This window comes from Megasphaera vaginalis (ex Bordigoni et al. 2020) (assembly GCF_900240295.1).
Classification (GTDB): Bacteria; Bacillota; Negativicutes; order Veillonellales; family Megasphaeraceae; genus Megasphaera; species Megasphaera vaginalis.
This window is the reverse complement of record NZ_OEQB01000001.1, coordinates 115344-525351: the sequence shown is the minus strand read 5'-3', so window position 1 is coordinate 525351 and position 410008 is coordinate 115344. Positions and strand designations below refer to the sequence as shown.

General features: G+C 50.2%; 406 protein-coding genes, 8 tRNA genes, 4 pseudogenes, 1 CRISPR repeat array and 2 riboswitches (1 of these 421 running past the window's edge). Of the genes and pseudogenes, 360 read left to right on the top strand and 58 right to left on the bottom strand.

The window, feature by feature from the left end; genetic code table 11:
• The 8 genes and pseudogenes from C0977_RS11065 to C0977_RS02550 form a co-directional block, all read left to right on the top strand.
• Positions 1–198 (top strand): annotated as a pseudogene (locus C0977_RS11065) (hypothetical protein); the annotation flags it as partial.
• Positions 199–561: 363 nt separating this feature from the next.
• Positions 562–771 carry a helix-turn-helix domain-containing protein gene (locus tag C0977_RS02585; RefSeq protein ID WP_036242544.1) on the top strand — a complete coding sequence of 70 codons (210 nt, stop codon included), beginning with the start codon at positions 562–564 and terminating at the stop codon, positions 769–771.
• A gap of 350 nt (positions 772–1121) precedes the next feature.
• The gene (locus C0977_RS02580; protein WP_023053265.1) at positions 1122–2375 is read left to right on the top strand and encodes a pyridoxal phosphate-dependent aminotransferase; all 1254 of its coding nucleotides are present in this window, start codon (positions 1122–1124) and stop codon (positions 2373–2375) included.
• A 66-nt stretch (positions 2376–2441) separates the two neighbouring features.
• The gene (gene proC, locus C0977_RS02575) at positions 2442–3245 is read left to right on the top strand and encodes a pyrroline-5-carboxylate reductase (protein WP_101912313.1); all 804 of its coding nucleotides are present in this window, start codon (positions 2442–2444) and stop codon (positions 3243–3245) included.
• Between the two features lie 591 nt (positions 3246–3836).
• Positions 3837–5255, top strand: coding sequence for an FAD-binding oxidoreductase (locus C0977_RS02565; RefSeq protein ID WP_101912311.1), 1419 nt, complete (start codon positions 3837–3839; stop codon positions 5253–5255).
• 403 nt (positions 5256–5658) lie between these two features.
• Positions 5659–6291, top strand: coding sequence for a TerC family protein (locus C0977_RS02560; RefSeq protein ID WP_101912347.1), 633 nt, complete (start codon positions 5659–5661; stop codon positions 6289–6291).
• A gap of 35 nt (positions 6292–6326) precedes the next feature.
• Positions 6327–6403 (top strand) — tRNA-Pro (locus C0977_RS02555).
• A 55-nt stretch (positions 6404–6458) separates the two neighbouring features.
• Positions 6459–6550 (top strand) — tRNA-Ser (locus C0977_RS02550).
• A gap of 177 nt (positions 6551–6727) precedes the next feature.
• Here C0977_RS02550 and C0977_RS02545 read toward each other — a convergent pair.
• The gene (locus C0977_RS02545) at positions 6728–8920 is read right to left on the bottom strand and encodes a Tex family protein (protein ID WP_101912310.1); all 2193 of its coding nucleotides are present in this window, start codon (positions 8918–8920) and stop codon (positions 6728–6730) included.
• Between the two features lie 190 nt (positions 8921–9110).
• Between C0977_RS02545 and C0977_RS02540 the strand changes: the two genes are divergently transcribed.
• From C0977_RS02540 to C0977_RS02490, 11 genes are all read left to right on the top strand, one after another.
• Positions 9111–9524 (top strand): Fur family transcriptional regulator, encoded by a 414-nt coding sequence (locus tag C0977_RS02540; protein WP_101912309.1) that lies wholly within the window; start codon positions 9111–9113, stop codon positions 9522–9524.
• Between the two features lie 103 nt (positions 9525–9627).
• Positions 9628–10470 carry a deoxyribonuclease IV gene (locus tag C0977_RS02535; RefSeq protein ID WP_023052546.1) on the top strand — a complete coding sequence of 281 codons (843 nt, stop codon included), beginning with the start codon at positions 9628–9630 and terminating at the stop codon, positions 10468–10470.
• Positions 10471–11622: an exonuclease SbcCD subunit D gene (locus C0977_RS02530; protein ID WP_101912308.1), complete on the top strand. Its 1152-nt coding sequence runs from the start codon at positions 10471–10473 to the stop codon at positions 11620–11622.
• Complete coding sequence (locus tag C0977_RS02525) at positions 11619–14663, top strand: AAA family ATPase (RefSeq protein ID WP_159459016.1); 3045 nt, start codon at positions 11619–11621, stop codon at positions 14661–14663. The genes C0977_RS02530 and C0977_RS02525 overlap by 4 nt, the downstream gene beginning before the upstream one ends.
• A 72-nt stretch (positions 14664–14735) precedes the next feature.
• Positions 14736–15215: a YbaK/EbsC family protein gene (locus C0977_RS02520; protein WP_234987544.1), complete on the top strand. Its 480-nt coding sequence runs from the start codon at positions 14736–14738 to the stop codon at positions 15213–15215.
• 14 nt (positions 15216–15229) lie between these two features.
• Positions 15230–15595: a VOC family protein gene (locus tag C0977_RS02515; protein ID WP_023052539.1), complete on the top strand. Its 366-nt coding sequence runs from the start codon at positions 15230–15232 to the stop codon at positions 15593–15595.
• Positions 15595–16305 carry a tRNA threonylcarbamoyladenosine dehydratase gene (locus C0977_RS02510; protein WP_101912306.1) on the top strand — a complete coding sequence of 237 codons (711 nt, stop codon included), beginning with the start codon at positions 15595–15597 and terminating at the stop codon, positions 16303–16305. Before C0977_RS02515 ends, C0977_RS02510 begins: the two co-directional genes overlap by 1 nt.
• A gap of 232 nt (positions 16306–16537) precedes the next feature.
• Complete coding sequence (gene nrdD / locus C0977_RS02505; protein ID WP_101912305.1) at positions 16538–18685, top strand: anaerobic ribonucleoside-triphosphate reductase; 2148 nt, start codon at positions 16538–16540, stop codon at positions 18683–18685.
• Between the two features lie 9 nt (positions 18686–18694).
• Positions 18695–19201, top strand: a complete 507-nt coding sequence (gene nrdG, locus C0977_RS02500; protein WP_101912304.1) for an anaerobic ribonucleoside-triphosphate reductase activating protein — start codon at positions 18695–18697, stop codon at positions 19199–19201.
• A 129-nt stretch (positions 19202–19330) separates the two neighbouring features.
• Positions 19331–20005, top strand: a complete 675-nt coding sequence (locus tag C0977_RS02495; RefSeq protein WP_101912303.1) for an HAD family hydrolase — start codon at positions 19331–19333, stop codon at positions 20003–20005.
• The gene (locus tag C0977_RS02490; protein WP_101912302.1) at positions 20002–21204 is read left to right on the top strand and encodes a multidrug effflux MFS transporter; all 1203 of its coding nucleotides are present in this window, start codon (positions 20002–20004) and stop codon (positions 21202–21204) included. Before C0977_RS02495 ends, C0977_RS02490 begins: the two co-directional genes overlap by 4 nt.
• 48 nt (positions 21205–21252) lie before the next feature.
• On the opposite strand, the gene C0977_RS02485 is transcribed toward C0977_RS02490, so the two are convergent.
• From C0977_RS02485 to C0977_RS02475, 3 genes are read right to left on the bottom strand one after another with little or no spacing between them, the layout of a single operon-like run.
• A complete protein-coding gene (locus C0977_RS02485; RefSeq protein WP_101912301.1) occupies positions 21253–22206 on the bottom strand; it encodes a cobalamin biosynthesis protein CobD/CbiB in 954 nt (317 codons plus the stop codon).
• A gap of 27 nt (positions 22207–22233) precedes the next feature.
• Positions 22234–23496 (bottom strand): M20 metallopeptidase family protein, encoded by a 1263-nt coding sequence (locus C0977_RS02480; RefSeq protein ID WP_101912300.1) that lies wholly within the window; start codon positions 23494–23496, stop codon positions 22234–22236.
• A 21-nt stretch (positions 23497–23517) separates the two neighbouring features.
• Positions 23518–24045 carry a cob(I)yrinic acid a,c-diamide adenosyltransferase gene (locus C0977_RS02475; protein WP_023052571.1) on the bottom strand — a complete coding sequence of 176 codons (528 nt, stop codon included), beginning with the start codon at positions 24043–24045 and terminating at the stop codon, positions 23518–23520.
• 207 nt (positions 24046–24252) lie between these two features.
• On the opposite strand from C0977_RS02475, the gene C0977_RS02470 reads away from it, so the two are divergent.
• The 13 genes from C0977_RS02470 (at position 24253) to guaA (ending at position 40603) form a co-directional block, all read left to right on the top strand.
• On the top strand, positions 24253–25683 hold the full coding sequence (locus tag C0977_RS02470; protein ID WP_419177918.1) for a CCA tRNA nucleotidyltransferase: 1431 nt from the start codon (positions 24253–24255) through the stop codon (positions 25681–25683).
• Between the two features lies 1 nt (position 25684).
• Positions 25685–27661, top strand: coding sequence for a penicillin-binding transpeptidase domain-containing protein (locus C0977_RS02465; RefSeq protein ID WP_101912298.1), 1977 nt, complete (start codon positions 25685–25687; stop codon positions 27659–27661).
• 8 nt (positions 27662–27669) lie between these two features.
• Positions 27670–28509, top strand: coding sequence for a bifunctional 5,10-methylenetetrahydrofolate dehydrogenase/5,10-methenyltetrahydrofolate cyclohydrolase (locus C0977_RS02460; protein WP_101912297.1), 840 nt, complete (start codon positions 27670–27672; stop codon positions 28507–28509).
• 12 nt (positions 28510–28521) lie between these two features.
• On the top strand, positions 28522–29688 hold the full coding sequence (locus C0977_RS02455; protein WP_101912296.1) for an SAM-dependent methyltransferase: 1167 nt from the start codon (positions 28522–28524) through the stop codon (positions 29686–29688).
• A 438-nt stretch (positions 29689–30126) separates the two neighbouring features.
• Positions 30127–31419: a hypothetical protein gene (locus C0977_RS02450; RefSeq protein ID WP_101912295.1), complete on the top strand. Its 1293-nt coding sequence runs from the start codon at positions 30127–30129 to the stop codon at positions 31417–31419.
• Positions 31420–31660: 241 nt separating this feature from the next.
• Entirely contained in the window at positions 31661–35194 is a 3534-nt protein-coding gene (nifJ, locus tag C0977_RS02445; protein WP_023052580.1) for a pyruvate:ferredoxin (flavodoxin) oxidoreductase, read from the top strand.
• Positions 35195–35309: 115 nt separating this feature from the next.
• Complete coding sequence (locus C0977_RS02440) at positions 35310–35888, top strand: histidine phosphatase family protein (RefSeq protein WP_036242115.1); 579 nt, start codon at positions 35310–35312, stop codon at positions 35886–35888.
• A 198-nt stretch (positions 35889–36086) separates the two neighbouring features.
• Positions 36087–36518: a 6-pyruvoyl trahydropterin synthase family protein gene (locus tag C0977_RS02435; RefSeq protein ID WP_101912294.1), complete on the top strand. Its 432-nt coding sequence runs from the start codon at positions 36087–36089 to the stop codon at positions 36516–36518.
• Complete coding sequence (queE, locus tag C0977_RS02430; RefSeq protein ID WP_101912293.1) at positions 36509–37165, top strand: putative 7-carboxy-7-deazaguanine synthase QueE; 657 nt, start codon at positions 36509–36511, stop codon at positions 37163–37165. The genes C0977_RS02435 and queE overlap by 10 nt, the downstream gene beginning before the upstream one ends.
• 2 nt (positions 37166–37167) lie before the next feature.
• Positions 37168–37758, top strand: coding sequence for a GTP cyclohydrolase I (folE, locus tag C0977_RS02425; RefSeq protein WP_101912292.1), 591 nt, complete (start codon positions 37168–37170; stop codon positions 37756–37758).
• Positions 37759–37777: 19 nt separating this feature from the next.
• Entirely contained in the window at positions 37778–38473 is a 696-nt protein-coding gene (gene queC, locus C0977_RS02420) for a 7-cyano-7-deazaguanine synthase QueC (RefSeq protein WP_101912291.1), read from the top strand.
• Complete coding sequence (queF, locus tag C0977_RS02415; RefSeq protein WP_101912290.1) at positions 38470–38952, top strand: preQ(1) synthase; 483 nt, start codon at positions 38470–38472, stop codon at positions 38950–38952. Before queC ends, queF begins: the two co-directional genes overlap by 4 nt.
• Before the next feature lie 115 nt (positions 38953–39067).
• Positions 39068–40603, top strand: a complete 1536-nt coding sequence (gene guaA / locus C0977_RS02410; protein WP_101912289.1) for a glutamine-hydrolyzing GMP synthase — start codon at positions 39068–39070, stop codon at positions 40601–40603.
• Between the two features lie 159 nt (positions 40604–40762).
• On the opposite strand, the gene C0977_RS02405 is transcribed toward guaA, so the two are convergent.
• The 3 genes from C0977_RS02405 to C0977_RS02395 are packed head-to-tail and all read right to left on the bottom strand — an operon-like array spanning position 40763 to position 44110.
• Positions 40763–41710: a phosphoglycerate dehydrogenase gene (locus tag C0977_RS02405; RefSeq protein ID WP_101912288.1), complete on the bottom strand. Its 948-nt coding sequence runs from the start codon at positions 41708–41710 to the stop codon at positions 40763–40765.
• Between the two features lie 30 nt (positions 41711–41740).
• Positions 41741–43087, bottom strand: coding sequence for an MFS transporter (locus tag C0977_RS02400; RefSeq protein WP_101912287.1), 1347 nt, complete (start codon positions 43085–43087; stop codon positions 41741–41743).
• A 30-nt stretch (positions 43088–43117) separates the two neighbouring features.
• Positions 43118–44110, bottom strand: a complete 993-nt coding sequence (locus C0977_RS02395; RefSeq protein WP_101912286.1) for a 4-hydroxy-2-oxovalerate aldolase — start codon at positions 44108–44110, stop codon at positions 43118–43120.
• 187 nt (positions 44111–44297) lie between these two features.
• On the opposite strand from C0977_RS02395, the gene C0977_RS02390 reads away from it, so the two are divergent.
• A complete protein-coding gene (locus C0977_RS02390; protein ID WP_101912285.1) occupies positions 44298–45251 on the top strand; it encodes a LysR family transcriptional regulator in 954 nt (317 codons plus the stop codon).
• Positions 45252–45927: 676 nt separating this feature from the next.
• On the opposite strand, the gene C0977_RS02385 is transcribed toward C0977_RS02390, so the two are convergent.
• Genes C0977_RS02385 through cbiM form a run of 3 tightly spaced genes read right to left on the bottom strand, consistent with a single transcriptional unit; the run spans position 45928 to position 48405 of the window.
• Positions 45928–46581 carry an energy-coupling factor ABC transporter ATP-binding protein gene (locus C0977_RS02385; protein WP_101912284.1) on the bottom strand — a complete coding sequence of 218 codons (654 nt, stop codon included), beginning with the start codon at positions 46579–46581 and terminating at the stop codon, positions 45928–45930.
• Positions 46578–47384 (bottom strand): energy-coupling factor transporter transmembrane component T, encoded by an 807-nt coding sequence (locus tag C0977_RS02380; protein WP_101912283.1) that lies wholly within the window; start codon positions 47382–47384, stop codon positions 46578–46580. The genes C0977_RS02385 and C0977_RS02380 overlap by 4 nt, the downstream gene beginning before the upstream one ends.
• Before the next feature lie 13 nt (positions 47385–47397).
• On the bottom strand, positions 47398–48405 hold the full coding sequence (gene cbiM, locus C0977_RS02375; RefSeq protein ID WP_101912282.1) for a cobalt transporter CbiM: 1008 nt from the start codon (positions 48403–48405) through the stop codon (positions 47398–47400).
• A gap of 349 nt (positions 48406–48754) precedes the next feature.
• Between cbiM and C0977_RS02370 the strand changes: the two genes are divergently transcribed.
• The 3 genes from C0977_RS02370 to C0977_RS10815 all read left to right on the top strand — a co-directional run bounded on the left by C0977_RS02370 (position 48755) and on the right by C0977_RS10815 (position 50232).
• Positions 48755–49030 carry a DUF1294 domain-containing protein gene (locus tag C0977_RS02370; RefSeq protein ID WP_023054555.1) on the top strand — a complete coding sequence of 92 codons (276 nt, stop codon included), beginning with the start codon at positions 48755–48757 and terminating at the stop codon, positions 49028–49030.
• A gap of 230 nt (positions 49031–49260) precedes the next feature.
• Positions 49261–50058 carry an enoyl-CoA hydratase/isomerase family protein gene (locus C0977_RS02365; RefSeq protein ID WP_234987543.1) on the top strand — a complete coding sequence of 266 codons (798 nt, stop codon included), beginning with the start codon at positions 49261–49263 and terminating at the stop codon, positions 50056–50058.
• A 33-nt stretch (positions 50059–50091) separates the two neighbouring features.
• Positions 50092–50232: a hypothetical protein gene (locus tag C0977_RS10815; protein WP_159459015.1), complete on the top strand. Its 141-nt coding sequence runs from the start codon at positions 50092–50094 to the stop codon at positions 50230–50232.
• A gap of 278 nt (positions 50233–50510) precedes the next feature.
• Here C0977_RS10815 and C0977_RS10745 read toward each other — a convergent pair whose 3' ends face one another.
• Positions 50511–50957, bottom strand: coding sequence for a hypothetical protein (locus C0977_RS10745; RefSeq protein WP_145995059.1), 447 nt, complete (start codon positions 50955–50957; stop codon positions 50511–50513).
• On the opposite strand from C0977_RS10745, the gene C0977_RS02360 reads away from it, so the two are divergent.
• From C0977_RS02360 to C0977_RS02315, 10 genes are all read left to right on the top strand, one after another.
• Entirely contained in the window at positions 50947–51117 is a 171-nt protein-coding gene (locus C0977_RS02360) for a GNAT family N-acetyltransferase (protein WP_145995058.1), read from the top strand. The genes C0977_RS10745 and C0977_RS02360 overlap by 11 nt on opposite strands.
• 51 nt (positions 51118–51168) lie before the next feature.
• Entirely contained in the window at positions 51169–51519 is a 351-nt protein-coding gene (locus tag C0977_RS02355) for an MGMT family protein (protein ID WP_234987542.1), read from the top strand.
• Positions 51520–51677: 158 nt separating this feature from the next.
• Positions 51678–52112 (top strand): hypothetical protein, encoded by a 435-nt coding sequence (locus C0977_RS02350; protein WP_036243299.1) that lies wholly within the window; start codon positions 51678–51680, stop codon positions 52110–52112.
• 162 nt (positions 52113–52274) lie between these two features.
• Positions 52275–53162, top strand: a complete 888-nt coding sequence (locus C0977_RS02345; RefSeq protein WP_159459014.1) for a WG repeat-containing protein — start codon at positions 52275–52277, stop codon at positions 53160–53162.
• Positions 53087–53800: a WG repeat-containing protein gene (locus tag C0977_RS02340; protein ID WP_101912344.1), complete on the top strand. Its 714-nt coding sequence runs from the start codon at positions 53087–53089 to the stop codon at positions 53798–53800. The genes C0977_RS02345 and C0977_RS02340 overlap by 76 nt, the downstream gene beginning before the upstream one ends.
• A gap of 105 nt (positions 53801–53905) precedes the next feature.
• Entirely contained in the window at positions 53906–54313 is a 408-nt protein-coding gene (locus tag C0977_RS02335; protein WP_023054578.1) for a hypothetical protein, read from the top strand.
• Positions 54310–55038: a DNA/RNA non-specific endonuclease gene (locus C0977_RS02330; RefSeq protein ID WP_101912278.1), complete on the top strand. Its 729-nt coding sequence runs from the start codon at positions 54310–54312 to the stop codon at positions 55036–55038. Before C0977_RS02335 ends, C0977_RS02330 begins: the two co-directional genes overlap by 4 nt.
• A 159-nt stretch (positions 55039–55197) precedes the next feature.
• Positions 55198–55749 (top strand): phosphoribosyltransferase family protein, encoded by a 552-nt coding sequence (locus C0977_RS02325; protein ID WP_101912343.1) that lies wholly within the window; start codon positions 55198–55200, stop codon positions 55747–55749.
• A gap of 131 nt (positions 55750–55880) precedes the next feature.
• The gene (locus tag C0977_RS02320; protein ID WP_101912277.1) at positions 55881–56705 is read left to right on the top strand and encodes a hypothetical protein; all 825 of its coding nucleotides are present in this window, start codon (positions 55881–55883) and stop codon (positions 56703–56705) included.
• A gap of 20 nt (positions 56706–56725) precedes the next feature.
• The gene (locus tag C0977_RS02315) at positions 56726–57394 is read left to right on the top strand and encodes an NAD(P)H-dependent oxidoreductase (protein WP_023054553.1); all 669 of its coding nucleotides are present in this window, start codon (positions 56726–56728) and stop codon (positions 57392–57394) included.
• Between the two features lie 130 nt (positions 57395–57524).
• Here the strand turns inward: C0977_RS02315 and C0977_RS02310 are convergent, their stop codons facing one another.
• Positions 57525–58499, bottom strand: a complete 975-nt coding sequence (locus C0977_RS02310) for an exonuclease domain-containing protein (protein ID WP_101912342.1) — start codon at positions 58497–58499, stop codon at positions 57525–57527.
• A gap of 281 nt (positions 58500–58780) precedes the next feature.
• On the opposite strand from C0977_RS02310, the gene C0977_RS02305 reads away from it, so the two are divergent.
• The 23 genes from C0977_RS02305 to nagA all read left to right on the top strand — a co-directional run bounded on the left by C0977_RS02305 (position 58781) and on the right by nagA (position 76897).
• A complete protein-coding gene (locus C0977_RS02305) occupies positions 58781–59272 on the top strand; it encodes a MogA/MoaB family molybdenum cofactor biosynthesis protein (RefSeq protein ID WP_036243318.1) in 492 nt (163 codons plus the stop codon).
• A 73-nt stretch (positions 59273–59345) separates the two neighbouring features.
• Positions 59346–59918 carry a bifunctional adenosylcobinamide kinase/adenosylcobinamide-phosphate guanylyltransferase gene (cobU, locus tag C0977_RS02300; RefSeq protein ID WP_101912276.1) on the top strand — a complete coding sequence of 191 codons (573 nt, stop codon included), beginning with the start codon at positions 59346–59348 and terminating at the stop codon, positions 59916–59918.
• Positions 59915–60640 (top strand): adenosylcobinamide-GDP ribazoletransferase, encoded by a 726-nt coding sequence (gene cobS / locus C0977_RS02295; RefSeq protein ID WP_101912275.1) that lies wholly within the window; start codon positions 59915–59917, stop codon positions 60638–60640. Before cobU ends, cobS begins: the two co-directional genes overlap by 4 nt.
• Before the next feature lie 69 nt (positions 60641–60709).
• Positions 60710–61363, top strand: a complete 654-nt coding sequence (gene cobC / locus C0977_RS02290; protein ID WP_023054546.1) for an alpha-ribazole phosphatase — start codon at positions 60710–60712, stop codon at positions 61361–61363.
• Positions 61360–62070: a pseudouridine synthase gene (locus tag C0977_RS02285; RefSeq protein WP_234987541.1), complete on the top strand. Its 711-nt coding sequence runs from the start codon at positions 61360–61362 to the stop codon at positions 62068–62070. Before cobC ends, C0977_RS02285 begins: the two co-directional genes overlap by 4 nt.
• A gap of 150 nt (positions 62071–62220) precedes the next feature.
• The gene (locus C0977_RS02280; RefSeq protein ID WP_101912274.1) at positions 62221–63288 is read left to right on the top strand and encodes a M24 family metallopeptidase; all 1068 of its coding nucleotides are present in this window, start codon (positions 62221–62223) and stop codon (positions 63286–63288) included.
• A 12-nt stretch (positions 63289–63300) separates the two neighbouring features.
• A complete protein-coding gene (gene efp / locus C0977_RS02275) occupies positions 63301–63858 on the top strand; it encodes an elongation factor P (RefSeq protein ID WP_023054559.1) in 558 nt (185 codons plus the stop codon).
• A gap of 60 nt (positions 63859–63918) precedes the next feature.
• Positions 63919–64293 (top strand): Asp23/Gls24 family envelope stress response protein, encoded by a 375-nt coding sequence (locus C0977_RS02270; protein WP_023054564.1) that lies wholly within the window; start codon positions 63919–63921, stop codon positions 64291–64293.
• Positions 64286–64579, top strand: coding sequence for an Asp23/Gls24 family envelope stress response protein (locus C0977_RS02265; protein WP_159459013.1), 294 nt, complete (start codon positions 64286–64288; stop codon positions 64577–64579). The genes C0977_RS02270 and C0977_RS02265 overlap by 8 nt, the downstream gene beginning before the upstream one ends.
• Before the next feature lie 12 nt (positions 64580–64591).
• A complete protein-coding gene (gene nusB, locus C0977_RS02260) occupies positions 64592–65032 on the top strand; it encodes a transcription antitermination factor NusB (protein WP_023054551.1) in 441 nt (146 codons plus the stop codon).
• A complete protein-coding gene (locus C0977_RS02255; RefSeq protein ID WP_101912272.1) occupies positions 65032–65985 on the top strand; it encodes a peptidase in 954 nt (317 codons plus the stop codon). Before nusB ends, C0977_RS02255 begins: the two co-directional genes overlap by 1 nt.
• Positions 65978–67189, top strand: a complete 1212-nt coding sequence (xseA, locus tag C0977_RS02250; protein WP_101912271.1) for an exodeoxyribonuclease VII large subunit — start codon at positions 65978–65980, stop codon at positions 67187–67189. Before C0977_RS02255 ends, xseA begins: the two co-directional genes overlap by 8 nt.
• Positions 67173–67439: an exodeoxyribonuclease VII small subunit gene (xseB, locus tag C0977_RS02245; RefSeq protein ID WP_101912270.1), complete on the top strand. Its 267-nt coding sequence runs from the start codon at positions 67173–67175 to the stop codon at positions 67437–67439. The genes xseA and xseB overlap by 17 nt, the downstream gene beginning before the upstream one ends.
• The gene (locus C0977_RS02240; protein ID WP_101912269.1) at positions 67436–68317 is read left to right on the top strand and encodes a polyprenyl synthetase family protein; all 882 of its coding nucleotides are present in this window, start codon (positions 67436–67438) and stop codon (positions 68315–68317) included. The genes xseB and C0977_RS02240 overlap by 4 nt, the downstream gene beginning before the upstream one ends.
• Positions 68318–68331: 14 nt before the next feature.
• Complete coding sequence (locus C0977_RS02235) at positions 68332–69135, top strand: TlyA family RNA methyltransferase (RefSeq protein ID WP_023054549.1); 804 nt, start codon at positions 68332–68334, stop codon at positions 69133–69135.
• A 9-nt stretch (positions 69136–69144) separates the two neighbouring features.
• Positions 69145–70017, top strand: coding sequence for an NAD(+)/NADH kinase (locus tag C0977_RS02230; protein ID WP_101912268.1), 873 nt, complete (start codon positions 69145–69147; stop codon positions 70015–70017).
• 11 nt (positions 70018–70028) lie between these two features.
• Positions 70029–70595 carry a tRNA (mnm(5)s(2)U34)-methyltransferase gene (locus C0977_RS02225; RefSeq protein WP_234987540.1) on the top strand — a complete coding sequence of 189 codons (567 nt, stop codon included), beginning with the start codon at positions 70029–70031 and terminating at the stop codon, positions 70593–70595.
• Positions 70592–71047 (top strand): arginine repressor, encoded by a 456-nt coding sequence (argR, locus tag C0977_RS02220; RefSeq protein ID WP_023054575.1) that lies wholly within the window; start codon positions 70592–70594, stop codon positions 71045–71047. Before C0977_RS02225 ends, argR begins: the two co-directional genes overlap by 4 nt.
• A 7-nt stretch (positions 71048–71054) precedes the next feature.
• Entirely contained in the window at positions 71055–72740 is a 1686-nt protein-coding gene (gene recN / locus C0977_RS02215; RefSeq protein WP_101912267.1) for a DNA repair protein RecN, read from the top strand.
• A 107-nt stretch (positions 72741–72847) separates the two neighbouring features.
• The gene (dapB, locus tag C0977_RS02210; protein WP_101912266.1) at positions 72848–73645 is read left to right on the top strand and encodes a 4-hydroxy-tetrahydrodipicolinate reductase; all 798 of its coding nucleotides are present in this window, start codon (positions 72848–72850) and stop codon (positions 73643–73645) included.
• 22 nt (positions 73646–73667) lie between these two features.
• Positions 73668–74702, top strand: coding sequence for an aspartate-semialdehyde dehydrogenase (locus C0977_RS02205; protein WP_023054569.1), 1035 nt, complete (start codon positions 73668–73670; stop codon positions 74700–74702).
• Between the two features lie 18 nt (positions 74703–74720).
• On the top strand, positions 74721–75605 hold the full coding sequence (dapA, locus tag C0977_RS02200) for a 4-hydroxy-tetrahydrodipicolinate synthase (protein WP_023054562.1): 885 nt from the start codon (positions 74721–74723) through the stop codon (positions 75603–75605).
• Between the two features lie 143 nt (positions 75606–75748).
• The gene (gene nagA, locus C0977_RS02195; RefSeq protein WP_101912265.1) at positions 75749–76897 is read left to right on the top strand and encodes an N-acetylglucosamine-6-phosphate deacetylase; all 1149 of its coding nucleotides are present in this window, start codon (positions 75749–75751) and stop codon (positions 76895–76897) included.
• Positions 76898–76953: 56 nt separating this feature from the next.
• On the opposite strand, the gene C0977_RS02190 is transcribed toward nagA, so the two are convergent.
• Both C0977_RS02190 and C0977_RS02180 read right to left on the bottom strand, forming a co-directional pair.
• Complete coding sequence (locus C0977_RS02190) at positions 76954–78213, bottom strand: DEAD/DEAH box helicase (RefSeq protein WP_101912264.1); 1260 nt, start codon at positions 78211–78213, stop codon at positions 76954–76956.
• A gap of 190 nt (positions 78214–78403) precedes the next feature.
• A complete protein-coding gene (locus C0977_RS02180; protein WP_023054558.1) occupies positions 78404–79177 on the bottom strand; it encodes an HAD family hydrolase in 774 nt (257 codons plus the stop codon).
• 135 nt (positions 79178–79312) lie between these two features.
• Between C0977_RS02180 and C0977_RS02175 the strand changes: the two genes are divergently transcribed.
• Positions 79313–79738 carry a hypothetical protein gene (locus C0977_RS02175; RefSeq protein WP_036243321.1) on the top strand — a complete coding sequence of 142 codons (426 nt, stop codon included), beginning with the start codon at positions 79313–79315 and terminating at the stop codon, positions 79736–79738.
• Complete coding sequence (locus C0977_RS02170; RefSeq protein WP_101912263.1) at positions 79726–80580, top strand: hypothetical protein; 855 nt, start codon at positions 79726–79728, stop codon at positions 80578–80580. Before C0977_RS02175 ends, C0977_RS02170 begins: the two co-directional genes overlap by 13 nt.
• 55 nt (positions 80581–80635) lie before the next feature.
• Here C0977_RS02170 and potE read toward each other — a convergent pair whose 3' ends face one another.
• On the bottom strand, positions 80636–81973 hold the full coding sequence (potE, locus tag C0977_RS02165) for a putrescine-ornithine antiporter (protein WP_101912262.1): 1338 nt from the start codon (positions 81971–81973) through the stop codon (positions 80636–80638).
• Positions 81974–82719: 746 nt separating this feature from the next.
• On the opposite strand from potE, the gene C0977_RS02160 reads away from it, so the two are divergent.
• The 29 genes from C0977_RS02160 (at position 82720) to C0977_RS02020 (ending at position 110567) form a co-directional block, all read left to right on the top strand.
• Complete coding sequence (locus C0977_RS02160; protein ID WP_101912261.1) at positions 82720–83592, top strand: DMT family transporter; 873 nt, start codon at positions 82720–82722, stop codon at positions 83590–83592.
• Between the two features lie 39 nt (positions 83593–83631).
• Positions 83632–83907 carry a glutaredoxin family protein gene (locus C0977_RS02155; protein WP_023054303.1) on the top strand — a complete coding sequence of 92 codons (276 nt, stop codon included), beginning with the start codon at positions 83632–83634 and terminating at the stop codon, positions 83905–83907.
• 37 nt (positions 83908–83944) lie between these two features.
• The gene (locus C0977_RS02150; protein WP_101912260.1) at positions 83945–84943 is read left to right on the top strand and encodes a hypothetical protein; all 999 of its coding nucleotides are present in this window, start codon (positions 83945–83947) and stop codon (positions 84941–84943) included.
• Positions 84944–85042: 99 nt separating this feature from the next.
• Positions 85043–85654: a hypothetical protein gene (locus C0977_RS02145; RefSeq protein ID WP_234987539.1), complete on the top strand. Its 612-nt coding sequence runs from the start codon at positions 85043–85045 to the stop codon at positions 85652–85654.
• 13 nt (positions 85655–85667) lie between these two features.
• On the top strand, positions 85668–86426 hold the full coding sequence (locus tag C0977_RS02140) for a YdcF family protein (RefSeq protein WP_101912259.1): 759 nt from the start codon (positions 85668–85670) through the stop codon (positions 86424–86426).
• 144 nt (positions 86427–86570) lie between these two features.
• The gene (gene gap / locus C0977_RS02135; protein ID WP_101912258.1) at positions 86571–87599 is read left to right on the top strand and encodes a type I glyceraldehyde-3-phosphate dehydrogenase; all 1029 of its coding nucleotides are present in this window, start codon (positions 86571–86573) and stop codon (positions 87597–87599) included.
• A 125-nt stretch (positions 87600–87724) separates the two neighbouring features.
• Positions 87725–89248, top strand: coding sequence for a 2,3-bisphosphoglycerate-independent phosphoglycerate mutase (gene gpmI / locus C0977_RS02130; protein WP_101912257.1), 1524 nt, complete (start codon positions 87725–87727; stop codon positions 89246–89248).
• Positions 89249–89463: 215 nt separating this feature from the next.
• Positions 89464–90477, top strand: a complete 1014-nt coding sequence (gene gap, locus C0977_RS02125) for a type I glyceraldehyde-3-phosphate dehydrogenase (protein ID WP_101912256.1) — start codon at positions 89464–89466, stop codon at positions 90475–90477.
• A gap of 46 nt (positions 90478–90523) precedes the next feature.
• On the top strand, positions 90524–91546 hold the full coding sequence (locus C0977_RS02120; protein ID WP_023054282.1) for a sugar-binding transcriptional regulator: 1023 nt from the start codon (positions 90524–90526) through the stop codon (positions 91544–91546).
• 21 nt (positions 91547–91567) lie between these two features.
• Positions 91568–92590, top strand: coding sequence for a type I glyceraldehyde-3-phosphate dehydrogenase (gene gap / locus C0977_RS02115; RefSeq protein WP_101912255.1), 1023 nt, complete (start codon positions 91568–91570; stop codon positions 92588–92590).
• 60 nt (positions 92591–92650) lie between these two features.
• Complete coding sequence (locus tag C0977_RS02110; RefSeq protein ID WP_101912254.1) at positions 92651–93832, top strand: phosphoglycerate kinase; 1182 nt, start codon at positions 92651–92653, stop codon at positions 93830–93832.
• Between the two features lie 32 nt (positions 93833–93864).
• Entirely contained in the window at positions 93865–94626 is a 762-nt protein-coding gene (gene tpiA / locus C0977_RS02105; RefSeq protein WP_101912253.1) for a triose-phosphate isomerase, read from the top strand.
• A gap of 247 nt (positions 94627–94873) precedes the next feature.
• Positions 94874–95503, top strand: a complete 630-nt coding sequence (locus C0977_RS02100) for a DUF47 domain-containing protein (RefSeq protein WP_101912252.1) — start codon at positions 94874–94876, stop codon at positions 95501–95503.
• The gene (locus C0977_RS02095; protein ID WP_101912251.1) at positions 95496–96491 is read left to right on the top strand and encodes an inorganic phosphate transporter; all 996 of its coding nucleotides are present in this window, start codon (positions 95496–95498) and stop codon (positions 96489–96491) included. The genes C0977_RS02100 and C0977_RS02095 overlap by 8 nt, the downstream gene beginning before the upstream one ends.
• A gap of 103 nt (positions 96492–96594) precedes the next feature.
• Positions 96595–97053 carry an RrF2 family transcriptional regulator gene (locus C0977_RS02090; protein ID WP_101912250.1) on the top strand — a complete coding sequence of 153 codons (459 nt, stop codon included), beginning with the start codon at positions 96595–96597 and terminating at the stop codon, positions 97051–97053.
• A gap of 143 nt (positions 97054–97196) precedes the next feature.
• Positions 97197–98015: a diadenylate cyclase CdaA gene (gene cdaA / locus C0977_RS02085; RefSeq protein WP_036243175.1), complete on the top strand. Its 819-nt coding sequence runs from the start codon at positions 97197–97199 to the stop codon at positions 98013–98015.
• Positions 98012–98935: a YbbR-like domain-containing protein gene (locus tag C0977_RS02080; protein WP_234987538.1), complete on the top strand. Its 924-nt coding sequence runs from the start codon at positions 98012–98014 to the stop codon at positions 98933–98935. Before cdaA ends, C0977_RS02080 begins: the two co-directional genes overlap by 4 nt.
• Before the next feature lie 13 nt (positions 98936–98948).
• Entirely contained in the window at positions 98949–100553 is a 1605-nt protein-coding gene (locus C0977_RS02075) for an NAD(P)/FAD-dependent oxidoreductase (RefSeq protein WP_200814194.1), read from the top strand.
• Positions 100554–101912: a phosphoglucosamine mutase gene (gene glmM / locus C0977_RS02070; RefSeq protein WP_023054351.1), complete on the top strand. Its 1359-nt coding sequence runs from the start codon at positions 100554–100556 to the stop codon at positions 101910–101912. It abuts the gene before it with no gap.
• An 89-nt stretch (positions 101913–102001) separates the two neighbouring features.
• Entirely contained in the window at positions 102002–103174 is a 1173-nt protein-coding gene (locus C0977_RS02065; protein WP_023054337.1) for an MFS transporter, read from the top strand.
• Positions 103175–103275: 101 nt separating this feature from the next.
• A tRNA-Ile gene (locus C0977_RS02060) sits at positions 103276–103352 on the top strand.
• A 105-nt stretch (positions 103353–103457) separates the two neighbouring features.
• On the top strand, positions 103458–104111 hold the full coding sequence (gene deoC, locus C0977_RS02055; protein ID WP_101912248.1) for a deoxyribose-phosphate aldolase: 654 nt from the start codon (positions 103458–103460) through the stop codon (positions 104109–104111).
• Positions 104104–105039, top strand: coding sequence for an MBL fold metallo-hydrolase (locus tag C0977_RS02050; protein ID WP_101912247.1), 936 nt, complete (start codon positions 104104–104106; stop codon positions 105037–105039). Before deoC ends, C0977_RS02050 begins: the two co-directional genes overlap by 8 nt.
• On the top strand, positions 105026–106141 hold the full coding sequence (locus C0977_RS02045) for a S1C family serine protease (RefSeq protein WP_036243149.1): 1116 nt from the start codon (positions 105026–105028) through the stop codon (positions 106139–106141). The genes C0977_RS02050 and C0977_RS02045 overlap by 14 nt, the downstream gene beginning before the upstream one ends.
• A complete protein-coding gene (gene rlmH / locus C0977_RS02040; RefSeq protein WP_101912246.1) occupies positions 106141–106620 on the top strand; it encodes a 23S rRNA (pseudouridine(1915)-N(3))-methyltransferase RlmH in 480 nt (159 codons plus the stop codon). The genes C0977_RS02045 and rlmH overlap by 1 nt, the downstream gene beginning before the upstream one ends.
• Before the next feature lie 98 nt (positions 106621–106718).
• Positions 106719–107198: a CBS domain-containing protein gene (locus C0977_RS02035; RefSeq protein WP_023054278.1), complete on the top strand. Its 480-nt coding sequence runs from the start codon at positions 106719–106721 to the stop codon at positions 107196–107198.
• A 70-nt stretch (positions 107199–107268) separates the two neighbouring features.
• The gene (locus C0977_RS02030) at positions 107269–108255 is read left to right on the top strand and encodes an asparaginase (protein WP_234987537.1); all 987 of its coding nucleotides are present in this window, start codon (positions 107269–107271) and stop codon (positions 108253–108255) included.
• Between the two features lie 93 nt (positions 108256–108348).
• Entirely contained in the window at positions 108349–109380 is a 1032-nt protein-coding gene (locus C0977_RS02025) for an S-layer homology domain-containing protein (protein WP_101912245.1), read from the top strand.
• Between the two features lie 14 nt (positions 109381–109394).
• Complete coding sequence (locus tag C0977_RS02020; protein WP_101912244.1) at positions 109395–110567, top strand: S-layer homology domain-containing protein; 1173 nt, start codon at positions 109395–109397, stop codon at positions 110565–110567.
• Between the two features lie 42 nt (positions 110568–110609).
• On the opposite strand, the gene C0977_RS02015 is transcribed toward C0977_RS02020, so the two are convergent.
• Entirely contained in the window at positions 110610–111272 is a 663-nt protein-coding gene (locus tag C0977_RS02015; protein WP_101912243.1) for an HAD family hydrolase, read from the bottom strand.
• A 265-nt stretch (positions 111273–111537) separates the two neighbouring features.
• Between C0977_RS02015 and C0977_RS02010 the strand changes: the two genes are divergently transcribed.
• The 8 genes from C0977_RS02010 (at position 111538) to C0977_RS01975 (ending at position 118777) form a co-directional block, all read left to right on the top strand.
• Positions 111538–113274: an LPO_1073/Vpar_1526 family protein gene (locus tag C0977_RS02010; protein ID WP_101912242.1), complete on the top strand. Its 1737-nt coding sequence runs from the start codon at positions 111538–111540 to the stop codon at positions 113272–113274.
• A gap of 25 nt (positions 113275–113299) precedes the next feature.
• Positions 113300–114169: a UTP--glucose-1-phosphate uridylyltransferase GalU gene (galU, locus tag C0977_RS02005; RefSeq protein ID WP_101912241.1), complete on the top strand. Its 870-nt coding sequence runs from the start codon at positions 113300–113302 to the stop codon at positions 114167–114169.
• Between the two features lie 205 nt (positions 114170–114374).
• Positions 114375–114590 (top strand): hypothetical protein, encoded by a 216-nt coding sequence (locus C0977_RS02000; RefSeq protein ID WP_036243144.1) that lies wholly within the window; start codon positions 114375–114377, stop codon positions 114588–114590.
• A gap of 83 nt (positions 114591–114673) precedes the next feature.
• The gene (locus tag C0977_RS11060) at positions 114674–114955 is read left to right on the top strand and encodes an HMA2 domain-containing protein (RefSeq protein ID WP_101912240.1); all 282 of its coding nucleotides are present in this window, start codon (positions 114674–114676) and stop codon (positions 114953–114955) included.
• 2 nt (positions 114956–114957) lie between these two features.
• Complete coding sequence (locus tag C0977_RS01990; RefSeq protein ID WP_101912239.1) at positions 114958–115572, top strand: HMA2 domain-containing protein; 615 nt, start codon at positions 114958–114960, stop codon at positions 115570–115572.
• Positions 115573–115576: 4 nt separating this feature from the next.
• Positions 115577–117661, top strand: a complete 2085-nt coding sequence (locus tag C0977_RS01985) for a heavy metal translocating P-type ATPase (protein ID WP_101912238.1) — start codon at positions 115577–115579, stop codon at positions 117659–117661.
• Positions 117662–117793: 132 nt separating this feature from the next.
• A complete protein-coding gene (locus tag C0977_RS01980; RefSeq protein WP_023054290.1) occupies positions 117794–118252 on the top strand; it encodes a SoxR reducing system RseC family protein in 459 nt (152 codons plus the stop codon).
• Positions 118253–118357: 105 nt separating this feature from the next.
• The gene (locus tag C0977_RS01975) at positions 118358–118777 is read left to right on the top strand and encodes a SoxR reducing system RseC family protein (RefSeq protein WP_023054364.1); all 420 of its coding nucleotides are present in this window, start codon (positions 118358–118360) and stop codon (positions 118775–118777) included.
• Between the two features lie 192 nt (positions 118778–118969).
• Here C0977_RS01975 and C0977_RS01970 read toward each other — a convergent pair whose 3' ends face one another.
• Positions 118970–119533, bottom strand: coding sequence for a TMEM165/GDT1 family protein (locus tag C0977_RS01970; protein ID WP_023054323.1), 564 nt, complete (start codon positions 119531–119533; stop codon positions 118970–118972).
• Between the two features lie 28 nt (positions 119534–119561).
• On the bottom strand, positions 119562–120611 hold the full coding sequence (locus tag C0977_RS01965) for a hypothetical protein (protein WP_101912237.1): 1050 nt from the start codon (positions 120609–120611) through the stop codon (positions 119562–119564).
• Positions 120612–120757: 146 nt separating this feature from the next.
• On the opposite strand from C0977_RS01965, the gene C0977_RS01960 reads away from it, so the two are divergent.
• From C0977_RS01960 to C0977_RS01870, 19 genes and pseudogenes are all read left to right on the top strand, one after another.
• Entirely contained in the window at positions 120758–122398 is a 1641-nt protein-coding gene (locus C0977_RS01960; protein WP_101912236.1) for a nucleoside kinase, read from the top strand.
• Between the two features lie 161 nt (positions 122399–122559).
• Positions 122560–123060, top strand: coding sequence for a YceD family protein (locus C0977_RS01955; protein ID WP_023054381.1), 501 nt, complete (start codon positions 122560–122562; stop codon positions 123058–123060).
• A gap of 36 nt (positions 123061–123096) precedes the next feature.
• Entirely contained in the window at positions 123097–123282 is a 186-nt protein-coding gene (rpmF, locus tag C0977_RS01950; protein WP_036243141.1) for a 50S ribosomal protein L32, read from the top strand.
• 127 nt (positions 123283–123409) lie between these two features.
• The gene (ruvC, locus tag C0977_RS01945) at positions 123410–123910 is read left to right on the top strand and encodes a crossover junction endodeoxyribonuclease RuvC (RefSeq protein ID WP_023054379.1); all 501 of its coding nucleotides are present in this window, start codon (positions 123410–123412) and stop codon (positions 123908–123910) included.
• A complete protein-coding gene (ruvA, locus tag C0977_RS01940; RefSeq protein ID WP_101912235.1) occupies positions 123907–124509 on the top strand; it encodes a Holliday junction branch migration protein RuvA in 603 nt (200 codons plus the stop codon). Before ruvC ends, ruvA begins: the two co-directional genes overlap by 4 nt.
• 2 nt (positions 124510–124511) lie before the next feature.
• Entirely contained in the window at positions 124512–125534 is a 1023-nt protein-coding gene (ruvB, locus tag C0977_RS01935; RefSeq protein ID WP_023054299.1) for a Holliday junction branch migration DNA helicase RuvB, read from the top strand.
• Positions 125535–125544: 10 nt separating this feature from the next.
• A complete protein-coding gene (locus tag C0977_RS01930; RefSeq protein ID WP_101912234.1) occupies positions 125545–125760 on the top strand; it encodes a DUF2905 domain-containing protein in 216 nt (71 codons plus the stop codon).
• 19 nt (positions 125761–125779) lie between these two features.
• The gene (locus C0977_RS01925; protein ID WP_023054344.1) at positions 125780–127021 is read left to right on the top strand and encodes a SpoIID/LytB domain-containing protein; all 1242 of its coding nucleotides are present in this window, start codon (positions 125780–125782) and stop codon (positions 127019–127021) included.
• A 15-nt stretch (positions 127022–127036) separates the two neighbouring features.
• Entirely contained in the window at positions 127037–128056 is a 1020-nt protein-coding gene (gene queA, locus C0977_RS01920) for a tRNA preQ1(34) S-adenosylmethionine ribosyltransferase-isomerase QueA (RefSeq protein WP_023054285.1), read from the top strand.
• 12 nt (positions 128057–128068) lie between these two features.
• Positions 128069–129175 carry a tRNA guanosine(34) transglycosylase Tgt gene (tgt, locus tag C0977_RS01915; RefSeq protein WP_101912233.1) on the top strand — a complete coding sequence of 369 codons (1107 nt, stop codon included), beginning with the start codon at positions 128069–128071 and terminating at the stop codon, positions 129173–129175.
• 48 nt (positions 129176–129223) lie between these two features.
• A pseudogene (gene yajC, locus C0977_RS01910) lies at positions 129224–129490 on the top strand (preprotein translocase subunit YajC); the annotation flags it as partial.
• A 100-nt stretch (positions 129491–129590) separates the two neighbouring features.
• A complete protein-coding gene (locus tag C0977_RS01905; protein WP_101912231.1) occupies positions 129591–130151 on the top strand; it encodes a 5-formyltetrahydrofolate cyclo-ligase in 561 nt (186 codons plus the stop codon).
• Between the two features lie 30 nt (positions 130152–130181).
• The gene (secD, locus tag C0977_RS01900; protein ID WP_200814193.1) at positions 130182–131432 is read left to right on the top strand and encodes a protein translocase subunit SecD; all 1251 of its coding nucleotides are present in this window, start codon (positions 130182–130184) and stop codon (positions 131430–131432) included.
• Positions 131429–132361, top strand: coding sequence for a protein translocase subunit SecF (gene secF / locus C0977_RS01895; RefSeq protein WP_023054341.1), 933 nt, complete (start codon positions 131429–131431; stop codon positions 132359–132361). The genes secD and secF overlap by 4 nt, the downstream gene beginning before the upstream one ends.
• A gap of 57 nt (positions 132362–132418) precedes the next feature.
• Positions 132419–132628, top strand: a complete 210-nt coding sequence (locus tag C0977_RS01890; RefSeq protein ID WP_036243137.1) for a hypothetical protein — start codon at positions 132419–132421, stop codon at positions 132626–132628.
• A gap of 267 nt (positions 132629–132895) precedes the next feature.
• Entirely contained in the window at positions 132896–135559 is a 2664-nt protein-coding gene (locus C0977_RS01885; protein ID WP_101912230.1) for a valine--tRNA ligase, read from the top strand.
• 8 nt (positions 135560–135567) lie between these two features.
• A complete protein-coding gene (locus C0977_RS01880; RefSeq protein ID WP_306306235.1) occupies positions 135568–136878 on the top strand; it encodes a bifunctional folylpolyglutamate synthase/dihydrofolate synthase in 1311 nt (436 codons plus the stop codon).
• 55 nt (positions 136879–136933) lie between these two features.
• Positions 136934–138205 carry an O-antigen ligase family protein gene (locus C0977_RS01875; protein WP_101912228.1) on the top strand — a complete coding sequence of 424 codons (1272 nt, stop codon included), beginning with the start codon at positions 136934–136936 and terminating at the stop codon, positions 138203–138205.
• A 106-nt stretch (positions 138206–138311) separates the two neighbouring features.
• Positions 138312–138950, top strand: coding sequence for a redox-sensing transcriptional repressor Rex (locus tag C0977_RS01870; RefSeq protein WP_101912227.1), 639 nt, complete (start codon positions 138312–138314; stop codon positions 138948–138950).
• A gap of 144 nt (positions 138951–139094) precedes the next feature.
• On the opposite strand, the gene C0977_RS01865 is transcribed toward C0977_RS01870, so the two are convergent.
• Positions 139095–139856: a transglycosylase domain-containing protein gene (locus tag C0977_RS01865; RefSeq protein WP_101912226.1), complete on the bottom strand. Its 762-nt coding sequence runs from the start codon at positions 139854–139856 to the stop codon at positions 139095–139097.
• A gap of 266 nt (positions 139857–140122) precedes the next feature.
• On the opposite strand from C0977_RS01865, the gene C0977_RS01860 reads away from it, so the two are divergent.
• From C0977_RS01860 to C0977_RS01845, 4 genes are all read left to right on the top strand, one after another.
• Entirely contained in the window at positions 140123–141355 is a 1233-nt protein-coding gene (locus tag C0977_RS01860) for an argininosuccinate synthase (protein ID WP_101912225.1), read from the top strand.
• An 11-nt stretch (positions 141356–141366) separates the two neighbouring features.
• Entirely contained in the window at positions 141367–142800 is a 1434-nt protein-coding gene (gene argH / locus C0977_RS01855; protein WP_023054286.1) for an argininosuccinate lyase, read from the top strand.
• Positions 142801–142977: 177 nt separating this feature from the next.
• A complete protein-coding gene (gene rd / locus C0977_RS01850; protein WP_023054348.1) occupies positions 142978–143136 on the top strand; it encodes a rubredoxin in 159 nt (52 codons plus the stop codon).
• Between the two features lie 87 nt (positions 143137–143223).
• Positions 143224–144252 (top strand): alpha-hydroxy-acid oxidizing protein, encoded by a 1029-nt coding sequence (locus C0977_RS01845; protein ID WP_101912224.1) that lies wholly within the window; start codon positions 143224–143226, stop codon positions 144250–144252.
• A gap of 42 nt (positions 144253–144294) precedes the next feature.
• On the opposite strand, the gene C0977_RS01840 is transcribed toward C0977_RS01845, so the two are convergent.
• Entirely contained in the window at positions 144295–145761 is a 1467-nt protein-coding gene (locus C0977_RS01840; protein WP_101912223.1) for an amino acid permease, read from the bottom strand.
• Between the two features lie 216 nt (positions 145762–145977).
• On the opposite strand from C0977_RS01840, the gene C0977_RS01835 reads away from it, so the two are divergent.
• The 3 genes from C0977_RS01835 to C0977_RS01825 all read left to right on the top strand — a co-directional run bounded on the left by C0977_RS01835 (position 145978) and on the right by C0977_RS01825 (position 149084).
• Entirely contained in the window at positions 145978–146250 is a 273-nt protein-coding gene (locus tag C0977_RS01835) for a chorismate mutase (protein WP_036243164.1), read from the top strand.
• A gap of 1 nt (position 146251) precedes the next feature.
• Positions 146252–148414 carry an ATP-dependent RecD-like DNA helicase gene (locus tag C0977_RS01830; RefSeq protein WP_101912222.1) on the top strand — a complete coding sequence of 721 codons (2163 nt, stop codon included), beginning with the start codon at positions 146252–146254 and terminating at the stop codon, positions 148412–148414.
• An 82-nt stretch (positions 148415–148496) separates the two neighbouring features.
• Entirely contained in the window at positions 148497–149084 is a 588-nt protein-coding gene (locus tag C0977_RS01825) for a ComF family protein (protein ID WP_101912221.1), read from the top strand.
• 160 nt (positions 149085–149244) lie between these two features.
• On the opposite strand, the gene C0977_RS01820 is transcribed toward C0977_RS01825, so the two are convergent.
• From C0977_RS01820 to C0977_RS01815, 3 genes are read right to left on the bottom strand one after another with little or no spacing between them, the layout of a single operon-like run.
• Positions 149245–150879 (bottom strand): DUF2326 domain-containing protein, encoded by a 1635-nt coding sequence (locus C0977_RS01820; protein ID WP_101912220.1) that lies wholly within the window; start codon positions 150877–150879, stop codon positions 149245–149247.
• On the bottom strand, positions 150873–151037 hold the full coding sequence (locus tag C0977_RS11330) for an ABC-three component system middle component 7 (protein WP_374111287.1): 165 nt from the start codon (positions 151035–151037) through the stop codon (positions 150873–150875). Before C0977_RS11330 ends, C0977_RS01820 begins: the two co-directional genes overlap by 7 nt.
• A gap of 34 nt (positions 151038–151071) precedes the next feature.
• Positions 151072–152220, bottom strand: coding sequence for an ABC-three component system protein (locus tag C0977_RS01815; RefSeq protein ID WP_101912219.1), 1149 nt, complete (start codon positions 152218–152220; stop codon positions 151072–151074).
• Between the two features lie 342 nt (positions 152221–152562).
• On the opposite strand from C0977_RS01815, the gene C0977_RS01810 reads away from it, so the two are divergent.
• The 25 genes from C0977_RS01810 to C0977_RS01695 all read left to right on the top strand — a co-directional run bounded on the left by C0977_RS01810 (position 152563) and on the right by C0977_RS01695 (position 171479).
• The gene (locus C0977_RS01810) at positions 152563–153063 is read left to right on the top strand and encodes a hypothetical protein (protein ID WP_101912218.1); all 501 of its coding nucleotides are present in this window, start codon (positions 152563–152565) and stop codon (positions 153061–153063) included.
• Positions 153064–153191: 128 nt separating this feature from the next.
• Complete coding sequence (locus tag C0977_RS10935) at positions 153192–153362, top strand: hypothetical protein (RefSeq protein ID WP_169013056.1); 171 nt, start codon at positions 153192–153194, stop codon at positions 153360–153362.
• Complete coding sequence (locus C0977_RS01805) at positions 153349–153660, top strand: rRNA biogenesis protein rrp5 (RefSeq protein ID WP_101912217.1); 312 nt, start codon at positions 153349–153351, stop codon at positions 153658–153660. The genes C0977_RS10935 and C0977_RS01805 overlap by 14 nt, the downstream gene beginning before the upstream one ends.
• Complete coding sequence (locus C0977_RS01800; RefSeq protein ID WP_101912216.1) at positions 153650–154777, top strand: DUF2800 domain-containing protein; 1128 nt, start codon at positions 153650–153652, stop codon at positions 154775–154777. Before C0977_RS01805 ends, C0977_RS01800 begins: the two co-directional genes overlap by 11 nt.
• A 13-nt stretch (positions 154778–154790) precedes the next feature.
• Positions 154791–155357 (top strand): DUF2815 family protein, encoded by a 567-nt coding sequence (locus tag C0977_RS01795; RefSeq protein ID WP_101912215.1) that lies wholly within the window; start codon positions 154791–154793, stop codon positions 155355–155357.
• A gap of 9 nt (positions 155358–155366) precedes the next feature.
• Complete coding sequence (locus tag C0977_RS01790; RefSeq protein WP_200814192.1) at positions 155367–155561, top strand: hypothetical protein; 195 nt, start codon at positions 155367–155369, stop codon at positions 155559–155561.
• Positions 155562–155616: 55 nt separating this feature from the next.
• Complete coding sequence (locus C0977_RS01785) at positions 155617–157605, top strand: DNA polymerase (RefSeq protein WP_101912214.1); 1989 nt, start codon at positions 155617–155619, stop codon at positions 157603–157605.
• Between the two features lie 87 nt (positions 157606–157692).
• Positions 157693–158355 (top strand): Rha family transcriptional regulator, encoded by a 663-nt coding sequence (locus C0977_RS01780; RefSeq protein ID WP_200814191.1) that lies wholly within the window; start codon positions 157693–157695, stop codon positions 158353–158355.
• Between the two features lie 3 nt (positions 158356–158358).
• A complete protein-coding gene (locus C0977_RS01775) occupies positions 158359–158583 on the top strand; it encodes a hypothetical protein (RefSeq protein ID WP_101912212.1) in 225 nt (74 codons plus the stop codon).
• Positions 158561–158956, top strand: coding sequence for a DUF4406 domain-containing protein (locus tag C0977_RS01770; protein WP_101912211.1), 396 nt, complete (start codon positions 158561–158563; stop codon positions 158954–158956). The genes C0977_RS01775 and C0977_RS01770 overlap by 23 nt, the downstream gene beginning before the upstream one ends.
• A 5-nt stretch (positions 158957–158961) precedes the next feature.
• Positions 158962–161205: a phage/plasmid primase, P4 family gene (locus tag C0977_RS01765; protein ID WP_101912210.1), complete on the top strand. Its 2244-nt coding sequence runs from the start codon at positions 158962–158964 to the stop codon at positions 161203–161205.
• A 138-nt stretch (positions 161206–161343) separates the two neighbouring features.
• Positions 161344–161652, top strand: coding sequence for a VRR-NUC domain-containing protein (locus C0977_RS01760; RefSeq protein ID WP_101912209.1), 309 nt, complete (start codon positions 161344–161346; stop codon positions 161650–161652).
• Positions 161649–163019 carry a DEAD/DEAH box helicase gene (locus C0977_RS01755; protein ID WP_101912208.1) on the top strand — a complete coding sequence of 457 codons (1371 nt, stop codon included), beginning with the start codon at positions 161649–161651 and terminating at the stop codon, positions 163017–163019. The genes C0977_RS01760 and C0977_RS01755 overlap by 4 nt, the downstream gene beginning before the upstream one ends.
• Entirely contained in the window at positions 163016–163465 is a 450-nt protein-coding gene (locus C0977_RS01750) for a hypothetical protein (RefSeq protein ID WP_101912207.1), read from the top strand. Before C0977_RS01755 ends, C0977_RS01750 begins: the two co-directional genes overlap by 4 nt.
• 122 nt (positions 163466–163587) lie before the next feature.
• A complete protein-coding gene (locus C0977_RS01745) occupies positions 163588–163947 on the top strand; it encodes an HNH endonuclease (protein ID WP_101912335.1) in 360 nt (119 codons plus the stop codon).
• A gap of 183 nt (positions 163948–164130) precedes the next feature.
• Complete coding sequence (locus C0977_RS01740) at positions 164131–164370, top strand: hypothetical protein (RefSeq protein ID WP_101912206.1); 240 nt, start codon at positions 164131–164133, stop codon at positions 164368–164370.
• Positions 164321–165544 carry a site-specific DNA-methyltransferase gene (locus tag C0977_RS01735; protein WP_101912205.1) on the top strand — a complete coding sequence of 408 codons (1224 nt, stop codon included), beginning with the start codon at positions 164321–164323 and terminating at the stop codon, positions 165542–165544. Before C0977_RS01740 ends, C0977_RS01735 begins: the two co-directional genes overlap by 50 nt.
• A gap of 61 nt (positions 165545–165605) precedes the next feature.
• On the top strand, positions 165606–166469 hold the full coding sequence (locus C0977_RS01730; protein WP_101912204.1) for a hypothetical protein: 864 nt from the start codon (positions 165606–165608) through the stop codon (positions 166467–166469).
• Positions 166470–166576: 107 nt separating this feature from the next.
• Positions 166577–167479, top strand: a complete 903-nt coding sequence (locus C0977_RS01725) for an amidoligase family protein (RefSeq protein WP_101912203.1) — start codon at positions 166577–166579, stop codon at positions 167477–167479.
• A gap of 76 nt (positions 167480–167555) precedes the next feature.
• The gene (locus tag C0977_RS11325; protein ID WP_101912202.1) at positions 167556–168164 is read left to right on the top strand and encodes a DUF4314 domain-containing protein; all 609 of its coding nucleotides are present in this window, start codon (positions 167556–167558) and stop codon (positions 168162–168164) included.
• Positions 168165–168282: 118 nt separating this feature from the next.
• Complete coding sequence (locus C0977_RS01715) at positions 168283–168462, top strand: hypothetical protein (protein WP_101912201.1); 180 nt, start codon at positions 168283–168285, stop codon at positions 168460–168462.
• A 160-nt stretch (positions 168463–168622) separates the two neighbouring features.
• Positions 168623–168952, top strand: coding sequence for a hypothetical protein (locus tag C0977_RS01710; protein WP_101912200.1), 330 nt, complete (start codon positions 168623–168625; stop codon positions 168950–168952).
• A 162-nt stretch (positions 168953–169114) separates the two neighbouring features.
• A complete protein-coding gene (locus C0977_RS01705; protein ID WP_101912199.1) occupies positions 169115–169309 on the top strand; it encodes a hypothetical protein in 195 nt (64 codons plus the stop codon).
• A 101-nt stretch (positions 169310–169410) separates the two neighbouring features.
• Positions 169411–169881 (top strand): phage terminase small subunit P27 family, encoded by a 471-nt coding sequence (locus C0977_RS01700; protein ID WP_101912198.1) that lies wholly within the window; start codon positions 169411–169413, stop codon positions 169879–169881.
• 35 nt (positions 169882–169916) lie between these two features.
• Positions 169917–171479 carry a terminase large subunit gene (locus C0977_RS01695; protein WP_101912334.1) on the top strand — a complete coding sequence of 521 codons (1563 nt, stop codon included), beginning with the start codon at positions 169917–169919 and terminating at the stop codon, positions 171477–171479.
• A gap of 6 nt (positions 171480–171485) precedes the next feature.
• Here C0977_RS01695 and C0977_RS01690 read toward each other — a convergent pair whose 3' ends face one another.
• Positions 171486–172316, bottom strand: coding sequence for a class I SAM-dependent methyltransferase (locus tag C0977_RS01690; RefSeq protein ID WP_101912197.1), 831 nt, complete (start codon positions 172314–172316; stop codon positions 171486–171488).
• Between the two features lie 112 nt (positions 172317–172428).
• On the opposite strand from C0977_RS01690, the gene C0977_RS01685 reads away from it, so the two are divergent.
• From C0977_RS01685 to C0977_RS01640, 10 genes are read left to right on the top strand one after another with little or no spacing between them, the layout of a single operon-like run.
• Positions 172429–173685: a phage portal protein gene (locus C0977_RS01685; protein WP_101912196.1), complete on the top strand. Its 1257-nt coding sequence runs from the start codon at positions 172429–172431 to the stop codon at positions 173683–173685.
• Complete coding sequence (locus C0977_RS01680; protein WP_101912195.1) at positions 173675–174379, top strand: head maturation protease, ClpP-related; 705 nt, start codon at positions 173675–173677, stop codon at positions 174377–174379. The genes C0977_RS01685 and C0977_RS01680 overlap by 11 nt, the downstream gene beginning before the upstream one ends.
• Positions 174380–174395: 16 nt before the next feature.
• Positions 174396–175586, top strand: a complete 1191-nt coding sequence (locus C0977_RS01675; protein ID WP_101912194.1) for a phage major capsid protein — start codon at positions 174396–174398, stop codon at positions 175584–175586.
• A 3-nt stretch (positions 175587–175589) separates the two neighbouring features.
• The gene (locus C0977_RS01670; RefSeq protein WP_014128974.1) at positions 175590–175871 is read left to right on the top strand and encodes a head-tail connector protein; all 282 of its coding nucleotides are present in this window, start codon (positions 175590–175592) and stop codon (positions 175869–175871) included.
• A gap of 13 nt (positions 175872–175884) precedes the next feature.
• A complete protein-coding gene (locus tag C0977_RS01665; RefSeq protein ID WP_234987534.1) occupies positions 175885–176226 on the top strand; it encodes a phage head closure protein in 342 nt (113 codons plus the stop codon).
• Entirely contained in the window at positions 176213–176632 is a 420-nt protein-coding gene (locus C0977_RS01660; protein ID WP_101912192.1) for an HK97 gp10 family phage protein, read from the top strand. The genes C0977_RS01665 and C0977_RS01660 overlap by 14 nt, the downstream gene beginning before the upstream one ends.
• Complete coding sequence (locus C0977_RS01655; RefSeq protein ID WP_101912191.1) at positions 176629–177093, top strand: phage tail terminator family protein; 465 nt, start codon at positions 176629–176631, stop codon at positions 177091–177093. Before C0977_RS01660 ends, C0977_RS01655 begins: the two co-directional genes overlap by 4 nt.
• A complete protein-coding gene (locus C0977_RS01650) occupies positions 177074–178156 on the top strand; it encodes a phage tail sheath subtilisin-like domain-containing protein (protein ID WP_026385604.1) in 1083 nt (360 codons plus the stop codon). The genes C0977_RS01655 and C0977_RS01650 overlap by 20 nt, the downstream gene beginning before the upstream one ends.
• A gap of 14 nt (positions 178157–178170) precedes the next feature.
• Entirely contained in the window at positions 178171–178599 is a 429-nt protein-coding gene (locus C0977_RS01645; RefSeq protein WP_026385603.1) for a phage tail tube protein, read from the top strand.
• Positions 178600–178612: 13 nt separating this feature from the next.
• Positions 178613–179029 carry a phage tail assembly chaperone gene (locus C0977_RS01640; protein ID WP_101912190.1) on the top strand — a complete coding sequence of 139 codons (417 nt, stop codon included), beginning with the start codon at positions 178613–178615 and terminating at the stop codon, positions 179027–179029.
• Between the two features lie 200 nt (positions 179030–179229).
• On the opposite strand, the gene C0977_RS01635 is transcribed toward C0977_RS01640, so the two are convergent.
• Positions 179230–179925 carry a hypothetical protein gene (locus tag C0977_RS01635; RefSeq protein ID WP_101912189.1) on the bottom strand — a complete coding sequence of 232 codons (696 nt, stop codon included), beginning with the start codon at positions 179923–179925 and terminating at the stop codon, positions 179230–179232.
• Positions 179926–180004: 79 nt separating this feature from the next.
• Here C0977_RS01635 and C0977_RS01630 point away from each other — a divergent pair, with 79 nt between their 5' ends.
• The 21 genes from C0977_RS01630 to C0977_RS01540 all read left to right on the top strand — a co-directional run bounded on the left by C0977_RS01630 (position 180005) and on the right by C0977_RS01540 (position 195083).
• The gene (locus C0977_RS01630; protein ID WP_101912188.1) at positions 180005–182125 is read left to right on the top strand and encodes a phage tail tape measure protein; all 2121 of its coding nucleotides are present in this window, start codon (positions 180005–180007) and stop codon (positions 182123–182125) included.
• Entirely contained in the window at positions 182125–182859 is a 735-nt protein-coding gene (locus C0977_RS01625; RefSeq protein ID WP_101912187.1) for a hypothetical protein, read from the top strand. The genes C0977_RS01630 and C0977_RS01625 overlap by 1 nt, the downstream gene beginning before the upstream one ends.
• A complete protein-coding gene (locus C0977_RS01620) occupies positions 182834–183979 on the top strand; it encodes an XkdQ/YqbQ family protein (RefSeq protein ID WP_200814190.1) in 1146 nt (381 codons plus the stop codon). The genes C0977_RS01625 and C0977_RS01620 overlap by 26 nt, the downstream gene beginning before the upstream one ends.
• A complete protein-coding gene (locus C0977_RS10930) occupies positions 183966–184349 on the top strand; it encodes a hypothetical protein (RefSeq protein WP_200814189.1) in 384 nt (127 codons plus the stop codon). The genes C0977_RS01620 and C0977_RS10930 overlap by 14 nt, the downstream gene beginning before the upstream one ends.
• Before the next feature lie 6 nt (positions 184350–184355).
• The gene (locus tag C0977_RS01615; RefSeq protein WP_065360657.1) at positions 184356–184775 is read left to right on the top strand and encodes a DUF2577 domain-containing protein; all 420 of its coding nucleotides are present in this window, start codon (positions 184356–184358) and stop codon (positions 184773–184775) included.
• A complete protein-coding gene (locus C0977_RS01610) occupies positions 184768–185217 on the top strand; it encodes a DUF2634 domain-containing protein (protein ID WP_101912186.1) in 450 nt (149 codons plus the stop codon). Before C0977_RS01615 ends, C0977_RS01610 begins: the two co-directional genes overlap by 8 nt.
• Entirely contained in the window at positions 185214–186281 is a 1068-nt protein-coding gene (locus tag C0977_RS01605; RefSeq protein WP_101912185.1) for a baseplate J/gp47 family protein, read from the top strand. The genes C0977_RS01610 and C0977_RS01605 overlap by 4 nt, the downstream gene beginning before the upstream one ends.
• Positions 186268–186834 carry a putative phage tail protein gene (locus C0977_RS01600; protein WP_234987533.1) on the top strand — a complete coding sequence of 189 codons (567 nt, stop codon included), beginning with the start codon at positions 186268–186270 and terminating at the stop codon, positions 186832–186834. The genes C0977_RS01605 and C0977_RS01600 overlap by 14 nt, the downstream gene beginning before the upstream one ends.
• A complete protein-coding gene (locus C0977_RS01595; RefSeq protein WP_101912183.1) occupies positions 186827–187897 on the top strand; it encodes a phage baseplate protein in 1071 nt (356 codons plus the stop codon). The genes C0977_RS01600 and C0977_RS01595 overlap by 8 nt, the downstream gene beginning before the upstream one ends.
• A gap of 12 nt (positions 187898–187909) precedes the next feature.
• Positions 187910–188167, top strand: coding sequence for a hypothetical protein (locus C0977_RS01590; RefSeq protein WP_233539609.1), 258 nt, complete (start codon positions 187910–187912; stop codon positions 188165–188167).
• Between the two features lie 11 nt (positions 188168–188178).
• A complete protein-coding gene (locus tag C0977_RS01585) occupies positions 188179–188541 on the top strand; it encodes a hypothetical protein (RefSeq protein ID WP_101912182.1) in 363 nt (120 codons plus the stop codon).
• On the top strand, positions 188534–188764 hold the full coding sequence (locus tag C0977_RS01580) for a hypothetical protein (RefSeq protein ID WP_101912181.1): 231 nt from the start codon (positions 188534–188536) through the stop codon (positions 188762–188764). The genes C0977_RS01585 and C0977_RS01580 overlap by 8 nt, the downstream gene beginning before the upstream one ends.
• A 14-nt stretch (positions 188765–188778) precedes the next feature.
• On the top strand, positions 188779–189285 hold the full coding sequence (locus C0977_RS01575) for a hypothetical protein (protein ID WP_101912180.1): 507 nt from the start codon (positions 188779–188781) through the stop codon (positions 189283–189285).
• A 12-nt stretch (positions 189286–189297) separates the two neighbouring features.
• Complete coding sequence (locus tag C0977_RS01570) at positions 189298–190158, top strand: hypothetical protein (protein WP_101912179.1); 861 nt, start codon at positions 189298–189300, stop codon at positions 190156–190158.
• A 2-nt stretch (positions 190159–190160) separates the two neighbouring features.
• Positions 190161–190340, top strand: a complete 180-nt coding sequence (locus tag C0977_RS01565) for a hypothetical protein (RefSeq protein WP_101912178.1) — start codon at positions 190161–190163, stop codon at positions 190338–190340.
• On the top strand, positions 190337–190894 hold the full coding sequence (locus C0977_RS01560; RefSeq protein ID WP_101912177.1) for an N-acetylmuramoyl-L-alanine amidase family protein: 558 nt from the start codon (positions 190337–190339) through the stop codon (positions 190892–190894). The genes C0977_RS01565 and C0977_RS01560 overlap by 4 nt, the downstream gene beginning before the upstream one ends.
• A gap of 2 nt (positions 190895–190896) precedes the next feature.
• Positions 190897–191163, top strand: a complete 267-nt coding sequence (locus C0977_RS01555; protein ID WP_234987532.1) for a hypothetical protein — start codon at positions 190897–190899, stop codon at positions 191161–191163.
• Positions 191164–191281: 118 nt separating this feature from the next.
• Positions 191282–191674, top strand: a complete 393-nt coding sequence (locus C0977_RS01550) for an RNA polymerase subunit sigma-70 (RefSeq protein ID WP_071784773.1) — start codon at positions 191282–191284, stop codon at positions 191672–191674.
• On the top strand, positions 191598–191828 hold the full coding sequence (locus C0977_RS11285; protein WP_328512816.1) for an SHOCT domain-containing protein: 231 nt from the start codon (positions 191598–191600) through the stop codon (positions 191826–191828). Before C0977_RS01550 ends, C0977_RS11285 begins: the two co-directional genes overlap by 77 nt.
• A gap of 49 nt (positions 191829–191877) precedes the next feature.
• Positions 191878–193521, top strand: coding sequence for a recombinase family protein (locus C0977_RS01545; RefSeq protein ID WP_101912175.1), 1644 nt, complete (start codon positions 191878–191880; stop codon positions 193519–193521).
• Positions 193518–195083 carry a recombinase family protein gene (locus C0977_RS01540; protein WP_023054281.1) on the top strand — a complete coding sequence of 522 codons (1566 nt, stop codon included), beginning with the start codon at positions 193518–193520 and terminating at the stop codon, positions 195081–195083. Before C0977_RS01545 ends, C0977_RS01540 begins: the two co-directional genes overlap by 4 nt.
• Positions 195084–195503: 420 nt before the next feature.
• Here the strand turns inward: C0977_RS01540 and C0977_RS01535 are convergent, their stop codons facing one another.
• The gene (locus C0977_RS01535) at positions 195504–196880 is read right to left on the bottom strand and encodes a DUF389 domain-containing protein (RefSeq protein ID WP_101912174.1); all 1377 of its coding nucleotides are present in this window, start codon (positions 196878–196880) and stop codon (positions 195504–195506) included.
• Positions 196881–197128: 248 nt separating this feature from the next.
• Between C0977_RS01535 and C0977_RS11320 the strand changes: the two are divergent.
• From C0977_RS11320 to C0977_RS01505, 6 genes and pseudogenes are all read left to right on the top strand, one after another.
• A pseudogene (locus C0977_RS11320) lies at positions 197129–197335 on the top strand (amidase domain-containing protein); the annotation flags it as partial.
• Between the two features lie 425 nt (positions 197336–197760).
• Entirely contained in the window at positions 197761–198159 is a 399-nt protein-coding gene (locus C0977_RS01525; protein ID WP_145995057.1) for a hypothetical protein, read from the top strand.
• Between the two features lie 108 nt (positions 198160–198267).
• Positions 198268–199266 (top strand): permease, encoded by a 999-nt coding sequence (locus C0977_RS01520; RefSeq protein ID WP_101912172.1) that lies wholly within the window; start codon positions 198268–198270, stop codon positions 199264–199266.
• Between the two features lie 11 nt (positions 199267–199277).
• The gene (locus C0977_RS01515) at positions 199278–199610 is read left to right on the top strand and encodes an ArsR/SmtB family transcription factor (RefSeq protein ID WP_101912171.1); all 333 of its coding nucleotides are present in this window, start codon (positions 199278–199280) and stop codon (positions 199608–199610) included.
• Between the two features lie 70 nt (positions 199611–199680).
• Positions 199681–200100 carry a low molecular weight phosphatase family protein gene (locus C0977_RS01510; RefSeq protein ID WP_023054298.1) on the top strand — a complete coding sequence of 140 codons (420 nt, stop codon included), beginning with the start codon at positions 199681–199683 and terminating at the stop codon, positions 200098–200100.
• Positions 200090–200317, top strand: a complete 228-nt coding sequence (locus C0977_RS01505; protein ID WP_101912170.1) for a thioredoxin family protein — start codon at positions 200090–200092, stop codon at positions 200315–200317. The genes C0977_RS01510 and C0977_RS01505 overlap by 11 nt, the downstream gene beginning before the upstream one ends.
• A gap of 125 nt (positions 200318–200442) precedes the next feature.
• Here the strand turns inward: C0977_RS01505 and C0977_RS01500 are convergent, their stop codons facing one another.
• The 11 genes from C0977_RS01500 to C0977_RS01450 form a co-directional block, all read right to left on the bottom strand.
• On the bottom strand, positions 200443–201045 hold the full coding sequence (locus C0977_RS01500; RefSeq protein ID WP_101912169.1) for an HD-GYP domain-containing protein: 603 nt from the start codon (positions 201043–201045) through the stop codon (positions 200443–200445).
• 27 nt (positions 201046–201072) lie between these two features.
• A complete protein-coding gene (locus C0977_RS01495; protein ID WP_101912168.1) occupies positions 201073–201579 on the bottom strand; it encodes an S-adenosylmethionine decarboxylase family protein in 507 nt (168 codons plus the stop codon).
• A gap of 161 nt (positions 201580–201740) precedes the next feature.
• Entirely contained in the window at positions 201741–204326 is a 2586-nt protein-coding gene (gene clpB, locus C0977_RS01490) for an ATP-dependent chaperone ClpB (RefSeq protein WP_101912167.1), read from the bottom strand.
• A 262-nt stretch (positions 204327–204588) separates the two neighbouring features.
• Positions 204589–205236 (bottom strand): TetR/AcrR family transcriptional regulator, encoded by a 648-nt coding sequence (locus tag C0977_RS01485; protein WP_101912166.1) that lies wholly within the window; start codon positions 205234–205236, stop codon positions 204589–204591.
• A 13-nt stretch (positions 205237–205249) separates the two neighbouring features.
• Positions 205250–206365 (bottom strand): ABC transporter permease, encoded by a 1116-nt coding sequence (locus C0977_RS01480; protein WP_101912165.1) that lies wholly within the window; start codon positions 206363–206365, stop codon positions 205250–205252.
• 3 nt (positions 206366–206368) lie between these two features.
• Positions 206369–207490 (bottom strand): ABC transporter permease, encoded by a 1122-nt coding sequence (locus C0977_RS01475; RefSeq protein WP_101912164.1) that lies wholly within the window; start codon positions 207488–207490, stop codon positions 206369–206371.
• Positions 207487–209244, bottom strand: a complete 1758-nt coding sequence (locus C0977_RS01470; protein WP_101912163.1) for an ATP-binding cassette domain-containing protein — start codon at positions 209242–209244, stop codon at positions 207487–207489. Before C0977_RS01470 ends, C0977_RS01475 begins: the two co-directional genes overlap by 4 nt.
• 32 nt (positions 209245–209276) lie before the next feature.
• Positions 209277–210266, bottom strand: coding sequence for an efflux RND transporter periplasmic adaptor subunit (locus tag C0977_RS01465; RefSeq protein WP_101912162.1), 990 nt, complete (start codon positions 210264–210266; stop codon positions 209277–209279).
• Between the two features lie 155 nt (positions 210267–210421).
• Entirely contained in the window at positions 210422–211066 is a 645-nt protein-coding gene (locus tag C0977_RS01460; RefSeq protein ID WP_101912161.1) for a YigZ family protein, read from the bottom strand.
• A gap of 69 nt (positions 211067–211135) precedes the next feature.
• Positions 211136–211212 (bottom strand) — tRNA-Val (locus C0977_RS01455).
• Between the two features lie 52 nt (positions 211213–211264).
• Entirely contained in the window at positions 211265–212164 is a 900-nt protein-coding gene (locus C0977_RS01450; protein ID WP_234987531.1) for a DMT family transporter, read from the bottom strand.
• Between the two features lie 152 nt (positions 212165–212316).
• Between C0977_RS01450 and C0977_RS01445 the strand changes: the two genes are divergently transcribed.
• Positions 212317–213768 carry a nicotinate phosphoribosyltransferase gene (locus C0977_RS01445; RefSeq protein WP_101912160.1) on the top strand — a complete coding sequence of 484 codons (1452 nt, stop codon included), beginning with the start codon at positions 212317–212319 and terminating at the stop codon, positions 213766–213768.
• A gap of 40 nt (positions 213769–213808) precedes the next feature.
• Here the strand turns inward: C0977_RS01445 and C0977_RS01440 are convergent, their stop codons facing one another.
• On the bottom strand, positions 213809–215008 hold the full coding sequence (locus tag C0977_RS01440) for a nucleotidyltransferase family protein (protein WP_101912159.1): 1200 nt from the start codon (positions 215006–215008) through the stop codon (positions 213809–213811).
• A 165-nt stretch (positions 215009–215173) separates the two neighbouring features.
• Here C0977_RS01440 and C0977_RS01435 point away from each other — a divergent pair, with 165 nt between their 5' ends.
• The 17 genes from C0977_RS01435 to fumC all read left to right on the top strand — a co-directional run bounded on the left by C0977_RS01435 (position 215174) and on the right by fumC (position 232573).
• Positions 215174–215710 carry a hypothetical protein gene (locus tag C0977_RS01435; protein ID WP_101912158.1) on the top strand — a complete coding sequence of 179 codons (537 nt, stop codon included), beginning with the start codon at positions 215174–215176 and terminating at the stop codon, positions 215708–215710.
• A 28-nt stretch (positions 215711–215738) separates the two neighbouring features.
• Positions 215739–216932 (top strand): acetate/propionate family kinase, encoded by a 1194-nt coding sequence (locus C0977_RS01430; protein WP_023054353.1) that lies wholly within the window; start codon positions 215739–215741, stop codon positions 216930–216932.
• A gap of 134 nt (positions 216933–217066) precedes the next feature.
• Positions 217067–217756, top strand: a complete 690-nt coding sequence (locus C0977_RS01425) for an HAD family hydrolase (RefSeq protein ID WP_101912157.1) — start codon at positions 217067–217069, stop codon at positions 217754–217756.
• A 139-nt stretch (positions 217757–217895) separates the two neighbouring features.
• Positions 217896–218861, top strand: a complete 966-nt coding sequence (locus tag C0977_RS01420) for a glycosyltransferase family 2 protein (protein WP_101912156.1) — start codon at positions 217896–217898, stop codon at positions 218859–218861.
• A 26-nt stretch (positions 218862–218887) separates the two neighbouring features.
• Entirely contained in the window at positions 218888–219685 is a 798-nt protein-coding gene (locus C0977_RS01415; RefSeq protein WP_306306234.1) for a C40 family peptidase, read from the top strand.
• 163 nt (positions 219686–219848) lie between these two features.
• Entirely contained in the window at positions 219849–222452 is a 2604-nt protein-coding gene (gene alaS / locus C0977_RS01410) for an alanine--tRNA ligase (RefSeq protein ID WP_196806867.1), read from the top strand.
• Between the two features lie 36 nt (positions 222453–222488).
• Positions 222489–222749, top strand: coding sequence for an IreB family regulatory phosphoprotein (locus C0977_RS01405; protein ID WP_023054302.1), 261 nt, complete (start codon positions 222489–222491; stop codon positions 222747–222749).
• A gap of 3 nt (positions 222750–222752) precedes the next feature.
• Positions 222753–223172 carry a Holliday junction resolvase RuvX gene (gene ruvX, locus C0977_RS01400; RefSeq protein ID WP_023054289.1) on the top strand — a complete coding sequence of 140 codons (420 nt, stop codon included), beginning with the start codon at positions 222753–222755 and terminating at the stop codon, positions 223170–223172.
• Positions 223172–223447: a DUF1292 domain-containing protein gene (locus C0977_RS01395; protein WP_023054382.1), complete on the top strand. Its 276-nt coding sequence runs from the start codon at positions 223172–223174 to the stop codon at positions 223445–223447. The genes ruvX and C0977_RS01395 overlap by 1 nt, the downstream gene beginning before the upstream one ends.
• A gap of 465 nt (positions 223448–223912) precedes the next feature.
• Entirely contained in the window at positions 223913–225262 is a 1350-nt protein-coding gene (gene gdhA / locus C0977_RS01390; RefSeq protein ID WP_101912154.1) for an NADP-specific glutamate dehydrogenase, read from the top strand.
• A 354-nt stretch (positions 225263–225616) separates the two neighbouring features.
• Positions 225617–226105 carry a 5-(carboxyamino)imidazole ribonucleotide mutase gene (gene purE / locus C0977_RS01385; protein WP_101912153.1) on the top strand — a complete coding sequence of 163 codons (489 nt, stop codon included), beginning with the start codon at positions 225617–225619 and terminating at the stop codon, positions 226103–226105.
• A 36-nt stretch (positions 226106–226141) separates the two neighbouring features.
• Complete coding sequence (gene purF / locus C0977_RS01380; RefSeq protein ID WP_023054355.1) at positions 226142–227560, top strand: amidophosphoribosyltransferase; 1419 nt, start codon at positions 226142–226144, stop codon at positions 227558–227560.
• The gene (gene purM, locus C0977_RS01375; RefSeq protein WP_101912152.1) at positions 227547–228617 is read left to right on the top strand and encodes a phosphoribosylformylglycinamidine cyclo-ligase; all 1071 of its coding nucleotides are present in this window, start codon (positions 227547–227549) and stop codon (positions 228615–228617) included. Before purF ends, purM begins: the two co-directional genes overlap by 14 nt.
• Complete coding sequence (purN, locus tag C0977_RS01370) at positions 228610–229221, top strand: phosphoribosylglycinamide formyltransferase (RefSeq protein WP_023052974.1); 612 nt, start codon at positions 228610–228612, stop codon at positions 229219–229221. Before purM ends, purN begins: the two co-directional genes overlap by 8 nt.
• Before the next feature lie 18 nt (positions 229222–229239).
• Positions 229240–229845, top strand: a complete 606-nt coding sequence (locus C0977_RS01365; protein ID WP_023053090.1) for an MGS-like domain protein — start codon at positions 229240–229242, stop codon at positions 229843–229845.
• Positions 229845–231119, top strand: a complete 1275-nt coding sequence (gene purD, locus C0977_RS01360) for a phosphoribosylamine--glycine ligase (protein WP_101912151.1) — start codon at positions 229845–229847, stop codon at positions 231117–231119. Before C0977_RS01365 ends, purD begins: the two co-directional genes overlap by 1 nt.
• Before the next feature lie 68 nt (positions 231120–231187).
• On the top strand, positions 231188–232573 hold the full coding sequence (fumC, locus tag C0977_RS01355; RefSeq protein WP_101912150.1) for a class II fumarate hydratase: 1386 nt from the start codon (positions 231188–231190) through the stop codon (positions 232571–232573).
• Positions 232574–232642: 69 nt separating this feature from the next.
• Here fumC and C0977_RS01350 read toward each other — a convergent pair whose 3' ends face one another.
• Positions 232643–233038 (bottom strand): thioesterase family protein, encoded by a 396-nt coding sequence (locus C0977_RS01350; RefSeq protein WP_023053086.1) that lies wholly within the window; start codon positions 233036–233038, stop codon positions 232643–232645.
• Between the two features lie 232 nt (positions 233039–233270).
• On the opposite strand from C0977_RS01350, the gene pgeF reads away from it, so the two are divergent.
• The 11 genes from pgeF (at position 233271) to C0977_RS01295 (ending at position 249669) form a co-directional block, all read left to right on the top strand.
• On the top strand, positions 233271–234104 hold the full coding sequence (pgeF, locus tag C0977_RS01345; RefSeq protein WP_101912149.1) for a peptidoglycan editing factor PgeF: 834 nt from the start codon (positions 233271–233273) through the stop codon (positions 234102–234104).
• The gene (locus tag C0977_RS01340; RefSeq protein WP_101912148.1) at positions 234101–236212 is read left to right on the top strand and encodes an ASKHA domain-containing protein; all 2112 of its coding nucleotides are present in this window, start codon (positions 234101–234103) and stop codon (positions 236210–236212) included. Before pgeF ends, C0977_RS01340 begins: the two co-directional genes overlap by 4 nt.
• Before the next feature lie 43 nt (positions 236213–236255).
• Positions 236256–238691 carry a homocysteine S-methyltransferase family protein gene (locus tag C0977_RS01335; protein ID WP_101912147.1) on the top strand — a complete coding sequence of 812 codons (2436 nt, stop codon included), beginning with the start codon at positions 236256–236258 and terminating at the stop codon, positions 238689–238691.
• Between the two features lie 349 nt (positions 238692–239040).
• Positions 239041–240018 carry a type I-F CRISPR-associated endonuclease Cas1f gene (gene cas1f / locus C0977_RS01330; protein ID WP_101912146.1) on the top strand — a complete coding sequence of 326 codons (978 nt, stop codon included), beginning with the start codon at positions 239041–239043 and terminating at the stop codon, positions 240016–240018.
• Positions 240015–243326 carry a type I-F CRISPR-associated helicase Cas3f gene (gene cas3f / locus C0977_RS01325; RefSeq protein ID WP_101912145.1) on the top strand — a complete coding sequence of 1104 codons (3312 nt, stop codon included), beginning with the start codon at positions 240015–240017 and terminating at the stop codon, positions 243324–243326. Before cas1f ends, cas3f begins: the two co-directional genes overlap by 4 nt.
• Before the next feature lie 42 nt (positions 243327–243368).
• Complete coding sequence (locus tag C0977_RS01320; RefSeq protein WP_101912144.1) at positions 243369–244526, top strand: type I-F CRISPR-associated protein Csy1; 1158 nt, start codon at positions 243369–243371, stop codon at positions 244524–244526.
• Positions 244527–244546: 20 nt separating this feature from the next.
• Positions 244547–245446, top strand: a complete 900-nt coding sequence (gene csy2, locus C0977_RS01315; RefSeq protein WP_101912143.1) for a type I-F CRISPR-associated protein Csy2 — start codon at positions 244547–244549, stop codon at positions 245444–245446.
• A 101-nt stretch (positions 245447–245547) separates the two neighbouring features.
• On the top strand, positions 245548–246498 hold the full coding sequence (csy3, locus tag C0977_RS01310; protein ID WP_234987530.1) for a type I-F CRISPR-associated protein Csy3: 951 nt from the start codon (positions 245548–245550) through the stop codon (positions 246496–246498).
• A gap of 5 nt (positions 246499–246503) precedes the next feature.
• Positions 246504–247085 (top strand): type I-F CRISPR-associated endoribonuclease Cas6/Csy4, encoded by a 582-nt coding sequence (gene cas6f / locus C0977_RS01305; RefSeq protein ID WP_101912142.1) that lies wholly within the window; start codon positions 246504–246506, stop codon positions 247083–247085.
• A 131-nt stretch (positions 247086–247216) separates the two neighbouring features.
• A CRISPR array of direct repeats spans positions 247217–247964; the repeat unit is 28 nt; unit sequence GTTCTCTGCCGTATAGGCAGCTTAGAAA.
• A gap of 494 nt (positions 247965–248458) precedes the next feature.
• The gene (locus C0977_RS01300) at positions 248459–248962 is read left to right on the top strand and encodes a low molecular weight protein-tyrosine-phosphatase (RefSeq protein ID WP_101912141.1); all 504 of its coding nucleotides are present in this window, start codon (positions 248459–248461) and stop codon (positions 248960–248962) included.
• Positions 248959–249669 (top strand): peptidoglycan recognition family protein, encoded by a 711-nt coding sequence (locus C0977_RS01295; RefSeq protein WP_101912140.1) that lies wholly within the window; start codon positions 248959–248961, stop codon positions 249667–249669. Before C0977_RS01300 ends, C0977_RS01295 begins: the two co-directional genes overlap by 4 nt.
• Positions 249670–250005: 336 nt before the next feature.
• Here the strand turns inward: C0977_RS01295 and C0977_RS01290 are convergent, their stop codons facing one another.
• Entirely contained in the window at positions 250006–251112 is a 1107-nt protein-coding gene (locus C0977_RS01290) for an acyltransferase (protein WP_101912139.1), read from the bottom strand.
• A 119-nt stretch (positions 251113–251231) separates the two neighbouring features.
• Between C0977_RS01290 and C0977_RS01285 the strand changes: the two genes are divergently transcribed.
• The 8 genes from C0977_RS01285 to C0977_RS01250 are packed head-to-tail and all read left to right on the top strand — an operon-like array spanning position 251232 to position 256705.
• Entirely contained in the window at positions 251232–251744 is a 513-nt protein-coding gene (locus C0977_RS01285) for a hypothetical protein (protein ID WP_023052954.1), read from the top strand.
• Between the two features lie 28 nt (positions 251745–251772).
• Positions 251773–252174 carry a DUF3592 domain-containing protein gene (locus C0977_RS01280; RefSeq protein WP_101912138.1) on the top strand — a complete coding sequence of 134 codons (402 nt, stop codon included), beginning with the start codon at positions 251773–251775 and terminating at the stop codon, positions 252172–252174.
• 11 nt (positions 252175–252185) lie between these two features.
• Complete coding sequence (gene folE, locus C0977_RS01275) at positions 252186–252752, top strand: GTP cyclohydrolase I (protein ID WP_023052931.1); 567 nt, start codon at positions 252186–252188, stop codon at positions 252750–252752.
• A 1-nt stretch (position 252753) separates the two neighbouring features.
• Complete coding sequence (folP, locus tag C0977_RS01270; RefSeq protein WP_101912137.1) at positions 252754–253593, top strand: dihydropteroate synthase; 840 nt, start codon at positions 252754–252756, stop codon at positions 253591–253593.
• A gap of 32 nt (positions 253594–253625) precedes the next feature.
• Positions 253626–253991: a dihydroneopterin aldolase gene (gene folB, locus C0977_RS01265; protein WP_023053061.1), complete on the top strand. Its 366-nt coding sequence runs from the start codon at positions 253626–253628 to the stop codon at positions 253989–253991.
• A complete protein-coding gene (gene folK / locus C0977_RS01260) occupies positions 253984–254496 on the top strand; it encodes a 2-amino-4-hydroxy-6-hydroxymethyldihydropteridine diphosphokinase (RefSeq protein WP_101912136.1) in 513 nt (170 codons plus the stop codon). Before folB ends, folK begins: the two co-directional genes overlap by 8 nt.
• Positions 254481–255161 carry a response regulator transcription factor gene (locus C0977_RS01255; RefSeq protein ID WP_023053002.1) on the top strand — a complete coding sequence of 227 codons (681 nt, stop codon included), beginning with the start codon at positions 254481–254483 and terminating at the stop codon, positions 255159–255161. Before folK ends, C0977_RS01255 begins: the two co-directional genes overlap by 16 nt.
• A complete protein-coding gene (locus C0977_RS01250) occupies positions 255158–256705 on the top strand; it encodes a sensor histidine kinase (RefSeq protein ID WP_101912135.1) in 1548 nt (515 codons plus the stop codon). The genes C0977_RS01255 and C0977_RS01250 overlap by 4 nt, the downstream gene beginning before the upstream one ends.
• Positions 256706–256707: 2 nt before the next feature.
• On the opposite strand, the gene C0977_RS01245 is transcribed toward C0977_RS01250, so the two are convergent.
• Genes C0977_RS01245 through C0977_RS01235 form a run of 3 tightly spaced genes read right to left on the bottom strand, consistent with a single transcriptional unit; the run spans position 256708 to position 258464 of the window.
• A complete protein-coding gene (locus tag C0977_RS01245) occupies positions 256708–256938 on the bottom strand; it encodes a hypothetical protein (protein WP_023052933.1) in 231 nt (76 codons plus the stop codon).
• Positions 256939–256940: 2 nt separating this feature from the next.
• The gene (locus C0977_RS01240; protein WP_101912134.1) at positions 256941–257666 is read right to left on the bottom strand and encodes a metallophosphoesterase; all 726 of its coding nucleotides are present in this window, start codon (positions 257664–257666) and stop codon (positions 256941–256943) included.
• A 3-nt stretch (positions 257667–257669) separates the two neighbouring features.
• Positions 257670–258464: a DUF4931 domain-containing protein gene (locus C0977_RS01235; RefSeq protein ID WP_101912133.1), complete on the bottom strand. Its 795-nt coding sequence runs from the start codon at positions 258462–258464 to the stop codon at positions 257670–257672.
• 133 nt (positions 258465–258597) lie between these two features.
• Here C0977_RS01235 and mutY point away from each other — a divergent pair, with 133 nt between their 5' ends.
• From mutY to C0977_RS01155, 16 genes are all read left to right on the top strand, one after another.
• Positions 258598–259665: an A/G-specific adenine glycosylase gene (gene mutY, locus C0977_RS01230; RefSeq protein WP_101912132.1), complete on the top strand. Its 1068-nt coding sequence runs from the start codon at positions 258598–258600 to the stop codon at positions 259663–259665.
• 15 nt (positions 259666–259680) lie between these two features.
• Entirely contained in the window at positions 259681–260886 is a 1206-nt protein-coding gene (locus tag C0977_RS01225) for a metallophosphoesterase (protein WP_234987529.1), read from the top strand.
• Between the two features lie 194 nt (positions 260887–261080).
• Positions 261081–262097 (top strand): cell division protein FtsZ, encoded by a 1017-nt coding sequence (gene ftsZ / locus C0977_RS01220; protein WP_023052987.1) that lies wholly within the window; start codon positions 261081–261083, stop codon positions 262095–262097.
• 77 nt (positions 262098–262174) lie between these two features.
• Complete coding sequence (gene nrdR, locus C0977_RS01215) at positions 262175–262654, top strand: transcriptional regulator NrdR (protein ID WP_023053106.1); 480 nt, start codon at positions 262175–262177, stop codon at positions 262652–262654.
• 59 nt (positions 262655–262713) lie between these two features.
• Positions 262714–264147 (top strand): D-glycero-beta-D-manno-heptose-7-phosphate kinase, encoded by a 1434-nt coding sequence (rfaE1, locus tag C0977_RS01210; RefSeq protein ID WP_101912332.1) that lies wholly within the window; start codon positions 262714–262716, stop codon positions 264145–264147.
• Positions 264144–265109: an ADP-glyceromanno-heptose 6-epimerase gene (gene rfaD, locus C0977_RS01205; RefSeq protein ID WP_101912130.1), complete on the top strand. Its 966-nt coding sequence runs from the start codon at positions 264144–264146 to the stop codon at positions 265107–265109. Before rfaE1 ends, rfaD begins: the two co-directional genes overlap by 4 nt.
• The gene (locus C0977_RS01200; protein WP_101912129.1) at positions 265102–265626 is read left to right on the top strand and encodes a D-glycero-alpha-D-manno-heptose-1,7-bisphosphate 7-phosphatase; all 525 of its coding nucleotides are present in this window, start codon (positions 265102–265104) and stop codon (positions 265624–265626) included. Before rfaD ends, C0977_RS01200 begins: the two co-directional genes overlap by 8 nt.
• Positions 265613–266644 (top strand): glycosyltransferase family 9 protein, encoded by a 1032-nt coding sequence (locus tag C0977_RS01195; RefSeq protein WP_101912128.1) that lies wholly within the window; start codon positions 265613–265615, stop codon positions 266642–266644. Before C0977_RS01200 ends, C0977_RS01195 begins: the two co-directional genes overlap by 14 nt.
• Complete coding sequence (locus tag C0977_RS01190; protein WP_101912127.1) at positions 266641–267687, top strand: glycosyltransferase family 9 protein; 1047 nt, start codon at positions 266641–266643, stop codon at positions 267685–267687. Before C0977_RS01195 ends, C0977_RS01190 begins: the two co-directional genes overlap by 4 nt.
• A gap of 74 nt (positions 267688–267761) precedes the next feature.
• Positions 267762–268343 carry a porin family protein gene (locus C0977_RS01185; RefSeq protein WP_101912126.1) on the top strand — a complete coding sequence of 194 codons (582 nt, stop codon included), beginning with the start codon at positions 267762–267764 and terminating at the stop codon, positions 268341–268343.
• Positions 268344–268786: 443 nt separating this feature from the next.
• Positions 268787–269218 carry a PaaI family thioesterase gene (locus tag C0977_RS01180; RefSeq protein ID WP_101912125.1) on the top strand — a complete coding sequence of 144 codons (432 nt, stop codon included), beginning with the start codon at positions 268787–268789 and terminating at the stop codon, positions 269216–269218.
• 5 nt (positions 269219–269223) lie between these two features.
• Positions 269224–269667, top strand: a complete 444-nt coding sequence (locus C0977_RS01175; protein WP_101912124.1) for a PaaI family thioesterase — start codon at positions 269224–269226, stop codon at positions 269665–269667.
• A gap of 27 nt (positions 269668–269694) precedes the next feature.
• Entirely contained in the window at positions 269695–270834 is a 1140-nt protein-coding gene (locus C0977_RS01170) for an acyl-CoA dehydrogenase family protein (RefSeq protein WP_023052981.1), read from the top strand.
• A gap of 253 nt (positions 270835–271087) precedes the next feature.
• Positions 271088–272113 carry a phenylalanine--tRNA ligase subunit alpha gene (gene pheS / locus C0977_RS01165; protein WP_101912123.1) on the top strand — a complete coding sequence of 342 codons (1026 nt, stop codon included), beginning with the start codon at positions 271088–271090 and terminating at the stop codon, positions 272111–272113.
• Between the two features lie 12 nt (positions 272114–272125).
• Complete coding sequence (pheT, locus tag C0977_RS01160) at positions 272126–274552, top strand: phenylalanine--tRNA ligase subunit beta (protein ID WP_101912122.1); 2427 nt, start codon at positions 272126–272128, stop codon at positions 274550–274552.
• 189 nt (positions 274553–274741) lie between these two features.
• Positions 274742–274817: transfer RNA gene (locus tag C0977_RS01155), tRNA-Ala, on the top strand.
• Between the two features lie 168 nt (positions 274818–274985).
• Here the strand turns inward: C0977_RS01155 and C0977_RS01150 are convergent.
• Complete coding sequence (locus C0977_RS01150; RefSeq protein WP_101912121.1) at positions 274986–275324, bottom strand: hypothetical protein; 339 nt, start codon at positions 275322–275324, stop codon at positions 274986–274988.
• An 81-nt stretch (positions 275325–275405) separates the two neighbouring features.
• On the opposite strand from C0977_RS01150, the gene C0977_RS01145 reads away from it, so the two are divergent.
• The 5 genes from C0977_RS01145 (at position 275406) to C0977_RS01120 (ending at position 281049) form a co-directional block, all read left to right on the top strand.
• Positions 275406–275481: transfer RNA gene (locus tag C0977_RS01145), tRNA-Lys, on the top strand.
• A gap of 1005 nt (positions 275482–276486) precedes the next feature.
• Positions 276487–276750: an excisionase gene (locus C0977_RS01140; protein ID WP_145995056.1), complete on the top strand. Its 264-nt coding sequence runs from the start codon at positions 276487–276489 to the stop codon at positions 276748–276750.
• Positions 276751–276908: 158 nt separating this feature from the next.
• Positions 276909–278588: a DNA primase family protein gene (locus C0977_RS01135; protein ID WP_101912119.1), complete on the top strand. Its 1680-nt coding sequence runs from the start codon at positions 276909–276911 to the stop codon at positions 278586–278588.
• Between the two features lie 441 nt (positions 278589–279029).
• Positions 279030–279554, top strand: a complete 525-nt coding sequence (locus C0977_RS01125) for a plasmid mobilization protein (protein ID WP_101912117.1) — start codon at positions 279030–279032, stop codon at positions 279552–279554.
• Complete coding sequence (locus C0977_RS01120; protein ID WP_101912116.1) at positions 279526–281049, top strand: relaxase/mobilization nuclease domain-containing protein; 1524 nt, start codon at positions 279526–279528, stop codon at positions 281047–281049. The genes C0977_RS01125 and C0977_RS01120 overlap by 29 nt, the downstream gene beginning before the upstream one ends.
• Positions 281050–281091: 42 nt before the next feature.
• On the opposite strand, the gene C0977_RS01115 is transcribed toward C0977_RS01120, so the two are convergent.
• Entirely contained in the window at positions 281092–281367 is a 276-nt protein-coding gene (locus tag C0977_RS01115) for a hypothetical protein (RefSeq protein ID WP_101912115.1), read from the bottom strand.
• A 184-nt stretch (positions 281368–281551) separates the two neighbouring features.
• On the opposite strand from C0977_RS01115, the gene C0977_RS10810 reads away from it, so the two are divergent.
• From C0977_RS10810 to C0977_RS01050, 13 genes are all read left to right on the top strand, one after another.
• Positions 281552–281728 (top strand): hypothetical protein, encoded by a 177-nt coding sequence (locus C0977_RS10810; RefSeq protein WP_159459012.1) that lies wholly within the window; start codon positions 281552–281554, stop codon positions 281726–281728.
• Between the two features lie 17 nt (positions 281729–281745).
• Positions 281746–282588: a DNA adenine methylase gene (locus C0977_RS01110; RefSeq protein WP_234987528.1), complete on the top strand. Its 843-nt coding sequence runs from the start codon at positions 281746–281748 to the stop codon at positions 282586–282588.
• A complete protein-coding gene (locus C0977_RS01105) occupies positions 282581–283897 on the top strand; it encodes a type II restriction enzyme (RefSeq protein ID WP_101912113.1) in 1317 nt (438 codons plus the stop codon). The genes C0977_RS01110 and C0977_RS01105 overlap by 8 nt, the downstream gene beginning before the upstream one ends.
• Positions 283898–283925: 28 nt before the next feature.
• A complete protein-coding gene (locus C0977_RS01100) occupies positions 283926–285602 on the top strand; it encodes a recombinase family protein (RefSeq protein WP_101912112.1) in 1677 nt (558 codons plus the stop codon).
• 883 nt (positions 285603–286485) lie between these two features.
• Positions 286486–287706, top strand: a complete 1221-nt coding sequence (gene ilvA / locus C0977_RS01090; protein ID WP_023053065.1) for a threonine ammonia-lyase — start codon at positions 286486–286488, stop codon at positions 287704–287706.
• A 20-nt stretch (positions 287707–287726) separates the two neighbouring features.
• Positions 287727–289112 carry an amino acid permease gene (locus C0977_RS01085; RefSeq protein WP_101912110.1) on the top strand — a complete coding sequence of 462 codons (1386 nt, stop codon included), beginning with the start codon at positions 287727–287729 and terminating at the stop codon, positions 289110–289112.
• Between the two features lie 66 nt (positions 289113–289178).
• On the top strand, positions 289179–289565 hold the full coding sequence (locus C0977_RS01080; RefSeq protein ID WP_023052965.1) for a RidA family protein: 387 nt from the start codon (positions 289179–289181) through the stop codon (positions 289563–289565).
• Positions 289566–289804: 239 nt separating this feature from the next.
• Entirely contained in the window at positions 289805–291106 is a 1302-nt protein-coding gene (locus C0977_RS01075) for a CitMHS family transporter (protein ID WP_101912109.1), read from the top strand.
• Positions 291107–291259: 153 nt separating this feature from the next.
• Positions 291260–292126, top strand: coding sequence for an aldo/keto reductase (locus C0977_RS01070; protein ID WP_101912108.1), 867 nt, complete (start codon positions 291260–291262; stop codon positions 292124–292126).
• Positions 292127–292366: 240 nt separating this feature from the next.
• Positions 292367–292984 (top strand): LysE/ArgO family amino acid transporter, encoded by a 618-nt coding sequence (locus C0977_RS01065; RefSeq protein ID WP_101912107.1) that lies wholly within the window; start codon positions 292367–292369, stop codon positions 292982–292984.
• A gap of 110 nt (positions 292985–293094) precedes the next feature.
• Positions 293095–293574 carry a flavodoxin gene (locus C0977_RS01060; RefSeq protein WP_101912106.1) on the top strand — a complete coding sequence of 160 codons (480 nt, stop codon included), beginning with the start codon at positions 293095–293097 and terminating at the stop codon, positions 293572–293574.
• Positions 293575–293888: 314 nt separating this feature from the next.
• Positions 293889–294386, top strand: a complete 498-nt coding sequence (msrA, locus tag C0977_RS01055; RefSeq protein WP_023053046.1) for a peptide-methionine (S)-S-oxide reductase MsrA — start codon at positions 293889–293891, stop codon at positions 294384–294386.
• Positions 294387–294592: 206 nt separating this feature from the next.
• A tRNA-Arg gene (locus tag C0977_RS01050) sits at positions 294593–294667 on the top strand.
• A 130-nt stretch (positions 294668–294797) separates the two neighbouring features.
• On the opposite strand, the gene C0977_RS11195 is transcribed toward C0977_RS01050, so the two are convergent.
• The 4 genes from C0977_RS11195 to C0977_RS01030 all read right to left on the bottom strand — a co-directional run bounded on the left by C0977_RS11195 (position 294798) and on the right by C0977_RS01030 (position 296564).
• Positions 294798–295184 (bottom strand): site-specific integrase, encoded by a 387-nt coding sequence (locus tag C0977_RS11195; RefSeq protein ID WP_268802355.1) that lies wholly within the window; start codon positions 295182–295184, stop codon positions 294798–294800.
• 35 nt (positions 295185–295219) lie between these two features.
• Complete coding sequence (locus tag C0977_RS11190) at positions 295220–295435, bottom strand: tyrosine-type recombinase/integrase (protein ID WP_159459011.1); 216 nt, start codon at positions 295433–295435, stop codon at positions 295220–295222.
• A gap of 141 nt (positions 295436–295576) precedes the next feature.
• Positions 295577–295762 (bottom strand): hypothetical protein, encoded by a 186-nt coding sequence (locus C0977_RS11315; RefSeq protein WP_419177921.1) that lies wholly within the window; start codon positions 295760–295762, stop codon positions 295577–295579.
• Between the two features lie 430 nt (positions 295763–296192).
• Entirely contained in the window at positions 296193–296564 is a 372-nt protein-coding gene (locus tag C0977_RS01030; RefSeq protein WP_159459010.1) for a toprim domain-containing protein, read from the bottom strand.
• A gap of 181 nt (positions 296565–296745) precedes the next feature.
• On the opposite strand from C0977_RS01030, the gene C0977_RS11310 reads away from it, so the two are divergent.
• The 6 genes from C0977_RS11310 to C0977_RS00995 all read left to right on the top strand — a co-directional run bounded on the left by C0977_RS11310 (position 296746) and on the right by C0977_RS00995 (position 306430).
• Positions 296746–296973 (top strand): HNH endonuclease signature motif containing protein, encoded by a 228-nt coding sequence (locus C0977_RS11310; RefSeq protein WP_200814188.1) that lies wholly within the window; start codon positions 296746–296748, stop codon positions 296971–296973.
• A gap of 1355 nt (positions 296974–298328) precedes the next feature.
• Complete coding sequence (kdpA, locus tag C0977_RS01015) at positions 298329–300143, top strand: potassium-transporting ATPase subunit KdpA (protein WP_101912099.1); 1815 nt, start codon at positions 298329–298331, stop codon at positions 300141–300143.
• 15 nt (positions 300144–300158) lie between these two features.
• Entirely contained in the window at positions 300159–302228 is a 2070-nt protein-coding gene (gene kdpB / locus C0977_RS01010; RefSeq protein WP_023052973.1) for a potassium-transporting ATPase subunit KdpB, read from the top strand.
• 171 nt (positions 302229–302399) lie between these two features.
• Entirely contained in the window at positions 302400–303032 is a 633-nt protein-coding gene (gene kdpC / locus C0977_RS01005) for a potassium-transporting ATPase subunit KdpC (protein ID WP_023053016.1), read from the top strand.
• A gap of 10 nt (positions 303033–303042) precedes the next feature.
• Positions 303043–305736, top strand: coding sequence for a sensor histidine kinase (locus C0977_RS01000; protein ID WP_101912098.1), 2694 nt, complete (start codon positions 303043–303045; stop codon positions 305734–305736).
• Positions 305729–306430 (top strand): response regulator transcription factor, encoded by a 702-nt coding sequence (locus C0977_RS00995; protein WP_101912097.1) that lies wholly within the window; start codon positions 305729–305731, stop codon positions 306428–306430. Before C0977_RS01000 ends, C0977_RS00995 begins: the two co-directional genes overlap by 8 nt.
• 183 nt (positions 306431–306613) lie before the next feature.
• On the opposite strand, the gene C0977_RS11305 is transcribed toward C0977_RS00995, so the two are convergent.
• Entirely contained in the window at positions 306614–306976 is a 363-nt protein-coding gene (locus tag C0977_RS11305) for a hypothetical protein (protein ID WP_419177920.1), read from the bottom strand.
• A gap of 166 nt (positions 306977–307142) precedes the next feature.
• On the opposite strand from C0977_RS11305, the gene C0977_RS00985 reads away from it, so the two are divergent.
• Positions 307143–307781 carry a transposase gene (locus C0977_RS00985; protein WP_101912095.1) on the top strand — a complete coding sequence of 213 codons (639 nt, stop codon included), beginning with the start codon at positions 307143–307145 and terminating at the stop codon, positions 307779–307781.
• Positions 307782–308173: 392 nt separating this feature from the next.
• A pseudogene (locus tag C0977_RS10925) lies at positions 308174–308320 on the top strand (DNA-binding protein); the annotation flags it as partial.
• Positions 308321–308436: 116 nt separating this feature from the next.
• On the opposite strand, the gene C0977_RS00980 reads toward C0977_RS10925, so the two are convergent.
• Positions 308437–309429, bottom strand: a complete 993-nt coding sequence (locus C0977_RS00980) for a helix-turn-helix domain-containing protein (protein ID WP_101912094.1) — start codon at positions 309427–309429, stop codon at positions 308437–308439.
• A gap of 161 nt (positions 309430–309590) precedes the next feature.
• Between C0977_RS00980 and C0977_RS00975 the strand changes: the two genes are divergently transcribed.
• The 3 genes from C0977_RS00975 to C0977_RS00960 all read left to right on the top strand — a co-directional run bounded on the left by C0977_RS00975 (position 309591) and on the right by C0977_RS00960 (position 314328).
• Positions 309591–311345 carry an ABC transporter ATP-binding protein gene (locus C0977_RS00975; protein ID WP_101912093.1) on the top strand — a complete coding sequence of 585 codons (1755 nt, stop codon included), beginning with the start codon at positions 309591–309593 and terminating at the stop codon, positions 311343–311345.
• Positions 311329–313050 (top strand): ABC transporter ATP-binding protein, encoded by a 1722-nt coding sequence (locus tag C0977_RS00970; protein WP_101912092.1) that lies wholly within the window; start codon positions 311329–311331, stop codon positions 313048–313050. The genes C0977_RS00975 and C0977_RS00970 overlap by 17 nt, the downstream gene beginning before the upstream one ends.
• A 294-nt stretch (positions 313051–313344) precedes the next feature.
• Positions 313345–314328 (top strand): ABC transporter substrate-binding protein, encoded by a 984-nt coding sequence (locus tag C0977_RS00960; RefSeq protein ID WP_101912091.1) that lies wholly within the window; start codon positions 313345–313347, stop codon positions 314326–314328.
• A gap of 147 nt (positions 314329–314475) precedes the next feature.
• Here C0977_RS00960 and C0977_RS00955 read toward each other — a convergent pair whose 3' ends face one another.
• Together C0977_RS00955 and C0977_RS00950 are read right to left on the bottom strand one after the other, a co-directional pair.
• Entirely contained in the window at positions 314476–315225 is a 750-nt protein-coding gene (locus tag C0977_RS00955; RefSeq protein ID WP_101912090.1) for an ABC transporter ATP-binding protein, read from the bottom strand.
• On the bottom strand, positions 315225–316298 hold the full coding sequence (locus C0977_RS00950; RefSeq protein ID WP_200814187.1) for a FecCD family ABC transporter permease: 1074 nt from the start codon (positions 316296–316298) through the stop codon (positions 315225–315227). Before C0977_RS00950 ends, C0977_RS00955 begins: the two co-directional genes overlap by 1 nt.
• A gap of 173 nt (positions 316299–316471) precedes the next feature.
• On the opposite strand from C0977_RS00950, the gene C0977_RS00945 reads away from it, so the two are divergent.
• From C0977_RS00945 to C0977_RS00920, 5 genes are all read left to right on the top strand, one after another.
• Positions 316472–317143, top strand: a complete 672-nt coding sequence (locus C0977_RS00945) for an ATP-binding cassette domain-containing protein (RefSeq protein ID WP_234987527.1) — start codon at positions 316472–316474, stop codon at positions 317141–317143.
• A 246-nt stretch (positions 317144–317389) separates the two neighbouring features.
• Positions 317390–318028, top strand: coding sequence for a DUF6796 family protein (locus C0977_RS00935; RefSeq protein WP_101912088.1), 639 nt, complete (start codon positions 317390–317392; stop codon positions 318026–318028).
• Between the two features lie 82 nt (positions 318029–318110).
• A complete protein-coding gene (locus C0977_RS00930; protein WP_101912087.1) occupies positions 318111–318938 on the top strand; it encodes a class I SAM-dependent methyltransferase in 828 nt (275 codons plus the stop codon).
• A 144-nt stretch (positions 318939–319082) separates the two neighbouring features.
• The gene (locus C0977_RS00925) at positions 319083–320021 is read left to right on the top strand and encodes an alpha/beta hydrolase (RefSeq protein WP_023053118.1); all 939 of its coding nucleotides are present in this window, start codon (positions 319083–319085) and stop codon (positions 320019–320021) included.
• A 600-nt stretch (positions 320022–320621) separates the two neighbouring features.
• The gene (locus C0977_RS00920) at positions 320622–321581 is read left to right on the top strand and encodes an AEC family transporter (protein ID WP_101912086.1); all 960 of its coding nucleotides are present in this window, start codon (positions 320622–320624) and stop codon (positions 321579–321581) included.
• A 316-nt stretch (positions 321582–321897) separates the two neighbouring features.
• On the opposite strand, the gene C0977_RS00915 is transcribed toward C0977_RS00920, so the two are convergent.
• The gene (locus tag C0977_RS00915; protein ID WP_101912085.1) at positions 321898–323148 is read right to left on the bottom strand and encodes a dicarboxylate/amino acid:cation symporter; all 1251 of its coding nucleotides are present in this window, start codon (positions 323146–323148) and stop codon (positions 321898–321900) included.
• A gap of 241 nt (positions 323149–323389) precedes the next feature.
• Between C0977_RS00915 and C0977_RS00910 the strand changes: the two genes are divergently transcribed.
• The 7 genes from C0977_RS00910 (at position 323390) to C0977_RS00880 (ending at position 331387) form a co-directional block, all read left to right on the top strand.
• Entirely contained in the window at positions 323390–324535 is a 1146-nt protein-coding gene (locus C0977_RS00910; RefSeq protein ID WP_101912084.1) for a cysteine desulfurase family protein, read from the top strand.
• Complete coding sequence (gene mnmA, locus C0977_RS00905; protein ID WP_101912083.1) at positions 324532–325608, top strand: tRNA 2-thiouridine(34) synthase MnmA; 1077 nt, start codon at positions 324532–324534, stop codon at positions 325606–325608. The genes C0977_RS00910 and mnmA overlap by 4 nt, the downstream gene beginning before the upstream one ends.
• Positions 325609–325624: 16 nt before the next feature.
• Positions 325625–327427, top strand: coding sequence for a translation elongation factor 4 (lepA, locus tag C0977_RS00900; RefSeq protein ID WP_023053027.1), 1803 nt, complete (start codon positions 325625–325627; stop codon positions 327425–327427).
• Positions 327424–328551: a radical SAM family heme chaperone HemW gene (gene hemW, locus C0977_RS00895; RefSeq protein ID WP_101912082.1), complete on the top strand. Its 1128-nt coding sequence runs from the start codon at positions 327424–327426 to the stop codon at positions 328549–328551. Before lepA ends, hemW begins: the two co-directional genes overlap by 4 nt.
• Positions 328552–328672: 121 nt before the next feature.
• Positions 328673–328852, top strand: coding sequence for a 30S ribosomal protein S21 (rpsU, locus tag C0977_RS00890; RefSeq protein ID WP_023053041.1), 180 nt, complete (start codon positions 328673–328675; stop codon positions 328850–328852).
• Positions 328853–328879: 27 nt separating this feature from the next.
• On the top strand, positions 328880–329332 hold the full coding sequence (locus tag C0977_RS00885; RefSeq protein WP_101912081.1) for a GatB/YqeY domain-containing protein: 453 nt from the start codon (positions 328880–328882) through the stop codon (positions 329330–329332).
• 153 nt (positions 329333–329485) lie between these two features.
• Positions 329486–331387, top strand: coding sequence for a glutamine synthetase (locus tag C0977_RS00880; RefSeq protein ID WP_101912080.1), 1902 nt, complete (start codon positions 329486–329488; stop codon positions 331385–331387).
• A 98-nt stretch (positions 331388–331485) separates the two neighbouring features.
• Here C0977_RS00880 and C0977_RS00875 read toward each other — a convergent pair whose 3' ends face one another.
• The gene (locus tag C0977_RS00875; protein WP_023053092.1) at positions 331486–333144 is read right to left on the bottom strand and encodes an acetolactate synthase large subunit; all 1659 of its coding nucleotides are present in this window, start codon (positions 333142–333144) and stop codon (positions 331486–331488) included.
• 304 nt (positions 333145–333448) lie between these two features.
• Here C0977_RS00875 and C0977_RS00870 point away from each other — a divergent pair, with 304 nt between their 5' ends.
• From C0977_RS00870 to C0977_RS00805, 14 genes are all read left to right on the top strand, one after another.
• Complete coding sequence (locus C0977_RS00870; RefSeq protein ID WP_101912079.1) at positions 333449–333913, top strand: DUF523 domain-containing protein; 465 nt, start codon at positions 333449–333451, stop codon at positions 333911–333913.
• A 44-nt stretch (positions 333914–333957) separates the two neighbouring features.
• Entirely contained in the window at positions 333958–334518 is a 561-nt protein-coding gene (gene lepB / locus C0977_RS00865; protein WP_101912078.1) for a signal peptidase I, read from the top strand.
• Positions 334519–334670: 152 nt separating this feature from the next.
• Entirely contained in the window at positions 334671–335054 is a 384-nt protein-coding gene (locus tag C0977_RS00860; RefSeq protein WP_023052993.1) for a hypothetical protein, read from the top strand.
• 95 nt (positions 335055–335149) lie between these two features.
• Positions 335150–335905 carry a dihydroorotate dehydrogenase electron transfer subunit gene (locus C0977_RS00855; protein WP_101912077.1) on the top strand — a complete coding sequence of 252 codons (756 nt, stop codon included), beginning with the start codon at positions 335150–335152 and terminating at the stop codon, positions 335903–335905.
• The gene (locus tag C0977_RS00850; RefSeq protein WP_101912076.1) at positions 335905–336819 is read left to right on the top strand and encodes a dihydroorotate dehydrogenase; all 915 of its coding nucleotides are present in this window, start codon (positions 335905–335907) and stop codon (positions 336817–336819) included. The genes C0977_RS00855 and C0977_RS00850 overlap by 1 nt, the downstream gene beginning before the upstream one ends.
• A gap of 207 nt (positions 336820–337026) precedes the next feature.
• Complete coding sequence (locus C0977_RS00845) at positions 337027–338571, top strand: gluconokinase (RefSeq protein ID WP_200814196.1); 1545 nt, start codon at positions 337027–337029, stop codon at positions 338569–338571.
• A 17-nt stretch (positions 338572–338588) separates the two neighbouring features.
• On the top strand, positions 338589–339992 hold the full coding sequence (gene gnd / locus C0977_RS00840; protein WP_101912331.1) for a decarboxylating NADP(+)-dependent phosphogluconate dehydrogenase: 1404 nt from the start codon (positions 338589–338591) through the stop codon (positions 339990–339992).
• Between the two features lie 57 nt (positions 339993–340049).
• Positions 340050–341369: a gluconate:H+ symporter gene (locus C0977_RS00835; protein ID WP_101912074.1), complete on the top strand. Its 1320-nt coding sequence runs from the start codon at positions 340050–340052 to the stop codon at positions 341367–341369.
• A 14-nt stretch (positions 341370–341383) separates the two neighbouring features.
• Entirely contained in the window at positions 341384–342238 is an 855-nt protein-coding gene (locus tag C0977_RS00830; protein ID WP_023052934.1) for a MurR/RpiR family transcriptional regulator, read from the top strand.
• A gap of 171 nt (positions 342239–342409) precedes the next feature.
• Positions 342410–343039: a site-2 protease family protein gene (locus tag C0977_RS00825; RefSeq protein ID WP_306306233.1), complete on the top strand. Its 630-nt coding sequence runs from the start codon at positions 342410–342412 to the stop codon at positions 343037–343039.
• A gap of 13 nt (positions 343040–343052) precedes the next feature.
• Entirely contained in the window at positions 343053–343601 is a 549-nt protein-coding gene (locus C0977_RS00820; RefSeq protein WP_101912073.1) for a hypothetical protein, read from the top strand.
• A gap of 84 nt (positions 343602–343685) precedes the next feature.
• Positions 343686–344546 carry a zinc metalloprotease HtpX gene (htpX, locus tag C0977_RS00815; protein WP_023052998.1) on the top strand — a complete coding sequence of 287 codons (861 nt, stop codon included), beginning with the start codon at positions 343686–343688 and terminating at the stop codon, positions 344544–344546.
• A 114-nt stretch (positions 344547–344660) separates the two neighbouring features.
• Positions 344661–345188 carry a GNAT family N-acetyltransferase gene (locus C0977_RS00810; RefSeq protein ID WP_101912072.1) on the top strand — a complete coding sequence of 176 codons (528 nt, stop codon included), beginning with the start codon at positions 344661–344663 and terminating at the stop codon, positions 345186–345188.
• A gap of 149 nt (positions 345189–345337) precedes the next feature.
• A complete protein-coding gene (locus tag C0977_RS00805; RefSeq protein WP_023052980.1) occupies positions 345338–345703 on the top strand; it encodes a carboxymuconolactone decarboxylase family protein in 366 nt (121 codons plus the stop codon).
• Between the two features lie 228 nt (positions 345704–345931).
• Here the strand turns inward: C0977_RS00805 and C0977_RS00800 are convergent, their stop codons facing one another.
• Complete coding sequence (locus C0977_RS00800) at positions 345932–346408, bottom strand: flavodoxin (protein ID WP_101912071.1); 477 nt, start codon at positions 346406–346408, stop codon at positions 345932–345934.
• A gap of 169 nt (positions 346409–346577) precedes the next feature.
• Here C0977_RS00800 and C0977_RS00795 point away from each other — a divergent pair, with 169 nt between their 5' ends.
• From C0977_RS00795 to C0977_RS00715, 17 genes are all read left to right on the top strand, one after another.
• Complete coding sequence (locus C0977_RS00795) at positions 346578–347552, top strand: lactate/malate family dehydrogenase (protein ID WP_101912070.1); 975 nt, start codon at positions 346578–346580, stop codon at positions 347550–347552.
• Positions 347553–347614: 62 nt separating this feature from the next.
• Entirely contained in the window at positions 347615–349069 is a 1455-nt protein-coding gene (locus tag C0977_RS00790) for a leucyl aminopeptidase family protein (RefSeq protein ID WP_101912069.1), read from the top strand.
• Positions 349066–349872, top strand: a complete 807-nt coding sequence (locus C0977_RS00785; RefSeq protein WP_234987526.1) for a PHP domain-containing protein — start codon at positions 349066–349068, stop codon at positions 349870–349872. Before C0977_RS00790 ends, C0977_RS00785 begins: the two co-directional genes overlap by 4 nt.
• A gap of 4 nt (positions 349873–349876) precedes the next feature.
• On the top strand, positions 349877–350701 hold the full coding sequence (locus C0977_RS00780; RefSeq protein WP_101912067.1) for an Asp23/Gls24 family envelope stress response protein: 825 nt from the start codon (positions 349877–349879) through the stop codon (positions 350699–350701).
• 44 nt (positions 350702–350745) lie between these two features.
• Positions 350746–350824: riboswitch (ZMP/ZTP riboswitch) on the top strand.
• Positions 350825–350869: 45 nt separating this feature from the next.
• Positions 350870–352045, top strand: coding sequence for a phosphoribosylaminoimidazolecarboxamide formyltransferase (locus C0977_RS00775; RefSeq protein ID WP_200814186.1), 1176 nt, complete (start codon positions 350870–350872; stop codon positions 352043–352045).
• A gap of 99 nt (positions 352046–352144) precedes the next feature.
• The gene (gene ylxM, locus C0977_RS00770; protein ID WP_101912066.1) at positions 352145–352474 is read left to right on the top strand and encodes a YlxM family DNA-binding protein; all 330 of its coding nucleotides are present in this window, start codon (positions 352145–352147) and stop codon (positions 352472–352474) included.
• Between the two features lie 14 nt (positions 352475–352488).
• Positions 352489–353838, top strand: coding sequence for a signal recognition particle protein (ffh, locus tag C0977_RS00765; RefSeq protein ID WP_023052932.1), 1350 nt, complete (start codon positions 352489–352491; stop codon positions 353836–353838).
• A 46-nt stretch (positions 353839–353884) separates the two neighbouring features.
• Positions 353885–354151, top strand: a complete 267-nt coding sequence (gene rpsP / locus C0977_RS00760; RefSeq protein WP_023053113.1) for a 30S ribosomal protein S16 — start codon at positions 353885–353887, stop codon at positions 354149–354151.
• A gap of 15 nt (positions 354152–354166) precedes the next feature.
• Positions 354167–354394 (top strand): KH domain-containing protein, encoded by a 228-nt coding sequence (locus tag C0977_RS00755; protein ID WP_023053087.1) that lies wholly within the window; start codon positions 354167–354169, stop codon positions 354392–354394.
• An 8-nt stretch (positions 354395–354402) separates the two neighbouring features.
• Positions 354403–354810: a YlqD family protein gene (locus tag C0977_RS00750; RefSeq protein WP_101912065.1), complete on the top strand. Its 408-nt coding sequence runs from the start codon at positions 354403–354405 to the stop codon at positions 354808–354810.
• A gap of 6 nt (positions 354811–354816) precedes the next feature.
• A complete protein-coding gene (gene rimM, locus C0977_RS00745; RefSeq protein ID WP_036242422.1) occupies positions 354817–355320 on the top strand; it encodes a ribosome maturation factor RimM in 504 nt (167 codons plus the stop codon).
• Positions 355317–356060, top strand: coding sequence for a tRNA (guanosine(37)-N1)-methyltransferase TrmD (trmD, locus tag C0977_RS00740; protein WP_023052983.1), 744 nt, complete (start codon positions 355317–355319; stop codon positions 356058–356060). The genes rimM and trmD overlap by 4 nt, the downstream gene beginning before the upstream one ends.
• Positions 356057–356629 (top strand): RNA methyltransferase, encoded by a 573-nt coding sequence (locus C0977_RS00735; protein ID WP_101912064.1) that lies wholly within the window; start codon positions 356057–356059, stop codon positions 356627–356629. Before trmD ends, C0977_RS00735 begins: the two co-directional genes overlap by 4 nt.
• A 17-nt stretch (positions 356630–356646) precedes the next feature.
• Positions 356647–357387: a YebC/PmpR family DNA-binding transcriptional regulator gene (locus tag C0977_RS00730; protein WP_101912063.1), complete on the top strand. Its 741-nt coding sequence runs from the start codon at positions 356647–356649 to the stop codon at positions 357385–357387.
• A 728-nt stretch (positions 357388–358115) separates the two neighbouring features.
• Positions 358116–359645, top strand: coding sequence for a methylmalonyl-CoA decarboxylase subunit alpha (gene mmdA, locus C0977_RS00725; protein ID WP_101912062.1), 1530 nt, complete (start codon positions 358116–358118; stop codon positions 359643–359645).
• Positions 359646–359659: 14 nt separating this feature from the next.
• Positions 359660–360124 carry a hypothetical protein gene (locus tag C0977_RS00720; RefSeq protein WP_023053045.1) on the top strand — a complete coding sequence of 155 codons (465 nt, stop codon included), beginning with the start codon at positions 359660–359662 and terminating at the stop codon, positions 360122–360124.
• A 32-nt stretch (positions 360125–360156) separates the two neighbouring features.
• Positions 360157–360564, top strand: coding sequence for a biotin/lipoyl-containing protein (locus C0977_RS00715; protein ID WP_023053036.1), 408 nt, complete (start codon positions 360157–360159; stop codon positions 360562–360564).
• A 58-nt stretch (positions 360565–360622) separates the two neighbouring features.
• On the opposite strand, the gene C0977_RS00710 is transcribed toward C0977_RS00715, so the two are convergent.
• Entirely contained in the window at positions 360623–362137 is a 1515-nt protein-coding gene (locus tag C0977_RS00710) for a dihydrolipoyl dehydrogenase family protein (protein WP_101912061.1), read from the bottom strand.
• 281 nt (positions 362138–362418) lie between these two features.
• Here C0977_RS00710 and tig point away from each other — a divergent pair, with 281 nt between their 5' ends.
• From tig to alr, 38 genes are all read left to right on the top strand, one after another.
• Entirely contained in the window at positions 362419–363759 is a 1341-nt protein-coding gene (gene tig, locus C0977_RS00705) for a trigger factor (protein ID WP_101912060.1), read from the top strand.
• Positions 363760–363777: 18 nt separating this feature from the next.
• A complete protein-coding gene (gene clpP / locus C0977_RS00700) occupies positions 363778–364386 on the top strand; it encodes an ATP-dependent Clp endopeptidase proteolytic subunit ClpP (protein ID WP_101912059.1) in 609 nt (202 codons plus the stop codon).
• A gap of 23 nt (positions 364387–364409) precedes the next feature.
• Positions 364410–365648 carry an ATP-dependent Clp protease ATP-binding subunit ClpX gene (gene clpX, locus C0977_RS00695; protein WP_101912058.1) on the top strand — a complete coding sequence of 413 codons (1239 nt, stop codon included), beginning with the start codon at positions 364410–364412 and terminating at the stop codon, positions 365646–365648.
• 76 nt (positions 365649–365724) lie between these two features.
• On the top strand, positions 365725–368040 hold the full coding sequence (gene lon, locus C0977_RS00690) for an endopeptidase La (RefSeq protein ID WP_200814185.1): 2316 nt from the start codon (positions 365725–365727) through the stop codon (positions 368038–368040).
• Positions 368037–368690 carry a ribosome biogenesis GTP-binding protein YihA/YsxC gene (gene yihA, locus C0977_RS00685; RefSeq protein WP_023053023.1) on the top strand — a complete coding sequence of 218 codons (654 nt, stop codon included), beginning with the start codon at positions 368037–368039 and terminating at the stop codon, positions 368688–368690. Before lon ends, yihA begins: the two co-directional genes overlap by 4 nt.
• 24 nt (positions 368691–368714) lie before the next feature.
• Positions 368715–368896, top strand: a riboswitch (cobalamin riboswitch).
• 122 nt (positions 368897–369018) lie between these two features.
• Positions 369019–370905 (top strand): TonB-dependent receptor plug domain-containing protein, encoded by a 1887-nt coding sequence (locus C0977_RS00680; RefSeq protein WP_234987525.1) that lies wholly within the window; start codon positions 369019–369021, stop codon positions 370903–370905.
• Positions 370906–370918: 13 nt separating this feature from the next.
• Positions 370919–371881, top strand: a complete 963-nt coding sequence (locus C0977_RS00675; RefSeq protein WP_101912056.1) for an ABC transporter substrate-binding protein — start codon at positions 370919–370921, stop codon at positions 371879–371881.
• Positions 371878–372852, top strand: coding sequence for a FecCD family ABC transporter permease (locus C0977_RS00670; protein WP_101912055.1), 975 nt, complete (start codon positions 371878–371880; stop codon positions 372850–372852). Before C0977_RS00675 ends, C0977_RS00670 begins: the two co-directional genes overlap by 4 nt.
• Positions 372849–373637: an ABC transporter ATP-binding protein gene (locus C0977_RS00665; RefSeq protein ID WP_101912054.1), complete on the top strand. Its 789-nt coding sequence runs from the start codon at positions 372849–372851 to the stop codon at positions 373635–373637. Before C0977_RS00670 ends, C0977_RS00665 begins: the two co-directional genes overlap by 4 nt.
• A 26-nt stretch (positions 373638–373663) precedes the next feature.
• Positions 373664–374665, top strand: coding sequence for a sirohydrochlorin cobaltochelatase (locus C0977_RS00660; protein ID WP_101912053.1), 1002 nt, complete (start codon positions 373664–373666; stop codon positions 374663–374665).
• A 73-nt stretch (positions 374666–374738) separates the two neighbouring features.
• A complete protein-coding gene (gene cbiD, locus C0977_RS00655) occupies positions 374739–375872 on the top strand; it encodes a cobalt-precorrin-5B (C(1))-methyltransferase CbiD (protein ID WP_234987524.1) in 1134 nt (377 codons plus the stop codon).
• A gap of 4 nt (positions 375873–375876) precedes the next feature.
• Positions 375877–376590, top strand: coding sequence for a precorrin-2 C(20)-methyltransferase (gene cobI, locus C0977_RS00650; protein ID WP_101912052.1), 714 nt, complete (start codon positions 375877–375879; stop codon positions 376588–376590).
• On the top strand, positions 376587–377348 hold the full coding sequence (gene cobM, locus C0977_RS00645; RefSeq protein ID WP_101912051.1) for a precorrin-4 C(11)-methyltransferase: 762 nt from the start codon (positions 376587–376589) through the stop codon (positions 377346–377348). Before cobI ends, cobM begins: the two co-directional genes overlap by 4 nt.
• Positions 377345–378394, top strand: a complete 1050-nt coding sequence (locus tag C0977_RS00640) for a cobalt-precorrin 5A hydrolase (RefSeq protein ID WP_101912050.1) — start codon at positions 377345–377347, stop codon at positions 378392–378394. Before cobM ends, C0977_RS00640 begins: the two co-directional genes overlap by 4 nt.
• Before the next feature lie 12 nt (positions 378395–378406).
• Positions 378407–379138: a precorrin-3B C(17)-methyltransferase gene (gene cobJ / locus C0977_RS00635; protein WP_101912049.1), complete on the top strand. Its 732-nt coding sequence runs from the start codon at positions 378407–378409 to the stop codon at positions 379136–379138.
• Positions 379135–379890: a precorrin-6A reductase gene (gene cobK / locus C0977_RS00630; RefSeq protein ID WP_101912048.1), complete on the top strand. Its 756-nt coding sequence runs from the start codon at positions 379135–379137 to the stop codon at positions 379888–379890. The genes cobJ and cobK overlap by 4 nt, the downstream gene beginning before the upstream one ends.
• Before the next feature lie 15 nt (positions 379891–379905).
• Positions 379906–381120 (top strand): precorrin-6y C5,15-methyltransferase (decarboxylating) subunit CbiE, encoded by a 1215-nt coding sequence (cbiE, locus tag C0977_RS00625; protein ID WP_101912047.1) that lies wholly within the window; start codon positions 379906–379908, stop codon positions 381118–381120.
• Positions 381117–382511 carry a cobyrinate a,c-diamide synthase gene (locus C0977_RS00620; RefSeq protein ID WP_234987523.1) on the top strand — a complete coding sequence of 465 codons (1395 nt, stop codon included), beginning with the start codon at positions 381117–381119 and terminating at the stop codon, positions 382509–382511. Before cbiE ends, C0977_RS00620 begins: the two co-directional genes overlap by 4 nt.
• Entirely contained in the window at positions 382502–383140 is a 639-nt protein-coding gene (locus C0977_RS00615) for a precorrin-8X methylmutase (RefSeq protein ID WP_023053022.1), read from the top strand. The genes C0977_RS00620 and C0977_RS00615 overlap by 10 nt, the downstream gene beginning before the upstream one ends.
• Positions 383137–384138, top strand: coding sequence for a nucleoid-associated protein (locus tag C0977_RS00610; protein ID WP_101912046.1), 1002 nt, complete (start codon positions 383137–383139; stop codon positions 384136–384138). The genes C0977_RS00615 and C0977_RS00610 overlap by 4 nt, the downstream gene beginning before the upstream one ends.
• Positions 384139–384411: 273 nt before the next feature.
• Positions 384412–385215, top strand: a complete 804-nt coding sequence (locus tag C0977_RS00605) for a glycosyltransferase family 2 protein (protein WP_200814184.1) — start codon at positions 384412–384414, stop codon at positions 385213–385215.
• Positions 385216–385298: 83 nt separating this feature from the next.
• Positions 385299–386429 carry a glycosyltransferase gene (locus tag C0977_RS00600; RefSeq protein ID WP_101912044.1) on the top strand — a complete coding sequence of 377 codons (1131 nt, stop codon included), beginning with the start codon at positions 385299–385301 and terminating at the stop codon, positions 386427–386429.
• A gap of 198 nt (positions 386430–386627) precedes the next feature.
• Entirely contained in the window at positions 386628–387629 is a 1002-nt protein-coding gene (locus C0977_RS00595; RefSeq protein WP_101912043.1) for a glycosyltransferase family 2 protein, read from the top strand.
• A gap of 92 nt (positions 387630–387721) precedes the next feature.
• Positions 387722–387810: transfer RNA gene (locus C0977_RS00590), tRNA-Ser, on the top strand.
• Between the two features lie 431 nt (positions 387811–388241).
• Positions 388242–390275 (top strand): LTA synthase family protein, encoded by a 2034-nt coding sequence (locus C0977_RS00585; protein ID WP_101912042.1) that lies wholly within the window; start codon positions 388242–388244, stop codon positions 390273–390275.
• A gap of 323 nt (positions 390276–390598) precedes the next feature.
• The gene (glyQ, locus tag C0977_RS00580) at positions 390599–391474 is read left to right on the top strand and encodes a glycine--tRNA ligase subunit alpha (RefSeq protein WP_101912041.1); all 876 of its coding nucleotides are present in this window, start codon (positions 390599–390601) and stop codon (positions 391472–391474) included.
• The gene (gene glyS, locus C0977_RS00575) at positions 391475–393523 is read left to right on the top strand and encodes a glycine--tRNA ligase subunit beta (RefSeq protein ID WP_101912040.1); all 2049 of its coding nucleotides are present in this window, start codon (positions 391475–391477) and stop codon (positions 393521–393523) included. It begins immediately after the preceding gene.
• Positions 393524–393539: 16 nt separating this feature from the next.
• Complete coding sequence (locus C0977_RS00570) at positions 393540–394115, top strand: hypothetical protein (RefSeq protein ID WP_023053013.1); 576 nt, start codon at positions 393540–393542, stop codon at positions 394113–394115.
• A gap of 142 nt (positions 394116–394257) precedes the next feature.
• Entirely contained in the window at positions 394258–394599 is a 342-nt protein-coding gene (gene rplS / locus C0977_RS00565) for a 50S ribosomal protein L19 (RefSeq protein WP_023052955.1), read from the top strand.
• Positions 394600–394777: 178 nt separating this feature from the next.
• Positions 394778–396046: a manganese-dependent inorganic pyrophosphatase gene (locus C0977_RS00560; protein WP_101912039.1), complete on the top strand. Its 1269-nt coding sequence runs from the start codon at positions 394778–394780 to the stop codon at positions 396044–396046.
• A gap of 73 nt (positions 396047–396119) precedes the next feature.
• The gene (pcrA, locus tag C0977_RS00555; protein ID WP_101912038.1) at positions 396120–398321 is read left to right on the top strand and encodes a DNA helicase PcrA; all 2202 of its coding nucleotides are present in this window, start codon (positions 396120–396122) and stop codon (positions 398319–398321) included.
• A gap of 15 nt (positions 398322–398336) precedes the next feature.
• A complete protein-coding gene (ligA, locus tag C0977_RS00550) occupies positions 398337–400337 on the top strand; it encodes an NAD-dependent DNA ligase LigA (RefSeq protein WP_101912037.1) in 2001 nt (666 codons plus the stop codon).
• Positions 400338–400423: 86 nt separating this feature from the next.
• Complete coding sequence (gatC, locus tag C0977_RS00545; protein ID WP_023053115.1) at positions 400424–400714, top strand: Asp-tRNA(Asn)/Glu-tRNA(Gln) amidotransferase subunit GatC; 291 nt, start codon at positions 400424–400426, stop codon at positions 400712–400714.
• Positions 400715–400725: 11 nt separating this feature from the next.
• Positions 400726–402189 (top strand): Asp-tRNA(Asn)/Glu-tRNA(Gln) amidotransferase subunit GatA, encoded by a 1464-nt coding sequence (gatA, locus tag C0977_RS00540; RefSeq protein WP_023053005.1) that lies wholly within the window; start codon positions 400726–400728, stop codon positions 402187–402189.
• Entirely contained in the window at positions 402189–403631 is a 1443-nt protein-coding gene (gene gatB / locus C0977_RS00535; RefSeq protein WP_101912036.1) for an Asp-tRNA(Asn)/Glu-tRNA(Gln) amidotransferase subunit GatB, read from the top strand. Before gatA ends, gatB begins: the two co-directional genes overlap by 1 nt.
• 533 nt (positions 403632–404164) lie before the next feature.
• Positions 404165–405772 carry an L-lactate permease gene (locus C0977_RS00530; RefSeq protein ID WP_023053032.1) on the top strand — a complete coding sequence of 536 codons (1608 nt, stop codon included), beginning with the start codon at positions 404165–404167 and terminating at the stop codon, positions 405770–405772.
• 603 nt (positions 405773–406375) lie between these two features.
• Positions 406376–407806, top strand: a complete 1431-nt coding sequence (locus C0977_RS00525) for an amino acid permease (protein WP_101912035.1) — start codon at positions 406376–406378, stop codon at positions 407804–407806.
• A 112-nt stretch (positions 407807–407918) separates the two neighbouring features.
• Positions 407919–409109 carry an alanine racemase gene (alr, locus tag C0977_RS00520; protein ID WP_023052945.1) on the top strand — a complete coding sequence of 397 codons (1191 nt, stop codon included), beginning with the start codon at positions 407919–407921 and terminating at the stop codon, positions 409107–409109.
• Positions 409110–409406: 297 nt separating this feature from the next.
• Here alr and tadA read toward each other — a convergent pair whose 3' ends face one another.
• The gene (gene tadA, locus C0977_RS00515) at positions 409407–409871 is read right to left on the bottom strand and encodes a tRNA adenosine(34) deaminase TadA (RefSeq protein ID WP_101912034.1); all 465 of its coding nucleotides are present in this window, start codon (positions 409869–409871) and stop codon (positions 409407–409409) included.
• 116 nt (positions 409872–409987) lie between these two features.
• Here tadA and C0977_RS00510 point away from each other — a divergent pair, with 116 nt between their 5' ends.
• On the top strand, positions 409988–410008 hold the beginning of the coding sequence (locus tag C0977_RS00510) for a trimeric intracellular cation channel family protein (RefSeq protein WP_101912033.1). Its footprint extends 645 nt past the window's final position; the window shows 21 of its 666 coding nt (coding positions 1–21); the start codon lies at positions 409988–409990; its stop codon lies beyond the right edge, outside the window.

Below are 410008 nucleotides of genomic sequence, written 5' to 3'. Positions count from 1 at the left end.
CGGCTCAGCTTGACGAGTGCCAAAAACTCGTTGACGAAGGCCGACGAAACATTGCAGAGGCAAGACAAATCTTTGCAGACGTTGACAACGCAAATCAAATCAATGGAGCACAAGCGGGCAGTCATTAGACGACAACGCGATACATGGGCCGTAGCTGCCGGAGTGCTTGCAGGAGCATTGATATATAAGAGCAGATAAAGTAAACCGGACAGCAGAGAGTAATTCTTGTTGTCCGGATTTTTTTATTGAAATACATTTGATTTCTATTGACAATATACGTTTAAACGTATATAATATAACTATAGAGAGGAGGTGAGAAGATGTGAAGCGTGGAGAAAAAATAAACCTCATAACAGCAATAATCCAGTTGGTCACCGCGATTATATTGCTGATACAAGGTTTAAGACAGTAAGCTAAAAGGCTTGCCCCTCGAAAGAGGGGCGGGTCTCCTGCTTATCTCCAGTATAGCACATCAATAAAAATGAAAGCAACGAGATATATTAGTGTGGCAGCACTTGTTATTTCTGTTATTGCATTACTGAAAGCTTTGGGGGCCTTTTGATGAAACCATTAGAGGAAGTTATGACAGCTGCAGAAGCGGCTGAATTGTGGGGGATTTCTCCGCGGGTAGTACAGAAAGCTTGCACCGGTCAAAATGGATATCCGCCTAGATTTACACTAGACGAAGCCAGAAAGGCAGGGCGTATCTGGCTCGTGACTCGTGCCGGTATGGAACGGGTGTATGGTAAGATAAGACATATTGATATATAATAGTTTTATAGAACAAGTTACTTGCAATATACAAAACTATCATAGAGATAGCATTTATAAGCTAATCGGCATTCTCGAAACGTTGATCTGTATTGCAGATCTGCAGATCTGCAGGAATGGAACCGCTCAGTTATTTTTTCTGGGCGGTTTTTGGTTTTTTCGTAAAATGTGCTGCAGCCGGATCCGCGGCATACTGGAAACGGTGGAATACCTAATCTTGAGCGCAATTGCATGACGATAGGTCTGCCTGTGTATTTTGAATACATGACGCTGTGGCGGGCTTTTCGGTTGTAACTTTCTGATAAGTGTGATATAAATGAAGCTGTAAACAAAAAAGGGGAGCTGATAGTATGGTAAACAGTGTTGCTGCACCGCAAGCAAGAGGGAAATTTGCGGAAGATAATATTTTCGGAGCGAATAACCGTGCCAATGCGTTGGCGAAGGAAATCGGCATCGACCGTGTGATTAACGGTACTGTCGGATCCATTCTTGATGAAGACGGCAATTTGGTCATGCTCGATGTCGTTCGCGACGCTTTTCATGCGCTCACGGATAATGAAATTATTTCTTACGCGCCGATACAAGGCTATCCGGAGTATCTCGATGCCGTCATTGATCAGTGTTTCGGCGAATCACGTCCTGACGGTTTTCTTCGGGCTTGTGCCACTTCCGGCGGCTCCGGGGCGCTTCATCATGTCATTCATAATTATTCGGAGATCGGCGATGAAATCTTGACCAGTGACTGGCATTGGGGGGCGTATGGGTCCATGTGTCTCGATAATGGTCGCAAGCTCCGCGAATTTGCTTTACTGGACAGCGAAGGTTCCTTCAATTTCGCCGACTTTAAAGCGCACGTAACGGCCATGATGGCGAAACAGCTGAATACGGTTATTATTATGAATTCGCCGGCCAACAATCCGACAGGATTTGCGCTTTCTATTGAAGAATGGCGTCAGGTCATCGACTTCTTGAAAAATGCCGTTACCGGGACGGAAAAGAATGTCATCCTCGTTCCGGACGTTGCGTATCTGGATTATAGCGGAGAAAAACAGGAATGCCGTAAATTTTTCAAGGAATTCAGCGGTTTGCCGGCTAATTTTCTGGTTATCGTCGCGTATACACTGAGTAAAGGGTTTACGATGTACGGACAACGTATGGGGGCGATGATTGCCGTTACAGCTGATGAAGATGTGGCTGACGAATTTGTTGCCATCAATCAGTATTCCAACCGTGCAACGTGGTCCAATTCCAACAGTTCGGCCATGAAGGCGATGGTGCGCATTTGCAGCGATCCGCAGAAGGTCGCCGCACTCGATCGGGAGCGCGCGGCGTATTTCCAATTGATTAAAGAACGGGCTGATCTGTTTATGGCGGAAGCCGATGCATGCGGTTTGAAATATTTGCCATATTTGTCAGGCTTTTTTATCACGATTCCGATGACCGGTTCGCAGGCTGTTTGTGATTTGCTGGAAAAAGAGCATATCTTCCTCGTTCCCTTGGGTAAGGGGATACGCCTTGCCGTATGTTCCGTATCCAAGAAAAAGATCAAAGGACTGGCCGCGAAAATTAAAAAGGCCGTAGATGCTGCCGGCGCGCAGCAATAAGTAATGAAGGTGTCGGTATAGGAGACTGTGCCGACACCTTCTGTCTATGAAAGGGAGTGGGATTTCATGTTTAAGCGGGTCGGAATCTGCGGTACCGGCAACATGGGGCAGGCGATCGCAGCGGGGATCATTTCTTCCGGACTGATTACGGGAGATAACCTTTTCCTGTACAATCGGCATCGGGAAAAAGCGGAACAAGTTGCCCTGTCGGCAGGCGGCGGGACAGTGTTGTCTTCCCTGCAAGCGCTGGCAGCACAGGCGGAGTTGATTATTCTGGCTGTTAAACCGTATGCCATGCCGGCAGTTTTGGCGGAATTGAGAAATACGGTATCTGAAGGGACTGTTGTTCTCTCTGTTGCGGCAGGGGTAACATTGCAGCGTATGGCGGAAGGACTCGGGAAAACGTGCAAACTGATTCGCTCGATGCCGAATACGCCTGCTCTCGTCGGGGAAGGTATGACGGCATTGACGGCAAATGCCTCTGTAACGGAAACGGAAATGGAAGACGTAAAGACGTTGTTTGCTTCTTTCGGCAAAGCAGAAGTGGTGGAAGAAGCAATGATGGATGCCGTTTGCGGTCTCAGCGGCAGCGGGCCGGCCTATGTCTATCTGTTTATTGAAGCCTTGGCAGACGGCGCCGTGCTGGAAGGGATGCCGCGACGGCAGGCTTATACATTTGCTGCGCAGACCGTACTGGGAGCGGCTAAGCTTGTGTTGGAAAGTCAAAAACATCCGGGCGAGTTGAAAGATGCCGTTTGCTCTCCCGGCGGTACGACGATTGCAGCTGTCAAGGTTCTGGAAGAACAGGGCTTGCGGGCTGCCGTAATGGCGGCCGTTGAAGCTTCGGCGGAAAAAAATAAGAAAATTTAAAATAAAAATTCAAAAAACAGCGAACAAGTCTTTCCATCAAAAGACTTATTCACTGTTTTTTGATATCAGGAGAATGACAGACGTTTGAACGACTAAAAAAGTGGATATATGATAAAAAGTAATAATAAAAATTACATTAAAAGTATATTGTTAAAAAAGTAATGAAATAATAGATGAGAAAATAAAATAATAATGACATTATATAAAAAAATCATAGCAAAATCGTTCGCATTACGAAACGGATATATAGAGAATGCCGGAATGTAATTTACTTGTTTGTAGGAAGGCAGTATAATAATGATGTAAAATAAATCGGATAAAGAATGTGTAAATATATATAAGCAGTAGTCGCTTTGCTTTGCATGCATATAAAAATGTAAGGCCAATCGGAATCAGGCTCTTTGATAAAGGACTATTCACCGGGATAACTGATGGTTATCGGTTCTGGTGTACGTTTCGTCGGTAATGTATTTCGCGTTCTGCCGGTTTTATCATTACAACACTATGCGATGTTGTCTTAAACGGGAAGGTCCCTTCTTCTCGTGAAGAGATACTATGGTTAACACTATTTTTAATTGGAGGTAATGTGTTATGGCAAAAGGAAAAGTCACCCCGGAAATTATTGAAGAATTAAAGAAAATTGTCGGTGAAAAATTCGTCTATACGGATAAGGATAAACTTGATCCCTATTCCCATGATGAAGTAACGGATCCTCATTATATGAAAGAAGCGCAGGTCGTCGTCTTGCCTGCTACGACGGAAGAAGTTTCCAAAGTGGTTAAATTATGTTATGACAATGACATTGTCATGGTTCCCCGTGCCGCCGGTACCGGTCTGGCTGCCGGTGCCGTTGCTATTTTCGGCGGCGTTATTATTTCCATTGAAAGAATGAATAAGATCCTTGAAATCGACAAGGACAACATGGTCTGTGTTACGGAACCGGGCGTTACGACGACAAATCTCCAGAATGCAGTCAAAGATGAAGGTCTTTTCTACGGCGGCGATCCCTGCAGCGGGGACTCCTGTTTCATCGGCGGTAACGTTGCTACCAATGCCGGCGGTAACCGCGCCGTAAAATATGGGGTAACACGTGATCAGGTTATGGGTATCGAAGTTGTTACGCCGACGGGCGAAGTTGTCATGTTGGGCGGCAAGTTCCGTAAAAATGCAACAGGCTACAGCTTGATGCACCTGTATATCGGGGCTGAAGGAACTCTCGGTATCATTACGAAGATCATCCTCAAACTCGTTGCCCTGCCGAAATGCCAGATGGATCTCCTGGCTGTATTCGACAACCTTGATGATGCTATCGCGTTGACGCCGAAGGTCATGAGCGCCGGCATCAGCCCTGTTTGTGTGGAATTCATGGATAACGCGTCCATTAAACAGGTTGAAATATTCTTAGGCGAAACGTTGCAGCATTCCGACGTAGGCAACTACATTATCATTCAGATTGCCGGTGACAGCGAAGATCTGCTCGACGAACAGTGTGAAAAGATCGACGAATTGGCTCGTGAAAACAATGCTCTCGATGTTCTCGTTGCCAATCCCGCCGTTATCTGGAAATCGCGTAAGGCATATCTTGAAGCCGACCGTGCCCGCAGCCTGGTCTTCTCCATGGAAGATATCGTCGTTCCGATGACGGATATTCCGCAGGCAGTACAGCAGATTTCCCGTTTGGCCGATAAATACAAGGTTGCTATGCACTGTGCCGGTCATTGCGGCGACGGTAATGTGCATATTGATATCTTGAAAGATGACCGGACACAGGAAGAATGGGAAGAAATGCTTCCGCAGATCCAAAAGGAAATCTATACGCTGGTATATCAGCTTAACGGGCATCTTTCCGGCGAACATGGCATCGGCTACAAACGTGCGGCGCTGATGGCTGAATACATGGATCCCGTTGAATTGAAACTGATGAAGGCTGTCAAGAAAGCTATTGATCCGAAAAACATCATGAATCCCGGCAAAGTTGTCAGCATTAACGAGGAAGTTCCTGTCGAATAATTACTGATTATGCCGAAGACGAGGAAGCCAAAAGTAGTATTACTTTTGGCTTCCTTTTTTGTGGATATAAAAGAGCGCGTCGATGAACGCGAAAAGGACAGATGCAGAAATGCGTTTGACGGCGGGAGATGAGTACCCACCGGCGGCCTGTTTTGGCGATAGCAGGCGTCGGCTGCTGCTTCTGAAAAATTGACGAGGCCTTTCTTTTGCGGCAGTCGTTTTTTTCCTTTTATACATTGCCGCCATGCAGACTTGCAGGGATGCGAATCATTTCCTGCTGACAGGAGTGGTACGGGATCGTTGATTGTAGACTGTCCTCTTTTCTGCTATAATAAAACATCAGTCCATTATATAAAGGAGAAGGTAATTGGGTACAGAAATCATTTCAGATATTTGGGTCGTCATGAATATTATTTTGATCGATCTCGCTTTAGGCGGGGACAACTCGATTATTATCGGTATGGCGGCAAAAAATCTGCCTCGTGATTTGCAAAAAAAAGCGATTTTTTACGGTACCGGAGGCGCGATTATCCTGCGTTTTCTGATGGCGGCCGTCGTTGTTTGGCTGCTCCAGATACCGTATTTGAAGACCGTAGGCGGCATTCTTCTAGTCATTATCGGGATCAAGCTGATCGGCGGCCGTTCTCAAGAGAATGTGCATGTGACGGCCAAGGATTCGCTGCTGGGAGCGATCAAAACGATTATCGCCGCTGATGCGCTGATGAGCCTTGATAACGTCCTCGGTATTGTTGCCGCCACAGGTGGGCACTTAGGACTATTATTATTCGGTATGCTCGTGTCCGTTCCCATCATCGTTTACGGCAGCACCGTCGTTATTCGGATCATGACGCGTTTTCCGGCGCTTATCTACGTTGGCGGCCTGATTCTCGGTTGGGCGGCGGGCGGCATGGTGGCGACGGACCTCTCTCTTCCTTTTGCCTCCGGCAACGAGCTTTTTATCAAAGTGGGACTAACTGTTCTTACCGTCGCCGGCGGTTTGTTGTGGAAATACTTGCCTGATTATTACTTGACATAATTTTAGAAAATTGATAATATATATAAGTCAGGTAACGGGGCGTAGCGCAGTTTGGTAGCGCGCTTGGTTCGGGACTAAGAGGTCGCAGGTTCAAATCCTGTCGCCCCGACCATACTTTACACATTGGATATTCATCCCGAGGGTATTGGTGCAATGATGTGTAATGTGGAGAGATGTCCGAGCGGCTTAAGGAGCATGATTGGAAATCATGTGTAGGGCTACAGTTCTACCGTGGGTTCAAATCCCACTCTCTCCGCCAGTAAATGAGATAGGGTCTGCATTTGCAGGCCCTTTTTTTAGTTGCCTGTTCAATAAATGGTGTCGCAGCGAACCGCTGCGACACCATTTATTGAACAATACGATTGGTTTTCTCTTTGTAACGGAGAGGAGCGGTCAAATTCCCATATGCAGGTGGATAGCGTGTATTGTCAGCGTCTCATTTGCAGGTTGTTTTTCCAGTATCGTTGTTCGCGACATCCGTCATGGAAAGACTGATGCGACCTCTTCGGGAATCAACGGCTACGATTACGGCATCAACAATATCACCGACGCGGACGACATCTAAGGGATGGCAGAATGGCTTTCTGCAAAGTTTGGAGCGGTGCACGAGACCCGGCGTTTTTAATCCGAAATCGACAAAGGCGCCGAAATCGACGACATTTTGCACTGTACCGCGGACAGTCGTTCCTATTTGCAGTTCGTCGAGGGAGAGTATCTTTTGTCGCGTCAGCGGTTGCGGCATCGTGTCGCGGAGATCACGACCCGGCTTACACAATTCAGCGAGAATATCGCGAATTGTCGGTTCGCCTGCATGGAGTTTTTCGGCTAATGCCGCAGTCGCATTTGGTGGCAGTTTGCTTTGCAGCAAATGTAATGCGGCGGTGTCCTCCCGTTCTTCGTGATGAATGCCGCAGTGCTGTAGAATTTTTTTGGCCAATGCGTATGATTCGGGGTGGACGGCTGTATTGTCAAGCGGTTCTTCGCCGTCTTTGATGCGGAGAAAGCCGGCGCACTGCATAAACGTCGACGGTCCCAGACGTGGAACGGCGTTCAAATCCTGCCGATTACGGAAAGGGCCGTTTTTCTTCCGATAGGCAACGATATTGGCTGCCGTTGTCGCCGTCAATCCCGCAACATGACGCAACAAGGCGGCAGATGCCGTGTTCAAGTCGACGCCGACAGCGTTGACGACAGATTCGACGACGTCGTCCAGGGCAGCGGAGAGCATCTTTTGATCGACGTCATGCTGATATTGCCCTACGCCGATGGCTTTCGGATCGATCTTTACGGCTTCCGCAAGGGGATCTTGTATTCGACGGGCAATAGAAACGGCGCCGCGGATCGTTACGTCGAGATCGGGAAGCTCTTCGCGGGCCAACATCGAAGCGGAATAAACGGAAGCACCGGCTTCATTGGTAATCATATAGGAACAGGTAAGATTGCCATGCTGAATTAAATGGGAAACGAATTGCTCCGTTTCGTAGGAAGCTGTTCCGTTGCCGATGGAGATTAAGGTGATACCGTGTTTTTTAACCCAGGCGGTCAGAGCCTCGGCGGCATCCTGTTGTTGTTTTTTTGAACCGACAAGGTGATAAGTGCCGTGATCCAATACCTTTCCCGTCGCATCAATGACGGCGCATTTGCAGCCTGTCCGGTAGCCGGGATCAAGGCCCATAATGACTTGTCCCGCAAATGGAGGTTGTAAAAGGAGACTGCGCAGATTGTCTGCGAAGACGCTGATAGCCTGCTTTTCGGCACTGGCTGTCAGTTCGCTGCGGATCTCCCGTTCCAGTTGCGGGAAAATGAGACGTTGATAACTGTCTTTTGCCGCATCTTTCAGGATTTCCGCATAAGGAGACGGGCCGCTGATGATCATGCCAACCAAATGCGCAATGTGCTTGTCCGTATCAGTTTGTAATACCGATTTCAACAATTTTTGCGCTTCGCCGCGGTTAATGGCCAGCATCCGATATCCCGGTAATCGACGGATTTTTTCGTTGAAATTTTTATAGGTCAGCATCGGTCCGGCTTCTGCGTCGGCAACGGTGAGGGTACAGGACAGTCTGGCCGTTTTCCATAGCTCTTCGCGCAGATAGCGGCGATAAGTACTGTTTCCCGCGAGATCTTCGGACAAGATGTACATCGCTCCCTGAATGGCCGCGTCTGCTGTTTTCACGGTATTCGTCAGATAGGATTCGGCAGCCTTTTCCGGCGGCGGACCGTTTTTTACCTGTTTGCGAAACAATTCGGCCAGCGGTTTCAGACCGGCTTCGCGAGCCGCCGCCGCTTTCGTCCGCCTTGTTGGTTTGAATGGCCGGTACAGGTCTTCTACATCTTGGAGAACGCAGGCGGCAGCCAATGCGTCGGCCAAATCTTCCGTTAAGGCGTTTTGCGCGGCCAGTGCTTGGCGAACGGTCTCCTTACGGCGGGCCAGCTTTTCTTCGTAGGCATATCGTTCCCTTATTTGCCGCAGTTGTACTTCGTCGAGAAGCTGCGTGGCTTCTTTCCGGTAGCGGGCGATAAAGGGCACGGTATTTCCCTGTGCAAACAGGTTTAATGCCGTTTCCACTTGGTTTGGGCGGAGCGACAACATGGTGGCGATACGCCGTATGACTTCGATTTGATTCATGGACAGACTCCTTTCAGATCACCATTATATGAGGAGAGATGGGTACAGTCAAATTCAATAAAAAAAATTCTCAAAAAACATTGAAAATTTTCTTAATAACCATTACAATTTAATAAGGGGATTTGTCAATTAATATTCATTGGCAAAGAGGAATGGTTTTGAGACGATAAAGGGAAAGGAGGAGCTACGGATGAATATTGCTGAAGTATTGCGGGAACATGGGTATAAAGTAACGCCACAGCGTTTAGCTGTTTATGATGTGATTGATCATAATCTGACCCATCCGAATGCGGAAGTGATTTATAAGGAACTGCAGCCTAAATATCCTTCCATGAGTTTGGCAACCGTCTATAAAACGATGGAGATTTTTGCCAAGATCGGCGTCGTTCAGATTTTGCAGTGTGAAGAGGATGCCCATCGCTATGATTACAATACAGAGCCTCATGCACATGTCCGTTGTTCTCAATGTAACCGTATCAGGGACATTGAGATTGATCAAGATCAGCTGTCCCATGAGGCGGCTGAAAAAACGGGGTACCAAATAGATTCGGTCACCGTATCATTTACAGGTATTTGCCCTGAGTGCCTGACAAAACAAAAATAGGGAAGAAGAAGGACTGCTGCGGAGCATTCTGCGGCAGTCCTTTTTGTTTGCCCGTATTTCATGTTATACTTTTGCATATATTGTAACGAGGGGAGGAGCGAAGATGCTTCATATAGGTTGTCATTTATCGGTGTCGAAAGGTTTTTTGCATATGGGACGGGAAGCGCTTGCCATTGGCGCCGATACGTTTCAATTTTTTTCCCGTAATCCCCGGGGCAGTAAGGTTCGGCCCTTAGACATAAAAGACATGGAGCAATTGAATATCTTTATGGATAGACATCATTTTGCGCCCATTTTAGCTCATGCCCCGTATACGCTGAATGGTTGTTCACTGTCGAAAAAAACGCGAGATTTCGCCGTTGAAGCGATGGCGGACGATCTGCGGCGCCTGGAATATGTCGAGCGCTGTCGCTATAATTTTCATCCCGGTAATCACGTAGGACAAGGCAGCGAAGCGGCTTCGGCCTATATTATCGACATGCTCAATCGGACCATGACGGGAGCGCAGAAGACGACGGTGCTGTTGGAAACGATGGCGGGAAAAGGAACGGAAGTGGGGCGCACCTTTGAAGAATTGGCCGCTATTCTTGACGGCGCCGTGCATAACGATAAGTTGGGCATCTGCCTGGACACGTGTCATGTTTTTGACGGCGGCTATGACATCGTCGATCATCTTGACGACGTGTTGACCGCCTTCGATAAGCGCATTGGCTTGCAGCGGCTGCTCGCGGTCCATATCAATGACAGCAAGAATCCGCTGGGCAGTCATAAAGACCGTCATGAAAAAATCGGACACGGTCATATCGGTCTGCAGGCGTTTACTGCCATTGTTAATCATGAGGCGCTGCGTCATTTGCCCTTTTATTTGGAAACACCCAATGATCTGGAAGGCTATGCCGCGGAAATAACCCTGCTTCGCAGCGTTAGCAAGGAAGAGGTGAACTAGGTGCGTCTTGTCCATACTGCCGATTGGCATTTAGGAAAATTATTTTACGGTGATTATCTGACGGATGAGCAGGATTATTTGCTGAAAGAACAGTTTTTGCCTTTTTTGCGGGATTGCCGGCCCGACGCCGTCATCTTGGCCGGAGATGTTTATGACCGCAGCCTGCCGCCTGTTGATGCAGTCGCGTTGTTCGATGAAGTAGTGACCAAGATCACGAAGGACATGAAACTGCCCTTTTTTGTTATCAGCGGCAATCATGACAGCGCTTCACGGCTTTCTTTCGGCAGTCGTCTGCTGGAACAGGGCGGTCTGTATATTAGCGGCGATTTGCGGCACCTGGGCGGGCCGGTCGTCCTCAGCGATGATTGGGGACCGGTTTCTTTTGTTTCGCTGCCGTTTGCCGAACCGGCGGCAGTACGGCACTGCAGTCAGGATGATACGATTCGCGACTGGGACCAGGCGCTGCAGTATCTTTGTCGGCAGCAGCGACAGCAAGTAACGACAGCGCGTTCGGTCTGCATTGCGCACGCTTTCGTTGCCGGCGGCGCCGTCAGTGATTCGGAACGGCCCCTTTCCGTCGGCGGTACGGAAGTCGTGTCTCCGGCGCTGTTCGTGGGATTTTCGTATACGGCGTTGGGGCACCTGCACGGGCCGCAACAAGTCGGCGGTCAGATGATTCGTTATGCCGGCAGCCTTTTGAAATATTCGTTCAGCGAAGCCGGTCAGAAAAAGGGGGCCGTCCTGGCCGAGATCGACAAGGACGGCGGCGTCTGCAGCGAGACGATTCCCTTGGCGCCGCGCCATGATGTCAGGATAATGACAGGCTTTTTTGACGATATCATGGGAGACGGCACTGCCGCACATGACGATTTTGTTCTGCTCCGCTTGCAAGACACGCAGCCGATTCTTGACGGCATGGCCAAGGCGCGCCGCAAATTTCCGCGGGCGTTAGCCTTGGAAATGCCGCAGCGGCAGCTTTCCGATACGGCAGGGGAGCGTCGGCTTGACCTGCAACAGTCAACGGCGCAGCAGCTTTTTGAAAGTTTTGTATCTGCCATGCGGCCGCAGCAAGGGCTTACGGCAGCCGAAAAATCATGCCTGCAGGACTTGTGGCAGGAATTGGAACGAGAAGAAAGGGAGGAAAGCAGATGAAGCCGATCCTGTTGGAGATCAATGCCTTCGGCCCCTATGCCGGTTGTGAAGTCGTGGACTTTCGCCGTCTCGGCGAGCGCAGCCTTTTTCTGATCTGCGGCCCTACCGGAGCCGGCAAAACGACGATTCTCGACGCCATTTGTTATGCCCTGTATGGCAAAACGAGCGGCAATATGCGTTCCGGCGCGCATATGCGCAGTGAGTATGCGACGGTGGCGCAAAAAACGTCCGTTACCTTTACCTTTTCTCTGGGACCTCGTCGTTATCGTGTCAGCCGTAGTCCTGAGCAGACCGTACTGCGCAAGGATAAAAAGGGATTGCGGCAGGCTGTCGCCGAAGCGGAATTGTGTGAAGTCGATGATGACGGTAAAGAATTGGCGTATCATGTCAGCAAAAATGTGACGGCTGAAGCGGAACGACTGCTCGGTTTCGACGTCGATCAATTTCGGCAAGTTGTCCTTCTGCCGCAAGGGGATTTTCGCAAATTATTGCTGGCAAGTTCTGCAGATCGGCAGCAGATTATGCAGACCTTGTTTCATACGCAGCAGTATGCACGGCTTGAAGGAAAGATCGAAGAACGGCACCGGGAAATCGCGCAACGCAACAGAGAGGAAAATGACCGGCGCAACCGGATATTGACGGCACTGGAAGTTGCCGATGAAGCGCAGCTGGCAGTTGTGATTCGGGAAAATGAGGAAAGGTTGGCAGCATTGAAACAGGAATCGGAGCATGCTGAGAGGGAGCGGGCCGAGTTCCAGCAAACGTTTAATCAAGCGCGGCAACTGGCTGATTTGTGGCAGTCATTGACACAGAGTAAAGCAAAAATGGCGGCGTTGGCGGCGCAGCAGGAGACGATGGCCGAACGCAAACGCCATATTGACCGGCTCCACGGTGCCAGACTTCTGGCCGAGCCTTGCAAGCATGTCGACGAGCTTGCAAGGCTCGGCGGCGAAACGCGCAAAAAACTGGATGCAGCGGCAGCCGCATTGGAGCGGGCCGAAGGGGAAGGTCGTCGTCTGACCGAGGAAAAGGAAGCCCTTGAAGCGAAGAAAGATGCCTATAAAGCAAGGGAAAATAAAATCACGGAACTGCACCGGCTGAAAGAGAAGGTGGCCGTTCTTCACTCGCTCCGACAAGTGTGGGAAGAGAAAGAAAAGCGTTCCGGCGCAGCGGAAAAGGCGCTGGCAGACGTGCTGGCGAATAAGGAGCGGCACAGTCGGGACCTGGCGGCGCTCCGCCAGGAAGGCGGCGCGCTGCGTGAAGCGGCGGCGGCATTGGCCAAAGCGGCAAATGACGTCGAGAGGATGCGGGAACGCGTCGATATTGAAGGAAGACTGCTGAAATCAGTTATAGAAGCGGCAGCAATGGAGAAAAAACTGGCAGAAGCACAAGGTCGAAAAAAAGAAGCTGAAGCTAAGGCCAGGCAAGATAAGCTTGATTATGATGCAGTTCGGCAATTGTTTCTCAGGGGCCAGGCCGCGCTTTTAGCGCAAACTTTGGAAGAAGGCGTGCCTTGTCCCGTATGCGGCGCCGTTGAGCATTTGCAGCCGGCTCTGCAGCCCCCGGATCTGCCGCGTGAAGATGACGTGGAAAAGCGCCGCCTGGCTGCGGAAAAAAGTGCCGCCGATTATCGAAAATGGGATGTCGTCTGCGCACAGCTGCAAACGGCGGGGGAAGAGAAGCGGAACAATCTTGCTGTACAGCGGCAGCTGTACCCGGTTGACGGTACGCTTGCCGTATGGCGAACGCGCTTGTCGGAAGCGGAACAAAGTGTAAAGATGTGGGAGAAAAAGGAAGCGCGCCGGCGCGACGTCGAAGGATTGACCGGTTCGGCGGAAGACGCGTTGAAGCGCTGTGAGCAGATGGAGAACGAGGCGCGCGACGTAATGCTGCATTGCCGGCAGGAGGCGGTTGCCGCGGCAGCCGGATTGCAGCATGCCGTCGAAGAAGTACCGGCAGCCTATCGCGCGCAGGAACAGTTGGATCGGGAGTTGCGGCAGCTTCAGCGCGACGTTGATGGCTATCAGGAAGCGTTGCGGCAAACGGCGGAAAAAGCGTTGCAGGCAGAGCGGGCCGTCGCGACATACGGCGCCAAAAAGCGGCAGTATGCGGAGCAAGTGGAGGCCTATCGGGAGCAGTATAAAACCGCTTTTGATGAATTAAAGCAGCAAGCGGCGGCGGCAGGCTTTGCCGATATCGGCGAATGCAGGCTGTTGCAGGTGGAATTGCCCGGTCTGGAGGAGGAAGAAAAGCAGTATACGGAATATCTCCGGAACGTGGCCCAGATACAAGGACAGATCAGTCAGCATGAAGCGGCTATCGACAGTCGGCCGCAGCCGGATATGGCGGCGTTGAATGCGGCGGGCAAGGAAAAATATGACCGTTGTCAGCAGTTGACGGCGGCAGTGGCGACAGCGACTGCCAATAAAGCGGGATTATTGAAAAACGATGCCGAGTTGCGGCATATTGCACGGCAGCAGGCGCATTTGCAGGAACAATATAAAACTGTCGGCGCGTTATATGAATTGATCCGCGGCGACAAAACGGGCGTTAATTTCGAGCGGTATGTTTTGGGAGCCCTCTTGGATGAAGTGCTGATGGCGGCTAACGCCAGATTGCAGTTAATGAGCCGCAGCCGGTATTCACTGCAGCGTTCCCGGACGTGGGATGATCGACGGGTACAGAAAATAGGCCTTGATATAGCCGTTTTTGATCAGTATACGGGGTACGTACGGCCGGCCAATACGCTTTCGGGAGGCGAGACGTTTTTGGCTTCTCTGTCACTGGCATTGGGATTGGCCGACGTTGTGCAGGCCTATTCCGGCGGCATTCGGCTGGATACGATGTTCATTGACGAAGGCTTCGGGACCCTGGACAGTGAGACCCTGGATTTTGCTTTAAAAGTACTGGTGCAACTGAAACAGGGCGGCCGTCTTGTCGGGATCATTTCACACGTGCCGGAATTACGCGACCGTATCGACACGCAATTGATCGTCGATAAAACAGATCGCGGCAGTACGGTGCGATTTGCCTTGCCGTGATGGCAGTTGAAGAAACGAACGTAATATCCTATAATAACAATCAAGCCGAACAACTATAAAGGAGTGGTGTCCATGACAGCAATTGAACGCGTACGGGCTCATTTGGATCAGTGGCAGATGACCGGCCGCGTCACGGAATTGGCCGTATCCAGCGCAACGGTGGCGGAAGCCGCGGCTGCTTTGCACACGGAAGAAGGGCGTATTGCCAAATCGCTTTCCTTTCTCGTCAATGGCCGGCCGCTGCTTGTCGTTTGCGCCGGCGACGCTCGCATTGACAACAAACAGTTCAAAGCCTTTTTCGGTCAGAAGCCGTCCATGATCAAAGCGGCAGACGTGGAGTCGTTGATCGGGTATCCCGTCGGTGGCGTTTGTCCATTCGGCGTCAAGCCGGGCGTTACCGTGTACCTGGATGAGTCGTTGCGCCGTTACGAAACCGTCTTTCCGGCTTGCGGCACGGCAAACAGCATGATCGAACTGACACTGAACGAGTTGGAAACCTGTGCCGCTGCCGCCGCCTGGATTTCGGTGACGAAAGATTGGCAAGGAGAATAGGGGGAAACAGACGTATGCAGTTTACATTTAAACACACGAATTTTAACGTCCTCGATTTGAAACGAAGCATGGATTTTTATGAAGCGGCCCTGGGACTGAAAGAAGTCCGCCGCATTGAAAATCCGGCTTTTACGATCGTTTACGTCGGTGACGGTGTCAGCGATTTCTGTTTGGAGCTGACTTGGCTTAAGGATCGTAAAGAACCGTATAATCTCGGTGAAAATGAATTCCATACGGCTTTTGCCGTTGCCGATATGGCTGCGGCGTTAGCCAAACATAAAGCGATGGATTGTGTCGTTTACGAAAATCCGCACATGGGTATTTATTTCATTGCCGATCCTGACGGATATTGGCTTGAAATCGTTCCGGAACGCAAATGATGAAAGCGGAATATACACAACGGACGGCTTTGCTGATCGGCGCGGATAAAGTCGCCGATCTCGCGAAAAAAACGGTCATGGTCTTCGGTCTGGGCGGCGTGGGCTCTTTCGTCGCCGAAGGACTGTGTCGTGCCGGTATCGGCCGCTTGATCCTGATTGATGCCGATACCTTTGATCCGTCGAATCTCAATCGGCAACTCGGCGCTACGACGGAAACGGTCGGACAGCGCAAAACGGATGTTATGCAGCGACGTCTTTTGTCGATCAATCCGGAGCTGGTTGTGGAAACGCATGCTGTCTTTTATTTGCCCGATGAAGAGGCCGGGTTTATTGCGAATGCGGGAGCCGACTATATCGTTGACGCCATTGACACGGTGCAGGCCAAGATCGGCGTCGTTGCAGAAGCCTTTGCTGCGGGAATTCCCGTCATTTCATCTATGGGAGCGGGAAACAAGCTGCATCCCGAATGGTTTGAAGTGTCGACGATTGAAAAGACTTCCGTTGATCCCCTGGCAAAGATCATGCGCAGAGAGTTGAAAAAACGAGGTATTCATGGCGTCAAAGTTGTCTACTCGAAAGAACCGCCGCTGCCGCCGCGGCAGAACCATGACGGCGCGCGTCCGAGTCCCGGCAGCATCTCCTTTGTCCCTTCCGTTGCCGGCTTGATCATAGCCGGCGCCGTCATTCGCGATCTGATCGGATTACCATAAAGAATAGGAGCAGAAGAAACGAGAGGCAGGTGGAAAACCCGCCTCTTTTTGCGTAGTTTAGCCAAACAGAAGCAATCGTTCCGGATCATATATCATGTATATGATCATTGACATGAAGTACCAGATGTAGTAATATTGTCATAGACTCCATGGAGACGATAAACGATATGTGGTAGGGAAAAAGTGGTTTATTTTTTATATATACTATATACTGTATGAAGGAGCGTGCGGTATGGACGTCATCAAGAGAAACGGGACGAAGGTGCCTTTTGACAGAAGCAAGATCACGATAGCGATCGAGAAGGCGATGAACAGCAGCAGCGGCGTATACGAGGCGGGCCAGGCCGAAGCCATCGCTAGAGAAATAGAGGCGTACGCGACTGCCATGCAGAAGGAAATGACCATTTACGCTATTGAAGATCAGGTATATTACAAACTGATCCAGTATAATAATCCGGCGACGGCGCGGGCCTATGAAAATTACAAGGCCATCCAGGCTTTCAAGCGGCAGACGAATACGACGGACACAGATGTTTTCGGGTTGTTGAATAATACGAACCTCGACGTTCTCGACGAAAATTCCAATAAAAACGGTCACGTCGTATCGACACAGCGCGATTTGATTGCCGGCGAAATATCGAAGGATATTGCGCGGCGTAAATTGATTCCTGCCGATATCGTTCAGGCCCATGACAGCGGCGCCATTCATTTTCACGATATGGACTATATCATTCAGCCTATGTTCAATTGCTGTCTCATTAATTTGGAGGATATGCTGGCCAACGGCACCGTCATTAACGGCAAGAAGATCGATACGCCGAAGTCTTTTCAGGTGGCCTGTACCGTAACGACGCAGATCATAGCTCAAGTCGCCAGCGGACAGTACGGCGGTCAGTCGATCAACGGCATTGACCGTATTTTGGCTCCCTATGTGCGCAAGTCTTACGAAAAATATATGAAGGCCGTCGTCGAGGAACAACGGGAAGTATACGGTATCGAACCGGACATGGATAAGGCTCGGGAGATTGCCTTGAAGCGGACGAAAAAAGAAATTAAAGACGGCATTCAGACGATCCAGTACCAGATCAATACGTTGATGACGACGAACGGACAGGCGCCGTTCGTAACACTTTTCATGTATTTCCCCCGGGACTACGAGTACGCCCGGGAAGCGGCGCTGATCACGGAAGAACTGCTGCGGCAACGGATTCAAGGCATCAAGAATGAGGCGGATGTCTATGTGACGCCGGCTTTTCCGAAATTGATTTATGTCCTGGATGAACATAATATTCATCAGAACAGCCCGTACTATTATCTGACGGAACTTGCCGCCGAATGTACGGCGAAACGGATGTATCCCGATTACATTTCGGCTAAAAAGATGCGCCAGACGTATGAAGGGAATGTTTTCAGCCCCATGGGCTGCCGCTCTTTCCTCAGTCCCTGGAAAGATGAAGAGGGCAGGTATAAATTCGACGGCCGCTTCAATATGGGCGTCGTTTCGCTGAATTTACCACAAATCGGGATCTTGGCTGACGGAGATGAAGAAAAGTTTTTCCAAATACTCGACAAACGCCTGGAATTGTGTAAAAAGGCGTTGTTGCTACGTGTCGAGCTGCTGAAAAAAATCACGTCCGACGTTTCGCCGATTCATTGGCAATACGGCGCCATTGCACGCCTGAAGCCGGGAGAAACGGTGGAACGGTTCATGTATGGCGGGTATGCGACGCTGTCTCTCGGCTATATCGGCATGTATGAAGCTACGTTGCTGACCAAGCACTGCTCGCATACGGAACCGGAAGGAAAGGCTTTTGCGCATCGCGTAATGGACGATTTCAATGACCATATCAAACGGTGGCGCGAAGAAACGAATATCGGCTTTGCTCTCTACGGCACGCCGGCAGAAAGTTTGACCAATCGGTTCTGCAAGAAAGACAGAGCCCGTTTCGGTGAGATCAAAGACGTTACCGATAAGGGCTATTATACGAACAGTTATCATGTCGATGTTCGCGAGCCGATCAATGTTTTTGATAAATTCTCGTTTGAATCGGAGTTTGAAGATAAATCGACAGGCGGGTGCATCAGTTATGCCGAAATTCCCAATATGGCGCATAATGTACCGGCGATTTTGACGATGATCCGCTACATTTATGATAATATCAGCTATGCCGAATTTAACACGAAGTTGGATTATTGCCATGTTTGCGGCTTTGACGGCGAGATTGTCGTCAATGATGACAATGAGTGGGAATGCCCGCGCTGTCATAATACGAATCGTTCGAAGCTGACCGTTATTCGCAGGACGTGCGGGTATTTGGGTGAAAATTTTTGGAATGAAGGGCGGACCAAGGAAATAAAGGACCGTGTCCTCCACATATAGGTGGTTTGTATGAGATATGGTCAGATCCGTAAGTTTGATATCGCCAATGGTCCCGGCATCCGCACCTCTTTGTTTGTTACAGGTTGTACGCATCATTGCGTCAACTGTTTCAATGAAGCGTATCAGGATTTTTCGGCAGGAGAAGAATGGACCGATGTTGAGACGGCGGAACTGCTTTCTTATCTTCGGTTGCCTGTCGTTTCGGGACTGACGCTTTTAGGCGGTGAGCCGATGCAAAACGCGAAAGCCTTGATCCCGTTGCTGCGCGATGTTCGTAAAGCCGTTCCCGAAAAGGATATATGGGTTTATTCCGGCTATACGTACGAAGAAATCCGAGAGGATGAAGAACGCGTTCAGCTTCTTGAACTGTGTGATGTATTGGTAGACGGTCGTTTTGTAGAGGCCTTGAAGGATCCGGGACTTTACTTTCGCGGTTCTGCCAATCAACGTGTCATTGATATAAAAAAAAGCGAGGCTGCCGGGGCGGCAGTCCTCCTGTGGCCTGACGGCAGATAATTGTAACGGCAAGAGCAGGTGCGTTTTACGGCGCATCTGCTCTTGTCGTTGACGGCTCTTTTCAAAGCGGACAAGAAAGGCTATAATGAAATTTATTCAACTTGAAAATACAGGTTACAGGAGCGGATTATGAAGAAAGAAATCAAACTTTTTATATTTGATATGGACGGACTGATGTTTGACACGGAACCGATATCGGCGCAGTGTTGGCAGGCGGCTGCCGCGCAGTTCGGGTATGATGTGCCTGACGAAGCCTTTTTTGCCGTGTTGGGAATGAATCAGATTACGGCCGGCGACGTGTTTCGCCGTTTTTTGGGGAGTGACTTCCCCTATGAAACTGTACGGCGCGTGAAATTGGCGTATCAGGAACGGTATTACCAAGAACATGATATCCCTGTCAAGGCAGGTCTCGAACAGTGTCTTGATTACGCGCGGCAAAAGAAAATCGCCTGCGCCGTGGCTTCTTCGTCTCCGCTGGTGCAAATTCGGTATCTTCTGAAAAAGACAGGTCTTCTGCCGTATTTTACGTTGTTGCAAAGCGGGGAAGAGATTGCGCACGGTAAACCGGCGCCCGATATTTTTCTGACAGCTTGCCGCCATTTATCCGTAGCGCCGTCACAAGCCGTCGTTTTTGAAGATTCCGCCATAGGACTGCAAGCCGCCCATGCTGCAGATATCGCCGCCGTCTGGGTGCCCGATTTGGGAACGGTGCCGGAAGATGTGGCCGGTGCGATATGGTTTCGGTGTGCTTCGCTGGCGGAGGTACCGCAGCGATTGGAGCGGGAAAAAGAGGTGATACGATGAAACAACAACGACAGGTTATGTTTTTTTTTACCATTTTCCTCGGCGCCTTATCGGCTATAGCGCCGTTGTCGACGGATATGTATTTACCGGCGCTGCCGGTGATGATGCAAGATTTTGCCGTGACGCCGTCGCTGATACAATTGACCTTGACGGCATCCATGGCCGGCATGGCATTCGGTCAAATTGTAGCTGGGCCGCTCAGCGATGAAAAGGGGCGGCGGCTGCCGCTGCTCGGCGGCATGCTGATTTTTGCGGCAGCGACGGCAGGCTGTATCTTTGCGACTTCCATTTATGCCTTTCTCTTTTTTCGCCTGATTCAAGGGGCTGCCGGCGGGGCAGGTATCGTCATTGCCCGGGCCATTGCCCGTGACGTTTGCAGCGGTTCGGCATTGACACGCTTCTTTTCGATGCTCATGCTGGTCAACGGCATTGCGCCTATCTTGGCTCCCGTCATTGGCGGGCAAATACTTCTTTTTGCAACGTGGCACGGCGTCTTTTGGCTCCTCTTTATCTTGGGGCTTATCTTGGGGCTCGTCACGTTGTTGATGCCGGAAACGTTGCCTTTGCGACGCAGAGTGATTGGCGGTTTCTTGGCCAGTATGAACGGGTATGGCGACCTGTTCCACCAGCCTTACTTCATGGGCCATTGTCTGATGCAATGCTTTGGATTTGCAGCCTTTTTCGGCTACATTTCCGGATCTTCCTTCGTTTTTCAAAACGTCTATCACGTTTCACCCCAAGGATTCAGTCTTATTTTCGGCGCCAACGGCATCGGCTTGATGATCAGCGGTATCCTCGTCGGTCGATCTGCCGGCGTCTATCCTGAGTGGAAGGCCTTGTGTCTTTCTCTGTGGATTGCCGTCATCGGCAGTGTGTTGCTCCTCGTTGCTTTTTGGCTGCACTTGCCCTTAGCCATCGTCGTTCCTCTTCTCTTTGTGACCGTATCAACCTTGGCGGCGATGAGTACGAGCAGCTTCTCATTAGCTATGCAAAGGCAGGCGCAGAATGCCGGCAGTGCCTCTGCGTTGATAGGCTTTTCGTCGATGATTTCAGGCGCTGTCATGGCACCGGTCGTCGGCATCGGCGGCAGTGCGACGGCTCTGCCCATGGCAATCGTCATGGTTCTCGGCGAAGTCGGCGCCTTGCTTATCTTTTACGCTTGCATTTATCGTGCAGAATCGGGGAGAGCCTCTTATTAAATGAATAAAAGCGGTACAGCCCATGGGCTGTACCGCTTTTTTGTCAATTTAACGGACAAAGCAAAGCCAAGACAGAATAAGGAAGATGATCCAGGCGCAGATTGAAGCGGCGTACATCATGCTTTTCCCCTTTTGAATGTGGCCTTCAGCCGGCGTTTCTCCCTCGTCGCCTATGGTCGGTCGTACCAGTGTGACGGCGCCGAAGCTGACTGTGCCGCCAAGGCGCAGTTGCAGGGCACCGGCGAGAGGCGCGGTCGTATAGGTGTCATTGAAAGAAAGACCGCGGTCACGGCGCAAGATGTGTAGGGCCTCTTTGGATGACAGGCGGCATAAATAGGCGGCATAAATCATAAAGAGGGCTGAAAAGCGAGCCGGCAGAGCCAGCAAATATTTGTTGACAAAGCGGGCGCCTTTGTAGAATTGGGTCAGTTCGGGATGCAAAATCGATCTGCGAGTCATGATTTCCGTGAGCGTATAGAGACAAGCCAAAGGCGCACCGCCGATGCACATGAAGAAAAGCGGCGCCGTTACGGTCCGCAGTGATTGTTCTGCCGTAGTAAGCACTGTTTCCCGAATCAGATTTTCGCCTGTAAGATCGGCACTGTCCAAACTGGAAAAGTCTGTGAAAGCATTTCGGGCAGCTTGTATGTCATCGAAGTGGAGGCCTTTAAATATGGCTTCGCACGATTTTTGAATCGTATGCATGCCGAGCAGTTGGCAGCAAATAATCGTGTGGGCAATCCAGTCGGCACCGTGATAGACGTAATAGAGAGAAAAAATGAAAATGACTGGCAGAAAGAAGGCAACGATAACAGCAAAAATTAAAGCGAAGATACCTTTTGTCGATTGGGATTTCGGCGTGCCCTCAGCCTTATACCAACGTTCTTCTGTGTACACGATGAAGCGAGTCAGTAATTGGGGAACTTTCGGGATAATGGGGAAATCGCCGATTAATCTGTTCAGTAAATAAGCAAAGCCAATGGAGGCGAGTATATAAATCATAAGTTATAGACAATCCTTTCCGGGAGGTTAAATATTTCTGGCAGCTAAGCTGTCCAGCGGTTCTGGGTTCGGCGTAAATTCGATGGGATCACGGTTGGTGAGGAAGGTTTGTGTATAGGCCAAACACATGGTCAGACCGGCGGTCAGGCCGTCTTCGTCCAAATCGAATTCCGGCGTGTGGTGATTGGCGCCACTGCCCTTTTCGGCGTTGGCAATACCGGTGAAGACGAGGACGCCAGGATAGAGCCGCGATGTTATGGCGAAGGTTTCCGACGCCATCCACGGTTCACAGTCACCAAGGGCGTCCTGGCCGAGGCAGCTTATGGCGGCGCGACGGGCGATAGCCGTGCATTGCGGCTGATTGCGCACTTCAAAAAGTGGTTTCGGCAAGTGGAGAATTTCATAGGTACAACCGTAGACGGCGCAGGATTTTTCCAACAGCGACAAAAAGGCTTCATAAAATTGACGGCCGCCGTCTTCGTAGCTGAAAAAACGACAGGTTCCGGAGAAGACCAATTCGGCAGGAATGACATTTAATGCTTCGCCGCTGTGTACGGACCCGAGTGAGACGGCCAGGCACTGGCGCGGCGAGACGATGCGCATTCGCAGGGATTGCAGGTCATTGTAGAAGGCATGGAAACAGTCGATCGGGCTTTTGGCCAAATCCGGCCGTGAACCGTGACCGCCTTTGCCAGTGATTTTGATTTTAAAACCGAAACCGCCTGCCATAGGAGCGCCATCTAAAATGGCAATCTTTCCCGTCGGGACGTCCCAACGGACGTGTGTGGCATAGCAGCCGTCGATATGGAGACCGCTTTCTTCTTTCAGATAATGGAGTAATTTCTCCAGCGGGCCGGACTCTTCTTCTCCCTGTTCAAACATGAAGACGACGGTGCCGGAAAAATCGGTTCTGTGTTCGGACAGAATTTTAGCCGCACCCAGCAGCATGGCTGTATGACCGTCATGACCGCAGGCATGCATGACGCCGTGGCGACGGGAGATGCAGATACGCCGGCCGGAGAGATTGCAGGGATTCTCTTCAATGGGCAGCGCATCGATATCGGCGCGGAGAAGCAGCGTGCGGCCCGGTTGTTTTCCCTGCAGGACGGCGATGATGCCGCCGTTTTCTACGTGCGTATAAGGAATATGGTAAAGGGACAATTCCTTTTTAATAACGGCTAAGGTTTCCGTCTCTTGCAGCGACAGCTCGGGATTTTCGTGAAAATATCGGCGCAGAAAGACCATCTTGTCTTTTGTTTCTGCAACGGCTTGTTGTATATGGAGTGCCATCGGTAGGTTTTCCTTTCTCTGTTAATCCTCAATACCTGTGCGAGCCTGTATCCCCCGGTCATAGGGGTGTCGAATCTTTCTGATTTCCGAGACATAGTCGGCAGCGGCGATGAGTTCTGCTGACGGATCTCTGCCGGTCATGACGACTTCCAGTTTTTCCGGCTTCGTCTGCAAGAAGGACAGCACCGTTTCCGAAGATAACAGGCCGAGTCGGCAGGCAATATTGATTTCGTCAAGTACCAGCATATCGAAGCCTTCGTCGCGGCAGCGGCAGACGGTCGTACGAAAAAGCTCCGCTTGCAGGCGGCGTGCCGTTTCCCATTCTTCCGGCGACATTTGAAAGGTGAACTTTTCGCAGCCTTTTCCGCGCAGGATCGAAACGGACGGTATCTTTTTCAGGATCGTGAGTTCTCCCGTTTCCCCTTCTTTTAAAAATTGGCAGAAGAGTACCTTGCCGCCTCTGCCGGCGCAGCGGACGGTCAAGCCCACGGCTGCCGTCGTTTTGCCTTTGCCGTCACCGTAATAAATATGAATCAGCCCTGTATCCATATATACCTCCTCTGTCATATGGTTAACATGGTTATGTGTATTAGTATAACACGGACTATTTGCAGCGCAAAGTAAATGTGCGGATATTCGACGACGAGAAGCTTTGTCCCCGGCGCGCATATATTCAAAAAAAACTGGCTATTTCTCAGGCAGCAATGGTATAATAACAGGTAAACACTGAGCCGGCAGGGCGAACGGAGGAGGCGGATGATAGTGGATCAATCTGTACGAAAGGTTTTGACGGCATTAAATGATGCCGGATTTGAATCCTATGTTGTCGGCGGCGCCGTTCGCGATCTGCTCATGCGTCGGGAACCTCATGACTATGATCTGACGACGGCGGCCAGGCCGGAAGAAATTCGGCGCATTGTGGCGAAACAGGGGTGGCATACTGCGGCAATCCGTGGCGAACGATTCGCTGTCACCGTATTGGTCGTCGACGGCAAGGTCATAGAAACGGCAACCTTTCGCGGCGAGTCTTACGGCAGCGATTCCCACCGCCCGGAACGTGTATGGTATGCCGATTCGTTGCGGGAAGACGTGTTGCGCCGTGACTTTACGGTTAATGCCATGGCAATGGATAAGGACGGCCATCTTTATGATTATGTCAACGGTCGGAATGATGTGAAGAAAAAACGATTGGTTACTGTCGGCGAGCCGCAGCGTCGTTTCCGTGAAGATGCGCTGCGTCTTTTTCGCGCCTGCCGTTTTGTCGGTCAGTTGGACTTTCAACCTGTAAAAGAATTGCAGCGTGCGATGCCGGCGGCTTTTGACCGCGTGTCCGGTCTTTCTTTGGAGCGGGTTGTCAGCGAGATTGACCGTCTCCTGGTAACGCCGGCGGCGTACAAGGGATTGGATATTCTCGTTCGGTCCGGACTTGGCGACTGTTCTTGCCGGCAGAAGGTAAACGGCGTCTATCTTCCGGTGCCGATCTTGCCGGAGTTGTCGCATCTGCCGCAGACGCCGCAGTCCCGTCCTTTTCACGCCTATGACGCCTGGGTTCATACGCTGGCCGTCGTTGCGCATACGCCGCCGTCGCTGACGGTGCGGTATAGCGCGTTGTTTCATGATATGGCGAAGGGACTGCCCGGTATTCGCGGCAGGCACGACGGCAGATTGACCGATTACGGTCACGATGCCTGCGGGGCCGCTATGGCCGTCGATATTTTACGGCGTTGGCAGAAGTCGCCGGACTTGATCAGACGGGTTTCTTGGCTGGTAAAGACGCACATGAAGTTTCATTATTTTTCCAATACGGGGCAAGGCGATCTGCATAAATGGCTGCGCCGTGAAGCGCAGCAAGGGCCGTTCAAGAGGACGGCCGAATTGATGGAAGCCGTTGAGCAGGCGACTGCGCTGGCTTGCGCTGATATCATCGGCTGCGGCCGCGCGGCGGCGGAAACGGCGGGCACAGCGGAGTTCGGCCGTTTTCTGGCCGATCTTGCCTGCCAGATGCCGGTCAGTACGCGGGATCTCGCTTATGATCGGCGTTTGCCGTCGCATTGCGGCAAGTTGACCGGCAACTGCTTGAAAAACCTGCTGCTCCGCGTGCAGAGCAACGAGTTGGATAACGATGCCGAAACGCTGTTTCAGGCTGCCGAAAAATGGCTGAAACGACAAGAGAAAGCGGAAACGTAATATGTTACTTAATACAAACGATTCACATCATAAGAAAATACGGAAGAGGATCAGTTTTTGCGGACGCTGTCTGCTCATCGTTTGCTGTCTCATCGCCGGGCGTCTGGGCTGGCTGCAAATCGTTCAGGGCGGCTCATTGGCGGAGCGCGCCGATGCGCAGACGGAAGAAGACCGCAAATTGCAGTCGCCGCGCGGCATGATCCTCGACCGGGACGGGAAAATTCTGGCTATCAGCGAAGTGACGAAATCACTGTATGCCGACCCGACGATGATCGAAAAAACGCCGGCAGAAATGGCCAAATATATTGCGCCGTATTCGCACTTTTCCGAAGCCGAACTGACGGAGCGTCTTTCCCGCGATACGGCTTTCGTTTGGCTGGATCGGACTATGGATCATGATAAATATAAGGCCCTTGAGGAGGTCATTCGCAAGGAAAATTTGAAAGGTCTCCGCTTTATTGATGAAAACCGCAGGTATTATCCGAACGGAACGTTGGCAGCACAGCTGATCGGTTTCGTCGGAGATAACGATCACGGCTTGGACGGCATCGAAATGGTCCTTGATAAAGATATCCGCGGCGATATTAAAAATCAACGGCTGACGACGGACAGAAATAATATACCTATTTTGGAATCCGCCTTGGCACAGGTGTTGCCCGACCAGGAACGATCCGTGCATCTGACGATCGATACGACGATACAGTTTGTCGCCGAACGGGGCCTAGACGGCATCATGAAGGAAAATCGCCCTGAAGGAGCGGCGATCATCGTGATGAATCCCAAGACGGGAGAGATACTGGCGATGGCAAGCAGACCGAATTTTGATCCCAATGATTTCGGGAAAGGTTCGCCGGCGGCATATAAAAACCGGGCCGTTGTCAATCTTTATGAACCGGGCTCCACTTTCAAGCCGATCATGGCGGCGGCTGCCGTCGATTCCGGAAAATGGGGGCTTCACGATACGTACGATGATGTCGGTTATATTGATGTCGACGACAGGACGATTCATAATTGGGACGATGCCGGTATGGGGAAGGTCACGCTGAAAGAAATACTCATGTATTCAATCAATACCGGGATGGCGAATATCGGCATTCATACAGGCGGTAAAATCTTGACGGAATATGCCAAGCGATTCGGTTTCGGTAAAGCGACCGGTATCGAGCTTCCCGGTGAAGGCGAGGGAATCCTCTTTGATCCTGACAAAATGAGCAATATTGATGAAGCGACAATGGCTATCGGGCAAAGTATTGCCGTTACGCCTTTACAGATGGTGCAGGCATTCGGCGCTATTGCCAATCGTGGACATATGATGAAGCCGTTCGTTATCCGAGAAGTCGATAATCCCGACGGTTCCGTTTACAAGCGGACGGAGCCGGAAGAAGTGGGACAGCCTATTTCGGAAGACGTCAGTCGTGCCATCAGCAAAATCATGGCGGAAGAAATTTCGTCAGGCGGCGGCCAGAACGCAAAAATAGAGGGGTATCAATTCTGTGGTAAAACAGGAACGGCGCAACGGTTGAATGCGGAAGGAACGGGCTACGCTGAAGGGCAGTATATCGGTTCCTTTATCGGTTTCGGGCCGCTGGAAGATCCGCAGTATGTCGTTCTGATCGTCGTCGATAATCCGAACGGCACGTACTACGGAGCGCAAGTCGCGGCTCCGGTCTTTAAAGAAATGATGACGGACATTGTGCGATTCAAAGGCGTCGCGCCGTCTGGATCGATTGACAGCGGGAATATTCCGAGAGATACGGAGCAGAAAAAGACGAGAACGATGCCGGACGTGAAAACAACGGACCAGGGGATCCTCTTGCCGTCATTTATCGGTTGGAACAACCGCGAAGTCAATGATTGGCTGAATCGCGCCGGACTGGGGTTTGTTCCTAACGGCAGCGGCAATGCCGTTTATCAGGACCCGCCGGCAGAGGCGTATGCAGAGCCCGGCAGTGATGTTTTCGTTACGTTTATGCGATAGGAGAAAAGATGCGCGTATTGGACGGTAAGTGTGTTGCCGCTTTTGAAAAAGAACAGCTGATCAAAGGCCTGGCAGCATTGGGAAAAAAAGGAGCGTTGCCGTGTTTGGCTGTAGTGCAGATCGGGGACGACAAGGCGTCGGCGCTGTACCGTACGGCGTTGCAACGCCGCGCCGTTGAAGTCGGTCTGCCGTTTCATCCCTATCAACTGCCTGCGTCTGCGGCGGCGGAAGAGGTAGCGGCGTTGCTGGAAAAACTCAACGCTGCCGATGAGATTAAAGGGATTCTTCTTTTGATGCCGTTGCCGGAGCATCTCTCGGCGGCAAAGCTGAGTGAGTATATTGCGCCGGAAAAAGACATCGACGGGATTACGGAACGGAGCATGGGGCGTCTTTTCTCGGGCAAGCCCGCTTTTGTGCCGTGTACGCCGCAGGCCGTTATGGCTATTTTGGCGTATTACCGAATTGATTTGGAAGGAAAACACGTGGTCGTTATCGGCCGCAGCAATATCGTCGGCAAACCGTTGGCGCAGCTGTGCTTAAAGCAAAATGCGACGGTAACGGTTTGTCATTCTCGGACGAAGAATTTGGCGGTGCTGGCCTCGGAAGCGGATATTCTCATTGCCGCCGTAGGCAGGGCCGGTTTTGTGACTGCCGATATGATTGCCGCTGGCGCCGTTGTCATCGATGTCGGCATCAACCGGATTGACGGTAAAACTGTAGGCGATGTGGATTTTACGGCGGCGACGGCAAAAGCCGCCGCCATTACGCCTGTTCCCGGAGGTGTCGGCGCCGTGACGACGATAATGGTTTTGAAAAATGTCGTCCGCACTTTGGCGGAGACGGAGTAAGGAGGAGTGTCTATGCATTTGTTAGATAGTTTTTTTATCCATTATCTTCACCGCTTTGATCAATTTTGTTTTTCCGTTCGTCTCCATGGCGAAACCTACACGATCGGTGAAGGAACGCCGGTATTTACGTTAGTTGTCAACAAAGATATTCCTAAGAAGGACTTGCTTGCTTCGACATCATTGGCTTTGGGAGAAGCGTACATGCGTCGGGATATTGATATTGAAGGCGACTTATTTACGGCGTTGAAATGCATGTTGAAGCAAAATGACCGCTTTTCTCTTGATCGAAAAGGATTGAAAGGACTTTTATTCCAATCGGAATCCAAGGGGAGTCAAAAGCAGCAGGTTTCGTCACATTATGACTTGGGCAATGACTTTTATCAATTGTGGCTTGACCCGTCCATGAGCTATTCATGCGCATATTTTAAGGGCGACGCGGATACGTTGGAGATGGCGCAGCAGCAAAAGGTCCATTATATTTTGGAAAAGCTCCATCTGGAAAAGGGCATGCGTTTACTGGATATTGGCTGTGGCTGGGGATATTTGCTCATTGAAGCGGCAAAGAAATATGGCGTTCGAGGGTATGGTTGTACCCTAAGCAGGGAACAATGGCATAAGGGACAGGAACGGATCAGGGAACTGGGACTTGAAGAGCAGGTACAGATCGAATTGGCCGATTACCGGGATTTACCGGAGACGAAGTGGAAATTTGACCGTGTCGTCAGTGTCGGCATGTTGGAACATGTTGGCCGTTCCAACTACATGACTTATATGGAAACGGCAGAGCATCTTTTAGTCGACGGCGGCTTGTTCTTGCTGCACTACATCAGTGGCCTTGATGAGCGCGTCAGCAATCCGTGGATGCGCAAGTATATTTTTCCCGGCGGCACCTTACCGTCTTTGCGGGAAATCATCGATCTCGCTTATGATACGGAATTCCGTGTTCTTGATGTGGAAAGCTTGCGGCGCCATTATTATAAAACATTATTATGCTGGTATGATAATTTTCGAAAGGTTCATGATCAGGTGGAGGCTGAACGCGGCAGCGAATTTGTCCGCATGTGGGATTTATATCTTTGCGGCTGTGCTGTTGCTTTCTATATCGGCAATATCGACTTGCATCAAGTCTTGATGACGAAAGGCTGCAACAATGATCTGCCGATGACGCGGTGGTATTAAAACAAGGTGTATTGCCTTTCAAGAAAACAGAAAACACAGTCCTCTGTCAGAGGACTGTGTTTTTTTGGCTTTATTTCCATCTTTAAGGAATTTCGTTAATATTACAAAACCGATAAAATGTAATAATATATAAAATATACGTTAAAAAATATCAATTTTAATAAAACGTTTAACATAAAATTTTATGATGATATATACAATAATTCTAAAAACGAATACAATCAATCTTGTTTATACATAATAAGAACCTCGTGTATATTGACAAGTAAAACGTTGTAACTTAAAATTTAGTTAAAAGAAACGGCCGTATAGAAAAAATATGAAAGGAATAAAAATACTATTTTTTGCAAGTAAAAAAATAGCAGGTTTAACTTAAAAAGGGAGAAGAGCAGTGTTTATGTAGTACATGGAGAAAATTACCCATAGGAGGTTTCACGTATGTCATCACTTGAGTATGCAAAAAAAGCGGGTATGACCTTGGAAGAATGGAAGAAGGCTTCCAAATTTTCCGGAATGGATTTAGGTTGGATTATTATGTGTATCGGCATGGCTATCGGTGCCGGTATCGTGTTCCTGCCGTTGCAAGTAGGCTTAGTCGGGTTGTGGGTGTATATCGTTGCAGCAGCGATCGGATATCCCATTTTGTACCAGTTTCAGAAATTATACATACAAATTATGGCTAATTCCGATAAGTGTGAAGACTTTGCCGGTATCATTTCAGGGTACTTAGGGCGAAATTGGGGCTTTTTCCTTGGCTTCCTCTACTTTGCCTTTACGACGATCGTCATTTTCCTCTATTCGACGGCCCTAACGAACGACAGCGCGTCCTTTTTGCAGACCTTCGGCGTCACGGAAACGTTGCTGTCTGACAACATTTTCTACGGGTTGGCCGTTATCTGCTGTCTCGTTTTGATTGCGTCGCAAGGAGAAAAGTTGCTCTTTAAAGTATCGTCCGGTATGGTGTTAACGAAGTTGCTCGTCATCGCTTTCTTCGGCGTCGTCATGGTACAGTATTGGAATTTTGGCAATATCGGCGAGTTCCCGTCTGTTACTTACTTGATTAAAAACAGCATCGTTATGTTGCCGCTGACGGTTCTTTCGATTACCTTCTTCATCGGCATCAGTCCGGTCGTCATTTCGTACCGCGCCAAATCGGATAACAAAGTCTTGGCGTATTATCGTTCCATGCGAGTCATGAAAATCGCCTTCTGGACGTTGTGGACTGTCGTCGTCTTCTATGCACTCTCCTTCAATATTGCCGTCGGTCATGAACAGGCTGTCGCTGCTTACGAAGCCAATATTTCGTCCTTGGCCATGGCAGCGAAGAGTATGGACGGTGCGGCAGTGCGGATTCTCAGTCTGGTACTTAACATCTTTGCCGTCGTAACGGCGTTCTTTTCGGTATTCCTTTCGTTCCGCGATTCCTGCTACGGCATTGCCATGAATGTCTTGCTGCGGTATGTGAAGGAAGAAAGCGTTAACAAGAAGATGATTAAATACGGGATCAGCGTCTTCTGTGTCTGCGTTTCGTGGGGGGCTATTGCGCTCAATGCACCGGCCTTGACCTTTACGACTTTGTTAAGCCCGTTAATGGGGGTTCTCGGCTGCTTAATGCCGGTTTACTTGGTCATGCAGACGCCGCAGTTCAAACACTATCGTGATTGGAAGTTGTGCACGATCAGTTCGATCGGCATTCTGTTGGTTATTTCACCGTTCCTGGCTTTCAGCTAGGTCGGGGTTCAGTAAGAGGCCTGTTGGCAGCAAGGCTGCGGCAGGCCTCTTGTGTTACGGAAAGGAGAGTGTGTCAGTTATGTTTGATCTGTGATTTTTCGTATACTTGCAAGTTTATTTCCAAATCACTTATGTGAAATAAGCAATGCAATTATTCTTGACAAGTATACTATAAACGTTTATAATTTAGTTAAACGTTCTACGTATTTGCGTAATTATTTAAGCTGAAGGAGTGGTTTATATGGTACGACAGATCGTTAAGACCCTTGACGGTAATGAAGCGGCAGCGGACGTAGCGTATTCGTTTACGGAAGTTGCGACGATTTACCCGATTACCCCGTCATCGCCGATGGCAGAACACGTGGATGTCTGGTCTGCTAAAGGGCGGAAAAATTTATTCGGACAAACAGTAAAATTAGTTGAAATGCAGTCGGAAGCAGGTGCTATTGGCGCTGTTCACGGCGCTTCGGAAGCCGGCAGTCTCTGTTCGACGTTTACGGCTTCACAAGGCCTGATGTTGATGATTCCGGTGCTGCACCGTCTTTCGGGCCAGTTGAAACCGGTGGTGCTGCACGTTGCCGCTCGTACAGTCGGCACGCATACGATGTCTATCTTCGGCGACCACTCGGATGTCATGGGCTGTCGCAACACGGGATTGGCACAGCTTTGCAGCGCCAGCGTTCAGGAATGTGCCGATTTGGCGGCTGTCGCTCATTTATCGGCGATTAAAGGGCACGTGCCGTTCATGCATTTCTTTGACGGCTTCCGCACATCTCATGAAATCCAAAAAATTTACATGTTGCCTGAAGAAGAATTGGCTAAGCTGATTGATCGTGACGCTCTTTACGATTTCAAACATCACGGTTTGAATCCGGAACATCCGGTTATGCGCAGTACCGTTACCAATCCGGATATGTATTTCCAGTCGAAAGAAGCCAGCAATCTCTGGTATGACAGACTGCCGTATATTGTTGAAGACTATATGAACAAGATCAGTGAACTGACGGGCAGAACGTATAAGCTCTTCAATTATTACGGCGCCGAAGATGCCGAACATGTTATTGTTGCCATGGGTTCCGCTACCGGCGCTATTCAGGAAACTATAGATGCCCTGATGGCGCAAGGGAAGAAGGTCGGCTATCTCCAGGTACATCTCTACCGTCCTTTCTCGCTGGAACATTTCCTGAAGGAATTGCCGGACACGGTCCGCACGATTACGGTCATGGATCGCACGAAAGAACCGGGCGCCTTGGGCGAACCGCTTTATGAAGACGTTTGCGCCGCAATGAAACATGTCGCTAAACCGGTCGATATCCTGGCTTGCCGTTATGGGTTGTCTTCGAAGGACGTAGCGCCGGCTTCGATCAATGCCGTATTCAAGAATATGGATTCGCTGAATCCGAAGATGCATTTTACCGTCGGCCTGAATGATGATGTAACCCATCTGTCTATTCCTGATGTTCCGCTTGCCGTTGATTCGCAAGGGACGGTGAACTGTAAGTTCTGGGGTTTCGGTTCCGACGGAACTGTCGGCGCCAATAAGAACTCCATCAAGATCATCGGCGATAACACGGATATGTACGTACAGGCATATTTCGAATATGATACGAAAAAATCGGGCGGCGTTACGAAGTCCCATCTCCGCTTCGGTAAAAACCCGATTCGCGCCACATACTACATTAAAGCTGCCGATTTCCTGGCGTGCCATAAGCAGGCGTATATGGGGACCTATGATATTGTCGGCGAAATTCGTGACGGCGGTACGTTCCTCCTGAATTGCAGCTGGACGCCGGAAGAACTGGAAAAACAGTTAAGCAATGAAGTAAAACGGCAGATCGCCAAGAAAAAGATCGAATTTTACATCATTGATGCCACGAAGATTGCCGGTGAAATCGGTCTCGGCAACCGGACGAATACGGTACTGCAGGCGGCCTTCTTTAAACTGGCCAATATCTTGCCTATCGATGATGCTGTTAAGCATATGAAAGACGCCATCTACAAGACGTATATGGCCAAAGGGGACAAGATCGTTTCCATGAACCAGGCGGCTGTCGATCGCGGCTTGGACGGCATGGTAAAAGTCGAAGTTCCGGCTAGCTGGCTCGATCTGCCGGACGATGAAAAAACGGCGGCAGGCAGTGATCTGCCCGAATTTATTCAGAAGATTGTCGCGCCTTCCAATGCCCAGAAAGGCGACGATATTCCGGTCAGCGAATTCGTTCCCTATGCGGACGGTTCCTATCCGGTAGGTTCGACGCAGTATGAAAAACGGGGCATCGCTTCCGTCGTTCCGAAGTGGATCCGTGAAAACTGCATCCAATGTAACCGTTGTTCTCTCGTTTGCCCCCATGCGGCCATTCGCCCGTATTTGGTTGATGAAACGGAACAGCAGAACGCTCCGGCAGGTTTTGAAACTAAACCGGCCATCGGTAAGGGATTGGAAAAATACGGTTTCCGCATCCAAGTTTCGCCTCTCGACTGTTACAGCTGCTACACCTGTGCCAATATCTGTCCGGCCAAGGATAAGGCGCTCGTCATGGAACCGCTCGATACACAGCGCCATGAAAGCGTCAACTGGGATTATGCGCAGACCCTGAGCAAGAAAGAAACGGGGCTCGATAAATTCACGATCAAAGGCAGCCAGTTCAATAAGCCGCTCCTCGAATTCTCCGGCGCTTGCGCAGGTTGCGCCGAAACGGCGTATATGAAGACGTTGACGCAGCTCTTCGGTCATCGGATGCTGATTGCCAATGCAACGGGCTGTACGCAGGCTTGGGGTTCCGCAATGCCGAGTTTGTCCTATACGACCGATGAAAATGGTTGTGGTCCGGCTTGGTCCAATTCCGTATTTGAAGATAATGCCGAGTTTGCTTTGGGCATGTACCTTTCCATGGATCAGCAGCGCGCCGCTATCCGGCTGCACGTTGAAAAACTCATGCCCCTCGTCGACGGAACGCTTCACGAAGCGGCTAAAAAATGGTTGGAATCGTACGGCGTCAGCAATGAAGGGGAAGTGACGGAAGAAACGAGCAAGGCTTTGATTGCCGCCTTGGTCAATGCCAACCTCAGCGGGGAAGCGAAAGAAATCCGCGATTATCTCTTGGCCCATAAAGAACATATCGTGAAGAAGACGATCTGGATGTACGGCGGCGACGGCTGGGCTTATGATATCGGCTACGGCGGCTTGGATCATGTTCTTTCCATGAATGTCAATGTCAATATCATGCTCGTCGATACGGAAGTATATTCCAATACCGGCGGACAGTCTTCGAAGGCTACGCCGATCGGCGCCGTTGCGCAGTTCGCTTCTGCCGGCCGGCGGACGAACAAAAAGGATCTGGGACGTATCCTCATGTCCTATGGTCATATCTACATTGCGCAGGTCGCTCTCGGCGCTGATCCGAATCAGATGATCAAGGCTATCAAAGAAGCGGAAGCCTATGACGGCCCGTCCATCATCATCGCTTATTCGCCTTGCATCAACCATGGCCTCAGCTGCGGCATGGGCAAGGCGCAGGAAGAAATGAAACGTGCCGTTGAATGCGGTTACTGGCATCTCTATCGGTATAATCCGATGCTGGCCGAAGAAGGGAAGAACCCGTTCATTCTCGACTCGAAAGAACCGACCGGTTCCTTCCGCGATTACCTCATGGGTGAAACGCGCTATGCCGCGTTAACGCGTACCTTCCCGGATATGGCTGAAGAACTCTTCTCGAAAGCCGAAGCCTACGCAAAAGATAAATATGCAACATATAAAGAATTAGCAGGAAAATAAGTCTTCTGTTTCAGTAATAAAAATACGCCTACCTTTACAAAATGAGGTGCTGCATTTGCAGCGCCTCATTTTTGTTTTATAATGAAAAAAGAAAACGGCAAGGGAGAGGAAAAAGATGAAGGAAATTTGGTTTGTTCGTCACGGTGAAAGCCTGGCCAATGCGGGAGAAGCAACAAATGATCATGAAACGATACCGCTTTCCTTGCGGGGAAGAGAACAGGCGTCGGCAGTCAGCGACAACATTCCCGAGCCGGAACTGATCATTACGTCGCCATATTTGCGCGCCAGAGAAACGGCGGCGCCGACGTTGCAAAAATGGCCGGCTGCAAAAAGGGAAATATGGGACAGTGTGCGGGAATTCGTCTATTTGGCGCCGGCTACCTGCGTCGGCACGACCTCGGTCCAGCGGCGTCCTCGAGTAGTGGCGTATTGGCGGGCAATGGATCCCGATTACTGTGACGGCAGCGGCGCTGAAAGCTACAGTCAGCTTCTTTGCCGCATCCGGGAGACATTGCAAAGACTGCGGGAACGGAAAGAATCGTTTATCGTCGTGTTTACGCATGCGCAATTTATCCGCAATCTTTTACTTGTCGCGGCGAAGGAAGGGATGGCCGATCGGGAATATATGCGGCAATTTCGTTCCAGTCAGACCGTAAAGAACGGACAGATTATCAAACTGGAGTTTCCCTGCTGAGCTTATCTTGCCGCCGGAGGGCCTTACTTGACAAAATGCGTTGTCCCATGTAGACTAAAACCGTGTATTATTATGGACAGTTCGTTCGTGCCATCCTGTCCCTAAACAAAACCAGGACGCCCGGCATTATTGTCGTTTTGTTGCCACAAAACGGTGAGCTCTGCGTTGCTGCAGGGCTCTTTTTTATAGGAGAAAAAGATGTTTTATTTGGAATGTGAAGAATGCTTTGATGCTGCGCATTTTCTTCGTGATTATGATGGAAAATGCCGCAATATTCACGGTCATCGTTGGCGTGTGATTGCACAGGCCGGCGGCGTGTTGCAACAGGAAAAACAGACTCGCGGCATGGTCATGGATTTTGCTGTTTTGCGGACAGCGCTGAAAGATATTTGTCGCAAACTGGATCATTCGCTGATTTACGAAAAAGATTCCCTTCGGGAACGTACGCTTACCGCTTTGCGGGAAGAGTCCATGCTTTTGACGGAAGTTCCGTTCAGGCCGACGGCAGAAAACTTTGCCGCTCACTTTTTTTCGCTTCTGACGGCGCGAGGAGTAGCCGTGACGGCCGTAAAAGTGTACGAAACGCCGAATAACTGTGCCGTCTATACAGGAGAGACTGAATGCAAGTAGCAGAGAAATTCATCAGCATTAACGGCGAAGGTCCCCGTGCCGGTGCGTTGGCCGTATTTATCCGTTTTCAAGGCTGCAATCTGGCGTGTTCTTATTGCGACACGCGTTGGGCCAATGAAGCGGATTGCCCATATGAAGAGTTGACACCTGAAGCGATTACGGACTATGTTCTCGCTGCCGGCGTTACCAATGTGACGCTTACAGGCGGTGAGCCGCTGCTGCAAGAGGAGATGGCGACGCTTTTGCAGCTTTTTGACAGGAGGACGTCGTGTCAGGTGGAAGTGGAGACGAACGGCGCCGTTCCGTTGGCTCCCTTTTGTACGGCAGGGCGACCGCACTTTACATTGGATTATAAATTGGCCGGCAGCGGCTGTGAAGAGCGGATGGTGCTTGAAAATTTTGCATGTCTCCGGCCCGGTGATGCCGTCAAGTTTGTTGCTTCTACGGAAGAGGATCTGAAGCGTGCCGGGGAAGTTATCCGCCGCCATGAACTGACTGAGCGGTGCACTGTCTATATCAGTCCCGTTTTCGGCCGTATTGATCCGAAACGGATCGTTCGGTATATGAGCCGCGAGAGATGGAACGGTGTGAGACTGCAATTGCAGCTGCACAAAATGATTTGGCCGCCTGATATGCGAGGTGTATAGGGATGATTGACAAGGAAGCTATTGCGGTGCATGTTCGCGGGATTTTAGCGGCCCTCGGCGCCGATCCGGACCGCGCCGGGCTGAAGGAAACGCCGCAACGTGTTGCCAATATGTATGAAGAGGTTTTTGCCGGCATGAATTATTCCAATCAGGAGTTGGCAGCGCTTTTTGCTAAGACTTTTGCCGTTGCAGACGATAACGATGTGACAGCAGCGATGACGGCAGATAAAGATCGCATTGTCGTCATGAAGGATATTGAGTTTTTTTCGTATTGTGAACACCATTTGGCACTCATGTACGACATGAAGGCCACTGTCGCCTATATTCCCGGCAACATGGTCATCGGCTTGTCCAAGATCGCCAGGATCTGTGACATGGCCGGCAGGCGGCTTCAGCTGCAAGAGCGAATCGGAGCGGATATAGCCGACATTCTTTCCCGAATTACGGGCAGTCAGGATATTGCCGTTCTGATTGAAGGCCGGCACAGTTGTGTGACTTGCCGCGGTATCCGCAAGACGAATACGAAAACCTGCACGGCGGAACTGCGCGGACGATTCAAGACGGAAACAGCGTTGCAGCTGTATTTGAAATAAAAGCTCAGGAGGCGGAACATTGAAAGCACTTGTTCTATCTAGCGGCGGTATCGATTCGACGACGGCCCTGGCCATGGCCGTTGCGGAACACGGCAGCGATAACGTCATCACCTTATCCATATATTACGGACAGAAGCATCGGAAGGAACTGGCCGCGGCAGCGTCAATTGCCGATTACTATCGGGTCAGGCACTTGGAAATCAATCTTGACGCCGTTTTTCAATACAGCAATTGCGCATTGTTGCAGCAATCGACAGAAGCTGTGCCACAGGCCACGTATGCAGAACAGATTGCAGCGACAGGAGGAGAAAAGCCGGTAGCGACATACGTTCCCTTTCGCAATGGCCTCTTTCTTTCGGCTGCCGCCGGTGTCGCTTTAAGTGAAGGGTGTGACCTTCTTTATTACGGTGTCCATGCGGAAGATGCCGCCGGTTTCGCTTATCCCGACTGCTCGCCGGCGTTTCAGGCCGGTATCAGCGTCGCCATTTGGGCCGGATCGGGCCATCAGCTTCGCGTTGTGGCGCCGTTTCTGCATTGGTATAAGCGCGATATCGTCAGACAGGGACTGGCCTTGAACGTTCCTTATGAACGGACGTGGTCTTGTTATGCCGGCGGCGAAGTGCCGTGCGGCGTCTGCGGCACCTGTCGGGAACGGGCGGCGGCCTTTGCTGCTAACGGCGCCGTTGATCCGGCGGTGGAAAGGAGAACGCCATGAACGATACGGAAGGGTTGACACGACTCGGCAGTCGGCATACGGCCTATGAAAAGGCCTACAATCCCGATGTGCTGGAAGTTTTTATCAACAAGCACCGTGATCATGATTACTTCGTTAAATTCAACTGTCCCGAATTTACCAGTCTCTGTCCGATAACGGGACAGCCTGATTTTGCGGCTTTGACTATTGCCTATGTGCCGGACGTGAAGATGGTTGAAAGCAAAAGTTTGAAGCTGTACCTGTTTTCTTTCCGCAATCACGGCGCCTTTCACGAAGACTGTGTTAATGTCATCATGAAAGATCTCATCAACTGTATGGAACCGCGTTATATTGAAGTATGGGGGCGTTTTCTGCCACGCGGCGGGATTTCCATTGACCCCTACTGCAATTACGGCAAGGCGGGAACGAAATGGGAAGATATCGCTTGGAAACGTCTGGCTGGACACGATCTGGTCCCTGAACGGGTTGACAATCGCTGAAATAAGTGACGGCGCCGTTTGGAGATAACGGAAGAAAAGCGGCAATGCTAGGCATTGCCGCTTTTTTCATGGTATAATGAAATATCGTTTGAGAGATGTAAAGAGGAGGCTTGCAATGAAGGGCGAAGAACTTATTATCGTTGTTGATTTCGGCGGCCAATACAATCAGCTGATTGCGCGGCGCGTCAGAGAAAATCACGTGTACTGCGAAGTATATCCTTATGGGAAGGCTGTAAATAAGATTAAGGAATTGCAGCCCCAAGGCATTATTTTTACCGGCGGCCCGGCCAGTGTCTATGAAGAAAAGGCGCCGAAAATCAGTGAAGAAGTATTTAATTTGGGGATTCCCGTTCTCGGCCTCTGTTATGGCATGCAATTTATGGCACAGACCCTGGGGGGCGTGGTAGAGCAGGCGGAATTGCGCGAATTCGGCAAGACGCCGACAGCTGTCGATACGGCATCGCCTTTGTTCAAGGGATTGTCTGCTGAAGAGATCGTCTGGATGAGCCATACAGATTACGTTGCATCCATTCCGGCGGGATTTGAAATTATCGCGCATACAGCAAACTGTCCGGTTGCGGCCATGCAACATACGGAACGGCGGCTCTATGCCATGCAATATCATCCGGAAGTCCTGCATACGGAACATGGCAAGGAGATGCTACGTAACTTCCTTACCGAAGTTTGCGGCTGCAGCGGCAAGTGGACGATGGCCAATTATGCCAAGGCCGCTGTTGCCAATGTCCGTGAAACGGTCGGTGACGGTAAAGTCGTTCTCGCGCTCTCCGGCGGTGTCGACAGTTCCGTGGCGGCAGCGCTGATTTCTAAAGCCGTCGGCAGTCAACTGACCTGTATCTTTGTCGATCACGGTCTAATGCGCAAAAATGAAGGCGACGAAGTGGAAGCCGCTTTCCGGCATTCGGGCATGAACTTTATCCGCGTCGATGCGTCGGCGCGCTTTCTCGGCAAACTGAAGGGCATTACCGATCCGGAACAGAAACGAAAAATTATTGGCGAAGAATTTATCCGCGTCTTTGAGGATGAAGGCCGTAAAATCGGCGCCGTTGACTTTCTGGCCCAAGGGACGATCTATCCCGACGTCATCGAGTCGGGCACCGGCGATGCCGCCGTTATCAAAAGTCACCATAACGTCGGCGGCCTGCCGGCAGTCGTTGATTTTAAAGGTCTCATCGAACCGCTGCGCAACCTTTTTAAAGATGAAGTGCGCGAACTTGGCGCCGAACTCGGCTTGCCGGACTATCTCGTCTGGCGGCAGCCGTTTCCGGGGCCTGGCCTCGCCATTCGCGTCATGGGGGAAATTACTTCGGAAAAACTCGCCATTCTCCGTGATGCCGACGCCATCTTCCGCGAAGAAATCGCCAAGGCCCGATTGGATCGCTCCATCAACCAGTACTTTGCCGTTCTCACTAATAACCGCTCCGTTGGCGTCATGGGCGACTTCCGTACCTACGACTATACCTTGGCCCTGCGCGGCGTCACGACGACAGACTTCATGACCGCCGACTGGGCTCGCATCCCTTATGACGTCCTCGACACCATCTCCGGCCGTATCGTTAACGAAGTATCGCACATTAACCGCATTGTTTATGACATAACCAGTAAACCGCCTTCGACGATTGAGTGGGAATAATTAAAAAATAATAACATAAGATGCGCCCTGTATTTGTTTATAGTAATACAGGGCATCTTATGTTATTGTGGGTAACTTAATCTAATGAAAGTGATAATAGGTACGAGAGATAAAATTGAGATTAAGCTCTCGAATGTAAATTTGAGTATACTAATTGTTTTATGGCAGATTATTGAATCCGATGTTTGTTAAGGTAGGTACCCCTTTTTCGAAGCGAATGATTTCACCAACGGCTCCTTTCCCCATCCTAGTAAGTGCTTCATAAGTATTAGCACCATTATGGGGCGTGCCTACAAAATTAGGACAAGTAAATAGTTTATGATGAGCAGGTAATGGTTCTTCGATAAAAGCATCAAAACCAGCACCTAAGATTTGATGATTTTGTAAAGCTTCATAGAGATCCTCTTCGTTTACAATTCCACCGCGAGACGTATTTATTAAAATGGTTGAAGTGGACATTAAAGATAGTTCCTTGTTGCTGATCATATTTTTAGTGGAGTCATTTAATGGGACTGATATTGATATTATGTCACAAGTTTGTATAAGTGTATTTAAATCTCTTTCATACTGAAATCCCATGTCATTACATTTTTCTTTTGAAATAAATGGATCGTAAGCTAGAATATCCATGTTAAAGCCGGCTTTTAGCCTAGTACCGACAAGATAACCAATATGTCCAATACCAATTAAGCCTAGACGTTTACCTGTTATTTCATAGCCTTTGAGAAACATCGGCTGATTACGTTCTAATCCTTTTTCGTTGCAATTATGAGACCAAGTAATTTTACGAGCACAATCTAGTATTAAGGCAATTGTCTGTTCAGCAACAGAATTCGAATTTGCGACTGGGGTATTGGTAATTACAATTTTTTTGCTTTTAGCATAGGGAATATCAATATTATCTGTGCCGACACCATGTTTGGCAATAATACGGAGATGGGGCATGCTGTCAATTAGTTCTTTACTAATTTTATAAGTTCTTACTATGCATGCTTCAGCTTCTTTTATATCGTTTATTCTGGGATCATCCCAAGTGATGACATCCAAATTTTCTTTTGCATAGCTTAATGCGTCGGGGGATATTGGATCGAAAATATATGTCTTCATAGCCTGTAAAGCCTCCTTTTTGTGGGCAATTTAATGATGTTTTTCAATTGTATCTTCCGTAGAGGGTGTTTTTTGGAGAGGTTCAATCATTGTTAGCAATAAAATAAATACAATTGCGGACATGCTTGCTAGAAATGGAAAGACGCTATCCCAACCAAAAGAATCTAAAATTAATCCTACTGCAAATGGGCCGAAAGCGCCTCCTAATGATCCTGCTGTATTTACAATAGAAGCAGCAAATGATACTTTTTCTTTTGTAGCAATCCCCATTGGATAAGCTAGAAACATTGAGTAACCAAGATTTAAAAATATCCCAGCAAGCAGTAATAAAATGCCAAGGATCGTCATGTCATCAGGAGCAAATTTTAAAGAATACATTAAGAAAACTGTGCTAATTGCTGTAATCAACATAACTGGTTTACGGCGACTATGAAATAACTTGTCTGAAAGAGTACCGCCAATTATATTGCCTAAAACAGCACCAACCCAAGGGGCAGATGCAACTAATCCGACTTTAATAATTGTAAATTGCTTTACTTGTGCCAGGTAAGTAGGAATCCAAGTCATAATAGTGTATGTGATTGCAACCAAGAAAAAATATCCAGCAGCATCAGCCCATATACTCCAAGATCTTAATATTTCCGAATTTGTACTTAAGGGTTCTATAAGTTTTGTTCGAATAATTTTATCAATAGCTCCATCGGGATTCTTTATAGTAGTTGCTGATTTGTTCTTAACATTATTAAGGGTAATTGTTGGGTGTTCTATATAATATACTTCGGCTTCATTAGTATATTGACTATTACGTGGATTATCTCTGATTAAAATATACCAAAGTACAGCTAAGAATATACCAGGAATAGCAAATGCATAAAATACAGTGCGCCAACCAAAGCTTAAAATAATCCAGGCACAAAGAGGCGGGACAAAAGCAGGAGCAAACTTGATGGAAGACAAGTAAATGCCAGTTGCCATCCCTTTTTCTTGTGTAGGAAACCACTTATTGATTGTGGTAATTGAACCAATATTGATAGGACCTTCTGCAAGACCTAGCAATGTTCGAGCTCCTTTGAGATGCATTGCAGAGTCAGCAATACCCATAATAAAAGTAGCAATAGAAGTCAATAATATAGAAATGGAGTAGAATCCGCGTATTCCTTTTTTACTATATAAATGTCCTGCAGGAATTTGTACAATTGCGTAAGCTAAATAGAAAAAACTAGCCATAGCGCCTATATCTGTATTACTTAATGAAAAGCTCTCTTTCATGTAAGGAACTACCATGCCTATATTGGAGCGGTCAGCACCAGCTACCGCGTAAATACAGAAAATCATTGCCAGAACAAACCAACGATAGTGCGTCTTTTTTTTATTCATAGAAAGGCCCCCCTTGAGAAGATTTTTAGATTATTTAATTTGATTAGCTGTGAGCTCTATTAATTCTAGCGAAGGATTTTTTTGATTGATTTTTGATACTTCTACAATTAACTTGTATAGGTCCACTTTCTTTTTCTTAGCCACTTCTTTATAAAGAGCGATAAAACTAGAATGACATCCAGAGTAGCCAAGGATAAGATCCAAAGGAGCGATTGGATTATGGTATCCTTCTTTTAGCATAGCTGGCATTAGTTCGTTATCAATGAAATGAAGCAAATTATAAAATTCATATTTCGTATTGGAACCTTGTCGTTGAAGTAGGGCTAACATTCCTTCTGTTGTAATATTACCGGCACTACGAGCCATTCCCATGAGGCCACAATCAATGAAATCTGCTCCTGCAGTAGTGGCTGCGAGTGCATTAGCCATGGCCATTCCCAAATTGCTATGGCCATGGAACCCAACGGGAATAGAGACTGTATTTTTTAACTTTTTAGTATATTCGGATACTTGATCAGGAAACATATATCCAGCAGAGTCCATAATAGTAATAGCCTGTACACCGACAGATTCAAGTAATTTTGCTTCTTCCATCAATTGATCAGGAGTAAGAATATATGCTTTCATTAAGCTATATTTTGCCTCAAGTCCAGCATTACGAACCATTTTTATTGCCTGGATAGCAGTATCTCCGTCACCGGCATTTGCACCAATACGTAAAAAACTTAACCCTTTTTCTGCGGTTTTATGAATCAACTTTTCGTTAGCATTTTTGGCTGATTGGAACATTCCAATATGACCTTTTCTGACGTAAGGAGCAATTGCGTCGAGATACTCTTCATCTGAGACAGGGGCAATTTTTCCACCGTTCTGCATACTACCGAGTCCAGTGCAATGCCCCATTTCAATGGTTGTGATATGACTGTTCAATAATCCTTCGATTATTAATTTTGTCATCGAGATAGAAAATCCAGCGCCGACTACATTAGCACCATCACGGAGTGTACAATCCATAATTTTCATTTGAAAACATCCTTTCGTAGAAATAACACATAGTAAAATGCAAGAACAAGATAATTGCCTTGTGAATAAAGCATAATATAACTGCAAATAAAATAAAAATAAATAATGAGCATATGTAAATATTTATTATATTAATATTTACATATGCTCATATAAGTGATAGCTTAGATAAATAGGGGGGATTATAATGAATAAAGATTTAATAGAAACATTCCTCACTGTTTCCAAAGTTAAAAATATTAGTAAAGCCGCAAACCTTTTATATGTGTCGCAGGAAACTGTGAGCCATCGCCTAAAAATTTTAGAAGATAAAGTAGGCGCTATATTAGTAATAAGGAACAAGGGGATTAAAAGAGCTGAGCTTACTTTGGCGGGACAAAACTTTTTACCATTAGCGCAAAATTGGTTCAATTTGAATTCTGAGCTGGAAGATTTTTGTTATAGGCCACAAGTAATAGAATTATCTATTGGAACTGTCAATAGTGTAAATAATTATTTATTTAGTGGGTTTTATAATAAACTCAAAAATGATCCATTAGATTGGAGATTAACGATAAAGACAATGCATACGGAAGAGTTATATGAACAAGTCGCGTTGAACACGGTGGATGTGGGATTTCCTTTGAGTCATATTTCGCATAAACAAATTACAATAAAAAAAGTTCATTCTGAAAAATTGATGGTAATTAGTCGAAAGCCTATTGCATCAAAAAAGGTGCTTATGCCAGGTGATTTGGATGGAGATAAGCAAATATATATTAATTGGGGATCAACGTATCGACACTGGCATTCACGTTATTTCCCATCATACATTAAACCTAAATTTGCGGTAGATACGGCAAAAATTGCATTGGATTTATTAGATGAAGATTCTTGGTTTTTTGCTCCATATAGCATTTGTCTTAATTTAAGGAAACAACAAGGCATTGTTATATCAGCTTTAGCGGTAGAAACACCAGCTAGGGAATTATTTATGATATATGATCCGTCATTATATAAACGCAAACGGAGAGAGATAGTCTTATTTCAATGGAGAATTCTTCATTACATACGAGAACAAGAAAAAAATATGTTAGAGATGGTAAGAAGATTTTATACAGAGAATCAATTAGAATATGTATTTGATAAAGATTATTTATGATAAATGTATATGTAATTATAGTGCTGAATATCAATTTATAAATAAAAATGAGCTATTCTCTCAAACTTTTGACAGTAAGATTCGGGAATAGCTTTTTATGGCTGAGCATATAACATAAAATAACAGCATACAAACGATTATATTAGATAGCTTAATAGTATTATGATGAAATTCTCCATATAAAATTCGTAGGATAACCATACATATGTTATGCCAGTAGTAAAAAAAGAGTCTTCTTTGTGTTATGATTTACGTGTTCATCTCTCCCTACAAAGGCGCTTCTCTCATGAACGGGTTAACACAGGCTAGCCGCTTTCGGTTAGCCCTTTTTGTCTATGTTGACTCTATGGTGTGCCCAGGGCCACCTATACGTATCGTACCGGTCGTATGTTCATCTGTCGCTTCCGGCAGCGTTATGATGGTACATCGCTTTAAGCTACTCGTTTACGCCGCCCTCATGTCCGTCCGGCTCAATATACGCCGGCCAGAGCGCTTTGATCCGCCATGTGCACCACACTATTTCCATGAGAGTCTTGGCGTTTTTTGGATTTCCTTGCGGCTGTTCTTTGCCCAAGTTTTTTGTTTTCTATGAAGCTGGTGTTTCGCTAAGGTCAAAGTTCCTAATTTTGAGCGCCGTCCCTAATCCTAACATATCCCAACTGTTCCCGTGGGCAGGTCAGGTTGTTTTTTCCAGATCGATTGTTTGATTGATTATTGGTTGGATGAGGTGTTCGTGGTGTGTGGCGATAATGAGGGTTTTACCTGCCTTTTTCAGATTCGGCAGAAATTCTTCGAGCCATGCCAGTCCTTGTTTGTCGAGATGGCTTTCCGGTTCATCGAAGATCCAGACAGACGGATTCATGGTGAGGATTGCGGCGATGGCCGTCCGCTTTTTTTCCCCGCCTGACAGGGAATACGGAGCTCGTTCCGTTAGTTTTGTCAGGCCCAGGAGTTCTATGGCGTCGTCTACTCGTTGTTTTACTTTTTCATAAGGCAGACCCATCTGCATCGGGCCGAAGGCCAGTTCTTCGCGGACTGTGCTGCAAAACAGTTGCGAATCGGGATTTTGCCAGACATAGCCGAGGCGTTGGTGAAACCATTTGGAATAGCGATGTTCGCTCATTTTTGCCGCCGTGATCATCGTTCCTTCAAAGGTGTAGGTTCCGTGTTGCGGGAAGATGATTCCGTTCAGGATACGGAGCAGTGTTGATTTCCCTAAGCCGTTGGGGCCGGTAAGGAGCGTTGCCGTCCCTTGCTCGATCGTAGCGGTTACGTGTGCCAGGAGCGGTGTTTCGTCGTAGGCAAAGCAGATATCGTCGAGGTTAATCATAGCAGCACTCCTTCGGTGCGGATAAATAAATAGAGATAGCCTGATAGCGAAAGGAGTAGGATGAGGTCTCGCCAGCCCGGGCTCGTTCGTTTTTCCTTGCCGTGCAGATACGTGCCGGTAAAGCAGCGGCAACGCATGGCATCGTACGTGTCTTGCGACAGGCCGGCAGACTTTTGCAGTACGACGCCCATCACTCCGCCCAGTGCCGGCAGCTTGGCCGGGTTATGACCGACAGAGCGAAGTTTCAGCGCTGTCAGGAGGGTGGCGGCCTGGTCACCTAATAAGGCGATGAAGCGCAATGTCGTATCAAAGATGAAAATGACCAGTACAGGGAGGTGGAAGGCCTGCAGGGCGGCGGTCAGCTTGTTCCAGGGGGTGTATTCCCGCAAGGTCAAAAGCAGCGTAACGGTGAGAAACGTTTTATACGGCAAGAGCAGTACGTACCGGCCGTTGCCGAGAAACAGGGCAGGCGCGACGATCAGGGCGGAGATGACGGCCGTCGCCAGCGCTGTGCGAAGATGGTCACGCAGAACGTTGCCCGGCAAAGAGCAGAGACAGACGAGTTCGCCGGCAAGGACGCCCCACAGGAAGAGCGGTGTTCTGGATGAGACGATAAGGATGCTGAGGGTGAAGGTGAAAATAAGGGCGATGACGGCGTTGGGCGGGTTGGTGCGGCGACAGCCTTGGTTGCGCAGGGAGGCGAGGACAGAAAACAGTCGCAAGAGGGAACGGGAAATAAAATAATCCCGGTCTGTACCGGGATTATAAGATTCTTCGCGCTTGACCCATGTTGGAAGTTCCACGGTCATGACCTCCTCAGCTGTCGCGGTGAACCGTCGTCTTGGCATGGGCGCGCGGCGGCATAAAAGTAGGGACGAGTTTAAAGATAATCATGAGCAGCGCTGTCCCAATTACGGCGGACAGCATATAACCGAGTTCGTCGGGGAGACCGGCAACGGTGTAATCGGGCAGGAAGGAAGTAAAGGAAAAACCGTTTTCCATACCTGACGGCGTATAGCCCAAGGCCGTGCCAAAGTATGTCGTGTCGGCCAATTCTTCAGGAGCCCATTCGCCCCAGGCCGTACCGGCGGACAGCAGTCCTAAGGGCGTAGCCAGGATCAGCGCTCCCAGAAGAGCCAACACGGATTTGTCGGAACGGCTCGGGCCATTCAGCGTGAACAGATTTGGTGAAGTTTTGCGGATGTAAGATAGGACAGCCGTTGTAAATATGGCCTCGGCTAAACCGAAAAGAGTCAGATGTCCGAGCATCATCGCCGGGACGGAGATTTGGAGAGGGTATGGGCAATAAAGGGCTTGTCCGGCTCCGTCTGTAAACAGCAGCGGCTGGATGCCGAATTCCACAGCGGCCAATAAGGCTGCGGCATTGATCCCGATATAGGCGGCGATAGATGCGGCAAGGCCGGCGGGAATTTTCTTTTTTAACTTGTCATAGGTAAAATAACCGATGAAAGGTAAAATGAAGGCCATATTAAAGCAATTTGCTCCGAAAGCCAGTATGCCTCCGTCACCGAAGAATAAGGCCTGTATGAACAGCGCAATGCTGATGGCGAGGCAGGCTGCGTAAGGGCCGAAGAGAATAGCAATCAATGTGCCGCCTACGGCGTGTCCCGTCGTACCGCCCGGCAGAGGAATGTTGATCATCATACTCAGGAAGGAGAGGGCTGCAGCAATGCCCAAAAGCGGCAGTTTTTCACGAGGAATGTCTTCGCGTACCTTTCTGACGGAAATGAGCCAGACAGGGACCATCAACGCGTCAAAGATACCACAGGTGGAAGGGCTTAGATAGTTTTCCGGAATATGCATGGTTCAGCCTCTTTTCTTGCAAAATAAACTTACACTTAATTGTACTGGAAACGACAGATAAATTTAAGCCCATAGGGGGGATATGGGATAGACCTTGCGGCGCGTTTTCACAGCGCTTCTTTTTATACCGGTGAGATCGTTTTCGTTACCAGTCGAACGCAGTCAATGAAGAGGCAGATAAAAGCGCGGGAATTACCGACAGAAGACAGGGGAGAGAAAGGCTTTCGGATGAGGAGCTGTAGTAACGTCATTTCCATCCTGTTGAATCAAGACAACGGCGGGATTATAATGATAAAAAGGCAGGCAGATAAGAAATGTGCCGTATGATCAGGTAAATGGGAGCATGGGAATGATGGATATGAGTAGATTCTTTATATATGGCTTTATGGCTATTAATATTCTAACTTTCTGCCTTTACGGTTGGGACAAGTACTGCGCCGTACGGCATCGCTGGCGTTTGTCGGAGTTCTTGCTTTTAGGGACGGCGGCACTTGGCGGCAGTGTCGGGGCGCTCCTGGCGATGAACCTGTTCCGCCACAAGACACGGCACTTCACGTTCGCATACGGCGTTCCGTTTTTGCTGATGGTACACGGTGCGCTTGTCGTGCTGTTCCTTTATCTGTAAAATGACGCTGGGACGGATTTGGGGTCGGTAACGCAGCTTTCGAAATCGGGGACCGATTAAAATGTTGCGAACAGGTACCGACAGGCGGTTGAGTGACAGATAAAAATAGATGATGATGCAATATAAAAATAATGCAATGGATATATTCCCGTTGTCACAGAAAAAGATTTGTTTTATACTGAAAATATACAAATACAGTGATTTTTGTGCGGATATGCTTGGGAGGGATCATGATGGAATTGCAGAAACTCGTTTATTCGGTGGATCGGGGCGTTGCCGTTATTACGATGAATTACATGAAAAATCTCAATGCCATTGACGAACAAATGGCTGCAGAACTCATGTCTGCGCTTGAAGCGGCAGAGCGTGATCCGCAAGTCGGAGCGGTTGTGCTGAAAGGTCAGGAAAAGGCTTTTTCCGCCGGCGGTGACATCGGCTATTTTTACCAGCTCATACAGGCCGGCGGCGAAGTTAATATGGACGGGCTGATCAGTAAGGTTGGCGATGTGGCCGACTGGATGAAACGGATGAGCAAGATCGTTATTACTTCTGTCAGCGGTGCGGCTGCCGGTGCCGGCGTGAGCCTGGCCCTCGGCGGTGACTTCCTGATTTGCGCCGATAATGCCAAGTTTATTCTCGCTTTTGTCAATTTGGGGCTGGTTCCCGATACGGGGGCGACCTACTTGCTGTCCAAGATGATCGGCGCGTCCCGGACGATGGAACTGGCCGCTACGGGGCGGCCGGTAGGGGCGGAAGAAGCCAGAGATTTGGGATTGGCCTGCAAGGTGACATCTGTTGCCGAATTGGATGGGGAAACGATGAAATTCGCCGCCAAGATCGCCGCAGGACCGTTAATCGCGTACAAGAACATCAAGAAACAGATCTATGCGGCGGTATATGCCGATTATCAGCAGTGGCTCGACGAAACGGAGGTGCCGACGCAGCGTGAGTGCGCCGCTTCTCTGGATTTCCAAGAGGGCTGTAAAGCTTTTATGGAAAAGAGACAGGCGCAGTTCACCGGAAAATAGGCTGAAGTCGGTAAGGCGTGGGTAATCGATATCATGCCGGAGCGGCGTTGCGTTGCTATTACCTCGGACGGATTGGTACTGCGCGAATCGGTTCCGAAGTATATTGTCGAAGACAGTCGTTTCTGCCCGGCAGCGGATTTCTTCGTTCCCGATACGGACGGCAGTATGATGTAGTCTTGCCGTTTCAGACAGGATGAGCAAACAGGGCGTACCGTTGGCGGTATGCCCTGTTTTAAGTGACGGATACGGTGCCGCAATCGTTTTCCCTTTCAGGCCAGTGGCGGGAACTGCGATACAGGCGTTACCGATACCGTTGCGTCGCCTTGTTTTTTATTGTAGCTTAAGAAGGAAGCGCCCCTTGCTGCGCGCTGTAATCGCTGCCGGCAGAGACAGCACGCGATGTGTTCCTGCAAACACGGGAGCGGCAAAGGGAACGATGATCAATTGGCCACTTAAAAGACGGGAGATGGCGGGAGCATATACAGAGAGAAGCAGAACATGGCAACGGAACCGTATATCAGAACGGCGCCGGCGGCAGATGCGGCGGCTATACGGGCGATACCTGTTATATGGAGCGAACGGCGATCACCTTCGAATACGATGTGCTGAGAGAAGCGGAGTTCGAGCGGCGGATTGCGCAGACACCGTGGCGATATCCTTATCTCGTCCTGGGCTGCGGCGATAGGATGACGGTTATGCCTGCGCCAGTCCTTTTGCCGGTCGGGCGGCTTACGATTGGTTCTGTGCAGTGCGCAGCTATCTGGATCGGTCCCGGCAGAAAGTGGGCTTGCCCGTTTTCTGTATACGGCGCTTGCAGACAGACTGCAGTCTATGGGGATACGGAATCTGTATGCCTGCTTTACATAGCCGGTGGAAGCGGATGCCTGGTTGACACGCAACAGTATGCAGCTCCCTGCTCATCCCGGTTTTGTGCAGGACGGCAGATTTCATCGCTGCGCTTACAAGCTTGATCACTGGTATGATATGATTTGGATGGACAAAGAAATCGGCTCTCCCGATGTGCCGCAGCAGCCGGTCCGTTTCGGTCAGCTGCCGTAAGTGGCGGAGCGGCAGGTATTGCAGTGTTTGAAAGGACAGGTGAAACGAAGAATGCGGCGATATGCGGCAGCTTTCGACATGGGAAAAAAGAAGGAAACAGTGCTTACTGATGACCTTGTTTATGAGATATTAGCCGTCGTTGCCGAGATTCCGCCGGGAAAGGTGGCGACATACGGGCAGATTGCCCGTCTCATCGGCAGGGAGCACAATGCCCGTTTGGTCGGTAAAGTCCTGAGCCGGAGCGCCTTTTACGGAGCCTATCCCTGTCATCGCGTCGTCAATCACGCCGGACGCCTCGCGCCTACGTGGTCCGGTCAGCGGCAGCTGTTAGCCGCGGAAGGCGTGCCTTTCAAGGGTAACGGCTGCGTCGATCTGCAGGCCGTCTTGTGGACGGAGTTGTAACGGTTTGGTTACGGTTTTGTTCGCGTTTTGTGATAAAAACTGCGGTATCAAGTGCGTTTTCGCACAATTTCTTTTCAACGTGCGCAAACGATGAGACGGACAACCGCTTTTTTTGGTATAATAATATCGTCATTACGAGAATACGGGAGGTGTTCATGATGAAAAAGAAATTGATTGTAGCTGCAGTTGCTTTATCGGTGTGCAGTTTTTCTGCCGGATCGGTCATGACGTCACAGGCTTTCAGTCTCGGCAGTCTGCTGAAGCTCGGCGGTATATCTTTTGTTGTAGATAAATATGGTTCACAGATCAATACGTTTTTGAATAATCTGTTGCGGCAAAACAATCTGAGTACGACGTATGCCACAAAAGTCGTGCCTATTGTCAGTATCGGCACCAGCGGCTATGTCGGCGCGGCGCAGGTGACGGGGCCGACGGAAGAGGTCGATCAGGTCAAGGCCGTGGCCCAGCTGGAAGCCAGCTTTAACGGCATTGCCAGAGTCAAAGGACTGGTTCCCGTCGACAACGTCAATCCGTCCGGAGCCAGCCGCATTCAAGGCGTCGGCGTCTCCGCCATTATCGATATCAAGCTGTAAGGACAGAAGGCTGATCTGGTGTATGCACGCAAAAGCATTCTTCATGAGTTCATGAAGAATGCTTTTTTCTATGCGTTTTCCCGATTTATTGATATAATAAAATTATATTCATTGCTTATCAATGGCAATCAATGAAAATGAATGAGAAAGAGGTATTTGGGAATGAAAACCAAACGATATCTATCGCTGGCAGTAGCCCTCAGCCTGTTCGGCGCTGTCGCGTACTCAGGTGTGCAGGCGGCAGAACCGGCCGATCTGTATAGTCATGAACATCATGAAGTGTCCTCACAGACGGTGTCGTCCGAAACGACTTCGTATAAGCGTCAGGACAGCGCGGTGCAGTCGACGGTGTCGATGACGAAGACGATCGGCGAGGAACGGGTCAGTCAAGAAGCCGGCAAACTCACTGCGCCCTACTTGCCGCAGATGAAACTGCATCAAATTCCTTACGCAGCGTCTTCCCTGCCGGAAAAGATCCGCCAGGAGTATGACCGCAATTACAAAGACGGCGTCTTAGCCAGAGTCAAGGTTAAAGGAAAGTGGGGCCTTATCGGCACGAACGGGCAGACATTGATTGTGCCGCAGTATAAAGAATTGGCCTATGATCAAGGCGGCATCTTTTTGGCAAAGGAAAAGAAGGACTGGACGTTTGTCGATAAACAGGGGCGACCTCTACCCGAGACGGCGACAGTGACAGCGACAACGGCGCCAAGCGATGAAGCCGATGTCTTGCTGCCTTTCAAAGATAAAGGGAAATACGGCTTTTTAGACCGCAGCGGCAACGTCGTCATTGCACCGGCGTATAAAGAGGTATATACGGGCTTCAGTGAAGGCTTGGCCTTCGTTAAGAATCAAGCAGGCAAGAAAGTCGCCATCGATCGCAGCGGGGCGGAAGTCTTTGTTGCGCCGTACGATGAACTGTATGCTTTTGATAACGGCTTGGCCGAATACAGACGGCACGTACAAGGCTTTAATTGGGGCTCGCTGTTGGGAGTCGTCATTGGCAGTTCTTTCAATCAGGCTACGATCCCGGCCTCTATGGCGGCCTGACCTATGATGGCGTCAAACGCGGTTATATCGACCGGCAGGGACATATCGTCATCGACAGCAAACTCGACGAAGTCTATCCGATGACAGCCTTCGGCACCTTTGTCAAAAATAAGGGCAAGCTTTCCTTTGTCAATCGACAGGGACAAGCTCTCATCGGGCCGGCTGATTATGTCATCGATCAGGGAACACTCGATGACTTGGGCGGGCTCGTTTCGCTGAAAGACAAGGGCAACGGAAAATACGGCGTCTTCAGTATGGTCGACGGCGCCCAAGTCGCGCCTTTCGCCTACGATGCGATCACATTTTTGGGCTCCGAACGGATGCTCTTGCAGCGAGGGGAAACGCGATATCTTGTCGATGAAACGACGGGCGAAAGCGTCAATACAGTAGCGAAAGGGATAACGGTCATGCCCTTCGGCGTAGAAAATCGGACGTGGCGTTTCGATGAAAAGAAAAATTATGCGATTATCGACCAAAACGGACAGGTTCTCTTTACGGCTCCGGCAGGAACGATTACGAAGGTGAAGAATTTCCGCAACGGCGTAAGTCCCGTCCAAGTCGGCAAGCTTTGGGGCGTCGTGGACGGCCAAGGCCGTTGGCTGGTTCAGCCGCAGTATGACGATTTGGATTTAGTTTAATGATACGCACATTATCGGCAGCTTTCTGGTCGGTAATGTGCTTTTTAAGGCCGGCCGGGAACGTGGTATGCTTACAGCAGAAAAAGAGGGAAGGGAGCGTTTACGATGATCGTTATGGCTGCCGTTGATACGGCATTGGGACTGCTTTTTAACGGACGCCGGCAAAGTCAGGACAGTGTGCTGCGGCAGCATTTGTTGACAAAAGCGTCCGGCCGTCTTTGGCTCAACGCCTATTCGGCTGCGCAGTTTGACGCGGCGCAGCAAGCGCAGCTGCAAATAGCGGAAGATTTTTTGCAGCAAGCAGGGCCGGCAGAGTATTGTTTTGTTGAAGATCAGGCGCTGCAGCCTTACGCGGAAAAGATCGAAAAGGTGATGTTATTTCACTGGAATCGTGCCTATCCCGGCGATGTGTTTTTTGATTTAGCGTTGGCGAGTCCGTGGAAACGTATATCTGTCGTTGATTTTGCCGGCTCGTCGCATGAAAAGATTACGGAAGAGGTGTATGTTCGATGAAAAAACGGTTACAAGGCGTCGTGTTGCTGCTTATGGCGGTCTTACTGCTGGTCGGCTGCGGCACTCAGGGCGACAACGCGGCTGCGCAGCATAGTACGTCACCGAGCAAGGAGACCGCCGTTACTACTGCTGCCGTTGTCAACTTGGCGGACATACCGGCTTTTGCCGGCAAGCCTTACGTCGTACTCAACGGCAATCAGCCGTCTTTTCCGCAGACCGATATAACGGCGACTTCCTTTGAACGGTACAGCGACTTGGACAGTTTGGGTCGATGCGGTCCGGCTTACGCCAATATCGGCATCGATATCATGCCGACGGAAAAGCGCGGCGCCATCGGCAATGTCAAACCGTCGGGCTGGCAGACTGTCAAGTATGATTCCGTCGATGGCAAATACTTATACAATCGCTGTCATCTCATTGGCTATCAATTGGCGGCGGAGAACGCCAATCCGAAAAATCTGATTACCGGTACAAGATACCTCAATGTGACGGGCATGCTGCCTTTTGAGAATATGGTGGCCGACTATGTGAAGGAAACGAAGCACCACGTCCTTTACCGGGTGACGCCGATCTTTGCCGGCAATAACCTCGTGGCCGGCGGCGTACAGATGGAAGCCTATTCGGTCGAAGACAAGGGGGAAGGCATTTGCTTTAATGTGTTTGTCTATAACAACCAGCCGGGCATTGAAATCGATTATCAGACCGGCAAAAGCCGTCAGCAATAATTGCGGCAACGGCAGAACGACGGCGCGGCATTCTTTAAAAAATACCGGCGAGAGTGTACTTTTTCCGACTGGTTCTGTATAATGGAAGAAAATCCTGCCGGTACGGGAAGACGGGACGGCTTGCAGCGATTCCAATTCATTATTGACGAGGTGTTTCTCTTGGCAAAGCGATATTATGAGCTCCATGTGGCAGGCTGCACACGGCAGTTGCCCATTTTGAACGTGACGGACAAATTGGCGATCGCCGGATTCGTGATTCTCGGCGATACGGAAATCGTGGAAAATACGGCGAAAGAGATGGTAAAAAAGATTCCTGCCGATACGGAAGTACTGATGACGGCGGAAACGAAGGGGATTCCGTTGGCTGCCGAAATGGCGCGTATCCTCGGTATGAAGCGGTATGTCATTGCCCGCAAATCGGTTAAGGCCTATATGGAAAATCCGTTAATTGTGGAAGACGAATCGATTACGACGCAGGGGAAACAGATGCTCTGTCTGATGGATACGGATATTGCCTTGATCCGCAACAAGAAAACTCTTCTCCTTGACGATGTCATCAGCACAGGCGGGTCGATGAGAGCGCTGGCCGAATTGGCCGAAAAAGCCGGAGCCGAGATCATCGGCAAAGCGGCGATCCTGGCGGAGGGCGACGCGGCGATGCGGCAGGATATCATTTATTTGGAAAAGCTGCCTCTTTTTGACGCGGAATAAGCAATGGGCAAAAAGAATCTTCCTTGTACGCCGGGGAGATTCTTTTTTTGTATCCTTAAATGGAGAATTATGGTATACTATAGAAGGGCAAAGAAAAGACGTTGTTTTTCAAGCCTGCTAGGTAGAGTGAGATGAAGATGATGAACGGTTCGGCAGAAGTGATAGAACAGCTTAAAAACAGGAATAAGGAAAAAGTTGCCGAATTGGCTGCCGTCATTCAGCAATACGATACGCGCCGTTTTCATGACGGTCCTTATTTGGAGGCACGCTATCTCCGTACAATCGGCAAGCTGGAACAGAAAGTTTTCGGTTTGTATGTCATTTCGGAAGGAATCAAAAAAGAAATCGAATTGTCCAAGCAGTACGTCGGCAAAGGCGAAAAGCCTGACAAGACGGAAATTGCCAAAGCTTTGGCGCTGTCGCTGAAAGGGTATCGGGATAAGCTTGTCGAAATGGCGGCCAAGCAGGAAGAGGCCGCAACGTATCTGGCGGCGCCCTGGCTGAGTGAAGAACAGGATCGGGACTTGCAGCGCCTTTATCGGCAGGCAGTCAAGGCGGTCCATCCCGCCGTTCGTTTCAGCGATACGGAAGCGATCCGTTCTTTGTGGAAGCAAGTCGTTCAGGCTTATCAGCGGGGCGATTTGGAGCGGCTCAGAGAACTGACGGTTCTTGCCGATCAGGAGTCTCTCACTGCGGCGCAACCGGAGGCGGGCGATGCTACAGCTTTGGAACGGCGCATTGCCAAGATAGATGGCCGCATCGAAGCGTATAAAGAAAAACTGGCGGCTTTGGCCAATGCCTATCCGTTTACGATGGAAGAGCTGCTGCACAGTGAGGCGCTCCAGGATCGGAAAACAGACGAGTTGTATCATCTCATTGAACAATACGAAGCGTATATCAGAGAACTGACGGCGACGTTGGCGCTGCTTCAGGCGCCGATGGGGCCTGTAAGCTGAAAACGGAAGGAGATCGTACTATGAATGATATAGGAAAGAAAATTACAGATGCTTTGCAATATCGGTTTGCTTGTAAGAAGTATGACAAAAATAAACAGGTCTCGGATGCTGATTTCCACACGATTTTGGAAGCGGCTCGCCTTTCGCCGAGTTCTTTCGGTTATGAGCCGTGGCGTTTTTTGGTTATCGAACGGCAAGATGTCAAAGATGCCCTCTATCCGATTGCCTGGGGCGCCCGCAACAGTCTCGAAGGCGCCAGTCATTTGGTCGTTATTTTAGCTCGCAAGGCTGTTGATATGAACTATGCTTCTCCCTATATTACCCATATAATGAAGGATATTCAGCAATTTCCCGACGATATCGGCGCAGCCAGGCGAAAGGGATTCGAAAATTTTCAGAAAAATGATTTTAAGCTGTTGGAAAGTGATCGGGCCATGTTCGACTGGGCTTGCAAGCAGACATATATCGCCTTGGCGGACATGTTGATGACGGCGGCGCTGCTCGGCGTGGATGCCTGCCCGATTGAAGGCTTCGATCGGGAAAAGGTTGAAGCCATGTTGGCGGAAAAAGGCGTTCTCGACAGGGAACATTTCGGCGTTTCCGTCATGGTCTCGTTCGGTTATCGCAGCGGCGATCACCGTCCGAAAACGCGCCAGCAGCAAGATGATGTCGTGCAATGGATTCGGTGAAAGAGTCGCGGACAGAGACAGTTCATCATGATAAAAAACGGAGCGTCCGATGGACGCTCCGTTTTTTCTGTGTGTTTTCGCCAGTATCCGATTAAATCGACAGCCGGTTATGGCGGCTCGGCGGTTGCAGTCATTTGTTGCCCTTATCGACGGACTCGGAGAAGTCGAGCCCCTCGTCGGTGGCGTAGTACGTGTCTGCCTTTTTGCCGGCAGTGATATAGTTCTTGTCGAGAAGGCGCTGCAGCAGTTCCGGTGACGACGGCAGCGGCGCAAACATTACTGCCGCCGTCTCTTCTTCCCGTTCGACGGCGGCGACGGCGGCGGCCATGATTTCCGTTTCCGTCGGTGTTCCGTTTAGATAGCATATGCGCGGCAGAGATACGGGATAATCCTGATGGGACAGCAAGAGAAACTGCCCGATGGCGGCAGCTTCGCTGAGAGAATTATGCCGTTCGACGTCAATATCCATTTCGCTGCAAATCGATTCCAGCGTATTGGTTGTGAAATGATAGGATTTTCTGGCAATCTCCAGCGTATCAATAAAGCGGCAGACGGGAGCTTCAATGCCGTAAATTTTCAGTGCATGGAAAATACAGCCCATAACGAATGGCGCGTTATGAGCGACGAGGATCGTATTTTCAAAATAGCGGTTCATGCCGGCTTGCCAATATTCGCCGAATTCATCAGCTTTACTTAGCGATTCCCAAGTCAGATCGGCACATTGGACCATGGACAGGTCGTTTTCAGGCGGACGGACATAGAAATAATGCTGATCCTTCAATTCGTTATCTTCGTATTCTGCGAAACCGATGAGACAGATCGAATAGGGCTGATTAGACGCCAGTTCCAGAGAGATGGCCGTAAAGCGGCGGGGGAATCGTTTGACATATGTCGTTTCTTCAATGTCGTAGCGGTAATAGCCGTTCTTCGGCTGAATATCGTATTGGTGCAGATCCGTTACGACGACGTGTTGTTTCGTAGACAATTCTTTTTTTGCCTTCCCTTCGTTGCGGCGCTTTTTCATGGTAGACAGAAGCGAATAAAAAACCGCGGCAATGAAGAGCAGCGCGATGGCGGCGCCGGCGAAATTGAGCAGTGAATTCATGAATATCAAGTCCTTTGGAAAGCCGGGAGAAAAGGCGGCAGTAGTCTCGCGGCCGCTGCGGTCTGTAGCCGTTTGCAGCTGCGGTTCGGGGGATAGAGCGGTAATTTCCATAAAAGTAATGAAGGGTACTGTAAGTACAGTCTCGTTTTTGTTATACTTATTATACCAGATAGGTTTGAGATGGGAAGCGAAAGAAATGATTTTGCCGCCTGCAGGCGGCATTGGGTTTGCCGGGGTGCAGCTGCGCGGCCGGTGCGGGCCCGGAAAAAGGGGGAGTCGTATTGAGTAAACGGCAAACGGAAGAGAGACCTCTGCGTGTGGCCATTTTGACGATCAGCAACAGCCGCACCTTTTCTGACGATACGAACGGGCTGATGATCCAGTCGGCATTGATGGCCGCCGGTCACCAAGTCGTCGATTATGCTATCGTCAAGGATGACAGAGAGGCGATTGAAAGCCATATTCATGAGTGGGTTTGCAGTGTTGACGTGGTCATCACGAGCGGCGGAACGGGGATTGCCAAGCGGGATGTCACCTTGGAAACGGTACGGCCGATGTTTGATAAGGAGATTCCCGAATTCAGCGGCATGCTGGCGCTTTTTGCGTATCGCCGCGCCTGCGGCGTACAGGCGTTGGCGTATCGGTCGGCAGCCGGCGTCATTCATCAATGTCTGACCTTCTGCCTGCCTGGTCAACCGAATATTATTAAGCTCGGCATGGAAAAGATCATTATTCCGGAAATGAATCATTTGAAGGATGAAATCAATAAATAGGGAGAAACAGCAGGTGCAGTAGGACCTGCTGTTTCTCTGTCCGCATTGTGCGGAACGGTGAGAGGAGCAATATATGGAAAAGAGATTGATTTTGGTTACCGGCGGTGCACGCAGCGGTAAAAGTAATTTTGCCGAGAGACTGTTGGCCCTGTGTGACGGCACCAAAGGATATATCGCTACAGCCGTGAATGATGACGCGGAAATGGGGCGGCGGATCAAGCGGCATCAGGAACGGCGGCCGCAATCGTGGCGGACCTTCGAGGTGCCGCAGCGACTGGCGGAACGACTGCCGCAGATCCTGACCGCCGTAGATGCGGCGCTCATCGACTGCCTGACCGTTTACTTGTCGAATTGGCTGTTTTTCCATCGGTCACTGCCGGAAGATATGGCTGCAGAACGGGCACTGGCTGAAGTCGACTCTCTTTTGGCCGCTGCGGCTGCTTCCGGTAAAACCGTCATCTTCGTGACGAATGAAGTAGGCGGCGGCATCGTGCCGATGGAAAAATTGAGTCGTTTTTACCGTGACCTGTCCGGCCTGATGAATCAACGTGTCGCGGCAGCCGCCGACGCAGTCTATCTTTCCGTTGCCGGTATCACGCTGGAGATCAAGAGTCGTCAGGTTCTGTTGCCGGAGGCGGAGCGATGAAGTCATTTTTTATGGCACTTCAATTCTTGTCACGGCTTACGGTGGTGAAGCAAACAACATGGTCCGATGCCGATTTCGGCCGTTCCGTCGTTTGGTTCCCCTTGGTCGGGACGCTGCTTGGCGCCGTTCTCTGTCTGCTGTATCATGCTCTCGGTTACGTTTTTTCCGGCCTGCTCTTATCGCTCCTAGTCACGGCCGCCTGGTTCTGGCTTACCGGCGGGCTTCACGCCGACGGATATATGGATACGGCAGACGGCATTTTTTCCGGACGCAGCCGGGAACGGATGTTGGTAATCATGAAGGACAGCCGTGTCGGCGCGAACGGGGTTATAGCCTTTTTCTTTCTGGCCGCCTTTAAGCTTGTTTCCATCAATACGATTGCGCCGGCCACGCTGCCCTATGTGTTGCTCAGCGTTCCGACGGCGGCACGGTACGGCACGTTGGTCAGTATCTTTTGTTTCCCTTATGCCAGAGAGACGGGATTGGGTCGGACCTTTGCTTTGTACGGACCGTCCTATCCGCTGGTCAGAGCGCTGATTCCGGCGTTGCTTCCCATCGTTTTCGTCGGTCCCGCACACCTGCTCTACCTCGGCGGCGCCGTATTGATCTCCCTGTTGGCCAATCGGCAACTGGTTCGCCTTCTGGGCGGCACGACAGGCGATACGTACGGCGCTGTTCTGGAGTTTACGGAATTATTACTTTTGCTCGCCGCGGCAGCCTAGTTATTCCGACGGTCATAGTATATAATCAGGTATGTATGTATAACTCAAGTTTTAAGGAGGACAGCAAGGATGATAAAACTTTACCTCGCTCGTCATGGTGAAACAGACGGAAACGCGCAACAGTGGTATCAGGGTTCGACGGATATGCCGCTGAACCGTCGCGGTATCGAACAGGCGAACTGCTTGAGCGAATTTTTAAAAGATGTGCCCTTTGCAGCGGTTTACAGCAGTACGCTGTCACGGGCAAAAAAGACGGCGGAAATCGTTGCCGCGCCGCACGGTTTGCCTGTGGAAACGCATAAAGAACTGATGGAAATCAATTTTGGCCTCTGGGAAGGTCATACGTATAAAGAAATTACGGAGCAATGGCCCGGGGAGATTGAGGCGTTCTATGATTCCAACGGGACGATGCCTGCTCATGGCGGCGAATCCTTTGCTCAAGTAAAAGAACGAGCCGGCAAAAAGACGCGTGAATTGTTGGCCGGCCATCATGACGGCGATGCCGTGCTGATCGCTGCGCACGGCGCTACGATCCGTTGTATCCTCTTTGATCTGCTCGGATTGGATCTGACGCGTATTTGGTGTTTCCAACAGTATAATACGGCTTTTAACATTATCGAATATTACGGAGAAAAGAACGTGATGACGCTGATGAATTGCACGAACCACCTGGAAGGAATGACCGGTTATCAGGCACAGTGGGAGGATATGGACAGCTTGTGAGCAAACGATTGATGCGCCTCGACAAATTGCTCGGGCACAGCGGTTTCGGTACGCGGCGCGAGGTAAAGGAACTTTGCAAAGGCGGGCATGTCCGAGTGGACGGCGCTCTTTGCCGTGACAGCGCAGTCAAAGTCGACATGGCCGCCGCGGTCACTGTCGACGGCGTGCCGGCAGTATATGAAGAATTTCATTATTTTATGCTCCATAAGCCGGCCGGACTCCTTTCGGCGACGGCAGATCCGACTGCTGAGACGGTGCTCGATTTATTTCCTGCCGATTTGCGTCGGCTCGGACTTTTTCCGGTAGGCCGGCTCGACAAGGATACGACAGGGTTGCTTCTGATTACCGATGACGGACAGTGGGCACATCGGATCATTTCACCGAAGTGCGCCGTCGTTAAAACGTATGAGGCTGTCGTGTCCGGCGTAATTCCTGCCGATATTGACGATCGTTTTCACAGCGGCGTCGTTTTGGCCGACGGACTCCGTTGTCTGCCGGCACGGGCTGAGCGGAAAGGCGGGGAGACACTGCTCGTTTCCGTTTGTGAAGGGAAATATCATCAGGTAAAGCGGATGTGCGCCGCTGTCGGTCTCACTGTGGAACGTTTGCACCGGTTGTCCGTCGGGGCGTTGGTGCTGGATGAATCCTTAGCGCCGGGGACATTTCGGTCCCTGCAGCAGGAAGAAAGGGAACTGCCTTTCGGCTAAACGCTGCCGGCAGTAATCGTTTGATTCGTATCTTGCCGCTTCTGCTTGTTCCGCAGGAGCGGCTATTGTCATGAATTGAATGGAAAAGCTATTCAAACGACCGGTTCTGTGGTATTATGAATAATGATTTAATAATTCCAGGTGATAAATGTGATTGAAAAAAGATTGATACGATTACGTGCGTTTCTGCGAGAACGGAGCGTTAAGGGCATCTTGTTGCGAAAGCCGGAAAACCTCCGGTATTTCAGCGGTTTTACAGGCGGTGAAGGAGCTCTTGTCGTAACGGCGGATACGGCCGTTCTCTGGACGGATTCCCGGTATACGGAACAGGCTGCCGGCGAGAGCGGCGCCTGGTATGCGGTCAAAAACCATGAAGGCAGTCTTGCCGCGGCTGTGGCGGAAACGATCCGTACGGCTCATGTCGCGATTCTGGCTTATGAAACGGATTTTCTTACGCATTCGTTTTATGAAGCCGTCAACGAACTCGGCGAACTTACTTGGGAAGGCGTCGATACGGCCTTGCTGCGCGCCGTAAAGGAGTCGCATGAATTAACGGCGACCCGTAAAGCCTGCACCATTGCCGACAAGGCGTTTGCCGAGCTTTTGCCGTATATCAAGGCGGGCGTAACGGAAAAGGCATTGGCTGCCGAGCTGGAAAGCCGCATGTTATTGCTCGGCTCGGAAGGAAAGTCGTTTGTGACGATCGTGGCTTCCGGCCGGCGTTCGGCATTGCCGCACGGTGCGGCAAGTCCTAAAGTCATTGAAAACGGCGATTTCGTCACTTTTGATTTCGGCGCCGTTTGGGACGGCTACCATTCGGACATGACGCGCACCGTCGTCGTCGGCAGGGCCAGCGAAGAACAGAGGGCGTTTTACGAAACCGTTTTGACGGCTCAGGAGATCGGCGTGGCTGCCGTCAGGGCAGGGGCCGTCTGCCGCGACGTCGACGCTGCCGTGCGGCAGTATTTTGAAGAACGCGGCGTAGCCGCCTATTTTACGCATTCCTTAGGACACGGGACGGGCTTGGAAGTCCATGAACAGCCTGTTTTGTCCCCGCGATCACAAGGAACGCTGGAAGAGAATATGATAGTCACGGTCGAACCGGGGCTGTACATAGAAGGTAAATACGGCGTCCGCATTGAGGACTCCGTTGTCGTAACGGCTCAAGGCTGTGAAATAGTAACGAAAACCCCAAAAAAATTGATAGAATTGGTTTAGGAGGACGAAAAGATGATTACAAGTAATGATTTCAGACCGGGTGTAACGATTGAGATTGACGGTCAAGTATGGCAGGTTGTCGAATTCCAGCATGTAAAGCCGGGTAAGGGCGCAGCCTTCGTTCGGGCCAAAATCAAAAATCTGGAAACGAGCGCCGTCGTTGAACGTACGTGGAATGCCGGCGAAAAAGTACAGGACGGCCACGTTGACCGTCGTCAGATGCAGTACCTCTATGAAAATGAAGGCATGTACTGCTTCATGGATAACGAAACGTATGAACAGATCGAATTGGATAAGGGCAGCATCGGCGATACGATCAATTTCTTAAAAGAAGAAATGACCGTTTCGGTCATGATGTTCAAAGGTAAGGTCATCGGCATCGACCTGCCGGCATCGGTCGAACTCAAGGTCGTCGAAACGGATCCCGGTGTTCGCGGCGATACGGCGACGGGCGGCAGTAAACCGGCCAAATTGGAAACGGGGTATGTCGTCAAGGTTCCGCTTTTCATCAATGAAGGGGAAGTGCTCCAGATAGACACGAGAACCGGTCAGTACATGGGCCGTGCATAACGTATAAGCAGTACCGAAAAGCGATGAGATGCTCATCGCTTTTTGTGAATGGAGAAGACTATGGAAACGACGGAAAAAAACGAATTCGGCACGATTCACATTTCGGATCGTGCTGTGGCCGTGCTGGCGACAAAGGCCGTTGCTGCCGTATCGCCGCAGGTGTCGCTTCACCGGAGTTTCGCCGAGACGGCGGCGCGCAAGATAGGCCGTCTGGGTGACGGGTACGGCGTCGACGTAAGACTGCGCGATCAGGAGATTGAGCTGACCGTCCGCATTGATGTGAAGTACGGCATGCGGGTTCCCGATTTGGCGATTCAGGTGCAGCAGGCGGTAAAGGATACGCTGGAAGAAATGACGGGGTATACCGTTACGGCTGTGCATGTGTTGGTGCAGTCGATCAGCTTCGACGGCACCGGGGAGGGACAAGATGAATGACGAACAGGCGGCTTATACGGTACGCAGTCAGGCCGTGCAAAAGGTCGTGCAAATTGCTGCAGCCAATACGGACGGCGTAATTCCGCAGAAGATCGGCGTTTCCGTCAAGGGCGGCGCCGCCGATTTAGCCGTTTCCGTCCGGATCACAGCACGGTACGGCTGTCATTTGCGGAAACTGGCCACAGCCGTTCAATGCCACGTCAATCAGGCCGTAACGGCGATGTTGGGAACGACGGCCGGTGAAATTACCGTGACGGTGGAAAACGTAGCCGAAGGAGAACCGTAAAAGGAGAAGAGTGTGAGCAGACATGAAGCGCGCCAACGGGCGCTGGAACTTTTGTTTTCCCGTGAATTTCACGGTGAAAACGACATCCAGTACAGGGAACTGGAAATTCTGGAACGTGAAATAACCGATGAGGCCGCCGTCGAGCGGGATGTGATCGGTGCTGGCGACAGCGCAGAATATTGTGCGTATCTTTTGGACACCGTTTCCGCACATCGGGACGAGTTGGACCGGATCATCAGTACCTATGCCAAAGACTGGGACGTGAGCCAAATGAATAAGGCTGACAAAAATATCATGCGGCTGGCGCTGGCTGAGTTGCAATTTCCGAAAGAGCCTATTGCCGCCAATATCATTTTGAATGAAGCCGTCCGGTTGGCAAAGGAATACAGCGGTGTGCAGTCTTCCCGTTTCGTCAACGGCATTTTGGGGGCTTATGTGAGGCGGCAGGAGTGATGAAGGCTTTTCTCGGAATTGATACGAGCTGCTATACGACGTCGGCAGCTCTTGTCGATGCGTCTTTTGCCGTTATTGCCGATGAACGGAAGCTGCTTGCCGTCCCCGCCGGGGAACGGGGACTTTCTCAAGCGAATATGGTTTATCAGCATACGCGTAATTTGCCGCTTCTTATAGAAAATCTGATGGCCGGGGCCGAAGGTTGTGAAATACGTGCCGTAGCGGTGACAGACAAACCGCGGCGCCGTGCTGATTCCTATATGCCGGCCTTTCTTGCGGGATATGGTGCGGCTCGGACGTTGGCGGCCGCGCTGCGCATCCCGCTGTATACGATCAGCCATCAGGAAAACCACCTGCTGGCTGTTCTGCGCGGCAAGGGAGCGATCGGCGCCGAGACGTTTTACGGTCTTCACTTGTCCGGCGGCACGACGGAGCTGCTTCGGGCGCAGCCGGATAAAGAGGGGCTCCAAATTGAACGGATCGGCGGCACGAGCGACATCAGTGCCGGTCAGTTTGTCGATCGCGTCGGCGTGGCCTTGGGACTGCCTTTTCCGGCGGGACTCCATGTCGAGGCGGCAAGTCGCCGGGCTGCAGGTACACTGCCTTTGGGACGTATCTTCTGCAGTGACGGCGCTGTCAGTTATTCCGGCCCCGAAGCGAAGGCCCAGCGGCTTATTACGGCCGGTTTTGACGCGGCGGAGATATGCAGTTGGACATTGCGTACGGTTTGGCAAGGACTGCGGAAAATGTTGGATTGCAGTGCTGCCGCGGGAATGCAGACCTTAGTCGCCGCAGGCGGCGTCATGTCCAATTCTTATTTACAGGAAGCGTTGCGGCAGTATTGCCGGCACCGCGGCATACGACTGATTCTGAGCGAGCCGGGATTCAGTGCCGACAATGCGTCAGGCGCAGCGTTTTGGGCGGCCTGGAAGGAAGGCGGGCACGATGAATAAATATGTTTCCGTTACAGATGTCGTGCGGCGCATTAAAGACGATCTGCAGAAAGACTATCGTCTTCGCAGCGTCACCATGGAAGGCAACATCATCGGAATGAAGCGAGCTTCCAACGGCCATTACTATATGAATATCTGCGATGACGAATGTTCACTGCGGGCTGTTTTGTTTCGCAGCCGCGCCGGCCGGTCCATGGAGACGGTCCGTGAAGGCGATCATGTCGTCGTTATCGGCACCGTCAATGTTTATGAAAAGGGCGGTACCGTTTCCTTCCTTATCGAGCGCCTGTTCTCACAAGGCGTTGGCACGCTTCAGGCCGAATATGAACAGATCAGAAAAGAGTTGGCTGACGGCGGCTATTTTGCGGCGGAGCATAAAAAAACGCTGCCGCGTTTTCCTTGGCGCGTCGGTGTTCTTACGTCGCCGACAGGGGCCGTGCTTCACGATATACGGAAAATTGCGGCCGAACGGAATCCCTATATTGAACTGGTTGTTTTTCCCATCCCCGTGCAGGGGCAGGGCGCGGCGGAAAAAGTTGCCGCCGCCGTTACGGCTGCAGGGAAGAATAGGACCTTGGATCTGCTCATTCTGGCCCGCGGCGGCGGATCCCTCGAAGATCTCTGGTGTTTTAACAGCTCTGAGGTCGTCAAGGCAATCTATCAGTCTGAAGTGCCGCTGATTTCGGCTGTCGGTCATGAAACCGATACGACTTTGGCCGACTATGCCGCCGATGTGCGGGCAGCGACGCCGACGCATGCTGCCGAAATGGCGTTTCCCGATGTTGCCGCCATGGAGCTTGATTTGGCCGCGTTGGCTGACAGGGCTTATCGGCTTTTGCAGCGGCAAATTGAGACGAGGCAGCGCAGTCTGGCACAGCAGACGGCCCGGCTGCAGCCGAAACGGTATAATGAACAACTGCAGATGAAAGAAGCAGCTGTACGACACTTATTGCAGACGGCGGAACAATATTTTCGGCTGAAGCTGGTGAAGCTTTCCGGCGATCTGGGCAGACTGCAGGCTTCGCTGCAGGCCTTGGATCCGACGGGGCTGCTGCGCAAGGGATACGGACAGTTGGAACAGTCGGGGAAGCGGATTTCTTCCGTACAGCAGGTGGCGGCGCAGGAACCGTTGCTCATACGTCTGGCCGACGGCGTGATTCGAACGGAGGTAAAAGAGGTAATCATTCATGGCGAGAACAACTGATAAATTGAAAAGCTTTGAAAGCAACTACGAAAAATTGGAAGAACTGGTGGCGTCCCTGGAAAATACGGACCTGACGCTGAAAGAATCCCTCGATCTTTTTGAAAAAGCGATCAGCCTTTCGCAGACTTGTGAGAGCGCGTTGACCTATGCGAAGCAGCGGGCCGAGGCGTTGGCTGATCTGGCGTCGCCTGTTGTGTCTGTCGACGAAGAATGGGACGAGTCGGTTGAAGAAGGGACATTGGATCTATGAACTGCAAGGCGTATTTGAAGGAAAAAAAAGCCGTCATTGACGGCCGGTTGGCAACGTTGCTGCAAACCGAGGTGCCTCAATTCCGGGGATTGTATGAAGCGATGAATTACAGCCTTCTGGCAGGCGGCAAGCGGCTCCGTCCGATTCTGCTGCTGGCAGCCGTTGAAGCCTTGGGCAAGGACAGCACACCCTATTTGGATCTGGCCTGCGCACTGGAATGTATTCATTCTTATTCCCTTATTCACGATGATCTGCCGGCAATGGACGATGATGACCTTCGTCGCGGCAAGGCGACGAACCATGTCGTTTACGGCGAAGGCACGGCGATTCTCGCCGGAGACGGGCTTTTGACCTTTGCCTTTGAGTTGATGGCCAGGCAACGACACATTGACGGGGAAAAACTGACTCGCTGTATCGCTCTGTTCGCGGCGGCAGCCGGCCCGGCCGGGATGGTTGGCGGTCAGGCTTTCGATCTGGCGGCAGAGGGTCAGGCGGTGGATCTTGAAGGACTGCAGCTTCTTCATCAGATGAAAACGGGTATCATCTTCCGCGGCGCCATCGATATGGCGGCGATTCTGGCCGATGCCGATGACGCTTCCGCAAAGGCGCTGTCCCGTTATGCCGATAACATGGGGCTGACCTTTCAGATTACCGACGATATTCTCGACGTTACCGGTGAGGCGGCTGTTTTAGGTAAGCCTGTCGGCAGTGATGTCAAGAATCATAAAGCGACGTACGTGACGGTCTTTTCTCTGGAAAAGGCGCGGCAGATGGCGGCCGAAGCAGCGCGCAATGCCGTTGAGGCGTTAGCCGTTTTCGGTGATGAGGCCTGGTTTTTACGGGAACTGGTGGCGTATTTGTTAACGCGCGTACAATAAAAGGAGACCAGTTTATGCAGCAGAAAGAACGACTTGACGTGCTGCTCTTCAACCGCGGTTACTTTGAAAGCCGTGAAAAGGCGAAAGCGGCTGTCATGGCAGGTATCGTCTTTGTCAAGGAGCAGCGCGTCGATAAGGCCGGTACCAAAATAGATGTAGCTGCCGAGATTACGGTGAAAGGGAAGCGGATGCCGTATGTGGGCCGCGGCGGCTTGAAACTGGAAAAGGCGATGCAAGTTTTTCCCATTGATCTCAACGGTGTGATGATGATTGATATTGGCGCTTCGACCGGAGGCTTTACGGATTGCGCCCTTCAAAACGGCGCTGCCAAAGTCATCGCCGTCGACGTCGGTTATGGCCAACTGGCGTGGAAGCTGCGGACAGACGCGCGTGTCGTCAATATGGAACGAACGAATATCCGTAACGTGACGCCTGCCGATATCGGCAGCCCGGCAGATTTCATTTCCATCGACGTCTCTTTCATTTCGCTTCTGAAGATCATGGATGCCGTCGTCCCGCTTCTGCGTACAGGCGGAGAGATGGTGACGCTGATCAAGCCCCAATTTGAAGCGGGACGGGAAAAGGTGGGAAAAGGCGGCATCGTTCGCGACAAACTCGTTCAGCGCGACGTTATCCGCCGCGTTGCCGGCGGGATCGCGGCGGCCGGCATATCACCGCTGGCCCTGACTTACTCGCCGATCAAAGGCGCCGACGGAAATATAGAATATCTCCTGTATAGTCGTAAAGACGAACAGGTGCATAATGATCTCGACGATGACACCATTGCCGCCGTCGTCGCAATGTCTCACGAAATGTAGGTGATTACTGTGCGTGTAGGGATTTTTCCGAATTTGGTCAAAAAGGAAAGCGCCGCTTTGGTACGGCAGCTGATCGGCATCTGTGAAAAGTATGACGCCGAATATTATTTGCCGGCCTATGTCGGGCAGAGTACGCAGCATGTTTATGCTTCCATTAAGCCGGAACACCTGCGTCCGCATCTGTCAATTTTTGATACTGTCGATGTCGCCATGGTTCTTGGCGGTGACGGGACCATTCTTAAGCTGGCGAAAAATTTTGCCGGCACAGGGATTCCTATTTGCGGCGTCAATCTAGGCTCTCTCGGGTTTCTTTATGAAGTGGAAGGAAAATCGCTGGAAAGCCGGTTCGCCGATATTTTAAACGGTCATTACTTCCTTGAAGAACGGTCGATGCTTCACAGTGAGCTCCATTATGATGACGGTTTGGTGCAGATACTGCCGACGGCTTTAAATGATATCGTTATCGGACATGGCAATGTCGGCAAGATGATTCGCGTCGATATGAGCATTAACGGCCGGTTTGTACATCAATATCCCGGAGACGGCCTGCTCGTATCCACGCCGACAGGCAGCACGGGGTATACTTTTTCGGCAGGCGGACCGATTGTAGCGCCGAATGTCAAGTGCCTGCTGGTTACGCCGATCTGTCCTCACCTGCTCTTAAAGGTGCCGACCGTATTGAATGAAAATGACACGATCAGTTTTTCCGTTACGAACAGCCGCAATGTCGTGCGTATATCCGTTGATGGCATGATGGATCTGGAATTTATGAAGACGATGGTCCTTGAAGTTCGCAAATCCGATAAGAAACTGACGTTTATGCGGTTTAATGAAAATTATTTTTACAATAATCTGTTTACGAAGCTGATCAGTGCCGAATAGGGGGAGTTAGTGTGAAGAATGCCGTTACGATGATGCATCTTCTGTTGGAACCGCATATTCACGCAGCGTCCGTGCTGGTCGACATGACTTGCGGCAACGGCTACGATACCCTGTTTTTAGCCGATCGTGCGGCGCCGTCTGCCAGAATATACGCCTTTGACATTCAGCAGGCGGCCATTGAAGCGACGCGGCAGCGTCTCGCCAGGAACGGTATCGCACCCAGCCGCGTGCAGCTGCGGCAAGGATCGCATGACGAGTTGTTGGCGGAATTGACGGATACGCCGGATATTATTATCTTTAACTTAGGCTATTTACCGAATGGGAATCATGCCATTCATACGGAATGCGCAACGACAGCGGCAGCCATTAAAATAGGCTTGAATAAAGTTCCGAAAAATGGGATAATTATGATAGCAGCATACCCCGGTACACCGGACGGTGCGGCAGAAAATCAAACTGTATATGATTTGTTATGCAGTGTCGAACAAGCCGCTTATGATGTTTCTCTGTGGCAGCCGATCAATCAGATCCATCGGCCGCCGTTGCTATATCTTGTACAGAAAAGAGGATACGCATGAAACGATTCCGTTATACAAAAATTAAAGAAATTGTCCAGTCCCGTCCCATTGAAACACAGGAGGAATTAGCCAAAGCACTGCAGGAAGAGGGGATCGAAGTTACGCAGGCCACCGTTTCCCGCGACATAAAAGAACTGATGCTGATAAAGGTGCCGACGAGTGACGGCCATTATCGGTACGCCCTCTCGCCGGAACAGAACATGCTCATGTCCAAAAATCGCATGGCCAGACTGTTTCAAGATTCCATCGTCCGGGTCGAATCCTGCATGAATCAAATCGTTATCCATACATTGCCCGGTTCGGCCGATATGATTGCGTCGGCTATTGATCATGCCAAATGGGAAAGCGTTATGGGAACCATTGCCGGCGATGACACGATTCTGGTTCTCACGAACAGTCCGGAAACGGTGCCTCGTCTGGTGAAGTTGATCGTTTCGTTGATGAAGGAATAATTGTCCTATGTTGCAGTCGCTGCATATTCATAATTTTGCTTTAATCGAAGATTTGCAGCTGACATTATCGACAGGTGTCTCTATTTTTACCGGTGAAACAGGCGCCGGTAAATCGATCTTATTGGATGCCATCGGTATGTTGGCAGGAAAACGCGCTTCAGCATCCTTTGTCCGTCACGGGGCAGAGGCTTTTCTCGTTGAAGGCGCGTTCTTTTTTGCTCCCTGTAATACGGCGCTGACCGATTTTCTGGCAGTTCATCATATTGAATGCGAAGACGGCGAACTGATTATTTCCCGCCAATTTCACCGCAACGGTCGCGGCTCCGTGCTGATTAACGGGACTCTCGTTCCCTTGACGACGGTGCGGCAGATCGGCAGTTACCTGCTCGATATTCATGGTCAATTCGATAATCAGCTGATTTTTGATCCGTCTTATCACGTGCGGATTCTGGACTCTCTTACGACGGCGTTGCAGGCAGAACGGCGGCGGTATGACGGTTTGTATCGAAAATGGCGTGATGTGGTGCGGGAGGCCGACGAATTGCGCAAGAACGATCGTGAAAAGATGCGTCTCCTCAGCGTGTTGAATTTTCAAATCAGGGAAATAGAAGACAGTCAGCTGAAAAGGGGAGAAGATGAAGCGTTAGAAGAGACGATTCGCAAAGCTGCTCATGCCGAGCATATAACGGAAAATCTGCGTTCCGCCCTTTATCTGCTGGAAGGAAGCGACAGGCAAAAGGGTTTGGTAGAAGGCATCGGAGACTTACAACGCAGTCTTGCCAAGGCTTCAGCGTATGACGAGTTTTTTACGGAAACGGCAGACAAGGCGGAAAGTCTTGCGTATGAGTTTGAAGAATTGCAAGACCGGTTGATGCGTTACGCGTCTTCCTTCGATTTCGACGCGGCGGCTCTCGATAAGATGCAGTCGCGTTTGGCGGCAATTGAAAAGCTGAAACGGAAATACGGTTCTACGATTGAAGAAATAGAAGCGTTCCTGAAACAGGCCAAAGAAGAAAAGGACAGACTGGAAAATGCAGAAAATCGTCTTGCCGAAATGGAACGCCACATCGCTGCGGCCGAGAAGGAACTGCGCAGTTGCGCCGCTCTGTTGCAGAAGCTGCGGTCGGCGGCGGCGCGGCTGTTCAGCGAACAGATGCAAAAGACCTTGATGCGCCTTGGCATGCCGAAAGCGGTCATTTCTTTTCAAGTGGAAGAAATGACGGAGATCACTCCGATCGGTGCGGCTGCTGTCGAATTGTATTTTTCGGCGAATGCAGGGGAAGCTGTGCAGCCGTTGGCCAAGATCGCGTCGGGGGGAGAGGTGTCGCGCATCGCGTTAGCCCTGAAAACGGCGATGCATGCGAAACAGGACGGCAAAACCGTGATCTTTGACGAAATTGATGTCGGCATCAGCGGGCAGACGGGACTGCAGGTCGCCGCGCATATCCGACAACTGCGCGGCGACGGGCAGGTACTTTGTATTACTCATTTGTCCCAGACGGCAGCGATTGCCGATCATCATTATTTTCTCTATAAGGCGGAAAAGAACAGCCGTACCGTAACGCAGGTAAAGGAGCTGAGTGAAGCGGAACATACTGCGGAGATCGCCCGCATGTTTGCCGGTGATCATGTAAACGAAGCCGGCATTGAAGCGGCGCGTCAGATCATTGCACAAGTGCGCGATAAAAGCTGATCCCCTGGCCGGGGAATAGCGGCGGGTTATCTTGACGGAGGAGATTAATGGGTATATCATTTAAAGATACTATTTATTAATATGAGGAAAGCAAAGGAGCGGTAGCTATGTTGAAGGTACTGGTAAACGGTGCTGACGGCCGTATGGGCAGCCAAGTCGTCAAAGCCGTTCACGAAGATACAGAATTGGAGATTGTCGGCGGCGTCAGCATTACTCATATCGGCGAAGATATCGGTGAGCTTGCCGGCGTCGGCAAGCTGGGCATGGTCGTGCGCGAAGGGCTGGGGGTGGCCCTGGATGAACTGAAGCCCGATGTTGTCGTGGACTTTACGATTCCTGCCGCTGTTTTTGAAAATGCGAAGGTCTGTATCGAACATCACGTTAATATCGTTATCGGTACGACAGGACTGACGGCCGCGCAGCGCGATGAGTTGGGCGTTCTGGCTGTCAAAAACGGCACGTCGGTCTTCATTGCGCCGAATTTTTCCATCGGCGCCGTTTTGATGATGAAAGTTGCCGCTGAGATCGCGCCGTATTTGCCGGATGCGGAGATCATTGAGCTTCATCACAATAATAAGCTTGATGCGCCGTCCGGTACGGCAATCATGACAGCCAATACGATTCAGCAGGCGATTGCCGCCGCCGAAACCGAGAAATCACCCGATAGGACCCGCGAAAGTCTCGAGGGAGCGCGCGGTGCAAAGGTTGACGGCATTCCTATTCACAGTGTGCGGCTGCCCGGTTATGTTGCCCACCAGGAGGTACTTTTCGGCGGGTACGGTGAATATCTGACGATTCGCCATGATTCTGTCGACAGGAAGTCTTTTATGCCCGGTGTCATTCTGGCCGTTAAGAAAGTTTCTTCCCGTCCGGGGCTGACCTTTGGTTTGGAATATTACTTATAATTCTGTTTTGGAGGAATGTGTGATGAACAAGAAACCGACAGTTGCTATTTTAGGCGCTACTGGTGCCGTAGGGCAAGAATTTATCCGTCTGATTGAAGAACGCAGGTTTCCATACGGCCAATTGAAACTGTTGGCTTCGTTTCGTTCTGCCGGCAAGAAAATGACCGTTGGCGGTACGGAATATACGATCGAAGAAGCCAGACCGGAATCTTTTGAAGGTGTCGATATCGGTTTGTTCGCCGGCGGTTCGGTGAGTAAGGAATTGGCGCCGGAAGCGGTTAAGCGCGGTTGCGTCGTCATCGATAATTCCAGTGCTTTTCGCATGGATCCCGATGTACCTCTCGTCGTTCCGGAAGTCAATCCTGAGGACATTTCCTGGCATAAGGGCATCATTGCCAATCCGAACTGTTCGACGATCATCATGCTCATGGCTTTGAAGCCGATTCATGACCTTTCCCATATTAAGGATATCGTTGTCAGTACTTATCAGGCCGTATCCGGCGCCGGCAAGGAAGGCATAGACGAGCTTCGCGAAGAAACGGAAGCCTATTTGAAAGGGGAAGAAATGGTAGCGAGGATTTTGCCGTCCAAGAGTCTGCCGAAACATTATCCCATTGCGTTCAACGTTATTCCCCATATTGATAAATTTATGGAAAACGGTTATTCCAAAGAAGAAATGAAAATGGTTAATGAAACACATAAGATTTTCCACGACGACACGATTGCCGTTGCGCCTACAACGGTACGCGTTCCCGTTTTCCGCAGTCATTCCGAGGCGATTCGCGTTGAAACGGAGCGTGAACTGGATATCGAGGCCGTACGCAAAGCCATTGAGTCATTCCCGGGGGCCCGTGTTCAGGATGATCCGGCGGAAATGGCGTATCCCATGCCTCTCTATACGTCGGAAAAGTATGACGTATATGTCGGTCGTATCCGTAAGGATTTATATAATCCGAAAGCCATCAATCTCTGGGTCACGGGAGACCAGATCCGTAAGGGCGCGGCGCTGAATGCCTTGCAGATTGCGGAATATATGATTGCTCATGGCATGGTTTAAAGAAAGAGGAGTGATACTATGTTAACCTTCGGTAATGTTATAACTGCTATGATCACACCCTTCCACGACGACGGGTCCGTCAATTATGAAGGCGCCGTGGATTTGGCGAAACATTATGTACGTCATGGTTCTGACGGCATTCTCATTGCCGGTACGACAGGTGAAGGCGCGACGATGACTGTCGCGGAAAAACTCAGACTGTTCCGCGATATTTCGGCCGCTGTCGGAGATGAAGTGCTGGTGATGGGGAATGTAGGCTCCAATGACACGGCGGCAACCGTTGCGTTTGCCAAAGAGGCGGAAAAGACCGGTGTTGACTGTCTTCTGGTCATCGTTCCGTATTATAACAAACCGAATCAGGACGGTTGTTATGCCCATTTTGCCGCCGTTGCCAAAGCAACGGACAAACCGATCATTATTTATAACGTACCCGGTCGTACGGGCGGTAAGATTTTGCCGGAAACCGTTGTCCGCTTGGCTCATGATTTCCCGAATATCATCGGGGTCAAGGAAGCCAGCGGTGATTTGGATGCGGCGACGATTATCGCCAGAGATACGGCTGATAACTTCAACGTTTACAGCGGTGACGATTCGTTGACGTTGCCGATTCTCTCTGTCGGCGGTACAGGGGTTATCAGTGTGGCTTCCCATATTATCGGGCCGCAAATGAATGAAATGATTCGGGCTTATAAAGCCGGCGATATCGGCAAAGCCGCCGCTATGCACCAAAAATATTTAGCTGTCATGACCGGGATTTTCTGTACTGTCAACCCGACGCCGATCAAAACCTGCTGTCGTATGCTCGGCTTGCCGGCAGGGCCCTTCCGGCTGCCTATGGTCGATGCCAGTCCGGAAGTAGCCTCGTTCTTGAAAAAGATGATGGAAGATGCGGAAATCTTATAACTTTCGGTGCGTGTTACGGCTTTTGTTTATCATCGTTAACATGCCGCAGACATTGTCTGCGGCATGTTTGCGTATAGTCCCGTTTATGGAGAGAACTGATTTTGTGATATAATTAATCATAAACAGTCAATGAGGTGATAAGCATGAAAGCTATTATAGACGGAATGTTAGTACTGCCGGATGAAATCCTCGCCGGTTACGTACTTCTTTATGAGGATGACCGGATAACGGATATTGTGCCGAGGAAGGGTATCCGCCTCGGCAGATGTACAGAAATCGTCGATGCCGACGGAAACTTCGTCGTTCCGGGATTTATAAACGAGCATATTCACGGCTGCGGCGGGGCCGATGTGATGGATGTCGATGCAGCGGCGTTGGCAACGATGCAGCGGCTCCTTCCCCGTACCGGTGTTACCTCTTTTTTGCCGACGACGATGACTGCCGGCAGAGAGGAGATTGAAAAGGCGCTAATACGCATCCGCGAGGCTAAAGAAAATACAGGCGCGCGTATCTTGGGCGCCCATTTGGAAGGACCGTTTATCAATGCCGAATACAAAGGGGCTCAGGCGGCCGAAGCAATTGAAACGGCCGACTTTTCCTGGCTGTATCCCTATAAGGATGTGATCAAAATCATTACCGTCGCACCGGAAACCTTACCGGATCAGCAATTCCTGCAAGCCTGTGATGCTGCCGGTATTATCGTTTCCGTAGGACACAGCGCAGCAACATATGAAGACGTGACGGCAGTGATGGAAGGGCGGCAAATGTATCACGTGACGCATGTATATAATGCCATGACAGGGCTGCATCAACGCCGCCCCGGTATCGTCGGCGCCGCGCTCGTTTCCGAAAAGGCCCATTGTGAAATTATCTGTGACAACCTTCATGTTCACCCGGCGGCGCAGAAGATTGCCTATCGGCTGAAGGGCAAGGACAAGTTGATCCTCATTACCGATTCGCTGCGAGCTTGTTTGACTGCTGACAGTATATCGGAGCTCGGCGGACAGACCGTTTATGTCAAGGACGGAGCGGCGCGGCTGGAAGACGGGACTTTGGCCGGCAGTATTGCCGCGATGAATGAAGTTGTCTATAACGCCGCCGTCAACATGGGGGCGTCCCTTCCTGAGGCTGTAGCCATGGCTTCGCTGACGCCTGCCAGAGACCTCGGCGTCGATCAGTTCCTGGGTTCTCTGGAAAAAGGGAAACAAGCCGATATGGTTGTTCTCGATAAAGAGGATTTTCACGTCAAGACAACACTGATTGCCGGAGAAATCGCATATAGCGAATCATAACGAAGAGTCCGTCGCTGCTGTCTTTTGCAGCGACGGACTCTTCGTTATGGGTTCCCTTATTTTCGTCTTCTGTTATCGCGCCCTTTGTGAAGCGTTTTGTGCGTTTTTTTCTTTGTCGGCTGGTAGGTGCTGGCCGGTCGGTTGTCGATATAGACTTTCTTTTTTTTCGGAGCCTGCGGCGCCGCTTTTACTTTGATTTGGCCTGAAGCCGTATACTTCGTGATCGTCGATTGGATGTTGTGTTCAATACGGCGTACCCAGGTTTCATCGGCACCTGTAGCGAACATGACGGATACGCCATGACTGCCAGCCCGGCCGGTGCGGCCGATGCGGTGAATGTAATAATCGACATCGCGCGGCACGTCATAATTGAACACATGGGTGATTCCTTCAATGTCGATGCCGCGGGCGGCAATATCCGTGGCGACGAGGATCTGTGTCCTGGCTCTGGCGAAATCCCGCAGTACCTGCGTGCGGCGTCCCTGAGAGAGGTCGCCGTGCAGTTCGCCGATGTTGAATCCTTTGGCGATCAATTGACCGGCCAAGATCGAAGCGCGTTCTTTGGTGTTGCAAAATACGATGGCCAGATACGGATTCCATTCGGTGAGCATCGTGCAGAGGCGTTCCAACTTGTGCTCTTCACTGATCATATAAATTCGTTGCTCGATCGTTTCCAACGTAACCGTGTCACCTTCGCGTATGTTCAGTACGAGCGGATTGGTCATATGTTTTTTCGCCAAGCCGCGGATCTTGTCCGGAATCGTAGCCGAGAAGAAGAGCAGCTGGCGTCGTTTCGGCGTCATGGAGATCAGCATGTCTACTTCTTCCAGAAAACCGGCTTGAAGCATCTGGTCAGCTTCGTCGACGATGACGTGGCCGACGCCGCTGAGATCGAGGGCGTTGCGGCGGCAGTGGTCGAGCAGACGGCCCGGCGTGCCGATGATCACCTGCGGATGGCGTTGTAACTTTTGCAGTTGGTTTTCGATCGTCTTACCGCCGATCAGATCCAGTATATCCAGATCCAGTTCTGCCGCAACGGCAGCGGCGACGGCGGCAATTTGCTTTGCCAGTTCCCGCGTCGGCGCAATGATCAGAACCTGTTCCATGGCGATATTCTTGCGGACCTGCTGCAGAACGGGTAAGGCAAAGGCATACGTTTTGCCTGTGCCGGTTTGAGCCTGTACCAGGACATCGCGTCCTTGGAAGATGGCCGGAATCGATTGCAATTGGACCGCCGTCGGCGTTTTGATGCCTTGTGTATATAAGTGTTGGCAGATTGCAGCGGATATGCCGAGATTTTCAAATGTTTTTGCCATAATGCTGGGAACCTCTCTTTCAGAATTTCTCTATTATACCAGAAATGAAGCCGTTCGTATACAGCAAAGAGACGAGTGCCGCCTGTTCCGTAAGGAAAGGAATATTTCTACACGATTGCACCGGCAGCGGGCAGATAACGAAATAATGGAAGGCGGCGCGGCGACAACGGATGGCGGCTTTCAGAAATGATTACGAATGGTCCAGCCAGCCGAATTTGCGACAGGCATGGAAAATGCCGCCGGCGTCGTTGGCGTCGGTAACGTAGTCGGCCAGCGCCTTCAGTTGTGGTCTGGCGTTGCCCATGGCAATGCGGAAGAAGGGCGGTGTGAACATACTGATGTCATTCAGGCCGTCGCCGAAAACGACGATGTCTTCCGGTGCCGCATGGAGCAGTGCGGCCATGCGGCGTATGCCCCTTCCTTTATCCATCGGTTCGACGAGGCAGGTGCCATCCAAGTAAGGCATGTGCGGCAGCCGGTACGTTTTTGCTTCCGGCACGGCAGGACTGTCGCAGGCATAAATAATCTTGTAAATGCACGTCAACGAAGAGATGGCAATAGGCGTGACAATGGTTTTGAAATAATTTTTCTGGCCCAGGCGGGTAAATTCCGAAAACGGCGTATAACGGACGGCTTTATTTTCCGTAACGACGCACCAGGGAATACGGTGTTTATCCAGCGCCCTTAAGAAAGCTTTGCAGGCATTTAAGGGTAAGCCGTCCATTGCGCAGATTGATCCGTCGACTGTAAGGCTGTTGCCGCCGTCGGCAACAAAGGACGTAATACCGCAGGTGTCGGCAAACTCACGGGCATTTATCTGCAACCGTCCCGTTGCCAAGGCGACAACATGCCCCTGACGTTTCAACTGGCGCAGGCAATATCGGGTGTCGGCGGGGACGACAGTGGAAATATTGAGTCCCAAAGTATGATCAATATCGAAAAAGAAAAATTTTTTATTCATCATCCGCAACCTTTCCGCTTTTCTTCTTATCATATACCGTTTTGGCGTTTGCCGATAGGTGTCGTCGTGATTTATTGCTGTCATTCATATGGGAAATTTGGTATACTTAATGATTATAAGGAAGCGGAGGTACACCGTATGAACTGGTGTCGCGATATTTTTCGTCAAGCGTTGTTCATGAGCTTTTTCATTATCCCGATCCCGATCGGGTCCTATACAATTCACAGCGGATCCAGTGCCGTCGTTGCCTTGGTCTCTTTTTGTTGTCTGTCGCTGGCTGTGCCGACAGCTTACTTAGGGACGGAAGAGGCGCGCTTCGGGTTCTCTTCACGACGCATAAAACGCCGGTGGTATGTCGCCTTATGGCTTTTGTTCGGCGGCTTTTTCACCGGCTTCACCTTGTCTTGCAGTACCGTATGGCAGCAGTTGGCTTTTTGGGATTGGCCGACAGTGGCCCGTGATCTGGTTTTTATCGTTGTCATGTATTTCGGCGTAGCCTTGCTGTTAGTCGGAGCCTATGGCCTCAGCCGCTTCGGACAGGAGGACCAACGATGGCGGAAATGATGAAAAGGGAAGGGGAGAAAATAATATGTCTCTGGTTGTGGATCTTGCCGCTTCCGTTCGGCGCCTTTGCATCTGATCGACATTTCTTCGTCTTCCTTTCTCCCCTACTCCTGGCGGTGTCTTCGCTGATTTTGCCCTGTGTCTTGCGGCGGCGGCAGATGCGGCGCCGCCAAATATCTTTTTATGCGCCCATTCCTTGTCTGCTGTATGGCGGTATCGTTGCCCTGGCCGTCGGTACGGGGCTATTGGGAGGATTGCAGGGCAGCGGTCTTTGGTCATCTTATTATTACCGCATGTTGCTGTACAGTTGTTGGATGCTTGCCGTTACGGCAGGGCAGCAGCTGCTGGCGGACGCCTTTGCCTGCTGGTCGGCAAGACGGCGTACGGCCTGGTATTCCGAATTTCTTGACCCCGTTCTCTATGCCGTGCCTCTTCCCTGCGCTTTGTGGGGGATGGTGCTTTTTCCGAGACTGGATGAGACCTTGCTCACCGGGGACGGCGTGCTGGGTCTGACGGCGTTCTTTCTCGGCGGCATGCTGCTTTTGACCATTGTCATTATCGCCGTATTCGCCTTTTATTTCTATCCTGCTAAGACGCGTGTTCCCTTACTGCGTAATCGTCTGCTCCGGCTCCTTCGCGTCGTTCTTATGGTCGGTATCTGGTTTTTCCTGCAGTCTCTTTTTTTTAGTCCATACACGTCGCTGGGGACATTCTTTTACAGTTTTATGGCTGCCGGTAAAAACAATCTCGGCGTTTTCGCGGCTCCGGCGATTCTCGAATGTTTGCTCATGTGGGCGGCCATTGCGATAGGGAATTTGCTTCTGCTTCTGGAAAGAAATTAATCAGAGCTTATAAAAAAATGCCTCTTCATGTACATGAAGAGGCATTTTTTTTTCGTTATTTGATTATCTGCTGCTCGGCAATGATTGTTTGTTTCAGGAGATTGAACCGGACCATGTAGATAATCCAGCCGATAAATGTCGCGAAACAACCGCTGAAAAAGGTGATGCCGTCTGTTGTCGTCAGCGCATAAAAACAGTAAATAATGGAAGCGCCGGCGAGAAAATACGAAGTATTCCGATTACATACGGCGTTATCAATATGTTCTTTTTCCAAAATCGTCTTCAGCGCGGCAGCACAGAAGATATACGGGATGACATTGGTAACGACGGCAAGATTGGCGAGTAATTCGAACTGCTGCGCCAATGTCGGACTGATCGTCATGAAGGCCAGACAGGTCTGCATGCAGAGAATGAGGAACATGCCTTTTAGCGGCACATCGGCGTTGGTAACCTTGGCGAATATTTTCGGGAAAAGCCCTCGTTGAGCGCTGGTTTTGAATACGCGGGCCAAGGTAAACTGCCAGGAAAGGAGCGAGCCGGCACAGGAGAAAACCATCAATCCCATGACGACTTTACCTGCCGTGGAGCCCAGCATGGCGGAAAAAGCCAAGCCGAAAGGAGCGCTGGAAGCCAAGATGTCCCCGTTGGGAAGGATGCCGGCAATGGCATTGGTCGAGGCGACGTAGATCACAGCGACACCGAGGGTGCTGACAAAGGTCGCAATCGGTACGGAACGCTGCGGGTTTTCAACGGCGTCCATGTTGACGGCAGCCGATTCGAGACCGAGGAAAGACCACAATGTCAGGGCAATGGAATTGCCGACGGCGTCGCTCAGGCCGAAGCCGTTCGGATTCCACGAACTGAGCCAGGTCGCCGGATCAAACCAGAACCAGCCGATGATGGAGATGCCCAGAACGGGAATGATGGCGCCCCAGATCGTTACGGTACTCAATTTACCGGAATAACGGGAACCGCTGAAGTTCAGCGCGGCAGCCGTCCAAAGCAAGGCAATTGTATAAAGACACGTCTGTACAGGCGAGAATTCGGTTTCGAGGAAACCGGCGCCGTAACCGACGGCGGAAATGGCAATAGCTACATTTGCAATGACGATTGAAACTGCATAGGCGTAGTTTGCCATAAAATGTCCTATTCGTCCGAACGCGTATTCGGTGTAACCGCCCATACCGCCGGGCTTGGTTGAAAACATGCCGCATCTGGCAAAAGTCATGGCCAGCGCAAGCGAACCGAAGGCTGTAATAAGCCAGGAGATGATCGAAATAGTCCCTACTTCGGCAAGTTTTGTCGGCAACATGATAATACCTGCTCCCAACATATTGGCGGCAGTGATGAACGTCAGCTGCACCAAAGACATTTTACGGCGTGAATTTTTCATTATCAGTCCTTCTTTCATAAGCAGCCATACAATCTGCTTCAAATTTAAAAATCAACTTATTCTATCATTTATCTTCTCAAATGCAAATACTTTTTTTGTAAAAAAAATTCGGGGAAACCTTGTATTTCTGCGGATTTAGACGGCGTTTTCGTAGGAGGCTGAAGCAGATGTCTGAAAAATGGCTTTATACCGCATAGTTTAAAAATTTTCTGCCGGCGGGACCGAACGGGAAGCGTATTACCGTTGGTGTTTTTGATATGATACAAGTAGCCGATATTACATATAGGAATATATAAACGGAAGGTAAATAGAGCGTGTTGGCATAATATGTTATTATAAGCATCCTGATTGCCGGCCTTTCGCGAAGGAGCAGGTACTTCTGCAGGCGACAGCGGCAGACCGATGCTTGACGGCGCGCGGTTGCGACCGGTAAATAGCCGAACGCCATCGGCATGGCGGGCACTTTTGCGGCAATTCGGGCCGTGGCGGCAGGAAAAAGAGAGGGCAGTTTGTCGGGGTCAATTGCGTTCAGCCCGAAGATGGAGTACAATTGCTCCAACAGAGGTAATTAACGACGCGCTTCTGTCGGCGATCTGTCCCGAACAACGATGAAGCGGCAGTGCGGCGGTGCGGCACCAGGAGGGAAGCGGCCGGCTTATCCGTTACGGCCGTCGCCGTCGGTTGCTGCGGAGTTGACAGGTGTTTCTGTCAGCGGTGGAGCGTCGTTTAGGGGGAGAGGGCAATAGATGGGGGAAGAAAATAAGGTATCCAAATATTTGTTTTTGGTGAGTATGGTCATTTTCGGCACAATCGGTATCTTTCGCCGCCTGCTGCCTATCGATTCAGTTATGCTGGTCTTCCTGCGCGGCGCCGGAGGTGCTTTGGTTCTGACGTTATTTCTGTTGATTTGCAGGCGCCATCCCGATTTCGACGGTATTCGGAGAAATTTGGCAAAGCTGACCGTTTCCGGTATCTTTCTGGGACTTAACTGGATTTTTCTTTTTGAATCGTATACGTATACGACAGTTGCTACGGCGACCCTTTGTTACTACATGTCTCCTGTTTTTCTTATTATCGCTTCGGTATTTTTCTTGCATGAGACCATGAGTTTGCCGAAGGGGTTCTGTGTTTTGCTTGCGATTATCGGCATGGTGTTTGTTTCCGGCGTTCCTGAAAGCGGTATTCCCCAAGCCGCCGAACTGCGCGGCGTCGTTTGCGGGCTGGCTGCCGCCGTCTTTTACACGGCGATGATCATGACCAACAAAATGATTCACCACATCGGCGCCTATGACAAGACGATCGTTCAGTTGGCGGTGGCCGCAGTTGCGCTGATACCGTATTTGACGGTTACGCAAGGCTGGTCGTCTTTCCAACTGACGGGACTGACATTGGTTTTGCTGGCCGTCGTTATCATTGTCCATACAGGCATTGCCTGCGTCATCTACTTCAGCACGATGGAATCGTTGAAGGCGCAAACGATCGCCGTGTTCAGTTACGTCGATCCGATTACGGCGATCTTGCTGTCGGCGCTGCTTCTGCATGAACCGATGAGTCTTCTTAACGGGATCGGCGCCGTCATGGTCTTGGGAGCGGCTGTTCTTTGTGACAAGTGCTCATGACATATAGTTTCTGTTTGTGTTGCGAAAGGAGTCTGGCCTATGAAAACGATTATGGCATTTTACTTAAACGGTTGTCCTTATTGTGCCAATGCGAAGAAAGCGGTTGAAGAATTAACGCGGGAAAATGCGGCATATCAATCGATTGATCTGACCTGGTATGAAGAAACGGAACATGCCGACCTGTTGCCGGCGCACCCCTATACATATGTACCCAATATGTTCGTTGACGATGAAAAACGGTATGAAGCGCATCCCGGGGAAATGTACGACGAAACGAAGGCAAAGATCAAGGCTGTTTTTGACAGTGTACTTTAAAAGAGCGCTATTGCGTGCAGAGAGGTGGTGCGGCTGTATGGTCAAGGGCAAGACGTATCTCCTGGCAGGCTTTGCCGGATTGCTTTTGCTTCAAGGAACGACGGCTGCCGATGTTGCCGGCTGGGAACAACGTGCCGTCACTTCCGGCCTTGCCGGTATGTCGGCCATGCCGGCGGAAACCCGAGCCGTAGGCGACAGCGAAGCGTTGCGGGACGCCTTGGGATTTGCGCCGTTGGCGCTGCCGGCGGAGGATCAATTTGCAGCAATTGATTATCGGGTCATTTCCGGGGTACTGGCGCAGATCAGCTATACGAATCGGACCGGTGTGCAGGAGATCATTGTCCGCAAGGGGGCGCTGCGCAACGTAGGACAGTTGCCGAACATCAGCGGTCTTACCGCGGCTGACTGGCAGTATCAGATTTACGGCGGCAGTGTCGTATCCGTCGCTGCAGACGCTCTGACGGAAAGCTATGCCGCTGCTTGGCATGACCGCACTTTCGCTTACGCAGTCATGACGAGAGGGGTGACGGAGGCAACGTTTAAGGCTGTTGTCTCCGCTTTGATCGGCAAGACGCAGGGCGATGTCCCGGCGGTGCCGAATCCTGTCGTCGTTTACGGCAATCTGGAAGAGGTCGCGTCCGCCGTCGGCTTTCGGCCGCTGACACTGCCTGCCGGCAGTCATTACCGACTTGTCGGCTGCAGCGTCATTTCCGGCGTGACGGCACAGGCGGCATATAAGGATTATACGATTAAGAATAATGACGAATTTTTTGTCCGCAAAGCGCGGTATCGTGATGTTCGAATGAAGGATATCAGCGGACTGGCGGCCGATTGCTGGCAGAAGAGGAAAATCGGCCGCCAGCAGGTCGTCGTCGGTTCATACCGTGTAGGGCCAAACGGTACGGGTACCTATGCCGCTTATTGGCGGGACGGCGATTACGTTTACGCCGCTTTTTCCCGGGAAACGACGGCAGAGCGGTTCGTTGCCGACGTGGCGGACTTGGTGGAAGCGGAAAGCGCTGCTGCAGGCACCTGAGCACGCAGGTAATGCCGGAAACGGCGTGTTCAGGTGCAGGAGAACGCCGTCTTCCGCGGCTGCAGAACGGTTGCGGTCAGGCATTAAGGGGGTTATGCCATGATGAAAGAATTGGAATTGTTTAAAGTGGAAAACTATTACGGTTTCGACCAGTCGCTGTTTTCCGACAGATGGATGAATATCGGCGGTTGCGGTGCCGTTGTCGCCTGTGACATCAGCATTTATCTGGCCCGGCGTTTCGGGTTGGATCACGTATATCCTTTTTCCAAGGATACGATTACGGCGTCGGAGTATATTCGGTTCTCCCAGATCATGAAGCCGTATTTGCGGCCGCGTATGACGGGAATTAATACGCTTGAGGTCTGGATGGACGGATACCGTAATTATTTGAAGAGCGTCGGTGAAACGCGTATTTCCATGAAAGGACTGAACAGCGACTGTTCCTTCGAAACGATGCGCGAAGCGTTGAAAAGGCAGATTGACAGTTCCATGGCAGTGCCGTATCTTAATTTGCAGCACCATAATCCGAACTTTACCAATTATGTCTGGCACTGGTTTTGGCTGGCAGGGTATGAAGAATTTGAAGATTCTTTTATGGTTAAGGCCGTGACATACGGCACGTATCACTGGTTCTCTTTTCCCGACTTGTGGAACAGCGGTTATACGAAAAAGGGCGGTATGATTTTGATCAATCTGCCGTGGGACAGATAACGGAGGCGTACGGATGCTGTATCTTATTAAATGGCTTTACGCCTGGTTCATGCCTTTAGGATTCGTTGTCGCGGCGTTCGTCGTCGCGTCTGCGCGTTTAATCAAAAATCAAGAAAAAGGTCACAGCGCCATTGCGCTCCTGACCTTTTTTTTATATCTGTCTTCGTTGGAGCCTATCGGAAATATGCTTATTTCCTCTTTGGAGGATCGATATATTCAGTCGGCTGTGCCTCTTCAGGCTGAGGCCATCGTCGTACTCGGCGGCGGTTCGTATGGCGGCGTTGCCGACCTGAACGGTTCCGGTCAGGTCGGCGATATAGCGGCCAATCGGCTTTTGACGGCATTGCGTCTGCAACGACAGATGCAGGTGCCGATCGTCTTATCCGGCGGCGTCGTTTTTGCTGAAGACGGGAACGAAAGCGCTATCGAGAAGCGGGTGCTGATAGAGGCCGGCGTGCCGGAAACGATGATTTATACTGAAGACAACAGCAGAAATACGGCGGAAAATGCGGCGTATACGATGCAGCTGTGCAGAGAGCACGGCTGGAAAAGCATTATTCTGCTTACGAGTGCCTTCCATATGCCGCGGGCAATGGGATTTTTTTCTCAGGAAGAAACGGTTGTCCGCCCGTATCCTTGCGATTACCAGGCAAGCCGGCCGCTGACGATTACCCCTTTTTCCCTGATTCCCAATGCGCAGGGGTTGTATAATACGACATTGGCTGTAAAAGAATATGCCGGTATGGGGGCGCATTACCTGGGATTTCAGTAAAAAGAAAGTAAGAAACGTAAAAAAATGGGACGTATTGCGTCCATACAGTTGCAAAAATGCTCCCGATATGTCATAATAAACACAACAAAAAGTTTTGATGACAGTTGAGTGTATGTTTGGTCATAAATGAAGGAGTGTTTCATGATGATTAAAGTCGGGATTAACGGATTCGGTCGTATCGGTCGTTTTGTTTTCCGTGCGGCACAGACTCGGAATGATATGGAGATTGTCGGGATCAATGATTTGTGCCCTGTCGACTATATGGCGTATATGCTTAAATACGACACGATGCACGGCCGGTTTGACGGCACTGTCGAAGCCGATATGGAACGCAGTGAATTGATTGTTAACGGCAAACGCATTCGGGTTACTGCTGAAATGGATCCTGCCGATTTGAAGTGGGGTGCCGTCGGGGCGGAATATGTCGTCGAATCGACCGGACGTTTTCTGACGTTGGACCTGGCTGAAAAACATTTGCAAGCCGGCGCGAAATACGTTGTGCTTTCCGCTCCTTCTAAGGAAGGAAAAGACGGCCGACAAGCGGATATGTTCGTTTGCGGTGTCAACACGGATACGTATCAGGGGCAGAAGATCGTTTCCAATGCTTCCTGCACGACGAATTGTCTGGCGCCGATTGCCAAAGTGCTCAACGATGCCTTTGGCATTAAGGACGGCTTGATGACGACTGTCCATTCGACGACGGCGACGCAGAAGACTGTCGACGGTCCGTCTCTGAAAGATTGGCGCGGCGGCCGTGCGGCATCGGGCAACATCATCCCTTCTTCGACCGGGGCGGCTAAAGCCGTCGGCAAGGTTATTCCCGCATTGGACGGAAAGCTGACGGGTATGGCCATGCGCGTGCCGACTCTGGATGTATCGGTCGTCGATTTGACGGCGAATCTGATTAAGCCGGCAACGTATGAAGATATCTGCCGGGCCATGCGGCAGGCGTCGGCAGGCGAATTGAAAGGCGTTCTGGGATATACGGAAGATGACGTTGTTTCTTCCGACTTCCTCGGTACGACACTGACTTCCGTTTTTGATGCTAAGGCCGGGATTTCTTTAACCGATACCTTTGTTAAAGTTATTTCCTGGTATGATAATGAAATCGGTTATTCCAATAAAGTTTGCGATTTGATCGCCAAAATGAACGATTATAACAGCCGTCGCTGATGTTGCCGGCACGTTGGCAGCGGTGAGGCGGACGAAAAGACAGGCAGGAGAGACGGGTCTCCTGCCTGTTCACGTATACGGCGATTTGTCTTATAATAGAACACGTATAAAGGAGGAGGCTGACGATGAAAACCAAAAATACCGTTATGCTCGTCATCATGGATGGTTTCGGCTGTAGTGACGATGTTCATGACAATGCAGTGGCGGCGGCCGATTTGAAGGTCTTGCCGAAATTATGGAAAGAATATCCCCATTCTTATTTGGAAGCGTCGGCAGAAGCCGTCGGCTTGCCGCATGGACAGATAGGAAATTCCGAAGTCGGCCATTTAAATATCGGTGCCGGCCGTATCGTATACCAATCGCTGACCAAGATTACAAATGATATTGGCAGCGGCGCGTTTTTTGAAAAAGAAGCGCTTGTAGGCGCAATGGAACAGGCGAAAGCCCATAACGGTGCGTTGCATCTGATGGGATTGGTTTCCCCGGGCGGTGTGCACAGCAGCGAGCGGCATCTGTACGGATTGTTGGAAATGGCCAAGCGCAGCGGTGTGAAAAACGTGTACATTCATGCCTTTCTGGACGGCCGTGACGTGTTGCCGCGCAGTGCCGAACTGTACATCCGGGAATTGGAGGACAGGTGCGCCGCTCTCGGCGTAGGGGAGATCGCCACCGTCAGCGGCCGGTATTATGCCATGGATCGCGATCGGCGGTGGGAGCGTACCGAGAAGGCTTATAACGCCGTCGTTTACGGCAGCGGCGAGACGGCGGCAACGGCGCAGGCTTGTCTGGCGGCTTCTTATGAAAAAGGCCTTTCCGATGAATTCGTGCTGCCTACGGTGATTCATAAACATTGCTTGAAAGACGGGGACAGCGTTATTTTCTTCAACTTTCGGCCCGATAGAGCCAGACAGTTGACGACGGCTTTGGCAGCCGACGACTTCGACGGCTTTGTCAGGCCGGAAAAACTGCGGCTTTATGTGGCGACGATGACCCGTTATGAAGATACGCTGCCCGTTCATATCGTGTACGATAAGGAACATTTGGCCAACACCTTAGGAGAAGTTCTGGCCAAGGCCGGGAAGAAACAGCTGCGAATAGCGGAAACGGAAAAGTATGCTCATGTGACGTATTTCTTCAATGGCGGCGAAGAGGCGCCGAATGAAGGCGAAGACCGTATTCTCGTGCCGTCGCCGAAAGTCGCTACCTATGATCTGCAGCCTGAAATGAATGCGCCGGCGGTGACGGAAAAAGCGGTTGCCGCCATACACGAAGGGACGTATGACATGATCATACTGAACTTCGCCAATCCCGATATGGTGGGACACACCGGTGTATTGCCAGCTGCCGTTAAGGCGGTGGAAACTGTCGATACCTGTATCGGCAAGATCGCAGAAGCCCTGCGCTCCCGAGGCGGGCACTTATTGATCATTGCCGATCACGGCAATGCTGAACGCATGACGGATACGAAGACGGGATCGCCGTATACGGCACATACGACAAATCATGTTCCGTGCATTTTATTCAGCGACGCCTGGCGGGGCGGTCATCTTCATGACGGCATTTTAGCCGATGTGGCGCCGACGTTGCTGTACCTTGCCGGTATGAAGCAGCCGCAAGAAATGACGGGGCATAATCTGCTTGACGAATAACAAGAAATAGCTTGCATGACAAATAGAGTACAACAATTTTTATATAGACAGCATAAATAAAGAAAAATACGGAAATGAAGAAAGCCGACTTACGGAAAAACTCGCTATATGTAATTTACAATAGTTTCATTCTAGTATATATTTATAGCATAGGAATGAAATAATTTCCCCTTTTCAGGGAAACTAGCTGTTTAATTCAGTAAGGAGGATATGTGATGGCAGTAAAAATCGGTATTAGTGGATTTGGCAGGATTGGGAGATGTACGTTTCGTACGGCTTTATTACATCCCGAAGTCGAAATTGCGGCGCTGAATAATCGATCTGTCGGACCCATCATGGCGGATTTGTTGAAGTTCGATACGGTACACGGTACCTGGGATCATGACGTTTCGTTTGACAGTGAACGGCAGTGTTTGCTTGTTGACGGCCGCAGCATTCCTGTGACGAATGAAACGGATCCGGCCAATATTCCGTGGAAAACGCTGGGCGTAGATATTGTCGTCGAATCGACGGGTAAATTTAAGGACCATGCTTCGGCTTCGAAACATTTGGCCGGCGGCGCCAAGAAGGTCATCATTACAGCGCCCGGAAAAGAGCCGGATGCAACGATTGTTATGGGGGTCAATGAAGAAACATATGATCCGGCAACGCATCACATCATTTCCAACGGTTCCTGCACGACGAACTGTCTGGCTCCCATTGCCAAAGTGCTTTCCAGTGAGTTCGGCATCGTTCGCGGCATGATGACGACTGTCCATTCATATACGAACGATCAGCATCTTGTTGACAGCGTTCACAAGGATCTGCGTCGTGCCCGCTGCGCTACGCAGGCCATTATTCCGACTTCGACCGGAGCCGCACAGGCGGTTGCGCTCGTGCTCCCCGAGCTGAAAGGGAAATTTACGGGCATGGCGCTGCGCGTGCCGACGCCGAATGTATCCATGACGGATCTGGTTGCCGTTTTGGGTAAAAAAGTAACCAAGGAAGCTGTCAATCAGGCTTTGAAAAAGTGGGCCGACGGCCCGTTGAAAGGAATTCTTGCGTATTCGGAAGACGCTACGGTGTCATCCGATTATATCAGTGATACACACAGTTCTATTGTCGATGCCTTGGATACACGTGTCGTAGGCGAGGATATGGTCAAGGTCGTCGCTTGGTACGACAATGAATGGGGATATTCGTTGCGAGTGAATGACCTGGCGGCATATATTGCTTCTAAAGGCGTTTAGCATGTAAATGCAGCAGATAAGGCGGACAATCAGAGGAGGAAAGGGAATGGAAAATAATCTTCTCGATATGTTTCAGAAGATCGCGCCCGACGTCATGAGCACGATCAAAGAAAGATATCTCTTGTTGCGCCACATTTCTGATGCTGAACCGGTAGGGCGCCGGACGCTGGCGACTTTATCTGGACTTTCCGAACGGGTAGTACGGGCACATGTGGACGTACTGCGGCGCAGCGGCATTGTTCGTTTCACGTCGATGGGAATCGAAATGGAACCGGAAGGCAAACGGCTGATGCCGGAACTGCTGGAATGCTTTCTGCGTCTGAATAATTTGGATGACATGCAAGAACGGCTTTGCCAGGCCTTACAATTGGATTCCGTGTATATTGTTCCCGGAAATTGCGATGACGATCAGACGGCGAAAGAAGAATTGGGGCGTCGCGGCGCCGACTGCCTGACGGCTCTGTTCGGTACGGTTCGTGCCGTTGCCGTCAGCGGCGGTTCAACGATGGCTGCCGTCGCGGCGCAGCTGCCGCAGCAAAATGCGTCTCTTACCGTCGTGCCCGCTCGGGGCGGATTGGGTAATCGCGTGAAATTGCAGGCGAATTATATTGCCGAAATGATTGCCGCCAAAACGGGCGGTAAGTCGCACATGCTGCACGTATCCGATGAATTGAGCGCGGCGGCATTAAAGGTAATGATGGAATCTGACGAACAGACGAAGGCGAGCGTGACGTTGGCCCAACGCGCCGACGTGTTGCTGTACGGTATCGGTCGTGCCGATGTCATGGCTGCGCGGCGAGGATTTTCCGAAGCCAAAAGGCGGGAGCTTCAGGCAGCCGGCGCGGCGGGAGAGGCCTTGGGCTGTTATTGTAATCTGGAAGGTAAGATCGTATATGTCACCAATAATGTCGGAATCACGCTTGAGGATATCCGGCAGCACTCACATGTCATAGCCGTCTCCGGCGGCGCGGCGAAGGCGGAAGCCATTGTTTCCGTTATGCGCGCCTGTAAGCGCGGTGTTTTGGTCACCGATGAAGGAGCGGCTGAAAAAATCATGACCTTGATCTAATCAGCAGAAAGGGTGTATACCATGGTGAAAATAGGGATTAACGGCTTCGGCCGCATTGGCAGACAGGTTTTTAAAATTGCGCAGCGTTTTAGAGAGGAAATCGAAGTTGTCGGTATTAATGATGTCGGCTCACCGAAACAGATGGCCCATTTGTTAAAATATGACAGCATTTTCGGAACGATGCCCAGTGAAGTCACGTACGATGAGCGTCATATCATTGTCGACGGCACGCCGTATCCGCTGTTTGCCGAAAAGAATATCAAAAATATTGACTGGAATGCATTGGGCGCTGAAATTATCGTTGAATCGTCCGGCGTTTACGCCGGCAGGATCAGTCCGTCTTCTCAAGATCGCCTGCCCTTGGGCGGTACAGTCAAGAAAGTCATTATTACGGCGCCGTCGACAATCGACGACATTACCATCGTTCTCGGCGTTAACGAAGATAAGTACGAGCCGCAGAAACACCATGTCATTTCCGGCGCATCCTGCACGACCGGCGGCTTGGCGGCGATTTATAAGCTGATGAATGACACGTACGGCATTAAACGCGGCATGACGACGTCGGTTCATTCCTATACAAATGACCAGAAAATTTTGGATGTCTCTCACCGTGATTTGCGGCGGGCCCGCGCTGCCGGCATGTCGATCATTCCGACAACGACCGGTGCGGCCGAGGCGATTGCCAAGGTGTTGCCGGAATGCAAAAATAAATTGGTTTGCCACGCTGTGCGCGTGCCGACGCCGGATGTTTCCGTCATTGATATCGTCTTGGAACTGGCGACGGACGGCGTGACGGCCGAAGCTGTTAATGAAACGTTTAAAGCCGCGGCGGCAGGCGCCTATAAAGGAATTCTTGCCGTCAGTGAAGAGGAACTGGTTTCTGTCGATTACAGAGGCAATGAAAATACGGCTACCATTGATCTGCCGTTGACGCTTACGATGGAGGGCGGCATGGTCAAGATTGTTGCCTGGTATGATAATGAATGGGGATATTCCCGCCGCATCATTGACCTGATCCGCCTGCTTGTGTCCAGAGGCTTATAAAAAAGCCGGTACTGCAAAACTCGACAGGCAGCGTATAAGAGGATATGGAGGATATTGTTTATGAAAAAAATGATTACTGATATCGATGTAACAGGTAAAAAAGTATTTGTTCGCGCCGACTTCAATGTGCCCTTAGATGAAAACGGCGTTATTACGGATGATACCCGTATTCAGAAAACGCTGCCGACAATCCGGTACTTGCTGGATCACCGGGCTGCCGTCATTTTAGCCAGTCATCTCGGCAGACCGAAGGGAGAGGCCAAGCCGGAGTTTTCTCTTCGCCCCGTGGCCGGCCGGCTGTCCGAGCTCTTGGGATTTACCGTGAAAATGGCGCCCGATTGCATCGGCGGCGAAACAGAAACGTTGGCGGCGGCGCTGCAGCCCGGTGAGGTGCTGTTGTTGGAAAATTTGCGTTATCATCGGGAAGAGGAAAAGAATGACGCCGGCTTTGCGCAGGCTTTGGCCGGGCTAGCCGATATCGGCATCAACGACGCTTTCGGCTGTTGTCACAGGGCGCATGCTTCCGTTGCCGGGATCGCTGATTTTCTGCCAATGGCGGCAGGTTTCTTATTGGCTAAAGAAATACGCTTTATCGGCGGCGCCGTAGATGATCCGCAGCATCCTTTTGCGGCTGTTATCGGCGGTGCCAAAGTTTCCGATAAGATTGAAGTCATCTCTAATTTGCTGCCGAAAGTTGACGTCATGATCATCGGCGGCGGCATGGCCAATACTTTTTTAGCGGCGCAGGGCTATAGCGTCGGCAAATCGCTGGTTGAAACGGACAAGATCGAATTGGCAAAATCGCTGCTCGCTGAAGCGGCAAAGACAAATACGACGCTGCTGCTGCCTTCCGATGTAACGGTGGCATCCGCCTTTTCCGCCGCTGCCGATTACCGTGTCGTGGCGCGCGACGCCGTTCCGGAAGATTGGATGATTCTCGATATCGGGCCCGAAAGCTGTGCCGCTTTTGCCGACGCACTGGCGGCAATGAAGCTTATCGTCTGGAACGGGCCGATGGGCGTTTTTGAAATGGAGCCGTTTGCCAAGGGGACTGTTGCCGTAGCCCAAGCTGTGGCGTCTTCAGCGGCCGTATCGATCGTCGGCGGCGGTGATTCCGTTTCTGCTGTCAATAAGACGGGTCTTGCCGATCAGATTACGCATATCTCGACAGGCGGCGGCGCTTCTCTCGAATACCTCGAAGGGAAGGATCTGCCCGGTATTGCCGTGCTGTCTGATAAATAAAAAAAGCAACAACATCAATGGAGGTTTGATCAGTGAGAAAAACGATTATTGCAGGAAATTGGAAAATGAATCATCTCGGCAGCGATGTTGATTCGACGTTAAAAGCGTTGACGAAGGCTGTAGGTACAAGCAGCAAAGCGGAGATCGTTATCGCTCCTGTTTTTCCTTACCTGGCGTCGGCAGTTGCCTTGACCAAGGGAACGCCTGTTCGAATTGCGGCGCAGAATATGCATTGGAAAGACAAGGGAGCCTATACGGGCGAAGTTTCGCCGGCCATGCTCGTTGACCTCGGCGTATCCCATGTCATTATCGGTCATTCTGAACGCCGCATGGATTGCAATGAACGTGATGCGACAGTCAACTTGAAAGTGAAAGCCGCTTTGGCTCACGGACTGACGCCGATCATGTGCTGCGGCGAAACGCTGGAGCAACGTGAAAAAGGAGATATGCAGTCGTGGATTGAAGGGCAGATTGAAAAGGGCCTGGCAGCCATCACACCGGAACAGATGCGGTCTGTCGTCATTGCTTACGAACCGATCTGGGCTATCGGGACGGGGAAGACGGCCAGTGCTGCGCAGGCAGAAGAGGTCTGTGCCATCATTCGCAGGAAGATAGCGGCGCTTTATGACCGCGCTTTGGCTGACGACGTGTCCATCTTATACGGCGGCAGTGTCAAAGGCGGCAACATTGCCGAACTGACCGGCTCCGCCGACATTGACGGCGCTCTCGTCGGCGGCGCCAGTTTGCAAGCTGATGATTTTATGGCAATCATCGACAATGCCGTCATTAAATAATTGTTCAACCGAGATCAAGCATGCCGAAATGTTTTTCGGCATGCTTTTTCTGTAACGACGGCGGCCATTAACATATGGAATATTAAAACGGCATATGGTATAATGCAGATTGAAATGTAAAATTTACGGAAAGTATGTAAAGAATATGATACAGAACGTAAATTTTATAGAGAATTAGTAAAGTTTACTTGACAGAATATTCGCTAAACGGATTCTTCCGTATGATTACGAAGGAGATCGAGTGACTGTGGCATTTAACCTGAAGCCGAAAGAAGAAAAGTTTTTTATCTTATTGAGTCAGCATGCAGCGCTCAGTGATGAAGCGGCAGTGATTTTGCGAAAGGCGATTTGCGAGGAAATTCCGAAGCAGGAAGCGATGGAGCAGATCGGAGAGATCGAAGGGGAAGCGGATGCCTTGGTCACGGAGACGATGAAGCGTCTGCAAAAGAGTTTTATTACGCCGATGGATCGTGAAGATATTCAGCAGCTCATTGACCAGCTTGACGCGGCTGTCGACAATATCAGTGAAATCATTGATAAGATGTGCATGTATCATGTCGGAGAAGCGACAGACGGCGCCAAGCGGATGGCCGTCGTCATGTCAAAGGCCATGGGCGAGATCCGCAAGTCCATCGGCTATATGCGAAATGTCAAAAACGACTATTTGAAGATCGAAGCGCGCAGCAAAAAGGTCCTGAAGTATGAAGGGCAATGCGACGATTTGTATCATGAAGAAATGGCCAAGTTATTTGAAGAATGCACGGATCCGATTGAGATTATAAAATGGAAGGAAATACTTCAATCGATCGAAGACGTTACCGATGATTGTGAACGATTGGTCATTACCTTCAGAAGGGTCGTTCTGAAATATGCCTGATAATTGGTTAATATGGACAGTCGTTTTATTTGCTGTTCTCTTTGATTATATCAACGGTTTTCACGATACGGCCAATGCCATTGCGACCAGTGTGTCGACGCGGGCTATCTCGCCCCGTCATGCAGTCGTGATGGCTGCTGTTCTTAATTTTTGCGGGGCCATGGTCAGTACCGGTGTCGCTAAGACAATTGGCGGCGATCTTGTCCTGAATCCGGCGCAGATCAGTCTGGAAGTCATTATTGCGGCTCTCATCGGCTCCATTATCTGGAATATACTGACTTGGTATTATCGGCTGCCCAGCAGCTCGTCCCACTCCCTTGTCGGCGGTGTTATCGGCGCCGTCTGCATCAGTGTCGGGCCTGCGGCGCTTGATACCGGCGGCATTGGAAAAATCGTGTTATCGCTGATTTTGTCTCCTGTCGTCGCCTTGGTGTCCGGCTATTTTGTCATGATCGCCATTCTCTGGATATTCCGGTGCTTTTCGCCGATTGCCTTGAATCGACGGTTCAGAAAGATGCAATTGATATCAGCCAGTTTGATGGCCTTTTCTCACGGCTCCAATGACGCGCAAAAAGCGATGGGGATCATTGCTCTGGCCTTGCTCAGCGGCGGGTATATCGATACGATGGAAATTCCCGTTTGGGTAAAATTCGCTTGCGCTACTTCCATGGCCCTCGGTACGTCTGCCGGCGGTTGGCGTATTATTTCGACGATGGGGACGAAAATATTCAAGCTGGCTTCCGTTAACGGTTTTGCGGCCGATTTGAATTCGTCGCTTGTTATTTTTATGGCAACTTTTTTACATCTGCCGGTCAGCACGACGCACGTCGTTTCCGGCTCGATTATGGGGATCGGTTCGGCGGAGCGAGTTCGTGCCGTTCACTGGGGAGTTGCCAGAAGCATGCTCATTGCCTGGGTCGTGACGATTCCGATTAGCGGTTGTTTGGCGGCATTCATTTTTGTGGTTATTCACTTTCTTTTTCATTAGAATGAACGTGCAGTATTGCATCGTCAATACTGCATAAATTTTTGAAAAAAACTATACTTTTTTGGTAATTTATTATATAATCCTTATAAGGAGGTATGTCCAAATGCGATTAAACCAAGCTACGGACTATGCGTTTCGTATGGTCCTTTACCTGGCTTCCAAGCCGGAAGGCACAAAAATCACAGGTGCGGCATTAGCGGAGAAACAGAATATACCGGAACGGTTTTTGCTGAAAATCATGCGCAGTCTGACTGCCGCCAATATTATGAAGTCTTATCGCGGTGTTGACGGCGGATTCGCCTTGCAGCGCGCGCCGCGGGAAATCACGCTGTTCGATGTCATCGAGGCCGTAGAAGGGCAGACGGAACTGCAGCGGTGTTTAAATGATTCCGGCGCCTGTTCGCGCGGTTGCGGCGGTATGTGTTCGATTTATGCGGCTTTTGAAGGGATACAGCGGGATTTGGCGGAGCGCCTGAAAGCGATCAATTTCGAAGCATTGGCCTTACAGGAGAAGGCGATGGCCGAAGAAAGAGATGCGGATTCCGGAAAAGAGGAGCTATAGGGCTCCTCTTTTTTAGTTTGCCGCCTGTTTTGTTCCGATGGCAAGGGGACATTTCTTCACTGACAGCGGGCTTTATTTTATCGTTCAAATGGTGTAAAATAAAACATACTATTGTCGTTTTTCAGATGGAGAAATGTCTTATGATGTATATACCGATTCAAGGATTTATCAGCAGTTTCAGGTTGTTGGATTTGTTGGATATTGCACTGGTTGCTTTTTTCTTATATAAGCTTTTCATGCTCATACGCAATACGCGGGCCGTTGCCTTGATTAAAGGTCTCCTGATCTTGGGTGCCGTTACGATTGTCAGCAAGATCCTTGACCTGCACGTCGTCAATTGGCTTTTGCAGCAAGGGATGACGGTCATCTTGGTTGCCTTGCCCGTCGTTTTTCAACCCGAGCTGCGGCGGGCGTTGGAACAGATCGGCCGCGGCCGGCTTTTTCGTTCAGGCCAGGTCATCAGTCGTGAAGAACTGGAACGGCTCCTTGATGAAATCGTAGCGATTTCGGAGTCATTGGCAAAGACGCGTACAGGGGCTCTGCTCGTTTTTGAACGAGAAGTCGGACTGAATGACTATATCGATACGGGGATTGCCATTAACGGTATTGTATCCCGTGAATTGCTCGGTAATATCTTTATTCCCAATACGCCGCTGCACGACGGCGCCGTTATTATCCGCGACAATAAGATCATGGCTGCCGGCTGTCTGTTGCCGCTGACGTCGGATCGTTCTCTTTCGACGGAACTGGGAACGCGTCATCGTGCGGCTATCGGCATCAGCGAACTGGCCGATGCCGTTGTAATCGTTGTCAGTGAGGAGACGGGGGCTATTTCTTATGCTTACGGCGGCCACATATACCGCCACATTGACGGCGCCGCACTGCGCAATATTCTGATGGGATTTCTTGATAAACCGCAGCCGGGACTGGCCAATCTCCTCAAATGGGGGGGAACAAAATGATCAAAACCTTACGCGGAAAATGGGAATTGCAAATCGTCTGCCTGCTTTTGGCCGTGATTCTCTGGTTTGTCATTATCAATGAGCAGAATCCCACCAGTGAAGGCAGTTATACCGTTCCCGTCACGGTTGAAAATCTGGCGCCGCAGTATATTACGGCCAATGTCCCGAAGACGATTTACGTACGGCTTTCAGGGCCGCGCAATACGATCATCAATGTAGGGGCCGATGACATTAAGGCGTATGTTGATCTGGCCGATGCGACGGAAGGTGAAAAGACGGTTCCGATCCATGTGCAACTGCCGGACGGGACGGAATTAAAAAAGCAGAGTATTACGACTGCCGATATTATTGTCGACCTTTATGCGGTCAAAGAATTTCGGCTTGTACCGCATATGATGGGGGCTCTTTCCGAAGGGATGACCGCTTCCGGCGTGCAGATCGTGCCGGATAAGGTTGTCGTCAGCGGAGCGCAGCGTCTCTTAAAAGACGTTGATCGCGCCGTTATCGATATTCCTCTGGGGGATAAGGACAGCGATTTTTCCGTTATGGCGCCGATTCACCTCGTTCGTGCCGACGGCGTTCCCGTAGAAGGACTGAATTTGACACCGCACCACAGCAATGTCAAGGTGACGATGAGCGGCAATGCCGTAACAAAGAAGGTAACGCTGAATGTTCCCGTTTACGGCAATACCGATCCCGCCGTTCGGCTTGGCAAGGTTACTGTTGAGCCTAAGACCGTTACATTGCACGGCAGCGCCGATCTGTTGAGCGGCATCAATGTCCTGAATTTGACGCCAATCAATATTGAAGGTCTTGCGGCGGATAAAGAATGGAAAGTGTCGGTGCCCGTCTCGGCGGCGGGAATAACGGCGGAACCGGACTTGATTTCGGTGAAAGTCGAAGTCGTGCCGGCGGAGTAGAGGAGATATACGTGTGCTGAGAATTATGAATATCCGAACGGCGGCGCCGCTGACCAGGTCACTGGCGTCTTTGGCGGCGAAGAAACTGCGTTGTCAGGAAGCTGCCGTGCAGGCCGTAACGGTCGTACGTCGGTCTGTCGACGCCAGGCGCAAACCCCGGGTCGTCCTAGTGTTTACCCTTGATGTGGAAGTCGTGAAGGAAGGGGATGTTCTGCGCCGCTGTAAAAATGATAAAGATATCCGGCAGCTCAAGGCGCTGCCGGCCCTTTCGATTGTCCACGGTTCCGGCAAACTGCGTTGCCGGCCGATCGTTGTCGGTACCGGTCCGGCAGGATTGGCGGCGGCGCTGGTTCTGGCGGAAGAAGGCTATGCGCCTCTCGTTTTGGAACGGGGCTACGATGTGGACAGTCGCAGTTTGCACGTGAAAGAATTCTGGGAAAAAGGCCTTTTTCGCAGCGATTCCAATGTGCAGTTCGGCGAAGGTGGCGCCGGCACGTTTTCTGACGGAAAATTGACGACTCGCGTTAATCACCTGCTGCTGCCCCGTGTTCTGGACGCGTTCGTCGAAGCCGGTGCGCCGTCGGAAATACGGTACGCCTATAATCCTCACATCGGGACGGATATATTGCGCGGCGTCGTCAGGAACATGCGGAAAAAGATCGAACGCCTTGGCGGTTCCGTTCGTTTTTGTGCTTGCGTAACGGGAATGGAACGAAAAAAGGACGGCGCCGTGCAGGCCGTTATCGTTAACGGCACGGAACGGATTGAGACGGACGTGCTTCTGTTGGGAATCGGGCACAGTGCCAGAGACACGTTTTACATGCTCAGGGACAATGACGTCCGTTTGACGCCGAAGGACTTTGCCATAGGTGTGCGGATTGAGCATGGACAAGACTGGTTGGATCGGACTCAGTACGGCAGCAGCGCTGCCGATTTGGGGCTGGAGCCGTCTGACTATGCCTTGGTTTATCATGGCGCCGATAGACGGTCGTGTTACTCGTTTTGCATGTGCCCCGGCGGCACGGTCGTGGCGGCCGCTTCGGAAAAAGGGATGGTCGTTACCAACGGGATGAGCGTTTATCGCCGTGATAGCGGAATTGCCAACAGCGCTCTTGTCGTCAATGTGACGGCTGCCGATCTTGGCAGCGCGTCGCCCTTGGCGGGAATCGAGTTCCAGCGGCATTACGAACGGCTGGCCTATGAAGCCGGCGGCGGTAATTATTTTGCGCCGGCGCAGACTGTCGGTGACTTTCTCAACCGCAATACTGCCGGTCTGACGAAGGGCCCCGTTTCCTATAAACCCGGCGTAGTCTGGGCCGACTTGCATGACGTGTTGCCCCGTTTCGTGACGACGACCTTGGCAGAAGCCTTACCTTATTTTGGCCGTAAGATTCGCGGTTTTGATGACAATCATGTCGTTATGACCGGTGTTGAGACGCGGACGAGTTCTCCTGTTCGCATCAGCCGCGGTGAAGACCGGCAGGCCCTGGAAACGCCCGGACTGTATCCGATCGGCGAAGGAGCCGGATATGCCGGCGGCATTATGAGTGCTTTTTTGGACGGCATGGAAAGTGCTTTACAGATCATAGAACTATATCAACCTTTGGAGGTATTGTAAATGGCTAGATTATTTGGTACAGATGGCGTACGCGGTGTTGCGAACCAATCCTTGACACCGGAACTCGCATATCATTTGGGACGGGCTGCGGCATATGTGCTGGGACGCGATAAGGAGCATCCGACCTTTCTGATCGGGCGCGATACGCGGCAATCGGGTACGATGTTGGCAAGTGTGCTGGCGGCCGGGATCGCTTCCGCCGGCGGCAATTGTTTTATGGCCGGCGTTATTCCGACACCGGCTATTGCCTATCTGACCCGAAGCCATCACCTGGATGCAGGTGTGATGATCTCGGCTTCTCATAATCCGTTTGAATATAACGGGATTAAGTTCTTTGATCGGTACGGGTACAAGCTCCCTGATGAAACGGAAGACGAGATTGAAGAGTATTTACTGAAGGATGAACGGACAGGACTGGAAATGCAGCGACCTGTCGGGGAAGCCGTCGGTACGATTACGTCATGGACTGATTTGCAATCAGAATATGTCGATTTTATTTGCCGCTCCACCGACGTTGATTTGACCGGTATCAAAGTAGTACACGACGGCGCTAACGGTTCGGCCTATGAATTGGGAGCCGAGATATTCCGGCGTCTAGGCGCCGAGGTCATACAGATCCATTGCAAGCCGTCAGGCGTTAATATTAATGACCGCTGCGGCTCGACGCATTTGCAGAGCTTGCAGGAAGCGGTATTAGCCAACGGTGCCGATCTGGGTATTGCCAATGACGGTGACGCCGATCGCTGTCTTGCTGTCGACGAAAAGGGACAGGAAATGGACGGTGATCAGATGATGCTCCTCTGTGCCCTCCATTTAAAGGAAGAGGGGCGTTTGAAGAAAGATACCGTCGTCGGAACCGTAATGAGCAATATCGGCTTCCATAAGGCGGCGAAAGAACGGGGCTGTAATGTGGAGATCACGGCAGTCGGCGACCGCTATGTTTTGGAATGCATGCGGCAGAAGGGGTATTCTCTCGGCGGTGAACAATCGGGCCATATTATCTTTCTCGATTATAATACGACAGGTGACGGATTGCTGACGGCGGTGCAGCTGATGACGGTCATGCAGAAGCAAGGGAAACCGCTGTCACAGCTGGCCGGTCTGATGACGCGGTATCCGCAGATCCTAAAAAATGTCCGCGTCCAGACAAAATCGGGCTGGGATGAAAACACGTTGATCATGGCGGCCATTGCGGCAGGCGAAGAGGAACTGGGCGATGAAGGCCGGATTCTCGTACGGCCTTCCGGAACGGAACCGCTTATTCGCGTTATGGCGGAAGGGCCGGATCTGGAACAGCTGGATCGAATCGTCGATGATATTGTCGGCGTAGTGGAACACGAGATGGGACCGGCAACATAACGGTATACCCCGTCGGAGAGCAGTGCAGTTGCTGCTCTCCTTTTCATTTACTGATAGGGACATTATTTGCGAAAGAAGGAACGGTGTGTATGAAAGGGTTGGACCGTCATGTCTATTTGTTTTCTCTCGGTCATTTTTCCGTCGACTGGGTGCAAGGCGCCATACCGGCGCTGCTGCCTTATTTTATAACTGTCTGCCAACTGAATTATCGGGAAGCGACGACGCTGATTTTTGCCAATATGCTCTTGTCGTCCGTTTCGCAGCCTCTTTTCGGCTACTATTCGGATAAGATATCGAAGCCGTGGTTCGTTCCTCTGGGACCGGTCATTTGCGGCCTTTGCCTTACGGTCATCGCATTTACGACGGACTACTGGATTATTTTTATCTGTTCTATGTTCAGCGGTCTCGGATCTTCTATTTTTCATCCGGAAGCGGCGCGCCTCGTCAATCGCATTGCCGGCTCTCTGAAAGGGCAAGCCTTGGGCAGCTTCTCCGTAGGCGGTAATGCGGGTTTTGCCGTCGGGCCTGTTGCGGCCGGCCTCTGCGCATACAGCCTCGGTATTCACGGTCTCGTTGTGTTCGGTATCATCAACGGGCTTTTGGCTTTTTTTCTCTACCGTCGGATGCCCAGCGTCTTAGCGTTGGCGCAGGCTGCTGATGTTGCGGAAAATAAGGCGCATCCGCATGAAGGGAAGGAAAACGACTGGCGCAGTTTCGGCAAATTGACTGTTGTCATCTTTGCCCGCTCTATCGGCTTTGCCCTTTGCAATGCCTTTATTCCGTTATATTGGATCAATGTACTGCATACGTCGGCGGCACAGGGCAGCGCCGCCTTGTCCCTGCTATTTATCCTGGGCGTGGTCATTACGTTTGCCGGCGGCCTGCTTGCGGACCGCCTGGGGTTTATACGAGTTATGCGCTTATCTTTTTTGATTATGGTGCCGGCTATGTTCTTTTTCGTTAACAGTACGAATGTCTGGATTTCCACGCTGCTGCTGATTCCCGTCGGTCTTTCTCTTTTTGCGCCGTACAGTTCTATCGTCGTTTTGGGACAGACGTTTCTCGGCAAAAATGTCGGCTTTGCTTCGGGTATTACGTTGGGGTTGAGTACAACTGTCGGCGGCATCTTATCCCCTCTCGTCGGGTGGGGAGCTGACCAATGGGGGATTCCGACGGCATTGCAAGTACTTTGGATCTGTGCGGCCGTCGGCGCTATCTTTTCCTTCCTCGTCAACGCGCCGCAGGAACGGCATTTCCGTTAAACCGCGGTCACCTGGACGCTTTTTGCGCCATGCAGTCGAGTACTGGGCGCGCGCTTGACATAGGCGGTACTTGTGCTATACTAGACGAGTATCACGAGTATGGGCCTATAGCTCAGCCGGTCAGAGCGCACGCCTGATAAGCGTGAGGTCGGTGGTTCGAGTCCACCTAGGCCCACCATAAAAGTCATCGTAGGCAGGGAATACCCTTACGATGGCTTTTTTTTACATATATGGTATAATGACACCATAAAAAATACCGCTTAGCCGATAAAGGAGATATGACATGACCATCGCATCGTACATTGAGCACACGAATTTAAAACCTGACGCCGTTCCGGCAGATATCTTGCAATTATGTGATGAAGCCAAGACGAATCGTTTCGCAGCTGTCTGCGTCAATTCCGGTTATGTTTCCTTAGCCAAGAAAGAGTTGCAAGGAAGCGGCGTCCTTATTTCGGCTGTCGTCGCCTTTCCCTTGGGCGCGGCGATGACGGCGGCGAAGGCTGCGGAAACGGACTTCGCCGTCAGTGCCGGTGCCGATGAAATCGACATGGTCATGGCTATCGGCCGAGCCAAAGCCGGCGATTGGGATTATGTGCGCCGTGATGTGGAAGCCGTTGTAGCCGCTGCCGGGTCACATCCCGTAAAGGTCATTCTGGAGACGGGTCTTTTGACGGATGAGGAAAAGAAGGAGGCATGCCGTGTTGCAGTAACGGCAGGCGCGGCTTATGTCAAAACGTCGACCGGCTTCGGTCACGGCGGCGCGACGGCGGCGGATATTCGCCTCTTGCGGGCCGTTGTCGGTACTGCGGCAAAAATCAAAGCAGCCGGCGGCATCCGCGACTACGCCGCAGCCAAAGCCATGCTCGACAGCGGCGCCGATCGTATCGGGACCAGTGCCGGCATTGCCATTGCAGGCGGCGAAAGGGATGAATGAAACGGACATGGCATTGCAGCAATTGGCAGTTTCTATTCAGGGACTCCGCAGGCAAAGGAGCTGCACGCCTAGGAAGGAGAATGTGGCCTCCGCTGCGGAGGTGTTGGCCGAAACGGATCCGGCAGGCGACTGCACCGTCGGGCTCCTGGCCAGCGGCAGCAGCGGTAATTGCGCGTTTATCCGCTTTGGCGAGACAAAAATACTGATTGATGCCGGTATCAGTTATCGCCGTATTACGCAAGGACTGCACCGTTTTCGGTGCACCCTCGATGATATCAGCGCCGTTTTCATTACACACGAGCACAGCGACCACATCCACGGACTGCCGATGGTGCTCAAGCACTCCAGGCTGCCTGTTTATACGACGTTGCCGACATGGCAGGCTATGGGCGACAAGACGGGCGCTTATAGCGATCGGTTTGTTCGCTTGACGAAACGGGTCACTGTCGGATCCATGCAGATCGTGCCTTTTTCCATTCCTCATGATGCGGCGCATCCCGTCGGTTATGCCGTTTACAGCGGCGGCCATAAAGTAACGGTGGCAACGGATTTGGGATATGTCACGCCTGATGTGGAAAGAGCGGCGGCGTTGGCGGATATTTTGATCCTTGAAGCCAATCATGACGAAGAAATGGTGCGGACCGGTCCGTATCCCCGCGCCTTGCAGGCGCGGATCCTCGGCCGCAGCGGTCATCTTTCCAACTATGCGGCAGCCGAGCTTTTGGCCAAGGTGCCGCAAAAGGACATGTTGAAGGTTTTGCTGGCGCACCGGAGCGAGAAGAATAATACTCCTGCCGCTACAATTCAGACGATGCGGACCGTTTTGGAGAAAAGCGAAAAAACGATCGGCAAGAATATTTTATTGCGACTGGCATCGCAGCAGAGCGGTGTCCGCTTTCAAATGGGAGTGACGAATGATGAAACATAAATCTACTCTTGCAGTCATTCTGGCGATTTTACTGATCGCTGCCGGAATTGCCGGAGGCTATTACCTGCACGGGCAGCTGTTCAAGACGACGCAGACCTTTAACGGGACGGCCAGTCAATTGACGGCCCCCGAAAAGGGCGGAACTATTTCCGACGCCCGCAATACGGCTGTCGTTCAGGCCGTCAAAAAGGTCGGTCCCGCCGTTGTCGGCATTACGACAAAGGTTTATAATCGCGACATTCTTAACCGCAAGATATTAGTCGGAGAAGGCGTCGGCTCAGGGATCATTTTTGATAAGTCCGGATACATTGTAACGAACAATCATGTCGTCGGTACGGAAAAAACGGTTATCGTATCGTTGGCAGACGGGCAGAGCACGGAAGGAAAGGTTATCGGCACGGATGCCAAGACGGATTTGGCTGTCGTCAAGATTGAGGTGGCGAATTTGCCTGTTGCCGAATTCGGCGACAGCGACTCGCTGCAAGTCGGTGAAACGGCCATCGCCATCGGCAACCCGCTGGGACTGGAATTTCAAGGCACTGTGACGACCGGGGTTATCAGCTCGCTGAACCGCACGTTGGGTGCGGAGAACCAGGGGTTAAAGCTGCTGCAGACCGATGCGGCCATTAATCCTGGCAATTCCGGCGGCGCTTTAGTCGACGCCGACGGCAAGGTCGTCGGCATCAACAGCGCGAAGATCTCGCAAGAAGGCGTTGAAGGGCTGGGATTCGCCATCCCCATCAATACGGCGCGGCCCATTCTTGAATCGCTGATCAAGAACGGCAAAGTCGTGCGACCCTATTTGGGACTTTACGGACTCGATAAAAAAATGGCTGCCCGTTTCGGGATGAATCTTGACGGCAACGGCATTTTTGTCTATAAGATTATTTCCGGCGGGCCTCTTGACGGCAGTGACATTCGTCGCGGTGATCTGATTACGAAGATCGGCGACAAAGCTGTTGAAGATTACACGACACTGCAGGATGTCATCGGTTCCTATCAGGTCGGCGATACCGTGACGATTACGTATGAACGGAACGGCTCCGAACACCAGGCGACGGTCAGATTGCAGGAAGCGCCACAGCAGGATGATCAGGAATAATGCGCTATCACCTGATTGTTGCGGGCAAGATAAAAGAAAAGTACCTGACTGCAGGCATTCATGAGTTCTTGAAGCGGCTCAGACCGTACGGGCAAGTAGCGATTACGGAGCTGAGCGAAGAAAAGATGCCCGAAAAGCCTTCGCTCAGGCAAAAGGAACAGGTCCTGGAAAAAGAGGGCGCCCGACTGTTACAGCATGTGCGGCAAGGTTCGCGCCTCGTTGTTCTCGACGTTGCCGGCGATCTCGTTTCTTCGGAGGGGTTGGCCGTCGATTTTGCCGAAGCGGCGCTGCGCGGTTGCAGTGAAATCACCTTTATTATCGGCGGTCCCTTCGGCCTTGCCGACAGTGTCAGACAGCGGGCTGATCGGCGTATTTCCTTCGGGCGCATTACGTTGACCCATCAGATGATTCGCCTTGTGCTGTTGGAACAGATATACAGGGCCGTCAAGATTCAACGTCATGAGCCCTATCATTTATGACGAGAAGAAAGCAGGAATTTCCGCGGTCGGCGTATAATACCTATATGTAGAGAATGTTAGTGGGACAATGGGCGTACATGGGATAAGGGGTTGAGCGTATGAAAGAACGGCTAGCATCTGATATTATGGAAAAGGTTTTTGTTTCGGCCAGTCCGGAAACGTCTGTCTTTGATCTGGTGCATATGTTTGTGAAGCATAAAATATCGGTCATTCCTATTGTCGATGACGAAGAGAAGCTGATCGGTATCATTACGGACGCCGACTTGTTGTATAAAAAGATAAAACCGCATGTACCGCATTACGTTAATCTTCTGGGGGCCAGCATTTATTACAACGGTATCAGTGAGTACGATAAGGGCTTTAAGAAGCTGATGGCCTGTACGGCGCGGGAAATGATGACGAAAAATGTTATCATTGCAGCTCCCGATGCCGATGTGGAACAGATTGCCGGAGTCATGGTTGCGGAGCATTTGAAGGTCATCCCCATTGTTAAGGATAAACGCGTTCTCGGTATCGTCACGCGGTATAATATTCTTGACGAATTATACAACGAATACGGCAATGATCCGGAAAAATAATAGTATAGTGCCACCGCGGTTCCGAGAGGGGCCGCGGTTTTTGCGGAAGCGGAAGGAGTAAAGCGTCACGATGATAATCAAGAAACATGTCCATATTATTGCCTGCGGCGGTACGATCGCCGGCAGGGCCGATACGGCGGCGGAGCTGATCGGGTATACGGCCGGCGCCATATCGATCGAGGACTTGCTGTCGTCCGTGCCTCAGGTGCAGGAGGCGGCACGGACGACAGGGGAACAATTCAGCAATATCGACAGTTCGAACATGACCGAAGCGCTTTGGTTGAAGTTGGCTGCGAGGACGGAAGCCTTATCCCGGTGCGACGATGTCGACGGCATCGTGATTACACACGGGACGGATACATTGGAAGAAACGGCGTATTTTCTCAACCTCATGGTTCATACCGATAAACCTGTCATCTTGACTGGTGCCATGAGGCCGGCGACGGCGATCAGTCCCGACGGCCCTTTAAATCTCCTGGAAGCCGTGCGTCTCGCGGCGTGTGCAGAAGCCGGCCGATATGGTGTTCTCGTTGCCATGAACGGAACCATTTGCGCGGCTCGTTTCGTGGAAAAGACGGATACGACACACGTACAGGCTTTTACCAGCAGACAGCATGGGATCGTCGGCCTGATTCAAGACGGCGTGCCCGTTTTCTACCAGGCGCCGCAGCGGCTTCATACGTATCAATCCGTGTTTTCCTGCACACCGGCGTCAGTGCTGCCGCCGGTGTGGATCCTGTACGGTCATGTCGGCATGGCGGCCGCCCTTGTCGACTGCGCCGTTGCTGCCGGTGTGCAGGGGCTGGTCTTGGCGGGACTCGGCTGCGGCAAAAATCCGGACTATGTCGGGCCGGCGCTGGAGCGGGCCGTGAAGAGGGGCGTCATTATCGTCAGAGCCTCGCGGGTTTTAGGCGGCATGGTTTCAACGGCAACGGCTGAAGAAGGGATCATCTGTGCTGATACGCTGACGCCGCAGAAGGCGAAGATCCTGCTTCAGGCGGCGTTGATGCAGACGCGGGATCAGGCGGCGATCGAGGCGTTTTTCAGCGCTTATTGAACGGCCCCGTTCTTGTACTGGCTTATGGCCTGTGATACAATGAATCAAGAAATTACTGTGCAGCAGTTTGTTTTTCGGATAGGAGCGATAAAGATGAAAAAATATACGGCAGCAGTTGCGACGGCGCTTATGGCCGCCGTTTTGGGATCGACCGCCTTTGCCGTCAATACGGCGCCGGCGTTAAAGGATATCGATAACTATTGGGGCAAAACGGCGATTCAATATTTTTATGATAAGCACTATGTCAGCGGTTTTAACGGCGAATTTCGGCCGAATGACGAAGTGACTCGCGAAGGCGTCGCGGCTATCTTAAATAATGTTATCGGCGATTCCCAGGCTGCCGGTCAGCATTTATTCACCGATGTGCGGGGACGTTGGTCGGAACATGCCGTCAACGCTATGGTCGACAAACAGATTATGCGCGGTTACAGCGACAACACGTTCCGGCCTGAACAGAAGATTACGCGTGAAGAATTTGCCGTTTTGGCCTATAACTACATGAACTATAAAGGATTGGGCGCCCAGGAATCGGCCGTTCCCTATAAAGACGAAGCGCAGATTTCCTCTTGGGCCAAAAAAGCGGTGGATACCTTGGCGGCTGCAGGATACATGAAAGGCACCGACAATCTGTTTCAGCCGAAGGCGTATGTTACGCGCGGCGAAGCTGTCAATGTGCTCTATCGTATCCTGACGGGCGGCCAGCAGACCGTCACCGATCAGCGTGCTGTGGAAACGTTGGTGTTTGCCGATGTAACGAAGGCGTACGGATCTGTCAAGCGGTTTTCCCAAGACGGCATCATGTACTGGCAGGGCAATAAGTTGTATCTAGGAGCCAAAACGAAGGCAGACAGAGATAAATTGGCGGAAATCATCCGGACCGATACGGCTTTGCCGGTTGATACGGTGTATGTACGGCAGTCAACGTACAGCTATACGGAGTATAAAAATCTGATGGCAGAAGCCGAAAAAGTGTACAAGCAGAGTGAAGGGGCTGACGGCTTTGTAAAGACCGATGTCGATTATCTCAATGAAAAGGTGGTCCTGACCGTTCATTCCGTTTCGCCGGAAACGCAGCAGCACTTAAATGAGGCTCTCGGCAATGCCTTGCGCATTATCATTCAGTAAAGGAGCGGCCATGTATGAATGTTAAGATCCTCGCAGGGATTTTTACTGCTTTTTTGTCCGCCTTTTCAGCGGCTGCACAGGTGCCGTATACGGATCTGTCGGCACCGGCGCTGCGAACGGCTGTGGCGTATTTGTATGACGGCCAGTATCTGCCCTTTGTTCAAGGGACGTTATTTCATCCGGAAGAGCCGCTGACACGCGGCGATTTGGTGCAGTTGCTATGTCAGGTCGCTAACTTGCCCGTAACGGAAGGGGGGAGTGGCGAGCAGGCGATGGCACAAGTAGCGCAGGCAGGTATTATGCAGGATGGCGGGAACGGTTTTCGTCCTGATGAATTCGTTACGCGCGAAGAATTGGCAGGCATCCTTGCCCGATATCTTGCCTATGAGCGATTGGCGGAGGCGGATGGACAGGCGCCCCCTTATGCTGATGAAAAGGAAATCGGACCTTCCTTTTTGCCTGCCGTGCAACTTTTGCACAACAAGGGCATCATGGTCCCGGCAGACGGCTTTTTTAATCCGAACAAGACGGTGACGCGCGGTGAAGGTGCCGAAATTTTTTTCCGTCTGCTGAAAAACGACGGCACGTACATTTCGCATGTGCAAACGGAAAAAGAAGCCATTCAGGCTATTTGCGCCGTATACGGTTCGTTGCCGAACTATTATCGATACGGTACGTTGTATTGGGATGATGACACCTTGGTTTTGGGGCTTGCAGGGAAGCAGCAGGGGCGTTATGTTAAAGCGCATCTGCAGGCCGCCGTATCTCATCCCGGCGCAGTCGTCGTTCGCAGCGCCACTCTTTCGCACAATGATTACCTTCAACTCATGACGAGCGCCGAAAAGCTGGCCGCCAGTCAAATCGCCGCAGGGGATTATGTCGGCGTTATGCCGGATTATCGGGCCGAGCAGATCGTCGTGATGACGCGGCAGCCGATGGAACAGTCTTTTGTAGCGGCGCTGCAGAAAGAGATCGGTACGACTGCGGTTCGCGTCGAAGATCTGCGGCATCCGACGTCGCTTCACCGGCAAGTTGCTGCACAGCTGTTACTGCAGAAAGGGAATATCAACGCTGTTTCCGCCGTAGAGACGGCAGGCAGAAAAGATGACGTTCCCCTATATTCGCCGCTTTTGGATCGAGCCGCATCCAAGGCTATTTATATCTATGAAAAGAAGCTGATTGAATAAGGAAATCCCTCAGGTTAACCTGAGGGATTTTTTTCGGCCGTCTTACGAAGGCGGCAATAAATAGGTGAGAAGTTCATCGGGCGCGTCGGCGAGTGCCGCAGGCCGCAGCCGTTGCAGGAAGGATCTGTCCCGGAATCCCCAAGTAACGAGAACGACAGGCAGGCCGGCATTGTCCGCCGTTAGTTTATCCACCTCCGAGTCGCCGATATAGACGGCTTCATCGGGACGGCAGTCAAGGCGGCGCAGGGCTTCCCGGATCATATCCGGCGCCGGTTTTTTGGCCAGATTCGGCGTTTCACCGAGGGCAAAGGCGACGGTGTTGCTGAAGAACTCTTCGTGCAATGCCGTTACGGCACGTTGTCCCTTGTTGGAAACGATGGCGTTCAGAGAACCGGCGGCTTTCAGTTGCTCCAGCATTTCCGCGATGCCCGCGTACGGATAGGTGTGGCCCTGACAGTGGCTGGTGTAATATTCCTTGAAAGCGTGAATTAAGGCTTCTTTTTCAGCGGCGCCGGCATCGGAGGCCGTGCGCTCAATTAAGCCTGCGTAGCCGTAGCCGAGGCATTGGCGTACGTCCTCTTTCGATACGGCCATTCTGCCGCGGACAGCAAAAATATGATTTAAACTGATCGTCAATTCATCCAATGTGTCCAATACGGTACCGTCCATATCGAAAATTGCCGCTTTGTAACGTAATTTATTCATGATATAGCCTCCTCGTTTCCCATTATAAACAGGTTTTTCTGTTTTGTCGAAAATGCGGTGACGATATATGCCGTCGTTCGATCCGGTTACTTACATGGCGAAATTCGGAACAGCCGTGTAAACCGATGCTTTTTGCTTCATGCCGGTACCGGCGGACGCCTTATTAAAAGAATGCGTAAATATAAACGAATAAAGATACACAATAGATGGTTAGTATGATACAATAAAACGTAAACGTGAAGGAAGCGATGAAGGAGTGGGTTTGATGGCAAAATTTTTACCCTATGCTATTTTGGCGGGCATAGTCGTTATCTTTTTTATCGTATGTTATATTCTTTATGCAGGCGGTAAGAGCGGTGATAAGAAGGGCGGACGGCAAAAGAAAAATAATCAGTCTTTTGCGGAGCAGCGTGAACTTGAGCAGAAACGATCCCTTTCCGTGCGGGAATTGGACAGAGGAAATACGGCTCCGGTAACGAAACTCACCAGAGACAACCGCAGGGAACGGCAAGAAGATCCGAAGGAAACGGCTTTCGTTACGACGAAAGGCGAAGCCGTACGAAAAGGCGGTAAGATCGTCTATCAGGAAGTACCGGCTGCGTCGCACCCTGCCGGAACCGAAGCGGATGCGACGAAGATCTTGTCGCGGTCGGAGATTTTGGCGGCAATGGAGAAGAAAGATAAAGAAGAAGCGGCAATTCAGAAGGCGGAACTCGGTGAGCTCCGCAGAGAAAAACGGAGTCATGGCGAGTCTGACGAATTGGCAGGCATGGCCTCTGTCGTTGCTGCCGATTTGGCTGAAAAAGAGGCGGAAAAACTTCCGTTCACCCAACCGATGGAACCGTTGTCGGCCGTGCACATTACGGATTCCGGCGCTAAAAAGCGTGACTTGGACAAGACGCGGAGCATGAAACCCGTTCATGTCGATGCGGCCGGAACGGAACGGCGTGCAGCGGCAGACGCGGCAGTCATACAGCGAGTTGCCGCGCACAGCAGTGACGACAGCGACAAGGCGGCGTGGAGAAAAGAGCCGCTCCGGGATTCACCGGTTATTGCACTTTGCGTCAAGACTTTTTTAAATCAATACGGGTTTGTTACCGAAGATCTGACGAAACAGGTGCAGTATATTACTGCAGCCGCATTTGAACGGATCGGTTGCCGGTCGGAGACGGATCGTACCGAGGCGATGCGTTCTTTTGACGCCCAAGAGGCGCTGCGCAACATTCAAAAAGCTTACGCCGCTCACCCGGAAGATTATGTAGCGCCGGTCCTGCTGCGAGCATTTTATGATATCGTTTGTCGGCCGCAGACGGAAACGCGGCACCTGGTAGCGATGGATGCGTTGAAAGTTATGCCGTATCTGTCGCGGAGCCATTATCAGATTTTGTCGATGCTGTTGCTTTTCCTGTACTCCCGCAATTCTCATAATGTCGATAAAGAAACGTTCGTTCAATATATAGACAAATATGTCATGCCTGTTATCAATCGGTTCCCGACGGAACGACCTTATTTTCAACAGCTTGATTACCTGAATTGTACGGCAGTGGAAGAAAAAGAAACGCATTTTGCTGAAATTTTAGCCGATTCCTACCCGTTGCTTTTTCGCTATCACGGTTTTACGGAAGAAGAACTGCGGAAAGCGTTGCACGGTAAACAAATTCCGAAAGAGTTTGTCGTCCAGTCCTTTAATTCGCCGCTGATCAAGTTGGCACTGGTCGACGATGTGATGTCGGCACGATTCTTCCGGCTTACCGGTATTACGGATCGGTCGGTTCAGGAACGTTTGCTCCGCTTGGCTCATAAACGGCCGGCGTCCTTCCGCGGCGAAGAAGCGCTGGATATTATGGAAGATATTTCTCCCGTACTGGCAGATCTCAGCGACATTTGGGACAGCACAATGCTGCGTGTTTCGACGTTGTCACTCTTGGGGCTTTATTTGGCGCAAGGCTATGTAAAACAGGTCGTCGGTGAAGAGTTCGATTTGTCGCGATGGTTCGAGTAAGCGGAACAAGGAGGAGCCAAGACTAATGAAGAAAATACGCAAAGCCGTTATTCCCGCGGCCGGTTTCGGGACCCGATTTTTACCGGCTACAAAAGCGACGCCTAAGGAAATGCTTCCGATTGTCGATAAACCGACGATTCAATACATTGTAGAAGAAGCGCTGCAAAGCGGCATTGAAGAAATTTTGATCATCAGCGGTCACGCGAAGCGGGCGATTGAGGATCATTTCGACACCAATCCGGCGTTGGAGATGCATTTGGAGGAAAAGGGCAAAAGGGATCTGCTGAGACTTATCCGCAATATTTCGGAGATCAATATCCATTATGTTCGGCAAAAACATATGCGCGGCCTTGGCGACGCAATCCTTTGCGCGCGATCTTTTATCGACGATGAACCCTTTGCTGTTCTTCTCGGCGATGACATCGTTTATAACGAAACGAATCCGGCTTTGGGGCAAATGCTTGATCTGTATAATGAGTTGGGCGCCACGATTTTAGGCTGTCAGGAAGTGCCGCTTGAAAAAGTGTCTTCCTATGGCATTGTTGAAGGGGTACCGACCGGGAATCCGGCCGTCACAAAAGTGACGAATATGGTGGAAAAACCGGCCGTAGAAGAAGCGCCCAGCCGCATGGCCGTTTTGGGAAGATACATCATCACGCCTGATGTTTTTGAAACGCTGCGGTGTATCGGGCCCGGCAAGGGCGGTGAAGTGCAGCTTACTGATGCGCTGCAGATCATGGCTGCCCGTGAGGCGGTTTATGCGTATTGCTTTGAAGGAGAGCGCTATGATGTCGGAGACAAGTTGGGCTTTTTAAAAGCAACTGTCGAGTATGCTCTGCGCAGGCCGGATTTAGGAGAGCGTTTTCGCGCGTATTTAAGAACTGTTATTAAATGAACATAGTAATAACTTGATAGATAACGTGCGGAAGCGCTGTTTATCTGTCCGTGTAATGGTAAAAACTTAATATAAGGAAGGCATAGACAAAAAAAGGTTGTCTATGCCTTTTTTTATATGCAAGAGGAGTTGACAAATAAAATGAAAATAGTTATAATTTTCACTATAAGATATGAAAATTATTTTCAAAAAAGAGGTGGCCAGAATGTTTCAGAACAGTGATTTTTGGATCGGATTAGGTGTCGGGATTGTGGCAGGTGCTTTCGGGTATAAATTGATCACCGAAAGAGAACAGCAGTTGTTGGCATTGCAGCAGCCGGCTGCCGGCAACGTTGCCGCAACGATTCCGCTGGCTGAGTTGCAACGTCAGAAAGAGGAATTGGAAGATCTGATCGCTGCCCAAGAAGCGGCTCAGGCATAAGATCACATCGGAAGAAAGACTGCCTCGTTCGGGGTAGTCTTTTTTTGGAAATACGTGTTGAGGAAAAGAGGGTATGTGCATTTATGTTTTCCGTTTTTCAATGGCAGTTTTTTCTGCGATCTCTTATCGTTTCTTCTTATCTTCCGGGGCGTATTCGACTGCACAGTCGGTTTCTGATTGGCAATTCAATTTTATGCAAGGCTGTATATACGCGCATAGCGTCGTATAAGGAGATTGATCTTGTCGAAGTAAATAAGGTGACAGGTTCCGTTCTGATCAGCTATAATCCTGCCGTTCTGCGGAAAAATGCCGACCTCGTGTATATGGAAAATTATTTTAAAAACCGCGTGGAAAGGAGTCGGTAATTATGTCTTACACTTCCGGATTTATGCTTGGCGCCTCATTAGGGAAAGCGTTTCATTCGTGTTTTCGAGGCAAGACACGGGGGACTGAGCGTAAAGGCTGCCTGGTACCGGAGAAATACCCGATACCATTGCCCCGCTTTTTTTGTGAAAGCGCCCTTTCGGGACGTCGCCGTTATCGGGCGGCGGCCCTGGTCGGGAACGAGGCCTTGAAGAATTTGCTGGAGGCGTATTTACAGCGTCTTTCGGGGGTGCAAAAGGTTGAAGCTTCGGCCCGTACGGGCAGCATTCTTTTACATGCCGGCAACGAAGCCGTATTGGATCGCATTGAACGGGTATTGGCGGAAAAAATCTTTGCCGCCACGAAAAACGGATTGATTGGAAATGTTCCGGAAAATGAAAGCATCGTGCAAGGATCCTTGTATGCGGACACGGCTCATCAGATGGCGTCTTCCGTCAGCCGTTCCATCGTTCGCCGCACGGATCGCGCTTTTGACCTGAGCTCTCTTCTGTCGCTGTTTTTTTTGCTCAGGGGGCTGCGTAAGATGATTTTTGAAAGACAGATGCCTTCCGGTCCGCAGATGATTTGGTGGGCCATGTCCCTGTTGCGGAGGTGGTGAACGAATGTATCGATTGTGCCATCAGCCGCTGAAACGTGAAATACCGCTTCGCCTTCGCCCTGTTTTGGCGGCGCAGCTGCGGCGTGTGCAGGCCGTTGCCGCCGTTTCGGTAACGGATAAGGGGGTCGGAATCTATTACCGGAGTGGTCTCCGATTGCAGGCTGTCAGTGGGGTTATTCGCCAATTCGAAAAATCTTTCGGAACGAAACCGGTCGGGAAGCAGGAGCCGGATGCGGCTGCTTACCGGCGTGAGGCGATCCTTTCCGTCGGCGGTTTTGTGATCATGAATATGCTTCACAAGCTTGATCCTGCCTCGTATGACAAACTGTTGCTTTTGCGGCGTTTATTTACGCTGTTGATTGCTCGCCGCTATATTAAGAACGGAGTTGCCGGTCTTTGGCAGGAAGGCAGAGCCAATGCCGATACGTTGACGGCGACGGCCGTTGCCGCATCTGTATTGGCCGGAAGACCGGAGTCTAGTCTGACGCTGCTGGCGCTATCAAACGGTGCGGAAATGCTGACAGAGTATGCCGCCGAACGGGCGCGGAAACAAATCTCGGGACTGCTGCATTTGGATCAGCGCGAAGTGTGGCTGATCGAAGACGGTCGGGAACGGCAGGTGCCGGTGGAATCGTTGCAGGCAGGCGACCGTATTGCCGTTCATTTAGGTGAAAAAATTTGTGTTGACGGACGCGTTATCAGTGGCGACGCCGCCGTGAATCAGGCTTCCATTACAGGCGAGTCCAATCCGGCGATCAAACAAAGGGGATCTTTTGTCTACGCCGGCAGCGTTATTGAAGCCGGTGACTTGGTCGTTCACGTAGAGAAAGTCGGTAAGGATACGTCTTTAGCGCAAGTTGTTCATTTAGTTGAAGAGGCGCAGACACGGCGCGCTCCCGTACAGAATTTTGCGGATCGGATGGCGAACATGCTTGTTCCGGTATCTTTTATCGGCGCCGCTATCGTATATGGCGCCACAAGAGATTGGCAACGCGTTCTCAATCTTCTGTTCATCGACTTTTCCTGCGGTCTGAAATTGTCGACGGCGACGGCGATTTCCGCCGCCATCGGCGTCGCTGCGCGGCAGGGGATCTTGATCAAAGGCGGCAACTACATTGAAAACCTGGCTGATATTGATACCGTCGTCCTGGATAAGACCGGGACGATTACCGTAGGCGTTCCGCAGATCGCGCATATTAATTTGGCTGAAGGTGTTGCGGAAGAAGAGATGATTCGCCTTGCGGCATCGGCGGAGCTGCATTCGGTCCATCCTTTGGCAGTAGCAATTCAACGGTACGTAAAAGAGCGCCAATGGGACGTGCCGCCTCACGTGGCGACGGAAACCGTCGTTGCCCGGGGCATGCGCGCCGTTATTGCCGACGTTGCCGATTTTTCGGGCGGCACGGTGCTTGTCGGCAGCCGTCGCTTTATGGAAGAAGAACGCGTAAGCGGTCTGCCGGAGATCCGTCATAAGAATTGGGGTAAAAATCGTCTTTACGTAGCCCGTAACGGCAGCTATATCGGCAGCATGATCATTCAGGATCCGATACGGCCGGCCATGAAGAAGACGCTTAATCAAATGCGTCGTCTCGGTGTTGATGAAATTATCATGTTGACCGGTGATTCCAAAGAAGCTGCGGCAGAAGTAGCGCTGCAAATGGATATTGATTCCTATCATGCCGAAATATTGCCGGAAGATAAGGCTGATTATGTCATGAAGCTGCAGAAGAGAGGCAATGTAATGATGGTCGGTGACGGGATCAACGATGCACCGGCGCTGGCCTTTGCCGATATCGGCGTCAGTCTCGGCGGCAGCAAGACGGACATCGCTGCTGAATCGTCGGCTATTACCATCCGTTCGGAAGACCCCGGAAAATTGTATGAAGCGTTGCGCATTGGCAGAAGGACGATGCAGATCATTAATCAAAACTTTACGGCGACTATTGCCGTAAACTCGGCAGCGATGATGCTGGGCGCACTGGGAAAGATAAGCCCTCTTTGGGCGGCCGTCATTCATAATACGGCAACCTTGGCTGTCGTTCTCAACAGCGTGCGGATCTTGAACTATTCCCGTCGCCGGAACCGTTAAGATAAGGGAGAGCGTGTAGGCTCTCCCCTTCTTTTTATCATAAAGTATACTTCATAGGTATTGATTTAGCGGAGACCTTGTGCTATACTATAAATGAAAAAAAGTTTTTTTCTGTGAAGGGGGATCGATAGTATGAAAATTGAAAAAGGAACCATCGTATCCGTCTTGAACGGCGGCCTGGCCGAAGTGAAAGTCGGACAGCATACGGAGTACTCCTTTTATGAAGGGACTCAGTTCGCGCCGGAAATCACGATTAAAGCGTTGAACCCGATCGGTGCCGCCGCCGGTCAGCATGTTCGCTTTCTTGTTGACGATCGCAATATTGTTATGAGCTCATTTATTTGCTTTATCATGCCGCTGTTGCTGGCGGCGGCCGGCGCTTTTTTCGGTGATCTGGCTGTCGGAGACATGTTGGCTCTCGGGGTGAGCCGGGGTGCTGCAGTCGGCGCTCTGATCGGGTTGGTTGCCGGTGTTTTTGGTATCAAGCTCTTCGAACGTTCCCTGTCCGGGAAGGATGAATATAAAGCTAGAATCGTAGAGATACTACCGGAAGGATACGAGTCGCCGGAGCCGCAACGGCCGGAATTGTAAAATCACTGCAGTCGCCGGCGCTTCCGTTGAAGGTAATGGTGAGGTATGCTATAATGCAAAGCAGCCCTCGGAGAGGTGCTTCTTTGACGAAGGGAGAAGATTATTATGAAAGTAGAAGAAGGAACGATTATTTCTCTTCTTGATAACGGGTTGGCAGAAATAAAAGTAGGCCGCCATTCCGACTGCATCGCTTGCGGCGCTTGCGACGGCGCCAATGATATTGTTGTCAAAGCGTTGAATCCCGTCGGCGCTAAAGTGGGGCAGCATGTATCTTTTGAATTGCGGGAAACGAATATTGTCGTCGGTGCCTTTGTCTGTTTCATCATGCCGCTTCTGGTTGCGGTGATCGGCGCGTTTCTCGGGTATTTGGCCGGGCAAAACGGCAGCGTTGATACGGTGCAGGCCGAGATCGTCGGCGGTATCGCCGGTTTCTGTGTCGGATTGATCGGGGTGAAGTTGTTTGACCGGTCTCTGTCGAACGATGATAAAGTCAAACCGAAGGTCATCCAGATACACGGTCATTAAGGCTGACGATTTGCAGGAAGAATTGATAACAGAGGGATAAGCGCGCTTCTTTTGCACTGAACGACGGGGTTGTTCAGCACAGAGGAGGCGCTTTTTGCGTGAACGCACGAATTGATGCGTACTCGGTAAGGGCGAGATGAAACGCAAAGGCGTACAAAAGGCTGTCTGCACGACGGCAGACAGCCTTTTGTTTCAAACCAGTCCGAACGACACTGTGAGTCCGGCAACGCCGCACAGGATGAAAATGGCGGCGGCAACGTAGCGAATTTGCTTGGCCGGGAGATGTTTGTTAAGGACGATGCCGGCAATAATGCCGAAACCGTCGGCAATGACCATACCCAACGTCGTACCGCAGAGAATCGGTACGAGCTGACCGAATTGTGCGGCGATGGTGATCGTTGCCAGTTGCGTTTTGTCGCCCATTTCTGCGGCGAAAAAAGCAATGGCGACGGTCCAGAAAGGATTGAACCGGTCTTTCGTATCTTCTCCGTCGAGCGTGTCGCCGCGGATCGTCCACAAACCGAAAAAGATAAAGGCCAGAGAAGCGATGATTTTTATCGTCTCCATGTGGATGAGGCTGTTCAGGTAGACACCTATGAGGATGGCAAAGAGATGGTTGACGATCGTCGCGACGGTAATAGCGGCCATTACGGTTTTCCAATTGAATCGTGTTGCGAAAGCCATGGCTAAAAGTTGTGTTTTATCGCCCAATTCGGCGAGGACAACCATGAGTAAAGCAGTTATGAAAGCAGTCATAAGATGGAAGCTCCTGACATCATGAAAATTATAATTCAACTGGCAAGCGCGTTTCTTTCGCCAGAACCGTACCGTCTTTCAAACGGACGGAGATGACCGATATGGTGCTTGTCGTATCGCTTATGACCATTTGTCCGAGGGGATAAAACTGCGCCGTCGCAAGGGGGGATAACAAAAATTGGCTTGTATGAGGCTGTTCCGGATCAGCGGCGGACAGATGCATTTCCGTACGGTAAAGAATGGTGTCATCGTTGCTGCGCCGCAGCGTATACACGGCACGAACATTGCTGAGGGCAGCCGTTCCTGACGGAAAATGGGCCACATACTGAATGCGCAGGAAAGTCGGTGCGTTTTTGTCGTCTTGTCGGATCAAGGCTGCTGCCGTGACCTCTGCTCCGGCTAATTTATCGATTTGCCGCTGCTGGTCTTCGTTATATGTCGCCAGCGCCGTTCGGTAGGCCCGGCGAAGATCGCGGACAAGGAGCGGGGCGTCCGAAAATTCCTGCAGTTGCCAGCGATGGAGATCGTTCCGTTTCCAAATCGTCGGGCAGAGAATGTCCTGATCAAGGGCATCATTATGCAGCGTAAAGGTTATTTCCGCCGTTGTTTCCGTTAACGGGCGGCTGAAGGACATAGCCGTACAGTGCCAGTTTGTCAGCGGCACGGGCAAGTTCAGCTCCCGCATCTGTCCGGCCATTTTTTGTGAAACGGCGAGGGCGTCTTGGTCGTCTGTTCGGCCCGCCGTTTCATTCTTTATCCATTGTCGGCCTGTGGCAATGAAATCGGTGCGCAGCGGCAGCCAGATCAGCCGGGCCGCAGCCGACGGTTCCGCCGTGCCCTGGTATTCGCTTGTCAAGGCATCAAAAAACTGTGCCGTCAGCGACTCGCCGTTCATATACGCTGCCGCCCGGTCCGGATCGTTTTCCCGTATTGCCGCGACCAGCCGGCTTGCCGCGTAATCAGGCGTATCCCTGTACAAACGGTCGTAAGACAGAAAGAGGCCGGCGCAGCAAAGGAAGAACAGACATAAGGCGGCAAGCAGCTTTATATCCCAGAAGCGATTTTTCGGTTTTGCCATAGGCGTACCTCGATTTATAAAAGAAAACTAAAGACACGGCAAATTATACCATATTTTAATAAACTGGAGCAATAAAAAGGAAATGGCTGACAGAATATCGAATACTACCTATTAAGTATGTCTTGTATTCAGGAAGGATTCATGATATGGTAACTTTATACGATAAGGGCAATCAAAAGGAATATCAAGTTGAAGCGGGAATGACTTTGGCGGAAATCGAACGCCTCTGTTGTAAGCCGCAACGGTGGAGGACGGCGGCGGCTTTATATAACAATGACTTTGTCGGACTGCAGACCCCGGTCAGGGAGAGCGGTACTGTCGAATGGTTTTCCATGGCCTCCCTTGAGGGCAACCAGTGTATTGCGCGAACCGTGATATTTCTTCTTTCCCGCGCCGTTTCCGATCTGTATCCCCGCGGCATTGTCTGTGTCAAGCACGCCCTGCGGAAGGCACTGTACTGTGAATTGCAGATCGGACATACCGTGACGGCGGCAGATGTCGATGCCATCAAGACGCGGATGCGCGAAATCACGGCGCAAGATGAACCGATTACACAAGTTGTCGTCAGCGCCGAAACGGCAAGAACCATGTGTCTGAACCGACAGATGGAACGGGAAGCGGAGCTTTTGGAACATGTGGAGATGGATTATGTCATGGCCTATCAATGCGGGCAGGCTTTTGACTATTTCATGGGGCCGCTGTTGCCGAGCATGGGATATGTGACATGTTTCAATTTGCGTTCCTATGCGCCGGGCGTTATTCTCGAGTATCCCCACGTCGGCGATCCCGATACGCTGCCGCCGTATAAGGAGATTCCTAAAATGGCGCGTCTGTTTTTGGAGGCGGAAGAGTGGGGACGTATTGTGCGCTGCGAATACGTATCCGACTTGAACCGATACATTGAAGACGGCACGATCAAGGCTATCGTCGATATGGCGGAAGCACTGCAGGAAAAAAAATTAGGCCATCTTGCCGATTATATCGTTGAACAGCGTCCGAAGATCAAAGTCGTCCTTATCGCCGGCCCCTCTTCGGCAGGGAAGACGACGTTCTGTAAACGGCTGGTAACGCAGCTTCGCGTTGTCGGTTTGCGGCCGGTATCCGTTTCGCTAGACGATTACTTTTACAATCGGGAAGATACGCCGAAAAATCCGGACGGGTCATATGACTTTGAATCGTTGCGGGCTATTAACATACCGCTTTTCAATAAGCAGATTGATGACTTGCAGCAAGGCCGGCCCGTTCGTCTGGCGCGGTTTGATTTCGTCACGGGACAGCGCTTCTTTGATGACGAGGAAACCTGTTTGGAACCGGATCAGCCTATTGTCGTCGAAGGCTTGCACGCTTTAAATGATTCGCTGACATATATGCTGCCGCGTTACGAGAAGGTGAAAATTTCTCTCGGCGTGCTGACGCAGATACGGATTAATGACCACAACCGCATCTCAACTTCCGATACGCGCATTTTGCGCCGTATCGTACGGGATCATCAATTTCGCAATCGCGGTCCGCAGGCGACAATGGAAATTTGGAGCGATGTGCGTCGCGGTGAAGAAGCGAATATTTACCCTTATCAGGAAGATGCCGATTCGATCTTCAATACGGCGCTACCGTATGAAATATCCGTTCTCAAGACCTATGCGGAGCCTCTGTTGCAGATGATCGGTCAGGACAGCGAACATTATGCCGAAGCGCAGCGGCTGCTGAAGTTCCTCCGGCCTTTCCGTCCTCTTGATGCCGCTTTGGTGCCGGAAAATTCATGGCTTCGTGAGTTTATCGGCAGATAACGGGCAAACAGATGTTTTGGCGGCGAATCGGATCGCTGCCGGCTAGTTGTGTGTCAGCAGTGTCTCGTGGTTTGCATTTCAGCTTCAGCCATGGGAATCGACAGTCATTTGTTGACAAAGAGTAATGTCATATATATAATAGTATAGTCGAGGTAGAAACAATGAAACTACAAGTCGAAGATGCACGTCAAGAAAGGGACCGCAAATTCCCTTTTTCTTTCAAAAAACCGGCTGCCGCATTAGGTGAAGTAGAGGCGTTTCCCTGGAAGGATAATGAAGTGACCGTTGTCGGGAAGTTTTGGTATGACGGATCTCATATTATCGTTCGAGGAACGGTTCATACTTCAGGTGTCTACCCGTGCGGACGCTGCCTGACACCGGTATCGGTGGATCGGAAGGAAAGGCTGTCTGAAGTCTACGGAACGGAAGCGGAGCTTCCGCCTGATGTACTTCCTTATAACGGGGAATATATCGATTTGACAGAGACGATTCGAGAAATCTTGATCCTCAGTGAACCAATGAATGTATTGTGTCGCCCAGATTGTGCAGGCTTTTGCCCGCAGTGCGGCGCAAATCTGAATGACGGGCCATGTAGTTGTCCTACCGAGAGGATCGACCCTAGATTGGCTGTTTTAAATGATTTATTGCATGATAAACAATAAAACGGCTTGCTACCATGCGTTAAGGAGGTGCAGATTATGGCAGTACCGAAGAACCGATTATCTCAGACGCGTCAGAATAGACGCCGTGCGAACTGGAAGCTGACAGCACCGGGTTACGTAGAATGCCCGCAGTGTCACGAAGCGATGATGCCCCATCACGTATGCCCTACTTGCGGCTTTTATAAGGGCAAACAGGTTGTCAATAACACAGCAGCTGAATAAGAAACAAGAGGGTGTGCCTGATAAGGCACACTTTTTTTGTCAGTGCGGGAGTTTTTTTCTTTGTTGGTTTGGACCCCCGGCTTATGTTATAATATAAAATACGATTTACGAAAGGAGTGGCTTGCTGATGCGGGCAATGGGAATTGATCCGGGAACGGCCATCTGCGGTTTCGGCGTTGTCGATGCTGACGGCAGCCGGCTGCGTCCGGTTACGTACGGTACGATCGAAACGACGCCGGAGCATACCGATGCGGAGCGGCTGGTCATGATCCACGATGGACTGCAGGAACTCTATGCCAAGTATCATCCCGATGTGATCGGCGTGGAGCAGCTCTTTTTTAACCGCAATGTGACGACGGCCATTGCCGTCGGGCAGGCCAGAGGCATCGTGTTGCTTACGGCACAGCAGGCGGCGATTCCCTTGCTGGAATTTTCGCCGCTTCAGGTCAAGCAAGGTGTGACCGGTTACGGCAGGGCGACGAAAAATCAGGTAATCGATATGACGATGCGGCTTCTCGGAATCCGTGAAAAGATCAAGCCTGACGATGCGGCCGACGGTTTGGCCATGGCCATTTACGCCGTTTATTGCAGCCGTTCGCAGCGCTTAAGGAGGACAGTGCAGTTATGATCGGATATCTTGAAGGAACGGTGACACATACGTTTCGCGATTCCTGTTTCGTCAATGTTCGCGGTGTCGGTTACCGGACTTATGCGCCGCTGTCGACATTGGAACAGCTGACGCCGGGCCGGGAAGTCCTCCTGTACACGTATATGAATGTCAGGGAAGACGCCATTTTACTTTACGGGTTCCTGACGCAAGATGAGTATGATCTTTTCATGCTTCTCATCGGGGTCAACGGCGTCGGGCCGAAAGTGGCTTTAGGGATTCTGAGTGCCGTGCAGCCCGACGGATTTCGTGTGGCTGTACAGAAAAAAGATATGAGCACGTTGACGAAGATGCCGGGTATCGGCAAAAAAACGGCGGAGCGCATCGTCCTGGAATTGCAGGATAAGATCGGCGGGATTGCTGCAGGTGCAGAAGCGGAACCGATTGCCGCGCCGGCAGGAGCGCCGTCCGGTATCGGCGAGGAAGCATTGGCGGCGCTGTGCAGCCTCGGATACACGACTCAGGAAGCGGAACCGTTGATTGCCGTACATCAGGAACGGGCGAAAACGGTAGAAGAGTTGATCAGAGCTGTGCTCCGTGCTCTCGGCACGAGGAGGTAAGGATGGAAAAGCGGATCGTAGAAACGAACGACATACCGGGAGATTCTTGGCAGTACAGTTTGCGTCCCCATTATTTGCAGGAATATATTGGGCAGGCTAAAGCCAAAGAAAATTTGCAGGTCTTTATTACGGCGGCCAAGAAACGGCAGGAAGCGCTGGATCATGTTCTCTTGTACGGGCCGCCGGGGCTCGGGAAAACGACGATGGCCGGTATCGTCGCCAATGAACTGGGCGTCAATCTGCGCATCACGTCCGGCCCCGCTATTGAGCGGGCAGGAGATCTGGCGGCGCTGCTGACGAATTTGCAGGAACGGGACGTCCTCTTCATCGACGAAATCCATCGTCTTTCACACAGTGTTGAAGAAGTTCTTTACGCGGCGATGGAAGACTACGCGCTAGATATTGTCATCGGCAAGGGGCCCAGCGCCCGCTCGGTGCGTATCGATTTGCCGCCGTTTACCCTGATCGGCGCGACGACGCAAGTCGGCCGTTTGGCGCCGCCTTTGCGTGATCGGTTCGGCGTTATCTGTCGTCTCGAATTTTACCGTCCAGAAGAACTGGTGCTGATTATTGAGCGGACTGCCGCCATTTTGCAGATTGCAATTGAGCCACAGGGAGCCATGGAAATCGCGACCCGTTCCCGCGGTACACCGCGTATTGCCAACAGGCTCTTGAAGCGTGTGCGCGATTTTGCCGAGGTGGCTGAGGAACCGCAGATTACGGCGGCGCTGGCTGCCAAAGCATTGGATCGGCTGGAAGTGGACCGGTGCGGTCTTGATCGGACGGACCGGCGCGTATTGCAAGTTATCATTGAAAAGTTTGCCGGCGGTCCCGTCGGTTTGGATACGATCGCCGCTGCTATCAGCGAATCTGTTGACGCCGTTGAAGATGTGTATGAACCCTTTTTGATGCAGCAGGGGATGCTTAACCGAACTCCGCGGGGGCGTGTTGTTACGGCAGCTGCGTACCGCCATTTGGGACTGCCCGTGCCGACCGATACCGAACGGAGCCCGTCGCTCTTCTGAGGAGGTACATATGGCGAAACTCTTGATTATCATCGGTCTTGTCTGTATTCTCGCCGGCGTCGTCTGGCTGCTTATGGATCAGGCCGGGATCAGTCGTTTTCTCGGCAATCTGCCGGGCGACTTCCATTGGACAAAGGGGAACATGTCGTTCCATTTTCCATTGGCAACATCGCTGCTTATCAGCGTCGTATTGACGATCGTACTGACCCTTTTTCTGCATCGCTGACACAGGAGGAAGATAGTCAATGAAGAGCTTGAAAAAAATGGGAGCGGCTGCGGCAGCCGTCGTTTTTTGTTGTCTGACGGCCGCTGCTTTTGCTGCCGGAGCAGGACCGAATGTCCGGATCGGGATTCGCGAGGGACAAGGAGCCGTTTCCGTTATGAGTCCCCAAGGTGTCGGCGTCTACCGGAACGGCTCGTTATGGAAAAAATACGGAGCCAACGTACCGGTGCGCATTTCTCTCGACGGTACGGCTGTCGCCGTCAACGGGACGCCGGGCGCCGGGCCGATCACCGTGCGGCCGCTGACAACGAACGGTTCCGTAAAAATTACCGACGGATATGCGTATCGCGGCGCCATGGAATTCATCAAATCGCCGACGCAATGGGGCATAACGGCGATCAATGTTGTACCGACGGAACAGTACTTGTATGGTGTCGTCGGCAAGGAAATGTCGCCGTCATGGAGCCTGGAGGCGCTGAAGGCGCAGGCTGTTGCCGCCAGAACATATGCTGTTTCTCATAAAAATTATTATCAGAAGCGCGGTTTTGACATGCTTGACGATACGCACAGCCAGACCTATGCCGGCATTAACGGTGAAGCACCGTCGGTACGGCAGGCTGTCGATGTGACGAACGGCGAAATTCTGACATACGGCGGCAAACCGATTGACGCTTTTTTCAGCGCTACTGCCGGCGGTTGGACGGAGAACAGTGAAAACGTTTGGGGCAATAAGATTCCCTATTTGCGCGGCGTAGCCGATCCCAGCGATCAGATGCCGGCGTACCGTTGGGCCGTAACGGTTTCGCCGGAACGGTTGGCAAGTAATCTTGCCGCTGCCGGAAAGGGTGTCGGCACGGTGCATTCCATCACCTTGTCGCCATTGGCAAAGCGGCCCATGCGTGTTGCCGACCGCGGCGTTTCGGGCCGGGTCTTGTCTCTGACCGTCAACGGTTCTGGCGGCAGTGTGAAGATTACGGGGAATTCCTTCCAGGACATTTTTGACTTGCGCAGCACTCTTTTTGATTTTTATCAAGGCGGCGGCACGCCGCCCGACCCGGATCGGGGGGCAGTCTCGCGCGGGGCTACATTTGCCGTCAAAGCGGGGATGCCGATTACGATCTACGGCTTCGGCTGGGGACACGGTCTGGGCATGAGCCAGTACGGCGCGTATCAAATGGCCAAGACCCACGGCACGGACGCGGCGTATTACCGGACGATCTTAAGTCACTATTACAGCAACACGAAGCTTGAACAGTTATATTAAGGAGTACGATTACCATTGAAATTAAGCGATTTCACGTACGATTTGCCGAAAGAGCTGATCGCACAACATCCGGCCGAACCGCGCGACGCGGCGCGACTGATGATTTATGATAAAAAAACGGGCCGTACGGAACATCGGTTTTTCTATGATCTTGTCGATTATTTGACAGCCGGCGACGTTCTGGTCTTTAATGATTCCAAGGTTATTCCCGCCCGGCTCCACGGGCAGCGCGTCCCGACAGGAGGCAAGGTAGAGCTTTTGCTCCTGACGCCGGTAGGCGGCGATATGTGGGAAGTTTTGGTAAAGCCGGGTAAAAAGGCTTTGCCCGGAACGGTCTTGGCGTTTGCAGAAGGGCTGACGGCCGAAGTCGTCGACCGTACTGATTTCGGCGGTCGTCTCGTCAAGTTTTCATACGACGGCATTTTTGATAACATTATCGATAAAATTGGCGAAATGCCTTTACCGCCGTATATTCATGAAAAGATGAAGGATCCGAATGATTATCAAACCGTCTATGCCCGTGAAAAAGGATCGGCAGCGGCTCCGACGGCAGGTCTTCACTTTACGGATGCGCTGTTGGACAAGATCAGGGCAAAAGGAGTGGAAACGGTTTTCGTTACGCTTCACGTCGGTCTCGGTACCTTTCGTCCCGTTGAAGAGGAAACGATCGAGGATCATGAAATGCATAGCGAGTTCTATCATATTACCGCTGCTGCGGCGGCAAAGATCAATCGGGCCAAAGACGAAGGGCGGCGCGTCATTTCCGTCGGCACGACGTCTGTCCGCACCTTAGAGAGCGCCGGCAGCGGCGGCCGTATTGAAGCCGGTTCGGGTTGGACGAATATCTTCATTTATCCCGGCTTCACCTTCCGTATTGTCGATGCGTTGGTGACCAATTTTCATTTGCCCGAATCAACGCTGCTGATGCTGATCAGCGCCTTATCGGAACGGGAAAAAATACTGCAGGCTTATGAGCTGGCAGTCAAAGAAAAATACCGTTTCTTCAGTTTCGGCGACGCCATGTTTATACAGTAAGGAGGATGTTTCGTGGTCATTACGTACGAACAGCAGGCTGAATGCGACGGCGCCAGAGCGGGTCTGCTGCGGACGCCGCACGGTACCTTCAAGACGCCGATGTTCATGCCTGTCGGTACGCAGGCAACGGTGAAGACGCTGACCCCGGAAGAGTTGTACAGTATGGGCGCTCAAGTTATTTTGAGCAATACGTATCATCTCTTTCTGCGGCCCGGCGAGGAACTGATCCGTGAAGCCGGCGGCCTGCATCGCTTTATGAATTGGAAACAGGCGATCTTGACAGACAGCGGCGGTTTCCAGGTGTTCAGTCTGGGGCAAATGCGCAAGATCGGAGAAGAAGGCGTCACGTTTCGCTCGCATCTGGACGGCTCAAAAAAATTTTTGTCTCCTGAAGTATCGATGGATATTCAAATGGCATTGCATTCCGATATTGCCATGGCTTTTGACGAATGTATTCCCTATCCTGCCGATTACGAGTATGCGCAGGCTTCGACGGAGCGGACGAGTCGTTGGGCGAGCCGCTGCCTGACTCATCACCACTGTGTTACGCAGGGCCTGTTCGGGATCGTTCAGGGCGGCATGTATCCTGAGCTGCGGCGGCGAAGTTGTGCCGATTTGGTTGACATGAATTTTGACGGTTACGGCATCGGCGGCTTGAGTGTTGGCGAATCAAAGGATATAATGTATGATGTATTGGAGAATACGACGATTCATCTGCCGCGGGATAAGGCACGTTATCTCATGGGCGTCGGCACGCCCGATTGTCTGATTGAAGGCGTGGCGCGCGGCGTTGATATGTTTGACTGCGTCTATCCGACACGGGTAGCGCGTAACGGGATGGCCATGACCCGTACAGGTCGTCTTACTGTACGCAACGCGGCTTATGCCCGCGACTTCAGGCCGATCGAAGAAGGTTGTCAGTGCTACACGTGCCGCAACTACTCGCGGGCCTATATCCGTCATTTATTTAAGGCGGAAGAACTGCTTGCGTACCGTTTGGTAAGCATTCATAATCTCTATTTCCTTCTGAACTTCATGCGGCAAATGCGGCAGTCCATTATTGACGGCACGTTCCGCGAGTTCAGAAAAGCATTCTGGCAGGAGTATCAAGATGCCTGATACAGCGCATCTTCATACGTATAAATTTTGGAGGTGAAAAGGATGGATATGGAACAATTACAGGCGTTTGCGCCTATTCTGCTGATGGTGGTCATTTTTTATTTCATGCTGTGGCGGCCGCAAAAGAAACAGCAGAAACGGCGGCAGGAAATGTTGGACGGCTTGCGCAACGGCGCGAAGGTAATCACTGCCGGCGGTATTTACGGCACGATTGTAGCGCTTCATGACGAGTACGTCATGCTTCGCGTTGCCGACAAGGTGGAAATAAAGGTTTCCCGCACTGCCATTACGCAAGTTCTGGGAAAGGGTGCAAAGACTGAAGGCAAGTCGCACAAAAAAGAAGACGTGTCTGATGAAAAGGTGACGGAAACCACGGCGACACCGGCTGCTTCAGAAATGACGGAAACGACAAAACATGAAGAATAAGGTCCTGCTCCGGCAACGGATGAGGGAACTGTTACAGCAGCTGCCTGCCGCAGTACAGTCGGCAGGCAGTGATGCTGTCTGCCGGTACGTGTCCGCTTTGCCGCAATATCGGCGGGCAGAACGGATTATGGCATTTCTCCACATGCCCGGTGAGGTCAGCCTCGATGCGTTGATCGCTGCGGCCGTTGCCGCCGGCAAAGAGGTCTACGTGCCGCGGTGTCTCGGTCCCGGGCTGATGGAGGCGGCCAGATTACCGTCACTGGCGGCTGCCGTCAGCGGCGCTTACGGTATTCGGACGGCACCGCCGGACAGTCCGGCTGTCGCGGCGACATCCTTGGATCTGATTCTCGTCTCCGGACTGGCCTTTGACGCAGCCGGGCATCGTCTGGGACGGGGCGCCGGTTTTTACGATCGTTATTTGCAGCCCTTGCGGCGTGACGTCAGCATTGCCGTAGCGTGGCAGGCACAGATCGTTGCGGCAGTACCGACAGAAGCGCACGATGTCCCGATGTCACTCATCGTGACGGAAGAAGGCTGTCATCATATTTAGGAAAGAAACGTACCCAAGAGAGGGGGATATATGTTGCGGAGCCGTAACATTTTAAAATTTTTCGGAGCAGTCATCATTATTTTAGCTGCCTTTATCATCTGCATTTATCCGCTGGCCAATTCCATCAAGCAGGGCCTCGATCTGCAAGGCGGTACGCATATTGTACTGGAAGCTGTCGATACGCCTGATGCTCCGGTAACGGAAGACTCCCTGGGGCGCGCCGTTTCTATCGTTGAACGACGTATCAATGAAATGGGGCTGACAGAGCCGATCGTCCAAAAAGAAGGCGCCCGCCGTATTATCGTCGAGCTTCCCGGTGAAAAGAATCCGGAAAAAGCGATCGAAACTATCGGCAAGACGGCCGTCATGGAATTTAAGGATGAAAGCGGTACGACCCGTCTAACCGGTTCCGATCTGAAAACGGCGAAAGAACAGATCGACAATGGCCATAAGAATGTCGTCGGCATCGAATTTACCGATGAAGGTGCCAAGAAATTTGCCGATCTGACGGCCTCCAATGTGGGACATAAGATCGCGATCACCCTCGATGGGGAAGTCTTGACGGCGCCTGTTGTCAACGAACCGATTACAGGCGGCAAAGCCGTCATTACAGGCAGTAAAACGCTGGAAGAAGCAAAAAATCTGGCTATCCTCCTGCGTTCCGGCGCATTGCCGGTAAAACTGCAAGTTCTGGAAGTCCGTACGATCGGACCGAGCCTGGGGCAGGATTCGAAGGAAAAGAGTGAAAGAGCTTTTGCCATCGGAATCCTGTTGATCATGATTTTCCTTGTCGTCATTTACCGCATGTCCGGCGTCGTCGCCAATATTGCTCTTCTTGTTTACGTGCTGATCCTGTTGGCGATCTTGAAGTATCTCGATGCTACGCTGACCTTGCCGGGGATTGCCGGGATCATTTTATCCATGGGATTTGCCGTCGATGCGAATATCCTGATTTTTGAACGATTCAAAGAAGAGGTGCTTGTCGGTAAGAGCTTGCGTACATCGATGGAAGCGGGCTTCCGCCGTGCCTTCAACACGATCCTCGATGCTAACGTTTCCGTTATGATCGCTGCCGTCGTACTGATTCTCATGGGCTCCGGTACGGTCAAAGGGTTTGCCGTCAACTTGGCTCTTGGCCTTATTGTCAGCATGTTTACGGCGATCCTTGTCAGCCGTTCGCTGCTTACGTGGTTTATCAATACGGGGTTGATCATGAATCCGTGGTTTTACGGACTGAACCGGCATCTTGACAAAGGCGGAAAAAAGGAGGGACAGGCATGAAATTCAACATTGTAGGTCATAAAAAATGGTGGTTTGCCCTCTCATCCGTTCTTGTCATTGCCAGTATCGTTTCGATTCTTATCAACGGGTTCAATTTCGGTATCGATTATACGGGCGGTACAATACTCGACCTTCATTTCAACCGGCCTGTCACGGTGGCGGAGGTGCGCCAGGTGACGGACGCCTCGCCGCTTGGCTTGGAAAGCAGCGTTATTCAGCTCTCCGGCGTTACGGATCAGAATTCATCTGCCGACGTTATGGTGCGCATGCGCAATTTATCCAGTGATGAAAGCAAGCAGGTCGCTACCGCCTTGGGAGATCGGCTCGGCGGCGCTGAGATCAGACGAACCGAATCGGTCGGCGCTGTTATCGGCTCGGAAGTGACGAAAAATGCCGTCATGAATCTGGCCGTCGCCTTTATTGCCTTGGCGGCCTATATCTCTTTTCGCTTTGAATACAAGATTGCCGTTTCGGCTATCGTTTCCATTCTACATGATCTGATTATGGTACTGGGCGTATTTTCGTTCTTTCACCTGGAGATCGACGCGTCCTTTCTGGCCGCGATTCTGACTGTCGTTGGCTATTCGATGAACGAAGCCGTCGTCATCTTCGACCGCGTTCGTGAAAATACGCGGACCCACAGGCGGACCGACACGTACGAGAAACTGGCGTATGACAGCATCGCGCAAAGTATTCATCGCAGTATCTATACGCTGACAACCGTTCTTTTTGCCTGCGGCGCGCTGCATTTCTTCGGCGGCGAATCGACGAAGAATTTTTCCCTGGTCATGCTCATCGGCTTTATCAGCGGTGCTTATTCGTCTATCTGCGTCGATACGTCCCTTTGGGTTGTTTGGAAGAATCATACGTCCGATCGCGGCAGCAAGTTACGGCAGGCGACTGCCGCCGAAGAAGGCGGAGAAAATTGAAGGCGAAATGCAGTCGTATCCTGAAAAATGGCCTGTTCGGTAGGAAGACAAGTATTCATGTCGCCGGAAGTCCTGCCCGCTTGTGCGGCAGCTCTGGTCGCGTTGGGAGATAAGCGTTTGGCATCAAGAAAGGGCGCATATTACAGGCTGATTATGAATGGGTTGCCGCCTGTTGCCGAAAAAGGCGCATTGTCTTTCATGGAACTGACAGACAGAAGAACCGTCTTGACAGGGACAGGTAAAGTTGCTACTATATTAACAATATAAAAAAGCAAAGACCGGAAGAAGCGGTAAGGAGCCGTCGTCAGAGAGATGCTTGTGCGGTGTGAAAGCATCGGCGGCTGTGCCGTATGTCACCCGTGAGCCGGCAGGAGGAAAGGCCTGCCCGGGAGCAGCCGTTATCTGTAGTTGAGCGGTCATGCTGGTGCATGGCAATATAGGTGGTACCGCGGAAGGGATTAAGCGTTCTTTCGTCCTACAGGAGATGATCCTGAGGCCGAAAAACGCTTTTTTTGTCGTGTAGGAGGAAGAGTTATGGAATGGAACAAGGAAAAACTTGAAGGGTATGCTCCCAATGAATTGGAAACGAAATGGTACGATTTTTGGGAACGGGAAGGCTACTTTCATGAAGCGCCGGATCCGGCAAAAGAACCGTTCAGCATTGTCATGCCGCCGCCTAACGTTACGGGGCAGCTGCATATGGGCCATGCGCTGGACAATACGTTGCAGGATATCCTCGTCCGGTTCAAGCGCATGGCCGGTTACAATGTGGCCTGGATTCCCGGCACCGACCATGCGGGGATCGCGACACAGGTCAAGGTGGAAGAACAGTTGGCTAAGGAAGAGGGAAAGACGCGCTACGATATTGGCCGCGACGAATTTCTGAAACGGGTTTGGGCTTGGAAAGAACAGTACGGCGGTCGCATTGAAAAACAGGTTCGCCGTCTCGGTTCTTCCTGCGACTGGAGCCGCAAGCACTTTACGATGGATGATACCTGTGCCCGCGCTGTCCGTGAAGTTTTCGTTTCCCTCTATGAACGGGGACTGATCTATCAGGGCCAACGGATTACTAACTGGTGCCCTCACTGCAATACGGCGCTGAGCGATATTGAAGTCGATCACAGTGATGAACAGGGACATTTGTGGTATGTCAATTATCCCGTTGTCGGCGAAGACCGCTATGTCACGATTGCCACGACGCGACCGGAAACAATTATGGGCGATACGGCCGTTGCCGTCAATCCGCAGGATCCGCGTTTTGCCGGAATGATCGGTAAGAAGGTTGTCATTCCGCTGGTCCACCGTGAAGTTGAAATTATTGCCGACGAGTACGTCGATCCGGAATTCGGTACCGGCGCTGTCAAGATCACGCCGGCTCATGACCCGAACGACTTTGAAATGGGGCAGCGTCATCATCTGGAAGCAGTCATGATCATGAATCTCGACGGTACGATGAACAGCGCGGCCGGAAAAAAATATGACGGCATGACACGGGAAGAATGTCGCAAAGCCGTCGTTGCCGATTTACAGGAACTCGGCCTTCTCGATCATGTTGAAGAACTGAATCATGCCGTCGGGCATTGTTCGCGCTGCAAGACGATTGTCGAACCGTTTTCGACGAAGCAGTGGTTTGTCAAGATGAAACCGCTGACAACAGCGGCTCTTGACGCCGTAAAGGACGGAAAAACCGAATTTGTACCTGACCGGTTCAGCAAGACGTATAATCATTGGCTGGAAGACGTTCATGACTGGTGTATCTCCCGCCAGCTCTGGTGGGGACATCAGATTCCCGCCTGGTACTGTGCCGATTGCGGTGAAACGTCGGTAAGCCGCGAAGATCTGACGGAATGCCCCCATTGTCACAGCAAGCATATTACACAGGATCCCGACGTTCTCGATACGTGGTTCAGCTCGGCACTCTGGCCTTTTTCCACGATGGGGTGGCCCGACCGGACGGCGGATATCGAACAGTTTTTTCCGACGAGCGTGCTGGTCACGGGCTATGATATTATTTTCTTCTGGGTTGCCCGCATGATGTTCATGACCTGTGAATTCATGAAAGAGATTCCTTTCAGACACGTCTTTATCCACGGCCTCGTTCGCGACAGTCAGGGACGGAAGATGAGCAAATCTCTGGGGAACGGCATTGATCCTCTCGGCGTCTGTGAAGAGTACGGCGCCGACGCGCTGCGTTTTACCTTGGTGACGGGCAATACGCCGGGTAATGATATGCGTTTTTATATGGAACGGGTCGAAGCGAATCGCAATTTTGCCAACAAAATCTGGAATGCGGCAAAATTCGTTATCATGAATCTGGATGATTATGATGCCGGCTTTATTCCGGAAACGGATGATTTTACCTTGGCCGACCGCTGGATACTGTCGACTTTCAACGACACGGTTCGCAAGGTTACGGAGAAGCTTGATTCCTTCGAGTTGGGCGATGCCGCTGATGCCGTTTATAACTATATTTGGAATTCTTTCTGCGACTGGTATATTGAATTGGCCAAGCAGCGCCTCTATAAGCCGGATGATAAGGACAGCAGAAAGACGGTGCAATATGTCTTGATCTATGTTCTGACACATACGTTGGAACTGCTCCATCCGTTTATGCCTTTCGTAACGGAACACTTGTGGCAACATCTGCCTCATGAAGGGAAGAGCATTATTGTCGCACCGTGGCCCCAGGTACGGGCCGAATGGGACTTTTCCGCTGCTGCGGCAACGATGAATACTTTGATGGAGGCGATCAAGAACATCCGTAACATGCGTGCTGAAGCCAACGTGCCGATGGGCAAAAGGGCGCCGATCACCTTGGTTCCCGCCGATGACGTTATGGCGGCGACACTGCGCAGGTATGAGAACTATTTCTTCACGCTGGCCTTTGCCGACGGCGTCAATTTGTTGACACCTGCTGACGAAAAGCCGGAAAATGCCGTTGTCGCCGTTGTGCCTGGCATTGAAATATATCTCCAGCTGAAAGATCTGATTGATGTCGAAAAGGAAACGGCCCGCGTCCGGAAGGAACAGGAGAAAATGACGAAAGAAATTGAACGGCTCGTCAAAAAACTGTCGAATCAAGGCTTTCTGGCGAAGGCTCCGGCAGACGTCGTTGACAAAGAAAAAGAAAAGCTTGCCGGTTATCGGGAACGATTACAGGCGTTGACGCAACGTATGGAAACTTTGGAGAAATTGTAGGAAGGCGTATGATGACGTACGAAGAAGCTGTATATTATTTGGAACATGCTGCGGCCTTCGGCATTAAGCCGGGGCTGCAGCGCATTCGGGAACTGCTGCGGCGGCTGGATAATCCCCAGGATAAATACCGGACGATTCATGTGACGGGTACGAACGGCAAAGGTTCCGTTACGGCAATGATTGCGGCAGGTCTGACGGCGGCAGGCTGTAAGACGGGTCGGTACACGTCACCCCATCTGGAGGCGTATACGGAACGAATCCGTATAGACGGAGAGGATATAGCCCCGGACGACTTCGCCGCCGTTACCGCTGCCGTTGCCGCTGCGGTTGAGGCCATGGCCGCAGACCGTTGGGAGCGGCCGACAGAATTTGAAATGTTGACGGCTATGGCGTTTCTGTATTTTTTTCGGTGCCGCGTAGACTATGCCGTTATCGAAGTCGGACTCGGCGGCCTTCTCGATTCGACGAATGTGATTATGCCGCATCTCTCGGTCATAACTAATGTCGCCTTGGATCATATGGCGTACTGCGGCGATACGGTAGAGAAAATTGCCGTCCATAAGGCCGGTATCATCAAACCTGCCGTTCCTGTCGTGACGGCGGCGACAGAGCCGGCATTAGCTGTTATTGCGGAAAAGGCAAGAAACGGAAAATGCCCTCTTTATCGCTGCGACAGGGATTTTCACCTCGGCAGTTGTACTGTTCGCAGCGTGAGAAATACGTACGTCCAGGATAGTACGGTTATTTTCGACGAAGGAGACAGGCTGACCGTCACGACAGCGTTGGTCGGTGCGCATCAAGGGAGGAATGCGGCCCTTGCGGTTATGGCGCTGCGTCTTTTGCGGCCCTGTATCGGCGCTTTGACTGACGACGTGATCTGCCGGGCGCTGACAGGCGTTTCTTGGCCGGGACGCTTTCAAATAGTGGAACAAAACGGGCAGATCGTAGTAATTGACGGCGCTCATAATCCGGCCGGTATCGACACCTTTTGTCAGACCTATGACACCGTCTTCGGCAAACGGCGGCGTGTCTTCGTCTTTGCCGTTTTGGCCGATAAGGATTACAGTCAGATGATGGGACGGCTGTTTCGACAGGACGATCTTGTCTTTTGCGCTCCGGCGCCGTCACCGCGAACGGCAGATCCGGAAAAGCTCGTTGCCGCCATTCCTTGTCGCGCCGAGCCTTGCGCGACTTTAACGGCTGCGTTGGCAAGGGCCTTTGCCGCGGCGACGACAGAAAAGGTGCTGGCCGTCGTCGGGTCTCTCTATATCCAGGGAGAAGTGCGGCGTTATCTGCGGCAGAAAGGATTTACCGTGTAAGTATCTGGACAACAGACAAAGAAGTTCGTATAATTGAAGTCAAAGGAGACACGTTATGAATCTGATGACTTTAAACCAGAGCAGTCCCCGGGACAAGGCGAGAAAACGCGTCGTCTATGCCCTTTTGGGGACTGCTTTTTTTCTGCCGTTGAATCTGATTGCCATGGAGATCTGTTTTGTGACGGCTGTATTGTGCGGCGCTTATTACCAATGGAAATATGGCGGTGTTTTTCGGCGCCGCATGCCGCTGGCGGGTACTGTTCTCGCCTTCGCCGTCACGTCGTTCATTTCTCTGGCGGGGACGCCGCACTTCTTGTTGGCTTTGGCTTTTTACGCTTTCACGGTGCTGCAATACATTTTGCTTTATCAACTGACGACGGCCTTCGTCCGTGACGGCGAGAGGCATCTGTTTATCTGTTGTCTCCTGGCCAGCGGCCTTTGTGTCGCTGTTTACGGCTTGTATCAGTATGCTCACATGCTGACACTCAGGGAGGCGGAATGGGTCGATAATTCGACTTTTCCGTTGCTGCGGCGCCGTATGTACTCGACGCTGTACAATCCCAATTTGCTTTCGGCGTTCCTGCTGATGGTCCTCAGTCTCGCCGGAGCTTTCGCTTTAGAACGGCAAGATCGCCGTCAAAAGTTCGGCTGCTTCTGCTTGGTTGCCGTGTTTTTTCTCTGCCTGATATTGACTTATTCCCGCGGCGCCTGGATCAGCGTCGGCGCATTGGTTTTTTTCTTCGGTCTTTTCTGGGACAAGCGTATTTGGCTGCTGTTTTTGATCGTGCCTGCCGTGCTGTTGTTCTATCATGGCGGTGTTACGGAACGTCTCCTTTCTGTTTTCAGTCACCGTGATGCCGATACGTCCGTCGCTATGCGTCTCGACATGTGGAGCAGCGCGGTTTTGATGATTGCCGATCATCCTTTTTTCGGCATCGGCTGGGGCAGCTTCAAATATGTTTATCCCGTCTATAATGAATTGATCCAGGATGCGGGTATTGTGATTTTTCATGCCCATAATATGTACCTGAATATACTGGCTGAAACCGGCATCATCGGCTTCAGTGCCTTTATGTCCTTCTTTTTCGGCAATGGTTGGTATGCGTTCCGGTTTCTCCGCCGCCATGCGCTTCATTCGCCGGAAGGGGCCTTCGCCATGGCTTTTATTGCCGCCGTTATGGCGTTAGCGATCTGCAGTATCAGCGATTATGATCTCTTTAGTACTCAAATTTCACTTACTTTTTGGCTTCTGAGCGGCCTTTTTTCGGGGATATACGTAGATCATCGTAAAAAAATAAAAAAAAGTTTGCGAAATAATTCACAATAATATATAATAAGGACATATAAAAAGAAGTCTATATATATAGGTTATGGTTGCGTTCAGACACGGCCATAGCGAAAAATACGTCGTATTTTAGTTGGAGGTACCGTCCATGAGACAGAAGAAGGCAATATCGGATGCCGTCATCGAACGATTGCCGCTGTACTACAGGGATCTCTTATTGCTGCAGGATGCGGGAATCGATATCATATCGTCGGAAAAATTGGGAGAACGTCTGGGTATTACGCCGGAGCAGATCCGCAAGGATCTGACTTGTTTCGGTGCCTTCGGCAAAAAGGGCGTCGGTTATTATGTCAGTGAGTTGAGTCAGCAGATCGTTGAGATCATCGGCTTGGAACAACACTGGAAGATCGCCATTGCCGGTATCGGTCATTTGGGCTGGGCTTTGGCGAACTATAAGACCTTCGGCCGATTGGGGTTCCGCACGACGGGGTTGTTTGACGTTGATCACCGCATTATCGGTCAGAACGTCGGCGGCATTGTCGTTACGCCGACCAGTGAAATGTCGGAAATCATTCGTCGTGAAGGCATCCAGATCGGTATCATCACGACGCCGGCATCAGTGGCCCAGCAAGTGGCGGATCAGATGGTCGAAGGAGGGATACGCGGTATTTTTTCTTTTGCGCCGTTGCGGTTGAGCGTACCTGATCGGATTTTCGTCTTCCGCGAGGATCTGTCCATCGGTTTGAGCCGCATCTCTTATTACTTGACCAATAAAGCACGTGAATGATATTGTTTGAGACAACTCCCTGCGCCGGTATGGTGCAGGGAGTTTTATTTTGAAACAAAGGTTCGGTGGAACTACACGCATTGAATCTGCACGCCGTAGAGTCATTAGTATGCAGGAATACGATAATCCTTTGAGCCGCATGGATTATTTTGTGTTTTTTTGCAGATGAAGCGTTTCGGCGTAAGCGGCGACGGCTTCTTTTTTCGTAATGTATCCTTCTTCCGTCATGCCGGCCAGAACGATTCGTTGCCGGTCTTTGGCGGCGTTGTAATTTACCAACGGATTGTAGTAGGTCGGGGCCTGCAACAGGCCTGCCAGCAAGGATGCCTGCCCCAAAGAAAGATCTGACGGGGCTTTGCCGTAATAGGTATGGCAGGCTTCGGCGATGCCGGTGGCATTGGCTCCAAAGTAAGCTGTATTAAAATACATTTCCAAAATCTGATCTTTCGTATAATTTCGTTCCAACAAGATGGCGAGTATCAGTTCCTGGGCTTTTCGCGTTACCGTCTGTTCTTGGGAAAGAAGCATGTTTTTGACAACTTGCTGACTGATAGAACTGCCGCCTTCGACGGTTTTTCCTGATTGAAGATTAGTGGCCAGGGCGCGAAGGATCCCAATGGGATCGACGGCGCCGTGCTCGTAGAAGCGGCGATCTTCCGTAGCCAGTACGGCTTGCTGCAGAGATTTCGGTATTTCTCGCAGCGATGTCTTGGTTTTTCCCGCCTTTATTTTCGCCTCCATCGTTTCGCGAAAGTGCAGATAGACGTAGAGCGAATCGCCGGCGTTTTTTTCCGTTTGTTTGCTGACGGTCGTTCCGGATGTTGTGTGGTGGTTGTCCGTGAATGTTATCCACGCAAAGGTCATGGCGAAGACAAGGGCGAAAAGTATAGTGAATTTTAGTTTCATAAGGAGTCCTCCGTGAATCTATTGTATCATATTCTTGTGTAATAATTCTATCTTCGCCGTTCCTTGACGCACGCCGCTTCATATGATTTATCCGATTTTCTGCGAAATACGCCGGTAATGTGACCGGGAAGCAATTTGCAAAAAAAAATACACAAAAATATTAATACGAAATACTTGCATAATGTTTCAAACGGTAGTATACTGTCAGTCATAGATAAGAAAAGTGCTTCGGCACACGAGTTCTGCATATGAGGGAGGAAATGAGAATGAATGAGATCAAGAAGATCGTTTTAGCATATTCCGGCGGGTTGGATACGTCCGTTATTATTCCGTGGCTGAAAGAACATTACGTTGGCGCCGAGGTTATCGCCGCTTGTGCCGACGTCGGCCAGCCCGATGATTTTCCGGCTATTGAAAAAAAAGCCTATGCTTCAGGGGCGGCAAAAGTTTACATCATGGATTTGAAAAAGGAATTTCTTGACGAATACGTTTGGCCGACGATTCAGGCCGGCGCCGTCTATGAGGGGAAATACCTCTTGGGGACGTCTTTTGCGCGGCCGCTTATTTCGAAAAAGCTTGTCGAAGTTGCCAAGGCTGAAGGCGCCGATGCCATTTGTCACGGCGCAACCGGCAAAGGAAATGATCAGGTGCGTTTCGAGTTGACTGTCAAGGCCTTGGCTCCGGAAATGAAACTCATTGCGCCGTGGAGAATGTGGGAACTGAAATCGAGAGAGGATGAGCTGAAATACGCTGAAGCGCATAATGTACCCATTGATTATCAATCGGAAGAAAATCCTTATCCCTACAGCATGGATTGGAATATCTGGCACTTAAGCCATGAAGGCGACGATCTGGAAAATCCCGCCAATGCGCCGAAGGATATGGTCTATATGGTTACGACACCGCCGGAAAAGGCGCCGGATACGCCGGCATATATCGAACTGACCTTTAAAGCCGGAAAACCGGTGGCTCTTGACGGCAAGGCCATGGATTCGTTGGAACTGATGCAGGCCGTCAATGAAGTCGGCGCGAAAAACGGCATCGGTATTGTCGATATTGTCGAAAACCGTTTGGTCGGAATGAAGAGCCGCGGGATTTATGAAAATCCCGGCGGGGCCATTCTCATGTATGCACACAGGGAATTGGAGTATCTTTGCCTTGATAGAGATACGTATCATTATAAAGAAAATGTAGCCAACAAGTATGCCGAACTCGTTTATGACGGCAAATGGTTTTCTCCGCTGAAAGAAGCGCTGGACAGCTTCATACAGTCTACGCAGCAAACGGTAACGGGGACGGTAAAGCTGAAGCTTTATAAAGGGAATATTATCAGCGCCGGCGCGCAGTCGCCGTATTCACTGTACAGTGAAGAATTCGTCACTTTCGGCGCTGACGAAGTGTATAACCAGAAAGACGCCGAAGGGTTTATTAATCTCTTCGGGTTGCCGCTGCAAATGAGAGCGTTCATGTTGCAGAAAATACGGAAGGAACAGGCGTAAGGAGTAACGTGATGAAATTATGGGGTGGCAGATTTACGAAAGCAACAGATAAAACAGCAGAGGCTTTTAATGCGTCTATTCAGTATGATTGCCGCATGTACGGCGAAGATATTTGCGGCAGTATCGCCCACGCTTCCATGCTGGCCAAACAAGGGATCATTACGACGGCCGATAAGGAGACAATCATTGCCGGACTGAAAGCAATTTATAAAGAAATAGAAGCCGGTGATTTTGCGTTTTCGATTGCCTTGGAAGATATTCATATGAACGTGGAGCAACGGTTGACAGAGGCTGTCGGTGAAGCCGGTAAGCGGCTTCATACCGGACGCAGCCGAAACGATCAGGTCGCGTTGGATACGCATTTATATGTACGGCGGGAAATCGCTGCCGTGGCGAAGCTGCTGATCGCTTTGCAGCAGGCGATAATTGACGCTGCCGAAAAATACGGCGACGTTATCATGCCCGGGTATACGCACTTGCAGCGGGCGCAGCCCATTCTGTTCAGTCATCATCTGCTCGCTTATTTTTCCATGCTTTCCCGTGATTTCTGTCACCTGGAATACGTTTGGAAGTTAGCCGACATAATGCCGCTCGGCGCCGGCGCGCTGGCCGGCACGACATATCCTCTGGACCAGCAGTACGTTGCCGATTTGCTGCATTTCACAACCATTTATGACAACAGTCTGGATGCGGTCAGCGACAGAGACTATATTCTGGCTTTTCTGGAATTTGCAGCCAATTTGATGATGCATCTCAGCCGTTTATCGGAAGAATTTATTCTCTGGTCGTCATCGGAATTTAAATTTATAGAACTTGATGATGCGCATTGTACGGGGTCATCAATTATGCCGCAAAAGAAAAATCCCGATATCTGTGAACTGGTTCGCGGCAAAACCGGTCGTTTCTACGGGCATCTTATGGGACTTTTAACGGTAATGAAGGGGATCCCCATGGCCTATGACAAGGATATGCAGGAAGATAAGGAGGGGCTTTTCGACGCCGTCGATAACTTGAAATTCGCCTTGGCGATCTATGCCGACATGATCGGCGCCATGAAGGTCAATAAGGAGCGGATGCGCAGCGTGCTTGAAGAAGATTTTTCCAATGCCACCGATATGGCTGATTATCTGGTCAAGAAAGGACTGCCTTTCCGGGAGGCTCACGCCGTTGTCGGCAAGACTGTCCGTTATTGCATTGAATCCGGCAAGGTGCTGCAGGAACTGAGCCTTGAGGAATTCAAGGCGTTCAGTCCGGTTATCACTGCCGATATCCATCATTTTCTTTCTATCGATATCTGTGTGGAGCAGCGGAAGACATACAACGGCACGGCGCCGTCATCGGTTCGGCGGCAGCTTGCAGCCGCCGGAACGACGGTGGCTGCTGAACTGACCGTACAGGAGCGGTGGCAGTCCGTTGCAGATTCGCTGTATGAATTGGCGGACTGAAATGCGCCGTGCCTTGAATACGTCTGTCGTGCAAACAGGTGAAGTGAGGCTTGCGCGTTTATAATTTATTTCATCAAATTCGGCAATTTGCTGTTGCCAAAAAAATTTTTTCATGTTATGATATGACTGTAGTAATTAATAATAATAATCCATTAATAATTTCAGGAGGTTTTTATCATGGATAAGTACGAATGCAGCGTTTGCGGTTATGTTTATGATGAAGCTGAAGGCGATGCCGATAACGGTGTTGCAGCAGGCACGAAATTTGCCGATTTGCCGGAAGATTGGGTTTGTCCTATTTGCGGCGCAGATAAAGATTCCTTCAATAAGCTTTAATAGGTATCTGTAATTTGGTACAATAAAACTACTATCATCGATAGTAGTTTTTTTTTACATAAAAGCGGCATAGAAGGAGGAGTTACAATGGACATGCAAGAAATACGTGTCAAGGCACGAGAAAAAATGAAGGGGTGCCACGTTTGTCCGCAGTGTGACGGCAAGGCCTGTATCGGCGAAATACCCGGGTTCGGCGGTCTGCGTACAGCGCGGTCTTTTATGCGCAATATTGAGGCTTTGCGTGAATACGGACTGGTCATGCGCAGCATGGTCGGCGTTGAAGAGCCGGATACGTCTGTGGAAATCCTCGGTCGAAAGTTGGCGCTTCCCGTTTTGGTGGCGCCTGTCGGCGGCATCGTTTTGAACGCAAAGGTTGACGGCGATCCGGCGGAAGTGGAACAAGCGTATGACGAAGCCGTTACGCAAGGGGCTATGGAATGCGGGACTTTGTCCTTTACCGGAGACAGCGGCGCGCCGTACATGTATGCTTCCGGTATACAGTCATGTGCGAAGCGGCCGGGTATCGTCATTCCGACGATTAAACCCCGCGAAGATGATAAGATCATCGAAAAAGCCGTGTTGGCAGAACGATCGGGAGCCTTTGCCGTTGCCTGTGATATTGACGCGGCGACGTTGATCAATATGCGGATTTTCGGACAGCCTGTCGGCCCCAAGCGTCCCGAAAGTATTCGTAAAGTCGTTCAGTCCATATCGCTGCCTTTCATCGTCAAAGGGATCATGTCTCCTGAAGAAGCGACAGCCTGTGCGGACGCGGGAGCAAAGGGTATCGTTGTCAGCAATCACGGCGGCCGTGTTCTCGACGGTATGGCCGGTACCGCCGATGTGCTGCCTGCTATTGCAGCAGCCGTCAAGGGGCGCCTGGCGATCTTTGTCGACGGCGGTGTGCGTCATGGTGAAGACGTGCTCAAAATGTTGGCCCTCGGCGCCGATGCCGTCCTCCTCGGCAGGCCCGTTTCCATCGCCGCTATCGGCGGCGGTGCGGCAGGTGTCAAGCTGGCGCTGGATACGATCCGCCGCGAGTTGGCTGATGCCATGATGATTACGGGTACGCAGAGCCTGCAGTCTGTGCCGCGGCATATTCTGCATAAGCTTTAAGGGTATAAAAAAGGTCCTCGCTTCCGCGAGGACCTTTTTTTGTCAGTCCAGAATATGCTGTTCGTTACCGCTGCGCGATAAATCGACATTCTCCAGAGGAATGATACCGGTTTTATGTTTTGCCTTATGATATAAGTAAACGGCAAAGAAAACGGGAATACCGATATAAGCGACGCTGGCGCCGTACCAGTCGATCTCAGGTCCTGTAAAGGCCGAATAATTTTGTCCCGCCGTGACGATAAGGCAGAGGATCAAGGCCAAAATAGGGCCGAAAGGGAAGAAGGACGCCTTGTACGGCAAGGTGGATAAATCTTTGTTCTGCGCTTTGAAGGCGCGGCGGAACCGATAGTGACAGATGGCGATGCCGATCCAGGTGATAAATCCCGCCATGCCGCTGATATTGACAAGCCAGTCGTAGGCTTTGCCTTCACCGATCAGGGACGTGAGGAAAGCGGCGAGGCCGAAGATAACGGTAGCGAACAGCGCGTTCGTCGGTACGCCCCGCTTATTCAGCTTCAGGAAGCATTTCGGCGCCTGTCCCGTTTCTGCCATGGCGTAAAGCATGCGCGTCGATACGTACAAGCCGGAATTTCCCGCCGAAAGTACAGCTGTGAGGATAACGGCATTCATGATCGAAGCGGCGGCGACGAGGCCGAAGCGTTCGAATACCAGCGTGAAGGGGCTGATGGAAATATTTTCGATTGCCGTATTCAAAAGGTTTTTATCCGTATAGGGAATGAGAAAACCGATGATGATGAAAGAACCCAGATAAAAGAGGAGAATGCGCCAGAAAATGGAGTGAACAGCGCGGGGGATATTCTTTTCGGGATCTTCGCTTTCACCGGCGGCAATGCCGATCATTTCCGTTCCCTGGAAGGAAAAGCCGGCGACCATAAAGATGCTGAGCATTGCCGTAAAGCCGCCGACGAAGGGCGCTTCACCAATCGTCCAATTGACGAAGCCGGGCGACGGTTCGGGACCGACACCGATGATGAGAAGCGTGCCGACGGCGAGAAAGACGATGACTGTCAAGACCTTGATGCCGGCGAAGATAAATTCGCTTTCGCCGTACGAACGGGTGGAAAGATAATTTAAGATGAATAAGATGACGAGAAAAATACCGCTCCATACGGCTGCCGGCACATCGGGAAACCAATATTTCATGATCAGCGAACCGGCAACCAGTTCCGCTGCTACCGTAATGGCCCAGTTGAACCAATAATTCCAGCCGAGGGCGAAGCCGAGAGATTTGTCGACATACCGATTGGCGTAGGTTTCAAAGGAGCCGCTGACTGGCAGATACGCTGCCATTTCACCGAGGCTCGTCATGAGAAAATAGACCATGATGCCGATCAGCGAGTACGAGAGAAGAGCGCCGCCGGGACCGGCTGTACTGACTGTTTCCCCGCCGGCAACAAAAAGACCTGTGCCGATGGCGCCGCCGATGGCGATCATGTTCATATGGCGGGCTTTCAGACTGCGTCGCAGTTTTTGCTTGCTTTCTTCCATTCCATCACTACCTTCATGTAAAAAGTATGCTAAAAATTGGTTTACGTTTTTATTATAGCGAATGAAGAGGTTCAATACAAACTCTTTTCATATATTTTCACGTGATGAAATGATAAAATATGAGGGAGAAGATAGTTTTTCCCTTGTCTTTATCGTATAATGAAAAATATATATTTAAAGGAACTATGTATTACAAATCGGTATGGAGTTGATACGATGGAGTTGGAAGTATGCCGTGCGGCTATTGATAAGATAGATCATCAACTGGCGCGGCTTTTGGAAGAACGGCTGCAATGGGTCGCCTCCGTCGCGGCGTATAAGCGGGCGCATCATATGGAAGTGTATGATCCCCGGCGGGAAAAGATCGTGCTGGACAGGATCGCCGCTTTGGCGCCGGATCCTGATCTTGCGCCGCACTTGCGCCGCATTTATCAAATGATCATGGATGAGAGCAAAGCCTATGAGCTGCAACGCATGAAAAGGGGATAAAATGACAGAAATTACGACGATTCAAGGCGTTATGGAACGCCTTCTGTTTGAAGCGCCCGATTCGGATTATCTTGTTTTTCGCCTTCGTCTGGAAAGCGATGATCTGTTATTGACCGTGACCGGGCACGGCAGCAAACCGCTTGTCGGGGACCGTCTTCGTATTTGCGGCGAATGGGTGCAGCACAAACGTTTCGGTAAGCAGTTTGCCGCTTCGGGATGGCAGCGTTTGGCACCGGAGACGGCTGATGGGATCGAGAGTTTTCTGGCTTCCGGCGCCGTCGACGGCATTGGCCCCGCCTTGGCGCACCGCATTGTGGCGGCATTCGGCATGGCGGCGATGGATATTATGGAGCGGGAGCCGGATCGTCTGCTGGAAATTGACGGTATCGGCAGGAAGAAGTTGGCCGTGATTACAGAAAGTTTCCGCGCCGAAAAAGAAGTCAACGGTGTAGCACTTTTGTTGGAAGAGCATGGCGTAACGGGGCGATATGCTTCGCGGCTCGTACAGAAATACGGTGATGACGCGGCTTACGTTTTGGCCCATGAGCCGTATCGACTGATTCAGGAAATCGACGGTATCGGGTTTAAAACAGCCGACCAGATCGCCTTGGCCTTCGGCATGGAACCGTTTGCTGAAGAACGGCTGGCAGCCGGTATGACCTATATTTTGCAGGAACTGAATCGCAGCGGCCATGTCTGCGTGCCGGCAACTACTCTGACGGAGCGGAGTGCCGCCGTATTGCATGCCGACGAGGGACTGCTGCACGATGCCGCGGTAAGAGCCGTGCAATGGGGGCAACTGGTTACTGCCGATTATGGCGGTACGATGTATGTGTATACGGCGGCGGCATATGAAGCGGAAACGCTCGTCGCCGAACGGATACGGGAAATGACGGCAATGAAGCCGTTACCTGTCAGGACGCACGTCTCACTGTTCTTGGATCGCCGTCAGGATACACGCCGTATCGTGCTGGCGGAAAAACAGCGGGAGGCCGTGGAGCGATCGCTGTCCTCTGGCCTGCTGGTTATTACGGGCGGTCCCGGTACGGGGAAGACGACGGTCGTGCAGACGATTATCCAATTAGCTGAACAGGAAGGCTTAAAGATCGTCCTTTGCGCACCGACGGGACGGGCGGCTAAGCGGCTTTCGGAAACGACGGAACGGCAGGGGCAGACGATTCACAGGCTTCTGTGTCCTGCCGGTTACGTCGGCAGCAGACAGGTTTTTGAATATAATGAAACACATTTGCTGAAAGCCGACTTAGTTATTGTTGATGAGGTATCCATGCTTGACTTGGAGCTTATGGACAATCTCCTCCGGGCGCTGCCGCCTCACTGCCGCTGTATTCTCGTCGGTGATGCCGATCAGTTGCCGTCTGTCGGAGCCGGCGCCGTTCTCCACGATATCATTCGTTCGGAAACGGTTCCCGTCATCCGCCTCGAGACGATTTTTCGCCAGCATGACGGCGGTCGTATCGTTACCAATGCGCATCGCATCAATCGTGGTCAGTTGCCTATCGTCAATGAAGATGACGAGTTCCGTTTCGTAGAGATCAAAGAGGAAAAGGCAGGGGCCGAACAGATCAGTGCTCTTTATGCGGCAGAGAGCGCCGAACGTGACGGTGTTTTTGCCGTCCAGGTCCTTTCGCCGATGTATCGTCAGGAATGCGGCGTCGATCAGTTGAACCGGCTGATACAGGAACGTTGCAACGGGCCTGCACCGGATAAGGGTGAGATACAAGAGACCAAGGCCGTTTATCGTATCGGCGACAAAGTTATGCAGAAGCAGAATAATTATGACAAGGGCGTTTTCAACGGCGATATAGGCGTGATTTTTGCGGTGCAACAAGAGCGTATCCATGTACGTTACCCGGAGCAGGATGTGAAGTACGAAGGTCGGGAAATTGATGAGATCACGCTGGCATATGCCATTACGGTTCATAAGAGTCAGGGGAGCGAATACCATACCGTAATCATGGCGCTGACCGACAGCCATGCGATTATGTTGCAACGTAACTTGTTTTATACAGCCGTGACCAGAGCTAAGCGGAAGGTCATTCTTGTCGGGACGAAAGGAGCGCTGCACCGTGCCGTTGCCAATGTGCGTCAGAGACGGCGCTTTACGCTTCTGGCGGAGCGACTGCGGGGCGAAGAAATTTTGTAGAGAACGGCGGCGAAGCGGATCATAATGCGTCTGTCTGCCGCTGTTTATCTGCTTTTGCCTGCGATCAGACGGGAGTCGTATCATGGATTTGAAAAACCAGTTTTTGAATATCCTTTTTCCGCCCCGGTGTCCCGGTTGCGGCTGTACCGTCAGCCGGCACGGCGATTGGTGCCCGAACTGTTTTAACCGCCTCTGGCAGCCGAGGCTGATTGACGGCAGCCGGCGGCAAAGGCAGCTTGACGGTTGTTATTGCCTGATGCAGTATCGCGGTGCCATGCGCCGGATTTTGCAGGCCCTTAAGTATGACCGCGCTTTTCGGTATGAAGCGGCGTGTCATACGGTTTTACAACGGGTTCCCTGGGCTGAAAGACTGCAGGATGTTGACGTTGTTATGCCGGTTCCCTTGGCGGCCGAGAAGGAATTGAACCGCACCTTTAATCAAAGTACGGTTATCTTCCGCGCTTGGGCGGAAACGCGTTGGCCGTGGTGCGACGGGCTGTTACGCCTGCGTGAGACACAGGCGCAATGGCGGCTTACAAGAGCGGAGAGGGAAGCAAACAGCAAAAAAGCCTTTGCCGTAAAAGAGACGGTTTCGGTAGATGGCCGAACGATTCTCCTTGTCGAGCAAAGATGCTTGGGATTGATACAATATTGGAAACGGTGTGCATAGCGAAAAAGTCCATATATAGCGAGGCCTAGGCAAACGTCGGCAGATGGCCGGCTTTTTTTGTGCCTAAAATCAGGAGAGCGGACTTATAGCAAAGGAGAAGAAAAAACGGCAATAAGAATACGGCAGTAACGATAGCTTTTTATCGTTACTGCCGTATTTTTTAGATTTTCTTTCCCCATTGAATACCAAACAGGGTTTCATCGTTTGGCCCCAATTTTATAACTGCATGGTTATTGAGCAGAGAAGAAATATCTGGCCCTAAATTGTCTTGTCGGTCAAATGCTATGAAGATTTGTTTTCCTCTGATGGTTGAATACAGTTGTAATAGTTGCCGTAAGTTTTCATCGGAAATATTCGGAAATAATAATGAATCGTGGGCAAGAGCTGGCAGTGGTGTCAATTTTAAAATACTTAAATCGTAAATCAGCATTCCTTTATAATTGGTGCCAGTTCCTGAATCTCTCGGTGTCTCAAAGGTATAGCTGTTGCTTTTTAGCAACCTGAGAATGGGCGCATTGTCTTCACTATGAGATATGAAGTCGCTGATTTTCTCCATTTCATCATTAATACTTTTTTCCATCTGATGCAGAAGCAATGTGGTTCGCTCTTCAAGTGCTTTCTTTGCTTGCTTTTCAATTTCAGTTAAATTTTGCAGATTGATAAAATTATCGCATTCATTTTCTAAAGTAGTTATCTCATGATCGAGCTTAGTATAAGCGGTAAGAAATTCGTCACTAAATGCCATCGATGGTTTTAGTCGTTCGATATAATTTTGGATTTTATCCACTTGGTTTTGGAGAGGTAGTAGCTCTTGTTCCATTCTTCTCTTTGTTTCAAGCAATTCATCTTTGAGTATAGATTGTATCTTGTGGTGGAATTTTTCAATTTTAGCTAGTTTTTCAATATTGGCATTGGGGAAGAAGGTCAAGAGATTATTCAAATCTGCTTCCGTTGGTTGAACCCCAAGTTGAAGATTTAAATCGACGAGATGAATATCATTTTTCTTCTGCTCAAGCTTTTTTCTGGCATCACGAAGATATCGTTTTAATTCGTTTATTTGATTGGCCTTTTTCACTTCTTCTCTATCAACAGAGGAATTATTGGAGAAGGCTAGGTCTTCTTTTTCTTGACGTAATTCGGCTAACTTTGATTGTGCCTTCTCATACTCTTTTTGTCGTGTAATAGCAGAGGCGATAAAGTTGTATTTCTGTGCTGTACGAAAGGCGGAGTACTTGTCTTTAGCGGATTTTAACTGGTTCTGGAAATATGAAATCTCATTATGGTGGTTGAAAAGACAGAGCAAGACATTGATTGCAGCCGTACTGTTCTCTGACTCTCTGATTTTCAATGGCTGCATTTCATCGATTTTGCTTTTCTTATAGATACGGAAAAAGCGGCTGATTGTATTCCTAAATGAAACTCCGGGAAAATCCATTTTGTATTGATGACAAAGCCATTGAGTGTATTCAGTCAGGCGTATCTCTTTGAAGATATCTTTTGACGGATGTTCACGAATCACGTCAGGATTTGTTGTATCTCGCGAAAATCTGTAATCTTGATTTGAAAAACGAAAGGTGAAAAATATTTCATGGTTTCCCAATTCAATCACAGCATCGCTTTTTACATAAGACGAACCACCAAATGCGAAATCAATTATCATAAGCATGGTGGATTTTCCAATAGAATTCGCTCCATTTTTACTTCCTAGTATGACATTTAACCCTGGGTGAAAGTTTATTGTTTCCTCTGGGTGCTTTGGAGTTTTAAATTTGGAGCAAGATATTTCTATCAACATTTTTCTATTTCTCCCTTTTCATTTAATGTAATTTTTTTGAGGGCGTATAGACAATCCAGAACATCAACGAGTTCTACAGGCCCCTTGATGGCTCTGCATAGATGCAGAAGTTCGACTGGAGTCTTAGGAGTATTCAGGTTATATAGGATGCAAGGCATCTTGGATAAGATGCTGTCATTATATGAAAAAAGTTTATTTGGTAATATCATGAAATACCTCGCAGGATTGAATGAAATAACAGACAACAATATTACAATAAATCAGATTTTGTTTTGTTATGCGGTGAATTTGCTTAGATATACTTTCATATATTGCAATTTGTGAAAGCCCTTTATCTTCCAAGCGCTGACAAATTGTTTTTATTTCGATACGAACCAACTCGTCTGAATATTGTTTCTGGCGTGATAGGTTCTGCATGATTTGATTAATATAGAAAAAGTATTTTGTGACATAATTTTTTACGGTTTCTGCTAGAAGAAGATTTTCATCTTCATCAATCTTATTTGCAATAAACGTCGGCTCGTAATTTAACGAAGTTAAAGTACTTGGCTTTAAATAAACCAGACTTTCAACAACTCGTCTTATGCCTTTATCAATGTTTACATCAGATATTGTACTTCTTGCTTTTCTGGACTCAATCTGCAGTTCTTTTGCTGTTTCGAGTTCCTTGCGTTCGTGTGCTGTATGCTTCAAAATATACTGTTCAAAGCAATCATGACAAACGGCACAGATATTTGAGAAAGAAGGTGCTTTCTTTTCATTGATGATAAGAACCTCATAATCGGGGGTGCTTCTTCCGTCATCAGCAAATTTTTGGAGATGGTGCGAACAGCCTGGCATAGAGCAGGTGCTGTTGCAATCATCTAACAGACCACTGCCATATTGTCCTTTCAGCTGATTTGACTTATAGTGTGCTTCTTGCTCACGTCGCGTATTTTCCAACGCCGGATCAATAAGTTCTTCGAGCCCACGCTTTAACAGATCGAATAACTTTTCACCAACATTATCTTTGGTTACGTCTTCAGCAAATGGTGTTATGTCCTTTGCTAAACCATCCAGCACAATATCTGATCGATTTGGATCATGTATTGATTCGATGAAATTATCTCGTGTCAGACGAGATAACATTTTTCCTGCCAATTTTTTGGTTGGCTTACTTGTATAGAATTTTCTGAGAGATCCATCCTTATAGCTTTCTTCTGAGGAAGGGTCTCTTTTTGTATACCATTCATCTTCAGGGATGTCGCAGAGCATCTGGATAAGATTACGCATGAAACTAGGAACTTCTGCATCTTTCATGAGATGAGGACGAATAGCGTGTATGACCTCTTTGAACAACATGGTAGGGCTCCTTGTTTTCCTATTTTTCCTACGGTTTCCTAAAACATCTAATTTGAGGGAGGGGCATTTTGTATAGTAGGGATGTAAGTTAACTTCATTTTACCATTTCTTTTGCTCCCTGAAAATATATTGAAGATTGCTAATATTAGGGAAACAAAAGAGAAACTGTCTCGATGTTCACTCCCGGACGCGGGTGTGCCCAGAGCCGAGAGACGGTCTGGAAAGTTAATCACGTCAGCCTACTGGGATGGTTGGCCATAGAAGCGAGGATGCATCTTATGGTCAATTTCGACAGGCTGCCTGCGTGGATTCTCGCTTCGCATTATGCGAAGGAGATCGCGCATGGCCAATCTACAGACAAACAAACAGAAGCAGTATTACATTCCTCTGGAGCTCACTCCAGAAACCGTCATCACCGAGGAGTACAAGGATTGTGAAGTCCGCTGGTCAAAAATCGGTTGCCGGAAGGTACGTACTATCCTGATTCCAGCAACCAAAGAACAGTACTATGAATTCATGCGTCCGCTCTGGCGGGAAGATAAACGACAGCAGCGGCATGGTGCCGATGAGGTATCGGCGGACAAGGTGCGGGATGACTACGAGCTGGAGGTGCCTGATGACTTCAACTTAGAGGAAGAAGTCGTGAAGGAAGAGTTGCTGGCAGCGCTGCGCCATGAACTGGCAGCCCTGCAGGACATCGATCGGACTATCTTGATGATGCTTGCCGATGGTTCCAGCGAAGCGGCGACCGGGAAGGCCGTCGGCTTGAGCCAGAAAGCGGTGAACAAGCGCAAACATAAGCTCTATGCACTCCTAAAGGAACACCTCGAAGACTTCCGTTAAATGGGGGAAAATCCGTCTGCAAAAAAAAGTGGCCGGATTTTTTTTGAAATCGGTACTTAACGATAACGCGGTTGTCCTATTACTGGTGAAGGGCGAACGAAGAAGCTCTTCAGGAAGGAGGCAGACAGATGATTCACACACAGACACCTGAGAAACTGGCTCAGCAGCAAAAGATGAACCGGGAACTGGCGGCAGTGCTGATGGCCATCAGCACCACGACCCGCAGTATCGCCAGGAACATCCATCTCTTATCGATGCAAAGACATGTGAAAGGAGTCAATCCGTATGACAAACGATGAATTGCAGAAACTGGCAGCAGCCCTGACCGATTGCGGAAAGGCGCTGCTGAAGATTTCCGAAGCCATGGCGGTGAAAGAAGATAATCCGCCAGCTTCAGAAGCAAAATCTGAGAAGGCTGAAGAGCCGCTGACCCTGGAAGATGTCCGTAAAGTTGCTGCCGACAAGGCTCGCAAGGGATTCACAGCAGAAGTCCGCAGCCTCATCCAGAAGTATGGGGCGGACAAGCTGTCCGGCATTGATGCGGCACAGTATGAAGCGTTCCTGAAGGAGCTAGAGGTGATCGGTCATGCCGGGTAAACACGCGGTGCTGTCCGCATCTTCCTGCTACCGATGGTTGGCCTGCCCGCCGTCCGCCCAGGAATGTGCCAATTTGCCGGATACCTCCAGTGAATTCGCCCGCCAGGGAACAGATGCCCATACGCTCTGCGAATTCAAGGTGAAGACAGCTCTGGGGCAGAAGATGGAAGACCCGACGAAATCCCTGACGTACTTTGATGAGGAGATGGCGGAATGCACTGATGAATATGCGCAGTTCGTTATGGAATGTCTGGCAGCGGCCAAAGCATCCTGCAAGGACCCGCTGATTATGATTGAACAGCAGCTGGACTTTTCCAAGTGGGTTCCTGGCGGGTTCGGAACAGGCGACTGCCTCATCGTGGCCGACGATACCCTGACGGTCATCGATTACAAGAACGGCCTGGGAGTCCTGGTGGATGCCGAGAAGAATCCGCAAATGATGTGCTATGCCCTCGGCGCACTGAACTTGTTCGATGGCATCTATGATATCCGCCAGGTGTCCATGACCATCTTCCAGCCCCGCCGGGACAACGTCAGTACCTGCACCATGAGCAAGGAAGCACTGCTCCACTGGGCCGAAACGGTGCTGAAGCCCGCGGCAGAACTGGCGGACAAAGGCGAAGGGGAGTACAAGGCTGGCGACCATTGCCGTTTCTGCAAGATCAAGGCGACATGTCGCAAGAGGGCTGAATATAACCTGGAACTGGCTCAGTATGATTTTGCCGTCCCGTCCACGCTTCAGGATGAAGAAATCGAAGCCGTCCTTTCTAAGGCCGATGAACTGGTGAACTGGGCCGGAGATGTCAAAGAATACGCTTTGCAGCAGGCCCTGTCCGGCAAGCAGTGGGACGGATGGAAACTGGTCGAAGGACGGTCGAACCGCCGCTACGTAAGTGAAGAAGCAGTCGCCGCCAAAGTGGAAGACGCGGGCTTCAATCCCTATGAAAAGAAGCTGCTCGGCATCACGGCGATGACGAAACAGCTCGGCAAGAAGCGGTTCGAAGAACTGCTGTCAGATTTAGTGGAAAAGCCGCAGGGCAAGCCGGTCCTGGTGCCGGAATCGGATAAGCGTCCGGCCATGCACACCGCGGCAGATGATTTCAATGATGAAAAATAAGGAGGAACTTGTTATGTCCAAGAATTATGTCAATCCGTGCAAAGTGATTACCGGAGTCAATACCAGATGGTCTTATGCCAACGTCTGGGAACCGAAGTCCATCAATGGCGGTACGCCGAAGTACAGCGTCAGCCTGATCATCCCTAAGTCGGATACGAAGACCGTAGAAAAAATCCGCGCTGCCATCAAGGCTGCCTATGAAGAAGGCGAAAGCAAGCTCAAGGGCAATGGCCGCGTCGTACCGGCTCTCGAAGCCATCAAGACACCGCTCCGTGACGGCGACCTGGAACGCCCGGGCGATGACGCTTATAAAGACAGCTTCTTCGTCAATGCCAACTCGGCTACCAAGCCGGGCATCGTCGATGCCGACTGCCAGCATATCCTAGAACGCTCTGAAGTCTACTCCGGCGTCTATGGCCGTGCGTCCATCAACTTCTATGCCTTCAACAGCAACGGCAATAAAGGCATTGCCTGCGGACTGAACAATCTGCAGAAAATCCGTGATGGCGAACCCCTCGGCGGCAAGCCCCGTGCAGAAGATGATTTTGCTACAGCTGACGATGATGATTTCCTGGCATAAGGAGGCGCGATGATGGAAACTATGATGAGACTGATTCTGGACGGCCTGTACTGCCTGGTTGCACTGTGCGCCGGCGGGTTCTTCGTGGCCATGATTTATACGGATATCAAAAAAGACCAGCGGGATGAAGAAATGGCCCGGCACCGGGAAGAACGGGAAGAAGAATATCATCGCAAGCAGATGGAATCCTTCCGGAACAAGTAGTAGTGAATAGCAGCGGCGGGGCCTTGTGCCTCGCCGTTTTTTCGAGGTGAAGAGTATGAAAACCATCAGTATCGATATTGAAACATTCAGCGATGTCAGCCTGGTTAAATGCGGCGTGTACAAATATGCTGAATCGCCGGCCTTTGAAATTCTCCTCTTCGGATATGCCATAGATGGCGGCGAGGTGCAGGTCGTTGACCTGGCGCGGGGAGAACACATCCCGGATGATATCCTAGATGCCCTGACCGATGAATCCGTCACCAAGTGGGCGTTCAATGCCAGCTTCGAACGGGTCTGCCTGTCGCGGTATCTGCGTGACCTGGGGATGAGCCTGGACCCGTTCCATGACCATCATCCGCTTTCCCAGGACTGTGCCAGGTTCCTCAATCCGGCAGGATGGAAATGCTCCATGATTTGGTCGGCCTATATGGGCCTGCCCCTTTCCCTGGAAGGCGCAGGGGCCGTGCTGAAACTGGACAGCCAAAAGATGAAGGAAGGCAAAGAGCTGATCCGCTATTTCTGTGTTCCCTGCAAGGAAACCAAGTCGAATGGCGGCAGGACGAGGAACCTTTCTCGGCATGCACCAGATAAATGGACACTGTTCAAGTCCTACAACAAACGGGATGTGGAAGTGGAAATGGCTATCCAGGAGCGGCTGAAGAAGTATCCTGTCCCGGAACCGGTATGGGATGAATATCATCTCGACCAGGAAATCAATGACCGGGGCATCGCCATTGACCGGACACTGGCTGAAAATGCCATTGCCATAGATGCCCGCAGCCGGGACAGCCTGATGGCTGTACTGAAGGAAAAGACGGGCCTGGAGAATCCAAACTCTGTCATCCAGATGATCGGCTGGCTAGAACAGCATGGGATGAAGACGGAGTCCTTGGGCAAAAAGCAGGTACAGGAACTGCTGAAGACGGCAGAAGAACCGCTTCGCAGTGTACTGTTGCTTCGACAGAAACTGGCCAAATCTTCGGTCCGGAAATACCAGGCCATGGAGATGACGGCTTGTGAGGATGGTCGGGCTAGGGGCATGTTCCAGTTTTATGGAGCCAACCGGACCGGACGGTTTGCCGGCCGGCACATCCAGTTGCAGAATCTGCCCCAAAATCATCTGCCGGACCTATCGGAAGCCCGGGAACTGGTACGCCAGGGAAATTACGAAGCACTGGAACTCTTGTACGATTCCATCCCTGAGGTCCTTTCCCAACTGATCCGCACCGCCTTTATACCTCGGCAAGGCATGAAGTTCGTGGTATCAGATTTCTCCGCCATCGAGGCACGGGTCATTTCGTGGCTTGCCGGAGAAACATGGAAATCAGAAACCTTTGCGGCCGGCCAGGACATCTATTGCACGACAGCCAGTCAGATGTTTGGCGTACCCGTGATGAAGCATGGGATAAATGGCCACTTGAGGCAGAAAGGCAAAATCGCAGAATTGGCCTGCGGCTATGGCGGTTCTGTCGGTGCGCTGAAGGCCATGGGCGCACTGGATATGGGACTTACGGAAAACGAGCTGTATCCTTTGGTCCAGTCCTGGCGGTCGGCTAATCCACATATCGTTGATTTCTGGTGGCAAGTGGATGCCGCCGCGAAAACAGCCATCAAGGAACATATCCCCATGCGGGCTGGCTGCATCCGCTTCCTCTGCCAGAGCGGCATGCTGTTCATCCAGCTCCCAAGCGGACGGCGGCTTTCCTATGTGAAGCCCCAGATAGGCGAGAACCGCTTCGGCGGGGAATCTGTCACCTATGAGGGCATCGGCGCAACGAAGAAGTGGGAACGGCTGGAAAGCTACGGCCCGAAGTTTGTGGAAAACATCGTCCAGGGCATCAGCCGGGACATCCTCTGCTATGCCATGCAGACGTTGCGGTGCTGTGCCATCGTCGGCCATGTCCATGATGAACTGATCATCGAATGCAGCCGTGATGCCAGCGTCGATGCCATCTGCGAGCAGATGGGCCGGACACCGCCGTGGGCTGAAGGATTGTTGCTCCGGGCAGACGGATACGAATGTGAATTTTATCAGAAAGATTGAAACGGAGGTACTTAAAGCAGCGGATTCTGTCCTGTTACTGATAGAGGACGAGTTCCTCGGAAATTTTAACGAAAGGTGGAATCCGCTATGAAATTTTTAATTCCGGAAGATGAGCTTGGCGTGTTTGCTGATCAGGGAGGTGTGCCAAGGGTTGACAGCCTGTTTGTCGCTGATGTTTTTGATAAACAGCATTTCCATGTACTGCGTGATATCGCAAAAATCACTCAATCCAAATCTGGATTGAGTGAAACATTCATTGCATCCAACTTTGAGTCCAGTACATATTGTGATGCCACAGGCAGAAAACTGCCGCGTTACCTGCTGACCCGTGATGGCTTCACGATGCTGGTCATGGGCTACACAGGCCCGAAGGCGATGCACTTCAAGGAACGCTACATCCAGCGTTTCAACGAGATGGAACAATGTGTCCGGTCGCTCCTGTCTGCACGGCAGGAATTCCCGATGCTGACGGACATGATCTGCCGCCTGCATGAAAGCCCGAAGCCGTACCACTTCAGCAACGAATGTGACATGCTGAACCGCATCGTTCTCGGCATGTCTGCCAAGCAGTTCCGGCTGGCCAACGGCATCGAAAAAGGGCAGAGCATCCGGCCTTATCTGACTGCGCAGCAAATCCATGCTCTGGACCGGCTGCAGCACCTGGATTACGGCCTGCTGTATTCCTGCCCGGATTTCCAGCAGCGCAAACAGATGCTCATGACCTATTACAAGACGGAACTGGAGGGATGAGGCATGTTTTACGTAAAGGAACCGATTAACGATGCCATGGAAGTCACGATTGAAATCAGCGATGAGAATGTATTTTGCCGCTGCCCGGTTTGCGGCAGGGAAGTGATGGTGGATTTGGAGGAAGTCCTGGGCGACGGGAATGGCGACCTGTTCGATACAGCCGTCCTGTGCGAAGACTGCTCCCGGGAACTGCTGGAGGTGCGCGATGGAGATGGATCCGAAGCGTAATGCGGAACACTACCCGGACCCGACGGCTTATCAGGCCATCCGGAATGCGGAACCGGCAAGGTTCCCGTTCCGGCCACTGGTATACGTGTGTTCGCCTTATGCCGGGGATGTGGATGCCAATACAGCCAGGGCGAGGAAATACTGTCGCTATGTGACAGATCAGGGAGGTATTCCGCTGGCCCCGCATTTGTATCTGCCCCAGTTCCTGGATGAAAAGACGGAGCGGGACCTGGCCCTTTTCATGGATATCGCCCTTTTGTCCAAGTGTGCGGAACTTTGGGTGTTCGGCGATATCATCTCGGACGGGATGCAGAAAGAAATCGAGTACGCCCGGCGCAAAAGAAAGCCTGTCCGGTATATCAAGGAGGTTTAAGAATCATGGAATTTACCCTTTATACGGCTGCTCTTACGGGGGCAGAGGCCAATTGCCGTTATCCGGAACAGCGGAAAATCAGCTGTGCCGAAGACCTTGAAGCAGCGGCTGCGTTTGACCATGTCTGTGTGGCATTCAAAAATGATTACCGGAAACGGGAGAATTTTCTCTCATCCGACGTCCTGGTCATGGACTGCGATAATTCGCATACGGAAAATCCTGCTGAATGGATGACTATGGAGAAATTCCTGGTCATGATGCCGGATGTCCCGGTGGCCATTGTCCCGTCACGGAATCACATGAAGCCCAAAGATGGGAAGTGTGCCAGGCCGCGCTTCCATGTCTATTTTGAGATTCCCGAGATTACAGATGAACCGTGCTATACGGAGCTGAAGCGGGCTGTTTATCACGCATATCCTTTTTTCGACGAAGCGGCTCTGGATGCAGCCCGTTTCATCTACGGCTGCCCGGCTGAGAAGGTGCTATGGCAGGATGGGAAAATGACGATCGATCAGGTGCTGAAGGCTCGGGAAGCCGGGACACACAGCATTCCCCAGGGACAGCGCAATAATACCATGAGCCGCTTTGCCGGCCGGGTCATCAAACGGTATGGGGCAACCGAGCGGGCATACTCCATTTTCCTTGAGGAAACCGAAAAATGCGACCCGCCGCTTTCTGATGCAGAACTCAATAAAATCTGGCAGAACGCTGTGCGTTTTGGTGAACGCATTGCCAGACAGGAAGGGTACGTCAGTCCGGAACAGTACAATAACGATTTTGCCCGTCAGGGCAGCCTGAAGCCGGAAGACTACTCGGATATCGGTCAGGCCAAAGTGCTGAAGCGGGAATATGGTGATGAGCTGCGGTATACGGAAAGTACCGATTTCTTGCGGTACAACGGTATCTATTGGGCTGAATCCCATCAGGAAGCCATCGGCGCGGTGGAAGAATTCCTGGAACTGCAGCTGGCAGATGCCAGGGACCAGATGGAAGCTGGCAGAAAAGCGCTGCAGGAAATGGGCGTTGCGGCAGAACTCATCGATAAGGGCGGCCGGATGCTGGAGAAAGTCATCGAAGGCAGTCAGCAGAAAGCCTTCCAGTCCTACCAGGCGGCTTTGGCATATTATGCCTTTGTCATGAAGCGGCGGGACATGCGCTATATCATTTCGGCCCTGCAGGCCCTGAAGCCGATGCTGCTCATTCCCATCCAGGCCCTGGATGCGGATGAATTCCTGCTCAACACGCCTTCGTTTACGTATGACCTGCGGCAGGGGATGGCGGGCAGGCGGAATCATCGTCCGGAAGATTATATTACCAAATGCACCGCTGTCAATCCCGGAGAGGAAGGGGAAGCGGTCTGGCAGCAGGCCCTGGGCGAGTTCTTCACGGGCGACCAGGAGCTGATTGATTACGCCCAGGAAATCTGCGGACTCATGGCTATTGGCAAGGTGTATGTGGAAGCCCTGGTCATTGCCTATGGCGATGGACGGAACGGGAAATCTACCTACTGGAACTCCATCGCCCGGGTGCTGGGGAGCTATTGCGGCGGCATTTCGGCGGATGCCCTGACGGCGAACTGCAAGCGTAACATCAAGCCGGAAATGGCGGAACTCAAGGGCAAGCGCATGGTTATCGCGGCCGAGATGGAAGAAGGCGTCCGGCTTTCCACTTCTGTCCTGAAGCAGCTCTGCTCAACAGATGAAGTCGGCGGCGAAAAGAAATACAAGACGCCGTTTACCTTTGTACCGACCCATACGCTGGTCCTGTATACCAACCATCTGCCGCGCGTCGGAGCCAGTGATGAAGGAACATGGCGCCGGCTTATCGTCATTCCCTTCAAGGCACAGTTTGAAGGACATGGCGAAATCAAGAACTATGCGGATTATCTGGTGGAAACGGCTGGCCCCGCTATCCTGCGCTGGATCATCGAAGGGGCGGAGAAGGTCATTGCCAGCGAGTACCATCTGACCATGCCGAAATGTGTGCGGGATGCTATCCAGGAATACCGCGGGCAGAATGACTGGCTCCGTCATTTTCTGGAAGACTGCTGCGATGTGGATCCATCATGCCAGGAAAAGTCCGGGGCGCTTTATACGGCCTACCGCTTGTATTGCCAGCAGATGAATGAGTATACCCGTAGCACGACGGATTTTTATGGGGCCCTGGAGAAAGCAGGTTTCGACAGGCGCAAGCGGAAAGCCGGGTATTTTATTTATGGATTGAAACTGAAAGTCACAGATTTCCTGTGAGAGAAGGGAAGGGTGCAGGTCGGTGCAGGTCTATCCATAAACTCCCTTTAAGGCTGAAAAATAGAAAAAATGCCTTTAAGAAAAGTTTGCGGAACGACCTTCAACGACCTGCACCCCTGTAAAAAAGAGGTGATACCGATGCGGGAAAAAGAGATAGAGCATAACCTGGTGATGGAAACCAGGAAGGCAGGCGGTATGGCAGTGAAGTTTGTTTCGCCATCGTTTTCCGGCATGCCGGACCGCTTGGTCCTATTGGGTGATGGGAAGATGGGCTTCGTGGAAGTGAAAGCGCCGGGGCAGAAGCCGAGGCCGCTGCAGCTTAGGCGTCATGCCATGCTGCGGAGGCTGGGCTACCAGGTCTTCGTCCTGGATTCCATGGAGGACATCCCTGCTGTCCTAAAGGCCATCGCCCACACGCCCGATAGGAAAGGGGGCGGAAGTGCATGAAGTTCATGCCGCATGAATATCAGAAATACGCCATCGAATATATCAAGTCCCATCCCGTCACGGCCCTGTTCCTGGACATGGGACTTGGCAAGACGGTGACGACGCTGACGGCCATCCGGGACCTGATGTATGACACCTTTGAAGTACAGCGGGTGCTGGTTGTCGCTCCGCTGCGGGTGGTGAGAGACACCTGGCCGGATGAAATCAAGAAGTGGGACCACCTGAAATGTCTTGCCTGTTCCGTCGTGGTCGGCAGCGTGGCAGAACGGAGAAGAGCCTTGCAGCAGGATGCGGATATCTATATCGTGAACCGGGAGAACCTGGTATGGCTCTATCAGAACAGCCACCTGGATTTCGATATGGTTGTCCTGGACGAGCTGTCGAGCTTCAAGAACCACCAGTCGAAGCGGTTCCGGGCCATGAAGGCCCTGCGTCCCAGGGTGAAACGCATCGTCGGGCTTACAGGTACACCCAGCGGCAATGGTTTGATGGATCTCTGGGCCGAGTTCCGCATCCTGGATATGGGAAAGCGGCTGGGGAGATATATCAGCCAGTACCGGAACCTGTACTTCCAGCCGGATAAGCGCAATGGCATGGTGGTGTATTCCTACAAACCCCTGCCGGGAGCGGAAGAAGCCATCTATCACCAGATTGCCGACATCACCGTGTCCATGAAGGCGACCGATTACTTGAAAATGCCGGAGCTGGTGAGCGTAGCGAAGGAAGTCCGGTTGAGCGGTAAGGAAAAGGAACGGTATGATGAACTGAAGAAATCCCTGGTGCTGGAACTTCCAGGCGGCGAAATCACAGCCGCCAATGCTGCGTCGCTTACCTTGAAGCTTTCGCAGTTGGCGAACGGTGCCATTTATACAGATGACAAGGATGTGGTGACCATCCATGACCGGGAGCTGGATGCCATGGAAGACCTGGTGGAAAGCGCCAACGGGAAACCGGTCCTGGTGGCCTATTGGTTCAAGCACGATAAAGACCGCATCCAGAAGCGTATGGAATCCCGGGAACTGAAGGAGCCGAAGGACTTCGCCGACTGGAACGCAGGAAAGATTCCCGTGGCGCTTATCCATCCGGCCTCTGCCGGACATGGGCTGAACCTTCAGCAGGGTGGTTCCATCCTGGTCTGGTTCGGCCTGACCTGGAGCCTGGAACTGTACCAGCAGACCAACGCCCGGCTCTGGCGGCAGGGGCAGCAGAGCCGCACAGTCATCATACAGCACATCATAGCCAAGGACACGATTGATGAACGCATCCTGAAAGTCTTGGAACACAAAGACGGAACCCAGGCCGCACTGATCGAGGCGGTGAAAGCTGACCTGGGCATGACGGAAACAGGAAAAGGGGGTATACTATGAAGCAGGACTTGGAAGGAGAAGAAAAGCGTATGGAAGCCAAAGCGTACCTGGAACAGGCACGGAACATCAACATACAGATAGACAGCAAGCTGGAGCAGGTATCCGCCTTGCGGCAGCTTGCCATCAAGGCGTCATCGACACTCAGCCCGGTGCCGCCGAGCGGGACACCCAACCCGCATCGGCTGGAAGAAACCATCGCCCGCATGATGGATATGGAACAGGAAGTGGATGAAGCCATCGACGTCCTGGTCGAACTCAAGGCAGACATCATGAAGGCCATCAGCCGGGTGCCGGATGCCCGGGAACGGGTCGTCCTGGAACTCCGCTACCTGGCCTTCAAGGATTGGGCGTCCATTGCCGATGCCCTGGGGCTTCATGTCCGCCAGGTGTACCGCCTGCATGACGAAGCCTTGAAACACATCGAGATTCCTGGAGAATGTCACTGAATGTCACTAAAGCAGCACTTGATGTCACTGGCTTCCGTAAGATATACTATAATCAGCAAGAAAAGAATGAAGGACCGAGGCTTGAACGCCATCGGTCCTTTTTGATGCCGGAGATGATACGAATGCCAAGAAGACCGCAGACACCGTGCAAGTATCCGGGATGCCCAAAGCTGGTGCCGTACGGAAGGAAGTATTGTGATGAACATGAACGGCAGTGCCAGGGGGAACGGAAGAGCGCGGTGCTGCGTGGCTACGGGAGAGAATGGCAGAAAGCCAGGAAGTTCTTCCTGAAACGTCATCCCTGGTGCATCCGCTGCAAAGAGAAAGGACGGCTGGTCCCGGCAACCGTCGTGGATCATATCAAGCCGCATCGTGGCGACCCGGATTTGTTCTGGGATGAGAAGAACTGGCAGCCCTTGTGCAAGAGCTGCCATGACCATAAGACGATGACCGAAGACCGGGACATCGAGTACAAGTACTGAAAAGCAAGCGGGGCGGGGGGATGTCAATCTCTGCAGCCCTTCCGTCCATGACCGCCGCCCCCTCAAATGGGAAAAAACGCGAAATTCATAAGGGGGGATATAAGGACGGTCTTCAACCGAATATCAAGCAGCTCCAGGCTTCTGGCCCGGGGCTTTTTTATTGCCAGGGAGAAGGGAACCTTCATGAATGACTGCCAGCGCAGGCAGATTGAAACCATGCGGAAACAGGGGATGGGATACAAGGCCATCGCCCGGGAAACGAAGCTGTCACGGGACAGCGTACGGAATTATTGCCGCTGGCATCATCTAAACGGATACGGAGCCGCCATCGCCGCGGCATCCAGAAAGGAAACAGTGTATGAAGACATCGGATATGGAATGGAAAGTCCTGCCCATCGGCCAGCTGAAGCCTGCGGCATATAACCCCAGGAAGCAGCTGAAGCCCGGTGACAAGGAATATGAGAAGATCAAGCATTCCATCCAGGAGTTCGGTTATGTAGACCCCATCATCGTCAACTATGACATGACCGTCATCGGCGGGCATCAGCGCCTGACTGTGCTGAAAGAACTGGGCTATGAAGAAGTCCAGTGTGTGGTCGTCCATATCGAAGACGAACACAAGGTCAAGGCACTCAATATCGCGCTCAATAAAATCACCGGCGCCTGGAACGAACAGCTCCTGGCCGACCTCATCGTGGATTTGCAGAGCGTCGATTTCAATGTAGACCTGACGGGCTTCGAGGCACCGGAAGTGGAGCAGCTCTTTTCCAAAGTCCACAATAAGAAGGTGAAAGAAGATGATTTCGATGTGGGCGGAGAACTGGAACAGCCGGCTATGGCCAAGGCAGGGGATATCTGGCTCCTGGGGGAACACCGTGTCATCTGCGGCGATGCCACGCTGCCGGAAACCTACAAATGTTTGATGGACGGCAAGAAAGCAAATCTGGTGCTGACGGATCCTCCGTACAATGTGGATGTGGAAGAAACGGCCGGGAAAATCAAGAACGACAATATGCCGGACGATAAATTTTATCAGTTCCTGTTCAGCGCTTTCGTCAACATGGAGCAGAACATGGAACGGGATGCATCCATCTATGTGTTCCACGCCGATACGCAGGGGCTGAACTTCCGCAAGGCCTTCAAGGACGCAGGCTTCTACCTGTCCGGCTGCTGCATCTGGAAGAAGAACGCCCTGGTCCTGGGCCGCAGTCCGTACCAGTGGCAGCACGAGCCGTGCCTGTTCGGCTGGAAGCTGAACGGGAAACACCAGTGGTATTCCGACCGCAAGCAGACAACCATCTGGGAATATGACCGTCCGAAAGCCAGTAAGGAACATCCGACCATGAAGCCCGTGGCGCTCATGGCCTATCCTATACAGAACTCGTCCATGAGCCACTGCATTGTCCTGGACCCGTTCCTCGGCTCCGGCTCCACGCTCATGGCCTGCCAACAGACAGACCGCATCTGTTATGGCATCGAGCTGGACGAGAAGTTCGTCGATGTCATCGTGAAGCGGTATATCAGCGAGTGCGGGAGTGAAGGCGTGTTTATACTGCGTGGGAATGAGAAAATTACTTATGATAAAGTACAAGAATGACTTGCTATTATCGGCGTTCAGAGTGATATATGTACTAGCAAAACAAGGAGGTACATAGACCATGACAATCCAGACGAACCTGAACGACCGCAAGGAACTGGCCAGAAAACTGATTCCTTTTAACCATAACGAAAAGCTTCATTACGCCGGAGCGCCGACCTTTGCCTACGAAGGGCAGAGCTTCCGCATCCTTCGCAGCGGCGATATCGAATGTGACGATGGAAAGACAGAAGCCGCCATGATTGGTTTCCTTCAGCAGGAAGGCATCCTTCTGCAGCCGGAGCCGGCAGAAGGAACGGAAACCGAAGTGCCGCAAGAGCGGCTGCAGCAGGATGAAACGCCAGGATTGGAAGCACTGCCGCAGACGGAAACGGAGCCGGATACGATGGAAATCAAGGTTCCCCTTGATGGCATGGACGGGGCGCAGCTTCGCAATCTGGTCTTCATGCTCCATGCCCAGCAATACCTTCTGAACCGGGCTGCGGGGCATGAAAACATCCAGGTGCCGGACAGGCTGATTGAAGACCTGAAAGAGGAACCTGTGACAGACAGGACTTCATTCTTTGTGGTCTACCAGAACTACAGCAAGGAAGGGAAAGGCTTCCTGATTACTGCAGAAACAGTGACATTCTATTTGGTTGCGACAGGCAACGCCATGAAGAACCGTGCTTTGATTGAACTGACGGCCTTCATGGTCGGCGCGGCGAAAAAGGCGAAACGAATTAATCCCGTCACCCGGAAACCGGAGAATGAGAAATACTATCTGCGGATGTGGCTCCTGCGCATCGGCATGGGAACGAAAGCCAGTCACGAATCGCGCATGGCCCTGCTGAAAGGCCTGAACGGATGGAGTGCTTTCCGCACAGAAGCGGACGCCAAAGCCCACGCTGAACGGCAGAAGGAACGCCGGAACCAGAACACATAAATCCTCAATTTAATTCATAATTATTCTCAAAATGACTTGCTATTGTGTGCCTTTAGAGTGATATATAGTGTACCGAAAGAACACACGCACACATAGAAAGGACAGAGATGATTATGAAAACACTGCACTTTGGAATCGAAATGGAAATGACAGGGATTACGAGAAGCCGGGCCGCCAGCCTCATGGCCCGCTTCTTCAGAACGGAAAGCCGGCACGAAGGCGGAGCCTACGATACCTATATCGCAAGGGATGAACAGGGACGGAAATGGAAAGCCATGAACGACTCCAGCCTGATTCCCCAAAAGAAGGTGAACGGAAACATTACAGACGCTTCCAGCTTCTACCGCACGGAAGTGGTCAGTCCCATCCTTTCCTACGAAGACATTCCGAAGCTGCAAGAGCTGGTACGGACGTTCCGCAAGGCCGGTGCCTTTGCCAACAAGTCCTGCGGCATCCACATCCATGTCGGGGCCGAACGGTTCACGGTAAAGACCCTGCGGAACTTGGTGAACATTATGGCGAGCAAGGAAGACATGATTTACCGCGCTCTCCAGATCAATCCCTCGCGGGAAAGCCGGTACTGCCGGAAGGCGAACACCACCTTCCTGAAGGAACTCAACCGGGAAAAGCCGGACACCCTGGACGGGATCGCCGACCTCTGGTATCAGGAAGCACCCTATGGACGGACTCACCATTACAACAGCACCCGCTATCATGGGCTGAACCTGCATGCCACCTTCACCAAGGGAACGGTTGAGTTCCGGCTTTTCAACGGGACGCTCCACGCCGGAGAAATCAAGGCATACATCCAGTTCTGCCTGGCCGTTGCTCATCAGGCCCTCACGCAGAAGAAGGCCTCGGCACGGAAGACCGAGACGGATAATGAAAAATACGCCTTCCGGTGCTGGATGCTCCGGCTCGGGCTCATCGGCGACGAATTCAAGACCTGCCGCCTCCACTTCCTTAAACACCTCACAGGCAATTCCGCATGGCGCAATGCCGCCGCTTGAAGGGGATAGCCTTCCGGGCAGCTTCGGCTGCCCTTGGGGTGGTAGAAGGGCATTCCCTTCAGAAAGGATGAGAGCTATGAATAAAAAAATCTACATTGCCTACGGCAGCAATATGAGTGAAGCGCAGATGGCGCAGCGGTGTCCCGATGCCACCCTTGCGGGGACAGGACGGGTAAATGGGTATGAGCTGCTTTTCAAAGGCTCCCTGACCGGATGCTACGCCACTATCGAGAAAAAGGCGGATGCCTTTGTTCCGGTCGTCCTCTGGCGCATTTCCGAGGCAGACGAACGGAGACTTGATGCATACGAAGGCTTTCCACGGTTCTATTACAAAAAAGAAGTGAAAGTGGAAACCGCTGACGGCACAATCCGCGGGCTGGTGTATATCATGCACGAAGATCGGCACTTCGGCATCCCGGAAGCATGGTATTACCAGAACATGGAGCGGGATTATCGCAAGTTCGGCTTTGACCTGTCCGTCCTGCGGTTGGGGCTACAGAACAGCCGGGCAAGGACGAAAGGCGCACGGGTGCGGCTGATTTCCATGGACGATGTGCAGGCGCCGCCTGCAGGTACCGAAGGCACGGTCCAGTACGTCGATGATGCCGGAACCATCCACGTGCAGTGGGACACGGGCGGCAGCCTCGGACTGGTACCCGGCGCCGATGAATGGGAATTTGTTTAATAAAATGCATAAATAACAGAAAAAATGACTTGCTATTATGTGCCTTTAGAGTGATATATATACATGACAAAGGGGACAAGCCCCAAAGAAAAAAGCGCATGAAAGCGAGGAAAAAACGATGAGAACAATCATTACACTGGATGGAAAGAAAATCAGCAAAAAAGCAGCCTGCGAAATGTTTGGAAAGGAAGACATGGACAAACGGATACGGGAAGCCAAAGAAGTCTTTTTCGAAGACCCAAATGAAGAAAGCAGCTGGTGGAGGGGAAGCGGGATGCTGACCATTGAGTTTCGGTAAACTTCCGAACAATAAGGGGCCGATAGCAGGCCCCTTTTCTCGTAGAAAAATGCATAAATAATCGAAAAATGACTTGCTATTATGTGTCTTTAGAGTGATATATATACATGACGAAGGGGGAAGCCCCAAAGAACAAGCACATGAAAGCGAGGAATTTACCATGACAAACATTTACGCACTCCGTAACCATTTCGAACTCCACGAATACAAGACAGCAATTACAAGAGCTGATTTCGAAGCCCATTTCAAAGCCACGAAGGAAAAGGTGACCTTCACTTTTGGAGGCTGGGATGGCAAAAGCTATCACGGTGAAAGCCGCACCGCAAGGGTTTACCGGACAGATATAAAAGGCTACGAAGATGTCAGGTTTATCAAAGTGGGGAAAGGGCTTCATTACATCGAGGATGCTCTCCCGATTCTTGAAGAAGCGACCGGGGAAACTCACCCGAGTGCCGAATGGCTGGTCGATGTCCTGAAAAGCGCACGATAAGGAAAAACTGAAGACGGGGCCGAAAGGCCCTGTTCCTTGTTATGAAATAAAATACATAAATATTCGAAAAATGGCTTGCTATTATGTGCCTTTAGAGTGATATATATACATGACAAAGGGGAAAGCCCCAAAGAAAAAGCACACGAAAGCGAGGAAGCTGCGATGACAAAATTTGAAAAAGACTACCATGAAATGCTGAAGGGAGCAGGGCGGTATATCCTGAAAAAACGGATGGAAGAAATCAAGGAACTGAAGAAAGAACAGCGGTCCTGCAAGAACCGTTTCCGGTTCCAGTGCATCTGCCAGACTCTCAGCCGGTTGGAATGGGAATACGAAGCCCTCGAAGGACTTTACTAGTGCATCTGGTATTTTCTTGCAGAAAAATAAGAGGAGACCGCAGTTGCGGTCTTCTCTGTCGTACAGCCCGTAAGGGCTTTTTTTTTGGGAGGTGAGTGCCATTGGCTGTACGAGGAAGGAAACCGAAACCGACAGCACTCAAGGTGCTGGAAGGAAATCCCGGCCATCGCCCGCTCAACAAAAAAGAACCGCTGCCTAAGGGACGGCTGCCCCGCTGTCCGGACTGGCTGGAAGACGATGCCAAGAAGGAATGGAAACGCCTGGGAAAAGTCCTCGCGGAGATGGGGATGCTGACCAATCTGGATATGATGGCCTTTGCCGGATACTGCCAGGCATACGCCCGGTGGAAAGGGGCCGAAGAGTTCATCACCCAGCATGGGGATATGGTGCGGACGCCGAACGGATACCTGCAGCAGGTGCCTCAGGTGTCCATCGCCCAGACGAACCTCAAAATCATGCTGAAGTTCTGTGAGCAGTTCGGCCTGACTCCGTCTGCCCGGAGCCGCATGATCGGGGAAGAAAACGGGGCAGAAACAGAAACGGATGAAATGGAACTGCTGCTAAGGGGGTGACAAGTTTGGCGTTTGTATATAAGCCGTCAGCGTTCATGCTGCCGGCTTCCCGTTATGATGAAGAAAAGGCTGACCGTGCCGTCGCTTTCATCGAGCATCTCTGTCATACCAAAGGAAAATGGGCTGGGAAGCCTTTTCTCTTATTGCCCTGGCAGGAACAGATTGTGCGTGATCTGTTCGGCATCGTCAAGGAGAACGGGAAGCGGCAGTTCCTGACGGCCTATATAGAGATACCAAAGAAGAACGGGAAGAGCGAGCTGGCTGCCGCCATCGCCCTGTACCTTCTTTATGCCGATAATGAACCGAGTGCCGAAGTGTATGGTGCAGCCTGTGACCGCAACCAGGCATCCATCGTCTTTGATGTGGCACGGCAGATGGTCGAGATGAGTCCGGCCCTGATGCGCCGTTCCAAGATACGGTCGGCCGGGAAGCGGATCATCAACTACCACAATGCCGGGTTCTACCAGGTGCTGTCGGCAGAAACAGGGACCAAGCACGGGCTTAATGTGTCCGGCCTGGTCTTTGATGAAATCCACGCCCAGCCGAACCGGAAGCTTTATGATGTCCTGACCAAAGGCTCTGGTGATGCAAGGGAGCAGCCTCTCTTTTTCATCATCACCACAGCGGGCAATGACAAGAACAGCATCTGCTACGAACTGCATACCAAGGCCCTGGACTTGATGGCGGGCCGGAAGAAGGATGCCACCTTTTATCCCGTGGTCTATGGCCTGGAACATGAGGAAGACTGGACGGATGAAGCGAACTGGTACAAGGCGAACCCGTCACTGGGCCACACCATACAGATTGACCGCGTCCGGGAAGCGTATCGGAATGCCGTCGAAAATCCGGCGGAAGAGAATGTCTTCAAGCAGCTCCGGCTCAATATCTGGACTTCGGCCAGCATCCGCTGGATACCGGAACAGGTCTACGACAAGGGGAATCTTCCCATTGACAGGGACTTCCTGCGGGGACGGATGTGCTACGGCGGGCTGGACTTGTCCAGTACGTCGGATATCACGGCCCTGGTTCTGGCTTTCCCGCCACGGAGCGATGACGAGAAATACATCCTGCTTCCTTTCTTCTGGCTGCCGGAAGACACGCTGGAACTGCGGTGCCGCCGGGACCATGTCCTATACGACGTCTGGCAGAAGCAGGGCTTCATCCAGACAACGGAAGGGAACGTCATCCATTATGGTTTCATCGAGAAGTTCATCGAACGTTTAGGAGAAACCTATAATATCCGGGAAATCGCTTACGACAGGTGGAACGCCACCCAGATGGTGCAGAACCTGGAAGACATGGGCTTTACCATGGTGCCTTTCGGCCAGGGATTCAAGGATATGTCGCCACCGTCGAAGGAGCTGTTCAAGCTCTTGATGGAAGGGAACATCCTCCATGGCGGCAATCCCGTCCTCAAATGGATGGCCGGCAACGTCGTCATGCGGCAGGATCCGGCGGGGAACATCAAGCCGGACAAAGAAAAATCCGTCGAAAAAATCGACGGAATTGTGGCGTTCATCATGGCACTGGACCGCTGCATCCGCAACGGAATAGGCAGCGGCAGTGTCTATGACGAACGGGGTGTTATTGCTTTTTGATTTTTATTACCAGGTAATTTGGCAGATGTTCATTCTGAACACCCAATCGAAAAGATACGCCATTCCCCTTAAAAGTGGAGAGATGCCTTCCTTTTTCAGGTCTACATAGCCTGTCAGGTATTTTCGTACAGATACCTTAATGTCGTCGTCCAATCTTAGGTCATGAAGTGGGTTATTGCAGTAGAACATTCCCTTTATGCCATGTATTCCCATTGTTTTCAATGTTCTCTTCATCAGTACCTTTATACCGAAGCTGCCGATAGTATCAAATACGAGGCAACCGTGGGGAAAGGCACCCTTTAGCCTCAGAATAAGTTGATGTACCTCTTTTTCTCTGAGATACATAAACACTCCGGCTGCAAACAGGAAAACTCCTTGAAATACATCAATGTATTGAGTCCAAGTATCATCATTTAAATCAGCCGCGATATTGATTTCTCGGCCAATAGGGGGAAGAAGCGAATTTCGTATGGAAATAATGTCTTTCCTGTCGATATTGTATAGATTCATTCTTCCGTTATCTCCTAAGCGAGGGGTCTGATCTAATCCGCATCCCATATTCACAACAGCCGCATCTGGATGGGAAGATAGATAGTCTTGCATCTCATAAAGAATAGCTTTGCTTCGAAGAATACCTTCTAAGGCACCAAACTTCCAAACAAAAGAACCTTTCTTTTTATTAAGCGTAGAAAAATCGTAATTCAGATGTCTGATTACGTCATCCGCATAAGGGTCTAGGAGAATGTGAGGGAAGAGTTCATTGCCAAGTTTCCTGGCATAGAGGGGAATGATTAATGTTTCTTGCACCGTATTTTTTTCAATAGTTATTCTGCCCATGAGTGCTCATTTCCTTTCTGAGATTTACTATTATGAAAATAGTTTACCAATAATAAAACGTGTTTGTAAACTATCAATTACTAGGTTAAGTATCCCTTTTTAGGAGGTTTTCATGCATATCCCATTTTTATCCAGCCTGTTCCGTACTCGGGACAAGCCTCAGAACTATTACATCAGCACGGATTTCCGTTATCTGTTCGGCCCTTCCACCAGCGGCAAGATGGTGAACGAGTTCACGGCCATGCAGACAACGGCGGTGTATGCCTGTGTCCGCATCCTGGCGGAAACCTTGGCAGCTCTGCCGCTACAGCTGTACCGTTACACGCCGGGCGGCAAGGAGCGGGTCTATGACCATCCGCTGTATCATCTGCTCCATGATGAGCCGAACCCGGAGATGACCTCGTTCATCTTCCGGGAAACGCTTATGAGCCATCTACTCATCTGGGGCAATGCCTACGCCCAGATCATCCGGGACCGCTTGGGACGGGTGCAGGGACTTTATCCGCTGCGTCCAGACAAGATGACCGTCTGCCGGGATGACCGGGGACAGATTTTCTATCTGTATACCAAGACGGGTGATGAGAATCCGAATGTCAAACCATACGGGCAGGTGGTCCTGCAGAAGGAAGAAGTGCTGCATATCCCCGGCCTTGGTTTTGACGGCCTGGTCGGCTATTCGCCTATTGCCATGGCCCGCAATGCCGTGGGCATGACCATGGCCTGCGAGGAATACGGTGCGTCTTTCTTTGCCAACGGGGCCAGTCCCAGCGGGGTACTGGAGCATCCAGGCGTTCTGAAGGACCCGGGCAGAGTCCGGGATTCCTGGAATGCTGTCTATCGGGGGACAGGCAACGCGCACAAGGTAGCCGTGCTGGAAGAAGGCATGAAGTACCAGCAGATCGGCATCCCGCCGGAAGAAGCACAGTTCCTGGAAACGCGGAAGTTCCAGCTCGATGAGATTGCCCGGCTCTACCGCATCCCGCCACACATGATTGGCGACCTGGAGAAAAGTTCCTTTAATAACATCGAGCAACAGTCCATGGAATTTGTGAAATACACTCTGGACCCATGGGTTATCCGCTGGGAGCAGGCCATGCAGAAAGCCCTGTTCCTGCCGGAAGAGAAAAAGCAGTATTTCCTGAAGTTCAACGTGAACGGCCTCTTGCGCGGCGACTACGAGAGCCGCATGACCGGGTACAGCATCGGTCGGCAGAACGGCTGGCTGTCCGCCAACGATATCCGGGAGATGGAAGACATGAACCCTGTGCCGGATGAGGAAGGCGGCAACCTGTACCTGGTGAACGGCAGCATGACCAAGCTCAAGGACGCCGGGGCCTTTGCCCAGAAGGGAGAAACGAATGAAACATAAATTTTGGAGATGGGTGACAAATGTTGCCCACGATGCCTTTGGCAGCGAACGGACGCTGTACCTGGACGGACAGATTTCGGACGAGACCTGGTGGGGCGATGAAGTGACCCCGAAGGCGTTCAAGGATGAACTGAACGCGGGTAGCGGCGATATCACCCTCTGGATCAACAGCCCGGGCGGTGACTGTTTTGCCGCTGCCCAGATTTATAACATGCTCATGGATTATCCTGGGAACGTCACCGTCAAGATTGACGGCCTGGCGGCTTCAGCGGCTTCCGTCATCGCCATGGCCGGAACGAAGGTCTGCATGTCGCCGGTGGCCATCCTGATGATCCACAATCCGGCGACCATGGCTTACGGGGACAAGGCTGAGATGGAAAAGACCATCGGCATGCTGAGCGAGGTCAAGGAAAGCATCATCAATGCCTATGAAATCAAGAGCGGCCTGGCCCGCACGAAGATTGCTCATATGATGGATGACGAGACCTGGCTCAATGCCCGCAAAGCCGTGGAACTGGGCTTTGCCGATGAAATCCTGTTTGACCAGGAAGACGGGGAACAGCAGCCGGAAGCCATGCTGTACAGTCCGGTCACGGTGACGAATTCCTTTGTACAGAAACTGAAACCCAAGAAACCCTTGCAGAAAGTGCCAGCCGCAAATCTCGAAAAGCGGCTGGCATTGCTCATTCATTGACAGGAGGACAAGCATAATGGATACGATTTTAGCACTGCGCGAGAAGCGCAAGAACCTCTGGGATGCGGCGAAAGCCTTCCTGGATACGGCCCGCGATGAGAACGGCATGGTATCGGCAGAGGACGCGGCCCGGTACGACAAGATGGAAGCGGATGTAGTGAACCTGGGCAAGGAAATCGACCGCCTGGAACGCCAGCAGCAGCTCGATGCCCAGCTGGCCCAGCCGACATCTTCTCCCATCACGGAACAGCCCGGTGCCAGGGACCAGGTGCCGGAAAAGAAAGGCCGTGCATCCATGGCTTACCAGAAAGCCTTCTGGGACAGCATCCGCCATAAGAACTTCATCGATGTACAGAACGCCCTGAGCGTGGGCACGGATGCCGATGGCGGCTACCTGGTGCCGGATGAATTCGAACATCAGCTCATCGACAAGCTTCAGGAAGAGAACTTCTTCCGCAGCCTGGCGACGGTCATCCATACCAGCGGCGACCGCAAGATTCCCGTCGTGACGGGACATGGCGAAGCATCCTGGATGGAAGAGAATGGCCTCTACCCGGATAGCCAGGATACCTTCGGCCAGCAGTCCATCGGGGCGTACAAGCTGGGGACGGCTATCCGTGTGTCGGAAGAACTCCTGAATGACAGCGTCTTCGACCTGGAAAGCTATATCGCCGGCGAATTCGCCCGCCGTATCGGCACGAAGGAAGAAGAAGCCTTCCTCATCGGCGATGGGAGGAACAAGCCGACCGGTGTATTTCCGTCTGCGGAATTGGGCGTGACGGCCAATGGCGCATCTATTACCTTTGATGATGTCATCGACCTGTATCATTCCCTGCGTATCCCGTACCGCCGCAAGGCCGTATGGCTTCTGAACGACGCTACAATCAAGGCCCTGCGCAAAATCAAAGACAACAACGGCAACTACATCTGGCAGCCGTCCGTCACGGCCGGGACACCGGATACCATCCTGAACCGTCCCTGCTACAGCACATCCTTTGCCCCGGAACTGGCGGCCGGCAACCGTCCCATGCTCTTCGGCGATTTCAGCTACTACTGGATTGCCGACCGGGAATACCGCTCCTTCAAGCGTCTCAACGAACTGTATGCCGCCAACGGCCAGATTGGCTTCCTCGCAAGCCAGCGCGTCGATGGCATGCTGATGCTGAAGGAATCGGTCAAGGCCCTAGAGATGAAGGCGAAGGGATAAGCCATGCTGGTCAGCCTGGAAGAAGCCAGGGAATATCTGCGGATTGATGAGGGTGATACGTCCAATGATGACGTCATCTTGTCTTCCCTGGAAACGGCCCAGGCCTTGTGCCTGGACCTGGCCCGCTGCGAGGAAGCGGATGCCGAAGAGAATCCCGTCGTGTTCCATGAAGCCATCCTATATGCCGCCGCCTTTTTGTACGAGCATCGGGAAGAAGCCGATTATTCCGGTCTGCTGAAGCGGCTGCGGTGGCTGCTGTTCGGGGTGCGGCGGAGCTGTTTTTGAAAGGGGGATGCCCATGAAGACCGGGCTTTTGAACAAACGGATTGAAATCCTGGGGAAGCAGGCGGCAACGGATGCATACGGCTTCGACACCCAGACCGACGTCGTGGTGTACCGCTGCTGGGCATCCATCGAGCCTGCCTGGGGCAAAGTGTTCTATGAGATAGAACGCAAGGCGGACACGGAGTACAGCAAGATTACCATCCGCTGGCGACCGGGCGTTACTCACGACATGAAGGTGAAGTACCAGAATCACCTGTACGACATCGACACCATCGTGGACCCGTACATGCGCCACGAAGCCCTGGAACTGTACTGCACGGAAGAAGTGAGGGGGACGGACAATGAGCGGAAGTGACTTTGAGGTCAAAGGATTGGATGACCTTTCGGAAAAACTGCTTTCTGTCATTGAAGAGTTTCCCGGCACTGCTGAAAAGGGCCTGGTGACGATTGGCAACAAGCTCAGGAAGGAGTGCGTGAAGAACACGCCGGAAGGCAGCACGGGCAAGCTGAAGAAAGGCTGGAAGCACAAGGTGGAAGGCTATAACGGCTCGGAGCTGACCTATGAACTGGTCAACCGGCACCCGGTCCATCACCTGCTCAATAACGGCCATGTCAAGAAAACGCCGGGCGGCAGGACCGTTGGCTATTATGAAGGCCAGCATTATACGGAGAAATCCGTCAAGGCCTTTGAAGCCCGGGAATTGCAGCTGGGCCTGGAGAAACTGGCGAAGAAGCTCCTGAAGAAAGCAGGCGGCACATGATCCATGACATCGACATCCTGCAGGTCATACAGCAGAAGCTGAAGGAACGGTTCCCGTATCCCGTGTATCTGCAGGAAGTGAAGGAAGGGTTCCGTCCGCCAGCGTTTTTCCTGAAGACGATGACGGTGGCTTCGCCCCAGAGCTGCAAGGAAGTGTACCGGGATACGGATATGTACATCACCTATATACCGCAGAAGCAGACGGCCAGCGCATCCATCTATGAAGTGCTGGCTGCTGCAGAAGACCTGTTCCGTGACGGGATTGCCGTCCAGGACAGGTTTTTTGCTGTCCGCTCGATGAACGAGGAACTCATCGGTGCCGACAACGACGGCGGCCGGCTGACGCTGACCGTCCAGTACTATGATTCTGCCGATGAAACGGAAGCAGCCGAACGGATGAAAGTGCTGCATCAGCGGTATCGGGGAAAGGAGACAACGAAATATGAAAATGCCATCCATTAATGTCGTGTTCAAGGAAAAAGGTATCAGTGCCATCGAGCGCAGTGAGCGCGGCATTGTCCTCATGATCCTGAAGGAAGAGACCCTGCCTTCGGTGACGGAAGTGAATCTGTATACGGCAGATGACATCCCCAAGGAACTGTCCGACAGCAACCGGGAGCAGCTGGAACTGGCGCTCCGGGGCTATGTGAACAGCCCGAAGAAGGTCATCGCCGAAATCATCAGCAGTGAAGCCGAGGACTATACGGATATCCTGAAGGTCATCGAGAACAAGCGCTTCGACTACCTGGTCATCCCGGACATCGGAACGTCGCACATCGATACCATCGCCACCTGGGTCAAAGGGATGCGTACCAATAAAGACAAGATGATCAAGGCCGTCCTGCCAGACTGTACGGCGGATACGGAAGGGGTCATCAACTTCGTCAACAAGACCATCCGCACGAAGAGCAAGACCTATACGACGGCCCAGTACTGCAGCCGCATTGCCGGCATCATCGCCGGGACGCCCATGACGATTTCCTGCACCTACGCGCCGCTGTCGGAAGTCATCGGCTGCGATGTGTGGACGAAAGAGGAAATGGACACCATGGCCGGAGCAGGGAAGCTGTTCTTCTTCTTTGACGGTGAAAAGGTGAAACTGGCCCGGGGCATCAACTCCCTGGTGACCACCGTCCAGGACAAGGGGACGAGCTTCCAGAAAATCAAGCTCGTGGACCTGATGGACATGATGCACGATGACATCCGCACGACGGCCCAGGACCATTACCTCGGGAAGTACGCCAACAGCTATGCGAACCGCTGCCTCCTGGTGACGGCCATCCAGGGATATCTTGACCAGCTGGCCCAGGAAGGGCTGCTGGAACAGGACCAGAACACAGCCTATATCGATGTGGAATCCACGAAGATATGGCTGGAATCCAACGGCAAATACACCAAGGCGGAACTGGCAGACATGTCCGATATGGACATAAAGCTGGCCAATATCGGCAGCAATGTGTTCATCGCCGTCAAGGCATCGCTGCTGGATGCCATGGAAGACGTGACGATTACCATCAATATCTGAGGAGGTGAAGCCGGATGAACAGTATGGAAGCCAAACGGGTCATGAACGGCAAGTATGCTGACCTGTATATCGACGGCGACCTCATGGCCGAAGCAACGGCGTTTAAGGCCGAGGTCACACTGACCAAGGAAGAAGTGAAGATGCTCCGCCATGTAGGCAAGGGCTACAAGGTCACAGGCTACGACTGCAAAGGCCAGCTGAAGCTGCATAAGGTGTCGAGCTACATGGTTCGGAAGATGAACGACAACATCAAGGCGGGCAGGCAGACTGTCGTGACCATCGTCTCTGTTCTGGATGACAAGGATGCCATCGGCAGCGAGCGCATCGTCATCAAGGACGCGACCTTTGACAGCCTGATCCTGGCTGACTGGGAAGTGGACAAGATGGGCGAAGAAAGCTACAGCTTCACCTTCTCGGACTGGGACCTCTTGGATTTAGCATAAGGAGAACAAGCAGATGAATATGGTAGACCGACTGCTGAAAGCAGATGTAGTGAACAAGCTGGCCGAACGGCCTGAAAAGAAAGTGAAGATGGAACGGCTCTCGAAGCTGTTCGGGTTCGATTTCGTCATCACGCTCCGTGCCATCGACCCGGAACGGTATGCCGATATCCAGAAGATGGCTGTAGATTTCACTAATGGCAATGCCGATAATGTAGACATTTACCAGATGCAGACCCAGACACTCCTGGCGGGGATTGCCGACCCTGATTTCAAAAACAAGGAATTGCTGGAAAAATTCGGGGCAACCCTTCCGGCGGATATTATCCGTAAACTGTTTCTGGCAGGTGAGATTGCCGATCTTACGGCACAGATTACGGAACTCAACGGCTATACGACCCAGGAAAAGGCGGACAAAGCCGTAAAAAACTGATTCGGACCGATGGCGAAGTGCAGGCGATGTACTTTCTGTTCCGGGAGCATCACCTGCTGCCGTCAGCTGTCATGAAACTAGGATACGGTGAACGGCAGGTGTTGTACGCTTTTGTTCGGTATGAGATGGAAGAACGCAATAAAAAAGTATCTTCAGCATTATCGGATTAACTGCTGAAAATACGGCTATCTGGCATAAAGTCATAAGGTAGGCTCAATCCACTTAGATATTTCATAGACGAAGTCGCTTTTTTTCTTGCATTGTGGGTGGCCGACACGTAGTACATGAAAGGTTTGATTGCCCAGCGTGGAAATGGCTTCCTGCCAGGGCATTTTTCTTTTCCCAATATCTTTAAAACCGTTGTAATGAATATTATAACGGTCAAAGACGTTAGGGATGTAATCGTCATAATACCAAGATGTATAAAAAATGACATGAGTAGGATGTATTACCTTTAATTCCTGCTGAAGGACTTTTAGGTTTAGGATACAGTTGGATTTTACAAAATCTGAGGTAGTATCCTTTCCTCCGGAATTGTTGCATTTGACAATATTGGTAAACACGATGTGTTCTATGGAATCGTCACCGAATATTCTCAGAGTGATAGCACGAGTATAGCTCCAGTATGGCCAGCTTTTGTTCCACAGAGATTCACGGGTATTTTGAAAGGGATTGCGGAAGCCGTCTTCAATCGTGCCGGGATTGTTTCTGGCATTTTTACCGACAAATAGAATTCTCTTGGAAGTTTTATTAAAATCGGAACCTACGCACCAACAGCCAATCGGCAAGGATAACATCTCTTTCTTATGGCATTCTTCACAGATTTTGCAAGTACCAAGCTCCATATGGTGATATCGTTCAGCTAATCTTTTTTCTGTTTCATTGAAATAGCGCATTGGAATTTCTCCGTAAAGATAGATTTCTTTTATCTTACTATATTTTTATAGCTGTAACAACATTGAGAGGTGATACCTATTGGCCAATAACGTCATCGATGCTGTTATCCGTTTGCGGGATTTGTTCACACCGACGGTGCGGAGCGTCAATGCCAGCCTGGGAACCATGAAGACCCAGATGGCGTCGGCAAAACAATCGGTCAGCGGCTTGTCAGATAAGCTGACAGAACATGAACGGATACAGAAACGGACGGCGAAAAGCATCGAACAGACGGGTGGCAAGATTTCTGGCTTGTCAGATAAATTCGCATTGCTGTCTGCGCCTATTTTAGCGGCTGCCACGGCGGGCTTTAAACTGAACAGTGATTTTACCAATGGCCTGGCTAAAGTGTCTACCCTGGTAGATACGACGGTGGTGTCCATGGACAAGATTAAAGAGGAAATCCGAAGCGTCAGTGATGAAACTGGAGCAGGTGTGGCTGACCTTTCGGAATCTGTTTACCAGGCCATTTCTGCGGGGGTCGATGCTGGCCATGCCGTAGGCTTCGTCAGAGATATGACCATCGCCGCCAAGGCCGGGTTCACAGATACGACGACTGCCGTAAACGGTGTCACGACCGTCCTCAATGCCTATGGGAAATCGGCAGAAGAAGCCACGGCGGTGACGGACCAGATGCTCCTGGCACAGAACTTCGGCAAGACATCCTTTGGCGAGATGGCCCAGTCCATGGGCAACGTCATCCCCATTGCGGCACAGCTCAATGTCAGCACCCAGGAACTGTTCGGTTCCATTGCTGTCCTGACCAAGAACGGCATCCGGACCAGCGAGGCCATTACAGGACTCAAGGCGGCCTACAGCAACATCCTGAAGCCTTCTTCTGAAGCGGCGAAACTGGCATCTTCTCTGGGTCTGGAATTCAATGCAGCCCATTTGCAGAGCGTAGGATGGGTGAAGTTTCTGGATGAAGTGAAGCGGGCTACAGGCGGCGATGCCGAACAGATGGCCCAGCTCTTTGGTTCCGTAGAAGGATTGAACAGCATCCTGGTCCTGACGGGCAAGGGCGCCGGGGATTTCGACAAGGTCATGGACCAGATGGCCCAGTCTGCCGGCATGACGCGGGAAGCCTATGAAAAGATGTTGACGCCGTCTGAACAGATGCAGATTGCCATGAACCAGCTGAAGAACGCCGGGATGGATCTCGCCGTTTCTTTTACGCCGTACTTTAAAGCAATGTCCCTGCGGGTGAAGGAACTGGCGGCCTGGTTCCGGTCACTGACGCCGGAGCAGAAAGCCCTCATCGGGCAGATTGCTTTCGGTATTGTGACCTTCCAGATATTCGGCTCTACCCTGGGCCGGGTGCTGACGATAGGCGGACGGGCCTTCGGGACGTTTAGCTCCATCGCTGCGGGCATCAGCAAGGCCGGGAGCGTATCGAAGTATCTGGCTGCCCAGTTCAAGGGCCTCATCACTGTGGCAAGAGGCATCGCCATCGTTGCCAAAGGCATGGGCAGTACGTTCCTGACAGTGGGCAGGCTGATGGTTACGGTCATCCGGGCAGTTGGCGCAGCAGCGATGGCCAATCCAATCCTGATTGTCATCGCTGCCGTCATCGCAGGGCTGTATCTCCTCTGGAGCAACTGGGATACGGTTTTGCAGTATATCGAACAGGCCATCCAGGCGGTGTCGGATGCCGTGGATGCCGGGATGCAATGGATTGCTTCGGCCTGGGACGGGGCCATGAACGGCATCAGCGAGACGGCTTCCAGCATCTGGGAAAGCATCAAGGATACTTTCCGGAGCGGCGTGAACTGGGTCATTGACCAGGTTAACGGACTCATTGCCAGTATCAACGGCCTGTCCATCGACATCCCGTCTCTGACGGGCGGGGCGCTGACTCATGTGGGATTCAATATTGAACCCATCAGCCACTTTGCCGGAGGCGTCGAGAACTTTGGCGGCGGCTTTGCGGTCATCAACGAAGACCGCCGGGGCGAGCTGGTCCACCTGCCAAACGGTAGTACCGTGGTCCCGCATGATGAAAGCATTCGGCAGGCCATGAACGCAGGCAGCCACTCTATTACCATCCGCATCGATACGATGAACGTCCGCAGCGAGCAGGACATCGATGCTGTAGCCGGCAAGCTGGTAGAAAAAATCCGGCTGTACGGCATGAACCGCATGAAAGGAGCGACCATCTGATGGCCTCATTCTTAGAATCCATCCTGAACGCCATCGGGCAGGCATCACAGAATCTGACGATTTCCCTGGCCGCAGGCAGCTCTGTCGTGACCTTTCCCGTGCTTCCTTCGGAACTGATGGTTTCCGTCAATATGAACCATGGTACGGTGAACATCAACAACTACGGGGAGTATCTCATGAAAGGCAGGACCGGGCTGAAGTCCCTGACACTGGCGGGATTTTTCCCGGCCCAGGATTATCCCTTTGCCGTGATGACGCTGTCGCCTTATACCTATATCGCCGAACTGGAAGCCATGCGTACAGGCGGCGAGGCCTGCCAGCTCACGGTATCGGACACGCCTATTTCCATGCCCTGCCTGATCCGCTCCTTCAAGTTCGGGGAAAAGGACGGCAGCGGCGATGTGTATTATGAACTGGCGCTGACGGAATACCGCTATGTCACAGCGGCGGAAACAGGGAAAACGGATCCGGCAACGGGGCTGAAGAAACGCCCTGAGTCGTTCTGGCAGAAGCTGAAGAAGAATATCACCTATTATCCGGGCGACAGCATCGGCAACGTCGTGGGCCGGGCCGTCGGAAAATCGGTCACGCTCAATAAGGAGCAGTTCTCCAAGTTCCAGGTCTACCGCAGCATCATCCGAAACGGCGGCCTGAAAACGGGTGACATCATCCGGCTGACGACCATGAACCTGAAAAGGAATGATGAAAATGTTCCAGTTGGCAAAGATAAATAAGGCAGATACGGAAAACCAGCAAGCAGATAAGCCGCAGAACACGGACTTGTCTGCTTACGTCCTTTCCTATACCTGGTCGGGCGATGTGGAGCAGGCCGGGAGAAAACTGGAATTTGACATCGCCTATACCACGAAAGACAAGGACTGGACGAATGCCGTTCTGGAGCTGGGCGATGAAGTGTGTTTTTCCTATACCGATGAGGTCACGCAGGAGATGTTCCCCATTTTCCAGGGGCGCATCTTTTCCCGGAGCCGGGACAGCGAGTCCTATGCCATGCGCTTTGTGGCCTTTGACAATATCATCTATCTGGCCAAATCTCGTATTACCCGGAAGTACGCCAATGTGACCGTGGCGGATGCCATCCGGCAGACCATCCATGACTTTTCCATCGAAGCCGGGACGATGCCGGACCTTTCTGTGGTGTGCAGTTTCATCGCCGATGACATCTCAGCAACCGATGCCATCAAGCAGGCGCTGTCTTACCAGTCGGCACAGGATGGCAAGGGCTATCACATCTACATGACAGACGGGAAGCTGAATGTGGTCTGCACTAATGATCAGGTGGTGGAGGACTTCCTCATCAGCGATGAAACGAATCTCACCGGGGCATCCGTGTCCGAGTCTATCGAAGACATGGTATCCAAGGTGGTCGTCGTGGACAGTGCAGGCCAGACGAAAGGCGAGATGCCGAATACTACAGATATAGAAAAATTTGGCATCATACAGGCCATCTGCAAGGCAGACCCCAAGCAGGACGATGCCTCGCAGGCCCGGGCCATGCTGAAGACCGTCGCCCATGACATGGCTGTCAAGGCGCTCGGCCATATCCAGTGCATCGCCGGCTTTTCCGTGGACATCCAGGAAGAACAGCTCAAAGGGCGGTTCTTCATCAAATCGGACAGCCATCGGATTGAGGGGAACAGGCACACCATGGATCTGCATCTGGTCTTCCATAAACTGCTGGATGAACAGAAGCAGGCACTGGACAGTGCATCGTACAACACCAACCCGGATTACGTGCCGCCAGCAGCAGCCGCTTCGGGCAGCAAGAGCGGGGGCGTCCATGAGCGGGAATGCTGCCGGAGGCGATGTGGTGGATTCGTGCATGGAGAATTTTGATGGCACCGTTTCGCCTTATGGCTCCAATGGCTGCGTGGACCGGGCGACGGTTGCTGCAGCTGGTTATTCGCCCTTTGCTGCCCGGGAATACAACAACAACGTTAAAGGCTGCGACCAGCTCCGGGCCGATGCCGAAGCCCAGGGACTAGCGATTCCCTACGACCCGGCACAGCTGGAGAAAGGCGACATCATCATGTACAACCGCTACAGCAAGCCGGACCCGAACTGGCATGTCGTGGTCTATGACGGCAACGGCGGATGCTGGGGCAACAGCTCCAATGTGTACGGCTGTTTCCATCATTACGAAGGGAACATCGATATGGGGCGTGACTATTATCCGGCGACCCTCATCAAGACATCGAGGGGGTGACGGGAAATGCAGAAAAATCCATATATCAGCCTGCTGAACCTCATGGAGCAGGTATCGAGGAGCAGCAACAGCCCGTCCATCCAGATTGGCGAGATACTCCAATCCCCGCCGGACATCCAGGTGAAATACAATGGCATCGTCCTGACCAAAGAGGAGCTGTGGATTTCCCATTACCTCCTGGCAGGCTATGGCAGGACAGCCCGGGGCCATCTGGTATCGGCTACGCAGAACCGGGCAGGCGGCAGCGGGGATGCGGCCTACCAGTCGCATAACCACGATATCCATAACGACTACACCGATTCAGTGATTACCACGGATACCTTGAAGCCGGGCATGAAAGTCGCCATTATGCCCATGCTGGTGAACGGGAAAATCCAGCAGTATGTGATTTTAGATGAGATTGTGAGGTTGGACGGATATGGCTGATCCTTTTGTGGCCTTGGCATCCGGAGCGGATGCCAGCGTCAGAGAAACATTGCCGCTCCTTTCGGAATACGGTTATGACTTCGAGAAGCATCGGTTTCGCTATGACGAGAACGGCAATAACATCACCGTGACGGAAGATGAAGCCCTCAAGGTGTGGATTTATAAAGCCCTGATGACGGAACGGTACCGGTATCTGGCCTACCATGATGAATACGGCATTACCATTGAACCCTATCAGGGAACGATGCCCAACAGCGTCTATACGGCAGACCAGATCTGCCAGAACATCCGGGAAGGGCTGGTCGTCAATCCCTATATTGCCCGGATCAACCGGGTGGATGTGGAAAAGCGGGAGAAAGATGATTTGTTCATTCTAGTGGATGTGACATCCATTTACAGCGATGAAAGCATTACGGTTGCCGCAGAAAGGAGTCTTGCATGAGCGATTTGTTCGATGCCCAGACAAAAGATCAGATTGAGAGCCGCATGGTGCAGACCCTGCATACGCTGACCGATACGGACAAGACGGCTATCGAGGGTTCGTTTGCCCGGGATATGATTGATACCAATGCCGTGGAATTTGAGAACAGCTATGCCGAGATGGCCATGCTCCGGGACGCGGCGTTTGCCGAGACTGCCTGGGGCGATTATCTGACGCTCCGGGCCGAGGAATTCGGCATCCAGCGGAAACAGGCGGTGAAGACCAATGGCAAGGTGACGGTCACCGGGCAGTCCGGGGCCTACATCATACGCGGCAGCTTGTTCCAGACCAAAGACGGGCTGCGCTTCTATACGACAGAATCTGCTACGATCCCGGCGGATGGAACGGAAGCAGACATTGCTGTCCAGGCCGCAGATACAGGGGTGAAAGGGAATGTGGCACCGGGGACGATTACGGAAATTCCTTATTCCATCCCCAATGTGTACAGCGTGACCAACCCGGAGAAATGCACGGACGGAGCCGATGAAGAATCCGATGCGGCCCTCCTGGCACGGCTCCTGTTCCGGGTCCGCCAGCCCATCACGTCCGGCAACGCCAACCACTACCGCTCCTGGGCCATGTCCGTGGACGGGGTGGGCAACTGCAAGGTCATCCCGCTCTGGAACGGGAACGGTACGGTGAAAGTCATCATTGTGACGGCAGAGAATGAATCGGCTTCCAGCGAGCTGATCCAGAAAGTGTCCCGGTACATCGAATCTCAGCGGCCCATCGGGGCTACCGTGACTGTGGTATCTCCGGCACCCGTATCTGTGGATATTACGGCAGAAGTGTACGGCACCGTCAATGCCGATGCGGTGACAGATGCTGTGTCTGCTTATTTCAAGAATACGGGTTTTAGCCTGTCCTATGTCAGCCTGGCCCAGATTGGCCGGCTCATCCTGAGTGTGAATGGGATTACAGACTACCGGAACCTGAAACTCGGCGGCAAGGCGGAGAATATCCGCCTGACCAATGAGCAGATCCCCGTAGTCGGGAAGGTGGTGCTGAACCTTGTCAGCGAATGAGTGGATGAGACAGCAGCCCATTAATGTGCTGGACTATCTGCCGAAATTCCTGGGGAAAGACCCGATGTTCAAAAAGATGGCGGATACCTGCAGCACGGAGCATAACCGACTGCGGCTGGCTCTGCAGGACCTAGCAGACAACTTCTTCGTGAACACAGCCACCTGGGCGCTGCCTCTTTATGAATCGTTCCTTGGCATCAAGACCGGTGACGGGGCTACCGACGAATTCCGCAGGCAGCGGATTCTCTTTAAGCTGCAGCATGTGGATGTATCCACGGTGGATTTCATGAACTCCATCGTGAACCTGTACAGTGTCGGCCACATCGAGGAAGTGAACGAAGAATATTATTTCAAAGTGTACTGCATTATGAATGACAAGGATACCGGAACGCTCTCGAAGCTGATTGCCCAGCTCGATATCTACAAGCCGGCCCATCTGGGCTATGCCATCTATCTTGGCTATTCCTGGAACGGGAAGATCCATTGGGATGGCGAGGCGACGTTCTCGACAGCGACGATTGTATCCGGGAAAGGAGTGACGGCAAGTGGCTGAGTATATCAAGGAGAAGTGGTCGGCAGATTTTCCGGACCGGGCCGGGCAGGAAGTCCGGCCAACAGAAGCCGTAGAAAATACGCTGGATTATGATGTGCTTTTTCCCCAGTATCTTTCGGAAGACCCGGTCGTCTTCAATCAGCAGAACAGGACCGTGTCCCAGCTGGTCAGCAATGATGCACGGCTCTATGAGCGGATTTCTGCTACGGCAGCCGACATCAATGCCCATCTGACCGATGCCAAGGCCCATGCCAGCGGCATCAGCGGCAATGCGGCCAGTGCTTCGAAGCTGCAGACGGGGCGGAAAATCCACCGGGTGCTGTTTGACGGCACGAGGGATATCCCCCTGCCGGATTTCAGTGGCTGCGGCGAAAAGACAGCAGGCCAGAGCGGCATGGTCCCGTCACCGTCTGCGGGGAAGCTGAATACGGTCCTGCACAGCAACGGCAGCTGGGGCAAGGTCACTTATGCGGATATGGACGAAGAGGCTGTGGCAAAAATCCAGGCTTGCCCGTTCCCTGTCAATGCCATCTACATTTCTACGGACGGGAAGAATCCCGCAACGTATTGGCCGGGTACGACCTGGGTGGCCTTCGCCATGGGGCGGTGCCTGATCGGAGCCGGGGCAGCAGACAGCGGGACAATGTACAAGGCCGGGGACAAGCTGGGCGAAGAGAAGCACACCAATACCCTGGCGGAAATACCGATTCACAAGCACAGTGGTTCAACGGCTAAAAGTGGTGGACATAATCATAACCGAGGGGACATGGAAATCTGGGGGAACTTTGGGGGAGATGATGCCGTGCGTGGCCAACAGGGGTTACCTGCGCCGGGGGGCTCCTTTTATCCAGGCGGAATTGCCAGATATGATGCTAAATCTGGATATGATGGCGATGAAGATGGCGTCGTAGTAGAATTTCGTGCTTCCCGCACCTGGTCTGGGAATACGTCATGGAATGGAGAACATGCGCATACCTTTGATACAGGAAATGCCGGGGGCGGTACAGCCCACAACAATATGCAGCCGTCTATTGTCGTGTACATATTTCAGCGGACGGGATAGGAGGTGAGAAATATGGCTGAATGGTTACAGATGGCCGCATCTCTGGTATCGGTCCTGATGCTCTGCGGCGTTATCTTCAATTTCAGCGTCATCAAGCCCTTAAATCAATCAGTACGGAGCCTGCAGGAGTGCATTGATCATCTGCGCAGGCAACTATCCGATACGGAATCCAAACGGCAGCAGATGGCAGAGCGGTTGTCCCGGGTGGAAGAAGCTACGGGGCACGTACAGCATCGCCTGGATGTGATTGAGCAACGGCAGAATGAGTAGGAGGTGATAGAATGGGTTTTTCGGTCATTCAAAACCGGCTCTTTTTGACAAGAGGGGATTCTGCTGAAATCACGCTGATTATTCGGGACCGGGTGACAGGTGCCATCTTTATCCCAGGTCCGGATGATCAGCTTACTTTTACCGTTAAGCGGGAACTTTCAGATGAAAAGACAGTGATAGAAAAGCATCTGGATAGTGGTATTCTGCGCCGAGAAAATGACTGTGTTCTGATCCTGATACCAGAAGATACAGCACAGCTTCCATTTGAAACCTATTGGTATGATGTAGAATTGGTGCTGGACTCTGGGTATACAGATACGATCATTCCACCCAGTCCCTTTATTATAACGGGAGAGGTAACGACCCATGGATAAGTATAAAGGCACTATAAAGGGAATAAGTACTCTGCAAGGGATTCTATCCATGCCGGTGGTACCTTCCAGAAATTATCAAAAGAAGGTGGTCATTCCTAATAAAGAGAAACAAATCATCCGACCAGATGCAGGCTACGATGCCTTGCAGCGGGTTACGGTAGCTGCCATTCCGTCGAACTATGGCAGAATTAGCTTCAATGGATATGAGTTAAAGGTTGAGTAAAGGAGAATAACATCATGGCGAAAAATGTAAAAATCAATTCCGTAGTGTATGCAGAAGTCCCTCAAGTTTCGATTCCACTAGCAGAAGGAGAGGGAGCTGCCACTTTTTATGATACAACGGGGGCGACTGCAGTATCTGCGGATATCCTGAATGGGAAAACTGCATTCTTGGGAACCGGTTCAGTGACAGGCGCTATGCCAGATAATGGGGCTGTCAGTGGCAGTATTGGCAAGGTGGACGGTTCGTATACTATCCCGGCAGGCTACCATAATGGCAAAGGCTCAGTTACCATCACGAGCGAGGAACAAGCCAAGTTGGTTGCAGATAACATCAAGGCAGGTGTGACGATTCTGGGAGTAGCCGGCAAGGCCAGTGTGGTGGATACGGCAGATGCTACCGCAGCTGCGAGTACTATTGTGTCGGGCAAAACCGCCTATATTAACGGAGCGAAAGTGACCGGTTCTTTGACCTCTGTAGCAGTATTCCAGGATAGTCTGACCAAAGTGCTGACCATTGAATAGGAGGACTGAGTCATGAAGGTTGATGTTAAGATTGCGGGAGCTAATTATACGGAAGTTCCATCCATATTATTACCCCTTACAGCGGGAGGCAAAGCAAGGTTTTGTGAAGTGTCCGATACGACAGCTGAAATTGGAGATGTTGCTCGGGGAAAAAAGTTCTATACGGCCGATGGAGAACTGGTGGAAGGAACAGCGAACGTATCTTCTGGTGGGGATACCCGGAAGAAAATAACCCTGGTGCAAAAAGACCATCAAAAAATTACGATTACCTGCAATCATCCAGAGTTATCGATGCAACATGATACGGATAGAAATGCCGTGTATGCTACAGAATATCAAAATATGCTCGATATTACCCTAAAAGCAGACAATGATTATTACGTCGGGAAAATCACAGTTAATGGTAAAGAACAGGGCACTGTCAGTTCGAATCATCAATATGCTTCTGCGTCTATGCCGATTAGTGATGGCATGATTGTCAGTGCCACAGATGCAGTTTTGATTCCCACCAGTCCCTTTACGACTGTGAACCTTACACTGCAAGGACAAGGCTCACAGTTCCTTTTAGGAAGTCTGCTGATGACCTTAGCGCAGAGTCCGGACAGTCCTAAGATAGAAGGGATTGTTGTTGTCGAGGATGCGGATAATAAAGGGATGATATTCCTGGTAAAAGAAGAACAGCGATACGCTGCCTGTCAGGCTGAAGTCACAACGGGAACGGGAATCAAGGAAATCATAGACTTGACATATAATATAGACACAGATTTAGGGGCAACAATGTCTGGGAAAATTTCTGATACTTTATACACTTATTTAAAAGAGCGTTCGGAATCGAATGCAAAAGTGACACTACAGATTAAGGTGGTAGCGTAAGTATGTTTGAAAAAGTGAATATCCCTGACTGCATCGTCATCATCGGGCTGGTCATGGCACTGATCTTGGCGATTTTTTATGCCCTCAACGAGCTGGCCATGTCCATCGCTTCTGGCTTGCTCGGTTACATCGGCGGGACCGTGAAGACCGCTGTTCATCAGAAAGGAGAAGAAAAGCAATGAAAGTATTCCTGAACCCCGGCCATGCGCCGAACGGGCATCCAGACCCAGGTGCTGTCAATGAAGAAACGGGCCTACGCGAGAGTGATGTAGCATTGGCCGTTGGTAAATCCGCTGCAAGCTATCTAAATGCGGCAGGCGTAGAAACAGAACTGCTTCAATCTGACAGCCTGTATGAAATTTGCGAAGCAGCCAATGACAGTGATGCTGACATCTTCGTGTCCATCCACTGCAATGCCGCAATGGCAGAAGAAGCTAACGGCACAGAAACCTGGGCCTGTGCTGACAGTTACTGTGGCAACATACTGGCCAACTGTATCCAACGCCAAATTATTGATGCCCTCGATACCACTGACCGGGGCGTGAAAATCGCAACGCCTGGCGTCAACGGACTCTACGTTCTGACCAATACGGCAATGCCCGCTGTCCTGGTCGAGTTGGCCTTCATCACTAATCCCGGCGATGAAGAAATCCTGGCCTCTGCCCAGGATGCCCTGGCCAGAGCAGTAGCCCGGGGTGTTACTGATTATGAACAACTGATCTTGGGAGGTAAATGACTATGAACCGTGAAGAAATCAAGAAAGCCGTCGCCGATACGGTTGTATCTTTTGCCAGGAGCGAAGCCGAAGCGGCCATCAAGTCCATCGACCTGGAGGACATCCAGAAGCTGGTGGAAGCGCAGATGAAGAACCTCACAGACCCACTGGAAGCGGAAATCCAGACCACCACCAGTTGGTGGGTGAAGATTCGGAACAGGCTGTATATTACTTTGCTGCAGCAAGCGGTCAAAGCTATTGTGGCTGATGCAAAGCAGAAGATTGTATGAGAAAAGCCGATACGGAACATCGGGAAGGATGTTCCGTATCGGCTTTTTTTTATAGTACTTAGTAATAGCCGTTCTGTCCTGTTACTCCTGAAGACCAAAAATTCAGGAGGTATCCATCATGACGGACGAACAGAAACAACAGATTATTGCTCTGCGCCGAGCTGGGGCCGGGTATGGCAGGATAGCGATGCAGCTCCAGATTTCTATCAATACGGTGAAGTCGTTCTGCCGGCGGCACAGTCTGGTAACCAGGATAGATGGAGCAGTATGCGAGCAGTGTGGGAAGCCTATTGATCAGAATCCGGGGCGGAAGCGGAAACGGTTCTGCTGTGATGCCTGTCGGAACAAGTGGTGGAACGCACATCTGACGCTGGTGAAGCGGAAGGCAGTCTATACTTTTACTTGCCCGGCCTGCGGAAAAGCATTCACTGTCTATGGCAATAGTCATCGGAAGTTCTGCTCTCATGATTGCTATATTGCTTACCGGTTCGGAGGTGTCCGCCATGGATAAGAAGTTATTTTTTAATGAAATAACTTTTCAGGTAACGATAAATCTGGCAAGGAAAATGTTGAATGATAAACTTATTACCAAGAAGGAGTACCAGTCCTTCAAGAAGGAAATGCTTCATAAATATCAACCGTTTTTCGGAGGGTTATACACTTGATAATTCTACTGGTTAGAGTGATATATATAGTTGGAAGGAGGGCTCAACTATGGAAAAGAAAATGTGGAAAATAGAACAGAAGGTTACCGAAATTTCCAAACGGAAGCGGGTTGCTGCCTATGCCCGAGTCTCTGTAGAGTCAGAGAGAATGCAGCATTCCCTATCGGCTCAGATTAGCTATTACAGTTCATTGATACAGAAAAATCCTACGTGGGAATATGCGGGGGTATATGCTGATTATGGTATTACTGGAACAAAGATTATTAAGAGAAAAGAGTTTCAACGTATGCTTGCAGATGCAGAAGCTAGAAAAATTGATATTATTCTTACGAAATCCATCCAGCGGTTTGCACGTAACACGGTTGACCTGCTTAAGACGGTTCGGCACCTAAAAGAGATTGGTGTCGAAGTCTGGTTTGAAAAAGAAAACATTTGTAGCCTAAGTGGTGATGGAGAGCTGATGCTGACAATCCTTGCCTCCTTTGCTCAGGAAGAAAGCCGCTCTATCAGCGACAATATCAAGTGGAGGTTTCAAAAGAAATACGAAAAAGGAATTCCCCATGCAAAGTTCTTCATTTATGGGTACCGATGGAAAGATGGAGAACTAGTTATCCAGAATGAGGAAGCAGCGATTGTTCGGAGAGTCTTTAAGGGGTATTTAGCAGGGAAAACGCGAAGAGATATACAGCGAGAGCTTGCCAATATCGGAGCTCATACGATGTACGGCAACCTATTTCAGGATTCTACTATAAAGCAGATGTTGCAGAATCCTGTATATAAAGGGAACCTGGTCATTCAAAAGACCTTCGTAATAGATCCAATTACCAAACATCAGGTCATAAACCATGGAGAAAAGGATAAATATGTAGTGGAAAATCATCATGAGGCCATTATTGATGCAGCGACATTCAATCAGGTTCAGGAAGAGATGGCGTGGCGTAAGGAGGCGGGAAAGCAACGTGGCGGATATGCCAGAAATTTCCTAAACACATCCTGCTTTACAGGAATCATCAAGTGCGGTATTTGTGGAAAGAGCTACATCCATAACATAAGAAAGTACAAAGGAAAACCGAGTGAATACTGGTCGTGCCTGTCAAATAAAGGAAAAGCGGAGGAACGGTGCGGGGCCTATGGTGCCATTCCACAGCCTGCTCTTGAACGCGCTTGTATGAGTGCACTTGAAATGGCAATTTTTGATAAGACAGAGTTTTTACAGAGGGTAGAGAAAATAGTGGTGCCGGCTTATCATTCCTTGCTATTTTACTTAAAGGACGGCAAGGTTATTAAGCAGCCATGGAAATCGACAGCGTTAAAGGATATGTGGACGGAGAAACGGAAGGAACAAGTGCAGCAAAGAATGGTCCAATACCGTAAAAGTGGACTGTCCAGCCGTTATAGTGCCTTTTCAGAACGTATCTTTTGCCCGACTTGTGATGTGAAATTTGTCCGTTGTTTGGAAACACGTAAAAATAGAAGAGTAGCGTATTGGCGGAGTCGGAACAAACATAAATGTGTCCACACTAGCGGCATCCAAGAAGATTGGCTGAAAAAAACAGCGGCAGCCCTTCTTGGCGAATCTACATTTGATGAGCAAAAATTTCGGGAACAGGTGGAATGGATTGAGGTTCAGAAGAATCGGACCCTGTTGTTCCGGTTTTATTCTGGAGAAAATAAAGAGGTGCAATTGCCATGAAAAAAGTGCAGGTCATACCAGCTACACTACAGAATTACACAGAAAAACCTATTCATAGCCAGAAAAAGAGAAGGGTCGCCGGGTATGCACGCGTTTCAACCGACCGGGATGAACAGCTTACAAGTTATGAAGCACAGGTTGACTATTATACAAATTATATAAAGGGACGCAGCGACTGGGAATTCGCTGGGATGTACACGGATGAAGGAATTTCAGCGACAAATACCTTGCATAGGGAAGGCTTTAAAAGTATGATTCGTGATGCAATGGATGGCAGAATTGACCTTATCATTACGAAATCGGTCAGCCGTTTTGCGCGGAATACGGTGGATAGCTTGACAATCGTACGTAAGTTGAGAGATAACGGGGTCGAAATCTACTTTGAAAAAGAAAACATCTGGACACTAGACGCCAAAGGTGAACTTCTTATTACTATTATGAGTTCCCTAGCACAGGAGGAAAGTAGGAGTATATCAGAAAATGTCACTTGGGGACATCGGAAACGGTTTGCTGATGGGAAGGTCAGTTTGGCATTCAGTCATTTTCTTGGTTATGACAGGGGAGCGGACGGCAATCTGGTAGTGAATAAAGAGCAGGCAGAAACAGTAAAACTGATTTATCGTTTATATCTTAGCGGGTACACCTTTCATTCTATTGCAAAGAAATTGACAGAGCAAAAGATTCCAACACCTGCGAGGTGCAAAATATGGAGACCCAACACGGTGCGAAGTATTCTCATGAATGAAAAGTACAAAGGTGATGCGTTGCTTCAAAAGAAATTTACGGTGGACTTTCTTACGAAAAAAAGTAAGAGGAACGAAGGGGAAGTACCGCAATATTATGTGCAAAATAACCATGAGGCTATTATCAGTCCACAGGTATTTGACTTGGTACAGGAAGAGATGCGGAAGAGAAAAAATAGTAAAATTCGTCATAGCGGTATCTCCATTTTCTCCAGCAAAATCAAATGTGGACAGTGCGGCAGTTGGTACGGAGCCAAAGTTTGGCACTCGACTGATAAATACCGCCAGACCGTATATCGCTGTAATGATAAGTTCAAGAGACATTGTAAGACGCCACATCTGACTGAAAATGAGATAGAAAATATATTTGTCCGAGCAGTCAATCAACTTATCAAGAATAAAGATGAGATCCTTAGCAATATTATTCTGTTAAAGATTCGCCTAGTTGATACTACAGATTTGGAAAAGAAACGAAACGCATTAGAATTCAATATGAACCTGTTAGCAGAACGGGTTCAGCAACTCATCTCCGAAAATGCTTGCTTGACACAGGATCAAGTGCAATATAACCAAGAGTACAGCGAGCTAGTTAACCGCTATGAAAAAATAAAAATAAAGTATGACCAGATTTGCGATACCATGAAACAGCGTACAAGTAGGGGCCAGCAGCTAGAAAGATTTATTGAAAATTTACAGAAACAGGAATTTATTAGCATTTTTGATAAAAGACTGTGGTGCAGTTTGGTAGATTTCATTACTGTAAATGAGAAAGATGATATTTGGGTGACTTTTAAAGATGGCACAGAAATCAAAGCATAAATGGATATTTGGAAATGCAAGAGAGAAACGACATGACTTTCCGGGAAAACGGAGTACAGTATGTTAATGTATAGCATTCATATATTATTAACTTAAGCTTCACAGTTGATACCCCGCTGATTTATCTTTATTAGTAATCCGCGAAATAAAAATAGCATGAACTCATTCCGTTTTGTATAATAAAAGTAACGAAAATCCACAACACAAACGGAAGGCTTATGCCATGAATATTGTACAATATCATCACTCATGTGAAGTATCATCTTCCAAGATTCGTCAATTCTTTGCCGAATTCCATGTCAGCCAGTTCTTGCGAAACTACAATGTCTACAAGATGTGCGGCTTTGCAGTCATGACCGCAAAGCGCGTCCGAGGCAGTGTTTCAGAGGCGGTTCTTCTACCAACGGAAGCTGGAACGGTTTATTCCCAAGCAATGCCATTGCCGTAGAAACTGCTATCCTGTCCTTGCATTTGTACGATGAGCGAAACAGGGCTGTCGGTCTGTGTTTTGAGCCATTGCTGGATCTTCGCGGCATCGGTCGGGGAAAGTGGGGCCGAGACAGTGAGTTTTGCAAGAAATTGTTGTGATTGACTGCCTGATGTGCTTGCGTCCGTACTGTGGGCGGGCATGGTGCTGCCTTGGGCGGCAACAATTTGTGGAAATAGCGCAGGGAGCTGAGCATTCATAGCAACGGTGATTTGTTCATCGCTTTGCTGTGTTTGGTAGGCCGGATAATAAAGGCTCGCGAGCTCTTTATAGGATTTTCCTTTATCGTTGGCAACCAGTCCTTCGATCCGGTTCGTGATGATTTGTTGAATCTCTTTTTGACCGATGGTGTTTACATTGCCTTGCACGATGTGTAACTTGGCATCTGTCAGTTTGGAATACGACTGCATCGAGGCCTGGAGTTCTGCCACCTGATCCTCGGTTAGTGGTGTTCCAATGAGATCGACCGTTAAGAGTCCATCTTTGAAGGCATACGATACGGCACTCACTTTTTCAGAGGCGACTTCTTTTGCTATAAACGTTTTGATCTGCGTATCGCGGATGTTGTCGTTGACTGTTAGATAGGCCATGTAAATGCTAGGGATGGTGATGACGATGCCCGCGATTAGGAGAATGGTCCGCTGGTATTGCATGTGGCTTTCGTTGACCGTCGTCGATGCCGGTACGCGCAGCACCTTGAAGACTAAGAATGCGGAAAGCGTGATAAAGAATGCGTTGATAAAGAACAGGTAGAGCGCGCCAAGTACGAAGGTAGAAGAATGCGTGGCGATGCCGTAGCCTGCGGTGCAAAGCGGTGGCATCAAGGCCGTGGCAATAGCAACGCCTGGAATGACATTCGTTTTTTCTTTTCGGGTGTTACCAATGGCGCCAGCGATACCGCCTGCTAGTGCGATGATAACGTCCCAGATGGTCGGGGATGTGCGCGCTAAGAGTTCGGAAGATGCATCGCTGATGGGCGAAAGAGAAAAATAAATCGCCGAGGTAATCAAGGCGAAGGAGACTTGGAAGCCAAGCTTTACCATCGAATCCTTGATAAATTGCATGTCATAGGTTGCCATTCCGTAGCCTGTTGCGACAAGGCCACCCATTAAAGGGGAAATGAGCATGGCACCGATGATGACTGCGGTGCTGTTCATATTGAGGCCGACGGACGCAATGAGGATTGCGGTGATTAGAATGACGAGATTTGCGTCTTTCACCGAAGCATCGGACGCGATCCGCTGTCGGATTTCAGAGAATGGGGCCGAGTCGCCCTTGAGGTCTAAGAGTTGTGAAAAATTGAAGTTCATAGGGATAGATCTCCTTTCTGTTAGTTCCTATCTTTCATGATAGCATATTTTTCTCCGGAAAATCATTGTTGTACAGAAAAGTCTGATAATAATAGGTAAAATAGGAATAAAAGGAGTATTCTCGAGAATTTTTATATTGGCTAATTGTATAATGAAACTGAACACATAAAAAGATCCATAGCGAATACCTTCATGTTATGATTTGTAATGGGCCCCTTGTCTAGACCACAGTAAAATGGAGTAGCACAGAAGTTAACATTGGCGATGTTATACAATTTTGGAACCCCGGTGATGAGGCGTGGACTCACGCTGGTATTATAACAAATCTAGACACCCCCTATGGAATTACATATGCCGGACATACTGATGATCATTTTCAAAGGCCACTAAGTGATGTATACCCGGATTCTTATACTGAGGTACGCTTTTTATGCCCAATAGACACTATTGATTAAGTACTCATGCTATGGGAAAATAGGTTAGAAGCGAATGATATAGGGGTGCGATAATTTTAAAATAAGGATTATACGCTGAATATAAGTGTATGATCCTTATTTTTATGAAATTAATAAAGTTAACTGCAATATTTTCAAAATTAAGATTTGTCGTAATTTGAAGAATTATAAATTAATTCTTCAAATCGACTTTTAACTATTGCGGATCTGGGCAACTTCATTGCAATTAATAAAGAAATTCCTAGTGAGAAAGGAGTTAGAAAAAATAAGAGGGGTTAAAATTAGTATCCACCTATTTTTTTTTAAACATGCACACGGGGGTGTTCGAAATTCTGACTATCGTTCTATTGTATCAAATACAAACACCTTTGAGATGATATTTATACGACGGGGGCTACCTTGCAAAGTTGCGCGGCGGCTTTGAAATGTCGAGGCGCTGTCGCCGTGTACGGTCTCGTCATGGCCAGCAATGCCAAGTAAGACAGTTGTCCTCTGCCGCATACGTGACGAAACAGGAGCCTTTTCGGTCTTATCTCTACGTTAACGAAACTGTCAATCATACCCATAAGCCTGAAATCGTTCAGTTTTTTACGGATATGGATTTGCGCCGCAGTTTTTTAGCGACCATTTGCGGCGCTTTTCGGAAAGGCCCAGGCAGTGACGGTCTTGTGGCTGCAGATTACGACTTTTTTTCTGGAGATCAGCATCGTTGGAGCGCAATCCGGGACGGCGGCCCGGAAGGCTTTAGCGCAGGCCTCGTCTTCTCTGCAGAGAGAACCGTTTTTGTGCAGTACAGCGCTTTTGAATCCGAAACTGCTGATTGATGACCTGCATAGCAACTGTTGTTTTCAACCGTTATCATATTGACGAATATCGATGGTATGGTATAATTTATCATATAGATATACATATATATGATAAGAGGTGTAGCGATGTTTACGTTCATTCAGCGTGAAATCCTGGGGATGAAGTGGCTGTCCGTAGTCTTTGGCGACCTTCTTGCGGCAGTCGGGCTTGATCTGAACGGACCGGTAGGCGGCAGTATTCATTTCTTTTTATATGACGTCAGCAAAATTACGATTCTTTTGTGTGTCCTGATTTTTTTGATTTCCTATATACAAAGTTTTTTTCCGCCTGAACGCAGCAGGAAACTGTTGGGGAACGTTCACGGTATCGGCGCCAATGTTTTGGGAGCTTTGCTGGGAACTGTTACGCCTTTTTGTTCCTGCTCTTCTATTCCGTTGTTTATGGGCTTTACAAGTGCAGGCTTGCCGCTGGGAGTAACCTTTTCCTTTCTCATTTCTTCGCCTATGGTCGATTTGGGAAGTCTGATTCTGCTTATCGGGGTTTTCGGCTACCGAATAGCCTTTCTCTATGTTCTTGTCGGGCTGGGCATTGCCGTTGCCGGCGGAACTGTGATCGAGCGCCTTCATTTGAAAGCGGAAGTGGCGGATTTTATTTATCATGCGCCCCTTTCAGCTCAGGCTGCGGCGCCGGAATTGACTGTCAGTGACCGCTGCCGGTATGCATGGGAACAGATGACCGGTACCTTTCAACGGGTATTTCCCTATATTCTTGCCGGTGTTGCCGTCGGCGCTATGATCCATAATTGGATTCCCGAAGCGGTGATCGGAGAAATTCTTGGCGTTCATAATCCTTTTGGCGTTGTCTTGGCTACGCTGGTCGGCGTGCCTATGTATGCCGATATTTTCGGGACGATACCGGTTGCGGAGGCGTTGCTGGGAAAAGGGGCTTTGCTGGGCCCCGTGCTCAGCTTTATGATGGCGGTTACGACGTTGAGTCTCCCTTCTCTCATTATGCTGAAGAAGGTCGTAAAGCCGAAACTCTTGTATACGTTCGTCGCCATCTGTGTCAGCGGTATTATTTTCGTCGGTTACGTGTTCAATTTGTTTCAGCATGTACTTATGTGAGGAGTGTTTGTATGAATGCCGTTGATGCCGCAGTTATCTGCAAGGCCTTGGGAGATTCCAACAGAATGACCATTGTTCAGCTGTTGACGGACGGAGAATTATGCGCCTGTGATTTGTTGGCATATTTTCGTATTACACAGCCGACGCTTTCGCATCACATGAAGGTGTTGATAGAGTGTAATCTGGTCAGATCCAGAAAAGAATGGAAAAATACGTATTACTCGCTGAATTGCGAAACTGTTACCGCTTTTAGGAATTACATTGAGTCACTGCGCTGTGACGGCAAAAACGGACGGCGTGCGTCCTCTTGTTGTTCGCCGTCCCGTGCAGAGGAGTTTGAATAGTGCGGAAAAGACATTTTTGCATTGTCCGGCAGACCGATGCTGGCGCTCCGGATGAGGAGATGATTTACCTGTGAGTAAACCGAGGATAGCCTTTATTTGCATACGCAACTCCTGTCGCAGTCAGATTGCCGAAGCGTTCGGCCATACCTTGGCAGGCGATGTTTTTACAAGCTGTTCGGCAGGAACGGAGATTGCAACGGAGCTTGATCGCGGCGCAGTGCGTATCATGAAAAACGTATATGGTATCGACATGGCGGCGGCCGGGCAAAAAAATAAAACACTGGACCAACTGCCGCCGCTAGATGGTCTCATCACGATGGGCTGTGGCGTACAATGTCCGGTTCATCCTGCAAAATGGAAACGGAACTGGGACTTGGTAGATCCGGTCGGGAAAAGTGATGCCCTGTATTTGGCCGTGATTCAGGAAATAAAAGAAAGAGTGATGGCCCTTAAAATGGAAATGGAAAGGAGGGGGAAAGATGGATATTAAGGTTATTGGCGGCGGCTGCAGCAAATGTGAAAAAATGTTGGAAGCAGTAAAAAAAGCTGTCAATCATTGCGGTATCGACGCCGATATACAGTATGTCACAGATTTTTCCGCAATTGCCGGTTATGGAATTATGCGTACGCCGGCGCTCATGATTGACGGAAACGTCGTTTTAAGCGGCCGCGTACCGACTGTCGGGGAGATTGAAAAATACCTGTGATCATATGCTGCGCTTTGTTTTTGGATCGGCAGAGGCAGCAGGGCGGTAATTTTTCGCAGACGGGCCGAAAAGAAAACAGGCACGGTATTCGCCTTGCGGCGGGTACCGTGCCTGTTTTGTATATATTATCCTAATGTTTCAATGAAAGCCTTGACGATTTCCGGATCAAAGAGCAGACCGGAGGCGCTGAACAGCTCGCGTACGGCCTGTTGTTTCGTCTTTGCCCAAAATTCTGTCGACGGGTTGATGATCGTGTCATAATAATCGGCAACGGCGATGATGCGGGCGCCGAAAGGAATATTGGCGCCGCGGAGGTGTTTCGGAAAGCCGGAGCCGTCCCACCGCTCATGGTGATAGCGGATGTAGGGGACGATATCCTGGCAGCAGGGGATGTTTTCCAAGACGTTTCCGCCGGCGGCGGCATGCCGTTTATAAGTCGCTTTTTCCGTGCGGTTCAGATAAGGCATCTTGGACAGGAGCGAATTGGAAACGAAGAGCATCCCGATGTCATGCAACAGTGCGGCGTGTTTGATTTGGCCTATTTCGCTTTTCGGCAATGCCAATTTGGTCGCAATACTGACGCTGTAATTGGCGACCTGGAGAGAATGCATGTAGAGACGTTGGTTTTTTAATTGGATAAAAGCAAGGAGCGCAGTCGTGATCGAATCGAGGGAGTCCTTTTCTTCAGCAGCGATGCCTGCCGCTTGCCGTAATGATAACATGTACATACATACAGAACCTTTCCATTCGGAATGTTAATTTTTCTTGCGGAAATTGCGGAATTGGTGAGTACGCTTCGGATGCCGCAAAATGTTCAGCATGGTAGCACTCGTCTTTTTTATGCGGGCTCCCGTGTTTTTCACACGGCGAACTGCCGTAATCTTTGAATTGCGTTTAGGACGCATATCACGAATCGAGCCGAAATCACCGCGCCGTACGCTGGTTGCCTTGATGCGGTCGGAATGGAGGGAGCTCTTTAAGGAACTCATGATCTGGTTGGCTTTGATGTCGCTGTTGAAGCTGTAAATGTCGACAGCCGTATAAGCCAGTTCGGGGTATACATGAATGCAGATGTGTGATTGATCTGAAACAGCCATGCACACCAACTCTTCGTCAAGACGAAAGAATGTGATGTCGTTCAATGCGGTGCCTACGACTGCCAGCGCCTGTTCAACAAAAGGGCGCAATTCTTCCGGTTCATGGAATTCGCAGCGGCAGTTATAAAAATCAATAAGTAAATGTTTACCCAACGTAGTATTCATGATATTCACCTGTTCGTAAGTTACGCCTTATTATATAATTTTTTCTCTTTCTTGTAAATAACCTTGCAGGGGCCGACGCATGAGTCTCTTCCCGGCGAACAGCGTAAAACGGACATAAAAAGAAGGCTCCAGTTGCAGGTGGAGCCTTCGGGAAGAGGAAATCAGACAGTTTCGCGCTTCGGTGTGAAGGTAAAGGCGTCATCGACATAATCGATGGAGACCGTGTCACCTTCTCGGACGTCGCCGGCAATGAGCTTGCGACTGAGCGCTGTTTCTACGGTGTGGACAATCAGACGGCGCAGGGGACGGGCTCCGAAATGAGCGTCGAAGCCTTGTGCCGCCAACTGATCGAGGGCCTTTTCGCTGTACGTCAAGGTGACTTTGACCTGTTTTTCCAAGCGGTCGCTTAAGCGTTGGAGTAAGATCCCGGCAATGTGGCGTACCTGTTGTTCTTGTAATGCCTTGAAGACGATGGTGTCGTCTACGCGGTTGAGAAATTCGGGCCGGAAGTATTGCTTTAAAAGTTCCCGGACCGCTTTTTCCGCTTCGTCAAAGTCGTCGCGTTCCAGAATTTCATGGGAGCCGAGATTACTGGTCATGATGATGACCGTGTTTTTAAAGTTTACGACGCGTCCTTTGCCGTCGGTGAGACGACCGTCGTCAAGGATCTGTAAAAGGACGTTGAAGATATCGGGATGCGCTTTTTCGATTTCATCGAGCAGAATGACACTGTACGGACGGCGGCGTACGGCTTCTGTCAGCTGACCGCCTTCGTCGTAGCCGACATAGCCGGGAGGCGCTCCGATGAGGCGGGATACGGTGTGCTTTTCCATGTATTCGCTCATATCGATGCGGATAATATTGCGTTCATCATCAAAAAGTGATTCGGCCAATGTTTTTGCCAGCTCCGTCTTGCCGACGCCGGTCGGTCCGAGGAAGATAAACGAGCCGATAGGGCGGTTCGGGTCTTTAATGCCGGCTCGCGCTCTGATAATGGCGTCACTGACAACGTGAACCGCTTCATCCTGCCCGACGACGCGGCGGTGCAGCACGTCTTCCAAGTGCAGCAGTTTTTCTCGTTCGCCTGTCATCATCTTGGTGACGGGAATGCCTGTCCAGCGGCTGACGACTTGCGCGATATCTTCTTCGCCGACTTCTTCTTTCAATAGACGTGTGTCGTTTTCCGAGGCCAGACGGTTTTCCTGATCGGCCAGTTCTTTTTCCAACTCCGGCAGCTTGCCGTACTTCAACTCCGACGCTTTAGCCAGGTTGTAGTCGTGCTCTGCCTGTTCCATTTGATGGCGGACTTCGTCGAGTTCTTTTTTGATGGCCTGTGTATGAAGGATGGATTGCTTTTCACTGTCCCATTTTTCTTGCAGCGCCTTTTCCTCTTTTTTCAATTCGGCTTTTTTGTCGGTGATCTTGGCCAGTCGTTCTTTTGAGGCGTCATCCGTTTCTTTCGTCAGCGACTGTTCTTCGATTTCAAGTTGCATGATCTTATGCCGGATGTCGTCGAGGGGCGACGGCATCGATTCGATTTCCGTCCGCAATTTGGCGGCGGCTTCGTCGACAAGGTCGATTGCTTTATCTGGCAGGAAGCGGTCGGAAATGTATCGGTCCGAGAGAACGGCTGCCGAAACCAGTGCTTTATCGCGGATCCGGACGCCGTGATGTACTTCGTAGCGTTCCTTCAAACCGCGCAAAATCGTGATCGTGTCTTCTACAGACGGTTGATTGACCATGACCGGCTGGAAGCGGCGTTCCAAGGCGGCGTCTTTTTCAATATATTTCTGGTATTCGTTCAGCGTTGTGGCGCCGATGCAGCGCAGCTCGCCGCGAGCCAGCATCGGTTTCAGCAAGTTCCCTGCATCCATGGAGCCTTCCGAGGCGCCGGCGCCGACGACGGTGTGAATTTCGTCGATGAAGAGGAGTATCTGTCCCGCCGATTTGGCGATTTCGTTCAGTACGGATTTCAGCCGTTCTTCAAATTCGCCGCGGTACTTGGCGCCGGCAATGAGTGCGCCGAGATCAAGAGAGTAAAGCGTCTTGTTCTTCAACGATTCGGGTACGTCGCCGGAAATGATGCGCCGCGCCAGCCCTTCGACGATGGCCGTTTTGCCGACGCCCGGTTCGCCGATGAGGACGGGATTGTTTTTCGTGCGCCGCGACAGAATTTCGATTGTGCGGCGGATTTCGTCATCTCTGCCGATTACGGGATCAAGTTTGCCCTGACGGGCCGCTGCCGTCAGATCGCGGCCGTATTTTTCAAGGGCTTTGTAGTTTCCTTCCGGATTATCGCTGGTAACGGATTGCTTTTTATTTTCTTTGATAATCCGGCGGATCTTGTCGCCTGTCAAGCCGAATTGCCGGCATACTTCCTGAATTTTGGCATCGCCTTCTTCCACGATGGCTTCAATGAGGTGTTCGGTACTGATAAATTCATCGTGCATCCCGTCGGCGCGCTGCTGCGCTTTGCCAATGATGCGGACCATTTCCGTCGACATGGATAATTGGCTCTGTCCCTTGACCGAAGGAATCTGCTTCAGCAGCTGTTCCAAACGTGCCTGCAACATCGGAATATCTGTCTGGCATTCACTGAAAATGGTGGACAATAACCCTTCGGGATCCTTTGTCAGTCCCAAGAGAAGGTGGACTGCCGTGATTTGCTGATGATAGTGGAGGGCCGCTGTTTGCTGCGCTTCCTGAAATGCTTCCATAACTTTCTGTGTATATTTTTCGTTTCCCATGATAAAGACTCCTTTCATCGTGCCGTCTTTGGGACGTGCTGTCATAGAGCAAGAGCGATTGGAACTCTCTTCAAGTATCATTATACCTGTTAAAGTCAAAAAGTCAAATAAAAATAAAAAGAATTTGTCTTTTTGATTTTTGTGAGCGGCGAAATCGCCGGCGCGGCGTTATACATGAGACAAAAGCTAAAATAATATGGAGCGGACAGGTGCGTCCAAGTTGCGGCAGGAGCATGATATAAAAAAAGGCCGATACAAGGTATCAGCCTTTTGGGCAGGTGTTTTCTTTTCGTAGACAATCCAAGACGCGCAGGGCGTTTTCTTTGATGATGGGAATAAAGGTTTTCTGACTGTAATGAGCAGGCAAATACGGAAGCAGCGGGTTATCTTGCCCCAAGAGGCAAACGAGAAAGGGTGACATCATACTGACAATGGCGCCGTAGAGACGAGGATCTTTCTTATCGTAGCCCAGATAGTCGCTGAAAAGAGAAAGAATCATTTCCATTTTCGGGAGCGCTTTGCTCGTCAGGATTTGTCCGATAAACGGTGACGGCGCCAGCATCTCTTTCAGCCACAGGCGTATTTGCCAGTTATCTTCGGCAAAGTCCGCTTCCAGAAGGCGACTGATGACGGATGCAATCTTTTCTCTGGATGAAGCGGTACACTGACAGATGGCCGTCAGTTCATCCATGCTGAGCAGGTAGTTTTGCACTTCTTCTAATAAGGCGATGTACAGACCGTCACGGCTGCCAAAATGATAGTTAACGGCGGCTATGTTGACTTGAGCCGCTTCACAGATCTGCTTGCTTGTCGTTTTGCTGTAGCCATTGGCGGCAATGAGATGACCGGCGCAGATGAGTATTTTATTTCTCGTTTCCTTACCGTCTTCGCGGTGTGTTGCTGTTTTCATAGGGGTACCTTCTTTACGACAACTTGTGGCGGAACAGCCACGCTGCTGCAGGGAGCGTAACGGCAGCAATGCTGAGCATAGGGATGAAGTTGCGCCAAATCAGACTGAGACCGGCGCCTTCCAGATAAATGCGTCGGATCGCTTCAATGGCAAAACGTGTCGGGTTAGCATAGGTTGCATAATACAGGATATCCGGCATGTTGCGGACCGGTGTCGCCAACCCGGAAAGAAGCAGCATGGGCAGCAGGAAAACAAAACAATAGACCATGACTTGCTGCATGTTTTGAGCTACTGCCGAAATGGATAGTCCAATGCCGACGCAGCTGATGAGGAATAAAAAGACCGTGATGTAGAAGAGCGCCAGTGAGCCGACCATGGCGACGTGAAACCAGAAAACAGCGATGCAGAGCATCAATGTAGCTTGCACCAGACCAATGACGATAGGCGGAACGGCTTTCCCGATGAGAATTTCGCCGGGGCGCAGCGGTGTGACGAGAAGCTGCTCAAACGTTCCCTGTTCTCTTTCTCTGGCAACGGATAATCCGGCCAAGATCATGACTTGTGTCAGGGCGATCATGGGGATGAGAGAGGGGAGAAACATCCAGCGGGAAATCAGATTGGGATTGTACCAGGAAATCGTTTGTACCGTAATGAGCGGAGGGCTTTGACGCAGTTCCTGTGTATATGAGGCGGCTGCGGCTGCCGTATAGGATACCGTCATGGCGGAGGACATAATGTTTTTTCCGTCGGTAATCACTTGAACCGCGGCGGTTTCGCCGGCAGCAATGCGGTCGGCAAAATCGGCGGGAATCGTAACCACTGCCAAGACATCGCCGGAGTCGACTGCCGCTGCGATGTCCGCTGTGCCGGACAGATTCTGGCGGCGCGTGAAAATGCCGCTGCCGTCTAGCTTGCTTAGGAACGCCGCGGAGTAGGCACTGTGGCTCTGATCCACAAGGGCATAAGGAATGTCATTCAAGTTATATGTAGCCGTATAGCCGAAAAGAAATCCCTGAACCAGCACAGGCAGCAAAAGAATGACGCGGCTTTTGGAGTCTTTCAGCGTCGTTAGAAATTCTTTGCGGATCAGATGGAGAATGATCGAGAGCGAAGCGAGGTATCGGTTCATAAGTCAAAGCCTCTTTTTCGTTACAATAAAAGACAGGGCCGTGAAAAGAACGGCATAGGCGGCAAGGACCGAGCAGTTCCGCGTGATAATGAACCAGTTCGTGCCGGCGAGGAAGAGCGATTTCAGCAGTTCCATATAGTACGTTGCCGGCACTAGGTGGCCGATGACATTAATCGCGAAAGGCACATTGTGGAGATCGAATATGAAACCGCTGAGCATGACCGTTGGCAGCATACTGACAGTAAGGGCAATTTGGCAGGCGAGAAATTGGTTTTTCAGGACTGAAGAAATTGTAAGTCCCATGCCGAGAGATACAAAAATAAATTCCATTGAAGCGAAGATGATGATCCACAGCGGGCCGTGCATCGGCACATGATAGAGAAAACGAGATGCAAAGATGCAGAGCATAAAGCCGGAAAAAGAAATGCAGAAATACGGAATCATCTTGGCCAGCACGATCTCAAGCGGACGGACAGGTGTAATGAACAGGGACTCCAGTGTGCCTCGTTCCCATTCTCGCGACATGACCAGGGTAGTGAGAAAGACCCCTACCAATGTCTGGACGATGACGATCAGCCCCGGGATAAAGAACCACGTACTCGTGTTCGCGTCGTTGAACCATTGGCGGCTGATAATATTGATCGAGCCGCGCGGCGTGAGTTCCGGCAGATAGGTGCCGCTGTGTTCGGCCGACCATTGGGCAATGCCGCTTTCCAAATAACCGCCGGCTGTTCGTGCCGTAGTGGCGTCGACGCCGTAAGTGATAATTTGGACACTGCCCGTTCCTTTAGCAAGACTTTCCGTAAAATCGGAAGGAATGATGAGGATCGCTTCTGCTTTTCGATGATCCAGCAACGCTTCGCCTTCATGCAGTGATGTAACATAATAAGGCGAAAAGTAGTCCGATCCGTCGAGAAAGCTGACCATATCCTGCGCTGTCGGCGACGTGTCTTCCAGAACGACGGCAACGGGAATGTTCTTGACGTCAAAGGACATACCGAAACCGATGAGGAGGATCATCATGATCGGGACGATAATGCCGATAATCAGACTGCTGCGGTCGCGGAACATTTGGAGAAATTCTTTTTTGATGAGTGCCTTCATGCGGCGTGAAAAGTTCGTCATGGTTGCTCCGCCTCTTTTCGGGACTGTTCTACAATGGCAATGAAGGCTTCGTTCATCGTGGCGTTTTGACCGATACTGCCGCGAATCTCCTGCGGTGTTCCCAAGGCGAGAATAGTGCCGTGGTCTTGAATCATCATGCGGTCACAATATTCGGCTTCTTCCATGAAGTGGGTCGTGACGATAATCGTTGTGCCCGTATCGGCAAGGGACGTGATGCGCCGCCAAAAGGTGCGTCGCGCCAAGGGATCGATGCCGCTTGTCGGTTCATCCAGAAAAAGAAGCGGCGGCTTATGGAGCAAGGCGGCGGCCATGGAAAGACGCTGTTTGAAGCCTCCCGGAAGAATGCCGGCAGGTGTGAGAAAATAGTCTGTAAGCTCAAATTGCTCGGTCACTTCGGCAATGCGCTGTACCGCTTCTTTACGGCGCAGGCCGTAAATGCCGCTGTAAAATTCGAGATTTTCTTTTACCGACAGTGTCGGGTAGAGGGAAAACTTTTGGGCAACGTAGCCGACATTCGCTCTGGCGGCAGCGCGTGCTGTACGCAGATCCGTGCCGGCGACGGAAAGCGTTCCGCTCGTGGCCGGCAGCAGACCGCAGAGCATGCGGAAAGTCGTCGATTTACCGGCGCCGTTGGGTCCGAGAAGACCGAATATCTCGCCGCGACGGACTTGAAAAGAAGAATCGGAAACGGCTGTAAAATCACCGAACTTGCGAACTAAATGGCGGACCTCAATGACGATTTCCGGTGGCAGTTCATAAGAGTCTTTGTAGGAAACAGGAAAAGCCGCCGTACTTTCTTTCGTTTGTGCCGCTTGCCGGAGGAGCATCATAAAGCTGTCTTCCAGACGTGATGAAATGGGTGCGGCCGTCAGTTGCGGATATTTCTTTAAAAGCGCAAGCTGCGGCAGTTGGTCTTGCCGATATAGGCTAAAGCGGACTGTAGATCCGTCGGGCACGGCATCTATGACCCGCTCCTTATCATCGAGCAGCGCTGCTTGAACAATGCGGGACGGAACTTGCGGCGGCGGAGTTACGTTGAAAACTAAGCCTGCCGATAAGGCGCTGATTTCAACAGGCGTGCCTTCACGAAGAATGGAACCTTCGTACAAAATGATGAGATGGCTGCATCTTTCCGCTTCGTCCATATAGGTCGTACTGACTAAAATGGACAATCCTTCTTCGCGCTGTAAGGTTTGCAGGATTTCCCAAAGCTCCCGCCGCGACAACGGATCGACGCCGACTGTCGGTTCATCGAGAATGAGCAAATCCGGCGAACGGACTAAGGTACAGGCAAGGCCCAGTTTTTGTTTCATGCCGCCGGAGAGCTTGCCGGCAAGGCGGTCGGTAAAGGCTGTCAGACCAGTCATGTGTAGCAGTTTTGCGAAACGCTTCTGCCGATCTTCCTGCAATACGCCGTGCAGGTCGGCGTATAATGTGAGGTTTTCGGCGACGCTCAGATCTTCGTACAGGCCAAAACGCTGCGGCATGTAACTCAAGCGGTCTTGTACAGCTTGGGGATCGCTGAGGACATCGGTTTCTAAGACGGAAAGCGAACCTGCAGTAGGCGCAAGCAGACCGCAGATAAGACGCAGCAGTGTAGTCTTGCCGGCTCCGTCGGGGCCGATGATGGCGGTGATCTGTCCGGCCGGAACAGTGAGCGAAATGTCTTTCAGCGCTTCTATCGTTTTTTTTGCAGGGGCATCGTAAAATTCTTTGCGTATATGGTTTGCAGTGAAAGCAATAGCAGTCGTCATGACGTATATCCCTTCTTCACTCAGGACCTTGTTCAAAAGGTAATCGTAGCCGGCATCCCCATGCGCAGTATATTGTCCTCATCGGTTACATAAATACGGACCTCATAAAGAAGAGCACTGCGCAAATCTTCCGTTTGTACCGTTTTCGGCGTAAATTCCGCAGTGTTGGAAATATATCCCACTTGGCCGATGATTTTTCTGTCAGGAAAGCTGTCAATGTGGATGAAGGCCTGTTTACCTTCATACAATTCACCGAGGCGATTTTCCGAAACATAGGCTCTGATCCATTTTGCCGAATCCGGAGAAAGCGTAAATACCGGTTTTTGCGGCGTTGCCATATCCCCGGTTTCGAGAAGGCGGGAACGAATGACGCCGTCTTGCGGAGCCGTAAGGGTGGTTTGGCTTAAGTTGTACTTTTGCAGCTTCAATTGCTCCTGCAGCTGTTGCAGCTGCGCTTCGGCAGCGGCAATATCTTCCGAACGAGGACCGATTGCTGTCAAGTCCTGGGCAGCCTGCGCGTTTTGCAGATTAGCCATGGCAGCTTTATACCTTGCTTCACCGTTATCAAGCTCTTGTTTGCTGACGGCATCTTGGTTATACAGCGTGAGCAGTCTGGTATATGCTGCTGCCGCATTGTCGGCATCAGCCTGCGCTGATGCCGTAGAGGCTTGTGCACCGGCCAATTCCTGCGGCCGGGAACCGTTATGTAATTTGTTCACGACAGCCTCTTGTTGTGCTATTTGCGCTTCCATGGCGGCAATCTGCAATTCCAACGGCTGTGTGGCGAGCTTTGCCAAGACATCGCCTTTTTTGACGCGGTCGCCTTCGTCGACATACATCTCTTCAATTCGTTCGCTGCTGTTGAAAGCCAGCGATACCTGACGGATATCGACATTGCCATACAGTACGAGTGCCGTGTCATCCTTCTGAGCAGCAGTATAGGCGTAATAGCCAAAGGCTGCCAGCAGTACGATGGCGAGAAGAAGCAGCGTTTTTTTATGCGCGAGCAGTTTCTCTTTCATGACATGATCCTTCTTCCTTTTGTGTGAATATAGGTGACGCCTCTTTCTTTGATTGTATTGTATCAAAATCAAATTTGAATTACAATTATATACGCCGTGTTTTTTTTGCAAAAAAAAGAAACGATCCCTTTCGCGGAAATCGTTTCATAGGCTGGCTATTTTTTTCGGATCTGCGGCAATATTCTCGGCGTGCCTTTTTCTACGACAGCGCTGCCGTTAGTTGCGTCGGATAACTTTTGCAAGAATGAATCTGTCGTGTCTGACGGAAGGAACAGCGCAAAGGAGACGGAGTCGGTGAAGCTGCGGTCGGTTATGACGGCGCTGCAATCCGTTGCGAGACGTTCGATCGAGTCAACGGAGGAATAGGTTGTCTTTACAGTCAGCACGTCGCAGAGAATATGGTCGGCAATATTGGCTGCTTCAACGACGAGCGCGGCACTGTGCCCATAGGCGCGGATAAGACCGCCTGTACCCAGCTTGGTGCCGCCGAAGTAACGCGTCACGATGATCAGGGCATTGGTCAGGCTGTGCGCCTTCAAGACTTCGAGGATCGGTTTTCCTGCCGTTCCCGACGGTTCACCGTCATCGCTTGCTTTCTGCAACTCCGCCCTGGCGCCGAGGCAGTAAGCATAGCAGTTGTGGCTGGCGTCCCAATAGTTCTTTCGAGCCGACTGTAAGCGAGCGGCAATCTCTTCTTCCGAAACGACTTCATAAAGAACCGCGATAAAGCGGGACTTCTTGATCACATATTCGCATTCCGCCATACCGGACGGTGTCGTAAAAAGAGGAAGAATCGCCATGATGAGTCGCTCCTTCAGCATCGCCTATGCAAAAATCCATCGCTGCAGCGATGGATTTGATAGACCGTATGGTGGGAATAAGTGGATTCGAACCACTGACCTTCACGATGTCAACGTGACGCTCTAACCAACTGAGCTATACCCCCAAGAGACTTTATCAGTATACATGAAGATGAATCCGGTGTCAAGATAAAAGTCCTATGGCAAACTCTTTTCATTAAAAATGGCGCGGCTGGGGATCTGTGCGCTAAAGATGCCGACAGTCATCAGTACGGCGCCCATAACTTCATTGAATGACATCAGTTCATTGATCAGGATGAAGCCGGCAATGGCGCTGAAAATCATTTCGAAACTGCATAACAGCGAGGCTTCCGTTGGCGGCACTTTTTCTTGTCCGATGATCTGCAATGTGAAGCCGACGCCGCTGGAGAAGAGACCACAGTAGAGGATAGGTACCATGGCGCCGCTGATCATGGAGAACGTCAATGTTTCTCCGGCGAAGGGCATGGCCAGGAGATTGAAGATACTGCAGCCGATGAATTGGCCGAACGCCAAGGTCAGACCTGAATAATACCGAACGAAGCAGCCTACGGCCAAAATATGAAGGGTCCAGAAAATGACGCCGAGCAGTACGAGCGCATCTCCTTGATTAATCGCCTCACCGGCGCCGTGAAAAGCAAGGAGATAAAGTCCGGCAAAAGCCAGTACGCAGCCGATAACATGAGAAATGCGCAGCGCATTTCCCAAAAGGAGACCGAAGAGCGGGACAAAAACGATGTACAATGCCGTAATAAAACCGGCTTTGCCGGCAGTCGTATAAAACAGGCCGACCTGCTGCAGCGCCGCGCCGGAGAAGAGAATAAAGCCGAGAATGGCCGCCGCGCCGACTACCGGTATCCGGCAGCTTCCGGCAGGCGCCGTGTTCTGTCCCTTGCTGAAGGCCCGCCAGACCAGGGGGAGAATGGCGATGGCGCCGATGAGAAAACGGATGCCGTTGAAGGCGAAGGGGCCGATGGCGCCGGTGCTTACCCGTTGAGCGACGAAGGCCGTTCCCCAGAAGAAGGCGGCCGTTATGAGCATGAATCTGTATTTCAGCAATTTAGGTATCTTCCTTTCGTCATGTGAAGTTACTTATTATTGTATCATGCGTTGTAAAGCGCCCGGAGAATCGGTTCTTCCGTGGGAATGGATTTGCCTGCCCGGAGCTGTTGCGTTATAATAAATACAATACGTATTTGGAGGCGACCGCGTTGTATACGAAAGCATTATTGACCGATCTATATCAATTGACCATGATGCAGGGGCTTTTTTTTGAAGGAAAGCACAGACAAACCTGTACCTTTGACAGATATTACAGAACGAATCCATTTCACGGCGGCTACACCGTCATAGCGGGGTTGGAGCATCTGATCGACTATGTGCAGCACATTCGGTTTACAGAAGATGATTTGGCTTATCTGCGAAGGACCGGCATTTTTGCGGATACATTTTTAGCCTATTTGAAGGGCTTGACTTTTACCGGCGATATTTACGCCATGCCTGAGGGAACCGTAGCGTTTCCGCAGGAAGTGCTGTTGCGCATAGAAACGAAAAAAGATGAAGCCATGTTGCTGGAAACGTGCATGTCCATGATCATGAATCACGAGAGCCTGATTGCGACGAAAGCCCGCCGCGTACGGACTGTGGCCGGCAGCGATAATTTGATGGAATTCGGCCTGCGCCGTGCGCAAGGCAAGGCTGCCGGCGTCTATGGCGCCCGGTCCGCCATGATCGGCGGTTTTAACGGCACGAGCAATGTTCTTGCCGGCGCCCTTTTCGACATTCCCATTCTCGGAACGATGGCGCACAGCTGGATCATGACTTTTCCGAGCGAATTGGAAGCTTTCAGAGTCTATGCGAAATATTATCCGAATAACTTAATCCTTTTGGCCGATACATATAATACATTAAAGCAGGGCGTTCCCGATGCCATTACCGTTTTCAGCGAAATGAGAGCAGCTGGGACGTTGCCGCAAATGTACGGTATCCGCCTGGACAGCGGAGATTTGGCGTATCTTTCCAAAGAGGCACGGAAAATGTTTGAAGCTGCGGGATTCAATGATGTCGTCATTGCCGCGTCCAATGATTTGGATGAAAATTTGATCAGTGTATTAAAGAGCCAGGGCTGTGAAATCAACTCCTGGGGCGTCGGCACGCATTTGATTACCGCCGAAGACAGCCCGTCTTTGGGCGGTGTTTTCAAACTGGTCGGCCAAGATGAAGACGGCGAGTTTGTGCCGAAAATCAAGATGAGCGACAACGCCGAAAAGATTTCCAATCCCGGCCGCAAGAATGTGCTGCGCATTTATGACAAGGCGAGCCGTAAGATGAAGGCGGATATTATCATCCTTGAAGGCGAAACAATTGATGCCGAAGAGGATCTGCAGCTGACCAGTCATAAAACACCGTGGCGTTCCCGCATTCTCGCCGGCGGTACATACGACGTGCGGAAAATGTTGCAGCCTGTTTTTCAAAAGGGAAAGCTTGTTTATGAAAAGCCGTCGCTTAAAGAAATCATGGCCTATGCGGAGAGCGAGATCAATACGCTTTGGCCCGAATATCTGCGCCTTGTCAATCCCGAAGAAATGTGGGTACAGAGAAGCGCCGAATTGTCGGCTTTGCGGGAACGCGTTCTGCAGGCCGAATCGTCACATTTCCTGTGATCAGAGACGAAAAGGAAGCGCCGTTGCGGCGCTTCCTTTTTTATACCAAAATCGGCTTTTCAACGTATTCGCTGCCGCCTTGGCGGGTATCTTTGCGGCAGAAGAAAAAATGCTGCATATCGGCAGCCAACAGGTCGTATGTCAGTTGTTCGCGTGCCGTTTCCGTCAAAGCCGCCCGCTTCGACAAATCGGTCAACAGCGGCAGCCCGGCAATCGCCTTGGCTTCCTTTAAAAAGCGCCTGCCCCGTTCGCCGGCGCCCAGAATGCGGGCATATTGCGGCCCTGTGCGGAGAAAGGCGTTCATCGTCTCCTGGTGCAGGCCGAGTACGATATAAGCGCTCATGCGGCAAAGGCGGCTGTACGAATAGCGTTTCGTCTTTATTGCGGCCAGTGCCGTCTGCCAATCGGCAGTACGATTCATAGCCGTTTTCCAACGATTTTCCAATCCTTCCGCGAAGGCTGTCAGCGATTTCAGTTCTGCAAGAGAGCGCCGGCGGCTTTCATATAAAACGGCATCGTGATAACGGGCATAGTCCGTGTAAGTGCCGTTTTTGACTGCATCGCACAGAGAAGGCAGTACTGCCGTCGGGATATAGCGGCTGTATTCGGCGGTGGCGATACCGTTGCCGATGGCTTTGCGCAATGCCGTTGCGCCGACGAAGTCACCGTCCTGCAGTGCAGCCGTATGCCGGCCGCAGCGGGGCACGGTCAGCAGTGAAAGCGTCGGAGCGTAGGTGCGGCTGGCCTTGGCGTATTCCCAGGCCAGCAGGTTGTTCGGCAAGGTCAGCGCTGCTGCGAAATCCGGATTTTGCCGATACAATTTTTCCGTAAGGCGCGTGCCATATGTCGCGTTTTTGCGGTCACATCCGGGAGCCGATACGGCATCATCCCGATTGACAGCGGCCGTAATCGCAGCTGCCGATAACGTTTCCGTGCCGCAGGCGATTGCTTGACAGCCCAACGCTGCCGCGAGTCGGACGGCTGCTGCCGCAAAGTAAGGGGCGCTGTTCAAGACGCAGGCCGCCGGCAGTTCAATGACGCAATCGGCGCCGCCCTGTAATGCCCAAAAGGCACGCAGGCGCTTGTCAAACAACGCCGGCTCGCCGCGTTGTACGAAAGAGCCGCTCATGATGACGACGATAGCTTTTTGGTCGCCTGCCCGTTGGCGCAACGTGCGGAGTAAATACGCGTGGCCCGTATGAAAGGGATTGAATTCTGCCGTGACGGCAATGCTGTCCATAGGTGATATGTCTCCTTTTTTTTCATTATATCATACCTGAGACGGGCAATCACGGATCGGCTCCGTCAAGGGCGTGAAAAATTTGCGGGAATATGTCGGCAAACGAATTGTTTTATGCTATAATGAATAAAGTCTGTTAAAAGAAAGCATGTAAGGGTGAGCAGAATGAAGTTTTTCAAAATCTTGGCACTGTCGGCGGTGACGGCAATTTCCGTGGTCCTGTCCGGCTGCGGTACGGCAACTGTAGATGAAGAGTACAGTTTCGGTTATACGCAGATGAAATCGGCCGAATCGGAAATTTTTCTCTTGACGCCGTTTCAGCTGGGGCGCGTAAAGAGTCAGATTCCCAGCGGCTTTATGTACATCGGCAGTGACAATCACATCAATATCATCGCTACGGCGGAACCGGCAGCAACGACGCCTCCCCAAGCGGCAGCAGAACATGCGGCGGCCATGCTGAAACAGACGCCGGATATTACGGATCTGCAAACGAAGACCTCGGCGACGACGGTAAGCGGCAGAAACGCTGTTGTCATTGACAGCACTTATGACGAACCGGTAGACGGCAAAAAAATGGCGCTCGTCGTGCGAAGTGTCTTCTTTGAAGATAAAGGCCAGACGTGGAACGTCATGTACATGTATCCCAAAGGCGATGCCATCGGGGAGGAAGTGACGGAACGTATTTTTGGCCAGTTACAATAATTCAAACAGACGAAAGAGGGTAAATTGCATGATCGTATTGGTTGTAAACTGCGGTAGCTCGTCCTTGAAATACCAGTTGGTAAACATGGACAACGAAGAAGTCATGGCAAAAGGATTGGTGGAAAAGATCGGCCTGTCCGATTCGCAGCTGACCCACAAATGGAACGGACAGAAGAAGGAAATTCGGCAGTCTATTCCTGATCACCATGTAGCCGTTAAACTTGTTCTCGATATTCTTACAGACGGCGAATGCGGCGTTATCAAATCGATGGACAGCATTGACGCCGTAGGCCATCGTGTCGTTCACGGCGGCGAAGAATTCGCCTGCTCCACCTTGATCAATGACGATGTCATGAAAGCCCTGGAAAGATGTTCGGCCATGGCGCCTCTTCATAACCCGCCGAATATCATCGGTATCAACGCCTGCAAAGCCATTATGCCGCAGGTGCCGCAAGTTGCGGTTTTTGATACGGCGTTCCACCAGACGATGCCGCCCAAGGCTTATATGTACGGTCTGCCCTATGAATTATATACAGAAGACGGTATTCGCCGTTACGGATTCCACGGCACGAGCCATCGTTACGTCGCCGGCCAGATCGCCAAGGTTATGGGCAAAGCGGTGGAAGAACTGCGTATTATCAACTGTCATCTCGGCAACGGGTCTTCTCTGGCCGCCATTCAGAACGGCAAATGTGTGGATACGACCATGGGTTTTACGCCGCTTGCAGGTGTTTTGATGGGTACGCGCTGCGGTGATATTGATCCGGCTATCGTTTTGCATGTTATGGAAAAGAAGGGGCTTTCTACGCAGGCAATGGATACGCTGATGAATAAAAAGTCGGGCGTACTCGGCATTTCCGGCGTATCCAGCGATTTCCGCGACCTAGGCGACGCTGCTGAAAAAGGCAACGAACGAGCTAAATTGGCTCTCGACATGTTCCATTATCAAGTCCGCAAGTTAATCGGATCCTTGGCGGCCGCCATGGGCGGTGTCGACGTCATTACCTTTACGGCAGGTGTCGGTGAAAACGGTATCGAAGACCGTGCCGCCATTTGCGAAGGGCTGGAATATTTAGGTGCCAAACTTGACGCCAAGCGCAATGATGTCCGCGGCAAGGACGCGCTGATCAGCACCGATGATTCGACGGTAAAGCTGTATGTTATTCCGACTAATGAAGAAATCATGATTGCCAGAGATACGAAGGAACTGGTGTCAAAATAGTTTTTTTCCTCTACAGGAGCCGTTTTTGCAAACGGCTCCTGTTTCTTTTGCCGCCGCAACTGGACGATATGAGGTAAATGCTATAAAATACTTATTGTAATGAAGACGATCGGCGGCTAATGGGAGGAAAGACAGTGCACATACTTTATTGGGATATAGACGGAACTATTTTAAATACAGGTCGAGCGGGGCTTTATGCGATTGAAGACGTTTACCGCGAACTTTGCGGCGATGCGGCAAAAATACCGGAAATTTCCGCCGGCGGCCGCACGGACAATTATATTTGCCAGCAATTGCTTTATAAGGGGACAGGCGTTATGCCAACTGACGCGGAAGTAAGCAGTTTCTGCCGGCGCTACGAACGACAGCTTCTTAAATGGTTGAAGAAGAAACGGCAAGACGGAACCGTTTTTGCCAATGTTCGCGATATTTTGGATTTCTTTGTTCAACGAGAGGATTTTAAACTTCTCTTGCTGACGGGAAACAGCGCTTACGGCGCTAAGTTGAAGTTGGAAGTCTTCGGCCTGGATCATTATTTTGATTTTGATCATTCCGGCTTTGCCTGCCAGTATTATTATCGCAATGAGTTGGCGCAGAATGCCTGTGCTATCGCCAAAAGAACATGGGGCAATGCTGTTGAGACGATGTTTGTGATCGGCGATACGCCGTATGACATTGAATGCGGCAAGGCGATCGGGGCCAAGACGATTTCCGTCGCTACCGGCCATTACGGTTATGACGAGTTACGTTCGTTCCAGCCTTGGAAGCAGCTTCGGACGCTGCCTTCGGCGGCGGAATTTTTGCGGCTTTTGTCTGTGGAATAAGGTTTTTGGAGGATGAAAACTGCACAGCCACGGCCTTTTCTGGCAAAAACGAGAGAATGATGATATAATAAAAAAAGTTCTTGAAGGATTGTTTTTCGGCGGTTCTTGAGAAGAAAAATACGGGAAGGTATCTATAAGCGTGAATGTATTTTTAAAGGATGAACGAAAAATTCTTTCGATCGTTGTCCCTGTGTATAATGAACAATTAAATATAGAGAAATTCTATGAAGAAGTTACGCAGGTTTTGGGAACCGTCGATATGGCTTACGAAATCATTTTTGTCGATGACGGTTCAAATGACACGACACCGTTGGTGCTGAGTCGCCTGACGCAGCAAGATGAGCACGTACGGGCCTTTATTCTGGCCCGTAATTTCGGGCATCAGCTGGCTCTCACGTGCGGCATGGATCATGCTCGAGGCGATGCCGTTATCACTATGGACGGAGACTTACAGCATCCGCCGGCGATGATTCCCGATTTATTGCAAAAATGGCGTGAAGGTTATGATGTTGTACAAACCGTTCGATTGGCGACGGACGATGCCGGTTTCGTCAAACAGTTGACTTCATCAGCATATTACAAGGTTTTAAATGCCTTATCGCCGGTACATATTACACCGGGAGGATCTGATTTCCGTCTCATGGACAGAAAGGTACTGACGACTTTTCGGCGTTTTCGTGAACATGGCCGGTTTATTCGCGGCATTGTCGGCGACATCGGATATAAGACGGCGACTATCGATTTTATAGCGCCGAAGCGTTTTGCCGGGACTTCAAAATTTTCGATGAAGAAAATGCTCCGTTTCGCCTTGGACGGCATTACGTCATACTCTAACCTGCCGTTGCGCATATCCTTTTACGCCGGCTTGCTTAGCGGCTTATTCAGTATTGTCATCATCATGCATGCCCTTTATTGCAAAATCACGGGCCAGGCGACTCCGGGGTGGACGACGACGATCGTCGTCGTCTGTCTCATGGGCGGGTTCCAATTGATTTTCATGGGAATTATCGGCGAATATATAGGCCGGATATTTGAAGAAGTAAAAGATCGACCCCTTTATTGGCTTCGTGCTGAACTTGGCAAGAGACAAAAGGACGGCGAGTAAGACTGAAGCAGGGAAAGAAGCGATCTATGACAGATAACGTGCAAAAAATGGAAGGGAGACGGGAGAACAGTATGTGGCAAAACGTTTCTAAAGTGGCGTTCGTTGCGGCACTGCTGCTGATAACGACTGTTCCTGTCGGGGCTTACGGTGTCGGTGACCGCGGCAGTCAGGTCGCATCAATACAGAAGCAGCTTCGAAAATTCGGCTATGCCGTCAGCGCCGACGGTATTTACGGCCGAGAGACGAGCAAAGCCGTAGAGCATTTTCAGGCCGATAAAGGGCTTGCGATCAGCGGGACCGTTGATGAGGCGACGTATAGGAAGCTGTTGGGAAAAGCAATGCCGAAAGAAAAGGCAAGGAAAGACAGAAAGACTAGCCGGAAAACTGACAGCCTGCCGTATTCTGGCGGCGGAGACCGCGCCGATTATTTAAGAACGAAGAAATATGCGGGCAATGATGTAATCGGCAGGAAAATTGTTTCATCAGCTTATCGGTATCTCGGCGTACCGTACGTATTCGGCGGTAATACACCGTCGGGATTTGATTGTTCGGGTTTTACAAGATACGTATTTTCACATAACGGCATTACACTGCCGCGCATGGCTGACGAGCAATATCTTGTGGGAGCCTCCGTCAGGCGTCGCGACTTAGTGCCGGGTGATCTGGTGTTTTTTTCCACCTATGCGTCCGGCGTCTCTCATTCCGGAATCTATGTCGGTGACGATAATTTTATCAGTGCCACGTCGAGCGGCGGCATTCGTGTTGACAGCTTGAACAGCGATTATTGGTCCAGTCGTTATGTCGGCGCGAAACGCGTGCGTTAACGGGCAATTCGAAGGTCGGCAGCAAATAAACAAAGCGGTTCGTTTGCTGCCGGCTTCGTTTTTTACGGGGAAACAGTTGCGATAAGGCTGATAATGAGTGTATAATTTGGCAATAAATAAAGGAATAAATTGAGATTTTAAAGGAGTGTTACTGATGAAGTACATGACGGGAAACGAAATACGGAAAGCATACCTGGAATTTTTTAAAAGCAAACAGCATCTGGTTCTTCATAGTTTTTCTCTGGTTCCCGAAAATGATCCCAGTTTGCTCCTCATTGGCGCCGGCATGGCTCCGCTTAAACCGTACTTTACGGGAAAGCTCGTACCGCCGTCCTACAGAGTGGCGACGAGCCAGAAATGTATCCGCACCGGGGATATTGATAATGTCGGCAGAACGGCACGGCATCATACGTTTTTTGAAATGCTCGGCAATTTTTCTTTCGGAAATTACTTCAAGAAAGAAGCCATCGCCTGGGCCTGGGAATTCTTGACGAAGGTTTTGGAACTGGATGAATCCAGGTTATATGTGACTATTTATCCCGATGACGATGAGGCTTACGGTTATTGGCACGACATGATCGGGCTGAGTGACGAACGCATTTTTAAGCTTGATGACAATTTTTGGGAAATAGGGGAAGGGCCTTGCGGTCCGGACAGTGAAATATTCTACGATCTCGGTCCCGAACGCGGCTGCGGTCAGCCGTCCTGCACGGTCGGTTGTGACTGCGATCGTTATCTGGAAATCTGGAATCTCGTGTTTACGCAGTTTAACCGTAATAAAGACGGAGAATATATTCCTCTTGAAAAGAAAAACATCGATACTGGTGCCGGATTGGAGCGACTGGCTTCCGTCATTCAGCAGAAAGAATCGAATTTTGAAACGGATCTGATCTTTCCGATTATTGAAGCGGTTCGTGACCTTTGCCGGGGAAATTATGAGGATCCGGAACAAAAAGTGGCGATGAAGGTCATTGCTGATCATATTCGGGCTGTGACGATGCTGATCAGCGACGGGGTTTTGCCGTCTAATGAAGGACGCGGCTACGTGTTGCGCCGCGTATTGCGCCGTGCCGTTCGGTTCGGCAGATTGTTGGGAATCGAAGCGCCTTTCCTCAGTTTGCTGGTTGATACCGTAGTCGCAATGTTTGGTGAAGCGTATCCGGAACTGGCGGAACGGAAAGAACTGATCAAAAAGATAATTGATACGGAAGAACGCCAGTTTGGCGCTACCTTGGCACAGGGGCTGGAATTACTCAACGGAATGATCGAAGCAAGAGGCGAAAGCACCGTCCTGGACGGCGCACAGGTCTTCCGACTTTATGACACCTATGGGTTCCCTGTGGAATTGACGCAGGAAATTGCGGCGGAAAAGGGCCTATCCATAGATGACGCCGGTTTCGAAGCGGCGATGCGGGAGCAACAGGAACGAGCCCGTGCCGCCCGAGCGGATGTGGCCGCCAAAGTCATTACGCCGGATACGACGGATTTGGACCGGAGTTGCCTTGTACAGGATCCGTCGGCTAAGGATGGGACCATTGTCCTGCTCGGTAAAAACGGTGCGGCAATCGAAGCGGCCGGAGACGGTGAAGAAGTAACGATCATCCTTGACAGGACGCCGTTCCATGCCGAAGGCGGCGGTCAGATCGGCGATACGGGACTGCTCGTCAACGATACCTGTAAGGCAGCGGTAACAAATACGAAGAGTTTGCCCAACGGGTTAGTTTATCTTATTGCCACTGTGCAGGAAGGTGTGCTGCACAAGGGCGATACGGTGCAGCTGGTTGTTGATAAGGAACGTAATCTGGCGTTAGCGCGCAACCATACGGCTACGCATTTGCTCCAAGCGGCACTGCGCAAGGTTTTGGGCAATCACGTCAATCAGGCCGGTTCTCTGGTGACACCTGAGCGGCTTCGCTTCGATTTTACGCATTTTTCGTCCATGTCGGCCGATGAAATAGCCGATGTCGAGGCTGAAGTGAATAAAGAAATATTAAAGGCGATCAGAGTGGAAATTGAAGAAATGCCGATTGATGCCGCCAAAGAAAAGGGGGCCATGGCGCTTTTCGGTGAGAAATACGGCGACATCGTTCGCGTCGTGACTGTTCCCGGATTCAGCTGTGAATTATGCGGTGGAAGCCATGTCGATAACACGGCTGTGATCGGGTCTTTCCGTATTCTGACCGAAGCCGGGATCGGTACCGGCGTGCGCCGCATTGAGGCTGTGACCGGTGCCGGCGCATTGGCAAAGGCAAAGGCCGATGCGGCTGTATTGACGGAATTGGCGGCGCAGCTGAAGACGAAGGAAGGCGAATTGACGGTTCGGGTGACACACCTTCTGCAACAACTTCGCGACAGCGAAAAAGAATTGCAGCAGCTGAAAAAAGAACGGTCGCTTTCAGCGCTGGACGCGATCCTTGCCTCGCAGGAAGAGATGGGCGGAATTTCCTGTATTGCCGCGGCAGTTTCCGTTGATTCCATGGACGGCCTGCGCGACTTGGCCGATACCGTTTTGGATAGAGCCGGCGGCGTTGTTCTTTTGGGGGCCGTTATCGGCGATAAAGTGAATTTTGTCTGCAAGGTGGAAAAGGCCAGGACAAAGGACGGTATTCATGCCGGTAAGATCATTAAGGAAGCGGCCCAGGCTGCCGGAGGTAACGGCGGCGGCCGTCCCGATATGGCGCAGGCCGGCGGCAAAGAGCCGGAAAAGTTGGATGCGGCTTTGACGGCAGGCAAGGCGGCGTTGCAGTCGATGATTGCTAAAGGATAAAATAGTACTTGATTTTCCATAAAAGGACGTGAGCATATGGCAGTAAATGACGAAACGATGGTCGTGCGGACGAAGGATGAAGAGCGCAGTGTAGCAGCGATGATTTTGGAAGATGTTTACAAAGCATTGGAAGAAAAAGGCTATAATCCGATCAATCAGATTGTCGGCTATTTGATTTCCGGCGATCCGACATATATTACGAGTCACCATAATGCAAGAAGTAATATTCGGCGCATTGAACGGGATGAATTAATTGAAGAACTGCTGCAGTCCTACGTGAAGCAGCGTAAACTTTAAACGATGCGTATTTTGGCATTGGATATCGGTTCGAAGACGATCGGCGTGGCCTGTAGCGACGCTTTGCTGATTACGGCCCAGGCTGTAGAAACGATTCGTCGTCAATCAAAGAAAAAAGATTTGGCACGATTGGCGGAATTAGTCAAAGAGAAGGAGATTCATCGTATCGTCGTCGGCAAACCGCGTCACATGAATGGGGATCATAGCGAAAATATTGACAAGATAGAGCATTTTGTTGCAGAATTAAAAGAGGCGATACCCAATATGGAGGTCGTCTATTGGGATGAACGCCTGACTACGGTCATGGCGCAGCGGCAGCTGAAGGCGGCGAAGGTGCGCCGGGAAAACCGCAAAAAGGTGGTTGACGCCATAGCGGCCGTATTTATACTGCAGAATTATTTAGATGCCCAAGGAGGTCTGTGATGTCTGAAGAAATGTTGGAAGAAGTACAGGTCGTTACTGTTACCGGTGAAAACGGCGAAGAAGAATACTATGAAGAAGACGTGAGAATCGAACATGACGGCAAACAATTTTGTGTGCTTATTCCCATTCCCGACGAAGAGGAGGACGAGATTGACGGCGACGCCATTATTGCCCGTCTTGACGAGGAAGACGGTGAAGTCATTTACGTGGCGCCTACGGATGAAGAATTCGAGGCTGTTTCCAAAAAGTACGACCAAATTATTGAAAATATGTAATTGAGAAATAACGAATATCGCTTCCGGAAAGAGCCGGAAGCGGTATTTTTTTGTAGTGAGATGCCACCTCTTTTACCGCATGAGATAGCGGCTGTCCAATAAGCACTTGCGACCGTCTTCAAGCAGCGCTGTTTTTCCGTTATGCATGGGAAATGGCGGGATTTATTGACGTTTTTTAGGTCATACAGTCTGAAAAATGATTCACAAGAAATATAAGGTAAAAAAATATAATAACTATAAATCATAGTTCGAATAATTTTAAAGAATATAAGATATAACGTTTAAATTGTTTTTATTTTCACAAATAACCCTTGCGGTTTTATTTGACCATGCTAAAAATAAAAAAGACGGCGTTTTATGTGTAAAAATAATTTTTACGATGCGGTATTTGCAATAAATAAGAAAAGTGCTATGATTAAGGCATAGAAATCAGGTTAGGTAAAATTTTTAACGAGGTGATTTGAAATGAACAAGTATTTGGAATCAGTAATTGAAAATGTCAGAACGAAACATGCCAATGAACCGGAATTCGTTCAAACCGTCGAAGAAGTATTGACTTCGTTGGAACCGGTAGTGGAAAAACATCCGGAATACGAAAAATTCGATCTGCTGAATCGTTTGGTAGAACCGGAACGTCAGTTCACTTTCCGTGTCGTTTGGGAAGACGACAAGGGTGAATACCATACGAATACGGGCTATCGTTTCCAGTTTAACGGCGCTATCGGGCCATACAAGGGTGGTCTTCGTTTCCAGAAGAACGTATATCCCGGCATCATTAAATTCCTTGGCTTTGAACAAATTTTCAAAAATGCTTTGACAGGGCTTCCTATCGGCGGCGCTAAAGGCGGTTCCGATTTTGATCCTGCCGGTAAATCCGATGCTGAAATCATGCGTTTCTGCCAGAGCTTTATGCAAGCCTTGTATCGTTATATTGGTCCCGATATCGATGTTCCTGCAGGTGATATGGGCGTCGGCGGCCGTGAAATCGGGTATCTTTATGGCGAATACCGCCGCTTGAAGGGCGCTTTTGAAAACGGTGTATTGACCGGTAAAGGGTTCAGCTTCGGCGGCTCCCGCATTCGTCCGGAAGCTACCGGCTTTGGCGCCGTTTATTACTTGGAAAATGTTTTGAAAGATGACGGCCAGGACATTAAAGGCAAGACGATCGCAGCTGCCGGCTTCGGCAATGTAACGTGGGGTATCTGCTTGAAGGCTGCTGAACTCGGCGCCAAAGTTGTTACCTTGTCCGGTCCTGACGGATATATTTATGATCCCGATGGCGTTACTACAAAAGAAAAAATTGATTATCTCCTTGAAATGCGCAGCAGCGGCCGTAACCGCGTACAGGATTATGCTGATAAATTCGGCGTTCAATTCTTCCCGGGTGAAAAACCGTGGGGCCAGAAAGCCGATATTGTAATGCCGTCTGCCATGCAGAATGACGTTCATATGGAACAGGCTAAACAAATTGCCGCTAATGGCGTTCGGTACTATATTGAAGTTGCCAACATGCCGACAACCAACGATGCATTGAAATTCTTAATGGAACAGAAAGATATGATCGTTGCTCCGTCTAAAGCTGTTAATGCCGGTGGCGTAGCCGTATCTGCTTTGGAAATGAGCCAGAACAGCGAACGTCTTGTCTGGACTGCAGAAGAAGTAGATGCTCGTCTCCATGAAATCATGAACACGATTTACAAGAACTGCAAAGACGCATCCGAACGCAACGGATTGGGTTACAACCTCGTCGCCGGTGCCAACATTGCCGGCTTTGAACGTGTAGCTGACGCTATGCTTGCACAAGGCGTATTCTAAGCGTTACCGTTTAGGCCATAATGCATTGTTGCAAAAAATAGGTTGAAGTTGAAAAAGAAGAATGAGTTAAAGAAATTATACTTTAGCTCATTCTTCTGTTATTTTACAGGAATGGGTAACGAATATTTCCCTAATAGATTGTCGGTCCTTTTATTGACCGATATATGTTTTTTTGATAGAATTTACATGTATTTTGATAATAATTTTGTACCAAGGAGATGCGCTGTGATGCTCAGGCTGTGGACTTCGTGTGTTGACATTGAAGACGTGCTGGCTATCGGTGTATCCTGACGGGCAGATACCCAAAGGCAACTGGCGTTGTTTTTGGGTTTTGTTTTTTTTGAGGAGGGTCTTATGAAAGTCGGATTGATTATGGGCAGTGATTCGGATTTACCGGTCATGCAAAAAGCACTGGATGTGTTTAAAGACTTTGACGTAGCCTGTGAAGTTGTGTTGGCTTCTGCGCACCGTACGCCTGAAGTAGTCAAAGAATTTGCAGGCGGCGCAAAAGACCGCGGCTTAAGCTGCATCGTTGCCGGCGCCGGGATGGCGGCACATTTGGCCGGGGTTGTTGCCAGCTTTACGACGCTCCCCGTTATCGGCGTACCCCTTGAAGGCGGCAGTCTGAAAGGGATGGACGCCTTATTGGCCATGGTTCAGATGCCGTCCGGCATTCCGGTCGCTACTGTTGCCATCAATGGGGCCAAAAACGCCGCCTTACTGGCATTGCAGATCGGTGCTGTCAGTGATCCGATTTTAGCGGCGAAATACCAAGCGTATCGTGACGATATGACGCGTCAGGTTATCGCTAAAAACGAAAAATTGCAGGCTTCATTACTATAGTATCAGGGGAAACGTAAGTGCGTAGAGGAGGGTTTCATGTTTTACGATCCGATTTGGGATAAGCAGCATGAAGAATGTGGCGTAATAGGTATTTATGATAGGAACTTGGATATTCCCAGATATCTTTATTGGGGCCTTTTCGCCTTGCAGCATAGAGGACAGGAAAGCGGCGGTATGGCACTGATTAACGGGTCCGATATCCGTACGTATCGCGGCATGGGGCTGATCAGCACCGTTTTTGAGAAAGGGGTTCCTCAGGAAGAAGGCCATATCGGGATTGGGCATGTCCGCTATTCGACGACGGGCTCCAATAATCCGCGAAATATACAGCCTTTAGCTGTATACACGGCAATGGGCGAGATTGCCTTGGCGCATAACGGAAATTTAACGAACACGCGCGCTTTGCGGGAAGAGCTTGACAAGGCGGGCGCCACTTTTCAAACGACGATGGACAGCGAGATCATCGTTAATCTGATTAGTCGCAGTCGGAAAGAGACCTTTGAAGAGCGGATTATTGAGAGCATGAATCGGGTACAAGGCGCTTTCTCTCTTGTCCTGATGACGAAGGATAAGTTGTACGGCATTCGCGATCCTTATGGATTTAGACCGCTTTGCATCGGCAGGACTTCTGAAGGCGGCTGGGTTTTGGCCTCGGAAACCTGTGCGCTTGACGCCATCGGGGCCACCTTTGTCCGGGATGTCAAGGCAGGGGAATTTATCGAGATCAGCGAAGCCGGTATCAAGGCGACGCGCTATGCCGAAGCCGGCAGGAAACAGGTCTGTTCGTTTGAATATATTTATTTTGCCCGTCCCGACAGCATTATCGACGGGCAAGATGTTTATCAGGCGCGGCTAAATATGGGCAAAGAAATGTGGGCGGAAACTCAATATGACGCCGATCTTATCATCCCCGTTCCGGATAGCGGTAACACGGCCGCCATCGGTTATTCCATGGCTTCCGGCATTCCCTTCAACTTTGGCCTGATCAAAAATCGCTACATGGGACGCACCTTTATTAAACCGAATCAAAAACAGCGCGAATTGGCTGTCCGCATGAAACTCAATGTCGTTAAATCCGTTGTCCGGGGGAAACGGATCATCATGGTTGATGATTCCATTGTCCGCGGGACGACGAGCGGCATTATTTGCAAGCTCCTGCGTGAGGCCGGCGCAAAGGAAGTCTATATGTGCGTATCGGCGCCGCCTATCAAGTATCCTTGCTTTTACGGCATTGATACGTCTGTTCGCAAAGAGCTGATCGCGTCGGCGCTGGATGAAGAAGCGATCCGGAAATATATCGGCGTCGATAAGCTCCACTTCATTACGCTGGAAGGTCTGGACAGGGCGCTTGTCGGTATTCCCCGTGAAGATATGTGTCTGGCTTGCTTTAATAACGATTACCCCACGACGATTCCCGTCAGCACTGAGGAAGGAGAAAAATATGCGCTCGAATGATGAAACGAAGAAGACCTTAACCTACGCTGATGCAGGTGTTGACATTGATGCCGGCAATAAGGCGGTCGAATTGATGAAGGACTCCGTAAAAGCTACGTATCGTCCTGAAGTGCTCGGCGATCTCGGCGGTTTCGGCGGTCTCTTTTCTTTAATAAACAGTGACATCAAGAAGCCGGTTTTGGTGAGCGGGACTGACGGTGTCGGTACTAAGCTGCGTTTGGCTATTCTCATGAATAAACATGATACCGTCGGACAGGACTGTGTGGCCATGTCTATTAATGATGTGCTCGTGCAAGGCGCGGAGCCGTTGTTCTTCCTCGATTACATTGCAGTCGGTAAGCTGGATCCCGTTCAGGTTGCGACGATCGTCAAAGGTGTTGCCGCCGCCTGCCGGGAATCCGGATGTGCGCTTCTTGGTGGCGAAACGGCTGAAATGGCAGGATTTTATGCCGAAGACGATTATGACCTGGCCGGTTTCGGCGTTGGCATTGTCGATCGTGACAAGATCATTACCGGTGAAACGATCGGCGCAAATGACGTGTTGATCGGGTTGCCTTCTACAGGGATTCATTCCAACGGGTTTTCGTTGGTCCGTAAGATTGTCTTTGAACGGATGAACATGCAGCCGGATCAGTACGTTGATGAATTGGGCATGTCGATCGGGGAATGTCTATTGACGCCGACGCGGCTTTATCCGAAGGTATGCCTGCCCATTATTCGCAATTTTGACGTCAAGGGCATGGTGCACATTACGGGCGGCGGTTTTTACGAAAATATACCGCGTGTATTGCCGCCAGGTATCGGCGTCGAAATCGATGTGACCTCTTGGCCGCAGCTGCCTGTTTTCGGTCTTCTCCAAAAGTGGGGGAACGTGGACAACAAAGAGATGTACCGCACTTTCAACATGGGAATCGGCATGATCATGATCGTCGCCGGAGAAGAAGCGGATGCCGTTATGGCCGCTCTTACCAAGGCCGGCGAAAAGGCCTATATCATTGGCAAGACAACCGGAGGTGGTGAACGGGTCGTTCTCAAGGGAGGCGTGTTTGATGACTAAAAAAAGGATCGTCATTTTTGCGTCGGGACGAGGCAGCAATGCGGAAGCGATTCATGATGCCGTCGCTTCCGGCAAAATTAACGGTGAAATCAACGCCGTCGTTTGTGATATTCCCGGCGCCGGTATTCTCAGTAAAGCTGAAGAATGGGGCGTTCCGGCGATTCTCGCAGATCGGAAGAAATTTGCTTCCAGAGAAGACTTTGAACTTTTCATTTTGCAGGCTATCGCGCCGTATCGGGCGGATTTGATCTGCCTGGCGGGGTTTATGCGCCTTTTGAGCAGTACGTTTATCAGTCATTACGAAAATAAGATCATCAATATACATCCGGCTTTACTGCCGTCATTTCGCGGCCTTCATGCGCAGGGGCAGGCTGTCGCCGCCGGCGTGAAGATTGCCGGCTGTACGGTTCATTTTGTCGTTCCTGATATGGATGCGGGTCCGATTATCGCGCAGCGGGCCGTTCCGGTTTACGCCGATGATACGGAAGACACGCTGGCTGCCCGGATTTTGACGCAAGAGCATCCGGCTTATGTGGAATGTGTCACTCTCTTTTGCGATGATAAATTGCAGGTGAACGGAAATATTGTTACCATTAACGGTTGATTGAGGAGGTAGTCGGCAATGAAAGTAAAACGTGCATTACTCAGTGTTTCTGATAAAACGGGCATTGTAAAACTGGGACAAGCGCTGACCGGGCTCGGGATTGAAATAATCTCTACCGGCGGGACGATGAGAGCGCTGCAGGACGCCGGCGTACCGGTCATGGCCGTGCAGGATGTCACCGGTTTTCCGGAAATGATGAACGGCCGCGTCAAGACTTTGCATCCGAAGATTCATGGTGCGATCTTGGCAATCCGTGACAATCCGGAGCACGTTCAGGCGATGAAAGAGCATGATATTACGGGAATCGATCTTGTTGTCGTCAACCTGTATCCTTTTGAACAGACGATTGCCAAAGCGGACGTAACACTTGCGGAAGCTATCGAAAACATTGATATCGGCGGGCCCTGCATGGTTCGCGCATCGGCAAAAAACAACAAGTATGTCGCCGTCGTTACGAATCCGGCCAAATATGACCAAATCATTTCCATCTTGGAAAAAGACGGTGAGTTCAGTGATGCTTACCGGCTGGAGCTGGCCTGTGAAGCCTTTACGCATACGGCGCAATACGATTCGGCCATTTCCGCATATCTGAGAGAAGAAGTGACGAAGGGAGCGAAAGCGTGATGAAGGCGGCAGTTATTGGCGGCGGTGGCCGCGAACATGCCTTGGCGTGGAAATTAGCGCAAAGCCGGCAGATCGAAAAGCTTTATGCTATTCCCGGCAGTGCGGCAATGGCTGAATTTGCCGAATGCGTTGCTGTTCCGCTAGCCGATCTGGACGGCATTGCCGCATATTGTGAAAAAGAAGGCGTCGATCTTGTCGTCGTCGGGCCGGAAGTACCGCTTACGGAAGGATTGGCCGATCGATGCCGGGCGAGAGGGTTGGCTGTTTTCGGGCCGAACCAGGCGGCGGCGCAGCTGGAAGGTTCTAAAGTTTTTGCCAAAAGTCTGATGAAAAAATATCATATTCCCACGGCGGCGTACGAGACCTTTACCGACGAAAAGGCTGCCGTCGACTTTATCCGGAACGGCAGTGCGCCTGTCGTTGTCAAGGCGGACGGACTGGCAGCCGGCAAAGGGGTCGTCGTCGCACAGACTGTGGAAGAGGCGGTTGCCGCCGTTAAATCGATGATGGGAGATAAAATCTTCGGCGAATCGGGCGGGCGTGTCGTTGTTGAAGAATGTATGACCGGAGAAGAGGTCAGTCTACTGGCTTTCGTTGACGGCAAAACGATTGTGCCCATGATTTCCGCCCAAGATCATAAGCGTATTTTTGATCACGATGAAGGCCCCAATACCGGCGGCATGGGCGCTTATGCGCCGGCGCCTGTCCTGACGGAAGCGCTGCGGCAGACGGTTATGGATACGATTCTCGTTCCGACAGTTGCCGCTTTGGCGACTGAAGGGATTACATATCAGGGCTGTCTTTATGCCGGATTGATGATTACCGAAGACGGGCCTAAAGTCGTGGAATTTAATTGTCGTTTCGGAGATCCCGAAACGCAGGCCGTCTTGATGCTTCTTGACGGAGATCTGGCGGAGATCATGTATGCCTGTACGCAAGGTACGCTTCAGCCGGAGATGGTCAACTGGAAAGCGGGAGCTGCCTGTTGTGTCATTATGGCGTCTCAGGGCTATCCGGCTTCGTCACATAAAGGCGATCGGATCAATGGCCTTGAAGCGGCGGCTGCCGCCGGTGCCGTCGTTTTTCATTCGGGCACGCAGAAAAGGGACGATTCCTACGTTACAAATGGCGGACGCGTGCTCGGCGTGACGGCCGAAGGCCCTTCATTGCAGGCCGCGATTGATAAGGCATACGCCGCTGTTGCCGAAATTTCTTTTGACGGTCAACAGGTACGTCATGATATCGGCGCCAAAGGATTGCGTCATTTACGGTAATGATTGTGCTGCATGTCTCTTGCTGCCGGGAGGGCGAGGCATGCAGCTTTTGTATGGGAGGAAACGGCATGGACTATCGTATCGAAAGAGATTCAATGGGAGAAATCAGCGTTCCTGCGGATAAGCTTTGGGGGGCGCAGACGCAGCGGAGTCTGGAAAATTTTCGCATCGGTACGGAAAAGATTCCGTCCGAATTGCTTACCGTCTTTGCTTATATCAAAAAAGCGGCGGCTTTGGTAAACAAAGACCTCGGCGTACTTGACGCCGACAGAGCCGATGCGATTGCAGCCGTCTGCGATGAAATACTGGCAGGAAAATTGGCGGGAAACTTTCCGCTAGCCGTCTGGATGACAGGCAGCGGCACGCAATTCAATATGAACGTGAATGAAGTGATCGCACACCGGGCGATGGAACTGCTCGGCGAACAGGGAAAGGACGTGACCGTTCATCCCAACGATCACGTCAACCGTTCACAGAGTTCGAATGACGTGTTTCCCACATCCCTTCATGGGGCCGGTCTGTTGTTGCTCAGGCAAAAATTGTTTCCCGCGTTGGAGGCCCTCTATGGAGAACTGAGCCGCAAGGCGGAGGCCTACGCCGCCGTCGTGAAGATCGGCAGAACACATTTGCAGGACGCGACGCCGCTGACGCTGGGACAGGAAATCAGCGGTTGGGCGCGCATGTTGGAGCGGAATCGGGAAATGCTCACCGCCGGCAGTGATTTTCTTCGCGATTTGGCCATGGGCGGAACAGCTGTCGGCACAGGCATCAATTGTCCGGCAGGTTACGATGTGGCTTTCGCCGAAACGTTGAGCCGTCTTACAGGCGAAAAATTCCGCACGGCGCCGAATAAATTTCAGTCCCTTACCAGTAAAGACGAACTGGTTGTCGTTCACGGCATGCTTAAAGCGTTGGCCTGCGATTTAATGAAGATTGCCAATGATGTCCGCTGGCTGGCGTCTGGACCGCGCTGCGGTATCGGCGAACTGGTCATTCCTGAGAATGAACCGGGCAGCTCTATTATGCCGTCGAAGGTCAATCCTACGCAATGCGAAGCCGTGACGATGGTTGCCGTCCAAATCATGGGTAATGATGTTACCGTCGGCGTAGCGGCCAGTCAGGGAAATTTTGAGCTGAATGTTTTCATGCCTGTTATCGCTTATAATCTGGTACAATCGATTCGCCTTCTGACAGATGTTATGGATTCTTTCCGTGTTCATTGCATTGCCGGCATGAAACCGAACTATGACAAGATCGATGAAAATCTTCACCGTTCCCTGATCCTCGTAACCGGTCTGGTGCCGCTCGTAGGCTATGATAAAGCTTGCCGGATAGCGAAGACGGCGGCCAAAGAAGGACTGACGCTTCGAGAAGCGGCGTTGGCCAGCGGCTGGATTAGCGGCGATGCGTTTGATGTGGCGATGAATCCGGCCAGATTGGCCGGCATTCGGTAATCGCTGTGCGTCGCTGCACAGTTAAATATAAAAAAAGAGATGTGAACTATTTTCACATCTCTTTTTCATTTATTTTTTTTTGCCTTCCGCCTTGGCGAGAAAAGGCGCCGATTCGATGATAAATCGTTCGTGAACGGCTTCGCCGACAGCGCCGGCGGTATCAAAGGCTTCGACTTTAAACGTCAGTTTACGGCGATCCTGTGCGGTCAGCGTGGCCTTGGCCGTGACCGTCAGTCCGATCGGTGTTGCCGATAAATGCTTGACGTTCATCGAGATGCCGACGGTACCGTATCCTTCCGGCAATTGGCTGCCGACGGCGTGAACTGCCGCGTTTTCCATTAAGCCGACTAAGGCCGGCGTAGCATATACTGGCGCCGTGCCGCTGGCAAATTTGATGGCAGTATTGTCTTCCGTAACGATTTCTGAAACTTCCGCCGTTGATTGCGGTTTAAGGGTAAACTCCATAATAGGCCTCCTGGGATGAATAATTTACGTTCTGTTTTAACTATACCATATTCGTATGCTTGATGCCAGAGGGAGAGGCGACCGACTGAGTGATTTTCCTGATTAACCGAGGCGGCGGCAAAGGTGCGGAACCGGTTTTTTTCTATGGACATGAGGGAAAGTATGCTATACTAGTGGCAATCGCTTTGCATATATGGCGGAAGCGTATTGGTGAGTGAGGAGGAGTTTGACCATGATTGATGAAAAAAACGGCATTTCTTTTACGGCCTTTTCCATATTTTCGTCCGTTGCCGACTTGGTCGCCGCCGTTTCGACGCGTTGCGGCGGCGTCAGCGAAGGTGACTTTTCAACGTTGAATATGAGTTTTTCCACTGGCGACGAGCCGTGGCGCATCGTTGAGAACAGACGGCGTTTTTTAACGGCTGTCGGCGTTGATCCGGCGGCAATCATCAGTTGCAGCCAGGTCCACGGAACCAATATCGTTGCCGTTTCCGAAGCGGACTGCGGCCGCGGCGCCGTTGACAGAAATACGGCCGTAGCGGCGTGTGACGGGTTGATTACTGACAGGCCCGGCGTGCCGCTGACAATGAATTTTGCCGATTGTACGCCGCTTTTGTTTTATGATCCGAAGCGGCACGTCATTGCGCTGAGTCATGGAGGCTGGCGCGGCGCGGCGGCAAATATTGCAGGTTGCACGGTAGAAGCGATGTGTCGCGATTACGGTTCTTCTCCCGCCGATATTTTGGCCGCTATCGGTCCGACGATCCGCCAGAGGTCATTCGAGGTGGGACGGGACGTTATCGACGGGTTTACTGCATGCTTCGGCGCGGAACGGACGTTGTCCCTGGCAAAGGATAAAGGCGGGGGGAAATATCTTTTTGACTTGCCGGGCGCACATCGTCTTTTGCTCTTGGACGCGGGAATTCTGCCGGAACATTTGGACGATTGCGGTCTTTGTACATATGAACGGGATGATCTGTTTTATTCGTACCGGAAGTCTCAGGGGAAAACCGGTCGGCATATGGCGGTGATGGAATTGCGATGCCGGAAAGATCGGCGTGAATGACGATGGCAGATATTCGCGCGCTTACGGGCAGCCGGATCGTTCCCGACACCGATACCGTTCTTCGCTTGCTGGGAGTCGAGGATAAATCGGCTCGCTATGAGCAATATCAACGGCAGGTGCGAATGTTGATCCGGCCGAGGGCCATATTGGCTTTCGAAGAATGTTCCCTATATGTTGTCATGACGTTGGGCGCTGTCATTTCCGATTATGTGACACGGTTGTTTGCACGGCACGAGGAGGACGAGGCGCTTTGGATCAATGCCATAGCCGATAGTTGCCTGTTCGCTTTTGAAGAACAGATCAGAAAGACGATAGGCGATCTTTGCCGGGAAAAAGGCAGAGGCGTTGCCGGGCGTCGTGAAGTCGGAAACGGCCTCGAACCGGAGTCTGTGCGGCGTATCCTGGAGATGACGGAAGCCCGGCGGCGCATTGGCGTATCCATGACCGCTGCAGGCATGGTACTGCCCAGTAAGACCATGTGCTTTCTTTTTGATTTAACGGCCCATACAGATGCGGATGCAGGTGCGGAAATCAATCCGTGTCGGCAATGCGGCAATGATACCTGTACATTGCGTCGGTCGGCTGCCGCCGGGAGAGTATATACCTGCCCGCCGGGCGAATCCGTTCTGACGTTTCTGCGCCGTAACGGCGTGTCTCTTGGAGCCGCTTGCGGCGGTAACGGCAGCTGCGGTAAGTGCCGTGTACGTCTGTACAACGGTCATCTCGATGTGACCTACGATGATTTGGCAACGTTGTCGGCTGAAGAACTTGACCGGGGGTGGCGGCTGGCCTGCAAGGCCGTGCCGCAGGAGCCCGTTACCGTTTGTGTATCGCAAGGTGAGGAGACTTCATTTCGCGCTGTCGGTACGTTGACGGAGCCGTTGAAAAAAGCGGCTGCCGGGCATCGCTTCGGTGCCGCCGTCGATGTGGGGACAACGACGATTGCCGTGTCCTTAGTCGATTTAACGGCGAGAAAGGTCGTCGATACGGTAACAGCCGTTAACAGTCAGCGTGTTTACGGCGCCGATGTCATCAGCCGCATTCAGGCGGCTGCCGCAGGTCATGCGGCAGCCTTGCGCCGGCTCGTCTGCCGTGATATCTATGGCGCTTTGCAACGGCTTTGGCAGCGCTACGAAGGCACTTTTGCCGACTGCGGCGAAATTGTTGTCGCCAGTAATACGACGATGACGCATCTGCTTCTTGGCCTCGATTGCAGCGGCTTGGGCCGGTGGCCGTTTACGCCTGTTTCTTTAGGCGGGGACGTATTGCCGTGGCGGCGGATATTTCCCGATTACGCCGGGCCGGCGGCGTGCCGTATCCGCATCGTTCCGGGTATTAGCACGTACGTCGGTGCCGACGTTGTTGCCGGCCTTTATGCCTGCCGCTTGGACAGCGACGGAAAAAACGCCGTTTTTCTTGATTTGGGGACGAACGGAGAGATGGCGGTAGCTAAAGAGGGGATGCTTTACGTCGCCTCTGTGGCGGCGGGACCGGCCTTGGAAGGCGGCCAGCTGAGCTGCGGGACGGGGAGTGTGCCCGGAGCCGTTGCAGCGATGGAAATCATCGACGGGAAAGCGGCGGTCAGGACCATTGATTGCGCGCCTGCCGCCGGTCTTTGCGGTACCGGAGTGATTGAAGCGTTGGCGGCGTTGCTGCAGGCGGGGTTCGTTGATCGATCCGGAAAATTGGCAGCCCCGTATTTTTCCGGCGGTTTTCCGATAGCGCGCAAACAAAACGGGACGGTATTGACGCTGACACAGCAGGATATACGGCAGGTCCAACTGGCCAAAGGAGCCGTTCGCGCCGGATTGGAAGCGCTTTTGCAGCACTGCGGCTTAACTTACGGTGATGTCGGCACATTGTATCTGGCAGGCGGTTTCGGCTATTTCCTGAAGGCCGAAAAAGCGGCGGCCGTTGGCTTGTTGCCCCGGGAATTGGCGGCCAGAACCGTCAATGTCGGTAATACTTCATTAGCCGGCGCCGTCGCTTTGCTGACGGAGAGAGACGGCGAAGAAAGGCTCCGCAAGATCATCGCATCAGCAAAGGAAGTCGCGCTGGCAGGTGATGCCGCTTTCCGGCAGTTGTACATAAACTATATGGATTTTTAACGAAGTCAGGGGTGTAGGGGCCCGCAGATAGGAGTAGGTAGGGATGACAAGAGACGAGTTTCAACAGTTGATCGCAGACGGTATCGTTATGCTTGACGGGGCGACGGGAACGAACTTACAGCAAGCGGGATTGCCCGTCGGGGTTTGCCCGGAAGCCTGGATTCTGGAGAACCGTACAGCCATGATCGACTTGCAGCGGCAGTTCGTCGCCGCCGGAACGCAGATTCTTTATGCGCCGACCTTTACCGGGAATCGGATCAAGTTGGGCGAATACGGCCTGGCCGACAGATTGGCGGAAATGAATCGTGATCTGGTCGCGCTTTCTAAAGAAGCGGCTGCCGGTAAAGCGTTTGTAGCCGGCGATATGACGATGACCGGCCGGCAGCTTCGGCCGTTGGGGGAGCTTCATTTTGAAGAGCTCGTCGATGTGTATAAAGAGCAGGTAGTCGCACTGGCAGACGGCGGCGCCGACCTTTTTGTCATTGAAACGATGATGAGTCTCCAAGAGACGAGGGCAGCCGTTTTGGCTGTAAAAGAGAGTTGTGATTTGCCGGTTATGGCGACGCTGACTTTTGAAAATGACGGCAGAACCCTCTTCGGCACGCCGCCTGCCGCAGCCGTCGTGACGCTTCAGTCCCTGGGCGTCGATGCTGTCGGTCTGAACTGCTCGACAGGTCCGGACGGCATGCTTCCGATTGTAGAGGAAATGTATGCTTATGCGACGGTTCCCATCATTGCCAAGCCCAATGCCGGACTTCCCGCATTGGCGGACGGCGCGACCGTTTATACGATGACTCCCGGTGATTTCGGCGCCGCCTGCTGCCGGCTGGTCGCCGCCGGCGCCCGAATTGTCGGCGGCTGCTGCGGCACGACGCCGGAGCACATTCGCGTCTTGGCGGAATCTGTCGGGACCATGGAGCCGCTTCCCGTAAAAAAAGAGAAACGGCGCGTCATTTCTTCAGAGCGCTCCGTTTTGGATATTCGTCTCGACGGGCCCTTACAGATCGTCGGCGAGCGGATCAATCCGACAGGGAAAAAGAAGTTGCAAGAAGAATTGCGTGCCGGTACCTTCGACTTGGTGCGGGCCATGGCGCGGGAACAGGAAGAAAAAGGAGCAGCCGTTCTTGATGTCAATGTGGGGATGAACGGTATCGATGAAAAAGCGACAATGCTGCAGGCGATTGATGAAATAACGGGCGTAACGAACTTGCCGCTCTGCATTGATTCCAGTTATCCCGATGTTTTGGCGGCGGCGCTGCGCCACTATCCCGGCAGGGCGCTGCTCAACTCCGTTTCTTATGAAACGGCGAAATATGAAAAACTGCTGCCGGTTATCAGAAAATATGGAGCCATGTTCATTTTGCTGCCCCTTTCCGACGACGGAATTCCTGCGACGCAGGATGAGAAGCATCGGATTATCCGGGCGTTGACGTCTGCCGCCGAAGCCGCCGGTCTGGCTCGTGAAGACATCGTCGTCGACGGTCTTGCCGCTACTGTCGGCGCCGCGCCGCGAGCTGCGCTGGATTGCCTTGATACCTTCGCGTATTGCCGTAATTCGCTCGGATTGGCGACAATCTGCGGGCTTTCCAATATTTCGTTCGGGTTGCCGCAGCGGCTTTTCATCAATGCTGCGTTTCTGACCATGGCCGCTGCCGGCGGCCTGACGCTGGCTATCGCCAATCCGTCACAGGAACTGCTGCTTCAGGCCGCTGCCGCTGCTAATTTGCTGATGAATCATGAAGGCAGCGACTTGGCATATATCCAACGAATGGAACCGTACGGCAGCCGGACCGTATCGTTGCAGACGGCGGAAAAAAACGGCGGCACCGCTGTTCGGGCGGAAACGGACAGAGAAGAGGATAATCCCGTTTTTGAAGCTGTTCTCAAAGGGGAAAAAGGAACGATCATTTCATTGACAAAAGCGGAATTGGATAAGGGAAAATCGGCGGAAACCATTATTAATAAATTTCTTATTCCTGCAATTAACCGCGTAGGCGAACTTTTTGATCAGCAAGTGTATTTTTTACCGCAACTGATTGCCGGCGCCAATACGATGGAAAAAGCCATTCATTTTCTGGAGCCGCTGCTGCAGGGAAATGTTGCGGAAGAGAAAGCGACGATCGTCATTGCCACCGTCGAAGGTGACGTTCACGATATCGGCAAGAATCTTGTTGCCCTTATGCTGCGCAACTATGGGTATCATGTTATTGATTTGGGAAAAGACGTGCCCGCCAGTCGGATCATTGCGACAGCCATGGCGGAACATGCGGCTGTCGTCGGTCTTTCGGCACTGATGACGACGACGATGATGCAGATGAAGGCGGTTATTGCCAAAGCGGCGGCATCCGGTTACAATGGGAAAATCATCATCGGCGGCGCTGCCGTGACGCCGGGATTCGCTGTCGAGATCGGTGCTGACGGGTACTCAAAGGACGCGGCCGAATGCGTCAAGCTTGTAGGGACCATGTTGGACCAGTGAAAAACGGCGCAAAGTGTTTATGCTGAACCGGGGCAACTGATTCCGGATGAAATCGGTTGCCTTGTCAACGGTCGTGTCCGGCAGAGGGCTTGAAAAGGGCCACGGCGTTTCGAAGGGAATGACGATACGTAAGGCGTTTAACAGGTGTTTTATATCCTCTGACATCAGGTAGGCATGGAAACCGGTGTCAGGGGATGTTTTTATGGAGTGGAAGGTAATCATTTTCGCCCCGTCAATGAACAGCGGATAACGACGGCATTTAGATGGAAAGTTTTTTCGATAAACGATATAATGGAAATACATGAAGGGAAAAACGGTATATATCTTGTCTTAACTGGAGATGAGCTTTATGCAGCAAACGTTTACGCCATCGGAATTGAAATCTATTATGTTTTCTAAACGTGCCAATATCTATTATCTGGAAATGTGCCGCGTTATGCAGAAAGATGGCCGCGTCGTATATTTGACAGACGGAAACAAGCGGCAACAATACTGGAATATCCCGATTGCCAACACAACGGTTATCTTATTGGGAACAGGGACATCAATTACACAAGCCGCGATGCGATTACTGTCTGCAGCCGGTGTCCTGGTTGGTTTCAGCGGCGGTGGCGGCACGCCGCTGATAGCCGGAACTGAAATTGTCTGGATGAATCCGCAGAGCGAGTACAGGCCGACACAATACGTGCAGGGCTGGTTATCGTTCTGGTTTGATGAGGAGCGTAGGCTGCAGGCGGCTCAGCGCTTGCAGCGTGACCGCTGTGCGTATTTGCAGCACGTATGGGAGAAAGACAGAGAATTGAACAACGCCGGATTTTATGCGGACGATGAAAAAATGGAGCAGGCCTTGCAGGGCTTCGAAAAAGGTATTGCCGGCAGCCGTAATGGTAAAGAATTACTGGCAGCAGAGGCGCTGTTTTCCAAACGGCTTTATCGATATGCGGCTGCGAAGACGGAGTTAGCGTCTTTCGTGCGCGATTCGGAAGCCAATGATACGGCGAATATATTTTTGAATCACGGCAATTACTTGGCCTATGGATTGGCAGCTTCCGCCTTATGGGTGCTGGGAATTCCGCACGGCTTTGCATTAATGCACGGCAAGACCAGGCGGGGCGCGTTGGTATTTGATGTGGCCGATTTGATCAAAGACAGCTTGATTTTACCTTGGTTACCTTGGGCGTTTATTGCCGCCTATCAGGGATATACGAATCGGGAATTCCGCGAATTGTGTTTACAGAAATTTACCGAACATAAAGCCTTGGAATATATGTATGCCCGCATAAAAGAACGGAGTCTGTATTGGAGTCGGGATGGTGTCTGCCAATGATGGTTATTTTTACCAGTCAAAGCGATAAAAAAGCCATAAAGACGACGGCGCGGATTTTAGATGCCTTCGCCAATCGGATCGGGAAGGAGACTTGGCAGACGGTTATTACTGCTGAGGGACTTCAAATGGTGAAATCGCTCCTGCAAAAGCATGCGACCAAAAGTATGTCCGTTTCTTGCCGGTGGATTCGGTCACGGAACCGCAGCGAGTTGGTGTGGATGGTAGGAGACCGTTCCCGCTTTAATCAAGAGGGGGTCGTACCGGTGAATTATACCCAAAAGAATATCCGTCATGATGAGTGGGAAAATGATTGGCTCCATCTGCCTGAAATAAAGGCCTTGTCAGCTGTTGCGGCGCTGCTCCATGACTGGGGCAAGGCGGCCGATCATTTTCAGCATAAATTACGCCGTCAGTCGTTGAGCAAGGATCCTTACCGGCACGAGTGGATATCTTGCCGGCTGATTTCCGGATTGGTCGCATTGACCGGCTCTGCCGATGACGATACGGCCTGGCTGACGCGGCTGTCTCTGGGAGATTTTTCTGCCGATGCGCTTGCGCAAGCTGTGAACGAAGGATTAAGGAATAAACTTCGCAATTTACCGCCTCTGGCGGCAATGCTTTGTTGGTTGATCTTGTCTCATCATCGGCTGCCGGTTTTACAAAAAGATAAGTGCAAGAAATACTATGACCTGCGATCGACTTCTTTTTCGGATATGATGTCGCGCATCGATGCCGCTTGGGGATATGATAATGGGGCTGCGCACACAAACGTTACCTTTTCAAAGGGGCTGTTGCTGGAATCTTCTGCATGGCGAAAGGCGCTGAGGAAATGGGTCCCCCGGTTATTGCAGGAAAAAGACGCATTGATCGCCTTGATGAAGAAAGGGGATTTTCGGTTAGTATTGCTATACTCACGATTGAGTCTGATGCTGAGCGATTATTTTATCTCATCCGGCAAAGGAGAAGAAGACCGGCAGGGCAATACCGAGTTGTATGCGAACACATATAAAGGGGAACTGAAGCAACGGTTGGATGAACATTTGGTGAAGGTAGCCGGGCAAGCCGCTCGTATTGCCCACTATTTGCCGGTGTTTTCCGGCGGCATGGCATCTGTAAAAGATGTCCGTTCGCTGCGGAAGCGAAGTCCTGCCCCTTTCCGTTGGCAAGATACGGCTGTACAAAAGCTGATCGAATGTCAAAAGCAATTGAAATGCGGCAATAAATCTGTTTCCGGGTATTTTATTGTCAATATGGCCAGTACCGGGTGCGGAAAAACTTTTGCCAATGCCAAGCTGATGCAGGCCATTTCGGCAGATCATAAAACGCTTCGCTATAATCTGCTTTTAGGGCTTCGTACGTTGACCTTGCAGACCGGCGAGGAATATCGCAACCGAATCGGCCTGACAGCGGATGAAATGGCGGTTTTAATCGGCTCATCGGCGGTGAGGAAGCTGTACGATGAAGAGCGGAAGCGATCGGATAACGGAGAAACATCCTATCTGGACGAAGAGGAATCGTTTGCCGGCGTTTTGAACGGCATATATCCGGAAAAAGAACCGTTTCTCGATATCTTTTTTGATCAGCAAAAAAACAAGGCGGCAATAAAAAATAAACGATTGCTTTACTCTCCTGTGCTGGTATCGACGATTGACCATATCATGCCGGCGACGGAAGCCACTCACGGCGGCAAGTATATGCTGCCGTTATTGCGGCTCATGTCGTCAGATATCGTTATCGACGAGATCGATGATTTCGGCAAGCAGGATTTGGTTGCCATTGCCAGAGTAGTTCATCTTGCAGGCATGCTCGGTCATCATGTAACGATCTCTTCAGCAACGATTTCGCCAGATCTTGCCGAAGGATTATTTTCAGCCTATCAAGAGGGGCAAAAGTGTTTTGCTGCTTTTTTTGGCAAAGATCTGAATATTGTCTGTGCATGGTGTGATGAATTTCGGACGCAGACGAGATCGATTGCGGTAGCGGATATAACGAAGGCAGGGAATTTTTATCGACAAATGCATCAAACTTTCGTTGATAAGCGCGTGGTACGCTTGAGCAAAGAACTGATAAAACGCAAGGGATATATTGTGGACTGCGATCCGTTAAAATTTCTGTCTGAAGATGAACTGGAGCAGGCTTATTTTGAAAAAATCAAACAAACCGTTATTGATCTGCATCGCCGCAATAGCTTTACAGACAAGAAAACGGGTAAACACGTTTCCTGCGGAGTCATCGGTATGAACAACATCCGCCCTTGCGTATTGCTGGGAGATTATTTGGTTCGGACAGCATGGCCGGAGCAAATCGCGCCGCGGATCATGGTATATCATAGCCAACAAGTACTGCTTTTGCGTCATGAGCAAGAACGGTATTTGGATCGTGTGCTGAAGCGAAAGAAGCCGTTGGCGGCGACGGTAGACATTGAAGATGAAGTGTTGCGTCATCACATCGATAATGCGAAAGAAGAAAATGTGATCTTTCTGGTGGTGGCGACACCCATTGAAGCTGTCGGCAGGGATCATGATTTCGACTGGGCCGTGATTGAACCTTTTTCCTACAGAGCCATCATTCAGTTAATAGGGCGCATATTGCGGCATCGTCTTCTGCAACAGGATATACAACACGAGAATATTGCTATTCTCGGTTATAATTTGAAAGGCCTCAAAATGGAAGCGGGGATTCTCCGAAAGGGACCGGCCTTTGATCGACCGGGATTTGAAACGGCGGCATATCGTTTAAAAAGTCATACGATGAACGATCTCCTTGATGAAGCCGTCTTACGACGCGGTATTGATGCGACGCCGCGCATACAGAAGGATCCGACTGCAGATCCGGCATATTCGTTAGCGGCTCTTGAGCATAAAGTGATGGAGGATTTTAAAGACTTATCGAAAAACGGGCCGGCGTACATACACGGATGGCAGGAAGAGGTCTGGTGGATGACCGGCATGCCGCAACAGATTAATCCTTTTCGCGCCGGGAGACTTCAAGTAGAGGTGTGTCTTTGCTATAGTGACGGGCATTTGTCATTTCAAGAAAAAGATGACAAGACGGGGCTGTTTGTGCCTCGAGGCGAGCTGTACCAGATCGAAATTTGCGAACCTGTAAACAGTGACAGGTTTTGGTTACAGCGGGATTATTATCAAACATTGCAGGCGAATCTTTCCCTGACCGCATCTGATGCGGTTGATGAAGAAAAGCAATTGGAAAAACTGTGTCAGCAATACGGACTGCTGAGTTTTCCCGATAACGCGGGCAATGGCGACGGTTATTACTATTCTGATCAATACGGGCTTTATCGGAAATAGGGCGAAGGAAGCTGTAAAATGAGTGCAATTGGAGGTTAACAGATGAGCATTTTTATGGATTATCTTCAGCAGGAAGCGGCAAAGGAAAAAGGGGCTGTTTCCAAAGAGGAGTGGCTGAGAAAAACGGCCAAGAACGCGGCGAAGTGTACCTTTGCCACTCATGTGGGTAAATTTGTTCACCCGAGTGCAGATGTGAAGGTGCTGGTAAAACCGAACACTGTGCAGGATTCGCCTTATATTTTGACATCTGCAGTCAGATGCCCTGTAGATATTTCGACTGGGGCCAGTTATCTCGGCGCCGCGAAACTGCTGCTGCTGCCGTTGGAGAATGGCCGGACTGTGTATGAGAATTTTTTCGACGACAGTGATTTTATCAAGATGGAAATGCAGAATTTACAGGCAGATTATCAGGAAATCCGCAGACTGATACTGCAGGCCGTACAGCCGGACGGATGCGATGTGAGTGATGAACGGTTGCGGCAAGTCTATTTTCCGCTTAAAGAAGATTCGTATCATCTGTTGACGGTTCTGCCGCCGTCCAGTGTGATGATGGAATTACGTAAGCGCCTGCGGGATATGGAAAATATAAAAAAGATGGTCAGAGATAAAGAATCGGAATCATACGGGCAGCCTTATGCAGAAGTATATGATCTGACAGAAGTCTCCTTTGGCGGGACGAAGCCGCAGAATATTTCCTTCTTGAACAATGCCGCCGGCGGCAGAACCTGCCTTTTGCCGTCAAATCCGCCTGTTTTGCGGGCTCGGACGGTTACCAAACCGCGGTATGATTTTTTTGATACCTTGTGGATCAGAAACTTTCAAATCTTCTTTCGGCAGCTGCATGATGTGTATACCTGTAAAGTCAATAATAGAATCAGCCGTTGCCGGGCGCGTAATATTGAAGATACCATCATCGATCAGGTTGTGCTGAATGTGTATGCCTTGCGACAAGTAGAACCGGGATGGACAGATGCGGACAATAATTATTTGCCGAAAGATCAGAAAATTTGGCTGGATCAGAAGTATGACGTCATACGCGCGCAGGAAGAGGAATGGCAAGAATCGATCGACAAGGCATTTGCCCGATGGATCATGAAATCATACGAACGCATCATGGGCAAGGAGAAGGTTCAATTGGGCGACGGTGAATTTGAGGCATTGAAACACCGTATACATACGGCAATCCGTGAAACGGTGTAATCCGATGGGAGGGCAGTGCAATGAAGCAGTATTTGCTTATATCAAGATTGAAAATTCATAATGCGAATGCCATGAGCAGTCAGTACACGATCGGCTTTCCTGCCATGACGGGATGGCTAGGTGCTGTTCACGCCTTGCAAAGACAATTACACAGTCATGGCTTTTCCCGTATTCGGCTGCCTCGCGTTGCCGTGTCTTGCCATAACTGTGATGTTCAACTATATAGAGGGCCGCATGATTATAAAAACTCTGTTATCGGTACGGCTAATCCTTTAAAAAAGAGCAAGAAGACGGGTAATTACGAACGACCGCCGTTTATAGAAGAAGCGCGGTGTCATCTTTCGGTGACCTTATTGATCGAGATTGAAGGATATGATCCTGATACGGAAGATGAACTTCTGGAGGTCATTCACCGGCAGTTGCCGGGACTTAAAATCTGTGGCGGTGATATTGAAAATAATGTGGAACAGATGCATATTCAGATCGAGGTGATAGATGAAAATGATAAATGCGATCAACGTGCCCTTCGACGAAAATTGATGCCCGGATATGTGGTAATCGAGCGCAAAGACTTGATGGAAGCGGCTAAGGGAAATGGAGACGCGCTGGATCAACTGCTGAGCTGTTTATGCGTACGCCATAGCGCGGACCCGGACAAGGACGGCAAGATCAAGCAATGGATAGGCCGGCGGGACGGAAGTGAAGGGTGGATTGTTCCGCTGGCTGTCGGCTTTAACGATATCACGGGGGCAATTAAGGCCGCTTATCAGCGAGATGAGAGATATGAGCATCATTTTGTTGAGCCGATCGTTACTTTAGGTGAGTTTATTATGCTGTACCGGTTTGATTCTGTTGAAGCCATGATGTGGCAATATCGGTATGACCGGGAAAACGGCTTGTATTTATGTGAGTGCAGTTGAATAAGGTGCTGCTGGAGAGGAGAAATTGGTATGGCGACAAAAAACTTGGAAATCGCATCCGTATTATCGTATGAAAAAAACTGGTCCTGTCTGATGGATATATGTATGGTACGACTTGGGAAAACCGTTTTGATGAAAGCGAAATAAAGCCCTTATCCGTCGTTACGAAATCGGTGCGCGGGACGATATCCAATCGACTGAAGCCGGCGGTACAGAACGATCCGGCAAAACTGAATGCAGAAGTGGAGAAAGCAAACTTACAACGGGTTGATGCCTGTGCGTTGGACATGAAGCAGGACACGTTGAAACTTTCATATACGCTTAAGGTTTTAAGCGGAGTAGAAACCCCTTCAGCCTGCAATCATGAGGAATTTGGTCGGAAATACAAGCATGCGGCAGAAGCGTATATTCAAAAAAATGGGTTCACCGAATTGGCGCGTCGGTATGCAATCAATATTGCGAATGCAAGATTTCTTTGGAGAAATCGAATGGGCGCTGAACAAATCGAAGTGCATGTGACGGCAGACGGCATGGAATGGATCTTCAATGGGTATGACTATTCCTTGAAAAATTTTGAAGGGAATAGTCGGATTGATGAATTGGCAGAAAAAATAGCTGCCGCATTAAGCGGGAAGCGGCCGCATGTATTTATTCGCGTAGATGCGTATGCATTATTGGGTATCGGGCAGGAAGTATATCCCAGTGAAGAATTGGTCTTGGACAAAGGGAGGGGAGAAAAAAGTAAAGTATTATATCAAGTGCAAGGGAGTGCGGCCATGCATTCTCAGAAGTTGGGCAATGCTATTCGGACAATAGATACGTGGTATCCGGCGTTTGGCACGGAGGCAGGCGTTGGCCCTATCGCTGTCGAACCGTATGGCGTTGTCACCAACTTGGGGCAGGCGTTCCGTGTAGCTAAAGAAAAAGCGGACTTTTATTCGTTGTTTGATAAATTCGCTTTAGGAAAACAGCTGGATGATGTAGAACAGGAACACTATGTAATGGCCGTTTTGGTGCGCGGCGGCGTATTTGGACAGAGCAGCAGGGAGTGATATAGGTGAAGTATTATCAAGAAGTGACCATATTGCCGACTCCGGAGATAGCGACAAATTTCATATGGTCTAAAATCTATCAACAATTGCATATTGCGTTTGCCGAACAAATGAGAGGGAAAGATAAGGGGACTATCGGCGTATCTTTTCCGGAATATAAGAAAATCGAAAAAGGTGAGACATTAGGAAACAAGGTTCGTGTTTTTGCAGCGACGGAGAAGGAATTAGCGAATTTGCATATAAGGCATGTATTGATACATTACGAAGACTATGTCCATATTACCAAAATACGGCAGGTTCCTGAAAAAATAAAAAAGTACGCCATATATCGCCGGTATCATGAAGAAAGGACAAAAGAAAATAAAGCGAGACGTTTTATGAGTCGCCATCAGATTTCTTATGAAGAAGCCGTCCATATATTTCCTGAAACCGTTGAAGACGTTGCCTATCCTTATATAAGATTGGAGAGCGCAACCAATAAAAGTCGATTTCGCCTCTTTATTGCAAAAGATGACTGTAGTGAACTTGTGAGCAAAGGGTTTGGGTCATATGGATTAGATACGCAATCTTCGCTTCCCGAGTTTTGACCAAAATTTTAGCGTGTTGCCGGGAATGTAGAAAAATAGCCATATAGGGGACTGTGTATCCATTTTGGGGTACAAGAGAATGTTCCTGCTCACATGGCGAATTACGGCAACTAGCGACGTTTTTCTTACAGGTTCTCTGCCGCGTAGGCAGCTTAGAAAATATATCCACCCAATCCCGGAAGAGCAACGTGGTTCTCTGCCGCGTAGGCAGCTTAGAAAGCTTCGTTCACCAAAACGTTGCTGTTCAAGGTGTTCTCTGCCGCGTAGGCAGCTTAGAAAGGTAATACTGATCGGCCACGTCCCCGATGCACGTTCTCTGCCGCGTAGGCAGCTTAGAAAAAATCGTCATCGAGCCGCAGATACTCTTTTACGTTCTCTGCCGTATAGGCAGCTTAGAAAACATGATCCGCCACTTACCGCCTCTCATAACTGTTCTCTGCCGTATAGGCAGCTTAGAAAAAAGCGAGTAAGCCGCTGTAGGCGTCCTCGCCGTTCTCTGCCGTATAGGCAGCTTAGAAAGGTAGTGCCAGCACAGATTTGAGCGGCACTGTGTTCTCTGCCGTATAGGCAGCTTAGAAATTAATCATCATTATAGCCTGTGTGATGATGATGTTCTCTGCCGTATAGGCAGCTTAGAAATTACACCCTCTCCATACCGGCCCGGGTCACGAGTTCTCTGCCGTATAGGCAGCTTAGAAATGCATGCCGCGACTAATCATAGCGACATGTACGTTCTCTGCCGTATAGGCAGCTTAGAAAAAACATATCGACGAGCATGGCACGTCGTTCTTGTTCTCTGCCGTATAGGCAGCTTAGAAAAACAAAATCAGAGACGGCGCTCCGTCTTCTTTGTTCTCTGCCGCGTAGGCAGCTTAGGGGGGATAGCTTACAGTTGCAGGTTTCTTCATTTATCGATATGTAGATGGCAGACTTGGCAACATGTTTTGTGATATAATAAAAAAAGCTTCATTTACTGCCGTACAGGCAGCTTAGAAATTAAGCTATTTAATGATTTTGTAATCTGCCGCATAGGCAGCTTGCGCATGATCATGGGTCGGCCGAATTGTTACGTCCCGTGGTTCATTGCCGTGAATGTCAGGGGAAGTTGTTGGTTTGTCGAAATGAATCGGAAAGAGGAGGATTAACGGTTTACGTGGTAAGGTCAGTACGGCGGCATGAATATGTTGTCAGTCGATTATATTTAACAGAACCAAGTACTTGCTGCGTGCGGCAGGTACTTGGTTCTGTTACGCTTTCGCTGTTTGCGGATGTTGTTAACCGATAGTCGGTCAGATTCGGACGAAGCGGGCTGTGTTACCATTACGTGATCGGCAATGGAAAAATATTTCACGTACATTGGAGGAGGAAGGGAATTGATTAAAATATTGTTTGTTTGTCACGGCAATATATGCCGCAGTCCGATGGCGGAGTTCGTGATGAAGGATATTGTTAAAAAGGCAGGTCTTCGAGATTTCTTCCTGATTGAGTCGGCAGCGACAAGTGCGGAGGAGATTGGTAACGGCGTTTATCCGCCGGCTAAGCGAAAGTTGGCCGAACATGGTATTGCATGCGACGGCAAGCGGGCGCGACAGTTGTGCTGCGATGATTATGACCGGTATGATTATTTGATTGCCATGGACCGTGCCAACTATCATCACATGTGTACTTTATTGGGGCGCAGTGAAAAGGTGCGTCTGTTGTTGTCCTACGCCGGCAGGAACGATGAAGTGGCCGATCCTTGGTATACCGGCGATTTCGAAGCGACGTGGCAAGATGTTTCGACAGGATGCGCGGCGTTGCTGGAGACGATTTTGGCGGCGCAAAAGGGGCGCATATATGGATCGGGGCCGCTCATGGATAGGGGGATGGGGATATGATGGGAGTAAAGATTTCAAGCGCAGTGATTGCAGCGGCGCTTTTTTTCGGCATGGTCGTACCGGCAACTGCCGCCGATACGGGAGACGCAATGAAAAGTGCAGATATACGGACGCGTGTTCAGCGACTGTTAAGAGAATATGATGATGGCCGCTCCGATTCGTACGATCATTTGCCGGTTTACCGGCCTGAACGGGACGCGGCGCCTAATGAGGGAATCGGCGTCAAAGAAACGAATCTTACTTTTGTTGAGCCCTTATCGGTGCGTTTACAGACGAAAAATATCATCATCCATCACGTCGGTATTCCGGACGGGGATACGTCTGCCGCGGCTATTCACAAGGCGCATTTGCAGAACGGCTGGGCCGGGATCGGTTATCATTACGTGATCCGTAAAGACGGTACTATTGAACGGGGACGCCCGTTGGCTACGGTCGGCGCGCATTCGTACGGAAACAACTACACTTCTGTCGGCATTAACGTGGCAGGCAATTTCGACAAAGAGTATCCGACAAAGGGACAGCTTAAATCGCTTGTTCGCTTGGTGGCGGCTGTTTGCAACATATATGGCCTTGCCGTAAATGAAGAAACCGTTGTCGGCCACCGCGACAAGAATGAGACCGATTGTCCCGGTGCGCATCTTTATCCGCTCCTCGGACAGATCAGAACTGCGGCGGCGAAGGAACTGCGGCGTATGCAGCGAGTGTGATACGCCGAGACTTGCTTTGGGTGCAGTTGATGGCGATTGCGGATTTATATAAGGTATCCTGTTATCGGTCTTTGCTTTTCTTGCTTTGCAAGCGAGGGCCGTCATGTCGGATGAAGGAGAACGTTCATTTGTGGTCTGCCGCTGTAAAGGGCGATTAAACAATTTGTATAGGCAAACAAGGCGGCTTCTTCGGCGATGCGGCTACCTGGCGCGTTGCATATCGCCGGAGCAGGTATGTCCGAAAATCGACTTGCCGGTATTTGTTAACGTAAAAAAGCCCGTTCTTCCCGTCGCCGTGTGTCGGCGTCAGCGAGAGGAACGGGCTTTTTTGTTTTGTTATTTCCCTTGCAGGCAAATGGAAAGCCAGCGGGGCAGGGACAGCCGTGAGATGGCAACTGACCAGAGAGATGCCGCTGCCGTTACGAGACAATAGATGATGATAATATATATGGCCCGCAAGGTAATACCGTAACGGGCGGCAAAACCGGTGCAGATACTGAGAAAAACGGGATGAACCAAGTAGATCGGGTAAGAGTAATTACCGAGAAGCGAGAAAATCCGATGTGTCGCCGGGGAGACGGGGCGGCACTCCCAGAGCCAGAGGAGAAAAAGCAGTGTCGATACGGTATAAATCATGCCGCAGGGACTGAGCTGATGGACTGTGAATACGGCGGACAACGCATCGTAGCCGAGAACGGTCATGACGCCGCAGTAGGCTGCCAGCATCGCTGCCGAGGCGATCAGTTGGAAGGCGATGACGAGCTTGCTGTGCCGGCTGAGCCAAGCCGTTACGACTTCGAAATGCTCTGCCGTATAGGCGCCGAACATGAAGATGAAGAGATAGTGAAAAACCATGTAATTCAGACGATAAGTAAAGGCGTCTTGTAAAAACGGGTTATCTGTGTTCAAGGTCCAGATATAACTGGAATAGAAATTGAATAGAACATTGGCTGCAAAGAGAATGATGAATGAAAGCAGTGCCCCGTGTTCCATGAGGTGCAGCAGCCGGCGCCAAAGCGGCATGAGCAGATAGAACCAGAGAAGGATGACGAGAAAGTAGATGTGGTACATCGCCAAACCGTAGAAAAAGGTCTTCGTCAGATTGGCCACGGCAAAGGCTTGCCAATTATGGCTGAGAACGGCAGTGAAGGCCAAGTAAAACAGGGACCATGTCACGTACGGCACGAAGACGGTGCGGAGGCGCCGCCGGAGATAAGCCATATAATGGAACGGCTCATGCAGAGGTTGGCTGTAAAACATGCCGAAGGCGGAAAGAAAGAAAAATGCCGGCACGGAAAAGCGCGATAAGATCTCCAAAACACCGACGAGGGCCAAGTTGGGTGTCGGATTGAGCAAGGCGACGGAGCCGACATGGATGGCGATGACGCCGAGCATGCAGATGCCGCGCATATAGTTGATGGAAGAAATAAATCGTTTTGACATGAAGCACCTCAATGGAATACAATAAAACAATATAAGAATTTTTTGTTAAATAGTTGTCACATAAAAATGATATACCTCATTATATCAGATTTTCATGATTGTTATAGGGAAGTGTCGATTTGGACAACGATAAAATCAAAAGTATCACGGAAACAGCGTTACTTTTGGCCCTGACTGTCGTTTTACAAGGGCTGCGTCTGTTCCTGCCCTTACCGGCTGCAGTCAGCCTGTTTCTTATCGGTTCGCTGGTCAATGCTTGTCTGGTTGTCGCCGTCTTGCGTATCAATGCCGCAGCCGGCTATATGACGGCTTGTATAACGCCTGTTTTTGCCTGGGTTGAAGGGATGCTGCCTTTTTTTCCCTTCATCTTTCCCGTTGCATGCGGTAATTGCGCTTTTGTCTTTGCTGTTGCTCTACTTAAAAATAGCGGCCTTAAGATATTGTATGTATCTGCCTTTATAAAAATGCTCGTCCTTTGCGGCGCTTTCTTTCTGCTCTTTTCTTGTGTCTCTTTTCCCGAAACGGTACGACAAGCGATCTTTTTTGCCATGAGCTGGCCGCAGCTGGTTACGGGAATCGCCGGCATTACCTTAGCGTGGTTTTTGCAGCGGCGCACAGGCTGCGGCTGTTGATCATTCATTTTGTTAGGAGGACATCATCTTGCCAGATATTTTGTACTACGTTCCCGGTGCGATTGGGGTCTTTTTACTTCTTTTAGGCGCTTTCCACGGGTGGAAACTGCGTTCGCTCAGCCGGCATTGCACCGCATACGGCACAGGTAAGGTGCTCGGTTTTGTGGAAAAGAAAATGCGCAGTAATACGTTGTATTTTCCTGTCATCGAATTTACTGTCGATGGGAAGACATACCGGTCGCAATCCACTTTCGGAGATAATGAATGGGAGTTTGAAGCAGGCTATGTTACTGACTTCCGCTATAATCCCGACAATCCGAACGATGTGTATTTATATAACTCCCGGGAAATACGGTATCAATATATCAGTACCGCTTGTATTCTCATTGGCGGATTGATTTTTATCGGAACGTATTACGTGAGTTTTTAAGGAGGCGCCTGATGGCACGAAATGAAGAAGCAATTGCCGCTGCCGGCCGCTTTTTGCGGGCTTTGGGACTTGATCTGGCGGTGCTGCAGATGGAAAAAACGCCGGAGCGGGTGGCAGAAGCGTACAGTCATTTCTTTTCCGGTCTGACAGAAGATCCTGCTGCTGTCTGGGGTGATTTGATTCGGACCGAAAGCAAGGGGCTTATTGCCGTTCGGAATATTCGTTTTCACTCCATTTGCGAGCATCATATTCTGCCTTTTTTCGGTACCGTTCAGATCGCCTATTTTCCTCGAAACGGGAAGATTGCCGGTTTCGGTCATTTTGCCGACGCCGTCGATATTCTGGCGCGGCGCCCGCAGCTGCAGGAACGGCTGACGGAGGAAATTTGCCGAGCCGTTTCGACCGGTGTCGATACGGCGGGGACGCTGGTTATCGTCAAGGCGAAGCATCTTTGTCTGACTATGCGCAATCGGGCTGCTGCCGATACGGAAATCGTGACGACGGCTGCCGACGGCATGTTGTGTGAAGGAACAAAATTATATGATCAGGCTTGGTCACTGTTGAAAGAGGAAGAATGATATGATAAGACAAATTCGCAAGTATACATGGCGAGACGGTAAGTCTCTGATTGTCGGCAGAAAGACGTTGGTCATGGGGATTTTGAACATTACGCCTGATTCGTTTTCTGACGGCGGTTCCTGGGCCGAGCGGGACAAGGCGCTGCGTCACATGGAGGAAATGGTCGCCGCCGGGGCCGACATTATCGACATCGGCGCCGAGTCGACGCGCCCCGGCTATACGATGATTTCGGCAGAAGAAGAAATTGAGCGGTTGGAAAAAATCCTGCCTGCCTTAGTGGCTCAATGTCCCGTTCCCGTTTCCGTCGATACGTATAAGGCGGCGACGGCGGACTACGCCATGACGGCCGGCGCTCATATCATGAATGATATCTGGGGACTGCAGTATGCGTCAGAGCCGGGACGGATGGCGGCCGTTGCCGCAAAACACCAAGTGCCGGTTATCGTTATGCATAATCAGAACGGCACGGCGTATGGCAATATTTTTGAAGAAATGAAAGCGTTTTTTACTGCGGCGGCATCAATTGCCGCTGCAGCCGGCGTTGCTGAAAAGAATATCATTATTGACCCCGGCATAGGCTTCGGCAAAGATTTTTCGCAGAACATGGAAGTTATCAGGCATTTGGGCCGACTGACGGAGTTGCCGTATCCGCTGCTTCTGGGTGTTTCCCGTAAGGGTTTTATTGGCAAGGTGTTGGATTTGCCGGTAACGGAACGAATGGAAGGCACAGCGGCCGTGACGGTCCTGGGGATCGTGGCGGGAGCTTCCGTCATGCGGGTGCACGATGTCAAGGAGATCGTGCGGATTTGCCGCATGACAGATGCGCTGCTTGCCGATTGATTACATCATTAACCGTATCAGGAGGATATGAAATGGATAAAATTACCATTTCCGGTTTGTCCTTTTTCGCTTATCACGGTTGTCTTCCCGAAGAGACGGAGCGGGGACAAACGTTTTTGGTTGACGTCAGCCTCGCGCTCGATCTGCATGCTGCCGGCGAGAGTGACAGACTGGACGATACCGTTGATTATGGGGCTGTCACGTCTTTGATCAGCACCGCTGTGACGGAAGCGCCGTGTCGTCTGATTGAGGGCGTTGCGGAAAAAATCGCCGCCCGTCTTTTAGCGGCCTTTCCGCTGCTTGACAGTGTTATTGTGACCGTACATAAACCGGGCGCACCGCTTCCTGCCGTTTTCAGCGATGCATCGGTAACGGTGGAGAGAAGGCGAAATGGCTGATTATTATATCGGTCTCGGCGCCAACTTGGGAGATCGAGAAAGTTTGCTTGCCGCGGCCATTCGGGAGCTCCGGAAAATTCCGGGCCTTACGGTTTCGGCTCTTTCGTCCCTGTATGAGACGCCGCCGTGGGGCAAGACGGATCAGCCTGTTTTCTATAACGCTGTCGTTGCCGTCGAGACGCAGTTGCCGCCGGAACGGATGCTGCATTTATGTTTGGCCGTTGAAGCGAAATTGGGAAGGGTGCGTAGGGAGAAATGGGGAGCCAGGACAATCGACCTGGATATTCTCTGGCATCGCCGGGACGTGCATACGGCGGAGTTGCAGATTCCTCATCCCTATTTGACGGAACGGGCCTTCGTACTGGTGCCGCTTTGTGAATTGTCGCCTCAGCTTCCGATCAAGGGGAAACGGGCAAGCGAATGGCTTTCTCTGCTGCCCGATGCGGAAAAAATAAAAAAAATAAAAGAACCTGAAGAGGGGAGATTATCATGGAAAAAATATTGATTGCAGATGATGAAGAATTGATGCGGCAATTGGTTGCCGATTTTCTAAAGCCGGAGGGCTATGAGGTAATTCAAGCTGTCGACGGGAAAGACGCGTTGGAAAAATTTAATGATCATCATCCGGATTTGATTCTGCTCGATGTCATGATGCCGGGGTATGACGGTTGGACCGTGTGCAGAGAGATTCGCCGCTCTTCTACGGTGCCGATCATGATGTTTACGGCTAAAGGGGAGGAAATAGATCAGCTTTTCGCCTATGATCTGGGCGTTGACGAATATATTACGAAGCCTTTCAGTCCGAAGATCCTGGTCGCTAAGATCAAGGTTCTTTTGCGGCGCGCACAGCCCGAAGAAGAAACAGTCAGAGAAGGCGGCGTGAACGATGTGGAAGGTCTTTCTATCGACCGTGACGCCCATCAAGTGCTGATCGATGGTAAAAGTATTGATCTCAGTCCGACGGAATATAAGCTGCTCAATTATCTGATGACCAATGCCGGCAAGGCGCTGAGCAGACGGCAAATATTGAATCAGGTCTGGAATTATGAGTACTACGGTGATCTGCGTACTGTGGACACGCATATTAACAGGTTGCGCGTCAAACTGGGCGATAAAGGGGCTTTTGTCCAGACCGTTCGTGGCTACGGCTATCGGTACGGCTCCAAATGATACTGAATAAGATACCGCTGCGCACGCGCGTAAGCCTGGACCTGACCGGATTTACCCTGCTCAGCCTGATCGTCTTGATGGTCGCCGTCGGATTGGGGTTTGAACCCTTTTATTACGAGGTGCAGAAAACCAATATGTTTTCGGCGCGCGACCAAATCGCCGCTATTTATGAGGAAAACGGGCCGGAACGGCAGGAACAGATCGACCGTATTAGCCAGTCTGCCGGGGCCGACGTCTTTATTGTCGATCACGGCAAGCTTACGTATTCGTCACGGCCAGACCGACAGGTCATTATTCCCAGAACGCAGGATACAAATGTCATTGTCGCGTCGCCGGATACTGCCGATACGACGACCGTCAGGCGGGAAGTGCCGCGCCATATTAGAGAACTGATGGCTATTCTGAACGGGGCGGAACCGCTTGAAAATGAGTTGGATGAAGTTCAGTCCCACCAACCGAAGGACAGCAACGGCGTACGTTTTTTCGATCTTTTCAGCCGTATTGGCGATCATACTTTTCTGATCCTCAGTCAGCCGGCGGCGCCGATGCAGAAAAATATCGATATCGTTCAGAAATTCGTCTTTATTTTCGGTCTTATCTGGCTCCTGGCGGCGATTGTCGGCGCGTTCATCTTTTCGCGGATATTGACGAAGTCGCTGCTCGAGCTGAAAAGTTTGGCCGTGCGTATGGCCGGCCTTGATTTTTCCAGGAAGTGGCGGAGCACACGGACCGATGAAATCGGCCAGCTCGGTCAGAGCTTGAATGACCTTTCCGATCAGCTGAATACGGCATTGACGGATTTACAGGCGTCTAATGATCAGTTGCAGGATCAGTTGAACAAGGCGCAGGAATTGGAGCATATGCGGAAGGCCTTCGTTTCGGCCGTGTCGCATGAACTGAAAACGCCGCTGGCTATTATCCAAGGGTATGCCGAAGGGCTGGAGAGTCTGGTCAATGACGAGGAAGGGCGGATTCGCTACTGCGGCATTATCCGCAGGGAAACGGAAAAGATGAATCAGCTTGTCTTGGACCTGCTTAACCTGTCCCGTCTGGAGTTGGGTAATTTCCAGTTATCTTTTACCGATTTTGACTTTACGGCGTTGGCGGAAGAAACAAAAATGCGGTTCAGCCGTGCCATTGAAGAAAAATGCATTTGTCTTTCTTGGGAATTGCCGGCAGAGATGACGGTTAACGGCGATCCCAGCCGGTTGGGCACGGTGCTGAGCAATTTTCTTTCCAATGCCATTGACTACGTGCCCGTCGGGAAGCGGATCGACATTTCGGCCGAAATGCTTGCAGACCGATATAAAATAAAAATATACAATGACGGCATGCAGATTCCCGTCGAGTACCAACAGCGAATTTGGGAGCCTTTTTACAAGGTCGACACCTCGCGGGCCCGCGATGCCGCGCGGATATTCGGCGGTCACGGCTTGGGACTCGGCATCGTCGCGGCGTTGCTGAAGCTGCATGGGACGGAGTATGGTGTAGAAAATGAAAAAGACGGCGTAACCTTTTGGTTCACCGTCATGAAAAGCAAATAAGATTAAAATGCTCTTTTCCCTAAAACGGGATGGGAGCATTTTTTTAATGATAAATAGCCGACTAAATATCCTGCCGTTTCCAAATCGATATCTTCCTGTCTGTTGTCGTGTTCATAGATGCACAGCGGCTGTTCGGTGCCGACTTCGCCGCCGGGAAGATAAATGTACTCGTCAGCTGCGGGATCGCCGAAAATGATCCCGGCGAGCAGGTGTTTTTTTGCGATCTGGCTCATTTTTACGCGCCTCCGTTTTCGTCAAATGTTATTTCCAGCAGTTTGCAGTCCCGGTAGTCGGCTGAAACGAGCTGAAGCAAGGTGCCGTTATAGCGGCGCGGGAACATCGTGTTCGGCTGCATGCCGTGGAGATGTCCGAAGACGCAGAGCGGCACCTTATATTTGGCGAGAAGTTCCGTAAAGCCGCTGGGTTTGGTCAGGTCGCACACTGGCGGATAGTGAAGCAGCAGCAGGGTATGGTCGCAGCCCAGTTTGGCGGCTTCTTCCAGCGTTCTTTCGACGCGGAGCAACTCCCGCCGGTAAGGTTTCGCGTCGCGTTCTTCTTCATAATGAATGTCTCCCGGACTGACCCAGCCGTGGGTACCGCAAACGGCAATGCGATTATTGTCGAGGGTTATCGTGGTGCCGTAAAGATAAGTCATGTTGTTGCCGCTGTCAAGGCGGTTCAACTTACCGGCGCTTTCCCACCAGAAATCATGATTGCCGCGGATCAGTACTTTATGACCGGGCAGCGCTCTGATTTCATCCAAATCCTCTTGGGCGTCTTTTAACCGCATCGCCCAGGATATGTCGCCGGCGATCAGGACCGTATCGTCAGGGGAAACGCGGCTGCGCCAGTCTGTGCAGATTCGCTGCCAGTGATTTTCCCAGCGATGGCCGAAGACGGTCATCGGCTTTTTCGGCGGATTGCCTGACAGGTGCAGATCACCGATTGCAAATAAACGCATAGATTAATCCTTTCCTTGAGAGAGATGGGGTCTGAAATCCTTTATAAAGCGCGCAACATGCTCTTTGTTGGCGACTTGCGGTACTTTATAGCCGACAAACATGGGATTTGTCAAAAAGCGGGGAACAATCTTGACGTAGAGCGACGCATCTCCGGGAAAGTCGTAATAGAATATATTGTAACTGTCATTGAAACTGGCGAAGGAGCGGATGAAGTACAGCGCCGTTGCCTGCATGGAACGGACAAAATACGGTAGCGCTCCTTCGTCCTTTAAAATCAGATTGACTTCATAAAAGCCGATGAGCGGTGCATCGGAAAGATTTATTTCCAGTTCTTTCGCTGTCATAATGGGGTGTCCGTGCAGGTGTTGCGGCGAGATATCGTGATGGTAATCATACTGTTCAAGGCCGACGATCTGACTGTGGGGATGACGTATCGTACCGCCCGACATATAGCCGTGATTGCGGTAAAAAAGAACGGAGCGGAAGCGCCCCATATCCTTTACTTGCCGCCATTTTTCCAGAGAAAATTCGAGTAATGCCAACGCGTATTCCGGCGTGTACGTTGCAAAATCGGCGTCGCAGTCATCCGTTTCGATGATCAAGGTCTGCCATGCTTCTTTGAGGACAGGATAAGCATTTTCCAGCCAGATCATGTGGCCGCGCCTGTCGAGGATGTTTTTCAGATTGGCGACATCACAAAAAGGGCAGTATGAAGCGTCGCGATGTACGGTGTCCGGCTTCGTCCTGCCCAGATCCAAATTGTATTCGATAATATGTTTTGACAGATCATGACTCATGAGAAATACTCCTTTATCAAGGCTACTGTTTATTTTAGCACACTGCCTGTGTTTTTGAAATGATATGCTATAATGAATATGCTTTTGCTGTACTGCGGAATTTTTTTCGGCAGTGCGCGGAAAGGATAAGGATATGAGCGATGATAAACGAGTAGACGATACGTGGGTGCCGTTGCTTTTGCAATGGTTTTCCGTCCATTGCCGCGAATTGCCGTGGCGCGGCGGTACGCGGCGAGATCCGTATAAGGTGTGGGTCTCGGAAATCATGCTGCAACAGACTAAGGTCGAAGCCGTGCGGCCTTATTATGAAAGTTGGATGGAGCGTTTTCCCGATATGGAAACATTGGCTGCAGCTTCTGCCGACGAAGTGTTGCGGCAATGGCAAGGGCTGGGGTATTACTCGCGCGCCCGTAATTTGCACCAAGCCGTACAGGAAGTTGTCTCCTCCTATGACGGCAAGGTTCCGTCAGACACGGCGGAACTGGTCAAGCTGAAAGGAGTCGGCGCATATACGGCAGGGGCCATTGCCAGTATCGCTTACGGCCGCCGCGTCGCCGCAGTCGACGGCAATGTGCTGCGCGTCTTCGCCAGGCTGTATAACATTGAAGAGAATATTTTGTCCGGTGCCGTAAAGAAAGAGATTACCGACTTAGTCGATAACGTCATGCCGGCAGCTTGTCCCGGCGCTTTCAACGAGGCGCTGATGGATTTCGGCGCGCAGGTCTGTGTGCCGAGGCAGCCGCATTGCGAAGGTTGTCCCCTGTCGTCTCATTGTTTGGCGAGAGCGGCGGGGAAGGAAGCGGTATTGCCGTTGCGTTTGACGAAAAAGAATATTCCGACGGAAGATATTACGGTCGTTGTTTGTACGCGGCAACGAAAATGGCTTCTCCACCGTCGTCCGGAAAAGGGGTTGCTGGCATCGATGTGGGAATTTCCCAACGCCGGCGGAGCAGGGGCGGAAGGCATCGGCGCCGTTACGAAATTGCTACAATCCGTCGGTCTCAGCGTTGTTGTCGGCGCTGCGGAAATCGCTGCGGTGAAACATGTCTTTTCTCATAAAATATGGCGGCTCCACGTTTATCGGGCAAAAGCCGTTCACGGTCATTTGCAGGCAAAGGAGGATTGGCAGTGGTTGCCGGTAACGGCGTACACGGAAGTTCCGTGGGCCGGGCCGCATGGCAAGATCACTGCCGTATTATAAATGAAGGGTATTTTTTTGCTCGTTTTTTTGACGGTCATGTCACTTGTGGCCGCGTTTACGGCAGCGCTGTGGAGTTATGTCAGCCGCAGTCGCCGTTTCGCCGCAGTCGTTGCCGCCGTTTTAGGCATTACCGTTGTCGCTGTTGCCGTAGTCGGCCTGTACGTTACGGCGTTTGCAGACTTGCGGCAGATGGCGGTGCTGCAGGCGTCATGGTTCGGAGCCATGCTTTCTCTGAGTTGGTTGTTGGCCTTTCTGCTGGCCTTTCCCGTCATGATAGTTCTCGCTTTTGGCACGTTTATTTACCGGCGGTTTTTTCGAAAACATACCGAAGAGCCTGCAGGCGGGCGCGAAGGAGGAATGTCGCGCCGGTCATTTCTGCAATATAGCGCCGCTGCCGTTCCGCTTCTGGCCGCGACGACATCGCTGGTTGGGAATGCGGGAGGCCATCTCTGCTTGCAGGTGACTTCCCATGAGGTGACGTGTCCTTCGTTGCCGCCGTACTTGGAAAACTATAAAATTGCGCAAATATCAGACTGCCACATTGGCACCTTCTTCAGCATAGATCAATTGCGGGAGGCTGTTCTGCGCGCTGCCGGCAGCGGCGCGCAGCGCCTCGAAATAACCGGTGATCTGATTGATGAGTTGTCGCTGCTGCCGCAGTGTCAGGCCGTCTTGCAGGAATTGGCGCCTTATTTTCGCGACGGCATTGATTTTTGTTACGGCAATCATGAATATTATCGAGGACTGCCGCAGATTACGGCTATGCTGGAGAAGACTCCGGTTCGTATTCTGCGGAATTCCTCTTTCCGCGTGCAGGGTCTGCCGGGACAGCGTGAGTCCGACCGCCCCTTTTACGTATGCGGCAGTGACTACAGCTTTGCCAAGGAAGAGGAGGCCTTTGCTGCCGAACGGCGGCGCTATACGGAGAAAGCGCTGCAATATGTGCCGCAAAATGCCTTTGTTCTTTTTTTGGCGCACCATCCCGCCTTTTTCGATGAGACTTTCGCCAAGAATATCCCGCTCACGTTGAGCGGTCATACACATGGGGGGCAGTTTGCTTTGCTTGCTCCCTTGGTGCAGGCCGTCGGTTTTAAGTATTTGCGCGGCATGTTCAAAAACGGATCGGCGTGGGGCTATGTCAACAGGGGGACCGGACATTGGCTGCCGTTCCGCTTTCTCTGCTCCCGTGAGGTCAGTGTTTTTACCTTGCACAGAAGCTGAAGGAACTTTTGAAAATTCCTTTCCGGGAGGCCGTCAAAAGTGTTTGACGGGATCGGGAAAGAAGCGTTGAAAGCGGTGTTGATTTGTCCTAATTTTTATTATCATTTATCGACAAATAAAAAAATTTAGTGTAGAATAAAAGGGAATCTTATCTGCACAGCGTAACGCGAGCTCTCGAAGGAGGAAGAAATAACATGGCAGAAAATGCAAACATAAAGGTAATCGGTGTCGGCGGCGGCGGAAATAATGCCGTCAACCGTATGATAGAAAGCGGACTTGACGGAGTGGAATTTATTTCTGTCAACACGGAAGATCAGGTCCTGGAGGTCTCTCAAGCTGATAAAAAAATTCAGATCGGTGAAAAGCTGACGCGCGGTCTCGGTGCAGGCGCCGATCCTTCCAAAGGAGAACAGGCCGCTTTGGAAAGCAAGGAAGAGATCATCAAAGCCCTGCAAGGCGCCGATATGGTGTTTGTCACGGCCGGCATGGGCGGCGGTACCGGTACCGGCGCCGCTCCGATTGTTGCGGAATGTGCCAAGGAAATGGGCGCGCTTACCGTAGCCGTAGTTACGAAGCCCTTCGCATTCGAAGGCAAGCGCCGTAAAGAACAAGCTGAAAAGGGAGCGGCCTATTTAAAGGATAAAGTCGATACGATCATTACGATTCCGAACGATAAGTTGCTCCAGATCATTGATAAAAAGACACCGCTGAAAGAAGCGTTTTTGGTTGCTGATGACGTTTTGCGGCAAGGTGTGCAGGGGATCTCCGATCTGATCACGACGACTGGCCTGATCAACTTGGATTTTGCCGATGTGCGGACGATCATGCAGGATCAAGGCGAAGCGATCATGGGTATCGGTGTCGGCAGCGGCGAAAACCGTGCTATCGACGCCGTTGAAGCGGCTATCCACAGCGCCCTTCTGGAAACGAGCATCGACGGCGCGCAAAGCATTCTTCTCAACGTTACAGGCGGCCCGGATATCAGTCTTTATGAAATTAATGAAGCTGCCGAAAAGGTTTCGGAAGCGGTTTCTCCCGACGCCAACATTATCTTCGGTTCCGTTATCGATCCGGATATGGAAGACTCCATTCGCATCACTGTCGTAGCGACAGGCTTCGATAAAGAACCGTCCAATATTCCCGCTTTCGGACAGACGAAAAAGGAAAGCAAAGATATGGGCGGCGTAGAAATTCCTACGTGGATGAGATAAGCAGCAAGATCAAAAGCGGATCCCGGCGGACCCGCTTTTTTTGAGATATTGGCAGTGCTTTTGGGGAAGGGATAATTATGAGATGCCCGTTTTGTAAACATGCTGATACGAAAGTAACCGATTCTCGAGCTACTGATGACGGCAGGGCCATTCGCCGGCGGCGCGAATGCCATTCTTGCGGCCGCCGTTTTACTACCTATGAAATGGTGGAAGAAGTGCCGCTGTATGTCGTGAAAAAAGACGGCAGACGCGAATTGTTCGACCGCAATAAAATTTTGAACGGACTGTTGCGGGCCTGCAACAAGCGCCGCGTTACCCGGCAGCAGTTGGACGAAATCGTCGCGAAAGTGGAACGGAATATTCGCAATACGCTGGAGCAGGAAATTCCCAGTGTCAAGATCGGAGAAATGATTCTGGACGAATTGCAAGCCATCGACAGCGTTGCGTATATTCGCTTTGCTTCCGTATACCGGCAATTTGCCGATTTGGACAGCTTCATGGCCGAATTGAAACGACTGATGGCCAATAGGGAAGGGAAGCCGTCCGACTTGCCATAAAGGAGAGGGTTGAGACGGAACGGTATATTGATAATTTTTTGGATAATCTGCTGCCGCGCATGCGTATTGCCGTTATCGGCGATATCATGGTGGATCGGTATGTGTACGGCAGCGTTGAACGTATTTCGCCGGAAGCGCCGGTGCCGATCAATCGTGTTGACCATGTGACTTCCGTTTTGGGCGGTGCCGCCAATGTTGCGGCAAATCTGGCTCATATGGATTGCAATGTTTATCTGGCGGGCCTTATCGGTGATGACGACAATGCGCGCCTGTTGCGCAGCCTCCTGAATGAAGCCGGCATTGACGGCGCCGGCATCGTTACGCGCGATCGTCATCAGACGACGACAAAGATGCGTGTTCTCGGCTCACAACAGCAGATGGTTCGCCTTGATTTTGAAGAAGTCACGCCCGTCACGCCTGTTGAAGCGGCAGAATTGGCGACTTGGCTCGACGGACGGTTGCAGCAGGGGCTTGACGGGATTATTTTATCTGATTACCAAAAAGGCGTTTTGACGGAACAGGTAGCCAAACTCGTTATCGGCAGCGCCAAGAAGGCGGGGATCCCCATCCTGGTCGATCCCAAAGGTCGCGATTGGACGAAATATAACGGCGCCGATTTCGTAACGCCGAACATGAAGGAGCTTGCCGGTTGTGTCGGGCATCCTGTTGGCAACGAAGGAGCCGCTGTCGTCGCCGCTGCAAAAGAACTTCATGAGAAGTACGATTTCGAGCATTTGATGGTGACGCGCTCCGAAAAGGGGATTACCGTCGTGCGCAAAGACGGTAATATTTGGAACAATCCGGCTACGGCCCATGAAGTTTTCGACGTTTCCGGCGCCGGCGATACGGTAGCGGCAGCGTTTCTTTCGGCAATTGCCGCCAAGTTGTCAATTCGTACGAGTCTGCAAATTGCCAATGCCGCCGCCGGTATCGTAGTCACGAAAGTGGGGACATACCCCATTCACCGTCAGGAACTGCAACAATACTGGCATAACTGGCAGCCTGCCCGCTGGCGGCCGTACCGGCCGCTGACGCGTGCCGAAATGGCAGCCAAGATCCGCGGCTGGCAAAAGAAAGGAGAAGTCGTCGTTTTTACGAACGGCTGCTTTGATATTCTCCATCGCGGCCACGTTCTGTATCTCCAGCAGGCGGCTATGTTGGGACGACATTTGGTTATCGGCCTTAATTCCGATGCGTCTGTGCGGCGGTTGAAGGGGGAGACGCGCCCCCTTGTTTCTCAAGAAGACAGGGCCGTTCTTCTCAATGCCCTGGCCTGTGTCGACGACGTCGTCGTTTTTGAGGAAGATACGCCGCAGGAATTACTGGAACTGCTGTGCCCTGATATTCTCGTCAAAGGTGGGGATTATAAGGCTGAAGATGTCATAGGCCGGGATTGTGTCAAGGAAGTGGAAATTATTTCCTTTGAAGAAGGCTATTCCACAACAGCGTTGATCGAAAAGATCGGAACATTGGCAAAGAAGGGGAAATTATGAAAATAGTAACAGGTGGCGCCGGCTTTATCGGCAGCAATATTGTGAAGCAATTAAATAATCGCGGCATTGACGATATTTTGGTTGTCGATGACTTGACAGATGGCGAAAAATGCCGTAATCTTCAAGGTCTGTCATTCTATGACTACATGGATTACGAGGAGTTTGCCTGGCAGATAGCCGATAACAGTTTCGATATCGGCTATGTTGACGTTGTTTTTCATGAAGGCGCCTGCTCCGATACGATGAATTACGACGGCCGTTATATGATGAATAACAATTATGAAGGCAGCAAGGCTATTTTGCATTACTGCATGCAGCGCAAAATCCCCTTCCTGTATGCTTCGTCAGCAGCGACATACGGCAGCGGCAAGCATGGCTTTCGTGAGGAGCCGGCTTGTGAAGAAGCGTTGAATCCGTACGCTTATTCCAAGCTTCAATTCGATCGCTACGTACGTCGTATGTTGCCGGTAGCGAACGGGCAGGTTGCCGGATTCCGCTATTTCAATGTCTTTGGTCCCCAAGAAAATCACAAGGGCCGTATGGCCTCTCTGATCTTTCAAAAATATCATGAGTTGCAGGAAAAGGGGAAGATCACCTTATTTGAAGGTACCGGCGGCTATGAAGACGGCGGTCAGATTCGCGATTTCATTTATGTCAACGACGTTGTCAATGTTCTTTTCTATTTTTGGGAACATCCCGAACTGTCCGGAATCTATAACTGCGGTACCGGAACGGGGCATACATTCAACGAGTTCGTTCAGGGGATTATTGCGTATTGCGGCAAGGGGACCATTGAGTATGTACCGTTCCCCGATGTTTTAAAAGGGAAATATCAAAGCTATACGCAGGCCGATACTTCAAAATTGATGGCGGCAGGTTATGATAAGGGATTTACATTGTTACCGGAAGCCGTAAAAGAATATTGCCGTATTCTTCAGACCAACGACGGTTATTATGAGTAGAAAGGCCGTCTTTTTCGATCGTGACGGCGTCTTGAATAAAGATGCCGGCTACGTCGGCAGACGGGAGGATTTCATCTGGATAGACGGTGCCAAAGAGGCGCTGGCTTATTTAAAAAAAAAGGAATATTTGGTCGTCGTCGTTACCAATCAGAGCGGCGTAGCCAGAGGCTACTACAGTGAAGCCGATGTGGTGTCGCTGCATGATTGGATGTGCCGGGAAGTGGCCGCTGCCGGAGGGGTCGTGACGGCGGTCTACTATTGCCCGTATCTGGAGGGCGCTCCGGTAGCGGCTTACAACCGGCGAAGTGATTGGCGTAAACCGGCTCCCGGTATGGTATTGCAGGCTATTCATGAGTATGATATCGATCGGTCGGGCTCTTTCCTCATCGGCGATTCGCCACGGGATATCGCCTGCGCCGAAGCGGCCGGTATTGACGGGTACTTATTTACAGGCGGCAGATTGGATCGGTTCGTAGAGGCTGTCGTCAAGGAGAGATCGTCATTTGGAAGATTATAAAAGCATACTTATCATCAAAATGAGTTCACTCGGCGATATCCTTCACGCTTTGCCGACTTTGCGCGTCTTGCGGCGGCGTTATCCGTCAGCGCGAATCGTCTGGGCGGTGCATGAGCAGTTTGTTTCTTTGCTTCCCGGCGCGCCGTATATTGATGAGGTTATTTTTATTGATAAAAACAGGCTCAAGTCTTTCCGTTATTGGCGGGAATTGCGGCGACAACTGCATCCGTATCGCTTCGATCTGAGCATTGACCTGCAGGGATTGGCCAAAAGTGCTGTTGTGGCCATGAACAGCGGCGCAAAGCGCAAAATCGGGTATTGGGAAATGCGGGAAGGCAGCTTTCTGGTCAGCAAAGGGATAACGGGACCGCATAAAAACGGTCATGTTATTGAACGGTATCTGGATGTGGCCAGAGGACTCGACTGCCCGGTCGACGCCGTTGCCTTCCCGCTGCCGCCGTTGGATGAGGTTCGCAGCAAAATGCTGCAACGGCTTGCCGCAGACGGTTTGCAAGGGCCTTTTGTCGCACTCGTGCCGGGAGCCCGCTGGTCCGTCAAAGAATGGCCGTTGGCAAACTGGTGCGCGCTGTCCGCCCGCTTTTCGGAGCGAGGAATCAATGTTTTACTCCTCGGCAGCGGTGATGACATTGAAAAGGGAAAGAAGATGAAAAGCGGCACTGCATCGGAGCATGTCTTTGATTACACGGGAAAAACGACGCTGACGGAATTGATGGCGCTTATTTCCCTGTCGTCATTATACGTCAGCGCCGATACGGGACCGCTTCATTTGGCAAATGCGCTAAAAAAAGAATTGATTGCCTTGTTCGGCACGACCAGCCCGGATCGTACAGGCCCTTACGGCGGCGCAGGGAGCGATTACATTAACCTGATCGTTTCGCCGACGTCACGGGCCACGGCTGCGCGCCCTTTAGTCGATGACCCCGAATGTATGGGAAAGATTACTGTCGATACGGTATGGGCAGAGTGCCGTAAGGCTGCGGAGAAGGTAGGGTTATGATAAATTTACGGCAGAAACGGATTATCGTCACGTTTCTTATGCATCTCGGCGATTTGATCCTGGTGACGCCTTTTTTGCAGGTTTTGCGGCGTCATGCGCACGGATCGGAAATAACCCTTGTCGTGGATGCAAAGGTAGCGGATGTTGTACGATACAATCCGAATATAGATCATTTGATTGAAATAGATAAAAAGGGGCGGGACAATTCTGTTTCCGCTCTTTGGCGTATTGGCAGAAAGCTCCATCGAAACAACTATGATGTGTTGATTAATTTGCATCCCAACGAACGGACATCCTTTTTGGCCGTCGCCATTCAGGCCGGCTATTTTGCCGGTATGAGTCATTTTTTGGCGCGGCCGTTTATGGATCGATATACGCGGCTTGATCGCCTCCACTTTCACGCTGCCGATATGTATATCAACGTGTTGGAGCAGCTCGGCATTGAAGATCGTCGCAACAGCGGGCTGGAAATTGAGTTGGCAGCGGCGTGGCGAGAAAAAGCGGCGGCGTTTTACGCCGAATACAATCGGGAAGGCAGACCTCTGGTCGGCTTTAATATCGGCAGTGCCGTGCCGCAGAAACGATGGCCGCCGCAGCGTTTTGCCGCTGTTGCCGACTACTTTATGGATAAAGGGTACGGTTGTGTTTTTTTCGGCGGCCCGATGGATAAAGAAATGGTCGCCGAAGCGGTGTCTTTTATGGAACATAAGCCGATCATCGCAACGGGATTGTTTTCCATCGGCGAATTGGCGGCAGCCGTTAAAGCGTGTTCCCTTTTTATTACGAATGACAGCGGCCCCATGCACATAGCCGTCAGTCAACAGGTTCCTCTTGTCGCCTTATACGGGCCGAGTAATCCCATGTTTTACGGGCCTTATACGGAGAAAGCGATCGTATTGGAATCGACAGATCATTATGAAGTCGGCAAAAGTATGAAGAAGATTATCCGCGAAGGAAAATACAAAGGGATCTCCGTGATCTCCGTAGCTCACGTGATTGAAGCGGGAGAGGAACTGCTGAAGAAGTATGGCAGGCGGCTATGATTGAAAAAATATCGGCTATACGGTATAATGTACATACTGACACTTAAGAAGATCATGACGCGGAGGTGCATATAATGAAAAAAATAGTATTGGCAGGTATTTTGGCTGCTGCCGTTTCGGCAGGAGCAGCCGTTTATGCGGCGCCCATTACCAACCCGCAGCCGGGAGACTTCAAAGCGAACATCAATTACGGATTTGATCAGCGGGAAGGCGGCCGTGACGCCGACAGCCGCTTTGCCGGCGGCGACGTTACATACGTTGTAAACGACAAAGTAGATGTACAATATGTCAACAACTACACAAAAGGTAAAAACGGCAATACGATCAATGAAAATTACCTGAAGGGAATTTACCGTTTCAATCCGTACGTTTCGGCGTATGGCGCTGTATCGTATTTAAAGACCAATACCTATTCCAGTCAGCATGCCTACGGCTATCAGGTCGGCTTACAGGGGCAGGTTCCGTTGGCTGACAGATGGCAAGGTTTTGCCGGTGTCGGTTTTGGTGATGACGCCAATACGTATGAAATCGGCGTCGGTTACGATATTACCGAAAACTGGGATGCCCATGTCAAATATCGCCGCAGTGATATAGGCGTCGATAATTACAACGACGATGTCAAGGGCTGGCAAGTTGGTATGGGGTATAAATTCTAACGCGATGGAAAGAGCCGTCTCAAAGAGGCGGTTCTTTTTGTTTGACAGCAACGGCACGGGGCAGGTATAATGACCGTGACATGTGCTGTGGTTGAAAGTCGAAGCCAGTCGCAGGCAAAGCGATCCACGTAAGGAATGGATGCCATTCCGATCATAGTGCGGCCTAGAAGTAAGACCTGCCGCGAAAAAGCGAGAGGAGCAGTAGTGGGGGACTGAACGTCTATGAGCGAACCTTCCAGCAGGCGAGTGTGGGGGTAAAAACCAGGTCAGGCATGTTGAAGAGAGTTATGACTACGGCTCTCTTCTTTTTTTATATATTCCTGATCAATATCGTTACAATACGTTGACATTCGCGATTAGCGGCCGATTTGAGTTGACGCTTTTTGTTTCATATAGTAAAATATAAAGGTATTTATTTTCAACGGTAAAAGAGGTGTATCGAAATGCGGGATAAGGTTAATGAAGCCTTGATGGAGCAAGAGATACAGCGAAATCCCTTCGATTCATTCATGGGATTTCATGTGGAAAAAGCCGATGAAGAAAGTACGATACTTACCTTTGCGAACAGGGGCAATGTTTGGAACAATCCGAACGAGACGACTTACGGCGGCGTTTTATATGCTATGGCTGATTCTTCCATGGAAGCTGCCTGTGCCGTTTTCGGCAAAGCTGTTTTGACGTTGGACTTGAGTATGAATTATATCCGTCCTGCCTTTGCCGATACGCTTATACGCAGTGAAGTGAAAGTATTGCATAACGGGCGGACGACGATGGTTGCTGTTTGTGATTTCCACGATGCCGACGGCCGTTATTTGGCACACGGTAAAGGCACGTTTTTTGTGACCGGGTCCGTATGTTTGTCGGGAAGGGAGTAGCGCCGATGACTAATGTGCATGCTCATGCGCATAATGATGACTGGAAACGGCGTGTCCAGAATATTTATGAAGGCGTCTATAAAAAGGTGCCTTACTTTAAGAATTTTCCTTGTGAAATTCTGGATATCGATGAAGGTTGGGTGCGTTTGGGTTTTAATATAACCCATAATTTGTGCAACTATCGGGGGATCGCTTCAGGCGGCGTGTTGGCGGCTTTTTGTGATACGTTGATGGGGATGGCCAGTCGTACGCTGGGGTACCAGGTCACGACGCTGGAAATCAACATGAATTATGTTCGCAGCGTCAAGGACGGTTCAAAAATAGTCGGCGTCGGCCAGGTAGTACATCATGGCGGTCAGACAATCGTTGCCGAATGTGAGTTTTTTGACGAAGATGGCAAAATTATTGTCAAAGGCCGCTCATCTTTCTACATTTTAAAGAAAATGTAATTACGTAACGGAAGGTTGGAATCAAGGATGGACTTTGCTTTTAACGACGAACAAAAGGAAATTATCAGGGTAGTTCGCGATTTGGTGGAAAAAGAGATTGTTCCCTATGCGGCCGAAATGGATGAGAAGGAAAAACTGCACGACGGCTTGCTGGATAAGCTCGCCGCGCAAGGTTTGCTGGGAGTAGCGATTCCTGAAGAATTCGGCGGTGCCGGACTTGATGCCGTTACCATTGCCGCGATTTACGAGGAACTGGGGAAAGGTTGTGCCGGTGTGGCGACGACCGTTGCCGCCAATGCATTGGCGTCGTATCCGGTTATTATCGCCGGTAATGATGATCAGAAGAAACGATATTTCGATATTATCAACGAAGATAATCTGGCGGCGTTTGCCCTGACCGAACCGGGGACCGGTTCCGACGCCGGGTCCGTATCGACACAGGCTGTCAAGACAAAGGACGGCAAAGGATATGTTTTGAACGGAACGAAGTGCTTTATTACTAATGGCGCCTTGGCGGAGGTTTTTGTCGTTTTCGCCAATACGCGCAAAGGCGGCGGTATTCGCGGCTTGACAGCCTTTATCGTTCGCAAGGGCACGCCCGGTTTTACTGTCGGTAAAGCGGAAAATAAGATGGGGATCCGCGCTTCGAATACGACGGAGCTGATTTTCCAGGATTGCTTTGTGCCGTTGGAAGATCGTCTGGGCCGTGAAGGGCAGGGATTCCGTATTGCCATGAATACGCTGGATGCGGCTCGTCCTTTTGTCGGCTCTGTGTCTGTCGGAATTGCTGAAGCGGCTTTTCGCGCCTGTAGTGAATATGCTAAGGTGCGTGTTCAGTTCGGCAAACCTATTGCGTCCTTTGAAATGGTACAGGCGATGATTGCCGATATGGCGATGAAGGTGGAAGGCGCCCGTCTTCTTGTGCAGCGTGCCTGCTGGATGAAAGATCAGGGGCTGGACTTCAGCCGTGAAGCGGCTATCGCCAAATGCAATGCTTCCGATGTGGCTATGGAAGTGACGACCAATGCCGTTCAGGTCATGGGCGGCTACGGATATATGAAAGAATATCCTGTCGAAAAATATATGCGTGACGCCAAGATCATGCAGATCTATGAAGGCACGAATCAGATTCAGCGATTAGTTATAGCGAATAAGACCTTATACTGATAAAAGAGACAATGTAAATTGACGATGAAGAAGAGAGCATAGCGTTATCTTCGCTTACAGGGAACGGCTGCTTCCTATTGAGAGGGCCGCAGTGAAGAGCATATGCGTTCACTTCCGAGTTTCTTGCTGAACGGAGTAGGCAAGGCGGGAGTTCCCGTTACAGAATACTGGAGAAGTAATTAGGGTGGTACCGCGAGACGAGACTTTCGCCCCTTTAGGGGTGAAAGTCTGTTTTTTTTGAGGAGGGCATATCATGATCAATGAACAGATCGAAGCAATTAAGAGTGCAGTAGCGGAACAATTGGCAAAAACGACGACGCTGCAGGACGTACAGGATATCCGCGTCCGGTATCTGGGGAAAAAGGGGGAATTGACGTCAATTATGAAAGAATTGAAGACGTTGTCTCCGGAAGAGCGTCCGAAAGTCGGTCAACTTGTCAATACGGCGCGGGGACTGATCGAAGAAGAATTGAGAAAAAAGACGGAAGAAGTAAAAGAGAAGGCCTTGGCTGAACGGCTTCGTTCTGAAAAAATCGATATTACCTTGCCCGGCAGAAGACCGGTTATGGGGCATGAGCACCCGCTGCACAGCACGAAGCGGCTGATGGAAAAGGCATTTTTGCAGATGGGCTTTTCCATTGTCGAAGGACCGGAAATCGAAGACGACTATTATAATTTCCAATGTCTGAATTTCCCTGACGACCATCCGGCTCGCGATATGCAGGACTCCATGTACATTACGGATAAAATTCTGTTGCGTACGCACACGTCGCCGATGCAGGCGCGTACTTTGCAGGCACATCGGCCGAATGAGCCCGTCAAGGTGATCGTGCCCGGCAAGGTCTATCGCTGGGACTACGATGCAACGCATTCACCCGTCTTTCATCAGATGGAAGGATTGATCGTCGATGAAAATATACGCTTTTCCGATCTGAAGGGAATGCTGGAAGATTTTTTGCGTGAAATTTTCGGGTCCCAGACGAAAGTCCGTTTCCGCGCCAGTTTTTTCCCTTTTACGGAACCGAGTGCCGAAGTGGATATTTCCTGTGTCATGTGCGGCGGCAAAGGTTGTCGCGTTTGCTCACACACCGGTTGGCTGGAAATACTCGGCTGCGGCATGGTCCATCCCAATGTTCTCCGTCTTAACGGGTATGACCCTGAAAAAGTCACGGGGTTTGCCTTCGGGATGGGTGTCGAACGTATCGCCATGCTGAAGTACGGGATTGACGACTTGCGATTGTTCTACGAAGATGATATGCGGTTCTTAAACCAGTTCTAGGAGGTATACACGATGAAAAGTTCTTTACAATGGATGCAGGATTATGTCGCTGTCGATATGGAAAGAGACCCGCAGGAATTTGCCGACGTTCTTACGATGGCCGGCATTCCTGTGGAACAGGTGGAATATTGGGGCAATGATATCCAGCATGTTTATACCGGCAAAATCCTCAACATCGTCAACCATCCTAATGCCGATAAATTGGTCATTTGTACGCTCGATCTGGGAGATCGCAGATTGACGATCGTTACAGGCGCTAAAAATGTCCGTGAAGGGCAGATCGTCCCTGTTGCCGTGCATGGAGCCAAATTGCCCGGCGGCGTTACGATCAAGAAGTCGAAGTTGCGCGGAGAAGTATCGGAAGGCATGCTCTGTTCCGCTCATGAGCTGGGACTGGAGGACGGTTTGCTGCTTCCGGAAGAGCGGGAAGGAATTTGGATTTTACCGCAAGATACGCCGATCGGTGTCGATGCTCTCGACTATTTGCAGTTACGGGATACCGTTTATGAATATGAGCTGACGCCGAATCGCGCCGATTGTTTCAGTATGATCGGATTGAGCCGTGAATTTGCGGTGCTCAGTCAACAGAAAGCGATGTTTCCGGAAATTACCGTTGCGGAGAGTGAAGAGCCGATTAACGGCAAAGTAACCGTTTCCATTGAAGACGAGGATTTGTGCACGCGGTATGCGGCACGTCTTTTGACGCATGTCCGGGTCGGGCCTTCCCCGCTTTGGATGCAGCAACGGTTACGTAAGTCCGGCGTTCGTCCGATTAACAACGTCGTCGATGTTACGAATTATGTCATGATCGAGTTGGGAATTCCGTTGCACGCTTATGACTATGATCACGTAGATGAACATCATCTTATTGCCCGCCGTGCCGCTCGGGGAGAAAGTCTGAAAACACTCGACGGAGTTGAACGGACCTTGACGGACGCTATGCTCGTCATTGCCGATCCGAAAAAAGCCTGCTGTGTAGCCGGTGTTATGGGGGGAATTAATTCGGAAGTTACGGAAGATACGCGGACGGTCATCTTGGAATGCGCTTCCTTCAAAGGCTCCAGTATCCGCAAGACCGGTCGTGCCCTTGGGCTTCGTTCGGAAGCGTCGGCTCGTTTCGAACGCGGTCTCGATGCCGAAGGCTGCCTGCGTTCGCTGGACAGAGCCGCGCAGCTTTTGCAGCAAATGTCGGCCTGTGACGTAGCGCAGGGGATCGTCGATATATATCCGCAGCCGCAAAAGGTGCAGCACATCAAATTTACGGCGGCGGCAGTAAATCGGTTCTTGGGAACCGAAATTCCTGCCGAACGAATGATTGCGATCTTGCAGACATTGGGCTTCGGCATCGCACAGGACGGCGCCGTTTTGACGGCTGTTGTGCCGTCCTGGCGGGGGGATTGTACGGAGATGCCCGACATAGCCGAAGAGGTAGCTCGTATTTTCGGTTATGAAAATATTCCGTCCACACGTCCTCTGAGTAATGTGTCGGAAGGGCAGGAAGGCTATCGGCACTGCATTTGCGAAAAAATATCATCGATTCTGAGCGGCAGCGGGTTAAATGAAACGGTGACCTTCAGTTTTATGAACAGCGATTCGCTTCGAAAATTACAATTTCCGGAAAATGATCCGCTCTATCGAGCCGTTCCTATTCTAAATCCGATTACAGAAGAATTTCCGTTGATGCGTACGACGCTGATTCCGTCGTTGATGGATGTGCTTGTCCGTAATCAGGCGGTAAAAAACCAATCGGTCGGAATTTATGAAATAGCGGCAGTCTATACACCCAAGCAGCTTCCCGTTACGGAATTGCCGCGTGAGTCAATGCATGTTGCCGGCCTTCTGTATGGGCAGCGGCGCGGCGCGGCTTGGCCTGATCAGGCGGTAGATTATGATTTTTATGACCTCAAGGGACTGGTCGAAGCCGTTCTTAGCGGTCTGGAAATCGAAGCGGAGTTGGAAACTTCCGATTTTGCGCCGCTCCATCCGGGCAAGGCTGCCAGATTCGTTAAAGACGGCAAGATTCTTTGCCAATTTGGCGAGCTTCATCCTTCTGCTATCGACGGTTATGACATTGAAGGCCCTGTCTATATTTTTGAAATGGACGTCGAGGCGTTATTGCCACACGTCAACTTTGTCCCTGCATACCATAAGGTTGCCAGATTTCCGGCAATCAGCCGTGATTTAGCCTTTTTGGCGCCGTTGGAAATCGACAATGCCCGGATTTTGGGGATTATCCGAGAATATGGCGGAATTTATTTGGAAGATGTCCGTCTGTTTGATTTATATCAGGGAAAACAGGTTCCTGAAGGATTTAAGAGTTTGGCTTATTCTCTGGTGTTCCGATCCGGCGAGGGTACCTTGGCTGATGGCGATATTCAGTCTTCGATTGACAGTATCTTGAAAAAGCTTAAAGATACGCTTCATTGCGAATTACGATAAAACTTGGATTCGTTAACCTATAGAGGAGAGTCTTTTTTGTAGCACGTGAAAGCATGACACGAAGAAGACTCTCTTTTGCTGTCGTGTAACATGCGATATGTATGGTAATCCTACAAAAATCGGCAAAAAAATTAAATAATACCATTGAAATTTTTCCTCAAAAGTTTTATCATTACATAGTAAGGTCTTGGGGATGTAGCTCAGTTGGGAGAGCGTACGGTTCGCATCCGTGAGGTCGAGAGTTCAAGCCTCTTCATCTCCACCAATAAAAGGGCCGCCACATCTGTGGCGGCCCTTTTCTGCTTTTTTTTACCAAAAAGCCTGCAACGGTACGGAGGTATTCACTCGTGCCGTTGCAGGCTTTCTGGTACTTTTCTTTCTTTATCATTGACAATACGGCCAATTTCACTGTGATGAATTCCCCATCAGGCTGTCAAGGAAACCGCAGTTCCGGCGGAACGAACGGAGGTTGTGCGGTACAGGTAGGCCGGCAAGCCGATTTGGTCGGCGCTCCATTTTTGAAGAAAACGGGTCCATTCCGTGGAAATAAAGATGGCAACATACTCCGGTCGCTTTGTTTTCCTGTCATGATCAGCTTGAAATCTTCTTCTTTCCCTGCTTCGCACGGCCGACTGGCATGATGGGTACGGAAGAACTTAATCACAAGGGCGCCTTCTTTGCACCGGATCTGATTAGCGCTTAAAGCATAACGCAAAGACGTTTCTCTTTTTATTGCCGGTGTAACATCCGTATTGTAATCCTGCAACTTCATGATGAGTCGCCATAAAAAGCACTTGATTTTTATCGATAAATAGTGTAACATGACATATGTGCCTTAAAAGTGCATGCGTACGGACCATTAGCTCAGCTGGCAGAGCACCTGACTCTTAATCAGGGTGTCCAGGGTTCGATCCCCTGATGGTCCACCAGAACGCGAAGCGTCGAACTCTATTCTTTTTCAAGAATGAGTTCGCGCTTGTCTATAAATTCGAGGGTTGCTAATAGCAGCCCTCGTTTTTTTGTTTGCAGGAAAAGGAGGATTTCAAGAACAAAAGACAGAACGTGTGCCTCACGGCGCTGCCGCGCCGCTCGCCACACGAAGAAGAAGAGCCGGGCACAGGGAAAAGGCGGGGGTGTCCGTGGGTTTTTCGTTTGTTCTTGATTTTTGGCACAATTAGCTGTGCCAAAATAACACCTCGTTTATCAATGGATTTGATACATTGTATCGACCGTTGGCACAGAACGTTTTTGACTCTGTGCCAGACTTTTTGTTGATGGTCAAGGGATTCAAGCCCGTGGCACAGCTGGCACAGTTAAATTTAACTCCCTATAGGAAATTTTATATATACACGCCTCTCTTACCTGTGCCTAGTAATTTTTTTCCTATAGGGATTTGGAAAAATGCTGTGTCAGCTGTGCCATGAATCTAGACGCCTTGATAGCGTTGAAAAACTCCGGCACATTGCCCTGTGTCAAGGGTTTTGAAAAAGCACCTCATTTTTCGCCTTTTCCCTTGTGCCACAAGGGCGGTAGGGCTGGCACAGCTAATTGTGCCAAATTGTGCCAGTATGAGTGCGGACGGGGTGTGAAGCGCCATCAAAAAATATTTTCTGCCTCTTTTTCTGTGCCCTGTTGTCTTGCTTGCCTTGCCTGCGTTGGGGTTTATCGAAAATGGGTGTTTTCAGGCCTGTGTTTGAGCAGTTCACAGGCTTAAAATGTCTTGATTAGTAGACTTATTTTTGGTATAATTGACTCAGAATTAAATAGTTCACGAGTGGTTATCGCACTTGTGCAACCCTGTTTTCTGTTCTGGGGAGCACTTAAAAGCGACCTACGCTCATATCGCACGAATGGTAAACGGGCGGTGAACCTTTAGGAGAAATCCTATCGGTTTGCCGCCCGTTTTTGTTTGCCAAGAAAGAGAGGAAATAGATATGTCAAAAGCTACGAAGACGAAGCACACGAAGTTCGGAGACCTTACGTATTCCGAGTATTCAAATCTGATGGCGGCTCTATCGCATAAGGATTTGATGACCATGGACGAGGCGACGGTGTTCTTTGACATCGGGCGCGCACGCTTGCAGCGCATCATCCAATTGCCAGAGGTTGATTTCGTTGTCATGAGCGGCAAGAAGAAGCTCATCGCACGTGAAAGATTCCGCGACTACATCCTTGCCGGACACAACATCAATCCCTGATTTAAGACAAAAAGAAAAGGTTGCCCCCTGCCGTGCTAAGCAAATGGGACAACCAACTTCAACTTGTGTAAAGGATACCATAAAACGGCTGGTAATGCAAGGTATTTCCTCTACATGGGTTGAGTGAGAAGTCAAATCCTGAAAGGAGGAAATAAGGCATGAATCAAACATTTGACGAGCTTGTCAGCTCGATTACAGAAGACTATCTGGAGCAGGTCGATTTGGGCAATCCGCCTTCTCAGGCAACGATAAAGCGTGAGCTGCTAGATGAAATCAACCGCGAGGTCAACACTTACAACAAGGGACCGGAAGACCCACCGGGGTCTGGCGAGTTCCCTACGCCCAAGAAGGGCAAGGAAAAGTACGACATCCTTAAGGCGCTTCCACCCTCTGAGATTGGACGCATCCTCATCGTCGTCCATCGCGTATGCCGTGTGGCATTTGGTGATGCGAGCGATGAGGACAACTGCCTTGTGGGTGTGTATGCGACCGAGGGCGAGAAACTCGGCACCTATGACACGAGCGAGAAGGCAATTCGACGCCTCATCCGCCAGTACAACAGGCAAATCAGCAGCCATGACATCGACGAGGTATATGCCTTCCTGAAGGACGAGGCACCGCTCAAGAAGATTTGTCGTGACCGCGACCTTATTGCTGTGGGTAACGGCATCTATGATTATGCGAACAAGATGCTTATGGACTTCGACCCGGAGCTTGTGTTCACGACGAAGTCTCATGTGCACTTCGTCGATGGCGCGATAAACCCGCACATCACCATGCCCGATGGCGCGAATTGGGATGTCGAGAGCTGGATGCAATCCCTCTCCGACGACCCAGACGTGCAGGAGTTGCTCTGGCAGACGCTGGGAGCAATCATCCGCCCTAACGTGCCTTGGCACAGGTCGGTGTGGCTCTACTCGAAGTCAGGCAATAACGGCAAGGGGACGCTGTGCCGACTGATGAGAAACCTCTGCGGTGAGGATGCTTGCGCTTCCATCTCAATCACGGGCTTTGGCAACCAGTATGGGCTGAGTGCCCTCACGAGGGTGTCAGCTGTCATTGTGGACGAGAACGACACGAGCGCTTACCTCGACAAGGCGGCGGCTCTGAAGGCTGTCATCACGGGTGACCCCGTGCTGGTAGACCGCAAGTTCAAAGACCCGCTCAGCCTCGTCTTCCATGGGTTCATGGTGCAGTGCATCAATGCCCTTCCGCGCTTCAAGGACAAGTCGGACTCGGCGTACCGTCGCTTGCTTCTCGTTCCGATGGAGAAGCGCTTCGAGGGTTGCGAGCGCAAGTACATCAAGGACGACTATCTGGGGCGTCAGGATGTGCTCGAGTACGTTCTCTACAAGCTGCTGGCGACGACGGACTACTACGAGCTGGTTAAGCCTCAGGCGTGCCTTGACCTGCTGGAGGAGTACAAGCAGTTCAACGACCCTATCCGCGAGTTCATGGCGACGGTCATGGACGAGCTGAAGTGGGACTTGGTGCCGTGGCAGTTCCTCTACGACCTCTATGTGAAGTGGTTCGCCCGCAATAATAGCGCTGGAAAGCCTGTTGGTATCAATCCATTTCGCGACGAGGTTCGCTCATTGCTCGTCGATTATCCAGGGTGGAACGAGACGGAGAATCCTGTGCGCTCCACAGACCGCATGGACGCACCTGAGCCTCTCATCGCCGAGTATGATGTGCGAACTTGGATGAACGGTTCATACACAGGCAGTGACATCCAGAAGCGGTGCCAGCCGGACATACTGAAAGACCGATACAGAGGTCTCGTGCGCGAAGCATCGGCGGTCTCCTCAAGTGACGATTTCCCGTCCGAGGAGGACTGACATGCTCGCAGCAAGTCGCTTGATTTTGGTCTCCGTTCTGGCGTCTTCTTGGTCTCTTTCTGACCAAGATCGCACCAATATGAGACCAACAAGCGTCCCGAAACCGAAACTATGCCCGTCCGTTTTCGGTGGGGATGCCGTCGATTTTTCGACGCGGGATGACGCTCCGTCCCTTCATCTGGTGGGCGTATCTACACCTCGATTTCCAGCGAGGCAGTCGTGCCTCACGTGCCGAGTCGTCGGCACCATCAGACCCGTGCTTGGGGTCTGGATTTCGGGGTCGAGGGGCGAAGCCCCCGCAAGCTACATCCTGCGTCAAGTCCGAGCGAAGCGAGGATTTGTACGCACAGGATGTCTGCTTGCGTTAATTCCCTTTTCTACGCAATTTGCGCATGACGCAGAAGCGTCATGTTTCATCAATTTACAAGGAGGATTTCAGCTATGAAGAAAGATAAGAAACATGCAGGTAAGATACCTGCTTCCAGCGAGAGAAAACGCAAGTCGGGCACGGTCAAGATTCGCGTTACCGAGTCCGAGGCAGAGGCGATTAAGTCGAAGGCAAACCAGTGGGGCGTAACGGTGTCGCAGTATCTTCGCGATGCTGCGCTGAACCACGAAGTGAAGAAAATGATTATCACAAATAATCGCGACCTTAATTTGCTTACCGCCGAGGTAAACAAAATCGGCTGCAACTTGAATCAGATTGCTCGTCGTTTGAACGCGAGCGCAAGCTATCGGGAGTGCTTCGGCGTGACCCCGATGCGCGAGAGTGAGGTACTTGCTGAGCTGAAAAGTTTGCAGTTGAAATTCTCAAGCATCGACAGGCAGTTGCTTGATGCACGTGCGGAATTTTCCCGCGAGCAAATCGGCAAGATTTCCGACTACGAGTTCGAGCAGATGAAGGATTTCTGGCTTCCAGAGGACGGAGGTGAAACAGATGGCGACGACGTACATCCATCCGCTTAAGGATGCCAAGGCGAGCATGATTTACACCGAACTTGGCAATGGCAAAAAGAAGAAGATGCACGAAGTCGAAGGCACGACGAGGGCTGCCTACGAGGTCGGTGACATGCCCAGAGATGACATGGCGATATATGCCGAGGAGATGCACAAGAGGCACCCTGCATCGCGTTATGAGGCGTTCGAGGTGCGCGTCTCCTTCTCGCCTGACGAGCTGAAGGCTGGAAACAAGTCGGACGAGCAGATGGCAGGTGAGCATAGCTACAAGCTGTGCAAGAAGCTCTATCCCAACTCGATGTGTTACGTCACCGTGCACAACGACGGCAAAGGTGGATGTGTTCATGCACACTGCCTCGTCGTGAACCATGACGAGGTGACAGGTCAGACGCTACGAGATAACCGACGACATTTCGAGGTCAAGAATGCGAGCGACGAGCTTGCAGCAGAGGAGGGCTTGTCCGTCATCGGAACGCCCAAGTTCGAGCGCGAAAAACACAAGGAAGGCACGACATGGACTAAACGTCGCGAGAGCTGCGATGCGTTCGAGCAAAGGCTGGGCGACCGTGTGCAGCGGGCGCGTGATGAATCCAAGTCCCTTGACGAGTTCAAGCATAATCTCGGGGTCTACGGCGTCGAGCTGATGGAGCAGAAACGCAAGGGCAAGGACGGAGAGGAACACGAGGCATGGTGCTACAAGATGATGGACATCTACGGTGACAAGCCCCGCAAGCGCCGCCGCAAGGCAAAGCTTTTAGCCGACGACCTGACGAAGGGCTCCATCGAATCCTACTACGACCAGAAACAGGCAAATAAGGCTGTAGAAGACCAGAAGCCGACAGTTATACCAATCTATCAGGAAAACGCCTCAGAAGACGTTACAGAACCTATTAAAGGTTATACGAAGGATGAGGTGGTTTATTCCCTGCTTGATGATTACAAGGTCGATTCTGAGGATGTTAGGGACTTCACGGATGCTCTGGCTTCTCAATATCGCAGACGAAGGGTCGATACGCGAGGGGATGCCATATATAACGATATGTGCCACGCACAGAACAATATTGACGAGACAACAGAGAAGCTGCAAGCCGATGTGGACGAGGCGCGTGAGCAGTTCAAGGCTGACAAGGCTAACCTCGACGAGCTGAAGACCCACAAGACGCCGAACCTCTATGGTCTAAGCCAGTACTTCAAGATTGCAGGTAATCAGAAGGGCAAGTCACCGTTCGAGCGTATGCTCGATGACATGTTCGCCCAGATGCTGGCAGAGATTATGAGGCAGATGATTGAGGAGCAGCGAAGACAGGCACGCGAGGAAGCAGAAAAGCGTCTCTACGAGTCGAGAAAGAACATGTGGGACGCCGAGAAGCGACTCAAGGCTGCAAATCGTGCCATTGACCACGAGATAAGCCGAACAGGCGGCAGAAGGGTCACAAGCCACATGCAGGATGTCTATGAAGCAGACAGAACGGCAGGTAAGACTGATGGCGAGCAGTACGAGTAAAAAAAATAGCGGTTCCCTTAATTGGAAGCCGCTATTTTGCGTCTAGTGAAGTTCAGGGACAGGAACGCCAGACCATGCCGTCCCGAAATGGTCTATCCCCCAGATGTACAGGTCTAGTTCCTCGTCGTGGAAAACCACCTCATCGGTGTGCTCTAGTAGGAAATCGGGGTCGGAAATGATGAAGTACTGGAATATCTCATTGTCCAAATCACCATTTATTAGCTCTAGCGGACGGCTTGCAATCTCGTTGGCGAGAACCATGCCGCCCACCTGCCTTGATAGGTCTTCGTAGGTCTTGATGTAATCATTGAAATTCATGGAATCCTCCTTTGTTTCGTGCAATCTCGACCGTCTTCAGACGGTCTTGCAGAAGCATTGGAGAAGAGCTCAATCGTATATTTTATCAGCTTATTCAATAATTCTTATCTAAGAATTATTGAAAAAATAATGGTTGTGTGCTACACTACAAAAGTATATTTGTGTTCATAAATGAGGAGAATCTATGCTAAGCAAATTAGATGAAAAGCGAGTATCGGTTTCGATTTCACTTGCCGAATCAGAAAAAAACGAAATCAAAAATATAGCTAATGAATATGGATTATCTCTATCGGCATTCTTGCGTCTTGCAGCAAAAGAATTTGCAACAAAGCGTGCAAAAACATCAAATACTGGTAACTAAGGATAGGAGGAAATAGCTTGAAGAAGAATAAACTTGTCAAGCCTATCCTGAAGTGGGTAGGTGGTAAAAGACAATTGCTTGATGAAATAGAGCAAAGGCTACCAAAGAAAATTAGCTATTATGTTGAGCCTTTTGTAGGTGGCGGTGCTGTTCTATTTGATAAACAGCCACAACATGTGCGAATCAACGATTACAACGAAGAGCTAATCAATGTTTATATGGTTGTAAGAGATAACCCAAACGAGCTCATTAAAGAATTGGCTGTGCATGAAGAGAAGAATGAACAGCTGGGCAGTGAATGGTTCTACCGTGTTCGAGGGCTTGATAGAGAATCGGGGTTTGACGAACTATCGAGTGTTGAAAAAGCTGCAAGGATTATTTACTTGAACAAGACTTGTTTTAATGGTCTTTTCAGGGTGAATTCTGCTGGTCAACTCAATGTTCCTTATGGAAGGTACAAGCACCCTAATATTGTAAATGAAGTTGGCATCAGGGCATTGCATAAATACTTCAGTGAAGCAGATATTGATATGCGCCAAGGGGATTTTGCTGAATCCCTAAAAGATTTGCCAAAGGGCGCCTTTGTCTACTTAGACCCGCCTTATATGCCAATTACAGCCACTTCGGCATTCACAGGGTATACCCAAGACGGTTTCGGATATGACGAGCAAATACGCCTACGAGATGAATGTATTAAGTTGCGTGAACAGGGAATTCATTTCTTGCAGTCAAATAGTGACTGTGAAGAGATTCGCGAGTTGTATGAGGATTTCAAAATAGAAACAGTAGAGGCAAAACGTTCTATCAATTCACGTGGTGATAGAAGAGGTGCTGTGAAGGAGGTGTTGATTAGTGGCTGATTTCACTGGTAAATTGGATAAAGCTTGGAAGGAGATACTGGCTAGATATCCCATTGAGGAAAAGACTCGCCAAGGTGGGTTATATGAAATCCAAGCAAGTGAAATTAAAGCTTTTAGAGAGCCACGATTGATGACAAAGTTTGATACTTCCGAATCGGTTGCTGCCCCTCTAAAAGAGCTTGGATTGAATGTATTGCCAGTTTCTCGGCATTCTTATGTACTAGGAAATTTTGACTTGTACGAGAAGTTTCCAGATGTTACGGAGCTGAGACCAAAAGCTATAACCTTGCCTGATTATGAAACTTTACGTTTGGAAAATCTTACAAGCGAATCAAATGCGATAAATGCGCTTCTAGCAACGCATACTTTGGAGAATTTTCTTAATGAAGAAGAGCAGGGCCTATTGGAGACTTTCAATGGTCGAATGGGAACTGGCGATTTTTCGTTTGACGTTAATTTATTAGATGGTACAGCAAAGAAGACCATCAATGTTAGCAAGGCGCAACTTGAAATTGATGGTGGTTTTGAATCACAGCGGTCTGTATGCATTATGGAAGCCAAGAATATTCGTAATGATGACTTTAATGTACGACAGCTTTATTTTCCGTATAGAAAATACCTTGCTATAGTTCAGAAACCTATTAGATTGGTATTTTCCCAGTACACAAATCTGACTTATTATTTGTATGAATACGAGTTTACTGAGCCAACTTCTTTCTCTTCAATTAGATTACGAAACAAACAAGCCTATACGTTTGAGGATTGCCAGATTTCAGAGAAGGATATTGTCGATGTATGGAAGAATACGCCTGTGGTAACTGATGATAATCAGGATAAACAGGTGGATAAGAAAATTCCGTTTATTCAAGCGGATAGATTTGATAGAGTAATATCGCTTGCGGAACGCTTAAGCTCTGCTGAAGATAATACGTTGACTACAGAGCAGGTTACCGAGCATATGGGCTTGGTAACGCGACAGGCTGCATATTACCCAGCTGCGGGTGAATATTTAGGACTGTTTCAACGTTCGCGTAATGCAACAAGTCTGACAGATACAGCGCACAAAATACTGAACATGCGTTATAGAGAGCGTCAGTTAGCTTACACCAGCCTGATATTGCAACATCAAATCTTTCATGATTTGTTCGGTATCGTTGTGAATAGTGGTGAATTTCCTGATAAAGCATACGTTGAAAAGGAAATGTTGCGACTAAATGTCTGCAATGAAGGCTCAACAGTGCATCGTAGAGCAACAAGTGTTTTGGCGTGGCTATCTTGGATTTTTGCACTTGTAGACGATGAAATATAGAGAGTGAATTTAGGAGGTGACCTTATAGGTGGCAAAGACAAAGAAATTTGTTCAGAACGATAATAACCTTGCCATCGCTTACTACCGCTACTCGTCAAGCTCTCAAAACGATGCTTCTATTGAGGAACAGCAGGAGCTGGTGCAGCTTTATGCGGCTGAGCACGGTTACAGCATACTCAAGGAGTATGCAGACCGTGCGATGTCTGGGCAGGACGATAACAGACCAAATTACAAGCTGATGCTTTCAGAGGTCGCAAAGCTGCGTCCTGCCGTTCTCATCATGTGGAAGAACGATAGATTGGGTCGTGATGTATTGCAGCTGACCTATGCCAAACGAAAGATTCGTGAAGCTGGGTGCAGCATCGAGTATGTTGCGGAGAATGCGCCTGATGTGAGCACATCGCAGGGCAAGTTCACCGAAGCGGTGATGGATGCGTTCGCGCAGATGTGGAGCGATTCGTCGCGAGAGAACATTGAGCGAGGGCTAAGGTATAACGCCAAGAACGCACTGTCCAACGGTCAAAAGATATTGGGCTACAGAAGGGCGGCGGACAAGCGTTATGAGATTGACCCTGCGAAAGCTCCCGTGGTTCAGAGAATCTTTCACGATTACGTTGACGGCAAACCGATGCAGCAGATAGCCGACGAGCTGAATGCTCAGGGCATAACCACAGCTCTTGACAGGAAGTTCACGGTCAACGGGCTGAGGAGCGTGCTGAAGAACGACAGGTACACAGGGGTCTACAAGTACGCGGATATCGTCATCCCAGACGGTATGCCCGTCATCATCGAGACAGACCTGTTCAACAAGGCACAGGCGATGTTTGCTATGAACAAGCGCACGGGCGCTGGAAACCGCTCAAAGCACATGGAGGGCGAGCCGAGGTACTGGCTGACGGGAAAGCTGTTCTGCGGGGAATGCGGAAGCTCCATGCAGGGCGTATCCGGCACGAGCAAGACGGGCGCGCACCACTTTTATTACTACTGTAAGGAGCAGAGGCATAAGCGCTGCGAGAAGAAGCCAGTCAAGGCTGCGTTCATCGAGGGACTGGTACAGCAGCTACTGAAGGAGTTGCTGAGCGATTCCGAGAACCTGATGTCCCTTGCTGTGGACGCGGCGGCGTACTACAAGGAGTGCTACGTCGAGTCGAGCTACCTTGAGAGCCTTGAAAAAGAGCTGGCTAATACGCGGATGGCTCTTAAAAATCTAGTCAAGGCGATTGAGGCGGGGATTTTCAGCGAGACCACGCAGGAACGCTTGCAGGAGCTTGAGCGACGTAAGAAGGCGCTGACGGACGCCATCGAGACGGAGAAGGCGAAGAAGGAACTTTCCGAGGACGAGCACAGCATCAAGGCATACTTTGGCAAGTTCCTGTATGCGAACCTTGATGACCATGAGGTGAGGGACATGGTCTTGGAGTATTTCGTCGACAAGATTTACCTTTACGACGACAAGGTCATTCTGACGTGCAAGTATTCGGATGCTGACTATGAGGTGGACTGGGAGGACTTCCAGAAGGCAAAAAAAGCCGCAAGCGGTAAGGTTCGACCTTACCGCGTTCAGCTCCACCAATTTTATATCATGTGGCCCTGTAACCATCGTGTTACAGGGCTTTTTTTATTGAAGAACTTTGTGGCGGCGATGCAGGATATTCGAAAATATGGCATCCTTTTCATCAATTATCGTTCTTTTGCAGACTGCTGATATGGCCTTGTTTGAGGCTGAAAGGGGAAGACCGGGTGCCTGATTATTTAACGTTATCAGGGTCGGCAGTCCAACTACATCGGGGAGCAGGGGCGATGTAGTGAAGAGAGCGGCCGGTCGGGAGAGGGAAGTCAGGAATGATGAAACGATGCGCCTGCGGCTTGAATTTACAGTGGTAAAGCTAAGGCAAAGAAACAGATCGTCTTTTTATCGTTCCACGTTTTTCAGCGTAATCACGATGGATGGGAAAGAGACGCGTTTTCTGAAAAGCGGGAAGATAGCCGAAATGGCAGAAGAATAGATAATGTGATTTCATTAACATACCATATATATAAAGAAAAATGGATAGTTTACATTAAATAATGAAAACATATCTTTTATAATACAAATAATATACTGAATTATAGGTTAATTTCAATATCATTAATTCAAGTTGTTTTTTTGAGGCTGTTGAACAAATTATTTGAAAATACTATTTTAAAATACTGGATTAGAAGTAAAAAATGGCTTAATAAAGGAGAATTTCGTATTCTTGCGAATATGCAAAAAAGTTGATGATGCATTTTTTCTTATGCCAATATCGGATAGTATTGTTATAAAATTCACGTGTGTTTTTGGAAGAGACAAAGCGATGATCATACTCAAAATTTTTTTATGATTAATCGAAAAATATACTTTCAATATATGAAAAATATGTAAAATATGCAAAAAATAAGCGTGAAAAAGAAAAATAAAACGGAAAACTATACAAAAATATGAATCCGTTGACAATGAACATATGTTAGGAGTATAGTAAACATGCAAAAAGATGAATGACTATTTTCTTCATATAGAAAATAGTGCAACATCTTAGCGACCGGTCAATTTTAGGGAGGAAATCGTTATGAGTGAAGATTGTGTAAGTTTGAAAATGGTGCAGGAGGCACAGGCGCGCTTAGCCGGCGTAGCACAGAAAACAGGATTGTCTTTTTCAAATTCTGTGAGCAAAGTAGCTGAGTGCAAGGTTTTCCTGAAGTTGGAAAACCTGCAGCGGACAGGGTCGTTTAAGCTTCGCGGCGCATACAATAAAGTTGCTTCATTGACACCGGAAGAACGTGAAAAGGGGGTAATTGCGGCTTCAGCCGGGAATCATGCGCAAGGCGTGGCGTTAGCGGCCAGTGAATACGGCTGTCAGTCGATTATTTGCATGCCGAAACATGCGCCTCTTACGAAGGTGGCGGCAACGCGCGGCTATGGCGCGACAGTCGTTTTACACGGTGATTTTTTTGATGAAGCGGCTGCCAAGGCGGAGGAACTGACCAAAGAGCATGGCTATACCTTTGTTCATCCCTTCAATGATCCGTTGGTTATTGCCGGACAAGGGACCATTTCTTTGGAAATCCTTGAACAACTGCCTGATGTCGATGCAATCATTGCTCCTATCGGCGGCGGCGGACTGATTGCCGGCTTGGCCGTAGCGGCGAAAAGTGTCAATCCGAAAATCAAGATCATCGGCGTGCAGACGGCGCATATGCCTTCAATGAAGACGTCTCTGGAAGAGGGCAAAATTACGACCGTAAACGGCAAACCGAGTTTGGCTGACGGCATTACGGTAAAGACGCCAGGCTGTAATACATACGAAATTTGCAAAAAATATGTCGATGACATCGTTACCGTTGATGAAACGGAAATTGCCAGCGCGATTCTTTGGCTTATCGAACGTGTTAAAACGGTGGCTGAAGGTGCCGGCGCCGTTCCTGTGGCGGCGTTGATGAATGGTAAGATATCGGGGCTTCATAACAAAAAAGTCGCTGCTCTTGTCAGCGGCGGCAACATTGATGTCAACAATATGACGCGTGTTATCAACAGCGGATTGCTTCGCTCATGGCGCAAGGTGTTCTTTGAAACCGTCGTTCCCGATCGTCCCGGCGTATTGGTTAAGCTCTTGTCTATTATCGCGGAATCCAACGCCAATGTGCTTTCTATCACCCATGAACGGAGCCAGCATAATATCGGCATCGGTCAGACTGCCGTCTCCTTTGAGCTGGAAACGGCCAACGAAAAGCATGTGGAACATTTGGTGGCGGAATTACGGGCTCAACATTATCATGTTACGTTAAAATAACTGTTCAGGAGGATTTTTAAATGGAATCTGAAAAAATGCAGCGCGGTCTCAAGCCGAGACACGTGGAAATGATTGCTTTAGGCGGGACAATCGGTGTAGGTTTGTTCATGGGATCTGCCAGTACGATCATGATGGCCGGTCCTTCCGTATTGCTTTGTTATGCCTTAACCGGCGTCGTCATGTTTTTCATCATGCGCATTATGGGCGAAATGTTGTATCAGGAACCGGTTACCGGCTCTTTTGCAACGTACGCGCACAAATATATCAGTCCTTATGCAGGTTATCTGACGGCTTGGGTTTATTGGTTCATGTGGGTTGCTATCGGCCTTTCGGAAGTGACGGCTGTCGGCATTTACGTTAAGTATTGGTTCCCCTTACTGCCGCAATGGATTGCGGCATTTGGCGGCATGGTCGTCGTAGCTGTTGCCAATATGGCTGCCGTTAAATATTATGGTGAATTTGAATTTTGGTTTGCGCTGATTAAGGTTGTGACGATTATCGTTATGCTTTTCGTCGGCGCCGCTGTTATTCTCTTCGGTTTCGGCAATAACGGCGTTCCCGTCGGTATTTCCAATCTTTGGACGAACGGCGGTTTCATGCCGAACGGCTTCGGCGGCATGTTGGCTGCCATGTGTGTCGTTGCCGCTGCCTTCCAAGGCGTCGAACTTGTCGGCATAACGGCAGGGGAAGCGCAGGATCCGAAGAATACGTTGAAGAAAGCTACGAAGAATATCGTCTGGCGTATTCTGATCTTCTACATCGGTTCGATTTTCATCATCCTTTCCATTTATCCTTGGAATCAGGTAAGCCTTATCGGCAGTCCCTTTGTTATGACCTTTGCTAAGGTCGGCATTTCCTTGGCGGCCGGCATCATCAATTTCGTCGTACTGACTGCGGCTCTTTCCGGTTGCAACAGCGGTCTTTACAGCTCCGGCCGCATGTTATACACGTTGGCTCAGAACGGCCAGGCTCCGGCTATTTTCAAACGCTTGTCTGCTTCCGGCGTACCGCGCATCGGCATCGGCATTACGATTGCGCTCCTGATTGTCGGCGTCATCCTGAACTACATGATTCCCGATTCGAAATTGTTTATTTACCTTTACAGCGCTTCCGTTTTCCCCGGCATGATCGCTTGGTTCGTGTTGGCTTATGCACAGAAGAACTTCCGCAAATATTGGGGTGAAGAAGTGATGGCGAAACATGATTTCAAGTCGCCTTTGTATCCCTATGCCAACTGGTTCTGCATTGCGTTCCTGGGCTTAGTCACTGTCGGCATGTGGTTCAACACCGATACGAGAATGTCTCTGATTTCTTCTTGGGCATTTATTGTGGCTATTACGGTGATCTATTATATCTGCGGCCTGAATAAGAAAAAATACGACAGAGACGGAAAACTTGTGGAATAAATGACGCAATAGCGTAAAATAAGTTGTATAATATAATCAATAAATTATAAAGGAGAGTGTTTTCTTATGGCAGTAGATGTAATTAAAACGGAAAAAGCACCGGGCGCGGTAGGTCCCTATTCACAGGCGATTAAAGCAGGCGATTTCCTGTTTGCTTCCGGTCAGGTCGCTCTTGACCCGGCAAAAGGAAAGCTTGTCGGCGGCGGCGTCGTTGATCAGGCGGAACAGTGCATGAAAAATGTCGGCGCGTTACTGGAAGCGGCAGGGCTTTCTTTCGATCATGTCGTCAAGACGACGGTGTATTTGACAAATATCGAGTATTTTGGAGCCGTCAATGAAGTGTACGGTAAATATTTCCAAAAGACATTGCCCGCTCGTTCCTGCGTCGCTATTGCCAATTTACCGAAGGGCGCCAGCGTGGAAGTAGAAGTTATTGCCTATTGCGGCAAATAAGCGATATTGCGCGACAGTTTCCGATGATTCGGAGACTGTCGTTTTTTATTTGCGTCTCCCGGCGTAGTTACTTATAATAAAAGTAGTTAGTCGATACGATTTTTGTCATTTACGGCGGCAGCGAATTTTTTGCCGGGATCAGTCGCGTTTGGTTGCCCGTGTTTTGAAAAGAGCAATTGGCAGATGCAGGTACTGTACACCATTGATGAAAATATTTTCAGTTGAAAGAAGTGTGTAGAATGACTGCTGTCTTCGGGTTTGCAACGGTAATTATTTCCGTCGTTTTTATTTTGCGGCGTATCATGGGACCGATACCCGCTTTTATTCTTGTTCCTGCCGTTATTTCGTTGACTGCCGGTTACGGTTGGCAGACCGGTGACTTCATATTGAAGGGCATGCGGGCTGTGGCGCCTATCGGTATTATGTTCATTTTTGCCACACTGTTTTTTGGCGTTATCATCAGTGCAGGCACGCTGCGGCCTATTGTTCGCTTCATTTTTCATGCAGTCGGTCATGACCCGGTACGAATTTGTATCGGTACGGGGATTCTGGCGCTTTTGGCGGAAATGAGCGCCAGCGGCGTCGTTACGGTTATGGTCGTCATTCCGGCGATGCTGCCGCTCTTTGACGGGTTGGGTATGCGCCGGACGACGTTGGCTACGGTGTTATCCCTGAGCGCCGGTTTTCAATGTACGCAGCCCTGGGGATCGACGGCGCAACGTTGCATGGTGGCGTTGAATCTGACGTCGCACGAATTATGGGTACCGATCATCATTCCCCTTGCTGTCGGACTGCTCAGTATTTTTTGTATTGACTGTTATCTCGGACGTTGTGAGCGCAAACGGATCGGTCTTGCCAGACTGGCTGAACCGATTCAGTTGAAGCCGACGGTAGATGAAATCAAAATGGCTGAGTACGAACGTCCGAAACTTGCAAAATTCAATATGCTGCTCGTTGTCGTTACGATCGGTGTTTTGATCTCCGGCATGGTCCACGCGGCCGTTGTTTTCATGATTTCGCTGGCAATTGCGCTGGTCGTCAACTATCCTCGGGTGACGGAGCAGAAGTTCATGCTGGCCTATCATTCGCATAGCGCCTTGACGATGGCCGGTATCGTCTTTGCCACAGGATCTCTCGTCGGGGTCATGAACTGTACGGGAATGATTCAGGCCATGGCCGAGGCCTTGGTCATGATTATTCCGGCTGTTCTGGGGCCGCATATGGCGGTTATCGTCGGCATTTTTGCCATGCCTGCGACACTTCTCTTTGACCCGTCGTCATTTTATTTCGGTGTGTTGCCCGTTCTTGCTGAAGCCGGTACGACATATGGCATTATGCCTGTCGAAATGGCACGGGCCGCCTTTTTCGGACAAATGAATATGGGATTTCCCGTCAGCCCTCTTACGGGCACTACGTTCATGCTGGTGGCGATGGCCAAACTCGATTTGGCAGAGCATCAGCGCAGGACCATTCCCTGGGCTTTTGCCGTCACGATCATCATGCTCGTTACCGCACTTGTTTGCGGTGTTGTACCGGCATGAGTCCATCTTTGCAAAATGTTGTAAGCATAAAGAAATATAGGAAATACGTATTTTACATAGGTGACAATATTTCGTATACTTAAAGACAGAGGAGCGTGCTTCTCTGTCTTTTGTCAAACTGTCAATTTATCGAATAAAGGAAGGTGTATTGAGATGATCTTTGAAGAAACGTTTACCCTTCATAACGGTGTAAAAATTCCGAAATTGGCTTTGGGAACATGGCTTGTCGCCGATGAAGACGCCGGTGCTGCCGTAGCGGCTGCCTTGCAGATCGGTTATCGCCATGTCGATACGGCACAAGCTTATCGGAATGAAGCCGGCGTCGGTGACGGAATACGTAAGTCCGGCGTGAAGCGGGAAGATGTTTTTGTGACTTCCAAAGTTGCTGCTGAACGAAAGGAGTATGCCAATGCCGCAGCGTCTATCGACAGATCGCTGAAAAAAATGGGATTGGACTACTTAGACTTGATGATTATCCACAGCCCACAGCCGTGGAAAGCTGTCAACCAATCTGACGATCGGTATTTCGAAGGAAATCTGGCGGCCTGGAAGGCCTTGGAAGACGCTTATAAAGCAGGTAAGGTTAGAGCTATCGGCGTTTCCAATTTTCTGGAAATTGATTTGGAGAACATTATCACTCATGGCGAGATAAAACCGATGGTCAATCAAATATTGGCTCATATCGGCAATACGCCGTTCGCGCTTATCGATTACTGCCAACATAGAGACATCGTCGTTGAAGCGTATTCGCCGATTGCTCACGGCATGGCCCTGCAGGCGGAAGAAATTACTGCCATGGCTGAAAAATACGGCGTTTCGGCGTCGCAGCTGTGTATCCGTTATGATTTGCAGCTCGGTATGGTGGTTTTGCCGAAAACTGTAAATCCTGAACATATGAAGAGCAATGGAGCCGTCGATTTCGTTATTTCGGCTGAAGATATGGAACGGCTGAAACACGTCAGTCCTTTGAAAGATTACGGAAAGGATAGTTTTTTTCCTGTATTTGGCGGCAAGATGTAAGATCGGTGACGGCGGCTTTCAGCCGCCGTTTTATTTTACTGTCAGACGGTTTTTGTGCGGTGAGGGAATACCGACCTGGCAGATGATCGTTTTCGATTGGGCAGAGAAGCATTCCGGACCGGCGTCATAACATCTGTATGTACGTCGCCGTTTCGTTTGCATAGAAAGGCAGGGAGAATTTGCCAATCTTGATACCGGGATGCTATAATCAGTCTATCAATCGGTAAAGGGGTCGTAAGCGTGGATGTGTATATACAAGGGTTGACGATGGGACTGGCTTATGTGGCGCCCATCGGCTTGCAGAACCTCTTTGTCATTAACAGCGCCTTGTCTTTATTGACAGGTCGTGCCTTGTTTACGGCATGGATCGTCACCTTTTTTGATGTTACGCTGGCTTTGGCTTGCTTTTTCGGCATCGGCTTTATTATGGAAGCATATGAATGGCTCCAGGCCGCGGTTCTGCTTGGCGGCAGTCTGGTTATCATTTACCTTGCCGTCGGTCTGATTCGCGCGGGAGAAGAAACGGTTCTCCATGAAAAAAGCCGCTTTACGCTGCGCCGGACCGTTATTACGGCTTGTGTCGTGACCTGGTTCAATCCGCAGGCGATTATTGACGGGACCATGATGCTGGGGGCTTTTCAGGCGTCACTGCCGCCGGAATCCGGCGTTTTTTTTATTAGCGGCGTTGTTTCGGCTTCTTGTCTTTGGTTTTCCTCCATTACGTTGATTGTTTCCCGTATCGGCAATATTCTGACCGGCAAGGTATTACAGTGGATCAATCGTCTTTGCGGCGTCGTTATTCTCATCTACGGTCTTATTCTGTTGCGTCATTTCATCACTTTGGCTTCTATCTTTTAATCGTTTTACGGTAAAACAGCGGAGGAAGGCATTTCGCAATAGACGGCAAAAGAGGAGCAAGGATTGTGTATTTTTTTATCGGCGCAGTTATTATTTAGGAGGAAGATAAATTGGAAACGAACGTGTTAGTGGCTTATTTTTCTTGTACAAATGTGACCAGAAAGGTTGCCGCAGATCTGGCTGCTATAACGAAGGGGGATCTCTTTGCGATTACGCCGCAGGATGCGTATACGAAGGAAGACTTGGACTGGCAGAATAAAAACAGCAGAACGTCGAAAGAAAAAGAGGATCCTTCTTTTCGCCCTGCGATTGCCAACAGCGTGGCGCATATGGAAAAATACGATACGATTTACTTGGGCTTTCCCATCTGGTGGTACAAGGCGCCGAATATTATCCTGACTTTTTTGGAAAGTTATGACTTTTCAGGGAAAACGATCATTCCCTTCTGCACCTCAGGAGAGAGCGATTTCGGCAGTACCGTTTCTTTGTTGAAAAAAGTCTGTTCCGAAACGGCCGTCTGGAAAACCGGCAGAGTATGCAACGGTCATCCGTCGCGGGAATTGCTGACGGGATGGGTGCATAAATTATGATGCATACAACGGCGTGACGCTTACTGAGATCGATATTTTACGGTTATTGCAATCTACCGTTGGAGCGGCGGAACGACTAGGTGGGATATCCTTAGGTGAAAACAGGAATTGGCGGTATAACGGTTCAAAAGGGATGTTCGAATATGGCTGTGAGAGAAGGCCGTGCGGTGCGTGTCAAGGCAGCGTGAAAAGACGATAAAACGATGCTCGTTACCATCGCCTGGCGAAAGCGTGAAAATCAGGACGAAGGTGCGCCAGGTGGCGAACGTTGCCACCTGTAGTAAGTCATGGTAAAAATGGCGGGAGGTGTGCGCGTGGAAACGGAAATTTATCTGGCAGGAGGGTGCTTCTGGGGCCTTGAGGCGTTGTTGCAGAAGGCACCTTGCGTGGTGTCGACGGAAGTCGGCTATGCCAACAGTCGGCGTCCGCAGCCGACGTATGAACAAGTCTGTACCGGTGCGACGGGAGCGGCGGAAACGGTGAAGGTTGTTCATGACGGTACTGTCACGGGGTTAAAACGGATCTTGACGGTATTTTTTGAAGCCATCGACCCGACATCGTTGAATCGGCAGGGCTTCGATGTGGGAACGCAATATCGGACAGGTATCTACTATCTTGACGAAGAGAGCAGGCACATCGCCGAAGCGGTTTTGGCGGAAGAATCCAGAAAATATGATCGGCCTGTTGTAACGGAAATCATGGCGTTGGAGAATTTTTATTGCGCTGAAGCATATCATCAAGATTATTTGAAGAAGAATCCCGGCGGGTATTGTCACCTTGACCTGAGCAAATGGGATTTTACGAAAGAATAAACGGTCTTCCCGCCTTGCGGCCAGCTGTTCGATTGCAATCAATGAAAGTTGTCGAAAATGCGGCTTGCATCATGGGACTGTTGACTTCATCTCGCTGTCGAGATCGCAAAGACGAATCGTTGATTCCGCCATGCCGGCAAGGGCGATAAAAAATTCTTGAAATCATGGCAATTTCATGGTATCATCATTAAGTACGAATTATGCATGCGCCTATAGCTCAGGGGATAGAGCACCGGTCTCCGGAACCGGGTGCGCAGGTTCGATTCCTGCTAGGCGCACCAGAATAATAAAGGCCTCTCGAAAATTCGAGAAGCCTTTTTTTCATGTTTGAGCCCAATTTGAGCCCAATTGGATTTGGATTATTGGAAAAGATACGCACATATGAAGCCTTTTCTTCTTAAAAATCATTTTTCAAGTATCGCTTGGAGCGATAATCGAATCAAGCGCAGTTACGGCAACACCTTGATTTGCCAGTGTTAAATGTGAATAGGTGTCTAAGGTCATGTCAATACTGGCATGACCTAACCTTTCTTGAACGATTTTGGGGTTTATTCCGGCTAATAATAGTAGTGTTGCATGAGTATGCCTTAGGTCATGAAAGCGAATATGACGCATGATTTTGGCATCTTTTAAAAGCTTTTGGAACTTTCTTGAACTGTAGTGTCTTTTGTTATAGCCGTGTCCGAATAGACCGCCTATGATCCAATCACAATTCTCATAAAGATTTCCTACATTTTCTCTGTATGAGAGTTGTATTTTTTTGTGTTGCTTTAATGCATGAACTAAGTTAGCCCCAATTTGTATTTTTCGTCCGTTTCCTGTTTTAGGGCTTGTTATGGATTGACCTTTTCATCTGATTTAGATCTTTGCACAGATAGAAACGATGTGTGAACATTAAAATCTCCCCATTTCAATGCCATGATTTCACCAAGACGCATTCCTGTATAAACAGCAATCATAACGCCTATGTAGAGATCGGCGGCACCCATCCAATCTCCTATGTTAGTAGAAGCTTTAGCCTTCTCTACTTGGTCTTTCGCAACATCCAAAAGTCTTTGGACTTCTAACTCCGATAAGGGATGGATTTCTTTCTTTTCTACCTTTGGAGCATAGTAAGCTTTGCAGGATTTGAGTTAGTAAGTCCTAATTTTATCGCCATATCAATACAAGATGTCAAATAGCGTCTTTGATTACGCACTGTTACAGGTGCTAAACCTTGTTTTTTTGCGACCACCGCTAAATAATTGTTGCTGGAAAAACTGTTGTAGTGCAGTGGGATTTAGCTTATTAAGGCGGATTCCTTTAAACGCTTTGCCAACCGGATCTAAACAACATGCATATTTTTCCAGAGTGGAAGGCCTTACCGAGTTTTTCATGTAAACATCCAGCCATATCCGGATCCAATCATCCAGCATGGGATTGATATCGGCACTTTTATTTGAGCTTTCGTAAAAGCTTAGCCATTCACGACCTTTTTTTCGCGCGTCGGCTGCTTTCGAGGCATAGAACGATTTTCTGCGAGTGTTTCCGTCTTTATCTTTGTAAGAAATTCGGTACTGGTAACGATTACTAGCAGCTAAATAACGAATAGATCCTTAGCCATTACCACGCGCCATGCTTTATTCTCCTTTCCATTTAAAAGTTGGGCGAATAACTTTTCCAGCTCGGGAATAGTTGTTAGCCCATACATGTTTTCTAAAAACTCGCCAATCTTGCTTTTACGGGCTTAGATTAGCTCTTGCTCTAAAGCAAGGAGTACATCCAACTCTGCTTTTCTTTTTTTCTATTCTTTCTTTCAGTGCCAAATCACTTATTTTTCTCATATTGACCTCCGAATTTATTTTTAATATTGTTTATGGCTTCCTTCAGTGCGTTGGGAGCGGTAACCAAAAGATCATTTATATCTTTTACTTTTACCGTGGCGGGGGAGATGCAAAAGCTCCAAAAGTCTAAAGGCCGTTTCCATTTTTCAATGTCACAATAATTGAAAGCAGCCATCTTAGCGTTTATACCTGCGTCATCTGTATCTAACGCTAAGATGATTTTGGGGTTTATTTTATAAATTTCTTTTAGCCACTTATCTAATTTTTGAGCACCTCCAATCGCCCAAACATTGGGATAACCAACTTGGATTAAGGATAGGGCATCGATTTCACCCTCGGTTACTATTATTGGCAAATGGGGATCCATATTATGGGTGTGCAAACATTGACTTAAACCGAGTGATCGTTTGTACTTTGGACTTTGCGAATCTATTGGGGTTAGATATCGTAGGATAAATCCGAAATTATCAATCGGTATGACCAAGGCGTTTTGCGTAGGGTGAGATGTTACAAGAAAAGCAGGAATATATCCTTATTTGCTGACCGGTAAGGAAACAGAGTTATCCATAAGGGCATTTAACGAACGAGAAAAACAAGAAGCGTATGAGCGGCAGGAGCACAAATGCGCCGGATGCGGCGAAGAATTTGAATACTCCGAGATGCACGGCGATCATATTAAGCCGTGGAGCAAAGGTGGCCGGACGGTGCCGGAGAATTGCCAAATGCTTTGTACGAAGTGCAACCTAAAGAAATCCAACCATTAATACATAAGAAAACAGCCCCGATAAAATCAGGGCTGTTTTTATTTAATGCTTGTCTAAAAGTCGTTCTATTATTAGAATCACCGTAATGTCCCCTTGTCAATATTGTAAGGGGAATATATTTGGGGACATTAGCAATATATTTGGGGACATTTGTGTCTGGAATCCCTTGCCCTGCAAGGCTTCGCGGGACCCTAAAAAGGTTTTAAAAAGTTATTTAAAAAAGTTAAAGAAAAAAGACCGTTTTTCTTTTTTAACTGATGAAAATAAAAAAACTGCCAACTAAAAATAAAAAGCGGCAAGCAAAGAAAGGTAACTATGAGTAAATGAAAAAAAGTTTCTTCGGCATTTTATATGCTGGAACCAAAGTTTTTCGATGAATTTGGATTACTCAGTTTTTTTGTAAAAATTCATATGGATTAATTTTTATATCATTTATTTTAAGTGCAGAACGAGGAATTGCAGAGGTTCGATATTCAATCTCTTTTTTCTTTTGCAAAAAGGTCTTCATTTGCTCATCTGATGGAAGGGGAAACTGCATTAATGTTTTTTCATAAATTAGATCGCTTTTCAGAAGATATAGCCCTCGATGCGAAAGGATCTTTGCCAAAAGTAGAAAAGATTCGCGACTTTTATGATCTTGCTTTTTTAATTAACCAACATCCAAATTTTTTTCCGATGAACAATTGTTTCAAATAAAAACCACTATGGAGTATAAAGACTTAAATATATTGGAAAAATATTTAGAAAAAGAATTTATAACACATTAAAATATAAATACGAATTTACAAATCGTAAAAAACACAAGTAAAGGATTGAACGGTAAAAAGATCGGAACATTATATTCCGATCTTTTTTATTTAAAGATGATAAGTTGTAAAAACTTATACAATCTTAGCTTCGATTGCAGGACACTTTTTCCCTCTTAATACTTTTAGTGGCATTATGACTTTGCAAGAAAGAAATGAGGTGAACAATTATGAGCATTATAAATGCAGCGAGAAGATTTGAACAGAGATTTGACGCAAAAGCGAAACACTTTATTTGGCATCATCCGCTACTTGGCTTCATCTCCATCTTTGTTGGAATGCCATTACTGGTTTTGGCGTGTGTCTGTATCAGTACAATCGTTATCGCCTTTCCGATGACATATATTTTAGGTTGGTTATAATCTTTATTTTATCTTTATATCCACAAAAGATGACTAATGCCACTTTTAGATGAAAGGCTTTATGATACTTGGAGTATCAAAAAAGGAGGATGAATCTTATGCAAATACTAATTGCACTCATAGGTGTATGTGCGGCAGCAATGCTGCTGTGGTATGTCTATATTTTAATGAAGGGAGATGAGCAGGCATGAGCACCATAATTCAGTATGTTTTATACCTTGCCATTCTGATTGTTTTGGCAATTCCGTTGGGCGCATACATAAGCAAAGTTATGAATGGCGAGAAAACTTTTTTGTCCAAAATTCTGACACCGTGTGAAAACCTTGTTTACAGGATTATGCGTGTAGATAAAGCAGAACAGATGACATGGAAAAAATATGCGGTAAGCGTATTGGTTTTTTCCGGTGTTGGACTTGTTTTTCTGTTCCTGCTCCAACTTTTACAGGGCGTTCTTCCCGGAAACCCGCAGCATCTTTCCGGTGTGAAATGGGATTTGGCATTTAATACTTCTGCAAGTTTCATTACCAATACAAACTGGCAGGCATATTCCGGTGAATCTACATTGAGTTATCTCACCCAGGCTTTAGGTCTGACTGTTCAGAACTTTGTTTCCGCAGCCACAGGTATCGCCGTTCTGTTTGCTTTGATCCGTGGCTTTATCAAGGTGAAATCCACCGGGTTAGGGAGCTTTTGGGTGGACTTGACCCGCATTGTGGTTCACATCCTGCTCCCACTGAATCTGGTCATTTCTCTGTTGCTGGTAGGCGGCGGTGTAATCCAGAATCTGAAAATTTCAGAAACCGTATCTCTTGTAGAACCGATTGCTGTCAGTGCAGAAGGTGAAATCCTTAAGGATGCAGTAATTGACTTAGACACCGCAACCGTCACTGTAGATGGCGAAATCTTTTCGGATGCACAGATCGTCACCGAGCAGTTCGTACCAATGGGTCCTGCAGCCAGTCAGGTCGCAATCAAGCAGACCGGCACCAACGGCGGCGGCTACATGGGCGTCAACTCTGCACATCCTTTGGAAAACCCCAATGCCTTTACCAATCTGATTGAAATGATTTCCATTCTTCTGATTCCGGCGGCACTCTGCTTCACATTCGGCTCTGCGGTAAAGAACAAGAAGCAAGGTATCGCAATCTTTATGGCAATGTTCCTCTGTCTGGTTGTTGCCTTGGGTTGCATCGCTGTCAGTGAGCAGGTCGGTACATCTCAGTTTGCACAAAATGGTACAGTCAATACCTCTATGATAGAACAGGCTGGCGGCAATATGGAAGGCAAGGAGACCCGCTTCGGCATTGCGGCATCCTCTACCTGGGCAGCCTTCACCACAGCAGCCTCCAACGGCTCTGTAAACTCCATGCATGACAGCTACACGCCTCTTGGCGGTATGGTGACTATGCTGCTGATGCAGCTTGGTGAGGTTATTTTCGGCGGCGTGGGATGCGGCCTTTACGGTATGCTTGCCTTTGCCATTCTGGCGGTGTTTATTGCTGGTCTGATGGTAGGCCGTACTCCGGAATTCCTTGGCAAGAAAATTGAGCCTTATGAGATGAAATGGTCGGTACTGGTTTGCCTTGCAACGCCCATTGCAATTCTGGTCGGCAGTGGCCTTGCCGCTGTAGTACCCTCTGTCATGGATAGCCTGAATAACAGCGGCGCCCACGGTTTCTCTGAAATGCTGTACGCCTACTCATCCTGTGGCGGCAATAACGGCTCGGCCTTTGCCGGTTTCAATGCGAATACCGTATTTCTAAATGTAAGCCTGGGACTGGTGATGCTCTTTGCCCGGTTCCTGCCCATCATCGGCACACTTGCAATCGCAGGTAGCCTGGCCGGGAAAAAGAAAATCGCCACGACTGCGGGTACCTTGTCTACCACAAATGGAATGTTTGTTTTCCTGCTGATTGTTGTGGTATTTCTGATCGGTGCACTGAGCTTCTTCCCGGCACTTGCCCTTGGCCCACTTGCTGAGTTCTTTGGCAGCATTGCGTAAAGGAGGTTTACAGATATGAGTACAAAACAGAAAAGTGCTTTTGCCAACCGGAAAATGCTCGGCAGGGCAGTTAAAGATTCTTTTGTAAAATTAAGTCCGAAAACACAGGCAAAAAACCCGGTCATGTTTCTGGTTTTTGTGTCTGCGATTTTGACCAGCATCCTTTGGCTGGTGTCCCTGTTTGGGTTAAAAGACGCTCCAAGCGGATATACACTGGCGATTGCCGTTATCCTTTGGTTTACCGTGCTATTTGCCAACTTTGCCGAGGCCATTGCAGAAGGCCGAGGCAAAGCACAGGCAGATTCTCTACGGGCATCCCGTAAGGATGTGGACGCACATAAAATTCACTCTGTATCGCAGAAAGACAGTGTGACCGTGGTTCCATCCGCCCTGCTGAAAAAGGGGGAACTGGTGATTGTCAAAGCAGGAGAGCAGATTCCGGCAGACGGCGAAGTCGTGGAAGGTGCGGCATCTGTGGATGAAAGCGCTATCACTGGCGAATCCGCTCCTGTAATTCGTGAGGCAGGCGGCGACCGCAGTGCCGTCACCGGCGGCACCACTGTACTGTCGGACTGGATTGTTGTCAGAGTGACCAATGAAGCCGGAGAAAGCTTTCTGGACAAGATGATTGCGATGGTAGAAGGTGCTGCCCGGAAAAAGACGCCCAACGAAATTGCTTTGCAGATTTTTCTGGTAGCCTTGTCCATCATCTTCATTTTGGTGACAGTCTCCCTCTATACGTACTCCATTTTTTCTGCAAAGCTGGCGGGAATTGAGAATCCCACCTCTGTACCAACTCTGATAGCGCTGTTGGTGTGCCTTGCGCCTACTACCATTGGTGCCTTGCTTTCCGCCATTGGTATTGCCGGTATGTCTCGACTGAACCAGGCAAATGTTCTGGCCATGAGTGGACGTGCCATTGAAGCCGCTGGTGATGTAGACATTCTGATGCTTGATAAAACCGGAACAATCACTCTGGGTAATCGACAGGCATCGGAGTTCATTCCGGTGGATGGTGTAGATATTCAGGAGCTGGCGGACGCGGCTCAGCTTTCTTCTCTGGCAGATGAAACCCCTGAGGGCAGAAGCGTTGTTGTGCTGGCAAAGAAGGAGTTTGGAATTCGTGGCAGAAGCCTTCAGGACAAGGATATGCACTTTGTCCCATTTACTGCCGTGACCCGTATGAGCGGCGTCGACTTTGACGGCAACGAAATCCGAAAAGGCGCAGCAGACGCCATGCAAAGTTATGTAACCCATGCAGGCGGTATGCATTCTCCGGACTGTGATCGAGTTGTCAAGTCTATTGCGTCCAAGGGCGGCACACCTCTGGTTGTAGCTAAGAACCACAAGATTCTCGGCGTCATCTATCTGAAGGATATTATTAAGCAGGGCGTGAAGGAGAAATTTGCAGATCTACGAAAAATGGGCATCAAGACCATTATGATCACCGGCGACAATCCAATTACTGCTGCGGCCATTGCTGCCGAGGCCGGTGTGGATGACTTCCTTGCGGAAGCAACACCGGAAGGAAAACTGGCAATGATTCGCGATTTTCAGGCAAAGGGTCATTTGGTTGCCATGACAGGCGACGGCACCAACGACGCCCCGGCTTTGGCACAAGCAGACGTTGCAGTTGCCATGAACAGCGGCACACAGGCAGCAAAAGAAGCAGGTAACATGGTGGATTTGGATTCTTCGCCCACAAAGCTTATCGACATTGTGCGCATCGGCAAACAGCTTTTGATGACACGAGGCAGCCTGACTACATTCTCTATTGCCAACGATGTGGCAAAATACTTTGCCATTATTCCAGCGCTGTTTATGGGACTTTATCCAGGCCTGTCTGCTCTGAATATTATGGGGCTGCATTCCCCGCAAAGTGCTGTTCTCTCTGCGATTATTTATAATGCACTCATCATTATTGCGCTCATTCCATTGGCGCTGAAAGGTGTGAAATACCGTGAAGTTTCCGCCGGAAAGCTGCTGTCACGGAACCTGCTGATTTATGGTCTGGGCGGTCTGGCAGCTCCCTTTATCTTTGTGAAGCTGATTGATGTTCTGCTTGTGCTTACTGGTCTGGTATAATGAGGGTGTAAAATATGAATGCGATAACAAAGAAAACAATCTCGTATTTTGAAGGAATTCTTGGAATGACCTTAGCCGTCCTATGTGCGATTACACTGCGTTTCGCCATATGGGAACCGGAATTACTTCAGAAAATTTTTCTCACCATCTTCGGTTAAGGGGGTATATATTATGAAATCAATGAAAAGTGTACTACCAAAGGCAGGTATGATTTTTTTAATCTTTACGCTGCTGTGCGGCGTAGTCTATACGGGTGTTGTCACAGTAATTGCTCAGCTAATTTTTCCGGACAATGCCAACGGAAGTATCATTGAAGTAAACGGGAAAAAATATGGCTGTGAATTACTTGGGCAGCAATATACAGATGAGGCCCATATGTGGGGGCGCATTATAAATATTGATGTTTCAACCTATACGGATGAAAACGGAAAGGCACTGATGTACGCCGCTCCCTCCAACATCTCTCCGGCAAGTCAGGAATATGCACAGCTTGTGGCAGAGCGTGTAGAAAAGCTCCGCAATGCAAATCCTGAAATGGATGAAACAGCTGTTCCGGTGGATCTTGTCACCTGTTCCGGCAGTGGGCTTGATCCCCATATTTCCCCGGCAGCAGCGGAGTATCAGGTAACCCGCATTGCAAAAGCAAATGATATGACCGAAAATGAAGTGCGTGAGATTATCCAAAACTGCACCGACGGACGATTCTTTGGTATCTTTGGTGAAGAGACTGTCAATGTGCTGGAAGTCAATCTGATGCTGGACGGTATTCTGGAAAAGAATCGTCTTTACTTGAGTGACAGATAGAAGGGGTAAAATGGAACTACCAAGACAAGATCCGGATCAGCTTCTTCGTGCGATCCGTAACGATACAGCCACTAAGGAAAGTGGAAAACTCAAAATCTTTTTCGGTTATGCAGCAGGTGTCGGAAAGACCTATGCCATGCTTCAGGCGGCTCACCAAGCTAAGGAGCGCGGCATTGATGTGGTTGCTGGATACATAGAACCCCATGCCCGACCTCAGACAGCGGCACTTTTGGACGGCCTGGAGCAGCTCCCGGTGAAGCAAGTTGCCTATGAGGGAATGATGCTTCGTGAATTTGATATTGACGCCGCATTAAAGAGGAAACCTCAGCTCATCCTGGTGGATGAGTATGCCCACACCAATGCAGAAGGCAGCCGCCATACAAAGCGGTATCAGGATGTCCAGGAACTGCTAAGCGCCGGCATTGACGTGTATACAACTGTGAATGTCCAGCATATTGAAAGTCTCAACGATACTGTGGCATCAATCACCGGAATATTGGTACGGGAGCGCATTCCGGATTCTATTTTCGATCAGGCAGACCAGGTGGAACTAGTGGATATTGAGCCTGCGGAGTTGCTGGAACGACTGGCAAGTGGAAATGTGTACCGGGAAGATCAGGCACAGCGGGCTACTGTTAATTTCTTCACACTTGAAAACCTGACTGCATTGCGTGAGATTGCCCTCCGTCGGTGTGCTGACCGGGTAAATCTGCTGACGGAAAGCGCCAGAGTACAGAGCCGAGGCGATTACCATACAGACGAGCGCATTCTGGCTTGTCTTTCCTCGTCGCCATCCAACGCAAAAATCATTCGGACTGCTGCCAGAATGGCAAGAGCCTTCCGAGGAACATTTACCGCCCTTTATGTGGAAACACCTAACACAGCAACGATGAACGACGAGGATAAAAAACGGTTGCAGTACAATAAACGGCTGGCACAACAACTTGGTGCTACGATTGAGACAAGTTATGGCGATGACGTGCCTTATCAAATTGCGGAATTTGCCCGTCTTTCCGGCATTTCTAAAATCGTAATTGGACGAAGTACCATTGCACGAAAAAAGATTTTCAGCAAACCCACCTTGACGGAGCGTCTGATTTCCAGTGCACCGAATTTAGATATTCATGTGATCCCAGACGCTAGCATAGGTTCCGGTTATCAGAAAAAAAAGAAAAGGGCACAGGTAGAAACAATATCCCTGCGGGATGTTCTGAAAAGTATACTCGTATTGCTAGCAGCTACATTGATTGGTTGTGGTTTTGACGCTCTTGGATTCACGGAAAGCAATATTGTCGCGGTCTACATATTGGGTGTACTTGTGACCGCCGTTATCACAACCAACCGACTGTGCGGGATTCTGACTTCGGTTGTCAGCGTGTTGGCCTTTAATTTTTTCTTTACTACTCCGAGACTGACATTTGATTTTAACGATCCGAACTATTTTGTTACCTTTGCCATTATGTTTATGGTAACGCTGCTTTCAAGTTCTCTTGCTAGCCGGCTGAAGGAAAATGCAAAGCAATCTGCCCATACAGCTTACCGCACAAAGATTCTCTTTGAAACCAGTCAGCTTTTGCAAAAAGAACAGGAGGATAAAGCGGTAATCACCGTTACGGCAGGGCAACTCATGAAGCTGTTGAAAAAAGATATCGTCGTCTACCTGTCTGATGGTAAAGGACTTGCCACCCCAAACGTTTTTCGTACTGTTAATAGTTCTCAAGAGAGTTTAATTTCTGAGAATGAGAAAGCAGTCGCCGATTGGGTCTTCCGAAATAACAAACACGCAGGAGCAACGACCGATACATTATCCAGTGCAAAGTGTCTATACCTTGCGATTCGGGTTAACCAGCATGTATATGGGGTAGCTGGTATTGCTGAGAACGGTACTCCGCTGGACTCTTTTGAAAACAGTGTGCTTCTTTCCATTCTTGGCGAGTGTGCATTGGCACTGGAAAACATCAAAAATACCAAGGACAAGGAGGAAGCGGCTGTCCTGGCACAAAATGAACAACTTCGTGCCAACCTGCTGAGGGCAATCTCCCATGATCTTCGGACACCTTTGACAGCAATTTCCGGCAGTGCAGACAATTTGCTTGCAAATTATAAAAAGATGGACGATGCACTGCGGGAGCAGACCTTTACTGATATTTATGACGATTCCATGTGGCTAATCAATCTGGTTGAAAATTTGTTGGCAGTCACACGGATTGAGGGCGGACCGGTCAATCTAACTCGGAGTATCGAACTTATGGATGAGGTTGTTTCTGAAGCACTGAAGCACATCAACAGGAAGAGTAAAGAACACACCATTCGCGTGACCAGCGGTAAAGACTTTATCCTTGCCCGCATTGATGCGAAGTTGATCGTTCAGGTGATTATCAATTTGGTTGACAACGCCATCAAATATACCCCTGTCGGTTCAGTAATTGAAATAGACACCGATCAAAAAGAGCAATGGGTCACGGTTTCCGTTTCTGACAACGGCCCTGGGATTCCTGATGAGCAAAAACCCCGTATTTTTGATATGTTTTACAGTGGTACCAATAAAGTGGTCGACAGCTGCAGAAGCCTTGGATTGGGGCTGGCCCTTTGTAAGTCCATTGTGACCGCCCACGGCGGAACGATTTCCGTATCAGACAGTCAGCCAAATGGCACTGTTTTTAAATTTACATTACCTGCAGGGGAGGTAGAACTTAATGAATAAACCTTTGATATTAGTGGTTGAGGATGACCCTTCTGTACGAAATCTCATTACGACCACTTTAAAAACAAATGATTATCGTTATGTGGTGGCAGCTAATGGCTCAGCAGCAATTATAGCAGCTACATCGCACAATCCTGAAATCATCTTACTGGATTTGGGCTTACCGGATATGGATGGCGTTCAAGTCATTCAAACAATTCGCTCTTGGTCCAATGTTCCAATTATTGTAATTAGTGCCCGAAGCGAGGATAACGATAAAATCAAGGCACTGGATGCAGGAGCGGACGATTATTTGACAAAGCCCTTTTCGGTAGAAGAACTGCTGGCACGACTTCGGGTGACGCAGCGAAGACTCTCTCTGATGACGGCAGAGATGTTCACCGCCAGTTCTGTATTTGTTAATGGTAAGTTGAAAGTGGATTATGCCGCAGGATGCGCTTATCTGGATAAAAACGAACTTCACCTGACACCCATTGAATATAAGCTGTTGTGCTTGCTGTCAAAGAATGTTGGCAAGGTACTGACCCATACCTTTATCACGCAGAATATCTGGGGCCGCAGTTGGGATAACGATGTAGCTTCGCTGCGGGTATTTATGGCGACATTACGAAAAAAACTTGAGCCAACAGAGGAGTCTCCACAATATATCCAAACACATATTGGTGTGGGCTACCGTATGATGAAAGTAGAATAATGCTATGAGGACGGCCAGTGTTCTCTATGAAAAATAGATGATTGAGTTTCAAACTGCTCTAATCATTTTTTGCTATTAGGAACGGAAATCAATACCACGCTTGCTACATTTATTGAAAATGGACAAGGAAAAGGCTTTGTACGGCAAGACATAATTCCGATGTTGACAGTTTACATTTTGTGGTCAAGCATTACTTCGGTTCTTCTTCCCATTATTCCAATTTTTGTGGTTACAAGGGCAGACGCCGGTTTTGGATTGTCGGAAAGGGCAGCAGAATTTCTGTCGGGTTCGGCCATGGTCGGTTGTTTTTCCGTCCTTGTGCATCGCAAGGCCTGCGCCACAGATGGGATTGTCCACGGACAGCTTTTTGGGGTCTTTCATTCTCCGCTTATTCAGAGGGATAACGGCTTCTCCCCCGTAAACATCCTTTACCAAATTGTAGACCGCTTTCGCGTCATAGCCCTTATCGCCTATGAATATGCACTCTTTTATAGGCAGGACAGCGTTGGCAGAGTGGAGGATATTCTCCAAAACAGCGGAATCCATGACATTGGCGGGACATGAAAATAGTAAAACACTGAAACTTCCCACACGGGAAATGTCCGCGAACCTTGAAAACTCAATAGTTTAGCCAATAAAAAAAGGCGTAAGCCCCATACCTTGGTATAATAGATTTGACGAAAAACCAATCACACCTCGGAGGACTTGCACCATGTCTATTATACCATCTGAAGCCGGCAACAAACAGGAAATTTCCAACTCGATTTCACGATTTATCCGTGATTTAAAAGTCGGCTCCCTCCTGAATAAATGCAACTGCAAGAAGGAAAAAGATATTCTCTTTATGAAGCTGTTCACCTACATCCTCTGCAATGCTTTCCGCGACAGGAGCATGTACATGCAGAAGAAAACGGGAAGCTTCAAAGAGGATTTTTCCAAGAATGTGTATTACCGTTTCCTTCGCGGTTCCCATTCCAACTGGCTTCGCTTCACTACACTGCTCTCTGAGAAGATCGTTAATGAACATTTGCGCGGGCTGACTTCCACGGACAGGGCTGACTGCTTTGTTGTCGATGATTCCCTCTACGAGAGGATTGGCTATAAACACACCGAACTGGCGTCCAAAGTATTCGACCATGTCAGCATGAAGTTCAAAAAAGGCTTCCGCATGATGACACTGGGCTGGACCGACGGATGCTCCTTCATTCCGATTAACTTCTCTCTTTTGGCTTCCTCGAAAGAAGAGATAAGTTGTAAAATTAAATGCGAATTTACAAATCGTAAAAAATACAAGCAAAGGATTGGAACGGTAAAAAGATCGGAACATTATATTCCGATCTTTTTTATTTAAAGATAAAAAACTATTGATGGACTTTGCATAATTTTTCTACCTAATCGTTTGCGCGGTTTGCGGTCATAATAGTTTACATCGATTAATTGTCCGTCTTTTTCTTTTTTAATTTCATCCCGCCGGCGATGATCTATTTTTTTTATCTATTTCATTCTCTTTGTATTTTTCATTTACTAAATCAGCCCAATTTATTTCAAATTCTTTGAAAAACACTATATATTATTCCCACCCCTTTCTTTTCCAAACGTCCGATATATCTCAAACCATTCAAAATACCATATTCTATTTTTTCTAATATCACTAAATCCACCTAATTATAGGACGTTTTCAAATTTTTAGTCCCGTCCCAGTCCCAGTACCGGAGAAATATTGTTTTAATATAATATCTCTTTTTGTCTTCTAAGCTCTTAAAAGCAAAAGAACAGGTAAAGAGTCAAGACAAGGATAAAAAGTCCATATTAGGGCAAATAGAAAGCTTTAAGACGGATGATAAAGCTAAGTCAAATAAGAAAGATCATAGCAAAGGTATAGAAAGATAAATATCGGCAGTCTTCGGACTGTCTTTATTTTTTTGTTAATTTTTTATCAAATTTATACACACCTATACAAATATATATAAACTCATAAAAGATAAAGGCGTATAAAAAAATTTATCTTAATTACAGCAATCGCATTTTAAATTGAGATGTTCGCAAGCTAGATTACGGACTTCACTAGGAAGTTTTCCCTTATATCTTTTGTAATAAATGGAAAATTTGCTATGAGATGTGTATCCGACAGATTCAGCTATTTCCTTTATAGGAAGTTTGGTATTTAAGAGAAGAGTCTCAGCCATATTCATTCTTTTTCTTTGGGTGTATTCTGTAATGCCTTGACCATATTTTTCTTTGAACAAGTTTTTTAATTTAGTCCCGCTCATCTTAGAAATTTTTTCAAGGGTTTCCTGATTTACATTCATGGTGAAATGATCGTCTAAGAATCTTGCTACATCTTCAAGTGCTTTATCATCATCAATTTCAATTTTATATTTTTTTCTATTTAAGTAGGTATCTATTACTATACTTATCCATTCATTTGCTTTGGCTTTTAAGAAAAAATCAGCGGCAGGAGCGTCCATCTTACAATTTAATATTTCCATTGCTACTTTTTCTAAAGACTTTGTAAGTATAATTTGATTCGTTTGAAGTAAGGTCGAATAAAAAGATTCTGGATCAATATTAATGGATGATAGGTGCTTTTCCAAAAGTTCTCTTTTAAAGCCTATAGAAACAGAAAGATAATATGAATTCTCGTGTAATAAAAACAGGAAGTCATCTTTTATATTGTCAAAATCTAGAGTGCATAAAGAGTTTGCAGTCAAAGTTTGATAAGGACTAAATTTCTCGCCATTTGCGCTGACGATGTAGCTTGAATAGATTGAAACATAGTCTGACATACTATAAGTACTATTTTGAATAACTTCTTCTCTGATATAAAAATCGTGGACATCAATAATGAAGCCATCTCCTTCATAAAACCAATAAAGCCCTTCTGCATGAGTTGAATTATTTTTGCTCCAACAAAATGTATGCCCGGCACTTGAATATTTTCTATTGTTTTTACATTCATCTACGTTCATATATTCTTTTACAAAATCATAATAAGTCATAACACACTATCCCCTTTAGACAATATTCCAATTAGCCCTAAATTCGACAAGCCATTGTATTAGTAATCATACCCGATGTACAATAGAAAGGCAATGATAATTACTATCAACAAAGCAAATTTATATCTAAACGGGATATCAAAGAAAAGGGAGATAATATTATGAAGATTTATAAAAAGCTATTTGCTTATGTACAAGACAAAAAATATCTTGGATTTTTCGCTATAATTTTTTCTGTTATATCTGCAGTAATTACAGTATATGGATACTATTTAATTTACAGATTTTTAGACAATTTAATTATCCATACAGATTTATCTGGAGCAGAAAATTTAGCAATAAAATCTGCTCTTATATTAACAGCAGGAGCAATATTTTATTTTGCTTCAGGAGCTTTTTCCCATTTATTGGGATTTAGGCTTGAAACAAATTTAAGAAAAAGAGGAATTGATGGTTTAGAGAACGCAAGCTTTAGGTTCTTTGATTTAAATCCTTCTGGGAAAATTAGAAAGATCATAGATGATAATGCCGCACAAACACATCAGGTTATAGCTCATATGATTCCTGATAGCTCTCAGGCAATAATTACACCCGTGCTTGTGCTTGTACTTGGCTTTATAGTAAGTATAAGGGTTGGCATCACTTTACTTGCTCTTACAATAATTGGCTGCTTAATTTTAGGGGCAATGATGGGCGAGCAAAAATTTATGAAGATATACCAGGAAGCTCTATCTAAACTAAGTGCCGAGACCGTTGAATACGTTAGAGGAATGCAAGTTGTAAAAATATTTAGAGCAAATGTAGAGTCATTTAAAAGCTTTTATAAGGCGATAAAAGATTATTCAAAGTATGCTTATAATTATTCCCTATCTTGTAAAAAGCCTTATGTTTTGTATCAATGGTTATTTTTTGGTCTAATTGCAATTTTAATTGTTCCTATAGTTTATTTTATGGCTAGCTTAGGCAGCGCCAAGGTGATTTTACTTGAGCTTATCATGATTTTATTTTTATCAGGAGTTCTCTTTGTTTCATTTATGAGAATGATGTGGTACTCCTTGTACATCTCTCAAGGCAATTATGCAGTAGATACTTTAGAGGCACTATACGAGGATATGCAAAAAGACAAATTGGAGCACGGCAATCTTAATAATTTTAAAAATTATAATATAGAGTTTGATAATGTTAGCTTTGCTTATAATGATAAAGCCGTCATTGAAAACTTATCCTTTAAATTGAAAGAAGGAAAGTCCTATGCACTGGTCGGTTCCTCCGGATCAGGTAAATCAACAATAGCAAAACTTATATCAGGTTTTTACAATGTCAATGCAGGAAGTATAAAGATAGGCGGCATTCCGATAAGTGAATATTCCGACGAGGCATTAATCAAAGCTATTTCATTTGTTTTTCAAGATTCAAAGTTGTTTAAGAAGAGCATTTATGACAATGTAGCTTTGGCCAATAAAGATGCAACAAGAGATGATGTTATGAAAGCCTTAAAATTAGCAGGATGCGATTTGATATTGGACAAATTCTCGGATAGAGAAAATACAATCATAGGCTCAAAAGGAGTTTATTTATCCGGGGGAGAAAAACAAAGAATTGCAATTGCAAGAGCAATTTTGAAGGATTCCAAAATTATTATTATGGATGAAGCATCAGCATCTATTGACCCAGATAACGAGTTTGAACTACAAAAAGCTTTCAAGAACCTTATGAAGGATAAAACAGTTATCATGATTGCTCATAGACTTTCTACAATTAAAGATGTAGATGAAATTCTTGTAATGGATAATGGAAAAATTATAGAAAGAGGTTCTGACAAAGAATTAATGTCAAGAGATACAAGGTATAAGAGACTGCAAGCGCTCTTTAACAGTGCGAATGAATGGAGAGTTTTAAATGAAGGAGTTTTATAAAAAAAGATTTGCTCTTACAGATAAAGGAGCGAAGAATTTAACTAAAGCAACACTGTCCTCATTTTTGGTTTATTGTATAACCATGCTTCCTGCCATATTACTAATGATTTTTGCGCAAGAAGTTTTGGAGAATATTGACAAAAGCAAGGGATTTTATCTAGCATTCTCGGTTTTGACTTTGATAGCAATGTATATTTTGCTTTCTATCGAATACGATAAATTATATAGCACAACATATCAAGAAAGTGCAGATTTAAGGGTAAGAACAGCAGAGAATTTATCAAAACTACCTCTATCATACTTTTCTAAGCATGATATTTCCGATCTCTCACAAACAATTATGGCTGATATTGAAGGCATAGAGCATGCAATGAGCCACTCGATACCCAAAGTGGGCGGCATGGCACTATTCTTCCCGCTTATATCCATCATGATGCTAGTGGGCAATGTCAAGATGGGTTTAGCTGTAATTATTCCAACGATTCTAAGTTTTATATTTATACCTTTATCTAAAAAACATTCAGTTAAGGGAGAGAAAAGATATTATGACGCCTTAAGAGAAAACTCTGAAAGCTTTCAAGAAAATATCGAGATGCAAATGGAGATTAAAGCCTATGGCTTGTCAGAGGAAATGAAAGAAAAGCTATATGAAAAAATGGACAAAAGCGAAAAAGTCCACTTAAAGACAGAAATAGGACTTATTTTAACTATGTCTATATCTTCAATATTTAGCTTTATTTCCCTTGCTGTCGTAATACTTGTTGGGGTAAATCTAATTATTAATAAAGAGATAAGCCCTCTCTACCTTATAGGATATTTACTGGCGGCTATGAAGATAAAAGACTCTCTAGATGCATCTAAAGAGGGCATGATGGAGATATTTTATTTAACGCCAAAGATTGAAAGACTTAAAGAAATTCAAAATCAAGAATTACAAGAGGGCGAAGACTATAATTTGAAAAAATTTGATATTGATCTAAAAGATGTTGAATTTTCTTACAATAAAGACGCAAAAGTTTTAAATGGAATAAATTTTAAAGCTAAGCAAGGAGAGGTAACTGCTTTAGTGGGAGCAAGTGGATGCGGTAAAACAACTATCTTGAAACTCATATCAAGACTTTATGATTATGACGATGGACAAATCTTAATTGATGGCAAAGATATAAAAGAAATATCAACAGAATCTCTTTTTGATAAGGTCTCAATAGTTTTCCAAGATGTGGTTCTTTTTAATCAAAGCGTCATGGAAAATATTAGGATTGGAAAGCAAGATGCAAGTGACGAAGAAGTTATAAAAGCAGCAGAGCTTGCCAATTGCACAGATTTTATAGAAAAAATGGATAAAGGTTTTGATACAGTTATCGGTGAAAACGGTGCTGAGCTATCAGGCGGAGAAAGACAAAGGTTATCTATAGCCAGAGCCTTCTTAAAAGATGCACCGATATTGATATTAGACGAAATTACAGCAAGCCTTGATGTTGACAACGAGAAAAAAATTCAAGAGTCATTAAGTAATTTAATTAAAGATAAGACAGTTGTCATCATTTCACACAGAATGAAGTCCATAGAAAATGCGGATAAGATAGTAGTTCTTGAAAACGGAAGAGTAGAAAGCCAAGGTAACCATGAAGAGCTTTTACAAAAATCAAAGGTTTACAAGAATTTAATAGTAAAGACAAAAATGGCAGAAGAATTTATTTATTAGGAGGACAGAAGCAAAGACTTGCAATAGCATCTGTTATGTATAAGGACTCTCCGTTTGTCTATTTCGAAGAACCTGAAATAGGAGGCTCTTATCATATTCAATGTGCCTACTTAGGCCTTTTATCAAGATACGAAAACAAGGGAGCCTTTGATGAATTTTTAAAATTTTTAAAATTTCAAGCAAAAGCCGTATTGATATTTACTTTCATCAATTCTTCCTGCAACGGTTACTAATCGTGGTATAATATTGGCAGAAACTCGTCGGGGAGCGAGGATAATACAAAGGAGGAGTTATATGAAGAAGTGGTTATTGGGAACCGCTGTTGCCATGTCGGTCCTGGCATTGGCGGGATGTGGGGCTGATAAGCCGGCCACGACGGCGGAAGCGACAGGCTATCCGATCAAATGGGAAGAAAAACTGGACGGGAACACTTACCAGGAACAGGTAACCAAGGCACCGCAACGCGCAGTATCCATGTCGCAAGCGACAACGGAAATGTTGCTCGCCTTAGGTCTGGAAAAACAGATGGCGGGTACGGCGTTCAAAGAAGAGGATATTTACGAACCGTTGCAAGCCGCGTATGAAAAAGTACCGGTATTGGCGGAAAAATGGCCGTCCTACGAAGTATTTATCGCAGCGAAACCGGACTTTACGACCGGTTGGCCGGTACCGTTCACCAAACGCGGTATCGAAGCGAGCAAGATTCGCGAAGCCGGTGTACCGATTTATGTACCGGATTCCATGCAGAAAAACGACGCGACCTTGGATACGCTGTTTGAAGATATGCTGACGATCGGCAAGATCTTCAACGCATCGGATAAAGCGGAAAAATGGGTAGCGGAACAGAAGAAACATTTAGCAGCGGCACAGGAAAAATTGAAAAACTTGCCGGAAAAACGTGTCTTTGTGTTTGACTCGGAAGATGATCAGCCTTTTACCGTATTCGAAGGCTACACCACGAGCGTACTCAAACTGATCGGCGCGAAGAACGTCATGAGCGGTCTCGGCTCGGATAAAACTTGGGCCAAGGCAAGCTGGGAAGATGTCATCGCACGGGATCCGGAATATATCATCATCGTGGACTATGGCACGAGTATCCGCAATACGGATGATTTCGACGCGAAAGTAGCGGCGTTGAAAGCAAATCCGGCGTTGCAGAATATGACGGCTGTCCGTGAAGGACATTTCATCCGCGTAAAACTTTCGGAAATCACACCGGGCGTACGCACGGTAGCGGCACTGGAACGTTTGGCGAAAGAAATTCACGGCTTGAAATAATCTCACACTGACGTGCGATCGTCAGTCGTAATAAACACACCTCACCTTGTTGGCAGTGAGGTGTGTTTTATTATGCGCGGTATACGGCGGAGGCAAACAAAAACGACATCTCCGCGGAGATGTCGTTGCGTATGCGTATGTGTATGTTCAGGCGAGCACGGGATAATGTTTGCCGTCCCATTCCACGATGCGGAAGGGGACACCGAATACATCGGTCAGCAGGTTCTCGGTCATGATTTCCTGCGGGGCGCCGCAGGCGACGAGTCGACCGCCGACGAGTACCGCGACATGGTCGCAGTAGCGATAGGCGAGTTCGAGGTCGTGCAGGGTCATGACGATCGTACCCGGAAAGTCCTGCAACAGTTGCATGAGTTCGACTTTGAACCGCACGTCGAGGTGGTTGGTCGGTTCGTCGAGAATGATCGAGTTCGGCTCTTGCGTGCCCGCACGGGCGATTTGTACGCGTTGGCGTTCGCCGCCGGACAGGGTACCGAGTTCGCGCGGGGCGAGCGGTAATGTGCCCGTGATTTCCATATGATGCCGTGCGATGTCGTAGTCTTGGCGGCGATATCCGAGGAAGCGATCCGTATGCGGATAGCGTCCCATCAGAACGGACTGTTCCACGGAGAGTTGCCCTTCCGTGTCGGTGGCAAACTGCGTGAGTACGGCGAGTTTGCGGGCCAATTCGCGGGCGGGATAGTCGCCGATCGGTCGCCCGTCAAAACGGACGGCGTCGCCGGCGGGAAGTTCGCCGTACATATGGCGCAGCAGGGTCGTTTTTCCCGATCCGTTCGGTCCGATGATACCGAAGCGGGCGCCGGTCGGTACGGTGAGATTGATATCGGTGAGCAGTTTGGCTTGCCCGATTTGATAGTGTAAATGCGTGATGTCCCACATTATCGTTCACCTCCGTACGCGCGGCGAATCAGTGCGATAAAGAGCGGTGCGCCGATGAGCGCGGTCAAGACGCCGATCGGCAGTTCTTCCGGCCGAAACAGTGTCCGTGCGGCGGTATCGGCGACGACGAGAATGGTACCGCCCGACAACGCGCAGAGCAGGCCCAACGACAGATGTTGCGGGCCGATGATCCGGCGGGCCATATGCGGGATAATCAGACCGATGAAGCCGATGACACCCGTATGGGCAACAGCCACCGCAATGGCGAGCGAGGACAAGACGATAAAGAGCCACTGGAGGCGACGTACGCTCAACCCCAGGCGGGCGGCGGCGTCACGACCGAGCAGCAACAAGTCGAAGTCGTTGTGAAACAAGGTGATGATCGCCACCCAAAGAAGGGCGGTCAGACCGAGCAGCCAGACGGACGACCATTGCAATCCCGCCAGCGATCCGACGAGCCAAAACATCGCACTGCGGACTTGCGCTTCGTTGTTTGAGGAGTAGATGAGCATGGTAGTCAAGGCGCCGAAGAAGGCGTTGACACCCATACCGAGCAGGACGAGAAAGACCGGATTGTCCCGCCGCCCCATCAAGACCAGGACACAGGTCATGGCGAGCAGTGCGCCTAAAAACGCCGATACGTACGTACCGCCCCCGCCGAGAAACGAGAACCAGCCGAGTAAAATCGCTCCGACCGCACCGGTCGATGCACCGGCGGAGATCCCGAGGACATACGGTTCGGCGAGCGGGTTGCGGGTGAGTGTCTGCATGACAAGTCCTGTCGTGGCCAGTACGGCGCCGGCGGCAAAGCCCGCCAAAATACGCGGCGCACGCACCAATTCAACCAGTACTTGCGATACCGGTCGCACAGCGGTATCCGCTCCCGTCATATTGCCGTACAAAATGGCGGTTACTTCCGCAACGGGAATGTCGACCGAACCGAAATAGTGCGCGCCGATGATCACGGCCAGCGCCACCAGCAAACCGGCCAATAATTTTCCTGATTTCATAGCATTCCTCTTTTCTTTGTTGATATTCTCATTCAGTATATAATAATCATTTTCATGATGCAATCAACAGGGTGAGAAACATGATCGAAAGATTCACGCGTATCGGCAAAGCCGCGTTGGGGCATGAAAAAACACGCCTTGCAAGCAAGGCGTGTCGGGAGTGACGATTATTTGTCGTCCATCAGTACGACCGGTTTGATCAGGTCGGCCGGTTTGTTGCGCATCAGTTCCAACTGGTGTTGCTGGTCGGATCGTACCTGATTTTGCGGCGTGATCCTTATGTTGATTTGCGGGCGAGTATGCTTTTTATTGTCGGCTTGGTCGCGATTAATCTGATGGCGGCGGTCGGACTCATGTCGGGCACGATTGCAAACTTGTCATTTATCGCTCTTTTTGATAAGGTCTCAATAGTTTTCCAAGATGTGGTTCTTTTTAATCAAAGCGTCATGGAAAATATTAGGATTGGAAAGCAAAATGCAAGTGACGAAGAAGTTAAAAGAGCAGCAAAACTTGCAAACTGCACAGATTTTATAGAAAAAATGGACAAGGGTTTCGATACGGTTATTGGTGAGAACGGTGCTGAGCTATCAGGCGGAGAAAGACAGAGGTTATCTATAGCCAGAGCCTTCTTAAAAGATGCACCGATATTGATTTTAGATGAGATAGCAGCAAGCCTTGCTGTTGACAACGAGAAAAAAATTCAAGAGTCATTAAGTAATTTAATTAAAGATAAGACAGTTGTCATCATTTCACACAGAATGAAGTCCATAGAAAATGCGGATAAGATAGTAGTTCTTGAAAACGGAAGAGTAGAAAGCCAAGGTAACCATGAAAAGCTTTTACAAAAATCAAAGGTTTACAAGAATTTAATAGTAAAGACAAAAATGGCAGAAGAATTTATTTATTAGGAGGACAGAAGCAAAGACTTGCAATAGCATCTGTTATGTATAGGGACTCTCCATTTGTCTATTTCGAAGAACCTGAAAGTGGTATAGATTATTCCAATATGATAAAAATTGGCAGTCTTTGGACTGCCTTTATTTTTTATTTAGTTTAACGCAGTAAATCATATAATTGAAAGGAATCTGTGTTATGTTAGATGCTATAATTATAATGATAATAAATATCATTTAATATAAAAAGGAGTTAGACTTATGACCTTAAACAAATGTATCTTAATAGGTCTCTTGGGTTCATTCTTGATGTTTTTGGGAGACATGATTTTATATTATGATCCAAATGATTACGATGGCAAAGATACTATAAATAGCATTATTGGCATAATGAAAAATGTTAGCACAAAAAGATTATACCTTGGTGGTCTTTTAGGTCCAATATCTGCCTTTATTTATTGTATTGGCTTTTATCATATTGTTTTATCATGTCAAGAAAATTATTTAAGTCTTGCGTGCTTTGTATTTTTAATAAATATTTTTGGCATGATACTAGGAGGCTCTTATCATATTCAATGTGCCTACTTAGGCCTTTTATCAAGATACGAAAACAAGGGGGCCTTTGATGAATTTTTAAAATTTTTAAAATTTCAAGCAAAAATAGTTTTTGGAACTATGGCTATAGCAAACATAGGAACAACATTGATAATTTTATTTGGATTCACAGTATTTCCAAGATGGCAAGCTCTATTTACACCTATATTTCTTTTGACTCTCACTCCTCTTGCTGGGAGATTGCCAAAGGGATTGCACATGATTATTCGCGGTGGTTGGTTTAACTTAATATATTTTATTTACTACCTAAGCTTATTGATAAACTATACTAATGTGAATTTATAAGATTATATAGTCAGAGATTAAAATCATTATTTTAGCAGACAAGGCAAATTTTATAAAATTAATCATTTACAGGAGAAAATTTATGAAGCAATTAAATTTTATTGATGACAAGATAACAAAAGCTGACTACAAAAACTGGGTTCCTGAAAGTTTGTTAAGGAATTTAATACTTGGAAGCCTTGTAGCTTTTATTCTATTTATAGCCTTCGGTGTCAGTGATCTTGTATTTAGTGGAAGAACTCATCTTATCTGTGCCATTATTCTTGGATATGCTACGTTGAAACTTACTTTCTTTGCAATCTGGATGAGAGTACTACATAGGGCTTTTGATTACAATGGGAAAAGAAAGCTTGCCAAAGTTATAATAGAGGGGACTGCCGACTATGTAAAGATCCCAGATGGTGGCGTGGGCTTAGATGTAGGATGTGGTAGCGGTGCACTTACCATAGCATGTGCAAAAAGAAATCCTAAGGCGATCATGGTGGGCTGCGATATTTGGAGGGGTTCATATAAAAGTGAATTTTCTAAAGAACTCTGTGAAAATAATGCGAAATTAGAGGGAATAGAAAATGCGAGATTTAAAGTTGGAAATGCAGTGAATCTTCCTTTTGAAGATGAAAGTTTTGATGCAGTAACAAGCAACTATGTTTATCACAATATAACGGGGAAAAATAAACAAAAACTTTTACTAGAAACACTTCGTGTACTTAAAAAAGGTGGAGTTTTTGTCATCCATGATTTGATGAGTAAGTCAAGATACGGAGATATGAATAAATTTATCGAAAAGCTGAAAAAAGATGGCTACGAAGATGTGCAATTAATTGATACAACAAAGGGTCTTTTTATGGGTCACAAAGAAGCTTTATTGTTAGGACTTTACGGTTCAACCCTTCTTATTGGGAGAAAATAATCCGCCGGAGACTATCTAGAAAATGATGTGTAACTCCCTTTACTTTATTACAGGCAATAGAGAATGAACCCAGTTTACAAGGATTATCTATAGATGTTAAATTTTGGGAATTGAGATTAATTGAGTATCAATCGGAGGGGTGAAATGAGCGTTGCATATAAAATTGCATCGACAATAGTAAGACTTGCCGGTGTCAAAAAAGTGTTTTTAAAGAACAAAGAAGAGATGCTTGAGTATGCAAAGGGAAAAAACTCAAAGGCGGTATTTGATTTAGATAAAGCGAGGAAAAGAGCCGAGAGAAAAAATTACTATCTCATTGTAAGAGACGTTATGGGATACAGGCTTATATCCTATCAAAAGAATGAGGGCCCTACAGACGGAGCGGTGCTATATCTCTTCGGTGGAGGAATGATTACACAACCGGACAAATTGGATTTTGCTTTGTCGGAAAGAATAATGGAACAAACCGGCAAAGATGTTTGGTTTTTATTCTATCCACTTTGCTCGGAAGATGTAAAGATAGATAAGACATACGAAGTTTCATTTGAAACCTATAGGCTGATGACAGAAAGTTATAAGGCGGAAAACATAAGTGTCCTGGGATTTTCATCAGGAGCTGCCCTGGCTCTTGGAATATTTTTGCACAACAATGCAATTGGAAGACCTGTTAAAATGCCCGGCAAAATAATTTCAGTATCACCGGGCGGCATACCCGATGTAAATCTAAAAGAAAATAAAGAGATTTGGGAAAGAGTAAATGCACTTAATCACAAAGACATAATAATTGAACCTACATATTTTAAAACGGCAAGGGAAATTACAAAAGGCGATAAAGATCTGCCTGAATATATGCTTGACGGAACTGTGGGAGATTTTACCGACTTTCCGAAAACATATTTTTATTACGGCGAAAATGAATGCCTCTATGCCTTTGCGGAGGAATTTAAAAAAGCAATGGAAAAATACAAAGCTCCATACGAAATCATTGTAGGCAAAGGAATGTGCCACTGCTATCCCTTGGCTAGATTTTTTAGGGAGGGCAGACAGGCCCAGGATGAAATTATTGAATTGTTAAAACAATAATTAAGAGGAAACATATAAACATACAGGGACGCACACTGCTCGGGCAACAAACAGACCTCATCGTCAAAGCCGTACACAAAAGTAGCGATGCTAAAGGCCGGGAAGAAGGCGTCATAGTAAGTATTGATAAAAAAGACCAGATTTACAAATCTGGTCTTTTTTAGTTTCTTGTTGAATAGACAAATAGGGAAAATTTATCAAAAATGGTATCTATAAGATGGCTGATAAAGAAAAAAGTTATTGAGCCCAATTTTGAGCCCAATAACTTTATTAACTCTATAAATTTAGTAACAATAGGCCAACTTTATCAAAGCAGAAATTCAGGCAAAACGCTTATTTATGGCTCTTTGAGGTAAATTAGTAGCTTTAGAAAAAAATAACAAAACCATGATTTAAAACTCCGGAACCGGGTGCGCAGGTTCGAATCCTGCTAGGCGCACCATTTTAAGGACTGATTTCCCGAGGAGGGAAGTCAGTCCTTTTATAAATTAAAATCGGCAAGAAACCGGTTTATTGGCTCGGAGCGTAAAGTATTGATCGACTGCAGTTTTTATTACGCCAACCGGGAGTGGAACCGGATGGCAAGGGGGAACCGTTTTTATGGGAGTGTTGATTTCGGTTGAAAACATTATGCCGCTTCTTATTCTTATTGTGATCGGCTTTGTCTTGCGACGGCAAGACATTGTTGGAGACGGCGTAGGCAGCGGCATTTCTAAACTGCTTATGCAGGTTGCTTTGCCTGCAGCCGTGTTTTTGGCTATTTACCGATATTTGAGATTTGATATTTTTCAAGGGCTATTTACCGGTTTTATTCTCGTGGCGCTGGCGATCACTATTTGGTTTGCGGCGGCGTACCTCTGGTGCCGTCTTGCGTCCGTACGCAGAGGGCGGCGAGGTGTTCTGCTTAATATTTTCGCCAATCCGAACGTCGTTTTTGTCGGCATGCCGGTCTGTACAGCATTGCTTGGCGATCAGTCCGTGTTGTATTTTCTCGTTTTTTTTATCTGGAATAATATATCCACTTGGATTTTGGGTGAGTGCTTTTTATTGCAAGATCAGATGGAACAGGACCGTTACGCGAACAAACGGCGGCTGCGCGTCAAAAACTTTCTTTCCCCGCCGTTGTTGGGACTTATTTGCGGCAGTATCTGGATTGCCGCCGGCATTGCGTTGCCGCCGCTCTGTGAGAAGACGTTGAGCCTTCTGGCGGCCATGGTGACACCGTTGTCCTTATTGTACATCGGCATTATTTTGGCGGAGTCCGGGCTGAAGAGTATCAGATTTGACGGTGATTTGGCAGCAGCCGTTATCGGTCGTCTTGTGGCGGCTCCCTTGATCATGTATTTTGTTCTGTTTTTTGGCGAATCCCTTATCGGTCCTTTAGGAAGAATGCAGTTCAATACGTACATGATTATGTCTGCTTTGCCGGTCATGGCGGTTTTGCCGATTCTTTCCAATGAATTTCATGGTGATACGCCTTTTGCCACGGCTGCCGTGACAGTAACGACCGTTTTCTTTCTTTTCTCACTTACTGTTGTCATCGCTTTTTTGGGGCTTTGATAGGGCTTGATAACGTTTATTCGGTGCAAAAAGAATCCGTAAGGGATTCTTTTTTTGTACCGGAGCGTTGGAAAACGCTTTTGTTTTCTGGCTGCCGGGGGACGGGAAGGTGTGACAGGAAAAGCGGCTGCAATGCGTTGTTTTTTTACCTGCCGCGAGCTTGACGTCGGCTGCAATCGCGGCGAGTAAGGTTACCTGCGAAGATGAGAAGCAGTACGGGATATGTCCTGGGCAATGCAGAAAAACATCTCCGACTGTTCGCATCAGGAAATGGTCGGAGATGTTTTGTGAATTTTCGTAATATGCTGTTTCGGCTTCAGCGGCTTTCCATGAAAGCTTTATACAGGGTTGTAAATCGCGCTTTCTCCAATTCCCTTTCCCAGCAGGAAACGAGAACGGTGGCCATGCAGTTGCCGCAGACGTTGCAAACGGTGCGGATCATATCGAGAACACGATCAATGCCGAGCAAAATGGCAACGCCTTCTGTCGGCAAGTTAAAAGCGGCGGCCGTGGCTGCTACGACGATGATGCCCGCGCCGGGGACGCCGGCAATCCCTTTTGTGGAAAGCATCAATGTTACCATGACCAGCAGTTGTTGTGCAATAGGCATATCAATGCCGTAAAACTGAGCGATGAAGAGAATGCCGGCAGAACTGTACAGCGTCGAACCGTCGAGGTTGAAGGAATAACCTGTCGGCATGACAAAGGTGACTGTTGATCGGGGGACGCCGAGTTTTTCCAGGCGTTCCATAGCGATCGGCAGAGCGGCTTCGCTGCTGGCCGTCGAAAAGGCGAGGAAGAGGATATCCTTTATGGCCAGGATGAGCGTAAAGAAATTAATCTTTGTGAAGATACTGGCAATGGTGGCGATAAGAGCGATAAAAAGAGCTGTGGCGAAAGCAACGGAAATGATCAGTTTGCCCAGCGGGATCAGCATGGCGATACCATAGCTGGCTACGGTATATGAAATCATGGCAAAAATGCCGATAGGAGCAAAGTACATGACATAGTGAGTGACTTTGAACATCGCTTCAGCTACACTTTGGCAGGCCGTCACGATAACTTTTCCTTTTTCGCCGATGTGCGCGACGGCTACGCCGAAGAAGCAGGCGAAGAAAATAATTTCCAGCATATCTTGCCGTGCGGCGGCGTCAATGATATTTGTCGGTACAATGTTGACGGCATACTGGACAAGGTCAATGCTGTGCTGGCTGGCTTTTTGCGCAGCAGCGGCAGCGCCGCCGGAAGCTGTTGAAACGGTGACGCCGACACCGGGTTCCGCTAAATTCATGATGATAAGACCGATGGCCAGGGCAATCGTCGTTGCAAATTCAAACCAGATAATGGCTTTGCCGCCAAGGCGTCCCAGTTTTTTAAAATCGCCGGTACCGGCGATTCCCATGACGAGGGTACTGAAAATCAGCGGTACAACAATCATTTTAATCATGCGCAGGAATGCATCGCCCAAGGGCTTCAACTTGATACCGAAGTCGGGAAACAGGTAACCGATTGAAATTCCCAGTACTAGCCCGATCAGTATTTTAACACTTAAATCGATTTTTTTCACGTCAGATTACTCCTTTTTTATTGAGATGATAAAATTATAAAGGGACTTTTCAAGATATACAACAGATAATATATAAAATATATTATTTTTTTTCAACTTGAATAATCGTGTGTTGTTAAAGAACAAATGCGTTTTTATAAAGAACAAATGGACGTTTTCTTGTTGACGGTTCACTTTGTCTGGCTGATTGACAAGGAATATGGTATGATAAACAATAGGCTTTTAACTATAAGGAGTAAGTATGGAACGGATTTATTTGGATTATGCCGCAGCAACTCCGCTTGATGGCAGAGTATTGCAGGCGATGATGCCATATTTGACAAAAGTATACGGTAATCCGTCAAGTCTGCATGTGTGGGGGCAGGAAGCGCGCGCTGCCGTGCAGACGGCCCGCCGCCTGACGGCGGCGGCTCTCGGTGTAAACAGTGGCGATGTCGTTTTTACCGGCGGCGGTACGGAAGCGGATAATTTAGCAATTCTCGGTTTTTTACGAGCCAATTGCCGCAGCGGCGGGCATCTGATTACAACTGCTGTCGAACATCATGCCGTGTTGCGCACTTTTGAATATTTGGCGGCGCACGGCTATGAGGTCACCTTCTTGCCTGTCGAGCATGACGGCAGAGTTTCTCCGCAGGCTGTGCAACAGGCCGTGCGTGATGATACTCGACTGATTTCCGTCATGTATGCCAACAATGAAACCGGCATGATTCAACCTGTTGATGAAATCGGTGCCGTTGCTGCGGAACGGGGCATCGCCTTTCACGTCGATGCCGTGCAGGCTTTTGGCTATATTCCGATAGAGCCGATACGATCGCATATTGATCTGCTCACGGTTTGCGGTCATAAGCTGTACGGGCCGAAGGGGATCGGCGCTCTCTATATCCGGCGCGGTTTGCAGTTGGCTGCCGATACCTATGGCGGTCCTCAAGAGCACCGGCTGCGTGCCGGTACGGAAAATGTTCCGGCAATTGTCGGCTTCGGCGAGGCTTGCCGTCTTCTTGCGGCGGAACGGACGGAGCGGTATACGGCGGCGCTGACCTTGAAGCGGTATATTTATGATCGGCTGCAGCGGCAACCGGAACGGATCCGCATTAACGGAACGTTGTGTAATTCTCTGCCGAATATTATTGATATCAGTATCCGCGGTACAGATCATGCCGTGACGTTGATACGACTGGATCGTCAGGGAATAGCCGTATCTGCCGGCTCAGCTTGTGAATCGGGAGCGCTGACGGGGTCGCATGTGCTTCGGGCCATGGCTGTCGGCGATGACTGGATCGACGGCAGTATTCGTATTTCTTGGGGCAAAGAAACGACAGCGGCGGAGCTGAAGAAAACGGTCGCGGCTATAGAAATGATTGCTGCAGAGGCGGGAGGAAAATCATGAAAAAATGTATAGCCGTTGCCATGAGCGGCGGCGTCGACAGCTCGGTTACGGCAGGGCTGTTGCGGGAAGAAGGCTATGATGTTATCGGCGTGACGCTGCGTTTGTGGGAAGACGATTCCGCCTGTCTGCCTGCAGATAACGTTCACGCCTGTTGTTCCCTATCCTCTGTCGATGATGCCAAGGCCGTTGCAACCGTTTTGGGGATTCCGCATTATACGCTTGATTTTCGTGACGTTTTTCGTCGTGATGTTATCGATTATTTTGTCGCCGAATACGCTGTCGGCAGAACGCCGAATCCTTGTATTGCCTGCAATAAATTTATCAAATTCGGCTTACTTTGGGATAAGGCGAAACAATTCGGCGCCGATTTTTTGGCGACCGGTCATTACGCGCAAGTCGCCTATGATGAAAAAAGGCGGGTTTATTCACTCCTGCGCGGCGCCGATGCCCGGAAAGATCAGTCGTATGTCCTATATCAGCTGACGCAGGATATGTTGCCGCATCTCCTGTTTCCCATGGCGGCGTTGGAAAAGACGGAAACGAGAGCGCTTGCCAGAAAGTGGGGATTGCCGGTTTTCAATAAGCCTGAAAGCCAGGATATTTGTTTTATTCCTGACAATGATTACAAAGGTTTTCTGCGCAGAGAGGCGCCGCAGATCTTCCGCAGAGGGAAGATGGTCGATAGGACCGGTCGTACCGTCGGCGAGCACCAAGGGCTGCCGGGGTACACGGTGGGACAGCGCCGCGGCTTGCAGTTGGGCGGCCCCGGCGGACCTTATTATGTGACGCGGCTGGATACGGAACGAAACCGCGTCGTCGTCGGCGCGGAAAAAGACCTGTTTTCCGCTGAAGTCAAGGCAACCGCCGCGACCTGGGTCGAAGGGACGCCGAAAAGCGCTTTCAAGGCATACGGTAAGATTCGTTATGCGGCGAAAGAAGCGCCGTGTACGGTTTATCCCGACGGAGATCAGTTGACTGCCGTTTTTGAAACGCCGCAGCGAGCGGTGACGGCGGGACAGGCTCTCGTGTTGTACGACGGGCAGCGCGTTCTCGGCGGCGGAGTGATTATTTAAAGAAGGAGTTACGACAGTGGCAACGAAATATATCCGAAATTTTTCAATTATTGCGCATATTGACCATGGTAAATCCACATTGGCCGATCGGTTGCTGGAAAAAACGGGGACCGTGACGAAAAGGGAAATGGAAGAACAGCTGCTGGATACGATGGAACTGGAACGGGAACGGGGGATTACGATCAAGGCCCAGTCGGCCCGTCTGTTATATGATGCAGCCGACGGTCATCAATACACGTTAAATCTGATCGATACGCCGGGGCATGTCGATTTCAACTATGAGGTTTCGCGCAGTCTGGCCGCTTGCGAAGGGGCGCTGCTGGTCGTCGATGCGACGCAGGGCGTGGAAGCGCAGACGCTGGCCAATGTCTATTTGGCATTGGAGCATGATTTGGAGATCATTCCGATTATCAATAAAATCGATTTGCCCAGCGCCGATCCGGAACGGGTCTGCAAGGAGATTGAAGATGTCATCGGTCTTGACGCGTCTGATGCGATTATGGTCAGCGCCAAGACGGGCATCGGGATCGAGGCGGTTCTGGAAGCCATTGTCCGGCGCGTGCCTGAGCCGAAGGACAATACGGACAAGCCGTTGCGGGCGCTGATTTTTGATTCTCACTTCGACTCCTATAAAGGTGCGATCGCCAATATCCGCATCATGGAAGGCGGGTTGAAGACCGGTGATGAGATTCGTATGATGGCTACGGGAAAAGCCTTTGAAGTTACGGAACTTGGCGTCTTTTTACCGCAAATGCATGCTGTCAGAGAGCTGGAGTGCGGCAGTGTCGGTTACTTTGCGGCGAGCATGAAAAATGTGCGGGACTGCCGCGTCGGCGATACGGTAACCAATGCTGCCGACGGTGCGACGGAACCTCTTCCCGGTTATCGTCCGGCGGCGCCTATGGTGTATTGCGGGCTCTATCCGGTAGAAACGAATGATTATGATAATCTCCGTGATGCTTTGGAAAAACTCCATCTCAACGATGCGGCGCTGCTGTACGAACCGGAAACGTCATCGGCATTGGGCTTCGGATTTCGCTGCGGGTTTTTGGGTCTTCTCCATATGGATGTTGTCAAAGAACGGTTGGAACGGGAATATGGTCTCAGCCTGATCACGACGGCGCCGTCCGTCATTTATCATGTCTATCTGACGGACGGAAGCATGGTGACCGTTGACAACCCGTCTCTTTTGCCGGATATGACGAAGGTCGATCATGTTGAAGAACCGTTCGTGAAAACGACGATCATTATTCCGAAGGATATGGTCGGCACGGTTATGGAGATTTCCCAGAATCGGCGCGGGCAGTATTTGACGATGGATTATCTCGATGAGACGCGGGTGTCCTTGATCTACAATCTGCCTCTTTGTGAAATATTGTATGATTATTTCGACGTGCTGAAATCGGCGACACGGGGCTATGCTTCGCTCGATTATGAACTGAACGGTTATCAGCAGTCGCCGATGGTGAAAATGGATATCCTCATCAACGGTGATATCGTCGATGCGTTGAGTGTCATTGTTCACCGCGATTTTGCCAATCGCCGCGGCAGAGCGCTCGTCGAGAAGCTGCGCGGCTTGATTCCGCGGCAGCTTTTCCAGATTCCGATTCAGGCGGCCATCGGCAATAAGATCGTTGCCCGTGAGAATGTCGCGGCTTTACGTAAAGATGTTTTGGCAAAATGCTATGGCGGCGACATTTCACGGAAACGAAAGCTGTTGGAAAAACAAAAAGAAGGAAAGAAGCGGATGAAGCAGGTCGGCAGCGTCGAAATTCCGCAGGAAGCCTTTATGGCTGTCCTCCAAGTGGATGACACATGATCGGCGTGTACATCCATATCCCTTTTTGTAAGCAGAAGTGCCTTTATTGCGATTTCCCGTCATATGGCGGGATTTTGCGCTATAAAGAGGCCTATGTCGATGCGTTGTGCCGTGAGATCGGCGCTTCTCCGTATGGCGGGGCCGTCGTCGATACCGTTTATTTTGGCGGCGGCACGCCGTCTCTTTTGTCGACGGCGGAAGCAGTGAGGATTATGACCGCCGTGCGGAAGACCTTTACTGTCGTGCCGGAAGCGGAGGTTACCTTTGAAGGCAATCCGGAGAGTTTGAACGGCGCCTATGCGGCAGACTTGGCCGCGGCAGGTGTTAATCGCCTCAGTTTCGGCGTTCAGACTTTCGACGATCGGCTCCTGCGTTCGCTGGGGCGTGCCCATACGGCGGCGATGGCGCGTGAAGCCGTGACGGCGGCTGTCGCAGGCGGCATCAAAAACATTTCTGTCGATTTAATGTACGGATTGCCCGGTCAGACGACGGACGATGTGGCGGCCAGCGTAAGACGGCTGCTGCAACTGCCGGTCGTACACGCTTCCGTGTACAGTCTGATTGTCGAAGACGGCACGCCGTTGCAACGTCTTGTTGCCGGCGGCAAGGTCACCTTGCCCGGCGCCGCGGCGGTAGAAGCGATGGGAGCAATCGTGCGGCGTCAGTTGGCGGCCGGCGGTTTCGAGCATTATGAAATTTCCAGTTATGCCGTAAAAGGCCGGCGCAGCCGGCATAACAGCAAATACTGGCAGTATTTGCCGTATATCGGGTTCGGCGTCTCGGCGCATTCCTTTGTCGGGAACCGGCGTTGGAGCAATATTGCCAATATTCCGACATATTGCGAGCGCGCCGGCCGGGAAACCGTCGCCGCTGAAGAAACGGTGATCACGCGACAGCGGGCGATGGAAGATTACTGCTTTTTGGCACTGCGCATGAAAGACGGCATCGATTATGTGAAATTCGCCGCTCAGTTCGGTTGTGCCATAACGGAACCCTTTGGACGCGTTCTGGCAAGCCTGGAAAAACAGGGCCTGATTACGGGAACGGAACGGGGCTGTCGGCTCAGTTCGGCAGGTCTGGCATACGGAAATTATGTATTCGGCAAATTTCTGCAATCAGAATGAAGAGAGGCTTCAACACGCCGTACACGGCATTTGCCGAATTGACAAAAATACAGTTTTTGAGTATAATTTTTATGTGTGCAGTAACAGCACTCCCGAACAAAGGTTGGAGGGAGGGATAGATATGGCAGAAATCAGAGTTGGTAAAAATGAAACGTTAGACAGCGCTTTGCGCCGTTTTAAGCGTTCTTGCCAAAAGGCAGGAGTTCTTTCCGAAGTTCGCAAACGCGAACATTACGAAAAACCGAGCGTGCGGAGAAAGAAAAAATCCGAAGCAGCACGGAAGCGTAAATTCAGAGCATGAGCGAATGTCGGGTGAGAAGGTGATACCATGTCTCTAAAGGAAGATCTGACACGGGACATGAAAGACGCGATGAAGGCGAAAGAAGCCGGCAAGACGGCGCTTTCCGTTATCCGCATGGTTCGCGCGGCGATTCGCAACGCGGAGATTGACGGAAAATGCGAGCTTGACGACGTCGGTGTCGGTGCTGTCATCGTCAAAGAAATGAAGCAGCGGAAGGAATCGCTTGCCGAGTTCGAAAAGGCCGGTCGTACCGATCTGACGGATCGGACAAAGGCGGAGATTGCCGTGTTGGAAAAGTATATGCCGCAGCAGCTCAGCGCTGAGGAAGTAGCCCATGTCGTACGACAGGCCATTGCCGGCGCCGATTCGGTTTCACTGAAGATGGGCGATGTCATGAAGATGGTCATGCCCCTTGTTCAGGGCCGGGCAGACGGTAAAATCGTTTCAAAGACGGTAAAAGAAATCTTACAAAACAATTGATCGTTAATTTGAGAAAATCTATTGACAACGAGATAAATTGCTTGTAATATTTAAACATGCCCCAGGGCAGACAAAAAAATACGATTCAGTCAAAGAAGACTTCAAGCCGTTTTTAGGGGAGAAGTCTTTTTTATTTACCGAGGAGGAACGCAAATGAACATGGATAATCTGGTGTATGTAATTCCTGCAGGACAGTATGGTAAAGAAGGGGTGCTGGCATTACTGGAACAGCATCCGGAAATCAAGTTCGTTTCACTTGTCGGCGTCGATTTGGCCGGCAATGATACGGATGAAAAGATTCCCATTTCCGTTTTCTTTGAAGATTACGACAATTTCTTCAACGGTACGGCTGTGCAGACCGACGGCTCTTCTGTCGTTTTGCCGGGAATCGCCACCTTGTCCAATGCGCGTGTCGACATCAAGGCTGATGCCAATGTCAACTGGTTTGTCGATTATAATGACGGCAATGTGGATCCTATTTCGGGCAAGCCGATCGGTACGTTGCGTATTCCGAGCTTTTTGCGCCATGCGACGGGATATATTGATTCCCGTTCCATCTTGCGGCACAGCGTCGATTACGTAGCTGATGAAGTGTTGAAGCTGATCCGAAAATATGGCGTCAAAGGGCTTACCGTCAATCCTGATGATATTGAACGCTTGGTTTTTACGACGGCAACGGAATTGGAATTCTGGGTCAAATCACCCAGTCAGGATGTTGCCAGCCGTCTCCTCTCGACATCGCAGAAGCTGCAGGAGCAGTATTGGCAGCGTACGCACGGCGTTGTTCGGACGGCGTTGGAACAGACGGTGGAACGGTTGCAGCAGTATGGGTTGGAACCGGAAATGGGGCACAAAGAGGTCGGCGGTATTAAGGCGCAGATCGATGATTCAGGCAAACTGATCTTTGTACTGGAACAGCTGGAAGTGGACTGGAAATTCGCCAATGATCCCGTCCAGACGGCAGACAACGAAATTCAGGCCCGTATCATCGTTCGTGAAGTATTCCGCGAAAACGGCTTGGAAGTTACTTTCCAGGCCAAACCGATTCACGGTGTTGCCGGCAGCGGTGAACATACGCACGTCGGCATGGGGGCCATCATGAAAGACGGTAAATTTATCAATCTCTTCAATCCTGACGATATGAAAACCGAATTTTTGTCTTCCCTCGGTTACGGTGCCATTATGGGTATCTTGAAACATTACGAAGTTATCAATCCCTTTGTTTCTTCGACGACCGATTCGCTCAATCGATTGAAACCGGGCTTTGAAGCTCCCGTATGCATTGTTACCGCACTGGGCGGGGAAACGCCTGATGTGCCGACGCGAAATCGCTCCGTTCTGGCAGGGCTGATCCGCAATGCCGTAACGCCGAAGGCGACGCGGTTTGAAATGCGCTCGCCGAATCCTTTTACCAATACCTATACGGCGATTGCGCTCTTCTATTTGGCTGCTTTGGACGGCATTCGCTATGCGCTGACCCAAGGGAAAACGCCGGCTGCATTGCTTGCTGAATTGTCGAAGAAGGTCGGTGATGATGCCGATTATCTCGAAAAAGACAGGGCTTACCGTTCGGAAGTTGACGTTTTCGAAAACTTTACGGAAGAAGAACGGAACACGATGTTCGGGAAAGCGCCGGCAACGGTCTGGGAAAATTTCAAGGCGTTGCAGTCTTATCCGGAAAAATTGAATGATCTGGTATGCGACGCTTTTGAAAGACGGGTTATGGAATCGTTTAAAGAAGCGGCCCTGATCCGTTGGGCGTTGGAACTGCAGCATCGTATCATTCCTGATAACCTGGAAACGGTCATCAGCTATCAGTCGCTTCATATGGAAAATAATACCAATCCCCTTGAAGAAGCTCGCTGGGTTACGATTAATCAGCTGCGTACGGAATTGGGACGCGATACGGAAAAGGACCTTTCTATCTTCTCGCGCATCAAGAAAGCGCTGGTCGCTAAAGACTATGATACGGCGTCGGCATTGATGATCGTTATGAGTGACAAGATGGATAAGCTTGCCGATCTGTATTATGAATACTCGCATAACGCCTTCTGATCGGGAAATGAAAGCATCCCGCTGGCGTTGTAAAAGGGCAATCAGCCCCTTGCAGTAACTGACTGCAAGGGGCTGATTGCTTTTTTGCTAAATAAATTTTATAGTGTATCCATAAGCTGTTGTAAGTGAGCCGTCAGTTTCATGTTTTCGCCGTAATCGACGGGGCAGTCGATGATAACGGGCTTCGTTTGGGCGAAGGCCTTTTTCAGCGTCGGTAAAAGATCCTCTGTTTTCGTAATACGGTATCCGATGGCGCCGACGCTTTCTGCGAATTTGACAAAGTCAGGATTGGTGAAATCGACGTACATGCTGTGTTTGTATTGCATTTGCTCCTTCCACTTGATCAGTCCGTAGCTGCTGTCATTGAAGATCAAAGTAACAAAATGGCAACCGAGACGGTGCGCGGTTTCAAATTCCTGGCAGTTCATCATAAAGCCGGCGTCGCCTGTGATGGCGAGGATGCGGCGCTCGGGATGGATGATGTTGGCGGCGACGGCGCCGGGGACGGCGATGCCCATGGTGGCGAATCCGTTGGAAATGAGGCAGGTATTCGGCTCATAGCAATTGTAATGTCTGGCGATCCAGACCTTGTTGGCGCCTACGTCGGAGATGACGATGTCATCTTTGCCGAGTACGCTGCGGGCGTCGATCAGCGCTTTTTGCGGCTTCACCGGGAAAGACATATCGTTGGCATAGCTTTCGTGCTCCGCAACCATGCGGCGGCGGATCTCCATGGCAAAGGTAGGTTCTGCAAGACGAGCTGCTTTTTTCATAATGCGGCAAAGTGAATCGGGGATGTCGCCGATTACTTCCACTTGCGGCTGGTAACGCTTGTTGATATCGGCGGGCATGGTATCGATATGGATGACGTCCGTATTAGCCTGGTGCCAGTTGGACGGGGCGTATTCAATGATGTCGTAGCCGACGCAGATAACGAGACTGGCCTTTTCTAATACCTTCGTCTGGTAATCGGCCATGGGAATGCCGACGGTCCAAAGTGAATAGGGATTGTCAAAGGGGATGGCGCCTTTGGCCATCATCGTATTGATTACGGGCAGCTTCAGTTTTTCTGCGAATACGGTCAGCGCTTTGGCGGCATGACTGCGGATGACGCCGCTGCCGGCAAGAATGACGGGATTTTTGGCGTAAGAAATCATCTTTGCAGCTTCCTCGATTTCCTTTTCCAGCGCCGTCTCGATATTGATGGAACGGTGCGCAAGCGGCTTGGCATCTTCGTCAACAGGCATTTTGCTGATGTTGACGGGAATATCGATGAACGTTGCGCCCGGTTTTTCCCGTTCTGCATATTTGAAGGCGAGCCGCGTGATTTCCGGGATCGTATCAGGACGGACTACATTATACGAACGGCGTGTAATCGGTTCGAACATGGAACGCAAATCGAGGTATTGGTGCGCCGTAATGTGCATCTTATCGGTACTGACCTGTCCCGTAATGGCGACCAGCGGAGCGCCGTCGGAATCGGCGTCGGCAACGCCTGTGATCAAGTTGGTGGCGCCTGGCCCCAACGTCGCCATGCAGACGCCGGCTTTTCCGGTCAGGCGGCCGTAAATGTCGGCCATGAACGCGGCGCCTTGTTCATGACGTACGGTGATAAATTCAATTTTGGAATTTTCCAGAGCGTTCATGATGGCCAGGTTCTCTTCACCGGGTATGCCGAAAATGTAATGAACGCCTTCTTCTTCCAAACATTCAACCAATAAGTCTGCCGTGTTTTTCTGTTTTTTTGTTGTCGTCATCAGTGGGCTCCTTTTTTACGAATCTATCTGTATCTGCAACCGATTATAGTATGTGAAATGGATAATTGCAATTTCATAATATGAAAAACGATGTCCGTAAGCAGGTGATTATTGACGAAGGTCGTTTTTTAGAGATTTTTAATTATAAATAGTGTAAATATATACATAATATGTTTTGTGAAGAAAAAAAATTATTTCTGCAAGGTATAAATACTTCCGCATATTTCCGCTTTGCATTATAGTATTATGTAAAGGCAGATAAAAAAAGAAAAAATCAGGTAAAATTGAAAGGTGAGATCATTGAATGAATATTCTTATCAGTTCGTGTCTGTTGGGACAGCAATGTCGCTATGACGGCGCCGTTAAGACGTATGCTGCCGTCGAAGCGCTTTTGGCCCATGAAGAGATCCACGTTATTCCGTTTTGTCCCGAACAAGGCGGCGGACTGTCTACGCCGCGGCCCGCGGCGGAACGGCGTGGCGAGCGTGTCGTGACCGCAGCTGCTGTTGATGTTACGGCCGCTTATCAACGCGGCGCTGCGGAGGCTTTGAAGCTGGCGATACGCTTCCGCTGTGTCGCGGCATTGTTGAAAGAAAAGAGTCCGTCTTGCGGCAGCGGAGCAATCTATGACGGTACGTTTACACGTACCCTGCGCGCCGGCGACGGCGTAACTGCGGAACGATTAAAACAAGCGGGCATTCCCGTATACGGTGAGAGCCGGGCAGCTGAGATCATGGATTTGCTTTCCTCGCATGTATTTACATCGTAGCCTCGCTTTGATACAATGGATTGGTACGCAGGGAGGTAAGACTAGTGAATACAGTCATACGTGAAGTCTTTGAATGGATATATTCCATCGTAATCGCTCTGGCCATTGCCATGGTGATCCATATTTTTCTTTTTCAGCCGACGCGGGTTTCCGGTGAATCTATGGTGCCGACGCTGCACAACGGGGAATATCTCATCGTTGCCAAGTGGAGCCATGTTTTGCACTCGGAACCGGATTATGGAGACATCGTCATCATTGACAGCCGTGTCCGGTATACGCGTACCTGGCTGGATGATATTGCCGAACCGATGCACAATTACATCGCCTTTTTCAATTCGGCTCTGCAGACTCGCAATGTTTGGGTCAAACGCGTTATCGGCAAAGGCGGCGATACGCTGGCGTTCCATGACGGTAAAGTATGGCGCAACGGCGAAGCCTTGGATGAGCCCTATACGAATGAAGTGATGGAATATAGCCGCGGCGGTGAGATTACGATCCCCGACGGGTATGTTTTCTGTATGGGCGATAATCGCAATCACAGCAGTGACAGCCGTTTTATCGGGCCCGTTCCGATCGACCATGTTCTCGGCAAGGTGATTTGGTAAGATTTTCGTAAACTGCATATTTCCGGGAAACGTGAACAGGCGGGGCCTTTATGGCGCCGCCTGTTTTGTTGTTGTCGTCTGACTGGAAGTATTGCCGCGTGTATGGTATAATCTCCATATAACATTGATATTCAAAAAGGCGGTGTTTTCCAGTGAAAGCGAAAAAAATCTTAGTGGCCTTAGGGGTGACATTAGCTGTTTCCGCGTCTGCTTTTGCAGCGAAAGACCATATGTGGCAGTATAATCAGTTCACGGCAATTGACATGGACTCCGCAAAGGTTTCCTACGATAAGGGGATGACCATTCTGACCTTTGAAACGGTTGAGTCTGCCGGGGATTCGACGGATTACTGTACCTATGTGTATAACGTTGACGATCAGACGATCCAGTTGAAGGAGCTCATTTCAAAGACGAAAAAAAGCAAATACAAGAGCACCTTTTATCCCGAATCGATAGCTAACGGCAATAATGTGATCAAAGCGCGCGCGCGTATGGCGAACGACGTTCTGGCGAAAGTTCAGCATGGTGTCAAATAATTTATAACCAAGAGGAAAGGACCCTGCCGGGGTCCTTTTTTGTCTTTGGCGAATATGGTAAAATAAAATTTATCAGTCTGAAGGGTGGGGGAAGGGTGAAAAAGTTTTTAGGAATACAGGAAGTCATTGCTAATGAAGAGATCATTTCCGGCGTTTGGAAAATGATCTTTTACGCGCCGGAAATAGCGGCAGAGGCCCGGCCCGGTCAGTTTGTCAATGTGCGGAAGGATAAGAGTCTTGTTTTTCTGCGCCGCCCCTTCGGCATCGTTGCTGCTAAAGACGGCGCCGTGACGATCATTTATCGTGTTGTCGGGACCGGGACGGAAGAGCTGACTGCAATGCGGGCCGGCGATCTGCTCAGCGTTGCCGGTCCTTTAGGAGACGGCGTTTTTTCCACGGCGCCGGGTAAAACGCTGCTCGTCGGCGGCGGTGTCGGGCTGGCGCCGCTTATCTTTTTAGCCGATGTCCTGCCGGATCCCGTCGTTTTGATCGGCAGTAAGAACGAGGCGGAGACCTTCTGGGTGAGGTTTTTTGAACATGCTGCCGCCGAGATCTACGTGACGACAGACGACGGGACGGCCGGCATCAAAGGCGTCGCGGCGGCGGCGCTGCCGCAGATTTTCGAGGAACATGCTATTGACAGAATCGCTGTCTGCGGTCCGACGGCGATGATGCGAACGATAGCGGCGGCAGCTGCTGCTGCGAACATTCCTTGTGAGGTTTCCATGGAAAAACGGATGGCTTGCGGCATCGGTGCCTGTCTGGGATGTACGTTTGCAGGCAAAGCCAGCGGCCGGCGTTACAAGGTCTGTACGGACGGCCCTGTTTTCGCGGCAAAGGAGGTTTTCTGATGAATCGGAACTGTTTGGCCGTGAATTTCTGCGGTATTGCCATGAAAAATCCTGTCATGGGCGCGTCGGGAACCTTCGGCTTCGGTACGGAGTATGCCGATTTCATGGAACTGGGAGAGGTCGGGGCCGTTATTTCCAAGGGAATTACGCCCTTACCGCGGGCCGGTAATCCTGGTATTCGCATTGCCGAGACGGCGGCGGGGATGCTTAACTGCATCGGTTTGGAAAATCCCGGAGTCGACGTTTTTTTACGGGATATTCTGGGGAAAGCGGCGGCGCTTCCGACGCCGCTGCTTGTAAATATTTCGGCAGGCTCGGCGGAAGAGTACGGGCTTTTAGCGGAAAAGCTCGATGTTGCCGGCGTTGCCGGTATTGAAGTCAACATTTCCTGTCCCAATGTCAAAGAAGGCGGTATTGTTTTCGGTACGGATCCGAAGGCGGCGGCGGCCGTTACGGCAGCAGTGAAAAGGCATACGAAAAAACCTGTCATTTTGAAGTTGTCGCCGAATGTGACCGATATCGTCGTTATGGCCAAGGCCGTCGAAGCGGCCGGAGCCGACGGCATTTCCCTGATTAATACGATCACCGGTATGGCTATCGACATTTACAGCCGTCGGCCGCTGCTGGGCAATATTACCGGCGGCCTCTCCGGACCGGCGATTAAGCCCGTGGCGCTCCGCATGGTTTGGCAGACGGCTCGGGCCGTTTCTGTTCCCGTTCTCGGCCTGGGCGGTATCGCTACGTGGCAGGATGCCGTGGAATTTATGCTTGCCGGTGCATCTGCCGTCGCCGTAGGCGCCTGCAATTTTGTCAACCACCGGGCAGTCGCCGATATTGCCGCAGGACTGGCGCAGTATTGTCGAGACGAGGGAATCGCAAATATCCGTGATATTGTCGGCATGGCCGGAAAATAAGGTTAAGCGAAGGACTCCTTACATGAGTCAGGAGTCCTTTTTGATAGGAATGAATGAAAGGGCTGTCATTATGTTTTGCGATGATAAATTAATATCAATAAAATGAATGTAAATTTGATAAGAACATTGCATATTTGAAAATGAGACGATATAATCACGCTATAAACAGTGTAATTGTCGGTAAGAAGGGTTGGGATAGGAATGACGATGAATTCGGCAAATCAGGCTGTATGGATCGGCGTGGATGTGGGAACGACGGGGGTACGGGCGATCGCTTACACGGCGGAAGGCGTCAACGTCTGTTCTTCTGAAGCCTTTTATCCGCTTTTGACGCCGCGTCCGGATTGGGCGGAGGAAAGTCCGCTGCAGATTTATGAAGCCGTAGTATCCGTGATCGCCGAAACGGCGACGCAGTTGCGTTATAAAAACAAGGAGCTGTCAGGAATTGCTTTGAGTACGGCCATGCACAGTTTTGCCGGACTTGATGAACGGAAAGAACCGTTGATGGACATGCAGACTTGGGCCGACAGCCGCAGCGCCGGAGTCGTCAGGGAAATGAAACGGGATGAAACGCTGTGCCGTTCGTTTTATGAACGGACGGGCTGCCCGATCCATGCCTGCTATCCGCTGGCAAAGATCATTTGGCTGCGCCGCAACCAGCCGGAGCTGTTTGCGAAGATGAAGTTCGTCGGTTCGCTGAAGGATTATATTTTCTATCATTTAACCGGTGAATGGGTTCTGGACAGATCGTCAGCCAGTACCAGCGGACTGTATAATGAACGGGCTCTGTGCTGGGACAGAGAAATTATGGCTTATGCCGGGATCGCCGAATCCTGCATGCCCCCTGTCGTCTCCACCACGTACAGCGGCAGTCTGACGGGGCAGGCGGCGGCGGCCGTCGGTCTGCCGGCAGGTTTGCCTGTCGTTATCGGCGCTACCGACGGCGTTCTCGTCAACGTCGGCATCGGCGCCGTCAATTCCGGTCAGCTGAGCGGCACGATCGGTACGAGCGGCGCATTGCGCATGCTGACGAAGACGCCGAAGACGGACAGGAAGATGAGGACATGGTGCTATAATCTGACCGATGACATGTGGGTTGCCGGCGGTGCCATCAATAACGGCGGCATGATCCTGCGTTGGGTTCGCGACAAGATCTGCCATTACGGCGGCAGCGCCTTGGAAAGTCTCGATATTGATCCGTACGATTTGATGACGATGAAAGCCGCGCATATTGAGCCCGGCGCTGACGGATTGATCTGCCTGCCGTACTTCACGGGAGAACGGGCGCCGTATTGGAATTCGGAACTGCGCGGCATGTTTTTCGGATTTTCTCTGAATCACAGCCGTTCTCACATGATTCGCGCCGTCATGGAAGGCATTTGCTATAGTCTAAACAGCGTTATGCTGGCCTTGAAAGAATTCGGCGCTGTTGCGGATATCCGCGTCAGCGGCAGCTTCACGAAATCGGAATTATGGCTGCAAATATTGGCTGATATTTTGGGCGAAGCGATTACCTTGCCGGATAACAGTGAAGGCGCCGCTTTCGGCGCCGCCGTTTTGGGCTTCATTTCGAACGGACAATTGCAGACCATTGCGGATACAGCCAATCTCGTTCATGCCAAAAAGATATATACTCCGCAAGCCGATCATGTGGCGGCATATGAAGAACTGTACGGTATTTTTGAGCGTATTTACGACCATTTGCTGCCGGAGTTTGCGGCGATTACGGACTATCAGAAGAAAAGATGCTGAAGAAAGGCGGAAACAAGATGGAAAATGACATCGGCGTTGTCGGCATGGCCGTAATGGGCAGTAATCTGGCGCTGAATATGGCGGATCACGGAGCGGCTGTCGCCGTTTATAACTATACGCCGGATTTGACGGAAAAATTTATTGCCGAAGAAAAACATGAGAAAATTACCGCCTATTATGAATTGGAAGCCTTTGTTTCTTCTTTGAGGAGGCCGCGCAAGATCATGCTCATGATCATGGCCGGGGCTCCCGTCGACATGATGTTGGAACAGTTGCTGCCGTTTTTGGCAGTCGGTGATGTCGTCATTGACGGAGGGAACTCTTATTATGGCGATACACAGCGCCGTTTTGAGCGTTGTCAGGCAGAAGGCATTCATTTTTGCGGCGTGGGTATTTCCGGCGGCGCCGCGGGAGCGAGATTCGGACCGGCTATCATGCCTGGCGGCAGCAAAGAAGGATATGCCGAAATCAAAGGCTTTTATGAGGCGATCGCCGCCAAAGCGGAAGATGGAAAACCTTGCTGCGCTTATATCGGCGCCGGCGGCGCCGGCCATTTTGTGAAGATGGTTCACAACGGTATTGAATATGCCGATATGCAACTTATTGCCGAGGCTTACTTGCTGTTGAAACATGTCGGTCATTTTACGAATCGGGAGATAGCCGATGTGTTCCGCTTGTGGAACCAGGGCGAGCTGAAAAGCTTTCTGATTGCGACGGCTGTCGAGGTTTTTGCCGCAGATGACGATCTCGGCACAGGCCAGCTGATCGACAAGATTGCCGACTGTGCGGGGCAAAAAGGGACCGGGCGCTGGACCAGCATCGAAGCGATGCGCCTTGGCGTCGATATATCTCTGATTACGGCGGCCTGTAACGCCCGCGTCATGTCAAATGCGTCAGGTCGTGCAAAGGGACAGAAATCGCTGGTGCGACCTACAGGCGGCAAGGGCGGAGCGAATCTGGTTGAGACGATACGGAAAAGCCTGTATACGGCGAAGATCGTCGCTTATGCGCAAGGTTTTTCCCTTTATAAAAAAGCCTCGGAAGCGTACGGATGGGATCTCGATTATGGCAGAATCGCCGCCATTTTTCGGGCCGGCTGTATCATTCGTGCCGAATTTCTGAATAAGATCACTGCCGCTTATGAAACGGACCCGGCTTTAGATAATCTTCTGTTCGCGCCGTTTTTTCTGAAGCGTGTCAATGAAGGTGCGGACAGTCTGCGGCAGATTGTTTCGACGGCTGTTTGTGCCGGTGTTCCCATTCCGGCTTATGCCAACGCCGTCGAGTATTTGGACGCTTACGCCAGCCCGCAGGTCGGCGCCAATGTGATCCAAGGCTTACGGGATTATTTCGGCGCGCACACGTATCGCCGTCTTGATCGTGACGGTGCCTTTCACTATGAATGGGGGCTGCATGACTGATTTTTTTGCCGTTTTTCCTGCGGCATGCATTTATTTTATTTTTAGGAGGTGTGCGTTATGCCATTAGTTATTTTAGCCATTGGTATACTCATCCTGTTTTTCCTCATTGTCAAGGTCAAGCTGAACAGTTTTCTGGCCCTGCTTCTTGTAGCCGGTCTCGTCGGCATTGCCGAAGGATTGCCCTTGGCCAAATTGATTCCGACCATTGAAAAAGGGTTGGGCGGAACCTTGGGCGGCTTGGCGATCGTCGTATCTTTCGGCGCCATGCTCGGTAAGCTGATGGCCGAAAGCGGCGGTGCGCAGCGAATCGCAACGACGCTAATCCGCGTTTTCGGCAGGGAGAATGTCAAATGGGCCGTATGCCTGACCGGATTCATTGTCGGTATTGCCTTATTCTATGAAATCGGCTTCGTCCTGCTTATTCCTTTGGTCTTTACGATCGCGGCGGAAGCCAAGATACCCTTGCTTGAAGTGGGGATCCCCATGGCTGCGGCTTTATCCGTTACCCACGGTTTTTTACCGCCCCATCCGGGGCCGACGGCCATTTCCGTTATCTATAACGCCGATATCGGGACGACGTTGGTTTACGGCGCGATTTTAGCGATCCCGACAGCCATCGTTGCCGGACCTGTGTACTATAATTTTACGAAGGATATCAATCCGGCCATTCCGCAGGGCTTATATAATCCGAAAATTTTCAGCGAAGAAGAAATGCCCGGCTTCGGCATTTCCGTATTTACCGCTCTTGTTCCCGTTGTCCTGATGGCGGCTTCGGCCATTGCCAAACTTGTTCTGGATCAGGCTTCACCGTTGGCTGTAACGCTTGAATTCCTCGGCCAACCCGACATGGCGTTGACGATTTCCGTGGCTATTGCCGTTTATACTTTCGGCATCGGCCGCGGTAAGGCGATGAAAGAGATTATGGAAACCGTAAAGGATGCCGTTCTGGCCATTGCCATGATCCTGCTCATCGTCGGCGGCGGCGGCGCGCTGAAGCAGATTCTGATCGACAGTGGTGTCGGTGCTTATATTGGCAATGTTGTTGCCGGTGCCGATTTGTCGCCTCTTTTGTTGGCCTGGCTCGTCGCTGCCGTCATTCGAACGGCCTGCGGTTCGGCGACTGTCGCCGCGTTGACGGCCGGTGGGATTGCCGCTCCCATTTGCGCTGCTACCGGTGCCAATCCGGAACTGATGGTCTTGGCCACCGGCGCCGGTTCGCTTATCTTCAGCCCGCCCAATGATCCCGGCTTTTGGCTCTTTAAAGAGTTTTTCGGGCTGACCGTTAAAGAAACGGCGCGCACCTGGTGCGCTTTGGAAACGATTATCTCGCTTATGGGGCTCATCGGCGTCATGGTCTTAAACCTGTTTATTGCCTGAGCGGGGGATTGATCATGTCTCGGGAAGAAATCGAACGGATACCTTTTTTGCGCGGCGCGTATGAAGGGTTGACGAAATCGGAACGACAGATCGCCGCCTATATTGCGCAGCGGCCGCGGCGGATCATGAAAGAGACGATTCCCGGTATTGCCGCGGCGACGGGCAGTTCGGAAATTACCGTATCCCGTTTTTGCAAAAAGCTGGGATTTCACGGGTTGCAAGAGTTGAAACGGGCTTTGACGGCCTATCTCACTGCCAATGAAATGAAAGAATACCATGATATCGAGGCAAGTGATTCGTGTCGCGTCGTTGCGGAAAAGGTATTTCAGAACCTTTCGGAAGGCTTGCAGGATACGCTGCGTTTATTGGACTACGAGACGGTAGACGCGGCGGCGGCCGTCCTGCGCCGGGCGCGGCGAGTCGCCATTTACGGTTTTGGCAATTCGGCCACGGTCTGCAAGGATCTGGCGGCGCGCTACGTGCGGCTCGGATTGACCGTTCAGGCGTATGCGGATCCGCACATGCAGGTGACTTCGGCTGCGCTGCTGACGGCAGCCGATGCGGTAATTGCCGTTTCTCACAGCGGCGCTTCTTACGAACTGCTCCAGTCGGTTGAGGCGGCCAGAAATAGAGGGGCATCAATTATTTCCATTACCAGCCATCTGCAGTCGCCGTTGGCCAAGCTGTCGGACTATTGCCTGCACGGCATGGGCCGGGAAGTGAACTATTCATCCGAAGCCGGCGCTTCGCGATTGATCCACATGGCGATCGGCGATGTCCTCTATACGCGTATGGCTATGGCCGACCCCGATGCGTTTGCGGCTAACATGGAACAGATGCGGCATGAAATTATGAAAAAGAGAAGGTAATCGTTATCAAGACGTTCTTTCCTGGGAAAGAGCGTCTTTTTCGTATTCGCACAGGTGATTCCCCTTGCTTTCCATAGGAAAAACGCGTTGTTTATGGTATACTGAATTTATCACCTTTTACGTCGAAGACAAAGAGGGGATGCACTGCCAGATACTGTCTGTTAGGAGGACATGATGTTCGGATTTGATTTTGCAAGTATTATCGCCGGTATTCCCGGTTTGCTTATGGCGATGGTTTTTCATGAATTCGCCCATGCCTTTGTTGCCGACAGGATGGGGGATCCGACGCCGCGTATGACCGGCCGTCTGACTTTGAATCCTGTTGTGCATATTGACCCTATCGGTCTGATCATGCTTTTTGTCGCCCGGTTCGGCTGGGCCAAGCCGGTCATGATCAATCCCAATCATTTCAAAAATTGGCGAAAAGGGGAAGTTTGCGTTTCGCTTGCCGGTCCGGCGGCGAATTTGCTGTTGGCCTTTCTGGCTATGTTCGTCAAGGTCTGTTTATTTAAAACGGGGCTTCTGTTTTCGCATGGACTGAATCTGGTCCTCGACTTGATCGTTCTCTATAATGTCAACTTTGCTATTTTCAACCTGATCCCCATACCGCCGCTGGACGGTTCCCGTTTGCTCACCGTTCTGTTGCCGTCACGATGGTCGTACCGGTTGGCGGCGTTGGAGAGGTATTCGTTCCTGATTCTGATCGTTTTCGTTATGACACCTGTTTTTTCGTATATATTGATTCCCTTGCAACGTCTTGTGTTGGGAGTGTTTGGCATATTTTTTTCCCTATTCCTGTAAGGAGGTACGGCATATGAAGCGACTTTTTCTTCCGGCAGTTTTTCTGACGATTTTTTCCGGCATGCAGTCTTTTGCGGCCTTCGATTACAACCAGTCCGTTGATGAAGCGGCGATTGATCCGTTGACGGCATATCATACGCTTTACCTCGGTATGCCGCGCAGTGATTTTTCCGCCAACTTTTCCGTGCTTTCCGACTGGACCTTTTACAGCCGTCCCGAGGCTCTGACAGAATGGGCCGAACGCAGTACTGTTGCCAATGACGTGAAGGTTACCGAAGGCGTATCGGTTTATACGGAAACGACTGCCGCCAAGGCCCGTGTATTGGCCTTTGAAAACTATTTTAAGACAGATAAGAAGAAGGTGGCGCAAGCTATTTACAGTCGTATTATTGCGACGATATATGCAGGCGTAGAAGATTTTCCGGAATCACAATCGGGAAATCAGATGACGTGGGTTCAAAAAGATATTACCATTGTCGTGTCCTTTGACGGCAAAAAAGCGGATGACGGCCAATATATCGTCCGCATACGGCGGTATAATAACAGCGTTCTCAAGGCATAGCGGTTGACAGGGAACGGACTCTTCGCTATAATGAAAATACCGATTTTACCTTTTGACTTTTACGACTTACTTGAGGTGATATAAATGAACAGTATCAAGACGGTTTTTCTCATGACCCTTTTAGCCTGCATTCTGATACTTATCGGCAATATTTTCGGCGGTCGTCAGGGTATGATGATCATGTTCGTTGTCGCCATTGCCATGAATTTTTTCTCATACTGGTTCAGTGATTCGATGGTGCTCAAAATGTACCGCGCCGAAGAGGTCGGCGAGTCGCACCGCTTGTACCGGATCGTAGCGGAGTTGGCGCAGCGCGCCGAGTTGCCGATGCCGCGAGTATATATTATTCCGACGGACGTGCCCAATGCGTTTGCCACGGGACGCAGCCCTTCCCATGCGGCGGTCGCGGCGACGGCTGGTATTTTGGACATGCTTGATGACGAAGAGATCCGCGGCGTTTTGGCCCATGAGCTGTCTCATGTCCTGCATCGCGATATTTTGATCAGTACCATAGTTGCCTGTTTTGCCAGCGCTATTTCCATGATTGCCAATATGGCGCAGTGGGCGGCCATTTTCGGCGGCGGCCGCGGCGATGATGACGATAACGGCGGCGGTATTATCGGACTGTTGGCGACGATTATCATCGCGCCGTTGGCGGCGTCGCTGATTCAATTCGGTATTTCCCGCACACGGGAGTACATGGCGGACGAAGAAGGCGGCCGGATGAGCGATGATCCGCTGGCCTTGGCCAGAGCGCTGGCGAAGATCGATAATTACGCTCATCGCCGGATACTTCCCGGAGCGACGAAGGCGACGGCGCATATGTGCATTATCAATCCGTTCTCCGGTATCGGCAGCGGACTGGCCAGCCTTTTCAGTACACATCCGCCGACGGCAGAACGAATTGAACGGTTGGAAAAATTGGATCGCGAATTACATGGCTAATATTGAAAAAGTGCCTCTTCTTCGAAGCAGGCACTTTTTTTCGTCTCGCCTTGCAGGTGATAAAAGCACAATGGTATACTGTGAATATACATTTTCTTTACAGGAGCTGATAACATGGAAATCAGACAGGCGACGACAGCCGATATCGACGCAGTGGAAGCGACGTATACGGAATTATTGACCTATGAAGCGGCACACGGTACCGCGTCGAACTGGGTTCTCGGTCTTTATCCGGTGCGCCGGACGGCGGAACTGGCCGTCGGGGAAGGGACGATGTTTGTGCTGACTGAAGGCGGTAAACTCTGCGCGTCCATGATTTTAAACGAAAAACAGGGAAAGGAATACCGTTTGATTCCTTGGCGCTACGTGCATGATGCAAAGGAAATTATGGTGCTTCACACCTTGTGTATCCCGCCTTCACAGCAGCGGCGCGGATACGGGAAGAAGATGGTCCTCTATGCTCTCGAATATGCAGCGGCTCACGGTTACAAAGCCGTGCGCATCGATACTTGGTTTTACAATACCGCCGCTGCGGCTTTGTATACGGCTTGCGGTTTCCGCTTTGCCGGCATGGCTTCGACAAAGCTTGAAGGCGTTATTGATGAGGAAGAGAAATTTTTTGAGTGCAAGATTACTGGTTGATGAGGCATAGGTAAAAGGTATGTATGTGGTTTTCCGACAGGCATTAGACAGAACCGGTCATTCCTCTTACAATGAAGGCAGCGGCGGCGGATTGTTCTGTCGGCGCCGGTTGATGACTGCAATTTATTTTTAGTTTGGAGGAAGCAGCGATGACTAATCAAGATGACAGGGAGATACGGCGTAAGGCGCAGAAAATAGTGCAGACGGCGGGGCGGGACCAGTTGGGACGTTTTGCTCCCGATTTCGCCCGTTACAATGACGATATCCTTTTCGGTGAAGTGTGGTCACGCAACGATAAGCTGTCGTTGAAGGAACGAAGCATTATTACGGTTTCGTCACTCATTTCACAGGGGATTACGGACAGTTCCCTTAAATACCATCTGCTGACGGCTAAGGTGAACGGCGTAACCAAGGAGGAAATGGCGGAGATCATTACACAGCTCGGATTTTATGCCGGCTGGCCGAAAGCATGGGCGGCTTTTACCTTGGCCAAAGAGGTGTACGGCGCCGATTGATCGGGTTGATCTTTTTCACTGCACGAAAAGGCGGGGCGGTCATCCGTAGATGCCCGTGTCGCGGCGCGGAAGTGTGTGCAATCGTGCCGGTAAGGAGGAAAACAATGGTGTTTTCCGGGACAGGGGCTGTTGAGCCGGAACTGTGTGAAGCCGTATGGCAGCGCAGAGTGTCGTCGCTGTGCAGCATGAGCGTATACGGAGGGCGGGTTTCACCGATATCAAGCAGAGCTATATGGACTCAGACAGTTCCTTTTCAATGGCATCAAGCCAGGCCTTACTGGTGTCACCGTCACGACGCCGGCAGATGAACGGATGCCTGACGACGGCACCGGCGCAAGCGGTTTCCAGCGTTTGCAGCGTAGCGATGATGTCCGTTGAGCCGGATGTAGCAAAGGGGATAACCGTTTTGTTTTCAAAATCGCATTTCTTCAAAAATTGTGTCATGAAGGCGGGGACGTCGTAGTACCAAACGGGGTAGCCGATAAAGATCGCGTCATACTGGGACGTATTCGGTATGGACGCTGTTACGCCGGGGATGCGGCGCGTTATTTTTTCCCAGCCGGCTTGGAGAACGGCAAGGAGATAATTACCGTATTTTTTCTGCGGCGTCAAGGCGATGACATCGCAGTGAAAGCGGCTTTCGATCTTTTCGGCCAATGCTTTGGTGCGGCCCGTTTGTGAATAATATATAATCAGTGATTTCATAGAAAACCTCCTATCGGATACGGTAAGCTATATTTCTATTGTAAATCAACTGTCGTAAAGAAAACAGTGTTTTCAAAATTTTTTTCAGTGAGTCAGGCGACGTGTGATAAAATGGTAAAAACACAGGAAATTTAAGCTATATCGGAAAGAAACGTGAGGGATTAAGATCATGAAAAAGCGAATTCTGGGAATTATCGGTGCCGGTCATGTCGGCGCTCATGTTGCTTATGCCGTCGGTCTGAAGGGAAGTGCCGATGAGGTGCGGATCTTGGATATAAACGAAAATTTGTTGACCAGTCAGTGTCAGGATCTGATGGACGCCGTCAAATACATGCCTCATCGTATTTCGTACGGTGCCGCGACATGGGCTGACCTGAGAGACTGTGATCTTCTCGTCAATGCCTTGGGGCCGACAGAACGATATGTGACGGAAGACAGGAATGATGAAATGGACTATACCGTAAAAGCGGCCGCCCTTTGCGGTGAGGAAATCAAGCGTTGCGGCTTCGACGGCATTCTCCTCAATATTACGAATCCCTGTGATGTCGTTACCGCTGTTTTGGCTGCCCGTTGCGGATTGCCGGCACGACGTGTTTTCGGTACCGGCACGGGACTCGACACGGCACGGCTCATCAATTTTCTGGCACAAAGCACGGGGCTATCACACGGCTCGATTACGGCGTATATGATGGGGGAACACGGATTTGCACAAATGGTACCGTGGTCGCTCGTGCGTTTCGGCGGCCGTCCTTTGACCGAAGTGGCGGCACAGGCGCCGTTCGACTTCGACAGAGACCGCCTCAGGCAACAGACCATCGATGCCGGTTGGGCCGTGTACAGCGGTAAGCGGGCAACGGAATACGGCATCTGTTCGACGGCGATGAAGATCATTGACGCCGTTTTTCACGATACGAAAGAGATCATGGCGGTCAGCGCTTTTTTGGACGGGCCTTACGGCCAATACGGCATTTATTGCGGTTGTCCCGCCGTCATCGGCGCCGTCGGCGTGGAGAAGGTAATGGACTATGCGCTGACGGCGGAAGAAGAAAAAGAATTTCGGCGCTGCTGTCGCGTCGTCAGAGACAATATTGCCGCCGCAGAATCGCTTCTGGCTTCGGAAAAGGCTCAGGTTCTTGATTTATGAGCGTCGATAACAGTATAATTTAAAAAGAATATCTGAATTTATCTCACGGAGGAAGCAGTATCATGATTACATGTAACGGCAGCGGCAATCCGGATGCGATTGCTCTCGGCATTGATAAGCGTTTGCGCGCGTTATCCCATTTGTCAAAAGAAGAAGGGGAGCTTCTTCGAGCCTATGTGAACAACAGGCCGGAATTGCTGCATTATCGGTCGATACATACCTTTCACTGTCTGTATGAAGACAGGGTGCGTACGTATTTTCTCGTCGGACTGGAAAATAAGCCGCTCCGTTACAGCATGCACGAAGATTTTTTGGCTGCCAAACGCATCACTGCCGCTGCCATGTCGGAAGGCGTTACGGAGTTGGCCGTATTCATCGATACCTTGGAAATGGATATGGTATCTTTGATCGACGGACTGCTGTATCGTAATTATGCGTTCAATCGCTATAAACGAGAGGCGGAGGAAGAGGCGATAAAAAATATCAACCTGATTACGTCCAGCCTGAAAATAAAGGATTTCAATACGCTTTGCTATGTATATTCTTCCATCTATGAAGGCGTGTATCTGGCCCGTGATCTGGTGAACACGCCTTCCAACGACTTGACGCCGCGCCGGTTCTGCGACTTGGCGGCAACTATTTGCAAAGGCGACAACATGGAAGTCGAGGTCATGAATAAATGGAATCTGGAAAAGCGGAATATGGGAGGAATTGTTGCCGTCGGTAAAGGCAGCATGAACCCGCCGCAGCTGTTGACGCTGTCTTACAAAGGCGATCCGGACAGCAGAGAGACGGTAGCCGTTGTCGGCAAAGGGATTATTTATGACAGCGGCGGCTTGTCCTTAAAAAGTCACGCCGCGCTGGAATTCATGAAAGACGACATGGCCGGCGCCGCCGCCGCGCTGGGAGTTATGCGGGCGCTGATGTTGCTGAAATATCCGATCAATGTCGTTGCTGTCATGCCTTTGGCGGAAAATGTGCCGTCCAGCATGTCTTACCGCGTTGACGATGTGATTACGATGTATGACGGTCATACGGTGGAAATTAAGAATACTGATGCCGAAGGCCGCCTTATCCTCGCCGATGCCGTTACGTATGCGCAGGAGAAGGGCGCGACAAGGATCATCGACTTGGCGACGCTGACAGGAGCTTGTGTTACCGCCTTGGGGACGATTCGTTCCGGCATGTTCGGCAATGATCAGGAGTGGATGAACCGATTCTTTGCCGCCGCCGGCAGGGCTCATGAAAAGGTCTGGCAGCTGCCGTTGGACAGGGAATACGAAGAGGAGTTGAAAAGCACTGTTGCCGACTTGAAAAATGTCGGTTCGACCGGATCCGGCGCCGGTGCTATCGTGGCGGCGCAATTCATCAAGCAATTCGTGAAGCCTGAAACGGCCTGGATTCATCTCGACATTGCCGGAACCGCTTTTAGTGAAAAAAAGGATGAAAGCGGTTTCAGCGGCGCTACCGGCGTAGGGGTCAAGACGATTCTGGAATTTTTGCGAGGCGGACGATGATGAAGGCGGATCTGCACATGCACACAACTTGTTCCGACGGTCTCCACACGCCGGCGGAACTGACGGCAATGGCTGCGGCGGCAAAGCTTGACGTCATCGCTATTTCCGACCACGATACGATGGCGGCATATGACGGTACGCACAGGCTGCATGATGGTGTAAAGATTATCAGCGCCATTGAAATGAGCAGTGACTGCGCCGATGAAGATGTCCATATTCTCGGCTATCATCTGGATCCGGCGAACGAAGAGTTGCAGGACTATTGTCGCGATTTCAAGGAGCGGCGCGCAGTACGGGCAAGAAAGATCGTTGAGAAATGCACGGCTCTCGGCTATGCGCTTGATCTTACCGTTGTCAATGATATACTGCGGCGCGGCGGTACTGTCGGCAGACCGCATATTGCGGCTATGTTGGTGGAAAAAGGCTATTTTTCGTCAGTTTCTGCGGTCTTTGAAAGGATCCTTTCCCGTAACGGCCCGGCTTACGTTCCCTATGATCGTTACGATATCGACGCCTGCATTGAAATCATTCATCGTGCCGGCGGTCTGTCCTTTTTAGCGCACCCGTCTCTGCTTAAAGCGGCCTTGCCGCAGGTCTTGCAGCATCCCTTCGACGGCATAGAGGTATATCATCCGAAGAATCGGGGCCGGTATGACGAATTTCTCGGCATTGCGCGGGAAAAGGATTGGCTGGTCAGCGGCGGTTCCGATTACCACGGCACGATCGGCCGCTACCCTGACGGTCTCGGCGTTTTTTCCTTTGATGCGGCGCCGTTGCAGCCGCTCCTTTCTTATAAAGGATGAGAAAATGAAAATTATCGGATTTATCGGCCCCAGCGGCACCGGCAAAAGCCATCATGCGCTGGTTGTCGCTTATGACAATCATATTGACAGCATCATTGACGACGGTCTTCTCATCTATCAGAACCGCATTATTGCCGGCCGTTCCGCAAAAGATGAGACCAATCGCATGCGCGCCGTTCGCTGCGCCATCTTTCTTGAGCCGTCTCACGCCGCAGCCGTCCGCGAGGCGCTGAGCCGGGTAAAGCCGGAAAAACTGTTGATCCTGGGGACATCGAAGCACATGGTGCAGCGCATCCGCGAAGCCTTGTATTTGCCGCCTGTCGATGCGTATATCCGGATTGAAGAGGTTTCCTGCGCCGCCGAGATCGCCAAAGCCAGAGCCATCCGCAAAGCGGAGGGAAAACATATCATTCCCGTGCCGACAATGGAATTGAAATCCCATTTTCACGGTTATCTCCTCGATCCGATCCGTTCGTTTCTCCACAACCGGAGCGGCAAAAAAGGACCTGATTTCGAACAGTCCGTTGTCAGACCGATCTTCAGTTATTACGGTAAGCTCATCTTTTCTGATGACGTCTTTTTCGCTCTGATCCGTCATTGTTTGGCCGGGATCGACGGTATCGTCAAGGTAAACCGCGTCAAGGTGGCGAAGAATTATGTGCCGGGCAGCAACGGACTGGCCGTCGTTTTGGGCGTTACCGTCCGGTACGGCGTCCATATTAAGACGCTGATGCAGCGGATCCGCTGTTCGCTGCAGGACGACATCGAGTATACGACAGGCATGTCCGTCGACATTCTGAAGATTACCGTTCGTGATGTCGTCGAGTAAAATCCGTCTGTTGACAAGGCTGCGAGCCAGTTTGTATAATGAAAAAGGAATCATGTGACTGACGGAAGTGGGCTGACCACAGGGAGCATGATCGATAAAAAGCCGACCGTCTGGGCAAATGAGTCCGGGAGTGTCGGTGTTTTTTTTTATTCCCAGGAGGAAATGACGATGAAAGAACTGCAATTGAAATACGGATGCAATCCCAATCAGAAGGCGGCGAGAGTGTATATGAAAAACGGCGACGACTTGCCGCTTGAAGTTATGAACGGCCGTCCCGGCTATATCAATTTGCTCGATGCGCTGAACAGCTACCAATTAGTTAAAGAACTGAAAGCAGCGACAGGACTGCCGGCTGCGGCCTCGTTCAAGCATGTCAGTCCGGCAGGCGCTGCCGTGGCTGTTGAAATGAGCGATACCTTGAAAAAGATATATTACGTTGACGATTTGGAACTGTCGCCGTTGGCCGGAGCCTATGCCTGTGCCCGTGGCGCTGATCGCATGAGTTCGTACGGCGATTTCGTCGCCCTTTCCGATACGTGCGACGCCGCGACGGCGACGCTGCTGAAACGGGAAGTTTCAGACGGCGTTATCGCACCGGGATATACGGAAGAAGCGTTGAAAATTTTGAAGGAAAAACGGCAAGGCTCGTATTGCGTATTGAAGATCGACGCCGCTTATGTGCCTGCAGTGCCGGAGCATAAAGAGGTCTTCGGCGTTACCTTTGAGCAGGACCGCAATAACGCGGTCATTACAAAGGATCTTTTTGCCGTTCGGCCGACGCGCAACAAAGAGATTCCCGAAAGCGCGCAGCGTGATTTGCTCGTGGCGTTGATTACCTTGAAATATACGCAGTCAAATTCGGTTTGCTATGTTAAAGACGGCATGACGATCGGCGTCGGCGCCGGACAGCAGTCGCGCGTCCACTGTACGCGCCTGGCAGGGAATAAGGCCGATGTCTGGTGGCTCCGGCAGAACCCGAAGGTGTTGGCGTTACCTTTCAGGGATGATATCCGTCGCCCTGATCGTGACAATACGATAGACGTTTATATCTCCGATGATTGGGAAGACGTCCTTGCCGACGGTGTGTGGCAGCAGTTCTTTACAAAAAAGCCGGAGCCTTTGACCGGGCGGGAAAAGAAAGAGTGGGTCGCACAACTTCGCGGCGTGGCTCTCGGCAGCGATGCCTTTTTCCCCTTTGGTGACAATATTGAACGCGCCCATCGCAGCGGCGTCGAATATATTGCACAGGCAGGCGGCTCCATTCGCGACGACAATGTCATTGAAACGTGCGATAAATATAATATGGCCATGGCGATGACAGGACTCCGTTTATTCCATCATTAAAGGATGGCAGACCGAAAGGGGTGACAAGTAAAAATACTTGACACCCCCTTTCCCTTTCCTGTATACTTGCAACGTACGAATGACAGAGGCGGTGAAATCATGTTGGAAGATGTGCTTTGCAAAGGGCGGCTGTTGGACATATACGGGCCGTTACTGACGGAACGGCAGGAACGATGTATGGACATGTATTTCAATCAGGATCTTTCTCTCGCCGAAATCGGCGTAAATTTGGAAATATCCCGGCAAGGCGTTCATGATTTGCTGCATCGCGCCTCGCAGTCATTGGAACATTACGAAGCGAAGCTGCACCTGTTGGAACGGGCGCAGGTTCTGCAACGGGAAGTGGAAATGGCCGCCCGCCTTCTGGAAGGCGGCAGTACGGCGGAAATAGAAGAAGCAAAACGAATTTTACATCGCATCGAACTGTAAAGAAGGAGGTCCTCATGCCATTTGAAAGTCTTTCCGAACGCTTTCAGTCGGCTTTTAAAAAGCTTCGCGGCAAAGGCAAACTCTCGGAAGATGACGTTAATGAAGCGCTGAAAGAGATACGCCGCGCCCTTTTGGAGGCAGACGTCAACTTTGCGGTCACGAAGGATTTTATCAAAAAGGTTAGGGAAAAGGCTGTCGGAGAAGAAGTATTCAGCAGTCTGAATGCGTCGCAGACGGTCATTAAAATCGTTCGCGACGAATTGACGGAACTTCTCGGCGGAACGCAAAGCCGCATTGCGATCTCTTCACGGCCGCCGACGATCATCATGTTGGCAGGTCTGCAAGGCGCCGGGAAGACGACGACGGCGGCAAAGCTGGCGAAGAAGTTGAAAGGGCAAGGGAAACAGCCGCTCTTGGTGGCTTGCGACGTGTATCGTCCGGCTGCTGTTACGCAGCTTCAGGTGCTGGGACAGGACCTTGACATTCCGGTCTATACGGAAGAGGATTGCAAGGATCCGGTCGGCATCGCCGAACGGGCCGTCCCTTATGCGCTGGGGCATCTCCGCGATGTCATTATCATCGATACGGCAGGCCGCCTGCACGTCAATGAAGAATTGATGGCAGAGCTGATTCGCATCAAAGGCAGTGTCCATCCCCACGAAATTCTCCTGGTCGTCGACGCCATGACCGGTCAGGATGCGGTTACGGCAGCGTCGGCTTTTGATCAGGCCCTGGGCGTTGACGGACTGGTCATGACTAAGCTTGACGGTGATGCCCGCGGCGGTGCGGCGCTGTCGATTAAAGCCGTTACGGGAAAGCCGATCAAATTTATCGGCGTCAGCGAAAAGGCGGACGGATTGGAAGAATTTCATCCCAACCGTTATGCATCCCGCATCCTTGATCTGGGTGACGTTGAGACGATCATCGAAAAGGCGCAGGCCGCTTTCGACGAAGAATCGATGGCCGAGATGAAAGAGACCATGAAGAGCGGCGCTTTTACGTTTAACGATTTTCTGAAGCAGCTGCAGATGATCAAAAAAATGGGTAATCTCGGCGGTATTATGAGCCTGATACCGGGAATAGGAAAGTATAAGAAAGAATTGGATAAGGTTGATATGGACGGCAAGGAAATGAAGCACATTGAAGCTATTATCCGTTCCATGACGGAAAAGGAGCGAAGCAGTTCCAATCCGAAAATGCTCATCAAGGACAGCCGCAAGCGCAGAATCGCCCGCGGCAGCGGCACGCGCGTGCAGGATGTGAACCGTTTGCTGAAGCAGTTTTCAGAAATGCAGAAAATGATGAAGCAGGCGAAAAAAGCAAAAAACAAAGGGCGCGGCTTCATGCCTCGTCTTCCCTTTTAATAGAAGCCCCGGAATGGGGAGTATCCTTTGAAGGAGGTGAAAACTCATGATCAAAATCCGTTTAGCTCGTTTAGGGGCTAAGAAAAAACCGGTTTACCGCGTTGTCGTCGCCGACGCTCGCGATGCCCGCAAGAACGGCCGCCCCGTTGCAACGCTGGGCATGTATGATCCGGCTAAAGCGGCAGACGCATTGACCGTTGATGCGGAAGCAGCCCTGGCTTGGCTTGGTAAAGGCGCACAGCCTACCGATACGATTCGTTCTCTTTTCAAAAAAGCCGGCATTATGGCTCAGTTTGAAGCATCCAAAAAGTAAGTGAGGCTGGATACGATGGAAGAATTGATTGCATGTATTGCCAAAGCGTTGGTGAAACAGCCGGAGGCAGTTACGGTTACAAAAATTCAAAAAAGAGGCCTCGAAGTGTATCAGCTTCATGTCGCACCGGAAGATATGGGGAAAGTCATTGGCAAACAAGGCAAAATCGCGAAAGCGTTGCGCCTTGTCGTCAAGGCTGCGGCAGTGAAGGCAGACAAGAAAGTATCAGTGGATATCGTATAGGAGGAACCATGGATCAGATTACGTTGCGCGTGCCTGTTACTGTAAAATCAAAAGTGACGCAGGCGCTGAAAGACAAGATTCTGAGAGATTCTAAGCAGGTATTGGCCAATATCGAAAAGGAATCGCAGAATTTGGAATTCCAAGCCAAACGGATGATGACCGAACAGGCTAAAATCGATGCTCAGGGATTGATTTCTCTGCGGGCAAAGGTGGAAGAGCAAAAACAACGTATTGCTGCGGCTAAGGCAAAGGCCGAATTTGAACGGGACCAGGCGCAAGGCTTGGAAATCGGTTCCGAAATCAGGCAGGGACAGCTGGAGCAGACCGTGGAAGTCAAGGTCGGCGATGACCTGGGCAAATTGATGGGCATGGAAATCTTATTGGAAGACGATAAGATCATCGCCTTTCGCCAATAATATATGATGGCTGAAAAGGAATTTTTTACGATTGGCCAGATTGTTGCCCCGCACGGTGTGCGGGGTGATGTTCGTATTTATCCCGATACCGATTTTCCCGAACGTTTTTTGAAGATGAAGTCCGTCTACATTGACGGCCGGAGATACGATATCAGTCATGCCCGTTTTCATAAACATGTCGTGCTTATGAAGTTTGCCGGCGTTGACGATCGTAACGGCGCAGAAAGGTTGCTCCGCAAGGAATTGCAGGTTACACGCGAAGAACTGATGCCGTTAAAAAAGGGGCAGCACTATGTCTTTGAGATTATCGGCATGGCCGTCTATGATCTGGGCGGCACGCGACTGGGTACGGTTACGGATATCTTGAAAACAGGCAGCAACGATGTCTACGTCGTTACCGCCGCAGACGGCGAAGAGATTCTTTTGGCAGCAATCCCTGACGTCGTAAAAAACATCGATACTAAAGAAAAGAAAATGACAGTTGACCCACCGGAGTGGATAGACGAATGAGAATAGATATAATTTCTCTCTTTCCCGAGTTCATTGAAGCTTTTTATGAACACAGCATTATCGGCAGGGCCAGAGCGGCAGGACTTCTGGATCTGGATGTGACGAATCCCCGTCATTTTACGTTTGACCGGCATCATATGGTTGACGACACGCTTTACGGCGGCGGCTGCGGCATGTTGATGAAGGCGGCGCCGCTTTATGCCGCCGTGGAAGTTGTGCGACGGCAGGTGCCGAAGCGCCATATCATTTTCATGGGTCCTGCGGGCAGACGCTTTGACCAGCAGACAGCCCGGGAATTTGCAGCTTACGATCAGCTGATCATTCTGTGCGGTCACTATGAGGGAATTGATTATCGCGCCGAAAAAGGACTCGTTGACGAAACCGTTTCTCTCGGCGATTTCATCCTGACTGGCGGGGAAATTCCGGCGATGGCCGTTGTCGATGCCGTTGCCCGCATGATTCCCGGCGTGCTCGGTGCTGCCGGCAGCGCCGCTGCCGATTCTTTCGCCGCATCGCTGTTGGAACAGCCGCAGTATACGAAACCCGCCGTTTTTCGTGAGATGGCGGTACCGGATGTGGTGCGCAGCGGCGATCATGCCAGAATAGAAAAATGGCGGCGCGAGCAGATGCTGGAAAGGACTCTTCGGGAACGTCCGGATCTCTTGGCGCAGGCCTGTCTGTCTGACAGCGACAGGCAATATCTGGAATTTCTGCAGCAAGGCGAGGGAAAGAAACGATGAAAGCACCGCTATACGTAGGGTTGGTACATTATCCCATATATGATAAGAACTTTCGTGTCGTTGCTACGGCCATAACGAATTATGATCTTCACGATCTTGCCCGTTCGTCCAGGACGTACGGTGTAAAGCAGTATTTCATTATTCACCATGTGGCGGGACAACTCGATATGGTTCACAAGATACTCGATTTTTGGCGCGGCCCTGTCGGTAAGAAATATAATTCTTATCGCACCGCAGCCTTCGATATCGTTTCCGTTCAGCCCGACGTGGCGGCAGCCGTCGCCGCAGTCACCGCAGCGGAAGGGCAGCGTCCTTACGTTGTTACGACAGATGCGCGCACGTATGCCAATACGATTTCGTATCGGGAATTGCGCCGGCGCCGTGAAAAAGAAGACAAACCGATTTTGCTGTTATTCGGTACCGGCTACGGCATGACGAAAGAAATGATGGAAAAATTTGATTTTATTCTGGAACCGATTTACGGTGCAGGCGATTACAATCACCTTTCAGTCCGCTCGGCAGCGGCGATCATCTTGGATCGGCTGGCCGGCGAAGAATGGTGGCAATAAAAAGGGAGGCAGAATTTATGTCCGGACATTCAAAGTGGGCAAATATCAAACGTAAGAAGGGCAAAAACGATGCGATTCGCGGTAAGATTACGACGAAGATCGGCCGTGAAATTACGATTGCCGTTCGCATGGGCGGCGCGGATCCTACGGGGAATATGCGCCTAAAGCTGGCGCTGCAAAAGGCGAAAGAAAACAATATTCCGAAGGAAAACATCAAGCGGGCCATTCAAAAAGGCGCCGGCGCTTCGGAAGGACAGAGCTACGAAGAAATTATTTATGAAGGGTATGGTCCCGCCGGTGTTGCCGTTACGGTCAATGTGTTGACAGACAACCGCAACCGCGCCGCCGCCGAAGTGCGCCATCTTTTTTCAAAGCATGGCGGCAACCTTGGCGAAACGGGTTGTGTCGCCTGGATGTTCAAAAACCGGGGTGTTTTCATCGTTGCCGGTGATCAGGCCGATGAAGACCGGTTGATGGAAATTGCGCTCGAAGCCGGCGCTGACGATGTGAAGGCTGAAGAAGATTCCTTTGAAATTCAGACCGCTCCCGAAGTTTTCGATGCCGTAGAAAAAGCGTTGGCTGATAATCATATTGAAACCGAACATGCCCAGATTACCATGGTTCCCGATAATACGATCGCCCTTGATGAAGAAGGGGGACGTAAATTGGAAAATCTGATAGATGCTCTCGAAGATCTTGATGACGTTCAGGACGTCTATCATAATGGGGAGATTCCTGACGATTGGGATGAAGAGTAGTAAAACAACGGTCTTAAGTCATTTCAAATCAATGACTGAGACCGTTTTTACGTATAACTGACGCGACAATAAATAGCGTAAAAACGGGACTTGCTCAGTGTGTAATAAAAGAGAAAGATACCTATATTAATGCGAATTGTTGTTACCGGTTCTTTCGGAAACATGAGTTTGCCCTTAGTTAAACTACCGGTACGCACGATCGTGAGGTCGTCGTTATCAGTTCCAGGGAAAAACGAAAAGAACAGATCCTGGCATTAGGAGCCATACCGGCTGTTGGATCTTTGGATGACGAACGATTTTCAGGCAGGACCTTACAAGGCGCGGAAGCCCTTTATGCGATGATTTCTCCTGATCTGAAAGCGGAGAGTCAAACTGCTTATTATGGCGTATTGCTAAGCATCATATGAAGAGCATTAAACAGACAAGTATAAAAAATTGTCTTTTTAAGTGGTTGGGGAGCTGATAAAAAAGAGAGTGCAGGTATCGTTGGGGGCTCTCATTTTACATTAACAGACGCTCATTTACCCGTCAGTTGTCCGAACGTAAATACTGCCTATTGCATTTGACAATCAAGTATGATCCGTAACAAGAGCAAGGTAGTCGGGCCGGAGACTGTCGTTCTTCAACGGAGGCGGCCTTTTTCGATAGACAAAAATGTATTATAATAATAAAATACGATATGTGTGTATAACTGTATGAACGTATGTAACCGATTATGGAGGTGCAAGATGGCTACGGTTCAAGAAAAAATAGAATTACTTCGCCGCAAATTGAAGACTGTTGAGATGGGCGGCGGCCAGGACAAGATCGACAAGCAGCATGAAAAGGGAAAAATGACGGCGCGGGAGCGGTTGCAGCGATTGTTTGATGTTGACAGCTTCACGGAAATCAGTCAGTTTATCCGTCATCGCTGTACAAACTTCGATATGCAGGAAAAAGAGCTTCCCGGCGACGGAGTCGTGACCGGATACGGTACCGTAGACGGCCGCTTGGTTTTTGCGTATGCCGAGGATTTTACTGTCGAAGGCGGATCTTTAGGAGAAATGCACGCCCACAAAATTTGTCAGGTACAGGAAATGGCTTTGAAGATGGGGGCCCCCGTTATCGGTATCAACGATTCCGGCGGCGCTCGTATCCAAGAAGGCGTCGATGCTCTTTCCGGGTTCGGTCGTATTTTTATGAATAATACGGCTGCTTCCGGGGTTATACCGCAGATTTCCGTCATTATGGGACCTTGTGCCGGCGGCGCCGTGTACAGTCCGGCGTTGACGGATTTCATCTTTATGGTAAAAAATACGAGCAATATGTTCATCACAGGCCCTGCCGTTATCAAGTCGGTTACGGCCGAAGAGGTTACGGCGGAAACGCTCGGCGGCGCCATGACGCATCATACCGTTTCCGGTGTGGCGCATTTTGCCTGTGAAGATGAAGTTGATTGTATTGACAAGATCAAAGTGTTGCTGAGTTATTTGCCGAGCAATAATATGGAAGAAGTGCCGTTGGTCGAAACGAACGATGATCCGGCTCGTGAGGACGAGGCCCTGAACTCGATCATTCCCGACAATGACAATATGCCTTACGATATGCTTGAAATCATTCGTTCCTGTGTCGATGACGGTACCGTATATCAGGTTATGGAAGGGTATGCGCAGAATATCCTTACCTGTTTCGCCCGTTTCGACGGGCAGACGGTAGGTATCATTGCCAATCAGCCGAAATTCCTGGCCGGTTGTCTCGATATCAATGCGTCTGCGAAAGCAGCTCGTTTTATTCGTTGCTGTGACAGCTTTAATATTCCGCTGGTTACGTTTGTCGACGTTCCCGGCTTTCTTCCGGGGACGACGCAGGAATTCGGCGGTATTATCCGGCACGGCGCAAAAATGCTGTATGCTTATTGTGAAGCGACGGTTCCGAAGGTTACGGTCGTTGTCCGTAAAGCCTACGGCGGCGCGTATATCGCCATGTGTTGCCGTCAGCTGGGCGCCGATATGGTCTATGCATGGCCGACGGCGGAAATCGCCGTCATGGGGCCTGACGGCGCGGCAAATATCATTTTTAAACGGGATCCGGAAAAGGATAAAAAGAAGCAGGAATATGTTGAAGAGTTTTCCACGCCGTACAAGGCTGCCGAGCACGGTTATGTCGATTGCGTCATTGAGCCGAAAGAAACGCGGCGCCGCGTGATCGATGCTTTGGCAATGCTCTTCAGTAAACGGGAAGAACGACCGGCGAAAAAACACGGTAATATTCCGTTGTAAGAGGAGGAGAAGAAATGGCTGATATATCGATAGATACTGTCCTCATCATCCTGTTGATCGCAATGGCATTGGCTTTCGGCCATTATGCCCGTCGCATGTCGGAGCAAATCCGGACGTTGCAGCGGCGTGTCGTGCTTTTGGAAGCACAGGCGGCAAGGCTTCCGGCGGCGGACGAGGTGCCGTCGGCTGATGCGGCGGCGGTCGAATCGGCGGCGGAGGTTTCCCTTCCGGCAGCAAGTGACGCTGACCGTACCGGCCAGGCCGCTGTCCATCGCGATGAGGGCAGTACGGCTTTGTCGCCTCAGATCGCTTCGTGTCAGCATGACGAAGCGGCGCTTGAGCCGGAAATCATTGCGGCGATTATGGCCGCCGTTACAGCCTGCGGGTATTCGCCGGCAGCCGTTCGCGGCATCAGAAAGAAAACGACTATTGCCAACGAACATTGGGTTATGGCCGGGCGATTGGCCGGTGTCAGATAAATTCAATTCGAAACTACTCCAGGAGGATGGAAATGAAAAAATTTAAAGTTACCGTCAACGGTCAAGCGTATGAAGTCGAAGTAGAAGAAATGGGCGCGGCGCCGCGTGAAACGATTCAACCGGTTCAGCAGTCTTCGGTTCCGCCGGTTCGGCCGGCAGCTCCGGCTCCCGCTCCTCAGGTACAGCCTGCTGCGCCGCAGTTGCCGAAAGAAATGCCGGCAGGCGCCGTGTTGATAAAAGCGCCGATGCCGGGCAAAATATCGGCGATCAGGACGGAGGCCGGCGGTACCGTTCAACGCGGCGACGTTCTCGTCGTCTTGGAAGCCATGAAGATGCAGAATGATATTACCGCCGTTGACGGCGGCACTGTTCATGAATTGCGCGTTCAAGTCGGTGACAGCGTGAAGACCGGTGATATTCTTGCCGTAATCAGTAAATGAGCAGAAAAGGGAAAAGACCGGACACACCGTGTCCGGTCTTTTTTTGATGAAAAACAGGTTATTTTCCTTCGTAATAATAGCGAGTCCACATCGTTACTTCAGAAAGCGACGGATGCGGCGTTATCGTTTCGCCGACAGTTAAAACGGATTTCGGGTCCAACTCACGGGTCAAGCCCCGGGCGCGAAGCATTGCGGCAGTCGGAGACGCGATTTCTTCATGCACGACTGTTAACGTCTGATGGCCGCAGCTCAGGAGATTGATGAACGGCTGGATCAGGAGGGACGCCTCGTGTCCGATGATATGAACGCCCAGGATTTCAGACGTTTCCTTGTTGATGACGAGTTTGACGAAGCCGTCGTCAGCTTCGTCCGGCGTATAGCCTAACGCATATCCTTTTGCCGAAGCGGAATAGTGGTTCATCGCCGTTGTCACCGGCAGCCCTGCTTTTTCGGCCTGGACCTCCGTGAGGCCGATGTGGGCCGCTTCAGGATAGGTGTAGGTAACGGCAGGGACGACGTCATAGCGGGCCCAGCGCCACGCTTCGGGCGGCGTGTCGGAGAAGACGTTGTGCGCTATTACCTCAGCTTCATGATTGGCTTTATGGCGGAACGGCGCGAGGCCGTTGATATCGCCAAGCGCCCAAATGCGGTCGGCCGACGTTTCGAGAAATTCATTGGTCAAAATATAGCCGCGTTTGTCAACGGCGATACCGGAAATGGCCGGCTGCAACAGATCACTGGTCGGCATGATGCCGGGGGCGATCAGTATTTCTTCCGCCGCGACCTCCCCTTCTTCACCGGTCGTGCGGTTGCGGAACGTGAGGACCTTCCGTTCTTTTTCTTTGCGCACAGAGAGCGTGTCCTGATTCAGGCGGACAGTAATGCCGTAATCCATAAATTGCTTCAACAAGTGCGCCGAGACGGCTTCGTCTTCCTTCGGTAAAAGGCGGACATTGTGCTGGATCAGCGTGACCTTGGTGCCGGCGGCATCGAAGACGTGGGCGAATTCACAGCCAATGGGACCGCCGCCGACAATAATCAGACTTTGGTACGGCTGCTGCGGATAGCCGCTGCCGAACAGCGATTCCGAGGTGATGTAACCGGCTTCTTCCAGTCCGGGCAGGTCGGGCACGTTCGTTTTGGCGCCGGTGCCGATTACCATCTTATCGGCGGAAATGACCTCCTGACCGCCGTCATTCAGATCGATGCGCAGTGTCCTCATTCCCGTAAAAACGGCGGTGCCTTCATAGAGGTCGACGGCATCCATGGAGCCGTAATATTCTTTGACAAGACGACTTTCTCTGTCGATTTTCGTTCGGAGACGGGCGGTAACGGCAGCCCAATCGAAACGGACGTTATCTGTCATGACGCCCAGTCTGCGGGCTTCGCGTATTTCACGGATATAGTTGGCTGCCGTGACGAGAATCTTAGTCGGAATACAGCCGCGGTTCAGACAGGTGCCGCCAAAACGGCCCCGTTCAATAATTGCAATGGACAAACCTTGGCGCAGAGCGGCGTCGGTAACGATATTGGCCGCACCTGTACCGATAACGATGAGATCATATTTTTTCATGGCGACACTCCTTTTTATACAGTTTTTGTATAGATTTAGTATAGCTTTTTCCGCCTGCCTTGGCAAGAGAAATAAACGGAAACGGAGAAAGGGAAAACACCGTTTGGTGTCTGTCTTTATCTTTTGCGGAACGGGGCACATCACCTGAGCGCTCCTGTATGGCGCCGGTGCAGCTTGTTTTCTTGTCAATGTGTTTTTTTTATGATATTATGTAGGGCGTAGTATAATGTTTTGCAGAGAATATATAGGGATTTTACATCCATAAGGAGGACATATTCAGCATGAATGTAACTGTAAACGAAGTAGACCAGCACGTAGTGACCCTGCACATTGAAGTGCCGGCAGCAGATGCTGCCAAAGGCGCCAAATCGGCATGCAGCAATTTAGCCAATCGCGTCAATATTCCCGGCTTCCGTAAAGGTAAGGCGCCGCGCAAGGTCTTGGAAAACTTCCTCGGCAAAGATGCCGTGAAAGACGAAATTTTTGAAGTTATCGCGTCCAAAGCGTATAGTGATGCACTTCGTGAGAAGGACTTGGTTCCCGTAACCGATCCCGATATCAAGGTCATCAGCGATGACAGCACCAAAGATGTCGTCTTTGAAGCTACATTCACGAAGAAACCGGCAGTCGAATTAGGCGAATATAAAGGTCTTGAAGCGGCTAAAGAACCGGTTGTCGTATCTGATGAAGACGTTGCCAGAGAATTGGCCAATCTCCAGAAACAGCATTCCAAGCTCGTCGTGGCTCCGGAAGGGACGGCGATAGCGAAAGATGATTTCGCCGTTATCGACTTCAAGGGTACCGTTGACGGTGAAGCTTTTGAAGGCGGCGAAGGCAAGGCATATCCGCTTCAGATCGGTTCCAACAGCTTTATCCCCGGTTTTGAAGAGCAGCTTATCGGCTGCAAGGCGGGAGAAAGTAAAGACGTCAAGGTCACCTTCCCCGATGATTATTTTGAACAGGACCTCGCCGGTAAAGACGCTGTTTTTGCCGTGACGATCCACGACGTAAAACGGAGCGAACTCCCCGTTATTAACGATGAATTTGCGAAAGAAGCCGGTAAATTTGAATCTGTCGATCAACTGAAAGACGATCTGCGCAAACGCCTTGAACGGCAGTTGACGTTCAAAAATCTGGAAGCCTTCAATTCGGAAGTGCTGAAAAAGGCTATTGACGGCGCTACCGTTGAGATTCCGGAAGCTATGATCGAAACCAAGATCGATCAGATGATCGAAGAATTCTCCTTGAAATTGGAAACACAGAAGATGAATCTCGACGATTATCTCAACTATACAAAACAGGATATGGAAGGCCTGCGCAATCAGTATAAAGATGCTGCAAAAGACAATGTCAGGATGGATTTGGTATTGGAAGCAATTGCCAAGAAGGAAAAAATCGAAGTCAATGACATGGATCTGCAGGCTGAGATCTTCACGATGGCACAGAATTTCGGTGCCGATCCGAAGGAAGTTTACAAAATTATTTTAAAAGAAAAACGCGTTCCCATGCTCGTTCAGTCTGTCGGTCGCAAGAAGGCTGCCAGCTTCATTTTGAGCAATGCCGTCGATACGAATGCGCCGAAAGAAGAAACGGAACAGAGCGAAGATAAACCGGAAGCGTAAAAGCAGAGGTGTCTGATGATGAAAATGCAGTACGTTCCCATTGTTGTCGAACAGTCGTCACAGGGCGAACGGAGTTATGATATTTACTCCCGCCTTTTGAAAGATCGCATTATCTTTCTCGGCGGTCCCATCGGCGATACGGTGGCCAATGTCGTTATTGCACAGCTTCTTTTCCTGGAAGCTGACAATCCCGATAAGGATATCCATTTATATATTAACAGCCCCGGCGGTGTCGTTACTGCCGGTATGGCTATTTATGATACGATGCAGTACATCAAGCCCGATGTGTCGACGATCTGCGTCGGGTCTGCCGCCAGCATGGCTTCTGTCCTGCTGACGGCGGGAACGAAGGGAAAGCGTTTTGCGCTGCCTCATTCGCAGATCATGATTCATCAGCCTTTGGGCGGTGTACAGGGACAGGCAACGGAAATTGAAATCCACGCGCGGGAAATTCTCCGCATGCGCAAGGAATTGAACGGACTCTTGTCGCATCACACGGGCCAGCCCCTAGACGTGATCGAAAAAGACACGGAACGGGATAACTTCATGACCAGTGAAGATGCGAAAGCCTACGGCTTAGTCGATGAAATTCTCACCCGTCCTCGTGAAGCTGAAACTGACGATTAATCACTACAGGAGGACTTGCAGAATTGGCAAAAGAGAAAATAGATGAACCGCGCTGCAGTTTCTGCGGTCGGCCTCAGAGCGAAGTCAAACGTTTGATAGCCGGCCCCGGAATTTATATTTGCGATGAGTGCATCCATGTCGCGCAGCATATTTTGGAAGAAGAAGAGGCCGAAGAACAGGTCGAAGATTTCGAACTGAAAGAACTGCCGACGCCGCATGAAATAAAAGCAACGCTCGATGACTACGTCATCGGGCAGGAAGCGGCGAAAAAGACGCTGTCCGTTGCCGTTTATAATCATTACAAACGGCTCCAAAGCAATACCGTTTCCGATGACGACGTGGAATTGCAAAAATCGAATATCGTTATGGTCGGTCCTACGGGAAGCGGCAAAACACTGCTGGCACAAACCTTGGCTAGGCTTTTGGATGTTCCTTTCGCCATTGCCGATGCGACGAGCCTGACGGAAGCCGGCTACGTCGGTGAAGATGTCGAAAACTGTCTGCTGAAGCTGATCCAAGCGGCGGACTTTGACATTGCCAAAGCGGAACGGGGAATCATTTACATCGACGAAATCGATAAAATTTCCCGTAAATCGGAAAATCCGTCAATTACACGCGACGTTTCCGGCGAAGGCGTGCAGCAGGCTTTGCTGAAAATTCTTGAAGGCACTGTTGCCAGCGTTCCGCCTCAAGGAGGACGGAAGCATCCGAACCAGGAAATGATTCAAATTGATACGACTAATATCCTCTTTATCTGCGGCGGCGCCTTTGCCGGCATCGACAAGACGATTTTAAACAGAACATCCGATAAAAATTTGGGGTTCGGCGCCGATATTCATTCCAAAAATGATGATTCACTGGAAAAGGTGCTGCAAGATATTATTCCTACGGATTTGCAGAAGTTTGGCCTGATTCCGGAGCTTGTCGGCCGTCTTCCGGTCCTGGTTACGCTGGAGCCTTTGGACGAAGAGGCCATGGTGCATATTCTGACGGAGCCGAAAAATGCATTGGTAAAACAATATCAGAAGATGCTCGGCATGGATGATGTACAGCTGACCTTTACGGCGGAGGCGTTACAGGCTATTGCCAAAGAGGCCTTATGTCGCAATACGGGTGCTCGGGGCCTGCGCTCCATTATTGAACGAGTCATGCTCGACGTTATGTATGATGCGCCTTCGCGCAAAGATGTCAAGGAATGTATCGTTACAAAAGAAAGCGTAACAGAACACAAAAGTCCTCAGCTCGTGTTGAAGGATCAATGATAAACTCTGATAAGGCTCATTTTCTCACCGCAGGAAATGAGTTTTATTTTATATCGTATAAAAGAAGGTGAATGAAATGAATGGAGAAACAGTACTAGCCTTGCCGTTGGTTTCTTTGCGCGGCCTGGTTGTTTATCCGAAACTCCTCAGTCATGTCGATATCGGCCGTGATAAATCATTGGCAGCCGTAGAGTATGCCATGGAGCATGACCGGCTTCTGTTGATGGCGGCCCAACTCGACAGTGAAACGGAAAATCCCGGTTATGATGATATTTATCACGTCGGCACATTAGTCAAAATACAGCAGATGCTGCGTCTTCCCGGCGGTATGGTACGCCTCCTGGTTGAGGGGATCAGTCGTGTGGCGATCAACGGTTTTTCCGAAAAGAAGAAATACCTGGAAGCTGCCGGTGAAGAATTGGAAGAATACAGTACGTCATCGTTGGAAGATGAAGCGATGGAACGCATTATGATGAAGCGTTTCGGAGAATGGGCTGAAAATACGAAGGAACGGGATGAGCTGGCGGAAAAAGTCAGATCTATCGAAGCGCCTGGAGAACGGGCCGATTTTATCGTATCGCAGCTGCCGGTACGGCTGCTCATCAAGCAGCAGATCTTGGAGACGGTTTCGCTTACGGAACGACTGCGCCGGACGGCGACGATTCTGGAAACGGAAATAGATATCTCCGAACTGGAAGGACGCCTTAACGCCGAAGTCAGAGGATCGATGGAAAAGCAGCAGAAGGAATACTATCTTCGTGAAAAGATCAAGGTCATTCATAAAGAATTGGGCGATAAAGTCGACAAGGATACGGAAGCTGAGGAATTGCGGGAAAAAATACGCAAAATGAAACTGGCGAAAGCCGTTGAAGAAGCGCTGCTGAAAGAAGTAGATCGGCTCGAATCAATGCCGCCCATGATGGCCGAGTCGGCGATTATCAAGACCTATCTCGATTGGGCGCTGGCGTTGCCGTGGAAGAAGGAGACGAAGGATCGTCTTGATCTGAAAGAAGCGCAGATCGTCTTGGACGAAGATCATTACGGGTTGGAAGAGGTTAAGGATCGCATTATCGAATACTTGGCCGTCAAACAACTGACAAAGAGCCTGAAAGGCCCCATTCTCTGTTTCGTCGGGCCGCCGGGGACGGGAAAAACCAGTATTGCCAAATCGATTGCCCGTTCCATGAATCGCCGGTATGTCCGGATTTCCCTTGGCGGCGTCCGTGACGAGGCTGAAATTCGCGGCCATCGCCGAACCTATATCGGCGCTTTGCCGGGACGGATCATTAACGGCATGAAGCAGGCGGGAACGAAGAATCCTGTCTTCCTTCTCGACGAAATCGACAAGATGACATCGGATCTGCGCGGCGATCCGTCAGCGGCTCTTTTGGAGGTTCTTGATCCGGAGCAGAACAATACTTTTAGCGATCATTTCATCGAAATTCCCTTTGATCTTTCCAAGGTTTTCTGGATCACGACGGCCAACAGTCTGTCGACGATTCCGCGTCCGTTGCTGGACCGCATGGAAGTTATCCAATTTTCCAGCTATACGGAGGATGAGAAATTGCAGATAGCCAAACGCTATCTGGTACCGAAGCAGCAAAAGGAGAACGGCGTTACCGCCGCTCAGGCGAAATTTTCCGATGCCGTTTTGCAGCGCCTTATTCGCGACTATACGCGGGAATCAGGTGTTCGTTTGCTGGAAAAGACGATAGGTTCCGTTTGTCGCAAAATAGGCAAATCGGTCTTGCTTGATGAAGAAAAGAAATTGACCGTTACCGTACGAAATCTGGAGAAATTGCTCGGCCCTGCCAAGTATACGGAAACGAAAATCGGCAGACGTGATGAAGTCGGCATCGTGACCGGTATGGCCTGGACGCAGGTAGGCGGTGAGATACTGGAAACGGAAGCCGTTGCAATCAAGGGGAAGGGGTCGTTGAAACTGACCGGTCAGCTCGGTGACGTCATGAAAGAATCGGCGGCGGCGGGCATGACGTATATTCGCCGTCGTGCCGGTGAACTCGGTTTGGATGAGGACTTTTACGCGAACACGGATATCCACATCCATCTGCCGGAAGGGGCGATTCCCAAGGACGGCCCTTCGGCGGGAATCACGATGGCGACGGCTATTGCGTCCGCGTTGACCGGAAAAGCGGTGCGCCATGATCTGGCGATGACCGGTGAGATTACGCTGCGCGGCACGGTGCTGCCTGTCGGCGGGATTAAGGAAAAGGTTATTGCCGCCCATCGGGCGGGGATTAAAAGGATCCTGCTGCCGGAAGAAAACAAGCGGGATATGATTCACGTGCCACAGTCCGTGAAAGATGACGTCGATTTCGTCTTTGTCCGGCACATGGATGAAGTTCTGCACGAAGCGTTGGTGCGATTATGAACGACAAACTTGATCTGGCGATCATCAATCCCCGGTATGTCGTTTCGGCAGTCCGCAAAGAGCAGTATCCCGTCGAGCAGTTGCCGGAAATCGCCTTTTTGGGCCGGTCCAATGTAGGCAAATCGAGTCTGATCAACGCTCTTTGTAATCAGCGCGGTCTGGCCAAAGTCAGCGGCGCTCCCGGCAAAACGCGGACCGTTAATTTTTTCAGTGCCGTCCTGCGCTGCAAAGAAGGCGAAGAATCATGGCGCTATCCTTTTTATCTCGTCGATTTGCCCGGCTACGGTTTTGCCAGGACAAGCGGTTCCGACAGGGAACGTTGGAGTCGGTTTATCGGCGAGTATATTCGGGAATCGAAAAAACTGAAGCTTCTCTGCCTGCTTGTCGACTTGCGCCATCCCGGTCTGCAGATTGACCGGGATGCCTATGAATGGTTGCATGCCGGCGGTGTTGTACTGCAGATCGTCGGGACGAAGGCGGATAAGCTGAATCAGTCGGACAGAAACAAAAACCTGTCGGCGCTGGAACGTCTTTTCCCGGCCGCCGCCAGACCGATCGCTTACTCGGCCTTGAAACAGCAGGGACGCAGTACGCTGTTGGGGCGGTTTTTGCAATACACGGCGGAAGACGGCGTCGTTGACAAAGAATAACGGACAGTGTATAGTAAAAAAACAAATACATACAGCAAATCAGGTGTCGCAAGACTCAATAGATAAGTCCGGTGTAAAACCGGCGCGGTCCCGCCGCTGTAAGGAAGAGCCGGCTGCATGGGTGCCACTGTACGACGTTCGTATGGGAAGGCGCAGTTAGGCGATGAATCCGAGCCAGAAGAACTGCCTGACGGATAATCACCGACAGACCTGCGAGCGATGGGAAGGAGATTGGATTTACGATGCAATATAAGTGTTGCCGTGAGGTTTTTTACTCACGGCTTTTTTTATGCTTTTTTCAAACAGCTGTTTTAGGAGGGGACCGTTTTTGAAAGTCTGTACATTGGTTGGAACGATGCTTTGTTGTACCTTCGGCATTTCTTTTTGTTCCGTTGCTGCTGACGAAGGTGACGATCATATTGTACATGTGTCGACGGCGCCGGTTCTGGTCAGGGCTTACGGAACCGGCGGCAGCGCCTACGGCGGCGCGAAGCTGCCGGAGGCCGCCAAGACCGTTGTGACGGAAAAGGAATTTGACGCCAATCAGTATCATACCGTTGCCGACATTTTGGAACAGGTAAATGGCGTTACCATGAATGAAATGGTACCGGGAACGTCAGGGTACATCCGTCTTCATGGCAGCGACCGCGTCGCCGTTCTGGTCGACGGGCAGAATATCGGTAATGCCCAAGGATCGCCGTACGGACGCGGTTCGGTGGATCTGGCAACCTTGCCGGGACCGGACATGATCGAGCGGATCGAAGTGGTAAAAAGCGGTTCATTGCGGTATGGCAGCGGCGCTGTCGGCGGGACGATTAACATCATCACGAAGAAAGGGAAAAAGAACCGCACAACTGTCGACGTGAACAGCGGCTCCTGGGGCATGCACCATTACGGTCTCGTCAATGAAGGCAGCGTCGGCAAGACGAGCTGGTATCTGACCGGAGCGCTTGATCATCGCAGCTACTATCGTTTTCCCGATGCGATAGGGGCAGGCAAGGGGAGAGGCGATTATTCCAGCGATTCTTTTACAGGCCGTATCGATCAGCAGTTGGGAAAAGGCGATTCCCTGACTGTTACGGTTCTCCATAAGACGTATGACGGCCACGCTGTATCTTTTTTCGGTAATGATACCGGCTTTGCCGTTAAGGAAGAAAAACCGCTGCAACGGCTGATGAATGATTACAGTGTGACCTACCGTTTTCATGAAAACAGTGATACGCCGGGGTTTATACGCTATTTCAATGATTATATGAAAACCTTCTGGAGCGGTTCTTTCCATACGCGGACGCAGGGGGTGCAGGCAGAAACGGCCTGGATGAACGAGCATCATTATGTGACGGCAGGGTTGGAATGGACGGAAGACGCCGGAACGAATGAAAATGCCAATTATTATGATCGCAAGCGAACGAATCGGGCCGTTTATCTGGAAGACGACATGGTCTTCGGCAAGCTTTCCTTTACGCCGGGAATTCGTTTCGATGAAAACAGCACCTTCGGTTTCCACCAGACGCCTAAAGCTTCTCTCCAATACAGGCCGAACGATAATCTCAATATTTATGCTGACTGGAGCCGCGTTTATACGGCGCCCCGTCTAAATGACCTGTATTACTACTTGAAAACGGATAAAAAGACATCCCTTGGCAATGAAAACTTGTTGCCGGAAACAGGTTATGTGCAAACGGTCGGATTTGACTATGCCTATGATCGGAAATCACTCTTCCGTTTCAGCCTTTTTCACAGCCATTTGGATAATGCCATTCGTTGGGATCGTACGGATACGTTTGCCATGGTTCGAAATCTGAACGAAGAAGATAAACGGGGACTGGAAATTACCTTGCAAAAAAAGATCAACGAAGACTGGGAATATGAATTGGGTTATTCCTTTATCAAGACAAAGATTGATAATAACGACGGCAAGGGAATGGTTATCGATCCGGCCAACAGCAGTCCGAACGGCTATCACGGCAGTCTCTCCTATCATCGTGACAAATGGCGCGCCGGGGTGACGTTGACGGCGGGAAGCGGTCGAGACGATACGTACTATGCGGCAGGTTCTTATTTGCGGTGGGACGGCCATGTCAGTTATGAAGCTGGCAAGAATACGACCATTTATATGAATGTTCATAATATCGGCAATGCAGGGTATGATCTGTATCCGCATTATCCGGCGGCAGGGCGGTATTGGCTGGCAGGTGTAAAATATACGTTCTAGGAGGAAAAATAAGATGGGGCATTTAAAAAAAATCCTCTGTATTTCCGTCTGTCTGACCGTTCTTTTGTTTAGCGCCGGTTGCGGTCAGACGGGGCAATCGGCCGAAAAGGGGACCGGAAACGCGTACGCTGCAATTACCGATGATGCCGGACAGACCGTCGTGCTGCAGGAGAAACCGCAGCGTGTCGTCGTTCTGTCGGGATCGCTGCTCCATTTTGCGGCTGCCGTTGACGGCGACGTTGTCGGCAGGGTTTCTCTCAATTCCGATGATACGCTTATTCCAGAAAAGTATAAAGCGGCAGCCGAAGTCGGTCCCGTCTATCAGGTCAGCACGGAGAAGACGGTCGCTTTGCAGCCGGATCTGGTCATTGCCGTTAAAGGCCAACATGACAAGATTGCCGGGGTATTCAAAGCCAACGGTATTCCCGTATTGCTTTTATCGACAAAAAGCTATGATGACGTAAAGCGGAATATGACCTGTATTGCCCGCATTTACGGTAAGGAGAAGGAAGGACAGGAACAGTTGGCGGCTATGGCGGCGAAGATCGACGCTATCTGCGGCAAGGTGGACGGCCACGGCAAAAAGGCGGCTATTCTGCATGCGACGGCCAAAAATGTTACTCTTGAGTTGCCTCGTACGATAGCCGGCAGTACGGCCGAGTTGCTGGGATTCGAGAATATTGCCGCCGCAGCCGCGCAAACGACCGATGGAGACCGTGTTCCCTACAGCATGGAGACGTTGGTTGAAGCGGATCCGGATGTGATTTTTATCACGACGATGGGAAAAGGAAATAATGTGGACGCAAGGCTGCAGCAGTATATCAACGATACGGACGCCTGGCAGAGTCTTTCTGCCGTACGAAAGGGCCGCGTATATGTATTGCCGGAGAACCTCTTCCTCATTAATCCCGGCTTGGATTATCCGCAAGCCCTGGCTTTTATGGCTCATGCCGTCTGGCCTGAGGTGGTTCTGTGAAGTTGCGGGCCGTTACGGTGCTTTTCGTCTTTTCCTGTTTGGCGGCGTCAGGTTTGTTGCTGTCGGTTACACAGGGAGCGGCGAAGATTCCCGCCGATCAGATTTTTTGGTCACTGCTGCACCATACGAACGGCACGGTCGATCAGATTATTTGGAATATTCGCCTGCCCCGGGCCATTACGGGCGCGCTGGTCGGTGTCGATCTGGCTTTGTCCGGGGCCATTTTACAGGCAATCATGCGCAATCCGCTGGCCGATCCGCATCTTATCGGTGTTTCTTCCGGTGCCGGCGCCGCCGGTATTGTCATTATCATTCTATATCCCGCCATGACGGCCTTATTGACTCCCGTCGCTTTTTGCGGCGCCATGACGGCGGCGGTTGTCGTCTATATCCTTGCTTGGCGTCACGGCATACAGCCGCTGCGCATGATTCTGGCAGGCGTTGCCGTATCGGCACTTTTAGGCGCCGTCATTGCCGGTATCCTCATCTTTTTCAGCGACCGCGTTCACGGCGCTTTGGTCTGGATGGTCGGCGGATTGGCTGCCGTCGGTTGGAACGATGTCCTGATCGTCACACCGTACACGGCCGCCGGTCTGGTGCTGGCTCTCCTGGGCGCCCGTTGTCTGAATGTCTTGCAATTGGGAGATGATATGGCCAAGGCCGTCGGCCTTTCCGTCGAATCCGTGCGGCTGTATCTGACCGCCGTCGCCGCACTGCTGGCGGCAGCCGCCGTCAGTGTTGCCGGCCTTCTCGGCTTTGTCGGCCTTATTGTACCTCATATGGCCCGTCTCCTTATCGGCAATGACTATCGTCTGCTTTTGCCGGCGGCGGCCGTCTTGGGCGCTGCCGTCGTGACGCTCAGCGATACGGCGGCCCGCGTCATTGTCGCGCCCGTCGAACTGCCTGTCGGTATCATCATGGCTTGTCTGGGCGCACCGTTTTTTTTGTTTCTCCTGAGGCGTGAATTATGAACAAGGCGGCAGCTGTCAGAGCGAAAAATCTGACATATACGATTGCCGGTAAAAAAATTCTCGACAACATTTCGCTAACTATTGAAGACGGCTCTTTCACCGCCATTATCGGTCCCAACGGCTGCGGTAAGAGCACGCTTTTAAAAGCGTTGTATCGGAATCTTCGCTATACAGGCGGTTCCGTATTTCTTTACGGCAAGGATATCCATACGTATCGACGCCGGGAGATCGGTCGCATGGTAGCCGTCCTGACGCAGTACCACCAAGCGCCGCAAGGCTGCACGACGCGTTCGCTGGTGCGTCTGGGGCGCTTTGCGCGCACGTCGTTTCTGCGCAGTGCCGCCGCCGACGAGCGTGCCGTCGAGGCGGCTTTGCAACGAACCGGCGTGGCCGTCTTGGCCGACCGAATGGTGACAACCCTTTCGGGCGGAGAACAACAGCGCGCCTGGTTGGCGATGACGCTGGCGCAAGAACCGAGAATATTGCTCCTTGACGAGCCGACCACGTATCTGGATATCCGCCACCAGCTGGACGTAATGAAACTGCTGCGTTCATTGCATCGGCAATTGGGACTTACCGTCGTCGTCGTCCTTCATGATCTGAATCAGGCCATGGCCTTTGCCGAAAACGTCGTCGTCATGGCTGAAGGACAAATCCGGGCGGCCGGTACTGCTGCGGCCGTTCTGACGCAGGAACGATTGGAAACCGTTTTTGCAGTAACGCTGGAAGAATATCGTTCAAGAACGGGTCAAACGGCATTGCTGCCGTCATCCCGACAAAAATAACAAGTGTTTTTTAAGGAGTGATCAGTATGTTCAAAAAAAATATGAAAAGGCTTTTCCTGCTTTCCCTGGCAATTACCTCGTTCGGCGCTTTTACGGGCGTGCCGGCTTATGCCGGATATTCGCTGAATACGGAAGTAAAGGACGCTACGCCGGCACTGAAGGAAGCTGCTGCGATCGGCGTGCGCACGTATACCAATGAAGCGATGAAGAATGCCGAAAACAAGGATGCCATTTTAGTCCTCAGTTTCGGTACGACGTATAAGGACAGCCGCGCCGCGAATATTGACCGGACTGTTGCCGCTATTCAGGCGGCTCATCCGGATACGAAGGTCGTTTTGGCCTTCACGTCACATATCATCGTCGATCGTATCAAAGCCCATGAAGGACTGGCTATTCCGACGCCGGAACAGGCCCTGGAACAGCTGAAAGAGGACGGCTATACACGAATCGCCATTACGTCTCTCGATGTCATTCCCGGCATGGAATACGCATATGATACGGCTGTGTATAACCTGTACAAAGAGAATTTCAAAAAAATGACGATCGGCACGCCGATTCTTTATTGGATGGGGCAGGAAGGACAGCGCGATGATTTGCAGGAGTTCGTCGGCGCCTTTTCCACGCAGTTCCCGAAATTGAAAGATGATGAAGCGTTGCTGCTCATGGCACACGGCACCCCTCATCCCGGCAACGCCTATTATTCGGTTGTGCAGGATCGCCTCAACGATGCCGCACTGGGTAATGTCTTCATTTATTCCGTCGAAGGCTGGCCTCATTTGGATACGGTCATTCCGAAGCTCAAGGCCAAAGGTGTCAAGCATGTGGTCCTGATGCCGATGATGATGGTAGCCGGCGATCATGCCAATAATGATATGGCCGGCGCCGAAAGCGATTCGCACAAGAGCGTTTTGGAAAAAGAAGGCTTTACCGTTTCCACGTACATTCACGGTTTAGGTGAAAATGAAGCTGTCCGCAAGATGTTCGTCGAACGGGCCAACGAAGCCTGGCAGGCACTGGAAAAAGACTGATCTGTCCTGTATAATGACAGTACGGGCTGACGAAGAACGTGTCTGCCGAAAATTAACAGAAAGCTGATTGGATATGGTACTGGATTCGTACGCAATAAAACGAGGAAAACGGTTACGGCGCGGTTATACGACGGGGACCTGTGCGGCTGCGGCGGCGCAGGCTGCTGTCGAAATGCTGCTTACCGGCGCCGCAGTTCACGCCGTGAGCCTCACGACGCCGGACGGCACGCGCCTGATCCTGGAACCGGAAGCGATACGAACAGAACCGGAGTCGGTCAGCTGTGCCGTCCGTAAAGACGCCGGTGATGATCCGGATATTACGGACGGCCTTCTTATTTTCGCTTCCGTCAAAAAAACACCGTCAGGTATTACGATTTGCGGCGGCGAAGGGGTCGGCGTCGTGACAAAGGCAGGACTGGCCTGTGCTGTCGGCGAAGCGGCCATCAATCCCGTGCCGCGCCGTATGATCCGCGAAGGCGCGGCGCAGATCGCCGCCCGCTGCGGTTACGGCGGCGGTCTGCAGATCACGATCGCTATTCCCGGCGGTGCGGCAGTTGCCAAAAAGACCTTTAATCCCCGTTTGGGAATTGAAGGCGGTCTTTCCATCCTCGGCACGACAGGTATTGTCGATCCCATGAGTGAAAAGGCTCTGGTCGACACGATCCGAACGGAAATGAATGCGCGCCGTGCCGCCGGAGAACGCCATTGCCTGGCTTTTTTCGGTAATTACGGCGTCGATTTCAGCCGCCATGAGCTCGGTCTCGACGTGACGGGGCGCATTACATGCAGTAATTATGTCGGCGAACTTCTTGATTATGCCGTTTATTGCGGCTTTGCCGATGTTCTGCTTATCGGCCATTTGGGGAAGGTGATCAAATTGGCACAAGGGATCATGAATACCCACTCCCGCTACGGCGACGGCAGAATGACCTTCCTGGCGTTGGCCGCCGTCTTTGCCGGCGCCGATGCGCAAACGGCGCGGGAAATTTACGCGGCGCTGACGACGGACGAGGCGGTCCGCATCTTGCGCGTTCACGGCCTTTTGCCGGCCGTTATGGTGCAGGCCATGGAAAAGATAGAACAGTATCTGTCTGCCCGCGTACAGGGAGAAATCCCCGTCGCTGCCATCGCCTTTTCCAATGAATACGGCGTTCTCGGCAAGACGGCGGGAGCGGACGCGTTGCTGGCCTGTCACCGAAGGAGGTAAGAGAATGAAGGGAAAGCTTTTTTGCATCGGCGTCGGCCCGGGAGATCCGGAGCTTTTGACGTTGAAAGCGGTGAAATACAGTAGACGTTGTCCTGTCTGGGCCGTGCCGCAGGGAAATACGGAAAAGCTGACGGCAAAAAGTATTCTGTTGGACGCGCTGCAAGGTATAGACGGGGTGGAACCGGAGAAGAAGGAAATTATTACGCTGCATTTTCCCATGACTCGTGACCGGGCCGTTCTGGCCGCGGCGCACCGGAAAGGAGCGGCGGCGATCGCGGTTCATCTTGAGGCCGGGCGAGATGTGGCCCTTTTCACCTTGGGTTGCCCGACCGTATACGCGTCCAGTATTTACGTTCACCGCCGTCTGCGCGACGACGGCTACGAAACGGAGATTGTTCCCGGCGTTCCCAGTTTTTGTGCTGCCGCTGCGGCGTTGCAGCAGCCCCTTTGTGAAAAAGAAGAACCTCTCGTGATCTTTCCCGGCGGTCGGGCCGACAGGCAGGCATTGTTGCAGATGCCGGGAAATACGGTGATTATGAAGCCGGCAGGGCAGTTGGCGGCGATCAAAGCGGAACTGACAGCCGCCGGCAAGTTGGCAGGCGCGTCCATGGTCGAACGTTGCGGCTTGCCGGGTGAACGGCGTTATCCGTCTTTGGCCGACGCCGAAGAAAATACCTATTTTTCCGTTATTCTGGTGCATGAGGAGGGAAGAGGATGATTCATTTTGTCGGCGCAGGGCCGGGAGCCGTCGATCTGATCACGGTTCGCGGCAAAATGCTCCTGGAAACGGCGGATCAGATCATTTACGCCGGATCGCTGGTCAATGCGGAACTTCTGCAATATGCAAAAAAGAGATGCCGTATCCTGAACAGCGCTTCCATGACTTTGGAAACGGTTACGGCGGCAATGGCCGAAGGGGAAGAAATGGGCTGGCATACGGTCCGCTTACATACGGGAGACCCGTCCCTTTACGGCGCTATTCGCGAACAAATGGATATTCTTGAAGAAAAAGGCATTGCTTACGATATCGTTCCCGGCGTCAGTTCTTTTGCCGCGGCTGCCGCGGCGGCACGTGCGGAATATACGCTGCCGGGGGTCAGTCAGTCGGTCATCATTACGCGCATGGAAGGGCGGACGCCGGTGCCGGATAAACAGAAGATCGCCGATTACGCCGCTCATCAGGCGACGATGGTCATTTTTCTCAGCAGTTCTCTGTTGGCGGCGCTGACGGCAGAACTGCTGCGCGGCGGCTATGACGCGGAAACGCCGGCAATGATCGTCTACAAGGCTTCGTGGCCGGATGAGAAAGTGCTTCCCTGCACCGTCGCTTCTTTGGCGGAAACGGCGGCGGCGAACGGGATCTGCAAGACGGCGCTGATCTTGGTCGGCCCTTTTTTGCAGGCGGCCTATGAGCGGAGCCGGCTTTACGATCCGACGTTCTCACACGGTTGCCGCATGGCTGTGGCGAAGCCATGAAGGCCGTCGTATTTTCCTTTACCGCCGCCGGCGCCGAACTGAGCCTGCATGTACGTGAATGCTTGCGGAAAAACGGCTTTGCCGTGCAGGTGATGACAGTGGAACGATATGCGGCTGCAGCAAACGGCCTTTTGTCGTTGCGGCCGAATTTGCAGGCTGCAACGGCGACGGCATTTCGTGACGCCCGGGCGCTGGTCTTTATCGGCGCCGTTGGCATCGCCGTACGCGCCGTCGCGCCGTATGTTGCCGATAAACGCCGCGATCCCGCCGTCATCGGTGTCGATGAAAAAGGGCGATTCGTCGTTCCCCTGCTTTCGGGCCACATTGGCGGCGCCAATCGATTGGCGCGGCAGCTTGCCGATTTTTTGGGCGGTACGGCGGTGATTACGACGGCAACGGATGTCAACCGGCTCTTTGCTGTGGATGAATGGGCTGCGCAGCGGGGATTGCAGCTTTTTTCCCTGACGGCGGCAAAACGGTTTGCGGCGGCTTTGTTGGCGGCGCGGCCTGTCGGTTTTTACAGCGATTTTCCCGTTGCCGGTCCATTGCCGGCCGGTGTGAAGTTTGCCGATTCAGGAGCGGTGGGAATGGCGGTTACCTTGAAGAAGTCATGTTATCCTTTTGCCGATACCGTCGTCTTGCGGCCTCGTATCGTTCATCTCGGCATCGGCTGCCGCAGAGGAATTTCTGCCGCGCAGATCCGGCGGCTCGTGCGGCGCGAGCTGCGCCGTTTGGATTTGTCGCCGATGGTCATTGCCGGTATTGCGACACTTGATATCAAGCAGGATGAGGACGGTCTCCTGGCCTTTGCCGCCGAAGCCGGGCTGGCGCTGCGCTTTTATACAGCGGCATCGCTGCGAGCCGTTGACGGCAGTATTTCGCCTTCGTCCTTCGTGGCGCAGACCGTCGGTGTCGACAACGTCTGCGAGCGGGCGGCGTTGCGCAGCAGCGGCGGTACGTTGTTGCTGCCTAAGACTGCCGGCGACGGGGTGACGATGGCGCTGGCAGTGGAAGACTTTGTCGTTTCATTTCCGGAAGATGCGTAAGAAAGGAATGTTATGAAAAACAGAATGTATGTTGTCGGTATCGGTCCCGGGACGAAAGAGGATATGACTTTACGCGCAGCTCGTGCGTTGGCTGACAGTGACGTTATTGTCGGCTATACGACGTATATCGATCTGATTCGCGGCGATTACGGCGATAAGGAATATATCGCCACGCCGATGACGAGTGAAGTGCAGCGGTGCCGACTGGCTGTTGAGGCGGCCGCGTCCGGTAAGAAGGTTGCCCTGATTTCCAGCGGTGATGCCGGCGTTTACGGTATGGCGGGCATCTTGCATGAGGTGGCTGCATCCTATGACGACCTCGAGATTGCCGTCATTCCCGGCGTTACGGCGGCATGCTCAGGGGCGGCTTTGTTGGGAGCGCCGCTGATCCATGATTTTTGCCTCATTTCACTGAGTGACTTGCTGACGCCGTGGGGACAGATCGCCAAACGGCTGGAAGCGGCGGCGCAGGCTGATTTCGTCATTACCCTTTATAATCCGGGCAGTAAAAAAAGAAAAGATTACCTTGCCAGGGCCTGTGCGATTATCGGAAAGTACCGTAGCGGCGAAACTCCGGCGGGGATTGTCCGCAATATCGGCAGAGAAGGAGAGACGGCTCTGTTAAGTACGTTACAAGCCTTGGCCGGAGCAGATGTCGACATGTTTACGACCGTGTTTATCGGCAATAGCCGGACGCAGGTGATTAACGGGCGGATGGTGACGCCGCGGGGGTATCGGTTATGAATCCGACGATCTGGCTTTTGGCCGGAACGACGGAAGGCCGTCAGCTTGCCGAATGGCTTGCCGGTAAAGCGGCGACCGTTTATGTTTCGGCTGCGACGGCTTACGGCGCGTCTCTGCTGCCGCAGGCGGACAACATCAATATACAGGGCGGACGTTTAGATTATGAGGCGATGGCGGCTTTTGCGGAGCAAGTTCATCCCGATATGATCATTGATGCGACGCATCCGTATGCCCTGGTCGTAACGGAAAATATACGCAAGCTCTGTGCGGCGAAACATATTGTCCGTTACCGCATCGTGCGGCCTGCGGAAGAGGAAGACGCCGCTGTCGTCGTGTCGTCCGCCGCTGCCGCCGTACAATGGCTGCGGCAGCGGGAAGGCAACGTTTTTCTGACGACAGGCAGCAAGGATCTGGCGGCGTTTACGCTGTTGCCGCAGTATGCCGAACGCGTTACTGTCCGTATCCTGCCGGTTCAGGATTCGTTGCGGAAGGCTTTGGATCTCGGGTATCATCCTTCCCGCATTATCGCCATGCAGGGACCGTTTTCGGAAGACTTGAACAGGGCCATGTTCCTGCAGTGCAGGGCGACATTCGTCGTCACCAAAGATTCGGGGCGAATCGGCGGTTATGAAGAGAAGGCGGCGGCGGCGGAAAAGGCAGGAGCCAGGCTGCTGGTCATTGGCCGGCAGGCAGAGACAGGTCAACGTACGGAGGACATGATCGCCGTTCTTACCGCGTATTTGCAAAGATAAGAGAGGAGAATCGTTATGCTTCCCATTCATGTGATCGCCATGGGGCCCGGCAACAGAGAGTTGCTGACGGCGGCGGCGGCGCGGGCGTTGTCAACTTGCACGGTAGTGGCAGGCGATCGGCGTCTGCTCGAAGCCGTACCGGATTCCGTGCGTCGGGAGCCGTTGACCAGGCCGTCGGCGCTGCGTGCGTTGGCGGCATCGCTGGATCACGAACACGATGTGTTGGGCATTGTCGTTTCCGGTGATGTCGGCTTCTACAGCCTGGCCAAAGCAATCCGCGATTTTCCGGATTGCACCGTTCAGCGTCATTGCGGTATCAGCAGTCTCGTCTATTTTGCCGCTCAATTAGGCATGTCCTGGGAAGATGTTTATGTCGTCAGCCGTCATGGCCGCAAGCAGGCGCTGGCTCCTGCCGTATTGCAGCATGGCAAGGTTTTTTGCCTTACCGGCGGCATTGATCGGGCCGAGGTGCTGTGCCGCGAACTCTGCGCTGCCGGTTTGGGCGGGCTGCAGGTTTACGTCGGGGAATACTTGTCGTACGACAGGGAACGGATCCGCGCCGGTACGGCGTCGGAATTGGCGGCTCTGCACTTTGACAGCTTGGCGGTTATGATGATTCTCAACGAAGCGCCGGCAGTTGCCGGTAAAGGCGTGCATGGCTTGGATGACCGTCTTTTTTTGCGCGGCGACGTGCCGATGACAAAACAGGAAGTGCGTTCCGTCGCCATTTCCAAGTTGGCTCCCCGTGTTGGCGATACGATTTATGATGTCGGCGCCGGTACCGGTTCCTGTTCCGTCGAATTGGCGTTGCAGGCGCCGTTAGGAAAGGTGTACGCTTTGGAGGTCAAGGCGGCGGCGCTGCAGTTGCTTGAAGCCAATAAGGCGCGTTTCGGCGTGGAAAATATGCATATCGTCAGCGGTGAGGCTTCGGAACATATCGCTGCGCTGCCGCCTTGCGACTGCGCCTTTATTGGCGGTACAAAGGGGCGGTTGGCGGCCATATTGGACCGTATTTACGAAAAAAATGAGCGTTGCCGCGTCGTCATAACGGCGGTCACATTGGAAACGGTAAGCGAAGCAATCACCTATTATAAGGATAAAGACGGCTATCGTTTCGATATCGTCAACCTCTTTGTTGCCGCAGGCAGACAGGCTGCCGCGTATACGATGATGATCGGACAAAATCCGGTTTACATTATGCGCGCCGTCAAGCAAGGCGGCGAATCATGAGCACTGCAGCTGTGCCGCGGCTTTTGCTGGCAGCGCCGCAGAGCGGCAGCGGCAAGACAACAGTTGTTTGTGCCCTGCTTCGTGCTTTGGTCGGGCGCGGCAAACGGGTCGCAGCGTTCAAGAGCGGCCCGGACTACATTGATCCCGCTTTTCACCGCCGTATTACCGGTACGGCTTCGCGGAACCTGGATCTTTTTCTCTTGGGGCGGCATGAAGCCGGGGCCGTTGCTGTACGCCGCATCTTGGCGGAGCATGGCGCTGGCGCCGACATGGCGGTTATCGAAGGGGCAATGGGCTATTACGACGGTATCGGCCTGACGGCGGAGGCATCGGCCTATGACTTGGCTCGCGTTACGGAGACGCCGGTCATTCTCGTTGTGGACGGTAAAGGATCGGCATTATCGCTTGCCGCATCGTTGAAGGGCTTGGCGTCGTTTCGCCATGACAGTTATGTCGCCGGCTTTATCGTCAATCATGTCAAGCCGTCGGTATACGCGTACTATCGGGAACGTTGGGAGCAGGAGAGCGGTCTTTGCAGTTGCGGCTATCTGCCGCCTTTGCCGGAATGCCGTCTCGAGAACCGTCATTTAGGATTAGTAGGCGCCGCCGAAGTTGCGACTATAGACGAGATTATCGCCAGACTGGGCCGAGTTGCCGGTGAGACGTTAGACCTGGAGCGCCTGTGCCGTTTGGCGGAACAGGCGCCGGCTGTTGCCGTTGAGCCCCTTACCCTTTCGCCCGTCGGTTCGGTTCGCGTAGCCGTAGCGAGGGATGAAGCCTTCTGCTTTTATTATGACGACGTCTTCGACTTGCTGCGCCGTTTGGGAGCGGAACTCGTCTTTTTCAGCCCCCTTCACGATGCGGCGTTGCCGGACTGCGAGGCCCTGTATCTGGGCGGCGGCTATCCGGAACTGCATGCTTCGGCGCTGAGCGGCAATGCGTCTATGCGTCGTTCCATTAGGGACGCCTTGGGCAAGGGGCTGCCGTGTTTTGCCGAATGCGGCGGCTATATGTATCTCCAACAGGGATTCGGAGAAGGGACGGCCTTCACTCCCTGGGTTGGCGCTATCCCGACGGAATGTACGCTGACAGACAAGCTGCGCCATTTCGGCTATATCGAATTGACGGCGCAGGAAGATACGCTTCTTTGCCGAAAAGGAGAAACGATTACAGCTCACGAATTTCACTATTCTGCAAGCGACAGTGACGGCACCGCTTTTACGGCGGTGAAAGCCTCCGGCAAGGGGAGTTGGCCCGCCTATTACAGCTGCGGCAATCTTCTGGCCGGGTATCCCCATCTGCATCTGTACAGCCGGCCGCAGTGGGCGGCGCGGTTTTTGCGGAAAGCCTTAGCGTGGAAAAAAGAAAGGATAGGAATGTCATGGAAATAGAACATGTGTTGCCTCAGGACATAGAACGGCGCAGCATGGAGATCATCGATGAAGAACTGGGCGAAATTACGATTGCGCCGGAAAAGCTGGCTGTCGTCAAGCGCGTCATTCATACGAGTGCCGATTTTGAATACGCCAGAACGCTCCGTTTCAGCGGCGGCGCTGTAGCAAGCGGCTTGGCGGCACTACAGCAGGGATGCACCATCGTGACCGATACGAACATGGCCTGTACCGGTATCAACCAGGGCGCGTTGCATACGCTGGGGTGTCGCAAGGTCTGCTTTATGGCCGACGTCGACGTTGCCGCCGCTGCTAAAGCGGCCGGTACGACGCGGGCAGCGGCGGCGATGCGAAAAGCGGCGGCGTTGGCAGGCCCGTTGATCGTTGCCGTCGGCAACGCGCCGACAGCGCTTTTCAGTCTGGCCGAGCTCATCGACAGCGGCGCCGTCGCACCGGCCTTGGTGATCGCCGTGCCTGTCGGGTTCGTCAACGTCGTGCAGGCCAAGGAACGGATCATGGCTTGCAGCGTGCCGTATATTACCGCAGTAGGCCGTAAAGGCGGCAGCAATATTGCCGCCGCAATTTGCAACGCCTTGCTTTACACGCTGACCGGAGGTCGCCGGCCATGATGATACAACAAGCCGTCTTGCATGTGCTCGATTTCCATACGAATGCCTGTATCCTTTCACAAAAGCCGCTCGATTTCACGAATGAGACCGTTTATGAGTATGTCGATAAACAGGTGAGTCGCGTTCTCCACGATCCGTCCCGGCAAACGGGCGTGTTTTATGCGACAAGCCATTATCAGGAACTGTTGCAGCGTTATTTGGCGGGCACTGCCGATTTTGCCGAAGTCGCTTCGGAGACGGCGAAAAAACTGTACGATATCCTGTCTCTATGGGATGAACCGATATCGTTGGATCTGCTTTTCGTCGCCTTTCGGGATGATCATGAAGAAAACCGGATCGGCATCTTTCTGCTGGAAAACAAAACGGCCTATACCCATCAGATTCTCGACGACGAAGGCAGCGTTTACAGCAAACTGATCAAGCATTATGCCATCTTGCCGAATACGACGCAGAAAGTCGACGCCTATGCGATTGTCGGACTGCATGACCTGTCCGTAACCTTTGTTGACAAAAAGCGCCGCGTCAACGGTGAAGAACTGCTGATTTTGCCGGAGCGGCTGCTTCAATGCACAGCCGTCATTTCCGGCAAAGAGGCTGTGCAGAAAGCCAATAAGATAGCTCTTGCCGTTGCCGATGAATTCGGCGCCGACCCGATTAGGGTATTATCCAAGGCCAAGCAATACGTTGCCGCCAATGCCGAATTGCCTGATGAATTTTCGCCGAGAGAAATGGGAACGTGTGTCTTTGCCGACAGTCCGCCTTTGCAGGAAGCTTTTTCGGAACAGGCGGCAGCGGCCGGCCTGCCTGAAACGGTTGCAGTGGAAGAAGAATACGCCCGCAAAACCGGTACGATGCACAAGATCAAAACCGATACGGGTATTGAAATCACCTTTCCGTCAGCATATATTGAAAATACGGAATTTATTCAATTTATCACGAACCCTGACGGCACCCTGTCGATTGAGTTGAAGAAAATCGCCAAAATCATGAATAAATAATACGAAGCAGCCTTGCGGGAAAGGCTGCTTTTGCATATACTGATTGGCGGAAGTCTGCAGTAGGCCTGAAAAGATAAGATATCGTTTCAAGCTTTATCAGCGTTTTAAATAAGTGTGTATCTGGCGCTATTGAGCCTATTGAAGCGGTTCTTTATGGTAAGACGGTGGGTCCGCCAATTGTTAAAACAGCGTCTTGAGGCATCTGCAGGCGCATAGTTTGTTGTGTCTTCCTATGATATAATAGATCAATAAGTATACTACATGGAGGACAGCGTGAGTACATTATCCGTTTTAATTTTGACCAAAAATGAAGAAGAAAATATGACGGCTGTCATTGGTAGTGCGCGACAGTGTACGAGTGATATTATCGTAGTCGATGCAGGCAGTACGGATGGCACGGTTGCTATGGCTAAAGCCTGCGGCGCCCGTGTCATCTATCATGAGTGGGAAAATGATTTTGCCAAACAACGAAATATTGCAAGAGACAGTTCAACTGCAGATTGGATCTTATATTTGGATGCAGATGAACGAATAGATGTGAAGCTTGCTGAAGAAATACGGCAGGTAGTAGAGGCAGATGATCAGAGCAAACAATATGGCATGAAACGTAAGTCTGTGGCTTTCGGCAAAAAGTTTACTTACGGAGTGTTGTATCCGGATACGGTCATGCGGTTGTTCCCGCGGCAATCTGTTGTATGGGTCAATAAAGTGCATGAGCGGCCGGACTGTGTTTTGACGGCAAAAATCTTATCCGGATACATGGAACACCATACGTACAAAAATTGGCAACAGTGGGAGAAAAAACTTTGTCTTTATACGACGGCTTGGGCTGAAAATGCCTTTGAAAATGGTAAAACGATCAGTAAGAGCGGAATATTGGGGCATGCTTTGGGCGGTTTTTTCAAAATGTTTATGTTAAGGCGAGGATTTCTGGACGGTTGGATGGGAACGTATATGTGTTTTAACCATTTCTTTTACGAACTGTTAAAATATTTAAAATTATATGAATTGAACCATGAAAAGGAAAATAGAGGCATTATCGACAAAACTGAAAACAGCGATCAGGGCGATGCATAATGTCAATGACAGTAGCTGGTTAAGCAGTAATGTTGTACTATCGTGTTGGAATTTATACCATATTCGGAACTGGGAGTAAAAATATGCGTGTAGCTATTTTGGAAACGGTTAAAACTAATGGAGGATTTGAGCAGGAATTTGACCGCTTAATTATTGATGAGCTTAAATGTCAAGGACACGAACCTCTCCTGCTGTTACCGGAAAACAGCAGTTTATCTGTAGATTTCGATGTGCCCATAGAATACTTGCAAGGCGGCAGTATCATATCGTATGAAGGGGCGGGAAAATTAAAAAAAAGATGGCTTTCTTTACAACGGGAAGCTCGTCGTATCCGTTGGTTTAATTCTGCATATGAAAGAGCGGCCCGCAGAGAGTTTGACGCTATTATATTGACGACGGCGACGTATCGATATTTACGGTCACTTCATAAGAGTAAGTTGAAAGAGAGTCCTATACCGGTTATTTTTATTTTTTTGGGTGTCAATCCGCAAGAAAAACCGAAATTTTTAGTACAAGCCGAACGGTGTAAGGACTATAAAAATATTCGTTTAAAGGTAACTTCATTAAGAAACGATTTTTTGCAGGACAATGTTTCTAATGTGGAGGTTATTCAACCGCCCGTTCTTCGCCCTGCAGGAGTGTCCGCAGCTTCTCATTTAACCTATCGGGAACCGATTCGTATCGGTTTTTTTGGACATTACCGGCAAGGTGAAAAAAATATTGACAAGATTATTCAGGCATTTGTTCAGGCCGAATTGGACGGGCTGGCGCATCTTGTCGTTCAACTTGCACCTACGGAGAGTGCAGATATTGCTTCTGCCTCAGCCATTATGAAGAAATATGATAACGAGGCCAATGTGTCATTTATCAAAGGCAAGTTATATGGAAAAGAGTGGTATGACGCGTTGTCAGCGGTTGATGTTCTCTTTTTGCCGTATCAAGATAAGCGATACGTATACAATTGGAGTGCCGTTTATTTTAATGCAATGGCGTTGTGTAAGCCTGTTTTGACGACTGCCGTGTTAAATCCCGAAGTATTGGCCCGCTATAAAATAGGCGAAGCAGTTCAATTGGATGATTTGCGGGTATTATCTGAACAAATACATGAATTTATTTATACATATCGAGAAAAACTGCCAATTTATGAAGCCAATCTGTTTAACGTCAATCAGGAATTTAGCGCAGCTAATTTTTTAAAGGCCCTTTTAAAGTAGCACGGATAGACAGCAACGCCGGGTTTTATCCATAAGAACATACGTGGCCGTGCGTAATTTAAATGCGGAAGAGAGGGGGCGTCTGTTATTTGTGATTTTATTAAGTGTTTTATCGGTATAATAAACGAATTAAGGCAGTGTAAGCTAAAAATGAAATTATTGTCAGTTGTTATGTGGTTATAAGGTGGTACATAGAAAATGGCAGCACAGAATGACGGATCATTTTTGGTCTCGGTTATTGTTCCTGTGTATAACGTGGAACCGTACATAAAAAAATGTATTGAAAGCATTCGGAATCAAACTTATGATAATTTGGAAATTATCCTGATTGATGACGGATCTACCGATAACAGCGGTAAAATATGCGATATGTATCAGATGGATACTCGTATTAAAGTTATTCATCAAAAGAATCAGGGTGTCAGTCGAGCAAGGAATACCGGCCTTGATCAAATGAGCGGAGATTATGTTTTATTCGTGGACAGCGATGATTATATCCATAAGGACTTAGTGTTCCATTGTATCGAAGCGGTGAAAAAATATAATGCAGATATCGTTACTTTTAACTCATTTACGATTAAAAATGGGAAAGAAACGATGCAGTCATTACAGAAACATTTGCTTCAAAACAGGGACACGTATTATCAGGCGATCCTTGAAGACAGCATTCCTTGTTATGTTTGGAATAAATTTTATAAAAGTGAATTGTGGCAGGATACACGCATGGCAGGCAATACTGATTTTGAAGATTTACTTGTCATGCCGTTCGTTATCAAGAAGGTCAAGAGCGTTTATTTGTTAGATGAAGCGTTATATTACTATAATGGCGATAATAATGGGTCCATCACACATAACATTAGTCCTAAGTCGAAATACGGATTGTTTAAATCTTTTGAGACCAGGATTCCTTTGTCCATAGAAAACGGCATGAAAGAATATAGCATTTATTGCAGATATCGGGCTATTCGAAGCGCTGTCGGCGGTATTGGACTGAATTTTGCCAATCCTTTATTAACTATGGATCAGCGGCAGGATATGTTGAATTACTTAGCTGCTGAAGAAAAAAAGGCTGACAGACCGAGAGTGGGATTAAAATATGAACTCTTATTTTATGGGGCCTTACACGCGCCGTGGATTTCCAGATTTTATGGTAAGTCCATGTATGGTATACAACGCTTGAAAAAGTTGTTTTCATCTTAATGGCAGAAAAGGGAAAGACGATTAGCCTTTCACAATAGGTTTTCATATTGACTGTTTTGCCGAAACATGATACTCTATATTAGTCTTTAGATGGAGCGGTATCGAAGTGGTCATAACGGGGCTGACTCGAAATCAGTTAGGCCGAAAGGTCTCGTGGGTTCGAATCCCACCCGCTCCGCCATGCAACTAATCGCACAGAAGAGCTTTATCGGCTTTTCTGTGCGACCTTTTTATTTGTGAAATACTGTTGCAATGGTTTTTCATCTTCGCCCGGTGCGGTTGCCGCCACTTGCCGGGTGTAGGAATAAAGCGTTCCAAGATAATGCTTTTGCAGCCTGATCTCAATACTTTCGTAATCGCATTGGCGTAAGCACTCACTGATGTGGGTGTTTTTTCGCATTTGAGGAGCGTTTGCCGTCGCTGTTCCGTTTTCTTTATCGGTTTTTTATAATGTAAAAAATAATTATGCAGAAATGCGGCTCATGGCCTGGTTGTCGGGTTGGGGTGTAAAGTTTTTTTCCGTACCGTGCAAAGGCGTTGTGATTACCCGTATCGGCGATTATACTAATACAAGAAGCGTGTATTTTCGGTGCAGGGAAAAGGGGTGTATCCGTGTTTGAGCAATTGGTGTTGTCGGTGCAGCAGGATATCAAGTTGTTTATCTTCTTTCCGATCTTATGTGCCATTTTCCGGTATTTGTTTATCAAAATATATAGCCCGTATAAGGTGCTCAATGGAAAAGGGACGATAGTCCGGCGTTGTTTTCGGTATGGGTTCTGGTGGGGCATGACGTACAATGCATATGCTTTTTTGATTCCCTTTTTGTGTATAACGGTGCCGTCACTTTTTTTCCCGCAAGTGGGGAGAGCTGGCGACAGCTTGCGTCTGAGTATGGGATGCATTTATGCAGTTGTCTTGTATATCGCGTTTGTCGGCAAACTCATTTTTTATCGTCATTTCCATGATATTTATAATCATAACCTGCCCTTGGTCAGACATGCGGAAAAGCATAATTTGTTGGATATCTTTTTTCACCAGGACCATGGCGCGTTTCTCTTGTTCAGTCTGATTCCGTACAGTGTTGCCGCCGCTTACGGCATTCATTCTTTTCTGCTCCTGCCGAGTTTTTCGTATGCGTCATTTTCGTCTTTACCGGTTGCGTATCTGTTCAATACGGGCATACTCGGCGCTCTTGTCCTAGGGTTCTTCTTCTTCAAATGGGGCGGCACCTTGAATCCGCGGAAAAAGAAAACGTGGGCGACGATGCCGGGGATTGTAAAAAAGGAACTCTTTTTTGCCAACGCCGCGGCCGATGATCTGCTTATTTTGGAACGCGTGTTTGCCCGCTCGGCAGAGGGGCGCAGGAACGAATCGGATGCGGAAGCGTTGGCGGTTATCCGGACGGTGGCGGTAAGCGAGCCGGCTGAAACGGATAAAAACCCGTTGTATTCTTTCAAGCGCGTGTCGAAGGGGGCGCGTATAAAAAAACCGTCGCATATTTTTTTGTTTGTCGGCGAGAGCTATTTGCAGCAGCTGTTTGATCCCGCATATGATTGTCTGCATGTCGTCAGCGGCGGCAAACGGTTTCGGGAAGATGAAGATACCTTATCGTTTGCCAACGCCTTATCGGCAGGGTTGGTGTCTCGTCCGTCTATCGTCAGTCTGATGTCCGGCATTTTCGACATGGGTTTGGAGCTGAACGAGCTGAAAAGTTTCTGGAACGGTACGGTTCCGACGTCCTTGCCGCTGCAGTTGAAGAAGCTGGGATATCGGACAGCCTATTGGTACGGCGGCAGTCTGAAATCCGGTAATTTTGATCGCTTTGCGCCGGCTTGCGGCTTCGATCGGGCATTGACGGCCGTTGAGTTCTGTGCGCCCGATGCGCCGCGGACCTGGGTAGGTGTTTATGATAATGTTTTCCTTAAAAGAACAGCCGAGCTTATTGAGGGCAGTTCCTTCTCCGCTCCTGAATTCCATTTCATCTACACAACGTCGTATCATGCGCCCTTTAAGATTGATGTAAAACGGTACGGCTATCAGCTGGATGAAGTCATGCCGGAGGCGCCGCAGGATGTCAAGCGTGATTCAGATATACAGCGAAATATGAGCGCTCTCTGGTTTGCGGACCATGCAATCGGCAAATTCATTGAACGGATGCGCCGTCTCTTTCCGGACAGTTTGTTTATTCTGACCGGCGATCACGCCATTAATTTGGATATGTTCAGTAAAACGTCCCTCATTAATCGGGCTGTCAGCTTCCGGGAGCAGCATTGTCCCGTATTGATGATCAATCACTGCGAACTGACGAAGGATATGTTTGCCGGCAATACGATTGCCAGTCATATGAATATTATGCCGACGATTATGGAATTGATTGCACCCAAGGGATTTGCCTATTATTCGCTGTTGCCGGCGCTGACGGAGAAGATAGATCATATCGTTTCGCCGTATCATTGGCTGCGCAGGGATGCGATCGGATCCTATGACCATGATTTTTACCAGCCGCTGGGGAAAGAACATTGCGAAGGGGAATTGCTGCAAGGTGACATTCCGTACAAGGAAGAACAGTTGGCCTTCAAAAGCCTTACCCGCTATATGGTACGCCATCCCGAACTGCTGCGGCCTGTTCAGGATTTGTTGCAGTAGCCATTGGGGAGAAGGAGCGGCTCTTCCGGAAAAGGGCTTGGCATAAATTGACTTTTCGCCCGTTCTTTGCTATGATAAACGCAATATCGGCGATGCAGGAAAGGGAGTAGGCGCAAGAGCAGCGAGATAAGGACGGTGAGAGCTTATCGCATAGTGCTGAAAGGCGTTCCGAAGGCCGGAGTCGGAAGTTTCTCCGTGAAATGTGTATGGCTCATGAATTAAGCGGGTCTTTTGACCAATCGGGGTGGAACCGCGGGTGTAAGCTCGTCCCTGTAACAGGACATGTTACAGGGACTTTTTTTGTATTTCAGGAGGGAAAACAGATGAATTTTCAGGAAATGATCTTTGCATTGAAGAAATTTTGGTCTTCCCAAGGCTGCATCATTCAGGAACCGTATGATGTGGAAAAGGGCGCCGGTACGATGAATCCGGCTACATTCTTGCGTACCTTGGGGCCGGAACCGTGGCATGTCGCCTACGTAGAGCCGTCACGGCGCCCGGCAGACGGACGGTACGGCGATAATCCGAACCGCCTTTATCAGCATCATCAGTTCCAGGTTATCTGCAAGCCTTCACCGTACAATATTCAGGAGTTGTATTTGCAGAGCCTGGAAGAACTCGGCATCAATCCGCAGGAGCATGATATCCGTTTCGTTGAAGACAACTGGGAATCGCCGACCCTCGGCGCCTGGGGACTCGGTTGGGAAGTATGGCTTGACGGCATGGAAATCACGCAATTCACGTACTTCCAACAAGTCGGCGGTATTGATGTCAAGCCTGTGTCTTCAGAAATTACCTACGGCATGGAACGACTGGCCATGTATATCCAGGGCGTAGATAACGTCTATGACCTGGAGTGGACGACGGGCGTAACGTACGGTGATATTTTCCACCAAAATGAAGTGGAGCAGTCGACGTATGCCTTTACCTTGAGCGATTCGAAATTGCTGTTTCATCTATTTGATCTCTATGAAGCGGAAGCCATGCGGGTTATTCAGGCCGGTTTCGTCATTCCGGCGTATGATTACGTCCTGAAATGTTCGCATACCTTCAATCTCTTGGATGCCGGCGGCGCTATCAGCGTCAGCGAGCGCGCCGCGTTTATCGGTCGTGTCCGCAATATGGCCCGGGCCTGTGCGAAGACGTATTTGGAGCAGCGTGAGAAATTGGGATTCCCGATGTTGAAGGAGGATAAATAAATGAGCAGAGATTTATTACTGGAAATCGGCACGGAAGAAATACCGGCTCATTATATGCCGAGCCTGTTGAGACAGGTGAAGGAATTGGCGGCAGCGAAGTTCAAGGAAGCCCATATCAGCCATGAAGCGATCAGAGTGCTCGGCACACCGCGCCGTGTAGCTTTGCTGATAGCCGGTGTCGCGGAAAAACAGGCCGACGTTTCGGCCAGAAATAAAGGGCCGTCCGTCAAGATCGCTTTTGATGGCGAAGGAAAGCCGACAAAGGCGGCTGCAGGTTTTGCTCGCGGGCAGCAAGTCGATGTTGCCGATCTGATCGTCGAAGACGGCTACGTTTTTGCCGATGTGACGACTGTCGGCGCCGCGACGGCGAGCCTTTTGCCGGCAATGATGAAAGAGCTCGTCCTGTCCTTATCTTTTCCGAAGAGCATGATATGGGGAAATCAGGATGTTCGTTTCGTTCGCCCCCTGCGCTGGTTCGTAGGTCTTTTCGGCAGCGACGTCATTCCTTTTTCGCTGGCCGGCGTTCAGGCAGGCAAGGTCAGCCGCGGTCATCGCTTCTTGGGGACAGGGGATTTTACCGTTTCTTCCATGCGTGAATATGAACGGGTAACGAAGGAACATTTTCTCATCGTCGACCCGGAAGAGCGGAAAGCGATGATTCTCAAAGGGCTGCAAGAACTGGCGGAAGAAAAGGGCGGTAGGGTCATGATAGATGAAGAGCTGCTGGAAGAGGTCGTTTATCTCGTCGAGTACCCGACAGTCCTCTGCGGCGCTTTTGACAAAGAATTTCTGGCGTTGCCGGAAGCTGCCATCATCACGCCGATGAAGGATCATCAGCGTTATTTTCCGATGCGCGACGGGGACGGCAAGCTCATGAATCTTTTCCTGACCGTACGCAACGGCGATGCCGCGTATTTGGAAACGGTCCGGCGCGGTAATGAACGCGTACTGCGGGCCCGGCTCGACGACGCCAAATTTTTCTTTGAAGAAGATAAAAAGAAAAAATTGGCCGACCGTATTGACGATTTGCAGAAAATCGTTTTCCAAGACGGCTTGGGAACGCTTCGTGATAAAGCCGAACGCCTGGCGGCCATTACGGTATTCTTGAAGGATAAGTTGGATTTGCCCGTCGATAACCGCGATTTGCAGCGTCTTTCTTTATTGGCGAAGACCGATTTATTGACGCAGATGGTTATGGAATTTACGGAATTGCAGGGCGTCATGGGGAAGGAGTATGCGCTTCTTGACGGAGAAAAGGCGGCTGTAGCCGAAGCGATTAACGAACAGTATTTGCCGCGCTTCGCCGGAGACGGGCTGCCGCAGACGATAATGGGAAAAATTCTCGTCGTTGCCGATAAATTCGATACCATTACCGGTTCGTTCAGCCTGGGCCTGGTTCCGACGGGATCGCAGGACCCCTTTGCCTTGCGCCGGCAGACGATCGGCATTCTGAATATCCTGATGGAAGCGGACTGGAATTTGAATTGTACGGAAGTTTTCGCGTACATCCTGGAGCTTTTGCATGTCGCTTTTAACGATCGGGAAGCCGTCATGGGTCAGCTTAACGAATATTTTGCTCTTCGTCTGAAAAATATTTTACAAGATCAGGGGTTTGATTACCGCATTATTGATTGCGTTTTACAATCTGACACACTGAATGCGGCCGCGGCTGCCAAGCGCGCGGCGGCATTGGCAGCCGCCGGCGTTATGGAACAGACGGAATTGCTGCAAGCCTATACTCGCGTTGGCAATATGGTCAAAGATGCCGACGATACGGCTGTCGATCCCTCCTTATTTGAAAGTAAGGAAGAAACGGCGCTTTTCGCTGCCTGCCAAGCCATGTCCGGCCGTTTGTCGCAAGCCTACTCGACATGTGATTATACGGCGGCCGTCGCCATTTTGTCCGAAGGTGTCGAACCGATCAACGCCTTCCTTGACAACGTTTTGGTCATGCATGAAAAGGAATCGGTCAAAAGGAATCGGCTGCACTTGCTGACCGCCGTTTTTGCGTTGATCAGGCCGCTGGGAAATATTAAAAAATTATTGTAAAAGGAGCGTGATTGTCATGTTGAATGGAAAAAAACTTGCCTTGCTCGTCGCCTTTTTTGCACTGCTGACAGGGATTACCGTTTTTGCCGAATCTCCCGGTTTTGCCGTTGGCGACGCCGCCGGCGACAATGCCGTTGAAGTCTATATGAGCAGCGACAGCAACTATTATACGTATTTCAATAAGACGTACGGATATTCGCTGGAAGTGCCGAAGACGGCTACGCAGATGGAATCCACGACGTACGGAGACGGCGCTTATTTTCAGGATCCTGCCGATACGGTGACGATTTTTGTCTACGGAGCCGTAAACCGGCTGAATTTTACTGTCGATGAGTTATATACGATGGATATGGGGATCAACGGTTCTCCCGCATTGACGACGAATACACGGACCGGCGACTCCTTTACTGTGTCCTGGAATAAGGACGGGAAGTCGTATTACCATGTGTTCAGCTACAATAAGAAGAGCAATACGTATGCGGCCTTTTCCGTCATTTACCAGACGAGCCAGGAAGCGCAGTACCGGCCTGTTCTGCAGCATATGACCGAAACCTTTGTGCCGGCAGGAGCCGTCGAACCGAAGTCTCTGTAAAATTTTACTTACGACTTGCCAAACAAATTTCTTTTGTGATATACTCTATACGTTAATTTAGGCACTCCTCTGTCTGCAAGACGATGGCCGGTATGGAGACGGACCACGGAAGGCATGAATGTCTTATAGGAGGAAAAAGAAAATGAATATCATCAGCGTACTTGAACAGGAACAACTTCGCAGCGACATTCCCGACTTCCGCCCCGGTGATACCGTAAAGGTACACGTAAAGGTTGTCGAAGGCAACCGGGAACGTATTCAGGTCTTTGAAGGCGTCGTCATCGGCCGCCAGAACGGTGGCGTTCGGGAAACCTTCACCGTTCGCCGGCTTTCTTACGGTGTCGGTGTTGAACGTACTTTCTTGGTGCACTCTCCCCGACTGGCAAAGATCGAAGTTTCCCGCCGCGGTATTGTCCGCCGCGCAAAGCTGCATTATCTGCGCGGACTTACAGGCAAGGCTGCCCGGATTCGCGAACGTCGCTAAGAATGGCAGGGACGCAGGCAAGGATCGGAAATTTTCCGATCCTTGTTTTTTTTATGCAGGCGTTGTCCTTTGCGAAGAAGGAGCGCGGCAGTCTTGCAATCTTTATTTTACGGGATGCTTATGCTATAATATATTGACATATATAAGTGTCCATTTTTATTATGAGGTGATGACATTGATGAAACACGATATCTTCGTTACGGGGCACAGAAGCCCTGATACAGATTCCATTTGCTCTTCGCTGGCAATGGCCAAATTGAAGCAGCTCCAAGGCTTTGACGCCGTAGCCGTCCGCGCCGGTGAACCGAACAAGGAATCGCTTTTCGCCTTGCAGTATTTTCACGTGGAATTGCAGCCGTTGGTTACGGATTTTTATGTAAAGGTCGGCGACGCCGTTTATACCGATATGGCGGCGCTGCCTGTCAGCGCCAGTCTGAAGGATGCCGCCAACTGGTTCCGCGGCCACGCTGCGGATATACTTCCCGTATCGGACGGCGGCAAGTTTGTCGGCGTTGTTGACCGCGCCGCCTTGGCTGAAGAATTTATTAAGACCGTACGCGGCGAAGAACTCAGTACGATTAAGGCCTTGGCTCACGATCCGGCGCTTTCTTTCGCCGTCGGCGATAACGGCCACGACGTACCTGCCGAAGGGACATATCCCGTAACGGATGACGGTAAGTATGTGGGCTTGGTTTGCGCCGAAGCGGTAGCCAAGGTGAAGAAGCAGAAGGTATTTCTCGTCGATCACAATGAAAAAAAGCAGATCATCGACGGCATTGACGAAGCTGAAATCATCGGCGTTCTCGATCATCATCGCATCGGCGGCACCTTAGCGACGGCCGGTCCGATCTTTATCCTTTTCAAGCCCGTCGGCTGTTCGGCGACTATTGTAACGGAACAGTATGAAGCGGCGCATATTGCCATTCCCAAGGCTATCGCCGGACTGTTGCTTTCGGCGATCATTTCCGATACCGTTTTGTTCCGTTCGCCTACCTGCACGGAAGAGGATAAACAGGCGGCCTGTAAGTTGGCGGAGATCGCCGGTGTCGATATCGAGACATACGGCATGGAAATGCTCAAGGCCGGCGCGAATGTTTCCGATTTGACGCCGGATCAGATCGCTCATAACGATATGAAGGAATTCAACGGCAACGGGAAGACTTTTACGGTATCGCAGGTGCAGGTCATGGATACGACGGACTTGCTGGCTCAGAAAAAAGTCCTTCTCAGCGCGCTGGAAAAAATGCGCGCCGAAAAGAATTATGTCGCATCCTTCCTGATGATCACGAGCATTATCGACGAATCGACGAATCTGATTTTTGCCGGCAACATGGATGATATCGTAGCCAAGGCTTTTGCTGCCGACGTCCTTGATAAGGAAGTATTCCTGCCGCAGGTCATGAGCCGTAAGAAGCAGGTTATTCCGCCGATCCTTTCGGCAATGTAAATGTTGCGCTTTTATCAAGGCCCTCATCATGCGGTGTGGGCCCTTTTCTTCTGTATAGACGTAAGGAGCTTGTATGAACCCCATTTTTGCAACCTTAAACGACAGGCAGCTTGAGGCCGTGCGGCATACGGAAGGGCCGCTGTTGATTACGGCCGGCGCCGGATCGGGAAAGACGAAGGTCCTGACCTGCCGTATTGCTCACTTATTGGAAAAAGGTGCGGCGCCGTATCAGATTCTGGCGATTACCTTTACTAACAAGGCCGCAAAGGAAATGCGTGAGCGTGTGCAGCATCTCGTCGGTACGACGGCGGAAAAAATCTGGCTCAGCACCTTTCATTCTTTTTGTGCCAAATTGCTTCGCTTTGAAATCGACGGCTTCAGCGGATACACGCGCAATTTTTCGATTTACGACAGCGCCGATCAACTGACGCTCATCAAGGACTGCCTGAAAACAATGAATCTTGACGATAAGCAATTTCCACCGCGCTCCGTTCTGGGGACGATTTCAAGTGCCAAGAATGTGCTTTGGACGGCTGCGGAATATGCCGAACGGGCCGGCGATTTTTACGAGCAGAAGGTCGCCGAGGCGTACGCCTTATATGAGAAGAAACTGAAGGAAAACAACGCCCTTGATTTTGACGATCTTTTGCTGACAGCCGTCAAGTTGTTGCAGGAAAGACGGGAAATACGAGAAAAGTACCAAGACCGTTTTCACTATGTTTTGGTTGATGAATATCAGGATACGAACAAGGCGCAATATATGCTGACGAAGATGTTGGCTGCCAAGTGGCGGAATATTTGCGTCGTCGGCGACGCGGATCAGAGTATTTATGCCTGGCGCGGCGCCGATATTCAGAACATTATCGACTTCATGGGCGACTACCCCGATGGCACGACGATCAAACTGGAACAGAATTACCGCTCGACGCAGACGATTTTGAATGCGGCTAATGCGGTTATCGAAAATAACGAAGAACGGCCGAAGAAAGTCTTGTGGACCGAAAATGCCGCAGGCGGCAAGATTATCCATTACGCGGCGCAGACAGAGCATGATGAAGCGGATTACATTGCCGGCGTGATGTATAATCGTCACGAGATCAGTCGCGAGCCCTACGGTGATATGGCCGTTCTTTTCCGTACGAACTCCCAGTCCCGCGTCTTGGAAGAAAAGCTTATCCGTTACGGCGTGCCCTATACGATGGTGGGCGGCACGAAGTTCTACGACCGCAAGGAAATTAAAGATGTATTGGCTTATTTGCGTCTGCTTTACAATCCGGAGGACAGTTTGAGCTTGATCCGTATCATCAACGTGCCGAAACGGAATATCGGAGCGGCGACGCTGGAGCATTTGACCGACTTTGCCGAAGCGAGACGAGTCTCTCTCTTTGAGGCGCTTTCGTCGGAAGAGAATCTGCCTGTTACGAAGCGTGCCAAGGCGGCGCTGGAAGATTTTACCGTGACGATTTTTGACTTGCTCAGCCATGTGGCAGAATGGGATCTGTTGACGCTGATCGAGCACGTTATCGCCGATACGGGCTACGGCGCCATGCTCGATCAGGATGCGGCTCATGATCCGCAAGGTGAAAGCCGTAAAGACAATGTCGGCGAATTTCTTTCCGTTGCGAAGGATTACATGGATACGAATGAAGGCGGCAGTTTGCAGGATTTTCTGGAAAATATCGCATTGGTCAGCGATGTTGACGATTTTGAAAGCAACGATTCCAAGGTTACGCTGATGACGCTTCATGCCGCTAAGGGACTGGAGTTTCCCGTCGTTTTTCTCGCCGGCCTGGATGAGGGGCTCTTTCCGCATAGCCGCACCTTGCTGGATACGGCGCAGATTGAAGAAGAACGGCGTCTGGCTTATGTCGGCATTACGCGGGCGGAACGTCAGCTGTATGTGACCAATGCGGCGACGCGGACGATGTACGGCCGCGTCGCCGCGTATTTGCCGAGCCGCTTCCTGGGGGAAATTCCCGACGGGTTAATCGAAGAATTTCATCGCCGCGCCGCCTTGCCATCGCAGCGTGAAGGGGCCGTACCGGGGAAGCAGCGCCTTTCGATTTTGACAAAACCGGTGACGACGTCGCTGCCGAAAAGCCGCGCTGTCGATTCTTCGTGGCAGAAAGGGGACCGGGTTCGCCATAAGGTTTGGGGGACCGGCACGGTTTTGGATGTTATCGGCGAAGGGGCGGGAATGCAGATGAGGATACAATTTCCTACGCAGGGGATACGTCAGATCGTCGTTAAATATGCACCCCTTGAAAAACTATAGGGACGGAGGTACGGTATGACTGATAAGGAAATGGCGCAACGCCTCAAGGAACTGCGTGAGACCATCGATTTTTACGGCTATCAATATTATACGCTCGACAAGCCGACAATTACCGATTATGAATATGATATGCTCTATCGGGAACTGGAGAATATTGAAAAAGCGCATCCCGAATGGATCACCGCCGATTCTCCGACGCAACGTGTAGGTCATAAGATCGCCGGCGGATTTGAAAAATACACACACGATCGGCCGATGCTCAGCTTGGGAGATGTGTTCAACGATGCCGAACTGATGGATTTCGACCGCCGCGTGCGGCAGGATCTTGACGGTGAAGCGCCGGAATATGTCGTCGAGCTGAAGATCGACGGTCTCGCCGTCAACTTGATTTATGAAGACGGCAGCTTTATTCGCGGCGTTACACGAGGTGACGGTACTGTCGGCGAAGATATTACGAATAACATCAGGACAATTCGAACGGTTCCGCTGCATATCGACAACGCGCCGCCTCATATGGAAGTGCGCGGCGAGGTCTATATGCCCGTCCGCGCTTTTGAGGCTTTGAACGAACAGCGGCGCGAAGATGAGCTTGAACCATTTGCCAATCCCCGTAACGCCGCCGCCGGTTCGCTGCGCCAGTTGGACCCGCAGATCACGGCACAGCGCAAGCTTGCCTTTTTCGCCTACGCCGTCGGCGGAACGATAGGAATGGCGATCGGGAGTCAGCAGGAACTGTTGCAACGCCTGCGTGATTTCCGTTTTCACGTTAATCCCGAATCGGCCGTTTTCACGAATATGACAGGCGTCATCGACTTTATCCATACGTGGGATGAGGGGCGCTGTACGTTGCCTTATGCGACAGACGGCATGGTCGTCAAGGTTAATTCCTTCGCCCAGCAGAAACGGCTCGGCAACACTGTTAAAATTCCGCGTTGGGCGATTGCTTATAAGTTTCCGCCGGAGCAGGCCAGGACGAAGGTGCTCGGAATTTCTCTTTCCCTCGGCCGTACCGGCGTCCTGACGCCGGCTGCTGATTTGGCGCCGGTTCGCTTGGCCGGAACGACGGTTAAACGGGCGACGCTTCATAACGAAGACTATATTCGCGATAAGGATATTCGCGTCGGCGACACGGTCATTATCCAGAAGGCCGGCGAGATTATTCCTGAAGTCGTCCGTTCGCTGCCGCAAGAGCGAACGGGGCGGGAAACGCCTTTTTGCATGCCTGCGGTCTGTCCGAGTTGCGGCAGTCCTGTCGTACGTCGTGACGGGGAAGCGGCGACACGTTGCACTAATCCGGCGTGTCCCGCCGTGCTCTGCGAACAGTTTGCCCATTTTGTCAGCCGTGATGCCATGAATATCGACGGCCTCGGTACGGCCAGCGTTCGGCAGCTTGTCGAGAGGCAGCTGCTTCATTCCGTAGCCGATATTTATTCGTTGACGCATGCTGAATTGCTGGGGCTTGAGGGGTTTGCCGAAAAATCGGCGCAAAATCTTCTCCAGGCTATTGAAAAGAGCAAGAACGTCGGGTTGGCGCGGCTCCTGTTCGCGCTGGGGATCCGCTTCGTCGGCGCGAAAGCGGGACGGATATTGGCCGAACATTTCGGTTCCATGGAAGCGCTGGCGGCGGCGGAGTTGACGGAGCTGACGGCTATCAAAGAGATCGGGCCGCGCATTGCCGAGTCGGTCGTCGCGTATTTGCGTGAACCGAAGAACCGGGAGCTTATTCGCGCGCTGCAAGAACGCGGCGTCGATTTAACGGCGGAGAAACGGGAACTGATCAACGCCTCGTTTGACGGAGAGGTTGTCGTTCTGACAGGCAAGCTGGAACTCATGGGACGAAAAGAAGCACAAGATGCAATCGAACGGCGCGGCGGCAAATGTACCGCTGCAGTGACGAAGAAGACGACGTTGGTTATTGCCGGCGCCGAACCGGGCAGTAAGTATGAAAAGGCCAAATCGTTGGGAACTCACATCATTACGGAGCGGGAATTTGCGGAATGGCTGGAGCGCGGATAGCATTTCTCAAAAAAAAAGAAAAATGATATAATTATACGTTGTGAACTACTGTGCTGGTAATTACATTTTCAATAAGGAGTGTCGCTATGAAGGTTAGTGCCGAAGAAATCAAAAAGATCGCACTGTTGTCTCGATTGGAAGTGCAAGACGAAGACCTGGAATCTGTCGGCAAGCAATTGAATGATATTTTGACGTACATGGAGCTTATCGGTCAAGTTGATATCAGTGATGTCGAACCGACGGCTCACGCCGTTTCCATGTTTAACGTTATGCGCGAAGATGTGCCGCAGCCTTCCATGTCCAACGAAGATGCGTTGCAGAATGCGCCGGAACGGGAAGACGGCTACTTCAAGGTTCCGAAAGTGATACAAGACTGAGGAGGGGTACTGTGGAAGCATTGACGATCCATGCACTGCATGAAAAATTGATCAAAGGCGAGATTTCAGCCTGTGAGCTGACGGCCAAGTATCTGGCGCATAAGGATGTTGTCGAACCGCAAGTCAAGGCGTTTTTATCGGATAACAGGGAAGGTGCGGCGGCAGCGGCCGCCGTTGTTGACCGGAAGCTGGCCGCCCATGAAGAGATTGCCGATCTGGCCGGTATTCCCGGCGCTATTAAGGATAATATCTGCATCAAGGGCGAACAGGCGACGTGCGCCTCGAAAATACTGGAAAACTTCAGGTCGCCTTATCATGCGACGGTTATTGATAAGTTGCGCGCCCTCGATTACGTCAGTCTCGGCAAGACGAATATGGACGAATTCGCCATGGGCAGTTCAACGGAAAACTCCGCGTTTCAAGTGACTGCCAATCCGTGGAACAGGGATTGCGTGCCCGGCGGCTCTTCCGGCGGTTCCGCCGCCGCCGTTGCTTCCGGCGCCGCCGTTTGGAGTCTCGGCTCCGATACGGGAGGCTCGGTTCGTCAGCCGGCTGCATATTGCGGTCTTGTCGGGTTGAAACCGACGTACGGCCTTGTCTCTCGTTTCGGACTTATCGCCTTTGCGTCATCCCTTGATCAAATCGGGCCGTTGACGAATGATGTGGAAGACTGCGCGATCGTCCTTAATGCGATTGCTGGTCACGACGTCAAGGATTCGACATCGATTCGGCAGGAAAAAAAGGATTATAAAAAAGCGCTTGTCCGTGATGTGAAGGGCATGAAAATCGGGATTCCGGAAGAATTTTTTGCCGAAGGGCTTGATGACGGCTGCCGCAAGTCTCTGAATGAAGCGATTGAAACGTATAGGAAGCTCGGCGCTGAAATCATCGGCGTGAAAATGCCTCATATGAAATACGGGTTGGCGGCCTATTATATTATCGCTCCCGCCGAAGCCAGCTCCAATCTCGGCCGCTATGATGGTGTCGGGTTCGGTCTGCGCGTACGGGGCAAGGATATTGTCGATATGTACAAAAAGACGCGTTCACAGGGATTCGGACCTGAAGTGCAGCGCCGTATTCTTTTGGGTACGTATGTGCTCAGCGCCGGTTATTACGATGCCTACTATCTGCGGGCCATGAAGGTGCGTACACTCGTCAAAGCGGATTATGACAAGGCCTTGGAAACTTGCGATATCCTTTTGACGCCTACGACGCCGGACACGGCATTCAAAATCGGCCAAAACAGCGATAACCCGTTGGCCATGTATCTCGGTGACGTTTGTACGGTCACCTTGAACCTGGCTGGTTTGCCGGGAATTAGCTTACCTTGCGGCTATAAGGACGGCATGCCTGTAGGCATGCAGCTCATCGGCAGAGCCCTTGATGAAGAAACGCTGCTGCGCGCTGCGTACACCTTTGAACAGGAACGTACGGATTTACGGAAACCGTTGCCAATGGGGGAGGTTAAATTCTGATGAAATATGAATCTGTCATCGGCTTGGAAGTGCATACCGAGTTAAAAACCAAAACAAAGATTTTTTGCGGCTGTAGCACGGAATTCGGAGCCGAACCGAATACCCATGTCTGCCCTGTCTGCCTGGGACTGCCGGGCTGCTTGCCGGTGCTTAATAAAGAAGTCGTGCATTTTGCCATTAAAGTGGGATTGGCACTGCATTGCGATATCTTGGCTTACAACAAGTTCGATCGCAAAAATTATTACTATCCCGACTTGCCGAAAAATTTTCAGACGTCGCAGTTCGACTTGCCGATTTGCCTGAACGGCTATGTCGATATTGAAGTCGGCGGTAAACAACGTCGTATCCATTTGACGCGCATTCACATGGAAGAGGATGCGGGAAAACTCGTGCACAGCGGCGCGACGATCGGTACCTCCGATTCATCCAATGTCGATTACAATCGTACCGGCGTGCCGCTGCTGGAAATTGTGTCGGAGCCGGATATACGCAGCGGCGAAGAAGCAAAAGCCTATCTGGAAAAGCTCCGCTCTATTCTGCAATATTTGGAAGTATCGGATTGCCGTATGGAAGAAGGCAGTATGCGTTGCGACGCCAATATTTCCGTTCGCCCCGTCGGTACGGATACGTTGGGCACAAAAGCGGAAATCAAGAACATCAACTCCTTTACGGGTGTACAGAAGGGGATCGAATACGAAGCTGTCCGTCAGGCTCAGCTTCTTGAAGAAGGCGGCAGGATTGTACAGGAAACGCGTGGTTGGGACGAAAATAAGGGCGTGACGATCAGTCAGCGTGTTAAGGAAGAATCCAATGATTACCGCTATTTTCCCGAGCCCGATCTGATTCCGTTGCAAATTTCGCCGGAATGGATCGAAGAGGTCCGCAAAGAACTCCCGGAAATGCCGGACGCACGCCGTCGACGTTTCATCGATACGTTGAATTTAACCGAATACGATGCGGGGTTATTGACGTTGGAAAAGGCTACGGCAGATTATTTTGAAGCCGTAGTAGATGCCGGCAGCGACCCCAAGGCGGCCGCCAATTGGCTGCTCGGTGAATTTGCCAAGAAACTGAATGATGAGGGGCTGTCCGCTAAAGATGCGCCTGTCTCTCCGGAAAATTTGGCGGAACTGATCGGTTTAATCGCCAAGGGGACTATTTCCGGTAAGATTGCGAAGAAGGTCTTGCCTGAAATGTGGGTTTCCGGCAAGTCCGCCGGTAAGGTCGTTGAAGAACAGGGACTGGTGCAAATCAGCGATACGGGTGAACTGGAAGAAATCGTAAAAACGGTTGTCTCTGCGAATCCGCAGTCCGTAGAGGATTATCGGGCAGGCAAGAAAAAGGCGATCGGGTTCTTGGTGGGACAAATTATGAAAGAAACGAAGGGGCGCGCAAATCCGGCGGCTGTAAATGAATTGCTGATTACAATTTTAGAAGCATAAATATGCGAAGAAAACAGGCTCGATCTTACATCGGGCCTGTTTTTTATGCAATCTGTAAATGACTTTTTGTAATTATAAAAATAGTTTTAAAACATAAATAAGAAAGAATATTATAAATAATATTATGAATTGCAGATAAAATTATTAATAAGTTAAATACATGTGCACTTTAGGAAAGAGAAAAGGCAGTCCAATCTAAAATAAGTATGACTAATAGGTATTAATACAATTTACAGCACTTACTATACAAGGTATAATAATAACAAGTTCTTACTGCGGCACTGCTTGTATGTTCTTTATGAAAATCGAAAGTAAATGCTTGATATTAGGGATTGTTTTGATGGTCAGTTTTGTTATGCAAAAAAAATGAATAGGGAGGGTTGAGTTGACGGGAAATTATGTATAACAGATTGTGTCAGTGAAATCAATGCAGGTAATAGGAGATCAGGTTTTCATTTTCGGAACTACAGCGCGTTGCATGTAATTTTTTGTGTTGTCTCTTTTTTTTTGTTGGAGGGAAAGGTGAATTTAATATGACCGTATTTTTGGCCGTGCTACCCCTTTTGTGGCTGATTATAGCCTTGTCCATTTTGAAAGTGCCTGCTTGGAAGGCTTGTATGGCTGCTGCTCTTATTTCTTTTATTGTTGCTGTCCTGCCGCTGGAAGCCTACAATAAGGTTCCCGGAATTATGCTTTCCGGTGCGGTGGAAGGTGTCGCTTTAGCCGTTTGGCCTATTTTATTGGTTATTACGGCCGCTATTTTTACATATAATCTCGTTGTTCATACGAAGGCGATGGAAACGATCAAAACCATCCTCACCTCTGTCAGCCCGGATATGCGCGTTCTTTCTTTGCTCCTGGCATGGGGGTTTGGCGCTTTCATGGAAGGCATGGCCGGCTTCGGTACGGCTGTTGCCATTCCTGCCGCTATGATGGTCGGCCTTGGTTTCCACCCGCTTAAATCCATTCTAGCCTGTTTGGTCGCCAATTCTGTACCGACGACGTTTGGCTCTATCGCCATTCCTACGACTACATTGGCTATGTTGACCGGTCTTGATTCCGCCGCGCTTGGTCAATTCATTTCTATTCAGCTCTTTATCTTGAATATCGTTACGCCTTTCTTTGTTGTCGCCATTATGGGCGGCGGCTTCAAGGCCCTTAAAGGTGTATTCTTAACGACGTTAATTTCCGGCCTTGCCCTGGCTGTTCCCGAATTGGCGATTAACATGGCAGCTGGTCCCGAGCTCTCTGTTATCGTTCCGTCTCTGATCATTATGGGGGCTGTTGCGATTTGTGCAAAAATCTTTAAAACCGACAATCCGAAATACAAGGTTGAAGCGGATGTTCGCCAGGTTTCCAGTCACGAAGCTATTATTGCGGCAATGCCCTTTATCTTGATTTTTGTTCTTCTGATCATTACGTCTAAGTTGGTACCGGCCATTAACGTACCGCTCAGTTCGATTAAAACGTCTGTTCCTATTTACATGGGTGCCGGTGCTAAGCCGTATACGTTTGTTTGGATTGCTACGCCGGGGATTATGATTTTCCTTTCCGCTTTCATTGGCGGCGCCATTCAAAAGGCCGGGTTCGGTGAAATGTTGGGCGTATTGGGAAATACGTTCAAAGGTTTAAAATTTACGTATATTACAATTATATCCGTCGTTGTAACGGCTAAACTCATGACCTACAGCGGCATGACAGCCAACATCGCCGATGCGCTCGTTGTAGCTACCGGTTCGCTTTATCCTGCCTTTGCTCCGCTTGTCGGTGCGTTAGGTGCATTCATTACCGGTTCCGGAACAAACGCCAACGTTCTTTTCGGGCCCTTGCAGACTGCTGCGGCAGGCCAGATGGAAGCCGGCAACAACAGTTTGGCTCTTTGGTTAGCGGCCACCAATTCTGCCGGTGCCGGCATCGGCAAGATGTTCTCCCCGCAATCCATCGCTATCGGTATCGGTGCCGTTGCGCCTGCTTTGGAAGCGTATCTTTCTACGAATAACGTAGAAAAGGCAAAGGCTGATGAGTTGCGTTTAAGCATTGAGCCCAGCTCTATCATGCGAAATGTGGCAGTTTACTTTATTCTCTTCATCGTTGCAGCCGGTGTCATGGCGTATATTGGTAAGGGAATCTTTGTCGGCTAAGCGTATCAATGTAGAACTTAGCTTATCTTATGTGGAATATGAGACAGCCGCGCTAAATCCGAGATTTAGCGCGGCTGTTTTTTTTGTTTTGGAAAAGAGTTAATGCTCCGTGATTGAATTCGAAAATTGTCGATGAAAGCCTTTGACGAGGAAACGTAGTTTTATTGTTTGATAATATGATGCCGTTCAGATCGGACTGCAAACTGTCATTATTGATACAGACAATACTTCGCTATGATAAAAATACAATTAATAATGTCTTAAAATCATAATAAAACTAAGGATAAAGAGTTAAGAAAATAAATTTTGTTAAGTTTAAGAATTATTAGTGTTGTTGGCAGTAAATTTTAACGTGTTAATGGGATATAAAGTAAAGCTGTTTTGTTTCGGGTTTAAATTAATTTTACAATGAGAAATCATAAAAAAATATCGACTTATTATCATAGTTGCAGTATAATATGAAAGGATGATAATTTAGCATGATGAATATTCGATATTGACAACAAGTGTATATTTTACGCAAATTATCATTTCGAATTCATCGGAAAGGAGAGGGCAGTGTTATCGTAACCGTTCATTTTATTTGTAAAGGAGTTGAATTTTATGAGTGAGGAAAAGACGCAAGTTGTTCATGAGGATTTAAATCGCGGGTTGCAGGAGCGGCATATTCAATTGATCGCTTTAGGCGGGGCCATTGGCGTCGGTCTGTTTTTGGGTTCGGCTTCAGCTATTGAAAAGGCGGGTCCCGGTGTCGTTGCTGCGTATATTATCGCCGGTATTGCCGTTTTTTTCGTCATGCGGGCCATGGGAGAAATTACTGTTGAATATCCTGTCTCCGGGTCGTTCAGTGCTCATGCCTATCAATTCTTAAATCCTTTGGCCGGTTATATTTCGGGATGGAATTACTGGTATGTATGGGTCGTTACGTGTATGGCGGAAATTACGGCTGTTGGCGTTTATGTTCATTTATGGCTTCCTGACCTGCCGCAGTGGATATCCTGCTTATGTGCGTTGGCGCTAATGACTTGTGCCAATTTGATTTCTGTTAAAGCATATGGGGAATTTGAGTTCTGGTTCGCACTGATTAAGATTATTACTATTATCTTCCTCATTTTGACAGGTTGCGGCATGATTTTCTTCGGCCTTGGCAATGACGGCGTAGCTGTGGGCATTTCCAATTTGGTGTCACACGGCGGTTTCTTCCCCCATGGCTTTGGCGGTGTGTTCGATACGTTACTGATGGTACTGTTCGCTTATGTCGGGATTGAAGTTATCGGTGTCACGGCAGGCGAAGCTCGAAATCCGGAAAAGACATTGTCTGCAGCCATTGACAAAGTTTTGTATCGAATTTTGTTGTTCTACGTCTTAGCGTTACTCGTCATTATGTCCATTTATCCTTGGGATCAGCTGGGACATCAAGGCAGCCCCTTCGTCATGGTTTTTGAAAAGCTCGGTATCAGCGGTGCGGCAAATATTATTAACTTTGTCGTTATTACAGCCGCGCTATCTTCGTGCAACTCCGGTATTTACAGTACTGGACGTATGTTGTACAACCTCTCTCTCCAAGGTACGGCGCCGAAGGCTTTCAGTGTCGTAAACAGCAATAAAGTGCCGTATCGCTGCATCGGCATTTCCGTATTCTTCATGCTGATCGGTGTAGCCCTCAACTATTTCTTGCCTGCATCGGTCTTCGAAATCGTTACGGCTGTCAGTGCTTTTGCCTGCATGGTTACGTGGATGATGATTCTGTTTTGCCAGATGAGTTATCGTAAAGGCCTGAGTGAAGAAGAAAGAGCCCATATTAAATATAAGATGCCTTTTTCGCCTTTTTCAAACTACTTAACCTTTGCCTTCTTCGTCATCGTTATCGTTTCCGCTTGCTTTAACGGCAATACTTTTGTCGGGGTCATCGCTACGGCAGTCTGGATCGCAGCCTTGATTATCGTGTACTACGCTCTTGGGTTTAACAAAAAACTGCAGAGAGTTGAATTTGCCCGTTATCAGGGTGATGATGCGGATCCTTCAAATCATTGATCATCAACAGAAGAAGATAGTCACTGATTAAACTGTTAAACAGATATAATTGGTATCGGGACATCTGTTATTTAACAGGTGTCCCGTTTTTTTAAGAAGGAAGATGAATGGTATGGACGTTAAGGAATTGACAATGAATTATTCGCGTCGTCCCGTATGGGCGCAGATCGATCTGGATGCGGCTGCCGGCAATATGAGACAGCTGCGCGAACTGGTAGGCAAGGATATCTTAATTACGGCTGTCGTCAAAGCCAATTCGTACGGACACGGTTCGGTGGAGCTTTCCAAAACGTTTTTGAAAAACGGAGCGGATAGACTGGCTGTAGCTTGCTTGGATGAAGCGGTGGAGCTCAGGCATGCCGGTATTTCCGCCAAGATGTTGGTATTGGGTCATACGGCGCCGGAACGGGCGGAAGAATTGATTCAATACGGCGTTGACGTTGCCGTATTTCATTTTGATGACGCGAAACTGATTTCCGATATGGCTGTGAAACTGAATCGTCCGGCCAGTATTCATATCGCTACGGATACGGGGATGGGGCGAATCGGCTATAGACCTTCAGAAGAAAGCATTGCCGAAATTAAAAAAATAGCAGCCTTGCCGTCACTCATTTTAGAAGGCATCTTTACCCACTTCTGCGTTTCCGATATGAAGGACAAAACGTTTACACAGGAACAATTTAAGCGGTTTTCGTGGTTTTGTAATCGGCTGCGGGAAGAAGGCGTTGCTGTTAATGTGCGGCATTGTTGCAGCAGCGCGGCCACGATGGAATTGCCTGATATGCGTTGTGATATGGTGCGTCCGGGAATTGTACAATACGGCTATGACCCGTCTGATGAGGTTCGCATCGGCGCGTTGGACATTAAACCGGTCATGTCGCTGCATTGCTGTATCAGCCATATAAAAATTATCGAAGCCGGTGATACGGTCAGTTACGGACGGCATTTTACAGCCCAGGGGCCGACAAAGATTGCAACGTTGCCAATCGGATATGCCGACGGATACCCGAGATTGTTGTCCAATAAAACGGATGTGATCGTACACGGCAAACGGGTTCCTCAAGTGGGAAATATCTGTATGGATCAATGCATGATCGATGTTTCCTCCATTCCTGACGTCCAGATCGGAGACGAGGTCGTTCTTTTTGGGTCGCAAGGGGAAGCCGCCATTACGATTGAAGAGATTGCCGCTAAGGTGGGAACTATTGTTCATGAAATAACCTGCAATATCAATCGACGCGTGCCGCGTGTCTATGTTCAGGGAGGAAAGGTAGTTAACAGAGTAGAATATCTCTTTCCGTGAGTGGGCGTAAGATTTTTACACGAAGATCATGGCATGAACAAAAAATGTTGGCGTATCGAGAACGGCATTGTTCTTGATACGCCAATGCGTTTTATAGGCTTAAAGGAGCGAGTCGTTCTTGCTGCCGGCGAGTTTTTTTGTATCGAAGGTAAGTGAGTACCGTTTTCAACGGGGGAACATGCCTAGCTATGAGCAAATCGTCATTTCCGAATATTTTATGAATTTACGTAAGAGCTGTTCAGTTACATTAACATAAGAACTGCTTATAAAGACGAGCCAAGCATAAAGAGGCGTAGGCTAATTGTCAATCTTTTTTCTTTTCCATCGGAAAAAATCTTTCATCAGTTGGGCGCATTCTTCTTTTCGGATGTCCGTCGTTATTTCGGCACGATGATTGAGTGCGGGGCTGTCGGCGATTGCGAAAACAGAACGGCAACCGCCGCCTTTGCTGTCGGGGCAGCCATATACGACGCGATCAATACGGCTGTTGACAATGGCGCCGGCACACATGGGGCACGGCTCTACCGTCACATAAAGCGTGCATCCTGTCAAGCGCCACCGATGCAGTTGACGGCAGGCTTTTTCGATGGCGAGAAGTTCGGCATGAGCCGTTGCGGACGGTAAGCTTTCCCGTAGATTATAAGCGGCGGCGATCACTTTTTTCTGATAAATGATGACGGCGCCAATGGGAATTTCTCCCAAATCAAATGCTTTCTTGGCCTCTGCCAGGGCTTTTCCCATATAGAATTCATCTTTTGTCATACCGGTTGTTGATTCTCCCTCCGTTTCGTGGTATTTTATCAAGAGCGTTACGATTATTCTACAGGACCTGCGTCGTTTAGGCAATGAGAATGTATCAATAATACGGGAGGATAAAGATGGATTCGTTATGGTGGCAA

Excerpts from the sequence above, each read along its gene's own strand:
- C0977_RS01240 (WP_101912134.1), bottom strand. The coding sequence starts at position 257,666 with ATGCGTTTATTTGCAATCGGTGATCTGCACCTGTCAGGCAATCCGCCG.
- C0977_RS02390 (WP_101912285.1), top strand. The coding sequence starts at position 44,298 with ATGAATAAAGATTTAATAGAAACATTCCTCACTGTTTCCAAAGTTAAA.
- C0977_RS01800 (WP_101912216.1), top strand. The coding sequence starts at position 153,650 with ATGCCGGGTAAACACGCGGTGCTGTCCGCATCTTCCTGCTACCGATGG.
- C0977_RS01695 (WP_101912334.1), top strand. The coding sequence starts at position 169,917 with ATGCTGCCGGCTTCCCGTTATGATGAAGAAAAGGCTGACCGTGCCGTC.
- C0977_RS00775 (WP_200814186.1), top strand. The coding sequence starts at position 350,870 with ATGAAAGAACTGCAATTGAAATACGGATGCAATCCCAATCAGAAGGCG.
- C0977_RS00880 (WP_101912080.1), top strand. The coding sequence starts at position 329,486 with ATGAACATGGATAATCTGGTGTATGTAATTCCTGCAGGACAGTATGGT.
- mutY (WP_101912132.1), top strand. The coding sequence starts at position 258,598 with ATGAGCGATGATAAACGAGTAGACGATACGTGGGTGCCGTTGCTTTTG.
- gatB (WP_101912036.1), top strand. The coding sequence starts at position 402,189 with ATGAAATATGAATCTGTCATCGGCTTGGAAGTGCATACCGAGTTAAAA.
- C0977_RS00790 (WP_101912069.1), top strand. The coding sequence starts at position 347,615 with ATGATTACATGTAACGGCAGCGGCAATCCGGATGCGATTGCTCTCGGC.
- ffh (WP_023052932.1), top strand. The coding sequence starts at position 352,489 with ATGCCATTTGAAAGTCTTTCCGAACGCTTTCAGTCGGCTTTTAAAAAG.
- C0977_RS01200 (WP_101912129.1), top strand. The coding sequence starts at position 265,102 with ATGAGTAGAAAGGCCGTCTTTTTCGATCGTGACGGCGTCTTGAATAAA.
- folE (WP_023052931.1), top strand. The coding sequence starts at position 252,186 with ATGGCACGAAATGAAGAAGCAATTGCCGCTGCCGGCCGCTTTTTGCGG.
- C0977_RS10930 (WP_200814189.1), top strand. The coding sequence starts at position 183,966 with ATGGAGAATTTTGATGGCACCGTTTCGCCTTATGGCTCCAATGGCTGC.
- C0977_RS01540 (WP_023054281.1), top strand. The coding sequence starts at position 193,518 with ATGAAAAAAGTGCAGGTCATACCAGCTACACTACAGAATTACACAGAA.
- C0977_RS01175 (WP_101912124.1), top strand. The coding sequence starts at position 269,224 with ATGACTAATGTGCATGCTCATGCGCATAATGATGACTGGAAACGGCGT.
- C0977_RS01955 (WP_023054381.1), top strand. The coding sequence starts at position 122,560 with ATGAAACTACAAGTCGAAGATGCACGTCAAGAAAGGGACCGCAAATTC.
- C0977_RS00525 (WP_101912035.1), top strand. The coding sequence starts at position 406,376 with ATGAGTGAGGAAAAGACGCAAGTTGTTCATGAGGATTTAAATCGCGGG.
- deoC (WP_101912248.1), top strand. The coding sequence starts at position 103,458 with ATGACCATCGCATCGTACATTGAGCACACGAATTTAAAACCTGACGCC.
- C0977_RS02320 (WP_101912277.1), top strand. The coding sequence starts at position 55,881 with ATGAAGATGATGAACGGTTCGGCAGAAGTGATAGAACAGCTTAAAAAC.
- C0977_RS01625 (WP_101912187.1), top strand. The coding sequence starts at position 182,125 with ATGGCCTCATTCTTAGAATCCATCCTGAACGCCATCGGGCAGGCATCA.
- C0977_RS02515 (WP_023052539.1), top strand. The coding sequence starts at position 15,230 with ATGCAGTTTACATTTAAACACACGAATTTTAACGTCCTCGATTTGAAA.
- C0977_RS01775 (WP_101912212.1), top strand. The coding sequence starts at position 158,359 with ATGTTTTACGTAAAGGAACCGATTAACGATGCCATGGAAGTCACGATT.
- C0977_RS00600 (WP_101912044.1), top strand. The coding sequence starts at position 385,299 with ATGCGTGTAGCTATTTTGGAAACGGTTAAAACTAATGGAGGATTTGAG.
- cobC (WP_023054546.1), top strand. The coding sequence starts at position 60,710 with ATGATAAAACTTTACCTCGCTCGTCATGGTGAAACAGACGGAAACGCG.
- ruvA (WP_101912235.1), top strand. The coding sequence starts at position 123,907 with ATGATCGGATATCTTGAAGGAACGGTGACACATACGTTTCGCGATTCC.
- C0977_RS01825 (WP_101912221.1), top strand. The coding sequence starts at position 148,497 with ATGGATTTGAAAAACCAGTTTTTGAATATCCTTTTTCCGCCCCGGTGT.
- C0977_RS01990 (WP_101912239.1), top strand. The coding sequence starts at position 114,958 with ATGTCTTACACTTCCGGATTTATGCTTGGCGCCTCATTAGGGAAAGCG.
- C0977_RS00875 (WP_023053092.1), bottom strand. The coding sequence starts at position 333,144 with ATGACGACAACAAAAAAACAGAAAAACACGGCAGACTTATTGGTTGAA.
- argR (WP_023054575.1), top strand. The coding sequence starts at position 70,592 with ATGAAACGATTCCGTTATACAAAAATTAAAGAAATTGTCCAGTCCCGT.
- xseB (WP_101912270.1), top strand. The coding sequence starts at position 67,173 with ATGGCGAGAACAACTGATAAATTGAAAAGCTTTGAAAGCAACTACGAA.
- C0977_RS01170 (WP_023052981.1), top strand. The coding sequence starts at position 269,695 with ATGGACTTTGCTTTTAACGACGAACAAAAGGAAATTATCAGGGTAGTT.
- C0977_RS02370 (WP_023054555.1), top strand. The coding sequence starts at position 48,755 with ATGATGGATATGAGTAGATTCTTTATATATGGCTTTATGGCTATTAAT.
- C0977_RS02435 (WP_101912294.1), top strand. The coding sequence starts at position 36,087 with ATGTTTTATTTGGAATGTGAAGAATGCTTTGATGCTGCGCATTTTCTT.
- C0977_RS01650 (WP_026385604.1), top strand. The coding sequence starts at position 177,074 with ATGAAAATGCCATCCATTAATGTCGTGTTCAAGGAAAAAGGTATCAGT.
- pgeF (WP_101912149.1), top strand. The coding sequence starts at position 233,271 with ATGATTGATGAAAAAAACGGCATTTCTTTTACGGCCTTTTCCATATTT.
- C0977_RS00920 (WP_101912086.1), top strand. The coding sequence starts at position 320,622 with ATGGGAGTGTTGATTTCGGTTGAAAACATTATGCCGCTTCTTATTCTT.
- C0977_RS02110 (WP_101912254.1), top strand. The coding sequence starts at position 92,651 with ATGAAAAAAATGATTACTGATATCGATGTAACAGGTAAAAAAGTATTT.
- C0977_RS02345 (WP_159459014.1), top strand. The coding sequence starts at position 52,275 with ATGAAAACCAAACGATATCTATCGCTGGCAGTAGCCCTCAGCCTGTTC.
- C0977_RS00985 (WP_101912095.1), top strand. The coding sequence starts at position 307,143 with ATGTCTATTATACCATCTGAAGCCGGCAACAAACAGGAAATTTCCAAC.
- C0977_RS01395 (WP_023054382.1), top strand. The coding sequence starts at position 223,172 with ATGTCTGAAGAAATGTTGGAAGAAGTACAGGTCGTTACTGTTACCGGT.
- rpsP (WP_023053113.1), top strand. The coding sequence starts at position 353,885 with ATGATCAAAATCCGTTTAGCTCGTTTAGGGGCTAAGAAAAAACCGGTT.
- C0977_RS02000 (WP_036243144.1), top strand. The coding sequence starts at position 114,375 with ATGTTTCAGAACAGTGATTTTTGGATCGGATTAGGTGTCGGGATTGTG.
- C0977_RS02405 (WP_101912288.1), bottom strand. The coding sequence starts at position 41,710 with ATGAAGACATATATTTTCGATCCAATATCCCCCGACGCATTAAGCTAT.
- C0977_RS00560 (WP_101912039.1), top strand. The coding sequence starts at position 394,778 with ATGAAACACGATATCTTCGTTACGGGGCACAGAAGCCCTGATACAGAT.
- ruvB (WP_023054299.1), top strand. The coding sequence starts at position 124,512 with ATGGAAAAGCGGATCGTAGAAACGAACGACATACCGGGAGATTCTTGG.
- C0977_RS01685 (WP_101912196.1), top strand. The coding sequence starts at position 172,429 with ATGCATATCCCATTTTTATCCAGCCTGTTCCGTACTCGGGACAAGCCT.
- C0977_RS00955 (WP_101912090.1), bottom strand. The coding sequence starts at position 315,225 with ATGTGGGACATCACGCATTTACACTATCAAATCGGGCAAGCCAAACTG.
- C0977_RS01645 (WP_026385603.1), top strand. The coding sequence starts at position 178,171 with ATGAACAGTATGGAAGCCAAACGGGTCATGAACGGCAAGTATGCTGAC.
- guaA (WP_101912289.1), top strand. The coding sequence starts at position 39,068 with ATGAAGGGCGAAGAACTTATTATCGTTGTTGATTTCGGCGGCCAATAC.
- cbiD (WP_234987524.1), top strand. The coding sequence starts at position 374,739 with ATGGTACTGGATTCGTACGCAATAAAACGAGGAAAACGGTTACGGCGC.
- C0977_RS01755 (WP_101912208.1), top strand. The coding sequence starts at position 161,649 with ATGAAGTTCATGCCGCATGAATATCAGAAATACGCCATCGAATATATC.
- C0977_RS02330 (WP_101912278.1), top strand. The coding sequence starts at position 54,310 with ATGAAAAAACGGTTACAAGGCGTCGTGTTGCTGCTTATGGCGGTCTTA.
- C0977_RS01070 (WP_101912108.1), top strand. The coding sequence starts at position 291,260 with ATGATCTTTGAAGAAACGTTTACCCTTCATAACGGTGTAAAAATTCCG.
- C0977_RS01675 (WP_101912194.1), top strand. The coding sequence starts at position 174,396 with ATGGATACGATTTTAGCACTGCGCGAGAAGCGCAAGAACCTCTGGGAT.
- rfaE1 (WP_101912332.1), top strand. The coding sequence starts at position 262,714 with ATGCGTATTGCCGTTATCGGCGATATCATGGTGGATCGGTATGTGTAC.
- C0977_RS01715 (WP_101912201.1), top strand. The coding sequence starts at position 168,283 with ATGAGAACAATCATTACACTGGATGGAAAGAAAATCAGCAAAAAAGCA.
- proC (WP_101912313.1), top strand. The coding sequence starts at position 2,442 with ATGTTTAAGCGGGTCGGAATCTGCGGTACCGGCAACATGGGGCAGGCG.
- C0977_RS01980 (WP_023054290.1), top strand. The coding sequence starts at position 117,794 with ATGAAAATTGAAAAAGGAACCATCGTATCCGTCTTGAACGGCGGCCTG.
- mmdA (WP_101912062.1), top strand. The coding sequence starts at position 358,116 with ATGGCTACGGTTCAAGAAAAAATAGAATTACTTCGCCGCAAATTGAAG.
- C0977_RS00710 (WP_101912061.1), bottom strand. The coding sequence starts at position 362,137 with ATGAAAAAATATGATCTCATCGTTATCGGTACAGGTGCGGCCAATATC.
- C0977_RS02450 (WP_101912295.1), top strand. The coding sequence starts at position 30,127 with ATGTCATCACTTGAGTATGCAAAAAAAGCGGGTATGACCTTGGAAGAA.
- yihA (WP_023053023.1), top strand. The coding sequence starts at position 368,037 with ATGAACGACAAACTTGATCTGGCGATCATCAATCCCCGGTATGTCGTT.
- hemW (WP_101912082.1), top strand. The coding sequence starts at position 327,424 with ATGATCGGCGTGTACATCCATATCCCTTTTTGTAAGCAGAAGTGCCTT.
- C0977_RS01635 (WP_101912189.1), bottom strand. The coding sequence starts at position 179,925 with ATGCGCTATTTCAATGAAACAGAAAAAAGATTAGCTGAACGATATCAC.
- C0977_RS01350 (WP_023053086.1), bottom strand. The coding sequence starts at position 233,038 with ATGGAGTTTACCCTTAAACCGCAATCAACGGCGGAAGTTTCAGAAATC.
- clpP (WP_101912059.1), top strand. The coding sequence starts at position 363,778 with ATGAAAATGCAGTACGTTCCCATTGTTGTCGAACAGTCGTCACAGGGC.
- C0977_RS02170 (WP_101912263.1), top strand. The coding sequence starts at position 79,726 with ATGGCGGAAATGATGAAAAGGGAAGGGGAGAAAATAATATGTCTCTGG.
- C0977_RS00925 (WP_023053118.1), top strand. The coding sequence starts at position 319,083 with ATGAGCGTTGCATATAAAATTGCATCGACAATAGTAAGACTTGCCGGT.
- cdaA (WP_036243175.1), top strand. The coding sequence starts at position 97,197 with ATGTATATACCGATTCAAGGATTTATCAGCAGTTTCAGGTTGTTGGAT.
- C0977_RS01140 (WP_145995056.1), top strand. The coding sequence starts at position 276,487 with ATGTCAAAAGCTACGAAGACGAAGCACACGAAGTTCGGAGACCTTACG.
- xseA (WP_101912271.1), top strand. The coding sequence starts at position 65,978 with ATGAATAAATATGTTTCCGTTACAGATGTCGTGCGGCGCATTAAAGAC.
- folB (WP_023053061.1), top strand. The coding sequence starts at position 253,626 with ATGGATAAAATTACCATTTCCGGTTTGTCCTTTTTCGCTTATCACGGT.
- C0977_RS00870 (WP_101912079.1), top strand. The coding sequence starts at position 333,449 with ATGAATATTCTTATCAGTTCGTGTCTGTTGGGACAGCAATGTCGCTAT.
- C0977_RS01080 (WP_023052965.1), top strand. The coding sequence starts at position 289,179 with ATGGCAGTAGATGTAATTAAAACGGAAAAAGCACCGGGCGCGGTAGGT.
- C0977_RS02400 (WP_101912287.1), bottom strand. The coding sequence starts at position 43,087 with ATGAATAAAAAAAAGACGCACTATCGTTGGTTTGTTCTGGCAATGATT.
- secD (WP_200814193.1), top strand. The coding sequence starts at position 130,182 with ATGTTGCGGAGCCGTAACATTTTAAAATTTTTCGGAGCAGTCATCATT.
- C0977_RS01590 (WP_233539609.1), top strand. The coding sequence starts at position 187,910 with ATGGCTGAATGGTTACAGATGGCCGCATCTCTGGTATCGGTCCTGATG.
- C0977_RS02455 (WP_101912296.1), top strand. The coding sequence starts at position 28,522 with ATGCATTTGTTAGATAGTTTTTTTATCCATTATCTTCACCGCTTTGAT.
- C0977_RS02535 (WP_023052546.1), top strand. The coding sequence starts at position 9,628 with ATGCTTCATATAGGTTGTCATTTATCGGTGTCGAAAGGTTTTTTGCAT.
- C0977_RS01925 (WP_023054344.1), top strand. The coding sequence starts at position 125,780 with ATGAAGAGCTTGAAAAAAATGGGAGCGGCTGCGGCAGCCGTCGTTTTT.
- folE (WP_101912292.1), top strand. The coding sequence starts at position 37,168 with ATGATTGACAAGGAAGCTATTGCGGTGCATGTTCGCGGGATTTTAGCG.
- C0977_RS01735 (WP_101912205.1), top strand. The coding sequence starts at position 164,321 with ATGGAATGGAAAGTCCTGCCCATCGGCCAGCTGAAGCCTGCGGCATAT.
- C0977_RS01475 (WP_101912164.1), bottom strand. The coding sequence starts at position 207,490 with ATGACGAACTTTTCACGCCGCATGAAGGCACTCATCAAAAAAGAATTT.
- C0977_RS00810 (WP_101912072.1), top strand. The coding sequence starts at position 344,661 with ATGGAAATCAGACAGGCGACGACAGCCGATATCGACGCAGTGGAAGCG.
- mnmA (WP_101912083.1), top strand. The coding sequence starts at position 324,532 with ATGAAAAAATGTATAGCCGTTGCCATGAGCGGCGGCGTCGACAGCTCG.
- cas3f (WP_101912145.1), top strand. The coding sequence starts at position 240,015 with ATGATGGTTATTTTTACCAGTCAAAGCGATAAAAAAGCCATAAAGACG.
- rpmF (WP_036243141.1), top strand. The coding sequence starts at position 123,097 with ATGGCAGTACCGAAGAACCGATTATCTCAGACGCGTCAGAATAGACGC.
- C0977_RS01335 (WP_101912147.1), top strand. The coding sequence starts at position 236,256 with ATGACAAGAGACGAGTTTCAACAGTTGATCGCAGACGGTATCGTTATG.
- C0977_RS01415 (WP_306306234.1), top strand. The coding sequence starts at position 218,888 with ATGACAGATAACGTGCAAAAAATGGAAGGGAGACGGGAGAACAGTATG.
- purM (WP_101912152.1), top strand. The coding sequence starts at position 227,547 with ATGCGCTCGAATGATGAAACGAAGAAGACCTTAACCTACGCTGATGCA.
- C0977_RS02585 (WP_036242544.1), top strand. The coding sequence starts at position 562 with ATGAAACCATTAGAGGAAGTTATGACAGCTGCAGAAGCGGCTGAATTG.
- C0977_RS01125 (WP_101912117.1), top strand. The coding sequence starts at position 279,030 with ATGAAGAAAGATAAGAAACATGCAGGTAAGATACCTGCTTCCAGCGAG.
- C0977_RS02560 (WP_101912347.1), top strand. The coding sequence starts at position 5,659 with ATGAATATTATTTTGATCGATCTCGCTTTAGGCGGGGACAACTCGATT.
- C0977_RS01430 (WP_023054353.1), top strand. The coding sequence starts at position 215,739 with ATGATCGTATTGGTTGTAAACTGCGGTAGCTCGTCCTTGAAATACCAG.
- C0977_RS02065 (WP_023054337.1), top strand. The coding sequence starts at position 102,002 with ATGAAAGGGTTGGACCGTCATGTCTATTTGTTTTCTCTCGGTCATTTT.
- lon (WP_200814185.1), top strand. The coding sequence starts at position 365,725 with ATGAATGGAGAAACAGTACTAGCCTTGCCGTTGGTTTCTTTGCGCGGC.
- folP (WP_101912137.1), top strand. The coding sequence starts at position 252,754 with ATGATAAGACAAATTCGCAAGTATACATGGCGAGACGGTAAGTCTCTG.
- nagA (WP_101912265.1), top strand. The coding sequence starts at position 75,749 with ATGAAAGCTATTATAGACGGAATGTTAGTACTGCCGGATGAAATCCTC.
- gdhA (WP_101912154.1), top strand. The coding sequence starts at position 223,913 with ATGAACAAGTATTTGGAATCAGTAATTGAAAATGTCAGAACGAAACAT.
- C0977_RS00610 (WP_101912046.1), top strand. The coding sequence starts at position 383,137 with ATGATGATACAACAAGCCGTCTTGCATGTGCTCGATTTCCATACGAAT.
- C0977_RS02315 (WP_023054553.1), top strand. The coding sequence starts at position 56,726 with ATGAATGATATAGGAAAGAAAATTACAGATGCTTTGCAATATCGGTTT.
- C0977_RS01845 (WP_101912224.1), top strand. The coding sequence starts at position 143,224 with ATGGACATGCAAGAAATACGTGTCAAGGCACGAGAAAAAATGAAGGGG.
- C0977_RS02395 (WP_101912286.1), bottom strand. The coding sequence starts at position 44,110 with ATGAAAATTATGGATTGTACACTCCGTGATGGTGCTAATGTAGTCGGC.
- C0977_RS01435 (WP_101912158.1), top strand. The coding sequence starts at position 215,174 with ATGAAGTTTTTCAAAATCTTGGCACTGTCGGCGGTGACGGCAATTTCC.
- rimM (WP_036242422.1), top strand. The coding sequence starts at position 354,817 with ATGGCTGAAAAGGAATTTTTTACGATTGGCCAGATTGTTGCCCCGCAC.
- pheT (WP_101912122.1), top strand. The coding sequence starts at position 272,126 with ATGAAAAGTTCTTTACAATGGATGCAGGATTATGTCGCTGTCGATATG.
- C0977_RS01405 (WP_023054302.1), top strand. The coding sequence starts at position 222,489 with ATGGCAGTAAATGACGAAACGATGGTCGTGCGGACGAAGGATGAAGAG.
- cobJ (WP_101912049.1), top strand. The coding sequence starts at position 378,407 with ATGAAAAACAGAATGTATGTTGTCGGTATCGGTCCCGGGACGAAAGAG.
- purN (WP_023052974.1), top strand. The coding sequence starts at position 228,610 with ATGACTAAAAAAAGGATCGTCATTTTTGCGTCGGGACGAGGCAGCAAT.
- C0977_RS01485 (WP_101912166.1), bottom strand. The coding sequence starts at position 205,236 with ATGAAAACAGCAACACACCGCGAAGACGGTAAGGAAACGAGAAATAAA.
- C0977_RS01085 (WP_101912110.1), top strand. The coding sequence starts at position 287,727 with ATGGAATCTGAAAAAATGCAGCGCGGTCTCAAGCCGAGACACGTGGAA.
- dapA (WP_023054562.1), top strand. The coding sequence starts at position 74,721 with ATGTTAACCTTCGGTAATGTTATAACTGCTATGATCACACCCTTCCAC.
- C0977_RS02580 (WP_023053265.1), top strand. The coding sequence starts at position 1,122 with ATGGTAAACAGTGTTGCTGCACCGCAAGCAAGAGGGAAATTTGCGGAA.
- C0977_RS02095 (WP_101912251.1), top strand. The coding sequence starts at position 95,496 with ATGCCTGATAATTGGTTAATATGGACAGTCGTTTTATTTGCTGTTCTC.
- purD (WP_101912151.1), top strand. The coding sequence starts at position 229,845 with ATGAAGGCGGCAGTTATTGGCGGCGGTGGCCGCGAACATGCCTTGGCG.
- C0977_RS00975 (WP_101912093.1), top strand. The coding sequence starts at position 309,591 with ATGAAGATTTATAAAAAGCTATTTGCTTATGTACAAGACAAAAAATAT.
- C0977_RS01295 (WP_101912140.1), top strand. The coding sequence starts at position 248,959 with ATGATGGGAGTAAAGATTTCAAGCGCAGTGATTGCAGCGGCGCTTTTT.
- C0977_RS02465 (WP_101912298.1), top strand. The coding sequence starts at position 25,685 with ATGTTACTTAATACAAACGATTCACATCATAAGAAAATACGGAAGAGG.
- C0977_RS01505 (WP_101912170.1), top strand. The coding sequence starts at position 200,090 with ATGGATATTAAGGTTATTGGCGGCGGCTGCAGCAAATGTGAAAAAATG.
- rfaD (WP_101912130.1), top strand. The coding sequence starts at position 264,144 with ATGAAAATAGTAACAGGTGGCGCCGGCTTTATCGGCAGCAATATTGTG.
- potE (WP_101912262.1), bottom strand. The coding sequence starts at position 81,973 with ATGAAAAATTCACGCCGTAAAATGTCTTTGGTGCAGCTGACGTTCATC.
- clpB (WP_101912167.1), bottom strand. The coding sequence starts at position 204,326 with ATGGGAAACGAAAAATATACACAGAAAGTTATGGAAGCATTTCAGGAA.
- C0977_RS02025 (WP_101912245.1), top strand. The coding sequence starts at position 108,349 with ATGAAAAAATATACGGCAGCAGTTGCGACGGCGCTTATGGCCGCCGTT.
- fumC (WP_101912150.1), top strand. The coding sequence starts at position 231,188 with ATGGACTATCGTATCGAAAGAGATTCAATGGGAGAAATCAGCGTTCCT.
- C0977_RS00615 (WP_023053022.1), top strand. The coding sequence starts at position 382,502 with ATGGAAATAGAACATGTGTTGCCTCAGGACATAGAACGGCGCAGCATG.
- C0977_RS00620 (WP_234987523.1), top strand. The coding sequence starts at position 381,117 with ATGAGCACTGCAGCTGTGCCGCGGCTTTTGCTGGCAGCGCCGCAGAGC.
- csy2 (WP_101912143.1), top strand. The coding sequence starts at position 244,547 with ATGAAGCAGTATTTGCTTATATCAAGATTGAAAATTCATAATGCGAAT.
- C0977_RS00755 (WP_023053087.1), top strand. The coding sequence starts at position 354,167 with ATGGAAGAATTGATTGCATGTATTGCCAAAGCGTTGGTGAAACAGCCG.
- C0977_RS01970 (WP_023054323.1), bottom strand. The coding sequence starts at position 119,533 with ATGACTGCTTTCATAACTGCTTTACTCATGGTTGTCCTCGCCGAATTG.
- C0977_RS01255 (WP_023053002.1), top strand. The coding sequence starts at position 254,481 with ATGGAAAAAATATTGATTGCAGATGATGAAGAATTGATGCGGCAATTG.
- gap (WP_101912258.1), top strand. The coding sequence starts at position 86,571 with ATGATTAAAGTCGGGATTAACGGATTCGGTCGTATCGGTCGTTTTGTT.
- C0977_RS02475 (WP_023052571.1), bottom strand. The coding sequence starts at position 24,045 with ATGGATACAGGGCTGATTCATATTTATTACGGTGACGGCAAAGGCAAA.
- C0977_RS01965 (WP_101912237.1), bottom strand. The coding sequence starts at position 120,611 with ATGGCAAAACCGAAAAATCGCTTCTGGGATATAAAGCTGCTTGCCGCC.
- C0977_RS01520 (WP_101912172.1), top strand. The coding sequence starts at position 198,268 with ATGTTTACGTTCATTCAGCGTGAAATCCTGGGGATGAAGTGGCTGTCC.
- nifJ (WP_023052580.1), top strand. The coding sequence starts at position 31,661 with ATGGTACGACAGATCGTTAAGACCCTTGACGGTAATGAAGCGGCAGCG.
- kdpA (WP_101912099.1), top strand. The coding sequence starts at position 298,329 with ATGAGCACCATAATTCAGTATGTTTTATACCTTGCCATTCTGATTGTT.
- cobU (WP_101912276.1), top strand. The coding sequence starts at position 59,346 with ATGGAAAAGAGATTGATTTTGGTTACCGGCGGTGCACGCAGCGGTAAA.
- C0977_RS02010 (WP_101912242.1), top strand. The coding sequence starts at position 111,538 with ATGGCAAAATTTTTACCCTATGCTATTTTGGCGGGCATAGTCGTTATC.
- C0977_RS10810 (WP_159459012.1), top strand. The coding sequence starts at position 281,552 with ATGCTAAGCAAATTAGATGAAAAGCGAGTATCGGTTTCGATTTCACTT.
- C0977_RS02205 (WP_023054569.1), top strand. The coding sequence starts at position 73,668 with ATGAACAAGAAACCGACAGTTGCTATTTTAGGCGCTACTGGTGCCGTA.
- C0977_RS11325 (WP_101912202.1), top strand. The coding sequence starts at position 167,556 with ATGAATAAAAAAATCTACATTGCCTACGGCAGCAATATGAGTGAAGCG.
- C0977_RS01525 (WP_145995057.1), top strand. The coding sequence starts at position 197,761 with ATGTCGAGGCGCTGTCGCCGTGTACGGTCTCGTCATGGCCAGCAATGC.
- recN (WP_101912267.1), top strand. The coding sequence starts at position 71,055 with ATGTTGCAGTCGCTGCATATTCATAATTTTGCTTTAATCGAAGATTTG.
- purE (WP_101912153.1), top strand. The coding sequence starts at position 225,617 with ATGAAAGTCGGATTGATTATGGGCAGTGATTCGGATTTACCGGTCATG.
- C0977_RS01790 (WP_200814192.1), top strand. The coding sequence starts at position 155,367 with ATGATGGAAACTATGATGAGACTGATTCTGGACGGCCTGTACTGCCTG.
- C0977_RS02520 (WP_234987544.1), top strand. The coding sequence starts at position 14,736 with ATGACAGCAATTGAACGCGTACGGGCTCATTTGGATCAGTGGCAGATG.
- C0977_RS01885 (WP_101912230.1), top strand. The coding sequence starts at position 132,896 with ATGGAATGGAACAAGGAAAAACTTGAAGGGTATGCTCCCAATGAATTG.
- C0977_RS00935 (WP_101912088.1), top strand. The coding sequence starts at position 317,390 with ATGACCTTAAACAAATGTATCTTAATAGGTCTCTTGGGTTCATTCTTG.
- C0977_RS01725 (WP_101912203.1), top strand. The coding sequence starts at position 166,577 with ATGATTATGAAAACACTGCACTTTGGAATCGAAATGGAAATGACAGGG.
- C0977_RS01135 (WP_101912119.1), top strand. The coding sequence starts at position 276,909 with ATGAATCAAACATTTGACGAGCTTGTCAGCTCGATTACAGAAGACTAT.
- ruvX (WP_023054289.1), top strand. The coding sequence starts at position 222,753 with ATGCGTATTTTGGCATTGGATATCGGTTCGAAGACGATCGGCGTGGCC.
- C0977_RS02155 (WP_023054303.1), top strand. The coding sequence starts at position 83,632 with ATGAAAACGATTATGGCATTTTACTTAAACGGTTGTCCTTATTGTGCC.
- C0977_RS02145 (WP_234987539.1), top strand. The coding sequence starts at position 85,043 with ATGATGAAAGAATTGGAATTGTTTAAAGTGGAAAACTATTACGGTTTC.
- C0977_RS01875 (WP_101912228.1), top strand. The coding sequence starts at position 136,934 with ATGAATCTGATGACTTTAAACCAGAGCAGTCCCCGGGACAAGGCGAGA.
- C0977_RS00980 (WP_101912094.1), bottom strand. The coding sequence starts at position 309,429 with ATGACTTATTATGATTTTGTAAAAGAATATATGAACGTAGATGAATGT.
- tig (WP_101912060.1), top strand. The coding sequence starts at position 362,419 with ATGAATGTAACTGTAAACGAAGTAGACCAGCACGTAGTGACCCTGCAC.
- gatC (WP_023053115.1), top strand. The coding sequence starts at position 400,424 with ATGAAGGTTAGTGCCGAAGAAATCAAAAAGATCGCACTGTTGTCTCGA.
- C0977_RS01575 (WP_101912180.1), top strand. The coding sequence starts at position 188,779 with ATGGCGAAAAATGTAAAAATCAATTCCGTAGTGTATGCAGAAGTCCCT.
- C0977_RS02540 (WP_101912309.1), top strand. The coding sequence starts at position 9,111 with ATGAATATTGCTGAAGTATTGCGGGAACATGGGTATAAAGTAACGCCA.
- C0977_RS02235 (WP_023054549.1), top strand. The coding sequence starts at position 68,332 with ATGCAGCAGAAAGAACGACTTGACGTGCTGCTCTTCAACCGCGGTTAC.
- C0977_RS02240 (WP_101912269.1), top strand. The coding sequence starts at position 67,436 with ATGAACTGCAAGGCGTATTTGAAGGAAAAAAAAGCCGTCATTGACGGC.
- C0977_RS02140 (WP_101912259.1), top strand. The coding sequence starts at position 85,668 with ATGCTGTATCTTATTAAATGGCTTTACGCCTGGTTCATGCCTTTAGGA.
- C0977_RS01805 (WP_101912217.1), top strand. The coding sequence starts at position 153,349 with ATGACAAACGATGAATTGCAGAAACTGGCAGCAGCCCTGACCGATTGC.
- C0977_RS01185 (WP_101912126.1), top strand. The coding sequence starts at position 267,762 with ATGAAAAAAATAGTATTGGCAGGTATTTTGGCTGCTGCCGTTTCGGCA.
- C0977_RS01660 (WP_101912192.1), top strand. The coding sequence starts at position 176,213 with ATGAGCGGAAGTGACTTTGAGGTCAAAGGATTGGATGACCTTTCGGAA.
- C0977_RS00805 (WP_023052980.1), top strand. The coding sequence starts at position 345,338 with ATGACTAATCAAGATGACAGGGAGATACGGCGTAAGGCGCAGAAAATA.
- C0977_RS02050 (WP_101912247.1), top strand. The coding sequence starts at position 104,104 with ATGAATGAAACGGACATGGCATTGCAGCAATTGGCAGTTTCTATTCAG.
- cobK (WP_101912048.1), top strand. The coding sequence starts at position 379,135 with ATGAATCCGACGATCTGGCTTTTGGCCGGAACGACGGAAGGCCGTCAG.
- dapB (WP_101912266.1), top strand. The coding sequence starts at position 72,848 with ATGTTGAAGGTACTGGTAAACGGTGCTGACGGCCGTATGGGCAGCCAA.
- gap (WP_101912256.1), top strand. The coding sequence starts at position 89,464 with ATGGCAGTAAAAATCGGTATTAGTGGATTTGGCAGGATTGGGAGATGT.
- C0977_RS00825 (WP_306306233.1), top strand. The coding sequence starts at position 342,410 with ATGATGTTCGGATTTGATTTTGCAAGTATTATCGCCGGTATTCCCGGT.
- rplS (WP_023052955.1), top strand. The coding sequence starts at position 394,258 with ATGAATATCATCAGCGTACTTGAACAGGAACAACTTCGCAGCGACATT.
- C0977_RS01550 (WP_071784773.1), top strand. The coding sequence starts at position 191,282 with ATGACGGACGAACAGAAACAACAGATTATTGCTCTGCGCCGAGCTGGG.
- C0977_RS01115 (WP_101912115.1), bottom strand. The coding sequence starts at position 281,367 with ATGAATTTCAATGATTACATCAAGACCTACGAAGACCTATCAAGGCAG.
- C0977_RS01580 (WP_101912181.1), top strand. The coding sequence starts at position 188,534 with ATGGATAAGTATAAAGGCACTATAAAGGGAATAAGTACTCTGCAAGGG.
- queF (WP_101912290.1), top strand. The coding sequence starts at position 38,470 with ATGAACGATACGGAAGGGTTGACACGACTCGGCAGTCGGCATACGGCC.
- C0977_RS11330 (WP_374111287.1), bottom strand. The coding sequence starts at position 151,037 with ATGCCTTGCATCCTATATAACCTGAATACTCCTAAGACTCCAGTCGAA.
- C0977_RS01655 (WP_101912191.1), top strand. The coding sequence starts at position 176,629 with ATGATCCATGACATCGACATCCTGCAGGTCATACAGCAGAAGCTGAAG.
- C0977_RS01320 (WP_101912144.1), top strand. The coding sequence starts at position 243,369 with ATGAGCATTTTTATGGATTATCTTCAGCAGGAAGCGGCAAAGGAAAAA.
- rd (WP_023054348.1), top strand. The coding sequence starts at position 142,978 with ATGGATAAGTACGAATGCAGCGTTTGCGGTTATGTTTATGATGAAGCT.
- C0977_RS01785 (WP_101912214.1), top strand. The coding sequence starts at position 155,617 with ATGAAAACCATCAGTATCGATATTGAAACATTCAGCGATGTCAGCCTG.
- C0977_RS02350 (WP_036243299.1), top strand. The coding sequence starts at position 51,678 with ATGAAAAAGAAATTGATTGTAGCTGCAGTTGCTTTATCGGTGTGCAGT.
- C0977_RS02080 (WP_234987538.1), top strand. The coding sequence starts at position 98,012 with ATGATCAAAACCTTACGCGGAAAATGGGAATTGCAAATCGTCTGCCTG.
- ylxM (WP_101912066.1), top strand. The coding sequence starts at position 352,145 with ATGTTGGAAGATGTGCTTTGCAAAGGGCGGCTGTTGGACATATACGGG.
- kdpB (WP_023052973.1), top strand. The coding sequence starts at position 300,159 with ATGAGTACAAAACAGAAAAGTGCTTTTGCCAACCGGAAAATGCTCGGC.
- C0977_RS00795 (WP_101912070.1), top strand. The coding sequence starts at position 346,578 with ATGAAAAAGCGAATTCTGGGAATTATCGGTGCCGGTCATGTCGGCGCT.
- C0977_RS01535 (WP_101912174.1), bottom strand. The coding sequence starts at position 196,880 with ATGAACTTCAATTTTTCACAACTCTTAGACCTCAAGGGCGACTCGGCC.
- csy3 (WP_234987530.1), top strand. The coding sequence starts at position 245,548 with ATGTATGGTACGACTTGGGAAAACCGTTTTGATGAAAGCGAAATAAAG.
- C0977_RS02355 (WP_234987542.1), top strand. The coding sequence starts at position 51,169 with ATGCGGCGATATGCGGCAGCTTTCGACATGGGAAAAAAGAAGGAAACA.
- C0977_RS02020 (WP_101912244.1), top strand. The coding sequence starts at position 109,395 with ATGAATGTTAAGATCCTCGCAGGGATTTTTACTGCTTTTTTGTCCGCC.
- C0977_RS00640 (WP_101912050.1), top strand. The coding sequence starts at position 377,345 with ATGAAGGCCGTCGTATTTTCCTTTACCGCCGCCGGCGCCGAACTGAGC.
- C0977_RS10815 (WP_159459015.1), top strand. The coding sequence starts at position 50,092 with ATGCCGGAGCGGCGTTGCGTTGCTATTACCTCGGACGGATTGGTACTG.
- C0977_RS02270 (WP_023054564.1), top strand. The coding sequence starts at position 63,919 with ATGGAAACGACGGAAAAAAACGAATTCGGCACGATTCACATTTCGGAT.
- C0977_RS01705 (WP_101912199.1), top strand. The coding sequence starts at position 169,115 with ATGACAAAATTTGAAAAAGACTACCATGAAATGCTGAAGGGAGCAGGG.
- rlmH (WP_101912246.1), top strand. The coding sequence starts at position 106,141 with ATGCGCTATCACCTGATTGTTGCGGGCAAGATAAAAGAAAAGTACCTG.
- htpX (WP_023052998.1), top strand. The coding sequence starts at position 343,686 with ATGAACAGTATCAAGACGGTTTTTCTCATGACCCTTTTAGCCTGCATT.
- nrdR (WP_023053106.1), top strand. The coding sequence starts at position 262,175 with ATGAGATGCCCGTTTTGTAAACATGCTGATACGAAAGTAACCGATTCT.
- C0977_RS01340 (WP_101912148.1), top strand. The coding sequence starts at position 234,101 with ATGACGATGGCAGATATTCGCGCGCTTACGGGCAGCCGGATCGTTCCC.
- C0977_RS00995 (WP_101912097.1), top strand. The coding sequence starts at position 305,729 with ATGAATAAACCTTTGATATTAGTGGTTGAGGATGACCCTTCTGTACGA.
- cobS (WP_101912275.1), top strand. The coding sequence starts at position 59,915 with ATGAAGTCATTTTTTATGGCACTTCAATTCTTGTCACGGCTTACGGTG.
- C0977_RS01120 (WP_101912116.1), top strand. The coding sequence starts at position 279,526 with ATGGCGACGACGTACATCCATCCGCTTAAGGATGCCAAGGCGAGCATG.
- C0977_RS00730 (WP_101912063.1), top strand. The coding sequence starts at position 356,647 with ATGTCCGGACATTCAAAGTGGGCAAATATCAAACGTAAGAAGGGCAAA.
- C0977_RS01710 (WP_101912200.1), top strand. The coding sequence starts at position 168,623 with ATGACAAACATTTACGCACTCCGTAACCATTTCGAACTCCACGAATAC.
- C0977_RS01750 (WP_101912207.1), top strand. The coding sequence starts at position 163,016 with ATGAAGCAGGACTTGGAAGGAGAAGAAAAGCGTATGGAAGCCAAAGCG.
- C0977_RS02045 (WP_036243149.1), top strand. The coding sequence starts at position 105,026 with ATGATGAAACATAAATCTACTCTTGCAGTCATTCTGGCGATTTTACTG.
- tadA (WP_101912034.1), bottom strand. The coding sequence starts at position 409,871 with ATGACAAAAGATGAATTCTATATGGGAAAAGCCCTGGCAGAGGCCAAG.
- ftsZ (WP_023052987.1), top strand. The coding sequence starts at position 261,081 with ATGGCAGAAAATGCAAACATAAAGGTAATCGGTGTCGGCGGCGGCGGA.
- C0977_RS01830 (WP_101912222.1), top strand. The coding sequence starts at position 146,252 with ATGACAGAAATTACGACGATTCAAGGCGTTATGGAACGCCTTCTGTTT.
- glmM (WP_023054351.1), top strand. The coding sequence starts at position 100,554 with ATGGCTAGATTATTTGGTACAGATGGCGTACGCGGTGTTGCGAACCAA.
- C0977_RS01365 (WP_023053090.1), top strand. The coding sequence starts at position 229,240 with ATGAAAGTAAAACGTGCATTACTCAGTGTTTCTGATAAAACGGGCATT.
- secF (WP_023054341.1), top strand. The coding sequence starts at position 131,429 with ATGAAATTCAACATTGTAGGTCATAAAAAATGGTGGTTTGCCCTCTCA.
- C0977_RS01235 (WP_101912133.1), bottom strand. The coding sequence starts at position 258,464 with ATGAGTCATGATCTGTCAAAACATATTATCGAATACAATTTGGATCTG.
- C0977_RS02030 (WP_234987537.1), top strand. The coding sequence starts at position 107,269 with ATGATAATCAAGAAACATGTCCATATTATTGCCTGCGGCGGTACGATC.
- C0977_RS00570 (WP_023053013.1), top strand. The coding sequence starts at position 393,540 with ATGTTGAATGGAAAAAAACTTGCCTTGCTCGTCGCCTTTTTTGCACTG.
- C0977_RS01770 (WP_101912211.1), top strand. The coding sequence starts at position 158,561 with ATGGAGATGGATCCGAAGCGTAATGCGGAACACTACCCGGACCCGACG.
- C0977_RS01610 (WP_101912186.1), top strand. The coding sequence starts at position 184,768 with ATGGCTGATCCTTTTGTGGCCTTGGCATCCGGAGCGGATGCCAGCGTC.
- C0977_RS00970 (WP_101912092.1), top strand. The coding sequence starts at position 311,329 with ATGAAGGAGTTTTATAAAAAAAGATTTGCTCTTACAGATAAAGGAGCG.
- C0977_RS01780 (WP_200814191.1), top strand. The coding sequence starts at position 157,693 with ATGAAATTTTTAATTCCGGAAGATGAGCTTGGCGTGTTTGCTGATCAG.
- C0977_RS01290 (WP_101912139.1), bottom strand. The coding sequence starts at position 251,112 with ATGTCAAAACGATTTATTTCTTCCATCAACTATATGCGCGGCATCTGC.
- C0977_RS01690 (WP_101912197.1), bottom strand. The coding sequence starts at position 172,316 with ATGGGCAGAATAACTATTGAAAAAAATACGGTGCAAGAAACATTAATC.
- C0977_RS01480 (WP_101912165.1), bottom strand. The coding sequence starts at position 206,365 with ATGAACCGATACCTCGCTTCGCTCTCGATCATTCTCCATCTGATCCGC.
- C0977_RS01465 (WP_101912162.1), bottom strand. The coding sequence starts at position 210,266 with ATGAAAGAGAAACTGCTCGCGCATAAAAAAACGCTGCTTCTTCTCGCC.
- C0977_RS01555 (WP_234987532.1), top strand. The coding sequence starts at position 190,897 with ATGAACCGTGAAGAAATCAAGAAAGCCGTCGCCGATACGGTTGTATCT.
- ligA (WP_101912037.1), top strand. The coding sequence starts at position 398,337 with ATGACTGATAAGGAAATGGCGCAACGCCTCAAGGAACTGCGTGAGACC.
- C0977_RS01820 (WP_101912220.1), bottom strand. The coding sequence starts at position 150,879 with ATGTTGATAGAAATATCTTGCTCCAAATTTAAAACTCCAAAGCACCCA.
- C0977_RS00820 (WP_101912073.1), top strand. The coding sequence starts at position 343,053 with ATGAAGCGACTTTTTCTTCCGGCAGTTTTTCTGACGATTTTTTCCGGC.
- C0977_RS00845 (WP_200814196.1), top strand. The coding sequence starts at position 337,027 with ATGAATTCGGCAAATCAGGCTGTATGGATCGGCGTGGATGTGGGAACG.
- efp (WP_023054559.1), top strand. The coding sequence starts at position 63,301 with ATGATTACAAGTAATGATTTCAGACCGGGTGTAACGATTGAGATTGAC.
- C0977_RS01880 (WP_306306235.1), top strand. The coding sequence starts at position 135,568 with ATGATGACGTACGAAGAAGCTGTATATTATTTGGAACATGCTGCGGCC.
- C0977_RS01975 (WP_023054364.1), top strand. The coding sequence starts at position 118,358 with ATGAAAGTAGAAGAAGGAACGATTATTTCTCTTCTTGATAACGGGTTG.
- C0977_RS00715 (WP_023053036.1), top strand. The coding sequence starts at position 360,157 with ATGAAAAAATTTAAAGTTACCGTCAACGGTCAAGCGTATGAAGTCGAA.
- glyQ (WP_101912041.1), top strand. The coding sequence starts at position 390,599 with ATGAATTTTCAGGAAATGATCTTTGCATTGAAGAAATTTTGGTCTTCC.
- C0977_RS00830 (WP_023052934.1), top strand. The coding sequence starts at position 341,384 with ATGTCTCGGGAAGAAATCGAACGGATACCTTTTTTGCGCGGCGCGTAT.
- C0977_RS01810 (WP_101912218.1), top strand. The coding sequence starts at position 152,563 with ATGGCCAATCTACAGACAAACAAACAGAAGCAGTATTACATTCCTCTG.
- C0977_RS01640 (WP_101912190.1), top strand. The coding sequence starts at position 178,613 with ATGAATATGGTAGACCGACTGCTGAAAGCAGATGTAGTGAACAAGCTG.
- C0977_RS01930 (WP_101912234.1), top strand. The coding sequence starts at position 125,545 with ATGGCGAAACTCTTGATTATCATCGGTCTTGTCTGTATTCTCGCCGGC.
- C0977_RS02495 (WP_101912303.1), top strand. The coding sequence starts at position 19,331 with ATGAAGAAAGAAATCAAACTTTTTATATTTGATATGGACGGACTGATG.
- C0977_RS11315 (WP_419177921.1), bottom strand. The coding sequence starts at position 295,762 with ATGAAAAACTCGGTAAGGCCTTCCACTCTGGAAAAATATGCATGTTGT.
- cbiM (WP_101912282.1), bottom strand. The coding sequence starts at position 48,405 with ATGCATATTCCGGAAAACTATCTAAGCCCTTCCACCTGTGGTATCTTT.
- C0977_RS01665 (WP_234987534.1), top strand. The coding sequence starts at position 175,885 with ATGAAGACCGGGCTTTTGAACAAACGGATTGAAATCCTGGGGAAGCAG.
- C0977_RS01560 (WP_101912177.1), top strand. The coding sequence starts at position 190,337 with ATGAAAGTATTCCTGAACCCCGGCCATGCGCCGAACGGGCATCCAGAC.
- C0977_RS02310 (WP_101912342.1), bottom strand. The coding sequence starts at position 58,499 with ATGAATTCACTGCTCAATTTCGCCGGCGCCGCCATCGCGCTGCTCTTC.
- gpmI (WP_101912257.1), top strand. The coding sequence starts at position 87,725 with ATGAAAACCAAAAATACCGTTATGCTCGTCATCATGGATGGTTTCGGC.
- trmD (WP_023052983.1), top strand. The coding sequence starts at position 355,317 with ATGAGAATAGATATAATTTCTCTCTTTCCCGAGTTCATTGAAGCTTTT.
- C0977_RS01745 (WP_101912335.1), top strand. The coding sequence starts at position 163,588 with ATGCCAAGAAGACCGCAGACACCGTGCAAGTATCCGGGATGCCCAAAG.
- C0977_RS02480 (WP_101912300.1), bottom strand. The coding sequence starts at position 23,496 with ATGGCACTCCATATACAACAAGCCGTTGCAGAAACAAAAGACAAGATG.
- C0977_RS02190 (WP_101912264.1), bottom strand. The coding sequence starts at position 78,213 with ATGGCAAAAACATTTGAAAATCTCGGCATATCCGCTGCAATCTGCCAA.
- C0977_RS01075 (WP_101912109.1), top strand. The coding sequence starts at position 289,805 with ATGACTGCTGTCTTCGGGTTTGCAACGGTAATTATTTCCGTCGTTTTT.
- C0977_RS00785 (WP_234987526.1), top strand. The coding sequence starts at position 349,066 with ATGATGAAGGCGGATCTGCACATGCACACAACTTGTTCCGACGGTCTC.
- kdpC (WP_023053016.1), top strand. The coding sequence starts at position 302,400 with ATGAAATCAATGAAAAGTGTACTACCAAAGGCAGGTATGATTTTTTTA.
- C0977_RS02470 (WP_419177918.1), top strand. The coding sequence starts at position 24,253 with ATGATAGTGGATCAATCTGTACGAAAGGTTTTGACGGCATTAAATGAT.
- C0977_RS00720 (WP_023053045.1), top strand. The coding sequence starts at position 359,660 with ATGGCTGATATATCGATAGATACTGTCCTCATCATCCTGTTGATCGCA.
- C0977_RS11060 (WP_101912240.1), top strand. The coding sequence starts at position 114,674 with ATGTTTTCCGTTTTTCAATGGCAGTTTTTTCTGCGATCTCTTATCGTT.
- C0977_RS01585 (WP_101912182.1), top strand. The coding sequence starts at position 188,179 with ATGGGTTTTTCGGTCATTCAAAACCGGCTCTTTTTGACAAGAGGGGAT.
- C0977_RS00780 (WP_101912067.1), top strand. The coding sequence starts at position 349,877 with ATGAAAATTATCGGATTTATCGGCCCCAGCGGCACCGGCAAAAGCCAT.
- C0977_RS02385 (WP_101912284.1), bottom strand. The coding sequence starts at position 46,581 with ATGATTAACCTCGACGATATCTGCTTTGCCTACGACGAAACACCGCTC.
- C0977_RS02120 (WP_023054282.1), top strand. The coding sequence starts at position 90,524 with ATGGAAAATAATCTTCTCGATATGTTTCAGAAGATCGCGCCCGACGTC.
- pheS (WP_101912123.1), top strand. The coding sequence starts at position 271,088 with ATGATCAATGAACAGATCGAAGCAATTAAGAGTGCAGTAGCGGAACAA.
- C0977_RS01460 (WP_101912161.1), bottom strand. The coding sequence starts at position 211,066 with ATGGCGATTCTTCCTCTTTTTACGACACCGTCCGGTATGGCGGAATGC.
- argH (WP_023054286.1), top strand. The coding sequence starts at position 141,367 with ATGAAATTATGGGGTGGCAGATTTACGAAAGCAACAGATAAAACAGCA.
- C0977_RS01515 (WP_101912171.1), top strand. The coding sequence starts at position 199,278 with ATGAATGCCGTTGATGCCGCAGTTATCTGCAAGGCCTTGGGAGATTCC.
- alaS (WP_196806867.1), top strand. The coding sequence starts at position 219,849 with ATGACGGGAAACGAAATACGGAAAGCATACCTGGAATTTTTTAAAAGC.
- C0977_RS02565 (WP_101912311.1), top strand. The coding sequence starts at position 3,837 with ATGGCAAAAGGAAAAGTCACCCCGGAAATTATTGAAGAATTAAAGAAA.
- C0977_RS01605 (WP_101912185.1), top strand. The coding sequence starts at position 185,214 with ATGAGCGATTTGTTCGATGCCCAGACAAAAGATCAGATTGAGAGCCGC.
- C0977_RS10935 (WP_169013056.1), top strand. The coding sequence starts at position 153,192 with ATGATTCACACACAGACACCTGAGAAACTGGCTCAGCAGCAAAAGATG.
- glyS (WP_101912040.1), top strand. The coding sequence starts at position 391,475 with ATGAGCAGAGATTTATTACTGGAAATCGGCACGGAAGAAATACCGGCT.
- C0977_RS01865 (WP_101912226.1), bottom strand. The coding sequence starts at position 139,856 with ATGAAACTAAAATTCACTATACTTTTCGCCCTTGTCTTCGCCATGACC.
- C0977_RS01150 (WP_101912121.1), bottom strand. The coding sequence starts at position 275,324 with ATGAAGTTGCAGGATTACAATACGGATGTTACACCGGCAATAAAAAGA.
- C0977_RS00665 (WP_101912054.1), top strand. The coding sequence starts at position 372,849 with ATGAACAAGGCGGCAGCTGTCAGAGCGAAAAATCTGACATATACGATT.
- C0977_RS02015 (WP_101912243.1), bottom strand. The coding sequence starts at position 111,272 with ATGAATAAATTACGTTACAAAGCGGCAATTTTCGATATGGACGGTACC.
- gap (WP_101912255.1), top strand. The coding sequence starts at position 91,568 with ATGGTGAAAATAGGGATTAACGGCTTCGGCCGCATTGGCAGACAGGTT.
- C0977_RS00930 (WP_101912087.1), top strand. The coding sequence starts at position 318,111 with ATGAAGCAATTAAATTTTATTGATGACAAGATAACAAAAGCTGACTAC.
- C0977_RS02510 (WP_101912306.1), top strand. The coding sequence starts at position 15,595 with ATGAAAGCGGAATATACACAACGGACGGCTTTGCTGATCGGCGCGGAT.
- ilvA (WP_023053065.1), top strand. The coding sequence starts at position 286,486 with ATGAGTGAAGATTGTGTAAGTTTGAAAATGGTGCAGGAGGCACAGGCG.
- ruvC (WP_023054379.1), top strand. The coding sequence starts at position 123,410 with ATGCGGGCAATGGGAATTGATCCGGGAACGGCCATCTGCGGTTTCGGC.
- C0977_RS01795 (WP_101912215.1), top strand. The coding sequence starts at position 154,791 with ATGTCCAAGAATTATGTCAATCCGTGCAAAGTGATTACCGGAGTCAAT.
- C0977_RS00835 (WP_101912074.1), top strand. The coding sequence starts at position 340,050 with ATGCCATTAGTTATTTTAGCCATTGGTATACTCATCCTGTTTTTCCTC.
- C0977_RS02035 (WP_023054278.1), top strand. The coding sequence starts at position 106,719 with ATGAAAGAACGGCTAGCATCTGATATTATGGAAAAGGTTTTTGTTTCG.
- gnd (WP_101912331.1), top strand. The coding sequence starts at position 338,589 with ATGGAAAATGACATCGGCGTTGTCGGCATGGCCGTAATGGGCAGTAAT.
- C0977_RS01495 (WP_101912168.1), bottom strand. The coding sequence starts at position 201,579 with ATGAATACTACGTTGGGTAAACATTTACTTATTGATTTTTATAACTGC.
- cobM (WP_101912051.1), top strand. The coding sequence starts at position 376,587 with ATGATTCATTTTGTCGGCGCAGGGCCGGGAGCCGTCGATCTGATCACG.
- rpsU (WP_023053041.1), top strand. The coding sequence starts at position 328,673 with ATGGCAGAAATCAGAGTTGGTAAAAATGAAACGTTAGACAGCGCTTTG.
- C0977_RS01570 (WP_101912179.1), top strand. The coding sequence starts at position 189,298 with ATGAAGGTTGATGTTAAGATTGCGGGAGCTAATTATACGGAAGTTCCA.
- C0977_RS00530 (WP_023053032.1), top strand. The coding sequence starts at position 404,165 with ATGACCGTATTTTTGGCCGTGCTACCCCTTTTGTGGCTGATTATAGCC.
- C0977_RS01500 (WP_101912169.1), bottom strand. The coding sequence starts at position 201,045 with ATGTACATGTTATCATTACGGCAAGCGGCAGGCATCGCTGCTGAAGAA.
- purF (WP_023054355.1), top strand. The coding sequence starts at position 226,142 with ATGTTTTACGATCCGATTTGGGATAAGCAGCATGAAGAATGTGGCGTA.
- C0977_RS01190 (WP_101912127.1), top strand. The coding sequence starts at position 266,641 with ATGATAAATTTACGGCAGAAACGGATTATCGTCACGTTTCTTATGCAT.
- C0977_RS01680 (WP_101912195.1), top strand. The coding sequence starts at position 173,675 with ATGAAACATAAATTTTGGAGATGGGTGACAAATGTTGCCCACGATGCC.
- C0977_RS02485 (WP_101912301.1), bottom strand. The coding sequence starts at position 22,206 with ATGATTTATATACTCGCCTCCATTGGCTTTGCTTATTTACTGAACAGA.
- C0977_RS00800 (WP_101912071.1), bottom strand. The coding sequence starts at position 346,408 with ATGAAATCACTGATTATATATTATTCACAAACGGGCCGCACCAAAGCA.
- C0977_RS01000 (WP_101912098.1), top strand. The coding sequence starts at position 303,043 with ATGGAACTACCAAGACAAGATCCGGATCAGCTTCTTCGTGCGATCCGT.
- alr (WP_023052945.1), top strand. The coding sequence starts at position 407,919 with ATGGACGTTAAGGAATTGACAATGAATTATTCGCGTCGTCCCGTATGG.
- folK (WP_101912136.1), top strand. The coding sequence starts at position 253,984 with ATGGCTGATTATTATATCGGTCTCGGCGCCAACTTGGGAGATCGAGAA.
- C0977_RS02265 (WP_159459013.1), top strand. The coding sequence starts at position 64,286 with ATGAATGACGAACAGGCGGCTTATACGGTACGCAGTCAGGCCGTGCAA.
- C0977_RS01890 (WP_036243137.1), top strand. The coding sequence starts at position 132,419 with ATGTCGCCGGAAGTCCTGCCCGCTTGTGCGGCAGCTCTGGTCGCGTTG.
- C0977_RS02090 (WP_101912250.1), top strand. The coding sequence starts at position 96,595 with ATGCGATTAAACCAAGCTACGGACTATGCGTTTCGTATGGTCCTTTAC.
- C0977_RS02335 (WP_023054578.1), top strand. The coding sequence starts at position 53,906 with ATGATCGTTATGGCTGCCGTTGATACGGCATTGGGACTGCTTTTTAAC.
- C0977_RS01250 (WP_101912135.1), top strand. The coding sequence starts at position 255,158 with ATGATACTGAATAAGATACCGCTGCGCACGCGCGTAAGCCTGGACCTG.
- C0977_RS01470 (WP_101912163.1), bottom strand. The coding sequence starts at position 209,244 with ATGACGACTGCTATTGCTTTCACTGCAAACCATATACGCAAAGAATTT.
- C0977_RS02490 (WP_101912302.1), top strand. The coding sequence starts at position 20,002 with ATGAAACAACAACGACAGGTTATGTTTTTTTTTACCATTTTCCTCGGC.
- C0977_RS01765 (WP_101912210.1), top strand. The coding sequence starts at position 158,962 with ATGGAATTTACCCTTTATACGGCTGCTCTTACGGGGGCAGAGGCCAAT.
- C0977_RS01960 (WP_101912236.1), top strand. The coding sequence starts at position 120,758 with ATGGTAACTTTATACGATAAGGGCAATCAAAAGGAATATCAAGTTGAA.
- C0977_RS02150 (WP_101912260.1), top strand. The coding sequence starts at position 83,945 with ATGGTCAAGGGCAAGACGTATCTCCTGGCAGGCTTTGCCGGATTGCTT.
- C0977_RS01815 (WP_101912219.1), bottom strand. The coding sequence starts at position 152,220 with ATGTTGTTCAAAGAGGTCATACACGCTATTCGTCCTCATCTCATGAAA.
- C0977_RS01565 (WP_101912178.1), top strand. The coding sequence starts at position 190,161 with ATGTTTGAAAAAGTGAATATCCCTGACTGCATCGTCATCATCGGGCTG.
- C0977_RS02440 (WP_036242115.1), top strand. The coding sequence starts at position 35,310 with ATGAAGGAAATTTGGTTTGTTCGTCACGGTGAAAGCCTGGCCAATGCG.
- C0977_RS02180 (WP_023054558.1), bottom strand. The coding sequence starts at position 79,177 with ATGATGAATAAAAAATTTTTCTTTTTCGATATTGATCATACTTTGGGA.
- C0977_RS00660 (WP_101912053.1), top strand. The coding sequence starts at position 373,664 with ATGTTCAAAAAAAATATGAAAAGGCTTTTCCTGCTTTCCCTGGCAATT.
- C0977_RS01440 (WP_101912159.1), bottom strand. The coding sequence starts at position 215,008 with ATGGACAGCATTGCCGTCACGGCAGAATTCAATCCCTTTCATACGGGC.
- C0977_RS01730 (WP_101912204.1), top strand. The coding sequence starts at position 165,606 with ATGACAATCCAGACGAACCTGAACGACCGCAAGGAACTGGCCAGAAAA.
- C0977_RS01545 (WP_101912175.1), top strand. The coding sequence starts at position 191,878 with ATGGAAAAGAAAATGTGGAAAATAGAACAGAAGGTTACCGAAATTTCC.
- C0977_RS01245 (WP_023052933.1), bottom strand. The coding sequence starts at position 256,938 with ATGAGCCAGATCGCAAAAAAACACCTGCTCGCCGGGATCATTTTCGGC.
- C0977_RS00960 (WP_101912091.1), top strand. The coding sequence starts at position 313,345 with ATGAAGAAGTGGTTATTGGGAACCGCTGTTGCCATGTCGGTCCTGGCA.
- C0977_RS01840 (WP_101912223.1), bottom strand. The coding sequence starts at position 145,761 with ATGGAAGAAAGCAAGCAAAAACTGCGACGCAGTCTGAAAGCCCGCCAT.
- C0977_RS00675 (WP_101912056.1), top strand. The coding sequence starts at position 370,919 with ATGGGGCATTTAAAAAAAATCCTCTGTATTTCCGTCTGTCTGACCGTT.
- C0977_RS00850 (WP_101912076.1), top strand. The coding sequence starts at position 335,905 with ATGAATCGGAACTGTTTGGCCGTGAATTTCTGCGGTATTGCCATGAAA.
- C0977_RS02255 (WP_101912272.1), top strand. The coding sequence starts at position 65,032 with ATGAAGGCTTTTCTCGGAATTGATACGAGCTGCTATACGACGTCGGCA.
- queE (WP_101912293.1), top strand. The coding sequence starts at position 36,509 with ATGCAAGTAGCAGAGAAATTCATCAGCATTAACGGCGAAGGTCCCCGT.
- C0977_RS02365 (WP_234987543.1), top strand. The coding sequence starts at position 49,261 with ATGATGGAATTGCAGAAACTCGTTTATTCGGTGGATCGGGGCGTTGCC.
- cbiE (WP_101912047.1), top strand. The coding sequence starts at position 379,906 with ATGCTTCCCATTCATGTGATCGCCATGGGGCCCGGCAACAGAGAGTTG.
- nrdD (WP_101912305.1), top strand. The coding sequence starts at position 16,538 with ATGGACGTCATCAAGAGAAACGGGACGAAGGTGCCTTTTGACAGAAGC.
- C0977_RS01620 (WP_200814190.1), top strand. The coding sequence starts at position 182,834 with ATGTTCCAGTTGGCAAAGATAAATAAGGCAGATACGGAAAACCAGCAA.
- C0977_RS01985 (WP_101912238.1), top strand. The coding sequence starts at position 115,577 with ATGTATCGATTGTGCCATCAGCCGCTGAAACGTGAAATACCGCTTCGC.
- C0977_RS02525 (WP_159459016.1), top strand. The coding sequence starts at position 11,619 with ATGAAGCCGATCCTGTTGGAGATCAATGCCTTCGGCCCCTATGCCGGT.
- C0977_RS01870 (WP_101912227.1), top strand. The coding sequence starts at position 138,312 with ATGAGACAGAAGAAGGCAATATCGGATGCCGTCATCGAACGATTGCCG.
- C0977_RS01760 (WP_101912209.1), top strand. The coding sequence starts at position 161,344 with ATGCGGGAAAAAGAGATAGAGCATAACCTGGTGATGGAAACCAGGAAG.
- C0977_RS01905 (WP_101912231.1), top strand. The coding sequence starts at position 129,591 with ATGAAGAATAAGGTCCTGCTCCGGCAACGGATGAGGGAACTGTTACAG.
- C0977_RS01740 (WP_101912206.1), top strand. The coding sequence starts at position 164,131 with ATGAATGACTGCCAGCGCAGGCAGATTGAAACCATGCGGAAACAGGGG.
- pcrA (WP_101912038.1), top strand. The coding sequence starts at position 396,120 with ATGAACCCCATTTTTGCAACCTTAAACGACAGGCAGCTTGAGGCCGTG.
- C0977_RS00595 (WP_101912043.1), top strand. The coding sequence starts at position 386,628 with ATGGCAGCACAGAATGACGGATCATTTTTGGTCTCGGTTATTGTTCCT.
- C0977_RS01670 (WP_014128974.1), top strand. The coding sequence starts at position 175,590 with ATGCTGGTCAGCCTGGAAGAAGCCAGGGAATATCTGCGGATTGATGAG.
- galU (WP_101912241.1), top strand. The coding sequence starts at position 113,300 with ATGAAGAAAATACGCAAAGCCGTTATTCCCGCGGCCGGTTTCGGGACC.
- C0977_RS00750 (WP_101912065.1), top strand. The coding sequence starts at position 354,403 with ATGGATCAGATTACGTTGCGCGTGCCTGTTACTGTAAAATCAAAAGTG.
- C0977_RS02160 (WP_101912261.1), top strand. The coding sequence starts at position 82,720 with ATGGGGGAAGAAAATAAGGTATCCAAATATTTGTTTTTGGTGAGTATG.
- cobI (WP_101912052.1), top strand. The coding sequence starts at position 375,877 with ATGAAGGGAAAGCTTTTTTGCATCGGCGTCGGCCCGGGAGATCCGGAG.
- C0977_RS00885 (WP_101912081.1), top strand. The coding sequence starts at position 328,880 with ATGTCTCTAAAGGAAGATCTGACACGGGACATGAAAGACGCGATGAAG.
- C0977_RS01860 (WP_101912225.1), top strand. The coding sequence starts at position 140,123 with ATGAATGAGATCAAGAAGATCGTTTTAGCATATTCCGGCGGGTTGGAT.
- cas1f (WP_101912146.1), top strand. The coding sequence starts at position 239,041 with ATGCAGCAAACGTTTACGCCATCGGAATTGAAATCTATTATGTTTTCT.
- C0977_RS00910 (WP_101912084.1), top strand. The coding sequence starts at position 323,390 with ATGGAACGGATTTATTTGGATTATGCCGCAGCAACTCCGCTTGATGGC.
- C0977_RS01835 (WP_036243164.1), top strand. The coding sequence starts at position 145,978 with ATGGAGTTGGAAGTATGCCGTGCGGCTATTGATAAGATAGATCATCAA.
- C0977_RS11305 (WP_419177920.1), bottom strand. The coding sequence starts at position 306,976 with ATGGATTCCGCTGTTTTGGAGAATATCCTCCACTCTGCCAACGCTGTC.
- C0977_RS11285 (WP_328512816.1), top strand. The coding sequence starts at position 191,598 with ATGGCAATAGTCATCGGAAGTTCTGCTCTCATGATTGCTATATTGCTT.
- C0977_RS01615 (WP_065360657.1), top strand. The coding sequence starts at position 184,356 with ATGCAGAAAAATCCATATATCAGCCTGCTGAACCTCATGGAGCAGGTA.
- nrdG (WP_101912304.1), top strand. The coding sequence starts at position 18,695 with ATGAGATATGGTCAGATCCGTAAGTTTGATATCGCCAATGGTCCCGGC.
- C0977_RS00735 (WP_101912064.1), top strand. The coding sequence starts at position 356,057 with ATGAAAGCACCGCTATACGTAGGGTTGGTACATTATCCCATATATGAT.
- C0977_RS02545 (WP_101912310.1), bottom strand. The coding sequence starts at position 8,920 with ATGAATCAAATCGAAGTCATACGGCGTATCGCCACCATGTTGTCGCTC.
- C0977_RS01180 (WP_101912125.1), top strand. The coding sequence starts at position 268,787 with ATGCGGGATAAGGTTAATGAAGCCTTGATGGAGCAAGAGATACAGCGA.
- C0977_RS02175 (WP_036243321.1), top strand. The coding sequence starts at position 79,313 with ATGAACTGGTGTCGCGATATTTTTCGTCAAGCGTTGTTCATGAGCTTT.
- C0977_RS02460 (WP_101912297.1), top strand. The coding sequence starts at position 27,670 with ATGCGCGTATTGGACGGTAAGTGTGTTGCCGCTTTTGAAAAAGAACAG.